We start from the raw sequence: 457859 nt of genomic DNA, 5'->3' as shown, positions 1-457859 counted from the left end.
ATGCCGCGAGGCTGCACCAGACGAGCGCGATATCGGTGTAGCCGTCCGACCGTTCGGCCAGCACGGTTACGATTTCGCCGGATGTTGTGAGCTCCGCTTCCGCAACCGCATTGGTGACAATCGCATGGGACTGGGCATCGAGATAGGGTTTTCTGGACATTGCTATCTCCTACCAGCCACCAGAGGCGCCGCCGCCTCCAAAGCTGCCGCCACCGCCAGAGAAACCGCCACCGCCGAAGCCGCCTCCACCGCCTCCACCGCCGCCGCCCCAGCCGCCGCCGGAACGTCCACCGCCAGCTGCACCGCGCAGGACCGCGCTGCCGACTTCCCAAAGGATAATATCGCCAACGCCGCTGCCGGTCAGAGTACCATTGCGGCGTCCGCGGTATTTCTTGCCCCGCGCACCGCGCAGCATGGGCAGGATGATAAAGAAGAAGAACGCGCCTAGAAAAATCATCGTGGGGATGTCGAAACTGGCCTGTGCGTCGCTGCTACGCTTGGGCTGCTGAGCCGCTTGCGCTGCAATCGCGCGCGCTTCTTCCTCGGGCAGAGTCAATTGCTCGATGATAGTGTCAGCGGCGATATTGATCCCGCCCACATAATCGCCGTCACGAAAGAATGGCAGCATCTGCCGCTGCACGATCAGAGTTGTGAGACCGTCGGTCAGGATCGGTTCCAGCCCATAACCCACTTCGATGCGGGTCTTGCGGTCATTCGGTGCGACAATCAGCAACACGCCGTCATTGCGCTCGGCATCGCCAATGCCCCACGCACGCCCCAGTTGATACCCGTAATCAGCGACATCATACCCTTGCAAATCCGGGATCGTTGCGATCACAAATTGCCGCTGTGACTGCGTCTCGATTGCCTCAAGGCGCGCATTGAGCGCAGCCTCTTCCGCGTCGGGAATGATATCAGCCGCATCGACAACGCGGCCGGTCAGCTCGGGAAATTCCTGGGCAGCCACGGGAAAGGCAAGCATCGCGGCAAACACGGCCAGCAGTGCAAACAATTTATGCCGCAATTTTTGTCTCCGCTTCCATACGTAAATCTGCGCCTATCTTGTCAACGCCAACTTCAATGCCGCGAACATACGCGCCGTCTTTGAAATGGACGAGCATCTCATCCACGATTTGCCCTGACCGCTCGAAGGTCAGAATGTCCTCAAGCCCATATCCAACCTCGATGCGGGTTTTCCGGTCATTTGGTGCAAGCAGCAATATCACGCCATCATTGCGATCCTTGTCACCGATTCCCCAGCCACGGCCAAGAGCAAGCCCATAATCAGCGATGCTGTACCCATCGAGTGTCGGTATGGTGACAACAACAAGCTGTGCCCTTGTTTCAGCTTGGATAACCTCCAGTTGCTGAACCAATTCGGCTTCTTTGTCGGGCGGTATAACATTCGCCGCATCAACGACCCGACCGGTTAGCTTCAGCGGGGCGACAATCTCTTTGGCAGGCTCGGGATGCAATCCCAGCAGATCATTCGAACTGTCGCACCCGCCAAGCAATACCGGGGCGAGAATGACTGCAACGGCAGACCTAAAGCGCACGGTCAGTATACCCTGCCCGATCAGCTCCCGCTGTCGCGCCCCAGATCCAAGTCCTCAGCAACTTCTGCACCTTCGGACACCGCAGTATAAGGCACCATCGGTTCTGCCCCGTGAATGATATTCGCGCCGATTGTGTCGGGGAAGGTGCGGATAGTGGTGTTATAGACGCGCACGGCCTCGTTATAATCCTTGATCGCGATGCGGATCTTGTTCTCGATACCCTCAGCCTGTCCTTGCAGCATCACGAAATTGTCGTTCGATTTCAGCTCGGGATAGCGCTCCACATTGACCAGCAGCCGGCCTAGACCGCTGCCCAGACTGTTTTGTGCAGATTGGAAAGCCTCCATTTTCGCAGGATCGTTCAGATCATCCGCCGAAATTTGCACACTGGTGGCCTTTGCCCGCGCTTCGATCACATCGGTCAAAATGCCGCCTTCACGATCCGACGCGCTGGTCGCGATTTCGCCAAGATTGCTGAGCAGATTGGCGCGGGCCTGAAATGCGGCCTCGACATCGGCCCATTTGGCTTTCGCGGTTTCTTCAGCCGCTGGCACGGAATTGATACCGCATGCGGCGAGCGTCAATGAAGCAAGCGCTGCAATAGTGAAACGACCGAAATTGCGTAAATTCATGGTTGTAGTCTCCGCATTGTGCGCGCGGATTGATCGCGCACTGTCTGTTTTATTTAGATAGCACACCGACGATGACTTTCAAGGAACGCCTTTGGTATTACCCCGTTGCAATTTCACGAAACAGGGAGCGGCTGCATGACGGTATTCGACGAGTTCAAAAAGTTTATTTCGCGTGGGAACGTGCTGCAATTGGCAGTGGGTGTTGTGATCGGCGCGGCCTTCGGCAAAATCACTACGGCTCTCACCGAAAGCGTGTTGATGCCGTTTATCGGATGGCTGTTCGGTGCGGTCGATTTTACCAACTGGTTTATCCGGCTGGGCAGCATTCCTGAAGGGTATGCGGGATCGACAACGAATTACGCTGAGTTGAAGCAAGCAGGTGTGGCCATGATCGGATATGGCGATTTGCTGACGCAAATCGTCAACTTCCTGATCCTGGCCTTCGCGCTGTTTTTGCTGATCAAGGGCGTAAACAAAGTGCTCGATGCGATTGAAGAGGACAAAAAGGCGATGGAAAACAGTTCCGACAGCGACAAGGTGCCGACCGACCCGCAATTGGATGTGCTGCGCGATATCCGCCTTGAACTGCGCGGTTTGCGAGAGGCGCAGGCGAAATAGCCGCGCTTGGCACCGCAACCGGATGCTGGCAAAGGGCCTGTGGGACTGACAATAAGGGAAAAATCCATGCTCGCAGAATTCAAGGACTTCATTGCCAAAGGCAACGTGATGGAACTGGCCGTCGCGGTTATCATTGCCGGTGCTTTCGCCGTTATCGTATCCTCTATGACCGCTGACGTGATTATGCCGATTGTCGGGATGATCTTCGGCGATGTCGATTTCAGCAGCAAGTACACTGTGCTCAGCGGCGCAGAGCTGGTCACTGAAGGCATGAGCTTGGAAGCAGCGCGCGAAGCGGGTGCCAATGTCCTCGCATGGGGCGCATTCGTGACCTCGATCATCAACTTCGTGATCTTGGCCTTCATCATCTTCCTGCTGGTTCGTTACGCGAACAAAGCGAAAGCGAAATTTGAAAAGCCCGCCGAGGAAGAAGCACCTGCGGGTCCGACCGAGATCGAACTGCTTACCGAGATTCGGGATTCTCTGAAGAAGTAGGACGCCCCAAAATTCTTGTCATTGCGAGCAGCGTAGTGACGCTGCAATCCAGATATGCGCTTTGGTGCTCTGGATTGCTTCGCTGCGCTCGCAATGACGGACATTGCGTTAGTCACTTTATATTCACGCAATGCGCGCTATATAGGGTGTGCTGGTTTCGGCCAGATATGGCGATAAATTGCGATGTGCAATAGATACAACGGACCCGGGGGCAGTACCCGGCGGCTCCACCAAAATCCCCGTTCTGCGGGGTTCCTGATGGGGCCGAACTAGGATCGACGTGTGTTGAAAAGCATTGTTTTTGCCCGGGTTGAGAAACCCCGTAAAAGGCTCATTTTTATAAGTGCAAACGATAACGAAGCACTCGCTCTCGCAGCGTAATCTGACGGCCTAACGGCCTGATCTTACAAAGCTAAAGCGCGGTTGGACCCACCGGGCAACAGAAGCGGATTCCGGGGGCCCGGGGGAGGGCCTAGCAACAGAACCTCCCTCATTCCCCTCTTGAGAGAACCAAGCTGTCGAAGCGCGCCGCGTTCAACTCCCGTACAACGAGAACGCAGGGTTGCTGGCAATAGAAGCCCCCATCTTCATTTGATTGTCATCCCAGCCTTCGCTGTATGTTTAGTTTTCAGGCTTGGCCGAGCCCGCCTCGCGGGCCTCACGCGCTTCCCGCTCATACGCCAGCGCGTCGAATATCTTCGCGCCTGCGAGGAACACCGCACCCGTCGTCGCCAAAAACATCAGCTGTCCGAACCGTCCGGGATAGTCGGTGATGTATTGCGCCCCGCGTGCGGTGCAGCCCAATGCCAGCGCATAGATGATGATATAGGCTTCCCACTTTGTCTTGATGACAAACAGTCTGCCTATTTTCTTCAACATGCGCTCATCCCTGCGATTATCGTATCCGCGTTAACTTTTGAGGTCGCAAATTCCGTGCCAATGGCAGGTCTGAGCGGGTATCAGTGGTTAACAGGGTTGCAAGTGTAACGAATGCCGACAATTCGTCCAGAGCGTTAACTTAGTTCTGAAAGTCCCAATGCTTCCAAAAGCTTATGCCGTGCCGCAATGACACGTTTTGCCAGAGCTTCATCACCGACCTGATCGGTGTCGATGGTTTCGGGCCAATATTCGCTGATGACATTGCCGATGGTCTGTGCCCTGGCGTCGTCCAGAAGGAAGCGCGGATCGACCGTTGCGGGATCGGCTACGACGCGCAGGCGCAGGCATGCAGGGCCGCCGCCATTGGCCATGCTTTGCCGCACATCGACAAAGCGGATTGCGCGGATCGGCTGGTTGCCGCCGATGGCGTCCTCGGCCCAGCGCTGAACCGCATCGGTTTTGGCTTCGAGGGGAGAAATCAGCTCCATCCCGCCATCGGGCAGAGTAAGCAGCTGCGAGTTAAACAGATAGGTTTTGATCGCTTCCGCAAGGCTGACCGCTTCGGCGGATACTTCGACCACTTCCAATTCGGGGAATTTCGCCCGGATCGCGTCATAGGCGCCTTGCTGGTCGGCGAAGGCTTCGCTGTGCGTGAATAACACCCGCTCATTGGCGACGGCGACCACATCATTATGGAACGCGCCCGCTGCAATGGCTTCGGGGTTCTGTTCGATGAAGACGGCACGGTCTTCGTTCAGCCCATGGAGGCGCGCAACGGCGCGGCTTGCTTGCTCGTGCTGGCGAGCGGGGAATTTGCCGCCGGTTTTGCCGTAAACAAACGCCTCAACCCCCGGTGCGCCATGACCCGTACAAAAACGCATATGATTGGCCGCACCTTCGTCGCCAAAGGTGGCGGGAATGGCGTCATGATGCGCGAAATGATCGGCATTGCTGAACGCAATTTTGAGTTGCGCAGCGGTATCCTGCCATTCCTGCCCGCGGTGCGGCATCGTCACAAGGTTGGCTGGTGTGAGATGGCATTTGCCATCTGCGGTATCGGCAGCGGGGCTGACAGTCGCGGCATTCGCCGTCCACATCGAACTGGCCGACCATGCAGCGGCGATCAGCGCGCGATCAGTGGTTTCATCTGCTCCTATGGCCGAAAGAAATGCACCGTTTGGGCGGGGCAGCGGGAGCAAAAAGCCTTGAGCCAGACCCAAGGCCCGGTTGGCCTGCATCTTTTCCAAGCCCTGCAATGCAGCGGCGCGCGGATAGGATGTGCTACCCGCGCTTTTCGTAGCGGCGAGATTGCCAAGGCTCAGCCCGGCATAATTGTGCGATGGACCGACCAGGCCATCAAAATTGATTTCTTGAATCAAGTTCAGTCCTTTTCTCGTCATTGCGAGCGACCGGAGGTCGCGCGGCAATCCATGGTTTAACTGATCGGCAAGCGGGCGGGCCATGGATCGCCGCGTCGCTGCGCTCCTCGCGATGACGGAATAAGAGCTATTTCGCGACGCTCCAAACTGTATCTCCGGCCTTAACGCCAAGCGTTTTAGCGCAGGCCGCATCAATAGCGATGGCGCTATCATCGCCCAATTTGCGCAGTCCATAGGTTGAGCGGAATGTCGTCAGATTGCCGGTCGCGACAAGAGCCTTCTCGCCATCCTCGAGATCGGTTGCTGACACTTCCGCCTTCACCGATCCAGCAATGCTATTAACGTTATCTGTGCGTGCAGTCATCGTCGGGCCGCCATCGAAGATATCGACATATCCCTCTGCGGCGAAGCCTTCATTTTCCAGCATCCGCATGGCCGCGCGTCCTGTCGGGTGCGGCATGCCAATGACTTTGCGGGCTTCGTCGGACAGCATTTCGACATAGATCGGATGTTTGGGCATCAGATCGGCGATAAATTGGTTGCCGTTGATCGAATTGAAATAATCGGCATCCTGAAAGCTCATTCCGAAGAAACGCCCGGCGACATTGTCCCAGAAAGGCGATCCGCCGCGATCATCGATTATACCGCGCAGTTCGGCCAATATTTTCTCGGCAAAACGCGCGCGGTGCATGGCGATAAACAGGTATCGGCTGCGCGCAAGCAGCAGACCGAGCCCTCCGGCACGTTCATTGGGGTGCAAAAACAGCCCTCCCACTTCGCTCGCCCCTTCAAGATCGGTGACAAGGCTGAGCATTTCAGCGCGCACTGTCCGGTCCAGCTCTTTCGAATATTGGGTCAGCGTGTTGAGCCGGTAGGAATAGAACGGCCATTGCTGCCCCACCTGCGTGAACAGCTGGCACGTGCCGCGCACATCGCCGGTCTCCGCATTCTCCAGTACGAGAACGAACTGGTCATCGCCAAGCGTGTCATCATCGCGGCCAAAGGCATCGGCGGCGCGCTGCAATTTTTTGCCTAATGCATCGCGATCAGGGGGCAGATTGGTAAATCCGCCGCCGGTCAGCTTGGCCATTTCATATAGGGGTTCGAGGTCGTCAGAATGCGCGGCGCGCAGGCGGAAACTCAAAGCTCTTCTCCCGAAGCAAGACGGTGGATCACGAGCGCGGACAGGGCCGCACGTTCGCGCAAAGAGGAAACGAACATAAATTCATCGGGCGAGTGAATAGCACCGCCGCGAACGCCCATCGTATCGACCACGGGAACGCCGCAATCGGCGATATTGTTGCCGTCACAGACCCCGCCGGTCGATTGCCAATTGATGGTTTGACCGAGCGAAGCACCGCATGTCCGGACTAGGTCGAACAGGCGCTGCGCCTTGCGGTCAACCGGCTTTGGTGGGCGCGAAATGCCGCCATGTTGGTGGATGCTGACTTCATGTGCTTGTTGGGTGTCACCGATCAACGTTGCGAGCGCTGCTTCAAAGGCCGCCGCCGCATCCGGGCTCTTGGGCCGGATATTGAAGCGCAGCACCGCGTGATCGGGTACCACATTATTGGCCGCGCCGCCTTCGATCTTGGCAGGGTTGATCGGGCATTCGCCGGTCTGCAATTCTTTCAAACCCAGAACGATCGCTGCAGCTGCGACAATCGCATTGCGTCCGTCTTGCGGATTGCGGCCCGCATGGGCGGATTTTCCAGTGATGGACAGCGAGTAATTGCCGCTGCCGCCGCGCGCATGGGCCAGCGTGCCATCGGGCAGGGCGGAGGGTTCGTATGTGAGCGCCGCATATTTGCCCTGCGCCATTTGTTCGATCAGCGGGGCGGAGGCCAGCGAACCGGTTTCCTCGTCCGAATTGATTAGTATATCATAGCCGATTTTCTCAGCCGCGTCGCTCTGCTCGAACGTTTTGAGCGCGTGGAGGAATACCGCAATCCCGCCTTTCATATCTGCGAGGCCGGGGCCGTTCAGCGTGTCATCGTCGAGCCATGTCTGATTCTGAAAGCTGTGATCCTTGGGGAAGACGGTATCCATATGGCCGGTAAACAGCAGACGGCGCTCCGCATCGGGCCGGATCCGCGCGATCATATGCTGACCGTGTGGTTTTTCGAACTCGGTCCCGTCAGCGGCGATGGCGGATACTGGCGCGGGATCGACCAGTTCGACTTCGCCCGGCAGCGCGCTGAAGGCATCAGCCAGCTTTCCAGCCATTTTGGCCAAGCCGTCAAGGTTCGCGGTGCCGGTGTTGATCGCGCTCCACGCCCGTGCATCGGCGAGCATTGCGTCCTGATCGATGGGGGCGATAAGCGCTTCGGATTGGGCATCAAGCTGTTTCATCTGAAACCGCTCTAGCTTGGCGCGAAGCGGCTTCCAACCCCAAGCTATTCTGACTTCGTTATCTTTCTTCGTCATTCCCGCGAAAGCGGGAACCCACAGCCAAGTCGAACACTGTTCCAGTCTGGATCCCCGCTTTTGCGGGGATGACGACTTGGAGTGTTGCAATTCCCAACCCAACCCGCCATATCGCGCTCGTCCTCCCCAGACCAATTTGATTGAACTATGCGCGCGGCCCAATGCTGTGCGCGCACATCTGTGAGGAAATATGAGCGACACCGCGATCCGTGCCGGACTGACCATCGACCGCAAGCTGGCTACCTTTCTTGAGACCGAAGTCCTGACCCCGCTTGGCCGCGATGGGGAAGCGTTCTGGAACGGCTTCGCCGATCTCCTCGCGACTTTCGTACCGCGCAACCGCCAATTGCTGGCCAAACGCGAGTTGCTTCAGAAAGAGATCGACTCATGGCACCGCCAGCGGCGTGGCCAGCATTTTAATCACGCTGAGTATCATGGCTTTCTTGAAAGCATCGGTTACCTTGTCCCCGAACCGGGCGACTTCACCATCGGCACGCAGAATGTCGATCCTGAGATCGCGACAATGGCCGGGCCGCAATTGGTGGTACCGATCCTCAATGCGCGGTTCCTGCTGAACGCCGCCAATGCGCGCTGGGGCAGTCTGTATGACGGATTTTACGGAACCGATGCGCTGGAGGATGCGCCTAGAGCGGAGCAAGCCGGATATTGTCCCGTACGCGGCGCTGCGGTGATTGCGGCGGGCCGCAAATTTCTGGATGAGGCCTTGCCACTGGTCGATCAAAGCTGGGCTGATCTCGCGGACGAGAAAGACGGGAAGCTGATCGACGAGAATCAGTATGTTGGCGAGACCGAGAAGGGGCTGTTGTTCAAGAACAACGGCTTACATATCGAAGTTCAATTTAATCGCCAGAGCCCGATCGGGTCGACAGACAAAGCTGGTATCTCGGACATTATTCTCGAAAGCGCGCTCACTACGATTGCCGATTGTGAGGACTCTGTTGCGGCGGTGGATGCCGAGGATAAGCTGCTTGCCTACACCAACTGGCTTGGCGTGATCCGTGGTGATCTGGAGGAAAGTTTTCAGAAAGGCGGTAAAACACTGACGCGTAAGCTGGCCGGAAACAAAGACTACACCGCGCCGGATGGAAGCGCGCATAGCCTACCGGGCCGCAGCCTGATGTTTGTCCGCAATGTCGGGCATTTAATGACCAATCCTGCGATCATTCTGCCTGATGGCAGTGAAATCCCCGAAGGCATTATGGACGCGGTATTTACCAGCGCGATAAGCACATTCGATGTCGAGGGGAAAGCCAAATACGGCAACTCCAAACACGCCAGCATCTATATCGTGAAGCCTAAAATGCATGGGCCGGAAGAATGCGCCTTCACCAATAATCTGTTCAATGCCGTCGAGGATTTGCTCGGCCTGAAACGCCATACGATCAAGGTCGGCGTAATGGATGAGGAACGCCGGACCAGCGCCAACCTTGGCGCGTGCATCCATGCGGTGAAGGACCGGATCGTATTTATCAACACTGGCTTCCTCGACCGGACTGGCGATGAAATTCACACGTCGATGCAAGCTGGCCCGATGGTCCGCAAAGGCGCGATGAAGAACAGCGATTGGCTCAAGGCTTATGAGGCGCGCAACGTCGGGATAGGTCTGAAGCACGGCCTTTCCGGCAAGGCCCAGATCGGCAAAGGCATGTGGGCCGCGCCCGATCTGATGGCCCAGATGATGCGCGAGAAGATCGGGCATCTGGACGCGGGTGCCAACACCGCTTGGGTTCCGTCGCCGACCGCTGCGACGCTCCACGCGCTGCATTACCACCACAAGGATGTGTTCGAGGTTCAGAAGAGCCTTGGTGATGTGCCGGGCCTTGAGCTGCTACTTTCGATTCCACTCTCCGATGGCGTGAATTGGTCCGAAGATGAGATACGCGAGGAACTCGATAACAATGCGCAGGGCTTGCTCGGCTATGTCGTCCGCTGGATCGACGCGGGTGTCGGCTGCTCCAAAGTGCCCGACATCAACGATGTCGGCTTGATGGAAGACCGCGCGACACTGCGCATCTCATCGCAGCATATGGCCAATTGGCTGCTCCATGGCGTGTGTACGCAGGATCAGGTGATGGACAGCCTGAAGCGCATGGCGGTGAAAGTCGATGCGCAGAATGCTAGCGACCCGACATATGAACCGATGACGGACAATTGGGACGGGGTTGCCTTTAAGGCCGCTTGCGATCTGGTGTTCGAAGGGGCGTCGCAACCCAGCGGGTATACCGAGCCTCTGCTGCACCAATGGCGATTGGTGAAGAAGGCTGGGTGAGCAGCCGCGCGCGGCCGACTTGAACGTTTTCGTCGAATAGCGCACAATCCAAAGCATATCGAGCAAGGAGAGGTGGCTGGATATGATGGTACAAACTCAAATGGCGAAGCCGGTCGTGGCGGATGATCTGAGACTAAAAGATCTCGGCGATGCGCTCGCCGCCGGTTGGGCCGATTTTCGCGAGCATCCGGTTTTCGGACTGTTTTTTGCGGCGATTTATGTTGGCGTCGGGCTAGGGCTCTATTTCGGCGTGAACAGCTTGGGCGAAGTAGCCTGGCTGATCCCGATTATTGCCGGATTTCCGATCGTCGCGCCGTTCATTGCCGTCGGTTTGTACGAAGTGAGCCGCCGCCGCGAGAGGCACCTCCCGATGGAATGGAAACCCATTCTTGGCGCACTCAATGGCCGCGGCGATGAACAGATCATTCTGATGGGCGGCCTGGTGTTCGTCGCATTTAGTTTCTGGGTCATCATCGCCCATGCGATCTCGTTGATATTCCTACCCAATGCCGGAATGGGTGCCGATATTGTTACCACATTGCTGAGTCCCGCCGGGTTGGCCATGCTTGGCATGGGCGGGGTCACGGGCGGCCTTTTGGCGTGGGGATTGTTTTCCGTCACCGTCGTCAGCCTGCCCATGCTGATTGACCGCGACGTGGACTGCATCACTGCGATTATCGCGAGCATCAGCATGGTCAGATCGAACCTGTTCGTGATGCTTGTATGGGGCGCATTGGTAGTGATTGTGTTGGTGATCGCCATGCTGCCCGCATTGATAGGGCTGTTCATTGCGCTTCCGGTGCTTGGCCATGCAACATGGCATCTCTATCGCCGCGCCGTCCATATGCCGTGAACTACGGCTCAGCCGGATAGTTCGCGAGCGATTGAAACGAATTCACCAACGCTCAGCGTTTCTGCCCGGCGCTTTTCGTCGATTGCGAGCTTTGCCAACGCATCCAATGCGCCCGGTACGCCTTTCAAACTCTGGCGGAGCATCTTACGGCGTTGGCCAAAGGCTGCTCCTGTAACTTGCTCCACAACTTTTGCTGAAACGCCTTTTGGCATATCGCCCGGCTCGACATGCACAATCGCGCTCATCACTTTTGGAGGCGGGGTGAAAGCGCTGCGGTGGACTTTCATTGCCAGCTTGGCAGTGCTGCGCCATTGGGCGAGGACTGCGAGGCGCCCGAAAGCACCGCCGCCCGGCTGTGCGACTATACGCTTAGCAACTTCCTGCTGGAACATGAGCGTGAGCGAGTGCCATTGCGGCGGCCAGTTCTCACCGCTCAGCCAGTTCACAAACAGGGCGGTGCCGACATTGTAGGGCAGGTTTGCAACGACGTGGAAAGGCTCGTCCATCAACTCAGCATGATCGAGCTTCATCGCATCGCCACGTATCACGGTGAGTTGACCGGGGAACGCTTCCCCTAGTTCCGCAAGCGCGGGCAGACAGCGCTCGTCCATCTCGATTGCCGTGACGCGTGCTCCGGCTCTCAATAATGCGCGGGTCAGGCCTCCGGGGCCTGGGCCGATCTCGAGCACTGCCTGGCCATCGAGATCGCCAGGAATGGCAGCGATCCGGCCGAGCAATTGCTCGTCAAACAGAAAGTTCTGACCAAGCGCTTTGGACGCGCTGAGGCCGTGGCGTGCGATCACTTCGCGTAAGGGGGGAAGGTCAGGCATCAGCACGGCGAGCAGCACATTCGCTTGCCATTTTGATCGCTGCGATCATTGCGCCGGGATCGGCAATATCTTTACCGGCGATATCGAACGCGGTTCCATGATCGGGTGAGGTGCGGATGATCGGCAAACCCAGCGTGACATTGACGCCTTGATCGAAATCCAGCGCTTTGACAGGAATGAGCGCCTGATCATGATACATGCACAGGGCAGCATCATAGCCCTCTCGGGCGCGCGGCGAGAACACAGCATCGGCAGGGTGCGGACCGGTTACATCCAGCCCTTCGTCGCGCAGCGCCTCAATCGCTGGTGCAATAATCTCGCGCTCTTCACTGCCGAATTTCCCGTCCTCACTGGCATGCGGATTGAGGCCGGTAATCGCTATGCGCGGGTTCGCGATTCCGAAGTCGCGGCGCAATGCGGCGGCGGTGATACGCGCCTTATGCTGGATCAGTTCGGTTGTGAGCAAGGCAGCCACATCCGCCAATGCTACATGAACGGTCAAGGGAACCGCTCTCAGGCTCGGGCCGGCAAGCATCATGACTGCGTCATCGGCATTCAGGCCGCATACGTCGGCGAGAAATTCTGTCTGCCCGGGATATTCGAAACCCACTCTGGCGAGCTGTGCTTTGGCCACAGGCGCCGTAACGACTGCCGATGCTGTGCCGAGCAGCGCGTGACGCGTTGCGTCTGCCAGCGAATGGAGGGCCAGCGCTGCACCCTCATCGTCAGGCTGCCCCGGGCGGTAGTCGGATGTCTCTTCGCTTAGAACCGGCAAATGATCGCCGAACACCGCCGTTGCTTCTGCTGGATCGCCAATGATCGCTGTCGCCTGTGTCCCGAGAATTTCGTCGAGCACCGAAGCTCCGCCGACCACGAAGAACGGCGTTTGGTGCTCGAGTAAATCGCGCCTGTCTTGCCAGATGCGGGCAATAAGCTCCGGCCCGATACCCGCAGGATCGCCCAGCGAGACGGCCAGCGGGAGCGGGTTAGCGCTCAATTGTACTCAATATAGGCATCGTTGCGCAGATCGCGCAGGTAACGCTGCGCGCGCTTTTCAATTCGCTCTTCTTCTTTCTCGCGCATGACCGTTTCGAAGTCAGCTCCGCTGACTTGCTCGGGGTCATCGCGGCCACAGAGCATCAGTACACGCACACCATCCTGCGCAGAACCAAATGGGGCCGTTATCTGACCGATTTGCATACTGAGCAATGCACCCTGCATCTGCTCAGGCAGCGCCCGCGCGCGAATGTCGCTTGCGACGACCTCTGCGTCAATGGTTGCTGCAACTGCTTCTGCGTCGCCGCAACCGCGCATTGATTGGAGTGTGTTGGTAAAAGTCGCTACGCGTGCATCGACAGTTGCCTGATCAACGTCCGCTGGAAAACCAATAGATATTTGCTTCAAATTGAGCATTGCATCGCGCGGATCAGCCATCCCGATCTGACGCTTGTCAATCAAAAGCATGATCATCAAACCGCCAGGAATTTCGAATGGACCAACCAGCTGGCCAGGCTGCATCTGACGTGCTGCTTCGGCCATCGCTGCTGGTAGGGTATTGAGGCGTACAAAGCCGAGATCACCGCCGCGTGCAGCGCTGGACGATTCGGAGAATTGCCGTGCATAGGCGACGAAGCTGCCACCTTGCTCAAGCTGCTGCACAATCTGCTGGGCATTCTGCAAAGCTGCCTGCTGCGTTTCCGGGGTCGCACTGAGATAGATTTCGCCAATGCGGTATTCTTCAGTGCCTTTTTCAGCCTCCCGCCGAGCCAGTTCCTCGCGCACTTCTTCCTCGGAAATATTGACGAATGGCGCGACATTACGGCGGATCACGTTGTTCCAGGCAATTTCGCCGCGTATCTGGCGTTTGAGCGAAGCGGGTGAAGACCCGATACCCAGCAGATAGGTGTCCATTTTGCCGGGGTCTGTGCCGAAATTCTGTGCCGCGACCTGAGCATAGCGCTGGTTTACTTCCGCGTCGGTCACCGGAACTTCCTGAGCGGTTGCTTCCTGGATTTGCAGCGTTTCATCAATCAGATTGCGGAAAACCTGCATCCGCACACGCTTCAGCTCTTCGGGTGGTAATTCGCCCTGGGAAGCTGCTACAAGCAGTGCAACACGGTGGTCCAGATCGGTTCCGGTAATGATCGAACCGTTTACCACAGCCGACGCCGAACGGTTGTTCGGATCATTCTGCTGAAGAATTGAGATGTTGTCCGGAATGCTGATGCCCCCGGTCAATCCGGCGCCTGCATCTGCAGCCGTTTGCGCTTGAAGAGCAATCGGGCTGATTGCCATCGCGGCTGTCGCTACTGCGCCAAAAACTTTGGGAAAATTCTTATAAATCACATGTATAATCCGTTTACGGCGCGGTTATTTGCGCCTTGGGTTCTATCGGTTGGACCACAATCTGGCTTAACCAAACATGAGTGACCTAAGGTATTGCTGCGCCGGATAGCCGGTTTGCGGCGCGTTGCCAATGACATGGCGCACGATATCAGGTGACGCGCTTGCCAACTTAGAATCCGAGATTTCGCAGCGAGAAATAGAACTGGAATGTGTTACCGCGCTGGGCATCGCCCGAGGACACATAATCGCGCCGCCAAGTTAAGCCCATTTCGAGACAGTCGTCCTGATAGGCGACACCGAGCCGGGTACGCACAGGCTCGAAACCGTCCGAGGTCAATGTCGGATCCTCGTCAAAATTGGTCAGGTTGATAACACCGGAGCCGAAAAGGGACCAATATTTCGCAAACGCGACGCGTGTTGCGACGCGTAGCTCTTCACGGTCCTGCAAATCTTCGATCCCCGCCGCGATATCGCGGTTGAGGCGTAGATAGCCGATTTCGGCATAAGTACGCTTGGTGCCCACAGTCGCGTCAAATTCGTTCCGGCGGACGGCGAAATTGTCTTTGTCCAATCGGTAGCGGTGCGTGAGTTGAAGGAAGTTGCGATAGCGGACTTCGGTCCGCCCAACGAAGTCGGACACGCGCTCGCTCAAGCCAGTCCCATCGACCAGTATGTCCTGATCTTTGTCCAGGCGGTAAGATTGCCCGAAGGTTGCCTTGGCGCGCCAGCCGGGGCGCTGTAATTCCCAATCGAAGCCATACGTGACGCGGACCCCGTCCTCGACCCTGTCATATCCGGGGAAACGATTGAGCGCGAAGAGGTTGGAATCCTCAAGATCAATCGCGCGGGCGTCTTCATTGGGAACAGCGAGATTGCGGATTGGCGGGCTGGCGACGATCTGGACTCGCGGTGTGAATACCTGTGTTCCGCCGAGGGCTTCGCCCACGAAAGGCCACTGCATATCGATTGCGCCCAGCGCGATACCGCGTGTCTGCCAACCCGGATTGCCGCGATAAACAGCGGTCTCGGTCAGATTATTGTTGTCGCTATGATAGACATCACCGCGCACCAAGCCGGTGAGTGTTACAACCTGGCCGAGATTGGTCAGCTTGCGCAAATCCCAGCGCGCACCGGCGAAAGCGCGCTGGGTATTTTGACCTTCATTGCGGGTTATCGCGAGCGTGTTGGCCTGAAGCTCAAGCGTCCCGCCGAGCCCGGTCGGGTCAGTAAATCTCTTACGATAATCGAGCACAGGAAGGGCAAATGGCACTTGGCCTTGCTCTGCATTCACCCGCAGCGTTTGCGTCGCCCATCCGGCGAGAGAGAAATAGGATGTGTCCGAAATCCGCTCTACGTTAACGGTCGAGCGCAGACGGTCCTCGCGGCTGATATCATACCGGCGCAGGAAAGTGCGGTCGGTCGCAAGCCGGACCGATCCGGTGACGCTCCATTTGGGCGTGAACTGGAATTTGCCGTTGGCAAAAACATAACCGCGCAGATCATTCTGTGCGGTGGGCGCATCGCCAAGAATACCGATCCGGCGACTGCTGGTTGCATAACCAGTGATCTGGTACGCGCCCTTGTCGGTCAGATGCCGCCATTGTGCAGACACCATCGGCGGGGCTTCGGAAAAGACATAGGCTTCCGCCGTCAGATCCTTATTGTCGGCCAGCCGCCAGTAATATCCCGCTTGAACCTCGACACCGTTGGATTCCGACACACGCAGATTGGGCACCGTGACGCCCGAAACGGCGGCTCCGTCTGCACGGATGGCAAGGCCGGGTAGGGGCAGCAGGCGTGCGCCGAAGAGTTCCAGATAGGCACCTTTGAAGCGGATCTGGCTGTCTTTTGGCGAATAGGTGACGCGGTCTGCGGTGATCCGCCAACTCGGGTCTTTATTGCAATTCTCCGGATCGACGACGGCGCAAGCGCTATAGGCTGCATCGGTCAGGATAATCGACCCATCGTCCTGCCGCGCACCGCCGCGCGCTGCCAATCGCCCGCCTTCGCGCAGAGCGAGAAGCAATTCTTCCATTGCGCCTGCTTCGAATTTGTCGGTCAGCTCGATCCGGCTGGTGTAAAGCTGGTTGCCTTCTTCATCGACGAAGCGAACATCGCCCGATGCAACGATTTGGCCCGTCCTGCGATTCCACGTGACTTGTTGCGCGCGAACCGACTGGTCCTCGCTACGCAGAATGACGTTGCCCGAAGCCGTAACGATATCATTCTCTGAATCATACGCCAGCTCATTGGCTTCAAAATCGATCTCTCGTCCGGCGGCTGTCGGATTTGACGGCGCGCCGATGGGTGTTTCGGACTTGTCTGCGGGTTCGACGACATCCGGCGCCATTGCAGCCTCATCTTGAGCATAAGCTGTGCTTGCTGTGCCTAGTGACAATGCAGCGGCGATGCCCGCCAGCTTACCTGTCGGAACGATTCCTCGTGTAAAGAGCTGATGTAGCGGCGAGTCAGGCAGCGGAGGCATGGCTTGCCTATCGCACCGCCCGCGCGTAATCGCAATTCCAATCCTTGGTGCCATCGTGCATCAGCCACAATCAGGCGCTAAATGCGTAGCAGAACAGAGTTTTTGGAGATCCCATGCAGTTCAAATTTAGTGATACCCAGCCCTCAGACGCGCGCCTTGTAGCGCATATTGCTGATAAAGGCGCGACACCTGCCGGTCTAGAGAAATCGCTGGTTGAAGGCGCCAAAGCTGCGCGCTTCAAAGGCAATGCAGGGCAATGTTTTGAAGGTTTTGTGGAGCGTGATGGTGCGGTTGTCCGTGTGGCTATCGCCGGTGCGGGCAAGGCGGACGACGATGCGCGGACGGCCAATCTGGAAAAAGCCGGAGCAGCTCTGACTACGAAATATCTGACATCGGGCGAGACTTCGCTGGTGCTCGACCTGTCGGATAGCGGTTTGGACGGTGGCGCTGCTGCTTCGGTCTTGCTAGGCCTGCGCCTTCGCGGTTGGCGGCACGATCTGTACCGGACCAAGCTGAAAGAAGAGCAGAAAATCTCGCTCGAGAGCGTGACCGTCGTTGGCGCACCCGAAGGCACTGAAACCGCATGGGCAGACGCGGCGGCGGTTGCAGAAGGCGTCGAGTTCACACGCGATCTCGTAGCGGAACCGGCCAATGTTCTTTATCCGGTCAGTTTCGTTGAGCGCTGCGAAGAAAAATTCGCTGGTACCGGTGCGGAATTGATTGTGCTGGATGATGACCAGATGGAAGAGCTGGGCATGGGCGCGTTGCTCGGCGTGGGCATCGGTTCGGAGCAGCCTTCACGCATTCTCGCAATCCGTTGGAATGGCGGTGATAAGGGCGACAAACCAACCGCATTTGTGGGCAAAGGCGTGACGTTCGACACCGGCGGTATCTCGCTGAAGCCGGGCCCCGGCATGGGCGATATGAAATGGGACATGGGCGGTTCCGGCGCGGTCGTGGGCGCAATGCTGGCGATTGTGAAGCGTAAAGCGAAAGCGAACGTGGTCGGCGTCGTCGGGCTGGTCGAAAACATGCCGGACGGCAAAGCACAACGCCCGGGGGACGTCGTGAAATCCATGTCTGGCCAAACCATCGAAATTCTCAACACCGATGCCGAGGGCCGCTTGGTATTGTGCGATGCATTGCACTGGACGCAGACGGAGTTTGAACCGAAGCAAATCGTCGATTTTGCCACGCTGACCGGCGCAATCATCGTCTCGCTCGGCAATGAGCACGGCGGACTGTTTTCGAACAATGATGATCTGTCCGACAAGCTTTTGGCCTCAGGTAAAAGCAGCGGCGACAAGCTCTGGCGTCTCCCGCTCAGCCCGGCCTATGACAAGCAAATCGATAGCCCGATCGCGGATATGCAGAATATTGGAGGTAAAGGCGCAGGCTCGATTACAGCTGCGCAATTCCTTCAGCGTTTTATCATGAACGATACACCGTGGGCGCACTGCGATATTGCGGGCACAGTTTGGTCCGACAAACCCGGCCCGACCCACGGCAAAGGGGCGACCGGATATGGCGTTCGCCTGATCGACAATTTCGTTCGCGAGAATTGCGAAGGCTAATGGCGGTCTTATGGCCTCAAGTAGCGAAGCGGTAGGCTGTTAAAGATGCCCAAGATGCGCAAAAAGGGTGATTTGCCGAGCAAGATTTGTGCATCGTGCGGGCTGCCGTTCAACTGGCGCAAGAAATGGGCACGCGATTGGGACAATGTTCGCTATTGTTCGGACCGCTGCAAACGAACGAAGGTCGAGACCAAGAGCTGATGCGCGTCGATTTCTACCAGCTTAGCCGCGATCCGGCGGAATTGGTCGTGCCGCTGCTGGCGCGTGCGACCAAGATGGCGGGTGAGAAGCTGTTGGTGGTTTCAGATGATGGCGAGCAATTGGACCGCATAGACAAGCAACTTTGGGAGGCCGCGCCTGAGGCGTTTCTGGCGCATGGCAAAGCCGGTGAGGCGCATGAAGCGCGACAACCGGTTCTGCTTTCAAATGCAATGTCTGCGCCTAATGCGGCCAAGTATGTTGTCCTTGCCGATGGACAATGGCGCGATGATACCGATGGCTTTGATCGCGCATTCCTGCTGTTCGGCGATGACCGGCTGCAGGAAGCGCGCGCCTGCTGGAAATCGCTCGGTGACGTTGAGGGTATGGAACGCAATTTCTGGAAACAGGAAGGCGGCAAGTGGGCGCAGATGGCCTGACTTTGGACTCTCTCGGTCCGATTGTATAAATATCCCCAATCGAAATTTTGGAGAGGGAATTACCATGAAGCGCATCATCGCAGCAGTAACCGGACTATTGCTCCTCTCGGCCTGTGGAGCGGAGCGATCCGGCACCATCACGACGGAAGATGGCGAAGAGATCGATTACACGCTCGATACCGATAGTGGCGGTGCGACTATTACTGCGGAAACCGAGGACGGAACAGCTACAGTGCGCACCGGCGCAGATGTTCCGGTTGATCTGCCAAGCGGCTTTAGCATTTACCCGGGTGCGGAAGTGCTGAACAATGTTATAATCGACCGCGAGGGCGACAAAGGTGCAATGGTGTCGATGACAAGCGATGCCTCGGCTGCGGATATGGTCGCGTTCTACCGCAAACAGGCCGAAGCCGCAGGAATCAAGATCGAGACAGAGGTTAAGACCGGCGCCATGACGATGATCGGAGGCGAGAGTGAATCCGGAACCGGGTTCAGCTTTATGGCCACACCCAATGGTGATGCTACTAACGGACAATTGATGATCGGCGACAAGTTCGCACAATAGGCCGCGCGCCGACGGGGAGACTGCACGGATAACTTGCGATTATGCGCGTTCCCAGCTACGGGGCCGCGCAACAATTGTACCCCCGTTTAATACTCATTTATTGCAAGGAATTTCCCATGGCGGTTACCCGCACATTTTCGATCATCAAACCTGATGCAACCAAGCGCAATCTGACCGGCAAAGTCACCAAGATGCTGGAAGAAGCTGGCCTGCGCGTTGTCGCATCCAAGCGCATCCAGATGACGCGAGAGCAAGCCGAAGGCTTCTATGCAGTTCACAAAGAGCGTCCGTTCTTCGGCGAACTGGTCGATTTCATGATCAGCGGCCCTGTCGTTGTGCAAGTGCTCGAAGGCGAAAACGCGATGCAGCGCAATCGTGACATCATGGGCGCGACCAATCCGGCCGATGCCGCGCCAGGCACAATTCGCAAGGAAGTCGCCGAAAGCATTGAAGCCAACTCGGTACACGGCAGCGATAGCGACGAAAACGCCGCTATCGAAATTGCATATTTCTTCAACGAAGACGAGATTGTCGGCTAAACGACCACTCTGACCATCTGGTCCGAACAGATTTGGCCCCGTCGGAGTGATCCGGCGGGGCTTTTTCATATATCTTTGCGTTTTTGATCTGGCGCAAAGCATATGTGCGCCAAATGGCGGACTGTGACAGCCATAATCGGAAAGGACTTCCCATGGCACACACTCCCCACGAACTCGGTGCGGTATTTTCAAAAGATACCGATATTCTGCACCGGCTCAAAATGAACGGAGGGCGTTTCAGCACTTTGTCGGACGAGTATCACAAAGTGAATCGCGATATCCACCGCATTGAAGCGCAAGTCGATGCTGCATCGGACGAACGGATGGAGACGCTCAAGAAAGAACGTTTGGTGTTGCTTGATGAGATTACGGCGATTGTGAACGCGGCGCGAGAAACGAGCTAGGCCGTTACGTTCCGTTGTCCAGTTGCGCGCGGTGCTTTTTGTGGGCAGATTTGTCCGCACGATCTTGCTCGCTGCGCATCGCCTCCAAGGCAGTCTCCGTGAGCGGGATATCAAGCGCAGCATAGACTGTCTTGATCGCAGCCTCCCAATTCGCGTCCAGTGCCGCGAAATCGACATGTGCAATACGGCCGCCGAAGTCCGCTAGTGCCTTGGTTGCTCTATATCGGCGTAGCCGTGTTTTGCGTGCCCACTCCGTCTCAATTCTTTCAAGATCGATATGATCGGACTGCATCCCCATCTGGTTGGCGACCAGCGAAACCGAGCTTCGGATTGTGGATTCGGCATCGCGTTCGGCGACCACAATTCGCGCTTCCGGGAATTGTGCGAGCAATTCTGTCAAATCCTCGGAGAATTGCGGCACTTTCATCACACGCGGCTTGCCCGCATTGCCGTGACTGGCAGCATCTGTGCGTAATATGCGGATGAATTCGCGATATACCGGTGTCGCATCGCGGGCCTCGCTGAAGGCTACATAGCTCGGGATGTGCCACTGGGCCTCATATGCACAATGGTCAAAGGCTCCTGCGAGCCAGCCTAGCTCTTCATCTGCGCGCGCCGCGCCGAACGGGTGAATGGTCTCCAGCCACGGGTTCAACGCGCGGGCAAAGATCAGCGCTGCGCCGCTCCAGACGGGCCGCAAGTCGGGCGTGCGCGGAACGGGGTGCCAGCTATCGCTAAACCGTGTTGCGGAATGGCCAGGGTCAGCGGCGAGGAGCCGGTGCATACGCGTGGTGCCGGCGCGCATCTGACCGACTATGATGATCGGAGGGGCGATCTTGGTTTTGAGTAACGCTGGCCGATCGCGCCAGAGCTTGCCCAAAGCGAAGCGCTGCTTGATCGACCTGACCAGTTGACCATGCGCAAATGCGCGGCCCATCGGGTTAAGCCGCGCCTCCTCGTTCAGTGAGCGGCACAGTTTGTCGAGGCGTTCGCGGAAATCGGCGGCATCCTCCGCGCTGCGTCCGCTGAATTCGTCCTTCGCTTCATGCCCGTTTGTCGCGCGATCCCATAGCACGTCTGGCTCGAGCAGAATTGGCGGCGCCCAGCCTTTATCCCATGCTGTCTGCAAACCGCGCGAGAGCGTATCGACAATCGGCGCACGGGCGAGGAGGCTGGTGCGGGGCGGGGCCACCTAGAACTCGTCGGCGGCGTCGAGCAATTTGGTCAGGCGTTTCGGCGCGACCGCTTGCCAACTGCGTTTAAGCCAATGCTCGACCTGATCCCAATCGCAGCCAGCACGGTTGAGGATAATCCCGATCCATCCGCTGGCGCCGTAAAATGCGGGCTTGAAGAAGGTGCCCGGGTCGCGGTCGATCAGGGCCATCATCTCGTCCTGCCCACTGGTTTTGGCAAGCAATGCGATATGTTCGACGCCGTGATGCTGATCGCTGAAATAGGCGAAATATTTGCCGCTCTTGCCGGCGGTGCGCCAGCCCGGCGCGCCATGGCTCGGGCGTTCTTCGGTTTCGGGCAGATCCATCACCAGAGTTCGGACTTGGCCGAGAAGCCAATCGGCATCGAATATCCGCCCGACATAATCGTTCACAACGCGGGGATAGAGTTGATGCTCGGCCAATTTTACGCGTTCTGCCAGTGTTTCCGGGGTGTCACCCGCACCGATCTTCACTTCGATCTGGCCGAGGACTTCGCCCGCGTCCAATTCGCTCGAGACCAGATGGACGGATGCACCGGACACGGAATCGCCAGCCTCGATGGCGCGCTTATGCGTTTCGAGACCGCGGTATTTGGGCAGAAGTGAGGGATGGATATTGAGCATCTTACCGTGCCAGCGCTTGGTAAATTCCGGTGAGAGGATGCGCATATATCCGGCGAGGATGATGTATTCAGCACCCGCATCGAGCACAGCCTTTTCCATCAAAGCATCGTGCTCTGCGCGTTCCATACCTGTGTGCGAATGCGCAAAGGTACCGATGCCTTCACCCGAAGCCAGCATGAGCCCGGCGGCATCGGTTTTGTTGCTGGCGACCAGTACAATCTCAAATGCTGAATCCGGAAGGCGGCTGGCAAAGAGCAGGGCGGCCATATTGGTGCCGGTCCCCGAAATCAGGATGGCGACTTTTGCTTTTTCGGGTACCCTCTCAGGCAAGGTGTTCGGCCTTCCACTCGTCGGTGGAAGACCAAGTGCCCGCCGCGCCGTGGACAGTACAGCCGCGCGGGCCTTCACCGATCGTACCGACTTGTAGAACGGTCTCTCCTACGGCCTCGAGTTCGGCAGTCACACTATCGACCTGATCGGCATCGACCGCCAAAATCATTCCGACGCCGCAGTTGAAAGTACGCGCCATTTCGGCTGGATCGATGTTCCCTTGTTCTTGCAGGAACGCCATCAGTGCAGGCTGCTCCCAGGCTGATGCATCAACTGTCGCATGTGCGCCTTCGGGCAGAACGCGCGGGATATTTTCGAGCAAACCGCCACCGGTAATATGCGCCAAGGCGGCAATCTTGCCGCTGCGAATCGCAGGCAGCAGGCTCTTCACATAGATTCGTGTCGGCTCGATCAGCGCGTCGATCAGCAGTTTCTCGCTATCAAATGGCGCAGGGGCATCCAATTTCCAGCCTTTGTCCGCCGCCAGCCTTCTAACCAGTGAATAGCCGTTGGAATGGACACCTGAACTGGCGAGGCCGAGCAGCACCTGACCCGGCGCGACTTTGTCGCCGGTCAATTGCTCACCGCGTTCAACTGCGCCAACACAGAAGCCTGCAAGGTCATAATCCCCTTCGCCATACATGCCCGGCATTTCTGCCGTTTCACCGCCGATCAATGCGCAGCCGGATTCGGTGCAACCGCCTGCAATGCCCGCGACGACACGCTCGGCGACGCCGGTTTCCAGCTTGCCCGTCGCGAAATAGTCCAGAAAAAACAGTGGTTCCGCGCCCTGAACGATAAGGTCGTTGACGCACATCGCGACCAGATCGATGCCGACGCTATCATGCCGGTCGAAATCAATCGCGAGTTTCAGCTTGGTCCCGACACCATCATTTGCTGCGACCAGTAGTGGGTCTTTGTAGCCAGCGGCTTTCGGGTCGAAGAACCCGCCAAATCCGCCAATCTCCGAATCCGCTCCGGGCCGCGCGGTGACCTTCACTAACGGCCCAATGGCCTTCACCAATGCGTTGCCAGCATCAATAGAAACGCCAGCTTTGGCGTAGGTATAGCTCTCTGTGGATTCATTTTCTGACGACATGACCACAGGCTTTAGTCATTCGCGCTTGGATTTCCACGTGTGTTTGGGCAAAAGGCGCCGAGTTTTCCCCGATGGCCCATGCAAACGCCTCTTTGACCCCTTCGCGCCATTTCAATTGGCGCGCTCTGCTCCAGACCTCTGCGGTACTGGCTGCATTGGTGTGCGCGATGCTGTTGAGCCGTGTTTTGGTTGCTCAGGTAGAGGGTGATCGCGGCATTGCGGCGGTTGTCAGCAGCAGCGATCTGGATGTCAGCGGGATTAAAGTCGATGTTCGCGACGAGAGTGCGGAGGCAGCCCGCGAGAAGGGCTGGCGGCAGGCGCAGCGCGATGCATGGGCGACATTGGGCGGGCCGCAGATGCCCGATTCGCAACTCCAATCGCTGGTTTCAGCGGTCGTGATCGAGCGCGAGAGCATTGGCGGCAAGCGCTATATCGCTACTTTGGGTGTGATTTTCGACCGTGTCCGGGCGGCCCGTTATCTTGGCGGCAATGCGCGAAGGTCTCAATCGGCACCGATGCTGCTTATTCCCGTGACCATCAGCGGCGGATCAGAGCTGGTGTATGAGCAGCGCAATCCGTGGCAGCGCGCTTGGGCGGAGTACCAGGCCGGTTCGAGCCGCGTAAACTATGTGCGGCCTTCGGGCGCTGGCGGAGACTCCCTCCTTCTGACATTTGGCCAAACTGGTCGCCGCAGCCGGATATGGTGGCGCAATATTCTCGACGAATTTGAAGCGGCGGACGTACTCATGCCGATTGCACGGCTCGATTACCGATATCCCGGCGGTCCGGTCCAAGGCACTTTCACTGCGCGCTACGGGCCTGACAATGTCTATCTCGACAGTTTCACCCTTGAGGCTGACAGCCACAGCGGCGTGCCCGATATGCTTGTCGAGGCAGTCGGCCGTTTCGATGACATTTTCGAGCAAGCTATGGCCGATGGCAAGCTGCGCCCGAATCCGACGCTAAATGTCAGCCTGAGCGGTACTGATCCGGTTCTTCAACGCTTGATCGAGATTGGCCGCGCGGCGCGGGCGCAGGAGCAAGCAGCCGCTGCGGCTGCGGCGGCTGGTGAAACCGATACAGCTACCGCCGCTACGCCGTCTACACCAACACCGGCTGCACCAGCCGCAGCTGTTGTGTCTAGCTATGTCGTCCAATTCGCCAGCCCGGATGCCGGTGCAATTGATGCCACTTTGGCAGCGGTTCGCGCGACACCGGGTGTCCGGGGTGCTGCGACCAGCAGTTTGGCAATTGGTGGAACTTCGGTGATGAATGTCAGCTATGCTGGCGACATTGGCGCATTGGCAGCTGCCCTGCGGGCGCGCGGCTTCACCGTTAATCAGGGTGCAAACGCACTCGCGATCCGCCGCTAAAACCTGCTACGCCAGCGCTGATATGTCGCAAATTGCCCTGCCTCTGTCGCATAAGCGCGCTGCCGATCCTGAGCGGATTGTGGTGGGCAATGCCAACCAGAAGGCAATCGAGGTACTGCGCAATCCAGACGCCTGGCCGTTCAAGACTGCGATCCTGACCGGAGAAGAGCGCTCAGGAAAGTCGATCCTAGGTCGGTGGTTCGCTGCGCAAGATGCCGGTGACACAATTGATGGCGCGGATGCGCTGGATGAGACTGATCTATTCCACCGGTGGAACCGCGCACAGGAAGAAGGGCGACCGCTGTTGCTCATCAGCGATGCGGAGAAATGGGAAATCGAACTGCCCGACCTGCGTTCGCGCTTGGGCGCAGCCCTGCATCTGACCATTGGCACGCCCGATGATGACATGGCGGCTTCTTTGATTGAAAGCATTGCTATGCAGCGCGGCCTTGCGTTGGGCGAGGGCGCGCTTACCTATCTCGTACCGCGTGCCGAGCGGAGCTTTGCCGCGATTGAACGCCTTGTGATGGCGATTGATCGACTGAGCCTCGAACGTAAAGCACCAGCAACGCAAGGCATCTGGCGTGACGCGCTGGAGGCAGTGCAGGGGCCAGAGCAAGCCCGCCTTTTCTGAGGCAACTTGCATCCGGCTGAGAATGATGGGAGAATCGAACCATGTTCGGTAGTTTGACCAAATATCTGGACTCGATCCGTGCCCGCGATCCCGCTCCGCGATCCCGCTGGGAAGTTCTCTTCTACCCGGGTGTGTTGGCGCTCGGGTTCCACAGGATTGCGCATTGGCTGTTTGATGCGCGGCTCTATTTTCTGGCCCGGCTTGTCAACCATTTCTCGCGCTTTCTTACCGCGATCGATATCCACCCTGGCGCGACTATCGGCAAAAACTTCTTCATTGATCACGGCTTTACTGTTGTCGGCGAAACTGCCGAAATCGGTGACAATGTCACGATCTACCAATGTGTCACTTTGGGTGGAACCAACCCGACCAATGGTGTCGGTGGTAAGCGTCACCCCACCATCCAGGATAATGTAATTATCGGATCGGGCGCGCAAGTTATCGGCCCCATCACTGTTGGACCGCGCGCGCGTATTGGCGCGAATGCGGTCGTAACCGACGACGTACCAGAAGGCGCAACGATGATTGGTCTCAAGGCGCGTTCTACGCTGGTTCCAGCGGAAGAATGGGTCAAGGACTTCATCCCTTACGGCACACCGTGCGATGAGCCGTGCGAGGAAGCCATTGAAAGCGGCACTGGCCGGATCGGCGAGCTTGAGAAGCAAGTCGCACTGATGAAGGCAGAACTTGCTGCTATGAAATCGGATACCGAAGAACCGGTGCCGCGTAGCGGAACCGGTGACTGATGGCGTCCATTCCGGATACTCCCGACAGAATTATCGCATTTCCCGGACGCCCGCCTGCGCAGGTGGCGTTTGCACGGGAGGAAATGCAACGCATCCTCGATATCTATGGTCGAATGGTCGCAGCCGGAGAATGGCGCGATTATGCGATGGGCTTCACCAAAGACTGCGCGATGTTCGACGCTTTCAAGCGTGCCGCCGAGAAGCCTCAAGCCCGGATAGAGAAACGGCCTGCGCTGCGGAACAAGCAAGGCATGTGGACGCTATTCGGTGAGCATGGCCAAGTGTTAAAACGGGGGCACGAACTGTCTGGAGTGCTGGCACCGATTGAGCGCCGGCTCGTCAAATCTATCGACGATTAAGTTAGACTGCCCCAATAGAAAACCCCGCGCAGATCATGCGCGGGGTATCCTGTGAGATCAACGGCTAAATCAGCCCGGTGCAGCGACTGCCGAAACGGGTAACTTGTCCTGAAGATTCTCCGGTAGTCCGCCGACAATGATCTGGCGGATCGGGGTCCAGAATGCCGACAATGTGAGCAAAGCAGAGCCGATAACCAGTGCGGTCAGGGCGAAGTTCAGTTCCACCGCGCCGAAGCGGTCAAACAACCATGTCAGCGCGATCAGCACATAGACCAGCGCCGATACGAGCAGCGCGCGCCGGTCGATCGCCAACGCCACAATGCCAAATACAAAGTAGACCGCGATAACCCCAATGGCCCCTGCGATACCGACCATATTGCCTTCGGTAACGCCCAGCGCATAAAATACCGGATGCGCTATCATCGGCGCGGCGAGCAGATGCAGCCAGAAGGCAACATCGGCGCGGCGTGTCTCGCGCGTGCGGTCGCTGATATCCCACCGCATGGCCCATGCGAAGATCGCCAAGCCAGCGATGAACATAAGCGTAAACAGGATTTTGAACACCTGATCCTCTGCCTCGACTTCCATCGTGCCGACGATGATGGCGATAGCTGTGGCGATCAGCGCAATCGCCACCGTTCCCGCACCGGCTGCTATCGTTATCGGAACCGCAAAGCGCCGCCAATGAAGCCAGGCCCCGCCTGCTGCAAATAGACCGGATATGGCGGCGATGACTGGCATGACTGTGTCCGATTGGTCGTTGCCAACCGGATCGCCGATGATTGTCCCGCCCAGGCCGAATGCGGTGGCCAGCGTGGCCCCTACGAACGCAAGCAGCAAGATGATGCTAGGCAAAGCCATGCGCCGCTTGCGCGTGAACATCTCTGCCAGAGCCCAAGCTGTGCCTGCAATCAGTGCACCACCGAACATCAGCTGAGCAAAATCATTCCGCCAACGGGTGCCGTAATCCTCTAAGCTAACCGGGAACATCGCATTCCCGATAGCTTGCCCAATAGCACCTACAGCGAACAGCATGATGACCACACCTATCGCCACAAATATATCATTGAAACTACTGACGAGGCGGAAATGCTCCTCGTCGGTTACGGGCCGTTCGCGCAGGCTCACGACATGCGCGCGCAGGCCTTTGGCCGCGTCCTCGCTCAACACACCGGCATCGACCGCTGAGTTGATTTCTTCTTGGCTATACATCGGCGTATTCCTCCCTGAGAGGACAGGAATACGCCGAGTGTATTACTGTGTCAATACAGTGAAAGAATGGTTTCCCTCTCTGCTTAACCGCGTGCGCTGGAAGGCGCTGCGTCCGCGCCGAGTACTTCCTGCATGGCTTTCAGGATCGCACCGCTCTGCTCGCTGCCCGACTGCGGGGCCTGCAGATTGGTCATACTATTGATGTCGTCCCAACGTGCCGCGAAGCCTTCGACCGTGCGCTCACCGTCTTTCAGCCAAACGGCGTCGTTCATGGTTACCCATGCGCTGTGGAAACCGCCTGCGCCTGCACCAACGATCTGATTGGTCGGTGCATCTTCGCTGACGAGATACAGCGCTGCCGGAGCAACATTCTCGGGCGAGAACAGCTTGAAGGCTTCTTCGGGGAAGAGGTCTTCAGTCATGCGGGTGCCGGCGACCGGTGACAGCGAGTTACAACGGATGTTGTATTTCGCGCCTTCGAGGTTGAGCGTCTTGGTCAGACCAGCGAGGCCCAGCTTCGCTGCACCATAGTTGGCTTGGCCAAAGTTACCGAACAGGCCGGTCGAGCTGGTGGTCATCAAGATACGGCCATAGGCCTGCTCGCGGAAAGTTTCCCAGCATGCTTTGGTGGCATAGGCCGAACCCAGCAGGTGGACTTTAACTACCAGCTCGAAATCGTCCGGAGTCATTTTCGCGAAGCTTTTGTCGCGCAGAATGCCTGCATTGTTGATCAGCACATGGACGCCGCCCCATTTTTGCTTGGCGTCAGCGACCATCTTTTCCATTTGGTCATATTCGGTAACCGAACAGCCGTTGGCGATCGCTTCGCCGCCAGCCTTTTCGATTTCTTCCACGACCTGCGCGGCGGCGTCCGATGTACCGGTGCCGTCGCGTGCGCCGCCGAGGTCATTGACCACAACTTTCGCACCGCGGCGTGCCAATTCCAGCGCATATTCGCGGCCCAAACCGCCGCCAGCGCCGGTTACGATTGCGACGCGATCCTTGAATGAAATGGTCATGAAATTCTCTCCAATTTAAATTCTGTAACTTTACGTTGCCGTAAACGTGAAGATGGATTGGCATGTTCCGCAGCATGTTGCAACTGCGAACAAGCCGAACCGCTATGCCGTAGCGTTATGCGGGGGCATTGCGGCGAATCAGTGGCGGGGAGTGACCTGTTTTGATATTGCCGTGGCAAATTCAAGAGGCGCGCGTTCGTTCGTAACCTCGCAAAGGACATTGAGTAAATTGAAGTTTCCTGTCTAAGAGGAAGCGGCACTGTAGATATTCCAAAACACGAGGTCACATTGACAAATATCTGGCGTCCGCTGGCTCCAATTATTTTTCTCGCTCTGCTTGGTTGTGGTGGCGGTGGTAGTAGTGGCAATAACACGCCACCAACTGTCGGAGGTGGGCCAACCCCGACTCCAACCCCAACTCCAACTCCATCCCCAACTCCAACCCCCACGCCATCTCAATCAGCCGATAGAGCCGACGTTTCTTTTCTTCATGTCTTTTCGGTTATGCCGCGCGATGGAGCTCGTCCTCACGAGGCTCCAATAGAGGCAAGTGATGGCAGTTTCTATGGAACCACGCTCCAAGGAGGTGATGGTTTCGGCACTATCTACAAGCTGACGCCAAATGGGGACTATTCTGTATTGTATCGTTTCCAAAATGGAGCGAACGATGGAGCGAATCCGGTTGGGCAGCTAGTCCAAGGAGGTGATGGTGCGCTCTATGGAGTGACAATTATTGGTGGGCGCTTTCTAAGAGGTACCGCTTTCAGAGTGGACCTAAACGGCAATCACACACTCTTGCATGAATTCGGACAAAGCGACGCACAAGGTCACAATCCCGAATACGGATTAATGCTCGCAAGCGATGGGTTTCTATACGGAACGACTGGGCAGGGTGGTGGTAACCCATGTGTCGCCTCTGAAGATGGATGCGGTACTATTTTTCGGCTTTCAACCTCCGGAGAACACACAGTTCTTTATGCCTTTCCGCGCTTCGAAGGAGATGGCGCTGTACCAAAGGGCGAGCTTAGAGAAGGGGACGATGGAAACTTCTACGGTGCTACAGGTATTGGCGGTTTGCCGGATTGCGGAAACAATCTGCAAGTCGTTGGGTGCGGGACAATCTTCCGAATGACGCCGCAGGGCCAGGTTACGGTCCTACACAGATTCGGCAGTGGCCGAGTGAATGGTGATATTTCCGATGGTGTCTCGCCGATCACCACTTTGACAAAAGGGCCAGATGGTGCGTTTTATGGCACAACTGAAGCTGGAGGGACTGGAACCTGCTCGTTCACCTTGGGTTGTGGTACCATCTTTCGTATAACCGAAGCCGGCGACTATTCTTCATTGTACCAATTTTCGGTCAATACTGGTACTATCGTGGTGATTGATGGGCGAAATGTTGGTGCCAAAATTGACGGTTTTTCCCCGGCACGCAGACTAGTTCTGGGACCAGATAACAAGCTTTACGGAGCTACCCGTCATGGTGGAGAGCGCGATTCGCTTGAGAGCGGAACGCTATTTCGAATTTCCGTCCAAGGCAAGAAAGAGACAATTTTTCACTTCGACAACATAACTGGAAAGCCCGGCTACCCATGGGGCGGACTGCTTTTGGCAAGCGATGGCAATTTTTACGGCACTACGCTTGATAACAATAGGCTCGGTGCTACTGGTCCAAGGACGGGAGCGGGCACAATTTTTAAGATGACAGCTCCCTAACCTTTGTCACCTATGTACGACTGGGTTCAACGACTACTCAGGTCAGCCAAAGCACCAATCAACTCACCCGCCGTCTCCACCACAGCATCTGCGCCCAATTCGTGCGGGGGTTTGTCGCAATAGCCATAGGCACATGCGATAACCGGTACGCCTGCGGCTTTCGCGGCGTTAACGTCGTAGGAACTGTCGCCCACGAACGCGAATGATCCGCCTCCGCAGCGCTTCCGGGCTTCGTAGATGGGATCGGGGGCGGGTTTGGCGCGCTGCTTGCCGTCGGCATCTTTGCCCATCGTGTCGCCGCCAATGATGGTGACGAAACGATCGGACAGGCCGAGCTGCTCCAGTATGCTTTTGGCGAAGCTTTCGAACTTGTTGGTCACGACAGCGATTTTGACGTCGCGCGCTGCGAGTTCGTCCAGTGTTTCGATCATACCGGGGTAGGGTTGCGAATGCACGGCGTTGTGCTCGGAATAATAGTCCAACATCTGCTTGTAGAGCGCGTGGAATGCATCGCGCTCCATGCCCCCTTGCTCATCCACAGCCTTGGAAAGCATCATCTTCGCCCCTCCGCCGATCAGGTCTTTTGAGCTACCCACCGGAACCGGTTTGAACCCGCCCGTCACCAATGCATGATTTACTGCCGCGCCGAGATCCTGATGTGTATCAAGAAGCGTGCCGTCGAGGTCGAAACCGACGGCGCTAAAGGGAAAATCGCTCATAGATGCGCTGCGTGGCGGAACGTTCTTCAATCTGCAAGCAATTGGTGGCATTGGGGCTGCTATGAACAAATTCGCAGCCGTCATTCTCGCCGCGGGCAAAGGCACCCGCATGAAATCCGATTTGCACAAGGTGCTCCACCCGATTGGTGGCAAGCCGATGCTGTTTCACCTGCTCGACAGTTTTGAGGAACTGTCGCCGGAACACACAGTGGTGGTCGCGGGCGACCGGCATGAGCAGCTGCGTGATGCGGTGACTGACCGCAATGTGACCGTGGCTTTGCAGGAGCCGCAGCTCGGAACGGCCCATGCTGCGCTGATGGCGAAAGACGCCTTGTCCGGTTTCGAGGGGCTCGTGATGGTCTGCTTCGGCGACTGTCCGATGGTCAAAGCAGAAACCGTGCGCAAGCTGTGTGATGCCGTGGATGACGCGACCAAAGTGGCAGTGCTGGGCTTCCGGCCCGCGGACACGCTCGCCTATGGCCGGATCATCGCCTCGGATGACGGCATTGTTTCCAAAATGGTCGAGCATAAAGACGCAAATGAAGATGAGCGTGCCTGCGACCTGTGCAATTCGGGCGTCATCATTGCGCACAGCAAAGATATCTGGCGACTGCTCGACGGCGTGGGTAATGATAATGCGCAGGGCGAATATTATTTGCCCGACGTTGCGACCAAAGCGATTGCAGAGGGAAGCAAGGTCGTTGCGGTAGAAACCAGCCCTGATGAAGTCGCCGGTATTAATTCGCGCGCAGAGCTGGCTCAGGCAGAAGCGCAATGGCAGCAATTCAGACGCGAGGAAGCGATGGCAGCGGGCGTCTCGATGAAAGCGCCGGATACGGTGTTCTTCAGCTGGGATACCGAGCTAGGCCGCGATGTCACAATCGAACCGCATGTGGTGTTTGGCCCGGGTGTGAAAGTCGCTGACCATGCGCTTATCCGCTCGTTCAGCCACCTCGAAGGCGCGACTTTGGGTGAACACACCAGCGTCGGCCCTTACGCGCGCCTGCGTCCGGGCGCAGTGCTCGAAGAGGGCGCCTTTATCGGTAACTTCGTTGAAATGAAAAAGGCCACGCTCGGCAAAGGTGCTAAGGCTAGCCATCTGACGTATCTTGGTGATGCCACGGTAGGTGCGGGGGCGAATATTGGCGCAGGAACGATCACCTGCAATTATGACGGCTATTTCAAGCACCAGACCACCATTGGTGAGCGCGCCTTCATTGGCAGCAACAGCGCACTGATTGCTCCGGTGAATATTGGCGCCGACGCCATCGTCGCCGCAGGCAGCGCGGTAAGCCGTGATGTCGCCGCTGGAGAGCTCCGGATGGTCCGCGCCGAGCAGATGGTCAAACCTGGCTGGGCCGACCGTTTTCATGATACGATGAAAAAGAAGAAAGCGGCGCAAAAATCGGCTGCAAAGAAGGACAGCCAAAAGTGATACGGTGAGCGCCGATGACCAAACCTGCTGGTTATGCACCCGTCCGTTCGGCAAACGCATCCAGTGGCATCATACTATCCCGAAATCGAAGAAAGGCCGCGATACGGTTCCGGTCCATCCAATCTGCCACAGGACCATCCATGCCAATTTTACTAATGCCGAACTGGCGCGCATGGGAGCGGACCGTGATGCGCTGTTGGAGCGAGATGCGCTGTCCAAATTCGTTAGCTGGATAAAGAAAAAACCGCCCGACTTTCACGCGCCAACCAGGGGGCCTAGATAAGGGGGCTGGCGTGTTTCGGCCGGGCGGCCGTTCAGGCACTTGCGTCTAGAACCAGGGACAACGCTTAGTGCAGTTCGAGTTCTTTTTTGTCTGCGACCCTATCGGCAAATTGATCTTGCCAGGTTTCAAATTCGCGTCGGCTGAGTAAGTATTTACCTCTAGCCTCATCCAGACTGATCACATCGCTGCGAACCGCGTGGACAACTTCCGCTTTGCGGTTCTGGGACCAGTGCACGTTGTACGTCTCCGGTAGCCCGGCGCGCTTGATGCGGGAGGCTACGGACTCGTCTCGGGGATACGCCATCTTCTGTCTCCAACTTGACCCCCGTCAATACTGATCATTGGCTCCGTTCGTTAATATGGCCTTGGTGAACATGGTGAACATCGCGTGTGAGCCGCGGTTCAACGTTGAGCGGCGAGCATTGGTGCAGAAAATCAAAAAGGCGGCCTCCGGCATATATGCAAGAGACCGCCTTTTGGTGACTTGAACACCGATTGTCGCCTATTCGCCCGACCGGTCATCCTTCAACCGCTGCATGAGATAGACATATTGCAGCGCAGACAGTTTTGCGCGCTGCTCATTGTCGACGCCCCCCGAATGCCCGCCAGTCATATCCTCATAATAGTAGTAAGGCTGGCCAAGCGCTTTCATCTTTGCCGCGCCCTTGCGGGCATGGGCGGGATGGGTGCGATCATCTGCTGTCGAGGCCCAGAAGAACGGCGCGGGATAATCTACGCCGGGGGCGATCTTCTGATAAGGCGAGTATCCTGCGATCCAGGCGCGCTGTTCTGGGATGCGCGGGTCGCCATATTCACCGATCCACGATGCGCCGCGACCGATCTCGTGATAGCGGAGCATATCGAATAGCGGGATCGCGACGATGGCCGCGCCATACAGATCAGGCCGCTGGGTGAAGGCTGTGCCCACTAGCAACCCGCCTTGCGAGCCGCCTTGGATACCAAGATTCTCCGGTGCAGTGTAATCGCGCTTCACCAGATCATCGGCCACCGCGATGAAGTCATCCCAAGTGCGCTGCTTGTTCTCGCGGATCGCAGTCTGGTGCCATTCGGGGCCAAACTCACCGCCGCCGCGCAGATTGGCGAGCACATATGCGCCGCCGTTTTCGACCCACAGCTTACCTGCTGAACCCAGATAGCCCGGCAGACGTGATACTTGGAAGCCGCCATAGCCTGTCAGTAGCGTTGGCGTATTTGCGCCAAGTTCCATACCTTTGGGTTTGACGATGAAATACGGAATTTTGGTGCCGTCAGCCGACACGGCTTCGTGCTGCTCGACTTCCATGCCGTCTGCGTCGAAGCGTGACGGGCTGGTCTTGAGAACCTCTGGTTTGTCACCTTCCGAATAATATAGCGTTGTGGGAGTCAGGAAGTCGGTCACGGTGAACATGATCTCGTCGGTCTCGTTGGACGAGGCACCAATGCTGACCGTGGCATTGTCGGGCAGGTCGACTTTCGACGATTGCCACACGCCGTCCTCATAATCGAACTTGAGCACTTGGCCGCGCACATTGTCGAGCAAGCCGACATAGAGGCTGTTCGCGGTGATTGCGCCGCCGCGTTTGGTCTGGCGCTCCTCTGGCGCCCAGACCAGCGTCTTGGCTGCGCCGTTGGGATCGGTTTTCCATTCCTCCAGATCCATCGCAATCAGCGAGTCTGCCGGGAAGGTCTGGCCATCCACGGTCCAATCCACATCAGTACTGAACAGCATCTGCCCGTCGATAATGCCGTAGGGATTGGCTTTGGCCGGCATATCCAGTTTCAACCAGTCGTCACCATGCCAAACATAATACGCACGTTCGTGGAAACTTAGGCCGCGATAGGCCATCCGAGCGTGCACAGTGCTCGCCGCATCGCGCAGCAGATAGGCGCCTGCAGAAACATCCTTCGCATCGCCGCGGAAAATCTCTTCGGCATCCGCAATGTCAGTGCTGCGTTGCCAAATGCGGGCCGTGAATGGATATTCACTTTCGGTGATTGTCTCGCTGCCAAAGTCGCGCCCGACCAGCAGTGTGTCTTCATCGATCCAGCTTACACCGCCTTGGCTTTCGGGCAGTTCAAATCCGTCTTCGATGAACTCCCCGGTTTCCATATTAAACTCGCGCATGATTGTGGCGTCCTTGCCGCCATCGGATAGCGCGATCATGCACATGCGGCCATCGGGCGGGAGGCATGACGAGCCCTTATAGACCCATTCCTTGCCTTCGGCGGCGGCCAACGCATCGACGTCCAGAATGGTTTCCCATTCGGGATCGTCGGTTTTGTAGCTTTCGCGCGTTGTCCGGCGCAGGATGCCCTTGGGGTTTTCCTTGTCCTGCCAGAAATTAACGAGCCCGAATTTCGAAAAGCCGACATAGGGGACGCGATCTTCGCTATCGAGGATTGCCAGCGCGTCGCCTTTCAACTTTTCAAAGCGTGGATCGGTGGCCAGCATCGAATTGGTGCGTTCGTTCTCTGCTCTGACCCAGGCAAGCGCTTCCTCGCTGCGGGCTTCTTCGAGCCAGATAAACGGGTCTTCGGCAGGGCCGGGAATGCCATCATCGGCGACTTTTTCAGCCATTGCGTCCGATGCTTGGTCGTTGGCAGATGCAGGCGTTGCAGTCATTGCGAAAGTCGCTGCGATGGCGAGTGTGGAAACAAGTTTCAAATATCCTCTCCCAGTGAAGGTTGTGGCCACCTAGTGCTGTTTGCCGCACAAAAAGTGAAGCCGTTTTCTCGATTATCGCGACGAGCTGAAAAACGGTACTCCCATTTCGTTTCGCGATTGCTCGCGTCGGATTTCGATACAACGATCTGGTAATGGTTCTTCGTTAGTACAATCTGGGAAAGGTCGGATGTGTTATGACGGAATACAGCAAGCTGAAGAAGAACATCGGTTACCCGCAAGCGGATTTGTTTGTCGCAGGAAAGCCATACCGGGTCGGCGTGATAGATATCACCATCAAAGCAGTTTACTTGATTACCCAGGCCGATCTAGGGGTGGCTGTAGGTGACACGCTTGCTGTAACAATGGACGACTTTCCGAGTGCGGTAGTCTATGTCCGTTCGATTATCCAAGACCGTATTCTGATCGAGTTTCGGGCCGAAATCGACGCCAGCGTTGTCGATTACGTCGACGGCAAATGGTCGGAATTAATCGAGATGGCTGTGGATGACGGCGAATTCAGGCGAACACGGCTGGCTGTAGAATCGAGAGCAGCCTGAGATGAAGAGGGCGGCCAATTGGCCGCCCTCTAAATCATTATTACAGTGACGCACTAGCCTTCGACGCGTTCTGCCAAAACGGTGAGGCCATTCTCGCCGACCTCTGCAAAACCGCCTTCGATGGCGATTTCTTCCGCTGCGCCGCCTTCGGTCTTGAAGACCTGAACGACACCGTCGCGGATGGTGGACATGAAGGGCGCATGGCCCTCCAGCACACCAAACTCACCTTCCGCGCCGGGCACGACGACCATATGGACGTCTTCCGAGCGGACCAGCTTGGCCGGCGTTACGAGTTCGAAGTGTAGTGCCATGTTGCTTAGGCGTCCTCGGCCATTTTCTTGGCTTTTGCGACCACATCTTCGATGCCGCCAACCATATAGAAAGCTTGCTCGGGAAGGTGATCATACTCGCCTTCGACAACCGCCTTGAACGAAGCAACAGTATCTTCGAGCTGGACGAACACGCCGCTGATGCCGGTGAAGACTTCCGCAACGTGGAATGGCTGCGAGAGGAACTTCTGGATCTTACGCGCCCGGGCGACGGTCAGCTTATCTTCTTCAGACAGCTCGTCCATGCCGAGAATCGCGATGATGTCCTGCAGCGATTTGTACTTCTGCAAAGTCTCTTGGACCTTACGGGCAGTTTCATAGTGCTCGTTACCAACAACGCGCGGCTCGAGGACGCGTGATGTAGAATCGAGCGGGTCAACCGCCGGGTAAATGCCTAGCTCCGAAATCGCGCGGTTCAGCGTGGTCGTCGCGTCCAAGTGGGCGAACGACGTTGCTGGCGCAGGGTCGGTAAGGTCATCGGCAGGAACGTAGATGGCCTGAACCGAAGTAATCGAACCCTTGGTTGTCGACGTAATACGCTCTTGCAAGTTACCCATGTCGGTCGACAGCGTTGGCTGATAGCCCACCGCCGAAGGAATACGGCCAAGAAGCGCGGACACTTCCGAACCGGCCTGCGTGAAGCGGAAGATATTGTCGACGAAGAACAAAACGTCCTGACCTTCTTGGTCGCGGAAATACTCCGCCATTGTCAGACCCGACAGAGCAACACGGGCACGCGCGCCAGGAGGCTCGTTCATCTGACCGAAGACGAGAGCAACCTTGGAGCCTTCCGATGTTGCAACGCCGTCAGCATCCTTGGCGATAACGCCAGCGTCGAGGAATTCGTGATAAAGGTCGTTACCTTCGCGGGTACGCTCACCCACACCGGCGAACACGGACACGCCGCCGTGACCCTTGGCGATGTTGTTGATCAGTTCCTGAATAAGAACCGTCTTACCCACGCCGGCACCGCCGAACAGGCCAATCTTACCGCCCTTTGCGTAAGGTGCGAGAAGGTCGATAACCTTAATACCGGTCACCAGAATGGCCGAGTCAGTGGACTGGTCAACAAATGGAGGCGCTTCTGCGTGAATTGGCGACGTTTGATCGGCGCCGATGGGGCCAAGCATATCGATTGGCTCACCAACCACGTTCATGATCCGGCCGAGTGTTTTCGGGCCAACGGGCACAGAAATCTGTGCGCCGGTGCTGATCACTTCCTGACCGCGGGTCAGGCCCTCGGTTGCGTCCATCGCGATGGTACGAACGGTGTTCTCACCAAGGTGCTGCGCAACTTCCAGAACCAGCGTCTGATCGCCGTTCTTTGTCTCGAGAGCCGAGAGAATTGCGGGCAGTTCACCGGGGAACGCCACGTCGACAACAGCGCCGATGATCTGGGCAATGGTGCCGTTGGTGGATTGGTTTAGGACTGGGGCGGTAGCCATGGTGTTTTCCTTAGCCTTCTGAATTTTCGATAATCATTATGCTACAGCGAGGGAAATCGCCGCTGTGCCAAACCCAAATCGATTCTTCGAACTTGAGCTTCGCCGTATATTTCATTTCTGTAGAGCTATTTTCGCCTACAAATCCATAATTCACCCGGTACACATGCTCATCGTGGGTGGGGAGTGCTTCGAAGCTACCCACAGCTGGACAGTGAGCCATCCCTTCAGCAGGCAACTTTTTGTACCAAGCGTTAGCCAAGTCTTGCGCCGTAGGTGCTGGGACAGAAGCCATTGCGTAAGCAAAGATCGCGGAGGCAATCATCACAATGCCTCGGCTCCTGCAATAATTTCAATGAGTTCAGTGGTAATCGCGGCCTGACGGCTGCGGTTATACTGGATAGTGAGTTTGTTGATCAGATCGCCCGCATTGCGCGTGGCGTTGTCCATTGCGGTCATCGATGCGCCCTGTTCGGATGCAGCGATTTCGAGCAATGCGCCGAACAGCTGCGTCTTCACATAACGTGGCAGCAGTTCTTCGAGGATTTCTTCTTCGCCCGGCTCATATTCGACAACCGCATCACTTTCGTCGGCGGTTGCGGGGGCAGGGACGGGAATGATCTGGTCGATAGTCGGGTTCTGCACCAGCGCAGACTGGAAAGTGGGGTAAACAAGGTGGGCAATATCGAATTTGCCCGCTTCATACATTTCGACCAACTCTTCAGCGATCTTCGCAGCTTCTTCAAAGCCGGGATAGCGAACGGTGCTGGTGTCGAAATGCGTGCCGATCTGGTTCGGGAAGTTACGCTTCAGCGGCGCGCGACCTTTTTTGCCGACAAGGTAAAACTCGACGTCCTTGCCAGCCGCCTGAAGCTCTTGAGCCTTGGCAGCGGCAGCACGAACGAGGTTCGAGTTCAAACCGCCGCACAGACCTTTGTCGGTATTCACAACCACCAGCAGGTGGCGCTTGTCCGATCCAGTGCCCGCGAGCAGTTTCGGCGCATCGTCGCCCGACACCTTGGAGGCAAGCGCGGCCATGACCGAAGCCAGACGCTCCGCATAAGGGCGCGCTTCTTCGGCTGCCGCCTGCGCCTTGCGGAGCTTGGCAGCTGCGACCATTTGCTTGGCCTTGGTGATCTTCTGGGTCGATTTAACCGACCCGATCCGATCCTTGAGTTCCTTGAGTGATGCCACTCTAGTTTCCTCTTTTTCCGTCATTCCCGCGAAAGCGGGAACCTAGGGTGTCTCAGTGCTACTTTGCTCTGGGTCCCCGCTTTCGCGGGAATGACGAAGGTTGGTGTTTCTCTCTTACTTAAACTTACGCAAACTGTTTAGCGAATGCGTCGAGCGCTTTGACGGTATCGTCTTTGACATCGTCGAACTTGCCGCTGGTCCGGATCGTTGCGAGGATGTCAGCGTGCTCGCTGCGCATGAAGCTCAGCATAGCTGCTTCATATTCATTCACGCGGTCAACGGCCACACTATCGAGGTAGCCATTGGTACCTGCGAAGATCGACACGGTTTGCTCTTCGAACGGCATTGGCGAGAACTGAGGCTGTTTGAGCAGCTCGGTCAGGCGCGCACCGCGGTTGAGAAGTTTCTGAGTCGAGGCGTCCAGGTCCGAACCGAACTGCGCGAAGGCAGCCATTTCACGGTACTGGGCCAGTTCCAGCTTGATCGAACCCGAAACCTTTTTCATTGCTTTTGTCTGCGCGGCACCACCAACACGGCTAACCGACAGACCCACGTTAATCGCGGGGCGAACACCCTGATAGAACAGGTCGGTTTCAAGGAAGATCTGACCATCGGTGATCGAAATCACGTTGGTTGGGATGTATGCAGACACGTCACCGGCCTGCGTTTCAATGATCGGCAGAGCAGTCAGCGAACCGCCGCCATTGTCGTCATTCATTTTCGCAGCACGCTCAAGCAGGCGGCTGTGAAGATAGAAAACGTCACCAGGATAGGCTTCACGGCCCGGAGGACGGCGCAGCAGAAGCGACATTTGACGATACGCAACAGCTTGCTTCGAAAGATCGTCATACACGATCACGGCATGCATGCCGTTGTCGCGGAAGAATTCACCCATCGCGCAGCCGGTGTAAGGTGCCAGGAACTGCAGCGGTGCAGGCTCCGAAGCGGTTGCCGCCACAACGATGGAATATTCCATCGCGCCGTTTTCTTCGAGGCTCTTCACGATCTGGGCAACGGTCGAGCGCTTCTGGCCGACAGCTACATAGATGCAGTAGAGTTTTTTCTTCTCGTCGTCGCCCGAATGCGCTTCCTTCTGGTTGATGAAGGTATCGATTGCGACAGCGGTTTTACCGGTTTGACGGTCACCAATGATAAGCTCGCGCTGGCCGCGGCCAACAGGAACGAGAGCGTCGATCGCCTTGAGGCCGGATTGCACAGGCTCATCAACCGATTTCCGCGGGATGATGCCGGGGGCTTTGACTTCGACACGGCTACGCTCGGTGCTTTCGATCGGACCTTTGCCGTCAATCGGGTTGCCCAGAGCGTCAACAACGCGGCCGAGCAGGCCTTTGCCAACCGGAACGTCCACAATAGTGCCCGTCCGCTTAACAACGTCACCTTCTTTGATCTCGGCGTCAGAGCCGAAGATCACGACACCGACATTGTCGGCTTCGAGGTTGAGAGCCATGCCTTGAACGCCATTGGCGAACTCGACCATCTCACCAGCCTGCACTTTGTCGAGGCCGTGGATACGGGCGATACCGTCACCAACGGAGAGCACGGAACCGACTTCGCTGACTTCAGCTTCGGTGCCGAAATTGGCGATTTGGTCTTTAATGACCTTAGAAATTTCTGCGGCGCGGATTTCCATCATTTAGCCTTTCATCGCTTGCGCGAGGGAATTCAAACGGGTGCGGATCGAGCCATCAATGCGCTTCGATCCAATTGTTACGACGAGGCCGCCCAGAAGTTCCGGATCGACATCGGCTGAAAGTTTTACGGTACGGCCTTCGCGGGCAGTCAGCTTGTCCTTCAAAGTGGACAGCTGCGCTTTCGACAGTTCATGCGCGCTGGTGACAGTGGCTGTCACTTCGCCGCGCTGTGCCGCTGCGATAGTACCGAAGGCGCGGATCATGTCGGGCAGATCACCAAGACGGCGATTACCGGCAAGCACGCCGAGAAAGTTGTTGGTAAGCTCAGACGTTTTGAGCTTTTTACCAACCGCTGCAATAGCATCACCCGCCTGGGTGCGGCTGATTTGCGGATTGGTGATAAGGTTTTGCAATTCGTCCGATTCGCCAAGAGCTGCGTGCAGCTTCTCGAGATCGGATTCGACTGCGCTAACCGACCCAGCCTCTGAAGCGAGGTCGAACAAAGCAGACGCGTAACGCCCTGCTAGGCTAGCCTTGATACCGCCGGAAATATCCACGCGTTTTGGTCCTCTTGGGTCCGAAGAAAAATCTGTCTTAGCTGCGTCTGATACAGGCGTGTAAAACACTGCCTCTGCGAAGCTGGCGCGCCCCTATCATCGGGTATGCTGCATTGCAAGAAGGAGTCGTTCGTTTTTCGGACTCTTTAATTTGGTCTGAAGCGCGGACATAGACGTCCATCCGCTTGGCTATGCCTAACGGCGGTCCGCGGCCGCGCTTGAGGCGACACGGATTTTCCTTCATAATGCGCGCCAAGCGGACACCTAACGATCCGCGTGAGGAGAAAATAATGCAGACGACCCCGATGGCCCCTAAATGCGGCGTAGAAGTTTCCGGTGTACAATTGGCCAGTGCCGATGACGCGGCGATGGAAGCGATCAAGACCACCATTTACGAGCATGGCGTCGCTGTTTTCCGCGATCAGGAATTTTCTCCGGAAGATCACATCACATTCGGCCGCCGCTGGGGCGGGATCGATGTGAACAATTACTTCCCGCTCAACGAAGATTTTCCGGAGATCGCTCTGGTCAAAAAGGAAGCGCACGAATCCACCAATATTGGCGGGGCGTGGCATACGGACCATTCTTATGATCAGATTCCGGCGATGGGGTCGGTCCTGGTCGCCCGCGATCTGCCGCCCAGCGGCGGCGACACCGAATGGGCGCATATGGGCGCGGCATATGATGCGCTGCCGGATGATATCAAAGCGGAGATCGACGGGCTGGAAGCGTTCCACACAGCCGATCATGTCTATAAGGCCGATGGTCTATATGCGCAGACCGATATGGGCAAAAATCTGCGCGGTCAGGATTTGAAGACCGGTGCAATCCATCCGGTTGTGATCCGTCATCCGCAAACGGGCCGCAAACTGCTGTATGTCAATAGCGGTTTCACCATTCATTTCGTGGGCCAAACCCGCGAACAGAGCTTGCCGCTGCTGCAAAAACTGCTTGATGCGGCGGTGATGGATGACAATCGCTGCCGGCTTCAATGGAAGCCGGGCACTGTGGCGATCTGGGATAACCGGACGAGCTGGCATAATGCGATCAACGACTATGCCGGCCACCGCCGCGAAATGCACCGAATTACGCTAAGCGGAGAAGCGCTGGCGGCTTAGGCTGCTACCGTCGCTGCGGCATCGCATATGCTGCGGCATCCAGAGCTTGCACGCAGCCACTCTGGATTGCCGCGCTTCGCTCGCAATGACGAACTGGAAGTTATTCTCCTTTCACCTCGCAAGAATATACCAGCCGCTCATTTGGACTTTCGGGGAGCAGCGCGGTTACGCCGCCTTGCATGTCGCCGAGGCTGGTCGCCGCGCCGACTGCGCCGCATTTAGGCGGACTGTACTTGCCGCGCGTTGTCCGCGCTTCTGCCATGGCGGTACGGCTGAGGAGAAAACGGTCTGTGCGGAACGTTTTGCTGCCCGGATCATAGCTGTTGATTGCGACAGCATCGGTTTCATTCGGAACAAAAACGCGCGACCATGTTCCAGCTGAGACGCCATATTGAGTGCGTCCGTTTACGCAGCCATCCTCGGCCCAGTCGAACTCAATAGCCTCGTCCGGTGTGCCGGTAATCCGGCTACGATCAACTTGCAGCGTGCAAACGAGAGTGCCGTTCGCCGGATCGCTCGCATTCTCGCCGCCATCCTCATCCTCGCCTGCCATAGCGGCGTTGACCTTATGGTCGATGGCCTCGATGCCCGGTCGGGTGAACCATAGGGCCAGTGCGGAGACAATCGCGATGGCGGAGATTGTGCCCCCGATCATGAGAATTCGTTCGTCGGACTCCTCACCGCGCCTTTGGGCTTTCCACGCAACGACACCTGCGCCGGCTCCTAGCAGAATGAGCAGAAAAGCAATCGCCATCGCATTTTCACGGGCTTCTGCAACCTCCAGCTCCGCTTCCAGTTGAACGCGGTCGCGCTTCATGCGGTCGGCCTCCGTTCGCTGTGCCAGTTCGATCCGGGCCGCGGTCTGTTCGCGCTCGATCCGCTGCTGCTCGGCGTCGTCCAGCTCTGCGAGACTGCGGCAGGGCAGGGCATTAATTTGCGCGCTTACATTGTTGTCGCGCAAAAACGGGATCAACTCGCGATTGGAAACGGCGAAGAAGAACTCGGCGTCGGAGCCCGAAGAATCCGCACCAAAACTGTTCACACCCAGCACCCGCCCGCAGCCATCGAGCAGCGGTCCGCCCGAATTACCGCGTGCAATTGGCGCTGTATGCAGGATCGAGTCGAATTGGCGTGAAGGACGCCGGCCGGAAATAAAGCCGCGGCTCTTCACCGGAGGCTGCGAATTAAAAATATCGTTGAGGTCGAGTCCCTGTGCGCGGTCCACATTCATCGGGTAACCAACCGCAGAGACCTCACCGCTATCAGCGCCGTCATTGCCGGATATCGTGAGCGCAGGCAGGCGCAGATCGCCAACAATCTCTATCAAAGCGAGATCGTTCTTGGGGCTGACGGCGATGGGCTTGGCAAAGCCGGAATCGTTACCTTCGGGCGGGACGATCCCGATCCGCAGCGTGTCATCCTGCAAAGCCTCACGCACCACATGGGCATTGGTGATGATGCGGCTGGATGTGATTGCGAAGCCGGTTCCGTGACTGACAGGATAGACTTCGGTCCCGTCGGTCCCGATGATGACTACTCTCACTACCCCGCGCGCGGCCGCGTCAACGTCGGCCGGGTCTGCGAAGGCCTGTGTCGGGACCATCAGGCCGAGCAATGCCGCGAATGATAAAAAGAGGCGTAGCATGGCTTTGCCTCTATGAGTTAATCCGCTTTGAAAGCAAGATTTGGGATGCACGCTGTACCCGACTGCTGCAAACCCGCTTTCGAGAGTCACGAAGGGAAGCCGGTACAATGGCAACGATTTGGCGAGAGCAGGAAATGCATTGCAATGCCCGCGAGGCGTGGGACGCGATTGCGGATGTGAGCGCTTTGCACGTTCGAGTCGCGCCTGGATTGGTGAAAGACACGCAATATGACCCGAAGACGAAAATTCGCATTGTCACTTTTGAAGACGGTAATGTTCTTAAGGAACAAATGGTCGGTTCTGATCCAGATAATATGCGTATTGCGTGGACCGCTTCGAGCGAGGATTGGGAACACCACAATGCCGGATTACAAGTCCATGATATGGGCAACGGGCATTGCAAAGTGCGCTGGACAGCCGACTTCTGGCCGGACTCGGTTGCGGAGGGGTTTGGCCCGATGATGGAGGCCGGATTGGCCGCAATGAAAGGCGTGGTAGAGTAGAGCTGATGGCAGTGGCTGATCGCCTGGAACCGCAGCGACCTGATGCTGACATGGCCTGGGAAGCCTTTATGCGCCGCGACCGCAGCTTTGACGGACGGTTTGTTGGCGCAGTGCGCACGACCGGGATCTACTGCAAGCCTAGCTGTCCGGTGCGCCATCCCAAACGCGAGAATGTCGAGTTTTTCTTTGAAGCAGCGGAGGCCCGTACAGCCGGGTTTCGCGCATGTATGCGGTGTCGCCCGGACGATTTGAGTCGGGACAGGGAGGCTGTGGTGCAGGCGATATGCCTGATCGAACGGGCCGGTGGAACCATAAGATTGGACAAGCTGGCGGCTGAGGTCGGTTATGCACCTCACCATTTCCACCGGCTGTTCAAGCGGGACACGGGTCTTACGCCTGCGCAGTTTGGGCGGTCGCTGAAATCGCGTCTCGCCGAAGGGTCGCTGCGGTCCGGGACATCCGTGACCGACGCGATTTACGGTGCGGGTTTCTCTGCGCCGTCACGGTTCTACGATACAATGGAAGGAAGGTTGGGCATGAGTCCAAGCGCATGGAAAAATGGAGGCAAAGACGTCGCAATACATTGGGCGGTGGTAGATACCTATCTGGGAAAAATGCTGGTTGCCGCGACCGAGAAAGGCGTATGCCGTCTGTCCTTTAACGAGAGTGAAAGCGATCTTGCGGAGCGGTTCCCGAGCGCTGACTTGATACAGGGTGGGGACGATTTTTCTGCTCTGCTCTCCGACGTGATCGCGGCGGTCGAGACGCCCGGCGATGCACGGCACATCCCGCTCGATGTGCAAGGCACTGCGTTTCAAGAGGCGGTGTGGCAGGAGCTTCGTAAAATTCCACCTGGCGAAACACGTTCTTATGCCGAAATCGCCGCTGCGGCTGGCAATCCGAAGGCTGTGCGAGCCACTGGTTCCGCGAATGGCGCGAACACGGTCGCGGTACTGATCCCGTGCCACCGCGTGGTGCGCTCGGACGGATCGCTCGGCGGATATGCTTATGGAACCAACATCAAAGAAGAATTGCTCAAAAGGGAAGCCAAACAATGACAGCTATCGAAAGTTTCAAAAACCTGCACATACCCGGCGATCCGCTTCTCCTGTTCAACATATGGGATGCGGGCAGTGCCAAGGCTGTTGCTGATGCCGGTGCAAAAGCCATTGCGACCGGCAGCTATGGTGTAGCCCAGGCGCAGGGGTTTGCCGACGGTGAGGGCTTTCCCTTATCCGCAGTGCTTTCCAATCTTGAGCGGATTGCGAGCGTGACCGATCTACCGATTTCGATCGATATGGAATCGGGTTACGGATCATCGCCCGAACAGGTGACTGAGTCCGTGAGGGCGGCGATGAAAGCCGGTGCAGCGGGGATCAATCTGGAAGATCGTATGCCCGGCCTTGATGCGCTGACTCCGATCGAGGATCAGACCGCACGGATCGCCGCCGCAGCCAAGACCGGGCTGTTCGTCAATGCTCGCTGCGATGTCTTTCGCGGGCAGCCAGCCGAAACCCACGGACCCGAATTGAATGAGCAAGTAGCTGAGCGCGCACGGGCTTATGCCGATGCGGGCGCTGGCGGCCTATTTGTGCCGTTCACAACGAACCGCGCCTGCATCGCGGCGATCTGCGAAGCATCCCCGATTCCGGTGAACATTATTTGGACTCCAGCTTCTGAGGGCGGTTTCTCAAATCCATCGGAACTGGCAGAACTCGGTGTGGCCCGTATCAGCCATGGCCACCGGCCTTGGGCAGCGGCGATGGCTTGGTTGTCAGGCGAGGCAAAATCTGTGTTTGCGGGCAGCACCCCGTCATATGATACAGTTTAGAAAAATGGCTGCAAGCGTAGCGTTTTGGGAATGGCATCCCGCTGATGGATTGACTTGAGCGCGCAATTCGGCTCCCTCGCGCAGCATATTTGAGGGAAATGTATGTCTAACGTTCAAACTGCATCTGCCGACACGCCGCTCTGGAAAACGGTGCTCGATTTTCCGTTGGTCACTATGGTCGTCGCGGGCGCGCTGTTTCTGCTCGCATCGGTCGGGACAGACTACCTGTTCTGGAAGTCTGAGCTGAGCTTTGGCGAAACCGGTGACCTTGTGGCGGGAACATTGCTGCCGGTGCTGGCAGGCGTACTTATCTACAAGCTCGTGATTGCGCGCATGGGGAAGCACAAGAAAGACGATATGCCTGCACAGGGTATGTTCGGCGATACCTTGCTGGGTCTTGGCGTCGGCGCAGCGATTTTCACGACCGTTGTCGGCATTGCTGCGGTCCTTGGTGTTTACCGCATACTCGGTCCCGGCGGTTCGACAGATCTGTTGCAAATCGTATTGCTCGCGGGTGTATCGGCCGGAGTTCTCGAAGAGATTTTGCTACGCGGTATCATCTTTCGCTGGTTGGAGGAGTTTGCCGGTAGCTTGGTCGCGCTGGTGATCAGTTCAGCGCTTTTTGGCTTTGGCCACGCTTACAATCCCAACGCGACGCTGTTCTCCTCGATAGCGATCGCGATTGAGGCGGGGATTTTGCTCGGCGGGGCGTACATGCTCACCCGCTCGCTGTGGCTTGCTATCGGCCTGCACGCAGGTTGGAATGTGACGCAGTCGTATATTTGGGGCTTGCCCGTCTCAGGCTTCGATTTCGATGGTCTGGTCGAAGGGCAGCTCTACGGCGAAGATTGGCTCTCCGGCGGTCTGTTCGGTTTGGAGGCATCGGTGATTGCGCTCGGTGTGGCGACCGCTGCGGGTATCTGGATGGTCTGGCAAGCAGCCAAGCAAGGCAATTGGGTCAAGCCAATGTGGTCGCGCAACGACGGTTAGTCGTCGTTTCTCGCCTAGCTTTTGCCAGCCGGTTTTAGCGTGTTCAAAAACGCTTCGGCACTATCGAGATAGTCCTGCCGCTTCTCTTCATCCATTCGGTCCCAATTGGAATAGATCCGCCCTATCCGGTGATTGCTTTCCAGCCGGTCGCGGTGACGGTCCATAAAATGCCAGTAGAGCGGGTTGAACGGGCATGCGCCTTCGCCGGTTTTCTTGCTTGGTGAGTAGGCGCATTCCTTGCAGTAATCGGACATTTTGTTGATGTAATTGCCGCTCGCTGCGTAGGGTTTTGTCGCCAGCTTGCCGCCATCGGCATAGAGGATCATCGCCGCGACATTGGGCAGTTCCACCCAGTCATAGGCATCGGCATAGACCACCAGATACCAATCCTGCACTTCGCGCGGATTGATCCCGGCCAGTAGTGCGAAATTACCGAGCACCATCAGCCGCTGGATATGGTGCGCATGGGCGTTTTCTTTCGTCGATCTGATGCAGTCGGCCATGCAGCGCATATCGGTTTCGCCGGTCCAATAAAAATCCGGCAGGCCGCGCTGCGCATTCAGCGCATTGGCGCTTTCCAGATCGGGCATGTGATACCAATAAAAGCCGCGCACATATTCGCGCCAGCCAATGATCTGGCGAATGAAACCCTCGACTGCATTGAGCGGGGCGGTGCTGTCGTCATAGGCCAACTGCGCCCGTTTACAGAGCTCCATCGGATCGAGCAGCCCGATATTGATCGAGGTGCTGAGCATTGAGTGGAACAGATCATCCTGGCCGTGCACCATCGCGTCTTGATAGGTGCCGAAATCTGGTAGCCGCTCGGCGAAAAACGCATCGGCTGCGTCTTCGGCTTCCTCGCGGGTCACGGGCCAGTGAAAGTTGTCCAGATCACCGAAATGGTCGCCGAACTTATCCCGAACCAGATCAATGACTTCGCGGGTGATATCGTCCGGTTCAGGTTTTGGCCGTTCCGGGGCATCCATATCTTTTTTGGGCGGTTCGCGGTTTTCTTTGTCGTAATTCCATTTGCCGCCGATGGGTTTGCCGTCTTCCATCAACAGGCCGGTTTTCTTGCGCATTTCCTGATAGAAGTTTTCCATGCGCAGCGTTTTGCGGCCCTCTGCCCAGTCGCGAAATTCGGCAATGGAACTGATGAAGCGGTCGTCGCTAAAGATTTCGACCTCGCAGTCAAATTTGTCGGGCCATTCCTCGATAGATTGCTGGACGCGCCACTCGCCTGCCTCGACCACGTGGATGGCGCGCGGTTTGTGCCGTTCGGCGGCGCGCGCGACTTCGCCAGTGAAGCTATGCGCGTTCTCATCATCGGTCAGCTTTGTGTAATCGACCGCCCATCCGGCATCGCGTAGCTCTTCTGCGAAGTGCCGCATGGCGGAGAAGATCAGCGCAATCTTCTGCTTGTGATGTTTGACGTAAGTCGCCTCGTCCCACACCTCCATCATCAAAATGATGGTATCGTCTTTGGTCCGGCCGCGCAGTGAAGCTAGGTCACGGGTTAGCTGGTCGCCTAAGATCGGGACAAGAATGGGGCAGTTATTATCGGAAGCCATGCGTCTTCAATGCATGAAGCACGCATGTGCTCCCGAGAATATCGTTCGTTATCTAGCTCTCGCTTTTTGCGGGGAAACGCTTTTGGCACTGCGTGACATAGCCATCGACATCGCCTTGCGCGAAACTGTCTTTCAGCGCCGAGTTCATCATTTCCTCGACATTGCCGGTCGCCAAAGTGACCAGCAATTCGGGGCTGGTTTCCATTTCAGATTCGAGGCGAGTCATCAGGGCGTTGACCGACGCTTTGTCGCCGCCAAATGCTTCACCTTCCCCCTCAACAACACCTGAGAGAAAGCCTGCCATTGCGGTGCAGGAAATGATTGCATCATCATCGTCTTCCGGAAGCGAAAGCGGTGCGGCGGCAAAGCGCTTATCGCAAGTGGTGACTGCGCCTTCATAGTCCTTCGTCGCAACGTCATCGGCAATTGCTTCAACCCCGTTCAGGATCGTGATAATCGCGTTCATGTCGAAGGGCTCAACTTGGCTTGCAGCGATCATCGGATATTTGATCGCGCCGACAAATTCGTCATAGGTCACATCGTCGCCTTGGCTTTTGCCATCGCGTAGAACCAGACCTTTTGCGGCGAAGCAGGTCTGCGCCGCAGCAATTGTATCTTCAGGCAGTTCAATGGGCACGCCGGGCCCGCAATTAGCCACTGCAAGGCTTGCTGCAACCAGTGCCGCTGATTGAAATTTGCGCATTGTTTATTCCCCCTTATGTTCATTCGATACCGTTGATCTCGTGGAGCGGTATTGGCCTGAACAGCATGGCAGAACCTGTTAGGTAAGGTTCGGCTCCAATCCGGGTTCACACTTCGTCCAGGCCCGCTGATAGGCCTCGCGCGCGCCGATGCGTTGTAAATACGCGACTGTATTGGGTTTGTCGCCGAGCGGTAATTGGCGCATCATCCGGCCGGTAGTGATGCAATAGACCATCATGATATCTGCCAGAGTCAATTGCGACCCGCCGAAGAATTCGGCCTCGCCTAAGCGTTTTTCGACCATGTCCCATGCTTTTGCCGTGCGATCTGCCACAAATGCAGCGGGCATTTCATTTTGCGGCTCGGCCATAGCCAGCATCAGCTGCATCATGCCGTTCGTCATGAAAGTACCATTGGTATAATGGAACCAGAACAAATGGTCGGCGAAATCTGGATGGTCTGCATCAAGGCAATGCTGCCCGCCGCCATATTTGCGGTCGATATATTCGCAGATCGCTCCGCTTTCAGCCATCACCAAGCCATCGTCCTCAATGACCGGTGCCATGCCCGCGGGGTGAAGCGCTTTCAGTTCATCGGGTGCTAGGCGATTGTCGGCGCGGCGGTCATACCGTTTGAAAGTATAGTCGAGCCCCAATTCCTCGCACAGCCACACGGCGCGTTCAGATTGCGAGATTCCAAGGTGATGTACGGTGAGCATTATGGGGTTCCTTATTGAATTATACGAAGCTGTAGGGATCGACGTCGATGCTTACCCGCACTCCGCGCGGGAAGTCGAGAGTGCCCAGCCAATTGCGGATGATATCCTGCACCTGTGCGCTACGGCGGGCATTGATCAGCAGTCGGTAGCGGTACCGTCCGCGCAGCAATGCCATTGGCGCGGGGGCGGGGCCGAGGATCATGACATCCTGAATATTGGGCCGCGTTCCGCCGATTGCTCGGGCCGCCTCTTTGGCCTCAGCTTCATCTTCGGAGGACACGATTATTGCGGCCCAGCGGCCAAAGGGCGGGGCGCCTGCACTGCGCCGCGCCTCGGTTTCCGCGGTATAGAACGCATCGCGGTCACCCGCTTCGAGAGCTGCGATAACGGGTTCGGTTGGATGGCGGGTCTGGATAAACACCTCGCCGGGCTTTGAGCCGCGTCCGGCACGGCCTGCGACTTGCGCGACTTGTTGATAGGTGCGCTCGGCAGCGCGCAGATCGCCGCCCTCCAACCCGAGATCCGCATCAATCACGCCCACGAGTGTTAGCTCCGGGAAGTGAAAACCTTTGGTTACAAGCTGCGTGCCGACAATGACATCAATCGCTTTGGCTTCTGCCTGAGCAACGAAGTCGGCGGCTTTCTCCGGCGTGTTGAGCGTGTCCGATGTGGCAACCGCAATGCGCGCTTCCGGCAATATCTCTGCAACCTCATCGGCGATGCGTTCAACACCGGGTCCGCAAGCGACCAGACATTCCGGCTCGCCGCATTCGGGGCAGGTTTCGGGTGGTTCTTCCTCATGCCCGCAATGGTGACAGGCGAGGCGGCGGCTGAAGCGGTGTTCGACCAGCCATGCACTGCAATTGTTGCATTGGAACCGGAACCCGCAATTGCGGCACAATGTCAGCGGTGCATAACCGCGGCGGTTGAGGAACAGCAGCGATTGCTCGCCTTTTTCGAGCCGGTCCTTCAGCGCTTCGACAAGTTCAGGCGCGATCCATCGCCCGCGCTCGGGTGGGTTCTCGGTCAGGTTGATGGTTGCGATGCTCGGCATGGTCGCGCCGCCGAAACGACTGGGCAGTTCGTTCCGCTCGTAAATCCCGCTCTCCGCCATTTGCAGGCTTTCCAGTGCAGGCGTGGCGCTGGCCAGGATGATCGGAAACTTCTCGAATCGCGCGCGCATTACTGCGACATCACGGGCGTTATAACGGACACCATCATCCTGTTTGAAGCTGATCTCGTGTGCTTCATCGACGACAATCAGGCCAAGATTGGCATAGGGCAGGAACAGGGCTGAGCGTGCGCCAACAACCACCTGAGCATGTCCACTGGCGATGGCGCGCCATGCGCGGCGGCGTTCGGTCGATTTGAGGCTGGAATGCCACACGATTGGGGCTGCACCAAAGCGGTCCTCGAAACGCCGCAGGAAGGCTTCGGTCAAAGCGATCTCCGGCAGCAGAACTAGCACCTGCCGGTTGTCGCGAAGCGCGGCGGCGACCGGCTCGAAATAGACCTCGGTTTTGCCTGATCCGGTCACGCCATCGAGCAGGAACGGCACAAACTCGCGTGCCTTTACTGCTTCGACAAAGCGGTCTGCCACTTTCTCCTGATCGGCTGACAGCTCTGGCTGATCATGATCGGCTTTCGCGCGGGGATAAGGTCGGTCAATATCGACCTCAACCGGTTCCAGCGCGCCCTGATTGACCAACCCTCGCAGAACGCCGTCGCTGACGCTGGCAAGCTCGGCCAATTCGCGGATTGTCGCTTGTTCGTTTTGCAGGGCGTCGAGCGCCACGGCGCGCTGCGGAGTCATGCGCTCCGGCTCGGTGCCTGTCAGGCGATATTCGGTCATCTTGGTGGGGCCGCGCAACGCACCGCCCGATGCAATGACCATCCGCGCAACGGCCACCAGCGATGCGCAATAATAATCCGCCGTCCATTCAATCAATCGCCGCAAATCGCCTTTCAGTGGCGGCACCGGTAGCACTTCAATGATGTTGCGCAGCTTCGATTCCGCAACGCTTTCGCCGGGCAGGCGGTCTTCTTCCCACACGATACCAATGATCTGGCGCGGACCAAGCGGAGCGACTACAACCGATCCGTATTCGACGCTCATGCCATCCGGCACCTTGTAGTCGAGCGGGCCGATAGCGGCGTTGAAAATGATAAGTCGGACGCGGTTCATGATATGCGTATCATATGGGGCTACTATGGCCTTCGCGACAAGATAAGAGGGGACTGAAATGACCGATTTGTTGGACCATCACACAGGACGGCGTGCATTTATAGTGGGCGGAGCCGCAACCGGGGCACTGGCACTAAGCGGGTGTGCGGGACTGCCGGGCTTTGGGTTTACCGATGCTATCCGGCGCCTGCTGCTTCTTTCCAGTGAGCGCGCCTTTGCGCGGCTGACCGCGGATGGCGGCTTTTGGGATCAGCAGGTCGGCCGGATCGGCCTCGCCAATATCATGGGTACGCGCGGGAATATTCTGGCGGGCATCCTTACCTCGGCGGTGTTCAAGGACCAGTTGGAAGATGCCTTTGCCGATGTCGCGATACGCGGCGCAGAACGCGCTGCCCCCTTAGTGGCGGATGCCGTGCGGATTATCGGTATTCAGGCGGCGGAACAGCTTGTGCGCGGCGGACCGACAGCCGCTACATCGTTCCTGCGCGGAGAGATGGGCACTTCGCTGGTAGAGGCGATGGTACCAGAACTGGGAGATGCGATCCGGCTGGCCAGTGATCCGGTGATTGGCCGCGCGATATCGCGCCTGAGCGGTGTCGATGTCGCGGGCGTTTCCAATCGCTTCTCGGGCGATATCAACAACGCCATCTGGAACGAGATGGGTGTTGAAGAAGCCGAAATTCGCCGCAACCCGCGTGGTACCAACGATCCGGTATTGATTGGTGTGTTCGGGACCGCTGGTCTCTGACAGTTCAGAATGAAAATTCTACTCCGAGTAGCGGCGCGTGGCCCACTCGATCAGGCGCATTATCCCTGAAGCTCTGCTGACGAAGATAGGTCAGGCTAAGCGAAAGCTGGTCGCTGATGTCATAGCTTGTGCCAATTTGTGTCCGCAGTCCGGTAATGCCGGTATCGCTACCTGGGCTGGTCCCGCGTAAGGTCCAGAACAGCTCTGCATCGGTCTTGACGCTCCACTTTCCGTTGTCACCTAACGGCAGGCTGATCCCGGCACGGGGACGAAGGCGTAACCCCATTCTGCCGCCGCGATCTTCGACAAAGCGCTGCTCCAGCCTTACGCGCGTTCGGAAAATACCGTGCTTGCCTGATAGTTGTTGCATCGTGCGCAACTCGTCGCTGCTGCCATCGTTGAAGCGTTTCTCGACGGCTCCGGCTAGAGTGAACTCGTCGGAGACTTGTTGCTTTACCCAACCGCGGAAGAAATAGGTATCAACACGGCCATCGGCGGCACTGCGGAAACGCTGTGCGGTTTCCAGCTCAATCGATGTGTCATCATCAAGATCGGTCGATATCGATGGATTTAGCCACAGTTCAAATGCATCGTCGCTTGCGACGGCAGGCGTTGTCATAGCCGCAGCACTCGCGGCGATCAGAACGGACAGATGGCGGGGTAACACCTTTGCAAACTCCGGAAATATCGGTTCAATTTAGACTATATAACTTAAGGCTTTGTCTGCGGTTCCCGTGGTCTGCGCAAACCGCGTGTGCATCGGAACCTCATGGGGTGGTTTCGGTTCAGCCTTTATGCGACTAGTTTATGCGACTAGAACGCATCGAATCATCGCCGCACCGGAGCACGCACATGAAATTCTTCGCCGACACTGCTGAAATTGCCGACATAAAGGAAATGGCCGCTACCGGTTTACTCGATGGGGTCACCACCAACCCGTCGCTGATTGCCAAGTCGGGGCGTGACTTTATGGAGGTGACGAAGGAGATTTGCGGGCTGACTGATGGCCCGGTTAGCGCCGAAGTGGTCGCGCTCGATCACGAAACGATGATGAAAGAGGCCGAAGTCCTGCGCAAAATTGCGGACAATGTCTGCATCAAGGTTCCGCTGACGATTGATGGCCTAAAAACCTGCAACGCGCTGACCATGGACGGCACGATGGTCAACGTCACCCTGTGCTTCTCCGCCAATCAGGCATTGCTCGCGGCGAAGGCCGGTGCGACGTTCATCTCGCCATTTGTTGGCCGCCATGATGACAACGGCTCGAACGGCATGGATCTGATCCGCGACATTCGCCAGATCTACGACAATTACGATTTTGAAACCGAAATTCTGGTCGCATCGGTTCGTCATGCAACGCATGTGCTGGAAAGCGCGTTGATCGGCGCGGATGTCATGACTGCGCCGCCAGCCGTGATCAAAGGTCTGTTCAAACATATACTGACCGACAAGGGCATCGAAGGCTTCCTTGCCGATTGGGAAAAGACCGGCCAGTCTATCGTATAACGCACATTGGCTGACGACACTCCTCTCGACCTGTTTAAGCAGGCGCTGACAGGCGCCAGCCGTTCGATCGCGCGCGAGCCGGAGGTGGAAGTCGCGTGGAGTGCGGATGCGCCGTCCTCTACCGGAAATAATTTCCGCGTGCCTTTGCCCGGCCGGAACCTGCCCGTCGACCAAGCGCAGGAAGCACGCGGTTTCGCGGATAGTTTCGCGCTCAAGCTGCGGCACCATAGTGAGGGGATGCATGCCCGCAACGCGCCGTCAGAGCCACTCGCGCGCGCTTGCTATGATGCAGTTGAACTGGTTCGCTATGAAGCGCTCGGTTCCAATAATTTCAGCGGTATGCGCGACAATCTTGATGCCGCGTTGATGGTCCGTATGGGTGCTGATCCTATCACCCGTGCGCAGAGCAAGGATGAGGTTCCGGTGCAGGGCGCGCTGGCGCTGATGCTGCGCGAAAAGCTGACCGGGCAGGAGATACCTGAACGCGCTGTCCCTGCGGTCGACATGGTCCGCGAGTGGATTGAGGAGAAGGTCGGAAGCGATTTTGAATCGCTCGCATTGTCGCTCGACGATCAAAAGTCTTTCCAATCGCTTACGCTCGATATGTTGCGCAATCTCGAACTTATCAAAGAGGAAACCGATAGCGGTTCCGATGATGAGGACGGCGAGGACGAAGAGGGCCAAGACGAGGAAGAACAGGACGGCGACGAGGATAGCGCTGAAGGCGATCCGCAAACCGGCGAAATGGCCGGAGAAGCTGCCGAAGGTGAAGACACTGGCGAGAGCGAGACCGAGCAATCTTCCGAAGAGGAAATGAGCGACGGCGAGATGGGCGATGAGGGCGAGGAAGGCATGATGCCTGTCCGCCCGAACCGGCCATGGACCGACATTCCCGGCGACTTTGACTACAAGCACTTCACCGACAAGTTTGATGAAGAGATCGAAGCGCCCGAGCTATGCGACACCGAAGAGCTCGACCGGCTGCGCGCTTATCTCGATAGCCAGCTGACCGGTTTGCAAAGCATCGTCACTAAGCTAGCGAACCGCCTGCAGCGCCGCTTGATGGCGCAGCAAAACCGCGCTTGGGATTTCGATCAGGAAGAGGGGCTTCTCGATGCAGCCCGCCTTGCCCGTGTGGTCACGCAGCCAGGGCATGCGCTCAGCTACAAGATCGAGCGCGATCAGGAATTCAAAGACACGGTCGTAACCCTGTTGATCGACAATTCCGGTTCAATGCGCGGCCGCCCGATTTCGATTGCTGCGATCAGCGCCGACATTATGGCGCGGACATTGGAGCGCTGCGGCGTAAAGGTCGAGATTCTCGGCTTTACCACCCGCGCATGGAAAGGCGGGCAGAGCCGCGAAGCATGGCTCGCCGATGGCAAGCCGCCGCAGCCGGGCCGGCTCAATGATCTGCGTCATATCATCTATAAAAAGGCCGACGAACCATGGCGCCGTGCCCGACGCAATCTCGGCCTGATGATGCGCGAAGGGCTGCTTAAGGAAAACATCGACGGCGAGGCGCTGATGTGGGCGCACCAACGCTTGCTCATGCGGCCAGAAGATCGCCGCATCCTGATGGTCATATCCGACGGCGCGCCGGTCGATGACTCTACTCTCAGCGTGAACACCGCAGGCTATCTCGAACAGCATTTGCGCCGCGTTATCGAATGGATCGAGAAAAGCTCACCGGTCGAACTGGCGGCGATTGGTATCGGCCACGATGTCACGCGCTATTATGACCGCGCGGTGACGATCATGGACGTCGAACAATTAGGCGGGACTATTATCGAGCAACTGGCCGGGCTGTTCGATACGAAGGGGTAAGCGATGGATTGGCTGATGATTGCAGTTGGGCTGATGTGGGCAATTGTTTCTTTAGCTACGTTTATCTGGCCAAAATATGGCATCCAAAATTCCGATCAACGACAATCGCGTTTGCGGGAAATCGACGCGGGGGCAGACGAGGCCTTCTTTGAAGAAAAGCGCGAACTCGAAAGCTATTCTGGACGGTTTCCGTCGGCGAAATTTGCCCGCGTCGTTGCCATTATCATGCTGCCGCTCAGTCTGATTATGATTTGGTCAGGCTTAAGCGTTTGACCCTGGGCGGCTAATGGATAATGATTGGCGATAGTTAAGATATAGGGACACAGCTTTGTTCTCAATTCTAATTGCGATGCTTGGTCAAGCTGCTCCGGTCGGGTCGGCTACGGAACCCATAGCAATTTCGGAAGATGAGCAGCTACCATCAGACGGCTTGGCCGCGGTGGACAGCCCTACGGACAGCGAGGTTTTGCTCCAAAGCCAAGGAGTAAAATCGAACGAGCTAGTGGCGGCGAAAGGTCACAAGATTTTCATCACCATTGAAGCTCAAATGGGCTCCAAGATCAGCCAAGCGAAAGAGTTTTTCCCGATCAAGCTGGCACAAGCGGTCGAGATTGATGGTGTCGAAGTTTTGCCAGCGGGAATTGTCGGCGAGGGGCAGGTGGTCCACGCGAAGAAGAGCGGGTTTGGGGCTTCTGCTGGTGAGTTGATTCTGGCGGCGCGCTATCTTGAGCATGAGGGGCGCCGTATTCCGCTGCGCAGTTTTCGGTTTATTGAAGAAGGCGATGAGTTGCCTTTCAAAGGGAAAGACAATTCGGGTGTCGCGATAGCAGCGACTGCCGTGCTTCTTCCGCTCGGGCTTCTTATCGGCGGCGGCAATACTACGATTGAGCCGGGAACTCTGGCGACCGCGAAATTCCGCGCTGACGAGACATTTTTCATCGCGAAGGACGTTGGACTTAAGCGCAAGGCTGACACGTCTGCTGGAGCGGTTGGCACCGAAACAGAGATGAAAAAAGCTTCAGCCAAACCGGCCGCTGGGCAGCCGGAAAACGATACAGATCAATTGGATCAAGTAAGGGGAAAGACATGAAGAAGATCTTTACGGCATTGGCAATGGCTGGATCTGCTCCGGTCGCAATGACCGCGGCAGCTCCAGCGGTGGTTGCGCAGGATAAAGCAACAGACGGCTTCGAGATTCCTACGCCGCCAGAAGGCAAGGGTCAGATCATCTTTTATCGCACCGGCGGCCTTTCTGGCGCGGCTATCGGTTGCGGTGTATTTGAAGCGGAAGGTACCGAGAAACTGAGCTCGCTGGGCAGCGGACGGTATTTCGTGCTGGTTTCAGAACCTGGCGAACGCAGCTTCAAAGCCAAGTCGATTGAATCGAAAGACATTCTGACATTGGAAGTGGAGCCTGACGAAACGCAATTTGTACGTTGCAAGATCAAAATGGGTTTCCTGAGTGGTCGCCCAAACATTTCGCCGAGCTCTGAAAAGGAGTTCCGCAAAAAGTACAAGAACGCCAAGCTGGTCGATTCGGATGATATGTCCGATGACATTCGGGCAATGAATTACGATGACACGACGGCCGAAGCGCCTTAACTACGCTGATCTCGGTTGAATGCTCCGGCGGTTATCACTTCTGATGAGATGACGCGGAGCGTTCAATGCGAAATATTGCCATAATTGTGCTTGCGACTGCGCTCGTGATTTTGGTCGCAGTATTTGGTTTTACTCGCTTCGGCGGCGCTGAAACCAATGCGTTGGTTACCAACTCTTCCGACATGCCAATTTCGGAAGTGACGATCAGCGACGGTGTAAACCCGCGCTCGTTAGGAGACCTAGCACCTTTTGAGTCGGCACATTTTCAGGGCAGGCTTGAGGGTGATGGGAAGGCGGTCATATCTTGGCAGTCCGATGGCAAACAATATGAAGGCGCAGGGTGCGATAAGTCGGTAATGGAAGCCGAGCTCGAGATTAGCGGACCGTCGCTGACTATTATCGCTTGCCGCTAAGAGGGTAGAAAATGAACGTAACCGAAGCCGTCCAATCCCGCCGATCCGTCCGCGCTTTTTTGGATGAACCGGTCGATCGCGCGGTTCTCGAGCGTGTTCTTACCACTGCGCAGCGCTCGCCATCTGGCGGGAACACACAGCCCTGGAATGCTCAGATTATTACCGGCGAGCCGATGCAGGCACTGTTCCAATCGGTGTCCGATGTGCTGGGGCGGGGCAAGGATGCTTGGTCGCCGGAATATGACATCTATCCCAAAGACCTCGACGGAGCATATGAAGAACGCCGCCGCGGTGTGGGTGAAGATCTCTACACCGCGCTTGATATTGCGCGCGACAACAAAGCCGGCCGCCTGATGTGGTTTGCCAATAATTTCAGGGCGTTCGGCGCGCCTGTTATGATGCTCATTCACACGCCCAAATATATGGGACCGCCGCAATGGTCGGATATCGGCATGTGGCTGCAAACGATCATGCTGCTGCTGCGCGAAGAGGGGTTGGATAGCTGCGCGCAGGAGGCTTGGGCGATGTATTCCAAACAAATTCGCGCTGCTGTGCCGATCCCGGATGATCATATTTTCTTCTGCGGTATGGGCATCGGATACCGCGATCCGGACGCACCGGTTAACCAGTTTGATGTCGCGCGTGCTGAACTTGGTGAAGCGATCAGTTGGCACGGCTTTAACTAGGACTGCCAGAGGCCAGCCCAGATACCGACCGTCGCCGCTTTATCGAAGCGTTTTTACAAACCTGGAAACTGTCCAAAATCTCCTAGGTGCGACTCGTAGCGACGCGTAGGCTGCTCGCAACAAAACAAAAAATGGTGTCGCGCTAATGATTGCTGACGGTCCCCGTCGGCGAACCTGTCCTTGGGGAGGGACTTGCCCGTGAGTCGACGAAACAGCAGATTTGCAGCGCTCGCGCTGGCCACGTCGGGTGTCTCTTTGGGCGTCTTGTGGTCACCCGTTACCTATGCACAAACCGGACCAATTCAGCCTGTTCTGCTGCGGGATAGTTTCCCGATCGGTGATGCCAGCGGCATACTATGCCAAGTGCAGGATCGCAGCGTCGAGAACCCAGCCAAAATGTCTATGTTTGACCGGGCCTGGGCAGTCGTTTGTCGTGATAGCGCGCAGCCTGTTGGTGAGGTCTATTCATTCCGCACCCCGGTTGCCGATGACCCGTATGAAACAACCGCGCAGCAGCGTCGGACGGATGTGGATTGCGCTGGTTCGGAAGTTCGCAGAAGCAATGAACTACCCGGTCTGGAAATCCGCACTTGCAAAGTCAGCGGGACACAGCTCGGCTGGTCGATCTTTAGCGCCGAAACAGGCAATGCTCGGCTGATCGCAGAAGGTTTTACTGCCTATGACGATGCGACATTGCTCGCGTTGCGCTCGGTGGTGAACAACCGGATCGCCGCTGGAACAATCGATGCAGCATCGACTTCGGTTGCGGACCCTCTCTCATTTGCGCGCGTTCAGGCAGAAACACTGAAACCCGAACAGGCGCTGGCGGAGGGGTATCGCCGCAATCTGGGCGGCGAGTATGCAGAGGCTTCTGCCTATTTCGAAACATTGCAGCAGCGCCTCGCCGCGCAAGCCCAGCCTGAGGATGAGGACCCGATCAATCCGGGTGAGTTCTTCGTCAATCGGGCCTTGCAGAAGAGCAATCTGGGTGAGTTTGGCGAAGCGAACCGCTTGTTCGAGCAGGCGGAGCCGCTCACCGCAGGCGATCCAGTTGCAGGCCGGTTGCAGCGCAATTTCGAAGCGATCCATTTGCTCAATCAGGGCTTTTACCCTGAAGCTATCGAGCGGCTTGAACGTCGGCTCGATGCCGCAACTTTGGGCGCGGCGGAAACGGATGACAAACTGTCGATCACGTTGGCGCTTTCAACCCGAATCAATCAGACGAATGAGGCTGATGGCCTGCTAGGTGTTGTCGACGAGCTCAAGCTGACACGGCAGGAACGGTCCGAGATTATCGACGCGCAGGCGCTGCAATTGCGCGGCACCGCGTTACGGGTGGAAGGACGGCTCGACGATGCGCGTGGATCGCTAATTGAGGCTTACGGCCGGGCAATTGCGGTCCGCGACGGGCGAGTGATATCTATTACCCGATTGCGTGCGCAAGTGCTTGGCGAATTGGCAATTATTGCTGAACGGCAGGGACAAGCGGGCGATGCGGAGACGTATCTGCGAAACGGTTTGGCAATCCTCGAAGTGCAGTACCCTGAACGCCGCGCAGTCAGCGGTGCACAGGCGCGGCTCGCATCATTCCTTCTGCGGCAGGGTCGTCAGGACGAGGCTGTTACGCTTTATCGCGGCGTAATTGATCGGGCAGCTGGCAAGCGCAATGCGGTTACGGGTTTTGCGAACCAGCTGAATCCCTATTACCGACTTTTGGCAAGTCAGGTCGACGGCAGCGATCGCGCCGCGCAGGACTTTTTCAAAGCATCGCAAGTGCTGATCCGCCCCGGTGTTGCCGAAACGCAGGCAATCCTCGCGCGTGAACTGAGCGCTAATTCGACAGAGGGTGCACGGCTGTTCCGCCAAGCGATTGATTTGGGACGCGATATTGAGCGCCTGCGGAGACGCTATGAGTCGCTCAGCGGGGTCGATCAGACACCCAGCATTGCACAGGAGCGTTCCGAACTGGCCGCTCAGATCGAGCGGTTCGAGCAGGATCAATTGATCACGCAGGCGCAATTGAGCGTCTATCCGCAATATCGCGTGGTCGCACCGCGTACGATCAATCTGGACGAGTTCCGGCAGTCGCTCAATCCGGGAGAGGCCTATGCGCGTCTGGCATTGGTCGGCGGTGATGTGTTTATGTTCTATACGGACAGCAGTACTGCGCGTGCCTATCGCGTCGATCTCAGCGAAGAGGATCTCGATTTTCACGTCGATATGCTTCGGGCATCGATCTCGCTGCTAGAGGCCGGTCGCTATGTAACCTACCCTTACGAAGTCGGCATGGCGCGCGAATTGTACAGGGCGCTGTTTGACCCGATTGCTGCAGAACTCGCTTCCGTCGATCACTTGATATTCGAGCCTGATGGCGCGCTGCTGCGGCTGCCAATTGATATTCTCGTCGCTGATGATGAGTCGGTCGCGCGATATCAGGAGCGGACTGTTCTACCGGGCGGAGACGTGTTCGATTTCACCGGGATCAATTGGCTCGGCCGCGAACGGCGAGTAAGCACCGCGGTTTCGGCGCAAAGTTTCGTCGATGCGCGCAAGGTTGGAAGGTCGCGCGCGTCGCAGCAATATCTTGGCCTAGGGCAGAACGTGCCGATCGGGTCATCACCGCCGCCGCAAGTGCGCGCGGTGATTGCCAATGGAAGCGATAATTGTGGCTGGAATGCCGGATTATGGAACAACCCGATTGATGATGCCGAGCTTGTGACTGCACGAAATCTGATTGGTCGGCAAAGCTCCGAATTAATCACCGGTGCCGCTTTCACCGACACGCACATCAAGAGCAAAGACAATCTGCAAGACTTCCGCGTGCTGCACTTTGCCACGCATGGACTGGTCACTCCGCCCAATCCCCGCTGTCAGGCAAAGCCAGCGCTTCTGACATCGTTTGGTGAGGGAGAGTCAGATGGCTTGCTGACTTTCGAAGAGATATTCGAATTGGATTTGGATGCTGATATCGTCATTCTTTCTGCCTGCGATACAGCAGGTGAAGCAAGCATCGAGGCGACCCGTTCTGCCGGCATTGCATCAGGTGGCGGGACCGCACTGGACGGTTTGGTCCGTTCCTTCATAGGCGCGGGCGGGCGTGCGGTAATGGCCAGCCATTGGCCTGCGCCTGACGACTTCCAAGCTACCGAACGCTTGATGAGCGAAATGTTCCGCCTTGGCCGGACCGAAAGTATCGGCGGAGCGCTGCGCGGGTCGCAGCGAGCGCTGATGGATAACCCCGACACATCGCACCCCTATTACTGGGGCGGTTTTGCAATCATCGGTGATGCGGAGCGTCCGCTTTTGTCAGATCGTACCGCTGTTGCAGCGGTTCCTGAAGGCAGCAAAACCATGGCGGTAATCGGCCAGTGATCAGCACCCGTAAAAAGAGAGAGTGTACACGCTCAATGCATTCGAAATTCCGTAAGCTCAGTGCGTCAATTGTGGTTATTGCGGCGAGTTTCGGCCTGGCAGCGCCGGCCTCTGCGCAAGTTACGCGCGAGGAAATCCAGCGCGACCGGCTCGAACAGCAATTGCGCACCGAAGGGCAAACGGTCAGTGTTGATGGCACTATCGAACGCGCGCCATGCCCGCTGGCAGGTCCGCAATTTGCTGATTTGAAATTCACTTTTACCGGTGCGCAATTCACGGGTCTTGACCGGATTAACGGGGCGATTGTGGCACCGGCATATGCCGACCTGATCGGCCGGGAACTGGCGGTTGCTGCTATTTGCGATATTCGTGATCGCGCGGCCACGATCCTGCGTCGGGCAGGCTATCTTGCGGCGGTGCAGGTGCCGGTGCAGGAGATTGACGGTGTCGTGCGTTTCGATGTGGTGCTCGCACGGATGAGCGCTGTGCAAGTGCGCGGAGAAGCGGGACCCTCGGGCAAATTGCTACAGAAATATATCGACCGACTGGTCGATCAACCGGTGGTCAATATCGACGATGCTGAGCGTTATTTGCTGCTGGCACGCGATATTCCCGGATTGGATGTGCGGCTGGTGTTGCAGCCAGCGCCGCGCGAAACTGGCGCGCAGGCTGGCGATGTGGTTGGCATTTTCAATGTCGCGCGGACGCCATTCTATTCGGACGCAAACATCCAGAATTTAGGATCAAAGTCGGTTGGCCGTTTTGGCGGCTTGCTTCGCGCGCGGTTCAACGGGGTCACCGGCCTCGGCGATGAAACAACGCTCAGCTATTACATGACCAGTGAGTTCAAGGAACAGCAGGTCGCCCAGATCGGGCACGAGTTCCGCATCGGCGGCGAAGGACTGAAATTCGGCGGAAATCTTACATTCGCCAAGTCGACGCCGGACATAGCGGGACCGGATGTGTTCAAATCGGATACTTTCGTGGCCTCTGCCTATGCATCCTATCCATTTAAAAGATCGCAGACGTCCAATGTAATCGGTTCAGTTGGCGTCGATCTCATTGATCAGGATATTGAGTTTACCGGATTGCCGCTCAGCAAAGACCGGTTGCGCGTCGCTTATGTCCGGGTCGATTTCAACAAAGTGGACGCAGACAGTCTGCGCGGCGTCAGCGGCTATTCCGGGTTTGAGCCCCGCTTCGCTTTGGCGGGGTCGCTTGAAGTGCGGCAGGGCTTTGACATTTTCGGTGCGACTGAGAGTTGCGGTGTCGGTTTTGTGAATTGTACCGCAGCCGGCGTTGTGCCGCCATCGCGCCTCGATGGAGATGCGACTGCTTTTGTTGTGCGCGCGCAGGGCCAACTGGATTACCGTCCGAACCCTCTGCTTAAGTTCAGCCTGAAGCCGCGCGTACAATTTTCGCCCGATCCGCTGCTCAGTTATGAGCAAGTCTCTGGCGGCAATTACACCGCAGGACGCGGCTTTGATCCGGGCGCAGTGATTGGTGACAGCGGCTATGGCGGGCAATTCGAAATCGCTTATGGATCGCAAGTGCCCGAAACACCGGGCGGCTTCGCATTCCAGCCCTATGCGTTCTTCGATCTTATGGCGGTTAGCACCAAGAATGTAGCGGGCGATCCGCAGACAATTTCATCTGTCGGCGGCGGTGTCCGCGCGACGCTGGGCAGACTTGCCAATCTGGATATTTTCGGAGCGGTTCCGCTCGAGAAATCCCCGTTCCAAACGCAGCGCGATGATGTCCGGCTGCTGATGACTCTGTCGATCAGATTGGCACCATGGAACAGGTGAACCGCGACCGAGATAATTTAAACCGCAAGACCGCGGACCGCGCCACACCCGGCGCCGAGAGGACTGAATGATGGGTAGTAGAGCAGAGAGCTGGTCCATGGCAGCATCAAAGAGCAGCGGCCGCCTGCGATTGCTTGGTTCGGGTTCGGCATTGGCGAGTGCCGTTGCGCTCGCCGCCTTATCAACGACCGCGGCATCCGCGCAGTCTATTCGCAGCGATATCCCGAGCATTCCATCTATTGAGATTCCGGTTCCGATGGAGATCGGTGGACCTGCTCGCGGTCCGATTATGCAGGCTCCAGCGAATGATATGCCTTCCGTCCGAAGCCGGGCACCGGCTGCATTTCCGACTCCGATTGCCACACCATATTTTGTCGAGCGCAACAGGCTCACTCTCGACCCGCCGGTCTTGCCTTTGCCACAGCAGAACGTGGCGGCGCCTGCCAGTGTGGTTCCAGCCCAGCCAATTCCGATCGTGCCGGATCAGGTTCAGACGACAGCGGTGCTGCCCAATGTGAATGCGCCTGCGACAAGCATGGTTACCACCTCTTCCACAACAAGTGCGCCGTCTCCGGGCGATACCGACACCAATGGCATCAATGTTCGCGCGTCTGCGAACTATTTCAGCAGCGAGATTGATTTCCGGCCAGGTACAGCGGTGGACGTTGTCGATGTGCTTGCCGCTCAAGCGATCATCAATTGGACGACTTTCGATCCGGGTACCGCTGGTGGCCAAGTTACCTTCTTGGGCGCCGGCGGGAATCTCGAATTTACCAGTGCATTAGGCGATTATACGGTTCTCAACCGCGTATTCACCCCAACAATCGACAATGCGATCCGCATCGACGGAGCTGTGACCAGCAATGTTCTCGGCGGATCGGCAATAGGCGGCAATGTCTGGTTCTACAGCCCCGGCGGCATCGTTGTCGGCCCCGACGGTTCGTTCAATGTTGGTGGTTTGGTGCTGACCAGCAGCAATCTGAATTCGATTGACGCTGGTGGTACAGAGCTGAATTTTCTCGGCACCGCAGAACCCGATACGGTGGTCGAGGTTAGCAATCTGGCGCGGATCGATGCCAATCAACAGGGCAGCTATGTTGCGCTTGTTGCGCCGCGCGTAATTCAGGACGGCCGTGTCAGCGTGGATGGTTCAGCCGCATATGTCGGCGCTGAACAGGCTCAACTAACGATCAATAACGGCCTGTTTGATATCACGGTCAATGTCGGCACCGACGATGCCACTGGTGTGAGCCATTCCGGGACGACCACAGGCCAAGCCTCCCAAGCCACATTCAACTCCACTGGCAATACGATCCAGAACGCGGATCCGCGCGCGATCTATATGGTCGCAGTGCCCAAGAACAACGCGCTTAGTATGTTGGTAGGTGGTGATATTGGTTACCAGCCTGCAACGGCAGCAGCGGCAACGCCAAATGGCACAATTATCCTGAGCGCGGGTGCCAATGTGTCCAGCGACGGAGTGCTTGCGGGTCCGACCATTACGATCGACAAAGATAACGCCACCCCGGGCGCGAGCATCAATGTTTCGGAAGCAACTTTCCGCGCGAATACTACCATGTTCGCCAGTGATACGATTGACCTGACTCAAGGTAATGGTCAGATTTTCAATGTCACAAGCGATAGCCGCGAGGATTATGAACTCGACGTCCATGCTGGCGCTGGTGTGGATTTTGGCACGACTGGAAGCGGGGTCATCTCCATCGCTGGCGATTTGATTCTGCGGGCTGGCGACAACGGCATTGGCGGCGATATCGCTTTCTCGGCCGATACGACTGGCGTCAAAGCCGGAGCTGCCGATCCAAACGGCCCCAACGCGAATGTGAGCATTGGCGGAAATCTGACTCTTGATGCCAGTGGTGCTGGCAGGGATGATTTCTTCACTATCCGCGATAATGGCGGGACCGGCATTGGTGAGGATGCTGTCGGCGGCAATATTACGTTCGAAGTCTCCGATGGCGGTAGCTTGTCCATTGACGGCAATCTGATCCTCGATGCCAGTGCACAGGGCGGAAAGGGAGAGGTTGTCAGTGGCAATGCTACGGCGGGCGACATTACTTTTACCATCGCTGACAGCGACACAATTTTCGCCGTCACCGGTGCGACTATCCTCGATGCAGGAACCGTGTCAGCAGGTACCGGAAAAATCGGCGGCAATGGCCCCGCGGCGGAAGGTGCCGACGGTATCGGCGGTGATGTCACAGTAAACTTGACGGCAGGTAGCTTTAGCTCCGGTTCATTGTCGATCAACACTACAGGTGAAGCAACCGGCGGCGTTGATGATACCGTGCCGCAAGACAATCTGGGACGCGCTGGCGCGGTTGATGTCAACGTAACCGGAGGGTCCCACACGTTCGGATCGGTCGGTATTGCGGCGAACAGCGTCGGCGCTAACTCTTACGATGTGGATGGCAATCGTAGCGCAGGAAGCGCAGGACGCGGGACCATCGATGTGACGGTCTCCGGCACCGATACAACATTATCAATCAGCAACGATTTGAACATTGATGCCCAAACATCAGGAACCATTGTCGATCCTGCCGGGACTGTCGTTTCGATTGTCGCTCAGAATACCGGTTCAAGCGGAGGCGGCATTCTGGTGGGTGATGACATTTTCATCAACACATCAGCTAGCGATGGCTCTGGCACCGGTGCCGAGATTGCCGGATCGATCTCGGTTCTGGCTGACTCGTCCAATATCACTTTCGATGCACTTGATTTCGATGCGGTGGCCTCGCCTAGCGGGGACACTTTTTCCCTGTCCGGTGAAGGGCGCGATTTCCAGGGCGGCGACATTACAATTGAAGCCAGCAATTTTGGAGTAATCAGCGGGCGAAGAGCATCGCTATCCAGCAGCGCGTCGGGTTCGGATGCCGACGCGGGAGACGGCACCGGCGGGACAATTAGGCTAACCGCAGATGATGGCCGTATTGCGCTGACACAAAGTCTGTTCCTGACGGCGTCCGGTCAAGGTGGATCAGGGATCAATCCGGACGATCCATTCGCTGTGGGAGTGGGTCAAGGCGGGAGTATGGTTCTCACTGTCACCGGTGGTGGTGGGTCGATGGCGTTCGGCTCCGTTTCGGCAAATACCGATGGTTCGATCTTTTCCGACCCGGAAGGCGGCTTTGGCTTTAATGAAGGCAACGGCGGCAACGGCATTGCGGGCGACGTCACATTCAACATCGAAGGCGGCACTTTCGATGCGGGCAGCGTAACCGTCAGGTCCGATGGAAGTGGAGGACCCGGTGGTGATACGACCAACCTTCCGGCATCGACTGCCAGCGACGTCACAGTCGAGTTCTTTGGCGATACAGTCGATTTCGGCGGATTTGGTACGCAGTCTGTTGCATCGACCAGGGCATCTTCTGTCCCGATACCGTCACCGGCGCCGGCAGCGGCTATGGCTGGCGCGCCGGGCACGGGTTCCGGCGGCAAGGGTGGTAACGGCGTCGGCGGTACGGTTGAGTTCAATCTGACCGGGGGCACGATGACCGTGACCGATCTCGACGTTACTGCCGACGGTGTTGGCGGTGATGGCGCATTTGGTGAATTTAACGCTGGTACCCTTGCTGGTGATGCCGGCGATGGCATTGGCGGCACAGCGACGTTTAATGCCATCGACGGTTCGCTGACCGTAACCAACCAGCTCAGCGTGACCGCGCGCGGCAATACTGAATTCAATAGCGGCGATGGCGGATTCGGCGATGGAGTTGCTGGAGGCGCGGGCGGTAATGCAATCGGCGGCACAGCAACGTTCAATCTGAACGGAAGCGCGACAATCACCGCAGGGGATGTCCTTGTAAGCACCGATGCATATGGCGGACGCGGCGGTTCAAGTAGCGGACGCTTCGATGCCTTAGCCCAAGTATTTCTGCCTGGTGAAGACGGCGGTGATGGTGGTTCCGCTACCGGCGGCGATGCTGTGTTCAACAATGTTGCCGGGAACATTTCTTTTGCAACCCTGACGGTGTCGTCCGATGGCGAAGGCGGTGTCGGCGGCGACAGTTTCGGCCCTAGCACTGGCGAAGCGGTCAACGATGGCGGCATTGGCGGGGCGGGCCTTGGCGGCTCTGCGACGATTAATCTGAATCAAGATGACGGCTCAGACCCGAGCTATATCGTGCGCGCCCTGGGAACAGGCGGTCGGGGAGGGTCTGGCCGTGATGGTGCAGATGGCGGTGACGCGACGGGCGGTATAGCGCGGCTGAACGTCAACGATGTTGCGGTCAATTTGACAACTGCCACGGTTGACGCATCGGCAACCGGCGGTGAAGGCGGATTCGCCGATGGCGATGGCGGCAATGGCGGTGCAGGCGGTGAAGCGCGCGGCGGAACGGCGATACTGGACGTCAATGGCGCGGCGGGCGTTCTGACATCGGATGCCGCGCTGACTGTGGTGGCGGCTGCAACCGGTGGCCTTGGTAGCAATGGCGTCGATTTGAACTTCGGCATCGGCGGCGCGGTCGATGCAGGTGATGGCGGTTCTGGTGGCAATGCCGAGGCTGGCCTCGTGCAAATAATTGCTCGCGATGGCGCGACGGCGACTTTGCTGACCAACGGCTCAACCAATGCCAACGCGTCTGGCGGCGGCGGCGGCGGCGGCGGCGTCGATTTCGTCAACTTTAACGATCTGGGCGACGGCGGTGACGCTGGAAGCGCGACCGCAGGAACCGTGGAACTGATTGCGGAAAGCGGCGGGACGCTTGATATTGTTGGAACCGGCGGCCCTGCGATAGTCAGCGCGGACGCGGTTGGTGCGGAAGGCGGCTTCGGCGGGTCTTTGACGTTTGGCTTCGAGGGACCGAACGGCGCAAATGGCACGACGGCGGGCGGCGAAGTCGCTTTGATTGCGCGCGGCGCTGGTTCGGCATTGACTCTCGTCTCCGATTTTCAGGCAACAGCCAATGCTACGGGTGTTAGTGGTACGAGCAGTAGCCAAAGTACCGGAGCGGATGCGACCGGCGGCTTGTTATCTATCGAAGTAGATGGCGGAGCCACGATTACTGCACTGGGTAATGTCGATTTGACCGCCAATGCTATTGGTGCCGACGGACTGTTTGCGCCGGGCAATGCCGATGGCGGCACCGTCGATATTTTTGTGATCGACGGCACTTTGGCGCTTAATGATCTCTCGATTTCGCTAACGGGCACCGGCACCGATGCGGGCAATGATTTCAATGGCACGATCGGAGACGCAGGTTCGGGGACCGGCGGGGAAATCACCATGGATGTCGGCAGCGCAGGCGTGCTCGATATCCAGACATTCTTTGCCGAAATCAGTGGCTTTGGCGGGACTGGTTCTGACGATGGCACGAATACGACGGAAGGGCGCGGCGGAGCGGGAACCGGCGGTGCGATGACCGGGCGCTTTGCCGGAGCACTCAACAATCTGACCAGTTTTACCGTTCAGGCCACAGGCAATGGCGGAAATGCGGGTGACGCTCAGGACGGTGCCGATGGCGCGAGCGGCGGCTTGGGCGCTGGCGGCTTTGTCGATGTCGAATTCTCCGGAACCGGGCCGCTGTTAATCAGTGCGCCGGATATGTTCTTGTACACATTCGGCAATGGCGGCGCTGGCGGCGCCGGCGGCCAAGGCGACATGGTCGTCGATGCGGGCGAGGGCGGCGCAGGCGGAAATGCCTTGGGCGGAGAGATACGTTTTGCCATTTCGGGTGCCGGAGCATCGTTAGACCTCGGCGGGGCGACGACAATACTCGATAGCGGTGCCAATGCCGGAACGGGCGGTCGCGGCGGAAGTAATTTCGGTGGCGGCACGGGCGGTGGTGGCGGCATTGGCGGTGATGCTGATGGCGGGACCACCCTCATCGAAGCAGGCAGCGGAAGCACACTCACTTTGGCTGATGGGGCGAATATCGCCAGCAATGGCACGGGCGGCAGCGGCGGCCAGGGCGGAAATGTCGATATGGGCTCTGGCGGTTTTGCGGGAACAGGCGGCACGGGCGGTGTTGGTACGGGCGGTTCGCAAACTCTGCGTGCAACCGGCGGCACTATCCAAGGCGGCGATTTGCAATTGACTGCTGTCGGTTTTGGCGGCTCGGGCGGGATCGGCGGTGATGACGGACTGACCGTGATCGGCGCAGACGGCAATGGCGGTGACGGGATTGGCGGCACAACTGCGCTCGAAATTCTCGACGGCAGTCCGGGCATCATTACTCTCGGTAATGTCGATTTACTCGCCAATGGAGCAGGCGGCGCGGGCGGTGTCGGGGGAGCGGGCATTGGCGGTCTGGTCACGATCACTGATCTTTCGGTTGATCCGGCTGGTTTGATCACTCTGGGTTCGCTCGATGTCGATGCGTCGGGCGCAGCGGCAATTGTCGGTGGCGGCTTCGTGATGTCGAGCGGCAGCGGCCCGATCACGATCACCAACAGCATGGCGATCAATACTGCTGGTGACATCATTTTTGATTTCGATGGCGATGGTCAAGTCACAGTCGGCGGAACAACTCAGTTGAACACCGACGGAAACGTCGCGGTCACGCACACCAACAACGCTACTCCAACTGTTTCGATCGATGTAGCAGGCAATTTCACTTCGGTATCAGGCGGCGATTTCACCTCTGGAACGGGATCAACTGTGAGCTCGGGCAATGAGATGTTTGTGCTGGCAGGCGGCGACATTTCGGCTGATGATCTGCGCGCGGCACCGTTTATCTTGCTCAATGCGCGCGGCTCTGTGGTGCTCAACGATGCTGTGGCTATCGGTCCGCAAGGCCTTTCCAATTTCGGCGGCATAATCATTGACGCCGGGCTCGATACGACCGCCGGTGTTCCGCTCTATGATCCGAACGAAAATGTGACGATTACCGGCACGGTTCAGTCCTATAACGACATTGTTGTTCGTGTCGGCGGCAGCGCCACTTTCGCAGCGGGTTCGAGTACCACTGCGGATAATGCGCTGTCGGTCCGGAGCGGCGATGACATTATCATCGTCTCTGGCGCCACAGTTGCGGCAGCGAATGACCCCACGTCCTTCATCAACCTTGCCAGCCCCTTTGCGAATGGCCCCAATCTGAGCCTGCTCGCGGGAGACATCACCAACCTGATCAGCGTTCCGAACACCCCGATCGCCTCCGTGGCGATTGGCGGCATTGTGAATGCAAATGGCGGGGCAGTGATCCTGACGGGCAGTGCGGTTGACGCGCTCGCTGGCACTATAAATGCAAGCTCGATCCAGGCCGATATCAACGACGCACCAGCCAACGGTTTTGCGCAAAGCGATGACAATGGTTTGCTCGACGCGAATTGCCTGCAGGGGAATGTCTGTTTCGGTAACATCTCTGCCGACAACCGGATCGAGATTGGCCAAAGCAGCAACAATGGTGTGATTGCGTTGCTGGTCGAGCAAGGCACAGTCAATGCGCAGGATATCCTGATCACAACCCGCTCTGACATTGTCATGGGCACCAGCGGTATTGCGACCGCATTGGGCGCAAGCAATCAATTCTCTGCAATCAGCACTGAAGGCGATGTGAACCTTCTAGACGCGGCCATTACCAGCGATTCTATCGTCATTAGCGCGGCGGGCAGCCTGCTGGGTACCAGCTCGCTGACCAGTGCCAACAATATCCAGATTGCGGTCGGTGAGGATGTCAACGCGGCATTGATCGATACCGATGGTCAACTGATCGACGGGACCGGCGGTACGTTCAATTACACCGTTCCCGGCTCGATCAATGTCGGGATCTACAATCTCGGGGATCGCACTGCGCGAATTGACGCAGGTAACAATATCAGTTTCGGGGCGATCAATATTGACGGTAATCGTGACATTCGTCTGACAGCCGCGACAACCGGCGCAGGCGATGTGTTCCTTGGTACGGTCACTGGCGCTCAGGATATTTTCCTGCGCGGCGACAATATCAGTTTCACCGATCTGACATCCTCTCAATTCATCGATTTTCTTACGCTAGGCACAATCACGGGTGGTTCGCTGACCTCCGCCAGCATAATGACGCTCGAAGGTGTATCGATTGATGTTGGCGATCTCGATACCGGGTTCATCACCAACATAAATGCGACGGCAGGCGATGCTTCCACCGGTAATATCACCAGCACCTCCTCGGTTCGCATTGATGCGGCCGGCAATGTGACGACGCTGAATGTTTCTGCGGCGGGCGGAGCCCGGATGTTTGCGGGCGGTAATATCGATGCCGGTACGATTACGACCACGGGCGCAGTCGCCGACATCGTCTTTGATGCAAATGGAACGCTCGATTTCGCGGGAATAGATGGATCACGTCTGGTCAATCTTGACGGCACTGCAATTACAGGCGGGGACATTCTGGCTGCGGCGGGAGTAGCCATTGATGGGACGTCGATTGGCATCGGCAATGTTCGCTCAACCGGCGGATTTGTTACGCTCACTTCGACCGTTGGCGATGTAAGCACGGGCGATCTGACGTCAGACACGCTCAGCGTGCAGGTGGACTCTGCAGCCAATGTCAATGCGGGCGATATCAGCGCTGCTGCTTCGGGCAGTATCACATCGGCGGGCAACACCATTGTGGGGAACATCACGTCAGGGAACAATGTGACTCTGAATGTGGATGGCAACCTAACCAGTGGCGCGCTAGACGCACAATCGGTTAGTCCGGGAATGACCATCAGCGTTCTCGGTGACGCGGATATCGCGAGCGCGAATTCGAATGGCCTTCTGACATTGACGGTCGACGGCACGCTGACTGGCGGAGACTTCACTTCGGCAAGCCTGAACCGGCTGACCGCTGGTTCAATCGATATCACCTCTGCTGGCTCGACCGGTCAGGCGCTGACAGTGGTGACCAATCTCGGCGATGCGATAATCGGTTCGACCAGCTCGAACAACGGGACAACTGTCACTGCTGCCGGAGCGGTTGATGTGGGTGATGCTACCGCTGGCACCTCTGTAACGCTGCGCGGCCAATCGGTTGCTCTTGATTTGGGAGACATCGGCGGCAATCTGACGCTTGATGCGACCGGCGGCGATGTGAGCGGGACGGGCGCAATCAATGTGGGCGGAGCAATCGATCTAGATGCGACGGCTAATATCGCGGTCGGCTCGCTCGATGCCCAAGGCGGAAATTTCAACGCAGACGCGGGTGGCACGATTGGTTTCGTTGCAGCGTCGGCTAACGGCAATGTCGTTATGGCAACCACGGGCGCAATCAATGGCGGTGATGTCACTGCAAGCGGCACAGCCGATTTGACCGGCGGCAATATTGCAGTGAACGATGTGGGCGCTGCCAATATCGATCTGACCAGCGGCGCGGACATTCTGTTCGACAGCCTGACTTCACCCAATGCGATCACGGTAACTGCGGCAAATGGTGCCATCGGTGCCAATACCGGCAAAGGCGATATCGATAGCGGCAATGATGTGACGCTCACGGCTGAGTCTATAGCACTGGGCGACGTGACAGCGACCGGATCAGTCGGTGCATCAGCAACCAACGGCAATGCAACCTTCGGAACCTTGGATGCGGCAACGGACATCACCATTTCCGCGACGGGCACGCCCACAGTCGCCAACGCGATCAGCGGCGGCAACACGAGCATCACAGGTGCGTCAGTGGCGGTGAATAATGGTACAATCGGCGGCAATCTGACGCTCAACGCGACGGCTGGCGATATCGACGGCAACGGAACTGTCACCGTCGGCGGCGCGATTGACTTCGACGCGACTGGCAATGTCGGCTTTGGCGACCTGGATGCTCAGGGCGGTGGCTTTGCCGTTGATGCAGGCGGGGCAATCGACTTTACCGGCGCGACGACCAGCGGTGATGCGATCTTCAATGCCAACAGCGCGATCACCGGCGGCGACGTAACCGCAGCCGGCACGGCAGAGCTTGATGGCGGCGATATCGCGGTTGGCAATGTCGATGCAGCCAATATCGCACTGACTAGCGACACGGATATTCTATTCGACAGTTTGATCTCGCCCAATGCGATCACGGTTTCGGCACTCAACGGTGCAATCGGAGCCAATACCGGAAGGGGAGACGTCGACAGCGACGGCGACATCACGCTAACCGCGCAAACAATTAATGTCGGCGAAGTGACCTCGGGCGGGTCCGTCAGTGCCGATGCAACCGCAGGCGATGCGGCGTTCGTCGAAGTCGATGCGGCGACCGACATCTCTATCAGCGCCACGGGAACACCCACAGTCCTGATCGCTACAAGTGGCGGCAATACGAGCATAACTGGCGCTTCGGTCGCACTGAACCATGGCACAATCGGCGGCAATTTGACGCTCAACGCTACTGCTGGCGATATCGACGGCAATGGCGCGGTTACCGTCGGCGGCGCGATTGACTTCGATGCGGCCGGCAATGTCGGATTTGGTGACCTCGCAGCACAAGGCGGCGATTTCACCGTTGATGCGGGCGGGGATGTCGCTTTCACCTCGGCAACCAGCAGCGCGAATGTGGCGATCACCGCTGATGGCACTGTCGATGGTGCGAATGTCGCGGCGAGCAATCAGGTTGATCTAACAGGCAGGGCTATCACGCTGAAAAATGTCACGACGAATGGCCCAATCAATATGTCGGCCTCCGGCGGGGGCATCTTGGTCGATAATATTATCTCCGATGATGATGCGATCACGCTGGACGCTGCCGGGAGCATCACCGCTGATCATGCCGAAGCCGGGACCGATTTTAATGCCACGGCGGTTGGCAACGTAACGACCGGATTGAATTCGATTATTACCGGCGGGAATATCCTGATCGTTGGCGATATTATCGATCTGGGTAATTCGTCTGCAGGCGGCTCAGTCAATATCACCGGCAGTCAGATTGATTTTGTGACCTTGGTCGCCGGCGCCGCTGCTGATTTGGAGACGATTGACCTGAGCACGGTCGGACTCCCCAGTAACGGTAACGGCAATATCACCGGTGTCGATCTGACGGCCGGGCCCGGCGCGAGCGCGCTGACCGCGCTTGGTTCAATCGATATCTCGGGCAATACCGCGATTGGCGGATCGCTGACGGCGGATGCGGTGAACAATATCAACTTCGGAACTATCGACGTGCAAGGCGGCAATTTCATCGCCGATGCTGGCGGTGCGATTAGCTATGGCAACGTGACCGGAAGCGCAGATGTTCTGTTCACCGCGGTGGGTGCGATCGCCGGTGATGATATCCTCACGGCAGGGGCGATCCAGCTCGACGGCGGAGACATTGCGGTCGGCGATATTGCCGGTTCGACGATCACGGCAACCAGCGGCGCGGATGCGCTGTTCGATAAACTTGTAGCGACCGGAGCGGTCACTGTTTCGGCCGCCAATGGGGCCATTGGCATTAATACGGTCAATGGCGAAATCCTTGGCGGCGCGACGGTTGATCTGGCCGCTCAGGCGATCACGGTTGGCGATGTGTCTGCTGTGAATGGTGTGACGGCGACGGCTTCTGCCGGTTCGATTACCGCTGGGAACGTCACAACCTCTGGTCTTGGCGCTAGCATCGCGCTGAGCGCGGCGGGTGCGACCAGCGATGTCAGCACCGGCAATACAACAACAAACGGCGGCGATATTCTTGTCTCGTCGGACCGCAATATTGCGGTGACAAGCGCGGCGACCAGCACAGGCACGCCGACAAGCGGCACGATTGCAATGCTTGCTGCCGGTGATGTCGCGGTCAGCGGGGCATTGTCTGCCGGAGAAGATGTCGCGGTTCGCTCTCTCGGTAACATCACGCTGGGCACGGTGACAGCGGGTGACGATGTCGTGATTGAGGCAGACGGCTCGATCACTGTGGATTCAGCGACGGCAACCGGCGCAGGCATCGATCTGTTTGCGGTCAGGCTCGATGCGGCCAATGCCGGTCAACCGAATGCAATTGTTTTCGCAGCGGAATCGCTTGCCGGTTCGAATATCGCTCTCACGAGCGATGCGGATATGACCGCTACGGGCACTCTCGACGCTGCTGATGATATTACGGTAACCGCAACCGGCACACCGCGCGTCGGCAACGCGATCAGTGGTGGTAATACGAGCATCTTCGGTGCCTCGGTTGCACTCAATAGCGGTACCATTGGCGGCAATCTGACTCTCAACGCTACCGCTGGCGATATCGATGGCACTGGCGCGGTAACCGTTGGCGGCGCTATTGATTTTGACGCGGTCGGCAATGTCGGATTTGGCGACTTGGATGCGCAGGGCGGCGACTTCAGTGTCGATGCGGGCGGCGGTGTGGCCTTCACTTCGGCGGCCAGTAGCAACGATGTTGTGATCACCTCTGGCGGCACGATCAAAGGTACCGATGTCACGGCTGTCAACCAAATCGATCTGACAGGCAGTGCGATCATCCTGCGCAATACAACCGCAGGTGGTGCGATTGACGGCACCACAACGGGCGGCGATCTGGCTATCGACAATATGGACTCAGGCGGTGCTATCGCGCTCGGCAGCGCCGCCAATATCAACGTCGATCATGCGGAGGCGGCGACAGACTTTATTGCGACAGCGGTGGGTAACGTAACCACAGGCCTCAACTCGATTATCACCGGCGGCGATATTGTCATCTCCGGCGATCTGATCGACCTCGGAAATTCATCTGCTGGCGGATCTGTCGATGTGTTTGGCGGACAGATCGACTTCGTGACGCTGACAGCGGGATCGACGATCGACCTTGAAACAGACATTGTGCTCGATGCGAATGGTGGACGGGCCGGGAACGGCAATATTACCGGCGTCGATTTAACCGCCGGGCCGGGTGCAAGTGCGCTGACCGCAATTGGCTCGATCAATCTTTTGGGCGATACCGCTATCGGTGGAAACGTCGACATGGTCGCAGCAGGCGACATCTTCGTGGCGGATGCGAATGTACAGGGTGGCGACTTCACTGCGGATGCAGGCGGCGACATCAATGCCGTTACCGTCACCGCGAGCGGTGTGATCGATTTCCTAGCCGGAAACTCGATTGGTGTGTCCGGAAATATTACAAGCGCGAACGGCGTTAATTTCACTGCGATCGCAGGTGAAGTTAGCAGTGGCAATATCCTCACTGGCGGCGATGTTCTTATCGATGCGGGTACCGATGTTTCGCTCAGCGATATCGCGCTTGATCTGACATCCGTGACCATCACGGCGGGTGGCAATGTTGTTTTCAATGACATTATTACAGCGCAAAATGTTGGCATCCAAAGCGGCGGCGCGTTGGACTTCGCGAATATTAATGCAGCTGGTGATGTCTCTGGCACTGCGCAGGACGGAATTAATGGGCAGACCATTGCAGCTGATGGTTCTGTCGCGCTCAGCGGCGCGACCACCACTTTGCAGAGCGTAGCAGCAGGTGGAAACGTGACCAGCCAATCGCTGGTCGGTGCGGCCACTATCGATACCGTTACGTCAGGCGGCACCATCGACATTGATGCAGCCGGATTGGCCGATATCGGCACCGCGACGGCGACTTTTGATCTCGACATCAAAGGTAGCTCGGTCACGATTGGGCAAGCGAATGCAGGCGGCACAATTGATCTGGAATCGGGCGGCGCCGGGAGCGTATCCGCCGGAGCATTATCCGCGGGCGCAGATATCCGCGCCGATGCCGGAACTGGCGGATTTACCGGAACCACACTCGATGCCGATCAGGCGGTCATAGTCTTCACCGATGGCGGGGCTCAATTCACTGGCGCGAATGCCGATGATTTCGTTTCCGTCACAGGCGACGGCGACGTTACGGCGACCAGCATCACGGGTGGCAATGGAGCCGTTGTCGATGTCACCGGCTCACTCGCCGCAGATACAATCGCAGCCGGTGCCAATGGTGTGGCTGACATTACTGCCACGCAAGGTATCACCATCGGCACGCTAAGCGGCGTAGCCGCAACCTTGCAGGCGGATGCAGGAGCAGTCGCTGTGACCACTGACGTAGCGGTGACTGAACTGGTCGACGCAACCGGTACAACTGTCTCGCTGACCGCGCTGGGTGATCTTCAAACAACCGTCGATGCCACCAATGGCGGCGCCGACATTACCGCGGGCGGAAACCTTGATCTGCAAGGTGTGACGGCAACGGGCTATATCACTGTCGTCAGCGGCGGTTCGACGGAAGTGAATGGCGCGCCAGTTATCACGACATCACCAACGCCGATATCGGGCATGCAAGGCACGCAGCAAGTCACATCAAGCGGCGGAAATATCTCCTTCACTGTGGGCGGTGACTTGACCGTCAATGCGGCGGTCTCGGCGGCGAATGATCTGACTATGGACGTGAACGGTTTGATTGATCTGCAAGCCGTTGCGGCGGGGCAGGTGATCAATGCACAGTCGGGCGACATTACCATCGGCACGAGCGGCGCATTGGGGCGCAGCGACCAGACCGACACAATCAATATCGCAACCGACGGCGATATCACGCTGGGCGGTGCAGGTGGTGCACAGGGCTTTGAACTGGACAATGACGAGTTCTCGCGCGTTCACAGCGGCGGCGATGTCACGATCTCGGCAAATGGCGTGACTACGGGCGAGGGTAATATGACGGTCGATGATCTCGCCGTCGCAGTCGGCGCGGGAACCGGAGGTGCTGCCGATGGCAATATCGGTCAGGGCGGCAGCTTTTCGCTCAGCGCGGGTAACGATATTGGCGTGATCGGCAACGGCGTAGTCGGCAATGCAAGCGCGGATACCGCGCTGAACATCGATGCGGGTAATTTGCTCAGCATTGATCCGGAAACGGGCAATTTGCGAGTCGAAGATGCCAATTCCGCGATTACTGGTTCGATCAATCTGGCCGCACGAGCGATCGTCGCAACAAGCCCCACAGCGCAAGCTGATATTGCGGGTGCTGCCGTCACGGACATCGATACGCGGTTGGGCCAGAATGACGGGGCAATCCGCGATGATGGCGTGATCCAGGGCAGCACCGTTACTTTCACGGTGGATGATGCGCTGCTGATCCAGAACACCGGCGAAGGTACAGACTTTGGTGATCGCCGCGGCTTTGTAGCAGATACGGTTACGATCAATTCGAGCAATCCCGATGTCGCTATCGTGATCAATGGCATTGTGGACGGCGTTGCCGGTATCGACACAATTCCACTCGCCGACATATCGGCGGATTTTGATCCGGCATCGACCATAAACGGCTGCCTCATCGCTAATCCGGCAAGCTGTGCGGCGGTGATTGATCCTGTCGATCCGGCCAATCCTACGACAAATGATCCCGTCCAGGATCTGATCGAGGAGCAAATCCCGGGCACTACGCCCGCTGATGGCAGTATCGGCACGATCCTTGTCGAACTCCGCGAAGATCCCGAGCGTGAGCTTGATCCGCTGATCGATGAGCCGGTAACGGGCGCGGGCAACGAAGATCTGTGGGTCGGCGAGGAAGACGAGGGCGAAGCCGATGTGGATTGCGACGAACCGAGCGGAGTGTGCCCAACAGAGGGCGAACTCGAACCGGCGGAATAGGCTGCGCTGAACGTTTGATGGCTTGACCCGATTGGGCGCTCATGTGCATGGCGATGCGCATGAGTGACGCCGCCTCCCAGAACGAACTGCGCCTGTTCAACAGCCTGACCCGCAGCCTTGAGGTTTTCGAGCCCGTCCATGCTGGCGAGGCACGCGTCTACACCTGCGGCCCCACGGTTTATAATTACCCGCATATCGGCAATATGCGCGCCTATGTATTCGCCGATATCCTCGGCCGCACGTTGAGCTGGAAAGGCTATAAACTCAAGCATGTCATCAACATCACCGATGTCGGCCATCTGACCGATGATGCTGATGAGGGTGAGGACAAGCTGGAGAAGATGGCGGCCGAAAAAGCCCAAGATATCTGGCAGATCGCCAAGCATTATACCGAGGCGTATTGGGAAGACATCAAGGCGCTCAATATCCGCCAGCCTGCGCATTGGTCGGTCGCAACAGACTATATTGAAGAGATGCTCGACTTCGCAAAGAGCATCGCTGATAAGCACTGCTACGAATGCGAAACGGGCCTGTATTTCGATACGACCACAATTGATGATTATGGCCGGTTAGCGCGGGCTGTAACCGAAGACGGCGAAGGCCGGATCGATGCCGTGGAGGGCAAACGCAACGCCGCCGACTTTGCGATCTGGCGCAAAACTCCTGCTGGCGAGACACGCCAGATGGAGTGGGATTCGCCGTGGGGCAGGGGAGCTCCCGGCTGGCATCTCGAATGCTCGGTGATGGGTGAGAAGCTGCTCGGTTTCCCCTTCGACATTCACACCGGCGGGATCGATCATCGCGAAATTCACCATCCGAACGAAATTGCGCAGAACCAAGCATTCTGCGGCTGCGGCGGACTCAGCGAAGCCACCAATTCAGGCGCGCGCTTTTGGATGCACAACAACTTTCTGGTGGAGCGTTCGGGCAAGATGTCAAAATCGTCCGGCGAGTTTTTGCGGCTGCAATTGCTGCTCGACAAGGGTTACCATCCGCTCGCTTACCGTATGATGTGCTTACAGGCGCACTATCGGAGTGAGTTGGAGTTTAGCTGGGACGGACTGAATGCTGCCCTGACGCGGCTGAAGCGGATTGTGATGGCGGTTGAGCGTCTGGCCACTGCTATCGCGGGCGATCCGTCGCATCAGAAATTTGCTCCAATTTTGGAGAAATTCGACGCCGCGTTGGCCGACGATCTGAACACGCCCATCGCACTCACAGCGTTGGAAGAGGCGTTGGCAGTCAAAAAAGTGGATGCCGGCATCAAGCGCGCAGTGATCGAGAAGATGGACTCGGTTCTCGGGCTCGACCTGCTCAACCTAACGCGCACCGATCTGCGCATCCGGCCGCAAGGCGCCCAGCTCACCGAAGCCGAAACCGAGGACGCGATGGAACGCCGGAAGGCTGCCCGCGCGGAGAAGGACTTCACGACCTCCGATGCGGTCCGCGATGAACTGGCCGCCAAGGGCGTCGAACTAATGGATGGCGATCCGCTCGGCTGGGATTGGAAACTGAGCTAAGCGCCTCTACCGCGTTCGGTACCGCACCCAGCAATTAAGCGAAAAGCGCCCGTCTTCAAACCGCCTGCTTGGCACTGTTAGTCCGCGCACTGAATGCGGTGCAAAGGCCGGAAACACAATCAGACGCCCGTGACGCGGTTCGACAGGTTTTGGGTCCGCGCGTCCGTCCAGCGGGTGTATTTCAATCTCGCCGCCTGAAAATTTGCGCGGTTGGCGGTGGAAATAATACACCGTGCTGAGGATACGCTCGCTCTCGACATCGTCGCGATTATCGAGCGTCAGCGTGTCGATGTGCTTGGCGAGACTGCCGCCGTCGCCTGTCGCAATCAGCTCGTTTTCCAGCAGTGGATTTTCAACCATCGGAACGCCTGCAGCCTCGAACAGCTTTGGCATTATTTCGACAAATGCTGCACGGTATTCACGGCCTATATCGCCGAGTTTTCCGACAAAGCGCTTCGATGTACGGAAATTGGTATCCACAGCCTCCGATCCGTCGGAGTAGGACGTCATGGTAGTTTCGAAACCGTCTTCATTGGCGATAGCGAAGTCGAGCAAGCGTGCTGGCAATTCGCTGCCAAAGGCATCATCGAACACTCCGAATTTGGTAAACATCCGCCGTTCCATCCGCCCGTTCAATTCATACGCCCTTGACGTCGCCGCTTGTAACCTGTTCCGCTGCGTTTCCAACAGAGGAGCCTCGCTTATATGACCATCGCCGTCCTGTCCTCCTTGATTAGGCCCGCAATCGAGCCACATTTGCCCGATTGGGTGGAGCCGCGCTGGTTCGCCTCGACCGACGAACTCATGGAGCATGTCGGCGAGGCGGAAATCGGTTGGTTCGATCTGTATGACAAAGAACCAATGGCCGAAGCTGTGAAGCGCGCCGAGAAGATGAAGTGGTACAATTCGATCTATGCGGGGCTCGATTTTCTACCGCTCGATCTGCTGGCCAAGCGCGGTGTCACGGTGACCAATGGTGCCGGTATCAACGCGATCACCATCGCTGAATATACGCTCATGATGATGCTCAATTACGCGAAAGGCTACCGGGAAGTTGTACGCGCGCAGGACCGGAAGGAATGGTTGCAGGATTCGCCGGGCAAGATGGAGCTCGCTGGAAGTAAAGCATTGCTGCTCGGTTACGGAGCTATTGGGAAACTGATCGAGACCCGGCTGCAAGCGTTCGATGTCGATGTCACTATTGTCCGGCGTTCGGGCGGCTCGGATGGCGTGCTTGGTCCCAATGAGTGGCGCGATAAGCTGGGCGATTTCGATTGGGTGATTTTGGCAGTTCCCGCGACGCCTGAAACCGACGGAATGATCGGCGCAGGCGAGTTGGCATCGATGAAGGACGGCGCGGTACTGGTGAATATCGCGCGCGGTACCGTGGTCGATCAGGATGCGTTGGTCATGGCCCTGCAAGCGAAGAGCATTGGCGGGGCGTTGCTCGACGTAACCGAGCCCGAGCCGCTTCCGAAAGACCATATACTGTGGACGCTGCCAAATGCGGATATCACCATGCATTTGTCGGGCAGGGCGCAGGACAAGATGTTTATGCGCTCTGCGCAGCGTTTTCTCGAGAATCTGGGTAAATATCATCGCGGCGAACCGCTCAGTCCGATTTTCGATCCTGCCCGTGGGTATTAGAGCGCCGGTATTGAACCACGGGAATTGGCGCAAATCTCCTAGCAGGGTGACTCGCGCCGCCCTAGTTGGTAGGTCTTAAGACAGATCAAAAGGGGCGTGAGACCTCTGTCTGAATAGCGGTCGCACGCACAAATTGAGAGGCACCATTTCGTGTGTCTGGAGGGGACGACGAATGGCCGATACCAAAAAAGCATCCGACGTATTCATCGATTGTCTCGAGGCTGAGGGCTGCGAGTATATTTTTGGCGTTCCGGGCGAGGAAAATCTCGACCTGCTCGACTCGCTTGGCAAGTCGGACACAATCAAACTGATCCTGACCCGGCATGAGCAGGGCGCGGGCTTTATGGCTGCAACGTACGGCCGACATACCGGCAAGACCGGCGTATGTCTCGCGACGCTGGGCCCCGGCGCAACGAACTTCGTGACCTCTGCCGCCTACGCGCAATTGGGCGGAATGCCGGTGCTGATGATTACCGGTCAGAAGCCGATCAAAAAGAGTAAGCAGGGCCGTTTCCAGATCGTCGATATCGTCAGCCTGATGGAGCCGGTCACGAAGTACGCGATCCAGATTGCTGCGGGCGACAACATCCCCAGCCGGGTGCGTGAAGCGTACCGTTTGGCGGAAGAGGAAAAACCGGGGGCAACGCTGATCGAGCTTCCCGAAGATATCGCTGAAGAGCAGGCGAGCGATTTCAAGCCCTTGCCGAAAAGTGTCGCGCGCCGCCCCTCCGCTGAAGCGAAGGCGGTGCGCATAGCGGTCAAAGCGATCGAAACAGCAAAATCACCGGTCTTGGTGATCGGCGCTGGCGCAAATCGCAAGCTGTGTGGGCGGATGCTCGAACAATTTGTCGAGAAGACCGGCATCCCCTTCCTGACCACGCAAATGGGCAAGGGCGTGATCGACGAGCGCCATCCGAAATTCCTCGGCTGCGCTGCCTTGTCGGCGGGAGACTTCGTGCACCGCGCTGTCGAGGCATCCGATTGCATTATCAATGTCGGCCATGATGTGATCGAGAAGCCGCCATTCTTCATGCAAGATAACGGGGTTCAAGTGATCCACGTTTCGACCAAAACGGCAGAGGTCGATCCGGTCTACTTCCCGCAAACAGAAGTCATCGGTGATATCGCCAACGGGATTTGGCAGATGAAAGAAGACATCACGCCGAACCGGTCCTGGAATTTCGACAAGCTGCTGGCCTATCATCAGGCAGAGCTCGACCATACGGGTGCGCTCGCCGCTGACACGCGCTTCCCGATTTTTCCGCCGCATCTGGTGCAACAGGTTCGCGATTGCATGCCGCATGACGGGATCATCTGCCTCGATAATGGCGTCTACAAAATCTGGTTCGCGCGGGGCTTTACCGCTTATCTGCCGAATACGGTGCTGCTTGATAACGCGCTGGCGACAATGGGCGCCGGCCTGCCGTCGGCGATGATGAGCGCGATGCTCTATCCCGACCGCAAAGTGATGGCGATCTGCGGCGATGGCGGCTTTATGATGAACAGCCAGGAGATGGAGACCGCGGTTCGTTTAGGATTAAACATGACCGTGCTGATCCTGCGCGATGACGCTTACGGAATGATCCGTTGGAAGCAGGCCAATATGGGCTTCGATGATTACGGCCTGACCTATGGCAATCCCGATTTCGTCCAATATGCCGAAAGTTATGGCGCGACCGGGCACCGTGTGGAGAGCAGCGAGCATCTGACCGAAGTCCTCGCGCATTGCCGCGATACGCCGGGTGTCCATCTGATCGACTGCCCGGTTGACTATACCGAGAACGACCAGATTCTGAATCACGACCTCAAGGAACTTTCTGCAAAGCTCTGAGATTGTTTGGATAAAGGAGAATAAGATGGTCGAGCTAAAAAGCACTTATCCGCTCTATCTCAACAATAAGGCAGCGCTTCCTAACACCGATTTGGAAGTGACCGACAAGTTTACGGGTGAAGTTGCTTTCCGGACTGCGCTGGCAACACCCGATGTTATCGAGGAAGCGATTGCGGGTGCTGTTCGCGCGACCGAGCCGATGGCTAAGATGGCGAGTTTCGAGCGCCAAGCGGTGCTCGAACATTGCGTGAAGCGCTTTCGCGAGCGTTATGATGAGCTTGCGTATGCGTTATGTGTCGAGGCGGGCAAGCCGATCAATGATGCCGAGGGTGAAGTCGACCGGCTGATCGATACATTCAAAATTGCAGCCGAAGAATCGACGCGTAATTATGGTGAGGTCCAACCGCTTGATATTTCGGCGCGGGCCAAGGGCTATATGGGCATGTGGAAGCGCGTGCCGATCGGGCCGTGCAGCTTCATTTCGCCGTTCAATTTCCCGCTCAATCTGGCCGCGCACAAGATCGCGCCCGCGATTGCGATCGGGTGTCCGTTCGTGATGAAACCGGCGAGCAAAACACCGCTTGGCGCGATTATTATGGGCGAGGTGTTGGCGGAGACCGATCTGCCGGAGGGCGCATTCTCAATCCTGCCTGCAAGCCGTGACGGGGCTGATCTGTTTACAACCGACGAACGGCTCAAGCTGCTCAGCTTCACCGGCTCGCCCGGCGTTGGCTGGGACTTGAAAGCCAAGGCGGGCAAGAAGCCCGTCATCCTCGAGCTAGGGGGCAATGCAGCGGTAATTGTCGATAAGGATGCCGATCTCGATCACGCGCTGGCGCGGATCATTTTCGGCGCGTTTTACCAGTCCGGCCAAAGCTGCATCGGCGTGCAGCGGATTATCATTCACGAAGACATCTATGACCAATTCCGCGATATGCTGGTCGAGAAAACCAAAGGGTTGGTTTCGGGCGATCCCAAGAAGCGTGAGACTTTTATCGGGCCGATGATTTCGGTCGGTGAGGCATCGCGGCTCAAAGGCTGGATCGACGATGCGGTAAGCGCGGGCGCAACGCTGTTATGCGGCGGCGGGTGCGACGGCAATATGCTCGAAGCGACGCTATTAGAGCACGTTGATGAGTCGTGCGATGCCTATCGTGAGGAGGCGTTCGGCCCGATGGCTTTGCTGAGCAAATTCAGCGACTTCGATGCGGCTCTGATAGAGGTCAACAACTCCAAATTCGGCCTCCAGGCAGGCATCTTCACCCGCGATATCCACAAGGTGCTCGATGCGTGGGACGAGCTCGATGTTGGCGGTGTGGTGGTGAACGATGTCTCATCCTACCGCGTCGACAATATGCCGTATGGCGGCGTCAAGGACTCCGGCTTGGGCCGCGAGGGCATCCGCTTTGCGATGGAGGATATGTCCGAAATCCGCAATCTGGTGATCCGGCGGGAATGATCCTCGCCCGACGGGGCAGCATTAGGCATCAACCAACAGCAATAGCTCGCATTCGACCAGCATTCGCGGTTCGGGCAGCAGGGCGTGCTCGACGCTCGTAATTGTAGCATCGGCGACTAGCTGCCCCGGTATCGCAAACTCATGCTCAGGCAGAATCGCGACAAAATTCTCACCCGCTTTCACGGCGTCCGCACCCTCAAAATTAAGCCGCAGCGTATGCCGCGCGCCGGAGAAGGTGATGCTCGCCCATGCTTTTTCGTCATGCTGGGTAATCTCCCCAAAACCTCCGCACAGCTCGGCGAGTGCCAGGCGCAGGCGCTCCCCTGACGTGCGCCGTGATCGGCGGGCAGGGCGGATGGGTGTGCTGGGTTCAGCGGACATTCTGCTCTCCGAGATAGTCCGCGATAAAGCTTTCGACGCGGCGTTCGGTATTGCTGCGCGGCTCACGCCCGTTGCGCAGATCGAGGACGAAGCGCGGGTCATGTGTAGCCAAACGCCCGAATTTCGTGGCGGGCATTCCCGTCTGGCGAAGGAATTTTTCAATGGTCCGGATAAGCATACGGTTCCCCTGCGATATGGTTGGCGTGCGGTTCGGACGACAAAGCGAATCGCCCGATACCCGAGTCGTCGCTGGCGAAATCCTACTTGTCTAGGAAAAATACATCGTGTAGGTAGGAAAAAATCGGCAATGAGGACAGAATATGTCGAATCCACGAGAGAAACTACGCGAATTGGTCCGAAGCAGAGGCAGCTCGTTGACTGCTCTATCCACCATGATCGGGCGAAATCCTACATATTTGCAGCAATTTATCAGTAAAGGTAGCCCGAGAAAGCTGGAGGAAGAGGATCGCCGAACGCTGGCGGAATTCCTGGGGGTGGCCGAATCGGAATTAGGCGGGCCGGAGGAAAAATCCTATGATTCGTCCAAGCCGATTCCGCTGGATCGCGATTGGATCGATGTTCCGCGCCTTCCGCTGAGCGCGTCAGCGGGACCGGGTGCGACTGTGGGTGAGGAAATGCCGTTCGACAATTTCCGTTTTTCCCGCCGGTGGCTGCGGGAGCAAGGGCTGGAAGGATCACAGCTGTCCGCAATTGTAGTGGAGGGCGATTCGATGGAGCCGCTGCTGCGCGCAGGCGATGAAGTGCTGGTGGACCGATCACAGCGCCCTTTCCGCGATGGCATCCACGTCGTCCGACTGGAGGATACGCTGCTGGTAAAGCGCGTCGCAGCGCAGGGCGGGGGGCGGCTGTCGCTGCTAAGCCAGAACCTCGCTTATCCGCCGATTGAAGTATCGGCGGACGAGGTGGAAATTATCGGGCGCGTAGTTTGGAAAAGTGGGCGATTGTGACGATGATGCGGCATGCTCTGGCTTGGGTACTCAATCCGATAATTGATCGGTATCGCCGAAGAATTGCGCCGTCGCGCCTGCTTAGTGACGCGATTTGGGATATCACAGAGAATTGGGAAGACAATTATACAGCTTCCTGGGATCATCAGAACGCCGAATGTCCTGATCAACCTGCACGGATGAAGTTGGCAGAGCGTTTGGTGTCCAATGATCCGGCGCGTGCATTTGAAACGTATCAGAAGGCTGCCATTGACGGTTCAGTTTGGTCGAAATGGATCATAGGTTGGTACTATGATTGGGGCGTCGTTGTACAAAAGGACGAAGGATTGGCCGAGCAATATTATCGCGAAGCAATGAGCCTCGGATCAATGCGAGCAAATATCGATCTTGGCAAATTGCTAAAGCGTCAGGGCAGAACAGACGAATGGCGGGAGGTTCTCGGTTCGGCATCAGAACAAGGTTTCATTCCTGCTAAGTACTGGTTGGCACGTTACGAATTTCGAATGAAGCGAACGCGGAATGGTGCACGCCGGATCAAACACCTTCTCGAACAGGCATCTGATGCGGGTCATCCGTTTGCAAGAATGGACCTAGCGATGCTGCGCTTGGTCGGAACCTACGGGTATAAGGAGATACCAGAGGGTTGGCGAAGCCTGAAGGCTGTGTTGGCTAATTTTGAAGGTGAGCTAGAGCGCTCTTAGAAGGTTGTCAGCCGTACATTTTTTCGCCAAATCGCCGTTATGACCGAAACAGCCAAACAACCACCCATGCGCGCGGCGATAATGCCTGTCACGCCGCTGCAGCAGAATTGCAGCCTAATCTGGTGCACCAAGACCATGAAGGGTGCGCTGACCGATCCGGGCGGCGATCTCGAGAAGCTCAAGGCAGGTGTTGCCAAGGCTGGCGTCGAGCTGGAGAAAATCCTGATCACCCATGGCCATATCGACCATTGCGGCGAGAGCGGAATACTTGCGAAAGAACTCGGCATTCCAATCGAAGGTCCGCATGAGGCGGATCGCTTCTGGATCTCGCGGCTCGACGAGGATGGCGCGAAATACGGTATTCGCGGTGAAGTGTTCGAGCCTGACCGCTGGCTAGAAGATGGTGATACGGTCACCGTTGGCGAGCTAACGCTGAACGTTATCCACTGCCCGGGCCACACGCCGGGCCACGTCGTGTTCTTTCACGGCCCCAGCAAATTCGCGATTGTCGGCGATGTATTGTTTCAGGGATCAATCGGACGAACCGATTTCCCGATGGGCAATCATCAGGACTTGCTCGATGCGATCACGCAAAAGCTGTGGCCTCTCGGGAATGACATTACCTTCATTCCCGGTCACGGGCCAACCAGCACTTTCGGACAAGAGCGCAAGACAAACCAATTCGTGAGCGATTACGCTCTCAGCTGATTACATCACGCCAACGGTAACAAGCACGGCAACAACCGCCAGGCCGAGCAGCGACAGCATTGTGATCAGAGTACCAATCAGCCGCCCTTTGCCAAAGCCCTGTGCATCCATGCCAAAAGCATGGGCGACGCGGCCAAGCATGAATATACCGACAACGTAAGGCAGCCATGCGCCACCTTTGCCGGCCAGCTCAATCGCGGCGACGAGGATCAGAAAAAAAGGCGTACATTCGACGAAGTTTGCATGCGCGCGCATCCGTCGGATGACGGTGTCATTCCCGCCATCGCCAACGCTGACGCTTTCGCTACCGCGCACTTTGCCGACGCGCATCATCAGCCAGATTGCAAGTATCGCTGCGGCGGCTGCCGCACAAAGAGTTACCGGTAAAATCATCGTCTATACCTCTGTTTGGGTTGCGCGTTGCTACCGATTACCGCGTGTAATAGCAATCACGCGGGTTGCAACACAGCGAATATCGGTTATAGCGCGCCCCTTCCCGTGAGAGTCGGGCCACGATTCCCTGCACTGGTAATAGCTTGTGCAGTTCGCGGCCTTGGCTTAAAGCGGCCCTATACACTGCAGTTTAATTCAAGGAACAGGTGCCGCTATGGCTGTCCCTAAGAGAAAAGTTTCGCCGCATCGTCGCGGTATCCGTCGTTCACACGATTCGCTTAAGCCTGAAGCATTCCATGAATGCTCCAACTGTGGCGAGCTGAAGCGTCCGCACAATATGTGTGACGCCTGCGGCCACTACAACGGACGCGAAATTGTCGCTGTAGGTCTTTAAGACCTCAATTTGACCCGGAGTACACGCCCATGAGCCTCCCGCGTATCGCTGTTGATGCGATGGGCGGCGATGAAGGCGTGCGCGTGATGATTGACGGCGCTGCCGAAGCACGCCGCCGTCATGACCAGTTCCAGTTCCTATTGGTGGGCGACGAAACCCGCATCAAGGCGGCGCTCGACGATCACCCCAATATGCGCGGTGCATCTGAAATTCTGCATTGCGACGATGTTGTTGGCGGGGACGAGCTTCCCACCAAAGCGCTTCGCCGTGCCAAAACCACATCCATGGGCCTCGCGGTAAACGCTGTGAAACAGGGCGATGCCGGCGCTGCGGTTAGCGCAGGCAATACCGGCGCGCTGATGGCGATGAGCAAGCTCGCCTTGCGGACAATGCCCGGGATCGACCGGCCAGCATTGGCAGCACTGATGCCGACGCTTGGCGACAATGATGTGATCATGCTCGATCTCGGTGCCAATACAGAAGCTGACGCGCGCAATCTGGTGCAATTTGCAATTATGGGCGCGGCCTATTCCAAAATTGTGACCGAGCGCGATCTGCCGCGTGTCCGGCTGCTCAATATCGGCACCGAGGAGAATAAGGGTTTCGACCGCCTGCGCGAAGCTGCCGAGCAGCTTCAGGACGCTACCGGACTCGATATGAGCTTTGAAGGCTATGTCGAATCCGACAAGATCAATCGCGGTGAAGTCGACGTTGTTGTGACTGACGGTTTTTCGGGCAACATTGCTCTAAAAGCGATCGAAGGCACGGCGCGGTTTGTGACTGACTTGCTACGTAATGCGTTCACCAGTTCAATCCGTTCCAAGATCGGTTTTCTGGTGTCACGCCCGGCGACCGAATTATTAAAACATCACCTTGATCCGAACAATCACAATGGTGCGGTGTTCCTCGGCCTTAACGGCGTGGTGGTGAAAAGCCATGGCAGCGCAACTGCTGGCGGCGTTGCCAATGCGGTAACGGTTGCAGCACGTCTGCTCGAAGAGGATTTGACGCAGCGGATCAGCACAGGCCTTGCAGAATTGCACGCGCGTGAAGAAGCAACTTTCGACAATAGTGCTGCAAAGTGATCCGTTCGGTTATCCGTGGAAGCGGCTCGGCTCTGCCGGAAAAGCTTGTCACCAATGACGAGCTTGCCGAGCAAGTCGATACTACCAATGAATGGATCGTAGAACGAACCGGCATTCGCCAACGCTATATCGCGGGCGAGGGTGAAACAACTTCGTCGCTTGCTACTGCTGCCGCAAAACGTGCGCTGGAAGCGGCAGGCATGTCGGGCAACGATATCGATCTGATCGTGCTCGCCACCGCAACGCCTGATCAGACATTCCCGGCCACCGCAACGCAGGTCCAGCAAGCGCTCGGCTGCAACGGTTGCATTGCATTCGATGTCGCGGCGGTCTGCTCGGGTTTTCTCTACGCGCTTGGTACCGCCGACTCGATGCTACGCACCGGCATGGCGAAGCGCGCATTGGTGATCGGGGCCGAAACATTCAGCCGTATTCTCGATTGGGAAGATCGCACGACTTGCGTGCTCTTTGGTGATGGCGCGGGCGCGATTGTGCTGGAGGCGCAGGATGTTGCTGAAGATGGCCCCGGCGTGCTCGACACCAAACTTCACGCCGATGGTGCGCACAACCAATTGCTTTACGTCGATGGCGGCCCATCCACCACGGGCACTGTCGGCAAGCTCCGCATGAAAGGGCGTGAAGTATTCCGTCATGCGGTGGTCAATCTGGCTGACGTTCTCAAAGAAACGCTCGGCGCCGCAGGCTTCGAGGCGTCGGATATCGATTGGGTCGTCCCGCATCAGGCCAATGCCCGCATTCTTGACGCGACGGCACGCAAGCTCGGACTACCCGCAGAGAAGGTGATCGTAACCGTCGACCAACACGCCAATACCTCCGCCGCATCGGTGCCGCTGGCGTTCGACGTTGGTATTCGCGACGGGCGGATCAAAAAAGGCGATTTGGTGATGTTCGAGGCGATGGGCGGCGGATTCACATGGGGCGCTTCATTAGTCCGCATGTAAGTTGCATTTATTGCACTCAATATTTGCGCAAACGGGCGAATTTGGTTACAAATGTAGCCAGTTTCCGAAACCTAGGGTCGCACCGGTAAGGGAGTGAGCGAATGTCTCGATCAGTCAACACGCTGACAAGAGCCGATCTCGCAGAGACGATTAATCGCAAAATGGGATTTTCTCGGGCGGAATCGCTCGACCTGGTGGAATCAATTCTGGCGCATATGTGCGATGCCATGAGCGACGGGGAAAATGTGAAAATCTCCGGCTTTGGCAGCTTCATTTTGCGTGACAAGAAAGAGCGGATTGGCCGCAATCCGAAAACGGGTGTGGAAGTTCCGATTACGCCGCGGCGGGTGATGACTTTCCGCGCGAGCCAATTGCTGAAAGAACGTATCGCCAAAGGATGACTGCATGAGCGCGCAATTTGATGATGGAAAAGACGACGGCGCGCTCCGCACGATTGGTGAAGTCAGCAAAGCGTTAAATATTAAAACCCACGTGCTGCGCTATTGGGAACAGCAGTTCCCGATGCTCGAACCGCTCAAGCGGAGCGGTGGACGGCGCTATTACCGGCCCGAAGATGTGGAGTTGGTCGGGCAGATCGACCGTCTCGTGAATCAACAGGGCTACACGCTGAAGGGCGCTCAGCAGGCGATTGCCGACGGCAAGACGGGTGAGGCACCGGTTCCTGCGCCTGAATCTGAACCAGATACCGAGGCGACTGCTCCGGCATCATCTCTATCCGGTAACGCTGCCGTGCCTGCCGACGTCATTGCCCAGTTAAAGGGTATTCGCGCGCGGCTTGCTGCGGCGCTTGAAGCCTGACGGCCTACTGCGCCGCGACCAGTTCTTCCGCAACATCCAGATCGACGCTGACGAGGCGTGACACGCCCTGTTCGACCATAGTCACGCCGAACAGGCGGTGCATCCGGCTCATGGTCACCGCATTGTGCGTGACGATCAGATAGCGGGTATTGGTTTCATTGGTCATCGCATCGAGCAGATCGCAGAAGCGGTCGATATTGGCATCATCGAGCGGCGCATCGACCTCGTCCAGCACACAGATTGGCGCGGGGTTGGTTAGGAACAGCGCAAAGATCAGGGCGATCGCGGTCAATGCCTGCTCGCCGCCCGATAGCAACGTGAGTGACTGAAGCTTTTTACCAGGAGGCTGCGCGAAAATTTCCAGGCCAGCGTCAAGCGGATCATCGCTATCGATAAGTGCCAGATGCGCCTGGCCGCCATCGAACAAGCGTGTGAACAACCGGCGAAAATGCGTATCGACTTGCTCGAACGCGGCTTTCAGGCGTTCGCGGCCTTCGCGGTTAAGACTGCCGATTGATCCGCGCAGCCGGTTCACCGCTTCGTGGAGCTCAGCCTGCTCTGCGGCGCTGGAGCCATGCTCATCTTCTATCTTTGCCAGTTCTTCGGCGGCGACCAGGTTGACCGGGCCAATCCGCTCGCGGCTCGCGGTCAAGCGTTCGAGCTCTTCGCTCTCAATGGCCGAATTCTTGACCTGCTCGGCATCGAATTCAAACTTGTCGGCCAGCATCGGTGGTGGACACTGGAAGCGCTCGCCCGAGACGCGCGCCATCTCCGCGCGGCGGGCCTCTTCGCTTTCAGCGCGCGCAGCAAGGCCGGCACGGGATTCGCGAGCCGTGGCCAAAGCCTCATTGGCTTCGGCGAAGGCGCGGTCAACCTCATGCGCTGCCTCTTGCGCTTTCGCGACCGACGCTTCGGCTTCTGTCAATTCTCTCGTCAGCCGTTCGCGGACCGCATCGCCTTGCTCGATCTCGCGTATCAGGCCTTCGGGTTTGGCGGCGAAGACGGCGCGCTCCTCTTCTATTTCATCGAACCGTCGCGCCATATCGGACAGGCGCTGCGCAGCTTCGCCAGAGCGCGCTTGCCAATTGGCCATATCGCTCCGCTGCGCGGCTGTTCGCTCGCGCGTGACGGCCAACGCCTGATCATGCGCGGCGAGAGTCGCTGTGGCCGCCTGCAAAGCGGAACGGGCGGCATCATGCTTGGCTTGCGAGGCCTCCAGTGATGCGCGGCCAGTATCGGGCGCTGGCAAATCATTACGTTTGGCCTTGGCCGCTTCAAGCTCGCCCAGCGCGAGCTTCTTCTGCTCGGCCAGATCGGCTTCTGCGGTGTCGAGTTCCTGTAAGCGCGAGGCCAAACGTTCACGGGCAATCTCCGCTTGATCGAGCGAGCGCAGGGCTTGGCGCTCTGCTTCGGCTGCTTCGCCAACGCCGCGCTCGGCCGCGACGAGCGCGGTTTGCAGCGCCGCAAGTTCTTCCTGAGCGCTGACTTGCGCTGCCTCGGCCTTTTCGGTTGCACCGCGCTTTGCTGGAAGCTCTGCTTCAAGATCCGCGAGACGGTTCTCCGCTTCTAGCCTTGCTGCCTCGGCAGCACCTTCCCCGCGCGCTATAAATCCATCCCAACGGCGCAAACGCCCGCCCGTCGTGACGAGCCACTCGCCCGGCCCGAGTGTGCGACCATCATCTTTATCAGTGACATGGACCAGCGCGAGGCGGGCTTTCAATTGGGACGGACAGGACGTGAGCTGCGCGGCCAAGCTGTCGGCCACTGCACCGGGTACATCGCCGCCGGTCCAGAACCGGCCATCATTACCATCTTGCGGCTTGCCCAAGGGCGACTTCGCATCGCGGCCAAGCACAGCGGCCAGAGCGCGTTCGTAGCCTGGTTTCGCGCGGACTTCATCCAGCGCAGTGGGCAGGCCTTTGCGCTGTGCGCGTTGCCGTTCACGTGCATCGCGGTCGCGCACCAAGGCGTTATATTCGCGCTCGATTCCCGCCAGCTCGGCTTTTGCGGCGGCGAAGGCATTGCCCGCTTCATCACGGTTAGTTTGGAGAGCTTGTTTACTTTCTCGCTGCGCAGTTAGCTCTGCCTGCAATTCGGCGAGCGTGGTAGTAGCTGCCTCAACGCGGTCTTTTGCTTCGGTTACCGCTTTTTCAGGGTCACCAGAATCGGACAAGGATATGCGAATCTGCGTCTGTCTCTCAATCTCTGCCGCCAGCCTATCGACCCGGGACTGCGCCTGCGATACTTCGGCTTGAGCAACGCGCCATTCGGCTTCGACGCCCGCCTGATCTGCGGTCGCTTTGGCCAGCGCCAGCTCGGCCGTCCGACCCGCGCGCTCTGCCTCTTCCAAAGCAGCCGCCAGCTTCGGGCGGCGTTCTTCATCCGCCGCGAGCGATTTCTCGTTATCGGCCAGCTCTTTCTCAAGCCGGGCGAGGGCCTCTGCTGCATCTTTCGTCAAGCGGTCCGCTTCGCCGCGATCCTCTTCCAAACGCACCTTTTGGCGATCAAGGTCAGCAAGACGCTGCTCTGCGGCTTCCAATTGCGAGGTGAGTGCGGCCATCCGGTGACCATGCGCGCTCGCATCATCGCGGCGGTCGGCCTGCTCTTCGCGGGCTTCAGAAAGTGCCTTAGCCGCCTCGTGTTGCGCTTTCTGGGCTGTATCGCTGGCTTCTTTGGCCGTGACGACACGCGCTTCAGCGGACTGCGCCTGCTCCCGCGCAGCATCGGCAGCTGCAGCGGCATCGCGCCATCGTGCATATAGGAGCCGTGCTTCAGCCGTAGAAATCTGCCCCGTCAGCTTGGTGTAACGCTCGGCCTGCTTCGCCTGCCGTCGCAGGGACGCCATCTGCGAATCCAGGCCCGCCATCAAATCCTCAAGCCGCTCGAGATTCTTCTCGGTCGAGCGAAGCTTGCTTTCCGCGTCGCGGCGGCGGACGTGGAGGCCGGCAATGCCCGCAGCCTCCTCCAGCATTTGCCGCCGTTCGGCTGGCTTCGCAGCAATAACCTGCGCGATTTTGCCTTGGCTGACGAGTGCGGGGCTATGCGCGCCCGTCGCAGCGTCAGCGAAGGTAAGCGAGACATCTTTGGCACGGACATCATTGCCGTTGACCCGATACGCGCTGCCTGCGCCGCGTTCGATACGGCGGGTAACGTCCAGATCTTCGCCATCGTCATCCTCAGCATGGAGGACGACTTCGGCAAAATCTCGGGGAGGGCGGCTTTCGGTGCCCGCGAAAATGACATCTTCCATTCCGCCGGAACGCATGGACTTGGGCGAGTTTTCGCCCATGACCCAGCGAATAGCTTCCAAAAGATTAGATTTGCCGCAGCCATTCGGCCCGACAACCCCGGTCAGTCCCGGTTCGATGCGCAATTCGGCTGGCTCGACGAAGCTTTTAAAGCCGCTGAGCTTGAGCCGTTTTATTTGCATCGCCGGTGCTGCCCCCTCCCGCTGCTAAAGCGCTTTAGCGAGCGCCCGCGCGTTGCAGCATGGGTTCGATCTGCGTCCAGGAATTGGCGTCGATCTTGGTGCCATTGATGAAAAACGTCGGGGTGCCGGTCACGCCCAGCTCCTGCGACTGAGTGTTCGAGTTGTCCGCAATTGCGCTAACCGATGCGGCGTCAGCGAGGCATTGTTCGGCTTGGTCACGGCCAAGGCCGCGTGCGCCAAAGAACTCGTAGAGACCTGCGGCCTGTGCCGTAGCCACGAAGCGCTGATCTTCCGGCAGCTCCATCGCGGCCTGAAGCGCCTGGCCGTTTTGCTGTGCCCCGTTCATGATGTTGTTCAGGTCAGCCCAAACCGCGTCCGAACGCGGGTGGAAAGCTTCTTTCGGACCGCAGCGTACAAGGCGCGCGAGAACGAGGTCGATGCCGTTATGGATCTGGTTACGAAGCTCGTAGCTGACGCGGCCGGTGTTTACATATTCGCTTTTAAGCTGTTCCGACCCGTTCATCGCGAAAGATGCGCAAGCGGGGCAAGTCAGCGAGGCATACTCGACCACTTTGATCGCGGCATCGGGGTTGCCCAGAATATAGCCGTCATAATCGGATACATTGACGACATCGGTCCATTCCTGACCCTCTGGCGCAGCTACTGGCTCGACAGTTGCGGCCTCGGCAACTTCGCCGTCAGCGGCGGTTCCGCCACAGGCAGAGAGCGCCAACGCGAGTGGGGCAGCGAAAGCGGTCAGGGTGATTTTGCGAAAATTGGTCATATTCAGTCTCTGTCCTCAGCGGAATTGATGGAGGCTATACGAAGGGGTGAAGGGGTAAAGCACTTGATAGCGCTATCCACAGCTTGTCCCAAGGGTTTTCCCCTCAGAAAGTGTCAAAATTGGCATTGAGTTTCGGCTCCAGCGTTCTCCAATCATGAACGTTCGGCAATGTCTTGCCGTTGATCGCGAAGCTGGGTGTACCGGTGATGCCAAATTCGGCGAAATCGGCGACGGTATTCGTTTCTAGCTGTTCGGCTCTCGCCTCGTCATTCAGGCATGTGTCCAACTCTGTTCGGCTATATCCCCGCGTTTCCATCATGGCGTAAAAGCCTGCATCTTCTGCAATGGCTTTGCGCGCAGTCGCACCATCAGGGGCATTCCAGCGCTGTCGCTGCCCTTCGGTTGGACGCCGAACGATTGGAAGCCACGTACGCTGACTGGTCATAAAATAGGCATGATTGCGGAAGAATTTATCGCTTGCGCCGCATTGCACCAGCATCGTCACCGTTGTGTCTACCGGATTGCGGATCACCGAGCGAACATCGAGCATCAATTTGCCCGTGCCGATATAGGCCAGTTGTAAAGGGGCTTCGCCTTGCAAAGTAAAAGTGGCGCAGTGCGGGCAGGTATAGCTGACAAATTCGGTCAGCGTGACTTTGGCATCAGGATTGCCGATCACTTTGCCGCGGCCATTGTCGGACACGGTTGCCGCCCAATTGCTGGTCGCCGCCGTGGTAAGAAGCGCGGCAGTGATCACCGCACCCGCTCTGAAAAATTTCTTCAACTTCATGCCCCTATTGTGTCTCGCCGCCATCATCGTCGCTTTGGCTGCCAAGGCTGCGTGCAAGCGATTCCAGCACCGTACGCAGCTCCGGATCGCCTACATCGCGCAGGCTTTCCCCCAATTCCATCGGGATCGGCTTGAGCGACGGCGGCGCTTTGGCGCGATTTTTATCCTCGGGCGGCTTAACCGCACCTTGCCGGATTTTGACTTTGGATACGGCTTGATAGCCGAAAAAGCGGTTAACCCGCTCCTTTATCTCCGGGATCACATGCTGGATCAGCGGGGCGTGAGCGGGCAACACAACCAGTTGGAGGATGCCGTTTTCCTTATCGCCCGGCGGGAAACGGATGGCTTCCGGCGCGCAGACCTTGGCGTGGTGTTCGCCGACAATTTCGGGCCAGCGTGTAACGACCGAGGATTGGACGAAACCGAACCGGCGAAAGGCAGTACGCCCGATTTGCGGCATTAATTCGGAAATGGGTTTTGCCGGACCACCACGCGCGCGCTGCCACTGCTTCGCTTTCGTGCGCGGCTTTGGCGCAGCTTTCTTGGCCGCTTTTTTGGCAGGTTTGTCGCTATCCCGTTCCATCGTGGGAAAGGCCATGCCATAGGCGCTGCGTGACTGCCAGCAAGGATACGATCAGCGCCCGTTTATTGGAGTGGTATGATGTGCATGCGCGGACGCTGCCGTGGCGGGCTCCGCCTGGCGAATCCTCTCCTGATCCATATCGCGTGTGGCTGTCCGAAGTGATGTTGCAGCAGACCACTGTTGCCGCTGTAAAACCCTATTTTGCCAAGTTCACCGAGCGTTGGCCGACAGTTGATGATCTGGCAGCCGCGCCTGAACAGGACGTGATGGTGGCATGGGCGGGACTGGGATATTACTCGCGCGCGCGCAATCTGGTGAAATGCGCGGCTGCGGTGAAAAAGCTGGGCGGCTTTCCCGAGACCGAAGAGGAATTGCTCAAGCTGCCGGGGCTGGGAGCGTACACCGCCGCTGCTGTTGCCGCGATTGCTTTTGGCCAGCGTGCGGTCGTCGTCGACGCGAATGTCGAGCGGGTTGTCTCACGTCTGTTTGCGATTGAAGAGCCGCTGCCTGGTTCACGCAAGACGATCCGAGTGAAAACCGATGGGATTACACCGGACCGCCGCGCGGGAGATTTCGCGCAAGCGATGATGGATTTGGGGTCGGGAATTTGCACCACACGCGACCCGAAGTGCCTGCTGTGCCCCCTTTCGAGTGATTGTCAGGCGCTGAAAAATGATAATCCGGCGCGCTTTCCGATTAAGGCACCGAAGAAGATCAAGCCAGTGCGGCAGGGCACGGCCTATTGGATAGAGCGCGACGGCGCAGTCTGGCTCGAAATCCGGCAGGGCACGGGAATGCTGGGCGGAATGCGTTCTTTGCCCGATGATGGGTGGCATTCGGGCGGCGACGGGGATGGGGCCGCGCCAGTTGATGCCGATTGGGAGCAGCTAGGGCTGGTCCGCCACACATTTACGCATTTCTCGCTGGAGATGTCAGTACTTAGGACATCGATCCAGTCCGATTTAGCCGAACGCATCGGACAATGGTGGCCTGTTGCCGAGATCGATGATGCGGGCCTGCCTACACTATTCGCAAAAGCTGCGCGATTGGTTCTGGCGCGGGGTTAAATAATACCGCCACCAATGCTCAAACGGACGACTGCTATCAGGCCTACAATCAGGCAGAAATTCCGCCCGGTGTTGCTCGATGACAGCGCGCCCAGAATGATACCAATCACGATGATCGGCAAGGCCAACCAATTGGCCCAACCGAGCAACGGGATGGTCGCCGGTATAACGACGATAAGCGAGACGATTCCGAGGAGGAGAGAGAGTATATTCAGCATGTGTATTATATAGCTATAACACCGCACCTTTTCAAGCCACAAAAGGCGTAATTGACCGTTCACCTTCCTTCCCCCAAAGACGGCGCAAACAAAATTGCAAAAGAGGACCTGTCCCAATGGCGTTCACTGAATTCGACAATATGCCCCAGAGTGTAAGTCTTAACCGCCGCTCGCTGCTGCGCGGAACTGCGTTTCTGAGCGCCAGTGCGGCTTTGGCCGGAATGCCGATGGGCCGCGCGGCTTTCGCGAAGATGGATGGCACGATATGGAAAAGTGTCACCGCGGCGGTCAATGAATATGTCGATGAAGGCAAAGTCGCCAATATGGTCGCGACGCTCGGTTGGGGGCAGGATGATTACGAGCTGATCAATCGCGGTACATTGCAGCTGGGCGGGATGAAGCAGGCCGACGGCGATACGCTCTACCGCATCTATTCGATGACCAAGCCGATCACCGGCATCGCGACAATGATACTGATCGACGATGGCAAGCTGACGCTCGATACGCCGCTTGCCGATATTCTGCCCGCTTTTGCAAATATGAAAGTCCAGAAAGAATATGACGGTGCGATTACCGAGGACAACCTTGAGCCTGCGGTGCGCCCGATCACAATCCGCCACCTGCTGACGCATACGGCGGGTCTCGGTTACAACATTGTCCAGAAGGGTCCGATCCAGAAAGCCTATAACGACGCTGAGCTTAGCCCCGGCCAAGTCAGCCGGATGAAAATCCCCGGCGTTAGCGACCAGACAACGATCAAAGGCCTCGCGGCTTTTGCGGACAAGCTGGCAGAGATGCCGCTAGTCTATCAGCCGGGGACCACTTGGAGCTACTCGGTCAGTCTCGACCTGATGGGACGCGTGATCGAAGTCGTCTCGGGAATGCCGTTCGATCAATTCCTTTCGAAGCACTTGTTCGAGCCTTGCGGTATGGACAGCACCTATTTCCAGGTTCCTCAGGCGCAAGTCGCCCGCTTCGCGACCAATTACGGTATCCTGGGGGGCAATCTGCTACCGCTCGATCCGGCGGCGGCGTCGATCTATCTCGACGAACCAGCCTTTCCGTTTGGCGGAGCAGGGCTGGTCTGTAGCCCGAACGACTACGACAAGTTCCAGCGGATGCTGGTCGGGCTGGGCGAGATTGATGGCAACCGCGTGATGAGTGAGCGCGCGGTTCGCGTGGGTACGTCCAATATGCTGCCGGAGACTGCGATAACCAAGGGAACATGGGTTGAAGGGCAATTGTTCGGTGCCGGTGGCCGTGTAACGGGAACGGCGTTCGGCTGGGGCGGAGCGGCTGGAACCGCTGCATTCGCTGATATCAAGAGCGGCCTGCGCGCAGCCATGTTCACGCAATATATGCCTTCGACAGAATATTCGATCCAACAGGACTTCCCCAAACTGGTGCTGAAGGATTTGGCAGCCATGCCAACTGCGCCGGTTAAAGAAGCAGCCGAGGCGGCTGCCGAATTGGTGGACGGCTGACGCTAGATGCTGGCATTTACAGGATCGCGGCTTGACCGCGCGGACAATGTTCGTGCGGACGCCGATGCGCTTGCCGGGCTAATGAACTGGAAAGCCCGTTTGCTGAAGCTGAACGGGCTGATGCCGGAAATGGACGATGCCGGCGCGCTGGCATGGAGTACTCTGGCGGATGCCGCCGAGGGTGCAGAACTGGTGTTCCTGGGTCTCGACGACGGCAAGGCATGTTTCGCTGCCGTTCCGGAGCGGGGCGACGCGAGCCCGCGTATGGCGAACCCGCAACTATGGTCATTGATGGCGACGCTTAGCGCAGACGATCTGGCGCTATATGGCGGTGCACGCAGTATTGTCGATTGGCATGCGCGGCACCGTTTTTGCGCAGCATGTGGCGGTGATACCAAGATTGGCAAAGGCGGCTGGCAGCGCGCTTGCACCGTTTGTGGAACCGAGCATTTTCCGCGCACTGATCCGGTCACGATCATGCTGGTCGAATATGACGATGGTTCGGGTGCAAAATTGCTGCTCGGTCGCGGTCTTGGCTGGCCTGAGCGCGCCTATTCAGCGCTGGCAGGCTTTGTCGAGCCGGGCGAGAGCATCGAAGAGGCGGTTGCGCGCGAAGTGCTGGAGGAATCGGGCATTGTTGCCAAGGAAGTGCACTATATTGCCAGCCAGCCCTGGCCGTTCCCGTCGCAATTGATGGTGGGCTGCCATGCGGTTGCCGAGAATGATGAAATCACTCTCGACACCACGGAGCTGGCTGATGCCCGCTGGTTTACTCGCGCAGAAGTCACTGCTGCGCTGAATGGCGATGAAAATGCGCCGATGAATACGCCGCCACGGCAAGCAATTGCTTCGCATTTGCTGAAATGGTGGATCGAGAAGGGCGCATGATGGCGACAAAACCGCGCAAAATGACGATCGACATTTTCTCCGATGTCATGTGCCCGTGGTGCATCATCGGATATGGCCAATTGCAGAAAGGTCTCGCTGAATTGGAAGGCGAGATCGAGGCTGAAATTCGCTGGTGTCCGTTCGAACTCAATCCTGACATGCCCGCGGAGGGTGAAGAACGATCCGAACATATCGCGCGCAAGTATCGGCGCACTGCCGAAGAAACCAGGGGCGTTCAAAACCAGATGCGGCAGGTTGCCGAACAGGCTGGCGTATCGCTCGACTATACCGGCGGCGGGGAAGCTCCGCCCGCAATGATGTGGAACACATTTGACGCGCATAAACTGCTGGCATGGGCGCTCGCCGCCGTAGGCCCGACCGAGCAAACCGCATTGAAGCTTGCGCTGTTCGAAGCGCATTTCAACCAGCGCCGCAATATCGGCCAACGCGATGTGTTGCTTGATGTGGTTGACCAAGTTGGGCTGGACCGAAAGGCTGCCGAAGCCGTTCTCGACGATCCGCAAATGGCGCAGCATGTCCGCGCTGAACAGGCACAAGCACACGATTTGAACATCACCGGCGTTCCCGCGATGATCGTCGAAGGCAAAATACTGATCCCGGGCGCGCAGGCTCCAGAGGTCTATGCGAATGCGTTAAGGCGGGTTGCCGAGAAGTTTCCAGCCTAGTCTTTTGACAGGAACGCTATCGCGGCCGCGAGCGCTGGATCATTGCCTTCTTCATCCATATCTGAGGACCGAAGCGGTCGATCAGCAACGAAGTCCTCGCGCGGTGTACCATCGACGTGAAACAGGGCTTCTGATCCCAAGTCGACCCTCGCTCCCGAGCTTGGCAAAGTGATATTGCGCAGCCCGCCCAGAAGGTCGCCCATGTCAGAAGAGATGACATATGCGTCAGCTGCAGCATCCATACCGATGACGATGCCTTCGCCCATGCTGCCCGTCCAATGGCCGCCCAGCACCACGATCCTCGCGGGATCATAATAGGGCGTCCGTGTTTTGACTTGCTCGATAAAGCGCCGCGGAACCGTAAATTCGCGCTCCAATGACGGTATTTCATGTATTTGATAGGATTTCGTTTCCGAAACGAAATGACCGATGATGCTGCGCCCGACTTCGGTATTCCCGCCGCCCGGTGTGTTGCGCAAATCGATGATCAGTCCGTCGGTGTCCGCCATCTCTATCATTGCCTGATCGAAAGCGAAAATCGTGTCGTTATTGCCAAGCGAATTGTTGAATCGGATGATCCCAAAATTTCCGGAGCGTGATGTTTGCACTGGCGGCAATGTACTCACTTCCATCGCGTAATCGCGCGGGCTTGGAAGTATGATCAATGTTCCGCCATTATCGGCAAATACCAGCTTCCGGTCGCCCTTGCGCAAACCGTTAGCAACCAGTGTCGCGGCATATTCTCGCTGCTTGACAGTCGGCTGTTTCATGAGCTTGCCGGATGGCAATTTCACGGCTTCATCGATGGAAACGCCGTTTACCGATTCCAAATGCCAGCCTGGACGAATGCCTGCTTTTTCGGCCGCCGATCCATTTCTAACGTCGGTCACGACGTACCGATCTTCAGCCATGCTAATGATCAAGTCCGAGCTGCTTGGGAAGATATTATAGTCGTCATCGGCAAAGGGGCCGACGATGAAATGCGGATCAGTCCACGCATAGGTTGCCTGATGAAGTATCTTGCGGAACTCGTCCTTCGTTGACGCCTGCGTTGCCAGCTCTGCGGTGTCTGCCAAATGTGACTCGACATCGAAATCGGGCCTGTCCAGATAAGCATAAATGAGCCTGATGACGTGTTCGAACTCACCCCATGCGGCGGTTGCATTAAACTCTGAATCCGCTGCATCCGCAGGTGGTGCCTCCCGAGCTGACGCAACACCAGCAAACGTTACGGTCCCAAGTGCGATGAGTGCTGCTGACTTCAGGAATAGTCGGACCGTTGGCATAGTATTCTTCCTTAAGTGTCCGGCTCTTGGAGAGCCAAGTGCATCGATTGACAAAGTGGTTGTTAAATCAGCCCGAGCCGCTGCAATTTGCCCATCATTTTGCCGGGATTGCATGACCGATCTCGTCGCCATCGGCAACGTTTTTGGGAGGCGTCTGCCTCTTGCGGAGAGCGCCAACCCTGGTGCCCGCGGTTGGGTTACGCAGAGGTTCCCCACCTAAGAGATATTGGCGGGCAGCTAGCAACGTAATGCCAGATGTGCATTCCTATGTGCTTGATGACCTAATTATACGAACTGCATTCAAATACCTGGCCATCACCATTTTCCAGCAAGCACGCATTCTCGCCAATGAAACGGGTAAAGGTGCCGGTCTTGTCCATTTCCCGCTCGCCCCGCATCAGCTTGCCTGTTTGCGATGAGATGTGCAGTACTGAGCTACCATCCAATACGGCAAAGTCATGGGCATTGCTTGCAACAGGCGTGGTCCGTGCAGGCCAAAAGGTTTTGCTTTTCAGTAATTCGCCGCTGTCGGTGAGCGAAAAGACGTCTCCTTCCTTCGTGATGACGATCCGCTTGAGCTTGGGCAAACTGCTAAAGTCCTTCCATCCGTCCGAATCTCCCAATCCGCCACCAGTCGTGTAGGCACGCAGCTTCCCGTCCGTCGTTAGAAGCCAGAGCGTATTTCCGTGCCATTGCACGTCGAGATAACGCCCCTCTACAACTCGGTTATTGAGAGCCATCTCAACAAATTGCACCTCTGTCACGTCGCCATCTTCGACGTAATACCGTCCCTCGAGCAGCCGTCCGTCATTACCAAGACCATAAACGACACCGGAATTCTGATCGTTCCTGATCCCGGGGTTGGCGATTTTCTTAATACCCCATTCCGACTCCGGGCGAATGATCCGACTGTTCAGATTATCGTACGCGAACATGCCGAAGCGGGTCGGCGCAAACAGGATAAGACCATCCTTGGTGAGTCCGAAATCGACTCTTTGCGCCCGGTATCCCGCGCTCACATCACTTGGCATGGAGGGCAGCGGCGCAGCGAGACGAAAGTTAGCCGATGTCAGCTGTTCCTCGCCCATATACACCGCGACATCGGCAAGCGTGGTAAACTGGCCGAACTCGACTTTTCGAAGTCTGGTTGATGTGGGTTGGACCACTTCGCCAGCCGGCCCGTTGCTGGCCGCATTGGAGGCCAACGCCGTTTTGGCTTTGGCTGCTTTGCGTTCTGCATCCACTTGGGCAAGCCGGGCTTGCTCGGCCCTTTCGGCGGCCTTCTTCTGCTCGGCAAGCCGTGCGGCTTCTTCTCTTCTTTCTTCTGCGTCCTCAGTTACTTCAGCAAAAGTGCGCCGGTATTCCAGAGCCTCGTCTTGAGCATCCAAGAGCACGAATGACTTAAAGGGGAATGTGTCGCCTTTGTAGCCGGCCGGTAAAACTTCACTTCTTCCCTGAAAAGAGACGTCTTCAAAAATCTGCACTCGTACATTCGACGATGCGTGTACCTCTGCTCTTGTTGTTCGGGAGGGATTAGCGAAGCCGCGGTGGCCGGTGTTGTATCTTACGCAATTTCCATTGGCATGTGATGAGCAGATATCGGCTTGCCCTTTCTCAATCGGGGCGCGTTTTATGACGCCCCGACAGTCGCGCAAAACGTGTTCCCTGCTTCGATGCGGTTCGAATGCGCACGACACAGGTTCGATGACGGGCACGGCGATCTTTTCTGCGCGAAATGAACGAACCATAGTGGTGCCATACTCGCTTGCTTTCAGATCAGACACTTCGGTAGGACCCGATATCTCTATGCAGTTGCCACGTAGATCTCGTTTGGGGCAAATCGTCAAATTGATGTTGGAACCAACCTTAACTGCGAACCAAGGTCTTTTTTTGCTGAGGTTGTTTTGTCTTATAGCGTTGCTATTTGCCCCGATGGGCTCCGGCATACACGTATAGAAGGCTTCGCCCGTATCACCTTGCAGATAAAGATAGACAACCCCATTCTCGTCCGGCTCCATGAGATCCCAACATTCGGGAATTTCGAATGTGTCCCCGTCAGCGGTCTGGGCCATGGTTGGTGTGGCGAGAAGCGCCGACGCTAAAACCGCAATTGACATCGCGATAAGACATCTCAAAATCACGCCCAAACGCGCCTTAGCCATTGCTGCTGTGAAAAACGTTTGGTCAGAATATACCATGAATAGCCCCCGCCGAAGCGGCCGACATAGGTTTGGCTCCGTTGAAATCTTGAGGACCTGATAATGGGTGGCTCGTCAAGGACAAAGCGAGGTGATTGCCGGGATTCCAGCTCCCGGTTCAACAATATTGGGCAAAAAAATTTTGAAAAATCTTAGCTGGAACTCTGCTAAATCAACCCAAGGCGCTGCAATTTGCCCATCATTTTACCGGGCATGGCATCGCCGATGTCGTCGCCATCAGCGACGTCTTTCGGGGCGTCATCTTCCTTAAGGTAGCGCCAGCCTTGATGCGCGCGTTTGGGTTGGGGGTGAACGCGGGTTAGCTTGGGCTCAAGATGAATCCACCAGCGGCCTTCGGGCGTTTGCTCGAAGCCGAGAATTTCTGACCGGGCGACCAATGCGTGGTTGAGAATCCAATAGAGCGAACCGCCGATCATCTCCTCATGCCGCTTGGGCTGATAGCGAGTGGTCAGCCTGATCTCTTGGCGGTCCTCGTACCAACCGGCGAGATCCTCCCAGCTTTTCGCGCCAAAGGCGATTTTGGTCATATTGAGCGGCATAGGGCGGATGTAGGGGTTTTTGCGCGCTGATAAAGCCCCCTCTTCTTTAGAGGAGGGGCGATTTTGCTGTCCTACAAGCTGTAGTTTCCGGCATTACGAAGGGATGGCCCTACGCGTGTTGCACCACACTCAACCCTATGACAAAAAAGGTGAAATCCGGCCTAATAGTTACGTATTGAACCGTGTTCCATGTGTTCCATCGTGTAGGGTTTCAGCCCGCCAGCCCCGCCGCAACAGCCAGCCCGAGAAACGCGAAAAAGCCCATCGAGTCGGTAATCATCGTCACAAATACCGAACTTGCGACGGCGGGGTCCTGGTCCAGCCGTTCGAACATTACCGGCACCATTACGCCCGCAAAACCGGCGACCACGATGTTGATGACCATTGCCAGCGCGATCACCGCACCCAGCATCGGTGTGAATATCAGCGCGGTCGCGATGCCGATGAGAACCGCTATCGTTACACCGTTAAGAAGAGCCACACGCATTTCGCGCCAGAGGATGCGTCCGGTATTGGCTTCGGTCAGCTGGTTCATCGCAATTGCGCGGATCGATACGGCCATTGTTTGCGTGCCGGCATTGCCGCCGATGCTTGCAACGATTGGCATCAGCACGGCGAGCGCCACAAGTTTCTCGATAGCTGCACCGAAATACCAGATAATCGCACTGGCCAGCAGAGCTGTGCCGAGATTGGCAATCAACCAGCGCACGCGGCTGCCATAGGCGTCGCGGATCGGTTCGTTAATGTCGCCTTCGCCAGCACCCGACATCAGCAGCGCGTCTTCGCTCGCCTCTTCGGAAATGATATGGACCACATCGTCCACAGTCATCTGTCCGACCAGCCTGCCGCTTTCATCGACCACAGCCGCCGAGATCAAAGCGTATTTCTGGAACATCAGCGCGACTTCTTCCTGATCCAGAGCGACCGGAATCAGCGTCTGGTCGCGCTTCATCACATCCGACAGGGCAATGTTGCGCGGGGTCCGCAAAATCCAGCTCAGCTGGCAGGTACCGACCGGATGATGCAGATGATCGACCGCGAAAATCTCGTAGAAGTCGTTCGCCAGATCAACATTCTCACGCAGGAAATCGATCAGACTGCCGACGGTCATATGCTCTGGCACCGCGACCACCTCGCGGCTCATCAAGCGGCCGGCGGTCTCTTCCGGATAAGCAAGCGCGCTCTCGATCGCGGCGCGGTCCTCATCGTCCAGCTCGGCCAGAACCGCCTGCTGGTCTGCGACGTCCAGATCCTCGATCATCTGGACTGCGTCATCGGTCTCCAGCTGCTCGGCGATTTGCGCGACGGCCTCGGCGGGAAGCGCCTCCATCATGTCCTCGCGGACGTAATCGTTGAGTTCGGCGATCACATCGCTCGACATCAAATCGGTGATCGCGGCGGCCAGTTCTACCCGTTCATCGGCATCGCACAGCTCGACCAGATCGGCGATGTCGGCAGGGTGGAGCGGCTCGACTAGATCGTAAACCGCGCCCTTGTCGCCGGCTTCCAGCGCATCGCGCACCGAGCGGACATAATCGGCCTTCAGCGTGTTTTCTTCGTCGAGCCGTTCGTCATCGATCCGGTCATCAGGGCGCACTTCTTCTTCTGCCGGATTGTCCGCCAGCATCAGATCTTCGTCCTGATGATCATCCTGCGCCATGCGGCCCGTCTAAGGCTGTCAGGCTGAAAAGCAAGCTGGCAAAACGCGTCACAATCCTTGGGAACGGGGCATGCTTGCTGGTGACATTGGAGCGGCAATCCCTATATCGGGGGCCAATTCAAAGGAGACTACTAATTATGGCCGACCAAAAACTCACTCTTTCGCTCGATTCCGGTGGCGACGTCGTCATCAAATTGCGTCCCGATCTGGCGCCGGGCCATGTAGAGCGGATTACCGAGCTGGCCGGCGAAGGCTTCTATGATGGCGTGGTTTTCCACCGCGTGATTGACGGTTTCATGGCGCAGGGCGGGGATCCGACCGGTACCGGCATGAGCGGTAGCGACAAGCCCGATCTCAAGGCCGAGTTCAATTCTGAACCCCACACCGAAGGCACATGCTCGATGGCCCGCACACAGGTGCCCGATAGCGCGAACAGCCAGTTCTTTATCTGCCTTGCCGATGCACATTTCCTTGACGGCCAATACACCGTCTGGGGTCAGGTCGAGAGCGGCATGGAACATGTCCACGCTCTGCCAAAGGGCGAGCCACCAGCGACACCGGGCACAATTGTGAAGGCAACCGTCGCTTAAACCGGCGGCGAGGCTGACCGATTCAGGACGGGGCGTGATGATCCGCAACATTGCGGTGCTGGTGGGCGCTTTGGCGCTCAGTGGCTGCATCACGCCTCTTCCGGACCTGACCCAATCGCGCAGTCCGTGCCGGAGCGAACCGGGCGGCTGGTGCGGTTTCGTGCGGGAGGCTGCGGTGGAGAGCTACGCCTATGCGATGCTCAGCTCCAATGCTTACAAGGACGATGATACCTACACGCGGCTGCCTCTGGCCTTTGTGGAGCGTAAGGCGGCGGATAATGATGAGAGCGGTCTCGCTTATTCGGTGTTCGACAAATACGAAATGCGCGGCAGCGAGCGCGGCAAGCTGATCGCCAGAGTGCTCGCATTTCGCGGGACCGAAGCCGGCTCCACGTCAGATATTTTCTCCGGATCGTTGGGCGATGGCCAGCGCAACGGTGCGCGCATGGTTTACGATGCTGAGCGGGCGCAACTCGATGCGGAATTGCTCCAGACGGTGCCGCTCCAAGTCACCGGCCATTCGCTGGGCGGCGCGCTGGCAACGCAGATATCTATCGAGAACCCGCAGGTCCGGGCCTATGTGTTTAACACCTCGCCCTTTTTCAGCGGCGATCCGATGGCCAATGCTATGGACCGACTTGCGGTATCCGAACGCGGCGAGTTCCTGCGCGTCCTGCGGCGATACAAAGCGTCCCCTGCTGCCGATGTTCTGGTGATTAACTGCAATCCGTCAGCCGGAACAGGTGCCAAGCACAGCATTCGGAAACTTGCCGATTGCCTGACATGGATTGCAGCCTACGATGATCCGGCCGCCTATGCTGCGCTGGAGCCGAACGACATCCAAAAGCCCGAAGTGGAATGCGGTGACGCGAACAAGCTGCATCCGGGTCCTGTCACAGGGCAACAGCCGCTATGTGTGCATGCGGTCCGGGCTGAAGACAAAGACGTCTCGAACTAAAGTCCCGTTCGAACGAGCCAGTCGTGGAACAGCCGGACCGGGCGCGATTCGAGCGCGGTCGGCTTGCAGATGAACCAATAGCTGTAAGGACTCTCGACCTCGATATCGAACAGATGCGCGAGGCGGTTGTCGGCGGCGCGTTTCATATGGTCGTCATGCATGATCGCAATGCCCAGGCCCTGTGCGGCGGCTTCCAGCATCAATTGACCGGAATCGTAATGGTCGATCGCAGCGGGATCCATCGCATCAAGACCCAGTGCTTGCTTCCAGGCTTCGAAACTTGCGGGAAGCTCGTTGTGGATCAGGAAGGTTTGCTTCGCCAGCTTCTCGATATCGGGCGAGGGGCCGAGGGCTTTGGCGATCTCCGTGCTGCAAATCGCGTGCACCATATTGTGATCAAGTCTGACGGCATGCAGTCCCGTGTCGGGGCCGCGCGACAGGATAATCGCGGCGTCCAGCGTATCGCCAACGCGGTCATCCAGATGCGGTCCGGTGTCGATATCGATATGGAGCAATGGGTGGCGTTTGCGCAGCTCGCCGAGATGCGGGAACAGGCGCTGGCTACCGAACAGGGGCAATACACCGAGTCTTAGACGCAGCAGCGACAGATTTTCGGACTGGTTTTCAATTGCCATCGCAAGCGCGTCGAGGGGCTCAGCGATGGCATCATGAAATGCCTGACCTTCATCGGTCAGTTGCATCGCTTGCTTGGCGCGGGTGAACAGTTTTTTGCCGGTAAATTCTTCGAGATTCGCGATCCGCCGGGACAAAGCAGAGGGGCTCAGCCCAAGCTCATCCGCTGCCGCGCGCGCAGACCCCAAGCGCACCGTGCGCATGAAGGCTTCGAGTGCGCGAAGAGGCGGCAAGCGGCGAGTTGGCATGATGCGGTAAACCTTTGTCCCTGTTCACCATGCCAACGCACTTGCAGCCAGTTAGTTGCAAAAAACGGCAGACTACCGGAAATTATTTGCCGTTACCCTCGTCTGCGCTTTCTGCAGGAGGGTGCAAACGCATGCGCTTCACATGCGTTTCGTCGGCAGCGGTTATTTCAATGCGCCATCCACTGGGGTGCTCGACCACAGTGCCAACTGTCGGGACTTGCTCGGCCAGAACGAACGCGAGCCCGCCAAGCGTGTCGACCGATTCTTCTACCTCCGCCAAACGCTTGTCGACCATGTCAGCAACATCGTCCAATTCGGCGCGGGCGTCGCAATCCCACATGCCTTCACCAATCGGCGTGATTAGCTCTTCGGGCAAATCATCATGCTCGTCTTCGATCTCGCCGACGATTTCCTCGACCAGATCCTCGATCGTGATGATGCCATCAGTGCCGGAAAACTCGTCGAGCACAATCGCCAGATGCATTCGGGCAGAACGCATGTCCGCAAGCACATCAATAGCGCTGCGTGCTTGCGGCACGTACAGAGGTTGACGCATCAGCGTAGTCCAATCAGCCGGCGGAGGTGTGGCCTTTGCCAGAAACGGGAATACGTCCTTGATGTGGATCATCCCGATTACAGAATCGAGTTGCCCGCGATATACGGGCATCCTCGAATGGCCGTTCTCGGAAAAGCTCTCGATCAAATCGTCCCAGCTGGCATCCGCCGACACCGCAACAATCTCTCCGCGCGGGACGGACACGTCATCTGCGTCATGCTCGCTGAAATGGAGGAGGTTGCGCAGCATTTGCCGCTCGACACCAGACAAGTCGCCATTGGTCGGCGTTTGCTCGTCGTCATTTGGATTTTCATCCTCATGCTCGTCGATCTTCTCTTCCAACTGCGCGCGCAGGGAGCGATCGCCGCCATCGGCACCAAGGAATTTTCGAATCGCGGGCCACAGCCCGCTTCTACTGTCCGCGTCTCCGGCGGAATTATCGATGTCGGGCATGGCCCTTCGTGGGTACTCCTAAAATGTCCATCATTCGTCTCGATCCCCATATGGGTCTGCTATCCCCATACTCGCAAGGGCCTGAATCTCCAATCCCTCCATATGCTCGGCATGTTCGGTGGATATCTCGTGGTCGTGGCCCGCGAGGTGGAGCAGCCCGTGAACTATGAGGTGGGCCGCGTGGTGTGCGAGTGGGATGTTCTTTCCCTCGGCCTCATGCTTGCAGGTTTCGTAAGCAAGCGCGAGATCACCGAGTATAACAGGAGGACCATTCGGCGCGAGATTGAGCAGTTCGTCTCGGCTAAGCATCGGGAAGGACAGGACGTTGGTCGGCTTGTCCCGCTCGCGCCATTCGCGGTTGAGAGTGTGGACTTCAGTGTCTGTCGTGAAGAGCAGGCTGGTCGAGAGGCGGGTATTGGCGAGTTCGGTGGCTACAATCGCGGCAGCGCGAGTAGCGCGTTCTGCCAGCGTTTCCCATTCATCATCGGGCCAACCTTCAATGTCGATTTCCAAATCCATTGTCATTGCGAACGTAGCGAAGCAATCCAGAGCAGCAAAGCGCTAGCCCTAGATTGCCGCGGGACCCATAGTCCCTCGCAATGACGGGATGTTACGCATCCGGCCCCTCATACGCCTCTACAATGCGGCCCACGATGGGGTGCCGTACCACGTCGGCGCGGGTGAAGCGGGTCACGCCGATACCGTCGACATTCTCCAGCTTATGAACCGCATCGGCCAAGCCAGACATCCTGTCACCGCCCGGGATATCGACTTGCTTTGGATCACCGCACACCACCATCCGGCTGTTCTGGCCGAAGCGGGTGAGAAACATTTTCATCTGTTCCTTGGTGGTGTTCTGGGCCTCGTCCAAAATCACAAATGCATCGGCTAGGGTGCGTCCGCGCATAAAAGCGATGGGAGCAATTTCAATCTCGCCGCTTTCGATCCGGCGCTCAACTTGCTCGGGCGGCATACAATCGAACAGCGCATCGTAGAGAGGGCGCAGATAGGGATCGACCTTGTCCTTCATATCACCCGGTAGAAAGCCGAGTTTTTCGCCCGCTTCAACCGCTGGCCGCGACAGGATCAAGCGTTGAACGCTGCCGGTGATCAGCTGGCTCACGGCTTGCGCCACTGCAACATAGGTCTTGCCGGTACCCGCAGGACCAAGCGCGAAGATTACATCGTCACGCGCAAGCTGCTGCATATAGCTGGCCTGCATTTTGGAGCGCGGAACGATGGTCTTGCGCCGGGTGCGGATCATGATGGGCGGAATGTTTTTGTCCCCGTTCACGATGCCATCGAGCGTCGGCTCGTTCGACATAGCGATGACGGATTCGATGGCGCCAGCGTCCAGGTCCTGTCCTTGCGCAAGCCGGTCGTACAATGCCTGCAGCACATCACGCGCACGGGCGACGCTGTCTTCCGGTCCCTCCAGATGCAGCGTATCGCCGCGCGCAGAGATAAATACGCCGAGGCGGTTCTCGATCTGCACCAGATTGGCGTCAAACTGTCCGAAAAGCGGAACCAGCAGCGACTGGTTTTCGAAATTCATATCCACCTGAGCGCGGCGAATCTCGCGCTGGGGGACGGGCGGTGATGAGAGCGCCGGTGCGGCGCTCGAAGTTTTACGAGCCATATATTCCTAAATGGGGCCTTTCTGTTCCGACTCGGAGGATAGGCCGATGCGCGCGGGAGGCAAGCGGGTGCATAATATGTAGCGGTGGAAAGTCACCGATCTGCAACACTCGGTGTCAGGCTAGTACGGTTTCCAACAGGCGCCCGCCGAGAGATTGCTGGCCAGCCTGGATGAGCTCAACCTGCGCCAGATCACCGATTTGCACATCACCGGTGAAGTGGACCGATTGGAGCCATGGCGATTTGCCGAGCCATTGGCCGTCGAGCTTGCCTTTGCGTTCTACCAGCACTTCGCAGGTCTTCCCGACGCTGGCGTCGTTGAAGGCTTGCTGGTCGCGGCGGAGTGAAGCTTGGAGGCGCTGGAGGCGTTCGTCCATCACTTCGAGCGGAACCTGATCGTCCATCGTTGCGGCGGGCGTGCCGGGGCGGGGCGAGTATTTGAAGCTATAGGCCTGCGCATAGCGAACTTCGTCGACGATCTTGAGCGTGTCTTCGAACTCGGCATCGGTTTCGCCGGGGAAGCCGACAATGAAATCGCCCGACAGCGCCAGATCGGGCCGGGCCGCACGGAAGCGTTCGAGCAATTTGAGATAGCTCTCCGCCGTGTGACTGCGGTTCATCGCTTTCAGCACGCGGTCATTGCCGCTTTGCACGGGCAGATGCAGATAGGGCATCAGCTTCTCGATCTCGCCATGCGTATCGATCAGCTCGTCATCCATATCGGCGGGATGGCTAGTCGTGTAGCGGATGCGCTTGAGGTCAGGGTCTTTAGCGAGAGCGCGGATCAGGCCCGCCATGCCGATTTTGCGGCCTGCTTCGTCTTCGCCAGTCCATGCGCTGACATTCTGGCCCAGCAGAGTGATTTCTTTTGCGCCGGCTTCCACCAGCTTTTTCGCTTCATCAACCAAGGCACTGTAAGGACGAGAGATCTCTGCACCGCGCGTGTAAGGTACTACGCAATAGGTGCAGAATTTGTCACAGCCTTCTTGGATGGTCAGGAAACTACCAGGCGACACTTTGCGGCGGCTGGGTAGCTCGGCAAATTTCGCATCCGCAGGCATATCGGTATCGGTGGAACGGACACCGTTGACGGCATTGTCGATCATGCCGGGAAGGCGATGATAGGCTTGCGGGCCGACGACCATCGACACAGCCGGCGCGCGTTCCATAATCTCTTCGCCTTCGGCCTGCGCAACGCAGCCAGCGACCGCGATCATTGGCGCTTTCTTCTGCGTCTTGCCTTTGGTCAGGCGGCCAATATCCGAATAGACTTTCTCCGCCGCCTTCTCGCGAATATGGCATGTGTTGAGCACAACCAGATCGGCGTCTTCGCCCTCAAGGGCTTCGGTGATGCCCTTCTCGGCCAGCATTTCGGCCATCCGCTCGCCGTCGTAGACGTTCATCTGGCAGCCAAAGCTTTTGACCCGGTAGGTCTTGGGAGGCGCGGTCTTTTGCATGGGTGTGCCCTTTACGGCCTAAGCGCGACTGCCGCAATGGCTAGGCGTCCTCTACAGGTTCCCGGTCCCGCACATCCTTCGGCGCGGCGTAGCGGATCGGGACAACGTCGTGCTTGAATTCGCGCAACGGCTTGTCGAGTGACGATAGCAAGGCCGCTTCGATGGCTGCTCTTGCCCTTGCTCCTATAGCTTTGCGTCCGCGGAATTCTTCGGGGCTGAAAGGCTCGAGAAAATGCAGTTTTAGCTCGAACGTGCCTTTGCGTGACAGGATGCGCTTGGCGTTGTTGACACCGCTTTCATTGCCAACCCAGCCGATTTCCTCTGCCACCGGTCCGTAATCAATCAGCACCGGTTGCACGAGCACGTCTTTGGGAGGCGGTTCGAGCACGCTGAGCATGGATGTTTTAAAGGGCAGTAGCGATTGTCCGTCAGTTGTCGTTCCCTCAGGAAATACCGTGACCGACCAATTGTCTTCCAAAGCTTCACGCAATGCATTGATCTGTTCGGCTACGCCCGACCGGTTTTCGCGTTTGACGTGGACGGTGCGGTTGAGGCTACACAGCCAGCCGATAACGGGCACTTCTGCCAATTCCGCCTTGGCCACGAATGCCGTTCCGCTCGCCCCTGCGAGTGCAAGAATATCGAGCCATGACACATGGTTGGCGACGAAGAACACATCGCGCCGCAGCGGCGTGCCGATCTTGCGAACCTTGGCCCCGCTGACGCGCGCGGCATAGCGCAAGAACAACATGGGGAAGGGCGACCCGTATTTCAAAATGCGGTAGATATAATGGAGCGGAACGAAGACGATCAGCAGCACAATGAGAGCCAATACGCGCAGTGTGAAGCGCACCCATCCTATCATCGAAAGCGGGGTTGTCTCGCCGGCTTGTGCGGCGTCGCGCAGTTCCTGGCTGATCAAGCCTCGCTATCCTTAGCCCGCCCCAGTTTTACGCCGTACAATTCCATCCGGTGATCAACGAGACGATAGCCGAGTTTTTCGGCAATCGTTTTCTGCAGGGCTTCCAGTTCTGGATCGACAAATTCGACCACGTCGCCGCTTTCCACATCAATCAAATGGTCGTGATGCGCCTCGGGAGCGGCTTCATAACGCGCACGGCCATCGCCGAAATCGTGACGATCGAGAATGCCAGCTTCTTCGAACAGTCGGACTGTCCGGTAAACGGTTGCAATCGAGATCTTAGAATCGATGGCGGAAGCGCGTTCATGCAGCAATTCAACATCGGGATGGTCATCGCTTTCGGACAGCACACGGGCGATCACGCGCCGCTGCTCGGTAATGCGAAGCCCACGCTCTGCGCAAAGTTGTTCCAGATCGATCCGTTGCTGCACTGGGAGTCCCTATTATGAAAAACGCCCCGTAGCCTTAGAGGTACGGAGCGTTCTTCTCAAGCCAGCAATCCTAAGCAAATGCGCGGGGGATTCCGGCGATGATTGAGCAGCTAGGTTACGCCGCCTTTTTCTTGCGGCCGCGTTTTTGGCCAGGCTTACGGCCAAGGCCGATTTTCTTGGCAAGATCGCGGCGGCGTTCCGAATAGCTTGGTGCGACCATCGGATAGTCCGATGGAAGATCCCAGCGCGCGCGGTACTCGTCCGGTGTCATATTATACTCGGTCATCAAATGACGCTTGAGCATTTTGAACTTCTTACCGTCTTCCAGACAGACAATATAGTCCTTCTTGACTGACGAGCGGATAGAAACCGCTGGCTCAGGCCGTTCTTCGACAGGGTCCTCGTCCCGTCCAAGTCCAGCCAATGCGCCGTATACATTGGTAATCAGTGAAGGCAGTTCTTCGCCATCGACATTGTTGTTGCTGACATGTGCAGCAACGATATCGGACGTGAGCGTAATTAGCGTCTCCGCCATATCATCTTCAAATTTTTCCATGATTTGTCCTCATCAAAGGTTGCGACCACTATTTTTTTTATCCGCCTTTTTCACGGCACCGTTGCCCATGGACCAGCTGCGCAATAGTATCAAGTGGAGGGCTGGCCAATACTCTGCAGATTGGTCCGATGGGGATCGAAATATTTCTAAAGCGATAACGCCATTGTAATGGCGTCTATTCTGGTGCCGTTGGCTGCCTTGTAGTACTGCTCTCGTCTGCCGATCGGCTCAAAACCCATGGAACGGTACAGCTTGTCGGCCGGATTGTTCGCTCGCATCTCAAGGAAGATTTTGGCCGCTCCGCGCTTGCGCGCGTCATCTATAAACTTTTGTAACAGTTCTCTTCCGAGCCCGCTTCCGCGAAGTTCAGGGCGAATGGCGATGAGTAAAAGTTCTTCTTCACCAGAGATTGTCTTGATGAGGGAGAACCCGGCCGCGGGTGCAGCCTCCGCGGGTTCATCACCATTGGCATCAATCAGGCGGTAGCGATTGTGGGGCATCAATAACGAGTCCGTCAGCTGGCGGCGATTCCACGCTTCTCCCCATTGGGGATCAAAGGCCGCTTCCATCACCTCCATCATCTTGTCGATGTGATCGCCCGATTTTCCCGTCATGACGTCTTTGTAGGCAATTTGGCGTCGGGCGCACGGCCATAGATTGGCGCGGTGTTGGGGGAAAGAAGTGTGGTTGGAATGGAGAGCGCGTGGCTTGCATCGGGCAGCAGGCTGAGCGCTATGCCGTGGCCGCGCTCGGCCACGAAAGCCTGGGCCTGCGATCCGGCAATCAGATCGATTTCAAAAGATTGCGCCGCATCCGCAGGTTTGACCGACGCGTGGTCCGCAGCAGGTTTGCCGCTTGCGCCGAAGGGCTGCACGAACCACTCTCCATGCCCGCCGGTCATGCACGAAAGCACTGGCACCTCCCCATGCTCTGCACGAGCCATAGCAGCGACCAGTGCGAGTGTGGGATACCCGGCAATTTCTGCGGTCCAAGCGTAAGCGAGAGCCCGCGCGGTCGCGACGCCGATGCGCACGCCGGTAAAGCTGCCCGGACCGCGTGAGACGAGAATCCGGTGCGCTTTTCCTTTGTCCGGAAGCGCTGCGATCATCGGCACCAGCCGTTCTGCATGGCCGCGCCCCAATACGGCGTGAGTATTGGCGATGAGAGTGTCGTCTTCGAATAGCGCGACCGAGCAGGCTTCGGTCGCGCAATCGATTGCCAATGTCCGCATCGGTTTTTTCATTGGGGCGCGCGATGCCACGCGGTGCAGCTAATCGTCAATCAGCTCAGACGACGCGGTTGAACTTTTCAAAGTCTGGCCGGGGGCTGCGGTCGAAGATTGTCGACGGATCGCCATAGCCGATGGAGCAAACCCAATCGGCCTTAACCTTCGGATCGTCGCCAAAATATTCGTCCGTCACTTCGTCGAGATCAATGCCCGACATTGGTCCGCAATCGAGGCCGATGGCTCGTGCAGCCATGATCAGATAGGCACCCTGCAAGGCAGAATTGCGCGCTGCGCCTTCCTTGCGTCCTTCTTCGTCGCCTTCGAACCAGCTCTTGGCGTCCGCATGCGGAAACAGCCACGGTAGCTCTTCATGAAAGTCGATATCGTACCCGATAATTACAGTTACCGGTGCCGCTCTGATTTTGTCCTTATTTCCATCGGACGCCATTTCGGCAAGCTTCGCCTTTTCTTCTTCGGATCGGACCCACACCAGACGGACTGGTTGCATATTGGCGGAGGTTGGCGCCATCTTCAGCAGATCGTAAATTTTCTGTATCTGCGCTTCGGAGACGTCTTTGTCGTGCCAGCCATTATACGTGCGCGCTTCGTTGAATAGTTGATCGAGCGCGTCTGCCGACAGAATGTTGTCGTGAAATTGTGTGGTCATAAGGTCCTCTTGAAGTCGTAACGGATGCCCGAAAATCAGGCTGCACGAACCTCAACGACTTCAGGGACATAATGTTTCAGCAAACCTTCAATTCCATGCTTCAAAGTTGCAGTTGAAGAGGGGCAGCCCGAGCACGCGCCTTGCAATGTTAGATAGACGACTCCGTCTTTGAAGCCGCGATAGGCGATATCGCCGCCGTCGCCAGCTACTGCTGGGCGAACGCGGGTTTCGAGCAATTCGTTGATCTGCGCGACAATTTCGGCGTCCTCGGGATCGTCTTCGACCACCATGTCTGCATCATCTGCGGGTACCGAGATACCGCTGGCATCACCACCGACGAATAGCGGTGCTTCCGAAACAAAGTGATCGAGCAGAATCGAAACGACTTGCGGTTTCAACGCTGACCAATCCGCCCCAGGAGCAGCGGTAACGGAGATGAAATCGCCGCCAAAGAATACCAACACCACTTCGCCTGTATCGAAGATCGCCTGCGCCAAAGGCGATATTTCGGCGGCTTCGGGCGAGGCGAATTCGCGCGTGCCGCTGGGCATGACTTGCTGGCCAGGCAGGAATTTGAGGCTAGCGGGGTTTGGGGTTGTTTCGGTCTCTATAAACATGGCTGTTATGTAGGGATCAGCCGTACCGCTCACAAGATGCATCACGCCCAAGAATACTTCGCGTCCATTCACTTTCGCTTCATAGGTTTGCCGCTTATATGCCGGGTATGATCACTTTCACGCGTACCATGCGGCACACCGCGCTTCTTCTCCCACTGGCTCTCTTGGCTCCGCAAGCGACAGCGCAAGACGGAATGGTTACGTCAGCTCCGCAGGCGCTGCAGACCGGTGACGAGACTCCATGGATATACATCGATAGCGATGTTCCGCGTGATAGAGAGTGGCTGTGGGGAGCGATGGATAACGGTCTGCGCTATGCCACGCGCGCGAATGGCGTTCCGCCCAACCAGATATCGATCCGTGTCCGGATCGATGCAGGATCGCTGCATGAAAAAGATAGCGAGCGCGGCTTTGCGCATTTGCTCGAACATTTGACTTTCCGTGAGAGCAAATATCTAGGGCAAGCTGAGGCTATTCCAACATGGCAGCGCCTTGGCGCAACATTCGGTAGCGATACCAATGCCGAAACCAGCCCGACCCATACCGTCTACAAACTCGATTTACCCAATGCGACACCGGCGAAGGTCGAGGAGAGCTTCAAACTGATTTCGGGCATGATCCGTGAGCCGGTTCTCTCGGCGGAAAACTTGGCGGCAGAGATCCCGATTGTGCTGGCTGAGAAGCGCGAACGCGGCGGTCCGGCAGTGCGCGTCGGCGACAAGAGCCGTGAAACTTATTTCGCCGGGCAGTTGCTGGGTGTGCGGTCTCCAATTGGGACCGAAGAAACGCTTAAAGCTGCCACGGCAGAAGCGATGCAGGCGTTCCATGATCGCTGGTATCGCCCTGAGAATACCGTGATATCGGTGGCGGGCGACTTCGATCCGATGCAATTTGCAGGTTTGATCGAACAATATTTCGGCGATTGGCAGGGCAAAGGTCCGCTGACGCCGGCACCCGATTTTGGCGATCCGGTTGCGCCCCCTGGCGCTGATCCAGATAATCCGATTGGCGAAGTGGCCGTTATGGTCGAACCCGACCTGCAGCGCACATTCTCTTATATATATTTGCGCCCCTGGCGGCAGGTTAAGGATACAGTCGCGTATAATGAAGGGCGGCTGGCTGACTCGCTGGCTATCGCGATTATCCAACGGCGGCTGGAGGCTCGCGCGCGGGCTGGAGGGTCTTTTCTTTATGCTGGCATTTCCGAGGACAAGGTTAGTCGTTCGGCAAATTTAACATCGATTTCGTTTACGCCGCTGACCGCCGATTGGCGCAAGGCGCTCGCTGAAGTGCGCGGCATTGTTGCTGATGCAAAAATGACTCCGCCAACGCAGGAAGAGATCGACCGCGAAGCAGCGGAATATGATTCGATCTTTGTCAGCCTGGTTGAACAACGCGCTGTTATGGCGGGCTCTGCATTGGCAGACGAGGTCGTCAGCGCTGTCGATATTCGTGAAGCTGTCGCCGCGCCCGAGACGTTCCTCGAAGTGTTTCGCAGCATGAAGGACAAGGTCACGCCGCAGGAAATTCTCGAACGCACCCGAAACCTGCTTAAGGGTGATGTTATCCGCGCCGCCTATGTTACGCCGGCAATCGGCGAAGCGACCGAGGCAGACATTACAGCTGCATTGCAGGAAGAGGTGGTTCCGGCCAGCGATGTACGTCTTGCGGCGAAGTCGATTTCCTTTGACGAGTTACCACCAGTGGGTGAGCCCGGAACCATCCTGTCGCAGCGCCCGCTCGGCATACTTGGCATTGAGCGCGTCGAGTTCGCCAATGGCACGCGGGCACTGTTGTGGTCGAACAAAGCTGAACCAGGCCGCGTGGCTGTTCGGATGCGGTTTGGCGCAGGTCTGCGCGCGTTTGATAGCGATCAATCCGCTTATATCGGCCTTGGAGAAAGCGCTTTGGTCGGTTCCGGCCAAGGTGAATTGGGCCAAGAAGAACTCGACCGGATCACAACCGGCCGTGTGATGGGCTTCAATGTCGAGATTACCGATTCCGAATTCGTATTTGCGGCGCAGACGAGGGACGCAGATCTTGATGACCAGCTCTATCTGTTCGCCAACAAGCTGTCCGATCCGCGCTGGGACCCCAATCCGGTCCTGCGCTCGAAGGCGGCACAAACACTGTCCTATGCCGGATATGCAACAAGTCCTGGCGCAGTGCTGCAACGCGATCTCGACTATTTTGTGACCGATCAGGATGGCCGTTACAAAACAGCCGACACCGATGATTTGGCAGCTGCCACGCCAGACGGTTTCCGTGAAGTCTGGGCTCCGCTACTGGAGCAAGGCGAAATCGAAGTGGTGATTTTCGGTGATTTCGATCAGGCGCGAACGATTGAAACTCTGCGCAAAACGCTCGGGGCATTGCCGCCGCGTAAACCGATCCCCGTCAAAGCGCTGGCCAGCGTTCCGTCATTCCCTAATGTCGATAGCGAAACGATTGTGCGAAAACACCGCGGCGATGCCAATCAGGCAGCCGCTGTCGTGGCTTGGCCAACCGGTGGCGGTGTTGCCGGACTGCCCGAGTCCCGTCAGCTCGAAATCCTCGTGAGCCTGTTCAATAACCGGTTGGTTGATGCAATGCGTGAGCGCGCTGGTGCAAGTTATTCGCCGACGGTATTCTCTAATTGGCCAGTAGATCTTTCTACCGGAGGACGCATTACGGCCTTGGCACAGCTGGAGCCGGAAGACGTGCCGGTATTCTTCGCTGCGGCAGATAGTATCGCGCGAGATCTTGCCGCTAATCCTCCCAGTGCAGATGAACTGGAAAGAGCGACCGAGCCGCTCAAACAGCAGATTACCCGGGCATCAACCGGCAATCTGTTCTGGCTGTATCAAGTCCAGGGATCGAGCGCGAACCCGAGCAGGCTCTATTCGCTGCGGACATTACGGTCAGACTATAGCGAAACCACGCCGGAGCGGATGCAGGCATTGGCTCAGCGCTATCTCGCGTCTCGTCCAGGGTGGCGCATGGCGATCATTCCGGAAGGGCAGGAGCTTGCGACGACCGTGCGTGATATTTCGCCCGCACCGGTCGCGCGGGTGCCTGCGCAAACCACTGGTCGCTAAGCCTGCCGGTATAGCGCGCCAAGCAGGGCTTGCCCCTGCACAGCATTTCTTGCGCTTGCGCCGGTGATACCTTTGCTATTGGGTAATAGCGGGCGTATTTGCGCGCTCTCGATCGATGAAAGACAGGTACTAACGTGACACAGAACTGGACTCCCGATAGCTGGAAAGCGCACGAAGCACGGCATTTGCCGCGCTACGAAGACGCAGCTGCGCTTGCGGATGCGGAGCAGACTCTGTCGAACTATCCGCCTCTGGTCTTTGCTGGTGAGGCGCGCAATTTGAAAGCTGATCTGGCCGATGTGGCCCAGGGCAAGGCGTTTCTGCTGCAAGGCGGCGATTGCGCCGAGAGCTTTGCAGAATTCCATCCGAACAATATCCGCGACACGTTCCGTGTATTGCTGCAGATGGCAGTTGTACTGACTTATGCCGGCAAAGTGCCAGTGGTTAAAGTTGGCCGGATGGCGGGCCAGTTCGCCAAGCCGCGCAGCAGCGATACCGAGACCAAAGACGGCGTGACGCTGCCGAGCTATTTCGGCGATAATGTGAACGGGATCGAGTTCGATCCCGCGCGCCGCAGGAATGACCCCGAGCGCATGGTGCGCGCTTACTCGCAGGCGGCGGCAACGCTCAACCTGCTGCGTGCTTTTGCCAGCGGTGGTTACGCCAATCTGCGCCAGGTCCACAAATGGACTCTCGATTTCATGGACCGCAGCCCGTGGGCGGACAAGTTCGCTCTGACGGCCGACCGGATCGGCGAAGCGCTCGATTTTATGGAAGCCTGCGGAGTTGATCCCGACACCGTACCGCAGTTGCAGCGGACCAGTTTCTACACCAGCCACGAGGCCTTATTGCTTCCATACGAGCAAAGCCTGACGCGCCAGGATTCCTTGACCGGCGATTGGTACGACACCAGCGCGCATATGGTCTGGATTGGTGACCGGACGCGCTTTGAAGGCAGTGCCCATATCGAATTCGCACGCGGGATCAGCAATCCACTGGGTATGAAATGCGGTCCATCGATGGAGCCGGATGTTCTCTTGAAGTTGCTCGACACGCTAAACCCGTCACGCGAAGCGGGGCGCATTACGCTGATCAGCCGCTTTGGCCACGATAAAGTCGAGGCAGGTCTGCCGAAGCTGGTTCGCGCGGTTACGGCAGAGGGGCACCCCGTTGTGTGGTCTTGTGATCCGATGCACGGCAATGTCATCAAATCGGATAGTGGCTACAAAACCCGTCCGTTCGATCGGATTCTGAGCGAGGTGAAGGGTTTCTTCGCCGTTCACCGCGCTGAGGGAACCCATGCTGGCGGTATCCATATAGAGATGACCGGACAGGACGTGACCGAGTGTGTCGGAGGCGCTGTAGGCATTGCCGATGAACGGCTTGGCGACCGGTATCACACCCATTGCGATCCGCGTCTCAATGCCGCGCAATCGCTCGAGCTGGCTTTCCTGCTGGCCGAGATGATGACAATGGAAGCGGGGCATTCCCAAGCGGACGCCGCCTGATCAGGTTTGAGCCAGATTTTCTCGAACTAGGTCTTTCAAAGGCAACGGAAATTTGTCATTGTACTGCTTCCTGAATTTTCAGGCGCGGTCGCAACAGGAGAAATGGTGTGCCGAATGCTAACGCGGCCACTTCCGCCGCACCGTTAGACAGTCTAGCTGACCGTTATCGCGCTACCCGTACGCTGACTTCCGGGTTGCTTGACCAGCTTTCGGAGGCGGACGCAACGCTGCAATCTATGGAAGATGCTTCGCCCGCAAAATGGCATTTGGGGCATACCAACTGGTTTTTCGAAACATTTCTGCTGCGTGACCACAAGCCCGGCTACGAACTGTATGACGAGCGTTGGCCGTTCGTATTCAATTCCTATTACGAAGCCGAAGGAGTGCGTATTGCCCGTTTTTCTCGCGGGATGTTGTCGCGGCCGACCGTTGAGCAAATTGGTGAGTGGCGCGAGGTAATTGATGAGGCGATGTCGTCTATGCTTGACGATCCCAGGTTTGCTCCACTGATCGAATTAGGCATCGCGCATGAACAACAGCATCAGGAATTGCTGTTAACCGACATCAAACACGCATTGTTCCGAAATCCGCTTGCTCCGGCGATGTATGAAAATGCACCTTCCAGAGTCGCGCCGCCGCAAGCGAGGGATTGGCATCAACACCCTGGCGGTATTGCTCTGATCGGACATGATGGTGCCAATATGGATGGTGATTTTGCGTATGATAATGAGGGGCCGCAGCATCAAGTGCTTCTTACACCCTTTGCTCTCGCACCGAACCTTGTGACAAATGCGGAGTGGCAGCAGTTTGTCGACGATGGCGGTTACGCCAATCCCTTGCTCTGGCTTTCCGATGGCTGGGCATGGGTGAACCGGGAAAAGATCGCAGCGCCGCTTTACTGGTATGAGGATGAGCAGTTCACCCACACGGGATGGACCAAGCGCGACCCCAATGCACCCGTAACGCATATATCCTATTTCGAGGCAGATGCATTCGCGACATGGGCGGGACAGCGCCTGCCTACAGAATTTGAGTGGGAGGCGGCAGCTCAATCATCCGATCCCGCGTCAGGCAATCAGCTCGATGGTGCCCATGCTCCCCTGCCGCTTGGCGGTTCGGGCTTGTTCGGGGATTGTTGGCAATTCACCCGTTCCGCTTATGGGCCCTATCCGCGTTTTTCATGCGCAAACGGCGCAATCGGCGAATATAATGGCAAGTTTATGAGTGGGCAGTTCGTTCTGCGCGGGGCGAGTTGCGCCACACCGCGCGGGCACTCGCGCAGCACGTACCGCAATTTCTTCTACCCACATCAGCGGTGGCAATTTACCGGGCTGCGGCTCGCCAAGGATATTTAATGGACGGTAATTCGGGCTTGGAATTGGTGGACCGCGATGAAGAAGGCGTTGACCGGGCGTTTCGCGCGGATGTGTTGACCGGGCTGTCGGAGGCACAAAAGGCGATTCCGGCGCGTTGGCTGTATGACGATGCCGGATCGCAATTGTTCGAAGATATCACCGAACTGCCCGAATATTATCCGACGCGTGCAGAAACCGAGATACTTACCGCTCGCGGTGCTGACTTCGCTCTGAGCATCGGGTCTGATCGCGCAGTGGTCGAATTTGGTTCGGGCAGTTCAGTAAAAACGCCGTTGCTTTTGCGTGCGATCAATCCTGCAGCTTATGTCCCGCTCGATATTTCCGGTGACTTCCTGCGCGCAGCGGCGGCCGATCTCTCGACGAAGTTTCCAGGCCTGCCAGTCTATCCAGTGGAGGCCGATTTTATGCGCAAGGTCGCTCTGCCGCAGGCTGTCGCCGATATGCCGAAATTGGGTTTCTTCCCGGGTTCGACCATCGGAAACATGGTCGCGCGCACTGCCGTCGATTTGCTCCGTACGATGCGGGAGACGTTGGGCGCAGGGTCGCAATTGCTGATCGGAATGGATTTGATCAAAGATACCGGCGTCCTTGAAGCGGCGTATGACGATGAAGCGGGTGTCACGGCAGAATTCAATCTTAACGTGGCGCGCCGGATTAATCGCGAATTGCGCGGTACTATACCGGTCGACGATCTTCGTCATAGGGCGCGTTGGAACGATAATTTTGCCCGGATCGAGATGCATTTGGAAGCGCAGCGCGACTTAGAGTTCAACGTTGCGGGTCGCGCCTTCGCGATGGCGAAGGGCGAGACGATCCACACAGAGAACAGCCACAAATTCGACCGACGGAGTTCGGCGATACTGCTGCTCGCTGGCGGGTGGACTCCCGTTCAGCGCTGGACTGATGAAGAGGGTCGGTTCTCTTTGATACTTGCCGATGCGTCGGTGCCGAGCAATGCTCCGTGAGGGATGTGAAAGTCGCAATCATTGGTGCTGGCATGGCAGGGTTGGCTTGTGCAACCGAGCTAGCCAAGCACGGCATTGCTGCGGTTATTTATGACAAGGGTCGCGGCGCAGGGGGACGGATGGCCACGCGCCGCGCTAAGATCGACGGTGTTACTTTGCACTTCGATCATGGCGCGCAATACTTCACTGCACGCGATGCAGGTTTCAAAGCCGTTGTAAAAGAGTGGGAGCAACAAGGCCTCGTCGCGCCGTGGCCTGCAGCAGGCGCGGAAGCCTATGTTGGCACGCCAGCAATGAATGCTCCGCTCAAGCATATGGCAGCCGCGCTTGACGTTTGCTGGGGCGAACGCGCTCTTCGTCTCACTCAACAAGGTGATCATTGGCACTTAGAGTTCGAGGGTTCGACTGAGTCCTATTCGCACCTGCTACTGGCATTGCCTGCCGAACAGGCTGGGGAACTGCTTGCAGAGGTTGCGCCGACTTTCGCAGAACAAGCCGCAGCGTCGACGTCCGATCCGTGCTGGGCAGTGATGGCGAGTTTTGCAGCGCCGCTGCCAATCGAGCAAGATACTTTGCGCGATCGCAAGGCTCAGATTTCATGGGCTGCACGTAATAATGCAAAGCCAGGGCGCGGGGTTGAAGAGTGCTGGGTGATCCACGCATCGGCCGATCATTCGCGCGAAATTCTGGAGCTGGGTAAAGATGTGGTCGCGGACCGATTGCTATCAGCGTTCTTCAGGCAAGCAGGTATAAAACCCGTCGCACCAACCTATTTGACCGCTCACCGTTGGCGCTATGCTCAGTCGCAAGCTGCCGAAGGTGATGCAGCGCTATGGAATGCAGATATTTCGCTCGGCGTGGCAGGCGATTGGCTCTCTCAACCGCGTGTCGAGGGCGCTTGGCTGTCAGGGCACGGCGTGGCGCAACGCTTTCTAAATGCGCTATAAGAGCCGTTCATGGAACTTAAGCGGCAATGCTCCTATATAGGTTAAATGGATAGTCCAGGTGTCCTCGCTGATATATGGAGTTCCGCCGCGGCGGTACTTAGCGAAGTGCCACGTTCCGGATTGTTAATGGCGACATTGGCGGCATTGATTGCCGGCTGGATAGGTGCGATTATGGTGCGCCGCGATCTGCCGCTGGGCGGTTTGGTACGCGTCACCAGTACATTAGCGCTCACCGGAATTGTCGTGGCCATCGTTTTGCAAATGGTCCGGTTCGATCCGCGCATCGACTTGGCTCTTCCGACTATGGGCTTACCTGAACAGGTGGTCGAGGGCGGCGAAACGCGTATCCCGCTGGCACCCGACGGGCATTATTGGCTTGTCGCGCAGGTCAATGGCGAGCCGGTCAGATTTATGGTTGATACCGGCGCGACACTGACTGCAGTATCATCGAAAGTGGCGGACCGCGTCGGGATGAAGCCACGGGCGGGCGGATTACCCGTACAACTTAGCACAGCCAACGGCACTGCCTCTGCCTATGTCGCGACTATGGATGAGCTGCGCTTCGGCAATGTTGCGGCGCGCGGACTCGATGTGATCATTGCGCCCAACCTGGGGGACACCAGCGTCATCGGAATGAATCTTCTGTCCCGCCTTAAAGGTTGGCGAGTTGAAGATGGCGTGATGATCCTGACGCCCAACAATCCCCAACCTCCGTTGGAAATTCTGGCCGAATAATCACCGCGCTTGCGACTGCGCGCATGCTGGTGCATCTAGCGGCGCATGAACATTCTTAAGAAAACGCCACGCCTTGCGCTGCTCCTCGCCATTTTTCTTCTCGTCTGGTTCGCTGTCGCCATGTTTGGTGCGAAGCTCGGCATGATCGACAAGCTCTTCGCTTTTGGAACGATGACGATCCAGTGGGGTATGATCGGGGCAGGGGTGGTTGCCGTGTTGGCGATCATCGGCCTTGTCGTCGCGCTCATAAGCAAGCCCAAGGGCAATTGGATGGCAGCATTGCTGGCACTACTCGTGCCGCTTGGCTTTGCAGGCGGTTTAATGGGGCTGCAATCAACGGCTGGCTCTGTGCCATTTATCTATGACATCACCACAAACACCGCTGATGCGCCGCAATTTTCTGATGCAATGGTCGAGGCGCGTGCTGATAGCGGAGAGAACGTGAATGAATTGCTCGATTTCAACGTACCACTTGGCAATTACGACAAATGGGCAGAGAACGCTGATTTGAAAGGCGTGACGGCAGCGAGTTTGATCGCCGACGGCTATCCCGATCTGGAAACTCTCACAATCGACCGCGCACCTGCCGACGCAATCATCGCGATCAAAGATGCAATGGACATGCGCGGGTTTCAGAATGTCACTGTCGATGAAGATGCAGGCATCGTCGAAGGCACTGCGGTTGTGTTCTGGTACGGTTTTGAGGACGATGTCGTTGCCCGGGTCCGGGCAACCGAAACGGGGTCGAGCATTGACTTCCGCTCGACTTCACGGCTCGGAACCAGCGATCTGGGTGTCAATGCAGAGCGGATTACCGATCTGAGCAAAGCGGTTGAAGACCGGCTCGACAAAGACTTCCCGAAGATGGAGCCGGTCGTTGTCGAGACTCCAGAATCCAGCGATGGCGAACCCGATGGAAGCGCGGGTGCGCCTCTCCAGGAGAACCAGCCCGAAGATGGTACGCAAAGCGAATAACGCTTCGCCTCGCGTCAACAATGGCAGAAAAAGAAAATGGCTGGGGTGGCAGGGATCGAACCTGCGAATGCCGATACCAAAAACCGGTGCCTTACCACTTGGCCACACCCCAGCAGCTTTTGCGGAACTAATCCCGCGACAAGCGCGCCCCATATAACGCGGTGTTTGCGGAATGGAAGGGGGCAATCGCTGCTTTCATGCGAACAATTGCCCCTCGCAGTCTATTTAGACCGCTTTACCATCGAAATCGGCGGATGAATGGCGGTTGGGAACCTGAGTATCCTCGTCGCCCCATGTCCGATTGACCATCTTGGCGCGTTTCACCGCTGGGCGATCCATCACTTCGCTCGCCCAGCGATTTACGGCCTCATATTCATCGATAGAGAGGAACTTTTTCGCCTCGCCATATATCTCACCCGTGGTGAAAGGAGCCAGCCAAGGCGCGGCGGCCATATCGGCGATGGTGTAGTCATCACCCGCTAGGAACCGTGTTTCTTTCAGCCGGTTATTTGCGACATCGAACAGCCTCTTGGTTTCCATCGCATAGCGATTGATCGGATACTCGTATTTCTCCGGCGCATAGGCATAGAAATGGCCGAAGCCGCCGCCAATGAACGGAGCGCTGCCCACTTGCCAGAACAGCCAGCTAAGCGTTTCGGCGCGCGCTGCGGCGTCAGTAGGCAGGAATTTGCCGAACTTCTCCGCCATATGCATCAAGATCGCACCGCTTTCGAACACGCGGATGGGCGAATCGCCAGAATGGTCGACCATCGCTGGGATTTTAGAATTGGGGTTGATGTCAACGAATCCGCTGGTGAATTGCACGCCTTCGCCGATATTGATTATCCAAGCGTCGTATTCGGCGTCTGAATGACCCGCTTCAAGCAACTCTTCAAAGATGATGTTCGCCTTTACGCCGTTGGGCGTGGCGAGCGAGTAAAGCTGATGGGGATTATCGCCGCGCGGCAGCTCCTTTTCCTCGCGCGCGCCTGCCGTTGGGCGATTGATGTTGGCGAATTTTCCGCCGTTCTCCGCATCATGCGTCCAGACTTCGGGAGGGGTGTAGGTGGTATCGGTCATCGGAATTCTCCTGCTTGTTCAGCTGACTGTTCGATCAAATTGGGTGCACCGTTACGGAACCGCAAGCAAGCGTGGCGGTTATCTTTGCATGCAGGATCAGAAGCTCATCTATGTCGACGACAGTTTGCCGGGCATTACCCGGAAGGGTGCGGGCCGTGGGTGGGCCTATTATGACCCCAAGGGAACGCTGATCAGAGACCGTGCTGAAAAGACGCGGCTGAACGCCATTGCGTTGCCGCCGGCTTACAAGGATGCGTGGTACTGCCCTGCACCCAATGGTCATATTCTGGCGACGGGTTATGACGATAAGGGCCGCAAACAATATCGATATCACCCTGATTTCCGCACCATGAAGGAAAGCGAGAAATTCGACGGCTGCGTCATGTTCGGCAAATTGCTGCCGCTGGTGCGCAAGCGCGTAGAACAAGACATCGTCGGCAACAGCGCTTCGAAAGAGCGGGTATTGGCGGCAGTGGTTAGGCTGCTTGATCTGGGCTTCGTGCGGATTGGGAACGAAGCCTACAAAAAGCGGAATAAAAGTTTCGGCGCCTCGACATTGCGTGACCGGCATGCCCAGATCGACGGTGACACTCTTAATATTGCGTTTGTGGGCAAAGGTGGCAAAAAACGCCAGGTTACTTTGCAAGATCCGGAACTTGCCAACGCAGTACAGGATGCGCGCGACGTACCCGGACAGCATTTATTCCAGTATTATGATCTGGACGGTCAACGGCAACCGATCGGCAGCGGCGACGTTAACGAATATCTGCGCGATACAATGGGTGAGAATTTCACGGCGAAGAACTTTCGCACATGGCACGCCTCAGTGCTAGCGTTGGGCGCACTTGCCAACTGCCGTGACCATCTGACGATTACCACGATGTGTGAAGGTGTCGCTGAGAGGCTGGGTAATACACCTGCAATCACGCGAAAAAGCTACATTCATCCCGCGGTCATTTCTTTGGTTGAGACTCAGGACAAATGGCGTGAGAGTACTTGCATGCCGCGTCGGACTGCGTATCTTTCGCGACACGAGCGGGCGCTGATCAACCTTCTTGAAGAAGCGCCATCCGCGCAGGAACTGCTTGCGGCATAGTATCCTTTTGGGATACTGGATGTCTATGCACTTGGCTGGCTCCAAAATCCGCGAATGGCGGGAGGCGCATGATCCGCGGCTAAATGCGGAGGAATTTGGTGCGCGCTATGGCCATCCGGAGCCTTGGCCAAGTCGCACGGTCTATGGCTGGGAAACCAAAGGCAAGATCGCCCGTGCAGCGGTACAGAAGCGCTTGGCCGAGCTAGGCATTTGCACCCTTGAAGAGTGGCTCGAACCGGCCCCAGACGAACTTCCTCAAACGAAAGATTCTGCCATGAGCAGCGACTCCCACCCTTTCTACAGCGCGCATAATCACGGCTTCGTTCGTGTGGCAACGAGTACACCGCAGGTTCGCACTGCCGATGTAACATTCAACCGTGATGCCATTCTGACCGAGGCTAAACGCGCGCAGGATGCCTACGTCGATCTGGTGGTCTATCCGGAGCTGTGTGTGTCATCTTATGCGATTGACGACCTGCATTTGCAGTCTGCGCTGCTTGATGCGGTTGAGGCGGCGGTTGGCGATATTGTGAAAACCTCGGCCAAGCTATCACCCGTTCTGCTGATCGGCGCTCCGCTGCGACGTAATGGCAAGATATATAATGCGGCGTTGGTGATTGCAGGCGGAAAGCTACTCGGCGTAATCCCCAAAAGCTTCCTCCCCAACTACCGCGAATATTACGAGAAGCGCTGGTTCGCACATGGGCGCAGTGTGCAAGGTCAGGAGATTGCGGTTGCTGGTCAGACTGTACCCTTCGGAACCGATTTGATCTTTACTGCGTCGAATTTGCCGGGCTTCAAGTTGAATGTTGAGATTTGCGAAGACTATTGGGCGCCCAATCCGCCCTCGACTTTGGGTGCACTGGCCGGGGCGACCATTCTCGCGAACTTATCTGCCTCCAACGTGACCATCGGCAAATCGGATGAACGGCATATGCTCGCCCGCGCCCAATCATCGCGCGCAATCGCTGCCTACGCCTATTCGGCCAGTGGGCATGGTGAGAGCACGACGGACCTTGCGTGGGACGGGCAGGGGATGATCTACGAATTTGGCGATCTGTTGGCCGAAAGCGAACGCTTCAGCCTCGATGCCGAACTCAGTATCGCCGATGTGGATACTGAGCGGTTGCTTTCCGAACGGATGCGCAACCAGACGTTCAACGATGCAGCGGAGGCCGAGGATTGCCCAGAGAACTGGTTCCGCACGGTCATCTTCGAGCACAAATCGATTGGCGGCGATATCGGTCTGCATCGCCCGATCCGCCGCTTTCCTTTCGTCCCCAACCGCGCAAACAAGCTCGACGAGGATTGCTACGAAGCATTCAACATTCAAGTCGATGGCCTGATGCGCCGCCTGACCGCGACAAAGGCCAAGAGCATAGTCATTGGTATCTCTGGCGGGCTAGACAGTACGCATGCACTGATCGTCGCGGCGAAGACCTGCGACCGTCTGGGGTTTGACCGGAAGATGATCAAGGGCTTCACCATGCCCGGCTTCGGTACATCCGATCACACCAACTCGAATGCATGGAAGCTGATGGAAGCGATGGATATTTCAGCGGAGGAGATCGATATCGTCCCCGCGGCGACGCGGATGCTGGAAGATATCGGGCACCCCTTCGCCGATGGCGAGCCGGTTTATGATGTGACGTTCGAGAACGTGCAGGCTGGTCTGCGTACTGACTATTTGTTCCGCCTGTCCGGCCAGCACAGTGGCTTTGTCCTCGGCACTGGCGACCTTAGCGAATTGGCGCTGGGTTGGTGCACCTACGGCGTCGGCGACCAGATGAGCCACTACGGCGTGAATGCCGGCGTGCCCAAGACATTGATCCAATATCTCATCCGCTGGTCCATCCAGACGGATCAATTCGACGATGCAACCGATGAAGTCCTGCAAGCGATCCTCGACACCGAAATCTCTCCCGAGTTGGTGCCAGCGGACAAGGAAGGCGGAATGCAGAGCACCGAAGAGAAGATTGGCCCGTATGAGCTCAACGACTTCTTCCTCCATCACATTATCCGGTATGGTCAGAAACCGAGCAAAGTCGCGTTCCTCGCCTATCACGCTTGGAAAGATGCCAGCGAGGGCCTGTGGCCCGCTGATTTTCCGGAAGCCAAGAAGAATGAATATGATCTCGCAACATTGCGAGGATGGCTTGAAAAATTCCTCTGGCGCTTTTTCCAGTTCAGCCAGTTCAAGCGGAGTGCCTTACCCAATGGGCCGAAGGTTTCGGCTGGCGGCGCTTTGTCACCACGCGGAGACTGGCGTGCGCCCAGCGATGCTGTGGCCGATGTGTGGCTGGACGAGCTAAAACGCAAAGTGCCGGAGAGTTAGACTCCCCGGCAACTGTTTGTGTGACTGTCAGGCTTAACCCTTATCGAGGGAATAGCGGCCCGGACCAAAAGCGAAGACCATCAGCATCCCTCCGCCAATGGCTAGGTTTTTGAGGAACGCCGTCATCTCGCTTTGTACGCTAAAATCGTTGTGGAACAGAGCTGCGGTCGCAATGCAGAACAATGCGAGTGCCAGGCCAGCCCAGCGCGCTTTGAAGCCGACAATAATCGCCAATCCGCCAAGAATTTCGACCGCGACCGTTCCTGCATAAACAACTTGTGCCAAAGGCAATCCCGCTGATTCGATATAGCCGATAGTGCCTTCCGCACCCATCAGCTTGTTGATGCCGGCGAGCACGAACAATGTGCCGAGCAGGATCCGCGCGATGACAACTGCGGCGTCGCGTGAAGCAGGGTGTGTATCTGTCATAATGTCTCTCCTTGGTCTGACTGGCTCAAGCGGCGAGCTTTGCAACTGCGTCATTGGCCGTAGCGATCTTCTCTTCACCGTCGTCGCCCATAATTCCGTCAGCCGCAATGACTTCGACATCATGGATGCCCAAGAAGCCGAGGAAGAATGTGAGCCACGGTGTCATGAAATCGATGTCGCTGCCCACCGGCGTTCCGCCCGATGCGACCGCGATATACGCTTTTTTGCCTTCCAGTAGACCTTTGGGGCCATCGGGCGTGTAGGCAAATGTGGTGCCTGCTCGAGCGACCAGATCAGCCCATGCTTTGACGGTTGCCGGGACCGAGAAATTATAGATCGGGACGCCGAACACGATGGTGTCTGCTGCTTTGAGTTCGTCAATCAATTCGTCAGCAATCGCAGCCAGTTTCTGTTGTTCTCCGGTGCGCTCTGCATGAGGTGCAAGATTGGCGGCGAAGCGATCCGCATCAATAAAAGGCAGGTCGTTTGCGGTGAGATCTCGTTCAACGACACTCGCTCCCGATTTCGATGAGAGGCCTTGGGCAAGGGTGTTGCTCAGACTGCGCGATACAGATTCGTTGCCGCGGATGCTGGCAGTTATGTGGAGGATATTCGACATGTATGATTCCTTGAATGGGGTGGCCCTGCCCCGTGGGAGGGCAAGATTCGAGGCAGGGCCGAGGGTTGTCATGCGGCATCGACGAGGACGAGTTCGCTGTCCTCGAGAGCTGTAATGGTCACGCTGTCCATCTGGGTGATGGCAACACCGTCGCGGGCATTGGCTTCCACCCCATCTTTAGCGTCCTCTATCCGAACCTTGCCGGTCGCAGGAACGAAATAGAGGTGGCGGTCGCCTGACGTATCATAAGTGACGCTTTCGCCTGCTTTCACCGTGGCACCAAGAACGCGGGCATTGGCACGGATCGGCAGAGCCCCATCGCTCTGGCCGCCATTATCGTTGGCGACACCCGATGCGAGCGGGACGAATTGACCATTGCGGCTATCCTTGGGGAATTGCCGTGCGCCCCAGCTTGGCTCACCACCGCGCTCGTCGGGAATGATCCAGATCTGGAACAAGGTGGTGTCCTCATCTTCACGGTTATATTCGGAATGGCGCACACCGTTACCAGCGCTCATCACTTGAACATCGCCTGCTTCGGTGCGGCCTTCATTGCCCATGCTGTCAGTATGGGTGATCGCACCTTTGCGGACATAGGTGATGATTTCCATGTCTTCATGCGGGTGGGTGGGGAAACCGGTTCCGGCTTGGATTGTGTCATCATTCCAAACGCGCAGAGCACCCCAATTGACCCGCGCGGCATCGTGATAGCTAGCGAACGAAAAGTGGTGGCGTGCATCAAGCCAACCGTGGTTGGCAGCACCAAGGGTTTCAAATTTGCGAAGTTCAATCATGGGATATCTCCGTCACCTGTGTTTCTGTTGAGGAGGAGATAGGACTTGTTTCAATTTCGGATAAGTGAGATAAAATCTCTCATAATGTTCAGATATTCAGAACAAATGTTGTGCCATGCGGGTTGGTGAGCCGACGCTCGACCAATTGCGCATTTTCCTTGCGGTGGAGGAGGAAGGCAGTTTCGGCGGTGCAGCACGGCGTATGGGCAGGGCGGTGTCCGCGATTAGTTACGGCGTATCGCAAATGGAGGCGCAGCTTGGCGTCACGCTGTTCGCCCGCGAGGGATCGCGAAAGCCGCAATTGACCGAGGCGGGTAAGGGCCTGTTGGCAGAAGCGCGTGCGGTGACAGGCGAGGTTGATGCACTGCTCGCCAAAACGCGCAGCCTGCATTCGGGCTTGGAGAGCGATGTCTCGCTTGTGCTCGATGTGATGGTACCGGGTGATGTGACGGCAGCGGTTTTACGTGATTTCCGTGCGATGTTCCCGACGGTGGCACTTCGTTTGAATGTCGAGGCGCTTGGTGCAGTCGCCGCTTGCCTGCTTAGCGAGGAGGCCGATTTGGCGATTGCTGGACCGGTTGTTGGTAATCACCCTGAACTGGATCGACAATCTATCGGACAAGTTGAGCTAGTGCCCGTCGCCGCACCCGATCATCCGCTAGCGAAGGCGGGCATCGTGCCGGGCGAGAGCAGGAAACATCTGCAGCTCGTACTGTCAGACCGCTCACCTCTAACTGAAGGGCGAGAGTTCTCTGTACTCAGTCCGCAAAGCTGGCGGCTCGCTGATCTGGGCGCAAAGCACTCGCTGCTGAAAGAGGGTATCGGCTGGGGCAATATGCCGCGCCCTATGGTCGCTGATGATCTAAAGAATGGCGCGTTGGTCGAACTCGATTTGCCGGAGAAACCGGGCGATGCCTATACGCTGAGCGCGATGTGGCGGCGCGACACAAAGCCGGGTCCGGCGACCAGTTGGCTGATCAATGCGATTCGGGACAAGTTGGAAGGGTGTGACCGCTAAAAGCGGCGGCGCAGCCAATCGAGCGCGGTAGCCTCATTGTCGAAAATCTCGAAATTCACTGCTTCGCTGACCCGCTCGAACTGTTTGCGCACAAGCATTGATGAGCAAATCAGAGCCATACGCTCGACGCCAAACTTGGCCGATGCGATCTGGATTTGCTCCATCTGCTCGGCTACGGGACGGGTCTGGACTGCGAAATCGCGCAAATCGCCCATCACGCGAAACGAACGCTTCCGCTCGATGAACTCTTTGGACCCTTCAAACAGAGCAGCCTCCAGCTCCGGCAATTTCTCGAGCGTCCACAATCCGCTGGCGGAATAATGCACTTCTTTGCGGTTCGGAACCGTCGAAACAGAGAAGGTAGGAGCAAGCGTCATTATGCTCGTTGAGATAGCGGAACTTGGTTAAAAACGGGTTAGCGATGGTGCGGTAATGTCAGAGTCAAAGCCGCATCACCCAGCCATGGCTGTCATCCACAATTCCGCGCTGAATACCAACCAGACGTTCGCGCAACTTGCTTGTAAGCTGCCCAGGACCTCCGCTGCCGATGGTGAATTCGCCGTCGGGGCTGGCGACGGTGCCGACCGGCGTCACCACAGCCGCAGTACCGCAGGCCATGGTTTCGAGCAGTTTGCCGCTCTCTACATCCGCTTTCCATTGGTCGATGCTGTAGAGTTCTTCGCGGACACTAAGGCCTTCTTCGCGCAGCAACTGAATCAGGCTGTTGCGGGTGATGCCGGGCAGGATTGTGCCGGTGAGCGGCGGAGTGATGACAGTGCCATCCTCCATTACGAAGAACAGGTTCATGCCGCCCAATTCCTCAATCCATTTGCGCTCGACCGCGTCGAGGAACACGACTTGGTCGCAGCCCTTTTTAATAGCTTCGGCTTGCGGGACGAGCGACGCTGCGTAGTTACCGCCGGTTTTTGCGGCGCCAGTGCCGCCCTTGACTGCGCGGACGTAATCTTGCGCAACCCAGATTTTGACTGCCGGAACGCCTGATTTGAAATAGTTGCCAGCTGGACTTGCGATGACGATAAACTTGTATTCTTTCGCTGGACGAACACCGAGGAAAGCCTCGCTCGCGAACATAAAGGGCCGCAGATAAAGCGAGCCGCCATCGACGCTGGGGAACCAGTCACGGTCCACCGCAACCAATTGCCGCACAGCTTCGATAAACACGTCCTCTGGAATGCGCGGCATCGCCATGCGGTCTGCGCTGTCATTAAAACGGCGCGCGTTTTCTTCGGGCCTGAAAAGTGCAAGGCCGCCATCTTCTTGGCGATAGGCTTTCATGCCTTCGAAGATTTCCTGTGCGTAATGGAGCACTGACGAAGCGGGATCGAGGCTCAGCGCTTTGCGCGGCCCTACGGTGGCGTTATGCCAGCCTTTGCCTTCCACATAGTCAATCACCACCATGTGATCGGAAAACAGCGTTCCGAAACCGGGATCAGCAAGTGCCGCATCGCGTGCATCGGCAGCGGTGGGCGAGGGGTGAGGGAGCGTCTTGAATTCCATATGCGCCGGATAATGACTCTCCTTGTTTTCCGCAAGCGCGTCCGCGCTCGCGTCCTCGGTACTGCTCCTTCCGCTTCGCTGTGGGGCACCTGCGGGCTGCCAGTCGGCCTTTCGGTTCGCTTGTCGCTAACCGGATCAGAACATACGAAATGGCTGGGAATGGGTCGGTCAGCGACGAGCTGACCGCAAGCGCGTCCGCGCGCCCCAGCTTATGCGAGGTAGCCAAGGAATGCGGATGCATTCCGCCCGGCGACTGAGGGCCCAAAACAAACATACAAAAGTGAAAGGCGGCCCTCGCCCGTAGGAGGTACCGCCTTTCGCATGGTCAACGGCCGGAAGTGCCGTCCACGAAAACTCTATGTGGCGTTAGCCTAGAGCACTTTCCGTGTGGAACTTAACCGACCCCTTAATTGAACCATGAGACATCGGATCACCTCCTTTCGCGCTTGAAAGCCAGAACCCGCCGGTCACCGGGAGGTCCAAGACCGCGTTCGCCGCTGATCTTGACTACCGTTGTGAGTCGTTTTGACCTTCAACACAAGTCTTGATTTAATCTTTTTCCACGTCACAATCGCCCGCTCCGAAAAGCGGCGTTTACGCTGCTACCGGCAATCCTCGATAACGCGCGTAATTTCCGGCCATGCTGGCAGATAAAGGGTTTCTCGTCCGGCGGTGCCTACGGCAAACCTGCCTCTGCTCAGCGCTATCGCATCGAGCAATGGGTCTCGAGCCGGAAGTGTTGCGACGAGCATGGGGCGATCATCCGGCGATGGTACAGCGTCTAACAGTCGTTCTGCGGTTTCAGTACGTATGCGCATCGGCAATGTCTGGTTCGCGCGCGCACCCCGTACCAGCCTGATTGTGCGCGATGATTTTGCGCATTCTATACCGAAACGCGCCGCGCTGCCTGCTACTGAAAATGTGGCATAGCTCAGCCCGCTGCCGTCACGATATGTCCAATCGCCAGGGGTTTGCGGTGCATCCAGCCAATTGTCGTAAATTGGTTCGGGCAAAGGCGGCGGTGGGGTGGGATCGGGATCCGGTATGGCCATCACTACCGGCGTTTGGACAGGTGGCGGCACCGGATCCGGTGCGGACCTGCAGCAGGTTACGGCAAGTAGCGGCAGAGTGCAGATGGCAAGGCGTAGTTTCACAGGGGCTCCAGCGGGATAGCAGTTTCTTAACGTCACAATGCGCGCTAACGCTTCGCAGGTCCAAGCCAAAATGGAATTTATGCCAAAGAAAAGACGCCTTGATCAGATGCTTGTCGAGCGTGGGCTAGTCGAAAGCCGCACCCGGGCGCAGGCTTTGGTGATGGCGGGGCTGGTGTTTTCGGGCGAGACCAAATTGGCCAAATCGGGTCAACAATTGGCCGAAGACGCGCCCTTGGAAGTGCGCGGGCGCGATCATCCCTGGGTCAGCCGTGGTGGGATCAAGCTGGCGCATGCGATCGAGCATTTCGGCCTCGACCCCAGCGGTGTGACGGCGATGGATGTTGGTAGCTCGACCGGCGGTTTTACGGACGTGCTGCTGCAAGGTCGCGCTGAGCATGTGATCGCGGTTGATAGCGGGACAAACCAGCTTGCGTGGAAGCTGCGCGATGATGACCGGGTGACCGTGCTCGAGCAGACCAGCGCGCGGATCCTGACGCCGGAGATGATCACATTTTCCTATAGTTGGGTCGTGTGCGATGCTTCTTTCATCGGTTTGCGTAAAGTGCTCGAAGTGCCGCTGAAGCTCGCTGAAAAAGAGTGCCAGCTCGTTGCTCTGATCAAACCGCAATTCGAAGTGCGCCGCGAAGAAGTCGGCAAAGGCGGGGTTGTCCGCGACGGAGCTCTCCATCAGCGTGTCTGTGATGAAGTGCGCGATTGGCTGGAAAGCGAAGGATGGCATGTCGACGGTATCGTCCGCAGTCCGATCACCGGGCCGGAAGGAAATGTCGAATTTCTGATTTCCGCCCGAAGAACACAGGCGCGCGGCAGTTAGGCTTCCCAGCACGGCACAACCCGCATCTCCCCATTGCAGCGCGCGGCATCACCCGCCAATGTCCGCAAATCGAATCGCATGTGACAAGTCGTGCCGGGAGTCTTCATGAACGTTCTCGCTTCCCAAGGTCAGCTTCGCGCCAGCTTCTTCCGCTGGGCACTGTTCACCGTGCCGGCCTGTTTGCTGGTGGGCTTTCTTGCGGAGCAATTTGGCGGCGGATCGAACAGCCTGTGGTTTCAAAACCTGATCAAACCGGACATTTTTCCAGAGCCGAAATGGTTCGGGATCGTATGGACTGTTCTGTACATTATGCTTGGCATTGCGGTTGCGCTGATTTGCGCGGCATGGGGCGCGCGCGGGAGAGTGGCGGCTTTGGTTGTGTTCGTCCTGCATTTCCTGCTCGCACAATCGTGGACGCTGGTGTTCTTCGGTAATTACCAGATTACTATTGGTCTCTACGTGCTCGGCGCATCGGTTGTGAGCGCTGTGATAGTCATGGGCCTGTTCTGGCGCGTTCGGCAATTGGCGGCGCTGCTGTTGCTACCCTATTTGGGTTGGCTATGTTTTGCGACACTGCTGAACTACGAGTTTCTCAAACTTAATCCTGACGCTGACGGAGTTGACCAGACCCAAGCGGTGCAGCGGATCGAGTTGTAGGAAGTTATTTTTTTAGTCCCTCAGTCGCCGGGTGGAATGCATCCGCATTCCTTGGCTGCCTCGCATAAGCTCGGGCGGCCGGTCGGCCTTGCGATCGACTGGTCGCTGACCGATCCCTCCTAGGCCATTAGTGTTCGTCCTGAACCTTGGTTGCCGCAGCCACAGGGCGACCGCCCGACGCGCGGTTAGCGCGGTAGCCTAAGCGAACGGATGTGAGCGCCGGCACCTGAGGCTAAACAAAAGACTCTGGACATTGCCGCCCGCGAAACCCAAATAGCTCCCATGCAAAGCCAGAATCCTATCATTTCCGACTTCGTCAAACTCGCCAACAGCGCAGCAGGTACTTTTGCAGGCATGACCCGCGAGGCCCGCGAGAGCGCGCGGGAGCGCTTGAAAGAGGCAATGGGCGGAATGGATTTTGTCAGCCGCGAGGAATTCGATGCGGTGAAAGACATGGCTGCCAAAGCCCGGGAAGAAAACGAAAAACTTGCAAAGCGTCTTGCTGATCTTGAAGCGAAACTAGCCAAGTAGCGTTCCCGATCCCTGCGCGGCTCTTGTCAGCGCTGATAACCTTCGACACATCAGCGAAATGAACCTGCGTGCCCCTGCAATTCTCGTATCTGCTCGCCCGCATGGCGAGACGGCGGTCATCGCACGGATGCTAACCGAGCGGGAAGGGCTGGTGGCAGGTTATGTTGCGGGCGGGCGCGGGCGGCAGCTGCGCCCAGTGGTTATCCCGGGCAATCTGGTTGAAGTCGATTTACGGTCCAAATCGGACAATCAGCTTCCGTTCGCCAAGGTTGAATTGCTGGAAAGCCGCGGGCCTTGGTTGGGCGAGCCTTTGCCGGCCGCGGCGATCAGTTGGGTGACAGCTTTGACAGCCTCCGTGCTGCCCGAGCGCAATGCCTATCCTAGCCTCTATCCGGCGCTGAAAGCAGTACTTGATGCGATCTGCGGTGCGCCTTCCGCGCGCGGTTGGCTAACAGGCTTGGTCAGTTACGAAACACTGATGCTGCGTGAGCTAGGGTATGGCGGCGGACCCCCACCGGAATTCGCCGGTTTCACCGAGGTGCTTGCGGCGTTCGACCGATTGTTTACGCCGATAGAGAAACACTTGCTTGCTGGCACTTATGGCGATGTTATGTCGGCCCGGACGCTCCTTCGTGAGCGATTGGCGAAGATTGATGGCTCATAATTGGTGGACACACTAATCTTATGAAAATTGCGGTATTCCCCGGCGACGGAATTGGTGCGGAAGTTGCGCGTGAGGCAGTGCGTGTATTGGAAGCGCTCAACCTGCCCGGACTGACTTTGGTTGAAGGCGATGTTGGAGCAATAGCGTATCAACGTCACGGCCACCCCTTGCCCGCCGAAACGCTCGATATGGCGAAGGCCAGCGATGCGGTTTTGTTCGGTGCGGTGGGTGATCCGTCCTGCGATAATCTGGAGCGCCACTTGCGGCCCGAGCAAGCGGTGCTGGGCCTACGATCGAAGCTAGGTCTGTTTGCCAATTTGCGGCCAGCGACGGTGTTTCAAGGCTTGGAAGATATGTCCGGCCTACGCCCTGAACTTGCGCGCACTATCGACATGCTGATTGTTCGCGAACTCAACGGCGATGTCTATTTCGGCGACAAAGGCGTGCGCGAAACCGCTGATGGCGAGCGCGAAGGGTGGGATATGATGTCCTATTCGACAAGCGAAGTGCGGCGTATCGCGCATTCGGGTTTCCAAGCTGCGCGCAAGCGCGGTTCCAAACTTTGCAGCGTGGACAAGGCCAATGTTCTCGAGACCAGCCAGTTGTGGCGCGATGTGGTGGTCGAGGTAGCTGCGGAGTATTCTGATGTAGAGCTCACGCACATGTATGTAGACAATGCCGCGATGCAGATGGTCAAAGATCCGAGCCAGTTCGATGTGGTTCTGACGGGAAATTTGTTTGGCGACATTCTGTCCGACCTTGCCAGCATGTGTGTCGGCTCCATCGGCTTGCTGGCGAGTGCCTCACTCGGCGAGCGGCAGACCAAGTTCGGTACGTTCGGCCTTTATGAACCGATCCATGGTAGCGCGCCCGATATCGCCGGGCAGGGCCTCGCCAATCCGATGGCTGCGATTTTGTCGGTTGCGATGATGTTGCGGCACTCTTTCGGTATGGAGGATCAAGCTGGCCGAACCGAAGCTGCCGTTGCGAAAGCTCTGGCCGACGGTGTACGCGGCAGGGACCTGGGTGGCGATTTAAGCACAGCAGCGATTGGTGATGCGGTGTTGGAGCGGTTGTGACCCGGTGACTCTGCAACTTGCAATCATCCTGCCAACGCTGAATGAGCGCGACAATCTTGCGCCTCTCGTCGCGCGGATCGAAAGCACTTTGGGCGCAAATAGTTGGGAAGCAATTATAGTCGATGACAACAGCGACGATGGTACGGCGGACGAGGCGCGGACGCTCGCGCAGAGTGACCCGCGTATTCGGGTAATCCAGCGCATCGGGCGGCGTGGTTTGGCCTCCGCCGCTATCGAGGGAATGTGTGCGACCGCTGCACCCTATGTCGCGCTGATGGATGCCGATCATCAGCACGACCCGGCTTTGCTTACTAAGATGTTGGAGGAGGTCAAAAGCGGCGAAACGGATATAGCCGTTGCTTCGCGCTTTGCGGATGGAGCGAGTGCAGATGGTCTAGCGAGCGCGCAGCGTGAACGCGCCTCGACATTAGCCAACTGGTTGGCGCGCAAAATTACCGGCGTGGAATTGAGCGACCCAATGAGCGGGTATTTCCTTCTCGAAACGCGGCGCGTGCGCGATCTTGCGCCTAAGCTGTCGGGGATCGGCTTCAAGATACTGCTCGATATTCTGGCGACGTCGTCACCGGCACCCCGGGTAAAGGAGTTTCCGCTGCAATTTGCCAAGCGCCGATGCGGACAAAGCAAGCTGGACCGCGCGGTGATCTTTGAGTTTCTGGTCGGGCTGTACGAGCGCCTGTTTGGCAAGGTCATCCCCACCCGTTTCGCCTTGTTTGGCACCGTCGGCGCAGTCGGTGTCGTGGTGCATTTCGCGATATTCAGCGCGGCGTTTTATGGGGCGATGGTTGCCTTTGCAGTAGCGCAAGCCATCGCTACTTTTGTCGCGATGAGTTTCAACTTCTGGCTCAACAATTGGCTTACCTATCGTGACCAGCGGCTCAAAGGCGCGGGCGCAATCCTGAAGGGCTGGCTGGGTTTCTGCGCCACCTGCGCGGTTGGAGCCTTCGCTAATGTGGCGGTCGCGACGTTGCTTGAAGCGCGCGGCGTACATGCAGTCCTCGCAGTTGGGGCGGGGATTATCATCGGGTCAGTGTGGAATTACGCTCTCTCCAGCCGTTTTGTATGGGGCCGCTTCTGATGCGGGGAAAGCTGCCCCGATTCCAGGTACAGCTCATCATCGGAATCGCAATCTTTGTGCTGCTATGCCTAATTGACACGCCTTTTCCGAGTACTGCCCCGCTGCAGAGTGGGCCGACGCTGGTCTTTCTGGGCGTATTGGCAGGGGCGCTGCGCAGATGGCCGATGCCGGACAGCGCGGTCCTGTTGATCTGCATATTCCTTGTCCTGCATACAATCGGGGCGCGCTACATTTATAGCTACGTCCCGTATGATGTGTGGTTGGCGTCTGTCGGCCTCCCCGAACTGAACGATATCTTCAGCTGGGAGCGGAACCATTATGACCGGTTGGTCCATTTCGGCTTCGGCGTGCTGATGGTCCATCCCCTGTCGCAGGTGCTGGTGCGATACTGGTCGGTCTCGCCGGGCCGCGCGTTATATGTTGCGGTTGAATTTATTGTGGCGACTAGCGCGTTGTATGAGATCTTCGAATGGTTGCTGACGCTGACTTTGGCTCCGGAACAGGCCGATGCTTATAACGGTCAGCAAGGCGATATGTGGGATGCACAAAAGGATATGGCGCTTGCGGCTGTTGGTGCAGTTCTGGCGGCGTTGTTCGAGTACTTCCGCTTCCGCCGCAAAACTTGAACCTAGCGCCAGCTATCCAGCCACGTCCAAAGCAAGAACGATTGCGGCCCTTCAAGCTGCGCCGCACTCAGGATCGGATAAAACCACCCGAATATTACGATACTGCCGACAAGCACTGCGACCGGTACCCATTTCACACCGCGTTGCCAGAACTCATCAAGCGCCAGTGCCAGTGCCGCGAGCAGAAAGATGCTCGGCAGAAAATAGTGGTAGTAGAACTGGATCGGCTTGTCCGCGAACAGCCACATGCCAAGGCTAACGGCATACATCGTCGCGATAGCCAAAGCGTCCCACCGCTTTCTGGCGAAGCCGGCAAAGGCGCACCACGCGAGGGCCGGTAGGCCGATCAGCATCGTCAGCGGATTCCCGATCAACAGCACTCCGCGCTGAGCTCCGTCGACAGGCTCATACAGATACCAGATCGCACGCAGATTCAGCACCCAATCAGGCCAGTGGCTCTGGTAGGGATGGGGCTGTTTGACAGAGCTTTGCAGATCGAGAATGGTCTGGTGCAGCGCGATAAATCCGCCCAATTCGAGCGGTCGCTCGGTCGCAAAATAGGCGGGCAGAAAGGTTAGCCAGTAAACCGTCAGCGGCACAATACCGAGCCACAGAAACGCTTCCAGCAAGGAGATACCCGGAATTGGAATGCCTCGCTGGCTGGTCAGCAATCGCCTGCGTCCAGCAGTCAATCGGCAGGCGAAGAACATCAGTCCGGGCAGCATCGCAAGGATCGCTACATTCCATTTCGATCCCATCGCGAGACCAAGCGCGAAACCGGTTATGGCCAAGCGCCGACGACCTGTCTCGGGCTCTCTGATCGCGGCTGCAAATTGCCACAAGGCCACTGCGAACAGGGCCACCATAAACACGTCCAGCATCGCAATCCGCGCATGGATAAACAGGATGAAACCAGTCGCCACCAATATCCCGAATGCAAGGCTGGCGAAACGCGACTGGCTGGCGAACCACTGTGCCCGCATCAGCGCGAATAAGGCGAGCGTGCCAAACAGCGCCGGGAAGATCCGCCACCCAAAGGGCGTGTCGCCGAATAAACCGATACCCACCGCCAGAAGGACTTTGCCAAGCACCGGATGTTCGCGGTTCAGCCATTCCCCGCCCGCGAGCAACTCGCGCGCCGCGGGCAGATAATGCACTTCATCGAAATAGGGCGCGGACGGGATTGTAAGCCGGATCAGACATAATGCGAAGAACGCCAAACTCATGAGCCATGTCCAAACTCTTGGATCATCGCGATTTTCGGGAGTCTGGGCCATCAGTGCTTGGTTAATGGCGCATTCGATTCCGGGCAAGCTGCATAGTCGGTCGCCATTGCGTAACATTTCTCTGCTGAAAATCGTGGCGTATTTGTGCTATAATCACACCAATAACACAGCACAATGCAGGGAGAGAGAAAAGGTATCCCTCCATCACGGGTCGCCCCAAAAGGGAATCAATCGTGATCAAGTCTTTGTTATGTCTGGCCTCTGGCCACCGGATAAACCGCCACCGTGTATGGCATGATGGCCAGAATTTTCGCACCAAATGCGAGCATTGCCGCACTCCAATGATTCGCGAACGCGGCAATTGGCGGCGCTTTGATATCGAAAACGATGTCAGCGAGAATCGGCAGCCGCACCCGCATACGGGCGAAACTGTTTAATTCCTCGATTAACTGAATTCGGTGGATCCAGTCTGATCTGTCGTGCTCGCCTGCTCCAGCCAGAACAACCGCGCGACCATGGCCATCAAGCCAATGCTGGCGGTGGAGCCGACAAACAGCACCCATAGCGGCACATTCATGCCCATCTTCCGTGCGCGCGGAACAACGAAGAGCAGTGCTATACCGACCGACATCAGCAAGTCGTACCAGACCTGAACGCCCCACAGATTGGTGGTGTGATTGACAATCACGGGCATGATGCCTTCCGCCCATATTGTGACCGCAGTGTATGCAGCAAAACCTGCCGAAAGCGCAGCAGCGATAAGCGCGCTTTCCTTAAGCTTTGACGCAAGCGCCAGATAAGCGATGATCGGCACAACAATGATAACACCGGCAAGAGCGAGGATTTGATAAGCAATCATGGGGTAGACTCCGAGTCGTGTGTAGCGGATGCTACACTTGTAGCGTTATGTAGCACCCGCTACAAGCTTTCCATGGCACACAAACCTCAGCCCAAGACACGTATGTCGCGAGAGACCCTGCTGCCGCTATTGGCAGCCTATGCGTTGCAGCACGGTTTCTCCGATGCGAGCCTGCGCCCGATGGCCAAGGCAGCGGGTACCAGCGACCGGATGCTGCTCTATCATTTCGGGTCGAAGCAACAATTGATGGATGAGCTGCTATCGCATTTGGCGGATATCTATGCGGCTGCGTTGGATGATGCGTTTCCCAAGGGGCGGACGGCATCGCTGCGTGCGTGTATCGATCAGGTCATGGCCGCAACGCGCAGTGACCCGTTTAAACCGTTCATGCGGTTATGGTGGCAATCGGTGGCGGGCGGCGTCTCCGGTGAGCCGGATTGGGCGGCAAGCTCGGGGCGGATAATGGGCACAATGCTGCGCTGGTTGGAAGAGCATCTGCCTGAGGGTCTGGATGATCTTGGCGGCACTGCGCATCACATGTTGGCGGTGATCGAGGGCGCGTCTATGCTGGATGCGGTTGGCCGTAGCGACATAGGTGATCTTGCGATTGCGAAGGCATTTCCTGAGTAGCTTGCGCTTGCCGCTGCACAGCGTGCCGCCTACAGCCGGACCACTATGAAAAAGACCACTGGAATGGATCGCAAGGTCACGCAGACATGGCGCCCGGCAACGCAGGCAGTGCGTGGCGGCACTTGGCGCAGCGAGCACGGTGAGACGAGCGAGGCGCTATTCCTTACCTCCGGCTACACCTATAACGATGCAGCGACCGTTGCTGCGCGGTTTGCCGGTGAAGAAGACGGGATGACCTATTCGCGTCTGCAAAACCCGACCGTGGCAATGCTGGAAGAGCGGATTGCCCTGATGGAAGGCGCGGAGGCATGCCGTGCGCAGGCGAGCGGTATGGCGGCAATGACGGCAGCTTTGTTGTGCCAATTATCAGCGGGCGATCACTGCGTCGCGGCGCGGGCGGCGTTCGGATCGTGTCGTTGGCTGGTCGATCATTTGCTCCCGCGCTTCGGGATCGAAACGACTGTGATCGACAGCGCGGTGAATGAGGAGTGGGAGAAAGCGATTCGGCCCAATACCAAAGTGTTCTTCTTCGAAAGCCCGGCCAATCCGACGCTCGACATTGTCGATATGGACTATGTCTGCAAGCTGGCGACCGCTCATGGTATTACGACTGTGGTGGACAATGCGTTCTGCTCGCCCGCATTGCAGCGCCCGATGGAATTTGGCGCGGACGTGGTGGCCTATTCGGCGACGAAACTGATGGACGGGCAGGGCAGGGTACTCGCCGGTGCCGTCTGCGGAAGCGAGGAATTCATCAACGAAACGCTGCTGCCTTTCCAACGCAATACCGGTCCCAACATCGCGCCGTTTAATGCGTGGGTAGTTCTCAAAGGGCTCGAAACGCTCAGTCTGCGCGCGCACAAGCAAAGCGAAAATGCATTCGAACTTGGTCAGTTCATGGAAGAACGTATTGCTGCGGCTGGCGGGACAATGCTCCATCCCGGCCTATCTAGCCACCCGAGTTACGACCTCGCGCAAAAGCAGATGGACGCCTGCGGCCCAATCTTCAGCTTTGTGGTAGAAGGGCGCAAACAAGCCCACGCCATTCTCGATGCGCTCAAGCTGATCGATATCAGCAATAATATCGGCGACGCCCGTAGCCTGATGTGTCATCCCGCCAGCACGACCCACGCTGGTCTAACCGAACAAGACCGCGCCGAAATGGGTGTTCATGAAGGGATGCTGCGTATCAATGTCGGCCTGGAGGATATCGAGGATGTGATCGAGGATATGGACGGGGCGTTGAAGACTGCAGGGATTTAGGGAAGATATGATGACCAAAACCATCGAACTCATTTTCGACTTTGTCAGTCCCAACGCCTATTTCGCCTATTATCTGCTCAAGGATATCGCGGCAAAGCACGAGGCCAGCATTGAAATAACCCCTGTTTTTCTCGCCGGGATGCATAAGCTGACAGGCAATGCGCCGCCTTTTATTCGCGATGGCGAGGTCAAGGGTAAGAACGAATATGCGATGCTGGAGATGACCCGTTTCATCGCCAAGCACGGCATGACAAAGTGGAAAATGAATCCCAAATTCCCGTTCAACTCGGTAACTTTGCAGCGTGTGCTGTGTGCGGTTGGGAATGAGGAGCGGATCACTCTGCTCGACTCATTGCTGCCTGCGATCTGGGAAGACGGCGTGGATGCGACTGACGCTGCGGCGATTGCGCCCGTGCTGGCCAAAGCCGGGTTCGATGCGGCAAACTTGCTTGCGAAAACGCAGGCGCCTTCTGTCAAACAAATTCTGATGGACAACACCGACAAAGCGGTTGAACGCGGCGCATTTGGCATCCCGACATTCTATGTCGATACGGGTGAGGGGGCCGAGATGTTCTTCGGCAAAGAACGTCTCGGCCAGATCGACGATTTGCTCGCGCAGGGCTGATCAACCCTCCAACGGGCGCCCCATATTTTCTAGCGCAATATTGAGCGCGCGCGCGACCGAGAAGGGGCGGATGGTGGAGCCGCCATCGGTAAGCCGCGCCAGATTGCGCTTCGCCCGCTCGGGGTTGCGGCCACACAAAGCCAATGTTTCCAGCATCAGCCCCTCATCTTCGGTCATACGCGGGGCGCAACAATTGGCGAGCATGATGCTGCGCTGCGATGCCTGTGCAATTTCCGCCACAAAACAGCGGAGCAGCACCAGCGGCTGACGGAAGCTCTGCCCGAAGTGGTTGAGGCCGATCCACGAAGCCTTCGCGTCGCGCAATCCATGCCCTCCCATTCTGCGTAACATCACCAGCATTGTTCGATCCGTGTACGCAGCCGGCATAGGTAAGAGGACTGGCGTGGCGGACGGCTCGGGGTTGTTCATGGCGACTCCTCTCGATTGGAAGCACCAAATCTATCGCTAATGATAATTAGTCGCAACAAGAAATGTTGCGTATTCTAGAATGGTTCGCGTCAGTCGTTGCATCGGGCAGGCGCGGCTGGCTAGTTCGGTTGCAATCGATCATAGATGACATCGGGTAGTCCCTGTCCGCCATCGGCAATGAATCGCTGGATGCGCTCTTCCAGAACCGGCAAGGGTACTGAACCGAGCGCCAGAATGATGTCGTGGAACTTGCGGATATCGAAATCACCGCCGAGCTTCTCCTCTGCCTCTGCGCGCAATCGGCGGATCTGCATTTCCCCAAGTTTGTAAGAGAGCGCTTGGCCCGGCCAACTGATGTAACGGTCGATCTCTGTCGCGACTTCGTGGCGTGACAATGCGGTCCGGTCGCCGAGATAGGCCAAGGCCCTGTCACGGCCCCAGCCCTGCGAGTGAATACCCGTATCAATCACCAACCGCGCGGCGCGCCACATTTCGTAAGATAGCCGTCCAAACTTTTCATAGGGCGTGCGGTAGATGCCCATTTCCTCACCGAGATATTCGACATACAGCCCCCATCCTTCGCCCATCCCGCTGAAGTAAATGCTGCGGCGGAACTCTGCCGTTTCACCTTGCTCTCGCTGGAATGCGGCCTGGAAAGAGTGACCCGGAGCGCATTCGTGCAACGTTAGCGCAGGGATGTTGTAGAGCGGGCGCGATGGCAGATCATAAGTGTTCATCTGGCAATATTCGTAACCGCCTCGTCCGGCGGTATAGAACGGCGCAATGTCGGGCGCGACCGGGCGGATCGAGAAGCGGTGGCGCGGCAGGAACCCGAAATATTTGCCCAATTCGCCGTCGACGCGCTTGGCGACGTAGGACGCGACGCCCATCAGTTCGTCAGGCGTTTCGGCGATAAATTGCGGGTCGGTGCGCAGGCTTTCATTGAACTCTGCAATACTGCCTTCAAACCCGACCTTCGCCATGATGTCGCGCATTGCGGCTTCGATCCGGGCAACTTCTCTGAGGCCGATGGCGTGGATTTCGTCCGCAGTCAGATTCAGCGTCGTGTACTGGCGAATCTGCTGGGCATAATAGGCTTCGCCATCGGGAAAATCGTGCGCCGCCAGTGTTTCGCGGGCGTTGGGCAGATATTCATCACGCAGGAATGTGAGGAGGTTGCTATAGGCCGGTGCGATTGCCCCGGAAATCACGTCGCGTGCTTTCGCGGTTACTTTCTCGCGGTCCTCGTCAGAGAAACTCGCAGGCATCTGTGCGATCGGAACCCAGAACGGATTGTCTTCGACCGTGACGCTCGCATAGGGAAGTAGCGAGGCATCGCGGCCATCGAGCGTCACTTGGGGTACCGAAAAACCGCGCTCCAATCCGGCGCGTGCATTGGCGATATGTTGATCAAAATATCCGGGTATTTCCTGAATCCGAGTTAGGTAATTCTCATATTGTTCAATCGTCTGGAAGCCGCTGGCCGGGGCCAGATAGCTCCAGAAACTTGAGTCACTGTTGAACGGCATTTCCCATTCGCGGAAGCGCGCATCTTCGATCTGTTCGGTCAGCACGCTGCGCAAGACAGCCGCATTTACTGTTTCATCCGGGGCGAGATCGCTCGCCGGAATGGCATCCAGATTCCTCAAAAACCGCTTTAATATTGCGGTCCGCCGCTCGTAATCTGCGGGCGCAACCTTGGGCAGAGCCTCGCCGCGCTCATTTTGTTGCCACCGTGAGTAGTCGTCATACAGCGCTTTCAGCTGTTCATCTGCGCTTGCATCTGCAGCCGCGGGCTTTGACTGCCACACTACGGTTTGTGCCAATGCGGCCGGGGCGGCGGCGATGAGAGCAAGAGTAAACGCGACCGAAAGCGAATGTTTGAGCATGAATTCTCCTTTATGCGCGAGGGTGTAAAGCGGCGCGCGGGCAAGTCAAACTGCTGAATACGTCCCCATCATTCGGCCCTTAGTCCGCTGCCCTGTTGTGCATTGCAGCATAAACCTCTAGGCGCGCGGCGACCACCGTGCGCGCATGACGCGTGCTTCATACAAATTTGGAAAAATACTATGGCTGCTGACAGCACTTTTGCTGCCACTATGAAACGCGATTGGTTTGGCAATGTCCGCGCGGATATTCTGGCCGGTATCGTGGTTGCTCTCGCGCTGATCCCGGAGGCGATAGGCTTCTCGCTGATCGCCGGTGTTGACCCCAGCGTCGGCCTTTATGCTTCGGTAGCGATTGCCATGGTGATAGCGCTCGTTGGCGGGCGTCCCGGTATGATCTCTGCGGCAACTGCTGCGGTGGCGGTCGTAGTGATCCCGCTGGTGAAGGATTACGGCGTCGATTATCTCTTCGCCGCGACCATTCTGATGGGGATTATCCAGGGCATTGCGGCGCTGCTGCGGCTCGACCTGTTGATGCAGTTCGTCTCGCGCTCGGTAATCACCGGCTTCGTCAATGCACTGGCGATCCTGATTTTCCTCGCGCAGATCCCGCAACTCACTAATGTCGGCTGGGAGACCTATGCGATGGTCGCGGCGGGTCTCGCGATTATCTATGGCTTCCCGCGTATTACGAAAATCGTTCCAAGCCCGCTGGTCGCAATCGTCCTGCTGACAGCAGTCGCAGTGTTCTGGAATCTGCCGGTCAATAATGTTGCGGGCGAGGGCAAACTGCCCGATGGCTTGCCGACATTTGCACTGCCCAACGTCCCGTTCACATGGGACACCTTTATGATTATCCTGCCATATTCGCTGACCATGGCTGCGGTCGGTTTGCTGGAGAGCCTGCTCACCGCGCAGATTGTCGATGACATGACGCATACCGACAGCAACAAGCAGCAGGAAAGCGCCGGACAGGGCCTCTCCAATATCGTCGCTGCATTCTTCGGCGGGATGGGCGGCTGCGCAATGATTGGCCAATCGGTGATCAACGTCGCGTCGGGAGGCCGCGGGCGGCTATCGACCTTTACGGCAGGCGCGTTTTTGTTGTTCCTGCTGACTGTGCTTGGTCCCTATGTCGGCAGCGTGCCGATGCCGGCACTGGTCGCTGTTATGATCATGGTATCGATCGGTACCTTCAGCTGGAATTCGATTGCCAATCTCAAGCGGCACCCGCCGACATCATCCTTTGTGATGCTGGCGACGGTGGTTGTCGTTGTGTGGACGCATGACCTTGCGATGGGTGTTCTTGTCGGCGTGCTGCTGTCGGGTATCTTCTTCGCTGGCAAAGTCCGCACGATGTTCAGTGTCGAACGTATCCGGCGCGAGCATAGCGCGGTTTACAAGGTGACCGGTCAAATCTTCTTTGCGTCTGTCGACCGTTTCATCGCCGCGCTGGGTCCGGAAAGCAAATATGAAGACGCTGCGCACCATGTCGTGATCGACGTTTCGACGGCACATTTCTGGGATATCTCGGCGATTGAAGCATTGGACAAAGTTGTCGACCGTATGCGCCGCAATGGCCGCCACACGCGGATTGTCGGTTTGAACACTGCCAGCGCGGATCTGTTCGACAAATATGCGTTGGAAGACCGGACAGGCCTGGAGATAGGACTGGCTCCGCACTAGTCCGAGCAAGGGCGCATCGTTTAAGTCTTTTCCAACTCCGAGAATATTGTGTCGAGCGCGCGCGCGTTCCAGACGAATAGCGAAACGGCTGATCGGACGGATTCTTTGTTTTTGCGGAAATAGTCCGGATCTTCTATGGATTTCCGCATAAGATCCGAAGCTCTCTCAACAGCGCCTTCTGGGTTCTCGATCACCAGTCGACCGGCTACGAGCTTAGCGAGATCGGGCCTTTTAATCGAAAGAGCGGAATACATCATATAATTGTGAAGCAGCGCGTCTGGCGCAGGATTTTGCTCGATGAGCACTTCGATCTGGCTATGCTCGTCATCGATGTCTGCCGAATTGACCGCCTGGCAACCACTAGCCTCAGACTCAGCAGCGGCAATCAGGGTAGGATAGCTCGTGCCGCGTTCCTTTGCTCGTTCAATGAAAATACGAGACTCGTCACAGGACCCTTCGGCAGCGCTGACTTTTGCCGCAACAAAGTTTGCAAAAGCGTTGTACTGATCGATTTCCAGAGCTTTGGTTACAAACTGCCAGCCATTGGCAGCACGAGTGACAGGTAGTCCCGCCGCGATGTCTTTCTGATACGCACCATACGCTTTTCGAGCGTACCAGAACGCTGCGAAGCGATCGTCTGGAAAGCGTTTGATACAGGAATCGAGCATTTTTACCATTTCAGGTCCGCGCGCCCTGTTCGCTTCGATACTGATGAAACAATGATATGGAGTCCGGGGTTTGCCACTGACTTGCGAAATTTCAGAGCTTGCGATCACTCCGTTAGGGGCAGTCAAATGCACCAGATTGGCCGATAGTTCGCGCAGAAAAGCGTCTGCATCACCGGTGTACGGGACGACCTCGCTATATAGGACTGAGTCAGTGTTCGTTCGAAGTGTGATCTCTGCGTTTGGAGTGGAGATACCTGGTCCCAGATCAATGGATACCAGATAATCTCGCTGTGCCTCTTCAGAATTTTGCCTGCTAATTAGGTTGGAAACGAAAGACTGATTGAGCTGTTGGCGTGCGACTCGTTTCACGCTGTCCCCAAGGCTTGTGGAGCCAATAGTTTCGTTGAAATCTTCCGCTCCGGTAACTTCCAATTCGATTGAGGGCGGGGCCATGGCATCAGCTGATTGGAATTGTGTCCCAAATACCGCCGCCACCGCCGCCAACATTATCGCGCCAGCCCCGAACACAAGGAAGTGCCGGTTGGCAAAGAAAGTTGTTCTATCGCTGATCGCTTTTTTCTGACCCGAGTCATTGTAACTTGTCTTCGGCAGGACCGGCTGTTCTATCGAATCAGCTATTTCCGGAACAGCACGTTGCGATCTAAGGGTATCGGGATAGGCATTTTTTCGGCTGCCCATCCGCAACCGGTAATCACCTTGCCGAATATAAACGCAATGATCACCGACCGGTTCATTGCGGCTGTAATAACTTGCCAGATTTGCCCTTAGACGGGAGACTTGGACGCGTGGATAGCTATCGTTGTGCAGATCGTAGTCGTCCGGCTTACCCAGCCCGTCAACGGCGATTGCGTATTGGGTAAGGTCGTGATCGCCCTCTACTGCCTGTTTGCACAGATAAACGAGTAGCTTCGACTGTATGGGTGCCCGCACAAACAGCGGATCCAACAAAATAGAATCCACCTCGGTTCGCAGCGCGACTGCTAACTGGTCGATATTCGTATCGGACTCTTGCATCGCTACCTCTCCTTAACTGTGTTAAGATCGGTTAACCAAATTGCCCTTTAGGGATGTAACGTACCTTTCCGGCGCTTGGGATTCAATATGTAACGTTTGAAACGTGTCATTAGCGGTGCGGAACTTAATTTTGGGTCAAGTTTGTCTCATTTTTATTGGGCAGTTGAGAGATCGCTTAATCGCTTGGGTCAGTTGGTTACTTTCCCAAGATCATTGGTCCGAGCGTTCCGACAATCGCAATTGCCGTTACCCGAACGGCACAATTGAGGACAAGCCTGCAGACACTCCTAGCCCTGCTGCCTTGTCATTCTCATCGCGGGAAGTTCCAGCGGATGACCAATCTCCTAGCCGGTCATTCGATGGAACTTCCCACTTTTTTCCAATATCCTAAGTGGGACTGTCGAAAGCTATCAGATGCTAACTCAACGAATCGATCAGCCTTGTGAAATGGCTCCGCCTGTCAGCGTAGCATGCTCGGTGTCCGACTTCAGGGTTGCACCCGTTGTTCGCGGCGAGCGGCGCAGACAGACGCGTCTTATCGATATGTACCGGCTATGTTGTTTGCAGGTCGGCAATTCTGCCGGGATTGGTGTGATCCGCAACATTTCAGTCGGAGGTGCGCAAATTCAATCGAAAATGCGCGCACGTATTGGTCAGGAAGTTAGATATCAATGGGAAAACACAGCACCCATAGTCGCAATTGTTACATGGATTGACGGAGACCGCATGGGCGTCCGTCATATCGAACCATATTACCAATATGCCCGATCAGTACCGACCCCTCCAGTGCGCATTCCTTGCGCAATCGAAGTCGAAGTTTCGCGTGGAGACGCCAAAACCAAATGCGTTGTCGCGAATATGTCTTACAAAGGGCTTTGCTTGCTCGGAGTCGACGATATCCTTGAAGGGACAATGGTTCGTATCGAAGGGGCCGCATTCCCCGCAATGTCGGTCACTGTTACTCGAAAGAAGGGACGGATGGTGGAGGCGTCGTTTCGTGAAGATTTGACACCTGCTGGGGTTCTCGAAATCGGTAGTGCATGGCACGCCAGCGCAACCGTTCCAATCGGCGCAACATGGGATGCGTAGCTGAACGCAAACCGCGGACGCGCTTGTCTAGCTCCTCGAATGTTCTCTACCTCAAGGGAAAGTAAGTATATTCTGGCTGACCTTCCGAATTAGGTTGCATCGCGTTTTAGTTGTAGGATTTGGCATTCTTGGCTGAACACAATCCGTCCGATCGGCTAGCTCCGCCAGAAAAAGACGATAATATCGATGCACCGACCGGGATCAACCGCGTGAAAAACTTCTCCGGCGAAGCCGCGGGGACTGGAACGACAAGATTGTCGGTGGCTATCCCGGATGTAGCTTCGACGATGTATCGCCGGTGCAGCAGATCGAACGGCTGACAAAGCCGGTCTAGCTCACCCACGGGAAGTATGACCGGATTGTACCTTTCTCTCAATCCACAGCAATGCGCCGCGCTGCTGGTCTTTCCAGCGAAAGCAAATCCCAGTGACACAAACTCTCCCGGGATTTGGAGGAAGAGGCTGACGCTGCCCGAAAAACACCACTGCCCGACAATGATCCCGCAGTTACCGAGCCGGCTGTCCCCGAAAGTGTGAACATTCACCAGCTGCAGTAATTGCCGATCCGCCTTTGGCTCGCTACATTCGCCCGACTATGAAGGAATTGTTCCAACACGCCGCCATCACTGAAGGCATTACCGTGCGGGTCGCGGTGAACTTTCTGCCCGAGCAATCTCAGCCAGAGGCGGGCAAGTGGTTCTGGGTGTATCACATTCGGATAGAAAACGATTCGGATCAAACGGTCCAATTGCAATCGCGTCATTGGCGGATCACTGATGCGCGCGGAATGATCAATCATGTCGATGGCGAAGGCGTAGTGGGTGAGCAGCCTGTGCTCGCGCCGGGGCAAACGCATGATTACGTGTCGGGCTGCCCGCTAACGACACCAAGCGGTTCGATGGAAGGTTTCTACACCTTCACCACTCGCGAAAACGCACCGATTGAAGTGCGTATTCCGTTCTTCCCGTTGTCAGCGCCTGCGACCGCCGACTGAACGCGACTGTCCCGCTGCGAGCGGCGATCAAGCAAGGTGGTTGCAGTGCAGCATAAGCGCGCCTAAATCGACCCCACTATGAAGCGGACCCATCTCCCCCTCAACGCTCTGCGCGTCTACGACGCAGCGGCGCGGCATCTGTCCTTTACCCGTGCGGCGGACGAATTGGCGGTGACGCCGGCGGCTGTTGGCCAGCAGATTCGCGCGCTGGAAGATCATCTTGGAACGGTGCTGTTCCGCCGGACCAGTAAGGGGCTGGAGCTAACGCCTGAAGGCTGCGCAGGTCTTGATTCCCTGCGTGAAGGCTTTCTGCGTTTTGAAGAAAGCGTGCAGGCAATGCAGGCGGGTCAGGCAAGCGACAGCTATACTATCGCTGCGCCGCGCGAATTCTACGCGCAGTGGCTTGCGCCGCGGCTAGCTGAATTCCGCAAAGACAATCCAGAGATCCGCTATCAGCTGGTCGAGGATGAGAACGCTGATTTCACCGAGGCCAATCTGGACGCGGCAATCCGGCTGATCGACGGGCCGGGCGATCTGCACGGGGTCGAACTGGCCCCAGCGCAGCGCGTGGTCGTTTCTATCGATAGCGCGCCCGATACTTGGATTAACTGGCCGGGTGCACCTTTACCCGAAGGCGCGGAGGCGACGGTCGAAGTCGGCAATGCGGGCCAGGCGCTCAGTTCCGCGATGGCGGGTATGGGCAAAGCAATTCTGCCCTATCTGCTGGTATCTGAAGCAGTTGACGCAGGCCGTTTGAACATTCTCGAAGGCCCCGATGAAGGCCGCCGCGCCTATTGGTTGGTCGCTCCGCCGCCGCAGTGGCGCCAGAAGAAAGTCAAAGCACTGGTCGCTTTTCTTAAGGGCGAATGATGACCCTTCCGCCAACTCCCACGCTGGAGACAGAGCGGTTTATCATGCGCAAATTGGTGAAGGACGATGCGCCAGCCTTGTGGCCGACGCTGTCGTCTGACGAGCATTGCCGATATCTGACGCGCGCAGCGTTTGCGTCGCTGGAAGAACTTGAAGGTTGGCTGCTTGATCCTGACTGGAATGGCCGCAGTTGGTGTGCAGTGGATCGTCAGACAGGCGAAATTGCCGCGCGGCTCGTGGCAGTGCCGGTAAGCGAAGCAACCGCTGAAATCGGCTACATCACGGTCGCTGATCGCCAGGGTGAAGGAATCGCCGGTGAATGCACGCGCCGCCTGATCGCGCATTTGTTTGAATGCGAAAGCCATCACCGGCTGACTGCCGGAACCGACCCGCGTAATAATGCCTCCAACGCACTGCTAAAGCGCTTCGGCTTCCGCCGTGAAGCGCATATGATCGAAAGCTGCAAAACCCATCTGGGATGGTGCGACGAATACTTCTGGGGTTTGCTAAAGCGAGAGTGGGGACGTTAGACGACGTAGCGCGTTACTCACCCTCGACCGCATCCTGCTTTGTGTCCTCGCGGTATTCTTCCATTACATCCTCTGCTTCGCTCTGGTCTTCTTCAGTCGGCGCCTCCGGCTGCTCGTTTCGCGCGATCGCTGGACCCGGAGAGAGGCACATCGTACTCGCAATCGGCCTGTGATCGGAACCGACATTCTCCAGCACTTTGAGCTCGGTGATCAGGAACTCCTCAGTCACGAAAAGATGGTCAAGCGGCCAGCCCAGCCACGTCTTGTCGGCAGGGAACGTCGCATAGGTGCCACGCCCGATGCGTGGATCGAGGAACCTGCCAATCGACTTGAACAGGATCGACGTGTCCGACCATGCGACGTCGTTAAAATCGCCAATCGCCATAGCGGGCATATTGGAATCTGCCGCGTGCCGTGCGGCCATAACGATTTCCGCGTCACGTTCTTCGGTGTCCTGTCCCATATGCGGCGGGCGCGGGTGCAGACCGATCAGTTTGAAATTGCGTCCACCTGCAGATAGCGTCGCGAATGCGCTCGGGGTGTCCTTCTGCGCAAGATCGGTGACGCGGGCCTCGCTTGCCGGGAGCCTGCTGGCAAAGATCAATCCGTAGGTATTGTCGAGCGGTTGGCGCACGACGGTCGAATAGCCATCCAGCACTGGTGCCAACGCATCGGCCCATTTCTGGTCGGTCTCGAGAAGCAGCAGCACATCCGCATCTTCGCGCCGCAGCATCTCCAATGTTGGTTCGTAATCGCGGTTTTTCTGGAGGACATTGAAGGTCAATGCCTTGAAGCAACCATCGGCCTTGGCTTCGCGCGGCGTACTCATCGCCACTTCTTCAGGAGCAAGCGGGGTGTACGGATAAATCCGGTAGAACTGCCAGCATGCCACCAGCAGCAGAATGATCGAGAACCATGGCCGCCACATCCTGTCGAACAGGAACAGCAGCACCGCCATCACGACAATGGCGATGAGAATTTGCAGGCGCGGGAAGTCCCACATGCGGATCCACCACTGATTGGCGTCGGTCATGCTGCCCGCCGTGCCCGCGAGTATCAGCACGGCCAATAAGCGAAGCAGCCAGATAGCGGTGGTCTTCAGTGGTTTTGGTATTTCCGTGGACATTGGTGCGGCTCCCTGTCCATTAGACGGGAGCCGCGCCGAAAGGTTCCGCTTTGATTTGGTTACGTTAAGCCACCATCAGCCCGACACCGCCGCCGAGCGTGGCGAAGGTCGTAAACATGGTCATCGCCGCTACCGACGCGAGTTCTGCCGGACGGCCACTCATCACAATCGGTTTGGCGACGCGGCGGAATTCCTCTTTGTAGCGCGGGTTCTCGGTGCCCATCATCCGGTCCCACCAAGTGAAGTAGAATCCGAAATTCGAATTGCCTGCCTGGTGATGCAAATCATGGTGCGTTGTAGTCGAAATCCAGTCGGTCCACTTGCTGTCGACCCATCCTGCGGGGAACAGTTCGACACCGGCATGCGCCATCACATTGCGGAAGATCATGTGCCACAGGAAAAAGAACAGCGCCCAGCCAGCATAGGCGATACCCATCAGGCTGGTCACAAGCAGGAATAAAGGCATGAAGGCCGCTTCGAACACGGCTTCCCAAGTCGCAAAGCTATAGGCGGTCCACGGCGTGGGTGTGCGTGATTTGTGGTGGTGCGCATGCGTCGCGAGGAACAGGCGCTTGTGATGCAGCGTGCGGTGCATCCAGTAGAAATAGGCATCATGCGCGACCACTATCACAGCGAACTGGAACGCGATCAGGCCAACCGAAACGCTGTCGAGTGAGAATTGAATGATGCCATATTCGCGCAGCACAAGTGTGCTGATAGTGGTGATGCCGAACACAATGACCGTTCGGGTGGAGGACAATATCTCGCGGATATAGTCGCCGCGTTTCGCGCTCTTCGTCTGTATGCGGCGGTTGTTCGCCCAGCGCTTGAACACCAGCAGAAGAACCGTCAACAGGCCCGCCGCAATGACATAACGGCTGAGGTCGAAATACAATGCGTCGAGCATATGCTCGCCGATCTTCTGCATCAGAGTCGTGTCATTGCGGTTCGTCATTACGTGCTCCGTTTGAGGTGATGCACAGACATTGGCGAATAGGCAATGAAAAGGCTCCGCAAAGCCGGAAGAAGCCGGTCATTTTCGAAATTGCATCGCCTTTTTCAGTTTTGACCAGTCAATCCGGGGCGGCTTCACCGATTGCAGAACGGCGGAAATCCGTGGGTGTGGAGCCTGTTTCGCTGCGAAAGGCGCGGTTGAAAGTCGGCAGCGAATTGTACCCCAGATCCATCGCGATAGTGAGCACGGGTAGGTCCACCAGCGCCTTGTCCGCCAGCTTTTCCTGCGCTTCGGCGATCCGGTGGCGGTTGAGGAAGCCGGAGAAATTGCGCGCTCCCAGCCGCTGGTTGATCAATGCGCGCAGCCGGTGCTCGGGCGTTTCGAGATGCGCGGCGAGGCTGGCGATGGTCAGGCCCGGCGTGCGGTAATACCCTTCCGCCATCGCTGCATCCAGCTTCTCGCGCAGGACGTGTTCGGCGGGGGAGAGCGTCGGTTCGGCAGGCGCAGCGGGCTCGCTCTGGGCGGTTTTGACCAGCAATTCGGTATCGGTTTCCAGCAGCACGACTCCGCAAAACAGCGTCAGCGCGAAGATCAGCACCGCATTGATCGCCTGCAGCACGGGATGGTCGATCGCCCCGCCGGTCACCAGCTCGTAGGTCAGAATCCCGCCCGCCTGCGCGCCGACGAGTATCGGCAGCCACAGCCGGATCAGACGGCGCTTCTCAATCAGGTCATCCTCGCGCCCGCTCCATGCGGTGTAGAGCAGATCGGCGACCAGACTCAGCGCCGCAATATGGATGATGATAAAGGTGACCGAATAATCATCGAGCACAAACGTACCGAGAAACCAGCATACAGTGAACACCGCGATATAGCCCCACATCATCCCCGGCGGGATCGCCCGTTCAAACAATCGCCGCGCGAACAGCCATGTCCAGAACGGCGTCAGCAGAGAGACATAATCGACATAAGGATCGATCCATGGCGCCGGGGCAAAAGCGGGCGAGGAATTAACCAGATAGGCCGCCGCGCCAAAGATCAGCCCGATCAGCGGTATCTTGAGCTCGGCCCGCACTCTCCCGACCAGCAGCACCGCGAGCAGCAAAATGCTCGATCCCACGGCGAGCAGGCGGATTGTGGTATCCCATTGTTCCATCGAGCAACTACTCCAAGAGGGCAGTGATAGCGGATCGGTGCGCGGACGCTAGCCCGGCGTTTCCTCATGCGGCTGTTGCTCGGGCAATCCCCTCGGTAAATCCTACACGATGGAACACATGGAACACGGTCCGAAGCGGAAAGTTTGGCGGCGATGCGCAAACGGCGGCGGCACGTAACGTGCGGGTTCGGGCGAGGGATGGTATCGCCCCCTCTTCTTCAGAGGAGGGGGTTGGGGGTGGTGACTTCGGGTCGTTGGTCATGGGGAGGGGGGAGTCCTTTGTTTTTGCCTCAAGCGCCGGCGTTCGCATCCGCTCACTTGGCTATCCTCGCTTTCGCTACCTGACGGTCGCTTCGCTGCGGGCGGGCCGGTCGGCCCTCTGGCTGCCGCGACCAAGAACAGGCGCGAGATAGCTGGCTTGGAATGGCTCGGTTCGCGACTAGCGAACCGCAAGCGCGACCGCGCGCCCGAGCTTATGCGAGGTAGCCAAGGAATGCGGATGCATTCCGCCCGGCGACTGAGGGGCTAAAGCAAACTAATGCGAAGTAGGAAAACGCTTTCTATCCTGCGCCAATTGACACTTGCACCAACGTCACGCAGCCTGCAGTCCATGTGCAACCTCTACAAACTCAAGAATATGAGCAGGGAAGTGGCCGCGACGTTCGGCGCGCGTGATGCGGCGGTGAACAGCAATCACGGGGCAGAGGTCTATCCCGGCACACCCGGTCTGGTGGTGGCAGAGGGGGAAGTGCGCCAGATGAACTGGGGCTTCCCCTTGGCGCTGACGGGGAAGAAGGGGCGGGCACTCAAACCACGGCCCGTCAACAACGCCCGCACAGACAAATTGCGCGGCCCCTTCTGGCGCGATAGCGATGAGTGGGGGCCATGCTATTCAATGGTCACAACCGAGGCGAGTGCCGCAGTAGAGGCCGTGCATCACAGAATGCCGATGATCTTGCCGCGCGACCTGTGGCCGGATTGGACGAGCGCGGACACGAAAGAGGGGTTCGAGCGTTGCGCGCCGTGGGTTGGGCAGTTGACAATTAAGCGAACTGATGAGGGTTGAATGGTGGTCGCTATTTTACAGTGTGGTCATATGGGGCATTTCAGTGCAACCTTTATAATATATTCTAAACGTGAAATATGTTTTCAATTCATCTACATTGACCAAAAACACACTCCGAAATAATGAAATTTTTCGATCTAACAATTGGTGATTAGTTTAATGAAAATTTTCAAAGCGCTTTTTTATAATGTTGCTGGATATGCATCGATGCTTGGACTTTATTTGGTGGTCGTTCCGGTAAGCGATGATCGTCCAGCTTGGCATTGGGTGTTGATAGTAGGCTTCGGATTGTTCTCATTATTCTGTGCGTACGATGACTTCTCAAAGTTCCGTAATGAAAAACACACGACGTATTCGACAAAGGAAAAAATCAACAAATTCATGAAAAAGTGGATTGAAAATGAAGGACGAACTGTAGTTTTTAGTCGGGATTTGAGTTGGGGTGATGCATATAGCATAAAAAGCACCCTGATGAAGAAGGCGGCCGCTGGTGATCTCAAGTTATTTGTGCAGAAAAACACGGCTCTTTCTGATGAGCTTGAAAAGAATGGTGCGGAAGTTGTGGTTTACGGTGCGACGACCCACAGTCCTGCATCAAGGTTCACTATAGTAGGTCATGGAAAGGAAGGGGCGAGAGTCGCAGTTGGGACAAAGCGAAAAGGCAAGCATGTCGTGTATGAATTTGAGAGTGGCGACGATCCAGTTTTTGCCATAGCAGATGACCTCACAAAAATGATCGCTAGTTTCGCGGGTAAGATATGAATTTTTTGAATCCCAAATACAAAAGTACACAAGCGATTGCCGCCGAGTGGGATAGGATAGCTCCTGTCCGAATTGAGCAAATTTTGTCAGGTCAAGATATCACTTTCGACCACGTTCTGTCACCTGCCATCGCCATGCTTATCAATGATGAAAAGCATGGGAGCTTGCTAGATGCAGGTTGTGGTGTCGGTGTTTTAACAGATCGAATTGGTCATGATTTTGATCATGTGATTGGTGTCGATCCTAGTTATCAGAGCATTGAGATTGCTCGAACAAATTTTGGGGATGCTGCCAAGTTTCATACTGCAAGCCTCGAGGAATATGCATCGAGGTCAAAGCAGCGTTTCGATGTGATCTTAGCGAACATGGTCTTAATGGATGTCGCGGATTTACGACCGTTCCTTAGTGCTGCAGGCCAATTGTTGAAACCGGGCGGCAGTCTCATTTTTTCCATAACTCACCCTGCGTTTTGGCCAAGCTATTATGGCTACGAAGGAGAGGATTGGTTTCACTATTCGAAAGAGCTGTTTGTCGAAAGCCCTTTTAGAATTTCGGCTCAGCCAGACTGCCGTCTCGTTAGTACCCATATTCATAGGCCGTTGAGCCAGTACATTTCTGAATTTGGTGTGTCGGGCCTTCATCTTGAGGCAATGATGGAGCCGATGCCTGCATTGGCAATTAGCGATATGTATCCTAACAAATGGCAGGGGCCAAGATACATGTTGGGGCGCTGCAGGCGACCAAGATCTCTGAGGCCATGGAAGATTTGAACGCCTCCTCCGCTTGACCTCTGTTGGATTACCCCCAGCGGCCCGCATCATCCGATGCAGGCTTTCTCAACCCAGTGGACCGACATCAGCCAGTCAAAGCCGATCACTACCGGTTTAGCCTGAAAGCGCACCAGTCCGCACCTTATCAGGCTGGCTCGATGTAATCCCATAGCACTTCGACCAGCCGCTGTTCGCCGATCTCGCTAGTGATTGTATCGCATATCAAATCGGCAAGATCGTTCGTATCGGGAACGACCAGCTCGTATCCGTTCAGATACAGAAAATAGTCGGCAGCGGCGAAGGCGCAGCGCTTGTTGCCTTGAATAAACGGGTGGTTCTGTCCGATGCCTACCAATAGCGATACGGCCAGAACGACAACGTCCCGTTCGCCATAGTTCCAATAGTGCATCGGCCTTGCCAGTGCGCTGTCGAGTGCATCGGGATTGTTCAATAGATGTGGTTCACCGGTTTCGGTGACGGCAAGCTCGTTGAATTCTACAATCAGGTCAGCGGTCAACCACTGCGGTTCATTCGGCAAGGCGCGCCATTACCTTAGGGTAGCGATCCTTCATGCGTTCGTGCATTTCACGCGCAGACGGTTTGCGACCGGTTTCACGAACCGGGGCAGCAGCCTTTTCCATTTTCTTAAGCAGCGTGTTCATAATCCGTTCCTGACCGGCCCATAATTCGCGTGTTCGGGGACGGTTGTCAATTATTATGGCACTCATCCCTTAATATAGGATGAGCGCAGCACGGTCGAGAATGGCAGTCTCCAAACACCTTGACCCCTGTTGGATTCGCCCCTAAAGGCGCGTTCATCCGATGCATGCTCTCTTCACCGAGTGGGTAGGTATTGGGTAGATAGAGCTGAACATTGCCGGTTTAGTCCTGGGGGCCTTTCGCGTTTGCGGCGGGCTCTTTTCTATTGGAGTTTTGCCACGCTGACCGAGACCCCGGCATTCGCTGGGGATCGTGACGGGTGAAGGAACTGCGGGGCGGCCGTCAAAGTAACCCGGAGCCTTTTGGTCCAGGTGGAGTGTTTCTAGCTCGCTCTTTTTTGTGATCTCCAGCGCAGGCTGGAGTCTCGTTCCGCAAGCGTCATGCTTGCTTAGGGAGGTCCCGGGTTAGATCGGGAATCATGAGGAGCGGCTTTTTCGCATCACTTAAGGTCATTGGTCTCCACCCAAACAGGTGAAGAGTACTTCATGCCGACAATTAACCAGTTGGTCCGCAAGGGCCGCGTCCCGCAGAAGGTCAAATCCAAAGTCCCTGCGATGGAAGCAAACCCGCAAAAGCGCGGCGTTTGTACACGCGTTTACACGACTACGCCGAAGAAGCCGAACTCTGCGCTTCGTAAAGTTGCCAAGGTTCGCCTGACCAACAGCCGCGAAGTCATCTCCTACATCCCCGGCGAAGGCCACAACCTCCAGGAGCACTCCGTTGTGCTGATCCGTGGCGGCCGTGTGCGCGATCTTCCCGGTGTGCGTTACCACGTCCTTCGCGGCGTGCTCGATACGCAAGGGGTCAAGGACCGCAAGCAGAGCCGTTCCAAGTACGGCGCCAAGCGTCCTAAATAAGGTTTAACGCGGCGGCGGCTCGCTCCCTCACCCGGTTACCATACAAGGTAATCTCCGGGTGGCCGGGTGGGGGAGCGGGCCGGTGCCGCAGGACGCTCACGGATGTGAGCGGCCACTCCGAAGGAGTTATTAAATATGTCACGTCGTCGTCGTCCCGAAAAGCGGGTCATCCTGCCCGATCCGAAATTCAAGGATCTGGTCCTGTCGAAATTCATGAACAACCTCATGCTCGACGGTAAGAAATCCACTGCCGAACGCATCGTTTATGGTGCGCTTGATACGGTTGAAGCCAAAGCGAAATCTGATCCTATCCAGATGTTCCATGATGCGCTGAACAACATCAAGCCGCAGGTCGAAGTCCGCAGCCGCCGTGTTGGTGGTGCGACATACCAGGTGCCGGTCGAGGTTCGCCCCGAGCGTGCCCAGGCACTTGCGATCCGCTGGCTGATCAGCGCCGCGCGCGGCCGTCCTGAAACCACCATGGCAGCGCGTCTGTCGGGTGAGCTGATGGATGCGGCCAACAATCGCGGCAATGCGGTCAAGAAGCGCGAAGATTCGCACAAGATGGCCGACGCCAACCGCGCGTTCAGCCACTACCGCTGGTAATTGTGCGATGAAAGGGAAGCGAGCAACCAACTGGGCCATCGTGATCGGTGCAGGAATTGCCGTAGCCCTGCTCGTGAGCAACGTTTTTACGCAGTAAAATAGTCACTATATGGGGATGATGGCGCATCGGGCGTCTCTCCCCTGCAAATCGAGGAATTTCCCATGGCACGTAGCCATCCGTTAGATAAGTACCGCAATATCGGGATTATGGCGCATATCGACGCCGGTAAGACCACGACTACAGAGCGGATTCTTTACTACACCGGTAAATCCTACAAAATCGGCGAAGTGCATGATGGCGCGGCGACGATGGACTGGATGGAGCAAGAGCAAGAGCGCGGCATCACGATTACGTCTGCTGCGACGACCTGTTTCTGGAATCCCGAAGATCCGACAATGGATCCCAAAGGCGATCCGAAAGAGCTTCGCAAAACTCCTGAGCACCGGATCAACATCATCGACACTCCCGGCCACGTTGACTTCACCATCGAAGTCGAGCGTTCGCTGCGTGTGCTTGACGGCGCGGTAGCGTGTTTTGACGGCGTTGCCGGCGTTGAGCCGCAGTCCGAGACTGTTTGGCGCCAGGCCGACAAGTACAAAGTTCCGCGGATGTGCTTCATCAACAAGCTCGACCGGACCGGCGCTGACTTCAAATATTGCGTGCAGTCGATTATCGACCGTCTCGGTTCGAAGCCGGCTGTGCTGTATTTGCCGATCGGTATCGAAGCCAGCCTCACCGGCCTCGTCGATCTGGTGAACCAGCGTTCGATCACATGGAAGAACGAAGATCTGGGCGCCGAATATGTCTATGGCGATATTCCTGAAGATATGGCTGACGAAGCGGCGCAGTATCGTGAAGAGCTGATCGAGCTTGCTGTTGAGCAAGATGACGACGTGATGGAGGCCTATCTTGAAGGTAACGAGCCTGACGCGGCGACGCTGAAGGCGCTGATCCGCAAGGGTACGCTGAACCAGAGCTTCGTTCCTGTGCTGTGCGGTTCTGCGTTTAAGAACAAAGGCGTTCAGCCCCTGCTCGACGCGGTTGTCGACTATATGCCGAGCCCGCTTGACGTTCCTGCGATCAAGGGCGTTCTGCCTGACTCGGAAGAGGAAGATTCACGCCCATCGAGCGACGACGCGCCGTTTTCGGCTCTCGCGTTTAAAGTGATGAACGATCCGTTTGTTGGCTCGCTGACTTTTACCCGCATATACTCCGGCAAGCTGGAGAAGGGCGCTGTTCTGAACTCTGTGAAGGACAAGAAGGAAAAGATCGGCCGTATCCTCGAAATGCACTCTAATGACCGTAAGGACATCGAAGAAGCATTTGCGGGCGATATCGTTGCGCTGGCTGGCATGAAAGCGACCACTACGGGTGATACGCTGTGCGATCCTGCGAAGCCGATCATTCTCGAGCGGATGGAGTTCCCGGATCCGGTTATCGAACTCAGCGTTGAGCCGAAGACCAAGGCCGACCAGGAAAAGATGGGCGTTGCGCTCAACCGTCTTGCGGCTGAAGATCCGTCATTCCGCGTCAGCACCGACCACGAAAGTGGTCAGACGATCATCAAGGGCATGGGTGAACTTCACCTCGACATCCTGGTTGACCGTATGAAGCGCGAATTCAAAGTCGAAGCTAACGTTGGTGCGCCTCAGGTTGCTTACCGTGAATCGCTCGGTCGTTCGATCGACGTTGACTACACGCATAAGAAGCAGTCGGGTGGTACCGGTCAATTCGCGCGTGCCAAAGCGACGTTCACCCCGGGTGAACGCGGTCAAGGCATCGTGTTCGAGGACAGCATCAAAGGCGGTAACATTCCGAAGGAATACATCCCGTCGCTGGAAAAGGGCATTCGTGAGCAGGCTGAAAGCGGCTATATGATCGGCTTCCCGATTATCGATTTCACGATCCACGTAACGGACGGCGCGTATCACGATGTCGACTCCTCGACCGTGGCTTTCGAAATTTGCGGTCGCGGTGCGATGCGCGAAGCTGCGGAGCGTGGCGGCATCAAGCTGCTCGAGCCAGTGATGAAGGTTGAAGTCGTTACCCCCGAGGACTATCTCGGCGACGTAATCGGCGATCTCAACTCGCGTCGTGGCCAAATCCAAGGCACCGATACACGCGGTAACGCACAGGCAGTCGATGCCTTCGTGCCTCTGGCCAACATGTTCGGCTACGTGAATGAACTGCGTTCGTTCAGCCAAGGCCGTGCAAACTACTCCATGCAGTTCTCTCATTATGAGGAAGTGCCGGCAGCAGTTGCACTCGAAGTTAAGGAGAAGCTTGCCTAAGGCGAGCGATGCGTTTAGGGGCGGCGCCTGTTTACACGGGTGCCGCTGATTCCCGTATTCTGTTAAGTTAAAACACTAGAGGTTATTGAAAATGGCGAAGGAAAAATTCGAGCGGAACAAGCCGCACTGCAACATCGGCACCATCGGTCACGTTGACCATGGTAAAACGACGTTGACTGCGGCGATCACCAAGGTGATGGCAGAGGCCAATGGCGGTGCTGCTGTTGATTTCGCTAACATCGATAAAGCTCCTGAAGAGCGTGAGCGTGGTATCACGATTTCGACGGCTCACGTTGAGTACGAAACCGAAGCACGCCACTACGCGCACGTCGACTGCCCAGGCCACGCTGACTATGTCAAGAACATGATCACCGGTGCTGCGCAAATGGACGGTGCTATTCTGGTTGTGAACGCAGCTGACGGTCCAATGCCACAGACTCGCGAGCACATCCTGCTTGCACGTCAGGTCGGCGTTCCTGCGCTGGTCGTTTACATGAACAAGGTTGACCAGGTCGACGACGAGGAAATCCTCGAACTCGTTGAAATGGAAGTGCGTGAACTGCTTTCGAGCTACGATTTTGACGGCGACAACATCGCGATTGTTAAGGGTTCGGCTTTGGCTGCTCTTGAAGGTCGTGACGATGAAATCGGCAAAAACTCGATCATCGAACTGATGAACGCTGTCGACGAGCATATCCCGCAGCCAGAGCGTCCGGTTGACAAAGATTTCCTGATGCCGATCGAAGACGTATTCTCGATCTCTGGTCGTGGTACTGTTGTTACCGGCCGTGTTGAAACCGGCGTTGTAAACGTTGGCGACGAAGTTGAAATCGTTGGTATCCGTGACACTGGCAAGACCACTGTTACCGGTGTTGAAATGTTCCGTAAGCTGCTTGATCGCGGCGAAGCTGGCGACAATATCGGCGCACTGGTTCGCGGCGTTGGCCGTGAAGACGTTGAGCGCGGTCAAGTTCTGGCGAAACCAGGTTCGGTTAACCCGCACACTGAATTCTCGGCAGAAGTTTACGTCCTTTCCAAGGACGAGGGTGGTCGTCACACACCATTCTTCGCGAACTACCGTCCGCAGTTCTACTTCCGCACCACCGACGTTACCGGTGAAGTGATCCTTCCTGAGGGCACGGAAATGGTAATGCCAGGCGACAACGTGACTATCGACGTTAAGTTGATTGCACCAATCGCCATGGACCAAGGTCTCCGCTTCGCGATCCGCGAAGGTGGCCGCACCGTTGGTTCGGGTGTTGTTGGCACTATTAAGGCCTAATTCGGTCAAACAGAAACACGCCCGGCGGCCTTTGCCCTGCCGGGCGTTTTTCTTTGCAGCCCAAGTCCGAAACTGCGGCGCGAATTTGCGTTACAGGGGTTGCAACGTAGAGGGTTCCCCCATATAGGACCTCTCAACGAACGAGATTCGTCTCACATTCGGAAAAGTTTTGATCAGTGGCCCTGCTCTCCCTCGGAGACGGGAGAGGGCGGATCGCTGACTTTTGTTATTTGCTCTTTCTCATTGGTAGTTGGACATGGAAGCCCAGAATATTCGCATTCGCCTGAAGGCGTTTGATCACCGCGTACTTGACCAGGCAACTGGTGAAATCGCAGAAACTGCCCGCCGTACTGGCGCGCTCATTCGTGGCCCCATTCCGATGCCGACGAGAATTGAAAAGTTCACCGTGAACCGCGGTCCGCACATCGATAAGAAGTCGCGCGAGCAGTTCGAGGTACGTACTTACAAGCGGTTGCTCGATATCGTGCAGCCAAACGCCCAGACCGTAGACGCGCTGATGAAGCTTGATCTTGCGGCTGGCGTAAATGTCGAGATCAAGCTCGCTTGATTTTGACAGCTTTGGCTAAGGTCAAAGCGAAGACATAGGAATACCGCCGGATATATCCGGGTCTGCGTTCCCCGTCTCGCAATCCCAATCAATTGGGTGCGCACTCAGCCCGGACGGGGCGATGCATCACAAAATGGGCTGGCAAGCACTCGGAATGGTCCGTGTGCCTCTGTGTTAGGAGTTTTGACGATGCGCACTGGCGTTATCGCAAGAAAAGTCGGGATGACCCGCCTGTTTCAGGAGGATGGACGTCACGTTCCCGTGACCGTTCTTTCCCTGGATGATTGCCAAGTTATTTCTCACCGCACCGACGCAAAAGACGGGTATATTGCCCTTCAGGTCGGTTCTGGTGAAGCCAAGCAAAAGAACGTTGCCAAGCCGCAGCGTGAGCATTTCGCGAAAGCCGGTGTTCCGCTGAAGCGTAAGGTTGCTGAATTCCGTCTCGACAGTGAAGAAGCTCTTCTTCCTGTTGGTGCGCGCATTTCGGCCGAGCACTTCCTTGCTGGCCAAAAAGTCGACATCACCGGTCACACGCAGGGTAAAGGCTTCGCCGGCGCCATGAAGCGTTGGGGCTTCGGTGGTCTTCGTGCGACACACGGTGTTTCGATCTCTCACCGTTCGCACGGTTCGACGGGTAACCGTCAGGATCCGGGCCGGGTGTTTAAGGGTAAGAAAATGGCGGGCCATATGGGCGACCGTCAGCGTACCCAGCAAAACCTTGAAATCGTTCGCACCGATCCCGAGCGCGGTCTTTTGTTTGTTAAGGGTTCTGTTCCGGGTCACAAAAACACATGGCTTGTTGTTCGCGACTCCGTGAAGCTGAAAATGCCGGAAAATCTTCCGTTCCCCGGCGTTATGCGCCGCAACGAAGATGAATTCGCAAGTGAAGAGGCGACTCCCGGTTTGGTCGAGAGTGCTGCCGAGCACGAAGTTAACACAGACGTTTCTGCCGAGCAGCAGGCTGAGTTGCTGAAAGAGCAAGACGCTGGCGTCGATACGGCCGTAACCGAAGCGCACAACGAGACCTCTAAAGCCGATCAGGCTTTGGATGGCAGTGCCAAATCTGACAGCAAGGAGTCCTGATCGTGAAGGTCAAGGTCCAGAAAATTGACGGCGGTAAGGCTACCGGCGACGTGACCCTCGACAAAGCCGTTTTCGGCGTCGAGCCACGCGCTGACATCCTGCACCGTGTCGTCACATGGCAGCTCGAAAACCGTCGCGGCACTGCCCGTGCGGCGCAAGAGCGTTCCGATGTGAACCGCACAGGTAAGAAGCACGGTAAGCAAAAGGGTGGCGGCGTTGCTCGTCACGGTGCTCGTTCCGCTCCGATCTTCATCGGTGGTGGTAAGGCGCACGGCCCACGTAAGCGTGATTTCAACCAGTCGCTGAACAAGAAGATTCGCGCACTTGGCCTGAAAATGGCTCTGTCGAGCAAGGCAAAAGACGGTCTGATGATCGTCGATAGTCTGAAGCTCAAAGACGCCAAGACACAGGCTCTGCAGGCGAACTTCTCGAAGGCTGGCCTGAATGGCAAAGTTCTCGTGATTGACGGTGAAACCGTTGATGACGGCTTCCGTAAGGCAGCTGGCAATCTTCCCGGTGTCAATGTGATGCCGGCGCAGGGTGCCAACGTCTATGACATTCTCAACCACGACACGCTGATCCTGACCACGGACGCGGTCGAAAAGCTGGAGGCGCGCTTCAATGGCTAAGAAGCAAGAAATAGACGCGCGTCACTACGACGTTGTGCTTTCTCCTCACATTACCGAGAAGTCGACTTTGCTGTCTGAGAATGACGCAGTTGTCTTCAAGGTAGCGAAGGGCGCGACCAAGCCTGAAATCAAAGAAGCTGTCGAAGCTATCTATGATTGCAAGGTGAAGGGCGTGAACACGCTTGTCCAAAAGGGCAAAGTGAAGCGCTGGAAGGGCCGTCCCTACAAGCGTAGCGACTTCAAAAAAGCAATTGTGACGTTGGTTGAGGGTTCTGAACCCATCGACTTCACTGGCACGATCTGAGGGCAAGACTGATGGCACTCAAGAGTTATAAACCAACAAGCCCCGCTCGGCGTGGCCTTATTCTCGTCGACAAGTCGGGCCTGTATAAAGGCAAGCCCGTCAAGTCGCTGACCGAAGGCAAGCGCAAGACCGGTGGCCGGAACAACAAAGGTCATGTCACTTCGCGTGGCATCGGCGGTGGGCACAAGCAGAAGTATCGCTTTATCGACTTCAAACGTCGTAAATGGGATATGGAAGCGACTGTCGAGCGGATCGAATATGATCCCAACCGGACAGCCTTCATCGCCCTGCTGAAATATACAGATGGCGAGCAATCCTACATCATCTGCCCGCAGCGTCTTGCCGTAGGTGACACAGTCATCGCTGGCGAGAAAACGGATACAAAGCCTGGCAACGCCATGCTTTTGGGTCAGATGCCGGTCGGCACCATTTGCCACAATGTGGAAATGAAGCCGGGTAAGGGCGGTCAGCTTGCTCGCTCAGCCGGTACATACGTTCAGCTGGTCGGCCGTGATCGCGGCATGGTCATGGTTCGTTTGAACTCCGGCGAGCAGCGCTACCTGCGTTCCGATTGCATGGGTACGGTTGGCGCGGTTTCTAACCCCGACAACCAGAACCAGAACCTCGGTAAGGCCGGTCGTCGCCGCTGGATGGGCATCAAGCCGCTGACACGCGGTGTCGCAAAGAACCCTGTCGATCACCCGCATGGTGGTGGTGAAGGCCGTACTTCGGGTGGTCGTCACCCGGTTACGCCTTGGGGTAAGCCGACTAAGGGTGCCCGCACTCGTAAGAACAAGCAGACGGATAAAATGATCATCCGTTCGCGTCACGCCAAGAAGAAGAGGTAACCGAGATGGCTCGCTCCGTCTGGAAAGGTCCGTTCGTAGACCTCCACCTGCTGAAAAAGGCAGAAGATGCGCAGGAAAATGGCAACAACAAGCCGATCAAAACTTGGTCGCGCCGTTCCACAGTCCTGCCGCAATTCGTTGGCCTGACGTTCAACGTCTATAATGGTCAGAAGTTTATTCCGGTGTCCGTTAGTGAGGACATGGTTGGTCACAAGCTTGGCGAATTTTCGCCAACGCGTACCTTCCCTGGCCACGCTTCCGACAAGAAGGGTAAGCGCTAATGGGTAAGGCAAAAACTCCACGCCGCGTTGGCGATAACGAGGCTTTGGCTGTCGGCACGCAAATTCGCGGTTCGGCTCAGAAGCTCAACCTCGTTGCTGCGCTGATCCGCGGCAAGAAGGTTGAAGATGCTCTGAACATCCTCGCCTTCTCGCGCAAGCAGATGGCCAAGGACACGACCAAGGTTCTGGCATCGGCGATTGCAAATGCGGAAAACAATCACAACCTCGACGTCGACTCTCTGATCGTATCAGAAGCCAGCGTCGGCAAGTCGATTACGATGAAGCGCTTCCACACACGTGGTCGCGGTAAATCTACCCGCATCCTGAAGCCATTCAGCCGCCTGCGCATTGTCGTTCGCGAGCACGAAGAAGAGGAAGCGTAAGATGGGTCAGAAGAGTAATCCGATCGGCCTGCGCCTGCAGATCAACCGCACTTGGGATAGCCGCTGGTACGCCGAAGGGCGTGACTATGCTCAGCTTCTCAAAGAAGACATCGAGATGCGCAAATTCATCGTCGATAGCCTGCCGCAAGCAGCTATTTCGAAGGTGGTTATCGAGCGTCCGGCCAAACTGTGCCGCGTTTCGATTTATGCAGCCCGCCCCGGTGTGATCATCGGCAAGAAGGGTGCAGACATCGAGAAGCTGCGCGCCAAGCTCGCAAGCATGACCGAGAGCGAAGTGAAGCTGAACATCGTCGAAATCCGCAAGCCGGAAGTCGATGCGAAGCTTGTCGCTCAAGGTATTGCCGACCAGCTGCTGCGCCGTATTGCTTTCCGCCGTGCGATGAAACGCGCGATGCAATCTGCAATGCGCCTGGGTGCCGAAGGCATCAAGATCGTTTGCGGTGGCCGTCTTGGCGGTGCTGAAATCGCCCGTGTCGAGCAGTACCGCGAAGGCCGCGTTCCGCTGCACACGCTGCGGGCGAATATCGACTACGCCGAAACCGAAGCGCTCACTGCCTACGGTATCATCGGTATCAAGGTTTGGGTCTTCAAAGGTGAGATCCTCGGCCATGATCCAACCGCTCAAGACCGACTGATGATGGAAGCGCAAACTTCCGGCGTGCGCCCTGCACGATAATGGCGTCTCGCTGATAGGATTCGAGAGAAAGCATAATGCTACAACCGAAAAAACATAAATACCGCAAGGCTTTCAAAGGCCGGATTAAGGGCGACGCCAAAGGTGGCACTGTCCTGAATTTCGGTTCTTACGGCCTCAAGGCTCTTGAGCCTGAGCGTATTACTGCACGCCAGATCGAAGCTGCGCGTCGTGCGATTACACGTCACATGAAACGTCAAGGACGTCTCTGGATCCGTGTATTCCCCGATGTTCCAGTGTCGAAGAAGCCTGCCGAAGTCCGTCAGGGTAAAGGTAAAGGCTCGGTCGAATATTGGGCAGCACGGGTTAAGCCCGGCCGCATCCTGTTCGAACTGGACGGTGTTCCCGGCCCATTGGCAGCAGCCGCTTTCGAGCGTGCGGCCATGAAGCTTCCGATTAAAACCAAAGTTGTTGCCCGTCTGGGTGACACTTCGCACCTGGAGGGTTGATCATGAGCAAGATCGAAGATCTCCGCACCAAGACCGACGACCAGCTTTCGGCTGATCTGACGGAATTGAAGCGCGAGCAGTATAATCTGCGTTTCCAGGCAGCGACCAACCAGCTTGAGCGTCCTGCGCGGATCAAAGAAGTCCGTCGCGAGATCGCCCAGATCAAGACCCTGCAGACCGAGCGCCAAAGTGCTTCGGCCTCAGCGGCCAAGGCGTAAGGGGTACACGATGCCGAAACGTATTCTGACCGGGACCGTCACCTCCGACAAGACCGACAAAACTGTGACCGTGAAGGTCGAGCGCAAAGTGAAGCACCCGCTCTACGGGAAAATCATGCGTCGTTCGAAGAAGTATCACGCTCACGACGAAAAGAACGCTTTCAAAATGGGCGATACCGTCCGGATTGAAGAGACCAAGCCGATCTCCAAGACCAAGACTTGGAAAGTGATCGAGACGGTCAAGGCGAGCAAAGGTGTCGCTGTTGAAGCTGACATCGAAGTCGAAGCTGCTGCCGGCAGCACGACGTAAGACGTATTTTTGGAACTGTCAGACTGGTTCTGGCAAGCCGATTGAGAAGGAACTGAATCCATGATTCAGATGCAATCTAACCTAGACGTCGCGGATAATAGCGGCGCGAAGCGCGTCCAGTGCATTAAAGTGCTGGGCGGGTCTAAGCGTCGTACTGCGAGCGTCGGCGACGTTATCGTCGTATCCGTGAAGGAAGCGCAGCCCCGCGCGAAAGTCAAAAAGGGTGACGTTCACCGCGCGGTGATCGTGCGCACTCGTAAGGACGTTCGCCGTCCCGACGGTAGTGTGATCCGTTTTGACGGCAACGCAGCTGTTCTTGTGAACAAGAGCGAAGAGCCAATCGGCACGCGTATCTTTGGCCCCGTTGTGCGCGAACTTCGCGGCCGCGGGTTCATGAAGATCATCTCGCTCGCACCGGAGGTAATCTGATGCCAGCAGCTAAGATCAAGAAGGGCGACAGCGTAGTCGTACTCTCGGGCAAGGATAAGGGCCGCACCGGCACTGTCCAGAAGGTCATGCCGAAAGACGGCAAGGTCATCGTCGAGGGTATCAATATCGCTGCCCGTCACCGCAAGCCCAGCCAGGAAAACCCGCAGGGTGGTATCGATCGCTTCGAAGCGCCGATGCACCTTTCGAAAGTTGCCGTGGCTGATCCCAAGGATGGCAAGCCAACCCGCGTCCGTTTCGAAGAGAAGGACGGCAAGAAGGTTCGCATTGCTGTGAAATCCGGAGAGACAATCGATGGCTGATTATACTCCTCGCATGAAGCAGCGCTATGACGATGTGATCGTCAAAGCGATGACTGAAAAGTTCGGTTACAAGAACGCTCTTGAAGTTCCGAAGCTGACCAAAGTCACACTCAATATGGGTGTTGGCGAAGCCAGCCAGGACAAAAAGAAAGTTGCGACCGCAGCTGAAGAAATGGCGCTGATCGCTGGTCAAAAACCGGTTATCACCAAAGCCAAGAAGTCGATCGCCCAGTTCAAGCTGCGCGAAGGCATGCCGATTGGTTGCAAGGTCACTTTGCGCAAAGAACGCATGTTCGAATTCGTTGACCGTCTGGTGACTGTTGCAATGCCCCGCATTCGTGACTTTCGCGGCCTGAACCCCAAATCGTTCGATGGCCGTGGTAATTACGCGATGGGCCTTAAGGAACAGATCGTCTTTCCCGAAATCTCGTACGACAAGATCGAGACTGTTCGCGGCATGGACATCATCGTGACGACCACTGCAAAAACCGATGAAGAAGCACGCGAATTGCTGCGTCTGTTCGGTTTCCCGTTCCCTGCAGAAGTGCAGGCTGATGAAAAGGCTGCGGCGTGAGCCCGGCCCTAGGTAAGATTTGAGAAAGAGAGCTTAAGTCCATGGCGAAACTGAGTTCCATCAACAAGAATGAGCGTCGCAAGAAGCTCGTCAAGAAGTACGCGGCGAAATACGCGAAGCTGAAGGCGATTGCCTCCGACAAGTCGCTCGACGAGAGTGAGCGTATGATCGCTCGCCTCCAGATGGCTGAAATCCCGCGGAACGGTAACCCCACACGGGTCCGTAACCGCTGTGCAACAACCGGCCGCCCACGCGGCTATTACCGGAAGTTCGGACTTAACCGTATCGAGCTGCGGAACCTTGCCAATCGCGGCATGATTCCCGGTGTTACGAAGTCCAGCTGGTAAGGATCTGACAGATGGCTATGACCGATCCATTGGGTGATATGCTCACCCGCATCCGCAACGGACAGCGCGCGAAGAAGGACTCTGTTCTTTCGCCTGCGTCCAAGCTGCGTGCAAACGTTCTCGAAGTGCTTCAGCGCGAAGGCTACATCCGTGGCTATTCCGACGATACTTCGGGTGCGCATCCCGCATTGCGGATTGAACTGAAATATTTCGAGGGCGAGCCTGCGATTAAGCATGTCGCCCGCGTTTCCAAGCCTGGCCGCCGCGTCTATTCGGGTTCGAAAGAACTTCCGGTCGTACGCAACGGTCTGGGCATCACCATCGTCTCGACACCTCGCGGTGTGCTTTCGGACAACGAAGCACGCAATGAAAATGTCGGCGGCGAAGTGCTTGCGGAGGTCTTCTGATGAGCCGCATTGGTAAGAAAGCTGTAGCGATCCCGGGCGGCGTAACTGCCAGCATCGAGGGCGACACGCTGAGCGTGAAGGGGCCGAAAGGCACTCTCTCGATGGGCTTGTCGGATCACATCAGCTACAAAGTTGAAGGTGACGAGATTCAGGTTAACCCTGCGAACGACACCAAGATTGCTCGGTCCTTCTGGGGCATGCACCGGACATTGGTTTCCAACCTCGTCGAAGGTGTGACTGAAGGTTTCAGCAAGACGCTCGAAATTTCCGGCGTTGGTTATCGTGCTGCATCGAAGGGCAAGACCCTGAACCTGCAACTCGGCTTCAGCCACGATGTCGATATCGACATTCCTGAAGGTCTCGAAGTCAAAACACCGGATCAGACAACCGTGATTATCAGCGGAATGGACAAGCAGGCCGTTGGTCAGCTCGCCGCAGAAATCCGCCAATGGCGCAAGCCCGAGCCTTACAAGGGCAAGGGTATCAAGTACCAAGGCGAATACGTCTTCCGTAAGGAAGGGAAGAAGAAGTAAGATGGCTAAACTATCTCTCTTTGAACGCCGCCGTCGCCGTGTCCGCACGGCTCTGCGCAACCGCGCTGGCGATCGTCCCCGTTTGTCGGTGCACCGCACTGGCCGGCATCTCTATGCCCAGATCATCGACGACAAAGAAGGCCGCACGCTTGCAGCCGCTTCGACGCTCGGTGCTAAGAAATCGGGTGCGAATGTTGATGCTGCCGTATCGGTTGGCAAAGATATCGCCGCTGCTGCCAAAAAGGCCGGCGTAACCACTGTCGTGTTCGATCGCGGCGGTTTCCTGTTCCATGGCCGCGTGAAAGCGCTGGCCGATGCCGCCCGTGAAGGCGGGCTGGAGTTCTGATCATGGCTGACGATAAGAAACCTGACGACGCCCCAAAAGATTCCGGGGTTGAGGAAACCAAGGCAGAAGAAACAAAAGCTGCTCCTAAAGCTGCAAAGGCTGAGGAAAAAGCTCCTGCGAAGGCTGAAGCTGCTGCTGAAGAAGCCCCCAAGGCTGACACGGCTCCCGAGGCGAAAGCTGAAGAAGTTGCAACGCCCGTTGCCGACGCACCGCCTGCTCCGACCGAGCAAGCACCTGCTGACGCTTCGCCGGCCCCTCGTGGTCGCGGTGGCCGCGGCGGTAACAACCGCGGCGGAAACCAAGGCGGCGGCGGACGTGGCCGCGGTGGCCGTGACAATCGTCGCGGTGGCCGGGACGAGCCTGATGATGGCATTGCCGAGAAGCTGGTCCACATCAACCGCGTTTCGAAGACGGTTAAGGGCGGTAAACGCTTCGGTTTCGCAGCACTTGTCGTCGTTGGCGACGGTGCAGGGCGCGTAGGCTTCGGTAAGGGTAAGGCACGCGAAGTGCCTGAGGCCATTACCAAGGCTACTGCAGCTGCGAAAAAGAACATGATCCGTGTCGCGCTGAAAGAAGGCCGTACGCTTCACCATGACGCCAAGGGCCGCTTCGGCGCTGGTAAGGTGGTTGTACGCACAGCACCTCCGGGTACCGGCATCATCGCTGGTGGTCCGATGCGCGCTGTCTTCGAAAGCCTGGGCGTTGCGGACGTTGTGACCAAGTCCAACGGTACGTCGAACCCATACAACATGATCCGCGCTACATTTGATGCGCTGGCTAATCAGACTTCACCAAAGTCGGTTGCTCAGCGTCGTGGTAAGAAGGTTGCAGACCTTCTCGGCCGCGGTGGCGCCAGCGAAGCAGAGGCTGAAGCCGACGCTGCAGCTGTAGCGGAGTAAGATAAATGGCTGGAAAGAAAACCATTAAGCTCAAGCAGATCGGTTCGCCGATCCGCCGTGACGAGAAGCAGCGCAAGATCCTGATCGGTCTTGGTCTGAACAAGATGCATAAGGTCGTCGAGCGTCAGGATACTCCTGAAGTTCGCGGCGCGGTTGCCAAACTGCCGCACATGGTTGCGATAGTTGACTGAATTCGGTGGCCCGGTCTTCGTACCGGGCCACTTCCTATTAGCGCGAACCCTGTAACGGGGCTTTGAAAGCGAAAGCGAGTGCACATAATGAAACTTAACGAACTCAGAGATAATCCCGGCGCCCGTAAAGTGCGCACCCGTGTTGGCCGTGGTATCGGTTCCGGCAAGGGTAAGACGGCTGCGCGCGGTCAAAAGGGTCAGAAAAGCCGTTCGGGCGTTTCGATCAAGGGCTTCGAAGGCGGCCAGATGCCGCTTCACATGCGGATTCCGAAGCGTGGTTTCAACAACCCGTTCGGTATGGACTACGCTGAAGTTAACATCGGCATGATCCAGAAATTCATCGACGAAAAGAAACTTGATGCCAAGAAAGACATCGATCACGCTGCGCTGAAAGCTGCTGGTCTCGCCAAGGGCGGAAAAGACGGTGTTCGTCTGCTCGGCAAAGGCGAAATCAAAGCCAAAGCGAAGTTGATCGTCCACGGCGCATCCAAAGGTGCTGTTGCTGCGGTCGAAAAAGCTGGCGGTTCGGTAGAAGTTCTTCCGAAGCCGAAGCACGATGGCGGCCAGGGCGACAAAGCCCCCAAAGGCAAAGCCTTCGAGCGTGCAGCTGCTGAAAAAGCCGCTGGCAAAGATGGCAAAAAAGCCAAATAATCCGGTTAAATTACATTGATTGGGGAGCAAGGGGTTCGACATTGGGTACCTTGCTCCCTATGTATCCTGCTCAAACCGGTTCCTCGTGTTGGGGGCCTCCAAGCGGAGGCGTATTATTGAGCAGCCGGAGCATGATTAGGATTTAAGTTTCCATGGCATCACGCGCCGATAATATTGCGAGCAATCTAAGCCTCGCCAATTTCTCGAAAGCGACCGAGCTCAAGAACCGTATCTGGTTCACCATCGGCGCGCTTATCGTTTTCCGCTTTCTCAGCTTTGTGCCGCTGCCGGGCGTTAACCCGCAGGCATTGGCGGTACTCGCCGAACGTACGCAGGGCGGCGTCGTCGATCTGCTCAACGCTTTTACGGGCGGTAGTTTGGAGCGGATGAGCCTCATCGCTCTTGGCGTTATGCCGTACATTACCGCATCGATTGTGGTGCAGATGGCATCGTCGCTGCACCCGACACTCGCTGCGCTGAAGAAAGAAGGCCAGACCGGCCGCCAGAAGCTCAACCAATATACGCGTTACGGCACGGTGTTCCTGTGCGCAATCCAGGGCTGGTTCCTGGCATCCGGCTTGGAAGCATTCGGTGCGCAGAGCGGTATCGCCGCAGTTGTCGATCCGGGTATGACTTTCCGCATCGGTGCGGTGATCAGCCTTGTCGGCGGCACCATGTTCCTGCTGTGGCTTGGTGAGCAAATCACTTCGCGCGGTATTGGCAACGGCGTTTCGTTGATCATTATGGCGGGTATTGTCGCCCAGTTCCCGACCTTTGCAGCGAACTTGTTCGAAGGAAGCCGCACTGGTTCGATCGCTCCCGGCATCATCATTGGCTTCCTGCTGATGGTTGTAGTACTGATCTTGCTCATCTGCTTCGTAGAGCGGGCACAGCGGCGCCTGCTTATCCAGTATCCCAAGCGTGCGAGCGCGAAGGGTATGATGCAAGCCGACCGTTCGCATTTGCCGTTGAAGCTCAACACGGCCGGCGTTATTCCGCCGATCTTCGCAAGCTCGCTTTTGCTGCTGCCGCTGACGATCACGCAGTTTGCGGGTAACTCGATCGATACCAGCTCGGGTGCAGGCGGTGCGCTTCAGACGACGCTGCAATATCTGAACCACGGTCAGCCGCTCTACATGCTGCTATATGCGGCGGGCATTATCTTCTTCTGCTTCTTCTACACTGCGGTTGTGTTCAACCCGGAAGAAACGGCAGACAATCTGAAGAAGAATGGCGGCTTCATTCCCGGCATTCGGCCCGGTAAGCGGACCGCAGATTATCTCGATTACGTTTTGACTCGCATCACCGTTGTGGGGGCGCTCTATCTGACTTTGGTCTGTGTGCTGCCCGAATATGTGATTGCGCAAACCGGTGTGCCGCTGTTCCTTGGCGGAACCAGCTTGCTGATTGTGGTCAACGTGACTGTGGATACGATCAGTCAGATACAATCGCATTTGCTGGCGCACCAGTATGGTGATCTGATCAAGAAGGCCAAGTTGAAGGGCCGTGGCCGGCCACGCTAGGCGCGCCGGACGCTTTGGCAGATTGAACGAAACGGGTTTCGAGAGTTAGGGGTTGCTGGCGTGAATATCATTCTTCTGGGACCTCCGGGTGCGGGCAAAGGCACGCAATCCGCGAATCTTGAAGCGAAACATAACATGCGCCAGCTTTCGACTGGCGACATGCTCCGCGCTGCCGTGAAAGCGCAGACCGCGGTCGGCCTCGAAGCCAAAGCTGTGATGGAACGCGGCGATCTCGTCTCAGACGAAATCGTTTCTGCATTGATCGACGATGAGCTGGCCGCGATGGGCGCCGATGTCGGCGCGATTTTCGATGGCTATCCGCGTACTGCCGCGCAGGCCGCAGCTCTTGATGAAATTCTTGCTAAGCACGGCCGGTCGCTCGATCATGTGATTGAGCTTGAGGTCGATGAAGACGCTCTGGTTGATCGCATTACCGGTCGTTATACCTGTGCCAATTGCGGCGCCGGTTATCATGATCGCCATGCGAAACCCGAGGTCGAAGGAACCTGCGACAAATGCGGTTCGACAGAATTCAAGCGCCGTCCCGACGATAATGAAGAAACGGTTCGCAACCGGATGCAGGAATATCGCGCCAAGACAGCGCCAATCCTGCCGATCTATGCCGAGCGCGGGATTGTTACAGGCGTCGACGGTATGGCAAGCATTGATGCAGTGACGGCAGCGCTTGATGCCGTTCTCGCCGCAGACTAATCCCGCGTTAGGGCAACTTCTTTTCCTCCCTTTTCAAGTGCACCTGTCCGTGGGATAGGATTGCAAAAGCGGGATGTGAAAGAGGTGACAATGCGCAAATTTTCAATGACGTTGGCGGGCCTGGCGGCAATGGCCGCTATTCCGGCCAACGCCAAAGTCGTGGAGCTGGAAGACAGCGCGTTCGTAACGCGCGATACCAAAGTCGTTTCGGCGGACTTGCGCGAAGCATGGCTTGCATTGACTCAGCCGGGATCATGGTGGAATTCCGCGCATACGTTCTCCGGTGACTCTGCAAACATGATGCTGACCCCGCAGGCGGGCGGTTGTTTCTGCGAACGTATTCCGGAAAACGACACTGCCAAAACTGTCGGTCTCGCAGGGAGCGTCAAACACATGTCGGTTATCCTTGCGATGCCGGACCAGGCATTGCGGATGGAGGGTGCTTTGGGGCCGCTCCAGAGTGAGCCTGTCAATGCCATCCTGACTGTTACTTTGGCAAAGGATGGTGACGGTACTCGGATTACGTTTGAGTATGCGGTCGGCGGCTATATGCGCTTTGAAGTGCCGAGCATTGCCAAGGCCGTCGATGGTGTGATGTCGCAGCAATTGGGCGGACTTGCGGAATTGCTGGGTGAAGTAGAAGATCCTGATGCTACCAAAGAGCCAAAAGCGGAGCCAGTGACAACCGATGCGGTTGAGCAAGCTGCCGACTTGGATGCAGTTGAAGCAGCAGAAGGGGACTCAGAACAAGACCCTGACGCTAAGATCGAACCCAAGATCAGTGTCGATGAAGCATTCGGTGATCTGGTCGAGGATCGGTAAACTCCAATTCGGTCCTGGGGGTTGGCGGCAGCGCGATCTCCGCTAGGGTATGGCCAGCATAATAATGCGGCCTGATTTGTCGGACAGTTACAATACGCTGCCACCTGGGTTGCTAAAACATTTACGGGGCTGTTTCGTCCCGAGCACCGCTGGAGGGGGCGACAATGGCTGTATCTGACCACGTAGATCTTTCGACTTTTATGGAGGGCGTGAAGAAGCGCAATCCTGGGCAAACCGAATTTGTACAGGCTGTGCAGGAAGTCGCGCAGGATGTGTATGATTTCATTTCGGACAAAGAAGAGTATCATGCCGCGCAAATCCTACGCCGGATCGCCGAGCCTGATCGCGTCGTATCGTTCCGCGTGTGCTGGGAAGACGACAATCACAACATCCGCGTCCAACGCGGTTGGCGTGTTCAAAACAACAACGCCATTGGCCCCTATAAAGGGGGCATCCGTTTCCACCCGAGTGTGACTGAAAGCGTTCTAAAATTCCTCGCATTCGAGCAGACATTCAAGAACTCGCTCACCGGTTTGCCGATGGGTGGGGGCAAGGGCGGCTCCAACTTCAACCCGCGCGGTAAATCTGACAGCGAAGTCATGCGTTTCTGCCAAGCCTTCATGACCGAACTCTATCGCCATATTGGCCCCGACACCGATGTACCAGCGGGCGATATCGGCGTGGGCGGGCGCGAGATTGGCTATATGTTTGGCCAGTACAAGCGGATTACAGGCCGCTGGGAAGGCGTGCTGACGGGCAAAGCCATCGAATTTGGTGGTTCGAAAATGCGGCCAGAAGCAACCGGGTATGGCGCGGTCTATTTCCTCCAGAATATGCTCAAGCATAAAGGTCAAGATGTCGAGGGTAAGACGGCAGTGATCTCCGGATCCGGTAATGTGGCGACGCACGCGGCCGAAAAGATCACGCAGCTGGGCGGCAAAGTTCTGACACTGTCGGACTCGGGCGGTTTCATCCACGATCCGGACGGGATCGATCAGGAAAAAATCGACTGGGTGAAGGAGCTCAAAACCGTAAAACGCGGGCGGATCAGCGAATATGCTGATCACTTCACCGGCGCATCGTTCCATGAAGGCAAGCGCCCATGGGATGTGACATGCGATCTGGCGCTACCGTGCGCCACGCAGAACGAACTCAACGAGGATGAAGCGAAGGCGCTGGTCAAAAACGGCGTTCAGGGAGTTTCCGAGGGCGCGAATATGCCTACCACTCTGGAGGGTGTGCACGTCTTCCATGATGCGAAAATTCTCTATGGTCCGGGCAAGGCTGCCAATGCTGGCGGCGTGGCGGTTTCTGGCCTGGAAATGAGCCAGAACTCCGAGCGGATCAGCTGGAATCAGGAAAAACTCGGCGATATGCTGACTGATCTTATGGAAGGCATTCACGAGAAATGCGTCGAATATGGCGACGATGGAAACGGTTATGTCGACTATGTAAAAGGTGCGAATATCGCCGGGTTCAAGAAAGTCGCCGATGCGATGCTGGCGTTTGGGGTGGTCTAGCAATTTGGCCAAGGGTGGCGGAGCAGTCGTGACGTGAAGTCAAAGGGGCTCTAAATCCCTTGTATTCATTCGCGCAGCACCCATTTGGTTGTCCGATAGCGAAGTATGCGTATATAGGGCGTGTTGCTTGTTGACGCAGGCTGCGAATCCTACTAAGCGCGCCCTTCATTCGTCAGTTTCGGGTAAATCCGGCAGGCCGCAGCCTTTGTGTGCCATCCGGATTTTTTGCGTTCTGCAAATACACGAAATTTGGCGGTGAAATTGTAGCTATGAGATAGGGCACGGCGCCAATCGCGCTAAATCCCTGTGGAGCATGGAGAAATATTAAGTGGCTCGTATTGCCGGGGTAAACCTCCCCACAAATAAGCGCGTTATTATTGCGCTGACCTATATTCACGGAATTGGCCGCACAACGGCTGTCCAAATCGCTGACAAGCTTGGCATCGATCACGCCCGCCGGGTGCAGGATCTGACTGACGCGGAAGTCGTCCAGATTCGCGAAACGATCGACGAAGGTCATCAGGTGGAAGGCGATCTTCGCCGTGACACTGCGATGAACATCAAGCGTCTGATGGATTTGCGGTCTTATCGCGGTCTTCGTCACCGTAACGGCTTGCCCGTTCGCGGACAGCGTACGCACACCAACGCCCGTACCCGCAAGGGTAAGGCGAAGCCGATCGCCGGCAAGAAGAAGTAAGCGCTCTTCAGCAGCTTGCATTCTTCTTTCAAGAAATAGGACACCATTAACATGGCACGCGAAGCAGGTCGGGTTAGAAAACGCGACAAGAAAAACATCTCAAGCGGCGTTGCACACATCAATGCCAGCTTTAACAACACAATGATCACCATCACCGATGCGCAGGGCAATGCGATTAGCTGGTCCAGCGCCGGTACGATGGGGTTCAAAGGCAGTCGTAAATCGACACCTTATGCTGCTCAGGTCGCAGCAGATGATGCCGGTAAGAAGGCCGCCGAACACGGCGTCCGTACGCTGGAAGTCGAAGTGAAAGGCCCGGGTTCGGGCCGTGAAAGTGCACTGCGCGGTCTCGCTGCAGTTGGCTTTACGATCACTTCGATCCGTGACGTTACACCGATACCGCATAATGGTGTCCGGCCGTCCAAGCGTCGCCGCGTCTGATCTGAACTTGCCTGGCGGTCCGTTGAGGTCGCCAAGTTTTTCCGGACCGGGCGCGTTGAGGTAGGCACTCAACGCTTCGGTCCAGCCCGCATTTGAACCAGGGGAATTTCATGTCCGTCAACACCAAGAACTGGCAGGAACTCAAGAAACCCAACACTCTCGAAATGAAGGAAGGCAGCGACAAGTCTCGCAAGGCCACTTTCATTGCTGAACCGCTTGAGCGCGGTTTTGGTCTGACACTCGGTAACGCGCTGCGCCGCGTTCTGTTGTCGAGCCTGCAGGGTGCTGCAATTACATCGATCAAAATCGAGAACGTGCTGCACGAATTCTCGTCGCTCGCTGGCGTTCGTGAAGATGTCACCGACATCGTTCTGAACGTGAAGCAAATCGCACTTAAGATGGAAGGCGAGGGCCCCAAGCGTCTGCAACTTTCCGCAACCGGCCCTGCCGAAATCAAGGCTGGCGATATCGCTGTTTCTGGCGACATCGAAGTGATGAACAAGGATCTCGTGATCTGTCACCTTGATGAAGGCGCGACTTTCAACATGGAACTGACAGCTGACGTTGGCAGCGGTTATGTCCCGGCGGTTCAAAACCGTCCGGCTGACGCACCAATCGGTCTTATTCCGGTGGACTCGCTGTACTCGCCAGTCCGTCAGGTGAGCTACAAGGTCGAGAAGGCCCGTGTCGGTCAGGAACTCGATTTTGACAAGCTGTCTCTGACTGTCGAAACCGACGGCACGGTCGCTCCCGAAGATGCAGTGGCATACGCTGCACGCATCCTGCAGGACCAACTGACGCTGTTCGTCCACTTCGAAGACGGCATTCCGCAGCCGCAGTCGGCTATGATCGGCCAGGCTGCCCAGCCGCAAGAAGACGATGCGAACCAGCTCAACCGTTACCTGCTCAAGAAGGTCGACGAACTGGAACTTTCGGTCCGTTCGGCAAACTGCCTCAAGAACGACAACATCATCTATATCGGTGATCTGGTCCAGAAGACCGAAGCCGAGATGCTGCGTACGCCTAACTTTGGCCGCAAGTCGCTCAACGAGATCAAGGAAGTGCTTTCGAGCATGGGTCTGCGTCTCGGCATGGACATCCCTGGATGGCCGCCTGAAAACATCGAAGAAATGGCCAAGAAGCTCGAGCAAGAACTTCTGGGCTAATAATAGGGTATCGGCGGCGCACCTTAAGCGCCGCCAGCACTGGGCTACCTCATACGGGCCCCTTACGAACTGAAGGAATATTCCAATGCGTCACGGACTTTCACAGCGCACGCTGAGCCGTAAATCGGGTCACCGTAAGGCTCTTTTCCGCAATATGTCGGCTGCTCTGATCAAGCACGAGCAGATCAAGACGACTCTGCCCAAGGCGAAAGAACTGCGTCCTTACATCGAGAAGCTGATCACGCTGGCAAAGCGTGGCGGCCTGTCTAACCGCCGCCTGGCGCAAAGCCGCTTGCTGGACGAAACACAGCTTAAGAAGCTGTTTGACGTTCTGGCAGAGCGCTACGCCGACCGTGATGGTGGCTATACCCGCGTGATCAAAGCCGGCCTGCGTGGCAGCGATGCTGCTCCGCTGGCAATCATCGAACTGGTCGACCGTGATGTCGATGCCAAGGGCCAGGACAGCGGCCCGGCGATGAACGAAGACGAAGATTTCGAAGACGCGTAAGCCTTTTTTAGGGCGCGAACTTCAGCCAGTCACCGAGTGGGCCGCAGGAGAGATCCTGCGGCCCTTTTCGTTAGCGCAGTGCTGGTCGCTATCTTAGGCGGTCACGAAGATCGAAACTACGCTCGTCAGCTGGAATTTCGGCGATCAGCTTATCGGCTTCCTGCCGTGCTTCGGCATTACCGGTGATCTTGGCATGATCTATCAATGTGACTGCAAGGTCGCTCATCGCGCCATAATGCGTATCGCGGTCAAACATCTTGGACTCATCGATCCGCAAGCGTCCGGCATGGACATTCGCAATCGACCACTCTTCGGTTCGCGGATCGCCGGTTGTCATACCGTGTTCTACCAGCATTGTCGTACCAAACAGATATTCGGCGACGAGCAGATCATTCTGACCCTCGGCGAATACGATTTTTTGGTGCTCGAGCGCCTTTAACAAATAATCGATCGTAGCTGTGCTCAAAGCACCGTCATCGCTTGCGCCCGGCGCCATCCAATGCTCTTTCTCCGCTGCATAATAATACCCGTTTGCGGCTTTCAGATGCATGTCGCGTTTGGATTCTTCGTCTAGATCCGGATGCTCTGCGAGAACCGTCTCGGCACTGGTGGCCGCTTCAAGAAACAGGTCGCGGGTTACTCTGTCGTCTCCCGACAGTTCATCAAAGCCGTCTTCAAACAGCTTGCCGATCCGCTCCACAGCATCTTCGAATTTCTCCGACGGCTCCGAAGTCGCTTCTCCGATTGATTGTGCAGCTGGTTGCTCAGACAATTGCTCTGCGGGCATCTGTTGTGTTGCAATGGCGGCTGCGGCTGCCGTGACTAGGAAAATTTGGCGCATGACACTCTCTCCCGATCATATTGGACAGTGCTGTATAATATCTTTGGCCTGGAAACTCCAGTTCGTGAACAGGGAAGCTCGAAAGGCCACATGCTATTGACACTACGCCATTAGTATCTGATATTTCTGTCATGACAGAAATTAACGTCGAGTCGCGATTATCGCCTTCGGTTGCCAAGTTCGTCCTCCATTGGGGGGACTTGGGCAATCAATGGGGTGTAAACCGCTCGGTCGCTCAGATCCACGCGTTGCTGTTTATCTCCGATGATCCGCAGACTGCCGAAGATATCGCGGCGAAACTGTCTATGGCGCGGTCTAATGTGTCCAATTCCCTGCGCGAATTGCTGGGCTGGCGGCTGATCCACCGCGTGCCCATCTTTGGCGACCGGCGCGATCATTATGCGGCGGAGGCCGACATATGGGAAATGGCTACCCGCATTGCACAGGGGCGCAAGGAGCGGGAGATCGATCCGGCCGAACAGGCCTTGAAATCCTGCCTCGCCGAAGCGCAGCGAGATGATCAGGTTAGCCTGCAGGCGCGCGAGAAGCTGGAAAGTATGCTTGGCTTCGTGTCCACCATGTCACGTTGGCATGACGAGATGCTCAATGTTCCAAAACCTGCGCTGATGGCGCTGATTAAAATGGGCAGCGGCATAACGCGGCTGATCAATTGGGGAAGCAAGTCGAAAGAGAAATAGGCCTGCAATCGAAGGAGCAGGGTCATGTTGGCGGTCAGAGAAAAGCACATCGGTAAAGCTAAGTCGGCGCAAAAGGCACCGGTTTACGATTTTCGCTTTCGCTATCTGGTTGGGGAACAGAGCTGGGCCCGATTACCCAGGGCAGTACAGACACGTTTCAGCAAGCGTCTGGCAGATAGCGCGCTCGCCAATTACCAAGGCAGCGTTATCGAAACCCGGCACTCCCGGCTTGGCTGGCTGTTTGCCCAAATCTGCCGTGTGATTGGCGCACCGCTGCCACTTTGCCGCGATCCGAATGTCCCCGCAGTTGTCATTGTTAGCGAGGATCGGGAAAGTGGCGGCCAGTGCTGGACCCGTATCTATGGCCGCGAGCGCGGCTTCCCGCAGGTGATCCATAGTGCGAAACGGTTTGCGGGCAGCACTGGACTAGAGGAATATCTGGGCAACCGGCTCGGCATGGCCTTGTCCGTTGAAGCGGACGAGCATGGTCTGGTGTTCCGCAGCGATCACTATTTTGTGTGCCTGTTCGGCAAGCGTATCCGCATCCCGCATTGTTTTGGACCGGGCGAAACAACTGTAATTCATCGCGACCTTGGCGACCGCCGTTTCGCTTTCGATCTGGATTTGGCGCACCCGTTATTCGGTGAACTCGTCCATCAGCATGCGGAGTTTCGTGATGCCTGATCCGGGATATGGAGCGCCGCTGAAAGTGCTTATCATCGGCGGTAGCGGTGTGTTTGGTAGCCGCCTCGCCAAAATCGCCGTGCGGGAAACTGGCGTGGCGCTCACTCTTGCGGGCCGCCGCAAGGATGCACTGAAGCAGGCAGTCGCTGGCCTTGAGAACCCTGCCGAGTATTTAGTGCTGGATCGCGACCGGCTGGTTCGCGCTGATCTCGTGCCGTTTGACATCGTGGTGGACGCAGCCGGGCCGTTTCAAGCATCGCATAATAATGTCATCAATGCGGCTCTGGCAGCTGGTGCCGCTTATATCGATCTCGCTGACGGGCGCGAATTTGTGGCGGAGTTCTCCCGGTTCGATGCGAGAGCGAAAGAAGCGGGCGTCCTGCTGATCACAGGGGCCAGTTCCATTCCCGCTCTCTCGCATGCGATAATTGACCGCATGGTAGAGGGCTGGCGCGAGATCGAAGCCATCTGCATCGGCATTTACCCGGGCAACCGGGCGCCGCGCGGACGGTCTGTGGTCGAAGCGATCCTGTCCTATGTCGGAAAGCCAGTTCGCGTATTCCGGGACGGCGGATGGAAGGCAATGCGCGGATGGGGCCTTACTCACCAAGAGGATATTCCCGGCGTTGGCAAACGCTGGGCGAGCATCTGCGATACCCCTGAGCAGGATTTGCTCGTGAGCCGTTATCATCCAACCAGATCCGCAGAGTTCTTTGCAGGATTGGAACTTGGCTTTCTGCATTTAGGCCTCGCCGGTTTGTCACAACTGGTGCGCTTCAACCTGCTCCCAAGTCTGCGGCCATTCTCCGCACCCATGCTCTGGATTGCGCAGCGCTTGCTGGCCTTTGGTAGTGATCGCGGCGCCATGACCGTGCAGGTCGAAGGCTGTAATGCAAGGGGGCGCAGGCTGTACAAGCAAGCTGTGTTGCATGCTAATGCGAACCGCGGGCCAAACGTCCCGGTCTTGGCGGTTGTCGCGCTCATTCGCCGGTTCCGTGATAGCGATATTCCGGAGCCGGGTGCACGGGTATGTTCAGGCATATTGGATCTGGCGGAGTTCGAGGATTTGTTCGCGGAACTGGGTATCAACCTGGAATTCTACGAGCGTGCGATACAAAGTGACGTGGACTACTTTTCCCCTTTGACTCAGTAGCCGGATCGCGCGACATCTGTGGGTATGAAAAAACTCGCCTTTGCAGCCGCCTTTCTTTTCTCTCCCGTCGCGGTTTTCGCGCAGTCCGCTCAGGAATTGCACGATGCGCGGTATGATCGGGCCCTGGCCGCCGGATACAAAGCGTTGTTTCTGTGCAGCGCCATCGGCAATGCAGAGCGCAACGCCGCGGCGCGGACACCGGAAAGCGTCCATCAGTGGGAACTGACCGGGATTCAGGCACCGCTCAACGATATCATTCAAGATATGCCGTATGAAATCGTCCGCCGTCCCAGCGGGCAGATCGGGCACGTTGCCGTAGAATGGGCGGACGACATGCCAGCGCGCACTGCCGTGTATTTTGCAGCGAGCGGCTGTTCGATATTGCCCATCGGTGCACCACAGGACTGGGGGGCTTCAGATAATCCGCTACCGGTACCTGCGGGCGAAAACGCAACTGCCGAGAGTTCAGCCTCGGCGGACTCCTCTCTAAGTCCGGTATTCGACGACGCATTGGCAGAAAAGTACGGTGCAGGCACACGCACGACAGCGGTTCTGGTGCGTAAGGTCGAGAATGGCAAAATTACGTCTCAGTCTGACCGTTACGCCGATGGTTTTGACGGCAAAACTCCTCAGCGGACTTGGTCGGTAGCAAAGAGCATTGCGGCGACATTTGTCGGCATGGCGGTCCAGTCGCGAGAATTCTCAGTCGATGACCCGGTGAATATGAATTACTGGTTGCAGGGCGGCACTTCCGACCCGCGCAATGCGATTACTATCGATCATATGCTGCGGATGGCTTCGGGCCGCTACACAGATACACCCGGCAACCGCACCGATCCGCTCTATTGGGGTGGTTCGTCGGTCAATGAGCAAGCCGTACAATGGCCGATCATCCATAAGCCGGGCACGAAGTTTCGCTATTCGAACAATGATACGCTGATGGCTATCAAGGCAATCGGCGATTATGTTTTGTATTATCCGGCACCAGAATTGCTCGAGCGGATCGACATGAACAATACGGTCGTAGAGTCCGACATTCGCGGTGATTACGTACTGTCGAGCCAGGTTTGGGCTACCGCGCCCGATCTGGCCAATCTCGGCCAGCTATACCTCAACAAAGGCATGTGGAACGGAACGCGCGTCCTGCCTGAAAACTGGACCGATTATGTTTCGAGCCCCTCGGGGCCGCAGCCTGAAGGCCGTCCGTTCGGATATGGTGCAGGCTTCTGGTTGTTGAACAATTCCGACGGTGTCCCGCCGGATACTTTCGCGGCCTTGGGCAATCGCGGGCAGCACGTCGTAATTGTGCCCAGCCGCAATATCGTAATCGTCCGTCGAGGCGAAGATCCGGCAGGGAACCGCTTCGATATCGCGGCTTTTACCAAGGACGTGCTGGCCGCGCTTGAGAACTGACAGCGTGACCCGTTTGCATCCCGCTGCAAACCGATTACATCAGAAACTAACAGAAATTCCTTCGGAGAGACTCATGCGCCTGCGGACCACTTTATTGACGGCATCGGCTGCCGTTCTTGCCCTTTCGGCGCCTGCTTTTGCAGGCGATCATCAGGGAGCAGAAATCACCTATCCGGAAACGCGGGCGGACACTGTGGTTGAGACGATTTTCGGCAATGAAGTCGCGGACCCATATCGCTGGCTGGAACAAGATGTACGAAACAGCGAGGAAGTCGCCGCCTGGGTAAAAGCACAGAGCGAGTTTACCGCAGCCTATCTCGCCGAGCTCCCGGGCCGTGAAGCCTATGAAGCGCGGATCAAGGAACTCTACGACTACGAACGCTTTGGCATTCCGGTGGAGAAGGGCGGCAAGTATTTCTACACCCGCAATGACGGGTTGCAGAATCAGAATGTGCTCTATGTCCGTGATGGATTGAATGGCGAACCGCGCGTTCTGATCGACCCCAACGAGTGGGCGGAAGATGGTGCCACTGCTCTGTCCGGCTGGAGCGTAACAGAAGACGGATCAAAGCTGCTATATGGTATTCAGGATGGGGGCAGTGACTGGCGCACAGCGCGTGTGCTCGATGTGGCGACCGGAGAAGTGCTCGAAGACAAGGTTGAGTGGATCAAATTCTCCGGCCTCGAATGGGCGAAGGACGGCTCGGGTTTCTACTACAGCCGGTTTCCGGTGACGGCGGAAGGCGACACTTTCCAGGCGCTCAACACCAATCAGAAAGTCTATTTCCACAAGCTCGGTACTCCTCAAAGCGAGGATGTGGTGCTGTACGAAACGCCGGATCGGGCGGAACTCAACAATTTTGCCGAGATTAGCGATGATGGCCGTTATCTGATTAATTATTCTTCGAGCGGGACAGATGACCGCTATGAAGTGTCGCTGATTGATCTGCAGAGCGAGAAGCGGGGCGCGATGACGCTGTTCCCCGATTTCAAGCATAGCTATGGCTATATCGGCAATGTCGGTCCCGAATTCTATTTCATCACCAATGAACAGGCGCCGCTTCAGCAGGTGATAATGGTCAATGTGAATGAACCGCCGCATATCCGCACGGTCATCATTCCCGAGCGCGACGCCAAGCTTGATAGCGTGTCTATGGCCGGGGGCAAGTTGGTCGCTGAATATCTGGTCGACGCGAAAAGCGAAGTTACCATATACAATCTCGACGGTTCAAAAGTGCGCGACGTGGCATTGCCGAGTATCGGCAGCGCGGGCGGCTTTGACGGCGATGCGGATGATACCGAAGTGTTCTACTTCTTCTCCAGCTTCAACCGGCCAACCACGATCTACAAATATGATCTGGACAGCGGCACGAGCGAGGTTTGGGAGCAGCCTGAGGTTGCGTTCAATCCCGACGACTACGTCGTTGAGCAGAAATTCTATAATTCCAAAGACGGCACTAAAGTACCGATGTTCCTCGTTCGGCGCGCAGACATTGCCGCATCGGGCGAGGCGGTGCCGACGCTGCTCTATGGCTATGGCGGGTTCAATATTTCGATCACGCCGGGCTTCAGCCCATCGCGGATTGCTTGGCTGGATGCAGGTGGGGCTTACGTGCTTGCCAATATCCGCGGCGGCGGTGAATATGGTAAGGCATGGCACGATGGCGGGCGGCGTCAGAACAAGCAAAACGTGTTCGATGATTTCATCGCGGCTGGTGAGTATCTGAAAGCGACCGGCATCACGACCAAAGATGGCCTTGCAATAGAGGGGCGTTCCAATGGCGGCCTGCTGGTTGGCGCGGTAGTTAATCAGCGTCCCGATCTGGTCGATGCTGCGCATCCTGCCGTGGGCGTAATGGATATGCTGCGCTTCGACCGCTTCACGGCGGGTCGGTACTGGGTGGACGATTACGGCTATCCGGACCGGGAGAAGGATTTCAACCTGCTCCTGACTTATTCACCCTACCACAATGTGCAGGATGGTACCGAGTATCCGGCCGTTTTGACGACGACTGCGGATACGGATGACCGCGTGGTTCCCGGACACAGCTTCAAATATGCTGCAGCGCTGCAAGCGGCGGATCTGGGCGGTAAGCCGCAATTGATCCGTATCGAAACGCGGGCAGGGCATGGTTCGGGCAAGCCAACCGACAAGGCGATCGAGGAAGCGGCGGATGTCGGCGCGTTCCTTGCTTACCATACTGGCCTTGATCTGACGAGGATGGGAAAATAGTCTCTCTCTTGAGCAAATGTTCAGATAAGTACATATTTTCCTGAACAAAGGCTGCAAGGCCAATTCAGGACTGGCTCAAAGCGAATCACCTATTCCATTTGTGAAGTCGAGGCAGACCCGCCGCGGCATCACGAAGGAACTTATGATGAAGAGCATTTCCAAAGCCCTAGTCGGAACTGTCGCCGCAGGTGCGATGGCAATGACTTCCGCCGCACCGGCCTTCGCCCGTGACCGTGGGCATGACAAGATCGACGCAGGCGATGTTATTGCCGGCGCCGTGATCCTTGGCGGGATCGCCGCCATTCTGTCCTCAGGCAAGAAAGACCGGTATCGCGACCGCCACTATAATGGGCGCTATGATCACCGCTATGATGGCCGCCGAGGTAATGGTGAACGTGCAGTAGAACGCTGCATTCGCGCCGCAGAACGTGACGCGCGCCGAGGTGGCTACCGCTACGCTGACGTTACGCAAATCCGCGACGTTGACCGGACCCGCTATGGCTGGCGCGTGAAAGGCCGTATCGTTGTCGAAGGACAGCGTGGTTATGGCAACCGCTACAATAATCGCGGTTACAACAACCGCTATGACCGTGGCTACAATTACAACCATCGCGGTTACAATCGGGATCAGGGCAAGTTCACTTGCACGATATCACGCGGCCAAGGTGCCTTTGTTGACTTCAGAGGCCTTCGCGGTCTGCATTGATCCCAACCGTGGATACTAACACTCCTCCCACCCACGGGCGGTTCAGGCTTACGCAAGCCTGGACCGCCTAGTTATGTTTGCAATCTGGCGGTTTTGACCCGTCACAACCTTAGGGGGCACCTGATATGACCCGTTTCAAAGCACTTTCATCCGTCAGCGCCATGACCGCTGCCCTGTCGATGGGCGCCGTTCCAGCGAGCGCTGCCGGGCTGCCGCAAGCTATCGGCGCGCCATATGGCGCGGTACCGATTGCCGACACTTGGCAACCTGATGAAAGCGTCCAGCATCATCGGGGCTATCGCTATCGCCGCCATCGCGGGATCGATGCGGGCGATGTTTTGACAGGTGTTCTGGTGATTGGCGGCATCGCTGCAATTGCCAGCGCTGTTTCCGACAAGAATGATCGCCGCCAGCGTGTCGACACTACCCGCTATCAGGATCGTCCGATCGCGCGCCGTTCTGGCGAGGGCATCGATAACGCTGTCAACATGTGCTTGCGTGAAATCCAGCGTGATGTTCGTGTAGAGGGCGTGGACAATGTGAGCCGCACCGGTGCCGGATGGAATGTCGCGGGCACGCTCTACAATGGCACAGCGTTCACTTGCACGATCGGCAATAATGGCCGAATCGACGGCATATCGTATGGCGGCCAAACTGCCTATGCGCCGACGGGTCCAGTCCAAGACCGCCAATATAGCGATGCACGCTATTCTGCGGCTTGGGACCGTGTTGACGCGCAATCTGCGCAGGTTGATCTGGAGCCTACCGGTCCGCAGCCCGCCTATCCTGGCGGTCCGCTTCCGGGTGAAGAAGGTTATGAGGATTCGCGCGTAGGTGGCTGAATAACCTTAGCTTTCGCTGATGCCCTCTTTGCCTCTGCGGTATGAGGGGAGCGCCAAATTCCAGCGGATTGCGCCAGCGCGCAAGGCATAGCCCGCAGCGGTTGCGACAGTCCAAGTGACGTAGTTCGGCAGTTCCATCATCGTCCCCGCCACGCACATGCTGGCGGACAAGGCTGCGGCTGTGACGTACAGCTCGGGCCGCATGATGATTGATGGGCGGCCCGCCACGACGTCACGAATGATACCACCTACGCAGCCCGTGATGATACCCATCAAAACGGCTGGGACGGGCGGAATCCCGTAAGTCATGGCCTTTGACGCCCCTAGTACCGCATACGCCGTCAAACCGAGTCCGTCGGCGTAATCGAGCAGCTTGCCGTCCCACCAGCGTGTGGGCGTAAACCAGGTGAGCACCGCGGTACCCAGACAGATAGCGGCCACCCATGCGTCGGCGACCCAGAAAACCGGCGCGTCGATCAGCAAGTCACGCACCGTGCCTCCGCCGACACCTGTGACCAGCGCAAAGAACGCCATGGTCACAAAGGTTTGTCGTTCTTTCGCGGCCAACAATGCGCCTGACAGCGCGAAGATTGCCACGCCGAGCAGATCCAATACGTCGAGCACCGGGGTTAAAATTGCAGTATCAACTGGCATTGACGCGGACCCTCTTCTTACGGCGGCGAAACATCAGGATCGAACCGAATATCACCGTAATCGCGGCAAGGGCAGCGAAGAATATTAGTATGGGATGATGCGTCTTTGAGCGCGTCTCCAGATCCATGATGTGCAGGCCCCACATGAAATCAAATACGCGCCAGAAACGGGTGCGCACCGCGGCTATCTCGCCGGTGTCATGGCTGACATAGACATGTGTGCCGTCCTTCAGCACGACTTGCCAGACATCCATCGGCCTGCGGAAATCGTTCGGCACATCGTCCTGCTCGAAGAAGGTCGAACTGACCACTTTGTCGCCGCCCACGATACGGTCCGCTACAATCGCCCGGGCCGCAACTTCGCCGGTTTTCGGTAGCTTGGCACCATCACCACCGAAGCGCTCGATTGCACCATCCATATAGGTGATGGTCGTGATCGGCGCGCCATTTTGCATGACAGTTGCGACCGACTGCACCGGCTGGGTACTATGCTCGGGCAAAGCAATCGCGATATTGGTGTCAGGCGGCAGCGCTTGCTCTTCGACCGGTTGGCGTAGATGGTTGCCGCGCACTTCCTCTATCGGGCGCGAGACCATCAATAGACCGGAAATCGTCCACATCAGTAACGGCACGGCCACGAGCCAACCGAGCCAAATGTGCCACTTGGCGAACCGCACCATCCATAGAGGTTTTGCCATACCTGACGTCCGACGAATCCTATCGGTGCAGTATCGCACCCATTGCGCGCGCGATAGCAATGCAATCAAGGTCCGACCAGCGCGGACCGATCACTTGCATGCCTGTTGGCAATTTCTCGTTTGCGCCCCCGCTTTCGCCAATTGGCAGCACCGTGCTGGGCTGGTTGGGAAAAGTGGAGATACCGGCCCATGCAAAAACTTCCGCAAAATCGCGCACTTCGCCGTTAATCGTGATCTTGCGTTCACGAACCGGCGTGTCGTCATGCTCGAACGCCGCGATGGGGGCAGGTGGAGCGATCACGAAATCATACGCCTCAAACAATGCTGCCCAAGCCAGCTCTGATCGCGCCTGGGCGTCAAGCAAATCGAACCAGTCAGTTGCGTTCGCACGCTTACCATCGGCAGCCGGAGCACCGCGAACCATCGCGATACCGAGCATCCGCATGTAATCGCGATGCTGCGCCTCGAGATCTGGGAGCATATCGGATGACCGATCAATCGAAACACCGGCGCGCTCCAGCGCACTCACAGCCTCCTCCATCGGTCCTGCGACCGTTGCATCGACGGGACTTACAGCTTGGTCAGCGACAAGCAGAATGCGGCACTCACTCAGCGGTTTGCCATTGGCCTGCAGTGGCAGCGTGGCGGTGATCCGCATTAACGCCTCCAGATCATCGGCGTTGCGTGCAATCGGCCCGGCGATGGAGAGTGCACCATCATGCGCGTCTTTACCCGCCATCGCTGGATGATCGTGGCCATGCTTGCTGATGAGCCCCCAACTGCTCTTATGTCCCCATACGCCGCAGAAATGCGCCGGGACACGCACCGAGCCGCCAATGTCGGTGCCAAACTCGCAAGGGACCATTCCTGCCGCGACTGCCGCAGCTGCGCCGCCTGACGATCCGCCGGGGCTACGATCCAGATTATGCGGGTTGCGAGTGCGGCCATAGGCAGGATTGTCGCTCTGCCAATCGGTCAGGTCGGGCGGGACATTGCTCTTGCCAATCAGGATTGCGCCCGCTGCTTTGAGTTGGCGAACCACCGTCGCATCGCGCTTCGCAATGTGGTCTTTGAATTGCGTATGTCCCCATGTCGTGGGGAGGCCCGCAATGTCGAAGCTTTCTTTAATGGTCATCGGCACGCCGAACAAAGGTTGGTCGGCAGACGCAGTTTTGCCATCCAATGCTTTGGCGTTTTCACGCGCCCGATCAAAATCGCGCACTGGTACCGCATTGATAGCACCGTCGAGAGTTTCGACGCGTGCAATCGCAGCTTCGACTGCTTCAAGCGGGGAGAGATCACCCGAGCGGATTTCCGCAGCGAGCTCCAGCGCGCCGGATTCATTCGTGAGTTTCGGATACATCATTTGACGGATGTAACCACTCAACGTCCCTTCAGGAAGCTATCCTCTGTATCATAGTCGAACAAATCCCACGGATAGGCGGCCAATTGCGGAAATGCGGTCTGCCAATCAGCGGGGTTGAGTTCTCGAAGCCAACGTGCCGCTTGCGGCGCACCCGAGCCATAAGTCGAAGGCAGATCATATCCAGCCGCAACCATGCGCGCATTGGAGATGGAGAAAGGTTTGGCGACCGACCAAGGCGTGCGGCCAACCAACCCGGCGCCGTCAAGCGGAACTAACTCGGGCGGATTGTCAAACGGATCAGACAGAATCTCGCCAATCTCCGCGACTGTGGGGCAACCTTCATCAGCGACGTTATACACGCCGCCAAGTGACTGTTCAGCGGCATCTACAGCGAAATAAGCAATGTCCTCGACGCTGGTTGTTTGGAACTGCGAAAGCCCACCATGGATCAGCGGTATTTGCGAACGCCCATCGAGCAGCCGTTTGATAAACCACCACTCACGCGGATGGCGCGACCATTCTCCGTAGATCGCACATGGCCGCAAGATTGTTGCGCGATCACCGAACAGTTTGGCTGCGCGTTGTTCCATGCGGATTTTGCGCGTGGAATAGGTTTCTGGTCCCGGCGCGACCGTTGACTGGTTTTCACTCACAGCTCCACCGAATTCAGGGAAACCATTCTGCGCGGCTTCGTCTAAAGTCCGGCCTTTTTGGTCGCAATAGACGCTGGCTGACGAGATGGCGATCAAGCGGCCAACTCGGTTGGGATCATATCGCTCGACGTCCGCGGCATCGAAAGCGATGGTGTCGAGGACGAGGTCGGCATTTGGTGCGGGATTTTCGCTGGCATCATGCTGGCGGAACGCCGCATCAAACGGTCGCCATTTGAGCGCCTTGTCGATCAAGCCTCTGCGCAGCTTTGATGTACCGAGCGGCCAACTGGGAGCCGTTCGTGCGTAAACCGTAACGCTCCAGCCACGGTCGATGAAGGCCATGGCTGTCGCATAGCCAATTTGCCCGGCTCCAATGATTGCAACGCTGGAGCCGGGGCCGAGCATGGATCAAATATGGATCGGTTTTCCGGTCACAGCCATTGCGGCCTCTTTCATCGCTTCCGAGTGTGTCGGGTGCGCGTGACAGGTATAGGCGATATCCTCGGACGTTGCGCCAAATTCCATCGCAATGCCCGCCTCCGCGATCATTGTTCCCGCGACGCTGGCGATGGCCCAGACACCAAGCACCCGGTCGGTTTCGGCATCGGCGATGATCTTCACAAAACCGTCTGGCTCGTGATTGGTTTTCGCACGGCTATTGGCCATCATCGGGAACTTGCCGACTTTGATCTTGGCTTTGTCGCCCAGCTTTTCGATGGCTTCTTCTTGCGTGAGGCCGACACCGGCAAATTCGGGCAGGGTATAGACGACGCCTGGAATAATATCGTGGTTCACAATGCCGGTGTGGCCCGCGATGTTTTCTGCACAGGCGATGCCTTCATCCTCGGCCTTGTGGGCGAGCATCGGGCCTGGGACTACGTCACCAATCGCCCAAACGCCGTCGACTGACGTGCGGAAGTCGTGATCGACTTCGATCTGTCCGCGTTTGTTGGTTTCTAGGCCGATTGCATCAAGGCCGAGACCTTCAGTGTTGGGACGACGGCCGATGGATACCAGCACGCAATCGGCCTCCATCGTCTCCTCTTCACCACCAGCGGCGGGTTCGAGCGTCAGCGTGGCTTTCTTGCCTTTGACCGTCACGCCGGTGACTTTGGTCTTGAGCTTTAAAGTCATGCCTTGCTTCTTGAATATCTTGCCCGCTTCCTTGCGAACTTCGCCGTCCATGCCGGGCAGCAATTGATCGAGGAATTCGACCACAGTCACATCCGCGCCGAGGCGATTCCAGATCGAACCCATTTCAAGGCCGATGACACCACCGCCGATGACGACCATCTTTTGGGGCACTTTGGCCAATTCAAGCGCGCCGGTGGAATCAACTACGACTTGCTTGTCATTATCGACTTCGACACCCGGCAAAGGCGTGACCGAAGAACCCGTCGCTATGATGATGTCTTTCGCAGTAACGGTTTCGTCGCCCACTCTGACACTATGCGCGTCCTGGAAAGTGGCGAGGCCTTTTTTCCAATCGACCTTGTTCTTCTTGAACAGGAACTCGATGCCTTTGGTGAGCCCGTCAACAGCATCGATCCGCTGGCCGTGCATCTTCTCAAGGTTCAGTTTGGGCTTTGTCTCGATACCCATTTCGGCCATCGCGCCATTGGCTGCGGCGTCGTAAAACTCGGATGCATGGAGCATCGCCTTGGACGGAATACACCCGACATTGAGGCACGTACCGCCAAGTGTCTCACGGCTTTCCGCACATGCGGTTTTCAGCCCCAGCTGCGCCGCGCGAATCGCGGCAACATATCCTCCGGGGCCAGCGCCGATAACAAGGACGTCGTAATCGAATGAATGGTCAGGCACTTGTCGTCTCCGTCGCAGTATCTGGTTTTGCGGCGCCCGTATCTGCTGCGCAGGTGCGAACGATTTCTTCGATGCGCGCGCGATCAATCTGGGTGATTTCGTCGGCGTTCTTTTCCATGAATGTATCGGCCGTACATTCGCACACGGGTGCTACAAATTCGCCCGCAATGCCCAGACCTTCGCTGACCGACTGACATTGTTCGACAACTGCAGTGCGGACTTGACCACTGACCTGCTCCATTGCGGCGTCGCAAGACGCAAGCAATCCAGCCGACGCGAATAACAAAATGAATCTAATTTTCATGACTAAATGTCCTATTCGGCTCACAAATCAATCAGCATCCGTGTCGGATCTTCGATTGCATCTTTGATCACTTTCAGCGCGGTCACAGCTTCGCGGCCATCGATCAGACGGTGGTCATAGCTGAGCGCGATATACATCATCGGGCGCACCACAATCTCGCCATCGACCACGACCGGGCGGTCTTCGATCCTGTGCAGGCCGAGAACGGCGCTCTGTGGCGGGTTGATGATCGGGGTCGACATTAGCGAACCGAATACACCGCCGTTGGAAATCGTGAACGTACCGCCGGCCATATCGTCCATGGTCAGCGTACCGTCGCGCGCTGCTTTGCCAAAATTGGCGATGTCTTTCTCGATCTGGGCAAAGCCCTTCTTATCGACGTCGCGGACCACGGGAACGACGAGCCCATTGGGCGCGCTGACCGCTACGGAGATATCGACATAATCATGATAGACGATCTCATCGCCGTCGATCTGCGCATTGACGCTGGGCACGTCTTTAAGCGCCAGATGCGCCGCCTTGGCGAAGAAACCCATAAAGCCGAGCTTGATGTCATGCTTCTTCGCGAACAGCTCTTTATATTTGGTCCGCGCTTCTATCACTGCGGTCATATCGACATCGTTGAATGTCGTGAGCAGCGCCGCATTCTCCTGCGCGCCTTTCAGGCGGCGGGCAATAGTCTGGCGCAGGCGCGTCATTTTCACACGCTCGGTATTGCGGGTTCCCGTTGGGGCGGCAGTAGGAGCAGGCGCTTCCTCGGGTTTTGCTGGGGCAGGGGTGTCATCCTTGGCCTTGGCTGCGGCGATGACATCTTCCTTGGTCAGGCGGCCGTCTTTGCCGGTACCTTTGACCGTTGAGGGGTCGATCCCGTGTTCCAGAACCGCGCGGCGCACGGCTGGCGAGAGTGTTTGTGATGCGTCGGAGGCAGGAGCCTCTTTACTCTCTTCTTTGTTCTCTTGGCGTTGCTCGGCAGCACGACCAGCTTCTTCACCTTTTGCAGCAGGTGCGGCGCCAGCTTCAACGGTCGCGATCACAGCGCCGACTTCGACGGTATCGCCAACTTCGGCCTTCAACTCACCGATCACGCCAGCAACGGGCGAGGGGACTTCAATCGCAACCTTATCGGTCTCGAGACTGCAAATCGGTTCATCGACCGCAACTGCATCGCCGGGCTGTTTCAGCCATTCACCGATAGTGCCTTCGGTAACCGATTCACCGAGCGTGGGGACATTGATTTCAGTGGCCATGATATGTGTTCCTTAGCCCTTATTTGATTTCTTGGGGCGAGAGGTGGTGACGTTCGCAGTCTTGCCCGAATTGGAAAGATCCAGAGCTACGCTAACCAGGCTTTCCTGCTGGGCCTGATGGCGCTTCGCCAAGCCTGTTGCAGGCGAGGCTGCTGGCTCCCGTCCGGCATAGATCGGACGCAGGTTTTTACCTGCATCCGTAGCGGCTTTCTCGATCAAGCGATCAACGAACTGCCACGCGCCGTTATTTTCGGGCTCTTCCTGGCACCAGACAATCTCTTCAAGGTTTTTCATGCGCTTGATACGGGTGGTCAAGGGTTCGCCGGGGAAGGGGTAGAGCTGTTCAATGCGGACGATGGAGATATCTTCGATCCCCATTTCGTCACGCTTTTCGATCAAATCATAGGCGACCTTGCCCGAACACAGGACGAGGCGCTTGACCTTGTCATCGGCAATATCCTTCGTGTCGGATTTGATCCGCATGAAGTGATGATCGCCCTGGAATTCGTCGGCACTGCTTTTCGCCATGGGATGACGCAGCAGGCTTTTCGGAGTCATGATGACCATCGGCTTGCGGAAGGAACGCAGCATCTGGCGGCGCAGCACATGGAAATAATTCGCAGGAGTGGTGATATTGCAGACCTGAATATTGTCGTTCGCGCACAATTGCAGGAAGCGCTCGAGGCGGGCGGAGGAATGCTCCGGCCCTTGGCCTTCATAGCCATGCGGCAACAGCATCACGAGGCCGTTGGCGCGCAGCCATTTGGCTTCACCCGATGCGATGAACTGGTCGATCATGATCTGCGCGCCATTGGCGAAATCGCCAAATTGCGCTTCCCAGAGAACAAGCGTCTTCGGGTCCGCCATGGCGAAACCATACTCATATCCGAGCACGCCATATTCACTGAGCGTGCTGTCATATACCTCGAACTTGCCATGCGGCAGCGTCGAGAGCGGAATGTATTTGTCTTCGCTTTTCTGGTCGATCCACACTGCGTGGCGCTGGCTGAAGGTACCGCGACCGGAATCCTGACCCGACAGACGCACGCCGTATCCTTCTGTCACAAGGCTGCCGAAAGCGAGCGCTTCCGCAGTCGCCCAGTCAAAGCCGTCGCCGCTTTCGAACATCTCGCTTTTGGCTTTGAGCACGCGGCCCAAAGTCTTGTGGATTTCGTGATCGTCAGGAACTGTCGTCAATGTCCGCCCAAGGCTATCGAACAACTTCTTGTCGATAGCGGTCTCGACATTACGCCGTGCAGCTTCGCCTTCGACTGGTTTGTGCAATCCGCTCCAGCGACCGGCAAACCAGTCGACATCATTGGGCTCGTAACTTTTCGCTGCTTGGAATTCTTCTTCGAGCAGGTCGGTGAACTCTTTCACCAAGCCCTCAGCATAGCCATCCTCGATCGTGCCTTCTTCGATCAGGCGGTCTTGATAGACTTTGCTGACCTTGGGGTGCTTGCCGATTTCGCCATACATCAGCGGCTGGGTGAATTTGGGTTCGTCGCCTTCGTTGTGACCGAAGCGGCGATAGCACCACATATCGATCACAATATCGCGTCCGAATTTCTGGCGGTATTCGACGGCCAGTTTGCAGGCGAAAGTCACTGCCTCAGGGTCATCGCCATTGACATGCAGGATCGGCGCTTGGACACCCTTGGCCACGTCAGACGGGTACGGGCTGCTGCGCGCAAATTTCGGGCTCGTGGTGAAGCCGATCTGGTTGTTGATGATGAAGTGGATACAGCCGCCGGTATCGTAACCGCGCACACCCGAGAGCCCGAGGCATTCCCACACCACGCCCTGACCAGCGAAGGCCGCATCGCCATGGATAAGCACGGGCAGAACCTGCTCATGCTGGCTTAGATCGTCGCGGATCGCCTGCTGCGCGCGGGTCTTACCAAGAACAACCGGATTGACCGCTTCCAAGTGGCTGGGGTTGGGGACCAGCGACATATGCACTTCGACGCCGTCAAATTCGCGGTCGGTGCTGGTGCCAAGGTGGTATTTCACATCACCCGACCCGCCGACATCCTCAGGATTCGCGCTGCCGCCCGAAAATTCGTGGAATATGACTTTGTAAGGCTTGGCCATCACATTCGCGAGGACGTTCAAACGGCCGCGGTGGGCCATGCCGTAAATGATCTCGCGCACGCCCGACTGGCCGCCATGTTTAATCACCGCCTCTAGGGCCGGGATCATCGACTCGCCGCCATCCAGGCCAAAGCGCTTCGTGCCCACATATTTCTTGCCAAGAAATGCCTCATATTGCTCGCCGCGAATAACCGCTGCGAGAATGGCCTTCTTGCCCTCCGGAGTGAACTGGATGGTGTCTTCGGGGCTTTCGAACTTGTCCTGCAGGAACCGGCGTTCTTCCGTGTCCGAGATGTGCATATATTCCAGGCCGACATGTCCGCAATAAGTGCGGCGCAGCACATTGAACAACTCGCCTGCTTTGACCCATTCGTAACCGAATACGCCGCCGACATAGACTTCCTTGTCTTCCTGTCCGGCAAAGCCATGCCATTCCAGCGTCAGATCTTCGGGCACATCACGGTGCGATAGGCCCAGCGGATCAAGGTCAGCCGCCAAGTGGCCGCGCACACGGTACAGCCGGATCATCAGCATCGCCCGGATGGAATCGCCCGCCGCTTCCTCGATCGCGGCGGCGTCCATCACTTTGCCCGATGTCTTCGCTGCTTCCTTGACCGCAAGCTTCATCGTGGTCGGGTCGAGCGCCTGCGTGAATTCGTCCGCGCTCTCGCCGCCTACCAGCGGCCAGCGCGGATTGTCCCAGGACGGCCCCTTTTGCGGCTCCGTACTGGGATCACCGGGTGAAAAATCGTGGCTTTCGTTACCCATTGGGGTCACCTTTGACGCCGAATGCTCGGCATTGGAGTAGAGGTGATGGGGCGCTCCCGGGGAGGAAGTGCGCCCGCATCAAATCATACGAGTTCTTTCAACAATGCGTCGAGCGTCGTGCCCAATTCGCTCGGCGAAGGCGACACGCGGATGCCTGCATCTTCCATCGCCGCGATCTTGTCGTCCGCGCCGCCTTTGCCGCCCGAAACGATCGCACCGGCATGGCCCATGCGGCGTCCCGGAGGCGCTGTGCGGCCTGCGATAAAGCCGACGGTCGGCTTGCTGCGGCCTTTGGCGGCCTCCGCTTTCAAGAATTCAGCGGCTTCTTCTTCCGCGCTGCCGCCGATTTCGCCGATCATGATCATCGACTTGGTTTCTTCATCGTCGAGGAACAGGTCGAGCACGTCGATAAAGTTGGTGCCATTAACCGGATCGCCGCCAATGCCGACTGCAGTCGTCTGGCCAAGGCCGACCATCGTGGTCTGGTGGACAGCTTCATAAGTGAGCGTGCCCGAACGCGAGACAACGCCGACTGAACCTTTCTGGAAGATCGAACCGGGCATAATGCCGATTTTGCACTCGCCAGGGGTTAGAACACCAGGGCAGTTGGGGCCGATCAGCCGCGATTTTGAGCCGGTGAGGGCTGCCTTCACTTTGACCATATCGAGCACCGGAATACCTTCGGTAATCGCAATGATCAGCTCAACTTCCGCGTCGATCGCTTCGCAAATCGCATCCGCCGCAAATGGCGGCGGAACGTAGATGCACGATGCCGTCGCGCCGGTTTCGGCAATCGCTTCACGCACGGTGTTGAAGTTGGGCAAGCCGATATGCGTCGTTCCGCCTTTACCGGGCGTCACACCCGCAACCATCTGCGTCCCGTAATCAAGCGCCTGCTGTGTGTGGAATGTGCCGGTATCGCCGGTCATTCCCTGTGTGATGACTTTGGTGTTTTTATCTACGAGGATAGACATTCAATCGGTTCCTTCTTCGGGGAAACTGCTTCGAAAATTGTGCACGTTTAGTCCTGACAGCGTTTCTCGAGGACCATCGCCGGTTGTGTGGTAAGCTGTAGCCCTACCTCCGCCGCTGTCGGCGAAACGACCGCCAACTAGATCATAATATATCGGACTATCATCTACTTGACGCTCTTCGATGGGAACATTGGCCCACTCTTTCAACGCGTCGAGATCAAGATTGGGCGCTTTCTCTTCGACGACTTCGCAATTGAAAATGTAGTCGGATTGAGACAGCGTTCTCGTTTCCCACATTATGATTTCGGCTCGATTAGAATTTTTACGCAAGAGCACCACTTCCGGTCGATCAATCGCAGGACCGTCGAGTAACATCTCTTTGTGCTTGCCTAACATGCTGTCGGCGGCCGGCGAGAATTCAGCCCAACCTTTTTCTTTCGCCCTCGGTAGGCTGGCCTCCAAATCTCCGGTCCCAAGGCATACTTCGTCGAATGCTTCGAACGACCCCTGATCTGCTTTCGCCGCGATAGCCAAGTCTTTGGCCGTAGGCGTGGGCGGAGTCCCGCAAGCAGCCGTACTGATCGAAGCAATACCAAGCCCAAGAATGATTCTCAGCCTACGCAAGGCTGCTATCCAGCCCCTTGCAAGCCTCAAGCAATTCCTCGACCGCGTCGGTGCTGACTTTGAGATTGGCTTTCTCTTCGTCGCTCAGTTCGATTTCGACAACTTCTTCGGTGCCGCCTGCGCCGATCACGGTCGGAACGCCAACATAGAGGCCATCGAGGCCGTATTTGCCTTCGACATAGCTGGCGCAGGGGAGGATGCGTTTCTGATCGCCGATATAGGCTTCGGCCATCGAAATCGCTGAAGTCGCCGGGGCGTAATAGGCCGAGCCGTTGCCGAGCAGGCCGACAATCTCGCCGCCGCCCTTGCGGGTGCGGTCGACGATTTCGTCGATACGGCTGGCGCTGACGCCTTTGATCTTGGCGTAGTCGTCAACCGGAATGCCGTTGATCGTGGTGTAGCTTTTCACCGGAACCATCGTGTCGCCGTGGCCGCCTAGGACGAAAGCGTTGACGTCTTTGACCGAGCAACCGAATTCCCAGGCAAGGAAGGTTGCGAAGCGCGCGCTGTCGAGTACGCCCGCCATGCCAACCACTTTGTTGTGCGGCAGGCCCGAAAATTCGCGCAGCGCCCAGACCATCGCGTCGAGCGGGTTGGTGATGCAGATCACGAAAGCGTCGGGGCAATTGTTCTTGATGCCTTCGCCGACGGCTTTCATCACTTTCAGATTGATGCCAAGCAAATCGTCGCGGCTCATGCCTGGCTTGCGCGGAACACCGGCGGTAACGATCACGACATCCGCGCCAGCGATATCGGCATAATCATTGGAGCCGGTGATCTTGGCGTCGAAGCCTTCGACCGGGCCGCATTGGCTGAGATCGAGCGCTTTGCCCTGCGGCATGCCTTCGGCGATATCGAACAGGACGATGTCGCCCATTTCTTTTTTCGCGGCGAGATGGGCGAGTGTGCCGCCGATCATACCTGATCCGATCAGCGCAATCTTCTTGCGACCTGCGTTTTGGGCCATAATCCGTGAGTGTCCTTCCAAGCACGCGGGACCGTAAAAGCCTGCTATCCAGCGCGCCCCACGTCCCGCGAGGAAGTACGCCTAGCGTATGACGCTCGAATTAGGCTTCGCGAAAAGGGAATGCAACCGGAAAGCCAAGCTTTTACAAACTATCTTTGCAAATAGTTCGCAATTGCAATTGGCGTCATTTGACGGGGAGTTTCTGCGCCGGATACTGCGACTTATGGTTTTTAAATGGGTGGGGCGAGCAATTGTTCCTGCCCAACCGAATGATACGTCAGCCGAGCGCGCGCTTCGGACCGTCCGTCTCGTTTTCCTGAGCGAGCAGCATCAGCGCCAGATAGTCTGGCACTGCGCGGCTGAAATAATAGCCCTGGCCGAGGGTGCAGCCCGCCTCGCGGACGATGCGGACTTGTTCTACTGTTTCGAGGCCTTCGGCGACGATGTCCATTTCCAGCTTCGAACCGAGCTCGGCCACGGCGTGGATAATTGCATCGGTTTTCTTGCCCACATCCGGACCGGATACGAAGCTGCGGTCGACTTTGATCTTCTTGAACGGGTATTTCTGGATATAGCCGAGCGAGGAATAGCCGGTACCGAAATCGTCGAGCGCAAAACGCACACCGATTTCGGAGAGTTCTTCGATAAATTGTTCGGTCGCGTAATTGTCGTCGAGGAACAGGCTCTCTGTCACCTCCAGTTCCAATCGTGACGGATCAAGGCCAGCCTCGCGCAGCGCGTTTTTGACACCCAATGCCGCACCGGGGGCCTTGATCTGAAGCGGCGACAGATTGACCGCAATGGTCACATCCTCGGGCCATTGGGCTGCGGCTTTGGCGGCTTGGGCCGTGATCCAGTTGCCAAGCGTTACGATAACGCCGGTTTCTTCGGCCACGGGAATAAACTCGTCCGGGCGCAGCTCGCCCTTCTGAGGGTGGAACCAACGCACTAATGCTTCGAATGTGCGGATGCGGCCGGTATCCAGATCGACAATCGGCTGGAAGAAGATCGACAATTCGTTTTTCTGGATGGCAGAGCGGAGTTCTGCTTCAATCTCGCGGCGACGCGCAAGGTCGCGGCTCATCGTCTCATCGTAAAAGCAGCTCTGCTTCCGGCCGTTTACTTTCGCATGATAGAGCGCGAGATCGGCGTTCTGCATAAGCGAATCTGCATCCAGACCATCGTCGGGCAGCAGAGCAATACCGATAGAGGCACCAATCTCCAGCCGCTCTCCATCGATGCGGAACGGGCGCATGATCTCGGCGTGAATTTCACTCGCCAAACGTTCACTCTCTTTGCGGTCTTCGACTTCGCAGAAGATGATAAACTCGTCTCCGCCAAAGCGGGAAACGGTCGCATTGCTGGGTGATACTTCGCTCAGACGCTTGGCAACTTCGGTCAGTACACGGTCGCCAACCGGATGGCCCAGCAGGTCATTCACTTCCTTGAAGCGGTCCAGATCCATCCAGAACAATGCGAGCATCTGGTCATCATCGATGCCCATCAGCTTTTCAACCATATCGTGATTGAGACCCGCGCGGTTGGCGAGGCCGGTCACGACGTCGGTGCGCGCCAGATTACGCATCTTCTCCGCCAGACGGCCGCTGGTCTCTGCCGAGCCGATAGAGTCACGCAGAACCTTGAAAACATTGAAAGTGATCGAGGCCATGGCCGGCACAAGCAGCGCGATGTTCACCGCCAAAAAGATAAATGGCAGCGTACCGATATACAGCGATGCGACGAATATCGGTGCGACAACCAGCGTCAACTGCCCCAAAGCGATAGCAGGGCGACCGGCATTACGTGCGCAAATGCCGACACCATAACATGTCGCATTGGCAATCATCAGCACTTCGACCGGCGCCCCTGCATCCAGCACCAGTGTCATTGCGGAAATCGTGCCGATCAGGAAAGCATAGCTAAATGCGCCAATCTCATAGATAACTTCAAGCTGGCGCGTGGTGTTGCCTTCGTCATCGGGTGACAGGCCCAGCGCCGCGATAACGCGGGCTACCGCAATCACGCTCAAGATAACGCAAGCGTAAAGAAGTGATGGCTCTCCGCTGACATAGGCAGCGATGGCGCTGGAAACGATGCCGTTAATGGCACCGATCGCCAGGCTGGTCGGCTGCGTGTACAAGGTACGCACCAAAGTTCGCCGGACGCGCTCCGAAAGCGCATCGGTCCGCCGGTAGCGTGCGAAGACCTTCCCGATCTTCAGCTTAGAGACGCCTAATGTCATGGACACCGCCATAGTGAGGAGACGTCACTGTTTAGTTAACGTGCGCTTACCGAGAATTGGAATAATGTGTTTTCCGCGGAATTCCGCGCACGCCGGACGCGGCAAACCGGGCGTGACGTCATGGCGCCACGCCTGAACTCATTCCGCTTTAGAGCTTATTTCGCGCTGGAGCGCGCCACTTCCTCGGCCATGCGCCGGTCCAATGTACGGCAGACACCCAGCCACCATTCATAGCTTTCGCGGTCGCCGGCAAAAAAGGCATCCTCGGCCTGTTTGCGTGCTGCGCCAGCGGCACCCAGCCCATGCTGCGCGAAGTGCCGCAAGGCAGCGTGTAGCAGGTGGTTATTGTCATTTCCGGAGCTGTTATCATTGGCCGCTTGCGGCACGGTACGGCGCGAAAGCGCGCGGGCGACAGGAGAACTGACTGCGCTACGGGCGGCAGCAAAATGGATGGTCATCTTGGTATGATCCTTAGGGGGAGATCGCTGTGTTGAAGCCCATATAAAGGCGGTGCCCTAAGGCGCGGTTCCAAATCACGGTTTCGAAGACGTTAACCTGCTGAGCAAACGCCGGAAATACCGCTATTTCGGTTCGTTGATCCAGCGTCCGCTATTGCGGTATTCTTCTTTAACGCCGCCACTTTCGGGAAGATTATCCGCTTGGAAAATCTGGTCCCCGCCGCGTTCTTCGATCTGGGCTGAATATTTGGGCGCGGGCGCGCGAGGTGTAGCTGTTTTGGATTCGGCAACGGCTTTGAGCCGCGCATCTTCGTAAGCTTTGGCCAACGCAATCGGATCAGCGATATCGGTTGCGGTTGTATCGGCGGAAGCAGCGCGCGCTTTCGGAGAAGCCAAGGGTTCGCGGCCTGAATAGGCAGCGCGGAACGCCGCAGGTTTGCCCGCGGACCCTTTCCATTTGTAGAAACGGTGCGCGCCGATAGTGCCGATATGATCGAGGCTTGGTGCCCAATAGGGGTGGATCCAGATGGTGTGATAGTGAGTGGCAAGGCCAACCGGACGGTAGACACTGCCCGAAAGAGCCTGTTGCGCGACGCTTTGCGCGCGCGCCCATGCGCCGCTGCTCGCCTTGCGATTGAGCGAGCCGTCGCAGGTGAAGCTGAACTGGCAGCCCGTCTTGCGCTCTGAGCCTTGGAACACAACACCGCAGACGCTGTTCGGATAGCTCGGGTGCGAGACGCGGTTCAGGACAACCTGCGCCACTGCACGCTGGCCCGCGGTCGCTTCGCTGGCCGCTTCGTAATAGATGGCTTTGGTCATGCACTGGAGCGCACGGGCTTTGTCGAGCCCGCCGCCCAATGAACGGAATGCCCGCGCAGCAGGCCCGGCATTGTTGGCCGCGACCAGCTCCGCAGCGTCCGTGTCGCCGGTGCCCGAAATATCGAACAAAGCCATGTCGGTCTCGGCGGCGGCATAATCGGCGCGGGGCGCGTCCTCGAGAAAATAGAATGCTGATCCGGGGAAGCTCTGACCGGGCTGTTCGAAAGGCATCGCTTCTACCGCCTGGATCAGGGCCGTTTCCGGTTTTTGCGGGCCAAAGCTTGCCCATTCACCCTCGGCCGCCATGGCCGGAACAGTGATCGCTGCGGCGAGTGCGATAATCCGGCGTCCGCGATGCTTTCCGCCGATCAGTCCTGCAGCGAAAACCTTTGCGCGCTCACCGACGGACGGGCGTTTCTTGCTCATCCGAGCATGAAACGCGGCTGTCCGTTGTTCGGCGGTAAAGGCAGGCGTGGCGGTCAAGTGTATCCTTTGATTTCAGATCCCTTGGTAAGGGGCCGATGGCGCGCTTCAGCGCGTATCAGGCAGGAGGGATTGCATCCACACGCCATCGGGCACCGTCCCAATGCAGCACAGATCGCAATATGCGGTTAAACCGCATGCTGAAGATTTGCTTACCCGCCGCCTGAGGCACTATTTACGGATGCAGCGCTGCCCTTGAAGTACGGCCAATGTGGGCGTATTAGTCCGGTGACGTCATAGGTTGTCCGTGCGATCATTTTCTTGGGGTGCGGGCCTAAGAGGGAAGGGTGTGAGGGAATTTCCCGAACCATCCGCTGCCCCCGCAACTGTGACCGGGGAGGGCCGCCTCCACATGCCACTGGCACGCTTTAGGGCAAACCGGGAAGGCGGAAGCGGCGCGTTGATCCGGGAGCCAGGAGACCTGCCCATGATGGTCGTTCGAGCTGGCGGGCGGGGTGCACCGAGGGCAGATGGGAAGGCGCGAATTCGTGCGTCTCCTCCATTATGAGCGATATCGCTTATGATTGGAGTTATTATGCGTAAATATTTGTTATTATTGAGTTGTTCTGCGATTTGGGCTGCGCCATCGGCCGCGCAGGATTCTGGGACAGAAGTTGATCAGCTGGAGCCTGCCTTTGCACCAGCAAACCGTATTGCCGACGAGCAGATTACCGTTACCGCCACCGGCAGCAGGTCCGAAGTAGAGGACACCGGCCAAGCGGTCACAATCATTGGCCGCGATGAAATCGAGAATGTCCAAGGCGCAGACCTGGCCCGTGTGCTCGAACGTGCGCCAGGAATCGCGATCAGCCGCAATGGCGGTATCGGCGCGGTCACGAGTGTTCGCGTGCGCGGCGCAGACGCTGAACAATTGCTGGTGATCGTCGATGGCGTCCGCGCGGCCGATCCGGCCTCTCCATCGGGTGGGTTTGACTTTGGCAATCTGCAAACCGGCAATGTGGACAAGATCGATCTGCTGCGCGGGTCGAACAGCACTATCTGGGGCTCCGACGCGATCGGCGGCGTATTGGTTGCCACCACCCGTGATGAGACGGGTTTTCAGGCAAGCGCCGAATATGGCGCGCGCGATACGATCTTTGGCGCTGCCACCGGCGGCGTCCAGACCGATGCGTTTTATGTCGGCCTATCGGGCAGCTATTTGACCACAGACGGCTTCTCCTCTGCCGCCAGCGGAACCGAAGCTGACGGGTTTGAGCAGTGGGACATTGCTGGCCGGTCCAGCCTTTATGTCAGCGATCAAATCACTCTGTTTGCGCGAGGCCGTTTTGCTGAAGGCGATCTCGATATCGACGGCTTTCCTGCACCTGCCTTCGCGCTTGCTGACACAGATGAATTCCAGAAGACGCAGCAATATTCTGCGGCGGCTGGCGCGTCCTATGACAATGGCCCCCTCTATCTGACGGCGTCTTATTCTTTTGCCGATACGGAGCGGCAGAACTTCAATCCCGCTTTCGGCAATGCGCCCGGTTTCACCAGCGACGGCCATTCCGACCGGATAGAGCTGCGCGGCGAATGGCGCCCGATTGGCCCGCTCATCGTGAATTTCGGCGGGGAGAATGAATGGACCAGCCTCGAAACCAATTTCACTGCGCGGCAGGAAACGCGCATTGCGGGTGCTTACGCGCAGCTCGGCATCGAGTTTGGCGGATTGTCGGCCCATATCGGTGCGCGTCACGATGACCATAGAGATTTTGGCGGCGCAACCAGCTTTGGCGCGGATATCAGCTACGAAGTTGCGGAAGATATCCGCCTCCGCGCCAGCGTGGGCGAAGGTTTCAAAGCGCCAAGCCTGTTCCAACTGTTCTCCGATTTCGGCAATGACCTGCTCGAGCCAGAACAAAGCACCAGCTTCGATCTCGGCATCGCGTGGCACAACCGGAATGACCCTTTCTATGCGGGCGTCACGGCGTTCCAGCGTGATAGCGAAAACCAGATCGAGTTCGTTTCCTGCTTCGGCGTGGTCGGCGGAATTTGCACCAACCGGCCGTTCGGAACCTATGACAATGTCGGCAAAGTCCGCGCGCAAGGCTTTGAAGTGGAGCTGGGCGCAAACCCGTCTAACACTTTCGGCGTCGCCGCAGTCTATGCCTATGTCGATACACAGAACCGCACAGCTGGTGCAGCGAACGAAGGCAATATTCTCGCGCGGCGTCCCAAGCATGCGCTGACTTTCACCGCCGATTGGGAGACTCCTTTGGCGGGTCTGACAGTGGGCGGCGATATCCGGATGGTCGGTGACAGCTTCGATGATGCGGGCAACTTCACCCGGCTAGATGGCTATCACGTGGTGACCTTGCGTGCCTCGGTACCATTTGGTGAAACAGTGGAACTGTTTGGCCGTGTCGAGAATATATTCGACGAGGAATACCAGACTGCCGCCGGTTTCGGCACGCCTGGCCGCGGTGCTTTCGTTGGAGCGCGGGCGACGTTTTGATCGCGACTGGCTCCACCTCTCATTCGTCATTCCTGCGAAAGCGGGGGTCCAGTTGGCTTAGTCGAGCCTCGCTACTCTGGGTTCCCGCTTTCGCGGGAATGACGATGGGGGGATGTGTCGAGCACAACAGAGCGAAAGAGCGGGCTGATACGCCCACTATCGTCAGCCTCAATCCCTGCACCGATGCGATCTTGGCCGAGGTTGCCGTGCCTGCCCAACTTCTCGCAATTTCGCATTATAGCCATGATTCGTCAGCAAGTTCGATGGATCTCGACAAGGCCCGTATTTTCGCCGCAACAGGCGGAACGGTTGAGGAAGTGCTGGCGCTCGATCCCGATATCGTTGTCGCGAGCAGTTTTCTTGCGCCCGCAACGCGGCAGGCTTTTGCCGATCTTGGCGTGCGGGTGGAGACATTCGGGATCGCCTCGACAGCCCACGACAGCAAAGCACAGATCGAACAGCTGGCCGCACTTGCGGGCAATCCCGATAAGGGTGATGCTTTGATCGAGCAGATCGATATCGCGCTTGATGCAGCGGCTGCGCAGGGCGAACCGCTCAGTGCGGTCTTGTGGCAGCCTGGCGGGATCGTGCCGGGTGATAGCGCGCTTGTGAGCGAACTGATGCAGCATACAGGCTTTGCGAGCCACAGCGCCGCGCTGGGCATGGGGCAGGCGGACTATCTTTCGCTGGAGCAGATGCTGACCAACCCGCCGGACGTGCTGCTGCTGGCTGGAGATGAGCGCGCTCAAAAGCATCCGGCGCTGGCCGAATTGTCGGGTACGAAACTGGCTGAGTTCGACAGCGCGCTCCTCTATTGCGGTGGCCCGACAATTATCCGTGCGGTTGAACGGCTGGCTGAGATTCGCAGGCAAGCCGAATGACCCGCGCCGTAGCAATTCTTCTTGGCCTACTTGCAATCGCGATCCCGCTGTCGCTTTTCGCCGGACGTGTTTGGCTCGATTTCGATGCCACGCCGAACGCGATAATCATACTCGCGGAACTGCGCCTGCCGCGCGCATTGTTGGCAATCACCGTTGGTGCAGGGTTGGGCGCCGCGGGTGCCGCGATGCAGGGCTATCTGCGCAATCCGCTGGCCGATCCGGGACTGTTCGGCATTGCCCCCGGGGCTGCCTTGGGAGCAGTTACCAGCTTTTGGTTCGGCTATGCGGCAAGCGCGTGGCTCTTGCCAATATTCGCATTGATAGGTGCAGCCGGCGCGATGGCGCTGCTGGCGCTGATCGCTGGCCGCACGGGCGGTATCGCGCTGTTTACGCTCGCCGGAATGATGATTGCCAGTCTCGCCGGTGCATTGATGAGCCTGGCGATCAGCTTCGCACCCAACGCATTTGCAATGAGCGAAATTGTGACGTGGCTAATGGGGGCACTGACCGATCGTTCGTGGCGGGAGGTCTATCTTGCGGCGCCAATGACATTGGCCGGGATCGCCTGTTTCTGGATGGCGCGGAAGGATCTGGACGCCTTGATCCTTGGCGATGCGGCGGCGCGGTCGCTCGGCATGCGTCCGGGCGTATTGCAAGCGTGGCTGATCGCGGGTGTTGGCTTGACTGTCGGAAGCGGCGTTGCAGTTGCGGGAATCATCGGATTTGTCGGTCTGATCGTTCCGCATCTGGTGCGCCCGCTGACTGACCGCCGGCCGTCGTCCCTGATCGTTCCAAGCGCATTGGCAGGCGCTTTGCTGGTCTTGATTGCCGACAGTGTGGTGCGGATATTACCCACCGTAACCGAGCTGCGACTGGGCATAGCGCTGAGCCTGATCGGTGCGCCGTTCTTCTTGTGGCTGCTGCTGAAAATGCGGCGCGGCTATTCAGGGGGGCTATCGTGACACTTTCGGTGAACGCAATCTCGCTCGCAGCACGGCTCAGCGGCGTTTCGGCGGCGTTACAACCCGGCCAGATTACCGCGATCTGCGGTCCCAATGGCGCGGGCAAGTCTACACTGCTCTCCGTTCTCGCTGGACTGCTCGTCGTTGACAGCGGGACGGTTCAGATTGGGGATGACACGCTCAACGACCTACCGCCAAAGGTTCGCGCGCGGCGCATCGGCTATCTTCCGCAAAATGGCGAGGCTGCGTGGGATGTTGCGGTGCGCAATGTCGTGGCGCTCGGCCGGATGCCGCATGGCGATATGGCAGAACGACCGGTCGATGCCGCGCTGGAGGCGCTGAATCTCACGGCGCTATCGGACAGGCCAATGTCGCGGCTTTCGGGTGGAGAACGTGCCCGTACTTTCCTCGCCCGCGTGCTCGCAGGTCAACCCCAGTGGATCCTTGCCGACGAGCCGCTCGCAGCGCTCGATATTGCGCACCAGCTTGCGTTGATCGGACATTTGAAGCGGGAAGCGCTGAGCGGAACCGGGGTCGTATTGGTGCTGCACGATCTATCGCTCGCGATGAACCATGCGGACCGCGTGCTCGTGCTCGGCAATGGTGCCTTGGCAGCTGATGGCGCACCGCAAAACGCGCTCGACACCGGGGTGATCGAGCGCGTCTGGGGTGTTTCCACCGAATGGCTTGGAAAACCGGGCGAACGGGCCTTGATAGCACGTCCGCCCGGGCCGTAGAATTATTACTCGCCGACGGTACCCGCTGGCAATTTACCATCCGATACTTCGCTGTCGGCCGCTTCGTCACCGCCGCCAATCAAGCCGCGTGCTTCAAGCATCGGCGTGACGTCCGGCTGGCGGCCGGCAAAGTTCTCGAACATGTCGAAATAGTCCATGGTTCCGCCGCGGCTGAGCACGGTTTTGCGGTAATGATCGCCATTCTTGCGGGACAGGCCGCCATTATCGACGAACCATTTGCGGCTGTCACGGTCGAGCATTTCGGTCCACAAATAGCTGTAATATCCAGCCGAATAGCCCGCGGGAGAGCTGAAGATGTGGGAGAAATAGGTGCCGCGATAGCGTGGCGGCACCAAATCGACTTCCAGACCAAGCTCGCTCAGTGCCTCGCGCTCGAAAGCATCGACTTTTTCGACCGTATCCAGCGCACGGGCTTCTGCCGGTGACAATGCGCTCCACTTCATGTCGAGCAGCGCTGCGGCAACGACTTCACCGAAATCATAGCCTTGGTTGAATTTGGCCGCCGCTTCGATCTTCTCGATCAGCTCTGCCGGGATCGTCTCGCCCGTTTCGTAATGTTTGGCATAGTTGGACAGCACCGAAGGCCATGTCGCCCACATTTCGTGGACCTGGCTTGGATATTCGACGAAATCACGCGCCGTGGCGGTGCCGGACAGGCTTTCATATTTCTGGTCGGCAAAGAAACCATGCAGCGCGTGGCCGAATTCGTGGAACGCGGTGTTGACCCAATCGAAGCTGACCAGTTGGACTTCGCCTTCCGGCGCTTTGGGAACGTTGAGCACGTTGTAGATCACCGGTTTGGTGTCCCACAGATAGCTTTGGTCGACAAAGTTGCTCATCCACGCACCACCGCGTTTGGAAGGGCGCTGGAACGGGTCGAAATAGAACACGCCCAATTCGGATCCGTCCGCCTCGAACACGGTATAGACCCATACATCGGGGTGATAGACCGGCAGATCGGTGCGGCGTTCGAATGTCAGCCCATATAGCTTCTCGGCCATGTGGAAAATGCCGTCTTCCAACACTTTGTCGAGCTGGAAATACTCCATCACCGCGTCTTCATCGAGTTCGTAACGCTCTGCTTTCACCTTGTTGGCATAGCGGTACCAATCCCATGGCTTCACATCATAATCGCCGCCATCGGCCTTTATCATGTCGTTGAGTAAGGCTGCTTCGCGCCGCTGTGTGGCAGCCAGGGCGGGTACCATCTGCTCCATGAAATCAAGCGCCGTCTTGGGTGTTTTCGCCATGCGATCATACATGGTGTAGCTGGCCCAATCGGGCTGGCCGAACAACGCCGCCTTGTCTGCGCGCAAAGCTGCGATCCGGGCAATCAGTAGACGGGTGTCGATATCGGTCGTCCCGTCGGCGCGGTTGTAGCTCAGCTTGAAAAGCTTCTCGCGCGTCGCCCGGTTCTCCAGGCTGGGCAGCATCGGCTGCTGCGTGGTATTTTGCAATGCGATTGCGTATTTGCCGGGATAGCCTTTGCTGGCGGCAAAATCGGCTGCAGCCTTTATGTCGGCTTCCGACAGGCCTGCGAGTTCTTCGGCGGTATCCACGACCAAAGGCTGGTCCGACATCGCGCTGCGGGCGGTCTGGCTGAATTCGGTCGTCAGTGTGGACAGCTTGGTGTTGATCGCTTTGACTTTTTCGCGCTGATCATCGGTCAGCAAAGCGCCGGCATGGACCATGCTGTCATAGGTGTTTTCCAGCAGTTTGGAGTCTTCGACCGACAAATTCAGCGAAGCGCGCATATCGTAAATGGCTTTCACCCGGGCGAATAGGTCAGGGTTCAGCGTGATGCTGTCCGAATGCTCGGAGAGTTTCGGGCTGATCTCTGTGTTGATCGCATCAAGCCCGTCGGTCGTGTTGGTCCCGGTAAGCTGGAAGAACACGCGCGCGACACGGCCCAACATCCGACCCGATTTTTCCAGTTCGACAATCGTGTTGTCAAATGTTGGCGCAGCAGGATTGTTGATGATTGCCTGAACTTCAGCCTTCTGGATCGCCATGCTCTGCTCGAACGCTGGCATGTAATCAGCCTCTGAAATCTTGGTGAAATCCGGAGCGAGGAACGGCAGCGTGCTGTCCGATGCAAAATAACCGGTACCTTCAGGAATCACCACTGCCTCCGCTGTTGCTTCATTTGCGCTGGCGACTTCTTCAGTCATATTCGCGGCGCATCCTGCGAGTAGCGCGCTGGCTGCGACTGCGACCATAAGTTGGGTTTTCATGTATGCTTTCCCTTAATGCGTTGGGCCGGGTTGGCTGGCTTGATGCCGCCTGCTCGTTATCCCGGGCTTTCATAACTGTGGTTGCTTGAACCGGAGATTGCCCGTCTTGGCAAGGGTAAGGCGGGAAATTGCCGCACCATCAATCGATAAACTGCTTCCACAGTCGTCAGACGCCCGGCTGACCGGCTCTAGCGGCGTTCTGCCAGAAAAGCCCGCAGCATCGCCATAATATCAACGCGACCACGCGGGCGCTCTCGCCTTTCTCAAGCGGCCGTAATTCCTGCGGCTCGCATTTCGGACCGTGGCTGTCTTTGCCAAGAATCGCCAGCAGAGGACATCCTGAGATGATTTGACCTCATCATCCGGCGGCAATCCGGCATCCGGTGCAGAGACCGTTCGCACCAACCCAACGCAGCACCCCCGCCGCGAACAACCCGATAATTTTCAAGTGATATTCCCCTGCGCCCTTGATTTGTAACGTTTATAGAAAAGAGCGCAGAGGAGGGCGATCGGGAAAACGTGCTCACTTATGGAAAGCTTTTGCTACGGTAAATCCATACCCAGGCTTTGCGATCTGTGACCGCGGTCACAGATCGCAAAGCGAAGCACCGATAGAAAAAAGCCTACGCAATGGAGGCATCAATGAAACATATCGGACTTTTGGCGTTAGCAATTGTATCTGTACCGTCGGCTGCTCAGGACTCTACTCCGGCGGAAGAACGCGCAGATGATGGGCGGGGTGCGGCGTCGGGAGATAACGCTCGGGGAAGAGAAGAAATTGATGGCAATTTCACGAAACCCATGTGCGATATGGCAGCAAAGGCGATTGAAGATGTCAACGGGTTCGTAGGCACGTGTTTGGGCCTAAAGAAGCCATCACAATATTCCAGCGCAGACGTCGCCGCCAAGTTTTCCGTCGTTAAGTCCGGAGAGAATATTGAGGTCACGCCAAGTTACACATGGCGTTGGTCAGGGCTGAGGGCAAAATATGCCAAGGTATCTGTCGGCGGTTTTGCTACCAGTGACGATGATGGAAACTCGACGTTTTATGACTTTGACGACATCCAAAATGGGAGCGGATTTACTGTAGGATTTGAAGCTGGTTTATTCGCTCCGCGCGGTGAAGACAGCAACGGTAAAATTATCCGCGAAGAGTTGATGATCAAGGCTTATGCGAAGGCACGAAGAGCTTGTATCACAGAGAAATCAATGGAGTTCAAGGATGGTAAGCTGATTGGCTCGGTCGATACTGCATCAGCCGTCAAAGCTTGCCAAGGCGCTGGTGTTTGGGAGTGGGTGCAGGCGGTGCCGTCCCGGCAACAAGAATACTGGAAGGAAACGGCTGGTAAACTCTACGATGTCGACAACAAAAATCCGCAGTTCTTCGGCGGCATTGTTTATCGTCAAGCTTATAGGACGGACAAATATCTCACACCTTCTATAATAACCGGACTGGCGCCTTCTACGACGCTTTCTGAGCTTACCAAGATGCAAATTGAAAAGGAGGTAGAGCCGTTCTCCATAAAGGCGTATTTTGGTGTAACCGTTGCGCAAATTGATGATTTGGATTCATTTGACCGGAGATTTGGAGCAGATGAAAAAAGGAGATCGGCACGGGCTAATTTTCTGGGAGATATTGGGCTTGGTGCGGTATTCTCGCTTGCCTACAAGAATGATTTCGAATTTCTGAAGGCAGATCGTAGCCAGACCGTTTGTGTCGTTGAGGGGCTTGTGTCCCGATGCGACAGCTTCAATTTGAACACTGCTTACAAGGTCAAAGAGTGGACTCCCGGCCTAGCGATAAACGTCCTTTTTCCTGGTGTAACGTATGTGCCCAAGTTCGGAGTGTCAGCTCGTTTGAGCTACGAAACAAAGCGTAACAGATTCGGGTTGCAGGTTCCCATTTCATTTGCATTGGATAGCAACGACGGACTGACTGGAGGGGTTCGCTATTTCTATCGCTCGGCTGGCACCGACGTCAGTGGTGCACCAGTGGCATCGGAAAATGGCGTTGGATTCTTCATCGGCACGAAGTTCGGCCTGACCGGGCATTAAGCGAAAACTCTAGTCTAAAGAGCCGAGTTTGGTTGGAATAAAACAAGAACATTGGGATAAATCCGCACCGCCTACACACCTCACTGGACTAACGCCCCAACACCCCCCAAATGCCACTCCATGGCTCTCACACAAATCTCGGTTCGCGGCGCGCGCGAGCATAATCTTAAGGGTATCGATATCGATCTGCCGCGCGATGCGCTGATCGTGATTACGGGGCTGTCGGGCTCGGGTAAGTCGAGCCTTGCCTTCGATACGATCTATGCCGAGGGGCAGCGGCGCTATGTCGAGAGTTTGAGCGCCTATGCGCGGCAATTTCTCGAGATGATGCAGAAGCCCGATGTCGAGCATATTGACGGGCTTTCGCCAGCGATCTCGATCGAACAGAAGACCACATCGCGCAATCCGCGTTCGACCGTTGCGACGGTCACCGAGATTTACGATTACATGCGGCTGCTATGGGCGCGGGTGGGGGTTCCGTACTCGCCGGCGACGGGCAAGCCCATCGAGGCGCAGGTCGTCTCGACCATGGTCGACCGGGTGATGGAATTGCCCGAGGGGACGCGCCTCTATCTGCTCGCGCCGGTGGTGCGCGGGCGCAAGGGTGAATACCGCAAAGAGCTGGCCGAATGGCAGAGGGCGGGATTTACCCGCGTGCGCATCAATGGCGAGCTCTATCCGATCGAGGAAGCGCCTGCGCTCGACAAGAAGTTCAAGCATGACATCGAAGTTGTGGTCGACCGGCTGGCGGTCAAAGAAGGACTGGAAACGCGGCTTGCCGACAGTTTCGAAACGGCGTTGAAGCTGGCCGACGGGCTGGCCTATGTTGACTTGGCGGACGGCGTTGTGCCGGGCCGCGAGGATGAGGATGCATCCGGCGGCGCGATGAAAGGCGCGGGCATTCCCGCCAATCGCATCGTGTTTTCGGAGCGGTTCTCCTGCCCGGTCAGCGGGTTTACCATTGAAGAAATCGAGCCTCGGCTGTTCTCGTTCAACTCCCCCCAAGGCGCGTGTCCGACATGCGACGGGTTGGGGGAGAAGCAGCTGTTCGATCCGCAATTGGTGGTCCCGAATGAAGCGCTCAGCCTGAAGAAAGGCGCGGTGGTGCCGTGGGCGAAGTCCAACCCGCCATCGCCCTATTACATGCAGGTGCTGGGCAGTCTCGCGACCGAGTTCGGCTTCGATCTGGAAACCCCATGGAACGAGCTGAGCGCCGAGCATCAGGACATCATCCTCAACGGCACCAAGGGCCAGCGCGTCCCGCTGACATTCAAGGACGGGCGCAAGCAATATACCGTCAACAAGGCGTTTGAAGGCGTCGTCGGCAATCTCAACCGCCGGATGATGCAGACCGACAGCGCGTGGATGCAGGAGGAGCTGTCCAAGTTCCAGACCGCGCAATCGTGCGAGACCTGCGACGGTGCGCGGCTCAATCCCAAAGCGCTGGCAGTAAAGGTCGGCCCAGAGTCAGAAGCGACCGATATCAGCGCGCCCACACGTATGTCGGTCAGCGATGCGAAGGACTGGTTCCTCGCGCTCGATGACAAGCTGAATGACCAGCAGAGCCAGATCGCCAAAGCTATCCTCAAGGAAATCAACGAGCGGCTGGGCTTCCTCGACAATGTCGGGCTCGATTACCTCAATCTCGACCGGACTTCGGGTACACTGTCAGGCGGGGAGAGCCAGCGCATCCGCCTAGCCAGCCAAATTGGATCGGGTCTCTCCGGCGTGCTCTACGTCCTCGACGAACCCTCTATCGGCCTGCACCAGCGCGATAATGACCGGCTGCTCGAAACGCTCAAGCGGCTGCGCGATCTGGGCAATACCGTGATCGTGGTCGAGCATGACGAGGATGCCATCCGTCAGGCCGATCACGTGGTCGATATCGGTCCCGGCGCGGGTATTCGCGGGGGTGAGATCGTCGCGCAGGGCACGCTCAAACAGGTGATGAAGGCGAAGAATTCGATGACCGCCGATTACCTGACCGGCAAGCGTGAAATTGCCGTCCCCAAAACCCGCCGCAAGGGCAATGGCCACAAGCTGACCGTCAAAGGCGCGCGGGCGAACAATCTGCGCAATGTCACCGCCTCCATCCCGCTCGGCACCTTTACCTGCATCACCGGCGTATCGGGCAGCGGCAAGTCCAGCTTCACCATCGACACGCTGCATGCTGGCGCGGCGCGGGCGCTCAATGGCGCGCGGGTTATCGCGGGCGCGCATGACAGCATCACCGGCCTCGAATATTGCGACAAGGTCATCCAGATCGACCAATCGCCCATCGGCCGCACCCCGCGCAGCAACCCCGCCACCTATACCGGCGCCTTCACCAATATTCGCGACTGGTTCGCGGGCCTGCCCGAAAGCGCCGCGCGCGGGTACAAGCCGGGCCGGTTCAGCTTCAACGTCAAAGGCGGCCGGTGCGAGGCATGCAAGGGCGACGGGCTGATCAAGATCGAAATGCACTTCCTGCCCGATGTCTATGTGACGTGCGAGCAATGCGGCGGCAAACGCTACAACCGCGAAACGCTGGAAGTGAAATTCAAAGGCCTCTCCATCGCCGATGTGCTCGATATGACGATCGAGGATGCGGAGGAATTCTTCAAAGCCGTCCCCCCCATCCGCGACAAAATGCACATGCTCAACGAAGTCGGGTTGGGCTACGTGAAAGTCGGCCAGCAAGCCACCACCCTGTCAGGCGGAGAGGCGCAGCGCGTCAAACTCGCGAAGGAACTCAGCAAACGCAGCACCGGCCAGACGCTCTATATCCTCGACGAGCCGACGACCGGCCTGCACTTCGAAGATGTCCGCAAATTGCTGGAGGTCCTCCAGCGGCTGGTCGATCAGGGCAATAGCGTGGTGGTGATCGAGCATAATCTCGACGTGATTAAGGTGGCTGACTGGATCCTGGACCTTGGCCCCGAGGGCGGGGTGAGAGGTGGTGAGGTTGTGGCGGAGGGGACGCCTGAGGACGTGGCCAAGGTGAAGGGGAGTTATACTGGCGGGTATCTGAAGCCGATGCTCGCGCGGCGGAAAGAGGCAGCTGCATGATGATTACGCCTATCTGGAGCCTGTCAAAGGATTGCTGATGGCGCGCTGGAGAAGGTTGCAAAGGCGCAGGCGGGATACAAGTTGGTATCAAAACGGATGTTGTTGAGGCGGCAGAAGGTAGCCGATTGCAAATTTTTTAGAGGAGTGTTTATGTCCGAAAATCTAGTAAACTTTGGTTTTGGTTCTGTTCAATTCATCAAAGAGGTCGAAGCCACTCCCCCAACTACGAAAGTTGAGGGTAACGTCACGATCAACAATGCGGGGGTGGCAGGAAAGCCCGAGCATTTTTTAGTCACTTTTATGCTCTCGTGCGCGGATGATGGACCAATATCTCAGCGAGATAATATCTTTCATTGGACGGTGGCTGTATCGGACCTTCCCCGAGATACCCCTTACTCCGAAGTCGAAGAGGCTGCCGCAAGGAAACTGGCTCCGATGCTTCGTGAGGTGGCTGAATCTGTTGAGAAATTGGTGAGTGATTTTGATGGGAAAATGAGTGAAAAGAGTAAGTCCGATCCTAGCTAAAAGACCACCACCAAGTTGAACCGTAGATCTGCATGTTATCCTTTTGTGCCCATTTATATCCGGTCCACATATTGCGTTCAGGGTCTCCACCGTATTTCACATCGTTGTGCATTCGGGAGAACGCGCGATCAGTAACGAAAGTTTTTTCAGACATGCTTAGATCCGTAAGTTTTGCGGCGTAGTTTGCGGCTTTGCCAACCCATACGAGATCGTTGTCTCCGCGGACACCAGTTCTCGCGACCCTTGTTTCGGTTGTATCAATGCCAACTACTTGCTTGACCACGTAATTCTCGTTCGGATACTGTTTCTTAAGTTCAGGGTTTACGATTTTTGTTACTGCGTAGTTGATCTTCAGTCCGCATCTAGCTGCACATGTAGTTTGACTGCCGCCGATAAAGACACCCATGACACGATCGCCATCGTATGCAGTAACAGTGCCACCCTCTGACCTAATTACATCTGCTGCACAGCGAAGATATGCACGATAAATTTCGGCCGAAAACCACCACTCTCGGGTGTCCACCAAAGCTGTAGAACCGCTCAAGTCGGCATAAAGTACGGTTGCCCTCTCAAAATGAACTGCATCATTCTTTTCTAACGCAATGTCTTCCGGTGAAGGCACTTGCTTGCCTTCCCGGGTAGTCCAATTCTCGCTGAAAATCCGACGAACTTCTTTCTCTAGTTTATCCTTCAGGCTCATTGTCTAACCATTATATGGGCCAAGCGATTGAATGTGATCGCGGAGCCTATTGCAAGCAGGGGCCATTGCACTGGCTACGTCGTTTTTTTCATCTGGAAATGAATATGGGATAGTGGTTATACCACTTAGATCGCTCGGCAGCTTTATCTCACCATCTCTCGGTTCCATCAAAATTGCCCGACTCCTGCCCAGTCGCCCTAAGAAAAGGCCCAGCTCGAAAATCACGTTGTCCCTCGGACTAGGCCATTCAACGTCTCTGCTGAGCGTACGATCATCTGCGTGCGCAATTGCCAATGCAAAATCAGAGTTTTCTAGTTCGGCTTCAAGCGCCTCGACCGGGTAGGTAGCAATTTTAAATACGCCATCCGTCCAAACAGTCACGTTGAATGGATCGTGTTCAAACGCGTTTTGAATTGTTCTAGCTATGTCGAGGGCTTCCACCGAGCAAATTATGAAGACCCTCACATTCTCACGATGCCCAGGCATTGAATTGTTACGCTCAAGCAGACGCTTAGCCATTTCTTTTGCCAAGGGCTGATATATCTTCGGGAACTCTTCGGAGATATTGTTGAAGTCCTCACCTTTCACCCTAAGAACTAGCTGTTGCTCAGCCGCAATACATGTTGCAGATCTTAGTTGTGTTGGCTGGATCACAGCCATTTCGCCAACATGATCTGAAGGTCCTCTTGTCGCGACTTTTCGACCATTTACAACAATCTCGGTCGTGCCACTCAATATGAAATAAATGCTCTTTGAGTTGTCTCCCTGCTGAATGAATGCGTCGCCTTCTTGAATTTCCAAAAGTTCACCAGCCTGATCAAGGCGCTTACTCAGCTCCATATCTCCTCGAACCAACTTTTGTTCAGAGAGAGTTTCTACTCGTAGATTTTCGTTCTGCTGGAAGTAATCGGCGATACTCATCCGATTTACTTGGCATCATGCTTTGGGTTGCACAACAGAAACAGTGAACATTCCCCCAGATTGGCTATGGGCTTAACTGATACCATCCAAAGAATAAGTCCTAGTCGCCGTGCTTGTTCAATGTGAGAAGCTTCCAGCCTCACGGACCCTGTCCTACACACCCCATTCTGTATAGCTAACTCGGTTCCCTTGCTCACAAGCCCATAGGTGAACCGATGACATATATTCCCAAATCTCCCCGTGCCCGCGCCATGATGGAGCGCAAGTTGGCGCTTCAGGCGGCGGAGGGTGAGGCGGCTGCTTCATCAGCGCGCGTCCCGGCGGTTGAATCTCTTGGGGTTGGGGGCCCGGGAGGTCGAGCGGGACAGCCTGAGGCCCCAGCCTTCACTGGGGATCATGAGAGTGAGGGGGAAGAACAGAATCCCCCCCTCTCTTCAGCCCCGGCCTGCGTCGGGGCGGGCATCGCGGATCGAGGGGTGGTTGCGGATGCGGAAGCATCCGATGAGATACGTGCTGACGACCAAGGTTCGCACCACCCCCAAACCCGCTGTGGCGAAGCCACGTCTGCGACTCCCTCTGAAGAAGAGGGGGCTGATGATCGCACCGCTCTCCTCCCCCAAACCCACTTCACGGATACCACCGCGACCTCATCCCTCGGACATCACACGATCTTCACGCCTCAGGCGCAGGGGGCTTTCCTCGCGAGCCTGGCGTATCGGGGGAATGTGCGGCTGGCGTGCAGGGCGGCTTCGGTCTCGGCGCAGACGGTGTACCGGGCGCGGCGGCGCTCGGCGGGGTTCGCGCGGGCCTGGGATGCGGCGCTCGCCTCTGCGCGCGTAGTGGCGGAGGATGCTTTGGCCGATCGCGCATTGGACGGGTGGGAGGAGCCGGTGTTCTATCACGGGGAGGAGATTGCGCGGCGGCGGCGCTATTCCGACCGGTTGCTGCTGGCGCATCTGGCGCGGCTCGACGCGGTGGCCGCGCGTGAGGGTGTGGCGGAGGGGCTTGCGGTGCTCGATGACCAGATCGAGGCTTTGGGGCGGGGTGAGGCGTTGGAGGAGGTGGTGCCGGTCCTTCGAGACGACATTTCGACAAGCTCAATATCTCCTCAGGATGAGCGGTCCCTTCGAGACGATGCCGCGACAAGCTCAGCCTCTCCTCAGGATGATTATGATCAAGACCCTGTTCCAAGTGTTCCATCGTGTAGGGAATGCGGTGGGCGTTGCGATGATCCGGCGGCTCATGCTGCAGGGGAATTGGGGCCGGAGGATTGCCAATGGTTCGGCAACCGGCTTGAGCGGATGCACGCCGCACGTCCGCTGGGCGTGAAGCAGCCGCATGAGCTGGCGCAAGAGATGGTGGTGCCGCTGGACGGCGCGCATCCCGATCCGCTCGACCTGTCGGACGAAGTGGAAGCGCTGCAGCTCGAAGCCTTCGAGGCGGACGGGCATGAATGGTGGCTGGTGACCACCTATGACGAGATGATGGCGTCGTGCACGTTTTCTGGTTAGCCCTCGGTCGCCGGGCGGCGGTGCACACCCGCCGGCTTGGCTACACCTAACGGCGGCGCGCGCTGGTTCAGCTTGTCACTTTGGCGAGTTCGACTGTGCCATGTCCGCGCTGGACAATGCCCACCTTTTTGGCGGCGGCGCGGCTCAGATCGATGGTGCGGCCCCGGATAAACGGTCCGCGGTCATTGATCCGCACCACCACCGATTTCCCGTTGCGCGGGTTGGTGACGCGAACTTTGGTGCCGAATGGCAGGGTTTTGTGCGCGGCGGTCATCGCGTTCATATTGAAGCGTTCGCCATTGGCGGTGCGGCGGCCATGAAAGCGTTTGCCGTAATAGCTGGCTACGCCGGTGCCCAAAGACTGCGTTTCGGGAACGATTTCGACCTCGATCGGAGGTTCGATTTCGGTGATGTCGACGACGTCACCCTGGGGCTCGGGCATATCGGGAAGCTCTTCAAAAGTTTCAAAGCTTTCTGCGAAATCGGTTTCGGCGGACATCGCGACTTCTTCGGCCAAGGCCGAGCCGGCGACCGGAAGCGTCAGAGCAGCAACAAGTGCCGCCAAAGCGACATGGTGTTTGCCGGAAGTGTTGAACTTGAACATGCGTCGGTCCTGTTGAGTAACTGGCGCGCGTTTACGAGCACGCCCGGACGGTTCCAAATCAGGCACACGGCTCGTCGTTTGGGTGCACCCGTTCATCGCGGAGTCGAACCAAAAATGCGATATCCGGATCGGTTATGCCGAATTGAAATCCGCCGGAATTGCGAATTTGCTGTCCTACAGAGATCGCGATTTCGTAGAATGCCAGCACGATTCGCCCATCCGTTGACGGTTGTTTGCCTGCTCTTTGGTATCATTGATAGCTGGCCGAAATGGCCGGTGCTGAAGCCGTTACCCCAAAAGCAAATGGGGCCGGTATTGCTACCGACCCCACTCTTACCGGGCGTGGACTGCTTCGATGATCGGTCTTGCGACTTTTCATCATTGGAGCACTTGGCCTCCGATGTTTTCCCGTTTCCTACCTCCGGCCTTGCGGTCGGTCTTCGGATACGGTTCTGTCACCGGCGCTCGCACCGGCATCCGGTTCCTTCCGGTCTTTGGTTCTATCCGAAGATGTCACCCAGCGTCCTTCCGGTTCCGCAGCCGATCATCCCATGTTGGTCTGTCACTTCAAACGGTTCCGCTTCTGCTGCTGGTTTGCACCAGAGTTTCCACTTCGCCTCAATGTCAGACCGGTATGTTCGGCCAAGTAACGGCATGCTTTCGCGTTCTCTTCAAACGGTTCGTTTGCTTCCGGCCTAAACCTTCTGCAGACAATCCTCAGTGACCGCGCGGACAGTAACCGCTACGTCGAATTGGTTCAAACTTCTCTTCGTTTTCAAGTCGTTAGACTATCCATCGAGGAGACTTTCTTGCCTTTCCGATGACTTAAAGCTGCGCTTCGAAAGTGAGTCGCGCAAGCGTTTTGAGGCGGACTTATCCACTTTCAGCAAAATCGCTTGTGGACACGAGTGGATAACTCAACGTCTCATCGCAACCGAGAAAATTGACGCTATCGATCGCGCGTTATCGATCTCGCCTTATCGATCTCTTTGGGCGAGCAGCTTCAAGCGCAATGCGTTGAGTTGAATAAAGCCCGCTGCGTCTTGTTGGTCATAGGCACCGGCATCGTCTTCAAAAGTGACGTGTTGCTCTGAATAGAGGCTGTTGGGGGATTTGCGCCCCACCACATCGGCATTGCCCTTATAGAGCTTCAGGCGGACTGTGCCGCTTACTTTCTCCTGACTCAAATCAATCGCCGCCTGCAGCATTTCGCGCTCGGGGCTGTACCAGAAGCCATTGTAAATCAGCTCCGCATATTTGGGCATCAATTCATCTTTGAGATGCGCCGCGCCGCGATCCAGCGTGATTTGCTCGATACCGCGATGCGCGCGTGCGTAAATCTCGCCGCCAGGTGTTTCATACATGCCGCGTGACTTCATCCCGACGAAGCGATTCTCGACCAGATCGAGCCGGCCGATGCCATGCTCGCGGCCGAGTTCGTTAAGCGCTTCGAGCAAGGTCGCGGGGCTCATTGCTGTGCCGTTCAGCGCGACGCCGTCACCCTGTGCGAAGTCGATGGTGATATATTCGGGTGTGTCGGGTGCGTCCTCGGGATTGTTGGTGCGCGAATAGACGTAGTCGGGTGTTTCTTCCCACGGGTCTTCCAGCACTTTGCCCTCGCTGGAGGTGTGCAGCATGTTGGCATCGGTGGAGAAGGGGCTTTCGCCGCGCTTATCCTTGGGCACTTGGATCTGGTGGCTTTCCGCCCAAGCGATCAGTGCGGTACGGCTGGTCAGATCCCATTCGCGCCAAGGAGCGATGACTTTAATGTCGGGATCAAGCGCATAAGCAGAAAGTTCGAAGCGTACCTGATCGTTGCCTTTGCCGGTCGCACCGTGGGCAATCGCATCCGCGCCCGTTTCCCTGGCGATCTCGACGAGGCGCTTGGAGATAAGCGGGCGGGCGATTGAAGTGCCGAGCAGATAGTCGCCCTCATAGCGGGCATTGGCGCGCATCATCGGGAACACGAAATCGCGCACGAATTCTTCGCGGACGTCCTCAATGAAGATGTGCCTGTCGGGAATACCCATTGCGCGCGCTTTCTCGCGTGCCGGTTCGATCTCTTCGCCTTGGCCAAGATCGGCAGTGAAAGTCACGACTTCGCAGCCGCGCTCTACCTCAAGCCATTTGGCGATGACGCTGGTGTCGAGGCCGCCCGAATAGGCAAGGACGACACGTTTGATATCCGACATGTGAGACTCCGCTGAAAATACGCCTGCAGACAGGAGGGGGCCGCTAACAGGCTGCTTACAACATCACAATGAATTATGGCTTTTGCAGCATGTCGCTTTCGTTGTCGGCCAGATAGTCACGCGTGATCGGCAGAGCATGTCTGCTGCGGCTGTACTGGATTTGGAAGTTGCACATGCCGCCATGCTCGAAAGCGGCGGTCGCACCGGCGAGATAGAAGGTCCACATCCGGTAGAAGCGCTCGTCGAACAGATTGATGATGGCTTCGCGATGCTGCTCGCAGCGTTTGTACCATTCGCGTAAAGTTTTGGCGTAGTGAAGGCGCAAAATCTCGATATCGGTCGGGATCAAGCGGAAGCGTTCGCTGGCTGCCATGGTCTCGCTCAGCGCGGGGATATAGCCGCCGGGGAAGATGTATTTGCGAGTGAAGGCATCAGTTGTGCCCGGACTACCCATTCGCCCGATGGTGTGAAGCAGCATCACGCCGCCCGCTGTCATCAGATTGGCGCAGCAATCGAAGAAGGTCTCGAATTGCGGGCGTCCGACATGCTCGAACATACCCACCGACACGATCCGGTCATAACGTTTCGGGCGTTTCGGCAGGTCGCGATAGTCGACCAGTTCAAATGTCACCCGGTCGCTTACGCCTGCGGCTTCCGCACGTTCGATGGCGAGAGCCAGTTGTGCCTCGCTGAGTGTGATGCCGTGGACGTTCACACCGGCGCGGCTCGCGAGGAAGATCGCCATTCCGCCCCAACCGCAGCCGATATCGAGCACTTCTTGGCCGGGCTCGAGAGCCAGCTTGGCGGCGATGTGGGCGAGCTTTGCCTCCTGCGCTTCGGCCAGAGTCATGTCCTCAGATGGCCAGTATGCGCAGCTATATTGCATATGTTCAGGGTCAAGCATCAGTTGGTAGAGATCATTCCCGATATCATAATGATGCGCGACGTTGCTTTGTGATTTGATTGCGTTGTTGACCGATTCCAAGCCTGACCCGATGCGGTCACGAAGCCTGCGAAATGCGCTTGGCCTGCCAATCGATCCGCCACGATCCCAAGGGGCATTGCCGCGCAGTAAAGCGATCAGGCCCATCACATCGCCGCTCTCGATCACGAGGCGTCCGTCCATGAATGCTTCCGCCGCTCCAAGCCGGGGATCGAGGAGTATGTCGCGCGACACACGGTCATCGGTTAGCCTGAGCGCAATATCGGGAAATCCTTCCTCGGCTGTCCCGAATTTCGCAGTCTCGCCATCAGCAAAGGCGACGTGCAATGTCCCTTTGGAAACGATGCTGCCCAAGTATTTTTTGACCAAGCCTTTGCTCATGCCCGTTCCTCCGTTGTCAATGATAGAACATTCGGTTGGGGAAGGGGAACCGTTACATGTGAGACCTTGTCTGGGACCTGACTGCTGCCTAGTTTCTGGAAAGAGAGGGTTTGAAACTTATGCCAGATTTCGATGCGGGAACGCCTGCGAGACCTGCCAAACGCACCTTATGGTCAAAGGCACGGGAGATGGCCGAATTGGCCCCGCCGGAGCGCAATCGCTATGTTGATTTCCTGCGCGCATTCTCGATCCTCGCTGTTGTGATCGGGCATTGGTTGGTCGCGGCGCCCTATATTGATGAGAACGGTACAGTGCAGGGCGGCCATCTGCTCGGCATCTTGCCATGGAGCCAGTGGCTGACCTGGGGCTTTCAGGTGATGCCGGTCTTTTTCCTTGTCGGCGGCTATTCCAATGGCGTGAGCTGGGCTGCGACCAGGAAGAAGGGCGGACACTACTCGGGCTGGTTTGCGAGCCGCATCCAGCGCCTGATTAATCCTGTATTCCCGGTGCTGCTGGTATGGGGCATTATCGCCTTCTTCGGTACGCAAATGGGCATCGAGCGAAGTGTCGTGCGGATGGCGACGCAGTTGGCGCTGATCCCAGTGTGGTTCCTCGCCGTCTATCTGCTGGTCACTGCACTTGCGCCGCTGACCTACCGATTGTGGGAGCGCTTCGGATGGCTGAGCTTTGCAGCATTGGTCGCCGCCGCAGTTCTCATAGATGTGCTGACTTTGTCGTTTGGCGTGCCCTATATCAACTTTCTCAACTTCCTGTTTGTCTGGGTGGGCGTTCATCAGCTTGGTTACGCATGGCGCGATGGCCGGTTTGAAGGCGTTGCGCTGCTGTGGTTCATCGGCGGATTGGCGGTGCTGATAGCGCTTGTCTGGTTCGGCCCTTATCCAGTGGCTATGATCGGGGTCCCGGGGGCAGAGATCGCCAACTCCATGCCGCCGACAATAGCCCTGTTGGCACTGGGCGTGATGCAAACCGGCTTGGCATTGTCGTTGGAGAAGCCCGCACGCAAAATGCTCGACAATATCCGTATCTGGACCGGCGTGGTGCTGATGAACGGCATGATCATGAGCATCTATCTGTGGCATTTGACGGCCTTTGTGCTGGTAATGATCGCCGCTTGGCTGGCGGGCGGTATCGGACTCGACGTCGCTCCGGGAAGTGCCGCTTGGTGGTTTACACGGCCGATCTGGTTTGCTCTGTATATCGCAGTAACGTTGCCGCTGATCATGCTGTTTGTGCGGTATGAGAGAGGCTCCTCCCGTCTTGGGGGCCCGGCCAAGCGCGACTATCCGGTTCCGCATTGGCGTCTGGTTCTGGGCATGCTGCTGATCTGCACCGGGCTCGCGATGACAGCGGCGGTCAGCATCGCCAGTCCTGAAGGTCTTACGGGTGTCCGGCTGTGGGTTGTTGCCCTCCCATTTATCGGCGCAGGTCTGGTCGGATTTGGTCCGGTCTACCGCCTCGTGAAAAGCTAGATCCAATCCGAGTCGCAGCGTGACGATGGCGTGAATCACGTAGAAACTTAGCCAATTTTGCACGTGTGAGGTATCGTATATTAAGTTTTACATCTCGGCGCCGGGTTTTCAGATTTATTCAATTGTCAAAGCCTGTCCCGAGCGTGTCTTAGGGGGCCGATGTGAATATAGCGTGGCGACGGCATGTAGGAAAATCCGCGCTCGTCCAGCCCATCGAACACGCCTCTTTTGCGGAGAGAAAGGGGACGCGGACTTGCGCTAGCCCGCCGCCAAATCGGCTGTGCCACCGTATCGTGCGGATGTCGGAACATCCATGTCCGGTTCGAATTTAACGGTCCGGTTGCGGCCGCGGCTTTTGGCTTCGTACAAAGCCAGATCGACTTTGCGGAAGGGGAAGCGGCGGTCGGTTTGATCCACCCGGTTTACGCCGATACTAACCGATAGCTGGCAGCGCTCGCCTTCATCGGCGAGGAAATTCTCGGCATAGATGGCGTGGCGGATTTGTTCGGCCACGATCCATGCCTCGCCGATGGTTTGATTTTTGAGCAGCACGGCAAACTCCTCGCCCCCGATCCGGGCGACTACATCGTCGGGTCGCAAATGGTTTGTGATCAGCTTGGCCATTCTGATCAGGGCTTCATCGCCGGTATGATGGCCGAACCGGTCATTGATCGCCTTGAACCGGTCGGCATCGATCAACAGCAAGCTATCCGGTGATTGGTCCGCGCATCCGGCGGTCAGCTCGGCGAGGAAGTACTTCCGGTTGAGGATACCGGTCATGGCATCATGCGATGCCTCATGCATCAACCGCAGGTTGAGCGCCTCGGCAGCTTCGGTAGCACCTTGCAGCTCTGCATTGAGCCGTTCCAGCCGCTTGCTCTGCGAATGGATCACCAGTCCGATCGGGAACGAGCAAAAGAACGGCACAAACAGGGCAAAGCGCATCGCGCTGCCAAACCGCCCGTCCACGCCATAGATCGCGTAGTAGCTCCCGCCGACAAGGATAACCGAACCCACAGTCGACAGCGCCGCCAGCAGCAGCGTCTTTTTTAGGACATCTGCGTCGAGACATATCGATTTCAACACGCCTGGGCGGGTAGCAGAATGGTGTTGAGAAAGGGTTGAGGGGGTGGAGGCTAAGTAGCTTAGCAATCCATCAGACTTGTCTAGCGTTTGGCATGAGTATCTCAGGCGAAGCATTGTGGGCCGTGATCTATAGGAATACATCCACTGATTGGTATGCCCCTGGGATAGATTGCACCCGAACATAACCATTTGCTTGGAGTTGTTCGACATAATCGATAAAAAAGCTAGCTGTTGACATCGTAGTAGTTTGACGGCTCAATCATATCGTAAAGTGGTTGGTCGAGTAGCTGGCAACGGTAGCTTGCTTCAGACAACTAACTGGAATTGAGTTGGGGCTGGTCTTGGGCAATGATGCCGACAACGTAGTAAAACTCCATGCCGGAGAAGGAACGGAAGGTTCAGACAACCCACCGCCCGGTGACTCGGCTCGTTCAAATCGTGATGCAAATCCGCGGTCGAATGTGCTTCTGGCATTTTCGATATTTTGGATGTCGGTCGGAATGGCAACCACGATCACAAAAGATATACCTTACATAAACTACGACCTGCCTGTTGAGGTTAGGGCCATTCTAATCTTTGGTCCCTCTATCGTGACGTTTATGGCCAGTGGGTTCCTGCGCTCTCGTCACTTGAAACAACTTTCAGACCTCATACCATTCAAGATAGTGGCGAAAGACGCCGGGGATAAGAAATGAGCCGCGAAAAGCAGATCGAGATTTCATGGTCAGCCGTCTTGTGGATTCTTGCCGGTCTTTTTCTGATCGTTGGAATGCTGAGTTTTAGGCAACTGGACAAGAGCGTCCGAGATCTGGAAGAAAAACGGGAAAGTCTGGAGTCTCAAGTAGCTGCACTGAGTTACGAACGTGACCAGATGGTCAGCAGCCAGATCCTGCTACTAGCCAACTCTGGTGCTTTGGCGGACCAACTCGAGGTCCAAATGCCGCTATTGGAGAATGGATGTATCCCAGACTATCGCATCAGATGTGGCTTTTGGAAGGAGCTTACTTCGTTGTATTTGAAACTGCGGGACACGATCGAAGGGCGTATTACAGCGGCCTCGCTTGATGACTTCGAAGAACTTGAGAGTGAATATAATGAAGTACTGTCGCTCAGTGAGTCTATCGCTTGGCGCGGCGAAGGCGAGAAAGATAGATGGCGTGGAATCGCCCTAGAAGGCATTGCTTACGCAAGATTGAGACAAGAGAATGACGACGCTGCCTTGAGTATGATTGAAGAGGCAGAGGCACTGTACCCAAATTCAGGGATAATAAATTCTACGTCGCTCAAAATACGATGCGCAAATGGAGCCAGTCCGACTGAAATTTCGAGAAAATACAGACAGTTTGTGGAAGGACTTGCCGTCGATGTCGAGAGTCAAACGGCGTCATCAAAGGTTAGCTCAGCAAACTTTAATCGTAATTTGTTTTTGAGCGATCCAGAGATCGAGCAATATTGTGGAGCTATTGACTCGAAATAGTAGCGGCAGACTCACTCCGCAGCCTCTCTCAGCCCCGCACCCAAACTCCACTCCGGGACGACACCCGCTTCTCTCAACCGCGCGCTCTCTTGCTCCATATACTCCCGCGTCATCGGGATGGCGTCGCGTTCTTTGACGTAGAGCAATTGCCAGTTGACCATTGTGCCGTTGCGGAAGCTTTGTTCGGCGCCGGCCAGGTAGAACAGCCACATGCGGTAGAAGACCTCGTCATACATTTGGGTGATCTCGTCTTTGTGCATCACGGTGCGGTTGTACCATTCCTCCAGCGTGTAGGAGTAGTGGAAGCGCATCGCCTCAACATCCATTACTTGCCAGCCATATTGCTCGCTCTGCGTGACCAGTTCGGACAGGGCAGGGATATAGCCGCCCGGGAAGATGTAAGTGCGCGTCCATGCATCAGTTAATCCCGGAGGACCCGCGCGGCCGCAGCAATGGCTGAACATAACGCCGTCCTTTTTGAGCAGGCGGCCCGTATGCTCGAAGAATTGCGGATAGTGGATCGTACCGACATGTTCGAGCAAGCCGACGCTGGAGATGCGGTCGAACGTTCCCTCTCCCTCGACATCGCGGTAATCCATCAATGCGAATTTGACTTTGTCGGCCACGCCCGCCGCCTCTGCGCGTTCTTTGCAGAAGGCGATCTGGTCAGGCGCGAGGGCGACGCCGAGCACTTCGCAGCCGTAATGCTCGTGCAGATAGAGCGCGAAACCGCCCCAGCCGCAGCCGATATCGAGCACTTTCATCGGAACGCCGCCATTATCTTCGGGCCGCTTGATGTGCATCTTGGCGGCCATATGGGCCTTCTTGTCCATCTGCGCTTTTTCGAGCGAAGTGTTCTCGGGATCTTCGCGGTAATAGGCCATGGTGTATTGGCGGTCTTCGTCGAGGAACAGCTCATACAGGCGGCGGGTGAGATTGTAGGTATGTTCGGCATTCTTGCGCGCGCTGCTGCGCAAATTGATGCCGTCCAGCTTGGCCTTCAGCGCCTGACCGGTTTTGCGCAGGATACCTTTGGCCTGGATCGCGCTGTCGCCCTGCTTCTTGGTGTTCATGGTGACGAACAGGATCATGTCGCGGATATCATGCGGTTCATCGACCACCAGCCAGCCCCACATAAACGCCTCACCCGCGCCCATTTGCGGGTAGCGGGCGATGTGGTTTGCGGCTTTTTTGTTGGTCAGGCGAATGCGGATCGGGCCGCGTTCATCGAGCCCTTCGCCTGCGCCGAAAGTATATTCCTTGCCGTCATGATCGGTCACGATGATTGTGCCCGTATGGATCGCACCCGACAGAAATTTGCTCAAAAGCCACATTGATATTCAGCCCCCAGATTATGTTTTATTTATTTTAGGGGCAGATTGCCGCTCGCTTGCGCCGTGTCAATCAATCGCGCATTCTGCCGGCGGGAGAAGTGGTATGAGCGAACCGAAAACCAAGCCAACCGATGTCTCTGTGGAGCAGTTTATCGCGGGCGTAGAGCCGGAGTGGAAGCGCGACGAGGCAAAGGTCATCGACGCGATGTTCCGCAGGGTGACGAGAGAGGAACCGCAAATGTGGGGGCCGTCGATTATCGGCTACGGCGTGTACAACACCACCTATGCCAGCGGGCGCGATGTCACATGGATGCGCGGCGGGTTCAGCCCGCGCAAGGCCAAGCACTCGCTCTATCTGATGGGCGGTTATTGCGACGAAGAGACCGGCAAACGCCGCGATGCGCAATTGAAGCGATTGGGCAAACACTCAAAGGGTAAAAGCTGCCTGTATATCAACAAGCTGGCCGATGTTGATCTGGACGTCCTCGAAGAAATGATCGGCGAGGATTGGGAAACGATGGCGCGGATTTATCCGGAGTAGCCATCTTACCCCTCCCTCGATGGAGGGGTTAGGGGTGGGTGTTCGACCTGAGTTACCAGCGCCGTACACCCGCACCCGGCCTCCCCCTCAAAGGGGAGGAGTTTGATAATCAAATCCCCGCATACCATTGATAGCCATGGTGATCTTCCCAATAGCCGCCTTGGCCTTCGCCGATATCGTCGAGGCTGGCGACCAGCTCGATTGCGGTGAGGTATTTGGGGTGTTTGTAGCCGAGTTGCCTCTCCACCCGCATCCGCAGCGGTGCACCGTTTTTGACCGGTAGCGCTTCGCCATTTAGCATATGCGCAACGATAGTCTGCGGATGCATCGCATCGATCATATCGACGCTCTCATAATAGGGGCCTTGGCTGAAACGGTCGGCGCAGCGGAACACCACAAAATTGGCGCCTTCCTGCACCCCGGCGGCCTCCAGCAGAGTGGAGAGCTGCGGTCCGGTCCATTCACCAATCGCGCTCCAGCCTTCGACACAATCATGCCGGGTGATCTGGGTGCGCTGGGGCAGGGCGCGGATATTGTCCATGCTCAGCGACATCGGAGTGTCGACCATGCCGCGCACTTCCAGCCGCCAATCGGCAAACCGGTTTTGGGTCGCGGCTTGGTATTCGGGGGTGTTGATATTGACGGTGCCGTTGCCTTTGAAAGTCGGCGAGATATCGTCTTTCTCGTACTCGCGGGCGAGGGCCATCCGGTCGGCGAGCGAACGGTGCACTTTCTTGTGCCATGTCTCCGCAGCGCCCAGAAGATGCGATCCGACTGTGCTGTCCGCGACTTTGGAGCACGCTCCAAGGAACAACATGCTTGCTCCCGCGAGAACACCGCGCCTTCCGATAGTGCCGTTCATTGCGCGTCTCCCTCCTCTAACTTGCCGCCGGTGATCATATCCCTGATCTGGCCGATTGGCCCCGCGAGCAGCACCAGCACCACATGCACCACGAAGAATGCGAAGATGCCCCATGAGAATATGAAGTGGATCGAACGCGCACTCTGCCGTCCGCCCAGAATATCGACCAGCCATGGCGCAGCGGGTTCAAACCCCGGACTGATCGCAAGGCCGGTGAAGATCATGCCGGGTAGAAAAATGCCGAGCACGACGCCGTAAGCGACTTTCTGCAGAAAATTATACTTCGAACCGCCGTGATCGAAATTCAGCTTCAGATGCTGGCGGATATCATGCCAGATTGCTTTGGGTTTCCATTCGCTCGGGCTGGTCCGCAGGTCGCGCCAGAAGTGCCCCGACACCAGCATCGCGATCCACATCGCCAGCAGTCCCACTGCAAACGGCCACGCCATCAGAATATGCCAGTCACGCGCGGCAGCGAGGCTGTAATAGTCAGGGATAGTCGCCCAGCCGGGGAAGCGCGGAACTGCCAGCCACGCCTCCGCTGGATCAAATCCATAGTTGCCCCAATAGAGATACCGGTGCGCGTTGGAGATATTGAGGCCCGACATAAACAGGATCACGAGGCAGAGCAGGTTCAGCCAGTGCCAAAACCGTGTCATCAAGCCGTGTCGTTTGGCCGGTTTCGCCGCTTTACTCGCCATGTTCAGGCCCCTTCCGCCTGTGTGTGGTTCTCCGTTTCCCGCGCCAAGTAAATCACATCGCGCGGCTGATCGAGCAGATGCTGCCCGCTATCGACAAACAGAGTTTCACCGTTGGCTAGATGCCCTTCGGCCAGAAACAGCATCGCCTCGGAAATCTCCGACGCCTCTGTTTTCCGCTGGAGCAAGTTGAGCACGTGCGATTGATCGGTTTCGTCGGCAGTTTGATCGTGGCTGGCCAGAATTGCGCCCGGGGCGAGGCCATAGACACGGTCGTCGGGCCCCGCTGCGCCATCGGCCAGCATTGCAATCGTCGCAGACAGTGCGTGTTTGCTCATCGTATAGGAGAAGAAGTCCGGATTGGAATTCTCAAGCTTTTGATCGGTCACATGGATCACCCGGCGCCCACCCTCTGCCCGCGCATGGGCCAGATAGGCCTGTGCCATACGGGCAGGGGTCTTGGCGTTGATGATCATCGAACGGTTATACGTCGCGCGATCGATATCGGTTGCATTGTCATAGCGAAAAATCGACGCGGAGTTGATCAGCGCCCGCCAATTGTCGATCCGGCCCGCCAGACTTTTGACCAGCGCAACCGCACCATCGCTATCCGCCAGATCACAATGGATCGCCTCTGCAGAGGGGAGTTCGGCGGCGAGAGCCTCGGCCTCTTCGGCGGAGCGGCCATAATGGATAATCACATGCCAGCCAGCCTGACCAAAGGCTTTAGCGATTTCTGCCCCGATTCGCTTGGCCGCGCCGGTAATCATGACAGCAGGACGGTTCATAAACGAGCGCCTTTAGCTGAAGACATGGATCGCATGGAGCACTGTCCAGGGGCAGAAAAAACGGGGCCGTCATTAGGCCGCTTTCGGGGCGCTGCAAAAGGAAGAAGGCACAGGTCAATCACACCTCGTGTGAAGCACATTCAGGACCGGTAGGGAAGCGGCGTGATCGCTTTAGCGTGCGAGGCGCTTCTCGATATCCAGCACCAGCCGGTCGGAGACGCGGTCCAGCGCGGCCAGTTCGCGCAGCTCATCATCGGGCGCTCGCGCCGCACCATAAGTAGCCAGGAAAGCGCGGGCGATGCTCCAAGGGGTGCTGCCGGTTTCGACCCGTTCCAGCATATCGCCAGCCTGCGCCGTACCCGTTTCCAGAACGCGATAGAACCATCCCGTCCGCGCTGCCGCAACCAGAGCTTTGACGATCCCTTTCTTCTGCAAATGCCCCTCGATCGTCGCGCAGGGCTGGCGCGGCTGCGTCACTTCGATAAGCGCCGAGCCAAGGCGAAAACGGTCGCCGATATAAACATCATGTTCGGTTAGCCCGTCGGTCGAGATATTCTCGCCCATCGAACCGGGTTGTGCCAGCCGGGGCAGCGGCCCGAAATGATGCGCCAGCCATGCATAGTTCTCATGCGGAAAATGATGCAGCGCCATCGCGGGATAGCCATGATGCTGGCGGTTCACCTGTACATCACCTGCGATGCCTCGCTCGCCTATCGCAACAGGTCCTTCGATAATGCTATTGGCAATACCGCTTAGTTCTCCGTCGGGGAGAGCGGTTGCCCCACCGGAGCAGAGAGCGTCAACGGTAATCTGCATCGCGTGTCCTCCAGTACCGAATAGAAAAGATAGGTCAGGATTCGGCGGCTTTTGCTTCTGCCTCGCGGTCCCTCTGCGCGCGGCTTTTCTTCTCCGCGGCGGTTTTGAGCTGACCACATGCCGCATCGATATCGCGGCCGCGCGGTGTGCGTACCGGCGCGCTGATGCCCGCATCGAATACGATGCTGCTGAAGCTCTTGATCCTTTGCGGATCGGAACATTCATAGGGTGCACCGGGCCACGGGTTAAACGGGATCAGATTGACCTTGGCGGGCAAATCATATTTGCGGATCAGGCGGATCAATTCGCGCGCATCGTCATCGCTATCGTTCTTGTCCTTCAGCATCACATATTCAAATGTGATGCGCCGTGCGTTTGAGGCTCCCGGATAATCGGCGCAGGCTTTGAGTAATTCATCGATGCCGTATTTGCGGTTGATCGGCACGATTTCGTCGCGGACTTCTTTGGTTACGGCATGGAGCGACACGGCGAGGTTCACACCGATTTCTTCGCCGCATTTATACATCATCGGCACAACGCCGCTGGTGCTGAGGGTGATCCGGCGCTTCGAGAGGGCAAGACCTTCGCCGTCCATCACCAGTTTCAGCGCATCGCGGACATGGTCGAAATTATACAGCGGCTCGCCCATTCCCATCATCACGATATTGGTCAGGAGCCGCCCGTCTGCGCGGTATTCGGACTCGTCTTCATCGTCTTCGGGCACATCGGAGACGTCCATCCTCCCTTTCGGCCACTCACCCAGAGCATCGCGCGCCAGCATAACCTGGCCGACAATCTCGCCGGGTGTCAGATTGCGCACCAGACGCATCGTACCGGTAGCGCAGAAGGTGCAATTGAGCGTGCAGCCGACCTGGCTGGATACGCACAGAGTCCCGCGTGCATCATCGGGAATGAAGACCATTTCAAATTCATGGCCGTCATCGGTCTTGAGCAGCCATTTGCGGGTACCGTCGCTCGAATGCTGCGCCTCCACCACATCGGGGCGGCCAACCACAAAGCGCTCTGCCAGCCATGGGCGCATGGTTTTGGAGATGTCGGTCATCTGCGCAAAATCGGTTATGCCGCGATGATAAAGCCAGTGAAAGACTTGTTTGGAGCGTAGCTTGGCCTGCTTCGGCTCCAGCCCCGCTTCCTCAAACAAATCTTTGATGCGGGCCTTCGGCAGGCCGATCAGATCGACACGGCCATCCTCGCGCGGCGTGATGTCACGCGCAACGGGAACGGGATCGACTTGTCCCGGGATCGACATAAGTGCGGTATCGGCCATGATTGGCTGCGATATAGGCGCGGGCGGGACGGAAAGCTAGCGGTGCGGCTTAGCGTCCCAATTGCGCGCAGCCGACGGTTGCGGCATCCATCGCGGTCGCGGCTCCGTCCAGAGCATAGGTGTTGGAGAAATTGCGGCCCCGGCTGTCCTTGGCCCGAACGACCATGCGGCTGGCGGAACGCATCGCCGCAACAATGGCGGCATCCATCCGCTGATCCCTCGCCCAGGCATTGCCGCCCGAACCGGTCAGCTCGAATGTCCGGCCGCCAATCGATAGGCGGATAGAAGAGCCACTTGCCAGATTGCGCGACATCCGCAGATGGAGCTGGTTGCGCACCTGACGGCTTGGCCAAGTGCCAATGCTGGCAAACGGATCATTATCCCGCTGCTGGCTGCTGGGCGCGGCCTTGGCGATGGCATAGCAGCGCGGTGTTTCCGGATCGCGGAACGCGCCCCAGTCGGAGAATATACCGAGACTATCGCGCGCGGCGAGAGGCGTTGCCAGACCGGCAAACGCTGCCAAAGCGAGAGCAGGATAGGCAATTCTCACAAGCACTCCTTCCGGCGCAGCTTTACCGCAAAAACGCGCGCACGGTGCGCGCCGATCCGTAGAGCGTTTTCTCAGGGTAAAGCTGCTCGTACACCACGGCATTCTCGATCACGCGCTGGACATAGTTTTTGGTCTCGAAAATCGGGATTCTCTCGCCCCAGGTGACCCAGTCGATCCCGCCTTTGCGCGGATCGCCGTTGCTGCGAAGCCATTTGTTCACATTGCCCGGGCCTGCGTTGTAGGCCGCAATCGCCAGCGGATAGGCGCCATCGTAATAGCGCAGCATCCGCGCAAAATAGGCATCGCCCAGCTTCATGTTGTAATTGGTGTCATTGATCAGATCAGCGCGCATGTAGCTCATACCCAGCTTGCCCGACTGCTCGCGCGCAGTGCCAGGCATCAACTGCATCAGACCGCGCGCACCCGCATGGCTGATCGCATTCTCTGCAAACTGGCTCTCCTGCCGCGTGATGGCGTGGACCATCGTCCAATCTGTGCCCTGAGGATTGTCGAGCAGCGGATGACCAAAAGGTACGAATTCTTTGAGGCCGTCTGCACCGGCAGCCTCTGCCACATTTACCGCCAGATCACGGCGGCCGATCTCGATTGCCAGATCTGCGACCAGCGCATGTTCGGCTGGCGTATCGGCGGCTTGAGCAATTGTGCGGTAGAACTGGATGCCGGTTTTCCACGGCGAGCGCTTCGACACTTCGCGCACCGCATTGGCAATGCGCGAAGTGCTGAATTCGGAGGCTTGCTGCGGTGTCGGGACTGCGCTGGGCTGTTTGGCCAATGACGGCATAGTCCGGCCAAGCTTGTCGAGCGCGAGCATGCCGTAGAACCGGTCGGGATGGATAGCTGCCATTTCCCAATAGCGGTTGGCGCCGGCCATATCGCCCGCTTTCGATGCGGCGAGGCCAGCCCAATAGAAGCCCTTGGACCGTGTCTGCGGAGTCTGCGCCGCCGCACCATAGCGATAGAATAGCGGAGCCGCCGCCGCCGCATCGCCCAGCGTCCACAGTGACTTCGTCCCGCCGAGCCACATAAGCGACGTATAATCATCGCGAATGCGGTAGCTTTTGGTGCGGATATCCACGCCCGGCTCGAACATATCGTCGACTTTGGCCGCGATTTGCTGTGCCTGCCGCGCGGTGCCTGTTTTCGCGAGCCGGAGCATTTCGATCAGCAGTGCTTCGCTATCGAAGGGCGCATCGGCGAATTGTTGCCGGTTGGCGAGAATATTGACTGCGGTGCTGCCTTGGCGCGTTCCGCGATAGTGGCGAACTTGATTAAAGACATAGCCTGCGTCGCCGGATGCCCCGGCCGGTACAGTAACACCCGCTGAGGCTGGCGAGTTGCCATCCAGATAGGCCAGCCGCGCGTTGAACAGGCTCTGTTTGACAGGTGATGTCTTGGTGATGTGACGGCGCGCATCGTCCGCCTTACCCTGCCACAGCAGCGCATCCATCCGTGCGTCGTGATCGCTTTGCGTGAAGCCTGATCCGAACAGCCCTTCGATATAGGCTGCGGACGGTCCGCTCATATCGCCGCCGCGCCATGCCTCAATTGCGACTGCGGAGGCTTCGGGCCGGTTTACCGCGTTGAGTGCCAAGGCAAAACGCGCTTTCGCGCCGTTGCTGAGCGGCGGATATTGATTGAAGAATGCGACCAGCCGCGCGGCATCGACCGCTTCGCTATCCAGAGCGTTCTCGGCCAGTGAGCGCAACCGTTCTTCGCGCGGAAAATCCGGATTGGCGATCAGAAAATTCGCATAGGCATCGAAGCTCATGCGGTTGTTGTTTGTCAGTTGTTCCCACCGGTCGATTGTCCGCGCCATGCCGGTTGGCGCGCTCGCTGCCATTTCCTGCCGGGCCTGATCCCATTGCGACGGGCTTTGTGCACAGGTCGGGGCAGACAATGCGAGTACGGGGATGGCAAGAAGGGCGAGAAGGGGAAGGGGTTTACGGTCCATGCTGGACATAGTGGGTGCAGGCTCCTTATCAGGCGCTGAATGAAACGCCTTTCTATTGGGATTTATTGGTGATTCCCATGGGGCTAATGCAAGGATTACGCAAATGTTCTCGGGCTCAATTCCGGCTCTGGTGACTCCTTTTCGCGACGGATCGTTTGACGAGGCCGCTTTTCGCAAGCTGGTCGACTGGCAGATCGAATGCGGCAGCAAAGCGCTGGTGCCGTGCGGGACTACCGGCGAAGCCTCGACATTGTCGAATGCAGAGCACCACCGAGTCATCGAAATCTGCGTAGAGCAGGCGGCGGGCCGTGTTCCGGTTATTGCCGGATGCGGCAGCAACGATACGCAGAACGCGCTGCTACATATGAACTTTTCGAAGAAGGCGGGGGCCGCCGCCGCGCTATGCGTTGCGCCCTATTACAACAAGCCGAGTCAGGCCGGTTTGATCGCCCATTTCAGCCATCTGGCGAGCAGCTGCGATCTCCCGATCGTGCTGTATAATGTGCCGGGCCGCACAGTGACCGATATCGCACCCAAGACCACGATCGAGCTTGCCAACAAATTCCCGGACCAGATCATCGCGATCAAAGACGCCAGCGAAGATCTCTCGCGCGTCGCCGATCATCGCATGGGTATTGGCCGCGATTTCTGCCAGTTATCGGGCAATGATGAACTGGCACTGCCGTTCAATGCGGCAGGCGGGAAAGGCTGTATCTCGGTCACCGCCAATGTCGCACCCGCCTTGTGTGCCGAATTTCAACAAGCCTGCGCCGACAACGATCTGGTGGCCGCGCGCAAACTGAACGACCGCCTTTATCCGCTACACTACGCAATGTTCGAGGATAGCAGCCCCGCACCGGTGAAATACGCGATGAGCCGGGTCTTGGATTACGTGACCGACGAAGTGCGGTTGCCGATTGTGAGCTGCAGCGAACATGCGCGAAAGGCCGTAGATGCGGCGCTGGAGCATGCGGGGTTGGTCTAGGAATGAAGCTGCGCTTACATGATTGAGCTTACCTAGCCCCTGCCTGCGCAGGGTCGGCAAGAATGTAGTTTCAATCTCGCCGCTCATTACCTACATGCTCCACCATCATGGCCCGCCCCAAACCCGAAACTTTCGACAAGCAGAAAACCGTTGCCGAGAACCGGCGCGCGCGGTTTGATTATGCTATTGAGGACAAGTTTGAAGCGGGCCTGATGCTGCAGGGCACCGAAGTGAAAGCTTTGCGCGCGGGCGAAGCGACGATTTCGGAAAGCTATGCCGAGGTGAAGGACGGGCAGGTCTGGCTCGTCAATGCGAACATTCCGGAATACAGCCACGGTAACCGCGAGAACCACGAAGCCAAGCGCCCGCGCAAGCTGCTGCTCAACCAGCGCGAGATCAACAAGCTGATGGGCGCGGTCGAGCGTAAGGGCATGACCTTGGTGCCGATGTCGATCTATTTCAACAAGACCGGCCGTGCGAAAGTCGAGCTAGCCTTGGGCAAAGGCCGCAAGGCGCAGGACAAACGCGAATATGTGAAAGATCGCGACTGGAAACGCGATAAGGCAAGGTTGATGCGCGAGAAGGGGTAGGGCCATTTAGCTCCCTCCTTTTCAACTAAGGGGGTTGGGGGTAGCCGTGACACGCCAGTGTCGGTCGGTTCCGGGCACCACCGCGCTGCGACTAAGTTCAACCCGAAACAAATTCGGGCTTCACCAAGTCTCACTGCCCCTCCTCTGAAGAAGAGGGGCGTGGCGGTTAAGCCTCTGGTCAAACGCCTGATGCTTACCATATCGATCCCTATGATCGCTCTGCCGAAAAACCCAATCCAGCCCTTGCGCTTGCGCAGCGCGCGGAGCAATGCGGTCCCAGGCCAATGGTAAACTTTCGCTCCAAGACTTTCCTTGCGGATTTGATCCGTAAATACACGCCGACGCGTGAGGAAATGGCGCGCAACAAATATCTGGCGCCGATCGCGCACAGGTTCCTGACGCCGGAATTGTGGCGGTTTACCCGCCGTTCGGTTCCAAGAGGCGTGGCATTGGGGATATTCTCCGGCTTTATCATTCCCGTCGGGCAGATTTTTCTGGCGGCGTTTCTGGCGCTGCCAGCGCGGGCCAATGTGCCGCTTTCGGCACTGGTGACTTTTATCACCAATCCGTTCACTTTCCCGTTCTGGGCTGTTGCCGCAAACAAAGTCGGCGGCTTCATCTTGAAGATCGACCGCGCTGCGACCGGGGGTGAAATGGAAAGCGAAATGACCAGCGGGCGGTGGTCATGGTTTCTCGAGTTATTCGAGGGTGTCGGCGTGACGGTGCTGGTGACGATTTTTGGTTTCATCGTGCTGGCAATCGTTGGAGCTGCCATAGGCTATGTCGTCTCCAGTTTCGTTTGGCGTTTCGTGGTGGCCCGCAAACGGACCAAACGTTTGAAGCAGATGGAAGCGCGGCTCGACAAACGGCTGGAGGCATCCAAAGGATGATCAGCCGGGGGGAGGTCCAGGGCCTGCGCCAGATGGACTCGAAACAATGGGTGATGCTCGGCGGGCTAGGCGCTGCCTTAGTGGTTAGCGCAGCCGCATTGTGGTTTGTGAGCGAGAGCGTGATCCTTTCGGTAACATTCCTCGGCGGGCTGGCGGTGATGATCGCGGCGCTGATCGTGTTTGGCCGGTTCAGTACACCCGCAACCGTCGACGAGATGGCTCCGCCCGACTGGTCGGTGACTGTGGCTGCTATCGAGCAGCCCGGTGTGGCAATTGCGATTACCGACCGGGCCAACCGGCTGGCCTGCGCCAACACGCTTTACGCTGACTGGTTCGGTGTAGGCGCATCGCCGCCCAATCTGGCGCTCGACAGGCCGTCTCTGGAAGCCCTGACACGGGCTGCGCGGGAAGCATGGCGCGACGGGCAGGCCGAAACGCAGAATTTGATGAGCCACGATGGCACGACCGGATGGCATGCCACTGCCGAGCGTGCCGGCCGCGGCGATGATTATCTGATCTGGCGATTGACCGCTGCGGCAGAGGCTGATGCCGCCCTCGCGGTGAGCGAATGGCTCACCGGTTCGCTTGGGCAATTACTGTCACGCGCCGGGATCGAGGCAGCATTGGTTGCGCCCGATGGAATGATCAGATCTGTCGCGCAGGGCTTTGCCGAGCGCGCGTCGGGCGATTCATCGGCGACTATGGCGGGTCAGGACTTTGTGACTCAGCTTCGCACTGATGATCGCGACCAGATCTATTTCGCTCGCGAAGGCCGTAAAGGCGCGCCGCAGACTTTGCTGCAAGTACCGTTGGACGATCTGTCAAACCCCGATGCCAGCGGTGCGGATGAAGCCACATCGCTGATGTTGCTGCTCGAAAGCGGGGTCGGCATCGGCGGGCAAGGAGACGCGGCGAATTCGGCAGCGACACCGCAATTGGAAGCATTGCTCGGCGCTTTGCCGCTGGGCCTCGCAATGACTGACCGCGACGGGCGCTTCCTGTTTGCCAATCAGGCGTTTCTGCGTGCCGTGGACCGCGAAGAAGCAGGCGTTCCGCAATATCCGTCTGACCTTGTGGTGGCAGAAGACAAAGGCGCACTGGCCGACGCTGTGCGGCGCTTTGGCAAAGGTCCGGCGAGCAATGGTGATATGGCCGTGCGGATGCGCGGCCACCCGGATGAGCCGGTCTCGCTCGGTCTTGCCGGTGTGCGCGGGCTGGGTGAGGCAGCCGTGCTGCTTAGCCTGACCGATTCCAGCGAAGAGACACAGCTCAAGCAACAAGTGGCGCAGGCGACCAAAATGCAGGCCGTTGGCCAGCTTGCGGGCGGTGTCGCGCATGATTTCAACAATGTTCTGACCGCGATCATCGGCTACTGTGACTTGATGCTACTGCGCCATACGCCCGGCGATAGCGATTATGACGATATCCAGCAGATCCGGGTGAATTCCAACCGCGCGGCCAGCTTGACGCGGCAATTGCTTGCCTTCTCCCGCCAGCAAACCTTGCGCCCCGAAGTGTTGCAATTGCCCGACGTGGTGAGTGAGGTCAGCCAGCTTCTGAAACGTCTCTTGGGTGAGAAGATCACTTTCAAAGTCCGCCATGATCGCGATCTCGGGCCGGTTCGTGCCGATCCGCAGCAATTGGAGCAGGTGATTGTCAATCTGGCGGTGAATGCGCGCGATGCCATTCAGGCTGCGGGCGGTGGGACCGGGCAACTGACGATGGTGACCCGCCGCGTTAGCGCGCGCGACATCCGCAAGATGGAGACCGACATTATTCCGGTCGCCGATTACACGGTCCTGATGGTGCAGGATACAGGCGGCGGCATTCCGCAAGGCCTGCTGACCAAGATTTTCGAACCGTTCTTCACGACGAAGGATCAAGGCAAGGGCACGGGTCTTGGCCTCTCGACCGTTTACGGCATCGTCAAACAGTCGGGCGGCTTTATCTTTGCGGATAATGTTGCGGGGACCAAGAGCACACAAGCAGGTGCGCGCTTCACGATCTATCTGCCGGTGTATCAAGGCACCGTACCCGCACCAAAGACAGACGATGCTTTGCCCGCCAGCGATTGGTCCGGCGGCGGCAATATTCTGCTGGTAGAAGATGAGGATATGGTTCGCGCCGTTGCGGAACGTGCTTTGTCACGTGCCGGCTACACTGTCACCACTGCAAGCGACGGTGAGGAAGGGCTGGCTGCAATCGCCAATGGCGGACCGTTTGATCTGGTGCTGTCCGATGTGGTGATGCCGGGCATGGACGGACCAACGATGGTCAAGGCCCTGCGTAAGGCACATCCCGATATGCCGATCCTGTTTATGTCCGGCTATGCCGAAGAGCAGCTCCGTAAAGAAATCGATATCGACAATATGCACTTCATCCCCAAACCGTTCAGCGTGCAGCAGATCGGTGAGAAAGTTGGCGGTGTGTTGGCTGGATCGCGTCCGTCGGAATAACTCCTGAACGGCAAGAGTTTCGACTGCGGGGCGGCTGCCGGTCTCGCGTCGGCCGTGTCGCTTTTTCCATATACCTTTGAAATATATGCGGCCGTAGAATTGGTTTTTGTACGAAATGGACAAAATTTCTCAAAAACTTGCCGAACCGTGTTTCTGTGTTACTTTCCCGTCAGGTCGTCCCAAAAAATAAAACAACAACAAAAAGGGAAGATATCATGAAAAAACTATCCAAAATCGTAATGCTTGGCGCGGCGAGTGCTTTCACTCTGAGCGCGCCTACACCCGCTATGGCGAGCGCGGATCCATTGCTTGGCGAAATTATGACGGTCGGGTTTAATTTCTGTCCGCGCGGATGGGGTGAAACCGCTGGTGCGTTGCTGCCAATCTCAACAAATACCGCGTTGTTCTCGCTGCTCGGCACAACCTATGGCGGTGATGGCCGGACAACTTTTGCCCTGCCTGATTTGCGCGGACGCAGTTCGATTGGCGTTGGTAACGGTCCAGGGCTGTCGCCCATAAGGTGGGGTGACAGAGGCGGCTCGGAAACCAGAGTTCTGACATTGAACCAACTGCCGTCTCACAATCACACCGGCAATTTGCATGCGGAAAACACTGCGGATTCCAATACCGGAAATCCCAACAATGCGGCGCTGGCCCGGTCCACAACTCAAATCTACAACAATACGGTGGCTCCAAATGCCGGCGTTACCTTTGCTGCGGGCACAGTAACTACCAATAACAATGGTGGTGGCCAACCATTCCAAATCCGCGACCCGTATCTTGGCATGTACAAATGTATCGCGATGCAGGGCATATTCCCGTCACGCAATTAGTGGGCACAGCGTTGAGAATGAGGCGTGGCTGAAGGATTTGTCCTGAGCGCGCACGTATATGTGACCAGATATTATCCAGCATTCCAAAGGAAAAGCACCATGAGAAAACTATCCAAAATTGCAATGCTCGGCGCAGCTTCGGCTATGACGCTGAGCGCGCCAGCGACCGTATCGGCCAGCTCCAACCCGTTCGTTGGTGAGATTATGACGGTCGGATTTAATTTCTGTCCGCGCGGATGGGGTGAAGCCAATGGCGCTTTGCAGTCGGTTGCATCAAATTCGGCTTTGTTCTCGCTGCTTGGCACAACCTATGGCGGTGATGGCCGGACAACCTTTGCCCTGCCTGATCTGCGCGGACGCAGTTCAATTGGCGTGGGTAGCGGCCCTGGGCTTTCTACGGTCATATGGGGCCAGAGAGGCGGCGTTGAGCAAGTGACGCTTACGCTAAACCAGATGCCGTCTCACAATCACACCGGCAATTTACACGCCGAAAACACTGCGGATTCCAACACCGGAAATCCGGTCAACGCGGCGCTGGCGCGGTCTACAAATCAAATCTACAGCAATACGACTGCTCCAAATCCAGCCGTGACGTTTGCATCCGGTACGGTGACCATCAACAATAATGGCGGCAGTCAGCCAATCCAGATCCGCGACCCGTTCCTGGGCATGTACAAGTGCATCGCATTGACGGGTTTATATCCGTCACGCAATTAACGCGCGTTGCATCGAAGTTTTAAAGGGGCGTCGGCGCTGTCGGCGCCCTTTTTCTTATGCAACTGCAGCTTGGTAAGCGGCCGCTTCTTTCAATGATACGCGGACAATAATTTCGTATTCTGCCTCTGCACCTGAGACGTCTCAGTTCGCAGAATTAGGGTTCGGCCGGTTTTGTATGGAACCGAAATAATTGTTCAATAACTTGCCCAATGGTCTCTCTCTGATACCTTGCATGCAGGTCGCCTTAAAAAACAACGTATTATCAAGAGGGGAATATCATGAAAAAACTATCCAAGATTGCCATGATGGCGGCAGCACCTGCTGCGCTTATGAGCATCGCATCACCCGCTTCGGCTGGGACCGATGAATATATTGGCGAGCTGATGCTGGTCGGCTATACATTTTGCCCGCGTGCCAGCACCGACGCGGCTGGGCAATTGCTCGCAATTAGCTCGAATTCTGCGCTGTTCTCGCTTTATGGTACAAATTTCGGCGGTGATGGCCGGACAACCTTTGCCCTGCCTGATCTGCGCGGACGCACGGCTATCGGCCAAGGAAATGGCCCTGGATTGACACCGCGCAATATCGGGCAAAGAAGTGGCTTCGAAACGGTAACGCTCACAGCAGCGCAGATCCCATCGCATAGTCACACCGGCCAAGTGCGCGCGGAAAATACTGCAGTGGCCGATACTGGCAACCCTGCTGGCAACGCCATTGGCCGGACGACCACACCGATTTATTCTGACACAGCTGTCCCTGTCGCCGGCGGCGCGCTGCATCCGGGTACGCTCCATATCGATGTCTCGGGCGGCGGCAATCAATCGCACCAGAATATGCAGCCTTTCTTGGTCATGCGGTATTGCGTCGTGCTCCAAGGCATATTCCCGTCACGCAACTGATTTCACTGAAATTTGGATGAGGAAAAACCCATGAAAACTATTATGAAATATACCGCGATTGCAGCGATGTCGTTGGCAGTGACTGGCGTGTCGGCGCCCGCCAGTGCTGGTCCAAATGACTATCTGGGGGAGCTAAGCTTGGTCGGCTACACTTTCTGCCCTCGCGGAACATTCGGCGCTGACGGCCAGCTGCTGCCGATCGCTCAATGGACTGCGCTGTTCTCGCTCTATGGAACGCAGTTCGGCGGTGATGGGCGTACGACATTCGGCTTGCCGGATCTACGGGGGCGCACGGCTATCGGCCAAGGGAACGGCCCTGGATTGACGCCGCGCAATGTCGGGCAGAAAAGTGGAACTGAGACCGTAACGCTTACAGCAGCGCAGATCCCATCGCATAGTCACACCGGTCAAGTGCGTGCGGAGAACACTGCCAACGCTGATACCGGCAACCCCGCTGGCAATGCGATTGGCCGGACCACTACGCCGATCTATTCCGACACCGCAGTACCGGTCGCCGGCGGCGCGCTGCATCCGGGTACGCTCCATATCGATGTGTCGGGCGGCGGCAATCAATCGCACCAGAATATGCAGCCTTTCCAGGTCATGCGGTATTGCGTGGCCAATACTGGTGTTTACCCGTCGCGCAATTGACGGCGTTCATTCAAGAATAAGGAAGGGGGGCGCACCATTGGTGTCGCCCCTTTTTTCGTTATTGTGGCTTCGGCCCGAATTTGCGAGGCTTTGGGCACGGATTGGCGTATGCGAACCGCATCGCTGTTGACTAGGGGATGATATGATGATGCGCAGCGGCTTCGTTCGGTTGGCGGCAGTAAGTTCGGCTATGGCAATGGCAGGCGTTCTGGGCGGCCCTTCATTGGCGCAATCCTCGGCAGATGCAATCGCTGATCCCGACGCGACTGCGCAGGGCGATGTTTCGGTCACGATCTATCAAAATGGCCAATCACTGGTGCAGGATATTCGCCAGCTCAATATCGAGCGCGGGCGCAGCCGGATCGAGTTTCCTGACGTCTCTGCCCAGATCCGCGCTGAAACGCTGAGCTTTGCCGCGCCGGGTACTGCGATTGTGGAACAGAATTTCGATTTCGACCTGCTGACCCCCGGCAAGCTGATGGAAAAAGCCATCGGCCAGACGATCACGCTGGTCCGCACAAATCCTGCCACCGGCGCCGAAACGCGCGAGCGCGCCAAGATACTCTCGACCGCTGGCGGTGTCGTTGTCCAGATCGGAAACCGGATCGAAGTGCTCCGCGATGATGGCTTGCCCGTCCGCGCAGTGTTTGACCGTGTCCCGCCCAATCTCCGTGCGCGGCCTACGCTTTCGGTCAATGTCCAGAGCGACCGTTCGGGCGTGCGCCCTGCATCGATCCGCTATCTGACACCCGGTCTCGGTTGGACTGCTGACTATGTCGCTTTGTATGACGAGGGCAAAGACACAATCGACATGCAGGGCTGGGTCACACTGACCAACACAACCGGCACCACGTTTCACAACGCCAACACGTTGCTGGTTGCTGGCAACCCCAACGCGCGCGGCGGCAATTATAACAACTACCGCAATCAGCGCGCGAACCGTAACATGGTTCGCGCTGGCACGCAGTCTGCCAATCGCGAACAAGTGGGCGAATTCTATCTCTACCCTATCGATGCGCGCACGACGATTGCTAATCGCCAGACCAAGCAGGTCAGCTTTATGGATGTGCAAGGGGTTGCCGCGCGCAAAGTTTACAGCCGGACCGTGGGTTGGATGAGCAATGACAGCAATCCGGTCAATGTTTCGAGCGAAATAGCCTTCTCTTCATCCAGCCAAGGTGGACTGGGTGATGCGTTGCCAGCGGGTACCGTGCGGTTCTACCAGCGGGACAGCAAAGGCACGCCGCAATTTATTGGTGAAAACACGATCGGCCATACACCGATGGGCAGCGAGCTCTCGCTGCGTACAGGCGATGCGTTCGATATCTTCATTCAGGCAGAGGTTGAGAAGCGTGAGGTTCTGACTGCCGCGGAGTGGGAGAAAACCGCGCGCTACATCGTGTATGAAGATGGCGAGGAAATCCGCCGGATCGAAGAAGAACGGCCCAAGAAATTCTGGCAAACCACGATGCGCTATACGATCACCAATGCGAAATCGGTGCCGGTGAATGTGGATCTGGTGCAGGCGGGCCTTGATCGGGGCTGGTGGGGGCGTGACTACCGGATCATCAGCGAAGATGTTACGGGGCAGCAGCTCAACGCAGATCGGCGCAAATGGATCGTGCCGATACCCGCCAATGGTGAGCGCGAGTTCCGCGTAACATTTGCCACGCGCTACTAAGGGGCGCTGCAATGCGCCGTCTCCTCCTCGTGATAATGCCGCTGGCGCTGCTCAGCGCTCCGGCGAGTGCACGCGACGTGGTCGACGCGAGCGAACCCGAAGCGCTCTCTGTCACAGTCTATCGCGATCCCAACCGCCGCGAGGGGCAGGAAATGAACCGCAATTGGCCGCAAGGCTTTGCGATGATCAGCGAAACCCGGACGGTGACTTTGCCCGCGGGCGAATCCACCATTCGCTTTGATGGTGTGGCGGAGGGGATGGTCGCGGTCAGCGCGATCGTGACGGGCTTGCCCGGCGGAACCATCGAAAAGAACCGCAATGCCGATTTGCTCTCGCCAGCGTCGCTAGTGGACGGCACATTGGGCAACCGCGTGCAGATTACCCGGACCAATCCGGCCACCGGCACATCGGCCAGTGAAGACGCCGTGATCCGCACCCGCGCCGATGGCGGCCTCGTGCTGCAGACGCACGACGGGTATGAAGCGGTGCGGTGTTCCGGTCTGCCGGAGAAGCTGACATTCGATTCAGTGCCGGAGGGTCTCTCTGCCGATCCGGTCTTCAGCATCGACACGCGTGATCCGGCGGGCGGGACATATCAAGTCACGCTGACTTACCTTGCATGGGGATTCGACTGGCAGGCGAACTATGTTGCGACGCTTGATGATACGGGCGCGAAGGGAAAGGTAGGGCTGCGGCTGTTGTCATGGCTGACCGTGCTCAACGATAATGGGCAGAGCTTCCCTGATGCCGATTTGATGGCCGTTGCCGGCACGATCAATGTCGAGAGTGACTTTCGCGGGCTTTCCGACCCGCCAACTGCGCGGCCATTGCGGCTGACATGCTATCCGCTAGGCAGCACGGCGGCTGGTACCGCCGTCCATTCATATGCGACACCGGTTGCTGTGCCGCCGCCTATGGCGATGGCACCGATGGAAGCAACGGAGGACAGGATTGTCGTCACCGCCTCTCGCATGCAGCGGAAGACTGAACTCGCAGTCGTCGCGAGCGAAGAGCAACTTGGCGATTTGAAGCTCTACCGTATCCCCGAGACCATGACTGTCGCCGCGAAAGGGCTGAAACAGGTCGCTTTTCTCAACAAGGAGCAGGTGCAAGGCGAATTTCTCTACGTTGCGAATTGCGACCCGTACACGGGTTTCGCCGACATCGATGACAGCGATAATATCAACTTTACGCAAATACTCCTCACCATGAAAAATGAAGAGGAGAAGGGGTTGGGAGCAGCTCTGCCCATGGGCGGAATGGCCCTGTTCGAACCCGGCCCTGCGGGAACGCAACTGGTCGCCGAACTCGATATGCGCGATTATGCAGTAGGGCAGGATATCGAGCTGGAACTGGGCGCGAGCACGCAAGTATTCTCCAAATGCGGGCGTATGAGCGAGCGACAGCCTGACGATAGTGGCCGTCAATGGACCAGGATGAAGGCGGAAATGACCAACGCAAACAACCATCCGGTACGTATGCGGATAGTGATTGGTTATCCCGAAAATTTTGACGTTCGCTGGCCGCGCAAGAAAGCGCGGGTAAAGAATGGTCAATGGGTGGTGGAGATCAATCTGCCAGCCAATTCGCGCACAACGCATAATTGGCAAATCCGCCATACAGATGCTTATCTGGCGGATAGGTAGAACAGCAAAAGCCTCAGAATTCTGCGTGTCGCAGGGCCATTGTAGAAAATTTTTGTTCCGCTCTTGTTCTTTTGGAACAAACGCGGTACATACTGTTGCAGCCGATGAATCGGGGGCAAAATATCTAACCCCCTAGGCAATCAATGGGAGCCGTGTGATGGCAGCTAGTCTTAAGCTTGTAGAAGGTAAGGAAAAGAACGTGGACCGTCAGAAGGCGCTCGACGCGGCACTCGCACAGATTGACCGCGCATTCGGTAAAGGCTCGGCGATGAAGCTGGGCTCGAAAGAAGCGATGGAAGTCGAATCGATTTCGACCGGCTCGCTCGGTTTGGATATCGCGCTCGGCATTGGCGGTCTGCCCAAAGGCCGTGTGATCGAGGTGTACGGGCCGGAAAGCTCGGGTAAGACCACGCTGGCACTGCATGTGCTGGCAGAGGCGCAGAAAGGCGGCGGCACAGTCGCATTCGTCGATGCGGAACATGCGCTTGATCCGGTCTATGCCAAGAAGCTCGGCGTCGATATCGATGAATTGATCATCTCGCAGCCTGACACAGGTGAGCAAGCGCTTGAGATCGTCGACACACTGGTGCGTTCCAATGCGATTGATGTTCTGGTGGTTGACTCGGTTGCTGCGCTGGTCCCCCGGGCAGAAATCGAAGGCGAGATGGGCGACAGCCATGTCGGCCTGCAAGCCCGGCTGATGTCGCAGAGCCTGCGTAAACTGACCGGTTCGATCAACCGTTCCAAATGTATGGTGATCTTCATCAACCAACTGCGGATGAAAATCGGTGTGATGTACGGCAATCCCGAAGTCACAACTGGTGGTAATGCGCTCAAATTCTACGCATCGGTTCGCCTCGACATTCGCCGGACGGGTCAGATCAAGGACCGTGATGAAGTGATTGGTAACTCGACTCGCGTGAAAGTCGTGAAGAACAAGGTTGCCCCGCCATTCAAGCAAGTCGAATTCGACATCATGTATGGCAAGGGTATTTCGAAGACCGGCGAAATTCTCGATCTGGGTGTGAAAGCCGGCGTGGTCGAGAAATCCGGTTCGTGGTTTTCCTATGACTCGGTCCGGATCGGGCAGGGACGGGAGAACTCGAAAACCTTCCTCGACGAAAATCCAGAGATGCGCGACAAGTTGGAAGCTGCAATTCGCGGCCGCACCGATGAAGTCGCCGAAGAAATGATGGCAGGCCCTGACGCGGAGGCCAGCGAAGAGGACTGACATCATTTTTTCAAGCGGACGCGCCAAGCGGGATTAAATTCCCCGCGTCCGGGCAAATGGAAGACCGGTGCGAGCGGCACGCTGGAGACAGCAGCGCCCCGCACCGGTTTTTCTTTGGGTGAGCAGTTCGTCGGGGCATAAGTCGACCATATCCCTCGAACCTGCACAACTTTTACTTGACCATCCCCAATTGAGTGGCGCAGCATAATATTCTCGCTTCAAAACTTTGAAGTATCGAGATTTTTGGGGGAAAATAATGAATCGTTTTGTTTCTGTAGCTCTCGTCGCATTGATGGGAGTATCCACTTCGGGCTGTGCAACAGTCCTCAATGGCACCAGCCAAGATATTGCATATCTGTCTGATCCGGAGGGAGCCGTTGTCAAAATCTCCCAAGGTCAGACCTGCGTCACGCCTTGCGAATTCAGCATGAAGCGCGGCCTTGATCAGCGCGTCGATTTTGAACTGGAAGGCTACAAACCAGAATTCGTTTATGTTCAAAGCCGCCTTGGTGGCTCGACATTCGGTAATATCCTTGCTGGCGGCGGTATTGGTGCCGTTGTTGATGGCTCAAACGGCGCGTCAAACCGCCTCTATCCGCGCCCGGTCTATGTCCGTCTCGTACCTGTTGGTTCGGATGAAGAAGCGGTGCTGCTCGACGAAGATGGAGACGTGATCGGAACCGTTGCGGAGCACAATGCCGAAGTTGAGGAAGACGTTGTCGACGGCCTCGAAAGTCAGGGCCTCCGCGAACGCACTGACGACAACTAATATCGTTTAATGAAAGGACCGGTGCGTGGGCCCGCTGAAGTCAGCGCCGCCTCGCACCGGCTTTTCTTTGCGCGGCCTGTACGCTTTGCCATGCTTAATCGCTTGTCGCCCGCCCCGTCAGTGATTAATTGCACCTGATGCAATCGACCAATGACATTCGCCGCTCGTTTCTCGACTATTTCGCGGCTCAGGACCACGCTGCGGTGCCGAGCGCGCCGCTGGTGCCGTATAACGACCCCACATTGATGTTCGTCAATGCGGGAATGGTACCGTTCAAGAACGTCTTCACCGGGCTCGAAACGCCTCCAGCACCGCGCGCAACCAGTTCGCAGAAATGTGTGCGTGCAGGGGGTAAGCACAACGATCTCGACAATGTCGGCTACACTGCGCGGCATCACACATTCTTCGAGATGCTCGGCAATTTCTCTTTCGGCGATTATTTCAAAGAACAGGCAATCCATAACGCATGGACACTGCTGACCAAGGAATGGGGCCTGCCTGCCGAAAAGCTGATCGCAACGGTGTATCACACCGATGACGAAGCCTTCGATCTGTGGCGCAAGATTGCGGGCCTGCCCGAAGACAGGATCATCCGCATCGCCACCAATGACAATTTCTGGTCGATGGGCGATACTGGCCCCTGCGGACCGTGTAGCGAGATTTTCTACGATCACGGCGATCACATTCCCGGAGGCCCTCCTGGTTCGCCCGATGAGGATGGTGACCGCTTTATCGAGATTTGGAATCTCGTCTTTATGCAATTCGAACAGGACGGGCAGGGTAATCGCACCGATTTGCCAAAGCCTTCGATCGACACCGGCATGGGCCTAGAACGTGTTGCTGCAGTGATGCAGGGTGTGCATGACAATTACGATACCGACACATTCAAAGCGCTGATCGCAGCATCCGAAAGCCTCACCGGCGTGGCGGCTACCGGTGACACGCAGGCAAGCCACCGCGTGATAGCCGATCATCTGCGCTCGACCAGCTTCCTTCTGGCCGATGGCGTGCTGCCGTCGAACGAAGGGCGCGGCTATGTTTTGCGGCGGATAATGCGCCGTGCGATGCGTCACGCGCATTTGCTCGGTGCGAGCGAGCCATTGATGCATCGTCTGGTCCCTGAGTTGGTTACCGAGATGGGTCAGGCCTATCCCGAACTGCAACGCGGGCAAGCGCTCATCACCGAAGTGCTCGAACGCGAAGAAACACAGTTCCGGCGCACGCTCGACAAGGGTCTGAAGCTGCTCGATGATGCGACCGGGGATATGAGCGGCGGCGAGCAGCTTGATGGCGAGACTGCGTTCAAGCTCTACGACACATATGGTTTTCCATACGATCTGACCGAAGATGCCTTGCGAGACCGCGGCATCGCGGTCGACCGCGCAGGTTTCGACGCCGCAATGGATCGCCAAAAAGCAGCTGCGCGCGCAGCATGGAAGGGCTCGGGCGATGCAGCCTCCAACGAGGTCTGGTTCGACATTGCCGAGCGCGAAGGCAGCACCGAATTTACCGGCTACACTTCCACCAGCGGCGAGGGGCGCGTTGTGGCGCTCGTCAAGGACGGCAAAGAAGTCCAATCCGCTACCAAAGGCGACGATGTCACAATACTGACCAACCAGACGCCGTTTTATGGTGAAAGCGGGGGGCAGGCGGGTGATGTTGGCTCAATCACGACACCTGAAGGGCTGTCGGTTACGGTTACTGACACGGCCAAACCGCTCGGGCGGTTGCACACGCATCAATCCACGATTGACACGGGTACGATTTCAGTCGGCGACACGGTCCACATGGATGTCGATGCAGGACGCCGTGACCGCATTCGCGCAAACCACTCGGCAACGCACCTTGTTCACGCCGCGCTCCGTAATCGTTTGGGTGATCACGTAACGCAGAAGGGTTCCTTGGTCGCCGAGGACCGTTTGCGCTTTGATTTCTCGCAGCCCGTCGCGCTGACGGAAGAAGATATCGCCGCCATTGAAGCCGAAGTGAATGCCGAAATCCGTGCCAATGATCCGGTTGTAACCCGGCTTATGAGTCCCGATGACGCGATCGAGGCAGGCGCTATGGCGCTGTTTGGTGAGAAATACGGCGACGAAGTCCGTGTACTTTCGATGGGACAACATTCCGATGACGGAAAGAATTATTCGGTCGAACTGTGCGGCGGTACACACGTAAAAGCCACAGGTGATATCGGCGTGTTTCGGATTATCTCCGAAAGCGCGGTGTCGTCGGGAGTGCGCCGCATCGAAGCCCTGACCGGCGAAGCAGCCCGCCAGTGGCTCGTCAGCCGCGAAGATGCGCTCAAAAGTCTCGCTGGCGTCCTCAAAACGTCGCCAGATGAGGCGACCACACGTGTCGCGGCGTTGGTGGAAGAGCGCAAAACGCTTGAAAAGGAACTCGCGGAAGCGCGCAAACAATTGGCGCTGGGTGGTGGAGGCGCTGCATCCGGTCCTGCGGATGAAGATATTGGCGGCGTGAAGTTCTCTGGTCAAGTACTTGATGGCTTGAACCCCAAGGAACTGCGCGGTTTGCTCGATGAAGCGAAGTCACGGCTCGGCTCCGGTATCGCAGCGGCTGTCGCGGTCAACGATGGCCGCGCCGCTTTTGCCGTGGCGGTTACTGACGATCTGACCGAGCAATATAATGCCGTCGCATTGGTCCGGGTCGGCGTAGAAGCGCTTGGGGGTAAAGGGGGCGGCGGCCGTGCGGATATGGCGCAGGGCGGCGGTCCCGATGGTGGTAAGGCAGATGCAGCGATCGCGGCTGTTCGCGCCGCGATCGCCGAATGATATTTATGGCAGTTACTTAATTACCTGGGCTTCTTGATCGAGGTCTTGGATTCGCTGCCGCGCGAGACGTCGTCCATATTGCGCTCATTGCGGCCACCGCTGGTGACGCTGCCGTGGCTTTCATCCTGAACGTTTTGCGGCTTGAACTTTTCGTCATTTGACCGGGGTTCGGCGGGATTGCTCTTATCACTCATTATAATTCTCCTTCGGGAGAACAACGCGCAATCGGCTGAATTGTTTCGAGAAGTTAGTTTTCCAAAGTGCTGGTGCGCAGCTGTGGCTTATAGTCCAGCGCGCCTTCTTGCTCGATCTTCGCTCGGTATTCGTCGCGCTTTTCATGAATCGACGCAATCACCGGACCCATGGCAACACCAATGTCAACCAGCACCGCTTCTGAGAGTTGTAACGATGCTTCCAGACTCTCCGGGATCGCATGGCTTGCGCCAGCGCGGTAGAGTTCTGCCGCATGCGTTGTATCGCGCGCGCGGGCAACGATGAGCAGGTCAGGATACTCTTTGCGCAGCTTGCGGGTCAGCCTTTCTGCAAGGACTGGTTCGTCCATAGTCAGGACCACTGCTGGCGACCGGTCCATTCCAAGGCGGTTCATTGCATCGCCGCGTGCAGCGTCGCCAAATGTCGCGCGGTAACCTTTGCGTTTGGCGTATTCGATAAGATCTGCATCGGAATCGACCGCCAGATAAGGCCGTTCATGCTTGTCGAGCATTTGTGCGATGAGCCGCCCGACGCGGCCGATACCGATGATGATCACCGGAGGCGTGCTGTGGTCGATCTCTTCCAGTTCGGGTGCCGGCTCGACGCGGCGGGCTATGACGCGGCCCAGCCGTGCGAGTAACGGCGTGACCGTAAGGCCAATCGCGGTTACAATTTGCCAGAATTGGGCGGTCCCGGGCTGGATCAATGCGGCGGCGCTGGCGGCAGCAAGCACGATCAAAGTCGTTTCCGATGGGCTGGCCATAAGGATGCCCGTCTCCGCAGCTGTGCTACGCCGCGCGCCCATCATGCGCAGCAAGAAGCCGGTGACGGCGGCCTTGAATACCAGAACCAAGACCACCGCAGTCAAAATGGAACCGAGATTATCCCAGATGGTCGCCAGGTCGATGCTCATGCCGACGGTAATAAGGAAGATACCCAGAGCGAGGCCTTTGAACGGCTCGATAATGCCTTCGACTTCGCTGTGATATTCGGTTTCTGCAATCAGCAGACCGGCGATGATCGCGCCGACAATTGGCGAAAGACCCACGACGGATGTGGCGAGGCTGGCACCGATAACGACCAACAGGCTAGCGGCCAAGAACAGTTCAGGGCTTTTGGTACGGGCAGCCTGTGCAAACAAGCGGGGCAAGGCAATCCGGCCAAGCACAAGCAGCGCCACAACCACCAAACCACCTTGCCATAAGATTGTGACCAGACCTTCCCAGCCGCCATCTTGCGCTGCTGGCCCGAGTGCGCCGAGGATGAAGATGATCGGAACGATCATAATATCTTCGAACAGCAGCATCGAGAGTGCTGCGCGGCCCACCGGTGACGTCGTGCCTGAAATTGGCAGCACAATCGCGGTCGAGGAGAATGCCAGTGCCAGGCCCAGCGCCATCGCGCCGGTCCAATATTGCCCCATCATTGCCAGGACAATCGCCAGAGACGTCCCGATTATCAGGAGCTCGAGCGCGCCCAGGCCGAAGACCAGCTTGCGCATTTGCCACAATCGCTTGAACGACAGCTCGAGCCCGATGGTGAACAGCAACAGGATAATACCGAATTCGGCAAAGGGCTCCAGCGCCTCGGGATCGGTGATCGTGACGTAACTGAGCCAGGGTATGTCGTATATCAGCTTACCAAGGCCAAAAGGGCCGACGGCTACACCGATCAGAATAAAGCCTATGACCGGTGTAATGCGAAAGCGGGTGAATACCGGTATCACCAATCCGGCAGCGCCTAGGATGACCAGCGCGTCGCCCATTGATGATGTGTCGATTTCCCCGGCCATGAGGGATGCTTAGGCGTTCAACGTTGCGCTGTCACGACAGCATTGCGCTTCATCCACCTCCGGCAGTCGAAGTGCCGATAGGCTCGCGGCGAGGGCGGTGACGGCCTTTGTGCTTGCCTTCATCGTCCCATTCGATGCGGTAGAGGTCGAAGCGCCGGTCGGCGAGATTGCGCACGGTGCCCTCGGCGCGCGCCCAGCTCAAATCCGCAAGGTTGATATCGCTGATTGTCAGCGTTTCGACGTTTTCGCTGGCTTCGGCGGCAATGCCGTCGCGCGCGAAAGGGAAATCGCACGGCGTCAGGATACAGCTTTGTGCGTATTGAATATCCATATTGGCGACATTAGGCAGATTGCCGACATTGCCGGATAGAACCACGTAACATTGGTTCTCGATGGCGCGGGCCTGCGCGCAATAGCGGACGCGGAGATAGCCTTGGCGGCTGTCGGTGCAGAACGGAACGAAAATGATCCGCGCGCCCTCATCGGCTAACCGGCGAGAGAGTTCGGGAAATTCACTATCGTAACAGATCTGCACGCCGATCGGCCCGCAATCAGTCTGGATGACGTCGATGGAATCGCCGCCCTTTATGTTCCACCAGTAGCGCTCGTTGGGCGTGGGGTGGATCTTCTCCTGCTCATGCACCGATCCGTCGCGCAGACAGACATAGGCGACATTGTGGATGTCCCCGTCATCCATTCGCGTCGGATGCGATCCAGCGATGATGTTGATGTTATAGCGCATGGCGAAGTCGGCAATGTCCGTTTTCAGGCGCGGCGTGTATTCGGACAGGCGTTCGATGGCTTCGACCGGAGAGAGCTCCTTCTCCTCGAAGCTCAACAGCATGAGCGTAAACAGCTCTGGAAAGACGATGAAGTCCGACTCGTAATCGCTTGCAACATCGACAAAATATTCGATAGCTTTGAGGAACTCGGCATAGTCTTTCACAGCGCGCGCCTGCAATTGGCAGGTCGCGACGCGGACTGCTTCGACCCCGCGCGGCAGGCGTTTTTTTACCGGCTGATCGCGCTCCACATAGGGATTGCGCCACACCATCATTACGGCGTTGCCTTCGGAACGTTTGTCTTCAGGCAGATAGTTTTCAAGGATACGGTCAGGCTCGAATCCGTTGGCGAGTTGGAAGCGCAGTACCGGATCATGGATCTTTCCGGCGAGCACCTGATCAAGGTAATCCTGAGGGCTCTCGACTTTGCGTTTGTGGCGTTTGTAATGTGGCATCCGCCCGCCGAACACGATCCCGGTCAGATCGCGTTCTTCGGCAAGGGCCCGGCGCTCTTCATAAAGCCTCCGTCCTATGCGCACGCCGCGCACTTTGGGATCGACGCACATTTCGTAGCCATAGAGCCAGTCGCCCGTCGGATCGTGACGGCTGCCATAGCCATTGCCCGAAATTTCATCCCAGTCGTGATCGGCAAACACCACCGGCTCTGGCAATTGCATCGATGCGCAATAGCCAACGAGCGTGTCATCGAGCAGCGCGACAAAGCAGCCTTCGGGAAAGTTGTTGATCTGTCCGCGAATTTCGCCCTGTGTGTATGCTGGCAAATCATCATAGGCTCGGCGGACGAGAGCAGAAATCCCGCGCACATCCTTCGCCATGGCCTGGCGGACTTCCAACCGGCGCTTGCCGAATTTCTCGGTCGATTTGCGGACGGTGCGTTTCGCGGGCGGAGTTTTCTTGGTGGTCACAAATGGCCTTGCTGATGCTGTGGTTTGTCCATCAGCGTATCTAGCGGATGAATGTTCCGCCGGACAGCGCTGACTGATGATATGAAAAGGGCGAACACCGGTTGCCCGATGCTCGCCCTTGCTGATTCATGAGACTGGATGCTTACGCAGCCATTTCCTTCTCGAGATTGGTAACAATCGCCTCGAAGAATTGCTCGGTGGTCAGCCAGTTTTGTTGCGGTCCGATCAGCAGTGCGAGGTCTTTGGTCATTTGGCCTTTCTCGACGGTTTCGATGCAGACACGCTCGAGCGTTTCTGCAAATTCCACAACCTCAGGCGTGCCGTCGAACTTGCCGCGATACATCAAGCCGCGGGTCCACGCGAAGATCGACGCGATCGGATTGGTGGATGTCGCCTTGCCTTGCTCGTGCTGGCGATAGTGGCGGGTGACGGTTCCGTGTGCAGCTTCCGCTTCCACGGTTTTCCCGTCGGGTGTCATCAGAACTGACGTCATCAGACCGAGCGAGCCGAAGCCCTGTGCAACGATGTCCGACTGGACGTCGCCGTCATAGTTCTTACAGGCCCAAACGAACTTGCCGCTCCATTTCAGAGCCGCTGCGACCATGTCGTCGATCAGACGATGCTCGTACGTGATGCCGGCTTTCTCGAAATCGGCTTTATACTCGGCTTCGAAGATTTCTTCGAACAGGTCTTTGAAGCGGCCATCATACTTCTTGAGGATGGTGTTCTTGGTCGACAGGTAGACGGGCCATTTGCGGTCCAAGCCGTATTGGAAGCTGGCACGGGCAAAATCGCGGATCGAATCGTCGAGGTTGTACATCGCCATCGCGACACCAGGCTGTTCGAATTCGAATACATCGAGATCGATATTCTTCCCGTCGGCACCCTCGAACACGAGGCGCAGCTTGCCTGCACCAGGGATCAGCGTGTCAGTGGCGCGGTACTGGTCACCAAAGGCGTGACGGCCAACCACGATCGGGTCGGTCCAACCGGGCACCAAGCGCGGAACGTTGTCGATCACGATGGGCTCACGGAATACAACGCCGCCGAGGATATTGCGGATTGTGCCGTTGGGCGAGCGCCACATTTTCTTGAGATCGAACTCCTCAACGCGGGCTTCGTCGGGAGTGATAGTTGCACATTTTACGCCAACGCCGTGTTCTTTGATGGCGTTAGCCGCGTCCACCGTAATCTGGTCATCGGTTTCGTCGCGCTTCTCAATCGACAGATCATAATATTTCAGATCGATGTCGAGATAGGGCAGGATCAAACGTTCGCGGATCCACTGCCAGATAATCTTGGTCATTTCATCGCCGTCGAGCTCGACGACGGGGTTCTTCACGGTGATTTTCGCCATGGGGTATTTTGCCTCTGTTTTGGGCCTGCGTTTAGGGTGTGAGCGCGCTTTAGCAGAGGCGGGCAGAGAGGCAAGGTGGCTATTGGCTGGCGGGGATCGGCATGTTGTCCTATTTCCGCAAAACCGGTTTGGACGGGTAATATTGCGACGCGTCAGGATGATTGCGCAACTGTTCAGGTCGGTATGGCTTGATTTCCTCGGGATGCCGTACCTGATCGGTCTCTAACCGCTGAATGACAGAGTAGTGAAGCTTGTGCTCGGGATGAACTTCCCTTGGCTTCACCTTCCACTTCAGCTGGATAGGCCCGAGCTTTTTGAGAATGCGCTCCTCATGCTGCTGTCCCTTTGGGTCGGGTGACATATGCAGCATGTGCTCTTGCAACTGAACCGAGAAAAAGCAGGATCTGAGCTCCCGCACCATCCAGTCGAGCGAAATGTCACTCAGGCGCGACTCCGCTTCGGGATAGCTGCCGCCAATGTCGCTATGGCAGCCTGCGAACCAGACTTGGTGCAGCCATTGGGGCTCTTTATCTGCATTCTTGGCTACTTCGCCGCTGCTGCCCCATTCGACACGCGGAAAATCGGCCCGGCTTTCGTCGATGGCAAGCGCATGGCGCGCGAAACCGACATCGGAGTCGAGCCACTTGTCGTAGTTTTGTCTATTCCACCGCGCCAAATGGGTATTCCTGTAGATTGCAAGCCAGTCCCACGGCTTCCAAAGCGACAAAGGGTTATCAGGATCGGGTTCAAAATAGCGGATTTGGGAGGATACGACTCTGGCCAACCAAATGCTGCTGAGACCGGTGAAGGCGGCCAGAGAATACACAAACCAAGCGTTCCACCCTTCGCTATGTGTGAGGTATGTGAACACTAGCCCTACGAGCACGGTCGCCGCAAATAGGCGGAACAACAGCGCGTTTCCCAGCGCTGCAACCGTGTCGAACACACCGATGAAATCGGGTTGCACATTGCCCTGAACATTGTTTTCGCTTGGAGGAGGTGCGCTGCCATAGTCATTGCGGAAACGCCGCCCCTTTTCTTCTCGCTGACTGAGGAAGGGTTGCTGACCGCGCGGTTTGCCCGCGCCATGACCGTAAACCGACTTCACAGCGAGCCTGGCGATCTTTCTCAGCTTTGGTCCGCGCGGGGGCAGGGGAGACCAGTCGGGCATACGGGTCGGTATCCCGCACAAATTCATCACATTGGCGAGAACTCTGACGGTATAAGCGCCTCGGGAAAACCCAAAAAGGAAGATGCGATCGCCTGGTTTGTAATATTCCAGAATTTTCTCATAGCAATCGATGACATTTTCATCGATCCCGGTACCGATTGCTGCCTCGGCTTTGTTGCGTATCTTCCTCAGCGACACGCCCTCAACTTCGCCCGCGCCCAAACCAGGGTCATAATAGGCAATCTGCTTGTCATAGGAGATGGGCGAGTCAGGCCCCGGTCGCATCGCCCGGTACATCTTGTAGACGTTGGACAATTTTTGATCGGGCTTCAGCCCTCCAATTTGACCGGTGCCGTCGGAGAAAATCAGAATATTCTTTGACATTCGCGCCTCTCCCTACATTCGCCGTAAAGACTATTAAAACCGGCTTTGGCGACCGGTATTGTAAGCTTCGGACAGCATTAGCAGAAAAACGGCAGACTTGTTTTTCGCGGATTGCCAAAAACAAAAGGCGCCGCAATCGCGACGCCTTTGAGAGGGATGGTGGGCGTAGGAAGAGTTGAACTTCCGACCCCTGCAATGTCAATACAGTGCTCTACCACTGAGCTATACGCCCGCACCATCATCTTGCTACCAAAGCAGCAGGAGCGCCCTCTAGCGCCCGCCAATCAGCCGCGCAAGAGGGTGATTGATTCGAAAGCGATTAAAGGCTTGCTTGCGCCTGATCTTCGAAAACGCGTTCCACTTCGAGTACGAGATCGCGCAGGTGAAACGGCTTGGACAGCACTTTTGCGGTCGGCTGTTCGCGGCTTGCCTTAAGCGTGACCGCAGCAAAGCCGGTAATAAACATCACCTTGGTCGCGGGGCTAACCTCGTTGCAGCGCTGCGCCAGTTCGATCCCGTCCATCTCGGGCATTACAATGTCCGACAAAAGTAGGTCGAAATGCTCGGCCTCCAGCAAAGGAACCGCTGCGGTGCCGCGGTCGACAGAAACCACCTCATAACCGGCTTTTTCTAAAGCGCGCCCGAGATAGGTGCGCATGGCTTCTTCATCCTCGGCCAGAAGGATACGTAGGGCTGTTGATTCCGTCATGCGAAGCCTCATAGTCCGATTGACTTAAGAAATCCCTCGCTTTGTGACAGTTGGCCAGCTTTGACACAGCAATGTTTTGACTCGTCAACGCAGAGCGTTCAGCAAAGGGGTTAATGACGCAGGACAACGACAACCAGGTAGATGCTGGCTTAGATCAGGGCGGGATCATTCCGGGCACGCGTAAACCTGCTTACTCACTGAAGCTGCCTGACGATTTGCCAATCCCGGTTCTTATCGCAGTGCCGCATGCGGGCAGGGTCTATCCGGACCATCTGGTCAAGCGGATGCGCAGACCCGACTATTCGTCGATTCGGCTGGAAGATCGGCATGTCGACCAACTGGGATCGCTCGTCGCTCGGCAAACGGGCGCAGGCTTTTTGGTGGCACATGCGCCCCGCGCAATGCTCGATCTTAACCGTGCCACCGATGACGTCGATTGGGATATGATCGCCGATTCACGACCTGACGGGGTACGGCATTCGCTGGCAAATCGCCGCGCGCGGAGCGGGCTGGGGTTGATCCCGCGCCGTCTTCCCGGATTGGGCGAGATATGGTCGGAAATGACATCGCAGGCGGAGTTGGATGCACGGATCCGCCAGGTACACGTGCCGTATCATTCGGCGCTGTCTTCCGCTTTGCAGACAATGCGCGATCAATGGGGCGCGGCGCTGCTGCTTGATTTCCACTCCATGCCGCCGCTCAGGAAGGCCAATCATGATGATTTGCCTGCGCAATTCGTGCTGGGTGACCGGTTTGGCGCTTCGGCTGATGATCGACTGGTGGCTAGCGCGCTGCGCACGCTCTCGGATGATGGGGGAAGAGCGGCCCATAACCGACCTTACGCCGGCGGATATGTGCTCGATCGCCATGCTGCGCCCGCGCGGTCGATCCATGCGATACAGTTGGAGATATGCCGCTCGCTGTATCTTGAGAAAGACATGTCGTCGCTGTCAGCCGATACGGCCGGATTAAGCGCGCGTCTCGCAGGGTTGGTGCGGGTGATTGGCGAAGAAGTTGCCGCACTTGGGCGCTCTCGCGGCCAGCCGCTCGCTGCAGAATAGGTCGAAATTACCAAAAAAAGCCACCTCGCACGAGCGCACGAGGTGGCCAAGGTTCAGGGAGGTGACGCGCAATGCGCGCCTGTCCGGCCAGCTATGAGGGGGAGTGCCGCCCGGACCCTTTAAAAATAAGGCGGCGGCCAAGGTCTTTCAACCCCGACCGCCGCCTATAATGTTCGTTTTACCGCTCTTTAGCTGGCAGGTGCATCGGCCGCTTTTGGCGCGGTGCCTTGCTGAACCTGGCGGGCAAAGATCACGCGCATCAGGTCAAGCGACATCATGTGCGAATAGATCAGCGCGAGCATGCCGTTTTTGTTCCAGTCACGCAGAACATCGCCGCGAACTTCTTTCAGTTTTTCCTGGTCGATCATCTGGAAGCCGCGATAAACGAATGGCTTATCCGGATCATCGTTTTGCGAGATGGCGATTTCGCCGTCCATCAGAAGCTCATGCTTTTTAAGCTCGTCGATGAAGGCTTTGGTGCGTTGACCGGCGCCTTCGAAATGCTCGCAAAATTGCAGAATGTTCTGGGTTGCTTCGGTAGCTTTGCCGTCTTTGTCGAAAAGGTCCTGGCCTTCGTCGAACTCACCTACTGTTCCAGCGGTCGGATCGAAACAGAGCGACAGATCGTCACCCTCCGGCGTAAGCTTGGCAAGCATGAAGGGGTAACGGCGCACATATGCCGGCAGATAAACCGGATCGTTGATTTTACCCTTGTCGTCGACAAAAGTGTTCACGCCCTCGTTCAGGCCCATGAGCGCCAACGGAAGCGGATTGTCGCCCGACGAAAAGATGATCGGGAAATCGCGTGCGGTCTGAACGAATTCGTCGACCGTCAGCGGAATAGCGTGCTGACCGATAAGCCAGTCCGCAGAATCGCTGCTCTTAGTCTTCCACTTGGCATGGTCGCGGCTGTTAAGCGGCATAAGGTCTTTATAAAACAGGGGCAATTGAGGTTGCGGCGCGCTGGCCATGGGATGTCTCCGGTTCGTCTTGATAGAATATCGGTGCGGCTGCCGCTGGTGCGTCCCCCGCGTGAAGCGCGCGCTTTACGGGGAGAATGCGCACGAAGCAAGTATGACTCTATCTCGGGCGCTATCAGCCTTATTCGGGTGGCACCAACTTCCCCGGATTGAACAGTCCTTTGGGATCGAGTGCCTGCTTGACGCTGCGCATGATCGACAATGCAGTCGGATCGCCCAACCGGCCCAGTTCATCGACCTTCATCTGCCCGATGCCGTGCTCCGCGCTGATCGAACCGTCCCATTCTGTCACAAGATCATGCACGAAGCCGCTGATTTTCTTACCATCTCCCATTTCCCATTCGCCGGGTACCGTGTCCTTCGGTGCAAGCACATGGAAATGCACATTGCCATCACCAAGATGCCCAAAGGCAACAGCTATGCTGTTGGGAAAACGCTCCTCGACAGCCGGTACCGCAGCTTCGACAAACTGTGCCATACGATCAACCGGCACCGAGATGTCATGCTGCATCGCCGGGCCAATCGCTCTTTCGGCTGGCGAAATCGAATCGCGTAACTGCCAGAACGCTTCTGCCTGCGACTCACTCGCGGCGATTGTAGCGTCTTGGATCGTTCCGGCTTCGAATGCTTTTTCAAGCATAGCTTCGGCAAGAGGGGCGACACTATCAATTGTATCTGCGTCACCCACTAGCTCGATTAACGCGTTCCACGGATAGGGTTCACCCAGCGGCGCGCGAGCATCTGGCAAATGATCAAGCACGGCGGAGAGGCAATGCGCTGGTAGCACTTCGAATCCCTCCAGACGGTCTCCAGCCATTTTCTGACTATGTAGCAACAATTGGCGTGCGTGGGTGATTGAAGGCAGGCCTGCCCAGATCACCGTTCGACCTGCAATTTCCGGCAACAGGCGCAACGTCGCGGCCGTCACTATGCCCAATGTCCCTTCCGATCCGATCAATAATTGTTTGAGATCGAAGCCGCGATTGTCTTTCTTGAGAGGGGTGAGTGAATCGAAAATCTGTCCATCGGGGAGGACCGCCTCCAGCCCAATGACTTGCGCGCGCATGGTTCCGTGCCGCAATACCTGCGTTCCGCCCGCATTGGTCGATATCAAACCGCCAATAGTGGCGGAGCCTTTTCCGCCCAGAGTTAAGGGAAAGCGCAAGCGCTCGGCTTCCGCTGCTTCATGCAGATTTTGCAAAATCACGCCAGCATCGCAGGTAGCGGTCATTTCATCTTTGTCGAGCGCTCGGATCGTATTCATCCGCCGCAGCGAAATGACGATCGCCGTGCCTGTATTATCGGGCGTCGCGCCGCCGGACATGCCGCTATTTCCGCCTTGGGGTACGATTGCGACTTCATGCTGCGAACACAGTTTCACTAGCGCAGACACCTCGTCGGTAGACGCAGGCGACCCCAACCCTATGGCAGCGCCGGTATAGCGTCCGCGCCAATCGGTCAGCCACGGCGATACCAGGTCCGGATCGCTGGTAAATCCGCGCGAGCCCAAAAGCTTTGATGCTTGCTCGATAAATTCCGACTTTTGTATCATGCGCGCCCTATGGCACATTTTGATTGGCTTTCGCCACAACTTGCAAGAATTTGCCGATCAATTAAGCGGACATTCAACCTATGCCGTTAGGAGAGGTCGCTTGATGGAGCCGCGCCTGCGCTTTTCGCAATCGACAGCGGCGCCGCCTGGGGAATGTGAACGCGTCTGACCATGCCGACTTTTGGAGCCTTGCTTGCGCCTTTAGCGCTGCTGCTTCCTGCAGCTGATGCAGAAGAAGCGCCGCGTTCGGATGCACCGGCTGTTGATCGTGTGGGGCTAACACTCGCTCCGGCGGAAGATCGCGCTTTGCCCGCAGACATCTGGCTGAATACGTTGAGTCCGAATAGCGGCCCAGTGCAGTGGCAAATCCGCATTGAACGCCGATTGATCATCCGTGTCTCACCGCGTCGTCCGGTAACGCGGCAAAATTTGAACGCTCCTACTCCGCGGCCGCAAAGTGAAACCCGCACGGTCGAAAAGAAAATGGGCAAGTGCGTTAAGATGCAGGGTATTGCAGGAGTGCAATCCACCCGCGATAACCGGCTGATGCTGTATATGCAGGATCAGCGAATTATCGCCGCCAGTCTGGAAAAGGCCTGCTCCGCGCGCGATTTCTATTCCGGTTTTTACGTCGAGCCGAGCAAGGATGGCAATCTCTGCATCCGGCGTGACAATTTGCAGACCCGCACGGGCGTGAAATGCAAGCTTAGCGAGCTTCGACAAGTGGTTCGCGAGCCGATCTGAGCCGATCGATAGCTTCGGCCTGCAAAACTGTGCCCTAATTGTCGCGCTTTTATACCGCGTCGCACGGGCGTTTTCTTGACTTTCAGCGCCTCTACCCGCAGAGGCAACACCGATTTTACGGACAGGCAATGGGCTTGTTCGCAATCGGGTCCGCCACCTAGGCGGCCCCCCATTTACCGGATACTCTATGAACTTTGCCGATCTCGGCCTCTCTGAAGACCTATTGAAAGCGGTTGATGCCGCTGGTTACACCGAACCCACTCCGATCCAGGCGGAAGCAATTCCTGCCATTCTGATGATGAAAGACCTCATCGGGATCGCGCAAACGGGTACGGGTAAGACCGCCAGCTTTGTGCTCCCGATGATTGATGTGATGGCCTCTGGCCGCCGCCGCGCGCTAATGCCGCGCTCGCTTATTCTCGAACCGACGCGCGAACTCGCTGCTCAAGTTGCCGAGAATTTCGAGAAGTATGGCGCAAACCACGATTTGAAAATGGCGCTGCTTATCGGCGGCGTACAAATGGGCGATCAGCTCAAAGCGCTAAACGAAGGCGTCGATGTTCTGATTGCCACGCCGGGCCGGCTTATGGATCTGTTTGAGCGCGGTAAGATCCTGCTCAGCGGGTGCGAGTTGCTGGTTATCGATGAAGCCGACCGGATGCTTGATATGGGCTTCATTCCCGATATCGAATTTATCTGCGAAAAATTGCCTGAAAACCGCCAGACGATGCTGTTCTCGGCGACAATGCCGCCGGTTATCAAAAAGCTGGCTGACAAGTTCCTCAGCAACCCTAAGCAGATCGAAGTTAGCCGTGCTGCCAGCACCAATGACAATATCACGGCTTTCAAGATCAATGTCGAACAGCGCAAAAAGCAAGAAACGCTGGAATGGCTGCTCAATAATGATCACGTCGAAACCGCGATTGTTTTTTCCAACAAGAAAACGACCGTGCGCCAGCTTAACAAGGATTTGCAGCGCAACGGCTTCAAAAGCGGCGAGATTCACGGCGATATCGACCAGAATACGCGCCAAAAAGAACTGGAGCGCTTCAAATCGGGCGACATCAATATTCTGGTGGCGTCAGACGTTGCTGCACGCGGGCTCGACATCAAAGGCGTAAGCCACGTGTTCAATTACGACACGCCGTGGCATCCCGATGATTATGTTCACCGGATTGGCCGGACGGGCAGGGCAGGAGCCAAGGGCCGGGCCTTTACCTTCGTGACCAAAGCGGATGCCGAGGCAATCGACAATGTCGAGAAGCTGACCAAAAGCAAGATCGACATATTCGGCAAGGACGATGTGCGGGTTGAGCTTAAGGAAGCTCCCTCAAGCAAGGGTAAACCGCCGCGCAAACCGAAGCCGAAGAAGGATGACGTAGGCGCGCCAAAGCAAGTCCGCGAGGACAAGCCGGAGCGGGATGAAAAACCTGCCAAGGCACCGACGCAGGACCGGCCCAAAAAGGCTCCGAAGCCCGAGAAGACAGAAAAGCCGAAGCAACCACGCAAACGCCGTGACGAGGATAGCGAGCCGGTTCCGCCGGGTGAGTGGAACGGTCCGCAACCCGGTTTTCTGGGCGTCGGTTTTAAGAAGTAATTCGGCCACCGACTTTAGCCAATGTACCCCAGCGAAACAGCCCCGGAACGCTACGCCGATCTGGCGGTCCACGCCGTGAGTTTGATCGGCTTTGGCATCGCGAGCGCAATTTTGCTCCCTATCGCCATGGCGCGCGGCGACGCATTGCTCACAGCGGCGATGGTGATCTATATCGCGGCCATATTCGCTTCGATTTGTGTATCGGCCGCCTATCATCTGTTACCGCATCACCACTTGCGTAAAACACTGCGCAAGTGGGACCATGCGGCGATCTATCCTCTCATCGCCGGTACCTTCAGCCCGCTCTTGATCGTGGCGGGGACCACCAGCGCCTATATTATTATGGCGGTAGTCTGGGCCTGCGCGCTGGTTGGAGTGCTCTTCAAAATATTCGGCAGCAATCTCGACTCGAAATGGTCGCTGGTATCCTATCTCGGGCTGGGCTGGTTCGGCCTGTTCGCGCTGCCCGATTTTTGGTTCGTGCTCTCCGGCATAGCACTGACCGCGCTGGTTCTGGGCGGACTGTTCTACACTGTCGGAACGCTGTTCTATAAGAGCAAGACGCTTAGCTTCCGCTATCCGATCTGGCATATTTTCGGGATGATGGGCGGAGCGTCATTCTTCACCGCGATCTGGATTAGTTTGGCTGGTTGATCGCGCTCAGAAAGTGACGAGCTTCTGTCTATTTGGAACGCTGCTCGTTCGCGCACACCGAGCCCGGTAACTGGCGCACATTGACGTATCTCACTCTTGCGTATAGCTGTATTGCTACGGTAACACACAGGAGTGAGATGAATATGATCAAATTGCACCAATTTCTAACAGCAGCTGCTCTTGCGTACATCGCGACGACTGCAGTGAGGGCGGGCGATAATGCGCCCGCTCCGGCAAAGATCGAACCGGAGTTGATTGAATTTTCATCAGATGGTTTCGCGGGGGCAGGGGCCGAAATGTTACGTTCAGCGCTGGCTGGTGCCCAATTCATCGGAATCGGTGAAGATCATGGATATGCAGGTGCGCCAGCGCTCGTTGCCGCATTCGCTCGAGAGGGGAAGCCTCACGGGTTCGATTACTACGCCATCGAAGTCGGCCCGCATTCTACAGCCTGGCTGCGCGAAAAGCTGCGTTCAAGCGGTGTAGATGGGTACGCCCGAGCGCTCGAAGGACGTCCGTTAGCAATTCCATTCCTCAATTTCCGCGAAGAAGCCGAAGTCGCGGCAGCGTTCACTGCGGATGGCAAGCTATGGGGTATTGATCAAGAATTTATCGGATCGCCAATGATCCACCTCGAATGGTTGGCCGAGCGAGCCGGATCGAATACGGATATTGTGATTGCGCTGTTTGAGAAGGAGAAAGAAGCGTTTGCGGCCGGCAATCAGACAGCTGTGTTAATGGCAACCGCTGATAACGAACGCTGGACGCAGTTGCGTGATATCTTTGCAGCCGATGCCGAAGCGTTAGTGGTAATAGACGAGCTGAAACGAAGCCAGTCTATCTACCGGTCTATCTTTGCCGGACGTGGCCTTGAGAACAACCTCGACCGGGTTGAACTTATTCGTGAGTATTTCCTGTCCTCCTATTCCAGAGCGGCGGCCGGGGATCAGTCGCCGCCCAAAGTCATCTTTAAGATGGGCGCAGTTCATGTGGGTCATGCGACTTCGCCAATGTCGACGTTTGATATCGGCTCGCTCGTGGAGGGCATGGCCGCTGCAAATGGTATGGACGCGCTACACATCGCGTATCTTCCTGTAGGCGGTGAACAGACAGCGATCCGTCCATCAGCCGATGGTGCGTTTACAGTTAAGCCCACAACCCGGGGTGATACACTGCGCGCTTCCCTCGAAGCGGCGGGTGTCAATATGACGGCGTTGGATGAGGGCGATGGGCATTTTGTGATTCCGTTGGAGCCGGTACGCCGTAGCATGGGCAATAAAGGGCTTAGTGAGGCAGACGATATGTTTCGTTTCCTCGTCTTGGGCTTCGATTATCTGGTGACGACCAAAGCTGGTAAGCCTGCCACCCCTCTGGCAACCGAATAGTCGAGCAGGGGCTTCGGCGAGGATGGCTTGGCCGTTCTGTTCAGGTCACCCCTCCGCCACACTCACAAAACTATCAATAACCCGCTTCGTGCCGGCTTGCTCGAAATTGATCTCCAGCTTGTTGCCTTCTTGGCTCATTACTGTGCCGTAACCGAATTTATCGTGGAATACGCGGGCGCCCAGGGCGATGTCGGCGCGGGGTTTGGCGGCGAAGCTGGCGGCGCTGCGGTGGCTTTCTTTCACGCGGTTGGGGGCGGTGTTGTAAGTGCTGCCTAGCGCGCGTTGGAAGCCCGGGCCGCGTGTGTCGCTGCGGGCCTTGCTGACATGCGCGAAGGGATCGTCGCTTTCTGACCAGTTTGCGCGCCATAACGATGCGCCGCCGGTCATGGTCGTTTCCTGATCGATAAACTCGTCGGGCAATTCTTCGATGAAGCGGCTGGGGATCGAGCTGGTCCACTGACCATAAATCCGCCGGTTCGCGGCATGCAGGATCGTGCAGCGTTTGCGCGCGCGGGTGATCGCGACATAGGCGAGGCGGCGTTCCTCCTCCAAGCTGGCAAGGCCGCCTTCGTCAAGCGAACGCTGGGACGGGAACACGCCTTCCTCCCAGCCGGGCAGGAACACATTGTTGAACTCCAACCCCTTGGCCGCGTGCATGGTCATGATGGTAATCTTTTCCTCATCATCGCGCGCGTCATTGTCCATCACCAGACTGACATGTTCGAGGAAATCGCCGAGCGTTTCATATTCTTCCATCGCGCGGGCGAGTTCGGAGAGGTTTTCAATCCGGCCAGCGGCTTCGGGCGACCGCTCAGCCTCCAACATCGCCGAATAGCCGCATTCATCGAGGACGGTGCGGAGCAATTCCGCAGGCGTGACCTGCGGTTCCATCTCGCGCCAGCGAATGAAATCACGCATCAAGGCCGCGATAGTGTTTCCGGCGCGTTTGGGCAGCTCGTCGCTATCGGCCAGTTGCAGCGATGCGGCGGCAAGCGGCATTCCTGCAGCCCGCGCATATTGGTGCATCTTCTCCAGCGTCTTCGCGCCGAGGCCGCGTTTGGGCTGGTTGTAAATCCGCTCGAACGCCAGATCATCCTGCGGCTGCGCGATGACGCGCAGATAGGCGAGGGCATCGCGGATCTCCGCACGCTCGTAGAAGCGGAAACCACCAATGATCCGGTAATTGAGGCCGATCTGAATGAAGCGATCCTCAAACTCACGTGTTTGGTACTGCGCACGGACCAGAATGGCGATCTGGTCCAGCGAAGCGCCTTCGCTTTCGAGCCGTTCGATTTCCTCGCCGACTCGCCGCGCTTCCTCCGGGCCGTCCCATACGCCGACTACGCGGACTTTGTCTCCCTTCGGATGCTCGGTCCACAGCTCTTTGCCGAGCCGCTGGCTGTTGGCATTGATCAGGCCAGATGCAGCGGCGAGAATTTCGGGTGTGGAGCGATAATTCTGTTCCAGCCGGACAACTTTGGCGCCGGGAAAGTCTTTCTCGAATTTCAGAATATTGGCGACTTCCGCGCCGCGCCACGAATAGATCGACTGGTCGTCATCGCCCACGACGCAGATATTCTTGCGCTCCTGCGCGAGCAGGCGGAGCCATAAGTACTGGACTTGATTGGTATCCTGATACTCGTCGACCAGAATGTATTTGAAGCGCTTCTGATACTGCTCCAGAACATCGCGGTGCCCGCGAAAGATATTGAGCACATGCAGCAACAGATCGCCGAAATCGCAGGCGTTGAGCGCTTTCAACCGCTGCTGATAGGTGCGATAGAATTCCTGACCGCGCCCGTTGGCGTAGCTCTCATTCTCTGCAGCATCGAGATCATCCGGGTTCAATCCGCGATTTTTCCAGCGATCAATCAGGCCGGCAAGTTGGCGAGGTGGCCAGCGTTTCTCGTCCAGCTCCGCATCGCGGATGAGCTGTTTGAGCAGGCGCAGCTGATCGTCGGTATCAATGATCGTGTAATTGCTCTGCAAGCCGGCCAGCTCGGCGTGGCGGCGGAGCATTTTCGCACCGATTGAATGGAATGTACCGAGCCACGGCATCCCCTCAACCGCGTCCCCGATATGCCCGCCAACCCGCTCGCGCATTTCGCGCGCGGCCTTGTTGGTAAAGGTCACGCACAAAATCTCGCTCGGCCATGCTTTGCGCATTGCCACCAGATGCGCGAGGCGAGCGGTCAACGCGGCAGTCTTACCCGTTCCCGCACCGGCTAGCATCAGCACCGGCCCCTCTGTAGTCAGCACCGCATCCTTTTGCGGCGTGTTCAACCGCGCGGCATAGGCCGGGATCTCGCCGTTATTATCAGACGCAGAAGGAATTGTAGCACCGGTCATAGTAAGCGTGAACAACTAGGGAACATAAGTCTGCCCTGCAAGCGGCATCTGCCTGTGCTGAGGCCAATTCTCGCTTTGGCCGGTTTTCTGCACAATCGCCGCTTTGACGAGGCTGGTTTGCGCCTAGTTGCGGCGCTTGCTGTTGCCCTTTGAAAGTCCGCCCAGCACATAGGGATCACCTTGAGAAAGGTTGGGTCGCGTTCGTCGCGCAGGGTACTTCAAAGGAGAATACCATGCGTAAATACACCCTCTCTGCCACCTGTGCTGTTGGCACATTGCTGGCATTTCAATCAGCGCCGTTATTGGCGCAAGATCAGGCATCGCCCCCACCGGGCGAGGAAGCGCCTGCCATGCCTGAGCCGCCTCCGCATCAACTGACGCCGGATGAGCAAGCCGTGTTTGACGGCTGGTCGCCTGAACAACAGGCGGGCTATGCCATGTGGCCGGGCGATGTGCAGACTTATTATTGGAGTTTGCCGGTTCCACGTCAGAATATGTTCTGGCGGCTAACCGATAATGACAAGATTGCCCTCGCGAAGATGGAGCCTGTGGATCGGGCCGCCGCGTGGGAGATGGTAGAGAAGCGCCTGCAAGATGATGCAGGGGCAGCGCCGAAACCGTCAGACGAGATGCCCGCCGGGTCGTAACCGAGGGCTAACTGTCGGCCGCCGCGTTGTCTCCTGGTCCTTCCTCGGAAAGACGAAGCAGATGAAGCTTCGCTTTCCCGACGCGGCGGTCGGCCACCACTTCAAGTTTCCGGATTGAGACGTCTTCGTTTGCGCTTGTTTCGAGCGCGATCCATGTCGCGGGGTCTATCCAACCGAGCCGGTTCATCTTATCGAGCGCGACCGAGCCTGCGCCGGTTTCGTATGGTGGATCAAGGAGGATCAGATCGAGTGGTTGCTTTGCGGGGCCAAGCCCCATTGCTGAGCCTGCGCGGACATCACTGCGGGATCGTGCATCGAATGTAGTGATATTGGCGCGGATGCTTTTCAGCGCATATTCTTCCTGCTCGACAAACAGGCAGTGGGCAGCGCCGCGCGACAAAGCCTCAAGCCCGAGCGCGCCCGAGCCTGCGAAAAGATCGGCTACCGACAGGCCTTCAAACGACCCCAAGCGGCTGGTGAGCATGCTAAAAAGAGTCTCGCGTGTGCGGTCGCCGGTAGGGCGCGTCGCATCGCCTTTGGGCGCCGTCAGCTTCCGCCCGCGCCATTCGCCAGCGATAATTCTCATCGCTTGCTCTGCGCCCGCAGCGTTTGTTTGCGGTAGCGTTCGACATCGTTCTGCGGGACTTCGATCGCGAGACCGCGCTTAATATCGCCCAGACTGAACGGACCATATTCGGTACGCATCAGGCGGTTCACTTCCAGTCCGAGATATTCCAGCACATTGCGCACTTCGCGGTTTTTGCCCTCGGTGATGGTCATTTCGATCCACTGGTTGCGGCCGGTTTTGCGTTCCATATTGGCGTTGATCGGGCCGTAACGGACACCTTCGATGGTGATGCCGTCCATCAGATCTTCGAGCTGGCTTTGCGTGACATCGCCGTAAGCGCGCGCGCGGTAGGTGCGCGGAATAGCGTTGCTGGGCAGTTCCATCGCGCGTTTCAGCTCGCCATCATTGGTCATCAGCAGAAGACCCTCGGTGTTAATATCGAGGCGGCCAATCGGCATCACGCGCGGCGCGTCTTTGGGCAACGCATTTACCAACGCATCATAGATCGTGCCGCGACCGCTGAAATCGCGTTCTGCGGTCAACAGACCGGCTGGTTTGTGGAAGCAGAAGATGCGCGCTGGTTGCGGTTTGCCAACAGGCTTTCCGTCAACCGTTACGCCGTTGAGGTTGGGGATGATGGTCGCGGGCGTATCCAGCACCTTCCCATCAATGGAAATCCGCCCGGCTTCGATCATCCGTTCGACTTCGCGGCGGCTGGCGATACCAGCACGGGCGAGCAATTTTGCGATACGCTCGCCCTCGGGGCGGCCTTCTTGACGGGGAGGGTTTGTGGTCATGGCGCGCCGTTACGCCTTCAGCCCACTTCACTCAAGGATTTACGTTTAGCGCTTGCTGCACCGTTTCATGGAAGCGCAGAATACCGGTTTCGAGATTGCCAAGCGTCAATTGGGAGATAGCTCCTGTCGAAAGCCCCTGCTGGCCTAACTCCGCAGCACGAAAATCTTCACTTGCGAACACGCCGCCGTCGAGGAGTTTCCAGCTGCGATCCCAATGGTCACGCGCTTTGTCGGTCTTGGGTTCCTCCGGGATCAGCATGAAGTCTTCGACCACCGTATGATCATGCGCGTCGGGCATCAGCACCATCACATTTACATAGTCAGGACTGGGGATGATAATCGTCGCGGGAAGCAGTTGATAGGCAAAGGTTATCACGCGGCGCATCGCTGCCATGTCGGTCAGATCAATGCCCTCCAGTTCCTCCAACCGGCCCACGGCAGAGCGGGCATGAGGACCGATCATATCACCCGCGGTGATGCCGTCTTTGAAGAACGGACCAATGGTTTTCGCGTGGAGGCGGGTGACGTGATAGCTTTCTAGGAAGGCATCCATGATGAGCTTCCAATTGCCGTTAACCTGATGCGTTTTGCGGCGATAGAGGAACAGATCGTCCATTCCGAATGCGGCAAAGTCCTCGCCCAGCATCTTGGCAAATGTGAAGTCGGCCTCCTCGACGGGGGCGAACCAGATCAGGCCGCCCGCCTCACAGCTTGGCAATTCGATCAATGAGTTTTCGGATTTGTCGAGGCCGGGAAATGTTTCGGGACGGGGTAGCGCGAGCAGTTTGCCGTCCAGCTTGTACGTCCACGCGTGGTATGGGCAAACGAGACGCTTGGCGCACTGGACATCCTCGCCTTCAACCAGCCGAGTTCCGCGATGGCGGCAGACATTGAGGAAGACATGAACGTCTCCAACGGCATCGCGTGTAATGAGCAAGGGCCGCCCCGTATCATCATGCGGTACCACCACGCCCGCCTCGGGTAGCAACGCTGACGGTGCGATAACCTGCGGCATCCGGTCGAACAGAGCTGCTTTCTCCCGCTGCCAATGATCGGGATCGGTATAAACCGATGCGGGCACATGCGTGATGCCCGCGTCATTGCGCGTGTCTTCCCGTGCGATGGCTTCGGCCAGCGCCAATTGTCCGCTAGTCGGGCGCAAATTGTGGGGAACGGATTTGCTGGGGATGATTGGGGTCTCGTTCATCAAACACTTCCTAAATCACGCGATCACGTTACTGTTGCATGAAATAGCACGGATACAAAGAGGACGGGGATATATGGCTGACGCAGCCGCTAAGGGTAAACCGGGTTGGCGCGTGGTGCTGACCGCGCTGCGCCAGCGCAAGACAGCCTATATGTTACTGTTCGGTTTTGCCGCCGGACTTCCTTACGCGCTTGTGCTTGGTACACTTTACGCCTGGCTGTCCGATAGCGGCGAGATCGACTTGGAAACGATGGGCGTATTTTCGCTGGTCGGCCTCGCTTATGCGTTTAAATTCCTGTGGTCCCCCGCGCTTGATCGGGTGGACATTCCGGTTCTAAAGAAACTCGGCAAGCGCAAACAATGGATTGTTACCGCCCAGTTACTCATCGGAGCAGCTCTAACCTCGCTCAGCTTCATCGCTCCGACAAATGAGACAATCGGTATCTTCAGCTTGCTTGCCGGCCTTGCAGCCTTTGCCAGCGCCACCCAGGACGTTGTGATCGATGCATGGCGGGTGGACGTGGCGGATGATGTCGCGACGATCGATATTCTCTCCACAGTCTACCAGATGGGCTACCGGATAGCCGCGCTTGTGGGCGGTGCTTTCGCATTATTCCTTGCGGAGCGGACCGACTGGCCGACGGTCTATCTGAGCATGGGCGCGCTTATGCTGATCGTCGGTTTTGCAGGTCTGTGGGCGCCGGATGCGGATGCCACGGCGCTGGAGGCAACGGGCGATGAAGATAGCGCGGATCCCTACGGGTTACGCAAATCCGGCCAATTAGTGCCGGGTTTGCGTGCATGGTCTTTGGCTGCCGTCGGTGTGCTGTGGGGCTGGGCGTTGATAACGGTCGGCGTTTTTATGGTTCGCTCGCTTTCGAGCAATCCCGACACGCGGCCAGACTCGGTTGAATTCATTTCGACGATGGGGCCTTTGATTGTTGTGGCCACGGTTGTCGTGCCTTCGATCATTGCAGCTTGGCTGGTAAGGCAAGAGCGCAACGGCACCAATTTGCTGACCGAAGCGGCCCCCGCAAAGACCAGTGCCGACCGCGCGATGGATCACCTCTACCGCGCGCTGGTGCTGCCACTGACGGACCTGATCGGGCGGCTTGGCTGGGCCATGATTATCGTTATTGCATTGGTTCTGACCTATCGCATCACCGATGCGATATGGGGCAGCTTTGCCTATCCGTTTTACCTAGGTGAGTTGCAATACACCAAGGACGAGGTGGCGGTAGCGTCCAAGTTCTTCGGCGTCGGTGCGTTACTGGTCGGGCTTGCGCTGGGCGGTTACCTGCTGACTGCAATCGGGCGAATGCTCACGCTGACGCTCGGCGCGTTTTTCGCAGCTGTGACAAACCTTCTCTACGCCGATCTGGCGCGGGGCGGAGCGGTGATGCAGGCAGTGGCCGACAATTCTGGCTTTACGTGGCTCGTGTCCCAGATGGGCGGCGATCCCGCGCTGGCAAAGTTGATGATGGCGATCGCCGGAGAGAATATCGCGGTTGGAGTTGCAGGGGCGGCGTTCGTGGCCTATTTGTCGAGCATCGTCTCCAAAGGATACAGCGCGGTGCAATATGCGCTTCTGTCCTCACTGACCCTGCTGGTCGGGACATTAGGTCGGGGCGCACTTGGCCAGATGATCGAGGAGCGCGGCTATTTCGATGTGTTCATCCTGACGACGCTAATCGGCATGTTCGCTGTGGTGCTTTGTATCGTTGAATGGATACGGCAAGCCCGTTTAGGCAAGGCAGCAGGCGTGGTGGCTCCTGAGGTCGCGGCCACTCAGAAAGCGTCCTAGTCCGGAATTTCGTCGTTCAGCCGCAGAACCTCGCCCGCAAGGTACAGTGAGCCCGCGATCAGGATCGTATAGTCGTCTGACGGAACGTTTAGCAGCGCTTCCTCAATATTATCGCGCGCCACTGCATCGGGTCCAAATGCTGTTGCATGATGGCTGTCATGGTTTGGAACCGGTACGACCTGAAGCGATTGCACGCGGCCTTCCAGCGGGTCGAGCAAAGCGCGCGGGTCTTTGTTGTCGAGCATCCCGATAATGAGATGGACTGGCTCGTCAAAAAACTCGGCAATCGCGTGTCCGGCGCTCGGGTTGTGACCGCCATCCAGCCAAATATCGTGCTCATCAGCGAGAACTGTCAACGGGCCTGGCGCAAGCAACTGCATCCTAGCTGGCCAGCGCACCTTGCGGACGCCCGCCATGAAAGCACTGTCGCCAACCCCGATTTTGGTCTGGGCTTGAAGCATGTCTCGAGCTAGCGCGGCGTTGAGAATCTGATGTTTGCCCATCAGCACGATGTTGGCAAATTCATCATCCTGTCTCTCCCTAACTCCTTGCCCATCAACGCTAAAGAAGGCTTGCTCGGCGATAATCGATTGCGAGTGCTCGTGCAAAACCGCTCCGGTAGAATTTGCGATTTTTCGGATTACATGTCTGGCTTCTGACGGATACTGGCTTGTCATGACGACCAACGGCACGCCCTTCTTGGCAATTCCCGCCTTCTCGAACGCAATCCGCGCTATTGGCTCTTGCGGCACACCGTCCTCGGGCGCGAGCAGGAAGCGTTCGTGATCAATTCCGAGCGCTGCGATACCGCAGGCTGCCAGCACATCGGGTTTTAGCACATTGGTCGCATCGAACCGTCCGCCAAGACCCACTTCGACCACACAGGCATCGGCCGGAATGCGCGCGAATTCGGTGAATGCAGCAGCGATCGTCACTTCGAAAAAGCTGGGATTCAGGCCCTCAGCCGCATCCAGTACTTCCTCAAGCAATTCTGCCAGACGAGCATCTTCGATCAGCTTGCCCGCTACCCGAATACGCTCGTTATAGCGGACCAGATGCGGGCTGGTGGTGACGTGAACGGTCTTGCCATCAGCCTCCAACATCGCTCGCAGGAATGCACAGACGGAGCCTTTGCCGTTCGTTCCGGCAACGTGGAAAACGGGCGGCAGCCGGTCTTGCGGATCGCCCAATCGCGCGAGCAACTTGCGTACAGTATCAAGGCCCATGCGCCCTTCGGGCAGTGACAGTTTTGCAAGCCGGTCAAGCTGGGCCTGTACCGCTGGATCGGAAGATGTGCCGAAGTCTTTCACTTCTTTGCCCCCTCCTTTTTAAAGGATGGGGTTGGGGGTGGTTCCGGCGCACACGTGTCGTTCGAGCTAAAGCACCTCCCTGCTGCGACTAGGTTCACTGCGTTCTCCAAGTCTCGCTATCCCTCCTCTATAGAAGAGGGAGGTGTATTAGCTAAGCCGCCTTTTCGCCCTTTGGCTCGCCCTGTAAAAAGTCGAGCAGATTGGCCAGAGTATCGCGCAATTCGTGGCGGTGAACGACCATATCGACCATGCCGTGCTTGCGCAGATATTCGGCGCGTTGGAAGCCTTCGGGCAATTGCTCGCGGATAGTGTCCTGGATCACGCGCTGTCCGGCAAAGCCGATCAAGGCGCCGGGCTCTGCGATATGGATATCGCCGAGCATTGCATAGCTTGCGGTTACGCCGCCCGTGGTCGGGTCGGTCAGCACCACGATGTAGGGCAGGCCGGCCTCGTGCAGGCGGCGGGTCATCACGGTCGCTTTGGGCATTTGCATCAGGCTGAGAATGCCCTCCTGCATCCGCGCCCCACCTGCCGCTGTTACCACGATGTAAGCGCACTTGCGGGTCAAGGCGCGTTCAGCGCCAGCGCAGAACGCGGTACCCACGGCCATACCCATTGATCCGCCCATAAAACCGAAATCCTGTACGCCGACCACCGCGTCGCGGCCCTCGATCTGGCCCGAACCGACGCTGAAGGCATCGCGGTGCGGGTTTTTGGCGCGCGCTTGTTTCAACCGCTCGGTATATTTCTTTGAATCTTTGAACTTCAGCGGGTCTTCCTGAACCTCAGGCTGCTCCAGCATGTCAAAGCCGATATCGAGCAACTGCTTCAGACGCTCATCAGCGCCGATCCGCCCGTGATGGTCACAGCGCATGCAAACCTGCTGATTTTCCTCATATTCCTTGGCGAACAGCATCTCCTGACAATTGGGGCATTTGACCCACAGATTGTCATTGGTTTCGCGCTTCGACTGGAAGGGGAGCGAGTTGCGGACGCGGGTAAGCCAGTTCATTTCTAAAGCCTATTCTATTTTTGTCGTCATTGCGAGAAGCGAAGCGACGAAGCAATCCAGAATGGCAGAGCGCTTTGCTCTGGATTGCCGCGGCGACTGCGTCGCCTCGCAATGACGGTTATATTACCGTGCGTTGTGTACTGCATCGGCAAGTGCCGAAGTCAGCTCCTTTAGCGCAGCCGGGGCATTATCGCCATGCTGTTCGACCAATTCCACCAGGGCAGAGCCTACCACGACGCCATCGGCGACTTTGGCAATGGCGCTGGCTTGCTCGGGCGTGCGAACGCCGAAGCCGACCGCGATCGGTAGATCAGTGGCGGCTTTTAGCTTGGCGACGGCATCTTCGATGGATGCGGTGGCCGCCTGCTGCAATCCGGTGATGCCTGCGACCGAGACATAATAGACAAACCCGCCCGACCCCTCGAGCACCTGCGGCAAACGCGCGGCATCGGTGGTGGGTGTGGCCAGCCGGATTGGCGCAACCCCTTTGGCGCGCAGGGCAGGGCCAAGCGCAGCATCTTCCTCGGGCGGAATATCGACGCAGATTACGCCATCGACACCGGCACGCTCGCATTCCTCCGCAAACCACTCAGGCCCGCGCCGGATCATCGGATTGGCATAGCCCATCAGAATCAGCGGAACGTCCGGGTGCCGCAGCCGGAACTGTTCAGCGATGGCAAAGATATCAGCCGTTGTCGTCCGTTTCGCCAGCGCGCGGAGGTTTGCCTTCTGGATCGCAGGCCCATCGGCCATCGGATCGGTGAAGGGCATGCCAAGCTCGATCACATCCGCACCGCCTTCGACGAGAGCGTCCAGATTCGCCGCGGTGTTTCCATCGCCAGCGGTGAGAAACGCAACGAGTGCGGGCGAAGAGAAGGCAGAGGAGATGCGGTTGGATTGGGTCATTTATTCTCGTGAAGTCCTACAGGATGGAACACATGGAACACAGTTCTAGAGTAAAAAAGTTCGTTGGTTGCGGGTGGGGATTTTCGGGCAAATTGCGCTGATTGAGTACGTGGGTTTCATCGATACGCATATGCACTAAAATTGAGATGTAGGACAGAACGTATGCATCACCAGCTAAGCCCCCTCACCTTTAGGGGAGGGGGTTGGGGGAGGGGAATACCCCATCTCTAAAACAATCTCGGTCAAACGTTCCCAAACTCCATCCATATTCGACAACACATCGGAGTTTGTAAATCGAAACCCCAATTTCGCCGCCCGGCCTCTATCGTCACCCCGGCCTCTGAGCAGGGGTCCCGCTGCCTTCTGCTCTGCGCCGGAAGAAGCTGGATTCCCGATCAAGTCGGGGATGACGGTTGAGGGAGTGTTAACTTGGATTGAGATCATAACCTCGGTTCTCACCACGTCCACGCCGCCACCCCAATTGCAGTTTTTGCGGTCGTCAAGGCTTGCGGTAGGCCGACTGCCAAAGACCGAAACAAATTCCCGTGAAGGCGCTTACAAAAATCGCTTCGCTTAAGCTTTGCTCAAAACTCGGAACCCACCACATATATGCTAGCCGAATGCCTAAAAAGAGTAGGAAAAACATAAACCCTTGTTTCAGGGCAAGCCATGGTCGCAGCCTTAATTGTCCGCGTTTAAGGCGAATAATTGCGCTAACACCCAATAGCGCAAAACCTCCGAAAAAGAACAATAGGGCAGTTGTAATCAGCCAGTCGTTTTTGACGCCGAAGACCGACGCGATCAACGCCAAAGCCAGTCCGATCATGGCCAAAGCCCATCCAAGGCGTCTCAGGTCGATATTCATATCATCATGCCCGCATTCTCATTCCCGGGAAAACGAGGGGGTGAAGCCGCCCGAAGATAATCCAGCTTCTTCTTTCCAAGCCAGAAGTAAGCTGGATCCCCGATCAAGTCGGGGATGACGGTTGTCAGGGAGTTCGCTCCGAAAGATGTCACGACTTCGGTTTCCACCACGCCCACGCCACCAGTCCGATTGCGGCTACGAACATTATGAATGCAGGCCATGCGTAATAGTCTCCCGGATACCTGCCCCAGCCGTAACAATCATAGATACAGTCTGGCGGGGAAATCACGCCAAACTTGTCTTGTATCGCTTGCTCGTCATGAGCTGCCCAAGCAAAGAACCAATCTGCTGATCGAGTAAAGTGAAGTATCGTCAAGATCGCTGACGCCATCAAAAGCGGCAGGGACAGAAGAAGTCGCCAATCGCGCCTCAAATCTCCACCCCAAGCGCCTCTGCCACGGTGAAGATATCCTTGTCGCCGCGCCCGCATAGGTTCGCGAGGATGATCGCATCGTCCGGCATTTCCTTCGCCACTTTCGCCACTGCCGCAATCGCATGGCTTGGCTCCAAAGCGGGGATAATGCCCTCGGTACGGCACAGGAGTTGGAAGCCTTCCAGCGCCTCTTTGTCGGTCACGGCAGTGTAATCCACACGGCCGCTTTCTTTCAGCCAGGCGTGTTCGGGGCCGATGCCGGGATAGTCGAGGCCCGCGCTGATCGAGTGGCCTTCGGTGATCTGGCCATCCTCGTCCTGCAGCAGATAGGTTTTGTTTCCGTGGAGCACGCCGGGGGCGCCGCCCATGAGGCTGGCGGCGTGTTCGTCTCCATCGAGGCCGTGGCCCGCTGCCTCCACGCCGAGCATTTTTACATCGGGATCATCAAGAAACGGGTGGAACAGTCCGAGCGCGTTCGATCCCCCGCCAATACAAGCGACCAGCAAGTCTGGTAGGCGGCCCGTGCGATCCAGCATCTGCGCGCGCGCCTCTTTGCCAATAACGCTTTGGAAATCGCGGACCATTTCGGGGTAGGGATGCGGGCCAGCAGCGGTGCCGATAATGTAGAAGGTGTCATGCACATTCGCGACCCAATCGCGCAGCCCCTCATTCATTGCATCCTTAAGCGTCGCGCCGCCGCTGGTGACGGGGACAACTTCCGCGCCGAGCAGCTTCATGCGGAACACATTGGGCGATTGCCGTTTCACGTCCTCGGCCCCCATATAGATCACGCAGGGCAGGCCGAAGCGTGCGCAGACGGTGGCTGTGGCCACACCGTGCTGGCCCGCGCCGGTTTCGGCGATAATCCGCGTCTTGCCCATGCGGATCGCAAGCAGGATCTGCCCGATACAATTGTTGATCTTATGCGCGCCGGTATGGTTGAGCTCGTCGCGCTTAAACCACACCTGTGCCCCTCCGACAGCCTCAGTCAACCGTTCGGCGAAATAGAGTGGACTGGGGCGGCCGACATAATGTTCAAGCAGATCGTCGAATTCTGCCTGAAATGCAGGGTCCGCCTGGGCAGCACGATATTCGCGCTCCAGATCGAGGATCAGCGGCATTAAGGTTTCGGCTACATAGCGCCCGCCATAATCGCCAAAATGGCCATTATCGTCAGGTTGGGTGCGGTAGGAATTAGGGGCGTTCATGGGACCCGATTGGCAGAGCTCAGCTGGCCTGTCCAGCGGTCACTTTGATTACAATTCTGTATCTCCAATTAACGTATAGTTGCATTAATGCGACATATTCAAAAATGTATCCTTTCGTGAAATTTGTCAGTTGAAGTTCAGGTTTGAGGGCCGACATAATTCCCCACGCCGTTCACCCCCTTTACCCGGACGGTTTGAATTGAAAGGAATTTTCTATGCGTAAGATTGGACTTACACTCACCGCTGCGGCGATTGCCGTTGTTGGCGCAACACCAGCTTTGGCGCAGGATAGCGATGACGCTACTGGCGCGCGCGTGGCTATCATCACCGGTATCGACAGCGTCAATATCGAAGACGGAAGCGAAGAAGACATCCTCTACGGCGTTACCGCAGGATACGATTTCGATCTTGGCGGCGCAGTGGTCGGTATCGAAGCCGAATATGCCGATTCTTCGGTCGGCGCTAGCGACACGAACGTCCTGATCGCTGGTGACCGTGTCGAGATCGGTGCGGAGCGTGATCTGTATGTTGGCGTTCGCGTCGGCGCATCGCTTGGCGGCGGCGGCATCGTCTATGCCAAAGGTGGCTACACCAATGCCCGTATCGGCAGCGAATATGATGATGGCACCACGCTGGTAGAGCTTGCCGATGATCTCGACGGATTCCGTCTGGGCGTTGGTGCAGAATTCCCCTTGGGCGAATCGGCATTTGTTCGCGGCGAGTATCGCTACAGCGACTATGGTGAACTCCGCATCGGCGGCGCGTTGACCGGGCTTGACCTATCGCGCCATCAAGGTGTTGTGGGTGTTGGCTTCAAATTCTAAGAAACGCTTGAATCACGATCGGGAAGGGCGGCTCTTTTAGGCCGCCCTTTTCCGTTTGTGTCGTGAGCGCCAGCACATTCGTGATACAGTCCGCCCGAAGTGGCGAAATTGTCACAATCAAATTCGTTCAACTTCTTTGGCATTCAATTTCGTTGCACTTTCAGACGGGCGAGATAACTTGTTTTTCTTGAATGGCCGAGACGGCTATTGAAAAAGGAATTTATTTCATGCGCAATTTTGCAATTATAGTGGCTGCTGCAACGGCAGCCTTCGCCTCGCCAGTATTCGCACAGGACAGCGACGGCGCAAATGGAGAAGTCCGTGTTGAAGGGCGTACCGGTATCCTCATCGGTGGCGGCGATTCCGACTTTTTCGGCGGTATTGGTGCCGGCTATGATTATGATTTCGGCAAGGGCGGTTTTATGGGTATCGAAGCCTCCGCAGACAAGATATTTGCTAACAACACCCGCGTGACCGTAGGCGGCAGTGCCCGCCTTGGGGTGGTTACCGAAGGTGGAGGCAAGCTGTACGTGGCCGGCGGTTATCAGACCAAGCCATGCGCTACATGCGGCGATGCTTGGAGCGTTGGCGGCGGTTTCCAAGTTCCGTTTGGCGAGAGCCTTTACGGAAAGATGGAATATCGCGAATTCCTAGCGAATGGTGGCAACCCCAACTACCGTGGCGTCGCAGTCGGGCTCGGAATGCGTTTCTAAGCTTCCAGATCAAATCTAATACGGGAAGGGCGGCTCTTTTGGGCCGCCCTTTTCGATTCAGGCGGCGCGAACTGCCTCACAGAATGCTCTAATTTTTGCCTCGTCTTTGACGCCTGGTGCGCTCTCTACACCCGATGACGTGTCGACCAGCCCCGTACCGGTTTGCCTGATCGCTTCCGCTACATTGTCGGGAGTAAGACCTCCGGCAAGACCCCATGGCATCTGATGGTCGAATTCGGTCAGCAAGCTCCAGTCGAAGCTCGTGCCTGTACCTCCGGGTAGCGCCTTAGCCGGGGCATCAAACAACAGCCGGTCGACTTTACCGTCATAACGGGCAGATTTTGCGAGGGTTGGTGCGTCTTTGACTCCCAGCGCTTTCCACACCTCCAGCTTCAACTGGTCACTAACCAGAGCGCACCATTCGGGTGTTTCATTGCCGTGGAACTGGATCACATCGGGCTTCACAGCCTCTATTGCGCGCGATGTAGTCTCGATGTCGGCATTGACGAGCAATAGAACTGCCTTCGCTCTCCCGCGCGCCATCGCCCTCAGCCGGGATGCATCGGGCAATGCAATATGGCGCGGGCTGGGCTCGAAATATACAAGCCCGATATGCGTTGCGCCTGCATCAAGAGCTGCGCTCATTGCTTCGGAGGTGGTGATTCCGCAGATTTTGATTTGAGTGGTCATCAGAAGTGAGCACTTAGACGACCAAATACGCAAGACAAGGGGGCCGAGGCTTGCAGGTTCACAGGAAAGTAGGCAACAACAAAGACATATACATTCTCGGGGTGCTAATGACAAACTGGATACCAAGGGCCTTCATCGTTTTTTTTGCTACACTGATTTTGGCGGCCTGCGGTGTTCAGGAAAATATCGAAGAAGGACAAACCGAAGTCCGGAACTTCCAGTTTCACTACGATGCCCGCGAATTTGAGGATATATGGGCTCGGTCGTCTTCAAAGATGAAGAAGGCGATCAAGAAAGAGGATTTCCTCGACTTGCTTGCCAATATCAGGCGGATACTTGGGAAGAATGTGGAAAGCACCCAGTCCGGTTGGAAACTGGAGAAAGTGCCGCAAGGGAATTTCCTGGTAATCACAATGCAAACGCAATTCGAGCGCGGCACAGGCGTAGAGATATTTACATTGGAACGGGTTGGCGACATCATCAAAGTGGCAGGGTATCACGTGGATTCGCCGGACATGATGCGCACACTTTTGCGCGAGTCATCCGAGAACAGAGAAGGCGCAAACGTTGAATTAATCGATGATGTCGATCCGGAATAGATCGCGCGAAGGCAGGTTGGGCGTTGCGATATCAGTCATGTGCTAAAGCTCCTTTGCCAACTTCAACGTACGCTCAATCGCATCGCGGTCTTCGGCGGTCGAGTTGCTCATGGCAATGACGCTGGCATCTGGAAATGCGGTTTCAAAGTTACGAACCGCCTGTGCGTAATAGTCTGTGTTCGCGTCTTTCAAATTGCCAAGCGATTTGGCGTCTGATCCCTTTATCAAGCCTCCTGCGAACGCGACAGATGTGCCCATAACGCCGACTGTTATGTTATCGGTAGTATGGCCGGGCCCCGGATAATAAAGGCGCAGCGGCGCAAGGGACATATCCTCCGGGTTTCTCGCCCATCCGTCACCATCAAATATCAACTTGTTCTGCGCCGGCGTTAGCTGTTTGTCCGGCGCGATACGGTTGGTCATCGGATGCGCATAGGTGGCGACACCGGCGCTATGCAGCGCATCAATGCCGCCCATGGCATCGCTATGCGCATGAGTGATCACTGCGGCGCGGATAGGGCGGTTCAGCTCACTCGCGGCCCATGCGATGATCACATCGGTCTGGGACGCAGTCCAGCCCGTGTCTACCAATATGGATGTGTCACCGTGCACCACGATCAGCCCGTTAGATGGCACCGCGCCGAAGCCCGGCAGATCAAGGTAAGATGTATGTTGCCAGACGGTCGGAGCAAGCTGCTGGAAACTTAGCCCCGCAAAACGGATGATATCGGCGCGCTCGGCCTCTTGGATGGCTATAGAGGGGCGTATTTCGCGATAGGTGCAGCCTGTCACCGCAAGCGTGGCAGCAAAGAGAATCGCCGAAAACAAGCTGTGCGCCATACGCTTCATATCGATATTTCACCGGATGGTGGGATCACATAGGTAGCCACTGCTGCGGTCATTCCGAGAGCCTTGTTACAGCGTCGCTTCGATGTCCCGCGCTGCCTGCACCGGATCGGCTGCGCGGCTGATTGGCCGTCCGATGACCAGCACACTGGCCCCGTCATCGCGAGCCTTGCGCGGGCTAACGACGCGTTTCTGGTCACCTGCTGCGCTTCCTGCCGGGCGCAGGCCGGGGACGACGAAGAAACCATCTTTCCATTGCTTGTGCGCAGCGGCGACTTCCTGGCCGGAGCAGACGATGCCGTCGATGCCCGAGTCATGCGCGAGTTCGGTCAGGCGCATAACGTGGTCATGCGGTGTACCGCCAACGCCGGTCCGCACGAGATCGCGTTCGTCGAGGCTGGTGAGCATCGTGACTGCGACAACCTTGGTATGTTCGCTGGCTGCGGCTTTCGCGTCTTCCAACATAGCGCGACCGCCGCTGGCGTGAACTGTGACGATAGAGGGTTCCAGCACATGAATCGCCTGCATTGCGCCCGCGACCGTATTGGGAATGTCGTGCAGTTTCAGATCGAGGAAAATCGGTAGTCCGACTTGCGCGATTTCATGGACGCCATGCGATCCGTGCGCACAGAAGAATTCGAGGCCGAGCTTTACTCCGCCGACATGCGCTTTGACCTTTTCCGCAAGGGCTTTGGCCGCCTCCAGCTGCGGCAGGTCCAGCGCGACATAGACCGGATTGCTCATGGTTGGCTCGATGGAGTTGGCGTTGGTTTTAGTTTCTCAGCGGAGTCGGGCGATTCAACAGATGTTGGGTCAACGGGTGTTGGAGCGGATTGTACAGGCGGCGATACAGCGGCAGCATGTGCGGCGTTCTCAAGTGTCTTGATCCGGCGGTTAAGGCGCCATTTCACGCCGCGATGGAACAGCCACATAGGCAGGAAGCCTGCGAGAAAGAACACGATGGCGATGAACCCGACTGGCCAGTCGAACAGGATGCTCTTGCCACCTTCGCGCGGCCAGATGATCACATTGTGGGATTCGCCCCAGTTCACATAGACAAAGATCGTTACCACCACCGCCAATATGATCCACAGGATGGTACGAACGATTCTCATTGCGTTACTCCGTTAGCGTTGTGGGGATGCTAGGCGGGTTGTCTTGCGAAGTGAAGGGCACGACTCGCGGTGCCGACTTCACGGCAGTGTCGTCAGCCAAACACGCGCGCGAAAATCGTGTCGACTTGCTTGAAATGGTAATCGAGATCGAACTTCGATTCGATGTCCTCGACCGACAATGCGGCGGTCACTTCCTGATCCGCTTTGAGCAAATCCAGCAGCGCGACCGCACCGTCGGATTCCCATACTTTCATCGCGTTGCGTTGGACGAGCCGGTACGCATCTTCGCGGCTGACACCGGCCTGCGTTAGTGCGAGCAGCACACGTTGGGAATGAATCAGACCGCCCATTCGGTCCATGTTTTTCTGCATACGTTCGGGATAAATGAGCAGCTTATCGATCACGCCGGTAAGACGCCCCAGCGCAAAGTCGAGAGTGATTGTGGCGTCGGGTCCGATGAAGCGCTCGACCGAAGAGTGCGAGATATCCCGCTCGTGCCACAGAGCGACGTTTTCCAGAGCAGGCACCGCATAACCACGGATCATCCGGGCTTGGCCGGTGAGATTCTCGGTCAAGATCGGATTGCGCTTATGCGGCATTGCCGAACTGCCTTTTTGCCCGGGAGAGAAATATTCTTCCGCTTCAAGCACTTCGGTGCGCTGAAGATGGCGGACTTCGACCGCGACACGCTCAATTGAGCCAGCGATCACGGCCAGGGTCGAGAAAAACATCGCATGGCGATCACGCGGAATGACTTGCGTAGAAATCGGCTCGATGGCCAGCCCCAGCTGCTCCGCGACATGTGCTTCGACGCTGGGGTCGATATTGGCGAATGTGCCAACCGCGCCGGAGATCGCGCAGGTGGCGATTTCTTCGCGTGCAGCGATAAGACGTGTTTTGCAGCGATCAAACTCGGCATAGGCCTGCGCCAGCTTCAAGCCGAAGGTCACCGGCTCAGCGTGGATGCCATGGCTGCGGCCGATGGTGGGCGTGTATTTGTGCTCCTCCGCGCGGCGTTTAATCGCGGCGAGCAGCAGATCGAGGTCTTCCAGCAATATGTCCGCAGAGCGGGCCAACTGGACCGCGAGCGTGGTGTCGAGTACGTCCGAGCTGGTCATGCCCTGATGCATGAAGCGGGCTTCGTCACCGACTTGCTCGGCTACCCATGTCAGGAAGGCGATCACATCATGCTTGGTTACCGCTTCGATGGCGTCGATAGCAGGCACGTCGATGACCGGATCAGTCGCCCACCAATCCCACAGCGCTTTCGCCGCACTTTCCGGAACTACGCCGAGTTCGCCCAGTTTCTCGGTTGCGTGTGCTTCAATCTCGAACCAGATTTTGTAGCGCGCTTCCGCCTCCCAGATGGCAGACATTGCGGGGCGGGCATAACGCGGGACCATGGGATACTCCGGAGGTGATTCTGTTCGGTGCTGTATTAGCGCAGGCGGCTAGGGCGCGCACCCTGCAATGGCAAGGGGCTCGCCGCGTCTAATCGGTCGATAGAATAGTAAATAGCTGATCTATCGTGAAATAGACCGGCTGACCTGCCGAATATTCATTGCATGGGGGCATTCAGTCTGTAGGTTGTTTTGCAGCAGTTGACATCATCGCCGGCTGTCTGGTTTTCTTTAGGGGCTCTTCATGAACACATTCGCTGGCATCAGCGCTTTCGCAATTATTGCCATCTCGGCACCAGCCTATGCCGGCGAAGTTGTTTTGTATGAAGATGTTCCGGCCTGGGTCGATGTCGCTGAAATCGATATGAGCAGCGTTGCCGATGGCCCTTCTGAAGTGTTGGTCGATTGGCAATACCGGCTCGAAGGCGGCACGGTGCATGAATATCATGATCGGATTGTCCGTATTGACAATCTGCAGGCCCTAACGTCCGAAGGGACGCTCAAGATGACATGGGCGCCGGACAAGGGTGACCTGTTTGTTCACAGGCTCGAGATTATCCGCGGCGATGAAGTGATCGATCTCATCGCAGAGGGAACAGAATTTGAAATTCTGCGGCGGGAACAAGGGCTGGAACGGCGTTTGCTGGATGGCCGGCTGACCGCGACTTTGGCTGTGCCGAAATTGCAAGAAGATGATTTACTCCGCGTGGCGCACACCATCACAATCGACGATCAGGCGCTAGGCGATGAAATGCAGGCGCTGCAATATTTGCCGTCCGAGCCCTACCGGGTGGGGCAATCGCGCGTCGTGATGAGTTGGCCGAAAGATTCGGGCATCACCTATCAGGCAGGGCCGGACGTCGAAGTGCCCGATTTGGAAGTGCGCGATGGCTTTGAATATTTGACCATCGATTTGCCCCTGGCAAAGCGCGAAGATTTTCCGGGTGACGCACCATCACGTTTCCGCCGCGCACCGATATTGCGCGCGGGCAGCTTCGATAGCTGGCAGGAATTGTCGCAAGTAATGGAGCCGCATTTCACTGCAGCTGCGGAATTGTCAGACGATGGTGCCGTCGCCAGCGAAGCCAAGGCAATCATGGCCAAAACGGATGACCCGTTGAAACGCACAGAGCTGGCCGTGCGTATGGTGCAGGATCAGGTGAGCTATCTGCTCGATGGTCTGGATGGTGGTAACTATCTGCCGCAAAGCGCGGAAGATACATGGGAAAAGCGCTACGGCGATTGCAAAGCCAAATCGGTCCTGTTGCTCGCTCTGCTACAATATATGGGTATCGAGTCCGACGTGGTTTTGGTGGCGACACGCGGCGGCGATGCGACGCCGGAATTGCTGCCATTACCAGCATCCTTTGATCACATGATCGTGCGCGCAAATGTGAATGGCACGGATTACTGGCTCGATGGTACGACCACCGCGACCCGTATCACCAATATGGATACGGTCCCCGCGTTTCATTACGCTTTGCCGTTGAAACCCGGCGGGGCTGGGTTGGTGCCAATGACCGACCGCCCAATGTCCAGCGCGAATGTGGTAATAAAGCTGGAGGCCGATCACTCGGCAGGTGTCGATTTGCCTGCACTGATTTCCGTCGAAATGCAGATGTTCGGCGCTGCCGGCGCGCAGTTCAAGGCCATCGTCGACGAGGGTGATCCCGAAACCGAGAAACGCTGGCGCAATATGTCGGGCGGCTCGATGGGTATCGGGCAAATCAGCTCGGTCGAGTTTGCCTATGATGACGAATTGGCAATGGGTTCCATTAAGATGGAAGGCGTTTCCCAGCCCATGTTCGACTATGACAAGGGCGAATTGACGATGGAAGCGGACGGGATCGGGCGGCAACGTGCGTTCTCACCAAACCGCGCGCGTCCGAAATGGAAGAATATTCCCGTCGCGACGCGTGGTCCCAGCCGTTCAATCATGATGAATTCGGTTTTGCTTCCTGGCAATGCCGATGATTATACGATCAACGGCGACCAGTCGCTCGATCAAGGTTACGCCAATACACGGGTGATCCGGAATGCGTCTCTGGAAGACGGGCGCTTCACTTTTGAACAACAACAAGTGAACGGTCTGGGGGAGATCGCGCCTGAAGATATTCCGGCAGCGCGGCTGGCCTCGCTAAAGCTCACCAAAGCGGATCTTACAGTCGATGCGCCGACAAACAGCGTCCGGCGCTGGGAACGTGATCGCGCGGCTTTGGATACGCTGACGGCATCGGCGCGGAAGCGTTACGATATGGCGGTCGCAGAGGCTGATGATGACGAGTTCGGCCCGCTGCAATCCCGCGCGCAATTCTTCAACACGATCTACGACTTCGACAATGCGCAGAAGGATCTCGGCGTGATTATCGCGGAAGAGCCGACCGCAGACCTGTTGATGTCACGGGCAGATATGTACGAGGCGCTTGGACGCATCGATGATGCCATCGCTGACATTCGCGCCGCATATGAATTGTCGCCCGAAAACTACATTGCCTACGCCGAGGCGCGTTTGCTGCGGCAAACGGGCAGGGCGGATGAGGCGCTGGCACTGATTGAGGCGTTACCGATCGGGGAAGAGGATCTGGACGATTTCGCGTCCGAACGCGCTTATGCAATGGCGATGGGCGGCGATCTGGACGGTGGTTTGGCGCTGCTGGCGGAACGTATTGAGGAAGAACCCGACTCAGGCAGTCTGCTTAACGATGCGTGTTGGTATCGCGGAATCTTCAATGTCTCGCTGGATGACGCCATGGCGATCTGCACCAAAGCCATCGAGCGGGCTGGAAATCCGGCGAGTGCAATCGATAGCCGTGCGATGATCCATTACCGATTGGGCGAGTTGGACCAAGCACTGGCTGATCTGGATTCGGCTCTCAAACTCAATCCCGAATTGTCCGCCTCGCGCTTTATGCGGGGCATTGTTATGCAGGCGCAGGGCAATAATGCGGATGGTGCCGAGCAAATCCGGCAAGCGCTGCTCAAATGGCCTTATCTCGAACAGCACTACAAGCTGTATGGGATTGAGCCTCAGTAGCGCACGAGTTCCGGCGCTAAATAAGCCCCTTGGCGCGCAGCGATGAATGCCCGTCGCGGCCCACAATCACATGGTCGTGGACGGTGATGCCCAGTAGGCGCCCCGCCTCGGCGATCTTATTGGTGATCTGAATATCCGCGCGGCTTGGCTCGGGATTGCCGCTCGGGTGATTGTGGACGAGTATCAGCGCGGTCGCCCCGATATCGAGACCGCGCCGGATCACTTCGCGCGGATGGATTGCGGCTTCATCGATAGATCCGTCGCCAACATGATGATCCAGGATCAACCGGTTTTGTGCGTTAAGATAGAGTACCCGCACGCGCTCGACCGTTAGATGCGCCATATCGATAGTGAGATAGTCGAGCAGGGCCTGCCAACTCCCTAGAACCGGCTTTTGTGAGACTTCACTGCGGGCCATGCGCCTCGCGGCAAGAGCGACGCTTTTGAGAGCAGCCGCGCTGGTTTCACCGACGCCTTTCACATCGGTCAGGGCGCCCGCTTCCGCATTGAGCACGCCTGACAGCGAACCGAAGCGCGCGATCAGCGCCTTTGCAACAGGCTTCGTGTCGCCCTGCTTAATCGCGGCAAACAGCAAATATTCCAGCACTTCGTAATCGGCGAGAGCTTCGGCGCCGCCTTCCAGCAAACGCTTGCGCAACCGCGCGCGGTGACCGGCACCACCATGTTTTGATGTGTTTTCGCCTGCTTGCGCCACAATTGGTCCTGCGTTGGTTGCTGTACTGCATTGCCTTTGCTGCGCCCAACGCGCAAGTAGCGAGCGATGGCGTCGCAAGCGGACATAGATGCGGAAATGGAGGCTCCGGCACCGGTGCTGAAGAAACGCCGCTGTATATATCGTGTCGTGTTCGGCCTTCTGATTATCCTGTTTGCTCTGGTGATTTACGGCTGGACTATGCGAGAGCAGCTCGCTCGCGATCTGATCGGCGAACAGCTTGCGGGTCTGGATCTACCAGCGACCTACACGATCGAGGATATTTCGACCGATAGGCAGGTATTGACCAATATCGTGGTTGGCGATCCGGATGATCCGGATCTGACGATCGAACGGGCTGAAATTGCGCTCGCCTATGGTTTCGGCGTGCCCGAGATTGGCCGAATAACGCTGATAAGGCCACGGCTTTACGGGTCATTTGTCGATAATGCGCTGAGTTTTGGCAGTCTCGACACAATCATTTTTGCTGAATCTGACGACCCTGCCGGATTGCCGGCTTGGGATGTGAATCTGGTCGATGGGCGCGCGTTAATCGAAAGCGACTATGGCGACATCGGGCTCAAAGCCGAGGGTGCGGGACGGCTTGATGGTGGTTTCGCAGGCATCGTCGCGGCTGTAGCTCCTGAAGCCCAATATGGCGGCTGCAGCGCGGAACAGGCCAGCCTTTATGGTGATATTGCGACGTCCTCCGGTAAGATCAGCTTGGAAGGTCCGGTTCGAATTGCGTCTTTGCGCTGCCCCGAAAGCGGAGTGGTGTTGCAAGACTTCGGCTACCAAGCCTCCACACAGATAGACGCAGATTTTGCGGGCATTTCGGTTGATGGAACTCTATCAACCGGCCTGCTTGACGGTGCAGTGGTCAGGATGAACCGGCTTTCAGGACCGCTTAGTATTGCGTTTAAGGACGACAAGCTGGACTCCCGCTTCATGATTACTGCCGATGCATTGACTTCGCAGCAAGTCGCGGCGCGGTCGCTGGAAGTGGACGGCAGCCTGCGTATGCGGGACGACTTCAGCACTGCCGAATTGCAGGCTGACGTCGCTGGCTCCGCAGTAACGATCAGCGATGGCGCGACCGTTCAGCTGACGGAACTCGAAACCGCAACCGAGGGCACGCTGCTCCAACCCCTGATTGCCAAGCTGAGCGGTGCTTTGATCCGCGAAGTGCGCGATACCACTTTGCAAGCAAGTCTGATCGGGCGGCAAGAGGGTGACGTGCGATCGCTCGTCATTCCGCAAGCGACATTGCGCGGGCAGGGCGGTTCTCAGCTTCTGTCGCTATCGCGCCTGCAATATGCGCAGAACGGTGCGCGTACGCCAAGAGTGTCGGGCAATTTCCGCGTTGGCGGACGCGACTTACCACCGCTGGTTGGGCGGATGGAGTTCACCGGATCAGGGCAGTCGGTTTTCCGTGTCCGGATGGACAGGTATTCTGCAGGGGATAGCAGCATTGCCTTGCCGGAAATGCTGGTCACACAAAATGCGTCCGGTGCAATTACTTTCGCCGGCAATGTAACTGCGAGCGGTCCGCTGCCTGGTGGCGCTGCGCGCAGTCTTTCATTGCCTGTCGATGGTAGTTGGAGTTCGGTTGCGGGCCTGCAGCTGTGGCGGCAATGCACACAGATCGGCTTCGATAGCCTCGCCTTTGCCAATCTTGCATTGTCGAGCCGCAGCGTGACTTTGTGTCCGGCAAAAGGGCGCGCGATTGTAACCCAGAATGCGAGCGGGTTGCGAATCGCCGCTGGCGCTCCATCGCTAGACCTGTCCGGAACACTGGCCGGAACGCCTATTCGGCTGTCCAGCGGTCCTGTGGGGCTGGCTTATCCCGGCGTTGCTTCGGCTAAGGCTCTGAATATTGCGCTTGGCCCCGAAGAAGAGGCCAGCCGGTTTATTATATCCGATCTCGTCGCGAGACTGGGTGAAGGGGTCGCGGGATCATTCTCAGGCGCAGATATCGGGCTTTTCGCCGTGCCTATCGACCTGCAGCAGAGCTCCGGCGAATGGGAGTACACTGATGGTGTTCTGACGATTACCAATGGGCAGTTCACTCTCGTCGACCGTGCGCCAGAGCCCCGCTATTTCCCGTTTGTCGCGCGCGGTGCAACTTTGACGCTTGCCGACAATGTGATTCAGGCCAACGCCACATTGCGCGCGCCGGAAAGCGACCGTGCGATCAGCGATATCGCGATCCGGCACAATCTGAATGACAGTACCGGCTTTGCCGATTTGGCTGTCGATGGTGTATTGTTCGACGATACTCTTCAGCCGGAAGATCTGACGGAGTTGGCTAAGGGCGTTGTGGCCAATGTCAAAGGCCTCGTCACTGGTAGCGGCCGGGTCGACTGGAACGCGCAAGAGGTCACCAGTTACGGTGCATTCTCGTCCGAATCGCTTGATCTTGCCGCCCTATTCGGTCCCGTGCGCGGGGCATCGGGCACGGTTGAGTTTGTCGATCTGCTCAGCCTTACGACGGCACCCGACCAGCGGATCAAAGTTGCATCGGTCAATCCGGGGATCGAAGCGGTTGATGGCGAAATAGGCTTCAGTCTGCGGGACGGCCAATTCCTGGGCGTAACGGGCGGCACTTGGCCATTCATGGGCGGCACGCTGACTTTGCGTCCGGTGAACCTCAATCTGAGTGCTGTCGAACGGCGCCGCTACGTTCTCGCCGTTGAAGGTCTCGATTCGGCGATCTTTGTCGAGAACATGGAGCTTAGCAACCTCTCCGCGAAAGGCGTGTTCGATGGCCAGCTACCTATCGTATTTGACGAATTGGGTTTTGGACAGGTCGAGGGCGGGCAGTTGCAATCGCGCGCCGGCGGCAATGTGTCTTACGTTGGTGAGCTGACTTACGAAGACCTCTCACCGATGGCCAATTACGCCTTTAACACACTAAAAAGTCTGGATTATACTTCCATGCGGATTGATATTGCAGGGCCGCTTACGGGCGATATCGTAACCAAGCTGGCCATCAAGGGTGTCCGTCAGGGCGAGGGCACCAAGCAGAATTTCATAACCCGCCAGCTCGCTGATCTGCCGATCCAGTTCAACGTCAACATCAAGGCGCCATTTTACAAATTGCCCGAAGTGATGCGGGCCATTTACGACCCGGCGACAATCGCGATCCCGGCAGAGCTCGGGCGCATTTCGGAAGATGGAAAGCGGTTTATTCCCGCAGCACGGCGCGCGCCTGCGCCGGAAATGCCCGCTTTACCAAACAGTCCAACACCGGACGCGATTAAACCAGATGAATCGACCATTCAGACTTCAGACAGCGAGGAACTGCCATGAACAGGCTTGAATTGACCTTGAGCGGACAGGCTGCAACACCTCGCATCATACAGGGGATGCAGATGAACGGGAAAAGGCGCACGATATCGGCGGCATCGGCGATATTAGGGGTTTTGGTGCTGAGCGGCTGTATTACCGTGAATGCACCGACAGAGCCCATTGTGATCGAGTTGAACATTAATATCACCGCTGACGTGGTGCTGAGCCTTGCGGAAGACGCGGATAAGGCGATTGAAGAAAACGCAGACATCTTCTGACGATGGCTGGACGAAAGGTACGACGATGAAAAAGTCACTGACAATTTTGGCGGCAGCGGCAATCGCGCTGACCGGGCTCGCGGGCACCGCCTATGCGCAGCGCGATCCCGCCTATGCCGCCGCACGTGCTGCAGGCCAAGTGGGTGAAAAGATGGACGGCTATCTCGGGATAGTCGGTACAGAGACGCCCGCATTGACGCGTATCGTCACCAACATCAATATCCAGCGGCGCGAGGTATATACCGAGAACGCGTCGAGCAGCGGCTCGACTATCGAGCAATTTGCTTTCACTTCCGGCTGTAAGGCCATTGCACGCACCGTGCCGGGTGAAAAATATCAGGCCCCTGATGGTTCGTGGCAGACCCGCACCAGTGCCCCACCAATCCGCGATAGTCGCTGCGCCGGGGTCTGAAGTACGATAAAAGCGTATTAAGCCGATTTACCCCAAAAATGTTGCAGGTGCGAGATTGCGCCGGTTGACTTCAAAACACCCCCCGCCTAAGGGGGCCTCGCCCTCGGCGGGCAGCTTATTTGCCCGTGTCGTGTACCCCTCAAATAGGAGCAAGACATGAGCGACGAGAAGCCCGCACGGGAACCTATCGCCGAGGATGCGCGCATTGATGCGCTCGAAGCGCGGCTCAAAGCCGCGAAAGAGCGTGAAAGTGAACGCAACCGGCCGCAAAGCTCGGGAACCGATGCGAATTATCGCAGCGGAAACCGGGTATTGGCGGATCTGCTTGGTGGTATTCTCGGCGGTGTGATTATCGGCGTAACGATTGACTATTTCGCCGGTACATCGCCCTGGGGTCTGTTGGTGGGATTGTTCCTCGGGATAATCGTTGCTTTCAGGAACATTTTTCGAATGGCGAGCACGCAGTCGGATGACCCACCTAAGGGTGAATAACCGCAGCGATTGCTCTTAACGCGTAGGGACGTTCAGACGTGGCAGCCGAAGAAGGCAAAGTCGATCCGATGAAGCAGTTCGCGATCGAGCCCTTGATGGGTTCGAATTCGTGGGAACTCGCGGGATTCAATATCGCCTTTACGAACAGTGCGATGTGGATGGTTATCACGACAATCGTGCTGACCTTATTCGTTGTGGGCGGCATGAAGCGCGAGCTTGTGCCTGGCCGTTGGCAAATGATGGTTGAGACCTTTACCGGTTTCATCGATGATATGCTGGAAGCGAATGTGGGCAAAGCGGGGCGCAAATATGTGCCCTATATCTTCAGCCTGTTCATGTTTATCCTGTTCGCCAACCTACTCGGTCTTCTTCCGCTGGGTCTTATCGGGGTCCACCCGTTCACCTTTACCAGCCACTTTACCGTCACCGGCGTTCTTGCGATCATCAGTTTCTCGATCGTCCTCATCGTCGGTTTCTGGAAGCACGGCATCAAGTTTTTCAGCCTGTTCGTGCCGCATGGCACGCCGCTGCCGATGATTCCGATCATTTTCCCGATCGAGTTGATCTCGTTCCTGGTCCGTCCGTTCAGCCTCGCGCTACGTTTGTTCGTTGCGATGATGGCGGGGCACGTTCTGCTCAAAGTTCTGTCGAGCTTCGTGATCGACGGTACCAATGCAGGTGCAGGATTTGCGGCACTGGTTGCGGTCCCCAGCTTCATTTTGATGGTTGGCATCAGCGCGCTGGAAATTCTGGTCGCGGGCATTCAGGCATATGTTTTCGCGCTGTTGACGTCACTGTACATCAACGACGCCGAGCATCTTCACTAAGACGACGTCGTCATTAAGTTACTGATAAACAATTACAGATTTTTCTAAGGAGTAAGTACAATGGATCCAGCAGCAGCAAAGCTCATCGGCGCAGGTCTCGCCGCTATCGGTGCCGGCATGGCCGCTATCGGTGTTGGTAACGTCTTCGGTTCGTTCCTCGAGAGCGCACTTCGCAATCCAGGCGCAGCAGATGGTCAACAAGGCCGCCTGTTCATCGGCTTCGCCGCAGCCGAGCTTCTCGGCCTGCTGGCGTTCGTCGTCGCGATGATCCTGATCTTCGTCGCCTAACATATCACCAAGCCGGCCCGGCTTCGGCCGGGCCGGCTTGGTATTCCTCTGCTAAAAGCCGGGACCTGATCCTATGCCTCAGATAGCTCAGATAATGGAAACCTATTCCAGCCAGATTTTCTGGTTGCTGGTGACCTTTGGGTTTGTCTTCTTCGTTGTCGGCCGCGGTATGGTACCGCGTGTCATGGAAACCGTTGCCCAGCGCGACGATCAGATCGCCAGCGATCTGGCCGCTGCGGAAGCTGCGCGTAATCAGGCTGACGAAGAAGAAGAGGCATGGCGCAAGCGCGAGAATGAAAATCGCGCTGAAGCTCAGGCTGTAATCGCCAAGGCGAAGGCTGATGCCGCCGCCGCAAGCGAAAAGAAACTGGCTGCGGCGCAGAAGCGTCTCGATACCAAGCTTGCGAAAGCAGAAGTCGAGATTGAAGAAGCACGCACTGCCGCGCTGACCGAAGTTGAAGCGGTTGCCGCGGAAGCCGCACAGGATATCGTTAAGCGGCTCGCTGGTGTTGAAGTGACTGCGGCGAGTGCCAAGTCCGCTGTGAAGAAAGCGATGACCAATGCATAGCTCGTTGAACGTCTTGTCTGTCGGTATCGGTGCACCCGTAGATTCAGGTGGTCCGGCGCTATGGGGCATGGAGCCTTACGTCATCGTGTCGATTTCGATGGCCGTGCTGATCCTTGTCATGCTGTGGAAGAAAGTCCCCGGCATGATCACGGGCGGCCTCGACAACAAGATTGCCGCGATCCGCGAACAGCTCGACGAAGCGAAGAAGCTGCGCGCCGAGGCGGAAGCACTTCGTAACGAATATGCCGCGAAAATTGCTGGTGCCGAAAAAGACGCCGAAGCAATGATGGAAGGCGCGCAAAAAGAAGCCGAAGCAATCGTTGCCAAGGCTGAAGAAGACAGCAAAGCGATGGTGGCCCGCCGCAAGAAAATGGCGGAAGACAAGATCGCCGCTGCGGAACGTGATGCGGTGGACGATGTTCGCGCTCGTGCTGCCAACGCTGCGACCGTTGCTTCCAAAGAGCTGATTGCGAAGAAGCATGACGCAGCTGCTGACGGCAAGCTTGCCGACCAGGTGATTGCGGGTATCTAATTTTCTGACAATATCAAAGAGCTAAGGGCGGTCCGTTGGGCCGCCTTTTTCGTTTGCACCGAGTTTCGGCGAAGGCCGGACTCTCGGTATAACTTGCGCCAAGCTGACTGAGGCCGCTGCCTTCGCAGGGGATCACGGTATGAGAATGACTTTGCCTACCAATTCGCGGTTCGCCATCGCTTCAAACGCCTGACGCCATTCGGAAAGCGGCAGCGCTCTATCGATGGCGGGGGTGATCTGTCCGGCGCTGGCCATACGCGAGACTTCATCCGCAATACTCTTGCCGCGATCCGGAAAGCGGCGAGCATATTCACCCGCGCGCACTCCGACGACAGAGAAACCTTTGATCAGCGGAATGTTAGTCGCGATGTCGGCGATGCGCCCGCCCACAAAGCCCACTACCAGCAGCTTTCCTGCGAAGGCCACACAGCGCGTGCTCTCATCGAATATGTCACCACCGACCGTATCCAATACCAAGTCGCATAGCTTGCCATCGGTGATCTCGGCGACCTGTTCACGAAAGCGGCCTACGCTCTCGATCACGGCATCGGGTGCGTATAGCGCGCCAATCCGCTCCATTTTTTCGGGTGAACCAGTCGCAGCGATCACTTTCGCGCCGAGCGACTTGGCCAGATCAATTGCGGCTAACGAAACGCCGCCGCTGGCCCCATGTACAAGAACCCACTGACCAGCTTCGAGCGCTCCTTGCTCTACCAGCGCCGTGTATGCCGTAGTGTAGGCCGCGCCGAGAGCGGCGGCTTTGGGATAGTCCAAACCCTCTGGGACAAGGCGTAGATTGCGCTCGGGCACTGCAGCATATCCTGCCATCGCGCCGGTCTTTGACCCGCCCATGACCCGATCACCGACTGCGAGGGAACTGTCGGTATCGACCGCGATCACTTCGCCGGATAGTTCCATACCGGAGATGAAGGGCGGTTCGGGTTTGAACTGATATTCTCCGCGCGTCATCAGCAGATCGGGGAAGTTGAGCGATGTGGCATGGATGCGAACCAGCGCTTCACCCGGTCTGCGCTTAGGCACGGGCAAGTCGACTAACTCGCAGCCTGAAAGGTCAGAGCTTAGCGATGTGACTTGGAGGGCCCGCATAAGGCTTAGAAATTATCCTTGCCCGCCCGGAGCGCTGCGAAGGTCGCCTCGGGCGTGTCACCGCCCCATTTTGCCATCAGAGCCGGATTGTCGGCGCGCAGGAAAGGGTTGGTGTCGAGCTCACGCGCAAGCCCCATTGGCACAGTGGGCGTGTTCTCAGCGCGCTTACGATCAATCTCGGCCGCGTAATCGGCGAGGGCAGTGTTCTCCGGATCGGCATGCAGCGCAAACTTGGCATTCGCCTGTGTGTATTCATGCGCGCAATAGAGCGTGGTCTCCGGCGGAAGCGCTTTGATCCGTTCCAAGCTGGCCCAAAATTGCTCCGGCGTGCCTTCGAACATCCGCCCGCAGCCCAAAGCAAACACAGCATCGCCGACAAAGGCAATGCCAGCCTCGGCAATGTGAATCGCAATATGGCCGTTGGTGTGGCCACTTACGTCGATCACATCGCCCGTAAATTCACCTAGCGAGACTGTATCACTGTGTTTGATGATGACATCGGGCTTCGCAATCTTTTCAACTTCTGCAGGGCCGATCACGGTGCAGCCGGTCGCCGCTTTGATCTCTTCATTGCCGCCGGCATGGTCCGGATGCCAATGGGTGTTCCAGATGTGGGTGATCGTCCAACCCTTCGCATCGGCCTGTTTGAGATACTCCTTGGCATCTGGCGTATCGATGCAGGTCGTCTCGCCGCTGGCGGGATCGTGGACGAGATATCCGTAATTGTCGGAGAGGCAGGGAAACTGGTGAATCTGTAGCATGAGCACAGTCTATCTGCGGCGGCCCAAATAGGAAAGCCCGCTTGCTCATCTGAGCAAACGGGCCTCCTAACTAACTCTCGTCATCCCCGCGAAAGCGGGAATCCAGAGCCAAATGCGATTACCTAGCCACCCTAGGTTCCCGCTTCCGCGGGAATGACGGGCAGTGGTTTAGTCTTCTTTGCCCTTCAGAGCTTCGCCGAGAATATCGCCGAGTGATGCGCCCGAATCGGATGAACCGAACTGCTCCACTGCTTCCTTCTCTTCGGAGATCTGACGCGCCTTGATCGAGAAGTTTGGCTTCTTCGAACGGTCGAAACCGGTGACCATTGCGTCGAACTTGTTACCGGTCTGGAACCGGTCAGGACGCTGCTCGTCACGGTCACGGCCGAGATCCGAACGCTTGATGAAGCCGGTTGCGCCATCGTCGCCAGCCTGTACTTCGAGGCCGCCATCGCGAACTTCGAGAACAGTCACGGTCACAACGTCGCCGCGCTTCAGACCGCCGCCAGCGGCGCCTTCTGCCGATGGAGCACCCTTTTCAAGCTGCTTCATGCCCAGGCTGATGCGTTCCTTGTCGGTGTCGACATCGAGAACGATTGCCTGGACTTCTTCACCTTTGCGGTGCAGCGCCAGAGCGTCTTCGCCCGAGATACCCCATGCGATATCGGACATATGAACCATGCCGTCCACATCACCATCGAGGCCGATGAACAGCCCGAATTCGGTCGCATTCTTGACTTCGCCGGTGACCGTTGCGCCAACAGGGAATTTCTCCGCGAATTCTTCCCATGGGTTGCCCTGGGCCTGTTTGAGGCCGAGCGAGATGCGGCGCTTTTCGCTGTCCACTTCGAGGACCATGACGTCGACTTCTTGCGATGTCGAAACGATCTTGCCCGGGTGTACGTTCTTTTTCGTCCAAGACATTTCGGAAACGTGGACCAGACCTTCGATGCCGGCTTCCAGTTCCACGAACGCACCATATTCGGTGATGTTGGTGACGGTGCCCTGCAGCTTTGCGCCGATAGGGTATTTCGCGCCGACGCCGTCCCACGGATCGCTTTCGAGCTGCTTCATGCCAAGGCTGATGCGCTGCGTTTCGCTGTTGATGCGAACGATCTGCACAGTGACAGTCTGGCCGATTTCGATGATTTCACTCGGGTGGTTGACCCGCTTATAGCTCATGTCGGTGACGTGGAGCAGGCCGTCAATGCCGCCCAGATCAACGAACGCACCGTAATCGGTGATGTTCTTTACCACACCGTCGATCACCTGGCCTTCGGTCAGATCGCCGATCAGTTCGCTGCGCTGTTCTGCGCGTGTTTCTTCGAGGATGGACCGGCGCGAAACAACGATGTTGCCGCGGCGGCGATCCATTTTGAGGATCTGGAACGGCTGTTCGATGTCCATCAGCGGTGTGATGTCACGGACAGGACGGATATCGACTTGCGAACCGGGCAGGAAGGCCACGGCGCCGTCGAGGTCGACAGTGAAGCCGCCTTTGACGCGGCCGAAGATGCGGCCGTTTACGCGGGCGTTTTCGGCGAATTCGTTTTCAAGCTTGTCCCATGCGGCTTCGCGGCGGGCGCGGTCGCGCGACAGCATGGCTTCGCCGTCAGCGTTTTCGACACGGTCGACATAGACTTCGACTTCTGCGCCGACAGTCAGGCCGTGGTCGTCATCACCGCGGGAGAATTCTTTAAGATCAATACGGCCTTCGCTTTTGAGGCCGACATCGACAACGGCCTTGCCGTTTTCGATTGCGGTAACGGTGCCTTTAACGACGCGGCCTTCAAAGCCGCCATCTTCTGCACCACCGAGTTGTTCATTGAGAAGCGCTTCGAAATCCGAGCGCGTAGGATTGGCTGAAGTTGCCATAGGTTAGGGTATTCCCTGATATGTATTTTTACCGGCCACGGGTTTTACCCGGGTCTTTCTCCGCCTCCCGCACAATTGCGGGGTCAACGGGCCAAGAGGGCCGAACTCTCCACCGGACCGAATGCCGCGATGAAGGTCTCTCGGGCAGCGAGCCTTTAAGACGAGCGCGCGCCTAGGGGAAAGACCTGTAGAAAGCAAGCGATTTGCGCTGTGTTGCACGAGGGGAATTCCTACACGATGGAACACATGGAACAGGGTTCTAGCGCAATAATTTTGTAGGGCGCAGGAAAGGCCAAATCGCAGGATGGAGAACGGTTGGACAAACATTGCTGCAATTCAGCAGAAACCCGGTCTGTAGGACAGGCTAACTTGCCCGAGCGGTCTCAATCGCCTCGAGCGCAGCAGCAAAGGCTTCTTCGATACCAAGCTCGGATGTGTCGATCACAAACGCATCCCGCGCTGCGACCAGCGGCGCATCCTTGCGGCCTGTATCGCGCGCATCGCGGCGTTCCAGATCAGCCGTGATTTCTTCCAGCGTTATAGAGACACCGCGCTGCTCCATCTCGGCAAAACGCCGCTTGGCGCGGGCCTCGACGCTGGCGGTGATAAACAGCTTTACATCCGCATCGGGCGCAATCACCGTCCCGATGTCGCGACCATCAAGCACTGCACCGCCATCCTGCTCCGCAAAGGCCCGTTGCCGCTCGAACAGGGCTTTGCGCACCGCTGGATGGACAGAAGCTCTGCTTGCCAAGCTACCGGTGGCTTCATTGCGCAATACCGGATCATCGAGCAATTCGTCAGGAAACGATACTGCTGTCAGCGCGTCCGACGGATTATCAGGATCGCCGCCATTCAGGATCACCTGCCGTCCGACCGCACGATAGAGCAGGCCGGTATCCAGATGCGGCAAGCTGAAATGCGCCGCCAGCTTCTTGGAAATCGTGCCCTTACCCGAAGCGGTGGGGCCGTCCACGGCGATAATCATTCAGCTTTCCTCCGCGCCAGAAACGCCTTTGTCAGACCCCAAATTGCGACGCTTATCCAGATTGCTTCGAGCACCAGCGAAGGCAGGTTGGTGTGCACCAGCAGCGATACCGCCAGCAAGGTCGCTCCGACGAGATTGGTGCCGTGTAGAATGAACGGATCTGGCTCATCCTTTGCGGTGAGATAGGCATAGGCGGACACGATCAAAACCATGCCGACAAAGCCGATTGCGGTGTAAATGTCGAATGTTGCGGCCACGGTCGTTAAGCTCCCAACTCGTCATTCCCGCAAAAGCGGGAATCTAGGGTGGCTTGGTCTGCGCGAGATTGCTCTGGGTTCCCGCTTTTGCGGGAATGACGGAGCCGTCTATCAGTCAACTCGACGCCTTCCTGAGTAGCTCTTCAAATGTGGGAAAGCTCGTCGCAATCGGACGCGTATCATCCACCTCGACGCCACTTTTGCTAGCAAGCCCTGCGACGGCCATGCTCATCGCGATGCGGTGATCGAGATGGGTGATGATTGCTTCGTCTTTGGTGCCGCGCAGGGGTGTTCCGTCGCTGCCTTCAATGATCAGGCCGTCTTCGAGTTCTTCCACGATCGCACCGGATGCTTTCAGAGCGGCCGCCATGGCAGCCAGCCGGTCGGACTCTTTTACCCGCAGCTCGTCGAGCCCGCTGGTGGTTGTGCGACCCTTCGCTAGCGAGGCGGCGACGAACAGCACAGGAAATTCGTCTATCATGCTGGGAGCAATGGCCGGATCGACTTCAATACCGGTCAATCGTGAATGTTTGACGCGCAGATCGGCTACTGGTTCTCCGCCGACCTCGCGCTGGTTCACCAGCTCGATATCGCCGCCCATTTGTTGGAGCACGGTGATCAAACCAGCGCGCGTGGCATTGAGGCCGACATTCTCGATCAGCAGATCGCTGCCTTCGGTTATGAGCGCGGCAACGATGAAGAACGCGGCGGAGGAGGGGTCTCCAGGCACCGTGATGGTCTGTGGCGAAAGCTCTGCATCTCCGTGGATGCTGATATGCCGCTCTTCATCCACTTCCACGACTGTCAATTCGGCACCAAAGCCTTTGAGCATCCGCTCAGAATGATCGCGCGTCGGCACGGGTTCGATAACAGTCGTAATACCCGGCGTATTGAGGCCCGCCAGCAGCACTGCGCTTTTAACCTGCGCCGAGGCAACCGGCAGTCGGTATGTGATCGGAACAGCGGGGAGGCTGCCAGTCATCATCAGTGGCAAGGTCCCGCCGGGACTGGAGGTAAAGCTCGCTCCCATCTGGCTGAGCGGTTCAATCACGCGCCCCATCGGGCGGGCTGACAGACTCGCATCGCCGACAAATGATGCCGTGATACCGTGGCTCGCGATCAGACCCATCAGCAAACGGGTGGAGGTACCGCTATTGCCCATGTCGAGCGCTTGCTTGGGTTGCAGCAAGCCGCCGACACCGACACCATGGATCGACCATTCACCCTCTCCGGTCCGGTCGATAGTGGCGCCCATCGCGCGCAACGCATCGGCTGTGGCGATGACGTCGTGCCCCTCCAGCAATCCGCTCACTTTGGTCTCGCCGACAGCCAGCGCTCCGAACATCAGTGACCGGTGGCTGATCGATTTGTCGCCAGGCACGCGGATCGTTCCGCGCAATGGGCCAAGCGGTGCAAAGCGTTTCGGGGTTGGGCCAGAGGATAGGATATTGGTCACAAATGGCTTTCGATTTCGGCGGCTAGCGATCAGGGCTTTGACAGGGCACATACCCTATGGCAAGGCGCGCCCGCATGTGATTCTGATCTCTTGCATTCCAAGCAGGTCGCACCCAATACACATTCAGAATTTTCGCTCCAGATAGCTAATCTGGACAGCACGTAAGGATTTATAATGGTTAAGCCAGAATGGGGCACAAAGCGCACGTGTCCAAAATGCGGCACTCGCTTTTACGATCTGGGCAAAGAAGACCCGGTCACTTGCATCGAATGCGGTGAAGAATGGGAACCGGAGCCGGTTCTCAAAACGAAACAGCCTATCCCGTTTGACGACGAGAAGAAGAAGGGCGGAGAAGCGGATAGCGATCTGGCCGATGACGAGGATGATGAGCTGAGCGACGTTGACGAGGATGAAAACCGTCCCGACTCCGATGTCGATCTTGGCGATGACAGCCAAGATATGGCTGTGTCGAAGGGTAAGGGCGACGACGACGAGCCTGAATCCTGATCTTCGATCCGGATTCGGTTTGTTTGGTTGGCCGAGTTTCACTCGGCCCCTCAGTCGCCGGGCGGGATGCATCCGCATCCCTTGGCTACCTCGCATAGGCTCGGGCGGCCGGTTGGCCTTGCGGTTCGCTAGTCGCGAACCGGACTGGCGCGATACAGAAATGGCCGGGAATGGTTCGGTCGGCGACTAGCCGATCGCAAGCGCGACCGCGGGTCGCCCGTTAGGGCGGAAGCCTAAGTGAGCGGATGCGAACGCCGGCGCTAGAGGCTAAAACAAACAACTCAAAACCGCGAAATACCCTTGCATTGCGCGGTTTGCCCCCATAAAGGGCCTCGTCTCGCTTTCGGGCGAAACAACAAATCGGTTATGGGGCCTTAGCTCAGCTGGGAGAGCGCAACACTGGCAGTGTTGAGGTCAGCGGTTCGATCCCGCTAGGCTCCACCATTTCATCGTCTTTCGGCCCTGGGCGGGCTGCAAATGGCGGATTGCTGCGCTTCCGGTGCTCATGGGCTTAATGCCCACTGCGCGCCGGTTCTCACACTCCACCATTTTCGCTTCCACCCAGAACCAAAATCCGACGAAATGGATTTTGTGATAAAAGTCGTGTTCCGCATTGGAATCCGCACGCTGGCCAACGAGGTTTCGTTCGCCGGCGTTTTTGGCATTTGGCGTTGCAGCCCCTATCTCAGGGGAAACAACAGAGGAGTAGCGTGGTATGTTCGACAGTCTGTCAGATCGCCTCACCGGTGTGTTCGATGGCCTGCGCGGTCGCGGCGCGCTGCGGGAGCAGGACGTTCGCGATGCAATGCGCGAAGTCCGGATCGCTCTGCTCGAAGCCGATGTCGCGCTGCCGGTGGTACGCCGGTTTATTGATGCGGTAACTGAAAAAGCCATCGGCTCCGAAGTTCTGAAATCGGTCACGCCGGGCCAGCAAGTCGTCAAAATCGTCTCGGACGAACTGGTCGAAATGCTCGGCGGGGAAGAGAGCGTTCCGCTCGAACTCGAAGCCAAACCGCCGGTCGTCATCATGATGGTCGGTTTGCAAGGTTCGGGTAAAACGACCTCGACCGCAAAACTCGCCAAGTTCCTTAAAGAGAAACACGGCAAGAAATCGATGATGGCGTCGCTCGACGTCAATCGTCCGGCGGCACAAGAACAGCTTGCCGTTCTGGGCGAGCAGATCGAATGCGCGACCTTGCCGATTGTTGCTGGCCAACAGCCGGTCGATATTGCCCGCCGCGCGCTTGATGCGGCGAAATTGCAAGCTGCTGATGTGCTGCTGCTCGATACGGCAGGCCGTTTGCATGTAGACGAAGCGCTGATGGCCGAGATGAAGGCCGTTTCCTCTATCTCTGCGCCAACCGAAGTGCTGTTGGTTGTCGACAGCCTGACCGGTCAAGATGCCGTGAATGTCGCGAAGAGCTTTACCGAGGAAGTCCCGCTTACCGGTGTGATCCTGACCCGGATGGACGGCGATGCGCGCGGCGGTGCGGCGCTCTCTATGCGCCATGTTACGGGCAAGCCGATCAAGTTCGCCGGTACGGGCGAGAAGCTGGACGCGCTGGAGACATTCCACCCCAAACGCGTTGCAGACCGCATTCTGGGCATGGGCGATGTCGTTTCGCTGGTCGAAAAGGCCGCGGCGACAATCAAGGAAGAAGACGCTGAGGCGCTCGCCAAACGGATGGCGAAAGGGCAGTTCGATCTCAACGATCTGCGCACCCAGCTTCAGCAAATGAACCAGATGGGCGGCCTTGGCATGCTCGCGGGCATGATGCCGGGTATGAAGAAAGCCAAGGCGGCCATGGCCAATAGCGGCATGGACGACAAGGTTCTGGTCCATATGGATGCGATTATCGGGTCGATGACACCGAAAGAGCGCGCCAATCCGGCGCTCCTGAACGCCAAGCGCAAACGCCGCATTGCAGCGGGCGCGGGCAAGGAAGTTCAGGACGTGAACAAGCTCCTGAAGATGTATCAGGAAATGTCCCGCGCAATGAAACAGATCAAGAAAATGGGCGGCCTGAAAGGCCTCGCCGCGATGTTCGGCAAGGGCGGTATGGAAGCCGCAATGCCCGGACTTGGCGGCCCGGGTGGACCTGGTGGTGGAGGGTTACCTCCCGGTCTTCCCGGCCTCGGCGGACCCAAAAGAAGATAGCATACGAACTTACATAGAAATTCAATAATTACAGATATTTAATTCAAGAAGGAAATACATAATGGCAATTGCACTCCGTCTATCCCGTGGCGGCGCGAAAAAGCGCCCTTACTACCGCATCGTCGCTGCGGATAACCGCAGCCCGCGCGATGGTAAGTATCTTGAGCAAATCGGCGTTTATAACCCGCTGCTTGCGAAAGATGACGAAGGCCGCGTGAAGCTGAACGAAGACCGTGCGCGTTACTGGCTCGGCGTTGGCGCACAGCCTTCGGACCGTGTGGCGCGCTTCCTTGACGCTGCGGGCATTCGCGAGCGTGAAGCACGCAACAACCCGAACAAAGCCAAGCCGGGCGAGAAAGCCACCGAGCGCGCTGAAGAGAAAGCTGAAAAAGCTGCCGAGGCTGAAGAAGCCAAGAAAGCTGCTGAAGAAGAAGCAAAAGCTGCTGCAGAAGCTCCCAAGGAAGACGCTGCTGATGCAGATTCCACAGAGAATGACGCAACTGGTTCGGTCAAAACCAACGAAACAGCTGATGCGGTGGCAGAAGCTGCAACGGACGCTCCTGAAGACGCGCCGGCGGAAGACAAAGCCGCAATCGCTGAAGAAGTTGCCGAAGGCGGTCCGGTTGCGGACGAGAAGGCTGCTGAAGACAAGGCTGAAGGCTAACCCGCTTGCCACATGATGAGCCCGTTACACTTGCCGCCATTTCCGGCGCGCATGGTGTGACGGGCGAAGTCCGTTTAAAGCTGTTCGGGGAAGGGATCGCTGCGCTGAAGCAGCATAAGACCTTCAACGATGGCTCGCTAACGCTCAAGAAAATCCGGCCGGACAATAAAGGCGGCGCAATCGCCCGCTTTGTCGAGGTAACTGATCGTAGCGCCGCAGAGGCCTTGCGCAGCACCGTCCTGACCATCCCGCGCGAAACGCTGCCCGAATTGGACGAGGGCGAATATTACCACTCAGACCTGTTGGGCTTGGCCGCTATATCCGAGGCAGGCGATCCGCTCGGTACGATCTGCGCTGTCGATAACTTCGGCGCGCAGGACGTGATCGAGATTGAGCGCCCGAACGGTAAGAAGTTCATGATCCCGATGACCAAACAGGCTGTACTGGAATGGGATGACAAGCGCCTTGTGGTTTCCAAGGATTTCGCCGACATATAGGTGATGATCCAAACGCTCCCCGTCGCCATTGTTCAGGCAGCGCCTATTCCGCTGGCGATTGGTGACGGGATCGAGAAGGCTGTGACGCTTGCGGGTGAGGCGATCAGGCAGGGTGCGAAGCTGGTTGCGTTCGGAGAAACGTTTCTCGGTGGTTATCCACTGTGGCTCGACGAGGCACCGGGTGCGGCGTTGTGGGATCACCCCGGCACGCGGGCGATGCACCGGATCATGCTCGACAATGCTATCGTCGCGAATGACGAGCGGCTGCTGCCCTTGCAGGAGCTGTGCGACGAACATAATGCGTGCATTTCTATCGGCGCGCATGAGCGGGTTCGCTCGAGCCTTTACAACAACCAGCTGCTGCTCCGTCCCGGGCAAGGCCCGCTGCCGCATCGCAAGCTGGTGCCGACGCATGGCGAGCGGCTGATCTGGATGCGCGGTGACGGCTCTACGCTGGGCGTGCATCAGGCCGAATGGGGCAAGGCCGGCAATCTGATCTGCTGGGAACACTGGATGCCGCTCGCCCGCGCGGCGATGCACAATCTGGGCGAGGCGGTCCATGTCGCCGCATGGCCGACTGTGCGCGAGGAATATGTGCTCAATTCGCGGCACTATGCGTTTGAGGGGCGCTGCTTTGTGCTGGCCGCAGGGCTGGTGCAGCGCAAGGATGATCTGTTCGATGGGCTGGAGCGTTGCGGTGGTGATTCCGATGCGAATGAGCTGATCGAAGCCATCGAAGGCGATGTGCTCAACAAGGGCGGCAGCCTGATCGCCGCACCCGATGCGCGGGTCATCGTACAGGCGGGCGAGGAAGAGGAAATCCTCTGCGCCGAACTCGACCTGTCTGAAATTGGCCAGAACCTGACGTCGCTCGACACCGATGGCCACTATTCCCGGCCCGATGTGTTTGAGTTGAGTGTCGATGTGAGAGCTAAAGATGGCGTTGTTCGCAAAACCAAATGATCCGCCCCCTGAGAGCGATGGGGCCCTCTCATACGTTCTCTGGGTAGCGAAAGATGTGCATGGCTGCGTCGACGCAAGCCCCAGCTCGGCGGTTCATCAAGACCTAGATATCTATGGCCTCGACGTTGAAGATTTTGCTGCGAAATTGGGTGAGCGATACGGGCCGGGCGTGTTCGACTGGCCGTGGCATCGGTTTGCCGAGCTTGGCGAGGGTTTGTCGCTGCTCTTCCCATTCATACTGGTCAAGCAACTGGTGACTTGGCCGTTTCGGGGTCAATTTTCATATCCAGAAAGTCTTGAAAGGCTCGAACTCGGTCATATTGCCAAGGTGCTTGAAAAGGGCGAATGGATCGACCCATGACCTTCGCCGCCACCATTCTCAAGCTATCATCTCTTAAGCCCCTCCACGTGCGGGGAGGGGTTGGGGAGAGGCGTGCGGCTCCAGCAGCGTCGAACACCCACCCCTCGATCCCCTCCCTCAAGGGAGTGGAGGTATGACCTTCGCCGCCACCATCCTCACACTGTACCCCGAGATGTTTCCCGGGCCGCTGCGACTATCGCTGGCGGGGCGGGCGTTGGAGGAGCAGAAGTGGTCGCTCGATACCATTCAGATCCGCGATTTCGCGACGGACAAGCATAGCAATGTCGATGGCACGCCTGCGGGGGGCGGGGCCGGGATGGTGCTGAAGGTTGATGTGCTCGCTGGTGCGGTCGATCATGCGAAGCGGATGCAGCCCAAGGCGCCGATCCTTGCTATGACCCCGCGAGGAAAGCCGATTTCTCAGGCGCGCATTCGCGAATTGTCCGAGGGGCCGGGGGTGACAATTCTATGCGGCCGGTTCGAGGGATTTGACGAGCGTATATTTGAAGGTCGCGAGATTGAGGAAGTCAGCGTTGGTGACATCGTTCTATCGGGCGGAGAACCGGCCGCTTTGATGATTCTTGATGCTTGCATTCGGCTGCTTCCCGGCGTAATGGGCGCGGCTTCGAGTGGTACCGAGGAGTCTTTCGAGGAAGGACTGCTGGAATACCCTCAATATACCCGACCTCAGGAATGGGAAGGGCGCACGATCCCCGAAGTGCTGCGATCGGGGGATCATGCGAAGATCGCTGCTTGGCGCAAGTCAATGTCAGAGGATCACACTCGGTTACGCAGGCCAGACCTTTGGGATCGCCACAATGGTGATCGGGACTGACCTGCCTCTGGCGCGCGGCATGAAGAAGAAGGACCAGGGCATGAACCTGATTCAAACACTGGAAGCCGAAGCAATCGGCGCTTTGGGGAAAGATATCCCTGAATTCCAAGCCGGCGACACAGTTCGCGTCGGTGTTAAAGTTATCGAGGGAACTCGGGAACGTATTCAGAATTTCGAAGGCGTGTGCATCGCCCGCAGCAATCGCGGCATGGGCAGCAACTTCACCGTTCGTAAAATCAGCTTTGGTGAAGGCGTGGAACGTGTGTTCCCGCTCTACTCGCCAATCGTAGACAGCATCACCGTGGTTCGCCGCGGTGTCGTGCGTCGCGCCAAGCTGTACTATCTGCGTGGCCGCACCGGTAAAAGTGCGCGCATCGCGGAACGCCGGGTTAACGCTCCGAAGAAGTAATTCTCGGATCGTCGGATTAGAGGAGGGCGTTTCGGTCAGGCCGGAGCGCCCTTTTTCTTTACTATGCTGGCACGTCATTGCGAGCAGCGAAGCTGCGCGGCAATCCAGAGTAAGCGCTTGGATACTCTGGATTGCTTCGCTACGCTCGCAATGACGAATTTGAGAGGTAATCCATTGATATGCGCCTACTGCTTACCGTTGCCGCTTCGCTCGCCTTTTCCGCTCCCGTTTTCGCGGATGATCATGCAATGAGCGAAAAGACTTCTGACCTCACCTTCGAACGTGTCTTCGCCAGCCCATCGCTTGATGGTGCGAGTCCGCGTCAGGCGAAGTTATCGCCCGATGGCCGTTATCTGACCTTGCTGCGCAACCGCGAGGACGAGCGTGAGCGGTATGATCTGTGGGGCTATGACCGCAAAAGCGGTGAATGGACGATGCTGGTCGATAGCGAAAAGCTGGGCACCGGCCGCGAATTGTCCGAAGATGAAAAGATGCAGCGCGAACGTGCGCGGGTTGGCAATCTGAAGGGTATTATCTCTTATCAGTGGACGGCTGATGGTTCGGGTATTCTCGTGCCGCTCGATGGTGATCTGTATTTGGCCAAACTGGATGGCAGCGTAACGCGGTTGACCGATACCGAGGAAAGCGAGCTCAACCCGGTCCTCAGCAGCACAAGCAAGTATGCTTCTTTCATTCGCGACCGGCAGTTGTGGGTCGGGGAAGTGGGCGGCGAGGCTGCTCCAATCACCCCTAAAGAGGGCGACACAATCCGCTGGGGCGAGGCGGAGTTTGTCGCGCAGGAAGAAATGAGCCGGATGACCGGCTATTGGTGGAACCCGAACGACACACGGATTGCGGTCCAGCGGACCGACGAAGAACGCGTAGGCATCGTTACCCGCGCGGCCATCGGTGCGACGGGTACGAAGGTTTTCGATCAGCGCTATCCAGTCGCGGGCAGCGACAATGCGGTTGTCGAGCTGTTCGTCATGGACCCTGACGGCGGTGAACAGGTGCAAGTCGATCTAACCAGCAATCAGGACCCCGCTTTCTACAATGCGGATGATCCAACTGACTTCTACATCGCGCGGGTCGATTGGTCGCCCAATGGGATGCTGTATGTTCAAAGGCAGAACCGCGAGCAGACCGTGCTCGATATGCTTCAGGTGGATCCAGCTACGGGCAAGAGCGACATCTGGTTTACCGAAAAGGCAGCGGCGGACGAGTACTGGATTAATCTGTCGGATAGCTACAAGTTCTTGCAGGACGGCTCGCTGATCTGGTGGAGTGAGCGCGACGGATTTGGACATATCTACCGATTGGCTGATGGCACCTGGACACAGCTTACCGGCGGGAAAGAGCCAGTGACAAAACTTGTTGGCGTCAATGAGGAATTGGGGCGGATATATTACAGTCAGGGCCGCGATGTTCTGGAGCAGCATATCTATGTGGGCGATTACACAGGTGAGATGACCGATGTGATCGTCGAACTGACCGAACGCGGCTTCACCCACTCGGCAGTTATGGACAAGCAAGCGACCACTCTGTTTGTCAGCCGTTCCAATCACAACCAGCCAATGCAAAGCTACCTGGCCGACGGGTCTGGCAAACGGCTGGCATGGGTCGAAGAAAATGCGCTTGATGCGGATCATCCTTATGCGCCGCATCTCGCCAGCCACCGGCCTGCCAAATTCGGTACGATCAAAGCCGCCGATGGCACGACCGACCTTCATTACAAAATGGTCACGCCTGACATGGAGCCGGGCAAGAAATACCCTGTGTTTTATTACCACTATTCCGGTCCCGGACCGCAGATTGTTACCAAGGGATGGGACGGTGCGTTGCAGCAGGCGGTCGTCGATGCCGGCTATATCTGGTTTGAGCTGGACAATCGCGGCAGCGCCAATCGCGGCGTAGCATTTGAGCAGCCGCTCTATCACGCGATGGGCGGCGTCGAGGTGCACGATCAGGCCAAAGGCACAGAGTATCTCAAAGCGCTCGACTTCGTCGATCCGGATAAGGTTGCGATCTATGGCTGGTCTTATGGTGGCTATATGACGCTCAAGCGGATGCAGGCCTATCCCGGCGTCTATGCGGCGGGGATTTCAGGGGCTCCGGTAACACGCTGGGGACTGTACGATACGCATTACACCGAGCGTTTCATGGGCGATCCGCGCAAAGTGCCCGAGGCGTATGAAAAAGCCAGCGCCATTCCTGACGCGGACAAGATGACCGATCCGCTATTGCTGATCCATGGTATGGCGGACGACAATGTCGTGTTCGAACACAGTTCTGAGTTGATCGCGAAAATGCAAGCCAGCAATCAGCCGTTCGAAATGATGCTCTATCCCGGCTACACGCACCGCGTCGCGGGCGAGCAGATCAGTCCGCATTTGTGGAACACAATCTTCGCATTCCTGAAGAAGCACGGCGTGACGCCGCCGGAATAGGCCTAGTTCAACCAGCTCAGCGCGGTCGAGGCGACTTCAGCGGGTGCCTCAACATGCGGATAATGGCCGATCCCGCTGAGAAGGTACTCATTGGATTCGGGCATAGTGTCGACCCAGCGGCGATAACAATGCTCGCCCGATACCGGGTCATGCGCGCCGTTGATCAGCCCGACGCGTTCTTGCGCATCTTCCAAAGCGTTTACCCAGCGATCTTCATAGAAGAAGCGCTCATTCATGAAATGGGCCAGCTTGTGGACGATCCGGTTACCGCGCTGCTCGGTGAACAATGACCACAAGATATCGAGTTCTTCTTGGCTGGGTTTGGTCTTGGGACCAAATATTCGCGAAAAGCTCTTCCCGAATGTTTTGCGGTTGAGAGTGCGGCCCAGCACAAAGCCGACGGGCGATGATGCCAGCCGCATGATCAGACGTGCCCGCTGATGATCGGGGAACATACCGCCATTGAGGAATATCATCTTCCGGAGGCCCGCTGCACCGCTACCCTCTTTTTGGCGTGCGAGCAGTTCCTGGCCAACCGATGCGCCGTAGTCATGGACCATGGCATCGAAATCATACACACCCAGATGGTCAAGCAATGCCGAGAGCATGTCGGTTTGACGCTGGATCGAATATCCGGATTTTGGTTTATCAGACAGGCCAAAGCCAATCAGGTCTGCGGCAATTAATCGGTGGGTGCGGCTGAGTGTGTCCCAGATCGGCGCCCAATCCCACGACGCTGTTGGAAAGCCATGGACCAGAAGCAAGGGCTTGCCCATACCTTGTGTCCAATAGGCGATCCTCACGCCATCATACATGAAATATTCGGCACGCGCGCGCCAATCATCGATAGAAATTGCCAAAGTGCGACCCTTGCCAGATGTATGTTTTGTCACGTCCGCTTTGGCGGATCAGTGCTCTACATACGCGAACTAAGGCCGCAGCGCTATAATAGGGTAAATTTTCGGTAATGGTCTTGGTGAAGTCGGTAGATGTCAATTTATTGCGATTTTTCAGTCAGGCGAGCCATTCTAGAGCCTTTTCAGCGACTTCACGCGGTGCTTCAACTTGTGGATAATGGCCGACATTTGGCAACAGATGCGCTTTTGCCAGAGGCACGTGACCGGCCCAGCGGCGGAACGCGTGTTCACCTGAAACAGGATCTTTGGCTCCATTGATCAGACCGATGCGATCCTCGGAATATTTAAGCGCTCCAACCCAGCGCGCCTCATTATTGCGGCGGTCGCCGATATAGTGGAGCAGCTTGTGGAAGATACGATTGCCGTCCTGCTCGGCGATGAGAGACCAGAACTCATCTAGGTCTTGCTCGCTTGGCTGGGTATCGGGTCCGAATACGGCAGAGAAGCTTTTCCCGAAGCCTTTGCGGCTGAGCATCCGGCTCACCAGAAAACCCAGCGGTGATACCCCCAGCTTTTGGATCGGGCGGGCGCGGTGCTGGTCGGGGAAGATACCGCCATTGAGGAATACCATTTTGCCGAGGCCAGCGGCTCCGCTGCATTCTTCTTGCCGCGCGAGTAATTCCTGACCGACCGATACGCCATAATCATGGACGAGCGCATCAAACTCTGTGATGCCCAAATGTTCAAGCAGCGCCAATTGCATGTCGGTTTGCCAGTGGATCGAATAGCCCGAGCGCGGCCCTGAACGAGGCTTGTCGGACAAGCCGAAGCCAAGCATGTCGGCAGCGATCAGGCTGTGCTCACTGCTCATCCGCTCCCAGATGGGCGCCCAATCCCATGAGGCGGTCGGGAAGCCATGAACCATGAGCAGCGGCTTGCCTGTTCCGGCGGTCCAATAGGCGATCCTGTGTCCCTCGAACTCGAAATGCTGCGCTCGTTCGCGCCACTCAATCAATCTGATCGTCATTTCGGTTCAAATCCCCATCTCTCTTATCTTTATCCCCGGCATAGCTATGCTTGCTTTCGCCGCTCGCAATTGATGCTAGAGGCACCACATAGTGATGCAAGCGAATTGCAGTTCAGGAGAATTGAGTTGGGTTATCGGGTAGCGGTTGTCGGCGCGACAGGGAATGTCGGCCGCGAAGTTATGGCAATCTTGGCGGAACGCGAGTTTCCGATCGAGGAAGTTGCTGCCGTCGCCAGTTCGCGCAGCCATGGCAGCGAAGTCGAGTTCGGCGAAACCGGCAAAATGCTCAAATGCAAGAATATCGAGCATTTCGATTGGAGCGGTTGGGATATTGCCCTGTTCGCGGCAGGGTCAGGCCCGGCAAAGCAATATGCACCTAAGGCCGCTGCGGCAGGCTGCGTCGTCATTGATAACAGCTCGCTCTACCGGATGGACCCCGATGTACCGTTGATCGTTCCGGAAGTGAATCCGGACGATATTGACGGCTATACCAAGCGCAATATTATCGCGAACCCCAACTGTTCGACCGCGCAGATGGTCGTCGCGCTGAAGCCGCTGCATGATGCGGCCACAATCAAGCGCGTTGTCGTCTCGACTTACCAGTCGGTATCGGGTGCGGGCAAATCGGGTATGGACGAACTGTTCGAGCAAAGCCGCGCGATCTTTGTGGGCGACAAGCCCGAACCGGAAACTTTCACCAAGCAGATCGCTTTCAATGTGATTCCGCATATCGACGTCTTCCTTGACGATGGATCGACCAAGGAAGAGTGGAAGATGGTCGCGGAAACCAAGAAGATCCTCGATCCGAAGATTAAACTGAGCGCGACCTGTGTACGGGTGCCGGTTTTTGTCGGCCATTCCGAAGCGATCAACATCGAATTCGAGAATGAGATTTCCGCCAAGGAAGCGCAGGAAATCCTGCGCGAGGCGCCAGGCATTATGCTCGTCGATAAGCGCGAGGACGGCGGTTACGTCACCCCGGTCGAATGCGCCGGTGACAGCGCAACCTATGTCAGCCGCGTGCGTGAAGACCCGACGGTGGATAACGGCCTGGTGCTATGGTGCGTATCCGATAATTTGCGCAAGGGCGCGGCTTTGAACGCAGTGCAGATTGCCGAATTGCTCGGGCGCAAGCATCTGAAGAAGGGGTGACGCCAAGCGAGTCTTGCGGCAATACCGTTGCATGACCCTCAAAGCAGACCTCTATTTCTCCTTCCGTTCGCCTTACAGCTATCTCGCGATCGGTCGCTACCGCGCACTGACCGAGATGTTTGATGTGGAGATTGATCTGCGCGTCGTATGGCCGATTGCGATCCGGGATCCTGACATATTGTTTTCCGGCAATCCCAATGTCGGGCGGTATATTATGACGGATTCGATGCGGACCGCGCAAATGTTGGATATCCCTTACCGCTGGCCCAGGCCGGATCCAGTAGTGCAGGATTTCGCCACGAAAGAAGTCGCCGAGGATCAGCCCTATATCCACCGGATTTGCAGGCTGGGGCAGGCAGCAGCGCGGCGCGGCAAAGGCTTGGTCTTCGCAGACGAAGCCTCAAAGCTCATATTTGATGGGAAGACCGACAATTGGCACGAGGGCGATCATCTGGCCGGTGCCGCCGCCCGTGCTGGTTTGGATTTCGCCGAACTTGAAGCAGAGGCTGCCTCCGACGCAGAAGTATTGGATGCCGAAATCGCCGCCAATCAGGATGCGCTGGAGGCGGCGGGCCATTGGGGCGTGCCAACGCTGGTGTTCGAAGGAGAACCGTTCTTCGGGCAGGACCGCATCGAAATGGTCCTGTGGCGGATGAATGAGAAGGGGTTGACGGAGCGGTGAGTAAGATGGTTCCGTCATTCGACGACACAGAACTCGCTGTTCACCGTCTAGGTGCTGGCCGTCCGGTTCTGCTCCTTCACGGGCTATTTTCCAATGCGGAAATGAACTGGATCAAGTTCGGCCATGCGCAAAAATTGGCTGACGCTGGCTTTAAGGTGATTATGCCCGATTTGCGGGCGCATGGCGAAAGCGATGCGCCGCATGAGCTGGAGGCATATCCGGATGATGTGTTGGCGAAGGACGCGCTCGCGCTGGTCGATGCACTGGGGTTGGATGATTTCGATTTGGTCGGTTTTTCTCTTGGCGCGCGGACTGCAGCGCGGGCCGTAATATCGGGTCTCAAACCGCGCAAGCTGGTGCTGTCCGGTATGGGTCTTGAAGGGCTTGCGGGTTGGGGCAAGCGCTCTGCGTTTTTTATCGATGCGATCGACCGGTTTGACGAGGTAAAGCGCGGTGACCCAGCGTTCATGGCGGTCAGCTTTATGAAAACGATGAAAGTTGACCGCGTGGCGGCCAGGCTGTTGCTGCAATCCGTAGCCGATACGCAGCCAGATCAGCTAGCGGCTTTGACGATGCCGACAATGGTGCTGTGCGGCGATAAGGATCAGGATAATGGCTCCGCGCCGAAACTGGCCGAGACATTGGCCGATGCGACCTATGTCGAGATACCCGGTACGCATATGAGTTCCGTCACCGAGGGTGCTTTGGGGGATGCATTGGTCGAGTTTTTGAGCGGGCCGGCCGAGGCTTGATAAAGCCGCTATTCGCGTTCAAACCCCTCTCATGAGAAGCCGGTGATCGCCGGCCCGTCTTGAGAGGATACACCCATGAAATTTGCATCTATTGCTTTGAAAACTGCGGCGTCCGTGCTCGCCTTGTCGCTTGCCGCGCCCGCGCTTGCCGATCACCACGCCGGGGATGGTCCCAAAGCGGGCGATCTGGCGATGGTCGATGGCTACCCGATAACTGCCGAAGGCGCGGCGAAGTTTGTCGCCGATACCGAAGCCGAGATGAAAAAGATGTGGGTGCTTGGCGGGCGCGCTGCGTGGATCAACTCAACATACATAACGGACGACACCAACGCGCTGAATGCGCATTTCGGGGCGATGGCGGCGGAAATGTCGGTAGCCAAGGGTTTGGCTGCGGCGAAATTCGCAGACATCGAAGGGCTAGATCCCGATGTGAAGCGCAAGTTGGATATTCTGCGCGTCGCGCTGACTTTGCCAGCGCCAACGACACCCGGTGCCGCGGAGGAAGCTGCCTCACTCGCAACATCGCTTGGCGCGGCTTACGGGCAGGGCAAGGGCACGCTGAACGGAGAGGAAATCTCCGGCTCCGATATCGAGGCGGAGATGGGTAATCTGGAGCGTACTCCGGAAGAACTTTCGGAAATGTGGTCGAGTTGGCACACCAATGTCGGTGCGCCGATGAAGGGCGACTATGTCCGCTTGGCCGAGCTGACTAACGCGGGTGCACAGGAACTCGGTTACGCCGATTTCGGAGCGATGCAGCGGTCAAAATACGATATGAGCGCCGATCAGTTCGCCGCCGAAACCGAGCGGATGTGGCAGGAAGTGAAGCCGCTTTACATGTCGCTCCATACTTACGTTCGCAGCAAGCTCAACGAGAAATATGGCGACGATATCCAGCCCGCTGCTGGCCCGATCCGCGCTGATTTGCTGGGCAATATGTGGGCGCAGGAATGGGGCAATATCTACCCGCTGGTCGCTCCCGAGAGTGCCGGTGATATCGGCTATGACCTCACCAGCCTGATCGAGGAAAAGGGTCTGAGCGAAGTCGATATGGTCAAGGTAGGGGAGAAGTTCTTCTCTTCTCTCGGTTTCAAAGATCTGCCTGCAAGCTTCTACGAACGTTCGCAATTTGTGAAGCCGCGCGACCGTGAAGTGATCTGCCACGCATCGGCTTGGGATGTGGAAGACAGCAATGATCTGCGCATAAAGATGTGCATCAAGAAAAATGGCGATGACTTTGTGACTATCCACCATGAGTTGGGTCACAATTACTACCAGCGCGCTTATGGTGTGCAGGATTTCCTCTATCGCGATAGCGCCAATGACGGGTTCCACGAAGCCATCGGCGATATGATCGCATTGTCGATTACGCCCGAATATCTGGTCCAGATCGACATGCTTGACCGGGAAGATGTGCCAAGTGCGGATAAAGATATCGGCCTGCTACTCCGCCAGGCGATGGACAAAGCCGCGTTTCTGCCATTCGGTCTGCTAATGGACCGGTACCGCTGGGGTATTTTCGACGGTTCGACCACGCCGGAAGAGTATAACACCGATTGGAACAAGCTGCGTCTCGAATATCAGGGTATCACACCGCCAACTGACCGCGACGCGGACGGCTTTGATCCCGGCGCGAAATACCACGTGCCCGGCAATGTGTCTTACACCCGTTACTTCCTTGCCCGCTTGCTGCAGTTCCAGTTCTACAAAGCGGCCTGCGATAAGGTGGGTTGGGAAGGGCCGCTGCACCGCTGCTCGTTTTACGGTAACGAGGAAGTCGGCAAAGGCCTGAACGATATGCTGGCAATGGGTTCCAGCAAGCCATGGCCCGATGCGCTCGAAGCCTTCACCGGCGAACGCCAGATGAGCGGTAAAGCGATGCTCGAATATTTCGCGCCGCTAAAAGAATGGCTCGACGAGCAGAACAAGGGCAAGCCGCAGGGCTGGTGATCGCGCTGTTAAGCCGGTGCATCTGACTCAGGCACAAAAAAGCCCCCGCCACCTTCTCGGGTGACGGGGGCTTTCGCTGTTTGGACTATATAATGCCGGAACTTACTCTGGCGAGAATGGCAGCGAGCTGTGGTGCAAAACGATCTTCAGATCGCCAGCATCGTCTTTCTCGTAAGCGAACGAGTACTCAACCTTGGTCTCGTTACCGTCGGTGCCTGTGAAGTAGTAGTTGCCCATGGCGACAGCCATGTCACCGTCTTCGTCGATCACGGTGCCATTCGGCTCCCAGCGGACTGCGGTGTAAGGCGCGATAGCGAAACCGCCATCTTCAGTGCCTTCGGTGCCTACGAAATAGCTGAGCGCTTCGTCGGCGGTTTCGCGATACTGGTCAACCGAAGCAAGCGTTGGTTTGAACAGGACTGTCGCATCGTCGCCATAAGCGTAGTGTTTTGCAATGTGATCTTGTGCCGCTTTGCGGAAATCGCCTTCGTCGGTGAAGGTTTTACCAATAGTCACAATGCCTTCGCCCCAAGCTTGCTGAGCGGCTGTAACTTCTGCAGCGGTGATCGGATCTGCGTCAGCTGATGCTGCTGCTTCGCCCTCGGCTGCTGCGCCACCGCAGGCTGCCAAAGCTAATGCTGAAACTGCCAGTACCGGCACGGTGTAAAACTTTTTCATTCCCTAAACTCCTAAATCGTCTGCACCGCAGATGCGGCTCGACTGAAAATTGTTACAGAGACTGGCTTTGGAAAGTTCGCGGCCGCCTCTGCTGTTCTCATCTAGCGTCCGACATCACATGTGCGTTTCTGCACATGCCAGAGGGGCCCGGTCCGCCGATAGCGGCGCACGAATTGCACACTGCCATACCGCCACAATGCAGCATCCGGAGATAGGTTCCCGAAGCCATAAAAATTTTTGCTGATGGGTTGTCACCCGTTGTGGTATTCGCTCTTCCAGAGCCGGATCGAGAGATAATCTCCGGCGCCCAGCGAGAGAATGACAATATGAAGTCAGCATGGATAGCAACGATCACGGCGTTCTTGGCCGCTTGTACACCCGTTGGGGAGCAGGCTAGTACAAGCGTCGCTGCGAGCAGCTCTGATCTTGAGGGGGCTGCACTGTTTGTAGCCAACAAGTTTGGCAATACGCTCTCCAAGATTGATCTTGGTTCTGGCGCAGAGGTTAAGCGGGTCGATAGCTGCAAGAATCCGCATGAACTGTCGGCGTCCCCAAGTGGCGAGCATGTCGCGCTCGCTTGTTATGGCGGGACGACAATCGATATTTTTCGCACAGACGATCTTGTTCGGGTGAAAAGCATAGAGCTGGGCGACAATGCTCGCCCGCACGGAATCGTCTGGCATGCAAACGGTTCGCTCTACGCGACCGCAGAAGGGCAAAAGCGCGTCTATTGGATCCGTCGGCCGCTCGCCCGCGACGCGAACCCGCTGGGTTTCGCAACGGGCAAAGACGGCAGTCATATGCTTGCAATATCGCCTGATGGTCGCCACGCTTGGACAACCGATCTCGGGTCAAAAACAGTGACATTGGTTGATCTGGTAACGCGCCGCGCGCCGCTGTCGGTCGAGGTGGGAGTGGAGCCAGAGGGCATCGCACTGTCGCCCGATGGCACAGCGCTGTGGGTTTCTGCGCGCGGATCGAACAAGGCTTTCGACCTTGATCCCGAAAATCTCGAAATACGCCGCGAAGTCGCGACCGGTGCATTTCCATTGCGGCTGGCAATCCGTCCGCAAGGCGATGTTGCGGTGACATCCGATTTGGCTGATGGTGGCTTGACTGTGATCGATCTGGCGACGGCGAAACCAGTGCGGTCGATTGCTGTCTCCAGCGCAGAAGAAGCCCGAGCGCGTCTGCAAGTCACGATCCTGTGGTCCGATGATGGCGAACGCATTTACGTCGCCGAAACAGGCAGCGATACTATTGCCGAAGTGGATTATGCCAGCGGAACGGTGCTCAGGAGATTGCAAGCTGGCGATGGCGGGGATGGCTTGGCCATTCTTGGCGGACGGTAAAGGAAAGATGGCTACACCCAAGAAGGAAACCGTCGGCTGGCGTGAAGTTGTTGCTCTGCCGGAGCTCGGCATCACCGGCATTCCGGCCAAGATTGATACGGGCGCGCGCACGTCTTCACTTCACGCGAACAATATCGAATTGTTCGAACGCGATGGAGAAGAAGTGGCGCGGTTCGATCTAGATTTCGGTGAGGGCAAGCCATTCCGCCACTGTGAAGCCGTCCGCGTCGCGCACAGGACGATAACAAGCTCCAACGGCTTGGCGCAGGAACGCTTGATCGTCAAAACCATATTGGCGATGGGCGGGCAGGAATTCCGCGCAGAATTCAGCCTCGCCGACAGATCCGACATGGTGTTCCCGATGCTGATCGGGCGCACTGCACTTAGAAGAAGGTTTCTCGTCAATCCGGGGCGATCATTCCTAGTTTCCAACCGGGACGATACGAAGGAAGAATTCCTATGAAAATTGCCATGCTAGCGCGTAACCCCAACCTTTACTCGCACAAACGATTGGTGGAGGCGGCGGAGCAACGCGGCCATACGCTCGATATCCTCAACACCACGCGCTGCACCGTAAATATTGCCAGCCACCGTCCTACCGTGATGTATAGAGGCGAGACGCTGAAGGGCTATGAAGCGGTTATTCCGCGCATCGGTGCGTCAATTACGGCTTACGGGCTTGCGGTGCTGCGCCAGTTTGAAATGGGCGGCGTATGGTCGCTCAATGAAAGCGTCGCGATCGGGCGGAGCCGGGACAAGCTGCGCTCCACGCAGATTATGGCGAAATACGGCCTCGGCCTCCCGCTCACGGCCTATGCCAATGACCCCAAGCAGGCGGAACAGATCATCAAGGCGGTCAATGGCCCGCCGGTGGTGATCAAGCTGCTCGAAGGTACGCAAGGCATCGGCGTGGTTTTGGCCGAGACGCTCAAAGGCGGCGCATCGATTATCGAGGCATTTCGCGGTGCAAATATCGCGATCATGGTGCAGGAATTTATCAAGGAAGCGGGCGGATCGGACATTCGCTGTCTGGTCGTGGGCGGAAAAGTCGTCGCGGCGATGAAGCGCCAGGGCGCAGAAGGCGAATTCCGCAGCAATCTCCACCGCGGCGGCAGTGCGCAACTGATCAAAATCACGCCGGAGGAACGCTCAACCGCCGTCCGCGCGGCAAAGGTCATGGGCCTGAATGTATGCGGCGTTGACCTGCTGCGCAGCAATCACGGCCCGGTGATCATGGAGGTGAACTCGTCACCTGGTCTTGAGGGTATCGAGAATGCGACCGGCAAGGATATCGCCGGCCAGATTATCGAATTTATCGAAGGCAATGCGAAGCCGGGGAATACTAAGACGAAGGGGAAGGGGTGAGGAGTCTCCGCTACATACTTGCGGCCTGGATAACAGTCTGCTGCGGCGCGGCGTTGGCACACACACTGTCCCCTATTCCGCCCGACCCCGAGCGCGTCGCCGCCGCAAATAGTATGGTGTCACAAATGCCACTAGACGAGATATTTCGACGGGCAGTGCAGGATCAGAAAGCAATCCGTGAAATCTGCGATTCTTGGCTTGTAGCCAACGGATCGGCCTTGCCTGACCGGAACGCTCATCGGCTTTTTGTCTTGAAGGTTAGAGACACCGCACGCGAAGAAGCATCTCGACTGGCGGATGTGATCAGGCCAGATATTGCTCTGCATTTTGCCTACCAATTGAATGCTCCGAACTTACGGGAGAATGCAAATTTTTTCTCTACCAAGGCTGGCCAGTCCTATTTGCTCGCAACCCTCGGAAATGACACCATCATTGCCCACTTTTGGTCAATCGCGGTCAAAAGAGAAATTGAGCCGAAATTCGAGCAACTTTTAGCCGAAGCCGAGGAAAACGCTGAATTGTTAAGACGAGTAAACGAAACGCAATGACCCAAGACGAAGGTCGCATTGCGATGCCCTAATCCGGATCTGATACTACAATTCCATGGCTTTGCTATTCAAGCATTCCTAACCGTCAGTCCGCCATCGACTGGGATCACTGCGCCGGTGATGTAGCTCGCGGCGGGTAGCACTAACGATAGCGTCATATGCGCGACTTCTTCCGGCTCGCCATAACGGCGCAGGGCTGTGCGTCGGTTGGCGTAGATGGCTTTATGTTCGTCGGGAATCCGCTCGGTCATCGCGGTGCTGATGGGGCCGGGGCAGATGCAATTTACGGTGATCGCTTCTTTACCCAGATCGACTGCCATTCCGCGCGTTAGGCCTGTTACGCCCGTTTTGGCGGCAACATAGGGCGTGAGGCCGGGCGTTGCACCTAATCCCTCGGTAGAGGCGATATTGACGATCCGGGCAGCATTGCTTTTGCGCAGCCACGGCAGCGCGGCGCGGACCATGCGCTGATGCGCGGTCAGCATCACGGCGACGGCGCGGTGCCAGATTTCCTCATACTCATCGCTGCCATCGAGCGACGCATGGCTCGACACACCGGCATTGTTGACCAGAATATCGATCCCGCAGAGGTCGCTCCCGATCTGCTCGACAACGCGCTGGATCGCATCGTGATCAGATACGTCGAGCGCATAGCCCATCGCACCACTGCCGCATTCCGCCGCAACTGCATCGCAGGCAGATTCATCTAGGTCGGTCACCGCAACCTGCGCCCCTTCCGAGGCAAATAGCTTTGCGGTCGCGCGGCCCATGCCGCTGGCTGCGCCGGTTACGATGGCAACGCGGCCTTCAATGGAGCGCGAGCGGTTGGCGGTGGGTGTGCTCATCTAAACGGCGGTTCATTAAACGCGCGCAGTTTTCGGCTGTGGAGGCGGTTGCCTTCCTCGTGCAGACGTTTGCAGGCGGTTACGCCGATCTTAAGGTGGGCGCTGATCGCTTCTTCGTAGAATTTGTTTGCTTGGCCGGGGAGTTTGATCTCTCCGTGGAGCGGCTTGTCTGACACACAAAGGAGTGTGCCGTAGGGAACGCGGAACCGGTATCCTTGCGCGGCAATCGTGGCGCTTTCCATATCGATGCCGACGGCGCGGCTGAGGCTCAGGCGCTTGGCGCTGGTGGTGTAGCGCAGTTCCCAATTGCGGTCGTCGGTGGTGACGATCGTGCCGGTGCGCATCCGTTTCTTGAGGTCGGCTCCGGTTGAACCGCTGACTTCCTCAGCTGCGCCCGCCAGCGCCTGCTGGACCTCGGCAATTGCGGGGAGGGGAATTTCCGGTGGCAATACCGGATCGAGCACATGATCATCGCGCAGATAGGCGTGCGCCAGAACATAATCGCCGATCTTCTGCGTCGGGCGCAGGCCGCCGCAGTGGCCGATCATCAGCCATGCTTCGGGGCGCAGAACCGCGAGGTGGTCGCAAATGGTTTTGGCGTTGGACGGTCCGACGCCGATATTGACCAGCGTAATCCCGCAGCCGCCTTCGCTGATCAGATGATAGGCCGGCATCTGGTGTTTGCGCCATGCGGTATCGGATAGCTGGCTGCTGGCGTTCTGGGTGGCCTGTTCCAGATAGAGGCCACCCGCACCGGCAAGCGCTTTGTAGCTGCCAGTGCCGAGTTGTTCGCCGGCCCAGTCGACAAATTCATCGACATAGCGGTGGTAGTTGGTGAACAGCACGAAGCGTTGGAAGTGCGTGGTATCGGTGCCGGTGTAATGCGCGAGGCGCGCTAGCGAGAAGTCCGTCCGCAACCCGTCAAACAGCGACAGCGGGATTGTTCCATTGCTGTCATCAATCTCTATGCCGTCTGCGAGTTCATCGCCAATGTCGGCCAATTCGGTCGAGGGAAAGTGGCGGGCAATGTCTTGTGGGCTGATCCCGGCAAGTTCTGCCGCAACATCACCATCGAGTACATAAGGGAAGGGTATTTCCTGCGAAGAGGTCCGCGCTTCCAGTTCGATCTCGTAATCGCTGCCGATCAGTTCCAGCTGGTCGCGCAAATAGTCCGCGAACATTGCGGGGCGGGTCACAGTGGTGGCGTAAGTGCCGGGCTCGTTCAAACGGCCAAATGCGCGGCTGCGGTCTTCCGGTTGGTCGCCGCCCATGAAGCGCATGACCAGTTCCGGATAAGCATAGCTGCCATCGCTGCGGCGCGTCTTCGAGGGGAGGGAGCCATCGCGGCCAAAGGCCATCACATCATTGCGGAGGCGTTCGACAGAGGCGTTATACAGGCGATCCAACTCGCCGATTATTGTTTCTACTGATTTCATCTTGGGCAGATAGCGCCTTTTTTCTTACATTTCAAAGTCGGCCGCAGATTATTGCGGTTCTTACAAAAAAGGCGCGGGTCCCGAAGGAGCCGCGCCTTTGATTGCGTATGCGAGTGAAGGATTAGCCTTCCGACTGCTCTTCAGTAGCAGCTTCGGCTTCAGCCTCTGTAGCGATTTTTTCGGCAACGCCGTCGTCGAGCATGTCGGCAGGGATTTCACCTGGCTCAAGGCTCGGGTCGCGGTTCGGTGCGTTTGCAGCAGCCGCTTCCTCGATTTCCTTCTGCTCGTCTTCGAACATTTGCGCGAGAACGTCGACGCCTTGGCTTTGCAGCTCGGCTTCGTCGTCGGAGCGGGCCACATTGGCTTTCACCGTCACGTCGACTTCAGCGTGCAGACGTACGAGGACGTCGAACATGCCGATGGTCTTGATCGGGTTGCCGAGGATGACTTGCTTCTTTGTCACTTCGTGACCTTGGGCGGCCAGACCTTCCACGATATCGCGAACAGTAACCGAACCATACAATTGGCCCGAGTTCGACGATGCGCGGATCAGGACGACTTCAGCGCCATCAACCTTTTCACCGGTCTTGGCTGCTTCTGCAGCTTTCTCGGCGTTTTCTTTTTCAAGACGTTCGCGGTTTGCTTCGAAGACCGCCTTGTTCGCCGCATTGGCGCGCAGAGCCTTCTTGTTAGGCAGCAGGAAGTTACGGGCATAGCCGTCCTTCACAGTGACAACGTCACCGATTGTGCCAAGCTTCTCGATACGTTCGAGGAGAATAATATCCACGGATCTTCTCCTTACTTAACGATGTAGGGCAGCAGGCCGATGTGGCGTGCGCGCTTGATTGCCTTGGCCAGCTCGCGCTGCTTCTTGGCGGATACGGCGGTGATGCGGCTAGGGACGATCTTGCCACGCTCGGACATGAAGCCCTGCAGCAGACGAACGTCTTTATAATCGATCACAGGTGCGCCCTTACCCGAGAACGGGCAGGTCTTGCGGCGGCGGAAGAAAGGACGTGCCATTAGCTGCGCTCCTCGCGGTCAGACCGTTTCTTACGGTCGCGGTCATTCTTGCGCATCATTACCGACGGGCCTTCCTCAGGCTCATCCATACGGATCGTCATGTAACGGATCACGTCTTCGTTGATGCGGGTTTGGCGTTCGAGTTCTGCGACAACGGAGCCGGGCCCCTCGATGTTGAGCATCACGAAATGCGCTTTGCGGTTACGGTCAATCTTGTAGGCAAGATTTTTCAGGCCCCAAGTTTCAGTCTTGGTGACTTTACCGTCGTTGGCTTCGATAATTTCTGTGGCCGATGCGGCCAGCGCGTCCACTTGAGCCTGGCTCAAATCCTGACGCGCGAGAAATACATGCTCGTAATGAGCCATGCTCTCGTTCCTTCACATTGTAATGCCGATCGCTGGCTGATCCGCACTATTGCGGGGCCCCTCCGGCTTTCTTCGATTCCCCTCGGTAAAAGGGAGAGGCGCTAATAGCGGGATTTACAGGGAATGCAAGGCGATAACGCGTTGGCCGGGCCGCTGCGAAATCGGGTAATAGTTAACAAATTCAACCGCCGATGTCCGTTCAGTACAATAAGTAAAATTCCGAATCATCAATAAGGGCATTGTTCAAACTCTGAATGACGGGATCTTACGAATATGTCTTACAAGATTATCGCTTTTGACGGTGGCGGTATCCGCGGATTGGTCTCCGCGCTTCTGTTGAAGGAACTGGACCCCAATGGTGAGTTGGTGAAAGGCACCAATATGTTCGCCGGAACATCGACCGGCTCGTTCATGGCTTTGGCGCTCGCTGATGGTGTACCGCTCGATACGATTATCGATATGTACCAGACCAAAGGCAGCGAAATTTTTGAAGAGGCGCCTGTCGATTGGAATTGCGCCAATCCGTTCAGCGTTGAAGAGCAACAAGCCATTGATGCGATAACAGTCGACAGAGTTGATGGCGAAGGGGAATCGATCAAGTCGATCTTCCAAGCCAAATACAAGCCGGACAATCTGCGCAGCGAGCTGGGGCGTATCTTTGGTGCGGCCAAGCTTAGCGAATTGCCGATGTCGGGCGCGCAAGTTGTGGTGAACTCGCTCCAATTATGGTCCGAATGGGAAGGGCAATGGTCGCCGGTTATGATCGGTAGTGGTCGGAACGACCCATTCGCCGAAATGCATATGGTTGACGCCGCCATGTGCTCTGGCGCTGCGCCAACGTATTTTCCTCCGCATGAGCCAGTTTCGCCGGCGAGCAAGCAATGGGGCTATTTCGCGGATGGCGGGCTGTTTGCGAACAATCCATCGGCTTCAGCGGTCTCTTATGCGGTCGAGAATTTTGGCGCTGATGTCTCCAACATGCGTGTGCTGTCGATCGGCACCGGCAAGACGCGCCAAGGGATCAATCCCGGCGATGTCGGCAAGGCAGATTGCTGGGGCGCGTGGCAGTGGCTGCGTCCATCCTCCCGCGACAACGGCAAGGTTCCCGCTGCACCGCTGATCGAAGCCGCGCTGACCGCATCTGCCGCGTCGTGCGAGCAATATGCGAAGCGCATGCTGGGTAATCACTACATTCGCGCCAATCTCGATCTGGAGCAAGCCTACGCGCTTGATAATTGGCAAGACATTGGCGTGCTGGAAGAAGCCGTCGCCAAATTCGTTCAAACCGATGGATGGGACGTAATTGTCGATGCAGTCTATGCATATTGGAACAATCCGAACCCGCTCGCTTTCGAAGAGCGAAGGGAGGAGGATGCCAGCCCGAAACGAAAATCCTGGTTGGCGTCGCTGTTCGCCTGAATATGTATTTGAGCGAATGCTCGCCAAACCTCTGATTGGAGGTTAGGGCGTCCCCTGACATTCAATCAGCGGAGAATTCGCACGTGCCAAGCGGTCTGGTAGCCCTTCTCGACGATATTTCGATAATCGCGAAAGCGGCGGCAGCGTCCGCTGACGACATTACGGTGGCAGCAAGCCGCGCGGGGGCGAAAACCGCCGGCGTGGTGATCGACGATGCGGCGGTTACGCCGAGTTACGTCACCGGATTGTCTCCTGCTCGGGAGCTCCCGATCATCTGGAGCATCACCAAAGGCAGTTTCAAGAATAAGCTGCTGATCTTGCTGCCCGGAGCGTTGCTGCTCAGCGAATTTCTGCCCGGGGCGATCATATTCATTCTGATGCTGGGCGGGGGCTATCTCGCCTATGAAGGCGCAGAAAAGGTGATCGAGAAGCTGGGCGGTGGGAAGCACGGCAAAACCGTAGACGACGTGATCGAGAACCCTGAAGAATTCGAAAAACAGCGGATTGCCGGTGCGATCCGTACCGACCTCATTCTGTCTGCAGAGATCATGGCGATTACCCTCAACGAGATCGAGTTGGATGTCTGGTGGGAACGCGGGCTGGCGCTCGCGCTGGTGGCTATATTGGTCACTGTCGCGGTGTATGGCGCGGTCGCGATCATCGTGAAGATGGATGATGTCGGGCTTCATCTGTCGAAGACGAGTTCAGTAGCGGCGCAGCGCATTGGACGCGGTCTAGTGGCTTTTGTCCCTTATTTGCTCATTGCGCTGAGCTTCATCGGTACCATCGCAATGCTATGGGTCGGCGGCGGCATATTGCTGCACGGCACGCACGAACTGGGTTTCCACGCCCTGTATGATGCAACCCATGGTCTGGAGAATGCGGTGCAATCGACAACAGGATCTTTTGGCGGGTTGCTCGGTTGGCTCACCTATGCGGCGCTGTCAGCAATCCTCGCGCTTGTAGTGGGTGCGATTATTGCGTTTGTCATACATAAGGTGCTCAAGATCGGTCACGCCGAAGAGGCGCATTGATGGCTGCTGACTGGAGGCCAACGCTCTACACATGCCAAGGCTCGCGCGGTCTTCGCGCTACATGGGCGGCATGTGAGGCAGGTGTCGATCTGGACTTGCAGATGCTGCCCTTTCCACCGCGGTTCCTGAAGCCGGACTATTTGGAGATCAACCCGCTCGGGACAATCCCCATGCTTGTCGATGGCGACAACCGTATGACCGAAAGCTGCGCAATTGCGCATTATCTCGCAGTGAAAAGTGGCGCGTCCGAGCTAGTGGTTAAGCCCGATGAACAGGACTATGCCGCATATCTCGACTTCACTTACCATGCCGATGCAACGATCACCTTCCCCCAAACGGTCTATCTGCGGTTCGCCAAGTTTGAGAAGGATAAAGGCTTTGAGGAGGCTGGCCACGCTTACGCCAAATGGTTTGGCAAGCGTCTTATCAAGGTAGAGCAGCGCCTCGAAAGCCGCGAATTTCTATGCGCGGATCGCTTTACCGTCGCTGATATTTGCGTCGGATATGCGCTGTATTTGGCGACCAATATTGGTTTGGGAGAGTATCTGGATCCGCGCTTGGTCCAATATCTCGCCACGCTTAAAAACCGCTCAGGCTTCAAACAGGCAATCGCGCTTGAGAAATCGTTCTCAAAAGAAGCGGGAATCAAGCCAGCAATCCGCTAGAGTTTAGCGAGCAATGTATTTGCAAATTGCGTTAAAGTGTCATCGCGTGCGCCCATAATTACGATCCGGTCGCCCGGTTTGGCCATGGATTGGATAAGCTTTCCGCAATCTTCGCGGGTTGAGATATGGTCTGCCAAACCGCCTGCTTCTTCGATCAATTCGACAATGCGCTCGCTACCGACGCTGCGGTCGACCGTGCCGCCGAAATAGACCGGGTCGCACATGATAGTGATGTCGTCGGGACCCAACTCACGCGCAAATGTTTCGGCCAGTTCGTGTCCCATTTGGCGCAGAGGACCATAACCATGCGGCTGGAAGAACGCGATGACACGGCCTTCATGGGTTTTGAGTGTGCGCAGGGTCGCTGCGCATTTTTCTGGGTTGTGGCCGAAATCGTCGATCACAGTGATGCCGTTTTCACTTGTGCCGATAATGTCGAAACGGCGTGCCAATCCCGAAAAACTGGCCAGCGCGGCGACAGCTTTGCCCACTGGAACGCCAGCAGCAACTGCGCCTGCAATCGCGGCGAGCGCGTTGGACAGATTGTGCCTTCCAGGTAGATTGAGAACCAGCGGATGCTCGCTGCCATCGTGACGGTCGATTACGGTCGCGGCTTGGCGGATTGGGCCATCCGCGATGCCACCGGAGACGATGCCGATCTGCGCCTTCTCTTGATCGATGCCGAAGGTGATCGCTTCTTTTGCGCGTGGTAGCAAAGCCAATGCCTCTGCGTCGTCTGCATTGATCACCGCGACACCGCTGCGCGCGAGGAAATCGCCGAAAAGAAGGCGCAACTCTTCCATGCTTTTGTGGTCGAGGCTGACATTGAGCAGCACGCCGACCGCCGGGCGATAGAGCGCAATCGATCCATCGCTTTCATCCACTTCACTGACGAATGCCCCCAGTCCGCCAACAATCGCACTGGCGAAGGGTCGATCTTCGGTGACGAAATTCTTCATCACCGCACCGTTCATGATTGTAGGATCGTTTTTGGTGGCGTGCATGATCCAGCCAAGCATACCGGTAACAGTGGATTTGCCGCTCGTTCCGCCAATCGCAATTCCGGCACCGGAAGTGTTGAACAGAATCGACAGCAATTCAGCGCGGCTCATCCGCAGACAGCCGAGTTCGTTTGCGCGGACGACTTCAGGAACCGTGTCCTCTACCGCGGCGGATGCGACCAGGATTTGGTCCGCCGAAACCATCCCGCTGCCATCTTGTGGATGTAGAGCGAAGCCCTGCTTCTCCAGCGCCGCGAATTTCTCCGGCGTGCGGCCTTGATCGTTGCTGCGGTCCGATCCGGCAATGGTAGCGCCGCGACCTTTCAGGATCTGGGCAAGGGGCAACATGCCCGATCCGCCAATGCCGCAGAAAAAGAACGGACGAGCCAAAAGCTCTTCGTAAGTGGGGAATTCGCTCATGCGCGGTGCGGTATGCAGTTGTGCGCCGCCTTGCAAGATGGCTAAGTGCGTCAATGGTGAAAGTTGCGATATGCGCGCCGGGAAAACGGCTGGAACGTGAACATGCCGATGCAGTGGGCGATCTGGCCGCGGATGAGGCGGAAGTTGAGCTGCATTTCCACAAGCAATGCTTTGAACGGCACGGGCATTTTGCTGGCGATGATGCGAAGCGGTTGGCGGCACTACTCGAATGCGCAAACGATCCAGAGATGGATGCAGTTTGGTTCGCTATGGGCGGCTATGGCGCGAACCGTATAGCGGCAGATGCGATTGCCGGGATGACTGACGCTGCGCTAAGCAAGACCTTCCTTGGCTATTCCGATACCGGATATTTGCTGGCAGCTCTCTACAAGGCCGGGATCGGCAAACCTGTCCACGGCCCGATGGTTGGCGACATCAAACATGATGGTGGTGAAGACGCCATCCGGCGAAGTTTAGAGTGGCTAAAGGGCACTTATGCCGGATTGGAGCCGACTGTTGGCGATCAGCCGACTGTGGCGTTCAATCTGACAACCTTAGCGATGCTCGTGGGTACTGATCTGATGCCAGACCTATCGGAGCATGTCGTCATGGTCGAAGAAGTTGCCGAGCATCTTTATGCGGTCGATCGGTTGTTCTTCCACGTCACCCAGCACTTGAAAGGCGTTGCGGGCCTGCGGTTGGGGCGCATTTCGGCGGTGCCGGAAAATGACAGACCGTTTGGTTCAAGCCCTGAAGACATCGCTCGTTATTGGTGCGAGAAATCAGAAATCCCCTATTTGGGCTTTGCCGATATTGGGCATGATGCAGCCAATATGATTGTGCCCTTCGGACTTGCGGGAAGCGCGGCAGGCGCATAATCCGCGCTGAACATTGGCGAGGGCGCTTTTGCTGCCCCGCGACAGGAGGTTTCAATGAGAGCATTCGTTTTTCCCGGACAAGGCAGCCAGAAAGTCGGCATGGGCGCAGACTTGGCCGATGCCAGCGCAACTGCGCGTGCAGTCTTTGAAGAGGTGGATGACGCGTTGTCGCAGAACCTCTCGACCATCATGCGTGACGGGCCAGAAGAAGAACTGACTCTTACTGCCAATGCACAACCTGCGATAATGGCCAATGCGATTGCGACCTTGCGTGTTCTGGAAGAAGATTTCGATGTCGCGCTATCATCTGTCGGTGATTGCGTCGCGGGCCACTCGCTGGGCGAATACACGGCGCTTTGTGCTGTTGGAGCATTCTCATTGGGTGATACAGCGCGCCTGTTGAAGTTGCGGGGCAAGGCGATGCAAGCTGCGGTTCCGGTTGGTGTTGGCGCGATGTGCGCGTTGCTGGGCGCCGACGTCGAGAAAGCACTCGCTCTGGCGGGAGCAGCTGCCGAAGGCGAAGTTTGCGAACTCGCCAATGACAATGACCCGACGCAAGTCGTACTTTCGGGCCATGTCGGAGCGATCGAACGCGCCGTAGGTTTGGTGAAAGAGCACGGTATTAAACGCGGTATTCCGCTGCCGGTTTCAGCACCATTCCATTGTTCGTTGATGCAGCCCGCGGCGGATGCGATGGCGGAAGCGCTCGCCGAAACATCGCCTGAAAGCCTATCACTGCCGATCTATGCCAATGTCACCGCATCCAAAGTCGATGACCCAAGCGAAGAGCAACGCCTGCTGGTCGAGCAAGTTACCGGGCGTGTCCGCTGGCGTGAAAGCGTATTGGCCATGCGCGCTGAAGGCGTCGAGCATTTCGTCGAAATGGGCGGCAAAGTCCTTGGTCCGATGATTGGCCGGATTGATCGCGAGGCGTCGGTTGCCAGTGTTGTTACAATGGAGGACATTGAAGCGCTGGCTAAGGAATCATCATGATGAAGGCCGGCCTGAGCGTGCTTGGCGCGGGGATGTTGCTGTTCGCGGCACCCGTATTGGCAGCAGAGAACATCGAGTGCAGTCTGACTGGCTACAGTGACGAGCAGCAGAAGGTTCTCGATACTTATCAAAGCGGTTTTACCACTAAAGGGCTGGAAGATCTCGAACGCCAAGCGCCGATGATCGACGCGGTCTCGGATCGCATTCTGGTGTGCGCGGAACAGCATAGCTGGTCCGACGAGGCGGCTGATGCCGCGTTCTACTATGCGACGACTGTGATTGACGAACGAGCACTGCGAGCGTTCTCTCCAAGCGCGAGCTCTGTTGTCGACCGGGTCGATAGCGAATTGACAGCAGGCGAGCGTGATCGGGTATGGAAAATCATTGGCGCTGCTTCAGATGTCGAGGCGACCGAGAACGAACAAGGTATGAATGATGAAGACGTCCTCTTCCTGGGGGCGATTTTGCTGAAGCTCGATCCGGAAAGCGATGATGAGACGATAGAGTCTGTCGGCGCGTTGCTGGCGATGGTCTCGGCGCGGCGAGTAGCCTTGGCAGAGTTTGCTACGTTGTAACGGGTGAGCGCGGATGAAGGGCGATACGGTTCAGATTGTTTGGATTGATCAAACAAACTGCTGCTTGCTCGACAACATCGCAACGGGTGTTTTCGATGAATCGATCAGGCAGGATCGGCTGAGGCATTATCTCTCGAACCCGCACAACTGGATGGTCTTGGCAATTGTCGACGGGCTGGTTGTTGCTCAATGTATGTGCGTGGTGCATCAACATCCCGACAAGGAAACCGAGCTTTACCTCGATGAAATTGGCACCGGCGATAATTGGCGCCGCCAAGGAATCGCTACTGCATTGATGCACGCTGTTTTCGCTCGCGCAGATGATATGGGGATTGAAGAGATATGGCTAGGTACAGAGGCCGACAATGTTCCTGCCCAAAGACTCTATGAGAAAACCGGAGCGACCGGTGAACTGGCCCTGATCTACTATCTGGAGTGGTAAGCCGAGGATTTACCTAGAAGCTACAATCAGTTATTCTTCCGGCTTAAGGGGAAACGAATGCGCTTCGTCTCAACGCTTTTGGTAGTTGTCGCGGCCAGCATGTCCGGGGCTTGCGCCACAATTCCGATGACCAGCGGCGGGGGAGATACGGTCCCGGTTTTTGCCTCGGAGCAGGCAATTGATCGCTATGCACGGTCCATTGATCGAGAGAAAGAGCGGATCCGTGCCCTCTACGAAGAGGGTGGTGAGGCCGATCAATATATCGTTGTGACCGGCTCGCGGGTCGAAGGGCCAAATATCACAAACACGCAAGAGGAGGGTGTTGACGAAGGTGGGATCGTCAAGGCGACTTCCGATTTTCTCGTAGTGCTGCGGCGTGGTCGGCTTTTTACAATCCGTCACGGCGATGACCAGCTTGTGCCGGCTGGCCAAATCGACGTGTTCCCACCCGGTGCTGAAGACCCCGATGATGCTTGGTATGATGAGATGCTTGTACGCGGGAATACTATTGTTGTTATCGGTTATTCGTACGGGGACGACGGGACAGAGATTAGCCGCTTCACCTTGGCCGATGATGGCGGACTGACCTATCGCGATACGCACTATGTCAAATCGCAAGAATATTATTCCTCGCGCAATTACGCGTCGCGTCGGATTGGTGACACGCTGATCTTATATTCGCCGAGCAATATGAATTGGACCAAGTGGCGTGAGAGCTTGCCATCCGTCGGAAAACGCATCGCTGAGGACGAGGTCGAGGAGACCCACCGTGTCTCGCTCGACAATTTCCACATTCCGCAGCGCTACGTCGATACGCCCCATCCTGACCTTGATACGCTTCATACCGTTACCCGATGTGACCTTCTGAGCGAGGACTTCGAATGCTCCTCACAGATGATACTGGGCAGCTGGTCGCGCAATTTCTACATCACCCGCGACGCTGTGTTTGTGTGGACGAGCGAGGCAAATTCTTGGCGGGTCAAGGATGATGATGACAATCCTGCGATGCTCTACCGGTTCGATCTCGCCACCGATGATGTGACCGCAATCGGAGTCCGGGGCTCGCCGGTCGACCAATTCTCGTTCCTGCAAGATGATGAAGACGACAAATTACACGTCGTTGTCGACGGCGATAGCTATGGCGATGCGATGTGGGGGAGTGAGTTCTCTCTTGGCGGTTCTGCGTTGCTGCAACTGCCGTTGGACATGTTTGGCGATGGCTCTGCAGAGGCTCCCAAATGGGCCTATCGTGGCCTCCCTTCTATTGAGGGATACCGCAAGCAAAACCGTTATGTCGGGCGTCACTTGCTCTATGGCGGCGGTTATTACGGCGATGAGGACGAAACGCCGCAGCTTTATGTGTCACCGATTGATAAAGGGTGGGTCCAGCGGATCGAATTGCCGCATGGCGTATCCCGGATTGATATGATAGGCGGCGATGGCTTTGTTGCTGGCGAAGCTGAAGACGACGCATTGGGGTTCTCTGCAATATTGCTGGATGACGGAAGCGGGACGGCGCGCCTCGGCAGCACCTTTCTGCTGCCATCGGCTGAAGAAGGCGAGAACCGCAGTCAGGCATTTTTCTTCCGGCCCGATGCCGGTGCAGAGGATGGCGAAAGCGGCACGCTGGCATTGCCGGTCAATCGTGAGCTTGATGATGACCGATACGAATTTCTGGGCCGCGCAACCTCTCTCGCATTTTTGCGACGCGAAGATCGTGAATTGAAGGAGGCAGGCACACTGGATACCGAGTATCAGCGCAGCGTTCCCGACCAATGTGTTGCTTCCTGCACAGATTGGTACGGAAATGCCCGCCCGATATTCCTGGGCGAGCGGATGTTTGCGCTGCTGGGCTACGAGCTGATCGAGGGAGATCTGAAAAACGGAAGAATCACCGAAAGGCGCCGCATCGATTTTGCGCCCAACCCGCTGTCTGCTGCGGAAGAACGTGCAACGGCGGTTGACCAATAGGCTGCGCCGCGCGACAGGCGTATCATAGATTTTCGGAGACTGACTGATGTTCGACCTGAGCGGGAAAACTGCCCTTGTAACCGGTGCCAGCGGAGGGATCGGTTCTGCGATTGCGTATGCTTTGGCCAGGCAAGGTGCAAGGCTGGCGCTGTCCGGCTCCAACGGAGACAAACTGCGCGTATTTCGTGAGCAGCTCAACGATGAAGTGGGTGGCGATCACGTTGAGATCACCTGTAACCTGTCGGATACCGAAAGCGTTGAACAGCTTATTCCCGCCACGGTAGATACGCTCGGAAAAATGGATATCCTCGTCAACAATGCCGGTATCACGCGTGATAATCTCGCGATGCGTATGAAGGACGAAGAATGGGATCAGGTGATGAAGGTCAATCTTGAGGCCGCCTTCCGTCTGATGCGCGCATCCGCGCGTCCGATGATGAAGGCACGCCATGGCCGGATTATCAACATCACCAGCGTGGTTGGCAGCACCGGTAATCCTGGTCAAATGAACTACGCTGCGGCTAAGGCTGGCTTGGTTGGCATGTCCAAAAGCCTCGCACAGGAATTGGCCACGCGCGGCATCACTGTGAACTGCATTTCGCCCGGTTTCATCCGCACCGCGATGACCGACGAACTGCCTGACGCGCAGAAAGAAGCGCTGAACGCGCGCATTCCAATGGGCCGCATGGGCGAGGGCGAAGATATTGGCGCTGCGGTGGCTTATCTCGCTGCCGACGAAGCGGGCTATATGACTGGCCAAACGCTGCACGTGAATGGCGGCATGGCGATGATGGGTTGAGATCCAATCGACGACAACATGGGATGAGAACGGCAAAAACGGTATTTGCGGCGGTTCTTTTGGGGATTGCATTTGCCGCGTCTTCTGCTCCGACTGTTGCGCGCGATGCGGAAAAAGCCAGCATGTGTTTGCTTGAAAAGGGCGGTGCTGAGGCGACAGCTGTTTTTGTAAACTTGGGTAGCAAGGGTTTCGTGCCGACCGCAGCCCAAATGAGTGCTTTTAATCGGGCCATGGCCTCATGCGAAAAACGGCATGGCTGGACGCGAGAGCAGACCTTCGATGCGGGAGCACATACCGGTTTTGTCTTGCGGTTTCGGCAGGTGGATTCCGCTAGCCGCGCGGCTGGAATGACCGCGAGCCGCCGGGCGGTGTTGCTGGAGGGTGCTACGCTGTTTCATAGAGGACCGGCTCTGCGCAAGGAGTGGCCGCAGTTCAACGGCTGGCTGAACCGTCATACAGGCGTGCGTTTTGCAGACTTCCGCAAAACAAGCGAGTTTGCTTTTTTCGATGCCTATTTGGGCGTTTTGTCATCCGCTCACAGGTTTGAAAATAGCTAGGTGAGCAATGCTTTATCGGTGCGTCAAATCGCGAAAATTGGCTCACTGGGCCGTTTATCCCCAAGGAATCAGCCATTCTGGTTCGTATATGCCGACACAGCCTTGCCCCATAGCGCCTCACCGCTAAGGATATTTATGATTTTACCGGCGCTGGCTGGCAATTCTGGCCGATGAATTGGCAGTCTTGGCGCGCAATAGGGAATTGATACGCGATGAAGGCCACAATCGAACGCGCTACGCTGCTGCGCTGTTTGTCCCACGTGCAATCCGTGGTGGAACGCCGCAACACCATTCCAATCCTGTCCAACGTCCTGATCGAGGCCGAGGATGGCGGAGCTGTCAAAGTGATGGCAACCGATCTTGATCTGCAAGTGATCGAGAATATGACTGCTGCCTCGGTCGATACCGCAGGTTCGATCACCGTGTCTGCGCACTTGCTGTTCGATATTGCGCGCAAATTGCCAGAGGGCAGTCAGGTAAGCCTGGAAGCCGCTGACAACCGCATGGCCATTAAGGCGGGCCGAAGCCGCTTTTCGCTTCCTACGCTGCCAAAAGATGACTTCCCGGTCATTGTTGAAGGCGATCTTCCAACCAGCTTCGAATTGCCCGCAAAATTGCTGGCTGAATTGATTGACCGTACGCGTTTCGCGATCTCGACCGAAGAAACCCGTTACTACCTCAACGGGATATTCTTCCACGTATCGGATGAAGACAAGCCAGTGCTGAAAGCTGCGGCGACTGACGGCCACCGTCTCGCGCGCTTTACAATCGATCAGCCTGAGGGTGCCGAGGGTATGCCTGATGTGATTGTTCCCCGCAAAGCTGTGGCGGAATTGCGCAAGCTGCTTGAGGAAGCGCTCGACGCCAATGTCCAGATTGACCTGTCGGCCAGCAAAATCCGTTTCACCATGGGCGGCGAGGGCGGCGTTGTGCTGACCTCCAAGTTGATCGACGGCACATTCCCCGATTACAGCCGGGTCATTCCGACGGCTAACGACAAGCTTCTCAAGATCGATCCAGCCAGCTTCTTCGCCGGTGTGGACCGCGTTGCGACCATCGCAACCGAGAAAACCCGCGCCGTGAAAATGGGCCTGGAGACGGACAAAGTCGTCCTGTCTGTCACCAGCCCGGACAATGGCACAGCGACCGAGGAAGTTGCCGCGCAATATGGTTCCGAAGGGTTCGAGATTGGCTTTAACGCCAATTATCTCAAAGATATCCTCAGTCAGATCGACAGCGACGAAGTGGAACTGCACCTTGCCGATGCCGGCGCGCCGACGCTGATCCGCAAGGACGATAAGAGCCCTGCGCTGTATGTGCTGATGCCGATGCGGGTTTAGTATGCCGGATTTGCCGGTCCGCATTTTTGGGCCGGTCATATCAACCTACGTTCGCGCAGTTCAGATCGTGTGCGAGGAGGCTGGCCTCTCGCATGAAACCATCCCGACACCCGCGCACGCCCCCGAAAATCGCCACCCGTTCGGCAAAGTACCCGTGGTTGAAATCGACGGGCTAGAGCTCTACGAAACGCATTCAATCGCGGCTTACATAGACAATTCCCATAATGGTGGCGCGTTGCAGCCATCCGATCCGGCGCAGCGCGCGGTGATGGAGCGATGGATTTCGGTGGGTAATTCCTATCTGTTTCCGTTGTTCGAGCGCGGTTTGGTGATGCCGTATATAATGCATCGCTATGCCAAGATGGAGCTCGACACAGCGCGTATTTCCAAGGCTTTGCCCGATATCGCCAAAACGCTGTCTTTCCTCGATCTGGAATTGCAGAAAGATGGCGCGTGGAGCTCGGCCGGTTTCACGCTCGCCGATATCTTCCTCTATTGCATTTTGCGCGGCGTGGAATCGACGCCAGAGGGCGCTGCGGGCATGGCGCAGATGCAGGTATTGCCACTGTGGATGGCATCGTGCCGGGCGCGTCCCTCAATTGCCGCTACGGCTTGGCCGGATGAGCCGGTGGCGACGTAAGTCTGACCAATTTCACCCTCGCAAGGCCGGTTTCAAAACGCTACGCTCCTTTCAAAGATCAGGCCAAAGAGTAGGAACACGCCATGAACCAAGCCGTATATGTCACCCGCGATAATCCGTCAGACGCGAAGACTGTCGATGTTGCGCCGGGTGCGCTACCCGATGGCGGTGTCCGGCTGAAGATCGAGAGTTTTGCGGTTACCGCGAACAATGTAACCTATGCGGTCGCTGGCGACCGGTTTGGCTATTGGAACTTCTTCCCTGCCGCTGGCGATGATGGAATCGTGCCGATGTGGGGGCATGCTGTGGTCGAAGAGTCGAACCACGATGAATTCGCCGTGGGTGAGCGCGTCTATGGCTATATCCCGATGGGAACGCATCTGAATGTGATGCCGGGCAAAGTCACGCCCCACGGCTTCGTGGACCTGGCCGAACACCGCCAGCCGATGAGCCCGATCTATAATCAGTACAGCCGCCTCGCCGCCGATCCAGAGCATGATCCGGCGAAAGAGCCCGAGCGGATGATCTTTGGACCGTTGTTCAAAACCGGCTTCCTAATCGAGAACTTTATGCGCCGCGAAAGCTGGTTTGGCGCGGAGCAGGTGATACTGACCAGCGCCTCTTCCAAAACCGCGATGGGCCTTGCCAGCGTGACTAAAGACCGTTCGCCGGACATACGCCGGATCGGCCTGACATCTGCGGGCAACGTTGCCTTTGTCGAAAAAACGGGTCTTTATGACGAAGTCGTCGCCTATGGTGATGTCGAGTCATTGGCGCAGAACCCCAGCGTCACCGTCGATTTTGCGGGCAATGCCGGACTACTGGCAGAACTGCACAACCACTTCGGCGAAAATCTCAAATATTCATGCCTGGTCGGAGCGACTCATATCGAGGCACGCGGCGGTGCCCTTGGCGGACCCGCGAAGATGTCAGGCCCCGAACCCATTTTGTTCTTCGCCCCCGATCACGCGGTCGCGTTGTTCAAAGACCTTGGCCATGAAGAAGCTGCAAAACAACTGGCAGCAAGCTGGCATAAATTTATCGCCGATGTCGGCGATACGGTTCAAGTCGATATCCGCGAAGGTATCGATGCTGCTCGCGAAGCATTCGTCACGATGATGAGCGGTAAGGTGGACCCTGCGCAGGGGATTGTGATCAAGCCGTAACCGGACAAAGGTTACACCGTGTCACTTTGAACTTTGATCGCTAGAGCATTGTAAGGCAAGCATAAAGCCGCGTTTCCCGAGGCCGGACGGACAGGGGACCGGAGGCTATTTTGCGCCCTTTCTGTGCAAAAGGTACTTGGCAGCTGGCCTGGACCGATACGCGATAACGGTCCAGTTTTTCGCAGATCGACTATGAGAAAGAGCGGCTTGCGAGCGTAGCGGCGTTTCTTCGTGTAGGAAAACACCGAAAATTGTTACGTCGCTTTCTACTCAGCCGCTTCCGCCAGTGCAGCGCGCTGCGGGCCGCGGATCAGGCCGCCGGGTGTTTCGCCGGTCCATTTGCCGCCTTTGAACGTGACTTTGCCGTTCTTTATTGTCGCGACATAGCCGTCGGCTTTTTGCAGTAAACGCTTGCCGCCCGCGGGCAAATCAAATGCCAGCCATGGCTTGCCCAGCTTGATCGCATCGAAGTCAATGATGTTGAGGTCGGCCATATAGCCGGGTGCGATGATCCCGCGATCTTCCAATCCGTACAGACGGGCGGTGTCCCAACATTGGCGCTTGATCGCGTTCTCCAGCGTAATCCGGTCGCCGCGTTTGCGGTCGCGGACCCAATGCTCCAGCATGAATGTCGGGCTCGCGGCGTCACAAATGGTGCCGCAATGCGCACCGCCGTCCGACAGTGAATTCACCGTATCTTCGGCGTGCTGCAGCGGATGGAGGAAGTCCAGATTACCTTCTGCATAATTCAAAATCGGCAGGTAAATGAAACCTTTGCCGTCGTCAGCGCAGAGCATATCGTAAGCATATTCCTGCGGATCGATGCCCTTGGCATTGGCGCGCGCATTGACGCTGGCGGTTTCGTCCGGCTCGTAATCGAAGTCCGGATCCATCTCATATTGCAGCGCCCAGCCTTGGGTAATGACCATCACCACCGGCAAAATATCCTGCGGGGCTTCGGAATAGTCATTGGCCTCAGACAGCAGCTGTTTCTTGAAGTCCGGATCGAGCAGTTTCGGCTTCTGCTCTTCCCAAGGGAGTTCTGCGATTGCCTGCCAGCTCGGGCGGTAAACAAACGGGTTCACCGTTCCTTGCCACGCCATGATGATGCCGTTTCCGCGCAATGCAATCTGCGCGACGATATTCGCGCCATTGTCGTTCTGCGCGCGCATGGTGGCAATCTGTTCTTTGAGCGGCATTTCCTTCGCGATCGACTCCAGCGCGGCGAAGGTAACCGGCAGGCCGGTCTCGCGGCTGAGATCGCCCATCCATTCGAACTCGTTCCAGTCGCGTTGAAGGTCGCTGGCCATCTCGAACACACCATGACCCACACGGCCCATCGCGCGGCCGATCTTAACGAGTTCATCTGCGGTGGCGGTGGTCCCGGGGACCAACTCGCCTTCAACCGATTTGTGCAGCACTGTGCGGCTGGTGGAGAAGCCCAATGCGCCGGCACGAACGCCTTCCTCGACGATTTCGGACATTTTGGCGATGTCTTCCTCGGTCGGCACAGCACCGGGCTGTTCGCGGTCCTCAAGGACATAAGCGCGCACTGCGCCATGCGGGACATGGGTGCCGATATCGACCGTACGGGGCAGTTTCTCCAACGCGTCGAGATATTCGGGGAAGGTCTCCCAATCCCACGTGATACCCTCTGCCAGAGCCGTGCCCGGAATGTCCTCGACACCTTCCATCAGGCTTATGAGCCATTCGTGGCGGTCAGGTTTGGCAGGGGCAAAGCCAACGCCGCAATTGCCCATCACCACGGTTGTCACACCGTGCCAGCTGGACGGGGCCATCTCCTGGTCCCATGTGGCTTGGCCGTCATAATGGGTGTGGATGTCCACAAATCCCGGTGTGACCAGATTGCCCCCGGCGTCGATCTCTTCTGCCGCATCGCCGCGGACTTCACCGACTTGCGCGATCAGTCCGTCCTTGATCGCCACATCGCCAGCGAAACGCGCGTTACCAGTGCCATCTACGATGGTTCCATTGCGGATGATCATATCAAATGCGGGCATCGGGTCTCTCCGTTCAATTTTTATTTGAGACCGATTTAGCATATTCGAAATGACATCGCTATGGTGCGCGCATGACCGAGACAATGAGCTGGACGCCGGACGCCAAAAGCGGGATCACAATCGACTGGGTGGAAGCCAACGGCATCCGCTTTGAAGTCGCTCAAGCGGGCGAGGGTGATAGGCTTGCTCTGTGCCTGCATGGGTTCCCCGAGCTACATTACAGCTGGCGATACCAGATGCCGATGCTGGCCAAGATGGGGTACCGCGTATGGGCGCCCAATATGCGTGGTTACGGCGAGACTACGCGGCCCGAGGGTGTCGAGAATTACCGGCTCGATACGCTGGTGCAGGATGTCGCGGCATTGATCGATGCAAGCGGCGCGAAGGAAGTCACCCTGATAGCGCATGATTGGGGTGCGATCGTTGCGTGGCACTTTGCGATTCTGAAGCTGCGCCCTTTGGCGCGGCTTATCATTCTCAATGTCCCGCATCCGAAATGCGGTGAGCGTGAGCTCAAGAGCTGGCGGCAGTTGAAGAAGAGCTGGTATATCTTCTTCTTCCAGCTTCCGTGGCTGCCGGAGAAGCTTCTGGGGCGGGGCGGTGCCGCGCCAATCGCGCGCGTGTTTCGCGAGTCTGCGGTCAACAAGCAACGGTTCACCAGTGCGGAGCTGAAACCGTACCGCGATGCCGCCAAAAAGCCCTGCGCACTTACGGCCATGTTCAACTATTACAGAGCTTTGTTACGCAGGCCTGACGGGCGGAAGATCGGTGATGGGATCGTCGAAACGCCCACGCTGATACTGTGGGGGGAGCAGGATGTTGCGATAGATATTCACTGCCTCGACGGTACGGATCAGTATGTCCCGGACTTGACCGTCAGGCGCTTTCCCGAAGCATCGCATTGGGTGCAGCAGGATATTCCTGATGAAGTCAATGCAGCGATGCGTGAATGGCTCACACAGTAGATCGCCGAGTGAATATGCGAGCTGTCATTTGACTGGGATAGAGTGCACTTGGCGATGCCTAAAGGTAACGACCCCCCCGCTATGGGAGCTTTCCTAAAGTTGATAAAACAGGCCGACATTGCATGGGTGCCTGCTTGCGAGCGGCAGCGCTGGTTTAGCGGCCGCGTTGCGGGAAGCGGGCAATTGCCTGAAGTCGGGCAGAGCGGCGTGAGCCGTTAATGGCCAGCCTTAATCATCGCTTCGATGTCGACGAATTTCTCACGCGGTGATCCGTCGCGCGCGGCGGCGGCTTCGGCTTCTTCGATTTTCTTCCAGTCCTGAAAAGTCACGATATCGAGGCCGCGCTCTTTGGCCAGCGCATCGAAGCCCTCGCGGCCTTTTTTGCCAATACGGCCCAAGACTCCGCTGTCCATGTCTTCGGCGACTTTCTCGATCAGGCTGTAGCCATCGGGGCGGTTGGTGCCGATCGTTCCCGATGGTCCGCGCCGCGCCCAGCCGACGCAGTAAAGCCCGGCCAAGATGCGTCCCCCGTCATTGGCGAAGCGGCCTGCGCGTTCGTCAAACGGGACCCCGGGGATGGGAGAGGTCCTGTAGCCGATGCAGGCGATGACCAAATCTGCCGGGATTGCATAGATCTTCCCGGTGCCGACAGCCTTTCCGTTCGCGATCCGTGTTTCTTCAACCCTGACTGACGCGACCGTCCCATCGCCTTCTATCGCAATGGGATTGGCGAAGAAGTCAAATTCCACCTCAATCGCCTTCTCGGCGTGCATATCTTCCGGGATCGCCGCGAAGCTGCGCAAATGTGTGACCGATTTGCGGATGCCGGGTTCGAGGATTGCGTCATCGGCTTCTTCAGGCAAATCATCGCGATTGACGCGTGGTGATGCACGTTCGAGATTGCCGAGCTCGCCCAGCTCTTTTGGGGTCATCATGATCTGGTGTGGGCCCCGCCGGCCCAAGATCGTGACCTTCTCGAGGCCAGAGGCCTTCAACGCATCCAGCGCATGGGAAACGATGTCGCTTCCGGCAAATTCGGCGTCGGTTTTGGCCAGTATCCGCGCGACATCGAGCGCGACATTGCCCATGCCGATTACCACGGCATGCCTGCCCGACAGGTCAGGGTTAAGTTCGGCGAATTGCGGATGGCCGTTATACCAACCGACAAAGCTGGCGCTGCCGAACACATTCTCGAGATTTTCACCATCCAGGCCAAGCTGCCGGTCATTGGGCGCGCCGGTCGCCAACACCACGGCATCGTAAAGCGCTTGCAACTCGGCGATCGAGATGTCCGTGCCCACCGCCACATTACCAACAAAGCGGACATTGTCGGTTAACGCTGTCTTCTCATATCGCCGCGATACGCTTTTGATCGATTGGTGATCGGGCGCAACGCCGGTGCGAATCAATCCGTATGGAACGGGCAGCGTGTCAAACACATCGATTTGGACATCGTCGCCCCACTGCTTGTGCGCAGCTTCGGCGGTGTAATATCCTGCCGGACCCGAACCAATGATCGCGATGTGCCGCATGCCATCCCCTCCGGACCGTTACGCTGCTGCCGAAAGCTCCGTTTCGTCCGGCGCATCGAGGAAGTCGGTAATCGCACTGACGCTCTCGTCTTTATGGCTGAGCAAGAAGAGATGTCCGCCGCCTTCCATCACGATCAATTCGCTATTCGGAATAAGCGTGTTGAGGAATTTGCCATTGGCCAGCGGCACAATCTGGTCATCGTCGCCCATCAGGATGAGCGTTTCCTTGCGCATAAAGGGCAGCACCGGCGCGCTGGTCCAGCCAAGCATCGCAAGCAGCTGATACATATATCCGCGCGGGCTGGGCGGGGTGAGGCGCGACATATGGCCGCCTTTGCCTTTGGTTCCGTCGAGCGCGCCGCCGTAAAGCGTCTCGAAATGCTGTGCCATATAATCTGCGTCCACATAGCGGCGCGGGTTGGCCATCTTGGTCAGTGCAGCCGGATTGCCCGGTATCATCAGCATGCCTGCGCTGGTTGCAATAAGCACCAATCGCCGCGTGCGGGCAGGGTGCTGGATCGCGAAATGCTGCGCCATGCCGCCGCCCCAGCTGATGCCCATGACATCGACTACACCGAGACCAAACCGATCCAGAACCTGCGTTGCGGTCCATGCCATGGTGACAATTGTGTAAGGAATGACCGGATCGGGCGAGCCGCCCGTGCCTGGCATATCGAACATGATGAAAGCGCGGTCGTTCATCGCTTCTGCGAGAGGGGCTACTGCTTCGATATTCGCGCCGATACCGTTGAAGAATAGGACCGGTGGATGGTCACTTGGCTCATCGAGCCGCCAGCGGGCAATACGCAGATTGCGGCCGCCAACATTTTCAATCGAGATTTCGGCCGAGGCCATAGGATCGCTCAAGCGAAATTCCTTTGATTATTCAGATGAATCAGTCGACTTCTTCGGAGACGTAAAGGCCCGGAGCAAGATCGAGAGGTTTGTATTTGGCGTTGCCAAGCTTTTTCGGCGCGGGCTTGATCTTGCCTGCACGTGCCTGGACCCATTCCGCCCAATAGGGCCACCAGCTACCGGCAACTTCCTCGGTCCCTTGCAGCCACTCGTCTGCAGTTTTTGGCAGTTTGCCGTCCTTCTTCTGGACGAAATATTTCGCCTTCGGATTGCCCGGAGGATTCAGGATTGCCTGCATATGGCCCGATTGGCTGAGAACATAGGTCACGTTTTTGGAGCCGAATAGCTGTGTCGAGCGATAGGTCGCTTTCCACGGCGTGATATGATCGGTGACGCCGCCTAGGATGAACAGATCACTCTTCACTTTCGACAGATCGACCATGTGATCGACCATCTCGACTTCGCCTTTGCGTGTGAAAGCCAGCGTCTCGAATGCGGTCAGGAAATCGCCCATCAGGCTGGCTGACAGATTGGTCGCATCGGCATTCCAGAACAGCACGTCAAATGCCGGCGGATCATCGCCAAGAAGGTAATTGTTGATGACATAGTTCCAGATCAGATCATTTGGCCGTAGCCACGCGAAGCCGCGCGCCAGATCGTCACCCTTGATTATGCCTTTTTTGGCAGCGCGTTGACGAGCGAGCTGCATCCCGTTTTCGCTGACCAGAGAGCCTGCTTCGATATCGTTTTGCTTGGGGTGGAGTACACATACCATTAGCGTCAGCGCGCCGAGCAGATCGTCCTTGTCCGATGCCATCTTGCTGGCGAGCATCGCCGCTGTTTGGCCGCCAGAGCACCCTGCAGATACATTGACCTTTTTGGCGCCCGTAATGGCAGACACCGCCTCCATCGCTTCACGGCATGATTTCACATAGTCGGTCATGTCCCAGTGGCCCTGTTCTTTCGAAGGATTACGCCACGAAATTACGAAGGTCTGGATTTTGTTGTCGGTCTGCCACTTGATCACCGACTTCTCCGGAGAGAGGTCGTTGATGTACATTTTGTTGATCTGCGGCGGGATTGTCAGTTGCGGGATTTCATGCACTTCATCGGTGGTCGGCGCATAATGGATCAGTTCCATCATTTCGGTGCGTAGAACGACCGACCCTTTCGACGTTGCAACATTCTCGCCGAGCTTGAACGGGCGCTTGTCAACCTGACTGACCATGCCCTTGTTGTGAACCATATCGTTATAGGCGTTTTTCAGGCCCTTCACGAGACTAAGGCCGCCGCTGTCGACCAAGCGTTTCTGAGCGGTCGGATTGCCCATCAGAGTGTTGGTCGGGGCCAAGCCGTCAATGATGATATTGGAGATGAAATTGGCGCGGTCACGCTCCAGATCATCGAGCTCCAGATCACTGAGCCAATTACTCATGCCCTTCTGCACGGCGAGGTAGTACTGTGCACCGGCGCGGAAAAACGGATTGTATTGCCATGCCGGGTCTTTGAAGCGCTTGTCGCGCGGATCGGGTGCGAGATCGGACTTTCCGGTCATGATTTTAATCATGTCCTGCCCCATTTCCTGCGCATGCTTCATCGAACGCATCGGATCAGATGCTGTTTCGCGGAGGAGCAGGGCTATTGCGCCCACGAAATCCTCACGGGCCAGCCCGATCATCGGGCCTAATGCGGTGGTCGATTGCGCTGCTTCGTCTTCAAGCTTGGTGCCGTCAGCCATGTGCTCTCCTGATGCGTTTTTATATTTTGGGTTTCATGCACGGCGCTTTCGTGAATGGCAAGCAACGGTCCAAAAATGCTGCGAATTGGGCTGGATGGTTAACGTTTTTTCAAAAGGATGAGCGCATGGCGGCGTCATGGGTACAGTTGAGCCGCAACGGCGAGTTTCCGAGGATAATCTTAGCACGCGCTCCGACGCGCCCTTCCGTGTGCGTGAAGCCCATGATGACGAAAACCTCGTAGAACGATCCGAAACCGTTCAGCAAGAGCGCCGGGACGGGGTTCAACGCCGGGTAATCGCGCAGCGTGCCGGGCGCATTTCCAGCGAAAATGACGGTTTCCGGTTGCATGTCTTGCCGTCAGACTGGTGGTTACTATCCGTTTTAATCGTCATATCGGTCGGGATGGGAGCAGTCCTGTCCAACGCATTGCCGCCGTGGCCGGTCGGGATCGGCACGATTCTTGGCGTAGCAGCCTGCTTCGGCGCAAGGACTGTTGCCCGCAAAGAAGAAGATAGCGACGAGAGAAACCGCACTCTGGAAATCTTCGCATGGGCATCGATCGCAGCGGTCATGCTGTGCACCGGATTTAACTTTGCATACTGGGTCGTTTACGGCTCGCTCGAATTGACATGGGCACTTGCCGGTATGGTATCTGCCTCGGCGCTCAGCACGAGTATGCTGACTGGCCGCATTCCGCAGCAATTTGTCGCACAAATATGCTGTTGGCTGCCGCTCGCGGTGCTGGAAGGAACCACGACAGCCTATTTTGGAATTGCGATCGTAACAGGAGCGATGCTGGTTGTCGGGTATCATCAAAGCCTGATTTCGCAGCGGCGCAATGAGTTACAACAGGCACGGGAACGGGAGCGGAATCGCGCCGAGGATATTCTTCGCGATTACGAGGAAACCGGGCAAGGTTGGTTCTGGGAAACCGACCGGCGCGGTATGCTAACCTATCTGTCAGCCTCCGTTATGGATGTCTTGGACAAGCCGGAAGGGGAAATTCTCGGGCGGAGCCTGACCGATCTGTTTGATCTTGGCGAGGAGAACAGAGAGGGCGAGCGCACTCTTGCGTTTCACCTTTCTTCGCGTTCGTCATTTCAGGAACTGGGAGTGCGATCAGCGGCGTCGAGCGAAGAGCGCTGGTGGTCGATCAACGGCCGCCCTGCTTATGACAGTTTCCACAATTTTGTCGGCTTTCGCGGTTCGGGTACCGACCTGACCGAGAAGAAGCGGAGCGAGGAGAACGTTAATCGCTTGGCGCAATTCGACTCATTGACCGGCCTTGCTAACCGTTTTCAAACGCAGCAGACGCTGCAAAAGATCCTCAGCTCGCCGTTACAGCAACAACGCGAATGCGCGGTACTGTTGCTCGATCTCGACAGATTCAAGCAGGTCAACGATACGCTGGGGCATCCCGCAGGCGATGCATTGCTCAAGCAAGTAGCAGAGCGTTTGAAAAGTACCGTTGGCAAAAAGGGGCAGGTCGGCCGCTTAGGTGGTGACGAGTTCAAAGTGATCACACCAGGCGGGGTTGATCGCAAAGAATTAGGCCAGTTGGCGCATGATATCATTCATTCTCTGTCGCAGCCATATTCCATAGAAGGTCAACGTGTGGTCATTGGTGCTTCAATCGGCATCGCCATCGCTCCTCATGACGGCGTGACAAGTGAGTCTTTGATCCGGAATGCTGATCTGTCACTCTATGCCGCCAAGGATGGCGGGCGAGGGCGCTACCATTTCTACTCCAACGACCTGCATTCCGCTGCCGAAGAGCGCGCCCAGCTGGAGGAGGATCTGCGCGATGCTATCTCGCAAGGCGGGTTGGAGCTTTATTATCAGCCTGTCATTTATGCTCATGATGAGACTATTGCAGGTTTTGAGGCTCTATTGCGCTGGAACCACCCTACCAAGGGCTGGCTTTCTCCGGCGAAATTCATTCCGGTCGCTGAAGACACCGGGCTGATTTCAGCCATCGGGGAATGGGCAATCCGTGCTGCGTGCGATGATTTGGCCACATGGCCAGAGAATGTCCGCTGTGCCGTCAATGTGTCACCCTTGCAGTTCGCAAACCCGCAGTTGCCAACGGTCATTACCAATGCGATCGCGCATGCAAATATTGACCCGTCGCGGCTTGAGTTGGAAATTACCGAAAGCGTATTTCTTAACGATGATGAGGGTACCGACGCGATGTTCGCAGCGCTCAAACGCGTTGGCGTCCGGCTGGCGCTCGATGATTTTGGTACCGGGTATTCGTCGCTTGGCTATTTGAAGAAAGCGCCGTTCGACAAAATCAAAATCGACCAAAGCTTTGTTCGCGGCGCAACCAAGCCGGGTAGTCGCAATGGCGCAATTATCACGTCTATCACAAGCCTGGCAGAAGCGCTGGGCATGGATACCACAGCGGAAGGCGTGGAGACGATGGACGAGCTGGAACTCGTCCGATCACTCGGCTGCAGCCATATTCAGGGATATATCTATTCGAAGGCGCTGAGCGCTGAAGCAGCTTTGGCTCGTTTGCAGCAGGGTGTTAATATGGTCGCTAAGGGACCGCGTTCGGCGCGTGCCTTCCGGCAAAAGATGCTGCGCAAAGTGGTGCTGAGCCATGGCGACCAAATGTACGATGGCGCGATCCGGAACATGGCGGCTGGCGGTGCGATGGTTGAAGGCTTGTGGAATGTTCCACCCGGTACAGAATTCAAAGTGGCTATCTCCAAAAAGCTCATTGTCGCGGCAAAGACGATCTGGAGTGAAGATAACCGGATGGGCATCCAGTTCGAGAAACCGGTCGACATGGATTCCCTCGAAATGCGGCAAGTTGCCTCTTCATCGCCGAATGAGTTTGGAAATGTGAGAAAGCAGGCATGATCTGCAGAATTTCCAAAATGGGGGCCCGGTAATGGCGAAAAGTGGATTTTTCTCGCGTCTAAGCGGAAGTGATAGTCAGCCCGAAGCTGGACCAATGGCCGCGCCAATCAGCAAGGGCGACATGCAGAAAAGGCTGGAACTGCTCGATAATTTCGAGAATCTGGAGCTTGGCTGGTTCTGGGCAACAGACGTCAAAGGCCAGCTGATCTATTTGTCTGAAAGCGCAGCAGCGGCGCTGGGTAGCGACAGCACTTCCTTGCTAGGCCGGCAACTGACCAGCCTATTCATTCCTGATAAGAGTGACGATCCGGAAAAATCGGAGCGCCCCCTTCCGTTCCTTATCAGCGCGCGCAACTCTTTCGCTGATCTGGCCGCCAGAATCAACATAGGTGAAAGCGCCACGGAGACATGGTGGTCGATATCCGGGAAACCGCAATTCGACGGGAATAGCGAGTTCATGGGCTATCGCGGAGGTGCAAAAGACATCACTGCGGTTCGCCAGCGCGATCTCGATGCGTCGCGCTTGGCCAAATTTGATACGCTGACCGGTCTCGCGAACCGGCACAGCATGGAAAAACGTCTGTCGGCCACGCTCATCGCTTATCAGGCGGCCAAACGCAGCTGTGCATTGATGATGCTCGACTTGGACCGCTTCAAGCAAGTGAACGATACGCTCGGCCATCCGGCCGGGGACGAATTGTTGAAGCAGGTTGCACAGCGCCTCCGAACGATCATCGGCGATCAGGGTGAAATCGGCCGCCTGGGCGGCGATGAATTTCAGATCATGCTTCCCGATATCGACGACCGCGGTAAGCTGGGGGATTTGGCTCAGCGGGTCATCCAAATGGTCTCGCAGCCCTATTCCATCGATGGTAGCCGGGCAATTATCGGCACATCGATCGGTGTCGCAATTGCGCCGTATGATGGGCTCGCCGCTGACGAACTCGTTGGCGCGGCTGATTTGGCACTTTATGCTGCCAAGGGTGGCGGGCGCGGCCAGTTCCGCTTTTACTCCAGTGACCTCAAAGATGGAGCAAAATTGCGCAAACAGATCGAAGAGGATCTGCGTGATGCATTGCACCAGAACCAACTTGAATTGCACTATCAGCCGCTGATTTTGACAGAAACGAGGCAACCGAAGGGGTTCGAAGCGTTGATGCGCTGGAATCATCCAGAGCAAGGATGGATCAGCCCCGGACAATTTATTCCTATTGCCGAAGAGACCAGTATAATTGCCGACATAGGCGAATGGGCGCTGATGCGCGCATGCCGGGATGCAACCGAATGGCCTGAAGGCACGCGGGTTTCCGTCAATGTGTCAGCCGTCCAATTCGCCAACGAGGATTTTCCGCGCATCGTGGAACGAGCATTGCTCAGCTCCGGCCTCGTCCCGAGCAGGTTGGAGCTGGAGATCACTGAGAGTGTCTTCATGGGCGACCCCCACGCTACGAGCCGGATGTTTGACCAACTCAAACAGCTTGGTGTTAGACTGGCGCTTGATGATTTTGGTACGGGATATTCGTCGCTCGGTTACCTGCGCGATGCGCCGTTCGACAAAATCAAAATCGACCAGAGCTTCGTTCGCGGTTCAACTGTAGAAGGAAATAACAACGCGGCGATAATCACCGCTGTTGTTAGTCTCGCTAATGCACTGAAAATGGAGACTGTCGCGGAAGGTGTCGAATCGCTGGACGAACTGGAACTGGTTACGACGCTCGGTGCCGACCAAATCCAAGGGTTCATCTTCTCCAGAGCGATTACGCAAGAAGACTTGCTGGAACGCTGCGAGGGCGGTGATTTGACCTTCGAAGCAACAGGCCCTGCGAAGCACCGCGCAGACCGCAAGACGGTATATCGCAGGATCGGTGTGATCCACGAGGACCATCGGTACAGCGCCGTAATGCGCAACGTGTCGGTCACCGGGGCTATGATTGAGGGCATCCTTAATATTCCGAAGGGTACCAACCTGGTCGTCGATCTGGGTGAGGGGCAATTGGCGGTTGCTACTGTCCGGCGATCAAAAGATGCCGTCCAAGGCCTCGAGTTTGAAACACCGCTGGTCAGCGATGGGGCGGACGGGCTGTGTACCCGCCACCGCGTTTCGCCATACTCGCTAGCTGCGGCAGGCATGCCATTGGCAGCGTTGCCACCGGGCAATTATCCGCTGGTCAATAATCAGACTGCTGACGGAACACCGACCCGGCCGATGTTTATGGAACTCGATATGAAGCAGCATAAGACTTGATCAAAAACGCTGTGCTACAGCTATTGATGCTGACATAGCTGTTCAGTGCCGCTAATTGCGCGGTGATGACTGATCTTTCCCTTATCCGCAACTTTAGCATTATTGCCCATATCGACCATGGCAAGTCGACGCTGGCCGACCGGCTAATCCAACACACTGGCGGCCTGACCGAGCGCGAGATGTCCGAGCAAGTCCTTGATAATATGGACATCGAGAAAGAGCGCGGCATTACCATCAAGGCGCAAACCGTGCGTCTCAACTACACCGCGAAGGATGGCGAGACCTATCAGCTCAATCTGATGGACACGCCGGGCCATGTCGATTTCGCGTACGAAGTCTCCCGCTCCCTGGCCGCATGCGAAGGCGCGCTGCTCGTCGTGGACGCGGCCCAAGGCGTCGAGGCGCAAACGCTCGCCAATGTTTACCAGTCGATCGAGCACGACCACGAAATCGTCCCCGTCATCAACAAAATCGACCTTCCCGCCGCCGAGCCCGAGCAGGTCCGCGCCGAAATCGAGGACGTGATCGGCCTCGACGCATCCGAAGCCGTGCTCGCCTCCGCCAAATCGGGCATCGGGATCGAGGACATCCTCGAACAGATCGTCGCCAAAATCCCCCCTCCCAAGGGCGAGCGCGACGCCCCGCTCAAGGCCTCGCTCGTCGATAGCTGGTACGATCCCTATCTCGGCGTGGTCATCCTCGTCCGCGTCATCCAGGGCGTCATCAAAAAGGGCCTGCAGGTGAAATTCATGATCGGCGAGACCGAGCATCTGATCGACCGCGTCGGCTGCATGCGCCCCAAAATCGAACAATTGCCCGAACTCGGCCCCGGCGAAATCGGCTTTATCACCGCGCAGATCAAGGAAGTCGAACAGGCCCGCGTGGGTGACACGATCACCACCGTCAAAGGCGGCGCCAGCGAGCCGCTGCCCGGCTATAAGGAAGTCCAATCGGTGGTCTTCTGCGGCATGTTCCCCGTCGACGCGGCGGATTTCGAGAAATTGCGCGAAAGCATCGCCAAACTGCGCCTCAACGACGCCAGCTTTACCTTCGAGACCGAAAGCAGCGCCGCACTCGGCTTCGGCTTCCGCTGCGGGTTCCTCGGCCTGCTCCACCTTGAAATCATTCAGGAACGGCTGACCCGCGAATATGATCTGGACCTGATCACGACCGCGCCGTCTGTGGTGTACCGCATCCAGCTCAACAAATCGAAGACCGAGCCTGCGGGCGAGCTGATGCTGCACAACCCCGCCGATTATCCCGATCCCACGCGCATCGATGTGATCGAGGAGCCGTGGATCAAGGCGGTGATCTACACCCCCGATGACTATCTCGGCAGCATTCTGAAACTGTGTCAGGACCGGCGCGGCATCCAGTCCGACCTGACCTATGTCGGCGGCCGCGCGCAGGTGACCTATGAATTGCCGCTCAACGAAGTGGTGTTCGATTTCTACGACCGCCTGAAAAGCATCTCACGCGGCTATGCCAGCTTCGATTACGAGCAAATCGGCCTGCGCCCCGGCGATCTGGTGAAGATGAGCATTCTGGTGAATAACGAGCCGGTCGACGCACTCAGCATGATCGTCCACCGCGACGTGGCCGAGGCGCGCGGAAGAGGCATGTGCGAACGCCTGAAAGACCTGATCCCGCGCCATTTGTTCAAAATCCCCGTGCAAGCAGCCATCGGCGGCAAAGTCATCGCCCGCGAGACTATTTCGGCCATGCGCAAAGACGTGACCGCAAAATGCTACGGCGGCGATATCTCGCGGAAGAAGAAACTGCTGGAGAAGCAGAAAAAGGGTAAGGCGAAGATGCGGGAGTATGGGAATGTCAGTATTCCACAGGAGGCATTTATTGCGGCGCTGCGGATGGGGGAGGAGTAGCACCGCATTCCGACCAATCCTGAGCAGGGAGCGCAGCGACCGTGTCGGGGCCGGCGGCGACCGCAGGTCAACGGTTATTGCTGCGTTGCGGATGGGGGAAGAGTCAGCCAACTATCTGTCACGCGTTTTGTCACCTTGCTAGGCTCTCAATCCGCAACAAATTTTTACCAATTGATTAGTCGAAGTCATCTATTGCATCCAAGAGGTCAACGACGCCAACATATGGATTAATATGGTGCTGCGCATTTTTTGGTGAGACGGCATTGTCATGCCCATTCTGGTTCAGCCGTTTGGCTCGTTCACGTGCCAGCGGAATCCATTCGCGGAGAAGCGAGAAGGTTTCTGCAGAAGACTTTCCATAGTCCTTACCGGTCTGCAGTTTAAACTCGTCGAGAAATGGACTCGTTGTACGAAGATTAGTGTGCGACGAATAGGGAGCTTGCGTGTCGATCAGGTGCAATAGTAGCCAATATTCGAAGCAAACGTTTGACAGCGCGATATTGATGCCTTGTCCGACAGCTTTTTGACGTGCTTCTGAATGCAAAACGTGACTATATTTGCTCACGGCCTCTCGATCATAAACGACCCAAAACTCATCGTCCGGTAGTGAATTTGGTGATTGCTTGGCCGATATTGCGGCCTCAACTAATTGGATAGGCGTATTCTTCCTGGTTTTCTCAATGCGTATAACACTCTTCCGTCCCGAATTGACCGAGTTTTGTAGATACCCATTAACATAGATGGGCTCGGTCTTCTCCCCTTCACAAAATATTCGCATTGTCTTTTCAGGGACAAGATTTGATGGCTTCCGTCGCTTAGGCATCCGATCCGATTTCCTTCGGAAGTGATTTCAGGATTGTCTCTTTTACATTTGCATATGAAAACTTTGGAAGCGCACCGAGTCTACCATCTTTGTAGAAAGATTCAAAAGGGCTGTCGGACCGGACATACTTTTTGTCATACTCATCTAAAGATTTTAGGGTGGATTCACCCTCAGACTTACTTACAAACCAAATTTGATCACGCCGCATGATTTCTGAGTCCAGTACATTAGTGTCATGCGTGGTAAAGATAAGTTGAGACCCTCTGCTATTGATCTCTTCATCGTTAAAGAGCCTCAGTATCAAACTTAGAAGATGAGTATGAAAATGAGAATCCATTTCGTCGAATAGCAAAATGGCACCAATTTCGAATGCGTTCAGGATCACAGGCAGAACTTCGAGTAACCGGACCGTTCCATCAGACATTGCATCCTGTTCAAACTCGATAAGTTCGCCATTTTCGGAAGCGATCCAAAAATGGTACGCAATCTCATTCTGCTCCTGAATTATCACTTTCAAATCCTCAGGCATGTCTTCTGGGAGTTTGATATCTGGGGCATTTTCATTCTGATCTCTTGTAACCTGAGAGACGCCCGTATCGGCCAAGCAGATAATCTCGCTAACGGCTTTCATCTTAGTCGAGTCGGTTAGCGAGCTTGATGACATCAGATGCTGACCTGCGCCAATGAGGGTTAATCGTTTGAAATACTGATAAACCTCTCTGATGGTATCAGGGGCTGATGCATCGTTTCCGGCACGCGAGAGATACGATGCATTCGCAAAGAATGGTAATCGTCTGCTCCCCCCCTTGTATGTCCCACCAAAGCGGATTGTTTCCCAGCTATCGTCTGCGTTTCGATCGAACACCATCGCGCGCTGTCGTTTTGCGAAAGACCATAGCCGTTCCTCTATGACACGTGTTTCGAGATACGAAATTTCGTAACGGTACCTCACGCCTGATGGCACGATAAACTCTATCTCAAAGACAACAGGAGCCTCTCGCGTCGTATCTGAAAGCCTATAAGGCTCATAAGGCAATATAGGCTTCCCCTCTCCTCTCGAACCCGAGGAAACTACCATCCACTTTAGAGCCATAAGAGCAGTTAGTAAGTTGGACTTTCCAGAAGCATTTGCTCCAAGGATGGCTGCAGACCGCAACACATCTAGCCTACCAGCGTCAACGCTCGAGTAGTTTGACTGATGGCGTCCGCGAGAATTTTCAACATTCATGCTTAGCGTTTGCTCGCGCTTGAAAGATCTGAAATTTGCTATGGAAAAGTCTATAATCATTACAATGATCTCGATTCTACTTCGATTCTGGGATAATTCTGCACCAGATGTGTTAATTCGATGCTAGCAGGCTGTCATTGGAGGTCCACATTTTTTTGGCGGGAGGCTTTCAGGTATCGATGCCACCTTCTTGTCAAAGAGCTTCACTCCCGCACCATCCAGTCGCGTTCGGCTTGGGGTCGGTGGGGTAGGGTCTGTCGGGCGCTCCGTTCGGGTGCAGTGGGCTGTAGCTTTTGCCCCATGGGTGGGTGAGAGCAGGGCCTCCTTCTTTTAGGAAGTTTGGCAGGTGGCGCTGGGTCATTTGGATGGACCTTTCGAGTTGGTGCGTGGTTCTAGGTGCTTGGTTGAGAACGCGGGACCGTGGTTCGGGCGTTGGCGTGTTTGTTTTGGCCCTCCGTCGCCGGGTGGAATGCATCCGCATTCCTTGGCTACCTCGCATAAGCTCGGGCGGGCGGTCGCCCTTGCGGTCCGCTGGTCGCGAACCGGACCATTCCAAGCCCGCTACCTTGTGCTCACTCCCAACCCTCATCCTTCAACCGCCTGATCCTCGGTCCGGTCTCAACCTCCGGCTCCTCGTCGCACTCCGGCTCTCGGGTGGGGAAGGGTGGTAGGGCTATTGGCTCCTCGGCGCTCGTCTCCGGATCGGGGCCGAGACCGGCGCGGGCCAGGTCGCGGGCTTTTAGGGCTTCGGCGTGGGCGAAGGCCTGGCGGGTTTCTTCGGTGAGGCAGGCCTCTTTGGCGGCGTTTTCTTCCTCTACTCGCTCGCGAAGGGCGTCGAATTTGCGGGTGATGCTTTCTCTGGTCTCGGCGATGTCTTTGAAGCGTTTGGCCTGCCATTCCTCTTGCCATTCCTTCTTCTTGCGCTCCAGTTGCATTTTGCCGACGGCGTTGAGACCTTTTGCGGCGCCTCCTTCTGCAAAGCGCTCTGGTGCGCGGTTTCTCAGGATGAACATCAGCAGCCGGTCATTATAGATGCGGCGGGTGCCGTAATGCTTGCCGTGGGAGATGATGGGCACCTCTATGCCGTGGAGCGCGCGCTCCATCGCAACGTCCTCGACCATTTGCACGCCCAGATCGAGCGCGGCCTGCCATGCGGCGCGGAAGCTGTCTGCGCCCGGTTGGCGGCGGAGCTGGTACGCGCCGGGCTGGCTCATATTGACGGCCTTGCAGGCGGCGTGGACGGAGCCGGTGTCGGCGAGCGCCTCGATAAAGTCGCGCTGGCGCTGCGGGGTCCAGCCATCGTGCCGATTGCACTGGCGCGGGACGGGGGTGAAATCGGGCAGCTCGCTCGCGAGGACGGGCATGCGGGTGGTGCGGGGGTCTGATCTTCTCGTCATCGGAGAGTGTGAAGCAGATTTGGTGCGAGTAGGAAAACGTTGTTTGTTTTCCGCACGCCATCCGGCGCGCGATTTCCTCGCTTTCGCTCCCTGACGGTCGCTTCGCTGCGGGCGGGCCGCTTTGCCCTATGACTGCCGTGACCAAGGTTCTTGATGTTACCTGTCTACCGAGCGCCTGTTCTTGGTCGCGGCAGCCAAAGCGCGACCGCGCGCCGCCGTTAGGCGTAGCCAAGCCTGCGGATGCAGGCGCCCGGCGCTTGAGGGCAAAAACAAAAGACTCCGGCGACTGAGAGGCCAAACAAACGACTCTTCTCCCCTTGCACCACCGCACCATGGAGTGCATCCCTGAACAGGTGAGAGGGACCTTCAAACCAGGTGCGCCGCTATTGGCGGGGCTTGCTGTCGTCGCGGCTGTGGCGGCGTTGCAGTTTGCGGCGATACCGGGGTTCGACCGGGCGGGCCTGATGGTGTTCGACACCTATCAGCGCGCGGCTCCGCGGCCGTATGAGGATGCGGCGGTGCGGGTCGTCGATATTGACGAGGAATCGATCGAGCGGCTCGGCCAGTGGCCTTGGCCGAGGACAGAGATCGCGCGGCTGACCGATACGCTGGCCGAGGCGGGCGCGGCGGCGATTGCGTTCGATATGGTGTTCTCCGAACCCGACCGCACCTCACCCGCGAAAGTCGCCGAGCAGCTTGCCGCAGAGGAGGGCAACGCGGCGCTGGTGACGGCGCTGTCCCGCCTGCCCAGCAATGATGCGGTGTTGGCGGATAGCTTTCTGCTGTCGCCCGTCGTCGGCGGATATTTTCTGCTGCAGGAAGAGCGCGGGCGGGCGCTGGATTTGCCATCCGGAATGGCGTGGCTGGGGACGCCGCCCGCGATGGTCCAGCCGGATTACCAGGGATCGGTGCAATCGCTGCCCGAGTTGCAAGGATCGGTCTCCGGCCTGGGCTCGCTGAGTATCAATAAGGGTGAGGACGGTGTCGTCCGCCGCGCGCCGCTGCTGTTTTTCCATCGGGGCGAGCTGGTGCCATCGCTCTCGCTCGAGGCCTTGCGGGTGGCGCAGCAGGCGGAGTCGATATTGATCACCACCAGCGATGGCAGCGGCGAAACACGCGGCGCGCCGGGTGCGGTGGTGTCGGTGAAAGTGGGCGATTTCGAAGTGCCGACCAATGCCGAGGGCGAACTTTGGTCGCAGTTTACCGAGCCTGTACCAGGCAGGACCGTGCCAGCGTGGCAGGTACTCTCGCCGGATATCTCTGCCCAGAAAAAAGCAGAGCTGTTCGGCGGACAGATCATCTTTGTCGGAGCAAGTGCCGCGGGTCTTCGCGATGTCGTGGCGACTCCCGGAGACGACCGCGTGCCAGGCGTGATGGTCCATGCCCAAGCCGCCGAGCAAATGATCCTGGGGTGGTTTCTCGAACGGCCCGACTGGGCGCGCGGCTTGGAATTCTTCGTGATCATCCTGCTCGGCGGGGCCCTCGCGTTGATCCTGCCGAAAGTTGGCGCGGTGTCGGGCGCCATAATCGGCCTCAGCGGTACCGCGACCGTTGCAGGCGGAAGCTGGATCGCATTCGATCAATGGAAGTATTTGCTCGACCCGACCTATCCGATTCTCGCGCTGGTGCTGGTTTATGCTTTGCAGACGCTGCTCAGCTTCCGGCAAGAGGAGCAGCAGCGCGCCTATATCCACGACGCGTTCGACCGCTACCTCTCGCCCGAAATGGTGCGCCAGATCGCCGCCAATCCGGACAAGCTCCAACTGGGCGGCGAAGAGCGCGAGATGACGGTCCTGTTCTGTGATATTCGAGGCTTTTCGAAGATATCTGAGCAGTATGAACCGCATGAAGTGATCAACTTTCTGACCGGTTTTCTCACTCCGATGTGCGACATTCTGCTTGAGCGCAAAGCGACGGTCGACAAGTTTATTGGTGACGCAATTCTCGCCTTCTGGAACGCGCCGCTCGATGATCCGGACCAGTTTCGCAACGGAGCGCGCGCAGCCCTGCAAATGACCGCAGCCCTTGATCAGCTCAATCGCGATATGCCGGACAAGGCCAATCAAATCTGGCCAGACAATGTCGGCATCGGCATCGGTATGAATGCCGGCCTATGCTGCGTCGGCAATATGGGATCGGAGCAACGCCTGTCGTATTCGCTGATTGGCGACACGGTGAATATCGCGTCGCGGTTTGAAGGCCTGACCAAGCAATATGGCGTAAAGATTTTAATCGGCAGCGCGCTTGCACAGCAGCTCGGCGGTTTTGCCCTGCTTGAACTCGACCGTGTCAAAGTGGTTGGCCGGGATGCGCCTGATACAATCTATGCATTGCTTGGCGATGAAGACGTGGCGTCGAATGGCTCTTTCACCGAGCTCGTAGAAGGTCACACCGCATTCTTGAGCTTATATCGCGAACAAGACTGGTCAGCTGCGATCGCCACACTGGATCGCTTCAGCGCCCGCTACGAACAGCTCGGTCTATCCGCGCTATGCCAAACCTATTTCGACCATATCAAAGGTCTCGCGGACAGCAATTTGCCCGCCAATTGGGATGGCACATTCGAGGCCACGCAGAAATAGCGGACCGACCGTTTAGCAAACGCCCGCCGGGTTGTTCGGATTGTCGCAATTGGTCGGTGTGCTACTTGTCGGATTATTCGGATTGGCATCGTCGTCGTCGCCATTGGTCAATATGAGCAGACCGACACCGGCCGCGATGACACCCGGAACGATCTTCTCTAGCAAGCCGCCATTGTTGGCGTTGGTTACACGCGGTGATAGCTCTTCTTGAAGCTTCGTGAGGCCACCAGCCGATAGACGGAACGGGCCAATCGGCGGTGCACCGGGACGCGGGATATAGGCTGCGAGGGTAGGCTGATCGAGGACCACCGTCTTGCCCGCTGCAGTAACATCGGCGAGGCCGACCGTCAGTCCGCCACCAGTATTCGAACCGGGGCCTCTCAGCACCACGAGAGTCGCGGCTTTCTTGTCGCTCTTTACACCGTCGAGAAAAGGTTCGTCCTTGGCGATCTTGACCGCCTCCTTGCCCACGATGCCGTCCAGCGCGGTGCCGCGGATGCCAATGGTGCCGACAGGCGAATTGATAGTCGCTTTGGAATTGCCCGTCTTACGGCCTGACATGAAGCGGAACGCGCCTTTGGTCACGGTGGAGGTCGACGTCCGGCTCTTGCCGGGATCATAGACAAAGCGGTCGATCGTCAGTCGGGCTTTGGATCCGATCGTCAGAGTTGATCGGTCAAGCAGCAATATCTGGAGCTTGCTGTTGCCTTTGGTTTGTAACGTGTCGCCCCAAGCAAGCCGCGCGCGGCGCGCGATCTTCGTAGGCTTGGTGATAGTCGCGTTGCTGATGCGGACATCGCCCGCCACCAGCGCCGCGATGCCAACGCGCACGGGCGCAGAGGCTGCGGGTGAGGCCGCCACACACAGCGCGGCGAGCGCCAAAAATAGCGTTCTCGGCGAGAGGGTTTTGAGGACTGCCATTAATTGTCCTCCCCTGACAGAGTGCAGATTGTCGTTGCCTGCTGCCACGTTTCTTCGGGGAAGTGCTTCCTCTTCAGCTTTGCCACTTCGGCTGCCCCGCCGGCTTGATCGTCGATCCGGCACAGATATACCGCATGCAGAAGGCGCGCGGACTGTGATTTGGGGTGGTTGGCCAATACACGTTCGAGTGTGCCAATCGCCTCCAGAAACTCGCCGCGCCCGGCCTGCTCCTGCGCCAATTTTATGCCCGCCGCTTCATCTTGGGTGATCTCGGCCAAGGCATCGAGCTCTTCCAGAGTTTCGGCAGTGATGGGCGTGGCGATGACGGCGCAGCCAATCACGGCAAGCGGCAATACGAGGCGATTGAATTTGTTCACGTGACCCTCCGACCTAAGGTCCGGTTGGTAGCAGTTTAAGGGGAAACCACCAAACGCAGCTGCAGATCGTTCGATGAGAGATGAAAACCGTCAACCTTCACTTGGCGTTCAGCGAGTGGCTGGCTATAGGCATTTCCATGATCAAGACTTCACGCACTTCGCGCCCGCTCATTCTTGCTTCCAGCCTTCTCGCCAGCACAATGCTGCTTGGCGGGTGTGCCTCGCTTGGCGGCGGTGGCGGTGATGGTGCCGACACAGCCTATATCGCGCGCGATGTGGAGACGCTGTATTTCAGCGCGAAGGACCGGCTTGATCGCGGCAATGCGCCTCTTGCGGCGGCTCTGTTTGACGAGGTTGAGCGCCAGCATCCCTATTCGCCATGGGCCCGCCGCGCGCAGTTGATGAGCGCGTTCAGCTATTATGTGGGCCGTGATTACAACAAGTCGATCGCGAGCGCGCAGCGCTTTCTGTCGATCCACCCGGGCAACAAAGATGCACCCTATGCCTATTACCTGATCGGGCTCAGCTATTACGAGCAGATCAGCGATGTGACGCGCGACCAGAAAATTACCGAGCAGGCGCTGGCCGCGCTGACCGAAGTCAATCGCCGTTTCCCGACAACGGAATATGCCGCCGATGCGCGGCTGAAGCTGGACCTTGTGAATGACCACTTGGCGGGCAAGGAAATGGAAATCGGGCGCTATTACCAACGCTCGGGCCGCTGGCTCGCCGCGCAGATCCGCTTCCAGAATGTTATCGACACCTATCAAACCACCAGCCACGCGCCGGAGGCTCTCTATCGCCTGACCGAAAGCAGCCTTGCTTTGGGCGTTCCGGCAGAAGCCAACAAATACGCCGCTGTTCTGGGGGCCAACTATCCCGGCAATGAGTGGTACGAAAAGGCTTACGAGCTGATTCAGGACGAATCACCCGACGCTTGATCGGCAACCGGTAGAAGGAGCCCCGCAATGCTGAGCCCCGACACCGTATCCTTCCTGCGAGACCTTGCCGCGAACAACAATCGCGAATGGTTCAAAGCGAATCCGCAGCGCTACAAAGAAGATTTGAAAGTTCCGGCCGAGATTTTCGCCGACGCCTTGGCGTCCGAAATCGGCTAGGCCTTGGACGCCGAAATGATTTTCAAAGTGTTCCGCATCCACCGCGATATACGTTTCTCGAAAGACAAAACGCCCTACCAAACCTATTTGCGGATTGTGGTTTCCGAGGCCAATCGGGCCGCCGATCACCCGAAATGGATGATGGGACTGGATCAGGACAGACTGACCATTGGCCTGGGCACGTTTGCTTGGGAAAAGCCTACTCTGGCCCGCTACCGGGAATGGATGGATAGCGAGAAGGGTGACGCTCTGGCGGAAATGCTGGCAGAGCAACTCGCCGATGGTGCGCGGCTTGGCCCCGCTGATCTGAAACGGGTTCCGCCGCCATATGATGCCGAGCACCGCCATGGCGATCTGCTGCGCTATAAGGGCCTGACCGTGTGGTTCGACCATGAAGATCATGCGCCTGCCTTCGGTCCCGACGGGCCGCGCAACACCGCCGAATCTTTGCTCCGTTTCCGTCCGGTGCATGACTGGTTCGCGCGGCTGGCAGCCTGACTCCTGACTTAACCTGTCAATAGGGCGCGCAGGGGTAATGACGTGCGCGGAGGACTGCGATAAGGTTCATGCGATGCTTACCCAGCTTTCCATCCGTAACATCGTATTGATCGAGGCGCTGGACCTGCAATTTGCGGGTGGCCTTGGCGTGCTGACGGGTGAGACGGGTGCGGGTAAATCGATTCTGCTCGATGCGCTGGGGCTGGTTCTGGGCAATCGCGCCGATATGGGCCTGATCCGCGCGGGCGAGGAACAAGCGAGTGCAACGGCCACGTTCGAATTTGCGAAACTGCCCGATGCTCTGCGCGAAGTGTTGGACGATGCCGAGGTCGAGATTGAACCGGGCGAACCACTGATCCTGCGCCGCCGGCTCAAGGCCGATGGCGGATCAAAGGCGTTTGTGAATGACCAGCCTGTCGGCGTGGCGCTGCTGCGCGCGATGGCGGGGGCGTTGGTCGAGCTGCACGGGCAGCATGATGATCGCGGTCTCGTCAATCCGCGCGGCCACCGGATGCTGCTGGATCGCTATGCTGATGCGAATGTCGATGCGGTGGCAAAGGCTTGGGCGGCTTGGCGTGAGGCGGACGCGAAACTGGCGGAGGCAAAAGCCTCCATCGTGCAGGCCAAGGAAGACGAAGATCTGCTGATCGCGCATCTGGCGGAATTGGTGGAGCTGCAACCGGTAGAGGGAGAGGAAACCCACTTGGCGGGTCTGCGCTCCGACATGCAGAAGGGCGAACGGTTGCAGGGTGAGCTGGAGGATCTGCGCAAGGTCTGGGACGGTTCGAAATCACCGCTTGCTTCCTTGCGTAGCGCTGCGCGCAAGCTGGAGCGGATTGCCGAAGAGCACGAATTGCTCGCCGGTGCTCTGGAATCGCTCGACCGCGCGGTGATCGAAGCGGGCGAGGCGGAGGACAAGCTGACCGAGGCGGGTTATCAACTGACGCATGATCCGGCGGCGCTCGACGATGCAGAAACGCGGCTGTTCGAACTGCGCGCGGCGGCCCGGAAACACCGGTGCGAGGTGGACGCTCTGCCTGCACTGATGCTGGACATGCGCGCGCAACTGGACGCAATCGAAGGCGGCGAAGCGGGTGTTGGCGCGCTGGAGAAAGCCGCCAAGGCCGCGCGTGAGGCGTATGAGAGCGAAGCGAAAGCGCTGCACGACAAGCGCACCAAAGCGGCGGCGAAACTGGACAAGGCGGTTGCAGCTGAACTGGCGCCGTTAAAACTGGATGCGGCGAAATTCCAAACGCAGGTAGAGGCTCTGCCCGAAGACCGCTGGGGTGCCAGCGGGATGGACGGCGTGGAATTCCTCATCTCCACCAATCCGGGCGCGCCCTTTGCACCGCTCAACAAGATTGCCTCAGGCGGTGAGCTGTCGCGCTTTATCCTGTCGCTGAAAGTGGCACTGGCCGAACAAGGCGGCGCGGCAACGGTGATCTTCGACGAAATTGACCGCGGCGTCGGCGGTGCCGTGGCGAGCGCGATCGGTGACCGATTGGCACGACTGGCCGATGGCGGGCAATTGCTGGCGGTAACCCACTCACCGCAAGTGGCCGCACGCGGCGGGCAGCATTACATGATCGCGAAATCCTCCGAGGGCACCGTAACACGCACTTCCGTACGATTGCTAAGCGATATCGAACGCAAAGAAGAAATCGCGCGGATGCTGAGCGGCGCGGAAACAACCGATGAGGCTAGAGCGCAGGCGGATCGATTGTTGGAGGGGGTGTGATTTGACCTTGCGCCGCAGCCAGCATCGCCCCCAAACCCCCTCGTCTAAAGAAGAGGGGGCTTAAGTGGTCTCCGAAGCCCAAGCCGCCAATGAACTTATGCGCCTTGCCAAGCAGATCGCGCGGCATGACGAGCTGTATCACGCCAAGGATGCGCCCGAAATCTCGGATCAGGAATATGATGCGTTGCTGCGCCGCAATCGCGAGTTGGAGGAGGCGTTTCCGCATCTTGTTCGCGCGGATAGTCCGTCGAAGAAAGTCGGCCATGCGGTCGCGGCGTCTCCGCTGAGCAAGGTGACACATGAGGTTCGGATGATGAGCCTCGACAATGCGTTTAACGATGAAGAAGTCGGCGAATTTGTCGCGCGGGTGCGGCGCTATCTGAACCTGTCCGAAGATGAGCCGATGGCGTTCACGGCGGAGGACAAGATTGACGGTCTGTCTTGCTCGCTGCGCTATGAGCACGGCAAGCTGGTCCGTGCCGCCACGCGCGGTGACGGGCAGGTGGGTGAGGACGTGACGCCCAATGTCGCGCATATTCCCGACATCCCGCAGCAACTGCCCGATGACGCGCCCGAGGTGTTCGAAATTCGCGGCGAGGTGTATATGTCTCGCGCCGATTTTGCTGCACTCAATGCTGCGCAGCAAAAAGTGGAGGGCAAGCTGTTCGCCAACCCCCGCAATGCCGCCGCCGGATCGCTGCGCCAGAAGGATGCGAGCGTCACCGCGAAACGTCCGCTGAAATTCTGGGCGCATGGCTGGGGCGATGCTTCCGAAGTGCCCGGCGAAACGCAGGAAGAGATGGTGCGCACGCTGGAGGCGTGGGGCGTTCCCGTATCGCCGCTGTTTGCGCGGTTTGAAACGCTGGACGCGATGCTGGCGCATTACGAAAAGATCAACGCCGAGCGGCCTGACCTGCCGTATGAAATTGATGGCGTGGTGTACAAGGTCGACCGGCTCGACTGGCAGAAACGCCTTGGTTTTGTGACCAAGTTCCCGCGCTGGGCCATCGCGCGCAAATTCCCGGCGGAACAGGCGGAGACGACGCTGGAGGCGATCGATATTCAGGTCGGGCGGACAGGCAAACTCACACCGGTTGGGCGGCTTGCTCCGGTGCTGGTTGGCGGTGTAACGGTCACCAATGTGACGCTACACAATAAGGACGAGATTGCGCGGCTTGGCGTGCGTCCGGGGGACCGCGTTCAAGTCCAGCGCGCAGGTGATGTGATCCCGCAAGTGGTCGAGAATCTGACGCGTGATGTAGAGCGCGAACCGTACGTCTTTCCCGAGCGCTGCCCCGAATGCGATAGCGAGGGTGTCGCCGAAGAAGGCGAAGTCGATGTGCGCTGCACCGGGGGGCTGATCTGCCCTGCGCAGCGCACCGAGCGGCTCAAACATTTCGTCAGCCGCGGCGCGCTGGATATTGACGGGCTCGGCGAGAAAACCATCGACCAGTTCTTCGCGCTCGGCTGGCTGGAAAGTCCCGCTGATATTTTCCGCCTGCATCTGCGGAAAGATGACATTCTCGCGCTGGAAGGGTGGCAGGATAAGTCTGTGGAGAAGCTGTTGGCTTCTGTGGAAGACAAGCGAGAGCCGGATGCCGCGCGGTTGCTGTTCGGGCTGGGTATTCGGCATGTCGGTGCGGTAACAGCACGGGATTTGCTGAAGCATTTCCATACGCTGGAAGCACTCAGAGAGGTTGTGGAACGCGCCTCTCCCCGTCCTCTTCCGAGGAGCGGGCCGGGGAGTGGTGTTGAAGCCAAGAACGACGCGGTCGCTTCGGCACCACCCCCAACCCCCTCCTCTGGAGAGGAGAGGGCTTTGGAAGCCCGAGCCGAGTTGACCGACATCGATGGGATTGGCAGCGCAGTCGTCGAAGCACTCGGCGACTTTTTCCATGAAGATCACAACGTAGCCGTGTGGGAAGACTTGCTGAGCGAAGTCAGCCCACCGCGTTATGAAGTCGAAACGCTGGACAGTCCCGTCGCGGGCAAGACAGTCGTATTCACCGGAAAACTTGAGACCATGAGCCGTGATGAGGCCAAGGCGCAGGCCGAACGACTAGGCGCGAAAGCCTCCGGATCAGTCAGTGCCAAAACCGATTTGCTGGTCGCCGGGCCGGGAGCAGGCAGCAAGCTCAAGAAAGCCGAAACACTCGGCATCGAAGTGATCGACGAGGCAGGTTGGGCCGAAATTGTAAAAGCGGCCGAGTAGTGGTCTAAAAAGTGCGTTGCAGCGAGGGATCGAGACAGGATATGAACAACAGCACCGAATTTCCCAAGGCGACCTACCGGTATGATCCCTATCGCAGCCACAAATTCCGGCTGAAATGGGATGGTGAATATGTAGCCGGCTTTTCAAAGGTCAGCGCTCTTTCCCGAAGCGTCAATGTCGTCACACATCGTTCGGGCGGTGATCCTTCGGTTTCACGGCAGATGCCCGGTCAAAGCGAGTATCCGGCGATCACGCTAGAGCGCGGTGTGACGCATGATCCAGCGTTCGAACAATGGGCCAACAAGGTTTGGGACTATCATAATTCCGCCCACGATGATGAGCCCCAAGGGACGAGCAATAAGGACGTTTCTCTCAAGGACTTTCGCAAAGATGTCGTTCTGGAATTGTATAACGAAGCGGGCCAGAAAGTGATGGCCTATACCATTTTCCGCTGTTGGCCGTCCGAATTTGCGGCGCTCCCCGAGATGGATGCCGATGGCAATGCGGTGGCGATATCGAGGTTGAAACTCGAGAACCAAGGCTGGGAGAAAGATACGTCCATCGCCCAACCGTCCGAACATAGCTTTAACAAGCCTTCGAGTTAGTGAAAGAAGCTGCATATAATGAACAGTCTCGAATGAGTCTGGAAAAGCTTCACCCGCAGGCACTTCGCATCGCTGGTTTGTTGCGCGAGCGTGGTGAGAAAGTCGCGGTTGCCGATGGGGCTACGGGCGGTCTTATTGCGGCGTCGTTATTGACGGTACCGGGCGCGTTGGAGTTCTTTGTCGGCGGCGGTGTCGTCTATTCCTTGCGCGCGCGTGATGTGCTGTTCGACCAACCGCGCGAAGCCTATAAGGGCATGCGCGGGGCGAGTGAAGATTACGCACTGCTCCAGGCGCGATCTATCCGTGACAACTTTGATGCTGGGTGGGGACTAGCCGAAAGCGGCTCGGTTGGCGGGAGCAAACATCCCACTGGTGCAGCTGCCGGACGGAGCTGCGCTGCGGTCGCCGGACCACAGGGCGCATGGTCGCAGATCACCGAAACTCATTGCGAGGACCGGATCGCCAATATGTGGGCGTTCAGCGCAGCGGCGCTTGCTCATTTCGAACGGTGCCTGATGCGTTAGTTCAATCGTTTGGCATCAGGTGGATTTCATGCACAGCCGAAGTGTCCGGCTGGCTCAGCGCAAAGACAACGGCGTCTGCTACATCTTCGGGCTGCAGCTTGTCCGGTTTGGGTTCGTCAAAAAATTCCGTGTTGACCATGCCCGGCGAGATCACCGTGCACCGGCCGCCCCATTCGCGCATTTCTTGCGCCAGATTACCCGCGAAACCATGCACGAACCACTTCGTAGCCCCGTAAATTGAGCCCTTAAGATGATCGCGCCCTGCTTTCGATCCGGTGACGACAAAGTGCCCGTTTGTTTTTCGTAGCTCCGGCAGAGTGGCATGCGCTGTGTACAGCACCGCCAGGATATTGATGTGAATCATATCGTGCCATTCGTCCGGGTCACCATTCTCGGTTCCAGCTTTGCTGACGCCTTTGCCTGCGTTCGCGAAGACTGCGTCAAGCGCGCCGAATTTTGCGATTGTCCGGGACACGGCTGTTGTCAGTGCGCCACGGTCTGTCACGTCGCATTCGATGGGAAGCGCGGCGTCGCCGATATCGGATGCCAATGCCTCCAACCGGTCTGCCGAACGAGCCAACAGGGCAACGTTCCACCCTGCCTTGGCAGCGGCTTTTGCAGTCGCTGCGCCGATACCGCTTGAAGCGCCGGTGATGAGGAGTGTCTTGGTCATGGTTCTCTCGCATTTGGAATGGTTTCGATACATTCAACCAAGTCACGAGAGTGATTGCGGTTCCGCGATTTGGTCTCAGCGTTTCCGCAGCCACAAGATTGACCAGTCGCCATTGACCAGCCGTTTGGCGAGGCGGAAGCCTGCTTTGCGATAGGCGCGGCGGACTGAGGGCTCTTGCTCGGTCAATAGGCCTGCCAGCAGGACGTGCCCGCTCGGTGGAACCGAAACGGCGAAGTCAGGCGCTAATTCGACCAGTGGTCCGGCGAGAATATTGGCGATCAGCAGATCATACGGCCCGCGCGCTTGCAGCAGCGGGTCGTTCATCCCGTCGGCGACAACCATGGTCAGTTCGCCCGCGCGGTGACCCATTGTGAAGATATTGGCCGCCGCATTATTCTCCACCACTTGGGTGCATACCGGATCAATATCGCTGGCAGTGGCGAGCGCAGAGGGCCACAGATCAAGCGCGGCAAAGGCGAGCAGGCCGGTGCCCGTGCCGATATCTGCGATGTTACGAGCGGTCACGCCGGTTCGTTTCATCAGCGTCAGCATCGCGAGGCATCCTGCGGTCGTCTCATGCTGGCCGGTTCCGAAAGCCTGGCTGGCCGGGATGGTCAGGCTGGTGAAGCCGGGTTCGGTGCTGGCCGGATATTCAGGCGTATGGACATAAAACCGGCCAGCATTGATCGGCTCGACGCCGTGCTGGCTGAGCGTGAGCCAATCCTGATCTTCAAGTTCTTCCGTTTGGAGCTCGGGAGGGTTGACCGCGAACAACCGCCTGATCGCGGTCTTGTCAGCCTGCCTTGGCCGTCGTGGCAGCCATGCTTCGAGTTTCCAGTCGTTCGGCATTTGCGCGTCTATCTCACAGCCGGAAAGAACCATGTCGTGATCCCAGTCACACGCATCCTCATGCGCGAGCAGAGCATTCTCTACCGCCGACTTGTCCGCGAAGGCAGTTAACTTCCAGCTATTTGGCATTAGGCTGTACGCCTTCCTTGGCTAAGCGTTTCTTGATGTCTTGTATTTTGCCGGTGGCATAATCAGCGCAGGCCGTGGGTTCGATCATATTGTTATTGCGCATGCGTTTGAGCATGCGGCTGTGCGACGGGTGCGGGGTGATCAGGATATCGCAATCAACACGCGCCAGTTTCTCGATGCCTGCATAGTAGGCAGCGAGATAGTCAGGATTCTCGCCGAACCTATAGTCGTCTTTGCTCACCGGGCTGAGGCTGTCGGCATACACGATGTTCAAGCACACATCGCCCTCGCAGCTGTTCCATTGCCAGCTAAGCGCGCCGGGAGAATGGCCGGGCGTGCTGATGAATGTCATGTCTTCCACAGGCGTGTCGGTTGTGAAATCCCCGGTCAATATTTTGGAGACGATCACCGGCTCCATCGGATCGTGCATCCCGGCTTGCGGGTCGGCTTCTGCTGTGACGCCGCTTTCGAGAACTTTGGCGGCTTCGGGTGAGGCAAAGATTTGCGCGCCAGTTTGCTCGCGCATCCACGCAAAGCCGCCAACGTGATCGAAATGCTCGTGGCTATGCAGAATGACCGCAACGTCCTCCAGTTTGAAGCCGAGTGTCTGGATATTGGCCGCAACGACTTCAGCGCCTTTCCGCGTACCGGTGTCGATCAGGACATGACCCTCACCGCCGGTGATCAGGATCGCACCAATCCCGCAGGTGCCGACGTAATATGTGTTGCCGTTAATTTTGAAAGGCGGGGCGGGCTTGTCCCAGTCGTCCCAAGGCTTGCAGGCTTCGACGAATGGGAGGAATTCGGCGGGCGTGGCTTTTAGGAATTCCGCGTCCTTTGATGCGCCGGGATATGGCAACCAACTGGAACCGTCGCTGATGCTCTCAGCTGCGTTTGAGGCGGCTTGCGCCTGAGGCTGCGTGGTGCATGACGCTAACGAAATGCAGACGAGGGCAATCAATAGCCCGTCATTCCCGCGGAGGCGGGAATCCAGCTTCTTGAAGCTAAACGTCGATGAGGTGGTCAAAGCGATCCTCCCAATCGGGATTCTGTTCTTCGATCAGCCTAATTTTCCACTCTCTGTTCCACTTCTTGATCTGCTTTTCTCGGGCAATTGCCTCGTCGATTGAATCACAGTGTTCCGCAAAGACCAAGCGATCACAACCGTATTTGCCGGCAAACTTTGATCCGGTTCCGTCGCGGTGCTGCATCGTTCTTTGCGAAAGGCTGCCGGTTACGCCAATATAGATTGTTCCGCGATAGCGGTTCGTGACGATATAGACCCAGCGGCCTTTGGACATTTTAGTTCCTGCAAAGAAGCTGGATTCCCGCCTCCGCAGGAATGACGGAAGGTTTACCGGACATAGCTGGCTCCATTGGCGTCCAGTGTCGCGCCGGTCAGGCTTTCGGGAGCATCAAGTGCGCAATACACAGCGATACTCGCGATTTCCTCCGGCTCAGCCACGCGGCCTAGCGGTATGTCGGCGAGCAATCCTGCGCCGCCGCGGCTTTCCAGATAGTCGCCTGCCATTGCGGTATCGGTGAAGCCGGGCGTGATGGCGTAGCTGCAAATGCGGTCTTTCGCATAAGCGCGCGCGATAGTTTTGTGCATTGCCAGCATTCCGCCCTTTGCGGCTGCGTAGTGCCAATGTGCGGGACTGTCGCCGCGATGGCCCGCGCGGCTCGCAATGTGTACGATCCTGCCAGCGACGCCGCGCTCCTGCCAATGGCGCACGGCGAAGCGCGATAGCTGTGCGGATGCGGTGAGATTGATCCGCAGGGTTTCTTCCCAACCGTTTAGCCATTCGTCGTCCGATGCATCCAGTGCAGTCGCCGAAAACAGGCCGGCATTGTTGATCAGTACGTCGATTGCACCGCCCGCGCGGTCGAGCGCCTCTGCCCATAATTGCCCCGGTGCCGTAGGGTCGGACAGATCTGCGCCAATGGTCGCATCATCATGGGCTTTGGAAGCATGGCCGATCACTGTCGCGCCGCGTTCTTCAAGCGCTGTCTTGATTGCCGCGCCGATGCCGCGGCTTGATCCGGTAAGAAGGATGTTTCTCATGCAAACGCTATCCGCAAATTTGCATCATAAGTCCACGCTACGCGCCTTGTTTCATGCACATATTGCGCTAAGGGAGGGCTTCAAACAGGGACTACCGGATAGCTTTATGTCGAACAGACCACTTTCACCGCATCTATCAATCTGGAAATGGGGTCCGCATATGCTGACCTCCATCCTGCACCGCGTATCGGGCGACGGGATGGCGATTGCCGGATTGGCTGTGTTATTATGGTGGCTTGGCGCAATTGCGAGCGGTCCCGAAGCCTACGCAACTTTCCAAAGCTGGATGTGGGCGGATCTGGGCGCGCTGACATGGAGCGGGGCCGAGATATTGTATTCGATCATCAAGATCATCCTGAAGCTTGTCGTGATCGGTCTGAGCTGGGCGTTCTTCAATCATTTGTGCAGCGGCCTTCGCCACTTCGTGCTGGATGTCGGCGCAGGGTACGAGCTGGACGCAAACAAAATGTGGTCCATCGCCAGCCCGATTATCGCCATTTTGCTGACTGCCGGCTTCTGGGCCGCAATCCTGTATCTCTGAGGAAATAGACCATGGGTAACGGAACCTCTCTAGGGAAAGTGCGCGGGCTCGGCTCGTCGCATGAGGGCGCGCATCACTGGCTGGTTCAGCGCTTTACAGCCATCGGCAATGTGGTGCTGACCATCTGGTTGGTCGCGTCTATCCTGATGCTGCCTGATATGTCGTACGGGACGTGGAGCGCGTATCTTTCAGGCGCGGTGCCCGCGACCGCCATGGTCCTGCTGATTATCTGCGTGTTCTGGCATGCGCATCACGGATTGCAGGTGCTGATCGAGGATTATGTCCACACTGCCGGCAACAAGTTTGCCGCGCTGGCGCTGCTCAATCTGGCGGCAATCGGCGGTGCGGCTGCCGGGATCTTTTTTGTTGTGCGGATCGTAATGACTGCGCAGGGCGATGCGGCTGCCGAGGGCGCACTTGCCGAACTTCAAAATTCAATGGGAGCCCGCTAATATGAGCGCGTCCGAAGCGGGTAACACGCCTGCCTATAAGATTATCGATCATCTGTATGACGCCGTCGTTGTGGGTGCAGGCGGCTCCGGCCTCCGTGCAACCATGGGTAGCGCGGAAGCGGGCCTGAAGACCGCCAACATTTCCAAAGTCTTCCCCACGCGTTCGCACACGGTTGCTGCCCAAGGCGGCATTGCTGCTTCGCTGGGCAACAACACGCCGGATCACTGGTCGTGGCACATGTATGACACCGTGAAGGGTTCCGACTGGCTCGGTGACCAGGACGCGATCGAGTATCTCGTTCGCGAAGCGCCGCAGGCGGTTTATGAGTTGGAGCATGCAGGTGTTCCGTTCTCGCGCAATGAGGACGGCACTATCTATCAGCGTCCGTTTGGCGGTCACATGCAGAATATGGGCGAGGGCCCTCCGGTCCAGCGGACCTGTGCAGCGGCTGACCGTACCGGTCACGCTATGCTGCATGCGCTGTACCAGCAAAGCCTGAAATATGACGCGGATTTCTTTATCGAATATTTCGCGCTCGATCTGATCATGAATGAAGGCCGCTGCGTCGGCGTGATTGCGATGTGTCTGGACGATGGTTCGATCCACCGTTTTCGTGCGCAAAGCGTCGTGCTGGCAACCGGCGGCTATGGCCGTTGCTATTACACGGCCACTTCCGCGCACACATGCACCGGCGATGGCGGCGGCATGGTGCTGCGCGCTGGTCTGCCCTTGCAAGACATGGAATTCGTGCAATTCCACCCGACCGGCATTTACGGCGCGGGCGTTCTCATCACCGAGGGCGCACGCGGTGAGGGCGGTTATCTGACCAACTCCGAAGGTGAACGCTTTATGGAGCGCTATGCTCCGTCGGCGAAAGATCTCGCATCGCGCGATGTCGTGTCGCAATCCATGGCGAAGGAAATGCGCGAAGGGCGCGGCGTTGGCGCTGATGGCGACCACTTGCATCTCCATCTCGACCATATCGACCCGAACGTGCTGGCCGAACGCCTCCCCGGCATTACCGAGAGCGGAAAGATTTTCGCCAATGTCGATCTGACACGCGAGCCTCTGCCGGTCACTCCGACGGTTCATTATAATATGGGTGGCATTCCGTGTAATTATCATGGCGAAGTTGTCACGATCGGCCCCGATGGTAATCCCGATACAGTTGTGCCGGGTCTGTTTGCTGTTGGTGAAGCGGCCTGTGTCTCGGTCCATGGCGCGAACCGGCTCGGCTCGAACTCGCTGATCGATCTGGTTGTCTTTGGCCGCGCAACCGGTCACCGCCTGAAGGAAATCACGAAAGCTGGCGCCGCACAGCCCGATCTGCCGAAAGACAGCGCTGACATGGCGTTGGGCCGTCTCGACCATTTCCGTTTTGCCGATGGCGCTTCACCAACCGCCGAGATCCGCAGCGACATGCAGAAAACGATGCAGAAGCACTGCGCCGTGTTCCGTAATGACGAGCTGCTGAATCAAGGCGTTGATCTGATCGCTCAGGCGAATGGCCGTCTCAAAGATGTGAAGGTTTCCGACCGCTCGTTGATCTGGAATTCGGACCTGATCGAAACGCTGGAACTCGATAATCTGATGGCGCAAGCAGCGGTGACGATGAGCTCTGCCGCAAACCGCAAAGAAAGCCGCGGTGCGCACGTCAATGAGGATTACTTCGACGAAAAGACCAACGGTCGAAATGACAAGCAGTGGATGAAACATACCGCAGGCTGGTTCGAAGGCTGGGGCGGCCAAGGCGGCGATGTCAAAATCGATTACCGCCCGGTCCACGAATATACGCTCACCGATGATGTCGAGTACATCAAGCCGAAGAAGCGGACGTACTGATCAGTTGAAGTTCAAGCACTGAAGCGCCCCTTCGAAAGAGTATCATGGGCCGACATCGACGGATGTAGCGGTTTGTGTACTGGCAAGAGTCTAGGACTGTCCGCCTGACGTGCAGCTCAATCTTATTGCGTCAGTGGCCGACCATTGCGATCCACTAGCAAGTAATCGGCCGATTGACGCCGTGCACTGCTGGATTCCTCAAGTGCCGAGTTCGACCACTGCTGGTCAGTGGGTTACTCGCTGAGCCGATCCTATCAGCGCAACGTATGTCTGCCTCTCTCCCGACAGCCTTGCGCCAACCAACCTCAGTTACCATTCACAAAATATTCAGTTCGCCGCTCACAATGCACGTTTCACCGTACATAGGAGGTTGGAATGAAGCGTGATCGAAGTCCTGGGGTGAAGCTGTTCTTGGCAGCGGCCATTGGTGCAGTTTTGCTGGTGCCGTTGATAATGGTCTACGCGCTGGTGAGTGATCGGGAGGCACAGTCACGTACCGCGCAGGCGTCTATCACAGCGGGTTGGGGCGGAGAACAGACCGTGACGGGGCCGGTGCTGGTGATTCCGTATAATAGCCGCTCGGTCCAGACTGAAACCGTTGATGGCAAACAGGTCACGCGCGCGATCGATGTTAGGCGCGAATTGTTTCTGTCTCCGCTCAAGCAGAGCATCGAAACCGATCTGCAGCCCGACGTAAAGCAATATTCGATTTATCGTTCGGTGATCTATCGGTCGGATATGACGGGGACGGCCAGTTTCGTCCTGCCAAGCGATCTGGATCGTGGCGGGGTGACGCGCGATCAGCTGCTGTTCGATCAGGCGGAACTGCGCTTTGGCGTATCCGACCCGCGCGGCCTAACCGATGGCACAACTGTGCGCGTCGGCAATGAAGTGCAGGAACTCCATCCCGGTAATGGCCCGGCCAGCACAAATGGCTCGGGCTTTTCCACGGCGGTTGAGTGGGACGGCACCGAAGCGCTGGCAGTGAACTGGCAATACGGCTTGCGCGGCAGTCGCTCGATTGCATTGATCCCACGTGGCGGCGAAACCGAATGGACAGTCACATCACCATGGCAGCACCCCAGCTTCAAAGGCGATTTCCTACCCGATAATCGCGGTGAAGAAGCGGATAACACCGAGGGATTCACAGCAAATTACGGCGGCATCACCAATCTTGCTTTGGGCGAGTCTCTGGTAAATTTAAGCGATGCACCGGCACCGATTGTGGATGATATCCATGGCCGCACTGTCATCGACTATGCGCCTGCTGTTTCCGAACGTGCGTCCACGAAATATGCGTCTATCCGCCTGATCGAGCCGGTCGATCTCTACAGTCAGGTTGATCGCTCGGTGAAATATGGATTCCTGTTTATCGGCTTTACCTTCGCCTGCTTCTTCATGTTCGATGTGGTTGCCGGGGCGCGCGTTGCTGCGGCAGAATATTTGCTGACGGGCATCGGACTGGTGCTGTTCTTCGTTATGCTGCTGGCATTTGCCGAAGTGATCGGTTTCGCTTGGGCGTATATCGTGGCGAGTTTCGCGATGATCGGATTGCTGACATCCTATAGCGCGGCCGTGCTGGGCGGTTGGCGGCGCGCGGCAATGATCGGCGGGATGCTGACCGGGCTGTATATAACGCTTTATGTCTTGCTCAGTCTGGAAGCGTGGTCACTGATGATTGGATCGGTACTGCTCTTCGTGGCTCTGGCAGCGGTGATGTACGCAACGCGCAACATCGATTGGTCGGGTTTGACCGGACAGGACAATGAGGAGAGCTTTGCCGAGGCAAGCTGACCCAGACACTAATGCTTTTGACCGGGCGGGGGAGCAATAGCTTCTCCGCCCGATTGGTTTGGGCCGTTCTTACCAAGTCAATATATTGTCTGACGAGTGACAGGGACCGTTCATCCACGCTTCATGTTTACATCCGTAGTCGTGGTGCCTACAGACGTAATCGTATTGATTGCTCATGAGCCGGGGAGGGCTTTGTGTCCAAGTCAGACAATTCGCCAGACCGTATCAGTGATGCCGAACATGCGGTGATGGAGGCGCTGTGGCAGCGCAGTCCGCTGACCGCATCGGAAGTATGCGACGAAGTATGCGAGAAGCGTGGATGGTCGCTCGCAACGGTGAAGACATTGCTCAGCCGGTTGGTGGCGAAGAACGCCATTGCAACCGAGCCTGATGGTCGCCGCTTTCTCTATTCGCCGCTGCTCGAACGTGCTGATTATACCGGTTCGGAATCGCGCCGTTTGGTGGACCGGCTGTTCGGTGGTCGCGCTGCGCCGCTTTTTGCGCAACTGGCCGAAGCCGAAGCGCTTACCGATGATGATATCGCCGAGATAGAAGCTCTGTTGAAGGAGCTGCGCAAATGACCACTTGGCTGTTCGATACGCTCGTCTGGACCGCGGCGCTGATTGCCTTGGTGCTTGTCATTCGCCGTCCGGTCGCCCGCTATCTGGGCCCGAAATTTGCCTATGCATTATGGGCAATCCCGCTGCTGCGCCTGATCCTGCCGCCGCTCACACTACCTGCATGGCTCGCGCCTGCGCCTGAAACGGTCGGGGAGGCTGGCCTGACAGTCATTGTGACCGAGGGCGTGGTTGGTGCACCTGAAAATGCAGGCGTGGTTACCGCCAGCACCCCCATAGACTGGGCGCTGATTGCTTCTGTCGTCTGGCTTCTCGGAGCCGCTGCATTTTTGGCGATCCGCTTCACCAATTACTTCCGCATGCGGGCAGAATTGCTCGAAGATGCCTATCCGGTTGGTGAGGCCCAGGGTGTCCGTCTGGTGGAAACGCCTGCGACCAACTCGCCAATTGCGTTTGGTGTGTTCGACAAGGTCGTCGCATTGCCTGAGGGCTTTATGGTGATGTCTGACAAGACCGAGCGCGATTTGGCGCTGGAGCATGAATTATCCCACCACAAGGCGCATGATCTGTTCGCCAATTTTGCCGCGCAGCCGCTGTTTGCGCTGCACTGGTTCAACCCGCTCGCCTGGTATGGCTGGCGCGCAATGCGCCGTGATCAGGAAGCTGCCTGCGATGCCCGCGTGATTGCAGCGCGCGGCAGTGAAGAGAGGGCCGCTTACGCCAATGTCATTGCCAGTTTCGCGACCGGCCCCAATGCCGCTCCGAAACTCGCCCTAGCTGCCCCGATGGCGTGTCCTGTCATCGGAGAGAAGTCCATAATCCATCGTTTGAGGAGCCTAACTATGTCCGATATTTCCCCCCGCCGGAAGCTCGCTGGCCGCGCGCTGATTGGTGCCGCTATACTGGCCCTGCCATTGACCGCGTCGATCTCCTACGCAGAGTCCATGACGACGCCGAATTTGCCGCCAGCGGCTGCTACGGCGCCCAAGGCTCCTATGCTGTCGAGCGGTGTAGCCGTGCCGGCACCACCGGCACCGCCAGCTGCTCCATTTGCCCTGCAGGCAGCACCAGAGGCGCCCGACGCTCCTGAAGCAGCCGAAAGCGAAACGCGCGTCTACGTGATCGAGAACGAACGCGAAGGTGAGGATGGCAAGAAATATAAGAAAGTTAGCAAGCACAGCGTCGTTGTGAAGAATGGCGAAAAACTGTCCGAAGAAGAGCGCGATGCCATGATGAAGGAGCTTCGTGAGGAGCTTGCCGAAGTCGATGTCGAAATCAGGGAAGCGATGGAAGAAGTCCGTGTCGCGACGATCGAAATGGACCAGAACGGCACCAGGACCAAGATCAAGACAACCTGCAAGAACGGCAAATCGGGCGAGACCGTCAGTTCAGACGGCACCCGCACGGTTCATGTCTGCACCAGTGAAGTGATGGCGCAGGCGCTGACCGGCATCAAAGAGGCACGCAAAGCGATTGCGAACGATCCCGACATGGCACCGGACATGCGCGCCGAAGTTCTGCGGGCACTCGACGAGAAAATCGAAAATTGGGGTAAAGACGGCTAATCTAGCCCTCCGTTTTTACAGCCGAGGAAGGCGGGGATGTGCGACTGTCCCCGCCTTTTCTTTTGTGTGCCTTGCTTAGCGCAGCTCCACGATCCGGTCGCATTGTGTGTCATCGGCAGAATCGAGCCCCAGCTTCAGTGCCTGCATACGCTGCTGGCTGGTACCATGCGTGAAGCTCTCCGGATTGACCCGCTGACCTGCATTGCGCTGCAGCGTGTCATCACCGATCGACGCCGCTGCGCGGAGGCCTTCCTCCATATCGCCAGGCTCGATCAGATTACGGTTTTTGCCTGCCCATACGCCAGCATAGCAATCCGCCTGCAGCTCCATCAGAACCTGCAACTGGTTCGATGCCTGCGGGCGTTGCTGCTGCAAGCTGCGGATCTGCGCTGCGACACCGGTCAGTTTTTGGATGTGGTGGCCATATTCATGCGCAACCACATAGTACCGCGCGAAATCGCCGCCTGCGCCCAATTGCTGTTTCATGGTGTCGTAAAAACGCGTGTCGATATAGATGCCTTCATCGGCCGGGCAGTAAAACGGCCCCATTGCACTGGACGCAGCGCCGCAACCCGTGCGCATCCGCCCTGCCATAAAGGTCAGCGTTGGTTGACGGAAGGTAACCCCCGCACGCTGAAAGACCGGCTGCCAGGTTTCGTTGAGCGAACCGAGAGCGTTGCAGGTCTCCAGCGCATATTGGTTCGATGTGCACAGTTCTTCTTCGGTTTGCGCACCGGCTTGCCGTTCGATCTGCTGGCCCTGTTCCTGCCCGCCAATTGCGCCGATAGTTTGCATGGGATCGACCCCGAAAACCAATGCGGCGATGATGGCTATGACAATCGTACCGCAACCCACTTTGCCGCCTCCGCCACCCGGAAATCTGCTGCCTCCACCGCCGCCACGGACGTTGATGCTGTTCGTATTAAACCGGTTCAGCCGCATATTCTTTCCCTCCGAATCGGCTCAGCGATGCCGATAATTCTTGCGTGAAGCCAACGATGCCCGCAAATGATGCGCTACGCAAAGGTCCTGTTTATCAATCAAATCTGGAGTACTCCATGTCTCTTTCCGGCAAGCGCGCGCTCGTCACCGGTTCCACGTCAGGCATCGGGCTCGCTATTGCGCGCGCCCTGAGCGCTGAAGGTGCGCAGGTCGTCCTCAACGGTTTTGGCGATGAGGCAGAAATTGCTGCGCTGTGCGAAGAGCTGGGCGCGACGCATGTCGGTGCCGATCTGATGACGCAGGAAGGCTGCGAACGATTAATGGAAGAGGCGGGTGCGGTCGATATTCTGATCAACAATGCCGGAATGCAATTTGTCTCTCCGATAGAGGATTTCCCGGTCGACAAATGGAGCGCAATCATTGCGCTTAACTTGACCGCTGCTTTCCACACGACGCGGCTTGCCGTGCCCGCGATGAAGGAAAAGGGTTGGGGCCGAATTATCAATACCGCCAGTGCCCATTCCAAAACTGCCTCACCGTTCAAGAGCGCTTACAACGCGTCGAAACACGGCATCGACGGCTTCACCAAGACCGTTGCGCTGGAACTCGCGCAGACCGGCGTGACCGCCAATTGCATCAGCCCCGGCTATGTGTGGACGCCGCTGATCGAGGGGCAAATTCCCGACACGATGAAAGCCCGCGGACTGAGCGAAAAAGAGGTCATCAATGATGTCCTGCTCGCCAAGCAACCAACCAAAAAATTTGTCCAGCCTGCCGAAATTGGCGCATTGGCCGTGTTCCTGTGCCGGGAAGAGGCGGGCAATGTCACCGGTGCCAATTGGAGCATCGATGGTGGGTGGACTGCCGGATAGGTGTGGGCGGATATGTTCGGTGCGCATAATGCGGGCAATCTTTAAGCGTTCGGCCCTTAGGCTGATGGCTGGTGCGGCGGCATTGTTCGCCACTGTCAGCTGTGCGCCGATAAATGGTCCGCGTTCTACCAGCGCGGATTCTCTGCAAGCGATCGAAGCCGATATGCGTGCGCATATTGCTGTGCTGGCAAGCGACGAGTTCGAGGGACGCAGACCGGGCACCGATGGCGAGCGTAAGACTCTCAGCTATCTTGCGCGCGAGTGGCAGGAAGCTGGCCTGCAATCCGCCACTAACGACCCGGCAAACCCGTGGTTTGCACCGGTAGAGCTCGCTCTCTGGGCGCAGGACACCAGCACCGCGCGCTTCATTCGCGATGGTAACGAAGTTGAAGTTCCGGCGGATCAGGTCGCGCTTTTCTCCTCCGGCAGGCGCACTTTGATCGAGGATTCGCCTCTGCTTTATGTCGGGAAACAGGGGACCACGCTTGAGCAGTCCGAGCTAGCCGGACGTATCGCTGTGATGGAATGGGACCATCCGCAGCGCAATTTCCAGCGCGATGCTCTGTTGGAAAATGGTGCGGCGGCGGTGCTGGCGATCATGCCCGATGCCGTCAGCTTCAACGAAATCCGTCAAATCCGCGCGAATGGCGCATACCGGCTCGCTGACGGGCCAGGTGCTGCCACGCTTGACGGGATTGTCACAGCGGATGCAGCCACCACCTTGCTGGGCGAGCGCTATTCGGCGCTGAAAGAGGCGTCGGCGCGAGCAGGGTTCCGGCCCGTCAATCTGGGTGTCATGGCGACACTCGAAGCCACATCGGTTGAAGCTGTGGTCCAAACGCACAATCTCGTTGCGAAATTGCCCGGCAAAGTACCCGATAGCGGTGCAGTGCTTATAATGGCGCATTGGGACCATTTCGGCATGTGCGGCAAAGTTGAGGGTGAGGGCGAAGATCGTATTTGCAACGGGGCTGTCGACAATGCCAGCGGCCTTGCTTTCCTTACCGAACTTGCGGTGCGGTTGAGTAGTGGTCGCGCCCTGGACCGCGATGTCTATTTCGTTGCGACCACGGCAGAGGAATGGGGTTTACTCGGCGCGAGGGCCTTCACGCGCGATCCCCCACTGCCGCTCGAATCCATCGTCGCTGCGTTCAATGTCGATACGATTGGGCTAGCCCCGCGCGGCGAGGCTGTGGCGATATTGGGCGAGGGGCTGACCCTGCTTGATCCGGAAGTAAATGCGATCATCATGCGCATGGGCCGCCGCGTCGAGGCACGCGATTTCGCGGCACAGTTCGTGACACGCCAAGACGGCTGGGCCTTGCTGCAAAGCGACGTGCCCACTTTGATGGTGTCCAGCGCCTTTGCCCGACCTGATCTGATGCGGCGTTACACCAAAGGCCGCTATCATGGACCGAATGACGAGATCGACGAGGTCGAACTTGGTGGGGCGAGCCAGGATCTGCTACTCCACCTTGAATTCGTCCGCCATTTCGGGAGCATATCGGCGCATCCGGGCAGTTAACGCTACAGGACACTGACGCATCTTTGCCGCATATCCACCGGCACTGGCGGATATTTCCGCTTTGCCCCCTAGCGACTGTCACAAACCTTGATTACATGGACCGTCACGAATCTTCCGGCGTAGACCGCCATGGAAGCTGAAATTGAAAGTGACGACTATGGATATCCCCCTCGGCCTGACATTTGACGATGTGTTGCTGCGACCGGCGGAAAGCGACATTCTTCCGAGCATGGCGGATACGCGCACGCAATTGACGCGGGGCATCAGCCTTAACATTCCGGTTCTTTCCGCTGCGATGGATACTGTGACAGAGGCGGATATGGCGATTGTCATGGCGCAAATGGGCGGTATCGGAACCCTGCACCGCAATCTCGACATCGTGCAACAATGCGCTGCGGTGCGCACGGTCAAGCGCTTTGAAAGTGGCATGGTGGTCAATCCGATCACGATCGCGCCCGACGCGACGCTCGGCGATGCGCAGATGCTGATGGATCAGAACAAGATCAGCGGCATTCCGGTGACCGACAAGGACGAGAAGCTGGTCGGTATCCTCACCAATCGTGATGTGCGCTTTGCCGAGAATCCCAAGCAGCCCATTCGTGAGCTAATGACCACCGAAAATCTTGTTACCGTGCCGCTCGGTATCGGTCAGGATGAGGCACGCCATTTGCTCCACCAGCGCCGGATCGAGAAGCTGATTGTGGTCGATGATGCCTATCGCTGCATTGGCCTGATCACCGTCAAAGATATCGAAAAAGCGGTCAACTACCCGCACGCGACCAAGGACGAAGGCGGACGCTTGCGCGTGGCCGCTGCAACCACGGTGGGCGACAAAGGTTTCGAGCGCACCGAAGCGCTGATCGATGCGGAATGCGATGTGGTGATTATCGATACCGCGCATGGGCACAACAAAGATGTCGCGCGTGCGGTCGAGCGGGCAAAAAAACTGTCCAGCACGGTACAGGTCGTGGCGGGCAACGTCGCAACGGCAGAGGCTACTAAGGCTCTGATTGATGCAGGTGCGGACGCGGTAAAAGTGGGCATCGGACCAGGTTCGATTTGTACCACACGGATCGTGGCGGGTGTTGGTGTCCCTCAACTGACCGCGATTATGGATAGCGCAAAGGCTGCGTTGGATGCAGGCATTCCAATCATCGCTGACGGCGGCCTGCGCACGTCTGGCGATGCGGCGAAAGCGATTGCTGCGGGCGCCTCGACCGTCATGGTTGGCTCTATGCTGGCTGGTACTGCCGAGGCTCCCGGCGAAACGTTCCTTTATCAGGGCCGCAGCTACAAATCCTACCGGGGCATGGGCAGCGTCGGCGCAATGGCCCGCGGTAGTGCAGATCGGTATTTTCAGGCTGATGTCTCGGCACTCAAACTGGTGCCGGAGGGTATTGAGGGGCAGGTGCCTTACAAAGGTCCGGCCAAGGATATCGTTCACCAACTCGTCGGCGGGATTAAGGCCGCGATGGGCTATACCGGCTCGGCAACTATTCCTGACCTGCGCGAGCGGGCACAGTTTGTGCGGATTACCGGTGCAGGCCTCAATGAGAGCCATGTCCACGATGTCGCGATTACCCGCGAAGCCCCGAATTACCCGACGCGTTAGGATAGCAGATGATCGAAATCGTCCCCGTAATGCTGTTCATTCTTGGATGGCATCCTGACAAGCCGGGGAAGATTGATCTTCAGCGACCCGAGATCGTGTTTACCGACATGGCCGAGTGCGAGACTGCCGGAAAAACCATAGCGGACCGGATGACCAAGGCCGCTGCCGACAACAGCGGTACGCGTTACCAATTTCGGTGCGTGACATTCCCCGATAGGTTGGAATTCGACAAAGCCTATCGCGACATGCAGGACAAAACCCAATGACCCCCGCAGCACGCGTTCAAGCCTCGATCGAGATTCTCGATACGATTATCGACAAAGCGCGTATCAAGGGCGCGCCTGCCGACCGGATTATCGCCGAATGGGCACGCAGCAATCGCTATGCCGGTTCGAAAGATCGCCGCGCCGTTCGAGAACTGGTTTATGGCGCAATCCGCGCATGCGGCCCGATCCCCGATACTGGGCGCGCGGCCATGCTAAGGCTGGCCGAGATCAATTCCGAAATCGCGCCGCTTTTCGACGGCTCCAATTATGGTCCGCCCGCCATCGGTCCGAATGAAGTTCCTGCGAAAGGTGGAATAGCGCATTCCGTGGTGAACAGCCTGCTCGCCGCATCGGATATCGTGGGCGCAGAGGCGGGCGCGCTGCTCGACCGTGCGCCGCTGGATATTCGTATCAACACCTTAAAAGCGAGCCGCGACACTCTGGAGTTGCCCGAAGAAGGCGAAGAACTGCTCGCGGCAAATGCACTGCGTTATCCATCGGGCACGCAAGTCGAGCAATGGCAGGCCTATCGCGATGGCCAGATCGAAGTGCAGGACCATGGCAGCCAATGGGCCTGTGCTGCGGTCGATGCCAAGCCGGGCGAGACTGTGATCGATCTGTGCGCTGGGGCAGGGGGTAAAACGCTCGCTCTTGCCGCGGCAATGGAAAATCGCGGCGCACTAATTGCGGCGGACACAGACAAACGCCGCCTCGGGAACCTACCACCGCGCGCCGAACGTGCTGGCGCGGGTGTTGTCGAAACAATTCTGCTTGACCCGGGCAAAGAGCTGGAAATACTCGCTGATTATCGCGGCAAGGCCGATGCCGTTCTCGTCGATGCGCCGTGCTCGGGCGTCGGCACTTGGCGGCGCAATCCCGAAGCGCGCTGGCGGCTGGATCGGGCCGGTGTAACGGATTTCGCGCATTTACAGTCCCGCTTGCTCGGTATCGCCGCGCAACTGGTCAAACCGGGCGGCCGGTTGATCTACGTAACCTGCTCGCTTTTGGACGAGGAGGGACTGAGCCGGATCGATGCGTTTCTCAATTCACACCCGGGCTGGCAGGCCGATACACTCGACTGGCCGATTGGCCGTGAGCACGGAAAAGGACGGCGTCTCACTCCGTATCACGACGGCACGGACGGATTTTTCATTGGCCGCGTCACTTCACCCGCATAGCAATCGCTGTTAACTACTAAGCCATGGCAGATTCGACACCCTCGCAGAAACCTGCCTTCAAGGAGTTAATGATGCGTTTTGGACCGCCTGCTGCTGCCCTTTCACTGGTTTTCGCCATCACGGCGAGTATGGGCGTGGCGCAGGATCGAGAACCCAATCCACGCGCAGCAATGCTGATCGCGGAAGGCAAAGCTGCACTTGATGCCGGTCAACCGCAGAAGGCAATCGACAGTTTCGAAGCCGCATTGGCAGTTGACCCGGGCTATACACCGGTATTTCTGGCATTGGCAGAAGCGGCTCGCCGCGAAGGGCTGCAAGGCAAAGCCATCAGCTATTACCGCGAAGCACAGGCGCGCGAGCCGGAAAACGTCGCCGCTATCTCGGGCGAGGGTGAAGCCCTGGTTGAAAAGGGCGCAGTCGAAAAGGCACGCAAGAACCTCTCCAAGCTGGAAAAACTCTGCGGTGATCGCTGCCCCGAAACGCGCGAATTGGCGCAGGCTATCGCCCGCGGCCCGCAGCCGCAGGTGCTACGCGCTGAAGCCGTTATGCCCGATACGGAAGTGTCGCAGAATTAGTCCGGCTCCCCCTCCTCTGAAGAAGAGGGGCTTTAGTCTGTCTAAATCAACGCCTGAAACTCTGCCAAAACAGCGCGATAGACGTGTTTCTTGAACGGCACGATTACGCCCGGTAGCTCTTCGGGTTCCAGCCATTTCCATTGCGCGAATTCTGGCGGATCATGCGCCTCCAGATCGATATCCGCATCCTCTCCTTGAAAGCGGGCGAGGTACCAGACTTGCTCTTGCCCGCGATATTTGCCTTTCCACAGCTTGCCGATCAGTTCGTCGGGCAAGTCATAGCGGATCGGTTCGCTCACTTTTGCTAGGATCGTGACCTTGTCTTCGCCGACGCCGGTTTCCTCGGCGAGTTCGCGCAAGGCGGCTTCCTGCAAGTCTTCGCCTTCATCGACGCCGCCTTGGGGCATTTGCCAGAAACCGGCAGTGTGGCCATTTCCGTGTCGGCTATCGAGCCGTTCCGCGACAAATACTTTGCCATTTTTATTAACCAGCATCACCCCGACACAGGGGCGGTAACCGAGTTCGCTCATTTGCAAATCCTTGACTGTTTCACGGCGGTCTAGCGAACTACCCACGCTTTTCCACTCGACATTTTGCCAATCTAGGAGAAAAACTTCATTGCGAGTGAAAGGTGTGGCACCTAGGTGGCGCATCAAGACTGAAAGGTCGCGATTACAGAGCGCGCGGCGAGCGTGCACGAGAAGGAAAATTAATGGCTACGGCAGCCGAAAAAGACACTCCCCGGGATACAGCCCCAGACTCCGTTGTTGTTCGTTTTGCCGGAGATTCCGGCGACGGGATGCAACTGACCGGCGGTCAGTTTACGCTTTCAACCGCTCTTGCTGGCAACGATCTTGCGACATTCCCGGATTTCCCCGCAGAAATTCGCGCGCCGCAGGGGACCCTGTTTGGCGTTTCGGCGTTCCAGATCAATTTTGGCAGCCGTGAGATCAGTACTGCGGGTGACGCGCCTGACGTTCTGGTTGCGATGAATCCCGCGGGTCTGAAGGTCAATCTGGATGCGCTGAAACCCGGCGGTCTGATCATTATCGACACAGGCGAGTTTACCAAGCGTAACCTCGACAAGGCGAAATATGATGTCTCGCCGCTGGAAGATGACAGTCTGGCAAAATGGGATGTGCTGGCATTCGATATCTCGGCGTTGACGATCGAAGCGGTAAAACCCTTCGGCCTCGGTAATAAAGACGCACTGCGCTCCAAGAATATGTGGACGCTGGGTCTGGCGCTGTGGATGTTCGACCGCGACCGCGCGCCGATTGAAGATTGGCTGAAAACCAAGTTCAAATCCAAGCCCGACATTGCCGATGCCAATATTGCCGCGCTCAATGCCGGTCATGCCTATGGCGAGACGGCCGAACTGTCCGGTCCGCTGCAAAAGCTGCATATCGATCCGGTCGAGGCAGAGCCGGGCCTGTACCGCACAATCACCGGAGCAGAGGCGATTTCCTTAGGTCTGGTGGCCGGTGCGCAATTGGCTGAACTACCGATGTTCTTTGGCGGCTATCCGATCACGCCAGCATCGGCGATTTTGCACCATCTTGCGCGGCTGAAAGAGTTCGGCGTCACGACTTTCCAGGCTGAAGACGAGATTGCCGCGATCTGTGCCGCGATTGGTGCGTCCTATGCGGGGCAGTTGGGCATCACCTCGTCGTCCGGCCCGGGCATTGCGCTAAAGGGTGAGGCGATGGGCCTTGCGATTATGACCGAGCTTCCGCTGGTCATCGTGAACAGCCAGCGCGGCGGCCCGTCCACTGGCCTCCCAACCAAGACCGAACAGAGCGATCTCTATCAGGCGATCTATGGCCGCAATGGCGATGCGCCGATGCCGGTCATTTCTGCGCGTAGCCCCGGCGATGCGTTTGAAGTTGCTATCGAGGCGTGCCGGATTGCGACCGAGTATATGACGCCGGTGATGCTGCTGACAGACGGTTATATCGCCAATGCGGCAGAGCCGTGGAGAGTGCCCGATCCGGACACATTCGAGCCGTTCCCTGCGAAGTTTCTGGACAAGAAAAACGCAGGCGGCGAGTTGCATCCCTACAAACGCGATGCAAAAGGCGCTCGCCCTTGGATCAAGCCGGGTACGCCCGATTTGATGCACCGCATTGGCGGGATCGAGAAGGCGGTCGATACCGGCCATATCGACTACGCGCCCGACAATCACCAGGCGATGACCGATGCGCGGGTGAACAAGGTTCTGAACGTCGAAGTGCCAGATCAGGAAATCGCCGCAGGTGAAGCGGGCGGCAAACTGGTCGTGGTTGGTTGGGGATCAACCTACGGCCCGATCCGCCGCGCTGTCGACAATTCGCGCGCAAAGGGGATGGATGTCAGCCATATCCATGTCCGCCACATCTGGCCGCTGCCGAAGAATCTTGGTGAGCTGCTCAAGTCTTACGACAATGTGCTGGTGCCCGAAATGAACACCGGCCAATTCAAAACCGTGCTGCGCGACCAGTTCCTTGTTGATGCAACGCCGCTCACGAAAACCAGTGGCCAGCCATTCAGCATCGTCGAAATGGAAGAGGCCATCGGCAAATATTTCGACGGCATTGATGACAATGAAGGCGGGCAGGTTGATGTGAATGACACACAGCTGCCGAGTTCAGGGGGCTAAGTGGGCGTTCTGCCAACTCTAAAGCTCATGCTTTTCGTTTGTTTCGGCTGGCTACTTGCCGCACAAGTTGGCAAGTTGTTTGGGCTGCCAGTCGTGAGCGCCATCGTTGCATTACTGATCGGCTATTTCATTGGCAAATCTAAATCACTTTGTCAGCTTAATGAGCAGAACCGTGCCATTTTTTCGAGCTTTTTGGGTCCGAAAGGATATTCTACCCTAGGGTTGCTCGCAGTTTCCGGAGGCTTGCTCATGGCTATAGCAGTCGTGGTCGCGGCTCTGTTCAGCGATCTCGGAAATGATCAATACACTTTTATTGGAATGTTTGGATTGATGCCTACGATATTCATTTCACAATTAACTACTTTGATGGCCACTAAGGCCGAGGATAGTAGCCAATGAACGCACCCGTTAAATTCGAAACCACGCTCAAGGATTGGGAAACCGATCAGGAAGTTCGCTGGTGTCCCGGCTGTGGCGACTATGCCATTCTCAAGGCGGTGCAGCGCACTTTGCCTCAGCTTGGCGCGGACCCGTCTAACACCTGCTTTATCAGTGGTATCGGCTGCTCCAGCCGCTTCCCCTATTATATGGAAACATACGGCTTCCACACGATCCACGGGCGCGCGCCTGCGGTTGCCACAGGGGTTAAGCTGGCCAATCCGGATCTCGATATCTGGCTGGTGACCGGCGACGGTGACGGACTGTCCATCGGCGGCAACCATATGATGCATGTGCTGCGCCGCAATGTGAACATGCAGATCATGCTGTTCAACAACGAGATTTACGGCCTGACCAAGGGCCAGAGCTCGCCCACCAGCCGCGAGGGGACCAAGAGCCCGTCGACGCCGATTGGGTCATTCGACCACCCCGCCAACCCCTGTGCGTTTGCGCTGGGTTCGGGCGCGCGGTTTGTGGGTCGCGGCTTTGATGTTTCGAAAAATCTGCCTGACGTTTTGAAAGCGGCGCACGCTCACCAGGGCGCGGCGTTTATCGAGATTTTCCAGAACTGTATCGTCTACAACAAGGATGTGTTTAATGATTTCGCTGCGCCAAAAGGTGCAGGCGACCGCCAGCTATGGCTGGAGCATGGCAAACCGATGCTGTTCGGCGATCCGAAGGCCGGTTTTGACAAAGGCATTTCGCTCGACCGCGATACTCTCACGCTGAAAGTCGTCGAGGCGACTGAAGAAAATTGGAAAGACGCAGGCGTGTTGGTTCATGACCAAACCGACCGCACCATCGCCCACCTGCTGATCGAAATGCCGTTCGGCGCGTTCCCCATGGCGCTCGGTGTCCTCTATGACGATCCGCGCCCGACATTCGAAACAGCGGTAATCGAAGAGCGCGCCAAATCTGCCGCGGGCAAGGAGGCGAACCTCGCCAAACTGCTGGCCAAGGGGCAGACGTGGACCGTCGAAGCGAGTGAGGGGCACCCGACGGATTAGAGGTCCGACAGGATGGATAATCTAACTCACTCGCTAATTGGTGCATTGCTGGGGCAAGCTGGTCTGAAAAAGAAGACCGGGCTCGCGATGCCGGCACTGATTATTGGCGCGAATTTGCCCGATGTGGATGCGGCGTGTTTCTTCTGGCTCGAGGGCACCGAGCATCTCGGTTTTCGGCGCGGGATCACGCATGGCCCGCCCGCTCTTTTGCTGCTGCCGCTGATCTTGGCAGGGCTGCTCTACGGGTTTGACCGTTGGCAGACCAAACGCGGAAAGCGTCCTGAGGGCAGGCTGCCGGTCAATTTCAAGTGGCTGTTCCTGCTGAGCTTTATCGGCTGTTTAACGCACCCCGCGCTTGATTGGCTGAATGTGTACGGCATCCGCCTGCTGGAGCCGTTTTCGAGCCGGTGGTTCTATGGCGATACGCTGTTCATAATCGATGTGTGGCTGTGGGCGCTGCTGGGTTTTGCAACATGGTTCTCGCTCCGGCGCGAGAAGCGCGGTGGGGACTGGATAAAGCCCGCCCGCGCCGCGATGGTAGCGGTATTGGCGTATATTGGGTTGAATGGGGTGATCTCGTCAAACGCGGCGCATTCACACGTCGATGCGCCAACGGGATCCGATCAACAGATCGCCAGTCCCGTTCCGGGGATATTTCATCAGCGTGAAGTGATTACCGGTGGCAACGGCCTCTACGCGATCAACGGCACAGCTTTACCAGGTGTGCCGCTGGACCGCTGCAATCTGGACGAGCTTCGCGCCAAAGACCCGCAGGTCGAAGCGTTTCTGTTCTGGTCGCGCACGCCGTTCATCGAGCCGGGCGAGGATGGTATCTGGAGGCTCCGCGATGCGCGTTTCTATGATCCGCGTGCGCGCGACCGGTTCACGGCGGTATTATCCGGTTTGCAATGTGCGGAACCTTCGGCGGAGTAATATCGTTCTGACCGCATGACCAAACCACACATCGTCTGGCTGCGCCGTGACCTTCGCTTGGCAGACCAGCCTGCATTCTTTGCTGCGGCGCAAGCAGGGCCGGTAATTCCGGTCTATGTTCTGGATGACGAGGCGGCCGGAAGTCACTCCTATGGCGGAGCTTCGCGCTGGTGGCTGCATCACTCGCTTGAAAGTCTCGGCAACACTCTCGGGCGGCGCAATGCGCGTATAATCCTGCGGCGCGGTGATGCGGTCGAGGAACTGACCAAACTTGCCGAGGAAACTGGCGCGGAGGCGATCCATGCTATCCGGCATTATGAGCCTTGGTGGAGAAAGGCGCAGGGGAAGCTTTCGGATAAGCTCGACCTCCAGCTTTACGATGGCAATTATCTGTTTCCTGCCGGACATGTGACGACCGGATCGGGCAATCCTTATAAAATCTACACTCCGTTTTCCAAAGCGATACGGGAACAAATGCCGCCGCGTGACGAGTTGCCAGAGCCGGAAACCCTTAGCTCGCCCGGTTCGTGGCCTGACAGCGATGATCTCGCCGACTGGAATCTGTTGCCGACCAAGCCGGATTGGGCAGGCGGGATGCGTGATTTCTGGACCGTCGGCGAGAGAGCAGCGCATGAGCGGCTCGATTGGTGGCTCGATCATGTCGATGATTACGACGATGCCCGGAACCTGCCGAGCAAGGACAAGACCTCGCAAATGTCGCCGCATCTGCATTTTGGCGAGATTAGCCCGGTCCAGATATGGCACCGCTTCAAAGATAAGCGCAGCGCAGGCTGGAAGACATTCGAGAAGGAGCTGATCTGGCGCGACTATGCACAGAATGTGATTTGTCAGTTCCCTGCCTATCCCAAGGAAAGCTACCGTGACGGTTATGGCGAGGGGCTGTGGCGCAATCCCAATCGGGGGCATTTGATCCAGGATGATCTGAATGCCTGGCAACAGGGCCAGACGGGCTACCCCATCGTCGATGCCGGAATGCGGCAGTTGTGGCAGACCGGCTGGATGCACAACCGCGTGCGGATGATCTGCGCCAGCTTCCTCGTCAAACATCTGTTGATCGATTGGACTCACGGCGAGCAATGGTTCTGGGACACATTAGTGGACGCCGATTACGGATCGAACGGGGTCAATTGGCAATGGGTCGCGGGGACCGGCGTGGACAGCAATATGTTCGTGCGGATCATGGCGCCGCTCAGCCAGTCGGAGAAGTTCGACGCAGCAGCCTATATCCGTGAATATGTGCCGGAATTGGCCGATCTGGACGAACCCTATATTCACGATCCCGAAGAGCATGGCTGCCTGCCAGCTGACTATCCCGCCAAGATTATTGGCCACCGTGAGGCTCGCGAAAGAGCTTTGGCAGCCTACCGTGAAATGAAGGGTGACTAGCCCTGCTCCGGGCTTGCTCCGTTAAGACCTGCGCGGCATAGAGCGTCGGATGAGTGCGGAGGGAGCAAGCGGGGGCCTCAACAGAGGGCAGAGCCTGATAGAGGGCGCATCGCGTTTCGAGCGTAAGCCGGGTCTTATCGCGCGCCTTGTCGCCCCCAGTTTTCACAAAGTTCTCGACCAGATTGATCGCGGGCTGGAGCAGGGCGTGATGCGAGTGCATCTGCCCGATGGCACCACGCGGTTGCTGGGTGGCCGGAATCCCGGGTTTGAAACAATTGTGGATCTCAAGGATTGGCGCGCGTTGATGCGGCTTGCGACCAATGGCTCGATTGGCTGGTATCAGGCATGGGAAGCGGGCGAATGGGATAGCCCCGATCCGGTGCAGGTTCTGGCGATTTTCCCGCATAATGCCCGTTCTCTTGGAACTACCGGCCGCGCCAAAGGTCCATTCCGCTGGGCTGCGAAGGTGGCGCATTGGCTCAACCGCAACAGCAAGTCCGGCTCCGCCCGTAATATCCATGCGCATTATGATCTGGGCAATGATTTTTACGCCCAGTGGCTCGACCCGACTATGAGCTATTCGTCCGGCATTTTCGCCGAAGGCGACGACCTTCAAGCGGCGCAGAAGCGCAAATGGGCAAAGCTGTCCGAACGCTTAGGGAAACCCGACACGCTGCTCGAAATCGGTTGCGGTTGGGGCGCGTTGGCGGGGCACTTTGCCAGCGAGGGCGCGCGGGTCACAGGTATCAGTCTGTCGGATGCGCAATTGGCTTGGGCGCGCGAGCATCATGATGCGGCAATCGCGTTCCGCAAACAGGATTACCGCGACACCAATGACCAATATGACGCCATCGTCAGCGTTGAGATGGTCGAGGCGGTCGGGCGCGAATATTGGCCCAGTTACTTCGATTGCATTGCCCGCAATCTCAAACCGGGTGGCCGTGCTGCGATCCAGTTTATCACCATCGATGATGATCTGTTCGATGCCTATGCCGCCAGCGCTGATTTCATTCAGGCGTATATTTTTCCGGGCGGACTGCTAATCCGCAACAGCGAGTTCCAGAAGCTCGCCGCCGAGCGGAATCTCGAATGGCGCGATCAGGAATTCTTCGGGCTCGATTATGCCAGAACACTGAAACTATGGCGCGAAAACTTCGATGCCGCTGTGGACGCGGGCAGACTGCCCGATGGGTTCGACGAACGTTTTATCCGGCTTTGGCGCTTCTATCTGATGTACTGCGAAGCGGGTTTTCGCGCCCGCAGCATTGACGTGAGCCAGGTGACACTGGTCAAAGGCACATAATTGTCGCCGCCGACTGCGCTTTGGGAAAGGCACAAAAATGAAAAAATGGATCATCGGGATTTTGATTGTTCTGCTTGCGGGCGGGGGAGTTACCTATGCCAGCCTCGACAAGGATCAGCGCGCGTTGCTGGCCAATATGCCAACGGATCGCAATGTTCTGTTCTGGTCTGATGAGCAGCGCGAAATTGCGTTCCGCACGCTCGATGCAATCCCGATATTGGCCAATGCGCGGGTGATTGAAGCGGGCGATACGATCAAACCATTGCCCGAGGGTGAGCCGCTCTCGATTCCGACCGATGTCGACGCCTATATGGAGGAGCAACGGACCGCAGCGATTGTGATTCTGCATGATGGCAAGTTGGTCTTTGAGCGTTACGGGCTAGGATTCGATGCCGACGGCAAATGGACCAGCTTCTCGGTCGCCAAGAGCTTCACGTCGACGCTTGTCGGCGCTGCGGTGAAGGATGGTTATATCAAGAGCCTAGACGACAAGGTCACTGATTACATCGACGGCCTGAAAGGCTCTGCCTATGATGATGTATCGGTCCGGCAATTGCTGACCATGACATCGGGCGTGCGCTGGAACGAGGACTACACCGACCCGCAATCTGATGTTGCGCTGTTCAACGAGCATCAGGCGGAAGAAGGTGAGGACGTAACAGTCAGCTATATGAAGACGCTTCCGCGCGATGTGCCAGCCGGTGAGCAATGGGTGTATAGCACCGGCGAGACCAACCTGATCGGCGTGTTGGTGAGCGAAGCAACGGGCAAAGCGCTTGCCGATTACCTCTCCGAGAAAGTTTGGGCACCTTACGGTATGCAGCAGGACGCCACATGGTTACTGGGCTCGACCGGTCATGAAATCAGCGGCTGCTGCATTCAGGCGGCAACACGCGATTACGCCCGTTTCGGCGAGTTTATTCGCGGCGGCGCGATGGTCGGCGGCGAGAGCATCGTCCCCGCAGACTGGTTGGAACAGGCAACCACCAAGCAGGCGGATATCGGCGCACCGGGTAGCGGCTACGGGTATCAATGGTGGACATATGATGATGGCAGCTTCGCCGCGCAGGGCATTTTCGGGCAGGGGATATTTATCGATCCTGCCCGCAAGCTCGTGATCGCTTCCAATAGCAATTGGCCCAATGCGTCTGGGCAGGGCGCAGAAGGCAAGCAGCGAACCGAGTTCTACCGGGCGGTCCAGCAAGCGGTCGATGCCCTCGAGCGAGCGGAATAGCCCGCCGAATGTCGCAACACCAAAAAACGGGCCGCTCTTGGGGAGCGACCCGTTTCAGGCGTTCTAAGGACGATATGTCTTTGGGGGACTTGGTTCCTTAGAGCGTGCTGCGATATACCGTATTCGGGCTGTATCGCTGCAGGATATTGTCGTGAACAATCGGGCTGAGCAACTCGGTAAATGCGCAGCCGACAATTGAATTGTCCCACCAGACGACTTCTGCTTGGAGCGATTCCAGACCGGGTAGGGTGATCCAGCAGAGTTGTCCCTCACGCATGCGACTGATCGCCGCGCAGGAGAAACCTGAGATCGACAGATCGTGAACGACCGTCTGGAAGGCACGGCCACCCGACGCGCGTAATTGTGCGGGAATGGTGAGCTTTGTACGCGGCGAGCAGCGATCTTCTTGCGCTGCAAGCTCGTAAGAATTGTGTGTTTGAGCCAGCATTTACGGGCACCCTGTCGGCTTGAAGACTAACCACACCTTTCCCGGATGTTTCCGGTCAGGCTTTGCACAATGTGGAGCAAGCTAGTTTCTCAGGCATTACTGAGGGTGGTTAAGAAGGTTTTACCACCCGCTCTCGGTGGGAGGTTGCAAAATCTTCTTTCAGCAGATGAATAATCCGGTTGGCCACGACATCCGGCGTCTTAACAGTTTCGGGATCTTCGCCGGGATAGGCCTTCGCCCGCATTGCAGTGCGAGTCGCACCGGGATCGACAATCGCGACCTTTACGCCGCCGATTTTCTCAACTTCCTGCGCATAGCTGTCGAGGATGGACTCGAACGCCGCTTTAGTAGATCCGTAAGCGGCCCAATAGGCGCGCGCATCGGATCCGACAGAACTGGTCAATCCAATGACGCGGCCAGCACCAGCGCGTTTCAACAGCGGATCGAACGCTGCAAGCAATGCCTGCGTCGCAAGGACATTGGTCGTGATCGCCGTGCTGAATTGTTTTTGGTCGATTTGGGTGACAGGTGTTAGGCTCGGCAGGTAAGCTGCAGAGATCACAAGGTAATCAAGCTTGTCCCAGCGCCCGGCAATCGCCGCAGCGAGGCGGGAAATGGCATCGGGCTCACCCAGATCGAGCGGGGCGATGGTGGAGTTGCCACCGAAGTCGTGGATCTCATCTTCGACCGCTTCCAGTGCTTTAACATCACGTCCGGTCAGGATCACATGGGCGCCTGCCTTGGCAAGAGCTTTCGCTGTTTCTGCGCCAATCCCGCGACTTGATCCTGTAACCAGCGCGAGCTTTTCGGATAAAGGGTGTTCTTCGGACATCATGTTACCCTGTCGAAGGATAGCTGCGCGTCTTTGTCTTCGCGCTTGGATCGGTCGGTTAGCGGCGTGGGGTATTCACCCGTAAAGCAGGCATCACAATATTGTGGGCACGAGTTATCGCGCCCTTGCAAGCCAACTGCGCGGTAGAGGCCGTCTATCGACACAAATGCCAAGCTGTCGGCGCCGATATGCGCGCGCATTGGCTCGGTGTCCATCTTTGCGGCGAGCAGTTTTTCCCGCTCGGGCGTATCGACGCCGTAGAAGCAGCTATGCGCGAAAGGCGGGCTCGCTACGCGGAAATGGACTTCGGTTGCACCGGCATCGCGCATCATCTGAACGATCTTGATGCTGGTGGTGCCGCGAACCAATGAATCGTCGATCAGTACGATCCGCTTGCCTTCCACCAATGCCCGGTTGGCGTTGTGCTTTAGCGACACGCTGGATGTTCGTGCGCCCTGTGTCGGTTGAATGAAAGTCCGCCCGACATAGTGTGACCGGATGATGCCCAGTTCGAACGGTACGCCAGCCTGCTGCGCGTAACCGATGGCGGCGGGGACGCCGCTATCGGGCACTGGCACAACCAGATCGACTTCGGCGGGGCTTTCAATCGCCAGTTGTTCGCCGATCGATTTGCGCGATGAATAGACCGACTGGCCAACAAACACGCTGTCGGGTCGGCTGAAATAGACGTGCTCGAAAATACACGGGCGCGGCTTGATATTGCCGAAAGGATGGAGCGATTCCATCGCGCCGTCGAAGCTCACGCGGATCAATTCACCTGGTTCAACTTCGCGGACGAACTCGGCGCCGATCACGTCAAATGCAACGCTCTCGCTGGCAAATACTGTGGTGCCATTCAGCTTGCCCATCACCAGCGGGCGAATTCCGAATGGGTCGCGGCAGGCAATCATGCCTTCTGGCGTCATCACGATCAACGAATACGCACCTTCCAGCATTCGCAGAGCATCAACGAAGCGGTCGATCATCGTCGGATAGCGGCTGGTGGCAACCAGATGGATGATCACTTCAGTATCGGAAGTCGATTGGAAGATCGCGCCTCTGCTGACCAGATCATCACGCAATGTTCGCGCGTTGGAGATATTGCCATTATGCGCAACCGCAAAGCCGCCGCTCGCCAGATCCGCGTAAAGCGGCTGCACATTGCGCAGGCCAGATCCGCCGGTCGTGGAATAGCGCACGTGACCCGCCGCCATGTGGCCAGGCAGTTCGGCGAGTGCTTTTTGGGTCGAGAAATTCTCGGCAACATGGCCAGTGCCGCGTACCGAATAAAACCGGTCACCATCATAGCTGGTGATGCCGGCCGCTTCCTGCCCGCGATGCTGCAAAGCGTGCAGGCCCAGAGCCGTCACCGCAGAAGCCTTGTCTGCGTTGATTGCGCCGAACACGCCGCATTCCTCGCGCAGCTTATCTCCGCCTGCGTCAAAAAACGGATGATTGTGCGTCATGGTAGAGCCTGTCCGATGCCTGCCAGATGATGCTTCTCGGCGAAGCAAATCGTGGCCGCTCAATGGCGGTGTTACAGGTCAATTACAAGAGGCCGTTGGGGATTAACCGCATAGTTTGGCGGATTTCATTGCAGCGAAAGGAAAGCCTGCCTAGACGGTCCGGCAAGTTACAACGGAAAAGCATCTCTATTGTGTTCCTAAGCCCCTTCGAATGGACGATCACCAAGCGCTACATGCTGCCCGGTAAAGGGGAGGGTTTTATTGCGCTCGTCGCCGGGATCAGCGTTGGCGTGGTGATGCTATCAGTTGCGTTGCTGATCGTCGTGATGAGCGTGATGAACGGATTTCGCGGCGAGCTTCTCGACAAATTCGTCAATCTGAACGGCCACGCCATTATCCAGAGCTTCAACGGGCGGTTGGACAATTGGGAAGAGATTCTGGAGGAAGTCCGCGCAACCCCTGATGTTGTCAGCGCGTCTCCTTTGATTGAACAGCCATTGCTGGTGACCTTCAATGGCCGCGCAAAGGCGGTCAGCGTGCGCGGAAATACACAGCAGGATATCGCTAAACTCAGCGAGAATCTGGTCGCTGGAAACCTGTCTGCTATCGAGTCAGAAGCGGGGCGGGTGGCCATCGGCTCGCAGCTTGCGATTAATCTTGGTGCCCGTATTGGTGACACGATCACGATTATCAATCCGCAGGGCCGTTCGACACCCTTCGGCACCGTGCCCCGTCAGGTGGGATATGATGTGGTGGCGCTGATTGAAACCGGTGTATATCAGTTTGACGAGACGTTCGTGGTCATGCCGATCCGCGACGCTCAGACGCTGCTATTGACCGGTGATACGATTGGTTTGATTGAAGTGACTACGAATGATGCGGAGGATGTGGGGCGGATACTCCAGCCGCTTCAACCGAAGTTACAGGGAATCGCACAGATCAATGATTGGCGCTCGATCAACTCGAGCATATTCGAAGCATTGGAGGTCGAACGGGTCGCGATGTTTTTTGCATTGTCGCTGATCGTGCTGGTGGCTGCTTTTAACATTCTGTCGTCACTGGTGATGCTGGTGCGCGCCAAAACGCGCGACATCGCGATCCTGCGGACGATGGGGGCGACACGGCGTAATATCCTCAAGATATTCGTGACCACAGGGACCACTATCGGCGCGTTCGGGACGATTACTGGAGTGATCCTCGGCTTTGTCATTCTCTACTTCCGCCAACCGATCCTTGGCTTCCTCAATTTCGCGACCGGCCAGGATATTTGGGATCCCGAAGTGCGGTTGCTGACCGAGCTTCCCGCGCGGACCGATCCGGTCGAGATTGTCGGCATATGCGTGCTCGCCATCGGGCTAAGCTTCCTCGCCACACTTTATCCCGCAATGAAAGCGGCCAAGACCGATCCGGTACAGGTCCTTCGCTATGAGTGATCCAGTCGTCAAACTATCGGGCCTGACCCGTTCTTTCGAACAAGGCGGCGTACGCATCGATGTGCTGCGCGGCGTCAATCTGGCAATCCAGCCAGGCGAAATTGTCGCGCTGCTCGGTCCTTCTGGCTCGGGCAAATCGACGATGCTGCAAGCGGTCGGACTGCTCGAAGGCGGCTTTGGCGGGACTATCGAGATTGACGGGACCGATGCGAGCGCATTGCCGTCCGATGGCCGCACCGAGTTGCGCCGCACGCATATGGGTTTTGTCTATCAATTCCATCACTTGCTGCCCGATTTCAACGCGGAAGAGAATGTTATCCTGCCGCAATTGGTGCGCGGAGTTGATCGCGGTGAAGCAGAGGAACGCGCCCGCGAATTACTGAGCTCGCTTGGCCTTAGCGGCAGGCTCAATCACCGTCCCAGCCAGCTTTCCGGCGGTGAGCAGCAGCGTGTAGCGGTGGCGCGCGCTTTGGCCAACAGTCCGCAATTGGTGCTCGCCGATGAACCTACTGGTAATCTGGATGAGGCAACAGCGGACAAGGTGCTCGACCAGTTTCTCGCGCTTGTCCGGGGCGAGGGCAGTGCGGCGCTGGTTGCTACGCATAATGAGCGGCTGGCGTCACAGATGGACCGTGTGGTACGGTTGCATGAGGGCACACTCGACTAAGCGGCCCGTAGCGGAAGTTTCCGCAGAAAGGGTTTGTAAATGCTCGTTTCGTTTCTCGCTTTGATTTTGGCTCAAGACGCGGCCACGCAAACTGGCGCCCCGCCGCCGCCGGCCGTACCTCCCACGGCAAGCTGTAAAGGCGAAAACTACGATGCGTTCAATTTTTGGGTTGGCGATTGGGACGTCTACGTCACGGGCGCAGAAACCCAAGAGGATGGCTCGCCGCGAGTTGTTGCGCAAAGCACAATCGAAAAGCTTTATAATGGCTGCGCAATCCGCGAAAATTGGATGCCGGCACGCCCGAGCCCCGGCGGCAGCCTTAGCGGATACAATCCCAAAACAGGCATGTGGGAGCAGACATGGATCGGCTCGTCACCGGGCCAAGTCTATTTCAAAGGCGGCGGCGGCCGTACCGGCATGGTGCTTACCGGCCTGTGGCCCAATGTTGGCGGCCCCGGTCGCGACGGCTTGATCCGCATGACTTACACCCCAAATGAGCTGGACGGTTCGGTGCGCCAGCTCGGTCAGGTTTCGTATGACGAAGGTGTGACATGGGCTCCGAGTTTCGACTTCACTTACAGACCCAAGGCTGATGCCGGGCAGAAAGACACAGAATGACTACGATTGCCGATTTCAGCGTGAAAAAATCCGACGGGTCGGATCTCGATCTGTCCGAGAAGAAGGGCAAAGTCCTGCTGGTGGTCAACGTCGCCAGTAAATGCGGTTTCACCCCGCAATATGACGGGCTCGAGGAACTGCACAACCAATATGGCGATCAGGGGTTCGAAGTGCTCGGCTTTCCCTGCAATCAGTTTGGCGGGCAAGAACCAGGCACTGCGGAAGAGATCGAGCAGTTCTGCAAAGTGAATTTCGGGCTTACCTTCCCGCTGATGAAGAAAGTCGAAGTCAACGGTGACGGTGCGAGCCCGCTTTTCGACTGGATGAAGGGCGAAGCGCCTGGCCTGATGGGCAGCAAGACCATCAAATGGAACTTCACCAAGTTCTTGATCAACCGCGACGGCGAAGTGGTGAAGCGCTATGCCCCGCAGGATACCCCGGCGAAGATCAGCAAGGATATCGCGAAGCTGCTGTAACCAGTTCTCGCAATCGGGCGAATGACAGGCCAACACATTAGGAGGGCGCAATGCTCGAATCGATCAATCAATGGTTCCTGTCACTCGGTGCAGAATATGGTGTGAACCCGTATATTTTTGGCGGCATCTATGTCGCTGCCATCCCGTTTTTTCTGTTGTCGATTGGCTGGCTGGTACGTAACGCCAAGGCTGGAAAATCGACCTTGTTGCCGACGATGAGTGCCGGTTTCTTCTTTGTTTCCGCCTATCTCTATCTGGCGCTGGTCGGGAACAACATCCCGGTTTGGGTATGGATATTCCTAGGTGTGCTGATCGTTTACGGCGCATGGTCGAGCATCCGCGATACGCGGAAGAAGATTGCCGCAGCGAAGGCTGAGGCGGATGCCAAATAGTATCTTCTATCCACGACGCGTATGATCGCGTAGGCTATCTTCTCGTCATGGCTAGGAGATATCAAGGTGAAGCAGTTGATTTACCGCTCGCAGCCTTTCGGGTTTGATCGTTCGATGCTTGCCGGGATTCTGATGCAAGCGCGGCATAACAATAAGCGCGATGACATTACGGGCGCACTGATTTGCCGTCATGATTTGTATATCCAGCTTATCGAAGGCCCGGCAGCGGCAATTGACGCGCTCTATGCGAAGATTTCTGAAGACGACCGCCATTGCGATGTTCGCTTGGCTTTGTCGGACAAGGTTAGCGATCGAATGTTTCCAGAGTGGGAAATGCTAGATGATGAGATGCCTACGCTGATATGGTCGCCTCAGGAGATCGTCGATGGGGCAATCGAGAAGGCTACGCCCGCGGCGCTACGTGCCGTGTTCGAGCGCGTGGCAGAAAAAGCGCGAGATCGCGAATAGGGAAAACTATAGGCTGCGCGCTTCCCTTTCGCACCGACTGAACACATACTCTGATCATGCCTTTTGCTCCTTTCGTACCGCTGCGCGTCCTGTCGTCTTATTCGATGCTCGAGGCAGCGATTGATCCGAAGCAGATTGCCAAACTGGCGAAGGAACGCGGCTTTCCCGCCATCGCTATTTGCGACCGAAATGGCCTCTACGGCGCGGTCATGTTTGCCAAGGCCTGCATCGATGAGGGTATTCAACCTATAATCGGAACGCTGCTGGGCATTGCCCGCGATGCGGAGGGCAAGCAGGTCGATTATCTGCCGCTCTATGCGCAGGATGAGACCGGTTATGACAATCTCTGCCATCTGGTCAGCAAGGCCCATCTCGACCGACCGTTGGAGTTTGAGCCGCATGTCCGTCTGAGCAATCTTGAAGGGCATACTGATGGCCTGATCGCGCTGACCGGTGCAAGCGAAGGCGCGTTGTCGCGCCTGCTTGGCGAAGGGCAGCAGGAGCACGGCGAGGCGTTGCTCGACCGGTTGCAGGGTCTGTTCCCGGACCGGCTCTATATTGAATTGGCGCGCAAATATGATGCGGTTCAGGACGCTGCCGAAACGGCGCTGATCGATCTTGCATACACCCGCGATATTCCGCTGGTCGCGACCAATCCTGCGTTCTTTGCCGAACCGCATGTGTTTGCGGCGCATGATGCGATGTTGTGCATTGCCAATTCGTCGCAAGTCGATGCCGATGATCGGCCGCGTTCAAATCGCGAGGCGTACGTAAAGTCTGCGTCGATGATGGAGGAACTGTTCGATGATCTTCCCGAAGCAACCGCGAACACACTGACCATTGCCCGGCGCTGCGCCTATGCGCCGCCCAATCGCGCCCCTATTCTGCCCAGCCTTGCTGGCGATCTGGAGGGCGAAGCAAAGGCTCTGGCCGAGGATGCTCGCAAGGGCCTTGAAGCGCGGCTCGCACTTTATGGCGAAATATCGGAGGAAGAGCGAAAGCCTTATTTCGACAGGCTCGATTTCGAAATTGATGTGATCGTCGGGATGGGGTTCCCCGGCTACTTCCTGATCGTTGCAGACTTCATCAAATGGGCGAAGGATAATGGTATTCCGGTGGGTCCAGGGCGCGGTTCGGGCGCGGGCTCGGTTGTGGCATGGGCGCTAACCATTACCGATCTCGATCCTCTGAAACTCGGGCTGCTGTTCGAGCGGTTCCTCAATCCGGAACGTGTGTCGATGCCCGATTTCGATATCGATTTCTGTGAAACGCGGCGCGGCGAAGTCATCCGCTATGTCCAGCAGAAATATGGCAGCGATCATGTCGCGCAGATTATCACATTCGGTAAGCTGAAAGCACGTGCGGTGCTGCGCGATACCGGCCGAATTCTGCAGATGAGCTATGGTCAGGTGGACCGGCTGTGCAAGATGGTGCCCAACCATCCGACCGATCCTTGGACCCTGCCGCGTGCGCTCAACGGAGCGAGCGATTTTAGGCGCGAATATGATAACGACCATGAGGTGAAGCGTCTCGTCGATCTGGCGATGCAGCTGGAGGGATTCCCGCGCAACTCGTCAACTCACGCGGCGGGTGTGGTGATCGGTGACAGGCCGCTCGCGAAGCTCGTTCCGCTCTACCGCGATCCGCGTTCGGACATGCCGGTCACGCAGTTCGACATGAAACACGTCGAAAGCAGCGGCTTGGTGAAGTTCGATTTTCTCGGGCTCAAAACCTTGTCCGTTCTGCGCAAGGCGACCGATCTGATGGAGAAGCGCGGGATCGAGGTCGATCTCGGCACGCTCGCTTGGGATGATCCCAAGGTCTATGATCTGCTCAAATCGGGCAACACGGTTGGCGTGTTCCAGCTTGAATCCGAGGGTATGCGGCGCACTCTGTCCGCAGTGAAGCCGACTAATTTCGGTGATATTATTGCGCTCGTGTCGCTCTATCGTCCGGGGCCGATGGACAATATTCCGCTGTTCGGTAAGCGCAAGAATGGCGAAGCGGAGATCGAATTTCCGCACCCGAAGCTCGAAGGTATTCTCGCCGAGACTTACGGGATTTTCGTCTACCAGGAACAAGTGATGCAGGCCGCGCAGATCCTCGCTGGATACTCGCTGGGAGATGCCGATTTGCTCCGCCGCGCGATGGGTAAGAAGGTTCAGGCAGAGATGGATGCGCAGCGTCAGCGCTTCGTCGATGGCTGCAAGGAAAATTCTGATATTGAGGCGAAGAAGGCCAACGAGCTGTTCGATTTGATCGACAAGTTCGCAGGCTATGGCTTCAACAAATCGCACGCGGCTGCCTATGCGTTGCTCGCTTACCAGACCGCGTGGCTGAAAGCCCATTACCCCGAAGAATTCTATGCCGCATCGATGTGCTTCGACATGCACCAGTCGGAGAAAATGGCGCTATTTGTTGACGATGCGCGGCGGCACGGGATCGAGGTTGCGCCGCCCGATATTAATCGCTCCGAAGCTGAGTTTTCGGTCGAGCGAACCGATGATGGCTATGCCGTTCGCTATGCGCTCGCGGGTATCCGGAATGTCGGCGAGAAAGCGATGGAATCGATCGTCGCCGAGCGCGGGGCGAATGGCTGGTTTGAGAGCTTGAACGATCTGTTCGAGCGCCTCCCGCCCGGATCGATGAACCGCCGGCAGTTGGAAGGTCTGATCTGCGCAGGCGCATTGGATGAGCTTGAGCCCAATCGCGGCAAATTGTTCGGCAATGTCGAGCTGCTGCTGGCGGTCGCGGATGCCGCAACGCGCGAGCGTGAAAGCGGACAGGCAGCTTTGTTTGGCGGCAATGATCAGGCCGAGGACACGCTCCGTCTCAAACAGAGCGACGAATGGTCACGACCTGAGCAGATGGCGAAAGAGCGTGAGAATTTCGGCTTCTATTTCTCCGCTCATCCGGTGCAGCAATATTGGGCGGTTGCCTCGGCAAATGGCGCGCGAACCTTTCAAAGTCTGATGGAGGCTGGCGCGCCTCCTGGCGGCCGTCAAGCCGCTGTCATGGCCGCCATGGTGGAGAGCGTGAACAAGGGGAAAACTCGCAAGGGCAAGGATTTTGTCCGTGCCGATTTCTCCGATTCTACGGGCCAATTCAGTGCGGCGTGTTTCGAAGAATCGCTGGTAGAAAACTTCCAGAAATGGGCGTCGGAAAGCACTTGCATCCTGCTGAATGTCGAATTGGACTCACCAAGCCCGGATGAGCCACCGCGCGTGACTATTCGTGGCGGCAGACCGCTTGAGGAAATCAAAGGCGGTTCGCGCATGATGTTGCGGATGGAGCTCAGCGATGCGGCAGCGCTGCATGATCTGAAGCTGGAACTCGCGCCCGGCGCGCCCGGCTATGGCGAGGTGCTGGTACAACTCAAGACGGGTGGCGAGACCGAGCCGCTCATCAGGTTGGGCAGGGATTACGCCTTGGATGGCGAGCTGGCAGAACGGCTGGCGCTTATCGAAGGTATCGAAAAGGTCGCTTTGACCGCGCGACGTGGAGCGTCAAACCTCCGGCTCGTCGCCTGACTCTATTTCGTCGGGCAACACCAGCTCTCGTTTCTCGAACACGACTGTAAAGCGGGCCATCAGAAACAGCAGTACTGGTGCCAGCATAGTGTTCCAGATGTCGTGCCAGTTGCCGCCGAGGAACACGCGTTTCTCGATGAGGAGCGTGTCGCGAATGTCGATGAGCTCGGCAACCACAGCAACCGCCAAAATTAGTCCTAGCGGCTTCCATTCCGACGCCTTCCAGCGAAAGATCAGACACGCGCCGAGAAATATGATCAGCGCAACATAAACATGCAGCGCATCCTTCGCGAGGCCGCTGAAATCGACAATGAAGTTCTTCAGATCGTTTAGCGGACTCATTCCTATGCTTTAGACCGATTGCGCAATCGGGCAAGCGCAGGCATGGTAGCAAAAAACAACTGTTAATCTTCGAGAGGATGACAATGTCAGCAGCAAATTTGGGCGCAATGCAACATGATTGGACGATGCGGATAACGCATGTGATTGACCATGCAGCGCGCGAATCCGGCACCCGCGAGATTGTGACGCGCTGGGCAGACGGCAATGAAACCCGGACCAACTGGGCGGGTGTTCGTACAGACGCGCTGAAAATGGCGCAGGCGTTACAAGCGCTCGGCATCAAAAAGGGCGAGCGGGTTGCGAGCCTGGCGATGAACCACTCACGGCATCTGGTCAGTTGGTACGGCGTCGCTGGAATGGGCGGGGTACTCCACACCGTGAACCCGCGCCTGTTCGAGGACCAGCTCGAATATATCGTCAATCACGCCGAAGATAAGGTGATGCTGTATGATGCGATGTTCCAGCCGATTATCGACAAAATGCGTGATCGGTGGACGACTGTAGAGCACTATATCTGCTTCGATTCCGGTGAGAACTCGCCCGCATTCGAGGATTGGATTGGCGCTCAGGATGGTGATTTCGAATGGGTGACGGGGGAGGCCACCGATCCGTGCATGATCTGCTATACCAGTGGCACAACGGGTAACCCGAAAGGCGTGCAGTATGAGCACGGTTCGACTTTGCTCCACGCGGTGTCTGGCCTCCAGCCATCAACCTTCAATTTCAGCGCAGCCAGCGTAATGCTGCCGGTGGTGCCAATGTTCCACGCGGCCAGCTGGGGGCTTCCTTATGCAGGCGCGATGGCGGGGATCAAATTCGTATTTTCCTGCAGCAACGAACCGGCCGTTCTGCATGAATTGATGGACCGCGAAGGCGTAACCGACAGTGCTGGTGTGCCGACCGTATGGCTCGCGCATTTCCAATATTGCGATGCTCAGGGCATTGATCTGCCCAAGCTCAAAGCCGCAACAATCGGCGGGTCGGCTTGCCCCCGCTTTATGATCGAGCGTCTGATGAAAAACGGCACGCGGGTGCAGCACGCTTGGGGTATGACCGAGACGTCGCCTATCGGCACCGTTGGCGGGCCAACATGGGATTGGGACAAGCTCAGCTTTGAAGAGAAAGTCGACAAGACGGCAATGCAGGGTCGTCCGATCTTCGGTGTCGAACTGCGTACTGTCGATCTTGACGACTGGACCAAGGAATTGCCGCGCGACGGCAAAACGTCCGGCGCTCTGCAAATTCGCGGGCCGTGGATCATCAAGCGTTACTTCAAGGCAGAGGAAGATTGCGTCGATGAAAACGGCTGGTTCGACACCGGCGATGTCGGCATCCTGCACCCCGATGGTACGTTGCAACTGACCGACCGGACCAAGGACGTGATCAAGTCAGGCGGCGAATGGATCAGCTCGGTGGAGCTCGAAAACGCTGCTGTTGGTCATGCCGAAGTGGCCGAAGCTGCCGCTGTTGGTATGCCGCATCCGAAATGGGACGAGCGGCCCGTGCTGTTTGTGGTTCGCAACGAAGGGTCGAATGTATCGGCAGATGACATCAACGAACATCTGAAGCCGCTGATCGCGAAATGGTGGATGCCCGATGCAATTGAGTTCGTTGACGATATTCCGCACACCGCAACCGGCAAGATCAGCAAGAAAGACCTGCGCGACAGGTTCAAGGATTACAAGCTGGAGGGGTAGCGGAATGACCACGTATATCGATCCAAGCCCGGTCAATTTTCAAGCGTTCAAAGACCTGCCGCGCGATCAGCCGATCCATATGCTCAACCTGTTGCAATTCCGCGATCAGGCGGAATATCCGGCGAGGCATGAACATGCGGGCAAAGGCTGGAGTGGCAAGCGCGCCTATCAGGAATATGGCGCGACCAGCGGCCCGATTTTTGAGCGCGTCGGCGGTGAGATCGTTTGGCGCGGCACGTTTCAGACGATGGTCACAGGACCGGATGCAAAACAGTGGCATGACGGCTTTGTAGCGCAATACCCGAATAGCGGCGCGTTCTTCGAGATGATCAAAGACCCGGAGTATCAACTCGCGGTTGTGAACCGCACTGCGGCGCTGATCGATAGCCGGCTGATGCGGTTTGAACCGGGTGAGGCTGGCGGAGGATTTGGATAGATGGGACGACTAACTCGGTCATTCTTTGTTCGGATGCTCGCATTCGTGGCAATGTTCGCCAATGCGCCATTGGAAGCCAGAGAATCGCAACTAATACAGCTGGAAAAGTTGGCTGAGCAGGACAATGCGGAAGCGACTTACCATCTCGGTATGATGCATCTCACCGGTACCGGCGTTGATTTGGATAGACAACGAGCTGTCGGTTATTTTGAGAAAGCGACGGAGCTTGGCGATCCGCTGGCAGCGTACAAGTTGGGGTGTTTCTACGATGGGCAATACCAACTGTTTGCGGTCGATCTGGAGCTCGCGCTCAAATACAAGATGGTCGCCGCCGACGCCGGTTATGCTTCGGCTCAGCAGGATGTCGCTGGCTTGCTCGCGCGGAATGGCGCCATTGACGAGGCACTAGTTTGGTTGGAGCGTGCCGCTGCACAGGGTACAGCGGGTGCACTGCAAACTTATGCTTCGGTCCATAACGGAGCCCTTGGGGTTGAGAAAGATCCGGTCAAGACAGCGGCGTATTTTGATCTGTACCTTAGACGGATAAAGGCAACCAGCGAGCAGCGTAAATGGTTGGAGCGGTTCAAAGAGGGCCTGACAGAAGTGCAGGTTGAGAACGTGGAGCGTCTGATTTTAGAGTACGTTCCGAAGCCGACACCATTGACGCGAAAAGCACTTTCCGGGCAGCGCGCAGTCGATGCGCTTCTCCTAGCTTCGTAAGACAAACGGGCGTTGACATTAGGTTGCGTCGGTGAGCACCGGCACGTTACGCAGTCAACCTAGGGTGGTTTTGGCTGCTAAACAGCATCACTCTCAGGCACTTCGCCGCGCTCGACTTCTCGTTTGCTGACCACGTAGGCGTAGCCCAGTCCGACAATCAAAACCACGCCGCTACCGCCTGCCACGAATGTCGAATTGAAGAAGGTTGCGACTACGATCAGCAACACTGCCGCGACCAAAGTATATTGGATTGTCTTTGACATAAGAGTGCCCCAAACCTTTCGTTTCGTTAGCATTCGCAATCAAACGGACCCGGATTGCTTTATAAGTGTTATGCGGCAATCGTTAACAAAAGGTACCAGTCGGCGCGCGGGCTTGCGCGCGACCGCTTAAGTCGAATGCGGGCTTCAAATCATAGCAGGCGCATTTGCCCGCCAATTTCCGGCTTGCGAAATTGGCTGCAATCGAGCTGGAACTTCGGGTCATTATCATGGCTGATAAGGCCAGCGCGTTTGCAGGCGAGATGGAAGCGCGACCGGAACAGATCGGCCCACACGCCCTTTGGCTTCATGCGCGTTCTGAAATTGGGGTCATTGTCCTTCCCGCCCCGGATAGACCGGACGATGCTCATGACTTTACCGGCGCGGTCCGGGTAGTGGACGTCGAGCCACTCGCGGAACAGCGGCGCGACTTCGTGCGGTAGGCGAAGCGGGATCCAGCCTGCGGAACGCGCTCCGATCTGACCGGCCTTGGCGATAATTTCCTCCATAAATTCGTCTGTGATCGCGGGAATGATGGGCGAGACGGAACAATGCGTCGGAACGCCTGCCGCTGCCAATTGCTTGATCGCCGCCAAACGTTTGCGCGGAGCGGAAGCACGCGGTTCCAGCAAACTCGACAGACGCGGATCCAATGTTGTCACAGATATCGAAATCGCCGTGAGATTGCGCTTCGCCAGTTCCTCCAGCAGATCCAAATCCGCCAGCACGCGGTCGCTTTTAGTGGTGATCGTCACCGGATGCCGAGTGTCGAGGCAAAGTTTGAGTATATCGCGGGTGATCCGGTAACGAGCTTCGATTGGCTGATAGGGGTCGGTATTGGTCCCCATAGCAATCCAGCGCGGCCGGTATTTCGGTTTCGCGAGTGTATCGCGCAACAGCTTCGCCGCATCCGGTTTCGCGAACAGCTTCGTCTCGAAATCCAAGCCCGGCGAGAGATCGTGATAGGCATGCGTAGGGCGTGCATAGCAATAAACGCATCCATGCTCGCACCCGCGATAGGCATTGACCGAGCGATCGAACGGAATGTCGGGTGACTGGTTGAAGCTCAGGATGGTTCTGGGATGTTCCTCGGTTACGGTTGTACGCAGCTTTACCGGCGGACCATCTAGCGCTTCCATAGCATCGCGCCAGTCGCCATCTGCCTCTCGCTGGTCCAGCCCGAACCGCTCCGGAACCGCGCTTGACTGCGCACCTCGACCTCTGATTTTCTTGCGCTCCATAAGTGGAACATATACAGAACATGTGGAACTTGCCAGAGCAATTGACAGCGGGGTGTTGACACATGTGACACTGTCCCGCTCATAATTTTTGTTTTTGGTAAATGCGGGATTTTTGAGCCGGTGCAGTTTCACTTGCGTGACAATAGCGACACCGTGTCAAGCGGATCAAATTTGGGTAAGTATATGATATTAATGCAGTTATAGCCCAAGGTGACAATCACTCGCCCGTGGAAGACCCCGGCGCTGCCGCGCCAAGCCTGTACTGGAGAGAAAATGGGGGGCGGATTGAGAGGCGGGCATGATTGTGGTTTCCGGTCTGGTGCGATTGCAGAAGATGACTACCGCCAGGGGGCCTATGTAGGACAGCGAAAACAGCCGCTAGCGTTCTTGCAATCTTGGCATCAGATCGACGAAATTGCAGGGCTTGTTCCTGCTATCTAACTGTTCGGCCAGAATGCCGTCCCAACCGTCTTTCACCGCACCGTTCGAACCGGGTAACGCGAAGATATAGGTTCCGCGCGACAGGACCGCGCAGGCGCGGCTTTGCACAGTGCTGGTGCCGATGCTGGTCAGGCTGAGGAAGCGGAACAATTCGCCGAAGCCGGGGATGTCTTTCTCTTTCACCCGGTCCAACGCCTCTGGCGTGACATCGCGGCCGGTCAGTCCGGTTCCGCCTGTGGTGATGATGGCATCAATGCCGGTGTCGTCGATCCAGTTGTTAAGCCGGTTCGCGAGAACATCGGCGTCGTCCTTCTCGATGACGCGTGCGGCAAGCCGATGACCGGCATTTTTGATCCGATCAGCCAGCAAGTCGCCCGAACTGTCGGTTTCTCGCGTCCGTGTGTCGGACACCGTGATGATCGCGATATTGATCGGCTTGAACGGAAGGTTTTCCTTGATCGCCATCAGCGTATGCGGATCAGTCCCGCGCGCTCAGGCGGACGCCATTGGTGCCCGAACTGTTCGATCCCAAGCCGGGGAAGGTTGGCCACATGCCTTGCGCCAGCGCTTTGCGGCTTTCTGACGCGCCGCCTGCCTGGCGTTCATACATCCAGTAATTGCGCATCACGATGGAGACATAGCCGCGCGTTTCCCAATAGGGGATGCTTTCCATGTAAAGCAGGGCATCGCCTTGGTCGCGGATCTCGCTGTTCCACCGTGTCACGGGGGTCAGGCCAGCATTATAGGCAGCCATGATTTTGGGAAGCAGGCCTTGTGTAGCGTGGCTGTCACGAAGCATATTCAGATGTTCCTGACCGAAGGCTAAGTTGATTTCGGGTTGGGACAGATCGCGCGCGTTGCCCGCAACGCCAAGCTTGCGGCGATGGTCTTTTGCGGCGGCGGGCATGATCTGCATCAGGCCGCGCGCACCAGCGGGGCTGACAACAGCCGGGCGGAAATTCGATTCTTGCAGCGTATGGGCATAGGCCAGAGCCGGATCGACTTTCCAACCATTCACCGGTGTCCAGCGCGGGGCAGGGTATTGCAAGGCAGGCTCTGCTTTCGCGCCGCGCGGGGCGTTATGCGCCATCCATAATTGCGTCGATGGCAGGCCGAGTTCGCGCGCCAGGCGTGATAGCTCGCCGTAATGTGAGGCATCGCCGATTTTTGCCTGATGACGCAGAACTTCATCAGCGAGATTCCCGCGGCCGATTTCGGCAAGACCGACTGCGGTGCGGACATTCTCCACGCTGCGGATTTTCTGCCAGTCTTCCAGATTGAAGTCGGCGGTCGAATGCGATTGCGGCAGTGCTTGGCCCAGCTGTTCGCGGGCGAGCATACCATATAGCGTTTCGTCCAGATCGGCGGCAGCGCGCAGCTGCTCGGTCACTTTCTCCGGAGCGCGGCAACGCATATATGAGCGCGCGGACCAATAGCGGGCGGCGGCGGTCAGTTCGATATTGGTCGAGCCAATCGCTGCCTGCTCGAAATAGACCGCGGAACTTCCACAATCCTTCATCCGCCAGGCGGCGAGACCGGCAACCCAATTGCCCTCGGCAACCCAGCCGCCAGTGCCTTCATTAACGGTTTGCGCCACGGCAAAGGCGGCAGGATCGTTATTCTCGATATAATAGCTGAACGCGACGCGCTGACGCCATTCGGCGCGGGCTGCGGAACTGAGGCTCGCATCAATTCCGTCAAGCAGAATACGCGCGCCGTCCGGATCATCATTCTTGATCTTGTCGAGGATCGCGCTGCGCACTGAATCCGGCATTGTCCCGTCGCGCACGGTTCTCGGGCGAATGCGCTTGGACTTGTACGGCTGGCGAACCAGCGACTGCGCCTGCGGCAGGCCATATGTCGCGTTGAGGCCGCGTTTTTCCCCCAGCCGGCTCAGTTGTTCCGCATGCGGCAAATACCGGCCTGAGGAGAGCCAATTGGCGATCTGCTCGCCTTCAACGCGCGGGCTGTTGGCGTGGAGGAAATATTCGGCGCGGGCGACGTGATGCAAAGGCCCATCATCACGCTCGTTAAACAGCGATTGGACACGGTCCCAATTCTCGCCGTCAATCGCGTCGAACAGGCTGGAATAATATTCGCGGTCGCGGCGACTGAGCAGTTCGGGAACATTGCTGGAAATTGCGCGGTCGCGGAAATATTCCGCTGCGCTGCTATTCGCGATTGCCGGTGTGGAGATACCGCAAGTAAGTGCACCTGCAAGGATCAATACGGCCTTTTGAATTCCGCCAAACTGTTTCAAATTAGCTATCCGTCCATTCGAGCCAGCGTTGCCAGAACCTCTGGCGCCTTCCTGCGGATCGCAGCAATTCAGCCAGGGAGCCGACACCCATTGCGGGTATGCTTCCGCCTTCATGGTTAAAATTAGGTAAAATTACAGTGCCCTGCGCCGTATCGTTCCCAAGCAGCGGCGGAATGTTGCGTCCGAAAGCAAGAATCCGTTTAGGCGCGGCGAGAGCAATGTGATGCGACAGTATTTCACCGACGCCTGCTGCGCGTAAAGCGGGCCAATCGGGCATGGGGGTGTGACGCCGCAGTACAGACGCAAGATAGAATTTATCATCCGATATGCCCGCCGCCTGCAGGATACCCGACAGCAAACGCCCTTGCGGACCGGATAGCAGGCTCTCGCTGTCGTTTTCTTCAGGCTCGGGGACAATTACCATCAATTCTGCGCCAGCAATGCCGCGCGGAGCGATCGGCGGAAATGCGCCGCCGCCGTCCAGATCATCATTGCTGGCGATCCATTGTTGGAAGGCCGCGAGCTCGCTTGGCCAATCATCACGCGCTCCGCCAATTTTCTTTGCCGGAGGTGGCGGCGCGGGTTCGGCCTTTTTCTTGGGCTTTGGTTGCTGCTCTTGATGGGCAGGTTGGGCTTCCGGTGCAGCCAGCCAGTCCGTAACGTCATCGCTATAATCATGATCGACCCCGGCATCGCGCCACCAATCGAGAGCGGCGGCAAATTCATCTGCCAAAGTAGAAGGTGAGGGCTCGGTCATCGTTGTTGCAGGTCTTGACCTGCTGCGCCGCAGTATTCAAGGGTTTCAGCGACTTTAGACGCAGCTAATTGATAGGGAATAGAGCCACTATGAGCGCCGAAGCGATAGAACGCGAATCAATGCCATGTGACGTAGTGATTGTCGGCGGCGGGCCAGCGGGCCTCGCGGCGGCAATCCGCCTCAAGCAGATGAATGAGGATCTCGAGGTTGTGGTGCTTGAAAAAGGCTCCGAAATCGGCGCGCATATCCTGTCCGGCGCGGTGGTTGACCCGAAGGCTCTGGACGAGCTTTTGCCTGATTGGCGCAATATGGATTGTCCGATGGCGGAGACGCCTGTCACCGATAATTGGCACTGGGTTCTGACCAAAGGCGGCAAGTACGGGATGCCGCATCTGATGATGCCGCCGTTTATGTCGAACCATGGCTGCTACACCGGTTCGCTGGGCAGCATGACCCGCTGGCTGGGCGAGCAGGCCGAAGCGCTCGGCGTGATGGTATTCCCCGGTTTCCCCGCTGCCGAAGTGATGTTTGACGATGCTGGCGCGGTGCGCGGCGTTGTGACGCAGGATATGGGCATTGCCGAAGACGGTTCGCATAAAGGCGATTTTGCGCCCGGTATGGAAATTGAAGCCAAATACACGCTGTTTGCAGAGGGCGTTCGCGGCAACCTGACCAAACAGATGAAAGCCAAATTCGATCTCGAGGCTGATTGCCAGCCGCAGGTCTATGGTCTCGGCATTAAAGAGCTGTGGGACATTGATCCTGCCAAGCACGAGCCCGGCCGGGTGATCCACACGCAGGGTTGGCCGCTGAGCGAAACCGACACATGGGGCGGGGGCTTCCTGTACCATCAGGCGAACGGCCAGGTTGCGCTCGGCTTTGTGACCGCGCTCGATTACGAGAACCCGTATGTCTCGCCATTCCAGGAATTTCAGCGCTGGAAAACGCACCCGGCGATCAAGGAATATCTCGAAGGCGGAAAGCGCGTTGCCTATGGCGCGCGGGCGATCAACGAAGGCGGCTGGCAGTCTGTGCCCAAGCTCGCCTTCCCGGGCGGCGCGCTGATCGGCTGTGCGGCTGGTTTCGTCAACGTACCGCGGATCAAGGGCAGCCACACCGCTATGAAAAGCGGCATGCTGGCAGCGGAAGCTGCGGCAGAGGCAATCGCTGGCGGTGCCGAGAAGACCGAATTGACCGATTACGAACCCAATCTGCGCGAAAGCTGGATCGCCAAGGAGCTCAAGCAGGTCCAGAATGCGCAGCCCGCTATTGCCAAGTTTGGTGGTGACTATGGCACGGTCATCGCGGGCATCGATATGTGGATGCGGCAGCTCAAGATCGGCCTGCCGATCACGATGAAGCATGACCCCGACTACACCAAGCTGGGCCGCGCGGATTTGTACCAGCCGATTGATTATCCCAAGCCCGATGGCGAGATCAGCTTCGACCGCCTGACCTCGGTAGCCTTCAGCTACACCAACCATGCGGAAGACCAGCCGGTTCACCTCAAAGTGGCCGATCTGGAGTTGCAGAAACAGAGCGAGCTCGGCGTTTATGCCGGTCCCTCAACGCGCTATTGCCCGGCGGGTGTGTACGAGTGGCTGGAAGATGAGAGCGATGGCTCGATGAAATTCCAGATCAACTCGCAAAACTGCGTCCATTGCAAAACCTGCGACATCAAAGACCCGAACCAGAACATCAACTGGACCACGCCCGAAGGCGGCGGCGGGCCGAATTATCCGAATATGTGACGAGACTTCCTCCCCGAAACGGGGAGGGGGACCACGAAGTGGTGGAGGGGCACGTCTATGATTACCGGACCCCGAGATACTGTAAAGCGAGCCCGCAAGCTGCGCAGCGAAATGACGCTACCCGAACGCAAATTGTGGATTGAACTAAGGAAACGGCCGGGCGGATTTAAGTTTCGGCGTCAGCATCCCGCCGGGCAATATGTGCTTGATTTCTATCGCGCCTCGGTGAAGCTGGCAATCGAAGTTGACGGAACTGTGCATGACAATGCGCCTGCCGTGCAACGAGATCAACGCAGATCACGCTGGCTGCGGTCGCAAAGCATTGCAACAACACGGGTTCCAGCGCGGCATATTTTTCAGGATATGGAGGCAGTTATTCTGCGGATTCTTGAAATCTGTGCGGAGCGGAAGAAGCAGTGTCCTTCCAAGAACGACGTGCCCCTCCACCATCCTGTGGATGGTTCCCCTCCCCAGATTGGGGAGGAATGATGCGCGAAACCGCCTATGCCAAGATCAATCTCGCGCTGCATGTTCGTGCGCGGCGGGATGATGGGTATCATGAGCTTGAGACACTGTTTGCTTTTGTCGATCAGGGTGATGTTCTGACAACAAGCGCGGCGAAGCGGGATGAGGTTGCGGTTGCCGGCGAATTCGGCACCGCGCTGACCGATCCGTTCGACAATATCGTCGCCAAGGCGCTCGGAAAATTACCGCGCTCCAATGGCTTGCGTATCACGCTTGAGAAAAACCTGCCGGTTGCGGCAGGCTTGGGTGGAGGCTCTGCCGATGCCGGGGCGATCTTTCGGATCGTGCGCCAAATGCATGGTTTGCCCGATGATTGGCAGGATCGTGCAGCAGCGCTCGGGGCCGATGTTCCTGCCTGTGTCGAGAGCCTTACCTGCATCGGGCGCGGGACGGGCACTGAGCTGGAAACCATCGAGAGCGATCTGACTGGCACATCGGTGTTGCTCGTCAATCCGCGCATTCCCCTCTCGACTGGCCCTGTCTTCCAGGCGTGGGACGGTAAGGATCGCGGATCAATGCCGCAGGGCACTGCATCGCTGATTGCCAAGCAAGGGCGCAATGATCTGGAAGCGCCCGCAATCAGTCGGTGCCCCGAAATCGCGACGGTGCTGGAGTCCCTTAACGGAACAGATGCGTTTCTCAGCCGTATGTCTGGTTCAGGTGCGACGTGTTTTGCGCTATATCGCAGTCATGACGCCATGCGCGAGGCCGCAGAAAAGCTGGCATTCCACCACCCCGACTGGTGGCAGATGGCCGGAAAGCTGAGATAGGAAATTCACTTCCATGATGATGGATGATCTACCATATCGCCAAGTGGGCGAGCCCCGTCGCGGAGGGATTGTGTGCGTCGCCGACCATGCGTCAAACTATGTACCCGATGATATCGAGCTGGGTATCGCCAAGGGGCTGATCGACACCCATATCGGCTATGACATCGGCACCGGCGGGATCGCCGACCGGATGGCGCGACGTCACGATGTTGCAGCGCATATTGCGACGGTCAGCCGCCTCGTTTGCGATCTGCACCGGACGGAGGATGCGCCCGCAGTCGTCCCGATAGAGAGCGATGGACATGTCATCGCGGGCAATATCGGCGCGGATGTCGAGGGACGTCTGGAGCGTTTCCACCGGCCCTATCATGCGGCATTGGCGGATTGGCTGGATGATGCTGAACCCGAACTCATCGTTGCATTACATAGTTTTACGCCGAAACTTGAATCCAAAGTCGAGGATCGCCCGTGGGAAGTGGCGCTGCTCTACAATCAGGATGACAGTGCTGCGCGCCATGCGATCCGTTTGTTTGGCGAGGAAGGTCTTAATGTCGGCGATAACCAGCCTTATTCCGGCAAACAGCTCAATGCCACGATGGACCGTCATGCAGAGGCAAAAGGGCGCAAATATCTGACTATCGAGATCCGGCAGGATTTGATCGGCACCAAGGCAGAACAGGCGCGCTGGGCCTCGCTGGTGACCGATGTTGCAAACCGCGTGGCATTGGCTCTCAAAGCCGAAGCCTAAGCGCACGCAAGATTTTCTGTTTCGAATGCGCCTTCCGGTAGGGTAGTATTGCTGGCACAGCGTAGCTGATACTCGCCAAAAAACGGCACCCCCAAACGGCACATGCCACCGGAGTTCACAATGCCCGCCTACCGTTCCCGCACCACCACCCATGGCCGCAACATGGCCGGCGCGCGCGGATTGTGGCGCGCAACGGGGATGAAGGATGGCGATTTCGGCAAACCGATCATCGCGGTTGTGAACAGCTTTACACAGTTTGTCCCCGGACATGTCCACTTGAAGGATCTCGGCCAATTGGTCGCGCGCGAGATCGAGGCGGCGGGCGGTGTTGCCAAAGAATTCAATACGATAGCTGTCGATGATGGCATTGCGATGGGCCATGACGGCATGCTCTATTCGCTGCCGAGCCGCGATATTATCTCCGACAGCGTCGAATATATGGTCAATGCGCACTGCGCCGATGCAATGGTGTGCATTTCCAATTGCGACAAGATCACGCCGGGAATGCTCAATGCAGCGATGCGGCTGAATATCCCCGTGGTGTTCGTGTCCGGCGGACCGATGGAAGCAGGCAAAGTCGTAATCGACGGCAAGGAGAAAGCGCTTGATCTGGTCGATGCGATGGTCGCGGCTGCCGATGATAGCTATACGGACGAGGAAGTGGCCGACATCGAGCGGTCAGCCTGCCCGACATGCGGTTCCTGCTCGGGAATGTTCACCGCCAACTCGATGAACTGTTTGACCGAGGCGCTTGGTTTGTCGCTTCCGGGCAATGGATCGACGCTCGCGACCCATGCGGATCGCAAGAACCTGTTCCTGCGCGCTGGTCGCCTGATCGTGACGCTGGCTAAGCGCTATTACGAGGAAGACGACGAGAGCGTTCTTCCGCGCAACATTGCCAGTTTTTCTGCATTCGAGAACGCCATGTCGCTCGATATCGCGATGGGTGGATCGACCAACACCGTGTTGCACCTGCTCGCTGCGGCTCACGAGGCAGGCGTTGATTTCACTATGGAAGATATCGACCGGCTCAGCCGCCGGGTGCCGTGTCTGTCCAAAGTCGCCCCGGCAAAGGACGATGTCCATATGGAGGACGTTCACCGCGCGGGCGGGATCATGTCGATCCTTGGTCAGCTCGACAATGCCGGACTGCTCAATACCGCGCTGCCCACAGTGCACAGCCCGACCATGGCGGATGCGCTCGATGATTGGGACATCAGCCGCACACAGAACAACAAGGTCCACGAATTTTACTCCGCTGCACCGGGCGGAGTGCCGACACAAACCGCGTTCAGCCAGTCGCGCCGCTGGGATTCGCTCGATACCGACCGCGAGAATGGCGTAATTCGCTCCGCAGAGCATGCGTTTAGCCAAGATGGCGGACTCGCAGTGCTGTCGGGCAATATTGCGCTCGATGGGTGCATTGTGAAAACCGCTGGCGTCGATGAATCGATCCTGACCTTTACCGGTCCGGCCAAAGTATATGAGAGCCAGGACGATGCCGTCGCTGCGATCCTGACCGGTCAGGTGGTCGAGGGCGACGTGGTCGTGATCCGCTATGAAGGGCCCAAAGGCGGGCCGGGCATGCAGGAAATGCTGTATCCGACGAGCTATCTGAAATCGAAGGGCCTGGGCGCAGCCTGTGCTTTGCTGACCGATGGACGTTTTTCGGGCGGTACTTCGGGCCTGTCTATCGGGCACGTCTCTCCCGAAGCCGCGGAAGGTGGTACGATCGCTCTGGTCGAGAACGGCGACACAATCGAAATCGATATTCCCAATCGCACGATTGCGCTGGCTGTCAGCGATGACGAGCTCGCAAAACGCCGTGCGGCTATCGAGGCCAAGGGGGACGATGCCTGGCAGCCTGCCAAAGAGCGGCCGCGTATGGTGTCGCAGGCGCTCCAGGCCTATGCAGCGATGACGACCAGTGCCGCCAGAGGTGCAGTACGCGATCTGACTCAATTGAAGCGAGGTTGATGTGTCTGTGACTACCCGATTTCTTACCGCTTCGGCTTTGCTGGTCGGTGCCAGCGCGTGCTCTCCCGATGTGGATCAACCGCAGGCGGAAGAGGGTGCCGAGATGGTCGAATGCGCACTCGGAGAGGGTAGCGCGTTCGGCCCTGATTGCTTGGTCGAGCGCGAAAATGTGGACGGTCAAAAGCAACTGATCGTTCGCCATCCTGATGGCGGCTTTCGCCGTTTCGCGCAGCTTGACGACGGGCGCGGGCTGGTTGAATTGGACGGGGCGGACCAGCTTACCCGGGCACTGGACGGCAATGTTCTGGAGATCAGCGTGGGAGCAGACCGATATCGGTTTACTGCCAATGTGAGCGGCCAGAGCAATCTTGGCGCGCAAGATGCCGGTGCGGATGACGCGGCCGAGTGACCCGATCCTCACTGCCGCGCAAATGGCGGCGGCGGAACAGGCGCTGATAGGCGCGGGATCAAGCGTCGATGAATTGATGCACATTGCCGGTAAAGGCGCTGCCGAGTGGGTGTGGCGTATTGCGGCAGGAAGACCGGTCACGGTGCTGTGTGGCCCGGGCAATAATGGCGGCGATGGTTATGTCATTGCCGAGCTCTTGCGGGTGCGGGCCATGACGGTGAATGTGGTTGCACCAATGGCTCCCAAAGCACCGGCGGCGCAAAATGCCCGGCGTGCTTTCAAGGGCGCGGTTGTGACTTCGGGTAAGGGCATTAGCGGTTCCGTCCTCGTCGATTGCCTGTTTGGCTCTGGTCTTTCGCGGCCTCTTTCGGCGGAACTGTTGCTGCTTCTACGCGACCTCGCTGAGCGGCACCCTTGTGGGGTCGCGGTTGATCTTCCGTCGGGAATTGCCAGCGATAGCGGTGAAATACTCAACGAGAGTCTGCCCGAGAACGCACTGACACTGGCATTGGGTGCCTGGAAATATGCCCATTGGATGATGCCAGCGAGCGCTACGATGGGCGAGCGGAGGCTGGTGCCGATTGGTGTGGCCGCTCCGCCTGATGCGGCAGAACGCATTCGCAAACCGGCTTTGATCGCTCCCCAGCCCGATGCACACAAATATACTCGCGGTCTTTGTGCGGTCATCGGTGGCGATATGCCGGGAGCGGCCATTTTGTCGTGTACCGCGGCAATGCGTGCCGGCGCAGGGTATGTGAAGCTGCTGAGCGAGAGGCCGGACGTTACAGTCCCAGCGGATTTGGTGGTCGATCAACGTACATTGGACATGGCTCTCGATGACAAGCGGGTAGGATCGGTTCTGATCGGCCCCGGCCTCGGGCGTGATGACAATGCCGAGGCGAGTTTGCTCACTGCGCTTGCGTGGACCCGGACGGCGGTTCTCGATGCCGATGCGATAGTTCTTCTGAAGCCTGACATGCTGCGCGGCGACGGAACCTACATTGCGACGCCTCATGAAGGCGAGCTTGAGCAATTGTGCCGGTCATTCGCCGTGCTTGCCTCCGGTAAGCGCGAGAAAGCCCAAGCACTTGCCACGGCGAGCGGCATGGTGATTGTGGCGAAGGGGCCGGATACGATCATTGCCGCGCCGGACGGGCGCATGGCTTTGGCAGGACCGGCATCAAGCTGGCTCTCGACCGCGGGGACGGGTGATGTGCTGGCCGGGATTGCTGCCAGCAGGCTAGCGACGCGCGCAGACCCCTTCGAAGCAGCCTGTCAGGCCGTATGGCTCCACTCAGAGGCTGCGCGGCTTGCTGGACCGGCGTTCACCGCGACAGAGCTTGCCGGAAAGGTTGCAGACGCCTACGCGGCCTGCCTGTGAGCACTTCGTCCGAAATTATCCGTATCGCCGCCAAGGGCGATGGCATCACTGCAGATGGACAGCATGTATCCGGCGCTGCACCCGGCGACGTACTGAACGTGGACGGCACGCTCCAGCATGGTCCGCACCATATCGCACCAATATGCCGTCATTTCGGCAAATGCGGCGGATGTCAGTTGCAGCATGTCGATGAGGAAAGCCTTCGCGAATTTGTGACCTCGCGCGTCGCGAACGCTGCTGAAGGACAAGAAATCGCGGTAGGAGAACTTCTCCCGACCCATCTGTCTCCCCCGAAAAGCCGCCGCCGTGCGACATTGCATGCGGCCAGTCGCGGCGGGAAGCCACTGATTGGCTTTCGTGAAAGCGGTTCGCACAAGATTGTCGGCCTTACCGAATGTCATATTGTGTCGGAGAAACTGTTCGCTGTCGTCGAAGCGCTGCGTGCCATCCTTGCGCGCCGCAAGGGCAAATTCGCGGTCGATATCGAGCTGACCGAAGCAGATCAGGGTGTGGATTGCTCGCTAAAGAACCTTCCTGTTGAGGGATTGGAGCAAACCGAAGCGATTCTCGACTTCGCCCGCGATTTGGGATTGGCGCGGTTAACGCTCGATCAGGGCTATGGAGCGGAGACATTGTGGGAGCCGGAGCCGGTGACTGTTACCCTTTCCGGCATACCGGTGGGTTTTCCGTCCGGTGGTTTCTTGCAGGCAACACAGGATGGTGAGGATGTGCTGGTTGGCGATGCGCAGAGCTGGCTGTCCGAAGCGCGGACTGTCGCTGATCTCTTTTCAGGGCTTGGCACTTTTGCGTTTGCACTGGCGGGTAAGACCAAGGTGCTGGCGGTTGAGGCAGCGCGTGACACCCACTTGGCCTGCCAGTTGGCAGCGCGCGTGACGGGCAAGCCGGTTCATTCCATCCATCGCGACCTGTTTCGCAATCCGTTGCAGCTAGAAGAACTGAATAAATTCAGTGCGATATTGCTCGATCCTCCCAGGGCGGGCGCGCGTGATCAGATCGAGCTTCTAGCGCAAAGTACGGTCGAGAAAGTGGTCTATATCAGCTGCAATCCATCAAGCTGGGCGCGTGATGCAAAGAAGTTGATCGCAGGCGGTTATCGTCTTGAAAAGCTACGGCCCGTCGGCCAATTCCGCTGGTCCACGCATGTCGAGCTGACCAGCCTGTTCGTTCGCCCGAGCGAAACCTAAGCCCGCAGCGCGCTCAAAATCTGCTTTTCCAGCCATGCGCGTGCATGCGGTTCGACATAGGCGTGTGACGCGTTCTCGCAGGTCGCAATGCGCGCGTCGGAAGCGTCCCAATTTTCAAGAAAAACCTGCGCTGTCCGGTCGCTGCTGGCGAGCAAAATCCGGATCGGTTGGTCATAGCCGGAAATACCTTCGGCCATTTGTTGCGCCAGCCCGGTGATGGTGGAGGAACTGCTTGCAGCCTGTTTGAGCCCGCCGAAGAGTTTGCGCAAATTCACCCCGCCGGTCAGCAACCGCCAGACTTCCTGGGGGTTCTTGAGCTTTTCGATATAGCGAGACCGCACTGCGCGAGGCGGCGGTGTGTCGTCGCACCCGTCTTCGATGGTCCACGGATTGGACAGGATCAGCCCGTCGAGATCGCTACCACCAGCCAGCATCAGCGCGCTCGCCGCGTCGCAATTACCAAAGCCGATGACGCGCGTCATTTGCGGATTGATTGCGCGGAAGGCTTCGAGAGCGGCAGCGATATCTTTCTGGCTGTTGGTGAAACCGCGATTTTCGCCATCGCTGTCCCCGATGCCGCGCCGGTCAAAACGGAATATCGGGAAACCTGCGCTGGCGAGTTTCGCGGCGAGTTTGGCTTGTCCGGAAAATGTGCCCGCGCGCACTTCATTGCCGCCCGACACGATCAAGAGACCCGTCTTGCCCGGGGCAGTGTCCAATGTCCCCGCAAGACAGCGGCCCTGGCATTCGAAGGTTAGCGAGAGGCGGCTCATGATCCGGACAATGCGATAGCGATGATCGCAGCAATGGCATCCGCCTGCTCGGGATCTTCGTCAGGTTCTGCGCGAAGCCACAATCCTGCACCGGGGACGGCATCAGTGGGAATGTCCGCCAACGTCTCGTTAGCAGGCGTTTGGGCATCTGATAGCGCGGCAAACATTTCAGGCCCGATTTGCCATCCGGCCAGTTCGATGCCTAGCGCGCGGCCAGTCTCTTCCAATTCGGCCATTGTCTCTTCGCGGCCCGCTTCACGGCTGGCAATGGTGCGGGCGCGGAGCATGGAGCGCATCAATTGTTTGCCGCCATGCGCTGCATAGCGCCATCCGGGCAGCCTGTCTGGCGCAAGCAAAGCGCCGCTACGAATGGTCAGCAAATGGGTCGCTTCAAAGTGCTCCGCCGCCGCGGACGCTGCTGTTTGCCATCCCTCGAGAGTTTGGGTGTTAAGCGGTTGTACGCTTTCGTTGCAGCCGGGAAGATCGGGCAGAATGCTGTCAATTCCCGAAAGATCAAGGCGGTGCATCACTTCGACCGTCAGCCGGCGCAACTTGTTCGCTTCGTCGAACAATGCGGGGACGATCAAAACGCGTTTGCCGCGCCCTTGATTGAAAGTCAGCGCTTGTTCTTCGCTGGTGCTACCGCCGGGAAGTGGAGCAGGCCATTGTGCGAAACTGCGCACGATCAGCCCTCGATAACTTTGGCCTCGGCGAAGGCGAGTAGCCCGCCATAGGTTTCCAGCATTTCGCCATCGACATCATCATCTTCGATCATGATGTCCATCCGGTCTTCCATTTCCGTCAGCAAGCCTGCGACAGCCATGGAATCGAGTTCGGGAAGATGGCCGAACAGGCCGGTATCATTGTCGAATTTCTCGACGTCATCATTGTCCAGACCCAGCACATCGCACAGGATCGAGCGCAATTGCGTATCAATGACGTGACGACTGGGCGCGAGGCCATCTTGCGCTGCGTTCTCGTTGGTCCCGGCTTTAGCCGATGTGTTATCTGTTCCGTCTGTCACGGGCTCGCGATCCATCTGCGTGCTTTCCCCTGCAAGTGCGGCGCTGCCCTTAGCTTCAGGGTGAACGCGGTGCAAGGGAGGTAACGATTCGCTTGGCAAGCGCCGGCCAAGCCTTCGGTTGGCGCGGATCAAGGCAATCGATCCGGTAGCGCGGGCGATCCTCTTCCATCCAATCACGCTTGTAAGGATCGTTGCCGGTGCCGAAATCGATCAATTGGACTTTGTCTGTGTCCATCACGTGTTCAAACAACGCTGCGCTGAGAGTCGTGCCTGCGGATAGCGCTTTGTGTTCTTCAAGGTGGGCCAGCTTATGGATGTAAGCGATGCCATCCTCGACCGTCCAGAATTGGGCAGCGACGGCTATGCCTTCATGACGCCCGATGGCCAGGCGTACCCGGCCCGCTGCACCTTCTTGTTCGGCGAATGCGCGGAGCAGGTCCGGATCGCCTTCCTCGGGTTTCCAGCTATTCTCATAAACCGCTTCGTATTCGGCCCATGCATTCGCATCGAAGCGAGTAAGCAGTTCGACATCAACCTTTTTGGCTTTCCGCTTAAGCGTCGTGCGCATCCGGCCCGGACGCTGTGCCCAATAGTCGGCAAAACTGCGACCTTTGACGTCGAGCACATGGTTGTGATCGCAATGTTCGCGCAGCACGTTCCATCCGGCGGCACGAAAGGCTGCCTCTATTGTCGATGCACTACCATCTTCCTCCGGTATGGGCGACATCACAATCCGATGTGTTTGGCTGCGCAGTCCGTGGGCGACCGCTTCAAGCAACTTTGGATCGGATGAATAGAGTGGCCGCCATGTAAAATTATACCAGTTGGTCAGCGCTTCGAGCCGGTCAGTCGTCCGCATCAACGGGAGCGCAACTTTCGCATTTCCGTCCTCAGCAACCGCGATTAGCGGTTCGGCGCCTGACTTTGCGAGCAAATCCAGCCATTCAAACCTATCGAATGGCCCCGCATTTTGGTCACGCGATTTTTGAATCGTCCCTTGCAGAACATTAACCGTGTCGTGATAGCTGACGCTCAACACAAATGCCGTTTCCCTTGCTGGAGCCTCAATTGCCCAATTTGCCCAATCCGGACCCGAAGCCGCTGGATCATCTTGCCGAGATTGGCGCGGATGATAGCCCGGCGCTGGTCCTGCGCAACCGGACGCTTAGCTTCAAGGACTTAAGGGACCGTGTTGCCCGTCTTAGTGGCTGGTTAACAGATAGGGTGCCGCAGCAGGGCGCGCGGGTGGCGACTTGGGCTGCAAAAAATGAACTGACATGCCTGATGCCTCTGGCAGCGGCGCGGGCAGGGCTGGTGCATGTGCCGATCAATCCGCTGCTCAAGCATATGCAGGCGAAGCATATTCTGGCCGATAGCGGCGCGGTGATGCTGCTGGGGACGAAAGCGCGTCTGGCATCGCTGGAGGTTGGCGATCTGCCGCCCGGTTGCGAGGCAATTGACGAAAACGATGTGCTGCAGGCTCTCGATGAGGTCGCTGAGCCAATGGCGGCATCGACTGCCGATCCGGACGCTCTCTGCGCTATTCTCTACACCAGCGGCTCTACCGGTAGGCCCAAAGGCGTCATGCTCAGCCACGCGAATTTGTGGCTCGGGGCCGTCAGTGTGGCGCATTATCTCGGCATGGAGGCGGATGACGTCACGCTGGGTGTGTTGCCGCTATCCTTCGATTATGGTCAGAACCAGCTTCTAAGTAGCTGGTATGCTGGGGCTTCTGTAGTCCCGCTCGATTATCTGTTTCCGCGTGACGTCGCGCGGGCTTGCGCGAAATACGGCGTCACTACGCTAGCCGCCGTCCCGCCGCTTTGGGTACAATTGACCGAGCTGGAATGGCCGGCCGAAGCCAGTGCGCCACTCCGCCGTTTGACCAACAGTGGCGGCGCTTTGACCGAAGAATTGGTGAGCGATTTACGCGGTATTTTCCCGCAAGCTCGCCTGTTCCCGATGTACGGTCTGACCGAGGCATTCCGTTCGACATATCTTGATCCGGAACTGGTCGAGAGCCATCCGACATCAATGGGCCGCGGGATCCCCTTTGCAGAGATTATGGTGATCGACGATGAAGGTAATGTCGCCGATCCGGGCGAGGAGGGCGAGCTGGTCCATTGCGGGCCTTTGGTGGCGCAAGGATACTGGCAGGACGCCGAGCGTACTGCTGAACGGTTCAAGCCGTCTCCCGATGGTTCCGAATATGGTGGTATTGCAGTCTGGTCCGGAGACCGCGTCAAACGCGACGCCGACGGCTTGCTCTATTTTATCGGTCGCCGTGATGCGATGATCAAAAGCGCGGGCAACCGCATCAGTCCGCAAGAGATCGAGGACGCCGCGCGCGCAACCGATCTGGTCGCAGAAGCGGTTGCGCTGGGCGTTAAGGACGAGCGGCTGGGCCATGCAATACATCTTGTTGTGCGGGCCGCGCATGATGCAGAGGATGCGGAGGCGCAATTGCCCAAAGCGCTGGCAAAGGAGCTTCCCAATTTTATGCAGCCTCATGTGATTCACTGGAAAGACTCGATGCCGCTCAATCCGAATGGAAAGCTGGACCGGACGGCATTGGCCCAAGAGATAGTCGGGGAGACAGGCGCATGAAGCCGAAGCCGCTCGGACCCATTCCGGCTGGATATGTCGCCAAAGATGGCCAACTTAGCATTGCCGGCATGACGGCGCGCGAATTGGTGGAGCAGGGCGGAGCAACGCCGCTATTCGTCTATTCACGCGAGCATCTTACCAAGCGCGTCGCCGATCTGCGGGCCGCGATGCCGGAGCGCCTGACGATCAATTATGCGATCAAGGCAAACCCCTTTGCCGAACTGCTGGAGCATATGGCGACGTTGGTGGACGGCTTCGATATCGCCTCCAGCGGTGAATTAACGATTGCGCAGATGGCCGGTCTCGATCCGGCGACAATCAGCTTTGCCGGTCCTGGCAAGCGTGACGACGAGCTGGAGGCTGCGTTACGTGCGGGCGTGACCCTCAATCTGGAATCCGAGAACGAAGCGCGCCGTGCGCTTGCAATCGGTGAACGGATAGGTGCTATTCCGCGTATGGCGATCCGGGTAAATCCCGATTTCGAACTGCGTGGTTCGGGTATGAAGATGGGCGGCGGTGCCAAGCCATTCGGCGTCGATCAGGAACGTGTTCCAGCGCTGGCAAAGGAGATTATCGCTGCTGGTGCCGAATGGCGCGGCCTGCATATCTTCACCGGCAGCCAGGCGCTGAGTGCCGATGCGATTATCGAGGCGCAGGCCAATGTGCTCGATCTCGCGGACCAGCTCGCGACCGAAATTGGCGAACCATTGCCAAAGCTCAATATGGGCGGCGGTTTGGGCATTCCGTATTTTCACGGAGACGAACCCATCGATATCACCGCAATTGGCGCGGCATTGGAGGAACGGTTCGCTGACCTTCCAGCCAATCTCGCCGACACTGACCTTTGCATCGAGCTCGGCCGATATCTGGTTGGAGAAGCGGGTGTTTATCTGACGGAGATCGTTGATCGCAAAGTCAGCCACGGGGTAACGTATCTCATTACCGATGGCGGTTTGCATCACCAACTCGCCGCATCAGGTAATTTCGGCACGGTGGTGCGTCGCAATTATCCCTCAGCCATTGCCACACGATTTGATTCCGAGCCTGCCGAAGAAGTTAATATTGTCGGCTGTTTGTGCACTCCGCTCGACCGTTTGGCGGACAAAGCGCACCTGCCAAAGGCAGAGGTTGGCGATTTGGTCGTAGTTTTTTGTGCGGGCGCTTACGGAGCCACTGCATCGCCATCAGACTTCCTCGGACAGGGTGCTGCCCGGGAGATATTGGTCTGATTCCGCTGGAATTACGCGAATTAACGTTTTGTTTCAATGTGTCCCACTTTGGGACTGCAACATCCTAAACAGCCGTAAACGTAAAAAGGCTAACGGTATGTTCACCCTTTTTAGCGACAAGCCATCCTCATATCCGCGGGTAGTGGAAGGCCGGTAGCTCCGACCTTGCGCTGAATTGCCCGCTCAATGGCAAGGATGCGCATCGATGCCCGGTACCAAACGTTTCTCAAAACTGCTCGCAGGCAGTGCTTTGGCTGCACTTTCACTGGCAGGCTGTGCTTCTGGTGGCCAACAGCTACCACCAGCATCAACCATTTCTGCGCAGGATCAACCAGGCGAAGAGTACTTGATTGGCGCTCTCGACGAGTTGACAATCCACGTATGGCGTAATCCAGAGCTGGGTGCAGAGAAAATCCAAGTTCGCCCGGATGGCCGGATCACAACTCCGCTGGTGACTGATATGCCCGCTGTCGGCAAAACGCCGTCAATGCTGGCGCAAGACATCCGTCTGCAGCTGTCGCAATATATTGAAGAGCCTCTTGTCTCGGTCATTGTAACCAAGTTCGAAGGCGCAATTAGTCAACGTATCCGGATCATCGGCGCAACCGAGCAGCCCGCATCGCTGCCATATCGCGCCAATATGACTGTGCTCGACGCGCTGATCGCGGTCGGCGGTCTATCGGAATTCGCTGCGGGTAACCGTTCGAAACTGATCCGCCGCAACAAATCGACCGGCCAGCAGGCCGAGTATTCACTGCGGCTCGGCGACCTTCTGAAGAAGGGTGACAGCCGCGCGAATGTTCTCCTCCAACCCGGCGATGTGATCATCATCCCCGAAAGCATGTTCTGAGGGATCGGCACACAGCATGAACGAAGTATTTGAAGATCTGCGCGCGGCGCTTTTCTCGGTCTGGCACCGGCGCTGGTTGGCGCTTGGCGTCGCTTGGGGCGTGTGCGTTTTGGGCTGGCTGGTGGTCGCGATGATCCCCAACGCATACGAATCGGAAGCGCGGATTTACGTGCAACTCGATGACGTTTTGTCCGACCAGCTTGGCATCAAAGGTGCGGGCAAACAGGACATTGCCCGCGTTCGCCAGACATTGGCGAGTAAGGTCAATCTGGAAAAGGTCGTTCGTTCGACCAAACTCGGCGATGAAATCAAAACCCCGCGCGACATGGAAAGCGCGATCGAGGGGCTGACCGAGAAAGTCACCGTGAAAAGCGAAGAGGATAACCTCTTCGAACTCAAGGCGGAAATCGGCAAAGGCGATTTGTCTGACGGCGAGAACGCGGCACTGGCACAAAGCGTTGTGCAAAAGCTGATCGACATCTTCCGCGAGGAAAACATTGCGGGGGCGCGCGGCGATGTTGCTGAAACTATCGTATTCCTCGACCAGCAATTGGAAGAGCGGAAACGCGAATTGGAAGCTGCCGAGCAGCGCCGCCTGGCTTTTGAAGCGGAAAATCCCGATTTGATCGGCGGCAGTGACACGCTGTCAAACAAGCGCCAGCAATTGCGTGGCGATCTGCGCGACGTTGAGGCCGATCTGGCCGCTGCACAGAGTGCATTAGCCGCGATTAATGGTCAGCTCGCAGGGACACCGCGCACAATTACCACGCCGGGAGCAGTGGGCGGTGCGCGTCAAGCGCTTTCCAACGCGATGTCGCAACTCGCCACAATGCAGGCGAGCGGCAAGCGAGAGAGCCATCCCGATGTGATCGCGATCAAGAAACAGATTGCCGCTTTGCGTGTGCAGGCGGCGAACGAAAATCCCAACAGCGTTGGCTCGACCAATCCGGCTTACAGCTCGCTGATGGCCATCAAGGCCGACCGTCAAGCGAATGTGCAGGCGCTTCTCGCCCGTCAAGCAGCTCTGAAATCCGAAGAGTCGAGCCTGCTGGCCAGCGCCGCGAATGAGCCTGCCGTCGCGGCGGAAGCCAATCGCATCAGCCGCGACTACGAAGTGCTCAAAGACAAATATGACGAGCTGCTTCAGGACCGCGAGGAAATGAAGCTGCGCGGGCAAGTCGATAATGAGCGCAGTTCGTTCAAATTCGAAGTGATCGATCCGCCCACCATGCCGCGAGTACCATCGGCGCCAAACCGGCCTCTGTTACTGATCGGTGTGCTGATTGCCGGCATTGCTGCAGGTGTCGGCGCAGCCTTCGCCATTGGCCAGCTTCGTTCGACATTCGCAACCACAGGCAAGCTTGAGCGTGCGCTCGACCTGCCTGTGCTGGGCGCAATTTCGCAGACCATGACTGACGCGGCTCGTGAGCTACGCACCAAGCGTATGCGTATGTTCTATGCCGGCAGTGCCGGACTGGGAATCCTGTGCGTCGTCTTACTCGCGGTGGAATTTATCCAGCGCGGAATGGTGGCGTGAGGAGCAGGCTATGACCGAACATAAAAACATCCCACTCCCGAAGAGAGACGGCGAAGACGGTAGCACTGAAAGCTCCCTGTTCGAGCGCGCCAGTGGTGCATTCGGCTTTGATCCGTTCAAAGCCGCGCCGATTAAAGGCAAGCTGCCGGAACGCGAAATGAAACGCGCGAAGGTCAAGGTGAAAGACGCCGACGGGAGAGAACAGGCTGAAAAGCCCGCCGCAACTGTTGAAGCAGCGCCAGTCGCATCGCCTCCGGTGCCCGCCGAATATCAACCGGAGCCGCGGGAGACATTGCCTGTTCCTGCCGCATCGCGGGAGCTTGTGGTTGAACCACAAGCGACCTCCGTTGCACTCTCAGGTCAGAAATACGAGATCGATCGCGAGTTTCTGCGCGAGCAAGGTCTGATTGTTCCGGAAGGTACAATCACCGGACTGATCGAAGAATTTCGCATCGTCAAACGGCAGATCTTGAAAGCTGCGAAGGACAAAGGCACCGGCCGTTCGCGCCGTGTCCTTATCTGCTCGCCGCATCCGGGCGAGGGCAAAACCTTTTGTGCGACCAATCTTGCGATTGCGATGGCTGCCGAGCGCGACAGTGAAGTGCTGTTGATCGATGGTGATTTTGCCAAGCCGTCAATCCTTTCGACCCTGGGCCTGCCAAAGGGACCGGGCTTCATGGATTGTCTGGCCGATCCTGCGGTTAATCCGGAAGATCTGGTAATGGGGACCGACATTGGCAGTCTGTGGGTGCTTCCAGCAGGCAACCAAACCAATTCGGACAGCGAATATCTGGCCAGTGAACGCACTGCCGAAGTGCTTGACCGGCTGACGGTCGGCGCACCCAATCGCATTATCATTTTCGATTCTCCACCTGCCTTGGCTGCATCACCTGCAGCCGAGCTTGCCAAGCATGTCGGGCAGTCTGTGCTCGTCGCGCGGGCGGATAAGACCGGACAAAGCGCGTTGGAGGACGCCTGCCAGCTCCTCTCTGCATGCCCAGACATCAAGCTTCTGCTCAATGCAGCGCATTTCAGTCCAAGCGGCCGGAATTTCGGCTCCTATTATGGATATGGGGAATAACCCGTCATGAAGAAACTCGCCCTTAAACGCACAACCGCTTTGGTCGGTGCACTCGTAGCGATCGGCGCGGCTTCACCCGTTCTGGCGCAGGATTCCGGCGAAGATGAGGAAGGCTCGCGCGGTCGAGCCGTTAACGTCGAACCCTATATCGAAGTGTCACAGATCGCGATTGCCGAGCTGTCGCCGGGCGATGATGTGGTGACGTATACGCAAATTGCAGCAGGTATCGATGCGTCGATTACTGGCCGCAACAATGGCGGGTCGGTCTCGCTGCGTTACGAGCGCAATATCGGATATGGTGACGACAGCATCGACAGCGACACAATCAGCGGTGTCGCGCGCGGCTATGCATCAATCATTCCGCAGGTTTTGACCGTTGAAGCCGGAGCGCTTGCAGCCAAGACCCGTGTCGATGGAAATGGTGCTTCAAACCTCGCATCGCTCGATGATCGCGGAACGGATAGCCAGATATACTCTGCCTATGCCGGCCCGACACTGAGCACGCGTGCTGGTGATGTTGAAGTCAACGCGAACTACCGTATCGGCTACACACGCGTCGAAGCGCCTGACGGTCTTGTTACAGCGCCAGGCGCAACGCCAATCGACGTGTTTGATGATAGTGTGTCGCAAAGCGCGAAAGTGCATCTCGCGACCCGTCCGGGCGAGCCGCTGCCGGTTGGCGTCGGTGTCGGTGCCGGTTGGAACCAGGAAGATATTTCCAACCTCGATCAGCGGTTCCGCGATGTTTATGTGCGCGGCGATGTTTCACTGCCTGTTACCCCTTCGCTCGCACTGGTTGCTGGCGTTGGATATGAGGATGTCGAAGCATCAAGCCGCGACGCCGTTCGCGACGTAAACGGTGATCCGGTTATCGGCGTAGACGGCCGCTTCGTTACAGATTCGAGCCAACCGCGACAGCTCGCCTATGATGTGTCCGGTCTGATTTGGGACGCCGGGGTAATTTGGCGTCCGAGCAATCGCACATCGCTTACCGCCAATGTCGGTCGTCGCTACGATTCGACGAGTTATTACGGTAGCCTGTCTTATGCGCCGAATAGCCGCAGCTCATTGGCGGTGTCGGTTTACGACACTGTCTCCGGCTTTGGTAATCAGTTGAACACGGCGCTTGCCAATTTGCCGACCGAATTCACGGCCGGACGCAATCCGCTTACAGGTGGTTTGGGCGGGTGTGTCTCCGGCCAGGATGGTGCGAACTGTCTCAATGGCGCGCTTGGTTCCGTCCGTTCTTCGGTCTTCCGTTCGCGCGGTGTTGCGGCAAGTTACTCGACCAATATCGGCCGCCTCAACGCAGGTGTCGGCGCTGGCTATGATCGCCGCCGCTTCATTGCGACGCCGGGCAGCGTTTTGGCCGCAGCCGATGGCGTAACGGACGAATCATACTACGCTGCATTGTTCCTGTCTGGCGAAGTCGGCCAGCGGGGCAACTTCAGCACCAACGCTTATTACAATTACTTCAACAGCGGATTTGACCAGGCTGGTGACGTCACCGCAATCGGCGCATCCGCAGCGTACAACCACAGCATTTCGTCACGCTTGTCGGCGCGCGCAGCAATTGCGGTCGATAGCCTCGACAGCGACGTATCGGATGAAGACTTCACCGCAGCATCGGCCCTTGTCGGCCTGCGCTTCGGCTTCTGATCCTAGGGGACCAAAAAGATGTTTGATGAATTTTACGGATTAACGGCGCGGCCGTTCCAGCTGACCCCGGATCCGAATTTCTATTTCGAAAGTGCAACGCACCGCAAAGCGCTGTCCTATCTCGGATATGGCATGGCGCAGAGCGAAGGCTTTATCGTGATCACTGGTGAGGTGGGCGCGGGTAAATCGACGCTTGTCGCGCACTTGATGCAGAAGATTGACCGTGCGCAGATGACCGTGGGCCAGGTGGTCACCAGCAATCTGGACGGTGCAGAGCTGGTCCATGTTGCCGCACAAAGCTTCGGTCTTGAAGTCGAAGGCAAGGACAAGGCCAGCGCGCTCGGAGCGATCGAAAACTTCTTGCATGATGAAGCCCGTGCGGGCCGCCGGACCATGCTGGTGGTGGATGAATCACAAAACCTGTCTGTCGAAGCGCTGGAAGAGCTACGTATGCTTTCCAACTTCCAGCTTGGCGCGCACCCACTGTTGCAAGTGCTGCTGCTCGGTCAGCCTGAATTCAAACAGGTTCTGGCGCAGCACGCCGCGCTCGAGCAGTTGCGCCAGCGCGTCATCGCTGCACACCATCTTGGCGCGATGGAGCCGAATGAACTCAAGCCCTATATCGAGCACCGCCTTGGTTGCGTCGGTTGGCAAGGTAATCCGGAATTTGACGATGCAATCTTTGCCGAGTTTCACAAAGCAACAGGCGGTGTTCCGCGGCGCGTGAACCAGGTTGCAACACGCTTGCTGCTGCTGGGTGCGGTTGAACAGCGGACCAAGATCGACAGCGCTATGCTGGCAGCAGTCATAGAAGAGATGCAGGGCGATAACGCTTTTGCAGACCGCGACAACAATGTTGGTTCCGCGGCAATGCCGTCTTCCGGTCCGGTCAAGCATGTGGCGGCTGTACAGGCAGCACCGGAAGCCGTCGCTACGCCGGTCGTGCAGGAACTCGCTCAGGATCAGATCGACGCGATTTTGGCCGAGCGCGATTCGCAAATCAAAGAATTGCAGCAGGCGGTTGTTGAACTGTCGCGATTGGTTGAAGCGAAGTCTGGCGACACTGAACTTCCCAAAGAATGGGTAGAGAAGATCGCTGGCATGGACGCCCGGCTTGATGAGCAAGAGCGAACCGTGCGCCATGTGCTCACCATGATGATCGAGTGGATCGAAAGCGAGCAACCCGCTCAAGTGGCAGCCGCCTGAGAGGAGCGTTCCGGATGGAACATTCGCCGGTAAAACCAGAGGCGGAGACTGCAGTCATCAATGGCCTGTCGGTTGACGTCGAAGACTGGTTTCAAGTGGGCGCGTTCGAGAATGTGATCGACCGCGACGATTGGGACGGATTGGCGCTGCGCGTCGAAGACAACGTGCTGCGCATCCTCGATATGTTTGGCGAGGCCGATGTGAAGGCGACGTTCTTCACGCTCGGTTGGGTTGCAAAGCGGCATGGACCGCTGATGCGGCGCATTGTCGACGCAGGTCATGAACTGGCCAGCCATGGTTATGACCATGCGCGTGTGTTTACGTTCGACCGCAAGGAATTTGCCGAAGATATCGGCAAGGCGCAGAAGATTCTCGAGGATGCCTCCGGCGCGAAAATCACCGGATATCGCGCACCGAGCTTCTCGATCGATCAGCGCACCCCATGGGCCTATGAAGAATTGGCCGAGCAAGGCTACATCTACTCCAGCAGCGTCGCGCCGATTGCGCATGACCATTATGGCTGGCGCGAGGCACCGCGCTTTGCATTCAATCCGCTCGAGGGGTCCGACTTGGTCGAGATTCCTGTCACAACTGCTATTCTGGGTGGCCGCCGTGTTGCCGCGGGCGGGGGCGGTTTCTTCCGTGTTCTCCCCTATGCATTTTCACGCTGGGCCATTCGCCAGGTGAACCGCGATGAAGAACGTCCGGCGGTATTCTATTTCCACCCTTGGGAAGTCGATCCCGATCAGCCGCGCGTGCCCGGTGCGCCGATCAAATCGCGGCTGCGTCATTACACAAATCTCAAAAAGATGGCGCCCAAATTGCGCGAGCTGATTGATGATTTTGCCTGGGGTAGGATGGATGAGGTTGCCCAGCGCGAGGCTGCGCTTGCCAAAGCTCTCCACGATGAATGGGCAGCATGAACGCGCCGTTTCCTCTGTCTGCGGAGAACGTTTCGCTCGTCCAATTGCGCGATCCGGGTGAATTCGCGCGGCTGGAGGGGTTTGTCGCGGAAATGGGCGGTACGCCCTTTCATCGACCTGCATGGCTGCGCGCAGTAGAGAAAAGCACCGGCCAGAAAGCCACCGGGCTTGTTGCCGAGAAATGCGGCAATGTGACCGGCTGGCTTCCGCTCAGCGAAGTGCATTCGCCGATCTTCGGCAGAGCACTGGTCTCTAGCGGTTTCGCCGTGGGCGGCGGCCCCTTGGCAAGCAACGCCAGGACCGCAGAATACCTCTGCCGTTCAGCCGAAGAGCTGGCGCTCCGGATGTCATGCCCGACGATCGAACTGCGCGGCGGTAATGCGCCGGAAGCCTGGCAGCACTGCCAAGACAGCCACGCGGGTTTCGTTACTGATTTGGCCGAGGATGACGAGCAACAATTGCTCGCGGTCCCGCGTAAGCAGCGTGCAGAAATCCGCAAAAGCCTGAAGCTGGATCTTGAAGTGTCCGTTGGTCGCGACGAAGCGGATCGGGCGGCGCATTATGCTGTTTATGCGGAGAGCGTACGCAATCTAGGCACACCCGTTTTTCCGCGCGCTCTGTTCGATGCGATGCTCGACGAGTTTGGCGGCGATGCAGATATTCTGACCGTTCGCCACAAAGGCGTTCCGGTAGCGAGCGTTTTGTCATTTTACCACAATGCCGCTGTGATGCCGTATTGGGGCGGGGGCACCTTTGCGGCACGGCATCTGCGGGCCAATGAGCGGATGTATTACGAGCTAATGCTCCATGCGCGCAAACGCGGCATGGCACGGTTTGATTTCGGACGATCAAAGACTGAAAGCGGGCCGTATAATTACAAGAAGAATTGGGGCTTTGAGCCGCAGCCGCTCAGCTATGCCAGTTGGACAGCGCCGGGGCACGAAAAGCGCGATATCAATCCCAACAGCGACGCCTATTCGGCCAAGATTGATCTGTGGAAGCGACTGCCGCTGAAAATCGCCAACACGTTCGGACCAATGATCGCCAGGGGGCTGGCCTAATGGGGGATATCCTGTTTCTGGCGCACCGTATGCCGTTTCCGCCTGATCGCGGGGACAAGATCCGCTCGCATCATTTGCTGAAAGCGCTGGCCAGGCTCGCGCCTATTCATGTTGGCTGCTTTGGCGATACGGACAATGATTATGCGCACGAGCATCTGCTCGCGGATATCGCCGAAACATACTACCTGCCTCGCCGCTCAAAGGGGATGGTACGCGCGGGGATTGAGGCGTTAGCCAAGCGAAAACCGGTTAGCCTGACCGCCTTTGAAGACGCAGCTCTCGCTGAGTGGGTCGCCAAGACCATTCGCGAGCGCGACATCCAGACCATCTTCGTGTTCTCCGGACAAATGGGGCAATACATTCCAGCATCATTTGCTGGCCAAGTTGTGGTCGATCTGTGTGACGTCGATTCCGCAAAGTTTGAGGCTTACGCCGCTGACGGGCGCTTCCCGCGCAAATGGATCGATGCGCGTGAGGGCAGGATTCTGTCGCAAGTCGAACAACAGCTTGCCAAACGGGCAGACTACACTCTGTTTGTGAGCGAAGCCGAGGAAGCGCTTTTCCGTTCGCGCTTGGAACGACCACAGGATTGTAAAACCGCCGCTCTCCGCAACGGTATCGACACTGCGTTCTTCGATCCCGCCAACAGTGAACCGCATTCAGACCTGGCGAATTCGACCGGTCCGAACTTCGTGTTCACCGGGCAGATGGATTACGCGCCCAATATCGGTGCGGCACTACGGGTAATGGACCGGTTGCTGCCACAAATCCGCGCCGTGCATCCCGATGCTACATTCCATCTTGTCGGCCGCGCTCCGGTTAGTCAGTTGACCAAGCGCGATGGCGAGCCGGGTATTCGCGTGTGGGGCGAAGTGCCAGATGTACGGCCATTCCTTGCCGGTGCAGATGTTGTGATCGCTCCGCTGGAAATTGCCCGCGGGGTCCAGAACAAGGTGCTTGAAGCGATGGCCATGGCACGGCCGGTGCTGCTCTCGCCCGAAGCTGCGACGGGCATCGACGCAAGTGATGGCGAGCACTTTGCAGTAGCGCCTTCCGATCAGGCTTTGGTGGGTCGCGCGCTGGAAATGCTGGATGATGGTCCATCTGCCTTACTGATGGCCGCTGCCGCGCGCCGCTATGTGGTCGAGCAGCAGGGCTGGGACGCGATGCTCGCGCCTCTTGCTCGCCTGTGTGGATATGCCCCGGCAGCCGCTACCAACGAAACGGTGAACCGTAATGCCGCGTAGTCTGTCGCTCCCAATGGCCGGTGAGGGGAGTGTGTTCAGCAGCATCCCAAACCATTGGCGCTCGCCTTTGGGGCGGCTGGCACTGGCGTGGCTCGCGATCTTTGCGCTAACATTCCGCGACTGGCTGACAATGTTCGACCAATGGTGGAACATCTCGACGTACAATCACATTCTGCTGGTGCCGCTTATCGTCGGTTGGCTAATCTATGACCGCCGCCGCCAATTGCGCGATCTCCAGCCTGCCGCGTGGTGGCCCGGCCTATTTGCAGTTGGCATAGCTTTGTTCTTCTGGCTGATTGGCTCGCTTGCCAGCGTGAATACAGTCAGCCAGTTGGGCGCTGTACTGGCCTTACAAGCGAGCACCTTGGTTCTGCTCGGACCACGTATCGCCGCCGCAAATCTGTTTCCGCTGACTTATATGCTGTTTCTGGTGCCTTTCGGTGACGAACTGGTACCAACGCTGCAAATGATTACCGCCGATCTCGTGATCGCGTTAACCGAATGGAGCGGTATTCCCGCGATTATCGACGGTGTCTTCATCGATACACCGGTGGGCCTGTTCGAAGTTGCAGAGGCATGTTCCGGCGTGAAGTTCCTGATCGCCATGGTGGCGCTCGGCACCTTGGTTGCCTATAGCTGCTTCAAAAGCTGGAAGCGCCGCATTGTCTTTATGGCCGCAGCTATCGCCTTGCCGATCTTTGCCAATGGCGTGCGCGCTTGGGGCACCATCTATATCGCGCAATCACAAGGGATTGAGTTCGCGGTTGGGTTCGATCATGTGCTGTACGGTTGGGTGTTCTTCGCGCTGGTAGTTGGGGCTTTGCTCGCCATATCATGGCGTTACTTCGACCGCGATCCCGAAGACCTCGGGATCGATCTGCCCAGTATCGCTGATCAGGCTTGGTTCCAGCGTGTGTCGGCTGCGACAACTGGTGGAAGCAAGGCCATTGCCGCCGTGGCCGCGCTCATCATTCTGTTCGGCGGCTGGCATGCAATGGCATCGCGTGTCGAGGCCTCCGTGCCGGTGTCCATCGCTTTGCCCGACGTGAAAGGCTGGAGCCGCGTCGACTATGCGCCGTTGGTCGATTGGGCACCCAAAGCCACTGGTGCGGACCACCGGCTGCTCGGCCGTTATCGCAATGAGGCTGGTCAGGAAGTGGATGTGTTCCTCGCGCTTTATGCTGCGCAGGAAGAGGGTCGCGAGGCCAGTGCGTACGGGGAAGGTGCCCTCTCAACCGAGAAAGAATGGCGCTGGCTGGCGCCGGGTGAACCGGTTCCGGAAGCCGTTAGCGATTATCTGCTCGCCAACGGGCAAGTGAAGCGGCTGGCGCAGACATCATTCCACCACGGCGATATTCTGACCGGCAGTGCCGCCAAGCTGAAGCTTGCCAATATGCGCGACCGGTTGGTGTTGCGCGCGCAGCCAACGATGATGCTGATCCTTTCAGCAGAAGAGACGGAAACGCAGAAACCGGCACGTTCCATCGCAGCTTTCCGCCAATCTATCGGCAATGAGAGCGAATGGATGGACCGCATAGCAGGCCTGCGTTAGAGCGCAGCCTATGTGCGGTATTGCCGGTCTTTTCCATTGCGGGACACCCAAGCCGGTCGATCCCGCCCGCATCAAACGGATGTGTGATGCGTTGGAACATCGCGGCCCCGATGGTGAGGGTGTGTGGACCGATGCCGGTGTAGGTCTCGGCCACCGCCGCCTGTCCATCATCGATCTTGAAGGCTCGCCGCAGCCGATGCACGCGGCGGACGGCACTGCAGTGCTGGTCTTCAATGGCGAGATATACAATTTCCGCGAGCTCCGCCGTGAACTTGAAGGGCAGGGCGCGAATTTCCGAACCGATGGCGACAGCGAGGTCATTCTGGCCGCGTGGCAGCGTTGGGGCATAGATTGCCTGGAACGCCTGCATGGGATGTTCGCTTTCGCTTTGTATGACCGCAAACGCAAGGAACTGTTGCTTGCCCGAGACAGGTTGGGCGTGAAACCGCTTTTTATGGCCCCGCTGAGCGACGGCAGCTTGGCGTTCGCGTCCGAGCTCAAAGGCTTGCTTGCGCACCCGCTTCTGCGGCGCGAGACTGATCCGCTGGCCGTCGAAGATTACATGACGTGGGGCTATGTCCCCGATCATCGGTCGATCCTGAAAGGCGTCGAAAAGCTGCCTGCAGGGCATTTCCGTCTGTTGAAGCACGGCCAACCAGCGCCACCGCCCAGGCAGTGGTGGGATGTCAGCTTTGCAGAGCGCAAGAAGGGCAAGGACGCCGATCTTTCGGTAGAGCTGCTGCATCACATGCGCGAAGGCGTCACGTCTCGCATGGAGGCGGACGTGCCGCTTGGAGCGTTTCTGTCGGGCGGCGTGGACTCCTCCAGCGTTGTCGCGCTGATGGCGGAATCGAACCGCGATCCAGTGACAACCTGTTCGATTGGCTTCGACGTCGCCGCTCTCGATGAAACGGGTTATGCGGAAAAGGTCGCAGGCCTTTTCGGCACCAATCATCACAGCCGCACTGTTCAACCTGACGATTTCCATGAGATCGACCGGCTCGTTGGCATGTTTGACGAGCCATTTGCCGACGCGTCTGCGCTGCCGACATGGCGTGTGTGCCAATTGGCGCGGGAGCACGTGACGGTTGCCTTGTCCGGTGACGGAGCCGACGAGGCATTTGCCGGATATCGCCGCCAAGTATTCCATGCACGTGAAGAGCAGGCGAGGGCGTTGCTCCCCGAATTCCTCCGCAAACCGATATTTGGAGGGTTAGGGGCGATTTGGCCCAAGGCCGATTGGGCACCGCGTCCGCTGCGGGCTAAATCGACATTGCAATCGCTCGCACAAGATGGAGCCACCGGCTACGCCCGCTCGCTCTCGGTTATTCCGCCAGAGATACGTCAGAAGCTGTTTTCCGACGAATTCAAGCGCGAACTGGGGGAATATCGCGCAGAGCAGCCCTTCATCGATCTGATGCGCAATGCGCCGGCGCGTTCGGGACTGGACCGCGCGCAATATGCCGATCTGAAATTCTGGCTGCAGGGCGATATTCTGACCAAAGTCGATCGCGCGAGCATGTCTGTAAGCCTCGAAGCGCGTGAACCGCTGCTCGATCACCGCTTGATCGAATTTGCCGCACAATTGCCGCACCGTGCCCGCGTGCGCGGTATGCAGGGCAAATGGCTGGTCAAGCACACCATGGAACGGTATCTGCCGGACGATATTCTCTACCGTCCAAAGCAAGGATTCGTGACGCCGATTTCCGACTGGTTTCGCGGGCCACTTGCAGCCGAGGCGAAAGCCATAAGTTCCAGCGCAGGACTGGCGCGGACCGGATGGTTCAATCCGCGTGCATTGGCCAAAATAGCCGACGATCATATTGCCAAGAGGGCAGATCACGGCCGGATATTGTGGCAATTGCTTATGCTGGAGCGGTCAATAAAGCATCTGCAGGTTGTCCGCTAAGTCCAAGAAAAAGAGTCAGAATTACTTACCAACTGGCCATTTTCGGGACATTGAAAAATTCTGGCTAGAAAATAAACGTTTGCCAAGCGAGTCTCCATAGCTGTAGCAAGGTGGTGATCAGTACACCGCATTCATCCTAAAGCAGGGGTCGCAATGGATCGGATTACGGCTGGATCGGGAAGGGTAGTAGACGACGTGGACAGCGTGTCGAGAACCGCCATGCCCCTAGGGGGAGGTGACGAGCATCTGCTCGATCACGATTTTTCACATACAGAAATTCCTGAGGGACTTCTGGCTCTAGAAGAGCTCGACGTCATGTATCAGGAAGAGACCCAGACGCTGTGGACATATATGCGTCCGGAAGGCCGTCCGAGTTTTACGCGGACGATGCTGAGCGATTTTGAAAATTGGCAGAAGCTGATTTCGCAGGGGTTTGGGCCGGGCAAGGTGCCACTTAAATATCTTGTGCTGGGCAGCCGCGCGCCGGGCGTATTCTGCTTCGGCGGTGATCTTACACTCTTCCAACATCTAATTCGGGAACGCGATCGCGCAGGTCTCGAGCATTACGGCCATCGCTGCTGCGAAATTCTGCACAACAATATGAATGCGCTCGATATTCCAATGCTGACCATTGGTCTGGTCGAAGGCGCTGCATTGGGCGGCGGCTGGGAAGCGTTGATGTCGTTCGACTATATCGTGGCCGAGCGTGATGCGACGTTCGGATTGCCCGAGATTATGTTCGGTCTGTTCCCGGGAATGGGTGCACATGCATTTCTGTCGCGCAAGCTGGGTAGCGCGATGGCTGACAGGATTATCGTCTCCAATGAGACCTACACTGCTGAACAGATGTACGAACTCGGCTTGGTGCATCACCTCGCTGAGAAGGGCGAGGGACTGAATGTTTGCCGCGAGTTCATCAAGAAATCGGATCGCCGCCATGCAGGGCTGGTCAATGCGCGCCGTGCGATGAAAGTGTCTTGGGATCTGCAATTGGATGAACTCAATCGCATCACCGAGTTGTGGGCCGATGCGGCGTTGCAGCTTAGCGAGCGTGATCTCAAAGTTATGTGCCGATTGGCGTCGGCGCAGCAGAGACTTGCTGACGCGGCGTAATCGCTATTCGCCGGTGCCGTGGCCTAGTGCCATATAATCGGCGCTTTGCATTTCCATCAGGCGGCTGACCGTCCGTTCAAATTCAAAGCTGCCATCCCCGGCTTGGTAGAGCTGTTCGGGTTCTGCTGCGGCAGTGGCGAAGAGCTTTACGCGGTGCTCATAAAGCGCGTCGATCAGTGTAACAAAGCGGGCGGCCTCGTTGCGATCTTCAGCACTCATGACCGGAATTCCCACAACAATGACCGTGTGGTAAGTTCTTGCAATTGCGAGATAATCACTCGCACCGCGTGCTTCCTGACAGAGACGTTTGAAGCTGAATACCGCCACGCCCTTGAGCGATTTTGGAACGTGTAGCATCCGTCCACCGCCAACGTCCAACTCGCCAGATGGAACATTCTCTGCATCCTCCGGCGCATAATCGGTAAGGCGAAAGAATGCTTCACGAACCTGCGCGGTTGCTGAATCGCCAAGCGGCGTGTGCCAGGTGTCAATATCACCCAGCCTATCGAGGCGGTAGTCCACTGGCCCGTTGAGCGGCAGCACATCCAAGCGCTCTGCGATCAAGTCGATGAACGGCAAGAAATGCTCGCGGTTCAGTCCGTCTTTGTAGAGATCGGATGGCGGCCGGTTCGAGGTGGTGACCACCGTCACGCCTTCGTCGACGATCAAGGCGCGAAACAACCGGCTCATAATCATCGCATCGGCAGAATTGTTGATCACCATTTCATCGAAGCACAGGCAGCGGACATTTTGGGCCAGGTCGCGCGCGACTTTCGGGATGGGATCGCCGGGATCAGCTTCTCGCCAAGCGCGGATCATTTGATGCACTTCCTGCATGAATGCGTGGAAATGGACGCGACGCTTCTGATTGATTTGCAAAGCCTCGTGGAACAGATCCATCAGCATCGACTTACCGCGCCCCACGCCGCCCCACATATAGATACCGCGCGGAGGTGGAGGGGCTTTTCCGAACAGCTTGCCGAGAAAACCGGTGGGTGACTGCGCAGCCAGTTCCTGACGCAACTTTGCAAGACGGCGCGCGGCGGATTTCTGTTCGGGATCGGGCTTGAGCTCACCGGCCGCGACCAGCTCTTCATAGCGCGATATCGGCGTTTCGCTCATGTTTTGGGCGAAGCTTTGCGGACCAGGCCGGAATAGGCAGCGACCAGATGATCGCCTTGCATGACCTCACCGCGCATAAACATCAGCCGCCCAGTCTCTCGCATTACCTCGACGACTGCATCCATCGGCTCATCAGGCTTTCCGCCACCGATGAACTGCGTCGAAAGCTCCAGCGTCACAGCCATTCCCGCCTCACTTTTACGCAGCACATGCATCGCTGAGAATAGTGAGATGTCGATCAGCGACAGCGTAGTCGCGCCATGGATCATGTCTTGCAGATTAGTGTGTTTATGCTCGGGAAACATCCTCAGGCGGCACTTGTCGCCTTCATGCCGCACCATCATCGGCCCCATCACTTGCGTGTTGAAGCGCGAATTGTCCGCCATATCCCATGTGTACCAGCCGGGCTGGTCAGGAACGGGTTCGTACGTGAAGAAGTCGGGCGGTTCGCGCATATCGCTGATCCGCAGCCGCCTTAGATCGACCGTTCGGCCATCATTTTCTTGGTTTCAGCGATAGCTTTCGCCGGGCTGAGACCCTTAGGGCACACATTCGCGCAATTCATAATCGTATGGCAGCGATAGAGGCGGAAAGGGTCTTCCAGCTCGTTCAGGCGCTCGCCGGTCATCTCATCGCGGCTATCGGCGAGCCAGCGATAGGCCTGAAGCAGAATCGCAGGACCCAAGAATTTGTCGCTGTTCCACCAGTAGGACGGACACGCTGTTGAGCAGCACGCGCACAAAATACATTCATACAGGCCATCGAGCTGTTCGCGCTGTTCGGGCGTCTGCAGCCGTTCTTTGCCGCTTGGTGTTGGCGTTACCGCCTGTAGCCAAGGGCGGATCGACGCATATTGCGCGTAAAAATGGGTGAAGTCGGGCACAAGATCCTTGATCACTTCCATATGCGGCAGCGGGGTAATCCGGATTTCGCCCTTCATGTCTTCGATCGCAGAAGTGCAGGCCAGGCCGTTCTTGCCATTCATATTCATCGAGCATGAACCGCAAATACCTTCGCGGCAGGACCGGCGGAAAGTCAGCGTCGGGTCAATCTCGTTCTTGATCTTGAACAGCGCATCCAAGACCATCGGTCCGCAATCGTCGAGATCGATTTCGAATGTGTCATATCGCGGGTTTTCGCCCGTGTCGGGATCATAGCGATAGACTTTGAATTTCTTCACGCGCCCCGCGCCATCGGCAGAATGGGTTTTGCCTTTGCCGTTGATTTTGGAGTTTTTGGGAAGAGTAAAGGTCGCCATGGAGAGAAAATCCTGATCTTTTGTGTGCCGCCTATGTAGCGAATATGCCGTGTGACACAAGCGTTTGCGCGGCTGTTTCGCCCGTATTTCCTACAGGATGGAACACATGGAACAGGGTTCTGATGAACAATATTTCACATCCATTGCAAAGGATTGAACGAAGCAGGGAACGAGCCGGTCATTCACCCGTCTAAACCACATGAGCGAAGTAGGACAGGACAGAGCGGGAAAACCAAATTGCGCGGTTGTCTTCGGAGCTTCCGGCGGGATTGGTTCCGCTCTGTGCGAGGCGCTGGTTGCCGACGGTATAGGGACGGTCTTCGCCGGCTCGCGCAATGGCGCCGCGGCGGCAGCCGATGCAGCCAATCCCTTTTGTTTTGATTTACGGGATGAGCAGAGCATTGCTGCCGCTGCCGCGTTGGTGAAAGAACATAAGCCCGATCTTATCATCGTCGCGACCGGTATATTGACGTTGAATGATGGCACTGGACCCGAACGCAGCTATCGCGCGCTTGATGCTGACACGATGGTGGAAGTGCTCGCGTTGAACGCGATTGGGCCAGCGATAATCGCCAAACATTTCCTGCCATTGCTCCCGCGCGACAAACGGGCGGTGTTCGCTGCGCTTTCGGCGCGGGTCGGATCGATCAGCGACAATGGCTTGGGCGGGTGGCATTCCTATCGTGCGTCCAAAGCAGCGCTGAATATGCTCATCAAAAATTTCGGTATCGAGCTGGGCCGAACGCATAAGCAAGCGGTCGTTGCCGCGCTCCATCCGGGAACAGTCGATAGCGAATTATCTAAGCCGTTTCAGGGCAATCTGCCTGATGGTCAGTTGACCGGTCCAGCAGATGCTGCGCGCAATTTACTCAAAACGCTGAGTAACCTGAAGCCCGGCGATAGCGGTGGTCTGTTCGCTTTCGACGGTTCGCGGATCGAGCCTTAATCAGACCCCTGCCAGTTTTGCGGTGTCGAGGATTGCGCCGACAAATCCCTCCGGATCGTCTTCCTGAATGAAATGTCCGCCTTTTAAGGTGCGGTGCAGATCATGGTTTGTTCCGGGAACACGTTCTTGGAATGTCGCGAAACCGCCGCGTGTAATCGGGTCTTTGTCACTGAAGCAGCAGGTGAAGGGCTTGTCGAACTGTTCCAGCGCTTTCCATGCTTCCAACTGGTCTGGCACTGCCACATTCTCTCCAAGCGGGACGAGGGCGGGGAATATCCGCGCCGCCGCTTTGCTGCCACGCGTATCATAGGGCGCGTTATAGGCTGCGACTTCGGCCTCGGTCAGTTCCGAGGTCGTCGCTTTCTGGATGATGCCGCCAATCGGGAAGATCGGGCTCAGTTTGGCGAAAGTACGCCACTTCGCAAAAGCAGGAGGCGGTTCTTGCCCGGCAGGCAAGCCGCCATTGGAAAGCACCACAGCGGAGAATTTGTCCGGCATTGCTGCGACTAGCCGCAGGCCAATGAGCGATCCCCAATCCTGGCAGGCCAGCACCACATTGTTGAGGCCCATCGCCTCAAACCATTCGCGCATCCAAGCAACGTGCCCGGCATAGGAAAACTCACTTTTGGACGTCGGCTTGTCGGATTTGCCGAAGCCGATCAGGTCGGGAGCAAGAACGCGGTAACCGGCGTTCACGGTCGGCCCGATCATCTTGCGGTAAAGGAAGCTCCAGCTCGGCTCACCATGCATCATCAGAACCGGCGTGGCATCGCGCGGGCCTTCGTCAACATAATGCAGTCGCAGTCCGCTCTCCAGGATATGATAACGCGGATCGAAGGGGTAATCCGGGATGTCCGCAAAGCGTGAATCCGGTGTGCGGTGAACTTTTCCCATGAGATTCTCCCCTCAATTGTTATTTTTCGGGTACCATGCCGCTGGATCGGGCGATTGGGAAGAGCGAAAATGGGCATTGCGAAATGGTGGGATGAGCATGGTGTTCCGCGCGTTATCAAAGTGGCGTGCGGTGCACCGCAGATCATGAAGTTACGTTCGCAGCTAGTGCCGCTGGCGCAGGGTGATGTGTTCGAGATCGGTTGTGGCGGCGGGATTAACCAGCAATTTTACAATGCCGGTGCGATCAGCCGCTATGCCGGAATAGATCCCGGTGCGAAGCTGCTGGAATACACCAAGGCGGAGGCCCAGAAGAAAGGCTGGAAAGCCGATATTCGCGACGGCGTTGGCGAAGCTATTCCGTTTGATGATGCCAGTTTTGATACTGTGGTGTGCACCTACACCATGTGCTCGGTGCAGGATCAGGCGCAAGTTGTGCGCGAGATGCGGCGTATTCTGAAGCCGGGTGGCAGGCTGCTATATCTGGAGCACGGGCGCGCGCCCGATGCTTCGGTCGCCAAATGGCAGGACCGTATCGAGCCGATTTGGAAACCGATTGCCGGTGGATGTCATTTGACGCGTCCGATCACCACAGCAGTGCGCGACGGCGGCTTTGAAGTCGAGCAACTGGGCGAGCGCTATGCGCCCAAGACGCCGCGGCCGGTTGGTTGGATGGAATGGGGTGTCGGTGTGAAGGTCGGGGCTTAGACTTTTCCTCCATCAGAAAAGCCAAACGCCACCCCTGCTTTCGCAAGAGTGGCGTCTGATTGTTCTAAGCCAAATTACTCACCAAAAGTGCGCTGCCACCAGCCGCCGCGCTTCTTAGCGGGCTTTTCTTCGCTGGCAGTTTCCTCAGCTTTTGCCGATGACTTGGCCTTCGTTGCGGGTTTTGTCTCATCCGCAGGTTCGGCATCAGCCTTCTTCTTGCGAGGCGCGCGCTTCGGCTTTGGTTTCTCAGCCGTTTCCTCTGACGGAGCGTCAGCGACATCAGCCTTTTTCTTGCGCGGGGCACGCTTGGCTTTAGGCTTTTCCGCTTCACCGGCTGTTGGCGATTCCGCATCAGCATCGGCCTTCTTGCGGCGTGTCCGCTTTGGCTTCTCCGCTACTTCGGTTTCTTCTGTAGCGGTTTCGTCCACTTTCTTTTTCCGAGGAGCACGCTTGCGTTTTGGCTTCTCTTCGGCGGCTGCACCGGCAGTTTGTGGTGCATTATCGGGACCGGCAACGACCGACATGTCCTCTTTGACCTGCTCCGACACGTCATCGAGATTTTTGGCATCATCTGCCGTTATCTCATTGTCGCCGCCGTTATTGTCACCGTTCTCGCCGCCATTATTGTTGCGGTTACGGCCGCCACGGCGACCGCGTCCACCACGACGCCGGCGCTTTTTCTTGGGCTTGCCGTCTTCGTCGAGCTCTTCATCGCGATTGTTGCCGCGCTGATCGGAACCACTGTTGTCGCTGTTATCATTATTCTTCTTGCGGCCACGACCGCCGCGGCTACGGCGCTTCTTCGGTCGATCGTCTTCATCGTCCTCGTAAGCGTCTTCTTCGATATCATCGTCATCATCATCGTCATCATCGACAATCGGCTCGAATTTCGGCGCTTCGGTCGGGCGCGGGCCTGAGCTAGCGACGGTCATCTTCGCGCCTTCGTCTTCGCCCTCAGGTAAAACTTCGACGGTAACGTTATAGCGATCTTCGATCTCGGTCAGCTCGCTGC

At 57.3% G+C, this 457859-nt stretch carries 431 protein-coding genes, 3 tRNA genes, 1 other RNA gene, 1 pseudogene and 1 riboswitch (2 of these 437 cut by a window edge); of the genes and pseudogenes, 258 read left to right on the top strand and 178 right to left on the bottom strand.

Annotation, left to right across the window (positions count from 1 at the left end; translation table 11 throughout):
• The 4 genes in view from GRI35_RS12205 to GRI35_RS12190 are tightly spaced (at most 31 nt apart) and all read right to left on the bottom strand, a layout consistent with a single transcriptional unit that may run on beyond the window.
• Positions 1-160 carry the 5' portion of a TPM domain-containing protein gene (locus GRI35_RS12205; RefSeq protein ID WP_160614408.1) on the bottom strand. Its footprint begins 524 nt before the window's first position, so the window shows 160 of its 684 coding nt (coding positions 1-160); the start codon lies at positions 158-160; the stop codon falls past the left edge of the window.
• Between the two features lie 9 nt (positions 161-169).
• Complete coding sequence (locus GRI35_RS12200; RefSeq protein ID WP_160614904.1) at positions 170-982, bottom strand: TPM domain-containing protein; 813 nt, start codon at positions 980-982, stop codon at positions 170-172.
• Between the two features lie 31 nt (positions 983-1013).
• The gene (locus GRI35_RS12195; RefSeq protein WP_290258213.1) at positions 1014-1556 is read right to left on the bottom strand and encodes a TPM domain-containing protein; all 543 of its coding nucleotides are present in this window, start codon (positions 1554-1556) and stop codon (positions 1014-1016) included.
• Between the two features lie 20 nt (positions 1557-1576).
• Positions 1577-2188 (bottom strand): LemA family protein, encoded by a 612-nt coding sequence (locus GRI35_RS12190; protein WP_160614407.1) that lies wholly within the window; start codon positions 2186-2188, stop codon positions 1577-1579.
• Between the two features lie 135 nt (positions 2189-2323).
• On the opposite strand from GRI35_RS12190, the gene mscL (GRI35_RS12185) reads away from it, so the two are divergent.
• The 3 genes from mscL (GRI35_RS12185) (at position 2324) to ssrA (ending at position 3755) form a co-directional block, all read left to right on the top strand.
• On the top strand, positions 2324-2806 hold the full coding sequence (mscL, locus tag GRI35_RS12185; RefSeq protein WP_160614406.1) for a large conductance mechanosensitive channel protein MscL: 483 nt from the start codon (positions 2324-2326) through the stop codon (positions 2804-2806).
• Positions 2807-2872: 66 nt separating this feature from the next.
• Entirely contained in the window at positions 2873-3301 is a 429-nt protein-coding gene (mscL, locus tag GRI35_RS12180) for a large conductance mechanosensitive channel protein MscL (protein ID WP_160614405.1), read from the top strand.
• A 112-nt stretch (positions 3302-3413) separates the two neighbouring features.
• Positions 3414-3755: a transfer-messenger RNA gene (ssrA, locus tag GRI35_RS12175) on the top strand.
• A 167-nt stretch (positions 3756-3922) separates the two neighbouring features.
• Here the strand turns inward: ssrA and GRI35_RS12170 are convergent.
• From GRI35_RS12170 to GRI35_RS12155, 4 genes are all read right to left on the bottom strand, one after another.
• The gene (locus GRI35_RS12170; protein ID WP_160614404.1) at positions 3923-4180 is read right to left on the bottom strand and encodes a hypothetical protein; all 258 of its coding nucleotides are present in this window, start codon (positions 4178-4180) and stop codon (positions 3923-3925) included.
• A 134-nt stretch (positions 4181-4314) separates the two neighbouring features.
• A complete protein-coding gene (locus tag GRI35_RS12165) occupies positions 4315-5580 on the bottom strand; it encodes an N-succinylarginine dihydrolase (RefSeq protein WP_160614403.1) in 1266 nt (421 codons plus the stop codon).
• A 106-nt stretch (positions 5581-5686) separates the two neighbouring features.
• Positions 5687-6703, bottom strand: a complete 1017-nt coding sequence (locus tag GRI35_RS12160) for an arginine N-succinyltransferase (protein ID WP_160614402.1) — start codon at positions 6701-6703, stop codon at positions 5687-5689.
• Positions 6700-7911 carry a hydrolase gene (locus GRI35_RS12155; protein ID WP_160614902.1) on the bottom strand — a complete coding sequence of 404 codons (1212 nt, stop codon included), beginning with the start codon at positions 7909-7911 and terminating at the stop codon, positions 6700-6702. Before GRI35_RS12155 ends, GRI35_RS12160 begins: the two co-directional genes overlap by 4 nt.
• Before the next feature lie 265 nt (positions 7912-8176).
• On the opposite strand from GRI35_RS12155, the gene GRI35_RS12150 reads away from it, so the two are divergent.
• Both GRI35_RS12150 and GRI35_RS12145 read left to right on the top strand, forming a co-directional pair.
• Positions 8177-10276 (top strand): malate synthase G, encoded by a 2100-nt coding sequence (locus GRI35_RS12150; protein WP_160614401.1) that lies wholly within the window; start codon positions 8177-8179, stop codon positions 10274-10276.
• A gap of 82 nt (positions 10277-10358) precedes the next feature.
• Positions 10359-11129 (top strand): DUF2189 domain-containing protein, encoded by a 771-nt coding sequence (locus tag GRI35_RS12145; RefSeq protein WP_235900212.1) that lies wholly within the window; start codon positions 10359-10361, stop codon positions 11127-11129.
• Between the two features lie 8 nt (positions 11130-11137).
• Here the strand turns inward: GRI35_RS12145 and rsmA are convergent, their stop codons facing one another.
• The 4 genes from rsmA to GRI35_RS12125 all read right to left on the bottom strand — a co-directional run bounded on the left by rsmA (position 11138) and on the right by GRI35_RS12125 (position 16790).
• Entirely contained in the window at positions 11138-11959 is an 822-nt protein-coding gene (gene rsmA / locus GRI35_RS12140; protein WP_160614400.1) for a 16S rRNA (adenine(1518)-N(6)/adenine(1519)-N(6))-dimethyltransferase RsmA, read from the bottom strand.
• Complete coding sequence (pdxA, locus tag GRI35_RS12135; RefSeq protein WP_160614399.1) at positions 11952-12956, bottom strand: 4-hydroxythreonine-4-phosphate dehydrogenase PdxA; 1005 nt, start codon at positions 12954-12956, stop codon at positions 11952-11954. Before pdxA ends, rsmA begins: the two co-directional genes overlap by 8 nt.
• Complete coding sequence (locus tag GRI35_RS12130; protein WP_290258220.1) at positions 12953-14305, bottom strand: peptidylprolyl isomerase; 1353 nt, start codon at positions 14303-14305, stop codon at positions 12953-12955. Before GRI35_RS12130 ends, pdxA begins: the two co-directional genes overlap by 4 nt.
• 169 nt (positions 14306-14474) lie before the next feature.
• A complete protein-coding gene (locus GRI35_RS12125; RefSeq protein ID WP_160614398.1) occupies positions 14475-16790 on the bottom strand; it encodes an LPS-assembly protein LptD in 2316 nt (771 codons plus the stop codon).
• A gap of 113 nt (positions 16791-16903) precedes the next feature.
• Here GRI35_RS12125 and GRI35_RS12120 point away from each other — a divergent pair, with 113 nt between their 5' ends.
• The 6 genes from GRI35_RS12120 to GRI35_RS12095 all read left to right on the top strand — a co-directional run bounded on the left by GRI35_RS12120 (position 16904) and on the right by GRI35_RS12095 (position 20510).
• The gene (locus GRI35_RS12120) at positions 16904-18364 is read left to right on the top strand and encodes a leucyl aminopeptidase (protein WP_160614397.1); all 1461 of its coding nucleotides are present in this window, start codon (positions 16904-16906) and stop codon (positions 18362-18364) included.
• A 45-nt stretch (positions 18365-18409) separates the two neighbouring features.
• Complete coding sequence (locus GRI35_RS14020) at positions 18410-18565, top strand: DUF2256 domain-containing protein (RefSeq protein WP_160614396.1); 156 nt, start codon at positions 18410-18412, stop codon at positions 18563-18565.
• Entirely contained in the window at positions 18565-19002 is a 438-nt protein-coding gene (locus tag GRI35_RS12110; protein ID WP_160614395.1) for a DNA polymerase III subunit chi, read from the top strand. Before GRI35_RS14020 ends, GRI35_RS12110 begins: the two co-directional genes overlap by 1 nt.
• A 64-nt stretch (positions 19003-19066) precedes the next feature.
• A complete protein-coding gene (locus tag GRI35_RS12105; protein ID WP_160614394.1) occupies positions 19067-19567 on the top strand; it encodes a hypothetical protein in 501 nt (166 codons plus the stop codon).
• Positions 19568-19683: 116 nt separating this feature from the next.
• Positions 19684-20106 (top strand): nucleoside-diphosphate kinase, encoded by a 423-nt coding sequence (gene ndk / locus GRI35_RS12100; RefSeq protein WP_160614393.1) that lies wholly within the window; start codon positions 19684-19686, stop codon positions 20104-20106.
• 152 nt (positions 20107-20258) lie between these two features.
• Complete coding sequence (locus tag GRI35_RS12095; RefSeq protein ID WP_160614392.1) at positions 20259-20510, top strand: YdcH family protein; 252 nt, start codon at positions 20259-20261, stop codon at positions 20508-20510.
• Positions 20511-20514: 4 nt separating this feature from the next.
• Here GRI35_RS12095 and GRI35_RS12090 read toward each other — a convergent pair whose 3' ends face one another.
• Genes GRI35_RS12090 through purM form a run of 3 tightly spaced genes read right to left on the bottom strand, consistent with a single transcriptional unit; the run spans position 20515 to position 23776 of the window.
• Positions 20515-21702, bottom strand: coding sequence for a sulfotransferase family protein (locus GRI35_RS12090; RefSeq protein ID WP_160614391.1), 1188 nt, complete (start codon positions 21700-21702; stop codon positions 20515-20517).
• Complete coding sequence (gene purN / locus GRI35_RS12085) at positions 21703-22677, bottom strand: phosphoribosylglycinamide formyltransferase (protein ID WP_268894025.1); 975 nt, start codon at positions 22675-22677, stop codon at positions 21703-21705.
• Positions 22670-23776 carry a phosphoribosylformylglycinamidine cyclo-ligase gene (purM, locus tag GRI35_RS12080; protein ID WP_160614390.1) on the bottom strand — a complete coding sequence of 369 codons (1107 nt, stop codon included), beginning with the start codon at positions 23774-23776 and terminating at the stop codon, positions 22670-22672. Before purM ends, purN begins: the two co-directional genes overlap by 8 nt.
• A gap of 71 nt (positions 23777-23847) precedes the next feature.
• Here purM and GRI35_RS12075 point away from each other — a divergent pair, with 71 nt between their 5' ends.
• From GRI35_RS12075 to GRI35_RS12060, 4 genes are read left to right on the top strand one after another with little or no spacing between them, the layout of a single operon-like run.
• Positions 23848-25149 (top strand): heavy-metal-associated domain-containing protein, encoded by a 1302-nt coding sequence (locus GRI35_RS12075; protein ID WP_160614389.1) that lies wholly within the window; start codon positions 23848-23850, stop codon positions 25147-25149.
• Between the two features lie 22 nt (positions 25150-25171).
• On the top strand, positions 25172-25783 hold the full coding sequence (locus GRI35_RS12070) for a P-loop NTPase family protein (RefSeq protein WP_160614388.1): 612 nt from the start codon (positions 25172-25174) through the stop codon (positions 25781-25783).
• 41 nt (positions 25784-25824) lie between these two features.
• Positions 25825-26529, top strand: a complete 705-nt coding sequence (gene epsC / locus GRI35_RS12065) for a serine O-acetyltransferase EpsC (protein WP_160614387.1) — start codon at positions 25825-25827, stop codon at positions 26527-26529.
• Entirely contained in the window at positions 26529-26888 is a 360-nt protein-coding gene (locus tag GRI35_RS12060) for a DUF2794 domain-containing protein (protein ID WP_160614386.1), read from the top strand. Before epsC ends, GRI35_RS12060 begins: the two co-directional genes overlap by 1 nt.
• Before the next feature lie 69 nt (positions 26889-26957).
• On the opposite strand, the gene GRI35_RS12055 is transcribed toward GRI35_RS12060, so the two are convergent.
• The gene (locus GRI35_RS12055) at positions 26958-28100 is read right to left on the bottom strand and encodes a hypothetical protein (protein ID WP_160614385.1); all 1143 of its coding nucleotides are present in this window, start codon (positions 28098-28100) and stop codon (positions 26958-26960) included.
• A gap of 83 nt (positions 28101-28183) precedes the next feature.
• Positions 28184-29119 carry an SDR family NAD(P)-dependent oxidoreductase gene (locus tag GRI35_RS12050; RefSeq protein WP_160614384.1) on the bottom strand — a complete coding sequence of 312 codons (936 nt, stop codon included), beginning with the start codon at positions 29117-29119 and terminating at the stop codon, positions 28184-28186.
• Between the two features lie 504 nt (positions 29120-29623).
• Between GRI35_RS12050 and GRI35_RS12045 the strand changes: the two genes are divergently transcribed.
• Positions 29624-30835: a choice-of-anchor tandem repeat GloVer-containing protein gene (locus GRI35_RS12045; protein ID WP_160614383.1), complete on the top strand. Its 1212-nt coding sequence runs from the start codon at positions 29624-29626 to the stop codon at positions 30833-30835.
• A gap of 26 nt (positions 30836-30861) precedes the next feature.
• Here GRI35_RS12045 and GRI35_RS12040 read toward each other — a convergent pair whose 3' ends face one another.
• Entirely contained in the window at positions 30862-31554 is a 693-nt protein-coding gene (locus GRI35_RS12040; RefSeq protein WP_160614382.1) for an HAD-IA family hydrolase, read from the bottom strand.
• Between the two features lie 61 nt (positions 31555-31615).
• Here GRI35_RS12040 and glmU point away from each other — a divergent pair, with 61 nt between their 5' ends.
• Together glmU and GRI35_RS12030 are read left to right on the top strand one after the other, a co-directional pair.
• Positions 31616-32989 carry a bifunctional UDP-N-acetylglucosamine diphosphorylase/glucosamine-1-phosphate N-acetyltransferase GlmU gene (gene glmU, locus GRI35_RS12035; RefSeq protein WP_160614381.1) on the top strand — a complete coding sequence of 458 codons (1374 nt, stop codon included), beginning with the start codon at positions 31616-31618 and terminating at the stop codon, positions 32987-32989.
• 4 nt (positions 32990-32993) lie between these two features.
• Entirely contained in the window at positions 32994-33272 is a 279-nt protein-coding gene (locus tag GRI35_RS12030) for an HNH endonuclease (protein WP_160614380.1), read from the top strand.
• Between the two features lie 64 nt (positions 33273-33336).
• Here GRI35_RS12030 and GRI35_RS12025 read toward each other — a convergent pair whose 3' ends face one another.
• Both GRI35_RS12025 and GRI35_RS12020 read right to left on the bottom strand, forming a co-directional pair.
• A complete protein-coding gene (locus tag GRI35_RS12025; protein ID WP_160614379.1) occupies positions 33337-33576 on the bottom strand; it encodes a DUF1153 domain-containing protein in 240 nt (79 codons plus the stop codon).
• A gap of 198 nt (positions 33577-33774) precedes the next feature.
• Positions 33775-35937: a prolyl oligopeptidase family serine peptidase gene (locus tag GRI35_RS12020; RefSeq protein WP_328598441.1), complete on the bottom strand. Its 2163-nt coding sequence runs from the start codon at positions 35935-35937 to the stop codon at positions 33775-33777.
• A 194-nt stretch (positions 35938-36131) separates the two neighbouring features.
• Between GRI35_RS12020 and GRI35_RS12015 the strand changes: the two genes are divergently transcribed.
• A complete protein-coding gene (locus GRI35_RS12015; protein WP_160614378.1) occupies positions 36132-36494 on the top strand; it encodes a hypothetical protein in 363 nt (120 codons plus the stop codon).
• A gap of 53 nt (positions 36495-36547) precedes the next feature.
• Here the strand turns inward: GRI35_RS12015 and GRI35_RS12010 are convergent, their stop codons facing one another.
• The 6 genes from GRI35_RS12010 to GRI35_RS11985 all read right to left on the bottom strand — a co-directional run bounded on the left by GRI35_RS12010 (position 36548) and on the right by GRI35_RS11985 (position 41668).
• Positions 36548-36805 carry an ATP synthase F1 subunit epsilon gene (locus tag GRI35_RS12010; protein WP_160614377.1) on the bottom strand — a complete coding sequence of 86 codons (258 nt, stop codon included), beginning with the start codon at positions 36803-36805 and terminating at the stop codon, positions 36548-36550.
• Between the two features lie 5 nt (positions 36806-36810).
• Positions 36811-38268: a F0F1 ATP synthase subunit beta gene (atpD, locus tag GRI35_RS12005; RefSeq protein ID WP_160614376.1), complete on the bottom strand. Its 1458-nt coding sequence runs from the start codon at positions 38266-38268 to the stop codon at positions 36811-36813.
• Between the two features lie 10 nt (positions 38269-38278).
• On the bottom strand, positions 38279-38593 hold the full coding sequence (locus GRI35_RS12000) for a hypothetical protein (RefSeq protein WP_160614375.1): 315 nt from the start codon (positions 38591-38593) through the stop codon (positions 38279-38281).
• A complete protein-coding gene (locus GRI35_RS11995; protein WP_160614374.1) occupies positions 38590-39459 on the bottom strand; it encodes a F0F1 ATP synthase subunit gamma in 870 nt (289 codons plus the stop codon). Before GRI35_RS11995 ends, GRI35_RS12000 begins: the two co-directional genes overlap by 4 nt.
• 124 nt (positions 39460-39583) lie before the next feature.
• Entirely contained in the window at positions 39584-41110 is a 1527-nt protein-coding gene (gene atpA, locus GRI35_RS11990; protein WP_160614897.1) for a F0F1 ATP synthase subunit alpha, read from the bottom strand.
• A 3-nt stretch (positions 41111-41113) separates the two neighbouring features.
• Entirely contained in the window at positions 41114-41668 is a 555-nt protein-coding gene (locus tag GRI35_RS11985; protein WP_160614373.1) for a F0F1 ATP synthase subunit delta, read from the bottom strand.
• Between the two features lie 290 nt (positions 41669-41958).
• On the opposite strand from GRI35_RS11985, the gene GRI35_RS11980 reads away from it, so the two are divergent.
• Complete coding sequence (locus GRI35_RS11980; RefSeq protein WP_235900211.1) at positions 41959-42786, top strand: TauD/TfdA dioxygenase family protein; 828 nt, start codon at positions 41959-41961, stop codon at positions 42784-42786.
• A 100-nt stretch (positions 42787-42886) separates the two neighbouring features.
• Here GRI35_RS11980 and GRI35_RS11975 read toward each other — a convergent pair whose 3' ends face one another.
• Positions 42887-44431, bottom strand: a complete 1545-nt coding sequence (locus GRI35_RS11975; protein ID WP_160614372.1) for a trypsin-like peptidase domain-containing protein — start codon at positions 44429-44431, stop codon at positions 42887-42889.
• A gap of 107 nt (positions 44432-44538) precedes the next feature.
• On the opposite strand from GRI35_RS11975, the gene GRI35_RS11970 reads away from it, so the two are divergent.
• The 4 genes from GRI35_RS11970 to GRI35_RS11955 all read left to right on the top strand — a co-directional run bounded on the left by GRI35_RS11970 (position 44539) and on the right by GRI35_RS11955 (position 47755).
• Entirely contained in the window at positions 44539-44934 is a 396-nt protein-coding gene (locus tag GRI35_RS11970) for an SRPBCC family protein (RefSeq protein ID WP_160614371.1), read from the top strand.
• A 5-nt stretch (positions 44935-44939) separates the two neighbouring features.
• Positions 44940-45992 (top strand): bifunctional DNA-binding transcriptional regulator/O6-methylguanine-DNA methyltransferase Ada, encoded by a 1053-nt coding sequence (gene ada, locus GRI35_RS11965; protein WP_160614370.1) that lies wholly within the window; start codon positions 44940-44942, stop codon positions 45990-45992.
• Positions 45989-46765 carry an isocitrate lyase/PEP mutase family protein gene (locus GRI35_RS11960; RefSeq protein ID WP_160614369.1) on the top strand — a complete coding sequence of 259 codons (777 nt, stop codon included), beginning with the start codon at positions 45989-45991 and terminating at the stop codon, positions 46763-46765. The genes ada and GRI35_RS11960 overlap by 4 nt, the downstream gene beginning before the upstream one ends.
• Positions 46766-46867: 102 nt before the next feature.
• Positions 46868-47755 carry a CPBP family intramembrane glutamic endopeptidase gene (locus tag GRI35_RS11955; RefSeq protein ID WP_160614368.1) on the top strand — a complete coding sequence of 296 codons (888 nt, stop codon included), beginning with the start codon at positions 46868-46870 and terminating at the stop codon, positions 47753-47755.
• A gap of 14 nt (positions 47756-47769) precedes the next feature.
• Here GRI35_RS11955 and GRI35_RS11950 read toward each other — a convergent pair whose 3' ends face one another.
• From GRI35_RS11950 to GRI35_RS11935, 4 genes are all read right to left on the bottom strand, one after another.
• Positions 47770-49326 (bottom strand): cryptochrome/photolyase family protein, encoded by a 1557-nt coding sequence (locus GRI35_RS11950; RefSeq protein WP_160614367.1) that lies wholly within the window; start codon positions 49324-49326, stop codon positions 47770-47772.
• A 52-nt stretch (positions 49327-49378) separates the two neighbouring features.
• Positions 49379-50029 carry a hypothetical protein gene (locus GRI35_RS11945; RefSeq protein ID WP_160614366.1) on the bottom strand — a complete coding sequence of 217 codons (651 nt, stop codon included), beginning with the start codon at positions 50027-50029 and terminating at the stop codon, positions 49379-49381.
• Positions 50030-50107: 78 nt separating this feature from the next.
• Positions 50108-50746: a glutathione S-transferase family protein gene (locus tag GRI35_RS11940; protein ID WP_160614365.1), complete on the bottom strand. Its 639-nt coding sequence runs from the start codon at positions 50744-50746 to the stop codon at positions 50108-50110.
• 19 nt (positions 50747-50765) lie between these two features.
• Positions 50766-52931 (bottom strand): primosomal protein N', encoded by a 2166-nt coding sequence (locus GRI35_RS11935; RefSeq protein ID WP_160614364.1) that lies wholly within the window; start codon positions 52929-52931, stop codon positions 50766-50768.
• A gap of 58 nt (positions 52932-52989) precedes the next feature.
• Here GRI35_RS11935 and GRI35_RS11930 point away from each other — a divergent pair, with 58 nt between their 5' ends.
• Entirely contained in the window at positions 52990-53679 is a 690-nt protein-coding gene (locus tag GRI35_RS11930; RefSeq protein WP_160614363.1) for a DUF4197 domain-containing protein, read from the top strand.
• A gap of 4 nt (positions 53680-53683) precedes the next feature.
• Here the strand turns inward: GRI35_RS11930 and GRI35_RS11925 are convergent, their stop codons facing one another.
• Positions 53684-54298 (bottom strand): DUF2490 domain-containing protein, encoded by a 615-nt coding sequence (locus GRI35_RS11925; RefSeq protein ID WP_160614362.1) that lies wholly within the window; start codon positions 54296-54298, stop codon positions 53684-53686.
• A 233-nt stretch (positions 54299-54531) separates the two neighbouring features.
• Between GRI35_RS11925 and fsa the strand changes: the two genes are divergently transcribed.
• The 11 genes from fsa to cysS all read left to right on the top strand — a co-directional run bounded on the left by fsa (position 54532) and on the right by cysS (position 81846).
• A complete protein-coding gene (fsa, locus tag GRI35_RS11920) occupies positions 54532-55185 on the top strand; it encodes a fructose-6-phosphate aldolase (RefSeq protein WP_160614361.1) in 654 nt (217 codons plus the stop codon).
• A 6-nt stretch (positions 55186-55191) separates the two neighbouring features.
• Entirely contained in the window at positions 55192-57012 is a 1821-nt protein-coding gene (gene cobT / locus GRI35_RS11915; protein ID WP_160614360.1) for a cobaltochelatase subunit CobT, read from the top strand.
• A 3-nt stretch (positions 57013-57015) separates the two neighbouring features.
• Complete coding sequence (locus GRI35_RS11910; RefSeq protein WP_160614359.1) at positions 57016-57285, top strand: hypothetical protein; 270 nt, start codon at positions 57016-57018, stop codon at positions 57283-57285.
• A gap of 55 nt (positions 57286-57340) precedes the next feature.
• Entirely contained in the window at positions 57341-58102 is a 762-nt protein-coding gene (locus GRI35_RS11905; RefSeq protein WP_160614358.1) for a hypothetical protein, read from the top strand.
• Entirely contained in the window at positions 58099-58614 is a 516-nt protein-coding gene (locus GRI35_RS11900; RefSeq protein WP_160614357.1) for a hypothetical protein, read from the top strand. The genes GRI35_RS11905 and GRI35_RS11900 overlap by 4 nt, the downstream gene beginning before the upstream one ends.
• Positions 58615-58679: 65 nt before the next feature.
• Positions 58680-59027 (top strand): hypothetical protein, encoded by a 348-nt coding sequence (locus GRI35_RS11895; RefSeq protein ID WP_160614356.1) that lies wholly within the window; start codon positions 58680-58682, stop codon positions 59025-59027.
• An 11-nt stretch (positions 59028-59038) separates the two neighbouring features.
• Entirely contained in the window at positions 59039-59713 is a 675-nt protein-coding gene (locus tag GRI35_RS11890) for a nitroreductase (protein ID WP_160614355.1), read from the top strand.
• 198 nt (positions 59714-59911) lie between these two features.
• Positions 59912-63085: a CHAT domain-containing protein gene (locus tag GRI35_RS14005; protein WP_160614354.1), complete on the top strand. Its 3174-nt coding sequence runs from the start codon at positions 59912-59914 to the stop codon at positions 63083-63085.
• Between the two features lie 35 nt (positions 63086-63120).
• Positions 63121-64893 (top strand): ShlB/FhaC/HecB family hemolysin secretion/activation protein, encoded by a 1773-nt coding sequence (locus tag GRI35_RS11880; RefSeq protein WP_160614353.1) that lies wholly within the window; start codon positions 63121-63123, stop codon positions 64891-64893.
• A 97-nt stretch (positions 64894-64990) separates the two neighbouring features.
• Positions 64991-80326: a hypothetical protein gene (locus GRI35_RS11875; protein ID WP_160614352.1), complete on the top strand. Its 15336-nt coding sequence runs from the start codon at positions 64991-64993 to the stop codon at positions 80324-80326.
• 59 nt (positions 80327-80385) lie between these two features.
• Positions 80386-81846, top strand: coding sequence for a cysteine--tRNA ligase (cysS, locus tag GRI35_RS11870; RefSeq protein ID WP_160614351.1), 1461 nt, complete (start codon positions 80386-80388; stop codon positions 81844-81846).
• A gap of 6 nt (positions 81847-81852) precedes the next feature.
• Here the strand turns inward: cysS and GRI35_RS11865 are convergent, their stop codons facing one another.
• Positions 81853-82458, bottom strand: a complete 606-nt coding sequence (locus GRI35_RS11865; protein ID WP_160614350.1) for a 2OG-Fe(II) oxygenase — start codon at positions 82456-82458, stop codon at positions 81853-81855.
• Between the two features lie 93 nt (positions 82459-82551).
• On the opposite strand from GRI35_RS11865, the gene GRI35_RS11860 reads away from it, so the two are divergent.
• The 3 genes from GRI35_RS11860 to GRI35_RS11850 all read left to right on the top strand — a co-directional run bounded on the left by GRI35_RS11860 (position 82552) and on the right by GRI35_RS11850 (position 86783).
• Entirely contained in the window at positions 82552-83493 is a 942-nt protein-coding gene (locus GRI35_RS11860) for a D-2-hydroxyacid dehydrogenase (RefSeq protein ID WP_160614349.1), read from the top strand.
• A gap of 172 nt (positions 83494-83665) precedes the next feature.
• Positions 83666-85324 carry an acetolactate synthase large subunit gene (locus tag GRI35_RS11855; protein ID WP_160614348.1) on the top strand — a complete coding sequence of 553 codons (1659 nt, stop codon included), beginning with the start codon at positions 83666-83668 and terminating at the stop codon, positions 85322-85324.
• A gap of 25 nt (positions 85325-85349) precedes the next feature.
• The gene (locus GRI35_RS11850) at positions 85350-86783 is read left to right on the top strand and encodes an aldehyde dehydrogenase family protein (RefSeq protein WP_160614347.1); all 1434 of its coding nucleotides are present in this window, start codon (positions 85350-85352) and stop codon (positions 86781-86783) included.
• A gap of 21 nt (positions 86784-86804) precedes the next feature.
• On the opposite strand, the gene GRI35_RS11845 is transcribed toward GRI35_RS11850, so the two are convergent.
• Complete coding sequence (locus GRI35_RS11845) at positions 86805-87164, bottom strand: hypothetical protein (RefSeq protein ID WP_160614346.1); 360 nt, start codon at positions 87162-87164, stop codon at positions 86805-86807.
• Positions 87154-87342: a hypothetical protein gene (locus GRI35_RS11840; RefSeq protein WP_160614345.1), complete on the bottom strand. Its 189-nt coding sequence runs from the start codon at positions 87340-87342 to the stop codon at positions 87154-87156. The genes GRI35_RS11845 and GRI35_RS11840 overlap by 11 nt, the downstream gene beginning before the upstream one ends.
• A gap of 142 nt (positions 87343-87484) precedes the next feature.
• Here GRI35_RS11840 and GRI35_RS11835 point away from each other — a divergent pair, with 142 nt between their 5' ends.
• Genes GRI35_RS11835 through GRI35_RS11825 form a run of 3 tightly spaced genes read left to right on the top strand, consistent with a single transcriptional unit; the run spans position 87485 to position 89541 of the window.
• Positions 87485-88132: a LexA family transcriptional regulator gene (locus GRI35_RS11835; protein WP_160614344.1), complete on the top strand. Its 648-nt coding sequence runs from the start codon at positions 87485-87487 to the stop codon at positions 88130-88132.
• Positions 88133-88134: 2 nt separating this feature from the next.
• Positions 88135-88833, top strand: coding sequence for a tetratricopeptide repeat protein (locus tag GRI35_RS11830; protein ID WP_160614343.1), 699 nt, complete (start codon positions 88135-88137; stop codon positions 88831-88833).
• Between the two features lie 39 nt (positions 88834-88872).
• On the top strand, positions 88873-89541 hold the full coding sequence (locus tag GRI35_RS11825) for an MBL fold metallo-hydrolase (protein WP_290258255.1): 669 nt from the start codon (positions 88873-88875) through the stop codon (positions 89539-89541).
• Here the strand turns inward: GRI35_RS11825 and GRI35_RS11820 are convergent, their stop codons facing one another.
• Positions 89542-89934, bottom strand: a complete 393-nt coding sequence (locus GRI35_RS11820; protein ID WP_160614342.1) for an MAPEG family protein — start codon at positions 89932-89934, stop codon at positions 89542-89544.
• 214 nt (positions 89935-90148) lie between these two features.
• Between GRI35_RS11820 and rpmF the strand changes: the two genes are divergently transcribed.
• From rpmF to GRI35_RS11795, 5 genes are all read left to right on the top strand, one after another.
• On the top strand, positions 90149-90328 hold the full coding sequence (rpmF, locus tag GRI35_RS11815; RefSeq protein WP_160614341.1) for a 50S ribosomal protein L32: 180 nt from the start codon (positions 90149-90151) through the stop codon (positions 90326-90328).
• 29 nt (positions 90329-90357) lie between these two features.
• On the top strand, positions 90358-91413 hold the full coding sequence (plsX, locus tag GRI35_RS11810) for a phosphate acyltransferase PlsX (protein WP_160614340.1): 1056 nt from the start codon (positions 90358-90360) through the stop codon (positions 91411-91413).
• The gene (locus tag GRI35_RS11805; RefSeq protein ID WP_160614339.1) at positions 91410-92375 is read left to right on the top strand and encodes a beta-ketoacyl-ACP synthase III; all 966 of its coding nucleotides are present in this window, start codon (positions 91410-91412) and stop codon (positions 92373-92375) included. Before plsX ends, GRI35_RS11805 begins: the two co-directional genes overlap by 4 nt.
• 101 nt (positions 92376-92476) lie before the next feature.
• Complete coding sequence (locus GRI35_RS11800) at positions 92477-92776, top strand: integration host factor subunit alpha (RefSeq protein ID WP_202390557.1); 300 nt, start codon at positions 92477-92479, stop codon at positions 92774-92776.
• Positions 92777-92780: 4 nt separating this feature from the next.
• The gene (locus tag GRI35_RS11795) at positions 92781-93194 is read left to right on the top strand and encodes a MerR family transcriptional regulator (RefSeq protein WP_160614338.1); all 414 of its coding nucleotides are present in this window, start codon (positions 92781-92783) and stop codon (positions 93192-93194) included.
• A gap of 4 nt (positions 93195-93198) precedes the next feature.
• Here GRI35_RS11795 and GRI35_RS11790 read toward each other — a convergent pair whose 3' ends face one another.
• From GRI35_RS11790 to GRI35_RS11775, 4 genes are all read right to left on the bottom strand, one after another.
• On the bottom strand, positions 93199-96624 hold the full coding sequence (locus tag GRI35_RS11790; protein WP_160614337.1) for a chromosome segregation SMC family protein: 3426 nt from the start codon (positions 96622-96624) through the stop codon (positions 93199-93201).
• A 34-nt stretch (positions 96625-96658) separates the two neighbouring features.
• Positions 96659-97408, bottom strand: coding sequence for a thioredoxin domain-containing protein (locus GRI35_RS11785; protein WP_160614336.1), 750 nt, complete (start codon positions 97406-97408; stop codon positions 96659-96661).
• 103 nt (positions 97409-97511) lie between these two features.
• On the bottom strand, positions 97512-98198 hold the full coding sequence (locus GRI35_RS11780) for a DsbA family protein (protein WP_160614335.1): 687 nt from the start codon (positions 98196-98198) through the stop codon (positions 97512-97514).
• Positions 98199-98202: 4 nt separating this feature from the next.
• A complete protein-coding gene (locus GRI35_RS11775) occupies positions 98203-98796 on the bottom strand; it encodes a DUF721 domain-containing protein (protein WP_160614334.1) in 594 nt (197 codons plus the stop codon).
• Between the two features lie 14 nt (positions 98797-98810).
• Here GRI35_RS11775 and GRI35_RS11770 point away from each other — a divergent pair, with 14 nt between their 5' ends.
• Positions 98811-99848, top strand: a complete 1038-nt coding sequence (locus GRI35_RS11770; protein ID WP_160614333.1) for an A/G-specific adenine glycosylase — start codon at positions 98811-98813, stop codon at positions 99846-99848.
• On the opposite strand, the gene GRI35_RS11765 is transcribed toward GRI35_RS11770, so the two are convergent.
• On the bottom strand, positions 99845-100066 hold the full coding sequence (locus GRI35_RS11765) for a DUF2207 domain-containing protein (protein WP_160614332.1): 222 nt from the start codon (positions 100064-100066) through the stop codon (positions 99845-99847). The two genes, GRI35_RS11770 and GRI35_RS11765, sit on opposite strands and share 4 nt — an antisense overlap.
• 116 nt (positions 100067-100182) lie before the next feature.
• On the opposite strand from GRI35_RS11765, the gene GRI35_RS11760 reads away from it, so the two are divergent.
• Genes GRI35_RS11760 through GRI35_RS11750 form a run of 3 tightly spaced genes read left to right on the top strand, consistent with a single transcriptional unit; the run spans position 100183 to position 103124 of the window.
• Positions 100183-101550: a serine hydrolase domain-containing protein gene (locus GRI35_RS11760; RefSeq protein WP_160614331.1), complete on the top strand. Its 1368-nt coding sequence runs from the start codon at positions 100183-100185 to the stop codon at positions 101548-101550.
• 6 nt (positions 101551-101556) lie between these two features.
• Positions 101557-102438, top strand: a complete 882-nt coding sequence (gene nudC, locus GRI35_RS11755; RefSeq protein ID WP_235900210.1) for an NAD(+) diphosphatase — start codon at positions 101557-101559, stop codon at positions 102436-102438.
• Complete coding sequence (locus GRI35_RS11750; protein ID WP_160614330.1) at positions 102435-103124, top strand: DsbA family oxidoreductase; 690 nt, start codon at positions 102435-102437, stop codon at positions 103122-103124. Before nudC ends, GRI35_RS11750 begins: the two co-directional genes overlap by 4 nt.
• Here the strand turns inward: GRI35_RS11750 and GRI35_RS11745 are convergent.
• The 4 genes from GRI35_RS11745 to mgtE form a co-directional block, all read right to left on the bottom strand.
• Complete coding sequence (locus GRI35_RS11745) at positions 103121-104410, bottom strand: S41 family peptidase (RefSeq protein WP_160614329.1); 1290 nt, start codon at positions 104408-104410, stop codon at positions 103121-103123. The genes GRI35_RS11750 and GRI35_RS11745 overlap by 4 nt on opposite strands.
• Positions 104411-104691: 281 nt before the next feature.
• Positions 104692-106572 (bottom strand): hypothetical protein, encoded by a 1881-nt coding sequence (locus GRI35_RS11740; protein WP_160614328.1) that lies wholly within the window; start codon positions 106570-106572, stop codon positions 104692-104694.
• A gap of 203 nt (positions 106573-106775) precedes the next feature.
• Positions 106776-107168 carry a DUF1489 family protein gene (locus GRI35_RS11735; protein WP_160614327.1) on the bottom strand — a complete coding sequence of 131 codons (393 nt, stop codon included), beginning with the start codon at positions 107166-107168 and terminating at the stop codon, positions 106776-106778.
• 211 nt (positions 107169-107379) lie between these two features.
• Positions 107380-108828, bottom strand: a complete 1449-nt coding sequence (mgtE, locus tag GRI35_RS11730; protein ID WP_160614326.1) for a magnesium transporter — start codon at positions 108826-108828, stop codon at positions 107380-107382.
• A gap of 137 nt (positions 108829-108965) precedes the next feature.
• Between mgtE and GRI35_RS11725 the strand changes: the two genes are divergently transcribed.
• Both GRI35_RS11725 and GRI35_RS11720 read left to right on the top strand, forming a co-directional pair.
• Positions 108966-109418 carry a peptidylprolyl isomerase gene (locus GRI35_RS11725; RefSeq protein WP_160614325.1) on the top strand — a complete coding sequence of 151 codons (453 nt, stop codon included), beginning with the start codon at positions 108966-108968 and terminating at the stop codon, positions 109416-109418.
• 37 nt (positions 109419-109455) lie between these two features.
• The gene (locus GRI35_RS11720; protein ID WP_160614324.1) at positions 109456-110376 is read left to right on the top strand and encodes a lipase family protein; all 921 of its coding nucleotides are present in this window, start codon (positions 109456-109458) and stop codon (positions 110374-110376) included.
• Here the strand turns inward: GRI35_RS11720 and GRI35_RS11715 are convergent.
• The 12 genes from GRI35_RS11715 to GRI35_RS11660 all read right to left on the bottom strand — a co-directional run bounded on the left by GRI35_RS11715 (position 110373) and on the right by GRI35_RS11660 (position 119782).
• Positions 110373-111257, bottom strand: coding sequence for a LysR substrate-binding domain-containing protein (locus GRI35_RS11715; protein ID WP_160614323.1), 885 nt, complete (start codon positions 111255-111257; stop codon positions 110373-110375). The genes GRI35_RS11720 and GRI35_RS11715 overlap by 4 nt on opposite strands.
• An 82-nt stretch (positions 111258-111339) precedes the next feature.
• Positions 111340-112266: a hemolysin family protein gene (locus tag GRI35_RS11710; RefSeq protein WP_160614322.1), complete on the bottom strand. Its 927-nt coding sequence runs from the start codon at positions 112264-112266 to the stop codon at positions 111340-111342.
• 30 nt (positions 112267-112296) lie between these two features.
• The gene (ybeY, locus tag GRI35_RS11705; protein ID WP_160614892.1) at positions 112297-112785 is read right to left on the bottom strand and encodes an rRNA maturation RNase YbeY; all 489 of its coding nucleotides are present in this window, start codon (positions 112783-112785) and stop codon (positions 112297-112299) included.
• A gap of 91 nt (positions 112786-112876) precedes the next feature.
• On the bottom strand, positions 112877-113905 hold the full coding sequence (locus GRI35_RS11700) for a PhoH family protein (RefSeq protein WP_160614321.1): 1029 nt from the start codon (positions 113903-113905) through the stop codon (positions 112877-112879).
• A 115-nt stretch (positions 113906-114020) separates the two neighbouring features.
• Complete coding sequence (gene miaB, locus GRI35_RS11695) at positions 114021-115361, bottom strand: tRNA (N6-isopentenyl adenosine(37)-C2)-methylthiotransferase MiaB (RefSeq protein ID WP_160614320.1); 1341 nt, start codon at positions 115359-115361, stop codon at positions 114021-114023.
• A gap of 40 nt (positions 115362-115401) precedes the next feature.
• On the bottom strand, positions 115402-116226 hold the full coding sequence (locus GRI35_RS11690) for a lysophospholipid acyltransferase family protein (RefSeq protein WP_160614891.1): 825 nt from the start codon (positions 116224-116226) through the stop codon (positions 115402-115404).
• 53 nt (positions 116227-116279) lie between these two features.
• On the bottom strand, positions 116280-116714 hold the full coding sequence (locus GRI35_RS11685; protein WP_160614319.1) for a Fur family transcriptional regulator: 435 nt from the start codon (positions 116712-116714) through the stop codon (positions 116280-116282).
• A gap of 115 nt (positions 116715-116829) precedes the next feature.
• Positions 116830-117270: a MucR family transcriptional regulator gene (locus GRI35_RS11680; RefSeq protein WP_160614318.1), complete on the bottom strand. Its 441-nt coding sequence runs from the start codon at positions 117268-117270 to the stop codon at positions 116830-116832.
• A gap of 146 nt (positions 117271-117416) precedes the next feature.
• A complete protein-coding gene (gene rimI, locus GRI35_RS11675) occupies positions 117417-117884 on the bottom strand; it encodes a ribosomal protein S18-alanine N-acetyltransferase (protein ID WP_202390555.1) in 468 nt (155 codons plus the stop codon).
• A complete protein-coding gene (tsaB, locus tag GRI35_RS11670; protein WP_235900209.1) occupies positions 117881-118513 on the bottom strand; it encodes a tRNA (adenosine(37)-N6)-threonylcarbamoyltransferase complex dimerization subunit type 1 TsaB in 633 nt (210 codons plus the stop codon). Before tsaB ends, rimI begins: the two co-directional genes overlap by 4 nt.
• A 43-nt stretch (positions 118514-118556) precedes the next feature.
• Positions 118557-119165 (bottom strand): malonic semialdehyde reductase, encoded by a 609-nt coding sequence (locus GRI35_RS11665; protein ID WP_160614317.1) that lies wholly within the window; start codon positions 119163-119165, stop codon positions 118557-118559.
• A gap of 35 nt (positions 119166-119200) precedes the next feature.
• Positions 119201-119782 (bottom strand): NifU family protein, encoded by a 582-nt coding sequence (locus GRI35_RS11660; protein WP_160614316.1) that lies wholly within the window; start codon positions 119780-119782, stop codon positions 119201-119203.
• Between the two features lie 107 nt (positions 119783-119889).
• Here GRI35_RS11660 and GRI35_RS11655 point away from each other — a divergent pair, with 107 nt between their 5' ends.
• The 7 genes from GRI35_RS11655 to GRI35_RS11625 all read left to right on the top strand — a co-directional run bounded on the left by GRI35_RS11655 (position 119890) and on the right by GRI35_RS11625 (position 129365).
• Positions 119890-122859 (top strand): M16 family metallopeptidase, encoded by a 2970-nt coding sequence (locus GRI35_RS11655; RefSeq protein ID WP_160614315.1) that lies wholly within the window; start codon positions 119890-119892, stop codon positions 122857-122859.
• Between the two features lie 134 nt (positions 122860-122993).
• Positions 122994-124367: a class II 3-deoxy-7-phosphoheptulonate synthase gene (locus GRI35_RS11650; RefSeq protein ID WP_160614314.1), complete on the top strand. Its 1374-nt coding sequence runs from the start codon at positions 122994-122996 to the stop codon at positions 124365-124367.
• A gap of 107 nt (positions 124368-124474) precedes the next feature.
• On the top strand, positions 124475-125722 hold the full coding sequence (gene egtB, locus GRI35_RS11645; protein ID WP_160614313.1) for an ergothioneine biosynthesis protein EgtB: 1248 nt from the start codon (positions 124475-124477) through the stop codon (positions 125720-125722).
• Positions 125722-126708, top strand: a complete 987-nt coding sequence (gene egtD, locus GRI35_RS11640; protein ID WP_160614312.1) for an L-histidine N(alpha)-methyltransferase — start codon at positions 125722-125724, stop codon at positions 126706-126708. The genes egtB and egtD overlap by 1 nt, the downstream gene beginning before the upstream one ends.
• A gap of 5 nt (positions 126709-126713) precedes the next feature.
• The gene (locus GRI35_RS11635; RefSeq protein WP_160614311.1) at positions 126714-127655 is read left to right on the top strand and encodes an NAD(P)/FAD-dependent oxidoreductase; all 942 of its coding nucleotides are present in this window, start codon (positions 126714-126716) and stop codon (positions 127653-127655) included.
• A gap of 45 nt (positions 127656-127700) precedes the next feature.
• On the top strand, positions 127701-128390 hold the full coding sequence (locus GRI35_RS11630; RefSeq protein WP_160614310.1) for a retropepsin-like aspartic protease family protein: 690 nt from the start codon (positions 127701-127703) through the stop codon (positions 128388-128390).
• 45 nt (positions 128391-128435) lie between these two features.
• Positions 128436-129365 (top strand): DUF1499 domain-containing protein, encoded by a 930-nt coding sequence (locus tag GRI35_RS11625; protein ID WP_160614309.1) that lies wholly within the window; start codon positions 128436-128438, stop codon positions 129363-129365.
• 37 nt (positions 129366-129402) lie between these two features.
• Here GRI35_RS11625 and GRI35_RS11620 read toward each other — a convergent pair.
• Positions 129403-129477, bottom strand: a tRNA-Gln gene (locus GRI35_RS11620).
• 113 nt (positions 129478-129590) lie between these two features.
• Positions 129591-130445 (bottom strand): glutathione-dependent disulfide-bond oxidoreductase, encoded by an 855-nt coding sequence (gene yghU, locus GRI35_RS11615; protein WP_160614308.1) that lies wholly within the window; start codon positions 130443-130445, stop codon positions 129591-129593.
• 88 nt (positions 130446-130533) lie between these two features.
• On the opposite strand from yghU, the gene GRI35_RS11610 reads away from it, so the two are divergent.
• On the top strand, positions 130534-131541 hold the full coding sequence (locus GRI35_RS11610) for a DNA topoisomerase IB (protein ID WP_160614307.1): 1008 nt from the start codon (positions 130534-130536) through the stop codon (positions 131539-131541).
• Between the two features lie 274 nt (positions 131542-131815).
• Positions 131816-133876, top strand: a complete 2061-nt coding sequence (locus tag GRI35_RS11605) for an NAD(+) synthase (RefSeq protein WP_235900317.1) — start codon at positions 131816-131818, stop codon at positions 133874-133876.
• Positions 133877-133909: 33 nt separating this feature from the next.
• Here the strand turns inward: GRI35_RS11605 and GRI35_RS11600 are convergent, their stop codons facing one another.
• From GRI35_RS11600 to GRI35_RS11590, 3 genes are all read right to left on the bottom strand, one after another.
• Positions 133910-134305, bottom strand: a complete 396-nt coding sequence (locus tag GRI35_RS11600) for a DoxX family protein (RefSeq protein ID WP_160614306.1) — start codon at positions 134303-134305, stop codon at positions 133910-133912.
• Between the two features lie 25 nt (positions 134306-134330).
• Positions 134331-134924, bottom strand: a complete 594-nt coding sequence (locus GRI35_RS11595) for an FMN-dependent NADH-azoreductase (protein ID WP_160614305.1) — start codon at positions 134922-134924, stop codon at positions 134331-134333.
• Positions 134925-134992: 68 nt separating this feature from the next.
• Entirely contained in the window at positions 134993-135718 is a 726-nt protein-coding gene (locus GRI35_RS11590; RefSeq protein ID WP_160614304.1) for a pirin family protein, read from the bottom strand.
• A 115-nt stretch (positions 135719-135833) separates the two neighbouring features.
• On the opposite strand from GRI35_RS11590, the gene GRI35_RS11585 reads away from it, so the two are divergent.
• On the top strand, positions 135834-136736 hold the full coding sequence (locus tag GRI35_RS11585) for a LysR family transcriptional regulator (protein ID WP_160614303.1): 903 nt from the start codon (positions 135834-135836) through the stop codon (positions 136734-136736).
• Here GRI35_RS11585 and GRI35_RS11580 read toward each other — a convergent pair.
• The 3 genes from GRI35_RS11580 to GRI35_RS11570 form a co-directional block, all read right to left on the bottom strand.
• Positions 136733-137113 carry an STAS/SEC14 domain-containing protein gene (locus GRI35_RS11580; RefSeq protein WP_160614302.1) on the bottom strand — a complete coding sequence of 127 codons (381 nt, stop codon included), beginning with the start codon at positions 137111-137113 and terminating at the stop codon, positions 136733-136735. The genes GRI35_RS11585 and GRI35_RS11580 overlap by 4 nt on opposite strands.
• A 64-nt stretch (positions 137114-137177) precedes the next feature.
• Positions 137178-138254 carry a branched-chain amino acid aminotransferase gene (locus GRI35_RS11575; protein ID WP_160614301.1) on the bottom strand — a complete coding sequence of 359 codons (1077 nt, stop codon included), beginning with the start codon at positions 138252-138254 and terminating at the stop codon, positions 137178-137180.
• Positions 138255-138856: 602 nt separating this feature from the next.
• Positions 138857-139336, bottom strand: a complete 480-nt coding sequence (locus GRI35_RS11570) for a hypothetical protein (protein WP_160614300.1) — start codon at positions 139334-139336, stop codon at positions 138857-138859.
• 151 nt (positions 139337-139487) lie between these two features.
• Here GRI35_RS11570 and GRI35_RS11565 point away from each other — a divergent pair, with 151 nt between their 5' ends.
• From GRI35_RS11565 to GRI35_RS11535, 7 genes are all read left to right on the top strand, one after another.
• Positions 139488-140240 (top strand): TlyA family RNA methyltransferase, encoded by a 753-nt coding sequence (locus GRI35_RS11565; protein WP_160614299.1) that lies wholly within the window; start codon positions 139488-139490, stop codon positions 140238-140240.
• A 105-nt stretch (positions 140241-140345) separates the two neighbouring features.
• Entirely contained in the window at positions 140346-140897 is a 552-nt protein-coding gene (locus tag GRI35_RS11560) for a TspO/MBR family protein (protein WP_160614298.1), read from the top strand.
• 282 nt (positions 140898-141179) lie between these two features.
• Complete coding sequence (locus GRI35_RS11555) at positions 141180-141428, top strand: accessory factor UbiK family protein (RefSeq protein WP_160614297.1); 249 nt, start codon at positions 141180-141182, stop codon at positions 141426-141428.
• 58 nt (positions 141429-141486) lie between these two features.
• Positions 141487-142092 carry a DNA repair protein RecO gene (gene recO, locus GRI35_RS11550; protein WP_160614296.1) on the top strand — a complete coding sequence of 202 codons (606 nt, stop codon included), beginning with the start codon at positions 141487-141489 and terminating at the stop codon, positions 142090-142092.
• 20 nt (positions 142093-142112) lie between these two features.
• The gene (gene leuB / locus GRI35_RS11545) at positions 142113-143171 is read left to right on the top strand and encodes a 3-isopropylmalate dehydrogenase (protein WP_160614295.1); all 1059 of its coding nucleotides are present in this window, start codon (positions 142113-142115) and stop codon (positions 143169-143171) included.
• A 4-nt stretch (positions 143172-143175) separates the two neighbouring features.
• Positions 143176-144267 (top strand): glycosyltransferase family 2 protein, encoded by a 1092-nt coding sequence (locus GRI35_RS11540; protein WP_290258289.1) that lies wholly within the window; start codon positions 143176-143178, stop codon positions 144265-144267.
• Positions 144252-144893, top strand: a complete 642-nt coding sequence (locus tag GRI35_RS11535) for a DUF2238 domain-containing protein (protein WP_328598440.1) — start codon at positions 144252-144254, stop codon at positions 144891-144893. The genes GRI35_RS11540 and GRI35_RS11535 overlap by 16 nt, the downstream gene beginning before the upstream one ends.
• A 2-nt stretch (positions 144894-144895) precedes the next feature.
• Here GRI35_RS11535 and GRI35_RS11530 read toward each other — a convergent pair whose 3' ends face one another.
• Positions 144896-146170 carry a phospholipid carrier-dependent glycosyltransferase gene (locus GRI35_RS11530; RefSeq protein ID WP_160614292.1) on the bottom strand — a complete coding sequence of 425 codons (1275 nt, stop codon included), beginning with the start codon at positions 146168-146170 and terminating at the stop codon, positions 144896-144898.
• Between the two features lie 394 nt (positions 146171-146564).
• On the bottom strand, positions 146565-146978 hold the full coding sequence (locus tag GRI35_RS11525; RefSeq protein WP_202390554.1) for a hypothetical protein: 414 nt from the start codon (positions 146976-146978) through the stop codon (positions 146565-146567).
• A 72-nt stretch (positions 146979-147050) separates the two neighbouring features.
• Here GRI35_RS11525 and GRI35_RS11520 point away from each other — a divergent pair, with 72 nt between their 5' ends.
• From GRI35_RS11520 to GRI35_RS11510, 3 genes are read left to right on the top strand one after another with little or no spacing between them, the layout of a single operon-like run.
• Positions 147051-147608: a TetR/AcrR family transcriptional regulator gene (locus tag GRI35_RS11520; protein ID WP_235900207.1), complete on the top strand. Its 558-nt coding sequence runs from the start codon at positions 147051-147053 to the stop codon at positions 147606-147608.
• A gap of 45 nt (positions 147609-147653) precedes the next feature.
• On the top strand, positions 147654-148871 hold the full coding sequence (locus tag GRI35_RS11515) for a trans-sulfuration enzyme family protein (RefSeq protein WP_160614291.1): 1218 nt from the start codon (positions 147654-147656) through the stop codon (positions 148869-148871).
• A 7-nt stretch (positions 148872-148878) separates the two neighbouring features.
• Complete coding sequence (locus GRI35_RS11510) at positions 148879-149496, top strand: 2-hydroxychromene-2-carboxylate isomerase (RefSeq protein ID WP_235900206.1); 618 nt, start codon at positions 148879-148881, stop codon at positions 149494-149496.
• Here the strand turns inward: GRI35_RS11510 and GRI35_RS11505 are convergent, their stop codons facing one another.
• Both GRI35_RS11505 and GRI35_RS11500 read right to left on the bottom strand, forming a co-directional pair.
• A complete protein-coding gene (locus tag GRI35_RS11505) occupies positions 149497-149925 on the bottom strand; it encodes a DUF6628 family protein (protein ID WP_328598439.1) in 429 nt (142 codons plus the stop codon).
• 119 nt (positions 149926-150044) lie between these two features.
• A complete protein-coding gene (locus GRI35_RS11500; RefSeq protein ID WP_160614289.1) occupies positions 150045-151814 on the bottom strand; it encodes a DUF885 domain-containing protein in 1770 nt (589 codons plus the stop codon).
• 180 nt (positions 151815-151994) lie between these two features.
• Here GRI35_RS11500 and GRI35_RS11495 point away from each other — a divergent pair, with 180 nt between their 5' ends.
• Entirely contained in the window at positions 151995-153497 is a 1503-nt protein-coding gene (locus tag GRI35_RS11495) for a SulP family inorganic anion transporter (protein WP_160614288.1), read from the top strand.
• 20 nt (positions 153498-153517) lie between these two features.
• Here GRI35_RS11495 and GRI35_RS11490 read toward each other — a convergent pair whose 3' ends face one another.
• The gene (locus GRI35_RS11490) at positions 153518-155200 is read right to left on the bottom strand and encodes a hypothetical protein (protein WP_160614287.1); all 1683 of its coding nucleotides are present in this window, start codon (positions 155198-155200) and stop codon (positions 153518-153520) included.
• Positions 155201-155614: 414 nt separating this feature from the next.
• On the opposite strand from GRI35_RS11490, the gene GRI35_RS11485 reads away from it, so the two are divergent.
• From GRI35_RS11485 to GRI35_RS11470, 4 genes are all read left to right on the top strand, one after another.
• On the top strand, positions 155615-156289 hold the full coding sequence (locus GRI35_RS11485; RefSeq protein ID WP_160614286.1) for a PilZ domain-containing protein: 675 nt from the start codon (positions 155615-155617) through the stop codon (positions 156287-156289).
• Between the two features lie 594 nt (positions 156290-156883).
• The gene (gene apaG, locus GRI35_RS11480; protein ID WP_160614285.1) at positions 156884-157282 is read left to right on the top strand and encodes a Co2+/Mg2+ efflux protein ApaG; all 399 of its coding nucleotides are present in this window, start codon (positions 156884-156886) and stop codon (positions 157280-157282) included.
• 78 nt (positions 157283-157360) lie between these two features.
• Positions 157361-158152: a LysR family transcriptional regulator gene (locus tag GRI35_RS11475; RefSeq protein ID WP_202390553.1), complete on the top strand. Its 792-nt coding sequence runs from the start codon at positions 157361-157363 to the stop codon at positions 158150-158152.
• A complete protein-coding gene (locus GRI35_RS11470) occupies positions 158149-158682 on the top strand; it encodes a GNAT family N-acetyltransferase (RefSeq protein ID WP_235900204.1) in 534 nt (177 codons plus the stop codon). Before GRI35_RS11475 ends, GRI35_RS11470 begins: the two co-directional genes overlap by 4 nt.
• A 13-nt stretch (positions 158683-158695) precedes the next feature.
• Here the strand turns inward: GRI35_RS11470 and GRI35_RS11465 are convergent, their stop codons facing one another.
• The 3 genes from GRI35_RS11465 to GRI35_RS11455 all read right to left on the bottom strand — a co-directional run bounded on the left by GRI35_RS11465 (position 158696) and on the right by GRI35_RS11455 (position 161919).
• Positions 158696-159808, bottom strand: a complete 1113-nt coding sequence (locus GRI35_RS11465) for an endonuclease/exonuclease/phosphatase family protein (RefSeq protein WP_160614284.1) — start codon at positions 159806-159808, stop codon at positions 158696-158698.
• 64 nt (positions 159809-159872) lie between these two features.
• Complete coding sequence (locus GRI35_RS11460; protein ID WP_235900203.1) at positions 159873-160763, bottom strand: sterol desaturase family protein; 891 nt, start codon at positions 160761-160763, stop codon at positions 159873-159875.
• Positions 160764-160881: 118 nt separating this feature from the next.
• Complete coding sequence (locus GRI35_RS11455; RefSeq protein ID WP_160614283.1) at positions 160882-161919, bottom strand: AraC family transcriptional regulator; 1038 nt, start codon at positions 161917-161919, stop codon at positions 160882-160884.
• Between the two features lie 574 nt (positions 161920-162493).
• Between GRI35_RS11455 and GRI35_RS11450 the strand changes: the two genes are divergently transcribed.
• From GRI35_RS11450 to GRI35_RS11440, 3 genes are all read left to right on the top strand, one after another.
• The gene (locus GRI35_RS11450) at positions 162494-162985 is read left to right on the top strand and encodes an SOS response-associated peptidase family protein (RefSeq protein ID WP_235900202.1); all 492 of its coding nucleotides are present in this window, start codon (positions 162494-162496) and stop codon (positions 162983-162985) included.
• 159 nt (positions 162986-163144) lie between these two features.
• Positions 163145-163747 carry a hypothetical protein gene (locus GRI35_RS11445; protein ID WP_160614282.1) on the top strand — a complete coding sequence of 201 codons (603 nt, stop codon included), beginning with the start codon at positions 163145-163147 and terminating at the stop codon, positions 163745-163747.
• Complete coding sequence (locus GRI35_RS11440; protein WP_160614281.1) at positions 163744-164517, top strand: class I SAM-dependent methyltransferase; 774 nt, start codon at positions 163744-163746, stop codon at positions 164515-164517. Before GRI35_RS11445 ends, GRI35_RS11440 begins: the two co-directional genes overlap by 4 nt.
• Before the next feature lie 145 nt (positions 164518-164662).
• Here the strand turns inward: GRI35_RS11440 and GRI35_RS11435 are convergent, their stop codons facing one another.
• Together GRI35_RS11435 and GRI35_RS13850 are read right to left on the bottom strand one after the other, a co-directional pair.
• Positions 164663-165034, bottom strand: a complete 372-nt coding sequence (locus tag GRI35_RS11435; protein WP_160614280.1) for a type II toxin-antitoxin system death-on-curing family toxin — start codon at positions 165032-165034, stop codon at positions 164663-164665.
• 10 nt (positions 165035-165044) lie between these two features.
• Positions 165045-165179, bottom strand: a complete 135-nt coding sequence (locus tag GRI35_RS13850; protein ID WP_235900201.1) for a ChAPs family protein — start codon at positions 165177-165179, stop codon at positions 165045-165047.
• A 543-nt stretch (positions 165180-165722) separates the two neighbouring features.
• Between GRI35_RS13850 and rpsL the strand changes: the two genes are divergently transcribed.
• From rpsL to rplQ, 33 genes are all read left to right on the top strand, one after another.
• The gene (rpsL, locus tag GRI35_RS11430) at positions 165723-166094 is read left to right on the top strand and encodes a 30S ribosomal protein S12 (RefSeq protein ID WP_160614279.1); all 372 of its coding nucleotides are present in this window, start codon (positions 165723-165725) and stop codon (positions 166092-166094) included.
• A gap of 135 nt (positions 166095-166229) precedes the next feature.
• Complete coding sequence (gene rpsG / locus GRI35_RS11425; RefSeq protein WP_160614278.1) at positions 166230-166700, top strand: 30S ribosomal protein S7; 471 nt, start codon at positions 166230-166232, stop codon at positions 166698-166700.
• A 162-nt stretch (positions 166701-166862) separates the two neighbouring features.
• Positions 166863-168992 (top strand): elongation factor G, encoded by a 2130-nt coding sequence (gene fusA / locus GRI35_RS11420; protein ID WP_160614277.1) that lies wholly within the window; start codon positions 166863-166865, stop codon positions 168990-168992.
• A 91-nt stretch (positions 168993-169083) separates the two neighbouring features.
• A complete protein-coding gene (gene tuf, locus GRI35_RS11415) occupies positions 169084-170274 on the top strand; it encodes an elongation factor Tu (protein ID WP_160614276.1) in 1191 nt (396 codons plus the stop codon).
• 256 nt (positions 170275-170530) lie between these two features.
• Complete coding sequence (gene rpsJ, locus GRI35_RS11410; RefSeq protein ID WP_061924928.1) at positions 170531-170842, top strand: 30S ribosomal protein S10; 312 nt, start codon at positions 170531-170533, stop codon at positions 170840-170842.
• Positions 170843-171031: 189 nt separating this feature from the next.
• The gene (rplC, locus tag GRI35_RS11405; RefSeq protein WP_160614275.1) at positions 171032-171925 is read left to right on the top strand and encodes a 50S ribosomal protein L3; all 894 of its coding nucleotides are present in this window, start codon (positions 171032-171034) and stop codon (positions 171923-171925) included.
• Positions 171926-171927: 2 nt separating this feature from the next.
• Positions 171928-172554 carry a 50S ribosomal protein L4 gene (gene rplD, locus GRI35_RS11400; RefSeq protein ID WP_160614274.1) on the top strand — a complete coding sequence of 209 codons (627 nt, stop codon included), beginning with the start codon at positions 171928-171930 and terminating at the stop codon, positions 172552-172554.
• Positions 172547-172858: a 50S ribosomal protein L23 gene (locus GRI35_RS11395; RefSeq protein WP_160614273.1), complete on the top strand. Its 312-nt coding sequence runs from the start codon at positions 172547-172549 to the stop codon at positions 172856-172858. The genes rplD and GRI35_RS11395 overlap by 8 nt, the downstream gene beginning before the upstream one ends.
• 11 nt (positions 172859-172869) lie before the next feature.
• Positions 172870-173706, top strand: coding sequence for a 50S ribosomal protein L2 (gene rplB, locus GRI35_RS11390; RefSeq protein WP_160614272.1), 837 nt, complete (start codon positions 172870-172872; stop codon positions 173704-173706).
• A 5-nt stretch (positions 173707-173711) separates the two neighbouring features.
• Positions 173712-173987, top strand: a complete 276-nt coding sequence (rpsS, locus tag GRI35_RS11385; RefSeq protein ID WP_160614271.1) for a 30S ribosomal protein S19 — start codon at positions 173712-173714, stop codon at positions 173985-173987.
• Positions 173987-174370, top strand: a complete 384-nt coding sequence (rplV, locus tag GRI35_RS11380) for a 50S ribosomal protein L22 (RefSeq protein WP_160614270.1) — start codon at positions 173987-173989, stop codon at positions 174368-174370. The genes rpsS and rplV overlap by 1 nt, the downstream gene beginning before the upstream one ends.
• Position 174371: 1 nt before the next feature.
• Entirely contained in the window at positions 174372-175067 is a 696-nt protein-coding gene (gene rpsC / locus GRI35_RS11375; RefSeq protein WP_160614269.1) for a 30S ribosomal protein S3, read from the top strand.
• A gap of 35 nt (positions 175068-175102) precedes the next feature.
• Positions 175103-175534 carry a 50S ribosomal protein L16 gene (rplP, locus tag GRI35_RS11370; protein WP_160614268.1) on the top strand — a complete coding sequence of 144 codons (432 nt, stop codon included), beginning with the start codon at positions 175103-175105 and terminating at the stop codon, positions 175532-175534.
• A gap of 2 nt (positions 175535-175536) precedes the next feature.
• Positions 175537-175752 (top strand): 50S ribosomal protein L29, encoded by a 216-nt coding sequence (rpmC, locus tag GRI35_RS11365; RefSeq protein ID WP_160614267.1) that lies wholly within the window; start codon positions 175537-175539, stop codon positions 175750-175752.
• Positions 175753-175762: 10 nt separating this feature from the next.
• Positions 175763-176062 carry a 30S ribosomal protein S17 gene (rpsQ, locus tag GRI35_RS11360; protein ID WP_160614266.1) on the top strand — a complete coding sequence of 100 codons (300 nt, stop codon included), beginning with the start codon at positions 175763-175765 and terminating at the stop codon, positions 176060-176062.
• 60 nt (positions 176063-176122) lie between these two features.
• Positions 176123-176491: a 50S ribosomal protein L14 gene (gene rplN, locus GRI35_RS11355; protein ID WP_160614265.1), complete on the top strand. Its 369-nt coding sequence runs from the start codon at positions 176123-176125 to the stop codon at positions 176489-176491.
• A complete protein-coding gene (gene rplX, locus GRI35_RS11350; RefSeq protein WP_160614264.1) occupies positions 176491-176811 on the top strand; it encodes a 50S ribosomal protein L24 in 321 nt (106 codons plus the stop codon). Before rplN ends, rplX begins: the two co-directional genes overlap by 1 nt.
• The gene (gene rplE, locus GRI35_RS11345) at positions 176804-177385 is read left to right on the top strand and encodes a 50S ribosomal protein L5 (protein ID WP_160614263.1); all 582 of its coding nucleotides are present in this window, start codon (positions 176804-176806) and stop codon (positions 177383-177385) included. The genes rplX and rplE overlap by 8 nt, the downstream gene beginning before the upstream one ends.
• Before the next feature lie 41 nt (positions 177386-177426).
• Positions 177427-177732: a 30S ribosomal protein S14 gene (rpsN, locus tag GRI35_RS11340; RefSeq protein ID WP_160614262.1), complete on the top strand. Its 306-nt coding sequence runs from the start codon at positions 177427-177429 to the stop codon at positions 177730-177732.
• 11 nt (positions 177733-177743) lie between these two features.
• Positions 177744-178139 (top strand): 30S ribosomal protein S8, encoded by a 396-nt coding sequence (gene rpsH / locus GRI35_RS11335; RefSeq protein ID WP_160614261.1) that lies wholly within the window; start codon positions 177744-177746, stop codon positions 178137-178139.
• Complete coding sequence (gene rplF / locus GRI35_RS11330; protein WP_160614260.1) at positions 178139-178672, top strand: 50S ribosomal protein L6; 534 nt, start codon at positions 178139-178141, stop codon at positions 178670-178672. Before rpsH ends, rplF begins: the two co-directional genes overlap by 1 nt.
• A 1-nt stretch (position 178673) precedes the next feature.
• Positions 178674-179018: a 50S ribosomal protein L18 gene (gene rplR / locus GRI35_RS11325; RefSeq protein ID WP_160614259.1), complete on the top strand. Its 345-nt coding sequence runs from the start codon at positions 178674-178676 to the stop codon at positions 179016-179018.
• 2 nt (positions 179019-179020) lie between these two features.
• Complete coding sequence (gene rpsE / locus GRI35_RS13845) at positions 179021-179917, top strand: 30S ribosomal protein S5 (RefSeq protein WP_235900200.1); 897 nt, start codon at positions 179021-179023, stop codon at positions 179915-179917.
• 5 nt (positions 179918-179922) lie between these two features.
• On the top strand, positions 179923-180108 hold the full coding sequence (gene rpmD / locus GRI35_RS11315; protein ID WP_160614258.1) for a 50S ribosomal protein L30: 186 nt from the start codon (positions 179923-179925) through the stop codon (positions 180106-180108).
• 87 nt (positions 180109-180195) lie between these two features.
• The gene (gene rplO, locus GRI35_RS11310; RefSeq protein WP_160614257.1) at positions 180196-180759 is read left to right on the top strand and encodes a 50S ribosomal protein L15; all 564 of its coding nucleotides are present in this window, start codon (positions 180196-180198) and stop codon (positions 180757-180759) included.
• Between the two features lie 152 nt (positions 180760-180911).
• Complete coding sequence (gene secY / locus GRI35_RS11305) at positions 180912-182282, top strand: preprotein translocase subunit SecY (RefSeq protein WP_160614256.1); 1371 nt, start codon at positions 180912-180914, stop codon at positions 182280-182282.
• A gap of 60 nt (positions 182283-182342) precedes the next feature.
• Positions 182343-182993 (top strand): adenylate kinase, encoded by a 651-nt coding sequence (locus GRI35_RS11300; protein WP_160614255.1) that lies wholly within the window; start codon positions 182343-182345, stop codon positions 182991-182993.
• Between the two features lie 90 nt (positions 182994-183083).
• The gene (locus GRI35_RS11295) at positions 183084-183815 is read left to right on the top strand and encodes an SRPBCC family protein (protein ID WP_235900199.1); all 732 of its coding nucleotides are present in this window, start codon (positions 183084-183086) and stop codon (positions 183813-183815) included.
• 164 nt (positions 183816-183979) lie between these two features.
• Positions 183980-185335 (top strand): NADP-specific glutamate dehydrogenase, encoded by a 1356-nt coding sequence (gdhA, locus tag GRI35_RS11290; RefSeq protein WP_160614254.1) that lies wholly within the window; start codon positions 183980-183982, stop codon positions 185333-185335.
• Between the two features lie 328 nt (positions 185336-185663).
• Positions 185664-186032 carry a 30S ribosomal protein S13 gene (gene rpsM, locus GRI35_RS11285; protein ID WP_160614253.1) on the top strand — a complete coding sequence of 123 codons (369 nt, stop codon included), beginning with the start codon at positions 185664-185666 and terminating at the stop codon, positions 186030-186032.
• Positions 186033-186083: 51 nt separating this feature from the next.
• Positions 186084-186473, top strand: coding sequence for a 30S ribosomal protein S11 (gene rpsK / locus GRI35_RS11280; RefSeq protein ID WP_160614252.1), 390 nt, complete (start codon positions 186084-186086; stop codon positions 186471-186473).
• Positions 186474-186583: 110 nt separating this feature from the next.
• Positions 186584-187639 (top strand): DNA-directed RNA polymerase subunit alpha, encoded by a 1056-nt coding sequence (locus tag GRI35_RS11275; RefSeq protein ID WP_160614251.1) that lies wholly within the window; start codon positions 186584-186586, stop codon positions 187637-187639.
• Between the two features lie 85 nt (positions 187640-187724).
• On the top strand, positions 187725-188147 hold the full coding sequence (gene rplQ, locus GRI35_RS11270; RefSeq protein ID WP_160614250.1) for a 50S ribosomal protein L17: 423 nt from the start codon (positions 187725-187727) through the stop codon (positions 188145-188147).
• Between the two features lie 88 nt (positions 188148-188235).
• Here rplQ and GRI35_RS11265 read toward each other — a convergent pair whose 3' ends face one another.
• Positions 188236-188988, bottom strand: coding sequence for a hypothetical protein (locus GRI35_RS11265; RefSeq protein WP_160614249.1), 753 nt, complete (start codon positions 188986-188988; stop codon positions 188236-188238).
• 131 nt (positions 188989-189119) lie between these two features.
• Here GRI35_RS11265 and GRI35_RS11260 point away from each other — a divergent pair, with 131 nt between their 5' ends.
• From GRI35_RS11260 to GRI35_RS13740, 7 genes are all read left to right on the top strand, one after another.
• Positions 189120-189686, top strand: a complete 567-nt coding sequence (locus GRI35_RS11260) for a GbsR/MarR family transcriptional regulator (protein WP_160614248.1) — start codon at positions 189120-189122, stop codon at positions 189684-189686.
• A gap of 24 nt (positions 189687-189710) precedes the next feature.
• Positions 189711-190370, top strand: coding sequence for a DUF4166 domain-containing protein (locus tag GRI35_RS11255; protein WP_160614247.1), 660 nt, complete (start codon positions 189711-189713; stop codon positions 190368-190370).
• Positions 190363-191523, top strand: a complete 1161-nt coding sequence (locus tag GRI35_RS11250) for a saccharopine dehydrogenase family protein (protein WP_160614246.1) — start codon at positions 190363-190365, stop codon at positions 191521-191523. Before GRI35_RS11255 ends, GRI35_RS11250 begins: the two co-directional genes overlap by 8 nt.
• 24 nt (positions 191524-191547) lie before the next feature.
• Positions 191548-192936, top strand: a complete 1389-nt coding sequence (locus GRI35_RS11245; protein ID WP_160614245.1) for a serine hydrolase domain-containing protein — start codon at positions 191548-191550, stop codon at positions 192934-192936.
• A 73-nt stretch (positions 192937-193009) separates the two neighbouring features.
• Entirely contained in the window at positions 193010-195169 is a 2160-nt protein-coding gene (locus tag GRI35_RS11240; protein WP_160614244.1) for a prolyl oligopeptidase family serine peptidase, read from the top strand.
• Positions 195170-195311: 142 nt separating this feature from the next.
• Positions 195312-195875 carry a hypothetical protein gene (locus GRI35_RS11235; protein ID WP_328598438.1) on the top strand — a complete coding sequence of 188 codons (564 nt, stop codon included), beginning with the start codon at positions 195312-195314 and terminating at the stop codon, positions 195873-195875.
• Positions 195876-196000: 125 nt separating this feature from the next.
• Positions 196001-196717, top strand: a complete 717-nt coding sequence (locus tag GRI35_RS13740; protein WP_202390552.1) for a hypothetical protein — start codon at positions 196001-196003, stop codon at positions 196715-196717.
• Positions 196718-196723: 6 nt separating this feature from the next.
• Here the strand turns inward: GRI35_RS13740 and GRI35_RS11230 are convergent, their stop codons facing one another.
• The 14 genes from GRI35_RS11230 to GRI35_RS11165 all read right to left on the bottom strand — a co-directional run bounded on the left by GRI35_RS11230 (position 196724) and on the right by GRI35_RS11165 (position 212891).
• Entirely contained in the window at positions 196724-197371 is a 648-nt protein-coding gene (locus tag GRI35_RS11230) for a trimeric intracellular cation channel family protein (protein WP_160614243.1), read from the bottom strand.
• Entirely contained in the window at positions 197361-198068 is a 708-nt protein-coding gene (locus tag GRI35_RS11225) for a PepSY domain-containing protein (protein WP_160614242.1), read from the bottom strand. Before GRI35_RS11225 ends, GRI35_RS11230 begins: the two co-directional genes overlap by 11 nt.
• Before the next feature lie 19 nt (positions 198069-198087).
• Complete coding sequence (locus GRI35_RS11220; protein ID WP_160614241.1) at positions 198088-199434, bottom strand: amidase family protein; 1347 nt, start codon at positions 199432-199434, stop codon at positions 198088-198090.
• A gap of 17 nt (positions 199435-199451) precedes the next feature.
• Positions 199452-200492, bottom strand: coding sequence for an NAD-dependent epimerase/dehydratase family protein (locus tag GRI35_RS11215; RefSeq protein ID WP_160614240.1), 1041 nt, complete (start codon positions 200490-200492; stop codon positions 199452-199454).
• Between the two features lie 3 nt (positions 200493-200495).
• Positions 200496-201911 (bottom strand): dihydrolipoyl dehydrogenase, encoded by a 1416-nt coding sequence (gene lpdA, locus GRI35_RS11210; RefSeq protein ID WP_160614239.1) that lies wholly within the window; start codon positions 201909-201911, stop codon positions 200496-200498.
• Positions 201904-202215, bottom strand: a complete 312-nt coding sequence (locus GRI35_RS11205) for a hypothetical protein (RefSeq protein WP_160614238.1) — start codon at positions 202213-202215, stop codon at positions 201904-201906. Before GRI35_RS11205 ends, lpdA begins: the two co-directional genes overlap by 8 nt.
• 20 nt (positions 202216-202235) lie before the next feature.
• Positions 202236-203462 carry a 2-oxoglutarate dehydrogenase complex dihydrolipoyllysine-residue succinyltransferase gene (odhB, locus tag GRI35_RS11200; protein WP_160614237.1) on the bottom strand — a complete coding sequence of 409 codons (1227 nt, stop codon included), beginning with the start codon at positions 203460-203462 and terminating at the stop codon, positions 202236-202238.
• Between the two features lie 12 nt (positions 203463-203474).
• Positions 203475-206324 carry a 2-oxoglutarate dehydrogenase E1 component gene (locus GRI35_RS11195; protein ID WP_160614236.1) on the bottom strand — a complete coding sequence of 950 codons (2850 nt, stop codon included), beginning with the start codon at positions 206322-206324 and terminating at the stop codon, positions 203475-203477.
• An 83-nt stretch (positions 206325-206407) separates the two neighbouring features.
• Positions 206408-207298: a succinate--CoA ligase subunit alpha gene (gene sucD / locus GRI35_RS11190; protein ID WP_160614235.1), complete on the bottom strand. Its 891-nt coding sequence runs from the start codon at positions 207296-207298 to the stop codon at positions 206408-206410.
• Positions 207299-207832: a hypothetical protein gene (locus GRI35_RS11185; RefSeq protein ID WP_160614234.1), complete on the bottom strand. Its 534-nt coding sequence runs from the start codon at positions 207830-207832 to the stop codon at positions 207299-207301. It abuts the gene before it with no gap.
• Between the two features lie 82 nt (positions 207833-207914).
• Complete coding sequence (gene mdh, locus GRI35_RS11180) at positions 207915-208889, bottom strand: malate dehydrogenase (protein WP_160614233.1); 975 nt, start codon at positions 208887-208889, stop codon at positions 207915-207917.
• Positions 208890-209166: 277 nt separating this feature from the next.
• Positions 209167-211131, bottom strand: coding sequence for a putative bifunctional diguanylate cyclase/phosphodiesterase (locus GRI35_RS11175; protein ID WP_160614232.1), 1965 nt, complete (start codon positions 211129-211131; stop codon positions 209167-209169).
• A gap of 155 nt (positions 211132-211286) precedes the next feature.
• Positions 211287-211589 (bottom strand): hypothetical protein, encoded by a 303-nt coding sequence (locus GRI35_RS11170; protein ID WP_160614231.1) that lies wholly within the window; start codon positions 211587-211589, stop codon positions 211287-211289.
• A 123-nt stretch (positions 211590-211712) separates the two neighbouring features.
• Entirely contained in the window at positions 211713-212891 is a 1179-nt protein-coding gene (locus tag GRI35_RS11165) for a cell wall hydrolase (RefSeq protein ID WP_235900198.1), read from the bottom strand.
• Positions 212892-213112: 221 nt separating this feature from the next.
• A riboswitch (cobalamin riboswitch) is annotated at positions 213113-213334 on the top strand.
• Positions 213335-213426: 92 nt separating this feature from the next.
• On the opposite strand from GRI35_RS11165, the gene GRI35_RS11160 reads away from it, so the two are divergent.
• From GRI35_RS11160 to GRI35_RS11145, 4 genes are all read left to right on the top strand, one after another.
• Entirely contained in the window at positions 213427-215346 is a 1920-nt protein-coding gene (locus GRI35_RS11160) for a TonB-dependent receptor plug domain-containing protein (protein ID WP_160614229.1), read from the top strand.
• 98 nt (positions 215347-215444) lie between these two features.
• Positions 215445-216227, top strand: a complete 783-nt coding sequence (locus GRI35_RS11155) for an ABC transporter substrate-binding protein (protein WP_160614228.1) — start codon at positions 215445-215447, stop codon at positions 216225-216227.
• Positions 216224-217189: a FecCD family ABC transporter permease gene (locus tag GRI35_RS11150; protein ID WP_160614227.1), complete on the top strand. Its 966-nt coding sequence runs from the start codon at positions 216224-216226 to the stop codon at positions 217187-217189. The genes GRI35_RS11155 and GRI35_RS11150 overlap by 4 nt, the downstream gene beginning before the upstream one ends.
• The gene (locus tag GRI35_RS11145; RefSeq protein WP_160614226.1) at positions 217186-217926 is read left to right on the top strand and encodes an ABC transporter ATP-binding protein; all 741 of its coding nucleotides are present in this window, start codon (positions 217186-217188) and stop codon (positions 217924-217926) included. Before GRI35_RS11150 ends, GRI35_RS11145 begins: the two co-directional genes overlap by 4 nt.
• Positions 217927-217931: 5 nt before the next feature.
• Here GRI35_RS11145 and GRI35_RS11140 read toward each other — a convergent pair whose 3' ends face one another.
• A complete protein-coding gene (locus GRI35_RS11140) occupies positions 217932-220181 on the bottom strand; it encodes a M3 family metallopeptidase (RefSeq protein WP_160614225.1) in 2250 nt (749 codons plus the stop codon).
• 642 nt (positions 220182-220823) lie between these two features.
• Here GRI35_RS11140 and GRI35_RS11135 point away from each other — a divergent pair.
• The 3 genes from GRI35_RS11135 to GRI35_RS11125 all read left to right on the top strand — a co-directional run bounded on the left by GRI35_RS11135 (position 220824) and on the right by GRI35_RS11125 (position 225809).
• The gene (locus tag GRI35_RS11135) at positions 220824-222236 is read left to right on the top strand and encodes a hypothetical protein (RefSeq protein WP_160614224.1); all 1413 of its coding nucleotides are present in this window, start codon (positions 220824-220826) and stop codon (positions 222234-222236) included.
• A 120-nt stretch (positions 222237-222356) separates the two neighbouring features.
• Positions 222357-225284 carry an excinuclease ABC subunit UvrA gene (gene uvrA, locus GRI35_RS11130; protein WP_160614223.1) on the top strand — a complete coding sequence of 976 codons (2928 nt, stop codon included), beginning with the start codon at positions 222357-222359 and terminating at the stop codon, positions 225282-225284.
• Between the two features lie 150 nt (positions 225285-225434).
• The gene (locus GRI35_RS11125) at positions 225435-225809 is read left to right on the top strand and encodes a hypothetical protein (RefSeq protein WP_160614222.1); all 375 of its coding nucleotides are present in this window, start codon (positions 225435-225437) and stop codon (positions 225807-225809) included.
• On the opposite strand, the gene GRI35_RS11120 is transcribed toward GRI35_RS11125, so the two are convergent.
• Both GRI35_RS11120 and GRI35_RS11115 read right to left on the bottom strand, forming a co-directional pair.
• Positions 225802-226509: an adenylate/guanylate cyclase domain-containing protein gene (locus GRI35_RS11120; protein WP_160614221.1), complete on the bottom strand. Its 708-nt coding sequence runs from the start codon at positions 226507-226509 to the stop codon at positions 225802-225804. The two genes, GRI35_RS11125 and GRI35_RS11120, sit on opposite strands and share 8 nt — an antisense overlap.
• Before the next feature lie 3 nt (positions 226510-226512).
• Complete coding sequence (locus GRI35_RS11115) at positions 226513-227430, bottom strand: TIR domain-containing protein (protein ID WP_160614220.1); 918 nt, start codon at positions 227428-227430, stop codon at positions 226513-226515.
• A 215-nt stretch (positions 227431-227645) separates the two neighbouring features.
• On the opposite strand from GRI35_RS11115, the gene GRI35_RS11110 reads away from it, so the two are divergent.
• The gene (locus GRI35_RS11110) at positions 227646-228941 is read left to right on the top strand and encodes a hypothetical protein (RefSeq protein WP_160614219.1); all 1296 of its coding nucleotides are present in this window, start codon (positions 227646-227648) and stop codon (positions 228939-228941) included.
• Between the two features lie 67 nt (positions 228942-229008).
• Here GRI35_RS11110 and GRI35_RS11105 read toward each other — a convergent pair whose 3' ends face one another.
• From GRI35_RS11105 to GRI35_RS11095, 3 genes are all read right to left on the bottom strand, one after another.
• Positions 229009-229545: a septal ring lytic transglycosylase RlpA family protein gene (locus GRI35_RS11105; RefSeq protein WP_235900197.1), complete on the bottom strand. Its 537-nt coding sequence runs from the start codon at positions 229543-229545 to the stop codon at positions 229009-229011.
• 977 nt (positions 229546-230522) lie between these two features.
• Positions 230523-231737 carry an argininosuccinate synthase gene (locus GRI35_RS11100; RefSeq protein ID WP_160614218.1) on the bottom strand — a complete coding sequence of 405 codons (1215 nt, stop codon included), beginning with the start codon at positions 231735-231737 and terminating at the stop codon, positions 230523-230525.
• 73 nt (positions 231738-231810) lie between these two features.
• Positions 231811-233061 (bottom strand): class I SAM-dependent methyltransferase, encoded by a 1251-nt coding sequence (locus tag GRI35_RS11095; RefSeq protein ID WP_160614217.1) that lies wholly within the window; start codon positions 233059-233061, stop codon positions 231811-231813.
• Between the two features lie 188 nt (positions 233062-233249).
• Between GRI35_RS11095 and GRI35_RS11090 the strand changes: the two genes are divergently transcribed.
• Positions 233250-234551 (top strand): acyltransferase family protein, encoded by a 1302-nt coding sequence (locus GRI35_RS11090; protein WP_160614216.1) that lies wholly within the window; start codon positions 233250-233252, stop codon positions 234549-234551.
• Between the two features lie 258 nt (positions 234552-234809).
• Here the strand turns inward: GRI35_RS11090 and GRI35_RS11085 are convergent, their stop codons facing one another.
• Positions 234810-235634 carry a GGDEF domain-containing protein gene (locus GRI35_RS11085; protein ID WP_160614215.1) on the bottom strand — a complete coding sequence of 275 codons (825 nt, stop codon included), beginning with the start codon at positions 235632-235634 and terminating at the stop codon, positions 234810-234812.
• Positions 235635-236328: 694 nt separating this feature from the next.
• Here GRI35_RS11085 and GRI35_RS11080 point away from each other — a divergent pair.
• Positions 236329-237114, top strand: coding sequence for a hypothetical protein (locus GRI35_RS11080; protein WP_160614214.1), 786 nt, complete (start codon positions 236329-236331; stop codon positions 237112-237114).
• Positions 237115-237125: 11 nt separating this feature from the next.
• On the opposite strand, the gene GRI35_RS11075 is transcribed toward GRI35_RS11080, so the two are convergent.
• The gene (locus GRI35_RS11075; RefSeq protein WP_160614213.1) at positions 237126-238448 is read right to left on the bottom strand and encodes an SAM-dependent methyltransferase; all 1323 of its coding nucleotides are present in this window, start codon (positions 238446-238448) and stop codon (positions 237126-237128) included.
• 103 nt (positions 238449-238551) lie between these two features.
• On the opposite strand from GRI35_RS11075, the gene GRI35_RS11070 reads away from it, so the two are divergent.
• Positions 238552-238989 carry a DUF1801 domain-containing protein gene (locus GRI35_RS11070; RefSeq protein ID WP_160614212.1) on the top strand — a complete coding sequence of 146 codons (438 nt, stop codon included), beginning with the start codon at positions 238552-238554 and terminating at the stop codon, positions 238987-238989.
• A 109-nt stretch (positions 238990-239098) separates the two neighbouring features.
• On the opposite strand, the gene GRI35_RS11065 is transcribed toward GRI35_RS11070, so the two are convergent.
• From GRI35_RS11065 to GRI35_RS11035, 7 genes are all read right to left on the bottom strand, one after another.
• Complete coding sequence (locus tag GRI35_RS11065) at positions 239099-239851, bottom strand: molybdopterin-binding protein (RefSeq protein ID WP_160614211.1); 753 nt, start codon at positions 239849-239851, stop codon at positions 239099-239101.
• Positions 239848-240552: a cytochrome b/b6 domain-containing protein gene (locus tag GRI35_RS11060; protein ID WP_160614210.1), complete on the bottom strand. Its 705-nt coding sequence runs from the start codon at positions 240550-240552 to the stop codon at positions 239848-239850. Before GRI35_RS11060 ends, GRI35_RS11065 begins: the two co-directional genes overlap by 4 nt.
• A gap of 2 nt (positions 240553-240554) precedes the next feature.
• Positions 240555-241337, bottom strand: a complete 783-nt coding sequence (locus GRI35_RS11055) for an SDR family oxidoreductase (RefSeq protein WP_235900196.1) — start codon at positions 241335-241337, stop codon at positions 240555-240557.
• Positions 241338-241508: 171 nt separating this feature from the next.
• Positions 241509-242153 carry an MOSC domain-containing protein gene (locus GRI35_RS11050; RefSeq protein WP_160614209.1) on the bottom strand — a complete coding sequence of 215 codons (645 nt, stop codon included), beginning with the start codon at positions 242151-242153 and terminating at the stop codon, positions 241509-241511.
• A gap of 34 nt (positions 242154-242187) precedes the next feature.
• Positions 242188-243441 (bottom strand): 23S rRNA (adenine(2503)-C(2))-methyltransferase RlmN, encoded by a 1254-nt coding sequence (gene rlmN / locus GRI35_RS11045; protein WP_160614208.1) that lies wholly within the window; start codon positions 243439-243441, stop codon positions 242188-242190.
• A 49-nt stretch (positions 243442-243490) separates the two neighbouring features.
• Entirely contained in the window at positions 243491-243991 is a 501-nt protein-coding gene (locus GRI35_RS11040; protein WP_328598437.1) for an invasion associated locus B family protein, read from the bottom strand.
• Between the two features lie 22 nt (positions 243992-244013).
• Entirely contained in the window at positions 244014-245963 is a 1950-nt protein-coding gene (locus GRI35_RS11035; RefSeq protein ID WP_328598436.1) for a lytic transglycosylase domain-containing protein, read from the bottom strand.
• A 103-nt stretch (positions 245964-246066) separates the two neighbouring features.
• On the opposite strand from GRI35_RS11035, the gene dapA reads away from it, so the two are divergent.
• The 13 genes from dapA (at position 246067) to alaS (ending at position 262100) form a co-directional block, all read left to right on the top strand.
• Positions 246067-246948 (top strand): 4-hydroxy-tetrahydrodipicolinate synthase, encoded by an 882-nt coding sequence (dapA, locus tag GRI35_RS11030; RefSeq protein ID WP_160614206.1) that lies wholly within the window; start codon positions 246067-246069, stop codon positions 246946-246948.
• A 107-nt stretch (positions 246949-247055) separates the two neighbouring features.
• Positions 247056-247538: an SsrA-binding protein SmpB gene (smpB, locus tag GRI35_RS11025; RefSeq protein WP_160614205.1), complete on the top strand. Its 483-nt coding sequence runs from the start codon at positions 247056-247058 to the stop codon at positions 247536-247538.
• A gap of 284 nt (positions 247539-247822) precedes the next feature.
• Positions 247823-248428, top strand: a complete 606-nt coding sequence (locus tag GRI35_RS11020; RefSeq protein ID WP_160614204.1) for a DUF2062 domain-containing protein — start codon at positions 247823-247825, stop codon at positions 248426-248428.
• Positions 248429-248460: 32 nt separating this feature from the next.
• Positions 248461-250884 carry a hybrid sensor histidine kinase/response regulator gene (locus GRI35_RS11015; protein ID WP_160614874.1) on the top strand — a complete coding sequence of 808 codons (2424 nt, stop codon included), beginning with the start codon at positions 248461-248463 and terminating at the stop codon, positions 250882-250884.
• A 215-nt stretch (positions 250885-251099) separates the two neighbouring features.
• On the top strand, positions 251100-251717 hold the full coding sequence (locus GRI35_RS11010) for a phage tail protein (protein WP_160614203.1): 618 nt from the start codon (positions 251100-251102) through the stop codon (positions 251715-251717).
• Positions 251718-251816: 99 nt separating this feature from the next.
• On the top strand, positions 251817-252434 hold the full coding sequence (locus GRI35_RS11005; protein ID WP_202390551.1) for a phage tail protein: 618 nt from the start codon (positions 251817-251819) through the stop codon (positions 252432-252434).
• Positions 252435-252712: 278 nt separating this feature from the next.
• The gene (locus tag GRI35_RS11000; RefSeq protein WP_202390550.1) at positions 252713-253333 is read left to right on the top strand and encodes a phage tail protein; all 621 of its coding nucleotides are present in this window, start codon (positions 252713-252715) and stop codon (positions 253331-253333) included.
• A 30-nt stretch (positions 253334-253363) separates the two neighbouring features.
• Positions 253364-253984 (top strand): phage tail protein, encoded by a 621-nt coding sequence (locus tag GRI35_RS10995; protein ID WP_235900194.1) that lies wholly within the window; start codon positions 253364-253366, stop codon positions 253982-253984.
• Positions 253985-254129: 145 nt separating this feature from the next.
• Entirely contained in the window at positions 254130-255665 is a 1536-nt protein-coding gene (locus GRI35_RS10990) for a DUF4139 domain-containing protein (RefSeq protein ID WP_235900312.1), read from the top strand.
• A gap of 11 nt (positions 255666-255676) precedes the next feature.
• Positions 255677-257311, top strand: a complete 1635-nt coding sequence (locus GRI35_RS10985) for a DUF4139 domain-containing protein (protein WP_160614202.1) — start codon at positions 255677-255679, stop codon at positions 257309-257311.
• 157 nt (positions 257312-257468) lie between these two features.
• Positions 257469-258542, top strand: coding sequence for a recombinase RecA (gene recA, locus GRI35_RS10980; protein ID WP_160614201.1), 1074 nt, complete (start codon positions 257469-257471; stop codon positions 258540-258542).
• Between the two features lie 256 nt (positions 258543-258798).
• Positions 258799-259311: a hypothetical protein gene (locus tag GRI35_RS10975; protein ID WP_160614200.1), complete on the top strand. Its 513-nt coding sequence runs from the start codon at positions 258799-258801 to the stop codon at positions 259309-259311.
• Between the two features lie 137 nt (positions 259312-259448).
• Positions 259449-262100 (top strand): alanine--tRNA ligase, encoded by a 2652-nt coding sequence (alaS, locus tag GRI35_RS10970; protein ID WP_160614199.1) that lies wholly within the window; start codon positions 259449-259451, stop codon positions 262098-262100.
• A gap of 20 nt (positions 262101-262120) precedes the next feature.
• On the opposite strand, the gene GRI35_RS10965 is transcribed toward alaS, so the two are convergent.
• The 7 genes from GRI35_RS10965 to cpdR form a co-directional block, all read right to left on the bottom strand.
• Positions 262121-262294 (bottom strand): hypothetical protein, encoded by a 174-nt coding sequence (locus GRI35_RS10965; RefSeq protein ID WP_160614198.1) that lies wholly within the window; start codon positions 262292-262294, stop codon positions 262121-262123.
• A gap of 53 nt (positions 262295-262347) precedes the next feature.
• Positions 262348-264105 (bottom strand): cation:proton antiporter domain-containing protein, encoded by a 1758-nt coding sequence (locus tag GRI35_RS10960; RefSeq protein WP_160614197.1) that lies wholly within the window; start codon positions 264103-264105, stop codon positions 262348-262350.
• A gap of 49 nt (positions 264106-264154) precedes the next feature.
• Positions 264155-265723 carry a bifunctional GNAT family N-acetyltransferase/carbon-nitrogen hydrolase family protein gene (locus GRI35_RS10955; protein WP_160614869.1) on the bottom strand — a complete coding sequence of 523 codons (1569 nt, stop codon included), beginning with the start codon at positions 265721-265723 and terminating at the stop codon, positions 264155-264157.
• 232 nt (positions 265724-265955) lie between these two features.
• Positions 265956-267170, bottom strand: a complete 1215-nt coding sequence (locus GRI35_RS10950; protein ID WP_160614196.1) for an NADP-dependent isocitrate dehydrogenase — start codon at positions 267168-267170, stop codon at positions 265956-265958.
• A 109-nt stretch (positions 267171-267279) separates the two neighbouring features.
• Positions 267280-268725, bottom strand: coding sequence for a phospholipase effector Tle1 domain-containing protein (locus GRI35_RS10945; RefSeq protein WP_160614195.1), 1446 nt, complete (start codon positions 268723-268725; stop codon positions 267280-267282).
• A gap of 157 nt (positions 268726-268882) precedes the next feature.
• Positions 268883-268957 (bottom strand) — tRNA-Val (locus tag GRI35_RS10940).
• An 87-nt stretch (positions 268958-269044) separates the two neighbouring features.
• Positions 269045-269434 (bottom strand): cell cycle two-component system response regulator CpdR, encoded by a 390-nt coding sequence (gene cpdR, locus GRI35_RS10935; protein ID WP_160614194.1) that lies wholly within the window; start codon positions 269432-269434, stop codon positions 269045-269047.
• A gap of 113 nt (positions 269435-269547) precedes the next feature.
• Here cpdR and GRI35_RS10930 point away from each other — a divergent pair, with 113 nt between their 5' ends.
• Positions 269548-270495 carry an N-formylglutamate amidohydrolase gene (locus GRI35_RS10930; RefSeq protein ID WP_160614193.1) on the top strand — a complete coding sequence of 316 codons (948 nt, stop codon included), beginning with the start codon at positions 269548-269550 and terminating at the stop codon, positions 270493-270495.
• 188 nt (positions 270496-270683) lie between these two features.
• Here GRI35_RS10930 and GRI35_RS10925 read toward each other — a convergent pair whose 3' ends face one another.
• Complete coding sequence (locus tag GRI35_RS10925; RefSeq protein ID WP_160614192.1) at positions 270684-271466, bottom strand: SapC family protein; 783 nt, start codon at positions 271464-271466, stop codon at positions 270684-270686.
• A 130-nt stretch (positions 271467-271596) separates the two neighbouring features.
• Positions 271597-273027, bottom strand: a complete 1431-nt coding sequence (locus GRI35_RS10920) for an FAD-binding oxidoreductase (RefSeq protein WP_235900193.1) — start codon at positions 273025-273027, stop codon at positions 271597-271599.
• 171 nt (positions 273028-273198) lie between these two features.
• Between GRI35_RS10920 and GRI35_RS10915 the strand changes: the two genes are divergently transcribed.
• The 4 genes from GRI35_RS10915 to GRI35_RS10900 all read left to right on the top strand — a co-directional run bounded on the left by GRI35_RS10915 (position 273199) and on the right by GRI35_RS10900 (position 277407).
• Entirely contained in the window at positions 273199-273771 is a 573-nt protein-coding gene (locus tag GRI35_RS10915) for a hypothetical protein (protein WP_160614190.1), read from the top strand.
• Between the two features lie 187 nt (positions 273772-273958).
• On the top strand, positions 273959-275368 hold the full coding sequence (locus GRI35_RS10910) for a DEAD/DEAH box helicase (protein WP_160614189.1): 1410 nt from the start codon (positions 273959-273961) through the stop codon (positions 275366-275368).
• 21 nt (positions 275369-275389) lie between these two features.
• Positions 275390-276022 (top strand): PAQR family membrane homeostasis protein TrhA, encoded by a 633-nt coding sequence (gene trhA, locus GRI35_RS10905; RefSeq protein ID WP_160614188.1) that lies wholly within the window; start codon positions 275390-275392, stop codon positions 276020-276022.
• A 143-nt stretch (positions 276023-276165) separates the two neighbouring features.
• Positions 276166-277407: a hypothetical protein gene (locus GRI35_RS10900; RefSeq protein ID WP_160614187.1), complete on the top strand. Its 1242-nt coding sequence runs from the start codon at positions 276166-276168 to the stop codon at positions 277405-277407.
• 45 nt (positions 277408-277452) lie between these two features.
• On the opposite strand, the gene GRI35_RS10895 is transcribed toward GRI35_RS10900, so the two are convergent.
• Positions 277453-279756, bottom strand: a complete 2304-nt coding sequence (locus GRI35_RS10895) for a UvrD-helicase domain-containing protein (protein WP_160614186.1) — start codon at positions 279754-279756, stop codon at positions 277453-277455.
• 233 nt (positions 279757-279989) lie between these two features.
• Between GRI35_RS10895 and GRI35_RS10890 the strand changes: the two genes are divergently transcribed.
• Complete coding sequence (locus tag GRI35_RS10890) at positions 279990-280403, top strand: hypothetical protein (RefSeq protein ID WP_160614185.1); 414 nt, start codon at positions 279990-279992, stop codon at positions 280401-280403.
• 7 nt (positions 280404-280410) lie between these two features.
• Here GRI35_RS10890 and rsmD read toward each other — a convergent pair whose 3' ends face one another.
• From rsmD to GRI35_RS10875, 3 genes are read right to left on the bottom strand one after another with little or no spacing between them, the layout of a single operon-like run.
• Positions 280411-280989 carry a 16S rRNA (guanine(966)-N(2))-methyltransferase RsmD gene (gene rsmD, locus GRI35_RS10885; protein ID WP_160614184.1) on the bottom strand — a complete coding sequence of 193 codons (579 nt, stop codon included), beginning with the start codon at positions 280987-280989 and terminating at the stop codon, positions 280411-280413.
• Positions 280986-281768 (bottom strand): pseudouridine synthase, encoded by a 783-nt coding sequence (locus GRI35_RS10880; RefSeq protein WP_160614183.1) that lies wholly within the window; start codon positions 281766-281768, stop codon positions 280986-280988. Before GRI35_RS10880 ends, rsmD begins: the two co-directional genes overlap by 4 nt.
• Before the next feature lie 31 nt (positions 281769-281799).
• Entirely contained in the window at positions 281800-282975 is a 1176-nt protein-coding gene (locus GRI35_RS10875) for an aromatic ring-hydroxylating oxygenase subunit alpha (protein WP_160614182.1), read from the bottom strand.
• Positions 282976-283048: 73 nt separating this feature from the next.
• Between GRI35_RS10875 and GRI35_RS10870 the strand changes: the two genes are divergently transcribed.
• Positions 283049-284779, top strand: a complete 1731-nt coding sequence (locus tag GRI35_RS10870; RefSeq protein WP_160614181.1) for an AmpG family muropeptide MFS transporter — start codon at positions 283049-283051, stop codon at positions 284777-284779.
• Here GRI35_RS10870 and GRI35_RS10865 read toward each other — a convergent pair.
• From GRI35_RS10865 to trpB, 5 genes are all read right to left on the bottom strand, one after another.
• Complete coding sequence (locus GRI35_RS10865; RefSeq protein WP_160614180.1) at positions 284776-286089, bottom strand: bifunctional folylpolyglutamate synthase/dihydrofolate synthase; 1314 nt, start codon at positions 286087-286089, stop codon at positions 284776-284778. The genes GRI35_RS10870 and GRI35_RS10865 overlap by 4 nt on opposite strands.
• A 151-nt stretch (positions 286090-286240) precedes the next feature.
• Entirely contained in the window at positions 286241-287101 is an 861-nt protein-coding gene (gene accD / locus GRI35_RS10860) for an acetyl-CoA carboxylase, carboxyltransferase subunit beta (RefSeq protein WP_160614179.1), read from the bottom strand.
• A gap of 123 nt (positions 287102-287224) precedes the next feature.
• Positions 287225-288007 carry a tryptophan synthase subunit alpha gene (gene trpA, locus GRI35_RS10855; protein WP_160614178.1) on the bottom strand — a complete coding sequence of 261 codons (783 nt, stop codon included), beginning with the start codon at positions 288005-288007 and terminating at the stop codon, positions 287225-287227.
• Between the two features lie 499 nt (positions 288008-288506).
• A complete protein-coding gene (locus tag GRI35_RS10850) occupies positions 288507-288872 on the bottom strand; it encodes a hypothetical protein (RefSeq protein WP_160614177.1) in 366 nt (121 codons plus the stop codon).
• Positions 288873-289301: 429 nt separating this feature from the next.
• Positions 289302-290513: a tryptophan synthase subunit beta gene (gene trpB / locus GRI35_RS10845; RefSeq protein ID WP_160614176.1), complete on the bottom strand. Its 1212-nt coding sequence runs from the start codon at positions 290511-290513 to the stop codon at positions 289302-289304.
• Between the two features lie 215 nt (positions 290514-290728).
• Between trpB and GRI35_RS10840 the strand changes: the two genes are divergently transcribed.
• Positions 290729-291337: an outer membrane protein gene (locus tag GRI35_RS10840; protein WP_160614175.1), complete on the top strand. Its 609-nt coding sequence runs from the start codon at positions 290729-290731 to the stop codon at positions 291335-291337.
• Between the two features lie 227 nt (positions 291338-291564).
• Positions 291565-292050 (top strand): hypothetical protein, encoded by a 486-nt coding sequence (locus tag GRI35_RS10835; protein ID WP_160614174.1) that lies wholly within the window; start codon positions 291565-291567, stop codon positions 292048-292050.
• Between the two features lie 57 nt (positions 292051-292107).
• On the opposite strand, the gene GRI35_RS10830 is transcribed toward GRI35_RS10835, so the two are convergent.
• Entirely contained in the window at positions 292108-292740 is a 633-nt protein-coding gene (locus tag GRI35_RS10830) for a phosphoribosylanthranilate isomerase (RefSeq protein ID WP_160614173.1), read from the bottom strand.
• A gap of 107 nt (positions 292741-292847) precedes the next feature.
• Here GRI35_RS10830 and GRI35_RS10825 point away from each other — a divergent pair, with 107 nt between their 5' ends.
• Entirely contained in the window at positions 292848-293339 is a 492-nt protein-coding gene (locus GRI35_RS10825) for a DUF4019 domain-containing protein (protein WP_160614172.1), read from the top strand.
• A 42-nt stretch (positions 293340-293381) separates the two neighbouring features.
• On the opposite strand, the gene bla (GRI35_RS10820) is transcribed toward GRI35_RS10825, so the two are convergent.
• The 4 genes from bla (GRI35_RS10820) to purB form a co-directional block, all read right to left on the bottom strand.
• Positions 293382-294194: a subclass B1 metallo-beta-lactamase gene (bla, locus tag GRI35_RS10820; RefSeq protein ID WP_407985168.1), complete on the bottom strand. Its 813-nt coding sequence runs from the start codon at positions 294192-294194 to the stop codon at positions 293382-293384.
• Positions 294195-294254: 60 nt separating this feature from the next.
• Complete coding sequence (gene pyrF / locus GRI35_RS10815) at positions 294255-294929, bottom strand: orotidine-5'-phosphate decarboxylase (RefSeq protein WP_160614170.1); 675 nt, start codon at positions 294927-294929, stop codon at positions 294255-294257.
• A complete protein-coding gene (locus tag GRI35_RS10810; RefSeq protein WP_160614169.1) occupies positions 294926-295300 on the bottom strand; it encodes a LapA family protein in 375 nt (124 codons plus the stop codon). Before GRI35_RS10810 ends, pyrF begins: the two co-directional genes overlap by 4 nt.
• Before the next feature lie 92 nt (positions 295301-295392).
• Positions 295393-296703 (bottom strand): adenylosuccinate lyase, encoded by a 1311-nt coding sequence (gene purB, locus GRI35_RS10805; protein WP_160614168.1) that lies wholly within the window; start codon positions 296701-296703, stop codon positions 295393-295395.
• Between the two features lie 241 nt (positions 296704-296944).
• On the opposite strand from purB, the gene GRI35_RS10800 reads away from it, so the two are divergent.
• Positions 296945-299734 (top strand): DUF3857 domain-containing protein, encoded by a 2790-nt coding sequence (locus tag GRI35_RS10800; protein WP_160614167.1) that lies wholly within the window; start codon positions 296945-296947, stop codon positions 299732-299734.
• A gap of 16 nt (positions 299735-299750) precedes the next feature.
• On the opposite strand, the gene radC is transcribed toward GRI35_RS10800, so the two are convergent.
• Positions 299751-300449, bottom strand: coding sequence for a RadC family protein (gene radC / locus GRI35_RS10795; protein WP_160614166.1), 699 nt, complete (start codon positions 300447-300449; stop codon positions 299751-299753).
• A gap of 66 nt (positions 300450-300515) precedes the next feature.
• On the opposite strand from radC, the gene GRI35_RS10790 reads away from it, so the two are divergent.
• From GRI35_RS10790 to GRI35_RS10755, 8 genes are all read left to right on the top strand, one after another.
• On the top strand, positions 300516-303758 hold the full coding sequence (locus GRI35_RS10790; RefSeq protein ID WP_160614165.1) for an intermembrane phospholipid transport protein YdbH family protein: 3243 nt from the start codon (positions 300516-300518) through the stop codon (positions 303756-303758).
• Positions 303755-304015 (top strand): YnbE family lipoprotein, encoded by a 261-nt coding sequence (locus GRI35_RS10785; RefSeq protein WP_160614164.1) that lies wholly within the window; start codon positions 303755-303757, stop codon positions 304013-304015. Before GRI35_RS10790 ends, GRI35_RS10785 begins: the two co-directional genes overlap by 4 nt.
• Positions 304016-304040: 25 nt before the next feature.
• On the top strand, positions 304041-304427 hold the full coding sequence (locus GRI35_RS10780) for a YdbL family protein (RefSeq protein ID WP_160614163.1): 387 nt from the start codon (positions 304041-304043) through the stop codon (positions 304425-304427).
• A gap of 156 nt (positions 304428-304583) precedes the next feature.
• Complete coding sequence (locus GRI35_RS10775) at positions 304584-304919, top strand: AtpZ/AtpI family protein (protein ID WP_160614162.1); 336 nt, start codon at positions 304584-304586, stop codon at positions 304917-304919.
• Between the two features lie 68 nt (positions 304920-304987).
• Positions 304988-305746, top strand: a complete 759-nt coding sequence (locus GRI35_RS10770) for a F0F1 ATP synthase subunit A (RefSeq protein WP_160614868.1) — start codon at positions 304988-304990, stop codon at positions 305744-305746.
• Positions 305747-305806: 60 nt separating this feature from the next.
• Entirely contained in the window at positions 305807-306034 is a 228-nt protein-coding gene (locus tag GRI35_RS10765; protein WP_160603973.1) for a F0F1 ATP synthase subunit C, read from the top strand.
• A gap of 73 nt (positions 306035-306107) precedes the next feature.
• Complete coding sequence (locus GRI35_RS10760) at positions 306108-306602, top strand: F0F1 ATP synthase subunit B family protein (protein ID WP_160614161.1); 495 nt, start codon at positions 306108-306110, stop codon at positions 306600-306602.
• The gene (locus GRI35_RS10755; protein WP_160614160.1) at positions 306595-307134 is read left to right on the top strand and encodes a F0F1 ATP synthase subunit B family protein; all 540 of its coding nucleotides are present in this window, start codon (positions 306595-306597) and stop codon (positions 307132-307134) included. The genes GRI35_RS10760 and GRI35_RS10755 overlap by 8 nt, the downstream gene beginning before the upstream one ends.
• Positions 307135-307266: 132 nt before the next feature.
• Here the strand turns inward: GRI35_RS10755 and GRI35_RS10750 are convergent, their stop codons facing one another.
• From GRI35_RS10750 to aroA, 6 genes are all read right to left on the bottom strand, one after another.
• The gene (locus tag GRI35_RS10750) at positions 307267-308241 is read right to left on the bottom strand and encodes an NADPH:quinone oxidoreductase family protein (protein ID WP_160614159.1); all 975 of its coding nucleotides are present in this window, start codon (positions 308239-308241) and stop codon (positions 307267-307269) included.
• 5 nt (positions 308242-308246) lie between these two features.
• A complete protein-coding gene (gene gloB / locus GRI35_RS10745) occupies positions 308247-309002 on the bottom strand; it encodes a hydroxyacylglutathione hydrolase (protein ID WP_160614158.1) in 756 nt (251 codons plus the stop codon).
• A gap of 168 nt (positions 309003-309170) precedes the next feature.
• Positions 309171-310877 carry a 30S ribosomal protein S1 gene (rpsA, locus tag GRI35_RS10740; RefSeq protein WP_160614157.1) on the bottom strand — a complete coding sequence of 569 codons (1707 nt, stop codon included), beginning with the start codon at positions 310875-310877 and terminating at the stop codon, positions 309171-309173.
• A gap of 364 nt (positions 310878-311241) precedes the next feature.
• Positions 311242-311865: a (d)CMP kinase gene (locus GRI35_RS10735; RefSeq protein WP_160614156.1), complete on the bottom strand. Its 624-nt coding sequence runs from the start codon at positions 311863-311865 to the stop codon at positions 311242-311244.
• Positions 311862-312122, bottom strand: a complete 261-nt coding sequence (locus GRI35_RS10730; RefSeq protein WP_328598435.1) for a CBU_0592 family membrane protein — start codon at positions 312120-312122, stop codon at positions 311862-311864. Before GRI35_RS10730 ends, GRI35_RS10735 begins: the two co-directional genes overlap by 4 nt.
• Positions 312123-312237: 115 nt before the next feature.
• On the bottom strand, positions 312238-313629 hold the full coding sequence (gene aroA / locus GRI35_RS10725; RefSeq protein ID WP_160614155.1) for a 3-phosphoshikimate 1-carboxyvinyltransferase: 1392 nt from the start codon (positions 313627-313629) through the stop codon (positions 312238-312240).
• A 123-nt stretch (positions 313630-313752) separates the two neighbouring features.
• Here aroA and GRI35_RS10720 point away from each other — a divergent pair, with 123 nt between their 5' ends.
• The 10 genes from GRI35_RS10720 to GRI35_RS10675 all read left to right on the top strand — a co-directional run bounded on the left by GRI35_RS10720 (position 313753) and on the right by GRI35_RS10675 (position 322419).
• Positions 313753-314085, top strand: coding sequence for a TIGR02300 family protein (locus GRI35_RS10720; RefSeq protein WP_160614154.1), 333 nt, complete (start codon positions 313753-313755; stop codon positions 314083-314085).
• A 368-nt stretch (positions 314086-314453) separates the two neighbouring features.
• Positions 314454-314529 (top strand) — tRNA-Ala (locus GRI35_RS10715).
• A gap of 271 nt (positions 314530-314800) precedes the next feature.
• A complete protein-coding gene (ffh, locus tag GRI35_RS10710; protein WP_160614153.1) occupies positions 314801-316243 on the top strand; it encodes a signal recognition particle protein in 1443 nt (480 codons plus the stop codon).
• Between the two features lie 61 nt (positions 316244-316304).
• On the top strand, positions 316305-316907 hold the full coding sequence (gene rpsP, locus GRI35_RS10705; RefSeq protein ID WP_160614152.1) for a 30S ribosomal protein S16: 603 nt from the start codon (positions 316305-316307) through the stop codon (positions 316905-316907).
• A gap of 5 nt (positions 316908-316912) precedes the next feature.
• On the top strand, positions 316913-317404 hold the full coding sequence (gene rimM / locus GRI35_RS10700; RefSeq protein ID WP_160614151.1) for a ribosome maturation factor RimM: 492 nt from the start codon (positions 316913-316915) through the stop codon (positions 317402-317404).
• Between the two features lie 3 nt (positions 317405-317407).
• Positions 317408-318367 carry a carbon-nitrogen hydrolase family protein gene (locus GRI35_RS10695; RefSeq protein WP_202390548.1) on the top strand — a complete coding sequence of 320 codons (960 nt, stop codon included), beginning with the start codon at positions 317408-317410 and terminating at the stop codon, positions 318365-318367.
• The gene (locus GRI35_RS10690) at positions 318342-318728 is read left to right on the top strand and encodes a hypothetical protein (RefSeq protein ID WP_160614150.1); all 387 of its coding nucleotides are present in this window, start codon (positions 318342-318344) and stop codon (positions 318726-318728) included. Before GRI35_RS10695 ends, GRI35_RS10690 begins: the two co-directional genes overlap by 26 nt.
• Before the next feature lie 133 nt (positions 318729-318861).
• Positions 318862-319563: a tRNA (guanosine(37)-N1)-methyltransferase TrmD gene (gene trmD, locus GRI35_RS10685; RefSeq protein ID WP_160614149.1), complete on the top strand. Its 702-nt coding sequence runs from the start codon at positions 318862-318864 to the stop codon at positions 319561-319563.
• 40 nt (positions 319564-319603) lie between these two features.
• A complete protein-coding gene (gene rplS / locus GRI35_RS10680; RefSeq protein ID WP_160614865.1) occupies positions 319604-319972 on the top strand; it encodes a 50S ribosomal protein L19 in 369 nt (122 codons plus the stop codon).
• Between the two features lie 179 nt (positions 319973-320151).
• Complete coding sequence (locus tag GRI35_RS10675) at positions 320152-322419, top strand: S9 family peptidase (protein ID WP_160614148.1); 2268 nt, start codon at positions 320152-320154, stop codon at positions 322417-322419.
• A gap of 2 nt (positions 322420-322421) precedes the next feature.
• On the opposite strand, the gene GRI35_RS10670 is transcribed toward GRI35_RS10675, so the two are convergent.
• Together GRI35_RS10670 and GRI35_RS10665 are read right to left on the bottom strand one after the other, a co-directional pair.
• A complete protein-coding gene (locus GRI35_RS10670; RefSeq protein ID WP_160614147.1) occupies positions 322422-323279 on the bottom strand; it encodes an alpha/beta fold hydrolase in 858 nt (285 codons plus the stop codon).
• Positions 323280-323433: 154 nt separating this feature from the next.
• Positions 323434-324303 carry an alpha/beta fold hydrolase gene (locus GRI35_RS10665; protein WP_160614146.1) on the bottom strand — a complete coding sequence of 290 codons (870 nt, stop codon included), beginning with the start codon at positions 324301-324303 and terminating at the stop codon, positions 323434-323436.
• 126 nt (positions 324304-324429) lie between these two features.
• Here GRI35_RS10665 and GRI35_RS10660 point away from each other — a divergent pair, with 126 nt between their 5' ends.
• From GRI35_RS10660 to GRI35_RS10645, 4 genes are all read left to right on the top strand, one after another.
• Positions 324430-325455, top strand: a complete 1026-nt coding sequence (locus GRI35_RS10660; RefSeq protein WP_160614145.1) for an aspartate-semialdehyde dehydrogenase — start codon at positions 324430-324432, stop codon at positions 325453-325455.
• A gap of 31 nt (positions 325456-325486) precedes the next feature.
• Entirely contained in the window at positions 325487-326137 is a 651-nt protein-coding gene (locus GRI35_RS10655; protein ID WP_160614144.1) for a 2-hydroxychromene-2-carboxylate isomerase, read from the top strand.
• Between the two features lie 5 nt (positions 326138-326142).
• Positions 326143-326889 (top strand): alpha/beta fold hydrolase, encoded by a 747-nt coding sequence (locus GRI35_RS10650; RefSeq protein ID WP_160614864.1) that lies wholly within the window; start codon positions 326143-326145, stop codon positions 326887-326889.
• A gap of 75 nt (positions 326890-326964) precedes the next feature.
• Positions 326965-328839 carry a M2 family metallopeptidase gene (locus GRI35_RS10645; RefSeq protein WP_160614143.1) on the top strand — a complete coding sequence of 625 codons (1875 nt, stop codon included), beginning with the start codon at positions 326965-326967 and terminating at the stop codon, positions 328837-328839.
• Positions 328840-328941: 102 nt separating this feature from the next.
• Here GRI35_RS10645 and GRI35_RS10640 read toward each other — a convergent pair whose 3' ends face one another.
• Positions 328942-329517, bottom strand: coding sequence for a phosphoribosyl-AMP cyclohydrolase (locus tag GRI35_RS10640; RefSeq protein ID WP_202390547.1), 576 nt, complete (start codon positions 329515-329517; stop codon positions 328942-328944).
• Between the two features lie 326 nt (positions 329518-329843).
• Between GRI35_RS10640 and GRI35_RS10635 the strand changes: the two genes are divergently transcribed.
• From GRI35_RS10635 to GRI35_RS10620, 4 genes are read left to right on the top strand one after another with little or no spacing between them, the layout of a single operon-like run.
• Positions 329844-330869, top strand: a complete 1026-nt coding sequence (locus tag GRI35_RS10635) for a YncE family protein (RefSeq protein ID WP_160614142.1) — start codon at positions 329844-329846, stop codon at positions 330867-330869.
• Positions 330870-330876: 7 nt separating this feature from the next.
• On the top strand, positions 330877-331332 hold the full coding sequence (locus GRI35_RS10630; RefSeq protein WP_160614141.1) for an ATP-dependent zinc protease family protein: 456 nt from the start codon (positions 330877-330879) through the stop codon (positions 331330-331332).
• Positions 331329-332234, top strand: coding sequence for a 30S ribosomal protein S6--L-glutamate ligase (rimK, locus tag GRI35_RS10625; protein WP_160614140.1), 906 nt, complete (start codon positions 331329-331331; stop codon positions 332232-332234). The genes GRI35_RS10630 and rimK overlap by 4 nt, the downstream gene beginning before the upstream one ends.
• 53 nt (positions 332235-332287) lie before the next feature.
• A complete protein-coding gene (locus GRI35_RS10620) occupies positions 332288-332782 on the top strand; it encodes a hypothetical protein (protein ID WP_160614139.1) in 495 nt (164 codons plus the stop codon).
• A 68-nt stretch (positions 332783-332850) separates the two neighbouring features.
• On the opposite strand, the gene GRI35_RS10615 is transcribed toward GRI35_RS10620, so the two are convergent.
• The 5 genes from GRI35_RS10615 to rpsF form a co-directional block, all read right to left on the bottom strand.
• Positions 332851-333627: an SDR family NAD(P)-dependent oxidoreductase gene (locus GRI35_RS10615; RefSeq protein WP_160614138.1), complete on the bottom strand. Its 777-nt coding sequence runs from the start codon at positions 333625-333627 to the stop codon at positions 332851-332853.
• Positions 333624-335063, bottom strand: a complete 1440-nt coding sequence (locus tag GRI35_RS10610; RefSeq protein ID WP_160614137.1) for an AMP nucleosidase — start codon at positions 335061-335063, stop codon at positions 333624-333626. Before GRI35_RS10610 ends, GRI35_RS10615 begins: the two co-directional genes overlap by 4 nt.
• A 121-nt stretch (positions 335064-335184) precedes the next feature.
• Entirely contained in the window at positions 335185-335850 is a 666-nt protein-coding gene (rplI, locus tag GRI35_RS10605; protein WP_160614136.1) for a 50S ribosomal protein L9, read from the bottom strand.
• Positions 335851-335861: 11 nt separating this feature from the next.
• Entirely contained in the window at positions 335862-336086 is a 225-nt protein-coding gene (gene rpsR, locus GRI35_RS10600; protein ID WP_160614135.1) for a 30S ribosomal protein S18, read from the bottom strand.
• A complete protein-coding gene (rpsF, locus tag GRI35_RS10595) occupies positions 336086-336451 on the bottom strand; it encodes a 30S ribosomal protein S6 (protein ID WP_160614134.1) in 366 nt (121 codons plus the stop codon). Before rpsF ends, rpsR begins: the two co-directional genes overlap by 1 nt.
• Before the next feature lie 273 nt (positions 336452-336724).
• Between rpsF and GRI35_RS10590 the strand changes: the two genes are divergently transcribed.
• The 3 genes from GRI35_RS10590 (at position 336725) to GRI35_RS10580 (ending at position 339569) form a co-directional block, all read left to right on the top strand.
• The gene (locus tag GRI35_RS10590; protein ID WP_160614133.1) at positions 336725-337870 is read left to right on the top strand and encodes a patatin-like phospholipase family protein; all 1146 of its coding nucleotides are present in this window, start codon (positions 336725-336727) and stop codon (positions 337868-337870) included.
• Positions 337871-337953: 83 nt separating this feature from the next.
• Positions 337954-338904, top strand: a complete 951-nt coding sequence (locus tag GRI35_RS10585) for a DUF808 domain-containing protein (RefSeq protein WP_160614132.1) — start codon at positions 337954-337956, stop codon at positions 338902-338904.
• Positions 338904-339569 (top strand): glutathione S-transferase family protein, encoded by a 666-nt coding sequence (locus GRI35_RS10580; RefSeq protein WP_160614131.1) that lies wholly within the window; start codon positions 338904-338906, stop codon positions 339567-339569. Before GRI35_RS10585 ends, GRI35_RS10580 begins: the two co-directional genes overlap by 1 nt.
• Here the strand turns inward: GRI35_RS10580 and GRI35_RS10575 are convergent.
• A complete protein-coding gene (locus GRI35_RS10575) occupies positions 339566-340990 on the bottom strand; it encodes a glutamate ligase domain-containing protein (protein WP_160614130.1) in 1425 nt (474 codons plus the stop codon). The genes GRI35_RS10580 and GRI35_RS10575 overlap by 4 nt on opposite strands.
• A 53-nt stretch (positions 340991-341043) precedes the next feature.
• Here GRI35_RS10575 and GRI35_RS10570 point away from each other — a divergent pair, with 53 nt between their 5' ends.
• The 10 genes from GRI35_RS10570 to GRI35_RS10525 all read left to right on the top strand — a co-directional run bounded on the left by GRI35_RS10570 (position 341044) and on the right by GRI35_RS10525 (position 350351).
• Positions 341044-341868 (top strand): LD-carboxypeptidase, encoded by an 825-nt coding sequence (locus tag GRI35_RS10570; RefSeq protein ID WP_160614129.1) that lies wholly within the window; start codon positions 341044-341046, stop codon positions 341866-341868.
• Between the two features lie 54 nt (positions 341869-341922).
• Positions 341923-342861: an ACP S-malonyltransferase gene (gene fabD, locus GRI35_RS10565; protein WP_160614128.1), complete on the top strand. Its 939-nt coding sequence runs from the start codon at positions 341923-341925 to the stop codon at positions 342859-342861.
• Complete coding sequence (locus GRI35_RS10560) at positions 342858-343436, top strand: hypothetical protein (protein ID WP_160614127.1); 579 nt, start codon at positions 342858-342860, stop codon at positions 343434-343436. The genes fabD and GRI35_RS10560 overlap by 4 nt, the downstream gene beginning before the upstream one ends.
• A 64-nt stretch (positions 343437-343500) precedes the next feature.
• A complete protein-coding gene (locus GRI35_RS10555; RefSeq protein ID WP_202390545.1) occupies positions 343501-343878 on the top strand; it encodes a GNAT family N-acetyltransferase in 378 nt (125 codons plus the stop codon).
• 126 nt (positions 343879-344004) lie between these two features.
• Positions 344005-345849: a beta-propeller domain-containing protein gene (locus GRI35_RS10550; RefSeq protein WP_160614125.1), complete on the top strand. Its 1845-nt coding sequence runs from the start codon at positions 344005-344007 to the stop codon at positions 345847-345849.
• A 46-nt stretch (positions 345850-345895) separates the two neighbouring features.
• On the top strand, positions 345896-346648 hold the full coding sequence (gene fabG, locus GRI35_RS10545) for a 3-oxoacyl-ACP reductase FabG (protein WP_160614124.1): 753 nt from the start codon (positions 345896-345898) through the stop codon (positions 346646-346648).
• A 23-nt stretch (positions 346649-346671) separates the two neighbouring features.
• On the top strand, positions 346672-347205 hold the full coding sequence (locus GRI35_RS10540; RefSeq protein WP_160614123.1) for a phosphonate C-P lyase system protein PhnH: 534 nt from the start codon (positions 346672-346674) through the stop codon (positions 347203-347205).
• A gap of 212 nt (positions 347206-347417) precedes the next feature.
• Entirely contained in the window at positions 347418-348545 is a 1128-nt protein-coding gene (dnaN, locus tag GRI35_RS10535) for a DNA polymerase III subunit beta (RefSeq protein ID WP_160614122.1), read from the top strand.
• A 1-nt stretch (position 348546) separates the two neighbouring features.
• On the top strand, positions 348547-349185 hold the full coding sequence (locus GRI35_RS10530; protein WP_160614121.1) for a glutathione S-transferase family protein: 639 nt from the start codon (positions 348547-348549) through the stop codon (positions 349183-349185).
• A gap of 83 nt (positions 349186-349268) precedes the next feature.
• Positions 349269-350351, top strand: a complete 1083-nt coding sequence (locus GRI35_RS10525) for a DUF2855 family protein (protein ID WP_160614120.1) — start codon at positions 349269-349271, stop codon at positions 350349-350351.
• A 266-nt stretch (positions 350352-350617) separates the two neighbouring features.
• Here GRI35_RS10525 and GRI35_RS10520 read toward each other — a convergent pair whose 3' ends face one another.
• Positions 350618-352372, bottom strand: coding sequence for an N-acyl-D-amino-acid deacylase family protein (locus GRI35_RS10520; protein ID WP_160614119.1), 1755 nt, complete (start codon positions 352370-352372; stop codon positions 350618-350620).
• Between the two features lie 71 nt (positions 352373-352443).
• On the opposite strand from GRI35_RS10520, the gene GRI35_RS10515 reads away from it, so the two are divergent.
• Complete coding sequence (locus tag GRI35_RS10515; RefSeq protein ID WP_202390544.1) at positions 352444-353337, top strand: alpha/beta fold hydrolase; 894 nt, start codon at positions 352444-352446, stop codon at positions 353335-353337.
• Between the two features lie 215 nt (positions 353338-353552).
• On the opposite strand, the gene GRI35_RS10510 is transcribed toward GRI35_RS10515, so the two are convergent.
• Genes GRI35_RS10510 through GRI35_RS10500 form a run of 3 tightly spaced genes read right to left on the bottom strand, consistent with a single transcriptional unit; the run spans position 353553 to position 357462 of the window.
• Entirely contained in the window at positions 353553-354869 is a 1317-nt protein-coding gene (locus tag GRI35_RS10510) for an FAD-dependent oxidoreductase (RefSeq protein ID WP_160614118.1), read from the bottom strand.
• Between the two features lie 18 nt (positions 354870-354887).
• The gene (locus tag GRI35_RS10505; RefSeq protein ID WP_235900192.1) at positions 354888-355736 is read right to left on the bottom strand and encodes an alpha/beta fold hydrolase; all 849 of its coding nucleotides are present in this window, start codon (positions 355734-355736) and stop codon (positions 354888-354890) included.
• A 28-nt stretch (positions 355737-355764) separates the two neighbouring features.
• Positions 355765-357462 carry a PHA/PHB synthase family protein gene (locus tag GRI35_RS10500; protein ID WP_160614117.1) on the bottom strand — a complete coding sequence of 566 codons (1698 nt, stop codon included), beginning with the start codon at positions 357460-357462 and terminating at the stop codon, positions 355765-355767.
• A gap of 136 nt (positions 357463-357598) precedes the next feature.
• Between GRI35_RS10500 and GRI35_RS10495 the strand changes: the two genes are divergently transcribed.
• The 3 genes from GRI35_RS10495 to lepA all read left to right on the top strand — a co-directional run bounded on the left by GRI35_RS10495 (position 357599) and on the right by lepA (position 364459).
• A complete protein-coding gene (locus GRI35_RS10495; protein ID WP_235900191.1) occupies positions 357599-360331 on the top strand; it encodes an EAL domain-containing protein in 2733 nt (910 codons plus the stop codon).
• A gap of 31 nt (positions 360332-360362) precedes the next feature.
• A complete protein-coding gene (locus GRI35_RS10490) occupies positions 360363-362576 on the top strand; it encodes an EAL domain-containing protein (protein ID WP_235900190.1) in 2214 nt (737 codons plus the stop codon).
• Between the two features lie 65 nt (positions 362577-362641).
• A complete protein-coding gene (gene lepA / locus GRI35_RS10485) occupies positions 362642-364459 on the top strand; it encodes a translation elongation factor 4 (RefSeq protein ID WP_160614116.1) in 1818 nt (605 codons plus the stop codon).
• Between the two features lie 175 nt (positions 364460-364634).
• Here lepA and GRI35_RS10480 read toward each other — a convergent pair whose 3' ends face one another.
• The 3 genes from GRI35_RS10480 to GRI35_RS10470 form a co-directional block, all read right to left on the bottom strand.
• Positions 364635-365282, bottom strand: coding sequence for an RloB family protein (locus tag GRI35_RS10480; protein WP_160614115.1), 648 nt, complete (start codon positions 365280-365282; stop codon positions 364635-364637).
• The gene (locus GRI35_RS10475) at positions 365275-366570 is read right to left on the bottom strand and encodes an AAA family ATPase (RefSeq protein ID WP_160614114.1); all 1296 of its coding nucleotides are present in this window, start codon (positions 366568-366570) and stop codon (positions 365275-365277) included. The genes GRI35_RS10480 and GRI35_RS10475 overlap by 8 nt, the downstream gene beginning before the upstream one ends.
• Before the next feature lie 512 nt (positions 366571-367082).
• Positions 367083-367874 carry a hypothetical protein gene (locus GRI35_RS10470; RefSeq protein WP_235900189.1) on the bottom strand — a complete coding sequence of 264 codons (792 nt, stop codon included), beginning with the start codon at positions 367872-367874 and terminating at the stop codon, positions 367083-367085.
• A 386-nt stretch (positions 367875-368260) separates the two neighbouring features.
• Between GRI35_RS10470 and GRI35_RS10465 the strand changes: the two genes are divergently transcribed.
• On the top strand, positions 368261-370489 hold the full coding sequence (locus tag GRI35_RS10465) for a CHASE2 domain-containing protein (protein ID WP_328598434.1): 2229 nt from the start codon (positions 368261-368263) through the stop codon (positions 370487-370489).
• Positions 370490-370501: 12 nt separating this feature from the next.
• Here the strand turns inward: GRI35_RS10465 and GRI35_RS10460 are convergent, their stop codons facing one another.
• Positions 370502-371410 carry a FecR family protein gene (locus GRI35_RS10460; RefSeq protein WP_160614111.1) on the bottom strand — a complete coding sequence of 303 codons (909 nt, stop codon included), beginning with the start codon at positions 371408-371410 and terminating at the stop codon, positions 370502-370504.
• Complete coding sequence (locus tag GRI35_RS10455) at positions 371410-371787, bottom strand: hypothetical protein (protein ID WP_160614110.1); 378 nt, start codon at positions 371785-371787, stop codon at positions 371410-371412. Before GRI35_RS10455 ends, GRI35_RS10460 begins: the two co-directional genes overlap by 1 nt.
• A 200-nt stretch (positions 371788-371987) precedes the next feature.
• On the opposite strand from GRI35_RS10455, the gene GRI35_RS10450 reads away from it, so the two are divergent.
• The 6 genes and pseudogenes from GRI35_RS10450 to GRI35_RS10420 all read left to right on the top strand — a co-directional run bounded on the left by GRI35_RS10450 (position 371988) and on the right by GRI35_RS10420 (position 378482).
• Complete coding sequence (locus GRI35_RS10450) at positions 371988-372728, top strand: outer membrane protein assembly factor BamD (protein WP_407985167.1); 741 nt, start codon at positions 371988-371990, stop codon at positions 372726-372728.
• A 27-nt stretch (positions 372729-372755) separates the two neighbouring features.
• A pseudogene (locus GRI35_RS10440) lies at positions 372756-373403 on the top strand (DUF2461 domain-containing protein).
• A 73-nt stretch (positions 373404-373476) separates the two neighbouring features.
• Positions 373477-375141 (top strand): DNA repair protein RecN, encoded by a 1665-nt coding sequence (gene recN / locus GRI35_RS10435; RefSeq protein WP_160614858.1) that lies wholly within the window; start codon positions 373477-373479, stop codon positions 375139-375141.
• A 97-nt stretch (positions 375142-375238) separates the two neighbouring features.
• The gene (ligA, locus tag GRI35_RS10430) at positions 375239-377353 is read left to right on the top strand and encodes an NAD-dependent DNA ligase LigA (protein ID WP_160614857.1); all 2115 of its coding nucleotides are present in this window, start codon (positions 375239-375241) and stop codon (positions 377351-377353) included.
• Between the two features lie 41 nt (positions 377354-377394).
• Complete coding sequence (locus GRI35_RS10425) at positions 377395-377958, top strand: phage tail protein (protein WP_160614106.1); 564 nt, start codon at positions 377395-377397, stop codon at positions 377956-377958.
• 32 nt (positions 377959-377990) lie between these two features.
• Positions 377991-378482 (top strand): CinA family protein, encoded by a 492-nt coding sequence (locus GRI35_RS10420; protein WP_160614105.1) that lies wholly within the window; start codon positions 377991-377993, stop codon positions 378480-378482.
• Position 378483: 1 nt separating this feature from the next.
• Here GRI35_RS10420 and GRI35_RS10415 read toward each other — a convergent pair whose 3' ends face one another.
• From GRI35_RS10415 to GRI35_RS10395, 5 genes are all read right to left on the bottom strand, one after another.
• Positions 378484-379155, bottom strand: a complete 672-nt coding sequence (locus GRI35_RS10415; protein ID WP_160614104.1) for an SDR family oxidoreductase — start codon at positions 379153-379155, stop codon at positions 378484-378486.
• 75 nt (positions 379156-379230) lie between these two features.
• On the bottom strand, positions 379231-380133 hold the full coding sequence (locus GRI35_RS10410; RefSeq protein ID WP_160614103.1) for a 50S ribosomal protein L11 methyltransferase: 903 nt from the start codon (positions 380131-380133) through the stop codon (positions 379231-379233).
• Positions 380123-381160, bottom strand: a complete 1038-nt coding sequence (bla, locus tag GRI35_RS10405) for a subclass B3 metallo-beta-lactamase (protein WP_235900188.1) — start codon at positions 381158-381160, stop codon at positions 380123-380125. The genes GRI35_RS10410 and bla (GRI35_RS10405) overlap by 11 nt, the downstream gene beginning before the upstream one ends.
• Positions 381138-381434 carry a GIY-YIG nuclease family protein gene (locus tag GRI35_RS10400; RefSeq protein WP_160614102.1) on the bottom strand — a complete coding sequence of 99 codons (297 nt, stop codon included), beginning with the start codon at positions 381432-381434 and terminating at the stop codon, positions 381138-381140. Before GRI35_RS10400 ends, bla (GRI35_RS10405) begins: the two co-directional genes overlap by 23 nt.
• Before the next feature lie 53 nt (positions 381435-381487).
• Positions 381488-382198, bottom strand: coding sequence for an SDR family NAD(P)-dependent oxidoreductase (locus GRI35_RS10395; protein WP_160614101.1), 711 nt, complete (start codon positions 382196-382198; stop codon positions 381488-381490).
• 106 nt (positions 382199-382304) lie between these two features.
• Here GRI35_RS10395 and sdhC point away from each other — a divergent pair, with 106 nt between their 5' ends.
• From sdhC to GRI35_RS10365, 6 genes are all read left to right on the top strand, one after another.
• Complete coding sequence (sdhC, locus tag GRI35_RS10390; protein WP_160614855.1) at positions 382305-382739, top strand: succinate dehydrogenase, cytochrome b556 subunit; 435 nt, start codon at positions 382305-382307, stop codon at positions 382737-382739.
• An 11-nt stretch (positions 382740-382750) separates the two neighbouring features.
• Positions 382751-383191, top strand: coding sequence for a succinate dehydrogenase, hydrophobic membrane anchor protein (gene sdhD, locus GRI35_RS10385; RefSeq protein ID WP_160614100.1), 441 nt, complete (start codon positions 382751-382753; stop codon positions 383189-383191).
• 1 nt (position 383192) lies between these two features.
• Positions 383193-385034, top strand: coding sequence for a succinate dehydrogenase flavoprotein subunit (sdhA, locus tag GRI35_RS10380; RefSeq protein WP_160614099.1), 1842 nt, complete (start codon positions 383193-383195; stop codon positions 385032-385034).
• 375 nt (positions 385035-385409) lie between these two features.
• Complete coding sequence (gene creD / locus GRI35_RS10375; protein ID WP_160614098.1) at positions 385410-386828, top strand: cell envelope integrity protein CreD; 1419 nt, start codon at positions 385410-385412, stop codon at positions 386826-386828.
• Between the two features lie 248 nt (positions 386829-387076).
• Entirely contained in the window at positions 387077-387409 is a 333-nt protein-coding gene (locus GRI35_RS10370) for a BlaI/MecI/CopY family transcriptional regulator (RefSeq protein ID WP_202390647.1), read from the top strand.
• The gene (locus tag GRI35_RS10365; RefSeq protein WP_160614096.1) at positions 387406-388971 is read left to right on the top strand and encodes a M56 family metallopeptidase; all 1566 of its coding nucleotides are present in this window, start codon (positions 387406-387408) and stop codon (positions 388969-388971) included. Before GRI35_RS10370 ends, GRI35_RS10365 begins: the two co-directional genes overlap by 4 nt.
• A gap of 75 nt (positions 388972-389046) precedes the next feature.
• Here GRI35_RS10365 and ypfJ read toward each other — a convergent pair whose 3' ends face one another.
• The gene (gene ypfJ, locus GRI35_RS10360) at positions 389047-389913 is read right to left on the bottom strand and encodes a KPN_02809 family neutral zinc metallopeptidase (RefSeq protein WP_160614095.1); all 867 of its coding nucleotides are present in this window, start codon (positions 389911-389913) and stop codon (positions 389047-389049) included.
• A gap of 116 nt (positions 389914-390029) precedes the next feature.
• Between ypfJ and GRI35_RS10355 the strand changes: the two genes are divergently transcribed.
• The 6 genes from GRI35_RS10355 (at position 390030) to GRI35_RS10330 (ending at position 395941) form a co-directional block, all read left to right on the top strand.
• Positions 390030-390785: a 3-hydroxybutyrate dehydrogenase gene (locus GRI35_RS10355; RefSeq protein WP_160614094.1), complete on the top strand. Its 756-nt coding sequence runs from the start codon at positions 390030-390032 to the stop codon at positions 390783-390785.
• A gap of 64 nt (positions 390786-390849) precedes the next feature.
• The gene (locus GRI35_RS10350) at positions 390850-392310 is read left to right on the top strand and encodes a M28 family peptidase (protein WP_160614093.1); all 1461 of its coding nucleotides are present in this window, start codon (positions 390850-390852) and stop codon (positions 392308-392310) included.
• A 157-nt stretch (positions 392311-392467) separates the two neighbouring features.
• Complete coding sequence (gene guaB / locus GRI35_RS10345; protein ID WP_160614092.1) at positions 392468-393922, top strand: IMP dehydrogenase; 1455 nt, start codon at positions 392468-392470, stop codon at positions 393920-393922.
• A gap of 8 nt (positions 393923-393930) precedes the next feature.
• Positions 393931-394188 carry a hypothetical protein gene (locus GRI35_RS10340; protein WP_160614091.1) on the top strand — a complete coding sequence of 86 codons (258 nt, stop codon included), beginning with the start codon at positions 393931-393933 and terminating at the stop codon, positions 394186-394188.
• Positions 394185-395366 carry an RsmB/NOP family class I SAM-dependent RNA methyltransferase gene (locus GRI35_RS10335; protein WP_160614090.1) on the top strand — a complete coding sequence of 394 codons (1182 nt, stop codon included), beginning with the start codon at positions 394185-394187 and terminating at the stop codon, positions 395364-395366. The genes GRI35_RS10340 and GRI35_RS10335 overlap by 4 nt, the downstream gene beginning before the upstream one ends.
• A 71-nt stretch (positions 395367-395437) precedes the next feature.
• Complete coding sequence (locus tag GRI35_RS10330) at positions 395438-395941, top strand: tetratricopeptide repeat protein (protein WP_235900306.1); 504 nt, start codon at positions 395438-395440, stop codon at positions 395939-395941.
• Between the two features lie 41 nt (positions 395942-395982).
• Here the strand turns inward: GRI35_RS10330 and GRI35_RS10325 are convergent, their stop codons facing one another.
• On the bottom strand, positions 395983-396471 hold the full coding sequence (locus GRI35_RS10325; protein ID WP_160614088.1) for an RNA pyrophosphohydrolase: 489 nt from the start codon (positions 396469-396471) through the stop codon (positions 395983-395985).
• 182 nt (positions 396472-396653) lie between these two features.
• Between GRI35_RS10325 and GRI35_RS10320 the strand changes: the two genes are divergently transcribed.
• Genes GRI35_RS10320 through GRI35_RS10290 form a run of 7 tightly spaced genes read left to right on the top strand, consistent with a single transcriptional unit; the run spans position 396654 to position 404901 of the window.
• Positions 396654-398579 carry a 2-oxoacid:acceptor oxidoreductase subunit alpha gene (locus GRI35_RS10320; RefSeq protein WP_160614087.1) on the top strand — a complete coding sequence of 642 codons (1926 nt, stop codon included), beginning with the start codon at positions 396654-396656 and terminating at the stop codon, positions 398577-398579.
• Positions 398580-398978 carry a hypothetical protein gene (locus GRI35_RS10315; protein ID WP_160614086.1) on the top strand — a complete coding sequence of 133 codons (399 nt, stop codon included), beginning with the start codon at positions 398580-398582 and terminating at the stop codon, positions 398976-398978. It abuts the gene before it with no gap.
• Complete coding sequence (locus GRI35_RS10310) at positions 398975-400024, top strand: 2-oxoacid:ferredoxin oxidoreductase subunit beta (RefSeq protein WP_160614085.1); 1050 nt, start codon at positions 398975-398977, stop codon at positions 400022-400024. Before GRI35_RS10315 ends, GRI35_RS10310 begins: the two co-directional genes overlap by 4 nt.
• A 12-nt stretch (positions 400025-400036) precedes the next feature.
• Positions 400037-400957: a metal-dependent hydrolase gene (locus tag GRI35_RS10305; protein ID WP_160614084.1), complete on the top strand. Its 921-nt coding sequence runs from the start codon at positions 400037-400039 to the stop codon at positions 400955-400957.
• Positions 400958-400972: 15 nt separating this feature from the next.
• A complete protein-coding gene (locus GRI35_RS10300; RefSeq protein ID WP_160614083.1) occupies positions 400973-402364 on the top strand; it encodes a cryptochrome/photolyase family protein in 1392 nt (463 codons plus the stop codon).
• A 49-nt stretch (positions 402365-402413) separates the two neighbouring features.
• Positions 402414-403667, top strand: a complete 1254-nt coding sequence (locus GRI35_RS10295; RefSeq protein ID WP_160614082.1) for an SAM-dependent methyltransferase — start codon at positions 402414-402416, stop codon at positions 403665-403667.
• Positions 403668-403704: 37 nt separating this feature from the next.
• Positions 403705-404901 carry a serine hydrolase domain-containing protein gene (locus GRI35_RS10290; protein ID WP_160614081.1) on the top strand — a complete coding sequence of 399 codons (1197 nt, stop codon included), beginning with the start codon at positions 403705-403707 and terminating at the stop codon, positions 404899-404901.
• A gap of 97 nt (positions 404902-404998) precedes the next feature.
• Here GRI35_RS10290 and GRI35_RS10285 read toward each other — a convergent pair whose 3' ends face one another.
• The 3 genes from GRI35_RS10285 to purF form a co-directional block, all read right to left on the bottom strand.
• Positions 404999-405349: a PilZ domain-containing protein gene (locus GRI35_RS10285; RefSeq protein ID WP_160614080.1), complete on the bottom strand. Its 351-nt coding sequence runs from the start codon at positions 405347-405349 to the stop codon at positions 404999-405001.
• A gap of 109 nt (positions 405350-405458) precedes the next feature.
• Positions 405459-406181 (bottom strand): SDR family NAD(P)-dependent oxidoreductase, encoded by a 723-nt coding sequence (locus GRI35_RS10280; protein ID WP_160614854.1) that lies wholly within the window; start codon positions 406179-406181, stop codon positions 405459-405461.
• Entirely contained in the window at positions 406181-407647 is a 1467-nt protein-coding gene (purF, locus tag GRI35_RS10275; RefSeq protein ID WP_160614079.1) for an amidophosphoribosyltransferase, read from the bottom strand. The genes GRI35_RS10280 and purF overlap by 1 nt, the downstream gene beginning before the upstream one ends.
• A gap of 191 nt (positions 407648-407838) precedes the next feature.
• On the opposite strand from purF, the gene GRI35_RS10270 reads away from it, so the two are divergent.
• From GRI35_RS10270 to dnaE, 7 genes are all read left to right on the top strand, one after another.
• A complete protein-coding gene (locus tag GRI35_RS10270; protein ID WP_160614078.1) occupies positions 407839-409080 on the top strand; it encodes a lipoprotein-releasing ABC transporter permease subunit in 1242 nt (413 codons plus the stop codon).
• A complete protein-coding gene (locus tag GRI35_RS10265) occupies positions 409073-409747 on the top strand; it encodes an ABC transporter ATP-binding protein (protein WP_160614077.1) in 675 nt (224 codons plus the stop codon). Before GRI35_RS10270 ends, GRI35_RS10265 begins: the two co-directional genes overlap by 8 nt.
• 39 nt (positions 409748-409786) lie before the next feature.
• Positions 409787-410365, top strand: coding sequence for a DUF1579 family protein (locus tag GRI35_RS10260; RefSeq protein WP_160614076.1), 579 nt, complete (start codon positions 409787-409789; stop codon positions 410363-410365).
• Entirely contained in the window at positions 410362-410841 is a 480-nt protein-coding gene (locus GRI35_RS10255) for a glutathione peroxidase (protein ID WP_160614075.1), read from the top strand. The genes GRI35_RS10260 and GRI35_RS10255 overlap by 4 nt, the downstream gene beginning before the upstream one ends.
• A gap of 50 nt (positions 410842-410891) precedes the next feature.
• A complete protein-coding gene (locus GRI35_RS10250) occupies positions 410892-411233 on the top strand; it encodes a hypothetical protein (protein ID WP_160614074.1) in 342 nt (113 codons plus the stop codon).
• A 66-nt stretch (positions 411234-411299) separates the two neighbouring features.
• Entirely contained in the window at positions 411300-411701 is a 402-nt protein-coding gene (locus GRI35_RS10245) for a BLUF domain-containing protein (protein ID WP_202390543.1), read from the top strand.
• A gap of 56 nt (positions 411702-411757) precedes the next feature.
• On the top strand, positions 411758-415231 hold the full coding sequence (gene dnaE, locus GRI35_RS10240) for a DNA polymerase III subunit alpha (protein WP_160614073.1): 3474 nt from the start codon (positions 411758-411760) through the stop codon (positions 415229-415231).
• On the opposite strand, the gene GRI35_RS10235 is transcribed toward dnaE, so the two are convergent.
• Positions 415208-415573 (bottom strand): hypothetical protein, encoded by a 366-nt coding sequence (locus GRI35_RS10235; RefSeq protein ID WP_160614072.1) that lies wholly within the window; start codon positions 415571-415573, stop codon positions 415208-415210. The genes dnaE and GRI35_RS10235 overlap by 24 nt on opposite strands.
• Positions 415574-415656: 83 nt before the next feature.
• Between GRI35_RS10235 and GRI35_RS10230 the strand changes: the two genes are divergently transcribed.
• Genes GRI35_RS10230 through GRI35_RS10220 form a run of 3 tightly spaced genes read left to right on the top strand, consistent with a single transcriptional unit; the run spans position 415657 to position 418426 of the window.
• Positions 415657-417270 carry a long-chain fatty acid--CoA ligase gene (locus tag GRI35_RS10230; protein ID WP_160614071.1) on the top strand — a complete coding sequence of 538 codons (1614 nt, stop codon included), beginning with the start codon at positions 415657-415659 and terminating at the stop codon, positions 417268-417270.
• A 4-nt stretch (positions 417271-417274) separates the two neighbouring features.
• Positions 417275-417706: a DUF1330 domain-containing protein gene (locus tag GRI35_RS10225; protein ID WP_160614070.1), complete on the top strand. Its 432-nt coding sequence runs from the start codon at positions 417275-417277 to the stop codon at positions 417704-417706.
• Between the two features lie 51 nt (positions 417707-417757).
• Positions 417758-418426 (top strand): tetratricopeptide repeat protein, encoded by a 669-nt coding sequence (locus GRI35_RS10220; RefSeq protein ID WP_160614069.1) that lies wholly within the window; start codon positions 417758-417760, stop codon positions 418424-418426.
• Positions 418427-418503: 77 nt separating this feature from the next.
• Here GRI35_RS10220 and GRI35_RS10215 read toward each other — a convergent pair whose 3' ends face one another.
• From GRI35_RS10215 to GRI35_RS10195, 5 genes are all read right to left on the bottom strand, one after another.
• A complete protein-coding gene (locus tag GRI35_RS10215) occupies positions 418504-418689 on the bottom strand; it encodes a hypothetical protein (RefSeq protein ID WP_160614068.1) in 186 nt (61 codons plus the stop codon).
• Between the two features lie 149 nt (positions 418690-418838).
• Positions 418839-419927 (bottom strand): PA0069 family radical SAM protein, encoded by a 1089-nt coding sequence (locus tag GRI35_RS10210; RefSeq protein ID WP_160614067.1) that lies wholly within the window; start codon positions 419925-419927, stop codon positions 418839-418841.
• Between the two features lie 378 nt (positions 419928-420305).
• Positions 420306-420833 carry a molybdenum cofactor biosynthesis protein B gene (moaB, locus tag GRI35_RS10205; RefSeq protein WP_160614066.1) on the bottom strand — a complete coding sequence of 176 codons (528 nt, stop codon included), beginning with the start codon at positions 420831-420833 and terminating at the stop codon, positions 420306-420308.
• Between the two features lie 13 nt (positions 420834-420846).
• Positions 420847-422637 carry a lytic transglycosylase domain-containing protein gene (locus GRI35_RS10200; protein WP_407985163.1) on the bottom strand — a complete coding sequence of 597 codons (1791 nt, stop codon included), beginning with the start codon at positions 422635-422637 and terminating at the stop codon, positions 420847-420849.
• On the bottom strand, positions 422630-423361 hold the full coding sequence (locus GRI35_RS10195) for a uracil-DNA glycosylase family protein (RefSeq protein ID WP_235900185.1): 732 nt from the start codon (positions 423359-423361) through the stop codon (positions 422630-422632). The genes GRI35_RS10200 and GRI35_RS10195 overlap by 8 nt, the downstream gene beginning before the upstream one ends.
• Positions 423362-423474: 113 nt before the next feature.
• On the opposite strand from GRI35_RS10195, the gene GRI35_RS10190 reads away from it, so the two are divergent.
• The 8 genes from GRI35_RS10190 to GRI35_RS10155 all read left to right on the top strand — a co-directional run bounded on the left by GRI35_RS10190 (position 423475) and on the right by GRI35_RS10155 (position 432151).
• Positions 423475-425136, top strand: coding sequence for an electron transfer flavoprotein-ubiquinone oxidoreductase (locus GRI35_RS10190; protein WP_235900184.1), 1662 nt, complete (start codon positions 423475-423477; stop codon positions 425134-425136).
• Between the two features lie 57 nt (positions 425137-425193).
• Positions 425194-425625: an endonuclease domain-containing protein gene (locus GRI35_RS10185; protein WP_160614063.1), complete on the top strand. Its 432-nt coding sequence runs from the start codon at positions 425194-425196 to the stop codon at positions 425623-425625.
• Entirely contained in the window at positions 425622-426431 is an 810-nt protein-coding gene (locus GRI35_RS10180; RefSeq protein WP_435406542.1) for a 4-(cytidine 5'-diphospho)-2-C-methyl-D-erythritol kinase, read from the top strand. Before GRI35_RS10185 ends, GRI35_RS10180 begins: the two co-directional genes overlap by 4 nt.
• 13 nt (positions 426432-426444) lie before the next feature.
• A complete protein-coding gene (locus GRI35_RS10175) occupies positions 426445-427179 on the top strand; it encodes an N-formylglutamate amidohydrolase (RefSeq protein WP_160614062.1) in 735 nt (244 codons plus the stop codon).
• Between the two features lie 120 nt (positions 427180-427299).
• The gene (gene ilvD / locus GRI35_RS10170) at positions 427300-429156 is read left to right on the top strand and encodes a dihydroxy-acid dehydratase (protein WP_160614061.1); all 1857 of its coding nucleotides are present in this window, start codon (positions 427300-427302) and stop codon (positions 429154-429156) included.
• 7 nt (positions 429157-429163) lie between these two features.
• The gene (locus GRI35_RS10165) at positions 429164-429565 is read left to right on the top strand and encodes a hypothetical protein (protein WP_160614060.1); all 402 of its coding nucleotides are present in this window, start codon (positions 429164-429166) and stop codon (positions 429563-429565) included.
• Positions 429549-430946 carry an NAD(P)H-hydrate dehydratase gene (locus GRI35_RS10160; RefSeq protein ID WP_160614059.1) on the top strand — a complete coding sequence of 466 codons (1398 nt, stop codon included), beginning with the start codon at positions 429549-429551 and terminating at the stop codon, positions 430944-430946. Before GRI35_RS10165 ends, GRI35_RS10160 begins: the two co-directional genes overlap by 17 nt.
• On the top strand, positions 430943-432151 hold the full coding sequence (locus tag GRI35_RS10155; RefSeq protein ID WP_160614058.1) for a class I SAM-dependent RNA methyltransferase: 1209 nt from the start codon (positions 430943-430945) through the stop codon (positions 432149-432151). The genes GRI35_RS10160 and GRI35_RS10155 overlap by 4 nt, the downstream gene beginning before the upstream one ends.
• Here GRI35_RS10155 and GRI35_RS10150 read toward each other — a convergent pair.
• From GRI35_RS10150 to GRI35_RS13735, 4 genes are read right to left on the bottom strand one after another with little or no spacing between them, the layout of a single operon-like run.
• Complete coding sequence (locus GRI35_RS10150; protein ID WP_160614057.1) at positions 432148-432924, bottom strand: hydrolase 1, exosortase A system-associated; 777 nt, start codon at positions 432922-432924, stop codon at positions 432148-432150. The genes GRI35_RS10155 and GRI35_RS10150 overlap by 4 nt on opposite strands.
• Positions 432921-433607: an alpha/beta hydrolase family protein gene (locus tag GRI35_RS10145; protein WP_160614056.1), complete on the bottom strand. Its 687-nt coding sequence runs from the start codon at positions 433605-433607 to the stop codon at positions 432921-432923. The genes GRI35_RS10150 and GRI35_RS10145 overlap by 4 nt, the downstream gene beginning before the upstream one ends.
• 2 nt (positions 433608-433609) lie before the next feature.
• Positions 433610-433963: an acyl carrier protein gene (locus tag GRI35_RS10140; protein ID WP_160614850.1), complete on the bottom strand. Its 354-nt coding sequence runs from the start codon at positions 433961-433963 to the stop codon at positions 433610-433612.
• A gap of 40 nt (positions 433964-434003) precedes the next feature.
• Positions 434004-434987 carry a GNAT family N-acetyltransferase gene (locus GRI35_RS13735; protein ID WP_290258431.1) on the bottom strand — a complete coding sequence of 328 codons (984 nt, stop codon included), beginning with the start codon at positions 434985-434987 and terminating at the stop codon, positions 434004-434006.
• Between the two features lie 2 nt (positions 434988-434989).
• Here GRI35_RS13735 and GRI35_RS10130 point away from each other — a divergent pair, with 2 nt between their 5' ends.
• The 13 genes from GRI35_RS10130 (at position 434990) to GRI35_RS10070 (ending at position 451922) form a co-directional block, all read left to right on the top strand.
• Entirely contained in the window at positions 434990-436555 is a 1566-nt protein-coding gene (locus GRI35_RS10130; RefSeq protein WP_160614055.1) for an acyl-CoA ligase (AMP-forming), exosortase A system-associated, read from the top strand.
• Positions 436552-437784 carry a pyridoxal-dependent decarboxylase, exosortase A system-associated gene (locus GRI35_RS10125; protein WP_160614054.1) on the top strand — a complete coding sequence of 411 codons (1233 nt, stop codon included), beginning with the start codon at positions 436552-436554 and terminating at the stop codon, positions 437782-437784. Before GRI35_RS10130 ends, GRI35_RS10125 begins: the two co-directional genes overlap by 4 nt.
• Before the next feature lie 205 nt (positions 437785-437989).
• A complete protein-coding gene (locus GRI35_RS10120; protein ID WP_160614053.1) occupies positions 437990-438634 on the top strand; it encodes an XrtA/PEP-CTERM system exopolysaccharide export protein in 645 nt (214 codons plus the stop codon).
• A 16-nt stretch (positions 438635-438650) separates the two neighbouring features.
• Positions 438651-440171: an XrtA system polysaccharide chain length determinant gene (locus GRI35_RS10115; protein ID WP_160614052.1), complete on the top strand. Its 1521-nt coding sequence runs from the start codon at positions 438651-438653 to the stop codon at positions 440169-440171.
• A gap of 10 nt (positions 440172-440181) precedes the next feature.
• Positions 440182-441252 carry a P-loop NTPase family protein gene (locus GRI35_RS10110; protein WP_160614051.1) on the top strand — a complete coding sequence of 357 codons (1071 nt, stop codon included), beginning with the start codon at positions 440182-440184 and terminating at the stop codon, positions 441250-441252.
• A gap of 6 nt (positions 441253-441258) precedes the next feature.
• Positions 441259-442911: a porin family protein gene (locus GRI35_RS10105; RefSeq protein ID WP_160614050.1), complete on the top strand. Its 1653-nt coding sequence runs from the start codon at positions 441259-441261 to the stop codon at positions 442909-442911.
• 18 nt (positions 442912-442929) lie between these two features.
• Positions 442930-444117, top strand: coding sequence for an XrtA/PEP-CTERM system-associated ATPase (locus tag GRI35_RS10100; RefSeq protein WP_160614049.1), 1188 nt, complete (start codon positions 442930-442932; stop codon positions 444115-444117).
• A gap of 14 nt (positions 444118-444131) precedes the next feature.
• On the top strand, positions 444132-445040 hold the full coding sequence (locus GRI35_RS10095; RefSeq protein ID WP_160614048.1) for an XrtA system polysaccharide deacetylase: 909 nt from the start codon (positions 444132-444134) through the stop codon (positions 445038-445040).
• A complete protein-coding gene (locus tag GRI35_RS10090) occupies positions 445037-446101 on the top strand; it encodes a FemAB family XrtA/PEP-CTERM system-associated protein (RefSeq protein WP_160614047.1) in 1065 nt (354 codons plus the stop codon). The genes GRI35_RS10095 and GRI35_RS10090 overlap by 4 nt, the downstream gene beginning before the upstream one ends.
• On the top strand, positions 446101-447348 hold the full coding sequence (locus GRI35_RS10085; protein ID WP_160614046.1) for a TIGR03087 family PEP-CTERM/XrtA system glycosyltransferase: 1248 nt from the start codon (positions 446101-446103) through the stop codon (positions 447346-447348). The genes GRI35_RS10090 and GRI35_RS10085 overlap by 1 nt, the downstream gene beginning before the upstream one ends.
• Entirely contained in the window at positions 447338-448900 is a 1563-nt protein-coding gene (xrtA, locus tag GRI35_RS10080; protein WP_235900183.1) for an exosortase A, read from the top strand. Before GRI35_RS10085 ends, xrtA begins: the two co-directional genes overlap by 11 nt.
• A gap of 10 nt (positions 448901-448910) precedes the next feature.
• Entirely contained in the window at positions 448911-450809 is a 1899-nt protein-coding gene (locus GRI35_RS10075) for an XrtA/PEP-CTERM system amidotransferase (RefSeq protein ID WP_160614045.1), read from the top strand.
• Between the two features lie 219 nt (positions 450810-451028).
• Positions 451029-451922 carry a crotonase/enoyl-CoA hydratase family protein gene (locus GRI35_RS10070; RefSeq protein WP_160614044.1) on the top strand — a complete coding sequence of 298 codons (894 nt, stop codon included), beginning with the start codon at positions 451029-451031 and terminating at the stop codon, positions 451920-451922.
• 3 nt (positions 451923-451925) lie between these two features.
• Here GRI35_RS10070 and zapE read toward each other — a convergent pair whose 3' ends face one another.
• Genes zapE through GRI35_RS10055 form a run of 3 tightly spaced genes read right to left on the bottom strand, consistent with a single transcriptional unit; the run spans position 451926 to position 454302 of the window.
• Positions 451926-453044 (bottom strand): cell division protein ZapE, encoded by a 1119-nt coding sequence (gene zapE, locus GRI35_RS10065; RefSeq protein ID WP_160614043.1) that lies wholly within the window; start codon positions 453042-453044, stop codon positions 451926-451928.
• Positions 453041-453499 (bottom strand): PaaI family thioesterase, encoded by a 459-nt coding sequence (locus GRI35_RS10060; protein WP_160614042.1) that lies wholly within the window; start codon positions 453497-453499, stop codon positions 453041-453043. The genes zapE and GRI35_RS10060 overlap by 4 nt, the downstream gene beginning before the upstream one ends.
• A 20-nt stretch (positions 453500-453519) precedes the next feature.
• Positions 453520-454302 (bottom strand): succinate dehydrogenase iron-sulfur subunit, encoded by a 783-nt coding sequence (locus GRI35_RS10055; protein WP_160614041.1) that lies wholly within the window; start codon positions 454300-454302, stop codon positions 453520-453522.
• Between the two features lie 199 nt (positions 454303-454501).
• Between GRI35_RS10055 and GRI35_RS10050 the strand changes: the two genes are divergently transcribed.
• Positions 454502-455248 carry an SDR family NAD(P)-dependent oxidoreductase gene (locus GRI35_RS10050; RefSeq protein WP_160614040.1) on the top strand — a complete coding sequence of 249 codons (747 nt, stop codon included), beginning with the start codon at positions 454502-454504 and terminating at the stop codon, positions 455246-455248.
• Here GRI35_RS10050 and GRI35_RS10045 read toward each other — a convergent pair whose 3' ends face one another.
• Entirely contained in the window at positions 455249-456142 is an 894-nt protein-coding gene (locus tag GRI35_RS10045; protein ID WP_160614039.1) for a haloalkane dehalogenase, read from the bottom strand.
• A gap of 69 nt (positions 456143-456211) precedes the next feature.
• On the opposite strand from GRI35_RS10045, the gene GRI35_RS10040 reads away from it, so the two are divergent.
• Positions 456212-456847: a class I SAM-dependent methyltransferase gene (locus tag GRI35_RS10040; protein WP_160614038.1), complete on the top strand. Its 636-nt coding sequence runs from the start codon at positions 456212-456214 to the stop codon at positions 456845-456847.
• A 74-nt stretch (positions 456848-456921) separates the two neighbouring features.
• On the opposite strand, the gene GRI35_RS10035 is transcribed toward GRI35_RS10040, so the two are convergent.
• Positions 456922-457859 carry the end of an Rne/Rng family ribonuclease gene (locus GRI35_RS10035; RefSeq protein ID WP_160614037.1) on the bottom strand. It continues 1798 nt past the right edge of the window, so 938 of the gene's 2736 nt are visible here — the last part of the coding sequence; the start codon falls outside the window, past its right edge — the gene reads right to left on this strand; its stop codon occupies positions 456922-456924.

It is taken from the genome of Pontixanthobacter aestiaquae, assembly GCF_009827455.1.
Taxonomy (GTDB): Bacteria; Pseudomonadota; Alphaproteobacteria; order Sphingomonadales; family Sphingomonadaceae; genus Pontixanthobacter; species Pontixanthobacter aestiaquae.
Note: the sequence above shows the minus strand (reverse complement) of the source record. Positions and strands in the feature narration are given on the sequence as shown.

What these genes read in the sequence shown, in the direction of transcription:
- GRI35_RS10115 (WP_160614052.1), top strand. Translation starts at nt 438,651, where the DNA reads ATGAACGAAGTATTTGAAGATCTGCGCGCGGCGCTTTTCTCGGTCTGG.
- rplS (WP_160614865.1), top strand. Translation starts at nt 319,604, where the DNA reads ATGAACCTGATTCAAACACTGGAAGCCGAAGCAATCGGCGCTTTGGGG.
- GRI35_RS12025 (WP_160614379.1), bottom strand. Translation starts at nt 33,576, where the DNA reads ATGGCGTATCCCCGAGACGAGTCCGTAGCCTCCCGCATCAAGCGCGCC.
- rpsC (WP_160614269.1), top strand. Translation starts at nt 174,372, where the DNA reads ATGGGTCAGAAGAGTAATCCGATCGGCCTGCGCCTGCAGATCAACCGC.
- ndk (WP_160614393.1), top strand. Translation starts at nt 19,684, where the DNA reads ATGGCGGTTACCCGCACATTTTCGATCATCAAACCTGATGCAACCAAG.
- gloB (WP_160614158.1), bottom strand. Translation starts at nt 309,002, where the DNA reads ATGCTACAGATTCACCAGTTTCCCTGCCTCTCCGACAATTACGGATAT.
- GRI35_RS10650 (WP_160614864.1), top strand. Translation starts at nt 326,143, where the DNA reads ATGGTTCCGTCATTCGACGACACAGAACTCGCTGTTCACCGTCTAGGT.
- GRI35_RS11250 (WP_160614246.1), top strand. Translation starts at nt 190,363, where the DNA reads ATGCCTGATCCGGGATATGGAGCGCCGCTGAAAGTGCTTATCATCGGC.
- moaB (WP_160614066.1), bottom strand. Translation starts at nt 420,833, where the DNA reads ATGGCGATCAAGGAAAACCTTCCGTTCAAGCCGATCAATATCGCGATC.
- GRI35_RS10560 (WP_160614127.1), top strand. Translation starts at nt 342,858, where the DNA reads ATGATGAAGGCCGGCCTGAGCGTGCTTGGCGCGGGGATGTTGCTGTTC.
- dnaN (WP_160614122.1), top strand. Translation starts at nt 347,418, where the DNA reads ATGAAGGCCACAATCGAACGCGCTACGCTGCTGCGCTGTTTGTCCCAC.
- rpsR (WP_160614135.1), bottom strand. Translation starts at nt 336,086, where the DNA reads ATGGCACGTCCTTTCTTCCGCCGCCGCAAGACCTGCCCGTTCTCGGGT.
- GRI35_RS10095 (WP_160614048.1), top strand. Translation starts at nt 444,132, where the DNA reads ATGGAACATTCGCCGGTAAAACCAGAGGCGGAGACTGCAGTCATCAAT.
- GRI35_RS10955 (WP_160614869.1), bottom strand. Translation starts at nt 265,723, where the DNA reads ATGGCGAAGGATGTGCGCGGGATTTCTGCTCTCGTCCGCCGAGCCTAT.
- GRI35_RS11760 (WP_160614331.1), top strand. Translation starts at nt 100,183, where the DNA reads ATGGCGTTCACTGAATTCGACAATATGCCCCAGAGTGTAAGTCTTAAC.
- GRI35_RS11740 (WP_160614328.1), bottom strand. Translation starts at nt 106,572, where the DNA reads ATGGCTAAGGCGCGTTTGGGCGTGATTTTGAGATGTCTTATCGCGATG.
- GRI35_RS11930 (WP_160614363.1), top strand. Translation starts at nt 52,990, where the DNA reads ATGACCGATTTGTTGGACCATCACACAGGACGGCGTGCATTTATAGTG.
- GRI35_RS10060 (WP_160614042.1), bottom strand. Translation starts at nt 453,499, where the DNA reads ATGCGCGAACCGCCCGACTTCTTCACGTACGAACCCGTTCCTGACCAG.
- ypfJ (WP_160614095.1), bottom strand. Translation starts at nt 389,913, where the DNA reads ATGCGGCTGAACCGGTTTAATACGAACAGCATCAACGTCCGTGGCGGC.
- purF (WP_160614079.1), bottom strand. Translation starts at nt 407,647, where the DNA reads ATGACGCACAATCATCCGTTTTTTGACGCAGGCGGAGATAAGCTGCGC.
- GRI35_RS11745 (WP_160614329.1), bottom strand. Translation starts at nt 104,410, where the DNA reads ATGCCAACGGTCCGACTATTCCTGAAGTCAGCAGCACTCATCGCACTT.
- GRI35_RS11690 (WP_160614891.1), bottom strand. Translation starts at nt 116,226, where the DNA reads ATGATAGGATGGGTGCGCTTCACACTGCGCGTATTGGCTCTCATTGTG.
- GRI35_RS10265 (WP_160614077.1), top strand. Translation starts at nt 409,073, where the DNA reads ATGAGTGATCCAGTCGTCAAACTATCGGGCCTGACCCGTTCTTTCGAA.
- GRI35_RS12190 (WP_160614407.1), bottom strand. Translation starts at nt 2,188, where the DNA reads ATGAATTTACGCAATTTCGGTCGTTTCACTATTGCAGCGCTTGCTTCA.
- GRI35_RS10185 (WP_160614063.1), top strand. Translation starts at nt 425,194, where the DNA reads ATGATTACCGGACCCCGAGATACTGTAAAGCGAGCCCGCAAGCTGCGC.
- GRI35_RS10330 (WP_235900306.1), top strand. Translation starts at nt 395,438, where the DNA reads ATGCGTTTTGGACCGCCTGCTGCTGCCCTTTCACTGGTTTTCGCCATC.
- GRI35_RS12105 (WP_160614394.1), top strand. Translation starts at nt 19,067, where the DNA reads ATGAAGCGCATCATCGCAGCAGTAACCGGACTATTGCTCCTCTCGGCC.
- GRI35_RS11600 (WP_160614306.1), bottom strand. Translation starts at nt 134,305, where the DNA reads ATGACAGATACACACCCTGCTTCACGCGACGCCGCAGTTGTCATCGCG.
- GRI35_RS10690 (WP_160614150.1), top strand. Translation starts at nt 318,342, where the DNA reads ATGGCGTTGTTCGCAAAACCAAATGATCCGCCCCCTGAGAGCGATGGG.
- mscL (WP_160614405.1), top strand. Translation starts at nt 2,873, where the DNA reads ATGCTCGCAGAATTCAAGGACTTCATTGCCAAAGGCAACGTGATGGAA.
- GRI35_RS11070 (WP_160614212.1), top strand. Translation starts at nt 238,552, where the DNA reads ATGAGCGAACCGAAAACCAAGCCAACCGATGTCTCTGTGGAGCAGTTT.
- GRI35_RS11120 (WP_160614221.1), bottom strand. Translation starts at nt 226,509, where the DNA reads ATGAGCCTGAAGGATAAACTAGAGAAAGAAGTTCGTCGGATTTTCAGC.
- GRI35_RS11875 (WP_160614352.1), top strand. Translation starts at nt 64,991, where the DNA reads ATGGCAGCATCAAAGAGCAGCGGCCGCCTGCGATTGCTTGGTTCGGGT.
- GRI35_RS10985 (WP_160614202.1), top strand. Translation starts at nt 255,677, where the DNA reads ATGCGCCGTCTCCTCCTCGTGATAATGCCGCTGGCGCTGCTCAGCGCT.
- GRI35_RS11175 (WP_160614232.1), bottom strand. Translation starts at nt 211,131, where the DNA reads ATGACATTAGGCGTCTCTAAGCTGAAGATCGGGAAGGTCTTCGCACGC.
- GRI35_RS10475 (WP_160614114.1), bottom strand. Translation starts at nt 366,570, where the DNA reads ATGATTATAGACTTTTCCATAGCAAATTTCAGATCTTTCAAGCGCGAG.
- rpmF (WP_160614341.1), top strand. Translation starts at nt 90,149, where the DNA reads ATGGCTGTCCCTAAGAGAAAAGTTTCGCCGCATCGTCGCGGTATCCGT.
- GRI35_RS10495 (WP_235900191.1), top strand. Translation starts at nt 357,599, where the DNA reads ATGGGTACAGTTGAGCCGCAACGGCGAGTTTCCGAGGATAATCTTAGC.
- GRI35_RS11440 (WP_160614281.1), top strand. Translation starts at nt 163,744, where the DNA reads ATGAATTTTTTGAATCCCAAATACAAAAGTACACAAGCGATTGCCGCC.
- GRI35_RS10045 (WP_160614039.1), bottom strand. Translation starts at nt 456,142, where the DNA reads ATGGGAAAAGTTCACCGCACACCGGATTCACGCTTTGCGGACATCCCG.
- GRI35_RS11880 (WP_160614353.1), top strand. Translation starts at nt 63,121, where the DNA reads ATGCATTCGAAATTCCGTAAGCTCAGTGCGTCAATTGTGGTTATTGCG.
- GRI35_RS10850 (WP_160614177.1), bottom strand. Translation starts at nt 288,872, where the DNA reads ATGAATATCGACCTGAGACGCCTTGGATGGGCTTTGGCCATGATCGGA.
- rpmC (WP_160614267.1), top strand. Translation starts at nt 175,537, where the DNA reads ATGAGCAAGATCGAAGATCTCCGCACCAAGACCGACGACCAGCTTTCG.
- guaB (WP_160614092.1), top strand. Translation starts at nt 392,468, where the DNA reads ATGGATATCCCCCTCGGCCTGACATTTGACGATGTGTTGCTGCGACCG.
- ada (WP_160614370.1), top strand. Translation starts at nt 44,940, where the DNA reads ATGGCAGTGGCTGATCGCCTGGAACCGCAGCGACCTGATGCTGACATG.
- rpsF (WP_160614134.1), bottom strand. Translation starts at nt 336,451, where the DNA reads ATGGCTCATTACGAGCATGTATTTCTCGCGCGTCAGGATTTGAGCCAG.
- GRI35_RS10645 (WP_160614143.1), top strand. Translation starts at nt 326,965, where the DNA reads ATGAAATTTGCATCTATTGCTTTGAAAACTGCGGCGTCCGTGCTCGCC.
- GRI35_RS10515 (WP_202390544.1), top strand. Translation starts at nt 352,444, where the DNA reads ATGACCGAGACAATGAGCTGGACGCCGGACGCCAAAAGCGGGATCACA.
- GRI35_RS11500 (WP_160614289.1), bottom strand. Translation starts at nt 151,814, where the DNA reads ATGCTCAAACATTCGCTTTCGGTCGCGTTTACTCTTGCTCTCATCGCC.
- GRI35_RS11975 (WP_160614372.1), bottom strand. Translation starts at nt 44,431, where the DNA reads ATGCTACGCCTCTTTTTATCATTCGCGGCATTGCTCGGCCTGATGGTC.
- rpsA (WP_160614157.1), bottom strand. Translation starts at nt 310,877, where the DNA reads ATGGCAACTTCAGCCAATCCTACGCGCTCGGATTTCGAAGCGCTTCTC.
- rsmA (WP_160614400.1), bottom strand. Translation starts at nt 11,959, where the DNA reads ATGCCTGACCTTCCCCCCTTACGCGAAGTGATCGCACGCCACGGCCTC.
- GRI35_RS10800 (WP_160614167.1), top strand. Translation starts at nt 296,945, where the DNA reads ATGAACACATTCGCTGGCATCAGCGCTTTCGCAATTATTGCCATCTCG.
- smpB (WP_160614205.1), top strand. Translation starts at nt 247,056, where the DNA reads ATGGCCCGCCCCAAACCCGAAACTTTCGACAAGCAGAAAACCGTTGCC.
- GRI35_RS11155 (WP_160614228.1), top strand. Translation starts at nt 215,445, where the DNA reads ATGACGATGGGGGGATGTGTCGAGCACAACAGAGCGAAAGAGCGGGCT.
- leuB (WP_160614295.1), top strand. Translation starts at nt 142,113, where the DNA reads ATGAAAATTGCGGTATTCCCCGGCGACGGAATTGGTGCGGAAGTTGCG.
- GRI35_RS11960 (WP_160614369.1), top strand. Translation starts at nt 45,989, where the DNA reads ATGACAGCTATCGAAAGTTTCAAAAACCTGCACATACCCGGCGATCCG.
- GRI35_RS10340 (WP_160614091.1), top strand. Translation starts at nt 393,931, where the DNA reads ATGATCGAAATCGTCCCCGTAATGCTGTTCATTCTTGGATGGCATCCT.
- GRI35_RS11720 (WP_160614324.1), top strand. Translation starts at nt 109,456, where the DNA reads ATGATCCGCAACATTGCGGTGCTGGTGGGCGCTTTGGCGCTCAGTGGC.
- GRI35_RS11595 (WP_160614305.1), bottom strand. Translation starts at nt 134,924, where the DNA reads ATGTCGAATATCCTCCACATAACTGCCAGCATCCGCGGCAACGAATCT.
- GRI35_RS11135 (WP_160614224.1), top strand. Translation starts at nt 220,824, where the DNA reads ATGAAACATATCGGACTTTTGGCGTTAGCAATTGTATCTGTACCGTCG.
- GRI35_RS10100 (WP_160614049.1), top strand. Translation starts at nt 442,930, where the DNA reads ATGTTTGATGAATTTTACGGATTAACGGCGCGGCCGTTCCAGCTGACC.
- GRI35_RS10480 (WP_160614115.1), bottom strand. Translation starts at nt 365,282, where the DNA reads ATGCCTAAGCGACGGAAGCCATCAAATCTTGTCCCTGAAAAGACAATG.
- GRI35_RS11140 (WP_160614225.1), bottom strand. Translation starts at nt 220,181, where the DNA reads ATGAAAACCCAACTTATGGTCGCAGTCGCAGCCAGCGCGCTACTCGCA.
- GRI35_RS11530 (WP_160614292.1), bottom strand. Translation starts at nt 146,170, where the DNA reads ATGGCCCAGACTCCCGAAAATCGCGATGATCCAAGAGTTTGGACATGG.
- egtD (WP_160614312.1), top strand. Translation starts at nt 125,722, where the DNA reads ATGGACGGTAATTCGGGCTTGGAATTGGTGGACCGCGATGAAGAAGGC.
- GRI35_RS10180 (WP_435406542.1), top strand. Translation starts at nt 425,622, where the DNA reads ATGATGCGCGAAACCGCCTATGCCAAGATCAATCTCGCGCTGCATGTT.
- GRI35_RS11845 (WP_160614346.1), bottom strand. Translation starts at nt 87,164, where the DNA reads ATGTCCGCTGAACCCAGCACACCCATCCGCCCTGCCCGCCGATCACGG.
- GRI35_RS10470 (WP_235900189.1), bottom strand. Translation starts at nt 367,874, where the DNA reads ATGCCCGTCCTCGCGAGCGAGCTGCCCGATTTCACCCCCGTCCCGCGC.
- GRI35_RS10965 (WP_160614198.1), bottom strand. Translation starts at nt 262,294, where the DNA reads ATGAGTGATAAGAGCAATCCCGCCGAACCCCGGTCAAATGACGAAAAG.
- GRI35_RS10225 (WP_160614070.1), top strand. Translation starts at nt 417,275, where the DNA reads ATGACCACGTATATCGATCCAAGCCCGGTCAATTTTCAAGCGTTCAAA.
- GRI35_RS11785 (WP_160614336.1), bottom strand. Translation starts at nt 97,408, where the DNA reads ATGACCAATTTTCGCAAAATCACCCTGACCGCTTTCGCTGCCCCACTC.
- GRI35_RS11750 (WP_160614330.1), top strand. Translation starts at nt 102,435, where the DNA reads ATGATGGCGACAAAACCGCGCAAAATGACGATCGACATTTTCTCCGAT.
- GRI35_RS10190 (WP_235900184.1), top strand. Translation starts at nt 423,475, where the DNA reads ATGAGCGCCGAAGCGATAGAACGCGAATCAATGCCATGTGACGTAGTG.
- GRI35_RS11555 (WP_160614297.1), top strand. Translation starts at nt 141,180, where the DNA reads ATGCAAAGCCAGAATCCTATCATTTCCGACTTCGTCAAACTCGCCAAC.
- GRI35_RS12095 (WP_160614392.1), top strand. Translation starts at nt 20,259, where the DNA reads ATGGCACACACTCCCCACGAACTCGGTGCGGTATTTTCAAAAGATACC.
- GRI35_RS11395 (WP_160614273.1), top strand. Translation starts at nt 172,547, where the DNA reads ATGGCTAAGAAGCAAGAAATAGACGCGCGTCACTACGACGTTGTGCTT.
- GRI35_RS10575 (WP_160614130.1), bottom strand. Translation starts at nt 340,990, where the DNA reads ATGAGCGAATTCCCCACTTACGAAGAGCTTTTGGCTCGTCCGTTCTTT.
- GRI35_RS11215 (WP_160614240.1), bottom strand. Translation starts at nt 200,492, where the DNA reads ATGCTCGGCCCCGGCTCCAGCGTTGCAATCATTGGAGCCGGGCAAATT.
- GRI35_RS11970 (WP_160614371.1), top strand. Translation starts at nt 44,539, where the DNA reads ATGGCAACGATTTGGCGAGAGCAGGAAATGCATTGCAATGCCCGCGAG.
- GRI35_RS11935 (WP_160614364.1), bottom strand. Translation starts at nt 52,931, where the DNA reads ATGAACCGCGTCCGACTTATCATTTTCAACGCCGCTATCGGCCCGCTC.
- plsX (WP_160614340.1), top strand. Translation starts at nt 90,358, where the DNA reads ATGAGCCTCCCGCGTATCGCTGTTGATGCGATGGGCGGCGATGAAGGC.
- GRI35_RS10260 (WP_160614076.1), top strand. Translation starts at nt 409,787, where the DNA reads ATGCTCGTTTCGTTTCTCGCTTTGATTTTGGCTCAAGACGCGGCCACG.
- GRI35_RS10615 (WP_160614138.1), bottom strand. Translation starts at nt 333,627, where the DNA reads ATGAGCACACCCACCGCCAACCGCTCGCGCTCCATTGAAGGCCGCGTT.
- trhA (WP_160614188.1), top strand. Translation starts at nt 275,390, where the DNA reads ATGTACCCCAGCGAAACAGCCCCGGAACGCTACGCCGATCTGGCGGTC.
- GRI35_RS10310 (WP_160614085.1), top strand. Translation starts at nt 398,975, where the DNA reads ATGAACGCACCCGTTAAATTCGAAACCACGCTCAAGGATTGGGAAACC.
- glmU (WP_160614381.1), top strand. Translation starts at nt 31,616, where the DNA reads ATGAACAAATTCGCAGCCGTCATTCTCGCCGCGGGCAAAGGCACCCGC.
- fabD (WP_160614128.1), top strand. Translation starts at nt 341,923, where the DNA reads ATGAGAGCATTCGTTTTTCCCGGACAAGGCAGCCAGAAAGTCGGCATG.
- GRI35_RS10510 (WP_160614118.1), bottom strand. Translation starts at nt 354,869, where the DNA reads ATGCGGCACATCGCGATCATTGGTTCGGGTCCGGCAGGATATTACACC.
- recA (WP_160614201.1), top strand. Translation starts at nt 257,469, where the DNA reads ATGGCAGCTAGTCTTAAGCTTGTAGAAGGTAAGGAAAAGAACGTGGAC.
- rplR (WP_160614259.1), top strand. Translation starts at nt 178,674, where the DNA reads ATGGCTAAACTATCTCTCTTTGAACGCCGCCGTCGCCGTGTCCGCACG.
- rplV (WP_160614270.1), top strand. Translation starts at nt 173,987, where the DNA reads ATGGGTAAGGCAAAAACTCCACGCCGCGTTGGCGATAACGAGGCTTTG.
- aroA (WP_160614155.1), bottom strand. Translation starts at nt 313,629, where the DNA reads ATGTGCCCTGTCAAAGCCCTGATCGCTAGCCGCCGAAATCGAAAGCCA.
- GRI35_RS10900 (WP_160614187.1), top strand. Translation starts at nt 276,166, where the DNA reads ATGATCAAATTGCACCAATTTCTAACAGCAGCTGCTCTTGCGTACATC.
- GRI35_RS10890 (WP_160614185.1), top strand. Translation starts at nt 279,990, where the DNA reads ATGCGTAAATACACCCTCTCTGCCACCTGTGCTGTTGGCACATTGCTG.
- GRI35_RS10300 (WP_160614083.1), top strand. Translation starts at nt 400,973, where the DNA reads ATGACCAAACCACACATCGTCTGGCTGCGCCGTGACCTTCGCTTGGCA.
- GRI35_RS12015 (WP_160614378.1), top strand. Translation starts at nt 36,132, where the DNA reads ATGACGGAATACAGCAAGCTGAAGAAGAACATCGGTTACCCGCAAGCG.
- atpA (WP_160614897.1), bottom strand. Translation starts at nt 41,110, where the DNA reads ATGGAAATCCGCGCCGCAGAAATTTCTAAGGTCATTAAAGACCAAATC.
- GRI35_RS11075 (WP_160614213.1), bottom strand. Translation starts at nt 238,448, where the DNA reads ATGTGGCTTTTGAGCAAATTTCTGTCGGGTGCGATCCATACGGGCACA.
- GRI35_RS11625 (WP_160614309.1), top strand. Translation starts at nt 128,436, where the DNA reads ATGAACATTCTTAAGAAAACGCCACGCCTTGCGCTGCTCCTCGCCATT.
- tuf (WP_160614276.1), top strand. Translation starts at nt 169,084, where the DNA reads ATGGCGAAGGAAAAATTCGAGCGGAACAAGCCGCACTGCAACATCGGC.
- GRI35_RS10220 (WP_160614069.1), top strand. Translation starts at nt 417,758, where the DNA reads ATGTTCGCCAATGCGCCATTGGAAGCCAGAGAATCGCAACTAATACAG.
- GRI35_RS11110 (WP_160614219.1), top strand. Translation starts at nt 227,646, where the DNA reads ATGACATATATTCCCAAATCTCCCCGTGCCCGCGCCATGATGGAGCGC.
- GRI35_RS10920 (WP_235900193.1), bottom strand. Translation starts at nt 273,027, where the DNA reads ATGATACAAAAGTCGGAATTTATCGAGCAAGCATCAAAGCTTTTGGGC.
- GRI35_RS12040 (WP_160614382.1), bottom strand. Translation starts at nt 31,554, where the DNA reads ATGAGCGATTTTCCCTTTAGCGCCGTCGGTTTCGACCTCGACGGCACG.
- GRI35_RS11050 (WP_160614209.1), bottom strand. Translation starts at nt 242,153, where the DNA reads ATGCAGATTACCGTTGACGCTCTCTGCTCCGGTGGGGCAACCGCTCTC.
- GRI35_RS10040 (WP_160614038.1), top strand. Translation starts at nt 456,212, where the DNA reads ATGGGCATTGCGAAATGGTGGGATGAGCATGGTGTTCCGCGCGTTATC.
- GRI35_RS10790 (WP_160614165.1), top strand. Translation starts at nt 300,516, where the DNA reads ATGGCGTCGCAAGCGGACATAGATGCGGAAATGGAGGCTCCGGCACCG.
- GRI35_RS11490 (WP_160614287.1), bottom strand. Translation starts at nt 155,200, where the DNA reads ATGCAAGAGTCCGATACGAATATCGACCAGTTAGCAGTCGCGCTGCGA.
- rplB (WP_160614272.1), top strand. Translation starts at nt 172,870, where the DNA reads ATGGCACTCAAGAGTTATAAACCAACAAGCCCCGCTCGGCGTGGCCTT.
- GRI35_RS11535 (WP_328598440.1), top strand. Translation starts at nt 144,252, where the DNA reads ATGGGGCCGCTTCTGATGCGGGGAAAGCTGCCCCGATTCCAGGTACAG.
- rpsG (WP_160614278.1), top strand. Translation starts at nt 166,230, where the DNA reads ATGTCACGTCGTCGTCGTCCCGAAAAGCGGGTCATCCTGCCCGATCCG.
- GRI35_RS10840 (WP_160614175.1), top strand. Translation starts at nt 290,729, where the DNA reads ATGCGTAAGATTGGACTTACACTCACCGCTGCGGCGATTGCCGTTGTT.
- GRI35_RS11780 (WP_160614335.1), bottom strand. Translation starts at nt 98,198, where the DNA reads ATGAAGTTGAAGAAATTTTTCAGAGCGGGTGCGGTGATCACTGCCGCG.
- GRI35_RS10285 (WP_160614080.1), bottom strand. Translation starts at nt 405,349, where the DNA reads ATGCTGGCTCAAACACACAATTCTTACGAGCTTGCAGCGCAAGAAGAT.
- GRI35_RS12165 (WP_160614403.1), bottom strand. Translation starts at nt 5,580, where the DNA reads ATGACGAGAAAAGGACTGAACTTGATTCAAGAAATCAATTTTGATGGC.
- fabG (WP_160614124.1), top strand. Translation starts at nt 345,896, where the DNA reads ATGTTCGACCTGAGCGGGAAAACTGCCCTTGTAACCGGTGCCAGCGGA.
- GRI35_RS11265 (WP_160614249.1), bottom strand. Translation starts at nt 188,988, where the DNA reads ATGCGCCAAATTTTCCTAGTCACGGCAGCCGCAGCCGCCATTGCAACA.
- GRI35_RS11150 (WP_160614227.1), top strand. Translation starts at nt 216,224, where the DNA reads ATGACCCGCGCCGTAGCAATTCTTCTTGGCCTACTTGCAATCGCGATC.
- GRI35_RS10570 (WP_160614129.1), top strand. Translation starts at nt 341,044, where the DNA reads ATGGTGAAAGTTGCGATATGCGCGCCGGGAAAACGGCTGGAACGTGAA.
- GRI35_RS11495 (WP_160614288.1), top strand. Translation starts at nt 151,995, where the DNA reads ATGGCTGCTGACAGCACTTTTGCTGCCACTATGAAACGCGATTGGTTT.
- GRI35_RS11825 (WP_290258255.1), top strand. Translation starts at nt 88,873, where the DNA reads ATGACCGAAACAGCCAAACAACCACCCATGCGCGCGGCGATAATGCCT.
- GRI35_RS11295 (WP_235900199.1), top strand. Translation starts at nt 183,084, where the DNA reads ATGCGCAAATTTTCAATGACGTTGGCGGGCCTGGCGGCAATGGCCGCT.
- recO (WP_160614296.1), top strand. Translation starts at nt 141,487, where the DNA reads ATGAACCTGCGTGCCCCTGCAATTCTCGTATCTGCTCGCCCGCATGGC.
- GRI35_RS10695 (WP_202390548.1), top strand. Translation starts at nt 317,408, where the DNA reads ATGATCCAAACGCTCCCCGTCGCCATTGTTCAGGCAGCGCCTATTCCG.
- GRI35_RS10090 (WP_160614047.1), top strand. Translation starts at nt 445,037, where the DNA reads ATGAACGCGCCGTTTCCTCTGTCTGCGGAGAACGTTTCGCTCGTCCAA.
- pyrF (WP_160614170.1), bottom strand. Translation starts at nt 294,929, where the DNA reads ATGAGCAATCCGGTCTATGTCGCGCTGGACCTGCCGCAGCTGGAGGCG.
- rpsH (WP_160614261.1), top strand. Translation starts at nt 177,744, where the DNA reads ATGGCTATGACCGATCCATTGGGTGATATGCTCACCCGCATCCGCAAC.
- odhB (WP_160614237.1), bottom strand. Translation starts at nt 203,462, where the DNA reads ATGGCCACTGAAATCAATGTCCCCACGCTCGGTGAATCGGTTACCGAA.
- rpsJ (WP_061924928.1), top strand. Translation starts at nt 170,531, where the DNA reads ATGGAAGCCCAGAATATTCGCATTCGCCTGAAGGCGTTTGATCACCGC.
- epsC (WP_160614387.1), top strand. Translation starts at nt 25,825, where the DNA reads ATGTTCGGTAGTTTGACCAAATATCTGGACTCGATCCGTGCCCGCGAT.
- GRI35_RS11255 (WP_160614247.1), top strand. Translation starts at nt 189,711, where the DNA reads ATGTTGGCGGTCAGAGAAAAGCACATCGGTAAAGCTAAGTCGGCGCAA.
- GRI35_RS11950 (WP_160614367.1), bottom strand. Translation starts at nt 49,326, where the DNA reads ATGGCTTCCGATAATAACTGCCCCATTCTTGTCCCGATCTTAGGCGAC.
- GRI35_RS10255 (WP_160614075.1), top strand. Translation starts at nt 410,362, where the DNA reads ATGACTACGATTGCCGATTTCAGCGTGAAAAAATCCGACGGGTCGGAT.
- GRI35_RS11660 (WP_160614316.1), bottom strand. Translation starts at nt 119,782, where the DNA reads ATGTTTATAGAGACCGAAACAACCCCAAACCCCGCTAGCCTCAAATTC.
- GRI35_RS10110 (WP_160614051.1), top strand. Translation starts at nt 440,182, where the DNA reads ATGACCGAACATAAAAACATCCCACTCCCGAAGAGAGACGGCGAAGAC.
- GRI35_RS10425 (WP_160614106.1), top strand. Translation starts at nt 377,395, where the DNA reads ATGAACAACAGCACCGAATTTCCCAAGGCGACCTACCGGTATGATCCC.
- GRI35_RS10530 (WP_160614121.1), top strand. Translation starts at nt 348,547, where the DNA reads ATGCCGGATTTGCCGGTCCGCATTTTTGGGCCGGTCATATCAACCTAC.
- GRI35_RS11000 (WP_202390550.1), top strand. Translation starts at nt 252,713, where the DNA reads ATGAAAAAACTATCCAAGATTGCCATGATGGCGGCAGCACCTGCTGCG.
- GRI35_RS12120 (WP_160614397.1), top strand. Translation starts at nt 16,904, where the DNA reads ATGCAGTTCAAATTTAGTGATACCCAGCCCTCAGACGCGCGCCTTGTA.
- rpsE (WP_235900200.1), top strand. Translation starts at nt 179,021, where the DNA reads ATGGCTGACGATAAGAAACCTGACGACGCCCCAAAAGATTCCGGGGTT.
- GRI35_RS10630 (WP_160614141.1), top strand. Translation starts at nt 330,877, where the DNA reads ATGGCTACACCCAAGAAGGAAACCGTCGGCTGGCGTGAAGTTGTTGCT.
- rplC (WP_160614275.1), top strand. Translation starts at nt 171,032, where the DNA reads ATGCGCACTGGCGTTATCGCAAGAAAAGTCGGGATGACCCGCCTGTTT.
- GRI35_RS11090 (WP_160614216.1), top strand. Translation starts at nt 233,250, where the DNA reads ATGGCCGAATTGGCCCCGCCGGAGCGCAATCGCTATGTTGATTTCCTG.
- GRI35_RS10770 (WP_160614868.1), top strand. Translation starts at nt 304,988, where the DNA reads ATGAAGCAGTTCGCGATCGAGCCCTTGATGGGTTCGAATTCGTGGGAA.
- GRI35_RS11890 (WP_160614355.1), top strand. Translation starts at nt 59,039, where the DNA reads ATGAACGTAACCGAAGCCGTCCAATCCCGCCGATCCGTCCGCGCTTTT.
- GRI35_RS10500 (WP_160614117.1), bottom strand. Translation starts at nt 357,462, where the DNA reads ATGGCTGACGGCACCAAGCTTGAAGACGAAGCAGCGCAATCGACCACC.
- GRI35_RS10540 (WP_160614123.1), top strand. Translation starts at nt 346,672, where the DNA reads ATGAGAACGGCAAAAACGGTATTTGCGGCGGTTCTTTTGGGGATTGCA.
- GRI35_RS10350 (WP_160614093.1), top strand. Translation starts at nt 390,850, where the DNA reads ATGGCTGGTGCGGCGGCATTGTTCGCCACTGTCAGCTGTGCGCCGATA.
- GRI35_RS11700 (WP_160614321.1), bottom strand. Translation starts at nt 113,905, where the DNA reads ATGGCTCGTAAAACTTCGAGCGCCGCACCGGCGCTCTCATCACCGCCC.
- uvrA (WP_160614223.1), top strand. Translation starts at nt 222,357, where the DNA reads ATGGCTCTCACACAAATCTCGGTTCGCGGCGCGCGCGAGCATAATCTT.
- GRI35_RS10150 (WP_160614057.1), bottom strand. Translation starts at nt 432,924, where the DNA reads ATGAGCCGCCTCTCGCTAACCTTCGAATGCCAGGGCCGCTGTCTTGCG.
- rlmN (WP_160614208.1), bottom strand. Translation starts at nt 243,441, where the DNA reads ATGGCCGATACCGCACTTATGTCGATCCCGGGACAAGTCGATCCCGTT.
- GRI35_RS10140 (WP_160614850.1), bottom strand. Translation starts at nt 433,963, where the DNA reads ATGGATCGCGAGCCCGTGACAGACGGAACAGATAACACATCGGCTAAA.
- GRI35_RS10895 (WP_160614186.1), bottom strand. Translation starts at nt 279,756, where the DNA reads ATGACCGGTGCTACAATTCCTTCTGCGTCTGATAATAACGGCGAGATC.
- GRI35_RS11865 (WP_160614350.1), bottom strand. Translation starts at nt 82,458, where the DNA reads ATGTTTACCAAATTCGGAGTGTTCGATGATGCCTTTGGCAGCGAATTG.
- GRI35_RS11195 (WP_160614236.1), bottom strand. Translation starts at nt 206,324, where the DNA reads ATGGGTAACGAAAGCCACGATTTTTCACCCGGTGATCCCAGTACGGAG.
- GRI35_RS12010 (WP_160614377.1), bottom strand. Translation starts at nt 36,805, where the DNA reads ATGGCACTACACTTCGAACTCGTAACGCCGGCCAAGCTGGTCCGCTCG.
- GRI35_RS11835 (WP_160614344.1), top strand. Translation starts at nt 87,485, where the DNA reads ATGTCGAATCCACGAGAGAAACTACGCGAATTGGTCCGAAGCAGAGGC.
- GRI35_RS11855 (WP_160614348.1), top strand. Translation starts at nt 83,666, where the DNA reads ATGGCCGATACCAAAAAAGCATCCGACGTATTCATCGATTGTCTCGAG.
- GRI35_RS14020 (WP_160614396.1), top strand. Translation starts at nt 18,410, where the DNA reads ATGCCCAAGATGCGCAAAAAGGGTGATTTGCCGAGCAAGATTTGTGCA.
- GRI35_RS11840 (WP_160614345.1), bottom strand. Translation starts at nt 87,342, where the DNA reads ATGCTTATCCGGACCATTGAAAAATTCCTTCGCCAGACGGGAATGCCC.
- rpsP (WP_160614152.1), top strand. Translation starts at nt 316,305, where the DNA reads ATGGCAATTGCACTCCGTCTATCCCGTGGCGGCGCGAAAAAGCGCCCT.
- GRI35_RS10945 (WP_160614195.1), bottom strand. Translation starts at nt 268,725, where the DNA reads ATGTCAAAGAATATTCTGATTTTCTCCGACGGCACCGGTCAAATTGGA.
- GRI35_RS11455 (WP_160614283.1), bottom strand. Translation starts at nt 161,919, where the DNA reads ATGGAACAATGGGATACCACAATCCGCCTGCTCGCCGTGGGATCGAGC.
- nudC (WP_235900210.1), top strand. Translation starts at nt 101,557, where the DNA reads ATGCTGGCATTTACAGGATCGCGGCTTGACCGCGCGGACAATGTTCGT.
- lepA (WP_160614116.1), top strand. Translation starts at nt 362,642, where the DNA reads ATGACTGATCTTTCCCTTATCCGCAACTTTAGCATTATTGCCCATATC.
- trmD (WP_160614149.1), top strand. Translation starts at nt 318,862, where the DNA reads ATGACCTTCGCCGCCACCATCCTCACACTGTACCCCGAGATGTTTCCC.
- GRI35_RS11565 (WP_160614299.1), top strand. Translation starts at nt 139,488, where the DNA reads ATGCCAAAGAAAAGACGCCTTGATCAGATGCTTGTCGAGCGTGGGCTA.
- rpsS (WP_160614271.1), top strand. Translation starts at nt 173,712, where the DNA reads ATGGCTCGCTCCGTCTGGAAAGGTCCGTTCGTAGACCTCCACCTGCTG.
- GRI35_RS11125 (WP_160614222.1), top strand. Translation starts at nt 225,435, where the DNA reads ATGTCCGAAAATCTAGTAAACTTTGGTTTTGGTTCTGTTCAATTCATC.
- GRI35_RS10160 (WP_160614059.1), top strand. Translation starts at nt 429,549, where the DNA reads ATGACGCGGCCGAGTGACCCGATCCTCACTGCCGCGCAAATGGCGGCG.
- purM (WP_160614390.1), bottom strand. Translation starts at nt 23,776, where the DNA reads ATGTCGTCAGAAAATGAATCCACAGAGAGCTATACCTACGCCAAAGCT.
- recN (WP_160614858.1), top strand. Translation starts at nt 373,477, where the DNA reads ATGCTTACCCAGCTTTCCATCCGTAACATCGTATTGATCGAGGCGCTG.
- GRI35_RS11580 (WP_160614302.1), bottom strand. Translation starts at nt 137,113, where the DNA reads ATGACGCTTGCTCCTACCTTCTCTGTTTCGACGGTTCCGAACCGCAAA.
- GRI35_RS10075 (WP_160614045.1), top strand. Translation starts at nt 448,911, where the DNA reads ATGTGCGGTATTGCCGGTCTTTTCCATTGCGGGACACCCAAGCCGGTC.
- GRI35_RS10175 (WP_160614062.1), top strand. Translation starts at nt 426,445, where the DNA reads ATGATGATGGATGATCTACCATATCGCCAAGTGGGCGAGCCCCGTCGC.
- GRI35_RS11160 (WP_160614229.1), top strand. Translation starts at nt 213,427, where the DNA reads ATGCGTAAATATTTGTTATTATTGAGTTGTTCTGCGATTTGGGCTGCG.
- GRI35_RS10460 (WP_160614111.1), bottom strand. Translation starts at nt 371,410, where the DNA reads ATGGCAGTCCTCAAAACCCTCTCGCCGAGAACGCTATTTTTGGCGCTC.
- sdhC (WP_160614855.1), top strand. Translation starts at nt 382,305, where the DNA reads ATGTCGAACAGACCACTTTCACCGCATCTATCAATCTGGAAATGGGGT.
- GRI35_RS11115 (WP_160614220.1), bottom strand. Translation starts at nt 227,430, where the DNA reads ATGAGTATCGCCGATTACTTCCAGCAGAACGAAAATCTACGAGTAGAA.
- sucD (WP_160614235.1), bottom strand. Translation starts at nt 207,298, where the DNA reads ATGTCTATCCTCGTAGATAAAAACACCAAAGTCATCACACAGGGAATG.
- GRI35_RS10325 (WP_160614088.1), bottom strand. Translation starts at nt 396,471, where the DNA reads ATGAGCGAACTCGGTTACCGCCCCTGTGTCGGGGTGATGCTGGTTAAT.
- GRI35_RS11910 (WP_160614359.1), top strand. Translation starts at nt 57,016, where the DNA reads ATGGATTGGCTGATGATTGCAGTTGGGCTGATGTGGGCAATTGTTTCT.
- GRI35_RS11605 (WP_235900317.1), top strand. Translation starts at nt 131,816, where the DNA reads ATGAGCAGCGACTCCCACCCTTTCTACAGCGCGCATAATCACGGCTTC.
- GRI35_RS11860 (WP_160614349.1), top strand. Translation starts at nt 82,552, where the DNA reads ATGACCATCGCCGTCCTGTCCTCCTTGATTAGGCCCGCAATCGAGCCA.
- GRI35_RS10960 (WP_160614197.1), bottom strand. Translation starts at nt 264,105, where the DNA reads ATGGCCGGGGAAATCGACACATCATCAATGGGCGACGCGCTGGTCATC.
- rpsN (WP_160614262.1), top strand. Translation starts at nt 177,427, where the DNA reads ATGGCGAAACTGAGTTCCATCAACAAGAATGAGCGTCGCAAGAAGCTC.
- GRI35_RS11955 (WP_160614368.1), top strand. Translation starts at nt 46,868, where the DNA reads ATGTCTAACGTTCAAACTGCATCTGCCGACACGCCGCTCTGGAAAACG.
- GRI35_RS10295 (WP_160614082.1), top strand. Translation starts at nt 402,414, where the DNA reads ATGAGTGCGGAGGGAGCAAGCGGGGGCCTCAACAGAGGGCAGAGCCTG.
- GRI35_RS10130 (WP_160614055.1), top strand. Translation starts at nt 434,990, where the DNA reads ATGCCGTTTCCCTTGCTGGAGCCTCAATTGCCCAATTTGCCCAATCCG.
- rimK (WP_160614140.1), top strand. Translation starts at nt 331,329, where the DNA reads ATGAAAATTGCCATGCTAGCGCGTAACCCCAACCTTTACTCGCACAAA.
- GRI35_RS11680 (WP_160614318.1), bottom strand. Translation starts at nt 117,270, where the DNA reads ATGGAAAAATTTGAAGATGATATGGCGGAGACGCTAATTACGCTCACG.
- GRI35_RS12070 (WP_160614388.1), top strand. Translation starts at nt 25,172, where the DNA reads ATGTCGCAAATTGCCCTGCCTCTGTCGCATAAGCGCGCTGCCGATCCT.
- secY (WP_160614256.1), top strand. Translation starts at nt 180,912, where the DNA reads ATGGCATCACGCGCCGATAATATTGCGAGCAATCTAAGCCTCGCCAAT.
- GRI35_RS10835 (WP_160614174.1), top strand. Translation starts at nt 291,565, where the DNA reads ATGCGCAATTTTGCAATTATAGTGGCTGCTGCAACGGCAGCCTTCGCC.
- GRI35_RS11525 (WP_202390554.1), bottom strand. Translation starts at nt 146,978, where the DNA reads ATGATTGCTTATCAAATCCTCGCTCTTGCCGGTGTTATCATTGTTGTG.
- trpA (WP_160614178.1), bottom strand. Translation starts at nt 288,007, where the DNA reads ATGACCCAATCCAACCGCATCTCCTCTGCCTTCTCTTCGCCCGCACTC.
- GRI35_RS11485 (WP_160614286.1), top strand. Translation starts at nt 155,615, where the DNA reads ATGCTAACTCAACGAATCGATCAGCCTTGTGAAATGGCTCCGCCTGTC.
- GRI35_RS12125 (WP_160614398.1), bottom strand. Translation starts at nt 16,790, where the DNA reads ATGCCTCCGCTGCCTGACTCGCCGCTACATCAGCTCTTTACACGAGGA.
- GRI35_RS11445 (WP_160614282.1), top strand. Translation starts at nt 163,145, where the DNA reads ATGAAAATTTTCAAAGCGCTTTTTTATAATGTTGCTGGATATGCATCG.
- cpdR (WP_160614194.1), bottom strand. Translation starts at nt 269,434, where the DNA reads ATGACGGAATCAACAGCCCTACGTATCCTTCTGGCCGAGGATGAAGAA.
- GRI35_RS11060 (WP_160614210.1), bottom strand. Translation starts at nt 240,552, where the DNA reads ATGGCGAGTAAAGCGGCGAAACCGGCCAAACGACACGGCTTGATGACA.
- GRI35_RS11460 (WP_235900203.1), bottom strand. Translation starts at nt 160,763, where the DNA reads ATGACGAACCGCAATGACACGACTCTGATGCAGAAGATCGGCGAGCAT.
- GRI35_RS12155 (WP_160614902.1), bottom strand. Translation starts at nt 7,911, where the DNA reads ATGAAACAGCTTGATGCCCAATCCGAAGCGCTTATCGCCCCCATCGAT.
- GRI35_RS11895 (WP_160614356.1), top strand. Translation starts at nt 58,680, where the DNA reads ATGCGAAATATTGCCATAATTGTGCTTGCGACTGCGCTCGTGATTTTG.
- xrtA (WP_235900183.1), top strand. Translation starts at nt 447,338, where the DNA reads ATGCCGCGTAGTCTGTCGCTCCCAATGGCCGGTGAGGGGAGTGTGTTC.
- accD (WP_160614179.1), bottom strand. Translation starts at nt 287,101, where the DNA reads ATGAACTGGCTTACCCGCGTCCGCAACTCGCTCCCCTTCCAGTCGAAG.
- GRI35_RS10635 (WP_160614142.1), top strand. Translation starts at nt 329,844, where the DNA reads ATGAAGTCAGCATGGATAGCAACGATCACGGCGTTCTTGGCCGCTTGT.
- GRI35_RS11465 (WP_160614284.1), bottom strand. Translation starts at nt 159,808, where the DNA reads ATGTCCACGGAAATACCAAAACCACTGAAGACCACCGCTATCTGGCTG.
- GRI35_RS10750 (WP_160614159.1), bottom strand. Translation starts at nt 308,241, where the DNA reads ATGCGGGCCCTCCAAGTCACATCGCTAAGCTCTGACCTTTCAGGCTGC.
- GRI35_RS10235 (WP_160614072.1), bottom strand. Translation starts at nt 415,573, where the DNA reads ATGAGTCCGCTAAACGATCTGAAGAACTTCATTGTCGATTTCAGCGGC.
- rplP (WP_160614268.1), top strand. Translation starts at nt 175,103, where the DNA reads ATGCTACAACCGAAAAAACATAAATACCGCAAGGCTTTCAAAGGCCGG.
- mscL (WP_160614406.1), top strand. Translation starts at nt 2,324, where the DNA reads ATGACGGTATTCGACGAGTTCAAAAAGTTTATTTCGCGTGGGAACGTG.
- rplQ (WP_160614250.1), top strand. Translation starts at nt 187,725, where the DNA reads ATGCGTCACGGACTTTCACAGCGCACGCTGAGCCGTAAATCGGGTCAC.
- GRI35_RS10525 (WP_160614120.1), top strand. Translation starts at nt 349,269, where the DNA reads ATGAACCAAGCCGTATATGTCACCCGCGATAATCCGTCAGACGCGAAG.
- GRI35_RS11520 (WP_235900207.1), top strand. Translation starts at nt 147,051, where the DNA reads ATGGCACACAAACCTCAGCCCAAGACACGTATGTCGCGAGAGACCCTG.
- GRI35_RS12170 (WP_160614404.1), bottom strand. Translation starts at nt 4,180, where the DNA reads ATGTTGAAGAAAATAGGCAGACTGTTTGTCATCAAGACAAAGTGGGAA.
- GRI35_RS11095 (WP_160614217.1), bottom strand. Translation starts at nt 233,061, where the DNA reads ATGAGCAAAGGCTTGGTCAAAAAATACTTGGGCAGCATCGTTTCCAAA.
- GRI35_RS10520 (WP_160614119.1), bottom strand. Translation starts at nt 352,372, where the DNA reads ATGCCCGCATTTGATATGATCATCCGCAATGGAACCATCGTAGATGGC.
- ligA (WP_160614857.1), top strand. Translation starts at nt 375,239, where the DNA reads ATGCGCCTTGCCAAGCAGATCGCGCGGCATGACGAGCTGTATCACGCC.
- GRI35_RS10055 (WP_160614041.1), bottom strand. Translation starts at nt 454,302, where the DNA reads ATGGCGACCTTTACTCTTCCCAAAAACTCCAAAATCAACGGCAAAGGC.
- GRI35_RS11655 (WP_160614315.1), top strand. Translation starts at nt 119,890, where the DNA reads ATGATCACTTTCACGCGTACCATGCGGCACACCGCGCTTCTTCTCCCA.
- tsaB (WP_235900209.1), bottom strand. Translation starts at nt 118,513, where the DNA reads ATGAAAAAACCGATGCGGACATTGGCAATCGATTGCGCGACCGAAGCC.
- GRI35_RS12200 (WP_160614904.1), bottom strand. Translation starts at nt 982, where the DNA reads ATGCTTGCCTTTCCCGTGGCTGCCCAGGAATTTCCCGAGCTGACCGGC.
- GRI35_RS11245 (WP_160614245.1), top strand. Translation starts at nt 191,548, where the DNA reads ATGAAAAAACTCGCCTTTGCAGCCGCCTTTCTTTTCTCTCCCGTCGCG.
- GRI35_RS11225 (WP_160614242.1), bottom strand. Translation starts at nt 198,068, where the DNA reads ATGGCAAAACCTCTATGGATGGTGCGGTTCGCCAAGTGGCACATTTGG.
- alaS (WP_160614199.1), top strand. Translation starts at nt 259,449, where the DNA reads ATGCAATCGACCAATGACATTCGCCGCTCGTTTCTCGACTATTTCGCG.
- GRI35_RS13850 (WP_235900201.1), bottom strand. Translation starts at nt 165,179, where the DNA reads ATGAACACGCTGCTTAAGAAAATGGAAAAGGCTGCTGCCCCGGTTCGT.
- GRI35_RS11775 (WP_160614334.1), bottom strand. Translation starts at nt 98,796, where the DNA reads ATGGCCTTTCCCACGATGGAACGGGATAGCGACAAACCTGCCAAAAAA.
- GRI35_RS10415 (WP_160614104.1), bottom strand. Translation starts at nt 379,155, where the DNA reads ATGACCAAGACACTCCTCATCACCGGCGCTTCAAGCGGTATCGGCGCA.
- GRI35_RS11010 (WP_160614203.1), top strand. Translation starts at nt 251,100, where the DNA reads ATGAAAAAACTATCCAAAATCGTAATGCTTGGCGCGGCGAGTGCTTTC.
- GRI35_RS11015 (WP_160614874.1), top strand. Translation starts at nt 248,461, where the DNA reads ATGGACTCGAAACAATGGGTGATGCTCGGCGGGCTAGGCGCTGCCTTA.
- GRI35_RS10925 (WP_160614192.1), bottom strand. Translation starts at nt 271,466, where the DNA reads ATGGCCAGCGCGCCGCAACCTCAATTGCCCCTGTTTTATAAAGACCTT.
- GRI35_RS12145 (WP_235900212.1), top strand. Translation starts at nt 10,359, where the DNA reads ATGATGGTACAAACTCAAATGGCGAAGCCGGTCGTGGCGGATGATCTG.
- GRI35_RS10775 (WP_160614162.1), top strand. Translation starts at nt 304,584, where the DNA reads ATGAGCGACGAGAAGCCCGCACGGGAACCTATCGCCGAGGATGCGCGC.
- yghU (WP_160614308.1), bottom strand. Translation starts at nt 130,445, where the DNA reads ATGACCGATACCACCTACACCCCTCCCGAAGTCTGGACGCATGATGCG.
- GRI35_RS10990 (WP_235900312.1), top strand. Translation starts at nt 254,130, where the DNA reads ATGATGCGCAGCGGCTTCGTTCGGTTGGCGGCAGTAAGTTCGGCTATG.
- GRI35_RS11980 (WP_235900211.1), top strand. Translation starts at nt 41,959, where the DNA reads ATGCAGACGACCCCGATGGCCCCTAAATGCGGCGTAGAAGTTTCCGGT.
- GRI35_RS10050 (WP_160614040.1), top strand. Translation starts at nt 454,502, where the DNA reads ATGAGCGAAGTAGGACAGGACAGAGCGGGAAAACCAAATTGCGCGGTT.
- GRI35_RS11585 (WP_160614303.1), top strand. Translation starts at nt 135,834, where the DNA reads ATGCGGGTTGGTGAGCCGACGCTCGACCAATTGCGCATTTTCCTTGCG.
- GRI35_RS11820 (WP_160614342.1), bottom strand. Translation starts at nt 89,934, where the DNA reads ATGATTTTACCGGTAACTCTTTGTGCGGCAGCCGCCGCAGCGATACTT.
- GRI35_RS12050 (WP_160614384.1), bottom strand. Translation starts at nt 29,119, where the DNA reads ATGACCATTTCATTCAAGGATCGCGTCGCAATCGTAACCGGCGCTGGC.
- apaG (WP_160614285.1), top strand. Translation starts at nt 156,884, where the DNA reads ATGAAGGAATTGTTCCAACACGCCGCCATCACTGAAGGCATTACCGTG.
- GRI35_RS10250 (WP_160614074.1), top strand. Translation starts at nt 410,892, where the DNA reads ATGCTCGAATCGATCAATCAATGGTTCCTGTCACTCGGTGCAGAATAT.
- GRI35_RS11100 (WP_160614218.1), bottom strand. Translation starts at nt 231,737, where the DNA reads ATGTCGGATATCAAACGTGTCGTCCTTGCCTATTCGGGCGGCCTCGAC.
- GRI35_RS10490 (WP_235900190.1), top strand. Translation starts at nt 360,363, where the DNA reads ATGGCGAAAAGTGGATTTTTCTCGCGTCTAAGCGGAAGTGATAGTCAG.
- rpsL (WP_160614279.1), top strand. Translation starts at nt 165,723, where the DNA reads ATGCCGACAATTAACCAGTTGGTCCGCAAGGGCCGCGTCCCGCAGAAG.
- cysS (WP_160614351.1), top strand. Translation starts at nt 80,386, where the DNA reads ATGAGTGACGCCGCCTCCCAGAACGAACTGCGCCTGTTCAACAGCCTG.
- GRI35_RS10655 (WP_160614144.1), top strand. Translation starts at nt 325,487, where the DNA reads ATGACCCTCAAAGCAGACCTCTATTTCTCCTTCCGTTCGCCTTACAGC.
- GRI35_RS11710 (WP_160614322.1), bottom strand. Translation starts at nt 112,266, where the DNA reads ATGCCCGACATCGATAATTCCGCCGGAGACGCGGACAGTAGAAGCGGG.
- miaB (WP_160614320.1), bottom strand. Translation starts at nt 115,361, where the DNA reads ATGCAAAAGACCGCGCCTCCCAAGACCTACCGGGTCAAAAGCTTTGGC.
- ffh (WP_160614153.1), top strand. Translation starts at nt 314,801, where the DNA reads ATGTTCGACAGTCTGTCAGATCGCCTCACCGGTGTGTTCGATGGCCTG.
- GRI35_RS10910 (WP_160614189.1), top strand. Translation starts at nt 273,959, where the DNA reads ATGAACTTTGCCGATCTCGGCCTCTCTGAAGACCTATTGAAAGCGGTT.
- GRI35_RS11220 (WP_160614241.1), bottom strand. Translation starts at nt 199,434, where the DNA reads ATGATGTATCCGAAACTCACGAATGAATCCGGCGCGCTGGAGCTCGCT.
- GRI35_RS11205 (WP_160614238.1), bottom strand. Translation starts at nt 202,215, where the DNA reads ATGAAAATTAGATTCATTTTGTTATTCGCGTCGGCTGGATTGCTTGCG.
- GRI35_RS10755 (WP_160614160.1), top strand. Translation starts at nt 306,595, where the DNA reads ATGCATAGCTCGTTGAACGTCTTGTCTGTCGGTATCGGTGCACCCGTA.
- GRI35_RS10930 (WP_160614193.1), top strand. Translation starts at nt 269,548, where the DNA reads ATGACGCAGGACAACGACAACCAGGTAGATGCTGGCTTAGATCAGGGC.
- GRI35_RS10410 (WP_160614103.1), bottom strand. Translation starts at nt 380,133, where the DNA reads ATGCCAAATAGCTGGAAGTTAACTGCCTTCGCGGACAAGTCGGCGGTA.
- dnaE (WP_160614073.1), top strand. Translation starts at nt 411,758, where the DNA reads ATGCCTTTTGCTCCTTTCGTACCGCTGCGCGTCCTGTCGTCTTATTCG.
- GRI35_RS12075 (WP_160614389.1), top strand. Translation starts at nt 23,848, where the DNA reads ATGGCCCATGCAAACGCCTCTTTGACCCCTTCGCGCCATTTCAATTGG.
- mdh (WP_160614233.1), bottom strand. Translation starts at nt 208,889, where the DNA reads ATGGCCCAAAACGCAGGTCGCAAGAAGATTGCGCTGATCGGATCAGGT.
- GRI35_RS10370 (WP_202390647.1), top strand. Translation starts at nt 387,077, where the DNA reads ATGGAGGCGCTGTGGCAGCGCAGTCCGCTGACCGCATCGGAAGTATGC.
- GRI35_RS12060 (WP_160614386.1), top strand. Translation starts at nt 26,529, where the DNA reads ATGGCGTCCATTCCGGATACTCCCGACAGAATTATCGCATTTCCCGGA.
- GRI35_RS10305 (WP_160614084.1), top strand. Translation starts at nt 400,037, where the DNA reads ATGGATAATCTAACTCACTCGCTAATTGGTGCATTGCTGGGGCAAGCT.
- GRI35_RS10365 (WP_160614096.1), top strand. Translation starts at nt 387,406, where the DNA reads ATGACCACTTGGCTGTTCGATACGCTCGTCTGGACCGCGGCGCTGATT.
- GRI35_RS11475 (WP_202390553.1), top strand. Translation starts at nt 157,361, where the DNA reads ATGAAGCGGACCCATCTCCCCCTCAACGCTCTGCGCGTCTACGACGCA.
- GRI35_RS11575 (WP_160614301.1), bottom strand. Translation starts at nt 138,254, where the DNA reads ATGGAATTCAAGACGCTCCCTCACCCCTCGCCCACCGCTGCCGATGCA.
- GRI35_RS12055 (WP_160614385.1), bottom strand. Translation starts at nt 28,100, where the DNA reads ATGTATAGCCAAGAAGAAATCAACTCAGCGGTCGATGCCGGTGTGTTG.
- mgtE (WP_160614326.1), bottom strand. Translation starts at nt 108,828, where the DNA reads ATGGCGCAGGATGATCATCAGGACGAAGATCTGATGCTGGCGGACAAT.
- GRI35_RS11105 (WP_235900197.1), bottom strand. Translation starts at nt 229,545, where the DNA reads ATGTTCAAGTTCAACACTTCCGGCAAACACCATGTCGCTTTGGCGGCA.
- GRI35_RS10785 (WP_160614164.1), top strand. Translation starts at nt 303,755, where the DNA reads ATGAACAGGCTTGAATTGACCTTGAGCGGACAGGCTGCAACACCTCGC.
- GRI35_RS10870 (WP_160614181.1), top strand. Translation starts at nt 283,049, where the DNA reads ATGGCTGACGCAGCCGCTAAGGGTAAACCGGGTTGGCGCGTGGTGCTG.
- GRI35_RS12150 (WP_160614401.1), top strand. Translation starts at nt 8,177, where the DNA reads ATGAGCGACACCGCGATCCGTGCCGGACTGACCATCGACCGCAAGCTG.
- GRI35_RS11940 (WP_160614365.1), bottom strand. Translation starts at nt 50,746, where the DNA reads ATGCTCACCGTACATCACCTTGGAATCTCGCAATCTGAACGCGCCGTG.
- GRI35_RS11080 (WP_160614214.1), top strand. Translation starts at nt 236,329, where the DNA reads ATGAGCCGCGAAAAGCAGATCGAGATTTCATGGTCAGCCGTCTTGTGG.
- dapA (WP_160614206.1), top strand. Translation starts at nt 246,067, where the DNA reads ATGTTCTCGGGCTCAATTCCGGCTCTGGTGACTCCTTTTCGCGACGGA.
- rplF (WP_160614260.1), top strand. Translation starts at nt 178,139, where the DNA reads ATGAGCCGCATTGGTAAGAAAGCTGTAGCGATCCCGGGCGGCGTAACT.
- GRI35_RS10975 (WP_160614200.1), top strand. Translation starts at nt 258,799, where the DNA reads ATGAATCGTTTTGTTTCTGTAGCTCTCGTCGCATTGATGGGAGTATCC.
- GRI35_RS11830 (WP_160614343.1), top strand. Translation starts at nt 88,135, where the DNA reads ATGATGCGGCATGCTCTGGCTTGGGTACTCAATCCGATAATTGATCGG.
- GRI35_RS11065 (WP_160614211.1), bottom strand. Translation starts at nt 239,851, where the DNA reads ATGAACGGCACTATCGGAAGGCGCGGTGTTCTCGCGGGAGCAAGCATG.
- GRI35_RS11735 (WP_160614327.1), bottom strand. Translation starts at nt 107,168, where the DNA reads ATGCCGCTCAATATGACCAAAATCGCCTTTGGCGCGAAAAGCTGGGAG.
- GRI35_RS11560 (WP_160614298.1), top strand. Translation starts at nt 140,346, where the DNA reads ATGAACGTTCTCGCTTCCCAAGGTCAGCTTCGCGCCAGCTTCTTCCGC.
- GRI35_RS10825 (WP_160614172.1), top strand. Translation starts at nt 292,848, where the DNA reads ATGACAAACTGGATACCAAGGGCCTTCATCGTTTTTTTTGCTACACTG.
- GRI35_RS11725 (WP_160614325.1), top strand. Translation starts at nt 108,966, where the DNA reads ATGGCCGACCAAAAACTCACTCTTTCGCTCGATTCCGGTGGCGACGTC.
- GRI35_RS10320 (WP_160614087.1), top strand. Translation starts at nt 396,654, where the DNA reads ATGGCTACGGCAGCCGAAAAAGACACTCCCCGGGATACAGCCCCAGAC.
- GRI35_RS10610 (WP_160614137.1), bottom strand. Translation starts at nt 335,063, where the DNA reads ATGAAATCAGTAGAAACAATAATCGGCGAGTTGGATCGCCTGTATAAC.
- GRI35_RS10780 (WP_160614163.1), top strand. Translation starts at nt 304,041, where the DNA reads ATGAAAAAGTCACTGACAATTTTGGCGGCAGCGGCAATCGCGCTGACC.
- GRI35_RS10915 (WP_160614190.1), top strand. Translation starts at nt 273,199, where the DNA reads ATGCCGACTTTTGGAGCCTTGCTTGCGCCTTTAGCGCTGCTGCTTCCT.
- GRI35_RS10675 (WP_160614148.1), top strand. Translation starts at nt 320,152, where the DNA reads ATGCGCCTACTGCTTACCGTTGCCGCTTCGCTCGCCTTTTCCGCTCCC.
- sdhD (WP_160614100.1), top strand. Translation starts at nt 382,751, where the DNA reads ATGGGTAACGGAACCTCTCTAGGGAAAGTGCGCGGGCTCGGCTCGTCG.
- GRI35_RS10875 (WP_160614182.1), bottom strand. Translation starts at nt 282,975, where the DNA reads ATGAACGAGACCCCAATCATCCCCAGCAAATCCGTTCCCCACAATTTG.
- fusA (WP_160614277.1), top strand. Translation starts at nt 166,863, where the DNA reads ATGGCACGTAGCCATCCGTTAGATAAGTACCGCAATATCGGGATTATG.
- GRI35_RS10335 (WP_160614090.1), top strand. Translation starts at nt 394,185, where the DNA reads ATGACCCCCGCAGCACGCGTTCAAGCCTCGATCGAGATTCTCGATACG.
- GRI35_RS11035 (WP_328598436.1), bottom strand. Translation starts at nt 245,963, where the DNA reads ATGGACCGTAAACCCCTTCCCCTTCTCGCCCTTCTTGCCATCCCCGTA.
- GRI35_RS10210 (WP_160614067.1), bottom strand. Translation starts at nt 419,927, where the DNA reads ATGGAGCGCAAGAAAATCAGAGGTCGAGGTGCGCAGTCAAGCGCGGTT.
- rplE (WP_160614263.1), top strand. Translation starts at nt 176,804, where the DNA reads ATGGCTGATTATACTCCTCGCATGAAGCAGCGCTATGACGATGTGATC.
- creD (WP_160614098.1), top strand. Translation starts at nt 385,410, where the DNA reads ATGAAGCGTGATCGAAGTCCTGGGGTGAAGCTGTTCTTGGCAGCGGCC.
- GRI35_RS10105 (WP_160614050.1), top strand. Translation starts at nt 441,259, where the DNA reads ATGAAGAAACTCGCCCTTAAACGCACAACCGCTTTGGTCGGTGCACTC.
- GRI35_RS11715 (WP_160614323.1), bottom strand. Translation starts at nt 111,257, where the DNA reads ATGCCAACTCGCCGCTTGCCGCCTCTTCGCGCACTCGAAGCCTTCATG.
- GRI35_RS10355 (WP_160614094.1), top strand. Translation starts at nt 390,030, where the DNA reads ATGTCTCTTTCCGGCAAGCGCGCGCTCGTCACCGGTTCCACGTCAGGC.
- GRI35_RS10640 (WP_202390547.1), bottom strand. Translation starts at nt 329,517, where the DNA reads ATGAAAAAGTTTTACACCGTGCCGGTACTGGCAGTTTCAGCATTAGCT.
- GRI35_RS11665 (WP_160614317.1), bottom strand. Translation starts at nt 119,165, where the DNA reads ATGACCACACAATTTCACGACAACATTCTGTCGGCAGACGCGCTCGAT.
- GRI35_RS11470 (WP_235900204.1), top strand. Translation starts at nt 158,149, where the DNA reads ATGATGACCCTTCCGCCAACTCCCACGCTGGAGACAGAGCGGTTTATC.
- GRI35_RS11610 (WP_160614307.1), top strand. Translation starts at nt 130,534, where the DNA reads ATGCAGGATCAGAAGCTCATCTATGTCGACGACAGTTTGCCGGGCATT.
- GRI35_RS10230 (WP_160614071.1), top strand. Translation starts at nt 415,657, where the DNA reads ATGTCAGCAGCAAATTTGGGCGCAATGCAACATGATTGGACGATGCGG.
- rplN (WP_160614265.1), top strand. Translation starts at nt 176,123, where the DNA reads ATGATTCAGATGCAATCTAACCTAGACGTCGCGGATAATAGCGGCGCG.
- GRI35_RS10760 (WP_160614161.1), top strand. Translation starts at nt 306,108, where the DNA reads ATGCCTCAGATAGCTCAGATAATGGAAACCTATTCCAGCCAGATTTTC.
- GRI35_RS10550 (WP_160614125.1), top strand. Translation starts at nt 344,005, where the DNA reads ATGACCAGCGGCGGGGGAGATACGGTCCCGGTTTTTGCCTCGGAGCAG.
- GRI35_RS10400 (WP_160614102.1), bottom strand. Translation starts at nt 381,434, where the DNA reads ATGTCCAAAGGCCGCTGGGTCTATATCGTCACGAACCGCTATCGCGGA.
- GRI35_RS10950 (WP_160614196.1), bottom strand. Translation starts at nt 267,170, where the DNA reads ATGGCGAAAATCACCGTGAAGAACCCCGTCGTCGAGCTCGACGGCGAT.
- ybeY (WP_160614892.1), bottom strand. Translation starts at nt 112,785, where the DNA reads ATGGATTTGGAAATCGACATTGAAGGTTGGCCCGATGATGAATGGGAA.
- GRI35_RS11055 (WP_235900196.1), bottom strand. Translation starts at nt 241,337, where the DNA reads ATGAACCGTCCTGCTGTCATGATTACCGGCGCGGCCAAGCGAATCGGG.
- gdhA (WP_160614254.1), top strand. Translation starts at nt 183,980, where the DNA reads ATGGCTGTATCTGACCACGTAGATCTTTCGACTTTTATGGAGGGCGTG.
- rpsK (WP_160614252.1), top strand. Translation starts at nt 186,084, where the DNA reads ATGGCACGCGAAGCAGGTCGGGTTAGAAAACGCGACAAGAAAAACATC.
- GRI35_RS11170 (WP_160614231.1), bottom strand. Translation starts at nt 211,589, where the DNA reads ATGACCATCCATTTTGCTGCCGCCCGTAGCGCAGTCAGTTCTCCTGTC.
- GRI35_RS10450 (WP_407985167.1), top strand. Translation starts at nt 371,988, where the DNA reads ATGCTGCTTGGCGGGTGTGCCTCGCTTGGCGGCGGTGGCGGTGATGGT.
- GRI35_RS11900 (WP_160614357.1), top strand. Translation starts at nt 58,099, where the DNA reads ATGAAGAAGATCTTTACGGCATTGGCAATGGCTGGATCTGCTCCGGTC.
- GRI35_RS10580 (WP_160614131.1), top strand. Translation starts at nt 338,904, where the DNA reads ATGGCTGCTGACTGGAGGCCAACGCTCTACACATGCCAAGGCTCGCGC.
- rplO (WP_160614257.1), top strand. Translation starts at nt 180,196, where the DNA reads ATGAAACTTAACGAACTCAGAGATAATCCCGGCGCCCGTAAAGTGCGC.
- GRI35_RS12110 (WP_160614395.1), top strand. Translation starts at nt 18,565, where the DNA reads ATGCGCGTCGATTTCTACCAGCTTAGCCGCGATCCGGCGGAATTGGTC.
- GRI35_RS11515 (WP_160614291.1), top strand. Translation starts at nt 147,654, where the DNA reads ATGAAAAAGACCACTGGAATGGATCGCAAGGTCACGCAGACATGGCGC.
- rpsQ (WP_160614266.1), top strand. Translation starts at nt 175,763, where the DNA reads ATGCCGAAACGTATTCTGACCGGGACCGTCACCTCCGACAAGACCGAC.
- GRI35_RS10280 (WP_160614854.1), bottom strand. Translation starts at nt 406,181, where the DNA reads ATGTCCGAAGAACACCCTTTATCCGAAAAGCTCGCGCTGGTTACAGGA.
- ilvD (WP_160614061.1), top strand. Translation starts at nt 427,300, where the DNA reads ATGCCCGCCTACCGTTCCCGCACCACCACCCATGGCCGCAACATGGCC.
- atpD (WP_160614376.1), bottom strand. Translation starts at nt 38,268, where the DNA reads ATGGCTACCGCCCCAGTCCTAAACCAATCCACCAACGGCACCATTGCC.
- GRI35_RS11240 (WP_160614244.1), top strand. Translation starts at nt 193,010, where the DNA reads ATGCGCCTGCGGACCACTTTATTGACGGCATCGGCTGCCGTTCTTGCC.
- GRI35_RS11005 (WP_202390551.1), top strand. Translation starts at nt 251,817, where the DNA reads ATGAGAAAACTATCCAAAATTGCAATGCTCGGCGCAGCTTCGGCTATG.
- GRI35_RS11505 (WP_328598439.1), bottom strand. Translation starts at nt 149,925, where the DNA reads ATGAACAACCCCGAGCCGTCCGCCACGCCAGTCCTCTTACCTATGCCG.
- GRI35_RS10420 (WP_160614105.1), top strand. Translation starts at nt 377,991, where the DNA reads ATGAGTCTGGAAAAGCTTCACCCGCAGGCACTTCGCATCGCTGGTTTG.
- GRI35_RS13740 (WP_202390552.1), top strand. Translation starts at nt 196,001, where the DNA reads ATGACCCGTTTCAAAGCACTTTCATCCGTCAGCGCCATGACCGCTGCC.
- GRI35_RS11800 (WP_202390557.1), top strand. Translation starts at nt 92,477, where the DNA reads ATGTCTCGATCAGTCAACACGCTGACAAGAGCCGATCTCGCAGAGACG.
- GRI35_RS10290 (WP_160614081.1), top strand. Translation starts at nt 403,705, where the DNA reads ATGAAAAAATGGATCATCGGGATTTTGATTGTTCTGCTTGCGGGCGGG.
- GRI35_RS10830 (WP_160614173.1), bottom strand. Translation starts at nt 292,740, where the DNA reads ATGACCACTCAAATCAAAATCTGCGGAATCACCACCTCCGAAGCAATG.
- GRI35_RS11235 (WP_328598438.1), top strand. Translation starts at nt 195,312, where the DNA reads ATGATGAAGAGCATTTCCAAAGCCCTAGTCGGAACTGTCGCCGCAGGT.
- GRI35_RS11795 (WP_160614338.1), top strand. Translation starts at nt 92,781, where the DNA reads ATGAGCGCGCAATTTGATGATGGAAAAGACGACGGCGCGCTCCGCACG.
- GRI35_RS11020 (WP_160614204.1), top strand. Translation starts at nt 247,823, where the DNA reads ATGGTAAACTTTCGCTCCAAGACTTTCCTTGCGGATTTGATCCGTAAA.
- fsa (WP_160614361.1), top strand. Translation starts at nt 54,532, where the DNA reads ATGAAATTCTTCGCCGACACTGCTGAAATTGCCGACATAAAGGAAATG.
- GRI35_RS11275 (WP_160614251.1), top strand. Translation starts at nt 186,584, where the DNA reads ATGTCCGTCAACACCAAGAACTGGCAGGAACTCAAGAAACCCAACACT.
- GRI35_RS10765 (WP_160603973.1), top strand. Translation starts at nt 305,807, where the DNA reads ATGGATCCAGCAGCAGCAAAGCTCATCGGCGCAGGTCTCGCCGCTATC.
- GRI35_RS10665 (WP_160614146.1), bottom strand. Translation starts at nt 324,303, where the DNA reads ATGACGATCAGATTGATTGAGTGGCGCGAACGAGCGCAGCATTTCGAG.
- GRI35_RS10810 (WP_160614169.1), bottom strand. Translation starts at nt 295,300, where the DNA reads ATGAGAATCGTTCGTACCATCCTGTGGATCATATTGGCGGTGGTGGTA.
- GRI35_RS10395 (WP_160614101.1), bottom strand. Translation starts at nt 382,198, where the DNA reads ATGAGAAACATCCTTCTTACCGGATCAAGCCGCGGCATCGGCGCGGCA.
- GRI35_RS10590 (WP_160614133.1), top strand. Translation starts at nt 336,725, where the DNA reads ATGTCTTACAAGATTATCGCTTTTGACGGTGGCGGTATCCGCGGATTG.
- trpB (WP_160614176.1), bottom strand. Translation starts at nt 290,513, where the DNA reads ATGAACGCCCCTAATTCCTACCGCACCCAACCTGACGATAATGGCCAT.
- GRI35_RS11790 (WP_160614337.1), bottom strand. Translation starts at nt 96,624, where the DNA reads ATGCAAATAAAACGGCTCAAGCTCAGCGGCTTTAAAAGCTTCGTCGAG.
- GRI35_RS10735 (WP_160614156.1), bottom strand. Translation starts at nt 311,865, where the DNA reads ATGATTATCGCCGTGGACGGCCCCACCGCTTCGGGTAAGGGCACGATT.
- purB (WP_160614168.1), bottom strand. Translation starts at nt 296,703, where the DNA reads ATGGTCCCGCGTTATGCCCGCCCCGCAATGTCTGCCATCTGGGAGGCG.
- rimI (WP_202390555.1), bottom strand. Translation starts at nt 117,884, where the DNA reads ATGACGGGAAAATCGGGCGATCACATCGACAAGATGATGGAGGTGATG.
- GRI35_RS11230 (WP_160614243.1), bottom strand. Translation starts at nt 197,371, where the DNA reads ATGCCAGTTGATACTGCAATTTTAACCCCGGTGCTCGACGTATTGGAT.
- GRI35_RS11630 (WP_160614310.1), top strand. Translation starts at nt 127,701, where the DNA reads ATGGATAGTCCAGGTGTCCTCGCTGATATATGGAGTTCCGCCGCGGCG.
- GRI35_RS11925 (WP_160614362.1), bottom strand. Translation starts at nt 54,298, where the DNA reads ATGACAACGCCTGCCGTCGCAAGCGACGATGCATTTGAACTGTGGCTA.
- zapE (WP_160614043.1), bottom strand. Translation starts at nt 453,044, where the DNA reads ATGAGCGAAACGCCGATATCGCGCTATGAAGAGCTGGTCGCGGCCGGT.
- GRI35_RS11590 (WP_160614304.1), bottom strand. Translation starts at nt 135,718, where the DNA reads ATGATTGAACTTCGCAAATTTGAAACCCTTGGTGCTGCCAACCACGGT.
- GRI35_RS10880 (WP_160614183.1), bottom strand. Translation starts at nt 281,768, where the DNA reads ATGACCACAAACCCTCCCCGTCAAGAAGGCCGCCCCGAGGGCGAGCGT.
- rplX (WP_160614264.1), top strand. Translation starts at nt 176,491, where the DNA reads ATGCCAGCAGCTAAGATCAAGAAGGGCGACAGCGTAGTCGTACTCTCG.
- GRI35_RS11510 (WP_235900206.1), top strand. Translation starts at nt 148,879, where the DNA reads ATGATGACCAAAACCATCGAACTCATTTTCGACTTTGTCAGTCCCAAC.
- GRI35_RS11850 (WP_160614347.1), top strand. Translation starts at nt 85,350, where the DNA reads ATGGTCGAGCTAAAAAGCACTTATCCGCTCTATCTCAACAATAAGGCA.
- GRI35_RS12045 (WP_160614383.1), top strand. Translation starts at nt 29,624, where the DNA reads ATGCCGCGCGATGGAGCTCGTCCTCACGAGGCTCCAATAGAGGCAAGT.
- GRI35_RS11765 (WP_160614332.1), bottom strand. Translation starts at nt 100,066, where the DNA reads ATGCTGAATATACTCTCTCTCCTCCTCGGAATCGTCTCGCTTATCGTC.
- sdhA (WP_160614099.1), top strand. Translation starts at nt 383,193, where the DNA reads ATGAGCGCGTCCGAAGCGGGTAACACGCCTGCCTATAAGATTATCGAT.
- GRI35_RS10120 (WP_160614053.1), top strand. Translation starts at nt 437,990, where the DNA reads ATGCCCGGTACCAAACGTTTCTCAAAACTGCTCGCAGGCAGTGCTTTG.
- GRI35_RS10085 (WP_160614046.1), top strand. Translation starts at nt 446,101, where the DNA reads ATGGGGGATATCCTGTTTCTGGCGCACCGTATGCCGTTTCCGCCTGAT.
- GRI35_RS10215 (WP_160614068.1), bottom strand. Translation starts at nt 418,689, where the DNA reads ATGTCAAAGACAATCCAATATACTTTGGTCGCGGCAGTGTTGCTGATC.
- rsmD (WP_160614184.1), bottom strand. Translation starts at nt 280,989, where the DNA reads ATGAGAATTATCGCTGGCGAATGGCGCGGGCGGAAGCTGACGGCGCCC.
- GRI35_RS10995 (WP_235900194.1), top strand. Translation starts at nt 253,364, where the DNA reads ATGAAAACTATTATGAAATATACCGCGATTGCAGCGATGTCGTTGGCA.
- GRI35_RS11945 (WP_160614366.1), bottom strand. Translation starts at nt 50,029, where the DNA reads ATGCGCAAATTTCAATCAGCGGCACTGGTTGCAGCAAGCCTTGCAGTG.
- GRI35_RS10720 (WP_160614154.1), top strand. Translation starts at nt 313,753, where the DNA reads ATGGTTAAGCCAGAATGGGGCACAAAGCGCACGTGTCCAAAATGCGGC.
- rpmD (WP_160614258.1), top strand. Translation starts at nt 179,923, where the DNA reads ATGGCTGGAAAGAAAACCATTAAGCTCAAGCAGATCGGTTCGCCGATC.
- GRI35_RS11260 (WP_160614248.1), top strand. Translation starts at nt 189,120, where the DNA reads ATGACAGAAATTAACGTCGAGTCGCGATTATCGCCTTCGGTTGCCAAG.
- GRI35_RS10125 (WP_160614054.1), top strand. Translation starts at nt 436,552, where the DNA reads ATGAAGCCGAAGCCGCTCGGACCCATTCCGGCTGGATATGTCGCCAAA.
- GRI35_RS10070 (WP_160614044.1), top strand. Translation starts at nt 451,029, where the DNA reads ATGCCCCTAGGGGGAGGTGACGAGCATCTGCTCGATCACGATTTTTCA.